Here is a 461,373-nt window from a genome sequence, read left to right on the forward strand (position 1 = left end):
AAGAATAATACATTGGGTCTTTGATGATCAGTGTGTTGATCAATGTATTCCCTACAAACATGATTGCAGCCCAGACATAAAGACGAAGCAGATAATTTTTTCGGTTTCTTGTATAATGAAACCCTTCAACTGCCATAAAAGCAAAGAATACAGCAACACATCGTGTGATCATATGGATTGGATCACCAAATTGTAGTGGTAAAAGTGGGACAAGATGATCTAATAGCATCAAGCTCATCATAATTAGTTTTAATTGATTCCCGTTCATTTCATTCTCCTAAATACATGTTATTTTATTACTTTTTATAGTATAAAAGAAATAAGCATTTTTGGCGTTGGAAAAGTCGAACAAATGCCTTACAAAAATGAGAGAGAACGGTAAGATGATTATTTAATGGTAGGATTCACTTTGATGGAGATAAACACATCAATGGATGTTGTATTAAATAGTAGGTATAAATTTATTTTGAAAAGTATTGGCATCTATTTTTATGGGGTTGTTCATTTGATTGCCTTCTTTTACACGATCACAGTCATGCCTTTTTGCATCGCATTCATCATGTTTTCTCATAACAAATAATATAGTAATAATAGAGTTGCTAGTTAGGCAATTCTATTTAAAACGATTATCTTCTTCAATCTATTTTCTTTACTTTAGAGTTATGATAAGCTTGATTAAGGGTTGACGAATATAAAACAAAGGAGAGTAAAATGAAAAAAACAATAGTGTTTTGTGGGGTATTTCTAGTATTAATGAGCGGTTGCACTGCGAAAGAAGAGGCAAGTTCCAAAACGAATAAAACAACAAAAGAGACAAGTACTTCTAGTGTTCTCGCTGAAAGTACAACAAAAGAAACTGAAACTTCTACAAGCACAAAAAAAAGTGAAACAAAAAAAGCAGCCACAACTGAAAGCAGTCCGAAAAAAGAAACGAAAAAGACTGAGGTAAATGGGCATCTTTTTACACCTAATCCAGAGGATGATGATGAGGAAGTAAGCTATCAGTCATCAGGTGATGGTAATATCTCTGCTTTTGTTCCAGACTATTCGCAATACAATAAAGAACAAGTAATCAGTATGCTAGGCGAACCAAGTCAGATCATTACTGATTCTGCTACAATCCGTGACAGACTAGAAGATAGCGAATGGCAATTGATCAAAGCACAATATGATCTTGGTAAATTAAGTGAAGAGCAAGCGAAAGCGTTTATGTTTGCGACAAAAGATTTATCACTAGCGGCTTCTATGAGCATGAAATTAGAATTACTAGTTTACGAAGACCAAGGCAAACCCAATGTTTACTTATCAGAAGATAGCGTTAAGTTTATTACACCGATGACCGACTATATTGATTTTAACGGAAAAATAGAAACGATTTAATTTGGCTAATGGAGAGGTTGAGATGTGACTTGTAGAGTTATATTTCAGCTTTTTGTAGAGAATGACCTTACGAAAATTGGGAAGTCGACTTACCTGTCCGATTGCTGAAAAAAATGAACAAACAAGAGTTTTTCCAAAAAGCTTATGTGCCACATCCACATACACTGGACCATACACCGAACTGGCTTCAGTATATAGTAAAATTTTGAAGTGGATCGAGGAACAAGGATATAAGATGAACGGTGCACCTTTTGAAATCTATCAAACTGATCCTAACACCACAGAATCAGACAAAAATATTGTTGAAGTCTATTTCCCAGTAGCACTTTAAAGAGATAGTGAGCGTTAATAGCAGGTCAACAGATAATTATTCTGTTGGTCTGCTATTTTTAATTTGTATTCATGGCTTTAAAAAAGTTTTAAAATAAGTCTTGAAAATCATTTTAATAGGCATTACTCTATATTTGAGAACATACCCAGCCAACGAATTTTTTATTTAAGACGAATCGGAGGCTATGGAAAAGCCAACAAAGAATTGATGACAACCTTTAAAGAACGAGTAAAAGCAGAGAATTTGTTTGATGAAGAGACAATTATCTATGGGATCGCTTGGAGTGAACCAAATACACCGAAAGAGAAGTGTATCTATGATGTTTGTGTGGTTGTATCAGTAGAACAAAACAACATCGAAGGCATGGAGGAGACGATACTTAAAAATGGAAAATATGCGATTTTTAAGGTAAACCATACTGACGAAGCAGTTCAAGAATTTTGGATGGCGTTGATGAAACCTGATTTTCAAAAGAAACATTCTATTACGATTGATTTCAAACGTTCTATTTTAGAAAGATATGCTGTAAATCAAATTGAGGCAGGTTATTGCGAATTTTGTGTGCCGATTAATTAAATGGAGCTTGAGATGAAGCTACGCAGTCATGCTTTTGGAGTGCGTCTCTATAACTTAACGCTATTTGTTTAAATACCCCTTAATCAAAAATTGCTTCAATTTATCTTTGCTTGTGGATAATGAATTCTAAGATTTCCCGATTGCTTTAGCTAATGGAGTTATTCAGTTTTTTTCGATATCTTTTTAGAACAAAATCAATTGTTCTGGTAGCATAATCTGCCTCCTTTTTCATGAATAATTAAAGTACACACGATTTTAAATAGAAAAAAATTTCTCCAGTGTTTAATGTGAATTTTTCAAAAACTATTGACTATATTTGCTTTTCGTGATAAATTGTTTAAAAATATATGAGAAAAAAATGAAAGAACGATGATCAGAATAGTAGATGAATTGCTTCGTTTTAGAGAGTTTCCGTTTGCTGCAAGGAAATAACGAACACTCATCGAACACGCCTGTAAGTTGTTTTTCTGAAATACAACATTTGGTTAAACAAAAATTGTTTTCTAAATGAGTAGGAAAAATCGGAGAGTCCGTTATCACTCCTTAGTTTATCTAACTAACAGAGGCTTTTACTGTGAAGTAAAAGCGAATCTGAGGTGGGACCACGTGAAAAGTTTCTCGTCCTCTTGGCTTATTTGCCAAGGGGACGATTTTTTTATCTAGCTTCGCAAGCTAGCTCTTTAGGAAAAAGATAAAAATAGTTTGTGGTAAAAAAACACCACAATCGATTTTTCCTGCTTTTCAGTTAGAGCTGAACGAGCGCGCTGCACTTTTAAGTTTAGGAGGAATTCATATGAAATGGAATCGCAGTTTACCATCAGGAACAAAAGATAAGCTATTCCGAGAAGCAAATGGGGCATATCAATTAGAAAAACAAGTCAATGATATTGTGAAAAAAAGAGGGTACCAACGAATCGATACACCAGTGATCGAATTTGAAGATGTCTTTTACAGTGAAGAAAAAAATGAAAAAGAATTTTACCGTTTTTTTGATAAGCAAGGACGCTTACTTGTTTTACGACCGGATATGACGATGCCAATTGGTCGTGTCATTGCCACAACAGGTATTCAGCCTCCTCTTAAATTAGCGTATAGTGGCAAAGTTTTTCGCTCAAATGATGATATGTTGGGCGAGCAAAATGAATTGACACAAGCCGGAATTGAATTGATCGGCTATTCTTCTTTAAAAGCAGAAATTGAATGTATTACCTGCGCTATTGAAATTCTAGAAGCCTTAAAAATACCCAATTTTCATTTTGAATTAGGCCATGCACAAATTTTCCGCTTGATCGTAATGAAACTGGGATTAGATGAAGCCGCAAAAACAGAACTTCAAAACCATTTTAGTAATAAAAGCTTAACCGATCTCAAGCAATTTGTTGAACGTTATCCTAGTGAATTAGATGCATTTATTTGTGCAATTCCGCGACTATTTGGTGAAGCACAAGAGGTGCTGCCGATTGCTAAGGCACTGTTGCCGGTCGAGTCAACGATCATCAACGTAATCGATGAAATCGAAACGTTAATGGACATTATTAACAGCTATCATCAAAAAATCTCGCTCACTGTCGATTTAGGCTTAGTGACATTGATGGATTATTACACAGGCGTTTTGTTTAGCGGCTATGCTGATTTAGTACCGGATATTTTTTTAAGAGGGGGCCGCTACGATCATTTGGCGGAACAATTTGAACATCCTGTGATTCCAGCTGTGGGGCTAGGAATTAATTTAGATACTTTGGTTGCATTGCAATACCAACTCAATAATCTTGCTACTTTAGATCAGCCAACGACATTAGTTCACAGTAGTATAACGCAACTGGCACAGGCAGAAGCACTAGTGAAGGAGCATCATGATTATCAATTATCATTGTTCGAAACATTGGAAGAAGCACTAGACTATGGCAGAAAGTGGCAGTATCAGCAAATTATTGAAATAACAGAAGATAAAATACAGGTAATAAAGGTGGGTGAGCGAAATTGATACCATTGACCATTGCATTGACAAAAGGACGTTTGGAAAAGCAAACATTAACTTTATTTGAACAAGCAGGAATTGATGTCTCCTTTATGCAAGACAAACAGCGCAAATTGATTTTCACTAGTCCCGATCAACGCTTTAAATTTCTTTTAGTAAAAGCAGCTGACGTAACGACTTATGTACGCCATGGTGTAGCGGATCTAGGAATCGTTGGGAAAGATGTGCTGATCGAGCATCCTTTTGGCTATTATGAAATGCTGGATTTGAAAATCGGGGTCTGCAAATTCTCAGTCGCTTCTACCAAACAATATCGACCAGATGACTATAAAAGAAAACGCATTGCAACCAAATACCCAACAGTTGCCTCAGAACACTTTCGTAAAAAAGGGGAGGATGTTGAAATCATCAAGATCGAAGGCTCCGTGGAAATTGCACCAGTTTTGGGATTGGCAGATGCAATCGTTGATATTGTTGAAACAGGTACGACCCTAAAGGAAAATGGTTTGGAAATTTTTGAAGATATTTGTCCAATCTCGGCTCGAGTAATTGTCAATAAAGCAATGCTCAAACGTAAACGTCAAGCTATATTTCAGTTGTTTGATGAATTAGAACGTGTGATTGAAGGGGGAAAAACGAGATGAAATGGCTGACTGGAAACACGGAAGAGATTTTAACAGCATTAAACGAAGAGGCAAAACTGACGCAAGTGGACAATCAAAAAGTTGAGGAGCAAGTTCGTCAAATCATCCAAGCAGTCATCCAAAACGGTGATCAAGCGTTAAAGGCTTATTCTAAAAAATTCGATCAAGTCACGTTGCAGGATTTGTCCATCTCAAAAGAGACGATCGATTTGGCTTATCAACGAGTAGAAATAGAAGTGATTAAAGCTTTAGAAGCGGCCAAAGAAAATATTGTCAGTTATCATCAAAAACAAAAACAACATGACTTTATGGACACAGAAAAAAAGGGTGTTTTACGGGGACAACTAGTCTTACCCTTAGCACGTGTAGGGGTTTATGTGCCTGGTGGAACGGCTGCGTATCCTTCTTCTGTACTTATGAATGTTTTACCTGCAAAAATTGCTGGTGTCAAAGAAATCATCATGGTCACGCCTCCTTCGGATGAGGGCATTCCTGACGTGATTTTAGCAGCAGCAAAAGTAGCTGGAGTAGATAAAATTTTCCAAGTTGGCGGTGCTCAAGGAATAGCGGCGCTTGCATATGGAACTGAAACAGTGCCAAAAGTCGATAAAATCGTAGGACCAGGGAATATTTATGTAGCGACCGCTAAAAAACAAGTATTTGGTACAGTAGGAATCGATATGATTGCAGGTCCTTCTGAAATTGGGATTTTAGCAGATGAAACAGCCAATCCAGTTTATATTGCAGCAGATTTATTGTCTCAAGCAGAACATGATACGCTTGCTAGAGCGATACTCATAACGAATTCTCCGAACCTTGCAACCCAAGTAGAAAAAGAAATCATAAGACAACTAGCGACCTTGCCTCGTAAGCAAATCGCAGAACAAGCGATTCAAAATCATGGTCGTATCATCGTCGTAGCAACTGTTGAAGAAATGTTTACGATCATGAATGAAATTGCTCCAGAACATTTAGAAGTCCAACTGACTGACCCAATCAGCTATTTACATGAAATAAAAAATGCTGGATCGATTTTTCTAGGAGAATATGCCTCAGAACCCGTAGGCGATTACTTTTCAGGAACCAATCATGTCTTGCCAACAAGCGGCACTGCAAAATTTTATTCACCGCTGGGCGTTTACGACTTTGTGAAGTATAGTCAAGTCACTTATTATACAAAAGAAGCTTTAGCCGATGCAAAGGATGCAATTACAATTTTAGCAAGAAAAGAGGGCTTAGAAGCACATGCTCGTGCGGTCGAGTGTCGCTTCAACTGATGCTATTTTCTAGCAGAACGGACTAATGTCTTTAAATTTGAAGGGAGAAGAAGAATGAGAACAGCTACTTTAAAAAGAGAAACTGCAGAAACCAAAATTGAATTAGCGCTAGATTTAGATCGCCAAGAACCAGTAATTGTTGTAACAGGAGTTGGATTCCTTGATCATATGCTGATTTTGTTTGCGCGTCATAGTCGTATTTCATTGGAAGTCAATGTTGTGGGGGATTTGGACGTAGATAGTCACCACACAGTAGAAGATGTTGGGATCGTTTTAGGTCAGTGTATCCGTGAAGCGTTGGGCGATAAAAAAGGCATTAATCGTTATGGGACAAGTTTTGTACCAATGGATGAAACGCTAGGGATGGCTTCATTGGATTTAAGTGGGCGTTCATATCTCGTTTTTGATGCCGTATTTGATAATCCTAAATTAGGCTCATTTGATACAGAATTGACTGAAGAATTTTTTCAGGCACTCGCTTTCAATACTCAAATGAATCTTCACTTAAAAATTTTACATGGGAAAAATACCCATCACAAAATCGAAGCACTATTTAAAGCGACTGGGCGAGCATTGAGAGAAGCCATTACTGAAAATCCAGAAATTCAAGGAGTCAACTCCACGAAAGGAATGCTTTAGATGATTATTATCATTGATTATGATACAGGGAATACTCGAAATGTCCAAAAAGCATTAAATTACGTTGGGTTAGAAAATAAAATTTCGGCTGATCCTATTGAAATACAAGCAGCAGATGGCTTGATCTTACCGGGTGTCGGTGCTTTTTCATTAGCGATGGAGGAGCTTAAAAAACGGGGATTAGTCAACGTGATCCAAGCGGCAGCTAAAAAAGGCACACCCATTCTAGGTGTTTGTTTAGGAATGCAGCTTTTACTAGACGGGAGCCTAGAAAATGGCTTTACAGAAGGCTTGGGATTGATTGAAGGGCTTTGCGAAAGATTGCCAGATGATCCTAATTTACTAGTGCCGCATATGGGCTGGAATGAACTGATCGTCACCCATGAAACCTCGCTCACAAAAGAAGTGAACGGCAAATATGTTTATTTTGTTCATTCTTATTACGCAGATTGTGAACCTGATGTGATTGATGCGTTAGCACAATATTCAATCAAAATACCAGCAATGATTTCAAAGGGAAATATATACGGAACACAGTTTCATCCAGAAAAAAGTAGTGAAGCAGGACTGATGATTTTAAACGGATTTAAGAAGGTGGTCGAACATGCGAATATTGCCGGCGATTGATATTAGAGAAGGAAAAGCGGTTCGTTTACTGCAAGGTGATTTTTTACAAAAAACGATTGTGAATAATGATCCAGTAGCGCAAGCACAAGAATTTAAAGATGCAGGCTTAGAGATGATGCATGTCGTTGATTTAGATGGTGCATTAGTGGGAAAAGCAGAAAATGCTTCTTTGATTGAGCAAATGAAGAGAAAGACGGGTTTAAAAATAGAACTTGGCGGAGGAATCCGGACAATAGATCAAATAGACAACTATGTGGCAATTGGGATCGATCGGATCATTATCGGTTCGGCAGCCTTAAGAGATCCTGAATTAGTGAAAGCAGCAGTCAAAAAGTATGGGGATAAAATTGCAGTTGGGATTGATGCTAAAAATGGAAAAGTAGCAATCAGTGGCTGGCTAGATGTTAGTGAAACCGATTATTTACAAATGGCACAAGAAATGGCAGCAATTGGGGTTAAAACGATCATTTATACAGATATTGAAAAAGATGGAACCTTAACTGGCCCAACTTTTGATGACTATGAAAAGCTTTTAAAAGCTGTACCAGCTGTACAAATTATTGCTTCTGGTGGCGTAAGTAGTCAAGCAGACTTAATACAACTAGCTGAGTTAGGTTTATCCGGAGCAATTGTTGGTAAAGCCTTTTACAATGGGGCGATCACCTTAACAGAAATGTTGGAGGTAGAAGCATATGCTGACTAAACGAATTATTCCGTGTCTAGATGTGACAGATGGACGTGTCGTTAAAGGAGTGAACTTTGTTGGCTTAAAAGATGTTGGTGATCCTGTTGATATCGCACGCTTTTATAATGATCAGGGAGCAGATGAACTGATTTTTCTGGATATTACGGCGACAAGTGATGAGCGAGAGACGATGATTGAATTGGTTGAACGAACTGCTGCAGAAGTTTTTATTCCTTTGACTGTAGGTGGCGGAATTCGCTCAATTGAGGATATGAAAAAGATGCTGCAGGCAGGGGCAGATAAAATATCTCTCAACTCTGCAGCACTCAAACAACCAGAATTGATCAAAATAGGAGCAGAAAAATTTGGCTCACAATGTATCGTAGTAGCAATCGATGCGAAACGAGTCGAAGATTCTTGGCATGTCTTTGTGAAAGGTGGACGTGAAGATACAGGAATAGATGCAATCACCTGGGCAAAAAAAGTGGTTGCATTGGGCGCAGGTGAAATATTACTGACAAGTATGGATGCAGATGGAACTAAAGAAGGCTATGATCTTGCTTTGAATCAAGCCATTTGCTCAGCAGTGAATATTCCAGTTATTGCGTCAGGCGGTTGCGGCAGTACAGCGGATATCGCAGAAGTATTCCAAAAGACCAAAGTTTCCGCCGCCTTAGCTGCGAGTATTTTCCATTACGGCGAAGTAGCAATTCCAGCATTAAAAGAAGAGTTAGCACGTAACGGGATGGAGGTTCGTCGATGAAACCAGATTTTACGAAAGGCTTATTACCTGCAATCATAATAGAAGAAAAAACAAAGGAAGTACTAATGCTGGCCTATATGAATGAAGAAAGTTATCAAAAAACACTTGAAACCAAACAAACCTGGTTTTATTCACGTTCACGACAACAGTTGTGGAATAAAGGAGCAACAAGTGGCAATACTCAAAAAGTAAAACGGATCGTGACGGATTGTGATTCAGATACATTACTTATTACAGTAGAGCAAACAGGACCTGCTTGTCATACTGGAGAACATAGTTGCTTTTTTAATGTGATTATTTAACCTAAAGGAGGTAAGGCGTATGATCGAAGCGCTATATAAAGAGATACTTGCACGTAAGGAACACCCAAAAGAAGGATCGTATACCAATTATTTATTTGAACAAGGATTAGATAAAATTTTGAAAAAGGTTGGTGAAGAGTCGACAGAGGTGATCATTGCCGCTAAAAATGATCAAGCAGAACTAATTGCTGAAACGTCTGATCTCGTTTATCATATGCTTGTTTTGTTAGTTGAAAGAGACATTTCTTTGGAAGAAATCATAGCTGAATTAGCGAAAAGAGAAGGAAAATTAAGTAAAACCAAAGAGCGTAAACAAATTGATGAACTTTAAAAAAGTTAAAAAATAAAGCAGCCTCTCATAAAAAACAATTATGAGACAGGCTGCTTTATTTTTCAGTTGGATCATTCAAAGAATCAACTGCTTCTAGAACATACGTAACATCATCTGCTTCATCATATAATGAAGCGGGTTTACCATTTAGACATTGTACGATGAGATGATACCCATATTCATCTTGGGCTACTAACCGTTTATTCGTTAATTCAACCAGCATATAACTTAATTTTTTGCCATCAACAAACATTTGGAGATCGTTTTCAATCTTCAAGGTATGTTGAATCGCTTTTTGTTTGTTAACGAACCACCAGCTCCCTAAATAACGTTTATATAAATTAGGAATAATTGAATCAGCCTGAGGTTTTTCCTGTTTCTTTTTCAAGAATAATGACCCAACGATTCCAGTAATAAGTGATGCACCTAAAAATAATGACCAATGTTTTTTCATACTATCATTCTCCTCCAAAATAATCATAGCACGAAATTAAAAAACAGACTATTCGAAAATCCCTTCCTATAAAAAAACTTAATGAAGTTGGTATTTTGATTTATCCAACTCATTTTTTCGACTAAATTTTTTGCTCAACGCATGGAGTGTCAAAACAAAAGTTTGACGATGCTTTTTCATTCAAAATATGGTATTGTTTTCAAGAAAGGGTGTTACAATGATTACATATCCAAACGTGTATTTAGCACATTTTATTGATAGACCAAATCGTTTTATTGCAAAGTGTCGTCTGCGTGAAAGCGGTGAAATGGTAACGGTTCACGTAAAAAACACTGGTCGTTGTAAAGAACTATTTTATCCAGAGGTGGAAGTTGCGTTGTCGTACCAGCCTTCACCAAAGAGAAAAACAGATTATGATTTGATTGCGGTCAAAAAAAAGGATGCTTGGTTCAATATCGATAGTCAAGTTCCTAATGCGTTAGCAGCTCAAGCATTAGTGGATGCTACAATCGTTTTACCTGATTTAAAAGGAAAGATCGTCACAGTCAAAAGAGAAAAAAAATTTGCACAGTCTCAATTTGATATATTGGTAGAAACAGATACAGGACATCAAGCCTTTGTTGAAGTCAAAGGAATGACCTTAGAAAATAACAAGTTAGGTGCATTTCCTGATGCCCCAACCTTACGTGGTTTAAAACATGTGACGGAACTGATTGAAGCCATCAAAGAGGGCTATCAAAGCTATGTCTTATTTGTGATTCAGTTTGAAAACGTTGAAGCGGCTACGATCCATACCAACATGCAGCCAGCCTTAGCAGCAATGATTTCGTCGGGGCAAAAACAAGGTCTAAGTGTCATTGCTTACAATTGTCGTGTCACACCTGATACAATAGCAATAGAACATCCAGTACCATTTGATGTCACAAAAATGTTTGAAGATCCAAATTCAGAAAGGTGAGGGTAAATATGATTCACTTAGGTATTATTGGAACAAACTGGATTAGCCATCAATTTGTCAAGGCAGCATTGGAGACCAATCGCTATGATTTAACTGCTGTTTATTCACGCAAGCTGGAAACGGCTCAAAAATTTGGTGAAGAATATGGTGATGTTGAATACGCTACAAATTTAGCGACATTTTTTGGGATTGCTCATATGGATACAGTGTATATTGCTTCTCCTAATTCATTACATTTTGAACAAGCAAAACAAGCACTTCTTGCAAAAAAAAATATTATTGTTGAAAAACCAGCCTTCTCAACTCCTGAAGAGATGGCAGAAATTATTGAATTAGCAAACCAACAACAAGTTTTCTTTTTTGAAGCAGCACGAAATATTCATGAGAAAAGCTTTAAAAAAATCGGCGAACTATTGCCTTTAAAAAATCAAATTACAGGTGCAAATTTCACCTATATGAAATACTCCTCACGTTATGATCAAGTGCTTGACGGACAAGAACCAAATATTTTTTCTCCCCATTTTTCTGGAGGAGCTATGGCTGATTTAGGTGTTTACTTAGTCTATGCCGCTGTTGGTTGGTTTGGGTTGCCAAATGAAAGTCATTATTTTGCAAGAAAAATTCCAACTGGTGTTGATGGGATCGGGACAGCGATTTTAAGATATGATTTATTTGATGTGACACTTCAAACTGGAAAAAATGCGGATTCATTTTTAGATTCCGAAATATATTTTGAAGGCGGCACATTGATTTTGGATAGTGTGAACGCAATTTCCAAAGCTGAATTTCATGATCGAAATCACCAGGAACGTGATATCATTGCGTTAACGACCGAAGAAAATCCGATGATCGAAGAAGCCCATGACTTTGCAGATGTACTAGAAAATCCTGATGATCCAACGATAGGTGTACGTTATGAAGAGTGGGTGGAATTGTCACGTAATGTGAATAAAGTTGTTACAGCATTAAGGAAAAGTGCCGGTATTGTGTTTGATGCCGACAAAGATTAAGTAGTTTTAATGAAGAAAGGACTATTATGACAATTATTAAAAATTTACCAGAAGCGTGGCAAACCCATTGGCAAGCTTCTGGTTTTAGCGAGCCATCAATGATTCAAGAGAAAAGCTTCCAACCTTTAAAAGAAAAAGAAAATGTGCTAGGTATTTCACCAACAGGCTCAGGTAAAACATTAGCGTATGTATTGCCGTTACTTTTAAATGTAGAAAAAGGTCAAGGCAGTCAATTATTGATTTTAGCGCCTTCACAAGAATTGGCGGTACAAATTAGCCAAGTTGTTCGTGATTGGGCAACGTTACTTCATTTAAAAACACAAACGCTGATTGGCGGGGCAAATGTAGGCCGTCAAATCGAGAAATTGAAGAAGAAACCTGAAATTTTAATCGGGACACCTGGGCGAGTATTAGAGTTGATCAAGACCAAAAAAATTAAAAGTCACTTGTTACACACAATTGTGATGGACGAAGTGGATCAGCTTTTCCATGAAAAAGAATTAAATTTAACGAAACAAATTTTAACGAGTGCACCAACAGAATTTCAATTAGTCTTTTATTCAGCGACAGCAGATCGAGTGGCCGAAGAAGCGCAAAAATTAGCAGATCAGCTGACCGTGATCGATGTAACAGCTGAAGATCAATCCAGTGGAGTTGTAAATCATCATTTTATAGCCTTATCACCGCGGAAAAAAAGTGACTATTTAAGAAGTTTAGCGTATACGCCGGATTTTCGTGCAATGGTCTTTTTCAATCAAGTGGCTGATCTAGGCTCTGTGGAAAAAAAATTACTTTACGAAGGACTAGCGGTGGCTGGATTAGCTTCGGATCAGAACAAAACTTTACGTAAATTAGCGATCGATCAATTTTCTAAAAAACGGGCAGTAATGCTTTTGACAACGGATATTGCGGCTAGAGGCTTAGATTTTAATGCGATTCCCTTTGTTGTCAATGCTGAAGTCCCTTTATCAGAAGAAAGCTATATACATCGAGCTGGACGTGTTGGCCGAATGGGTGCTGCAGGTTCTGTCATCACCTTTGTCAACGATGCAACGAAAAGAGATTATCAACGTTTGATGAAAAAAATCGAGCTCCCTTACCAAGAAGTCTTTCTGTACGATGGAGCCATCCATTCAACACGAAAAGAAAAAAGTATTACTGAAGACAAAGGTGCAATAACTGCGACTCCTAAGAAAGATGCACCAACAAAAAAAGACACTAGTGGGCAGACAGCAAAGCCTAAAAAGCGTCCGAAAAACAATAAAAATAAAGGTGCTAGACGCAAATCGTCAATAATAGAGAATAAGTAAGAACGTCATGATTTGAGGAGGCTATCCATGAAATCGAGAAAAGACGAGATTTTAGCAGTTTTAGAACTAAAAAAACAAGGGATGACAGCAGCTGATGTTGCCAACGAGATGGCAATCGATCGAAGCAATGCCAGTCGTTATCTAAGTGAGCTTTTTAAAGAACAGAAAATAATTAAAAGTGACGGACGTCCAGTTGTCTATTCCGTTGTAACGGAAGAAGAAAAGGTTCATGTAGACAATTCTAGCGAGGTCACCTTTGATAACTTAGTCGGAGCACAAGATTCTTTAAAGGTCAGTATCCAACAGGCAAAAGCGGCGATTTTATATCCACCGCGTGGCTTACATACAATTATTTTTGGGGAGACTGGAACCGGTAAATCGCTTTTTGCAGAATGTATGTATCATTTTGCTGTTGATTCTAAAACATTGGCATCAGACGCACCGTTTGTTTCATTTAATTGTGCTGACTATGCTCAGAATCCACAGTTACTGTTTGGGCATATTTTTGGTGTGAAAAAAGGAGCTTATACTGGGGCAAATGAAGACAGTCCTGGTTTGATGTCAAAAGCAGATGGCGGGATTCTGTTCCTAGATGAAATCCATCGTTTACCACCAGAAGGACAAGAAATGCTCTTTACCTTTATTGATAAAGGAATCTATCGTCCACTTGGTGAAAGTGGTCAAACCTATGAAGCATCAGTCCAAATCATTGGGGCAACAACAGAATCTTCAGAAAGCTTTTTGACGACGTTTAACCGCAGAATTCCAATGGCGATCACGTTACCGTCCTTAGATGCTCGCTCGCTGGATGAGCGCTATGACATTATCTCGTTGTTTATCAAACAAGAAGCCAACCGTTTAAATCAGCGGATCGATATTAAACGAGAAGCCATTTTGGCTTTTATGCTTTATGAAGCAGAAGGGAATATCGGTCAAGTCAAGCGAGATTTGAAACTGGTTTGTGCCAAGTCATTCCTGCATTATCGTACGCATAATGAGTCTAGTTTAGTCATCCGAAAACGAGATTTACCTTTGCAAGTGCAAAAAGGATTACTAAAAATCAAAGAAGTATCGGATCGTTTAGATCGCTTTGTTGATAGCAAAAGTAATTATTTAAGCTTTGAGCCGGGGACAAATGAAGTGGTCTGGTCACAAGATCCAGCTCGTGATATGCAAGTGTACAATGAAATTGAAGAAAAAGTTGCAACCTTATCAGCAAACGAACTAGAGAATGTGAATTTAGAACAGCTGATTTCTAGTGACATGGATGCTTATTTTCAAACCTATGTAGACGAATTGACACAAAATCCTGTGCATAAAGAATTATTACCAGAACCGATTTGGAAATTGACAGACCGCCTATATGATATTGCAGAAAAAAGATTAGAACGTATGTATAATGAAAAAGCTCGCTTTGCGTTTGCCCTACATCTACAAAGTACCATTGATCGAGTGAGAGAAGGGCATGTGATCGTTCATCCTAATTTGAATAATGTCCGTAAGAAAATGAAAAAAGAATTTCAAGTAGCAATGGACTTGTCTGCCATTATCGAAGAAGAGAACAATATTGAAATCCCATTCGACGAAATTGGGTTTATCAGTATGTTTTTATCGATCAATGTGGGAAACAAAGAAAAAGTTCACGAAAATAATGTAGGTGTAGTTGTTTTGATGCATGGGGATTCAACAGCTTCCAGTATGTTAAAAACCGCGCAAGAATTACTTGGCACGGAAACCGGTGCAGCGATGAATATGCCGCTTACAATGGAAGTTCAAACCATGTATGAACAATTAAAAAGTTTTGTCTTGAGTCATCGCGAGAAATTGGTGAATGGGATGTTGCTTTTGACAGATATGGGTTCATTGAACTCATTTGGAAATCTAATTTTTGAAGAAACGGGTATTCGGACAAAAGCGATTACTATGACTAGTACGATGATCGTTTTAGAAGCGATCCGGATGGCTAGTGTTGGACGAAGCTTAGAAGATATCTACCAAAATATTCAAATGTCCTTTGAAAGTATTATCCGAGAACAGTTTAGAACCAGTCCTCAAAATCGAGAAGAAGTCAAAAAAGCTGTTGTTGTGACTTGTTTTACTGGGGAAGGCGTTGCCGCTAAACTGTATCAGCGAATTTTACCTGTGATTGATGAAAACAAAGTCGAAATTATCCAAATGCAATTTTTAGAACGTGAAGCGTTTAAAAAACATATCGACAGTTTAATGGAAGAATATGAAATCAAAGCCATTGCGGGAACAGTAGATGTTGAGTATCAGAATATTCCCTTCTTCTCTGCATACGATATCTTTGATGATGAAAAATTGAACGTACTAAAACGTATTGCAGGCGATGAAGTGCCGACAGAAAAAATCGTGAAATCATTAAGTGGAACGATTACAGCAGTTGATTCTTTACAAAAATTGATTATTACATTACAAAAAACAGTACATCAGATTCAAACGGACATGCATATTATTGTCGAACCTGGGGTAGACGCAGGGATCGTGATTCATCTAGCTTTCTTAATCGATGGGATTTTAAAAAGAGAAAAATCAAACGAATTCGATAATCTGACGGAGTTTATGAAGAAAAACCGTTTAGAATCAGATGTAATCAGAACTAATTTGATGGCAATTGAAAAAACATATCGCTTATCCTTTACAGAATCGGATATTGCCCACCTAACGCAACTATTTTTAGAAAATAGGATCGAAGTAGCAACTGAGTATAAAAAAATATAGTAGTGTGTACACGTGAATCAGTGTGTAGCTAATGGAAAATAGTGTGTACACAATATGTATAGACCAAAACCCTTGTTACAATCGGATTTGGTCTATACGTATCTTTGGCACACTTCTTGCTTTATATAAAAGTGTAAGTACAAAAAAATTAGAAGGAGTGGTAATAATGGCTAAAAAAACAATTATGTTAGTATGTTCAGCAGGGATGAGTACAAGTCTATTAGTAACAAAAATGCAAAAGGCAGCAGAAGATCGTGGAATGGAAACAGACATTTTTGCAGTATCTGCATCAGATGCTGATAACAACTTAGAAGCAAAAGATGTAAACGTATTACTTTTAGGTCCGCAAGTTCGTTTCATGAAAGCGCAATTTGAACAAAAACTAGCACCTAAAGGTATTCCGTTTGATGTAATTAATATGTCAGACTATGGCATGATGAATGGTGAGAAAGTCCTTGATCAAGCAATTGCTTTAATGGACAAATAAAAAAATAAAAAATGAACGGAGTTACAAAACGTGGAAGATCAACAAAATTTAGAAGCAGTAATGGGATTGATTATGTATGGTGGGAATGCTAAAAGCGATGCAATGGAAGCGATTGCGGCTGCGAAAGCAGGAGATTTTGAATTAGCAGATCAAAAAATCGTTGATGCAGAGGAATCTTTAGTCCAAGCACATCATTCTCAAACAGGAATGCTAACACAAGAAGCGCAAGGAAATCATATCCAAGTGACTTTATTGACTGTTCACAGTCAAGATCATTTAATGACATCGATCGCTTTTACAGATCTAGCAAAAGAGATCATTGATTTATATCGCCGTATGGACAACGAGTAAGCTATGTTATTTTCTTTTTTGAACGGAAGAAAATAGAGGTTAAAGTTTTTGAACGGAGCTTTAACAACTACATTGTTTTAAGGAGTATCTTTGCTCTTTAAATATATATTATTTATAGGAGGAATTAAAAAATGGATGGATTAACAGCCTGGATGGAGAAATACATTCTACCTGTGGCCGGCAAAATTGGTGCACAAAAGCACTTAGTCGCACTACGTGATGCTTTTATTGGGACAATGCCGGCAACAATGGCAGGTTCGATCGCCGTAATGATCAACGCGATAATTCGTGACTTGCCCCAACAATTTTTCTCTGATTACGCAACAAACCTTGCCGCAGACAAGGGAATCTTTGCAGTTATTAATGTTATTATTGGCATCAATGGATTTGTTTGGAACGGAACTTTGGCAATTGCTGGTTTGATTTTTGCTTTTTCTTGGGGTTATAATCTAGCAAGAGCGTACAAAGTAAACGACTTAGCTGGTGGTATCGTTGGTTTGGCAACATTGATTCAAGGAATTGCTTTTTCTTATTCTAATACTTTAGAGACAGCTGTTCCAAAAGAATTAATGAACACAATCAATGCTGGCTCTGCAGATTCTGGTTGGTCAGCTACAGCTGAAGGCTTAACAGCAGGCGGTTGGGGTTGGTTAAAACTAGATCACCTAAATGGTAATGCATATTTCACTGTCATGATCATGGGTGCAATTTCTGTTATTATTTTCTGTAAATTAATGTTGGCGAATATTACGATCAAAATGCCTGATTCAGTTCCGCCAGCAGTATCAAAAGCATTTGCTGCGATCTTGCCTGCAACGATCGCGTTATATGTTATCGCAATTATTAACTTTGTAGTAGGTAAATTAACAAATGGACAATTGATCATCGATCTGGTCCAAAAATATATTGCAGAACCATTCTTGGGCTTATCTCAAGGGTTAGGTGCGGTATTAATTGTAACAATTTTTGTTCAAATTTTCTGGTTCTTCGGAATTCATGGTCCAAACGTATTGGCACCAGTTTTAGAAGGAATCTGGGGACAAGCACAATTGATCAATATCGATATTTTCCAAAAAGGCTACAAAGGCTTGACTGGTACACCAGCTGTCTTGAAAGCTATTGATGAAGGCAAAGCGTACATGTGGGTTCGTGGTTCATTTGACGCCTTTGCGTGGTTTGGTGGTTCAGGTGGTACGATCGTCTTGATCATTGCTATCTTGTTATTCTCTAAACGTGCTGATTACCTAACTGTTGGTAAATTATCATTAGGACCTGGTATCTTCAACATCAACGAACCAATCATGTTTGGTTTACCGATCGTATTAAATGCTATCATGTTTGTACCATTCTTAGTAGCACCAGTTGTTGCAACAACAATTGGTTGGTTAGCAACATACTTCGGCTTAGTAGCGCCAGTATCTCAACAAGTAACATGGGTTGTTCCGCCAATCTTGCTATCATTCTTAGCAACAGGAGCAGACTGGAGAGCACCAATCGTAACAATTGTATGTATGGTTGTAACATTCTTGATCTGGACACCGTTCGTTATTGCGGCTAACAGAATGGAACCAACTGATTTCGAATAAACTAAAATTAAATAGCGGATTGCTTTCACTTTTAACAAGGTGAGAGCAACTGCTTCATTATTTAAGGAGAGATTAAAATGATCACAATCGCAAGTGCAATGCAACAAGAAGAAATCAAGAACTTATTAGAAAGCTATGAGGGTGGAGATTTTACATACACTTTTAAAGAAAAAAAAGGCATCAAATTAGCATTTGACGTAACAGGGGACAAAGAAGAAGCAGCTAAAAAAGCAAAAGAATTAATCAAAGCACAACCTTGGGGCGGTGTCTTGTTCTTCCAAGCAGCTGCAGTTTAAAAAGATTGGATGGATGTAAAATGGTAAGAAATGGTTTATTTGTCTGCAGTATTGGCTTAATTATAATTTTATATGCGCTTAATCCTGCATCAATGAAATATGATTTGTTAAGTATGACGACAGGTATTTTCTTAGTTGTTGTTGGAGGCTATTTTTTCTTCAAAGGCAGAAAGAAAGAAGAACAAAATAAGAAAAAGAACAACGAGGTGAAAAGATAATGGAAATTATCAAGAAAATGAATATTCCTGCATCTGTTTTTTATGACCAAGTCATGGATTCTGTTTTGTTTGATATACGAAAGCATACGGGCAAAAGTTTAACCAGAAAACAACTAAATAACTTTGAATATGTTAAGGAATTTTCGAAGAATAGTCGAGCGCGTATCAAAGTAGAAAAACTTGTTGAAAATACGTCTTACCATTTTCGAACATCTACCACAAAAAATGATTTCTTGGTTCAATATGATATCAAACCACTAGATGAAAAATCGTGTGAAATTCGGTATAATGAAAAAATGGAATCGTATGGATTTTTACAAAAAATGAATGATGCTGTACTTGGTACGATACTTATGTTTTTTAAAAAACGCCAGTTTACTAAAATGTTAAAAATGATGGAAGAGTCATATTGATAAGAGTGTCATAAAGGCACTCTTTTTTTTTACGTTCTTTTACACACAAATTGCACTGTGTATATTGTGTGTAAAAGCAGAGTGTAAAGAAAGCGCTTTATGATACAAAGGTTTTGGTCTAGATCAATTTGGCATGATTTTTGCTTATTATAAGAATGTAAGATTATATTGATACAACATTTTTGTGTTGTAAATGCGTTTATGAACTGGTCTGGATGAATCTGTTTTAAAAAGTGAAAGCTTTTTGAATAAATAAATTTTGGGAGGAAAAAAAATGAATGGATTAACAGCTTGGATGGAAAGATACATTTTACCTGTAGCTGCGAAAATTGGGTCACAGAAACATTTAGTTGCACTCAGAGATGCGTTTATCGGTATGATGCCGGTTACGATGGCGGGAGCCATTGCTGTCTTGTTAAATGCATTTATGCGTGATTTCCCTAACACGTATATTGGGGAAGGGAATGCTATTACTAGTTTCTTTGAACCAGTGATTGCAATCAATGGTTTAGTTTGGACCGGAACATTAGCGATCATGGCCGTTGTTTTTGCTGCATCTTTGGGCTATAACATTGCAAGAGCTTATGATGTCGATGCTTTATCAGGTATGTTGGTCTCATTAGCTGCATTTTTTATTGGGTTGCCACAAAGTGCAACAGCGACTGTTACTTTGGCCGAAAAATTGCCAAAGAATATTGCCCAACTTTTCACGGATGCAGGTGCTACTGTTAACACAGTTGATGGTGTTTCAGCAGTAGATGCAGGTGCTTGGGGGTATTTCCCATTTAGTCAATACATGGGTGGAACAGGTTTATTTACCGCAATGATTTTTGGTTTTATTTCTGTTATTATCTTTGCTAAATTGATCAAGAAAAATATTGTCATCAAAATGCCTGATTCAGTACCTCCAGCAGTTTCAAAAGCGTTTGCTGCTATTATTCCAGGTGTGGTCGCTTTATATGTTTCAGGATTGATTTATCATGTGTTTGAAAAATTAACAGGTAAACTATTGATTGACTGGATCTCAGAATCGATTCAGACGCCTTTACTTGGTTTGTCTCAGGGCTACGGGGCAGTTGTTTTGATTGTGTTGCTCGTACATGTGTTATGGTTCTTCGGCTTACATGGCACCAACATTATGTCCCCCGTTTTACAATCAATTTATGGTGTGGCAATGGTTGATAATACGAATGCTTACCAACAAGGACAAGAAATCCCTTATAAATGGGTTGCTGGTTCCTTTGAGGCTTTTGTGTGGCCAGGTGGAGCAGGTGTTACACTCGTTTTGATTATTTCAATCTTACTGTTCTCTAAACGTGCGGATTACAAAACAGTCGGTAAACTCGGCTTAGGGCCAGGAATCTTCAATATCAATGAACCAGTAATGTTTGGTATGCCGGTTGTATTGAATCCAATTATGCTGATTCCATTCATTGTTGCACCATTAGCAACCGCTACAATCGCTTACTTTGCGACAATGGCTGGTTTAGTAAATCCTGTAGTTGTGAATGTGATTTGGGTTATGCCGACGATCATTAGTGGCTTCTTAGCAACGGCTGGTGATTGGCGTGCAATTGTCTTAACCCTTGTAAATCTGGCTGTCGCATTGGTAATCTGGGCGCCATTTGTGATTGCAGCCAATAAAATGGATCCAACTCTAGGTGAGCCAGAAGAATAAGCGAAACAGCTATTGTGATGGTTTAATGTAAATGAATATGAATGAACGATACTGGGATAACGACATTAGTGGTCGTGTCCCAGTTATTTTTATAGGTTGCAGCGTTAGCTTTTTTCTGGACATCGTTTTTCATTGGGGTACAATGAAAAATAAAGAGTTACTTTTAGTTAGGGTGGTCACAGTGGAAAAAGAAGTCTGTCTTATGAGTGAAGAAAAAATTGATGAGATGTTTGATTTAGCTGCATATGCCTTTAATGCCGCTAGAACTGAAGAACGCAAAGAGCGTTTTAAGAGTATAGTTAGACATTCTTTGAATTATGGGTATTTTTCAGAGGATGTCTTAACCAGTCAAGTGATTTGTACGCCATTTAAAGTAGCATTTCATGGAATAAGTTATCAAATGGCTGGAATCGGTTGTGTATCTTCTTATCCTGAATATCGTGGACAAGGTGGTATTTCAACGATTATGAAACAGATGTTAACAGAATTAGCTGAAACTAAGGTTGAACTTGCTTACTTAGCCCCATTTTCTTATCCTTTTTATCGGAAATATGGTTTTGAGCAAGTCTTTGAACAAATTAGTTATACAGTTAAAGCCCAAGATTGGCCAAATGTGAAGGCCATGTCTGGTAAGATAAAACGAGTTACTTATGAAGAAGCTAAAAGTGTTTGTCAGCACATTTACTCTGACTTACCAAACAATCAAAGAGGGGCTGTGATTCGGGATGCTTGGTGGTTTAATTATACATTTGGTCTAGATGATAAGAATCAATTTGCACTCTATGAAGATGAATTGGGAAATCCACAGGGATACTTGATTTATCAATCGAGTGCAGAACGATTTGTGATTAAAGAATGGGGCTATTTAACGAAGTCAGCCTTTCAATCTCTCGTTCGATTCATTGGTTCGCATAATGGTTCGTCAAGAGAATTTCATTTAGAAATAGGGTTTGACGGCACGAATTTAAGCTATCTAATGTCCTCTCCATTGGTAGAAATGAACATCACGCCTTTTATGATGGGAAGAATTGTTGATCTAGAAGGTTTTCTTGGTAAATATCCTTTTGCAAAAGGGAATGAAGAAACTTATATTCTTAAAGTTGAAGATGAGTACGGTCAGTGGAATGAAGGTATATGGGAATTGTGCGTAACCAAAAGTGGTCAGAGTTCTATAAGAAAACTTGAACAAATTCCTGAATCATTGAGAGAAGATGAAATGATTGTAAGCACAATCCAAATCTTGACGCAGCTTTTCATGGGCTATCGTACGGGGAGTGAATTAAGGTTTTATGGAAAGCTTGGTGGAAATGAAGACTTGATCCAGTCATTAGACCAGCGTTTAGTGAAAGGTAAGCCGATTTTAGCTGATTATTTCTAAAAAATAGGCGAAGTGAGTTCGTTATTTAAACACTCACTTCGCCTATTTGGATTTATGGTTTCCTTTTATTATCTTGCGTCTTTTCTTTTGAAGGGGAGTCATGGTACTCTTCTAAGGCTTCTTTAAAAATGTCTTCTTTTTCCTGCTTATATTGATCTTGACGCTCGGCAAAAATCTTTTCTTTTGTCTTATCAGTCATACATGTTACCTCCATCTCTTTTTTTGTTGATTGCAAGTGGTACAGTTCTATCCTAACATCTATAAAAATACTAAGCGAGTTTTTTGTTTAGGAGCAAATGATTGGTACAAGTTAGTGAAAGTCCTTATAATATAAATATAGAGGCACAAAATTGTCAATTAATGAAAGGCCGTGAAAAGTATGAGTAAAACAAAAGAAGAAAAAGTTGCAAGAAATGGTAAGATCGGCAAAACTTTAGCTGTAGTCATCGGAGGGCTTTACTTCGTTAAAATGCTGAAGGGCAAAAAAGAAAGTAAAAAATAAAGGAGAAGAGGGATTCTGATTTTAAGTCAGGATTCCTCTTTCTTTATTTTTCATTGACAGTGACTATAAAGACTTTTAAAATAGAGAAAGAATGTTCTCGTAGCTCAGTAGGATAGAGCGATCGCCTCCTAAGCGATAGGTCGCTGGTTCGATTCCAGTCGGGAACGTAATAAATCCCTACGAAATTAACATTTCGTAGGGATTTAGTTTGTACCATTATCTCTTATGCCCAATCCCCATTACGGAAAATGGGCACCCGTGTACCATCTTCTCTAATTCCATCAATGTCCATTTGATCTGAGCCAACCATAAAGTCAACATGAGTTTGACTGCGATTTAGACCAGCCTCTGTTAGTTCTTCTTCACTCATTTCTGTTCCACCTTGCAAATTAAAGGCATACGCTGAGCCAAAAGCCAAATGATTTGAGGCATTTTCGTCGAATAAAGTATTATAGAAAATAATACCCGATTGAGAAATCGGAGATGGGTCTGGAACTAAGGCAACTTCACCTAAATGTCTTGCCCCTTCATCTGTTTCTAGTAATTTTTCCAGTACCTCTTCACCTTGTTCAGCAGAAAAATCAATAACTTTTCCATCTTTAAAGGTGAACTTCATTCCAGAAATAGTGGTTCCTGCATAACTTAGGGGTTTAGTACTTGAAACAACACCGTCAACATGACGTCTATCTGGTGCGGTAAAGACTTCTTCTGTTGGCATATTGGCCATGAACTTTTCACCACGTACGTTATCGCTGCCGGCACCTTCCCATAAATGATTTTTAGGTAAGCCGATAACTAAGTCGGTTCCAGGAGCAGTATAGTGCAGTGCTTTAAATTGCTCTTTGTTTAACTCTTCAGCTTTTGTGGCAAGCTTATTGTCGTGGGCTTTCCAAGCTGCAACTGGATCGGATTCATAAATACGAGTAGTTTTAAAAATCTCATTCCAAAGAGCATCAACCTGTTGTTCACTATTTTCCAAATCAGGAAACACTTTTTCAGCCCATTGTTTTCCAGCAGCTGCAACGACTGTCCAGCTAACTTTATTGGCCTGTGTTGCTTTTCTTAAGTTGACCAATGCTTTTCCAGCAGCTGATTGAAAAGTAGCGACGCGATTTGCATCAACTCCAGCTAAAGCATCAGGATCGGCTGAGACAACACTGATACGGCTAGCCCCTTTAGCAACCCAATCATCAGTTTGGTCTATTTTATATTGAGGAACAGTTTCTATAAATTTTTCGTCTGCATGTAATAAGAATTCACGTTGAATACTATCATCATTCCACTGGACAATTACCTCGCCTGCCCCTAATTTATAGGCTTCTTCTGTAATTAATCGGGCTAAAGGCGCCTGATCAACACTAATTTGTAAAACGATACTTTGTCCTTTTTGAACGTTGACACCAGTTTCGACAATAAGTCGAGCGTATTTTTTTAAAATCTCATCAAAATTCGGTAATGTCATAGAATAACCTCCTAGATTTTCATTCATATAATCGTCCATATCATAACACGTACAGAGTACGAACTCAAACAATCGAGAAGGCTACAGTCATTATTTAATTAGTAAAAAAGACGCTCGAAAGTCCAGTCTAATCAAATAAATAAAATAATATAAATTGAAGGACTAGTATTTTGCAGATTAAACAAATCGTGTTACAATAACTATAGTATTTATATGGAAGCGTTCTAAAGGATAGGCAGAGGGGATTGGAAGATTATGGCAAGAAAAAAAACGATTACTAAAGATCAGATTTTAAATGCTGCATACGAAGTAGTGGCCACTGAAGGCTTTTCGAAATTCACCGCACGGAACATTGCAACCAAAATGAAATGCTCAACACAACCAATTTACTTAGAATTTAAAAATATGGATGATTTAAAAGAAGAGCTATTTGAAAAGATTCATCAATATTTAGCAAAAGAAGTATTTCCTGTGACTCATACTGGAAATACAATTGTGAACTTAGCCTTGAATTATATTCACTTTGCTAAAAATGAAAGCAAATTATATCGTTCGTTGTATTTAGAAGAATATGGCGGCGGAAAAAGAATGCAGGAATTTTCCTATAGTTACTTTTCGAATGCAGTCAAGCAAGATCCTGTGTATAAGAAATTAAGTGATACACAAATCAATTCACTTCATATGGGCACATGGATCGTTGCAACAGGCATCGCAGCCTTGATGACTTCTGGCATCATTCGTCCAAGTGATCAACAAATTGAACAGTTAATGAAAGAAGCGATCGATCAGATTTTACAGCGGGAAGAGCCAATCGATATCGATATTTAAACCTAATTGAAAGAGGAGGCAGGAGTAAAACCCATTAAGTTTTATTCCTGCCTCCATTTGTTCGATTTTTTATTTTACTGCTTCTGATAACTTTTTAGCAAAGGCTTCAAGATTTTGAATATCTTCCTCTTCAGCTGCTAGATCGACTTTTACACTTTCTGCGCCTTTTACAGCCCCAATTTTTGTGAAAACAGCATCAAAATCATCTACTGATTTACAAAAATCATCGTAAAACGTATCGCCAGAACCGCAGACACCATATGTTTTTCCAGATAAATCGATTTCTTGTAACTCTTCATAGAAATCGACGATTTCATCTGGTAATTCGCCATCACCATAAGTATAGGTTGCGACAACACAAATATCTGTATCTTCAAAGTCCTCAGGATCAACTTGAGTACACTCGTTGATTTCAACTTCAATATCTAAATTTTCAAAGGCTTCAGCGACGATATCTGCGATTTCTTCTGTATTTCCAGTCATGCTTGCATAAACGATTTTAGCTAAGGTCATTGGATTTCCTCCTTCAAATAATACCACTTTGATTATATCAGAAGAACAAAGGACATGTAAATTACAAAATGATTCTTAGAGGAGAAGAATCGGCTTATATAGCACCGTTTATGGAAGGCGAGAGGAGGGAATTTGAAAGTAAACGATTTTTAACAACTACTTTTCAGTGAAATTTTCATAAAATATGATAAAATACTCTTAGATAAAGATTATCTAGCTACGTGGGCTAGTCACTAAGCGCTGCCCCAATCGTATCAATTCCTAAGAGCTAAAACTCTATGGATTGAAGGTTTCGGGAAAAAGATAAAAATAGTTGTGGTAAGGAGCACCAGATTTATTTTTTTTATTTTCCAGTCAAGGCGGACCAAGCTCTTTCAGCTTTTAAATTTAGGAGGACGATAGTAAATGATTACACTAAAATCACCAAGAGAAATTGAAATGATGGATGAATCTGGAGAATTATTGGCAGATGTACACCGTCATTTACGTACGTTTATAAAACCAGGAGTGACGAGTTGGGATATTGAAGTATTTGTTAGAGACTTTATTGAAAGCCATGGTGGAATTGCAGCACAAATTGGGTTTGAAGATTACAAATATGCAACATGTTGCAGTATCAATGATGAAATTTGTCATGGCTTTCCTCGGAAAAAACCGTTAAAAGACGGCGATTTGATCAAAGTTGACATGTGTATCGATCTAAAAGGAGCAGTTTCAGATTCTTGCTGGGCTTATGTAGTGGGCAACTCTACGCCAGAATTAGATCATTTGATGGCAGTCACTAAAAAAGCTCTCTATTTAGGGATTGAGCAAGCAAAAGTCGGTAATCGCATTGGAGATATTGGACACGCGATTCAAACATACGTAGAAAGTGAAGATCTATCTGTAGTAAGAGACTTTGTAGGCCATGGCATTGGACCGACCATTCATGAAAGCCCGGTTATTCCTCATTATGGCGAGGCTGGTAAAGGGTTACGCTTGAAAGAAGGAATGGTCATTACGATCGAGCCTATGATCAACACAGGAACTTGGCGTATGAAAATGGATCCAAATGGTTGGACAGCATATACTTTAGATGGTGGCATAAGTTGTCAATTTGAACATACACTAGCTATAACAAAAGATGGTCCTAAAATTTTAACTTCTCAAGGAGAAGAAGGAACATACTAATCGATTAGAGGAGAATTTTATGAAACTGGTGGACAAAGTAAAAAAAAATGAAAACCTTATGCGTTTTATTGAAACAACACAGCATCGCATGGTTGATTCAGAGATTGGCAATACGTCGGTCGTGGTAGCTTATTATTTACTTTTGTCCCTGTTTCCTCTATTGATTGCGGTGGGGAATTTGCTGCCGTACTTACATATCGATCCAAACGAAGTCTTGCCTTACATTGCAGAAGCAATCCCTAAGGCCATTTTCGATGACTTAAAACCAGCAATTCAATCTTTGCTTACACAACGTTCGGGCGGATTGCTGTCAATCTCTGCGTTGGCGGCTTTATGGAGTGCTAGTCAAAGTATCAATGCATTGCAGACGGCAATGAATAAAGCTTTTGGTGTTGAACAACGTAAAAACTTTATTATTGTTCGTATTATGTCTTTACTTGTGCTTCTCTTGTTTATGATTGCAATCGTTGGTGTTGTGGGTGTTTTAGGTTTAGGTAAAACGATTTTAGATTTGCTGCAACCAATACTGCATTTTTCAACTGATTTTATTGATACCTTCCAAGCGTTGAAGTGGCCGATTACGTCATTGGTTTTACTTGTCATTATGTGTCTGATTTATCGAGTTGTTCCTAATGCGAAGCTGAGTTTTCGTTCGATTATTCCAGGTGCTGTTTTTGCAACGGTCGGTTGGATGTTGCTTTCACAAGCTTTTGGGATATATATCAAATATTTCAGCTCAAAAATCGCCAGCTATCAAATCATTGGAAGTTTCATTATCCTGATGTTATGGCTGAATTTTGCAGCAACAATCATTATTTTGGGCGGTATTATCAATGCAGTAGTCAAAGAGTATCTATCAAACGAAAAAATTCAACACCGCTATGGCTTGATCAATCGTCTAGTAGATAAGATTAAAGAAAAATCAAAGAAATAGACTGAATCTGCTTGATTCAACAAAAGAATAAGAGATTAGACTTTCTTCTTCAGCGGAAACACCTGTTCCAACTTGTAAATGTTGAATGATTCGGTATAATATACGATGTACATTAAGAAAGTAGGGTCATCATGTCGATGTTTATTTATGAAATTGTGATTCGTCTATTTCTGACGTTTATCTTATCGTTGATTGTAACGCCAATAGTAAAGCTGTTGGCTTTTAGAATAGGGGCATATGATGCGCCAAGTGAAAGAAGGATAAATACAAAAAATATGCCGACAGCTGGAGGCTTGAGTATTTATTTTGTTTTTTCGTTTTCTTGTTTAGTATTATTTCAGTCGATTATTCCCATAGATTATATATGGCCGATTCTTTTGGGCGCAGGAATAGTAGTGGCGACAGGCTTGATCGATGACATTTATGAGTTATCTCCAAAGAAAAAAACAGTGGGTATCTTACTAGGTGCCTTAGTTATCTACTTTGTAGCAGAGATTCGAATCGATTTTGTGAGCTTACCTTTTTTCGGTCAAATCGACTTACGTTGGTTTAGCTTACCACTAACGTTATTTTGGATACTAGCAATCACTAATGCGATCAATTTGATCGATGGACTAGATGGCTTAGCATCAGGTGTTTCCATTATCAGTTTAACAACAATTGGTGTAATTGGTTATTTTTTCCTCCATGCGAAAACGGTTTTTATTCCAATTGTAATTTTTGTTTTAGTCGCTAGTATTGCAGGATTTTTTCCTTATAATTTTTATCCTGCTAAGGTGTTTCTAGGTGATACTGGGGCTTTGTTTTTAGGCTTTATGATTGCGGTCATGTCATTACAGGGATTGAAAAATGCTACGTTTATTACAGTGATTACACCTATGATCATTTTAGGTGTACCGATCACAGATACCGTCTATGCAATTATTCGACGCTTAATGAACAAACGACCGATCTCTTCAGCGGATAAAATGCATTTACACCATCGTTTGCTGTCACTAGGTTTTACCCATAAGGGAGCAGTGATGACGATCTATGGCTTAGCGTTAGTTTTTTCGTTTGTAGCATTGCTGTTTAGCTATGCAAGTAATGTCGGTTCGATTCTGTTGATTGTCTTTAGTGCTATTGGCTTAGAATTGTTTATTGAAATGATTGGATTAGTTGGTGAAAATCATCAACCATTGATGTATATTTTGCGAGTATTTGGAAATCGTGAATTTCGTCAACAGCAGATAGAAAAACGATTGGGCAAACATTCTAAGAAAAAGTAAATAATCGAGGCGTTTCTTTTTAGATTTGTTAAGCTCTGTTATAATTTGTAGACTGAGTAAAGGTGAGAGCGGGACAAAACACAATAAGTTTTGCTCCGCTCTCATGGGTTCAATGATTCATGGAAACTGTACAGCGTGTTTTAGTCGTCTAACAAGTGTGCTAAAGCTATAGCTAAATAGTTTAAAATTGAATGATTTACCTGATTTTATCGTAAACGAGGGGCAAAAATATGAATGATAGCATAACGATTTCCATTGTTACACACAATAGCCGTCATATTTTTGATGTGCTTGATAATTTAAAAAATGAATTAGGCTTCAAATCAAAATATGACATACATATATTTGACAATGCGTCAGAGCAAAGTTATCTAAATAAATTAGAGCGCTATGGTTCGTTTATTACACTGCATGCTTGTAAAGAAAATAAAGGCTTTGGCTATGGACATAATCAGGTTTTACAAGAGGTAGAAACTAGTTATGGCGTTATTTTTAATCCAGATGTTTTGATTACCAAAGATACTTTAGACAAGATGATGCAACGGATAAAAAAAGAAGAGCAATTGGCCGCTGTTTGCCCTAAGGTACTAAATTCAGATGGAACAACCCAGTATTTAGTCCGACAAAAATTAGATGTGTTTGATTATATGCTTCGTTTTATTCCGTTTCAATCTGTTAAGAAACTATTTAATAAACGCTTGAGTTACTATGAATGCCGCGATTTGCCAGAGGATAAAACTTCTTATATCAAAATGGGATCAGGTTGTTTAATGGTCGTTGATGTCGATAAATTCAAGCAAATTGGTGGTTTTGATGAGCGATTCTTTATGTATTTTGAAGACAACGATCTTTGTATGAGTTTTGGAAAAGCAGGATATAAAATTTTGTATACACCTTTTGAAACGGTGATTCATTTATACGAAAAAGGGGCACACAAAAATAAAAAGTTATTTAAAATTTTCTTACAATCAATGGTCAAATTCTTTAATAAATGGGGCTGGAGGTTTTTCTAGTGGAGAACAAATTAGTCATTACAATGGTTCTATATCGAACAGAATTCTCACAAACCCCCAGTTATGAAATTATCAAAAAAGCGATTAAGAAGAATAAGTCTGTTTATTTATTCGTTTACGATAATAGTGAAAAAATACAAGACAATAAATTTTTTCATAGAGAAAATGTCCTGTATATCCACGATAAAACAAATCCAGGCTTAGCTGAGGCATACAATAAAGGAAGTCTGTATCTTAAAAAGATTCAAGGCGATTTATTGCTGTTACTGGATCAAGATACCCTCTTAGATGATACTTATATTGAGACATTATTGAATTTAAAAGTAAATCAAGCTATTGGCGCCTATGTTCCAATTATTCATTCTCATGGGAGACAGATATCACCGGTATTTTCCGATCAATATATCGGACGTGACTCTAAGTTACCAAAAGTCGGTGTCTATTCAGAACCTATCATGGGGATCAACTCAGGGACGGTTATTTCAAAAGAGATGCTCGACAAGATTGCGCCATTTAACACAGCTTTTCCTTTGGATTTTTTAGATCATTGGCTTTTTTGGGAAATACGCAACTTAAATAAAAAAATCAGCGTTTTAGACCATCAACTGATGCATGACTTATCTGTGTTAAATTATGAAACGGTCAGTAGCCAAAGGTATGAATCAATTATTCGTGCAGAAACGCTGTTCTATCAAAAATACGATCAAGATAAATTTTATACTCACAGAAGGCATTTGTTTTTGAGAGCAGTCAAGCAATTTTTATTTGTTAAAAATCGTAACATTTGGCGCCGAACATTCTTAGAATATCGAACATTAATGAAAGGAAAGTAAATGATCTCAGTTTGTATTGCTACATACAATGGTGAAAAATATTTAGAAGAACAACTTGTAAGTATTTTGCCTCAAATAGGACCTTCTGATGAGCTGATAATATCTGACGATGGATCTGTAGATGAAACGTTGAATATCATTAAAAACTATCAGGAGCAAGATCAGCGGATCAAGTTTTTTAAAGGTCCTGGAAAAGGCGTAATTGCTAATTTTGAGTTTGCAATTAAACAAAGTCAAGGAGAGTTTATTTTTTTAGCAGACCAAGATGACGTTTGGTTACCAGAAAAGGTTCAAATAATAATAGCTTTCTTCCAAAAGCATCCAAAAATAGATTTGGTAATTAGTGATTTAGTGATCGTAAATGAGAGTCTTGATGTAATAGAAGCCTCTTATTTTGATTATCGTAATGTAAAACTTGGGTTTATTCATAATATCGTTAAGAATAAGTACATTGGAGCTGGTATGGCGTTTCGTGGGACCTTAAAAAAGGAAATACTACCCATTCCTAATAATGTGCCGATGCATGACATGTGGATTGGTCTAATTGCTGCATCAAAAAACAAAAGTGCGATGATTCCACAAAAACTTACTCTTTATCGCAGACATGCTAGTAATGCAAGTGAAATTGATACAGGCGCAAGTCGCTGTCAGCAATTAAAATGGCGAATGGCACTCATTATCGCTCTTATAGGGAGAAAAATACTGAAAGTAAAATGAGAGTTATTTTACAGTTTTGTAAAATAACCTCAAAAAGCATGACAAGTCTCTATGATAATGCGATAATGTTTAGTGGCGTAAGCAATTAAACGAAATAAATAAATTAAAGGAGTTTTTCCATGAAAGGAATAATTTTAGCTGGCGGAAGTGGAACAAGACTATACCCATTAACAAAGGCAACCTCAAAACAATTAATGCCGATTTATGACAAACCAATGATTTATTACCCAATGTCAACCTTGATGTTGGCTGGAATCAATGAAATTTTGATTATCTCAACTCCTGATGATACTCCGCGTTTTGAAAGCCTGTTTGGTGATGGGAAAGATCTTGGAATCCATATTGAATATGCAGTACAAGAAAGCCCAGATGGACTAGCGCAAGCGTTTATTATTGGTGAAGAATTTATTGGTGACGATAGTGTTTGTCTTGTTCTAGGCGATAACATTTACTACGGTGGCGGTCTATCTAATATGCTGCAGCGTGCTGCCTCAAAAGAAAATGGCGCTACTGTTTTTGGCTATCACGTAAATGATCCAGAACGATTTGGTGTTGTTGAATTTGACAATAATATGCAAGCTCTTTCTATAGAGGAAAAACCAGAGAAACCAAAATCAAATTATGCCGTAACAGGTCTGTATTTTTATGATAATGAGGTAATCGAGATTGCCAAAAACATAAAACCATCTGATCGTGGTGAACTAGAAATCACAGACGTCAATAAAGTTTATTTGGAAAAAAATAATCTATCTGTTGAATTAATGGGTCGTGGTTTTGCTTGGTTAGATACTGGCACCCATGAGTCTCTTTTAGAAGCATCAACATTTATTGAAACAATTGAAAAGCGCCAAAATTTAAAGGTAGCTTGTTTAGAAGAAATTGCTTATCGAATGAAGTACATCACGAAAGAACAGTTAGTTGAATTGGCCCAACCTCTGAAAAAAAATGGTTACGGACAATACTTATTACGATTAGCAGAAACAGAGTAGGGGCGAATAGATAATGAAAATTATGGATACTAAGCTGAAAGATGTAAAAATAATCGAAATGGACGTTTTTGGAGACCATCGTGGTTTTTTCACTGAAAGCTATTCTAAAGAAAAGTTTGCTGAACAAGGATTAGATTTCGATTTTGTCCAAGACAATCACTCGTTATCCAGTGAAGCCGGTGTACTACGTGGGTTGCACTTTCAAAAAGGTAAAGCCGCTCAAACCAAATTGATTCGTGTAGTTACTGGTGCGGTGCTAGACGTCATCGTTGATATCCGAAAAGGAAGCCCAACTTATGGACAATGGGAAGGGTATATTCTATCAGAACATAATCATCGTCAATTATTAGTTCCTAAAGGCTATGCACATGGCTTTGTTACTTTGACGCCAGATGTTAACTTTATGTATAAGTGTGATAATTATTATAATGCAGCGGCTGACGGTGGGATTGCCTTTGATGATCCTGATTTAGCAATTGAATGGCCGATTGCTATTGAAAAAGCAATCACATCTGAAAAAGACAAGAAGCATCCAACCTTAAAAGAATTTGAATCAGAAAATCCGTTTATTTACGGTGAAATATAAAAGACTAGGAGCGAGCTTGAAGATGAAAAACATTATTGTTACTGGTGGAGCTGGTTTCATTGGATCAAACTTTGTTCATTATGTAGTGAACAATCATCCCGAAGTTCATGTCACTGTATTAGACAAGTTGACATATGCTGGGAACGAAAAAAATCTTGAAGGATTACCAACCAATCGCGTTGAATTAGTTGTCGGAGATATAGCAGATGCTGAATTGGTTGATCGTTTGGTCAAAAATACAGATGCTGTGGTTCACTATGCAGCAGAATCTCATAATGACAACTCATTGAATGACCCATTTCCTTTCGTACAAACTAATATCATTGGGACATATACACTAATCGAAGCATGTCGTAAACACGACGTACGTTATCACCATGTTTCCACAGATGAAGTGTATGGGGATTTACCATTACGTGAAGACTTACCAGGACATGGTGAGGGGGAAGGCGAAAAATTCACAGCTGAAACACCTTATAACCCATCTAGTCCTTATTCTTCAACGAAAGCAGGGTCAGATTTATTAGTAAAAGCTTGGGGACGTTCGTTTGGACTGAAAGCAACGATCTCTAACTGTTCAAATAATTATGGACCCTATCAACATATTGAAAAATTTATTCCGCGTCAAATTACCAATGTTTTAAGCGGAATCACACCAAAACTATACGGTGCCGGTAAAAATGTCCGCGATTGGATTCATACAAATGACCATTCTTCAGCGGTTTGGACAATCTTAACAAAAGGCAAGCTTGGTGAAACGTATTTGATTGGTGCTGATGGAGAAGAAGATAATAAAGCTGTAATGGAACTGATTTTAGAGCTAATGGGGCAACCCCAAGATGCTTATGAGCATGTAAATGATCGTCCAGGACATGATTTACGTTATGCAATCGATTCTTCAAAATTACGCGAAGAATTAGGTTGGACACCAGAATTTACGAACTTCCGTGATGGATTAGCTGATACAATTCAATGGTATACAGAAAATTCTGATTGGTGGACAGCTGATAAAGCTGCTGTAGAAGCAAATTATGCTAAAAATGGGCAGTAGCTTGTGATAAAAAAAGTTAACGCTTTTTGACACAGTGACTGAAATAAAAATTAGTAAGGCAGGAGAAGTCCTGCTTTTTTTCTTGAGGGAGGAAATAACCATGATACTTTTAACTGGTGGCAATGGCCAATTAGGAACAGAATTGCGTCATTTATTGGATGAACAAGGATTAGAATATGTTTCGACTGACTCAAAAGAAATGGATATTACAAATGCGGAACAGACAATGGCGTTTATTACTAATTTAAAACCTGAATTGATTTATCATTGTGCAGCCTATACGGCAGTGGACAAAGCTGAGGATGAAGGAAAAGAGCTAGATGAAAAAATTAATGTAGAGGGAACACAAAATGTAGTCGATGCTGCCAAGGCTGTCGATGCAACGTTAGTTTATATCAGTACAGATTATGTATTTGATGGCACAAAAAAAGAAGAGATGTATAAGGTTGATGATCAAACAAATCCTCAAAATGAGTATGGTCGTACAAAATTGCTAGGGGAACAAATCGTTCAAAAATCGATGGAAAAATATTACATTATACGGACTTCTTGGGTGTTTGGTCAGTATGGTCATAATTTTGTTTTTACAATGCAGAAATTAGCCGAAACACGTGATCAACTGACTGTAGTCAATGATCAATTTGGACGTCCGACCTGGACTAGAACCTTAGCAGAATTTATGGTATTTGTTATTAAAAAAAAGGCACCTTATGGCGTATACCATCTGTCAAATGATAATAGCTGTAGCTGGTATGAATTTGCCAAAGAAATTTTGAAAGATACCAAAGTAGAAGTCTTACCAGTTGACTCAAGTAAATTTCCGCAAAAAGCAATTCGACCTAAATATTCAGTGATGGATATTAGTAAAGCGAAAGCCTTAGGATTTGAAATTCCTACTTGGCAAGAAGCGTTGCAAATGATGTTGAATACATTGTAAAAAGCTTGACTTAAAAGCAGTTTGTCTTTAAATAATGAGCATATTTAATGAAAAGCCGATTTTGTTCTGTCGTATCATTTTTTATAACCATAAAAGTAAATTCATAAAAATTATTTTTGGAATAAGGCATTGAGTATTCAGGTTTGAACCATTACTGGTTTTTGTGCAGGCTGGTTTGTTACCGAAATAGTCGTTTCTAATTTATACGACTGAGATATAAGTTAACTTATATCTCAGTCTTCAATACATAGTAGTTGTGAAACTTAAGCGTAGTATACAAAATAAGCTATCTTTTATTTTACTGACATCTAAGATATAATTATTGAGTTGAAATCATGAATGATATTGATTGGAGGAATAAAAAATGAAAAAAATTTCAGTATTTGGGTTAGGATATGTAGGATTGGCAAATGCTTTATTGCTAAGTCAAAATGAACAAGTGAAGGCTTATGATATTGTTGAAGAAAAAATTGATTTGTTAAATAAAGGTATTTCTCCTTTAGAAGATTATGAAATACATGCATTTTTAGATAGAAAGGATTTAACTATAGAATTTACGAAGGATTTTGAAGATGCAGTTAATTTTGGTGAGTATCTGATTATTGCTACTCCAACGGATTATAATGAAGATAGAAATTACTTTGATACGTCTACTGTGGAAAATGTTATTGAACAAGCATTGGCTATTCGAAAAGATGCTGTATTTATTATAAAATCAACTGTACCTGTTGGTTATACAGATAGTATAAGAAAAAAATATCAAACGGAGAATATTATTTTTTCACCTGAATTTTTACGCGAAGGAAAAGCATTGTATGATAATCTACATCCATCTAGAATTATTGTTGGTGAATGTTCAGAGCGTGGAGAAGAAGTTGCAAATATGTTTTTAGAAAATACGATTGAAAAAAATTCTGAACTATTATTGACTCATGCTACAGAAGCTGAAGCAATCAAATTATTTTCCAATACGTATTTAGCACTCAGAGTAGCCTATTTTAATGAATTAGATACATTTGCTGAGGTTAGAGGATTGGATGCTAAACAAATTATTAAAGGGGTTGGATTAGATCCGAGAATTGGTTCATTTTACAACAATCCATCTTTTGGTTATGGCGGATATTGTTTGCCTAAAGATACGAAACAGTTGCTCGCAAATTATGATAAAGTACCTAATAATATAATTGGAGCGATAGTGGATGCCAATACAACTCGTAAGGATTTTATTGCTGAACAAATATTGGCTAAAAAGCCTAAGGTTGTTGGTATTTATCGATTAACAATGAAAGCTAATTCGGATAATTTTAGATATTCTTCTATCCAAGGAATCATGAAGCGACTAAAAGCAAAAGGCATAGAGGTTATTGTTTATGAACCTACATTAACGGAAAAAGAATTTTATAACTCAAAAGTTGAGAAAGATTTTGATACGTTTAAGAAAGATTCAGATATAATTGTGACGAATCGAATGGAAGATACATTATTTGATGTGAAGGCAAAAGTTTATACTAGAGATATTTTTGAAAGGGACTAAAAGAGCCTCCTTATAAGACATTTTTCTTTCATTAGAGTAATCTCGCACTACTTGAAATAACACAGTATAAGTGTTAGAATTTTTAGGAAAGTGTTGAATTATGTGGATTTTTTATTTAAATCTGTATATTTAAAAAGTAACGGATTTATATTTAAGTGATATTTGTATTAGTAGTCAATACCTAAATAAATAATGTGTAAAAGGGGAAAATTAATGAGTGCGGTGAGTAATATTACTTCTTATTTCCACAATCTGTTAAAAACTAGGTGGAAGTATTTGTTTGGACTGGTAGTGGTTGTATTAATAGCTACAATCTTCTTTTTTCAATTTAATCCGATACCTAAAAAGTTAATCATTTTGTTAGTCTGTTTATCTGCTATTCCTATTGTTTTTGTGAAAGAAAAACTAGAGACAAGTGCACTATGTTGTATTCTTGTTTTAGGTACAGTATTTACTTTTATCACTCCTGTTTTAGATACTCCAGATGAGCCGAGTCATTTGGCACGTGCGTTTTATGTTGCAGAAGGAAATTTAGGTATGAGTGATAAAGTAGAAAAATTGAAGATATCAAAAGATTATCAAGCAATGAATGAGCGAGTGAAACAGACTTTTAAAAATGATTTAGGCTCTGTCAAAACTTCAAGTGAAAAACAAGCACAAGTTTATATTACTACGACTTCGACTTATTCTTTTATTGGATATATTCCTCAAGCTTTAGGTTTAATTGTAGGGAAGGTGTTATCATTAGGTTTATATTGGACTTTTTATTTGGGACGGATATTTAATTTAATGATTTATGCATTGCTTGCATATTTGGCTATCAAAAAGGTTAAATATTATAAGCCGATGTTTACTACGATTGCTGTTTTTCCAATGTCTATTTATTTGGCAGCTTCGTACAGCCAAGATGCACTTGCAAATGGGTTGATCCTGCTTACATGTTCATATTTAGTCAATTTACTTTTCGCTACTGAGAAGATTGAGCATAAAGAACTGTTTACCTTTTTTATATTATGCTTGATTATGATTTCATGTAAATTACCATATGTAATACTGTCAGGGATACTTATTTTTATAGAACCTAAAAAATATAAAGACAAAAAAACATACTTTATGGCGCTTGCTCTATTAGGCGTACTGATAGTAGCAACACTAAGTTGGTACTTGTATTATTCAACGATTCAGCCTGTTCATAGAGGTGCTCAAGTTAACCCTAGCGAACAGTTGCGTTTTATTAAAGAGAATCTTGTTATTTCTACGCGTGTGTTAATTACTGCACTAGTAGATAGTATAAATCTTTTTCAAATGAACTTTAGATTTGGATGGTTAAAATATTTTTCTGCTCATGTTGGACTTTTATATTTAGCGTATTTTGGCGGAATGTGTCTCTTTTTCCCTTTCAATGTGAAGAAAAAATTATCGTCATTCAATAAATTAGGTCTCTCTCTCATTATTGTTGGTGTCATGTTAATGATTATTTTAAGTCAATATTTAACATGGACTCCAGTAGGTGAATTAACTGTTATAGGTGTTCAGGGGAGATATTTTATAGGATTATTTGTTTTAATACCTGTTTTGACAAATGTTTCAAATCTTTTTTACAAACAAAATGTTGAAACTGAACAAATTTTGATTGATGAAGTAGTTATTGAAAAACGAAAAGAAGAGAAAAAATTAAATGTAGAAAAAAATCTTTGGCTTATCTCTATATCAACCTACTTTGTCATAAGCATGATAATTTTTACAATAGCATTTTATAGTATTTAAATAGGAGAGAGGTGCTAATTTGAAGGTTCTATTGATCATTCCAGCATATAATGAAGAAGCCAGTATTTTAGAGACCATTGAGTCGATTGAAAATTTTAAGAAAGAGAACAAACAATTACTACATTCTTTGACGTTAGACTATATCGTAATAAATGATGGATCTACGGATAGGACAAAACAGATTTTAAAAAATCACAATAAAGCGGCTGTTCATTTGATACAAAATTTAGGAATTGGTGGAGCCGTTCAAACTGGATATAAATATGCATTTGAACATGATTATGATATTGCTGTCCAATTTGATGGAGATGGGCAACATGATATTAATAGTCTTCTTGAAATCGTCCAACCAATCATTGACAATAAAGCAGATTTTTGTATTGGCTCCCGTTTTATTGATTCTACATCATCTGGATTTCAAACAACATATATGAGACGTCTAGGTATAAGAATCATTTCAATGTTGATTAAATTGGTGACGAAAGAAAAAATATATGACGTTACTTCTGGATATAGAGCTGCAAATAAAAATATTATTAAAATGTTTTGTAGTCGTTATCCGGTAGAGTACCCTGAGCCTGAAACGATTGTTCATTTGATAAAAAAGAAGGTACGGGTGAAAGAATGTCCTGTAAATATGAAAGAAAGAATGGGCGGACAATCTTCCATTCATTCTTTTAAATCTGTAAAATATATGATTGAAGTTGGAGGAGCGATTCTTATTGCTGCATTCATGAAGGAGGGAGATTAAATTGACGACTATTTTTCGAATTGAGATGTTTATTGTTGCAATAGCATTTTTCATTTTTGTTGTGCGATCAATTAATCAAAATAAATTAACTTTAAAACGTTCTACTAGTCTCTTGGTTCTCTCTCTGGGATTAGTTATCTTTTCATTGTTTCCCAAATTACCAGAAGCATTAAGTATTTTTTTTGGTTTTGAAACAACCTCTAACTTTTTGTATTTTTGTGCAATCATCTTTTTATTAGCTTTCTCAATATTTCAGAGTGTGTTAATGTCTACTCAAGAAGAGAAAATTAAGAATCTGATTCAAGAAATTTCAATAATCAAATCTGAAAAAGAGAAGGAGAACAATCGATGATTTTATTTTTTATATATGTTGTATTATCTTCATTAGGATTAATTTTATTTAAGTTAGGATCGAAGGATTTAACGATGTTGCTTCAGAATGGGCTTTTCTCTCTGTCAATGTCTTGGATTGTTATAGTAGGGATTTTATGTTATCTGGCTAGTTTCTTACTTTGGTTAGTTATTGTAAATAAATCAGAGCTATCTTACATTTATCCATTGTCAATCGCTTGTATCAATATAGCTATCTTAGTGGGTTCTTATTTTTTATTACATGAGACGATAGGTGCTCGAGAGATAATTGGTACCGTTGTAATAATAGCTGGTATAGCTATTATGAAACTATAACCTAGCAATTATATTTTGGTACGAAATGGTTTAATATAAAAATACAAAGGATGGAAACGATGAAACTTATAATTCAGATACCTTGTTACAATGAAGCTGAAACATTAGAAATTGCGTTAAACGATTTACCAAAAAGAATTAGTGGTATCGATGAAATTGAAGTTTTGATTATTAATGATGGTAGTCAAGATAACACTGTAGAAGTGGCTCGCAATTGGGGGGTCAATTATGTAGTTAATTTTAAAAGAAATAAAGGCTTGGCAAAAGGGTTTATGGCAGGGTTAGATGCTTGCCTCAGGAATGGTGCTGATATCATTGTAAATACTGATGCTGACAATCAGTATAATGGTGCGGATATTGCCAAATTAGTACAACCTATTCTTGAAGGCAAAACAGATATTGTTATAGGAGAAAGACCTATTGCTGAAACGGAACATTTTTCGCCTTTAAAGAAAAAATTACAAAAATTTGGAAGTTGGGTTGTTAGAAAAGCTTCAAATTCTGATATACCAGATGCTCCTAGTGGGTTTAGAGCCTATAGTCGAGAAGCAGCTATGCAACTGAATGTTGCAAATGAATACACATATACTTTAGAGACAATTGTCCAAGCTGGTAGAAATAAGGTTGCGATGATGTCTGTACCGATTAGAACAAATGGTGAGCTGAGACCATCAAGATTATTTAGCAGTATGTTTGGTTACATAAAAAAATCAATGCTAACAATACTTCGTGCATTTATGATGTATAAACCTTTGATGTTTTTTAGTATTTTGGGTGGTATCATTTTTACCGTAGGTGCAATTGTAGGTATCCGTTTTTTAGTTTTCTTTTTTCAAGGGTCAGGTTCGGGTCATATTCAGTCACTGATTTTGGCCAGCACTCTGTTATTAATTGGTTTCCAAACTTTTGTCATTGGGCTACAAGCAGACTTGATTTCTGCAAATAGAAAAATCTTGGAAGATATTCAATACCGAGTAAAAAAAATGGATTATGATAACTAGTTAATAGGGGAGAAAAATGACAAAAAAAAATACTAAAGTTTTAATAGCCAGTTTGGTATGCATTATGATTATTGTCTTGATTAGATTGATCAATGTGTTACCAACTAACATTAGTTTTGTTGTTAATTATGATAACGATATTGAAATGAGTCAGACTTCTTTGGTAATGGAAAATAACAAATCCGGTATAGAAACTAATTCTAAAAGGGTAGTGAATAGTCAATCAGTTTTCGCTATTGATCCTCAATATTTTAAATTAGATAAACTAGAACTTTTATTTGAAAATGTTTCAGAAAAGAGCGTTTTAATAAAGAATATAGAAATTAATTCTGGTACGGAGGATAAAAAGCTACTCATAAAGAATTACAGTGGAGATGAACTATCGAAGTACTTAATAGATAATAAGGGCACGATTTCTAATGAAAATAATAATATTTCTTTAAAAGAATCAGATGGCAAAGCCAAATTGACTTTTTCTAAAGAGTTTAGAAATGAATTTGAAAAAGTCATCTACAAAAAAAGTGTGATTAAATTATATTTATATGCACTGGTACTGGTGGTATATATTGCTTATTGTTTAAGAATCCTTTATTTTAAAAAAGTCTCTTTCTTAAAATATACAGGAGCTATGCTTGCAGCTGGAATTTTGATTTTGTACATTGGTAATCTATGCTTGAACTACACAAATGCTTCAAATAGTAAAGATCTTGGAATTATTACAGAAGATCCTGTAAAAACAGTAGCACTGGACAAAGAATATAGCCAAAATTTTATGTCTAGCTTTGACGACTTGAGTGGTATTGAACTATTTTTATACCCTAGTGAAAAGGGAGAAACAGAAGATATTTACCTCTCATTACTTGATGTCGATAGTGGACAAACAATAACAAAACAAATTATTTACGGTGAAGAAATTGAAGGCAATGAAAGTTCTCATAGGATTAAATTTGAAAAACAAGCTAATTCTCATGCCAAAAGCTATAGAATAATTCTAAATAGTATAAATGAAGTAAAAAAATTTCCAGCACAAATTGCTACTGGAGAGAGCTCAAATTATTTAGTTGCTAATATGCAAAGTGATAAGGTGCAGGAATCGAATAGCATAGTATTTATGCCGATATTTGAACGATTTAATGCTCAAGCAACATTAATTATAATAATTTGTGTTGGGGTACTATTTTTATTGATCGTATTAAATTATAAAAAATTGAATATTCCTGCTAAATGGGCAATTATATTGATTTATCTGGTATTTTCTATCTATTCAGTGTATCGGATAAATTATTATCATGAATATGTGGGGCGGACACCTGATGAAGATGCACATATCTCTTATTTAGCTTATCTAGAAGATGAGAATAAGTTTTTTGTTCCTGATTATTTTAAGATTAAAGTAGGTGTATTGGAAGATAAGGATAGATTGGTCATTCATGATGAGGCAGTTTATAATTATTTAGGCCATCCTCCGTTATACTATGAAATTCTTCATTTGGCTAGAGTGGTAGATAATCAAGGAGATGGATCATATCTTGTTAAAGATAAGCGACTATTGATTATGAATATTATGATTGGTATGTCAGGATTATTGTTAGCATTTTATGTTGGCTATTCTAGGCTGAAAAAAGAACCAATTTATCACTTGTTATACGCCAGTATTTTAACAAGTATTCCAATGCTTATATACGGCTTTAGTGGTGTTAACAACGATAATTTGACATTGCTGACTGTTACCATTTTCTTTTTGGGCATGCTCCGTTTCTCTGAAAATCGTTTAAATTTCCTTACGTATTTATTAATCGCATTAGGAATTAACTTAACAATGTGGACGAAAGTAACTGCTGGAATTGGAGTAATATTGGCAGCTGTAATTTATTTAGCTTACTCTATTTACAAACAAAAGAACGTCAAGTTTATTCTATGCAAAGAATTTTTTATGACTATACCATTGTATCTTATCACCTTTGTGTACTTCATACTTGTTTATAAAAGATTTGATACATTTCAACCGGCATTACAGTCAATGGATATACCAGATTTTTATAATTCTGTTTTCTACAAAACTTTTGGTGAAAGAATGCAAATGAATTTTTCAGAATATATTATGTATTATTTCCCTAAATTATTTCAATCTTGGACATCTATCGAATCTCATGTGTCTTTATCTAAGGAAAATTCTTGGCTATCACTTGAAAAATTAGGTTCGATACTTGTTTTAATTTTACCAACTATTTATTTAGTTACAAAGAATAAACTAAAAGATAATACGATGACATTGCTAAAAGTATTCTATTCATCTATTTTATTTACTGTGCTTCTCCAATTTAAAACATCAATTGATCGTTTTTATCTAGATGGTTATCCAGGGACACATCAAACAAGATACTACTTGTGTTTTATAGCAGTCTTAGGCTTTATTTGTGTTAAGTTGTTAAGTGAAACAAGAGATAGTTTTATTGAAAGAGTGTCAATTGAAGAACGTTCATCAAGTAAGCTTATAGCGAATGCTATTTCTATTTTCTGTATTGTATTCATTTTGCTTCTGTTATACGGTGATTTCATTTATTTCTTATACTATTTTAAAGATTATTTAGTTGTTTAATAAAGATGAGACTATGTAAAGAATCAAGGTAAAATAATTGCAGAAAAATTTTTGAAACTAGATAACCAAAAATAGACTGGACTGGATCGAATATTCATAAGATTACCGCTATGAAATAAAATGAAAATCAAGTGATCAATCTATAAACTATCTCGAGTATGACAGGGAATAGCGGCTCTTTGTCAACTAATGTTGGTGAAGAAAATCTAAAGAATTAAATCGATTAATATGATTCCTAGAGGAAATTTCCTCTAGGTTTTTCTATTTTCTTGAAAAAGAATAGTGCCAAAACATAAAGAAATTCTCAACTTAAAATTGTAAAAGTTACGAAACCCATAAGCATTTCTCTTCAACACTTTAATATGGTTGTTTAAACATTCCAATGGTCCATTAGAATAAGGCAATTCTAGCGCATTTTTAATTTCATTTTTGTACTTCTTAAAAGTACCAATAGTCGTTTGGTAATAGGTAGGAAGACGACAAAAATCTTCGTCTAATAGTGCATAAAACCGAGCAAAATCTCTTGTCTGTACGGCATAAAGAAAGTCCTGATAACAGGTGTAGCCACTTTTCAATTCGTCATCATACGCAAGTAAACGATCCACGACTTCTGTTTCAGTTAAATAGGTGCGGAAGGAAGAACGCCAAAGGCGTTTTTCAAAATCAAGCTTCGACTGATTTTTTTGAAGAAGTTTCCAGTATTTCTTCAAGTGTCGATATTTTTTTGCTTCTGTATTTCCCTGATGAAGAAATGTATTCATTCTCTGAATACGGTGCTTTAAAAAGGTTCGGCTGATGAGTTGGACAATATGAAAGCGATCAAGAATAATCTGAGCCGTCGGAAATAACTTTTTAACGAGAGAAAAATAAGGGGCATACATATCGCAAACAATATACTTAACCGTTTTACGAACAGCCAAAGGAAAACGTGAAAAATACCGCTCTAGAAAAGGGAGCTGACGATTTTCAACGACATCAATTAACTGCTTTGTTTGACCATCCATCATGATAAAACTCATAGAAGTGGTTTTTTTGAGTCTATCGGCAATGGATAGCTTCACTTTAGTTGAAATCGAACAATGTTTTTCAACAAGACTCGTTTTAGCAACGAACGATCGATTACAGGAGTAACAGAAGAAACGGCGTTTCTTCAATCGTAAATACGTTTGATACTCCGAAACATCATTCAGTAAAATCAGACAAGTTGTAAAGCCCCAACGTATAATGGCGGCATTCTCTTTCGATTCACAATGAGGACAAACATGAGCAGCATAATCGAGCGTACCTGAGAAGACCTGACAGATTCTACCTTTGATTCGTTCTTTTTTTAAGCCATTTTCATTAAAAGTAATGTTTAAGTCTAGAATATCTAAGGTTTCTTTGATAAGATTGGTGTAGGACATCTTGATTTCCTCCTTTTCGAATGGTTTTAGACGACTTAATTCTAAAGGATATCAGGGTGTCTTTTCTATTATTTTGCATTAAAAAGATGCCGGTGATTTCTCACCAACATCAGAAAGTATAGAGCCGGAATAGCATGAGGTCGATTACTTGATTTTTTTAGAAGCATTGAAAAAAGCGCATACTTCTTATTCGGTTTTTAAGGAGCTGAACTTGGGATCTAGATCCTAAGCTCAGCTCCTTTCTTTTTTGACGAACATTATGCGCTAAGATTGTTTATTTATTTTTAGTAGCTCTAAAGTGAAACTAAGATATTTAGTGGTAATTTTTATTCTTTTTTGCTAACTTATCGTAGCCTAAGACTGCTAAAAAGGCAATGCCATCAGCTAAAGTTGTTAAGACACGGAAGATAACCATTGCAAAGGTTATGGTTCCTTCATTGATTAATCCGCCAGTTGCACCAGCCATCACCGCTTCTCTAATCCCGATACCAGCAGGAGCACCTGGAGTTACAAAACCTACTAACCAAGAAAAAGTATAGGCAGAAAATAAACTTAAAAATAGATTTAGATCAAGTGATACTCCAACCACATAAACGAGTACAACAATGAACAATAAACTTTGAATCAGCATAGTTAAAATATAGTAAGCTAAGCAAATAAACAGACTTTTAACAGTGGACTTGGTAAATAGGTAACGATATTTTAAAAAAATTGGTTGAATTTTGTTTCTCAAAACATAGAGTATTGTTCCTATAAAAAGAATAAGTAATAGACAGAAGCCTAATGTCAATCCGAGTGGCAGATTTTTAAAAAAATCAGCAAATAAATTATTTTTAAAAAGGTAAATAGAGGCCAAAACAATTCCAGCTAAAACATTTACCGCAACATCGAATATGGTAGCTGCTGCAACTTGAATATGAGAAATGTTCATTTTAGAAGCAAGTTGGTTTCTACCAACATATTGAAAAACATTACCTGGTAGATATTTTAATAAATTAGATTTTGTATAAACCTTTGTTGTATCAAGCCAAGGCATGTTTTCTTTGGAAAACATCTCTACCAATGTTTTCCAAGGAAAACAGTTTAAAATAATGATAATGCTCAAAATAATTGTAACAATCAATACAATAGAAATATCTTTTTGATTAAATATTTCTGAATAATCTAAGTCAGTTGAAAACAATTTTTTAAAGACAAAATAAATAGCAATCAAAGTAATAATATTTCCACAAATGTTAAACGCTTTTTTTAATAATTTATTCATAAAAGTCTCTCTTCCTACTAAAGTATCATCCTTGATTTTACTCTAAAAACTTCTATAGAGCAAATCTGATTTTATCTATCTTTTTTAATTACACATATCGCTATAATTCATTTAATATAAAAATCTATTTTTAATGAAATGATTTTTTTTCATTTCTTAATTTGAGCTTTTTTGAGAGCTATTTGATTTATTAATTTCAATCATGTAGAATATGTGCGATACTGGTTTGAATAAAAAATTGGAGGAATACCATGAAAAAAAGGTCTATAGTGTATACATCTCTTTGTACATATCTTATTCTTAGTAATTTTGTTCCTATGATTCAAGTAAATGCTGAAATTGTTGAATCATCAGAAAGTACAGTTGCGTCCTTCGATTCAACAAAAACGACTACTGAACAGAATATAGAATCATCTGCAGTAACTAGTGACACATTGACATCAGAAACAGATAAAACTTTTGATACTACTGAAATGTCTAGGACTGATGATGTTAAAGCTGAAGAGGACAACCTAACAGAAGAAGTTGATGATTATTATGAACCTTCTGTTGGAAGTCGTTCTGATTTAACTACTGAACCATCGATTAACAGTCGAATGACAAGAAATACAATAGACATAGTTAAGGCGGGTGAAAATAATCGACCAGCAGCTAATTTTATTGATATTTCTTCTCATAATGAAAATATTTCAGTTAACCAATTCCAAATGATGAAATCATATGGTGTGACAGGTGTGGTTGTGAAATTGACTGAAGGAGTAACTTACTTCAATTCTTATGCAAAATCACAAATCCAGAACGCTAAATTAGCTGGTATGACTGTTTCTGTTTATCATTATAGCCACTATACTTCTAGAGCAGGTGCAGTATCTGAAGCTACTTATTTTGCAAACAAAGCAAATGAATTAGGTTTAACTAAAACTACAGTAATGGTTTCAGATATTGAAGAGCCATCAATGAATACAGCAAATTTAAATGCTAATACAACTGCTTTTAAAGAAAAATTGAATTCATTGGGATATGGTAGTGTGGCGTACTATATGTCTAGAAGTTGGCTAGATATTGCAGGCGGAAATTTTAAAACGAATATTTTTGGAAAAGGAAATATTTGGGTAGCTCAATATCCTTTTACACCTACTGCTTCTCAAAAATGGAATAATGATTATAGCGCTTGGCAATGGTCATCGAATTTTTATTTCCCTGGTATCGCTCATCCATTTGATATTAATACGGATTATACGGGGCTGTTTACTGGTGATAGTGGGTGGGATAATTCTATTCCTGTGACAGGATCGACAAAGATAACGGACAAAAGCGGAAATGAATCTATCTTTGAAGCAACGGCAAACATTGATGCCGGTGGCTATTCTCCGGCTGAAGTTTATTTTGCGACATGGTCAGAAGATGGAGGCCAAGACGATTTAATATGGTATCGTGCACAACGAAATGAAAATGGAACATGGTCAGCTAATATAAATGTCACGAATCATGCTAAAGCGGGTAAGTATATAGTACACACTTATGCAAAAATGAACAGAAATACCCAAATTGGTGTCTCGTCTAATACATTTAATGTTACGCAGCCAAGCATGAACGTAGAGACAACAACGTATAATAAAGAGACAAATAGTTTTGATGTAATAGTAACACCAACCACCGTCTCAGGAGTGAAAAATATCCGTATACCCGTGTGGAGTCAAGCAGATCGTTCTGATCTAATTTGGTATACGGCAACCAGACAAACAAATGGCACCTATAAAGTAAAAGTAAATATAAAAGATCACAAATATAATACTGGCAATTACACAGTGCATGCTTACTTATATTCTAACAATGGACTGGTGAACGGAACGGTTGCAACTCCAGTTGAAGTTTCTTGGTCTTTGACAGGTAAAACAACGATTAAAGATACAAATGGCAAAGAAACAACTTATAAAGCCACCACAACAGTTAACCAAGGAAATTATCAAGGAGCTATGACTGTATATGTAGCTACGTGGTCAGGTAATGATTTGAAGTGGTATGTAGCTTCTAAAAATAGTGATGGAACCTATAATACAACAATTGATATCAAGAATCATAAAAATGCGGGAAAATATTTTGCGGATACCTACGTGAAATTATCAAATGGCACAATGCAATGTATCTCTTCAGATACATTTAATGTTACACCGCCAAACATGAACGTAAAAACCACGACGTATAACAAAGAGACAAATAGTTTTGATGTAATAGTAACACCAACCACCGTCTCAGGAGTAAAAAATATCCGTATACCTGTGTGGAGTCAAGCAGATCGTTCTGATCTAATTTGGTATACGGCAACCAGACAAACAAATGGCACCTATAAAGTAAAAGTAGATATAAAAGATCACAAATATAATACTGGCAATTACACAGTGCATGTTTACTTATATTCTAACAATGGACTGGTGAACGGAACGGTTGCAACTCCAGTTGAGGTTTCTTGGTCTTTGACAGGTAAAACAACGATTAAAGATACAAATGGCAAAGAAACAACTTATAAAGCCACCACAACAGTTAACCAAGGAAATTATCAAGGAGCTATGACTGTATATGTAGCTACGTGGTCAGGTAATGATTTGAAGTGGTATGTAGCTTCTAAAAATAGTGATGGAACCTATAATACAACAATTGATATCAAGAATCATAAAAATGCGGGAAAATATTTTGCGGATACCTACGTGAAATTATCAAATGGCACAATGCAATGTATCTCTTCAGATACATTTAATGTTACACCGCCAAACATGAACGTAAAAACCACGACGTATAACAAAGAGACAAATAGTTTTGATGTAATAGTAACACCAACCACCGTCTCAGGAGTAAAAAATATCCGTATACCTGTGTGGAGTCAAGCAGATCGTTCTGATCTAATTTGGTATACGGCAACCAGACAAACAAATGGCACCTATAAAGTAAAAGTAGATATAAAAGATCACAAATATAATACTGGCAATTACACAGTGCATGTTTACTTATATTCTAACAATGGACTGGTGAACGGAACGGTTGCAACTCCGGTTGAAGTAAAATAATGTTGAATAATATCCACTAAAAGTACGTATTTTTTATATAATGAAATACATTTTAGTGGATATTTATTTTTTCTTAATAGTTTACTGTATAAACTAAAGAATTCTTGCTTTTCAACGGCAATTTAAGTAAAATGTTAGTATTGGTTAAAAAGTGAGGTAGGATACAAAAACTGATTTATTAAAACAAAAAGGCTTCATTTGGAAGGATAGATAAAATGTTAAAAGACTTATTTTCTTTTTTTACAGAAATTTTCAAAAACCGAAAACTATTGATACAATTTTCGTATAATGATTTCAAGTCACGTTATGCAGGATCTATGTTCGGGATTATATGGGCATTTATTAACCCTTTAGTTATGGTATTCACTTATTGGTTTGTTTTTGGCTTTGGATTGAAAGCTGTACCAACAGAAGGAATTCCATTTATTGTTTATTTAGTAACAGGGATTGTGCCATGGTTCTTTTTCTCTGATGTGTTATCAAGTGGGACAGGTGTTTTCAGAGAGTATAGCTATTTAGTAAAAAAAGTAGTGTTCAATATAAAAATACTACCTACTGCTAAGTTAATATCAAATTTATATACTCATCTGTTCTTTTTAGCAGTAACGTTTATTCTCACATTTATTTACGGAATTTTTCCGACAGCTCAAACGATTCAAATTATTTATTATCTAATTTGCATGAGTGCATTTTTGACTGGACTAACTTGGATTACTGCATCAATTCAACCATTTTTTTCTGATATTAGTCAATTTATAGCAGTAATCATGCAGGCATTGATGTGGTCAGTACCTATTTTATGGAGTCCACAAAACTTTCCAGTTTGGGTAATCAAGATTTTAAAATTTAATCCTATGTATTATGTTATCAATGGATATCGTGAAGCATTCTTAGGTCAAGGTTGGTTCTGGCAACATTGGGCACAAACTGTTTATTTTTGGATTATTACATTTATATTGTTATTAGTGGGTTCTGTTGTTTTCAAACGATTGAGACCACACTTTTCGGATGTTTTATAAAATAGGATTGGAGATTGACTTATGTCTGATTATGCAATTGAAATAAAAGATTTAACTAAAACGTATAATATGTATGCAAAACCCAAAGATCGTATGAAAGAAGCTTTGAATCCTTTAAAGAAAAGCTATCATGATATATTTTATGCATTAAAAGATGTCAATATTGTTGTTGAAAAAGGTGAAATGATCGGTTTTGTAGGTGAAAATGGTTCAGGAAAATCAACTTTACTAAAGATCATTACGGGTGTATTGACACCAACGAGCGGAAGTATTGAAATAGACGGGAAAATTGCCGCTTTATTAGAGCTGGGATCAGGATTTAATCCAGAATATAATGGATATGAAAATATCTATCTAAATGGAATGGTTCTAGGTTTTTCTAGAGAAGAAATTGACGGAATGATCGAAGATATTATTGCCTTTGCAGATATTGGTGATCATATCAATCAACCCGTAAAAACATATTCAAGCGGGATGTTTGTTCGTCTAGCTTTTGCGGTAGCAATAAACGTAGATCCAGATATTCTGATTGTCGATGAAGCGTTGGCGGTTGGTGACTTAGAGTTCCAATTAAAGTGTATGGAAAAATTCACTGAATTGAGAAATTCTGGGAAAACGATTTTATTTGTTTCACACGATATAAACTCCGTTCGCCGTTTTTGTGACCGAGTTTATTGGCTTAAAAATGGTGAGGTCGTTTCAGAAGGCAAGACGATGGAAGTAACAGAAGAATACGATAATTACTTGAAGAAGAAATCAATTAAATCTGTCGATCGTGAAAAAACAAAAATCGAAGAACACGGTGCACCTGATATTGTTGAAGTAACTAAAGTTGAATTATTGGACAATGATCGTAAACCATTAGAGATGGTACAACAAGATCAAGCCGTTATCGTTCGAGTTGAATATGATGTAAAAGATGATACACTAAAAAGCCCCGTATTGGGCGTTGCTATTCGTACAGTGAACAACCATTACGTTTGCGGATTAAACACATTATTAGATGAATCAACAATTCCTTGGAAAAAGGGAAATAATGTATTCTATCTACACTATAACAAAATGGCCTTATTAAGTGGGGAGTATTACTTTGATATTGCTATTTTTGAAGAAAATGCGACAGTACCGTTAGTATATAAAACAAAATTTTTAAATATGTTTATCACTGGTAAATATGTTGGTGAAGGTATTGTTGTACTAGACCATGAATGGAAGGACTCATTATAAAATGAAGTATGATTTCGATTTATCTCTGGATGAACATACCAGCGTAGGGAAAATCTTGGCTCAAATTGAAGATAATAGTAAAGTTTTAGAGTTTGGACCAGGTAATGGACGTATGACAAAGTATTTAATTGAAGGTAAAAAGTGTGATGTTTCTATTGTAGAGTTCGATCCCGAACTTTACAATTTTGTCATGCAGTTTGCTCAAGATGGGTTTCTTGGAAATATTGAGGACTATGGGTGGACAACATATTTTGCTCAAAAAGAGTTTGATTACATTATATTTGCAGATGTATTAGAACATTTATCTGATTCTGAAAAAGCATTAGAACAAGTTTTGCCTTTTTTAGCCGAAAATGGAAAACTTCTTATCTCATTTCCAAATGTTGCCCATAATTCTGTGTTGATAGATTTATTTAACAATAAATTAAATTGGAATAAATATGGTTTGCTTGATGCAACGCATAACACCTTTTATACACAATCTGGTTTTGAAAAACTATTTCAAAGACTTGGATTAAATATTGTTGTGGAAGACTATACTTATTCTCAAGTTGGTCAAAATGAAATTGATTCAACTTATGAGGATTTACCTTTAACTGTAAGATATGATTTCAAAAATCGCTTGTTTGGTGAAGTTTATCAGTACTTCTACTCATTAACGCTGCAACCAGTTGAAAATCCTGATCGGAAAATACCAGAGAATTCTAATTTTGTAGAACACGTTCGATTAGAATATACCTATTCAGATAGGGTTGAGTCTAATGTTCTGTTATTGAACAACCATACTGGTGAAAGCAAAGAAATGACTATCGATGTTCCAGAAGGCGTTCTTAATGTGAAACTTCTTCCATCTACTCAAGCATCTATTGTGCGTTTTAAAGGTATAGTAGAAGGAAAAGAACTACGCTCGATTGAAAGCAATTCACTGTGGAAAAATGACAGTATCTATCTTTTTGAAAATACAGATGGACACTTTCTTATTGATGGCAAGTATGTAGCAAATCATCAACTGACTCTTATGTTTGATTTCCTTTATGAGGGTGAATTTACAGATATACAGAATCAAGTGATCCATTATTCAGTAAAACAAAAGCAAGAAGTTAATAAACTTCAAGAAGAGCTACTTATTGCTGAGAAAAAGGCAAATGATAAAGTATTATTCATGGCTGAGCGTTATAATGAAGTGATTGCTTCGCAAAAAAACAATGGGTGGATTAACGCGACAACAACACCAAAAAAAGAGCGTGAAAAGTTAATTACTTTAAATATAGAAAGTGTTGAAAATGATGGCGAATTAAATCAAGCAATCATCAAAGGCTGGGGCTTTTCTAATAAAACAAAAGAACCATTACGCTATGCATTGCAAAGTAACGAAGGTTCTTTTTACAAAGTTACCTCTTTGAAACGTCAAGATGTTATCGATATTAATGATTTGCCAGAGGATCAAGAATATGGTTTTATCATAGAAATCGAAAATTATCAGATTGATAAGATGGTTCATTTGATTATTACCACCGCAAATGACGAAAAAATCTATATGCCTGTAAATCGATATAATTTAGCTGAATTGGGTGTTCTTAAAAGAAGTCGAGTTATTTTGGGCGCGATAAGAAGAAAAGGATTTATAGGGGCTTTAAGAGCGTTTAAAGAGCGTAATGATCAACAAGACGCATATGATAGATGGATTCTTGCAAATGAACAATATGACAGCGAGAAGATTCTCGAAGAAATAACTCAATGGTCTTTTCAACCTAAAATTTCTATTGTTATTCCTGTTTATAATGTAGAGGAAAAATGGTTAAATGTATGTATCGAGTCTCTAAAAAATCAGTTTTATAAAAACTGGGAACTTTGTATCGCAGATGATGCTTCGTCAAAAGAATATATCAAACCGTTATTAGAAGAATTTATGGCCAAAGATGACCGTATCAAGGTTGTTTTCCGTGACCAAAATGGGCATATATCTGAAGCGACTAACTCTGCATTAGGTATCGCAACTGGAGATTACATTGGTTTTATGGATAATGACGATGAACTTGCGCCAAATGCTCTTTTCGAAGTTGTGAAAGCGTTGAATGAAGATAAAGAAATTGACTTCATCTATACCGATGAAGATAAAATCAGTACTAGAGGGAAACGCTTCGATCCATTCTTTAAACCTGACTGGAATTCAGAGCTATTATTAGGTCATAATTATATCACTCACTTTGTGGTTGTGAAAAAAGATTTGGTTCTTCAGCGTGTGGGTGGTTTAAGAGATGAATTTAATGGTAGTCAAGATTACGATTTCGTATTAAGAGCAACAGAAGCTGCAAATAAGATCCATCATATACCAAAGATCCTTTATCATTGGAGAACAGTTGAAACTTCTGTAGCTTTTGATCCTCAAAGCAAAGAGTATGCTTACGTTGCAGGTCAAAAAGCGATAGAAGCAGCTTTAGCAAGAAGAGACATTTCAGCGACTGTTCAAATGACAAAAAATTATGGTGCATATAAAGTTAATTACCAGTTCAATGTTAAACCTAAAGCGAGTATTTTATTTGTAGGTCCTAAAGAAAAAGCCATAGAAGCGTTAAAACGATTCATTGATAAGACTTATTACAATAATGTAGAATTTATAATGCCAGCGAATATGAGAGAATCAGTTGAGCATTTAGATAATCGAATTACTTTTGTGGAAGGTGAAACATTAAATCAACAGGCTGTAGATGCCAATGGAGAGTATCTTGCGTTTGTCAATGTTTTCGTTGAACCTGAAAATTCAAGATGGCTTAATGAATTGATGAATCTAGGTCAAAAAAATGATATCGGACTTGTAGGTGGTAAGGTAATTAATCAGTTTGATACAATATTAAATGTTGGTGTTTCAGTTGATCAAGATAAAAAAGTATTGGAATATGAACAACGTGGTGTATCAAATAAATCAATCGGCTATTATTTCCGTCCAGCGCTACCTAGAGAACTACAAGCTGTAACTGAAGACTGCATATTGATTCGCAAATCAGATTTTGAAAAAGTTTCAGGTTTTGATGAGTCTGTAGGTTTCCAACTGATGGGAGCTGATTTATCTCTTAAAATGCAAACTATCTCTAAGAAAGTTGTGTTCACTCCTTACGCAGAAATGGTAGCAGTAGAAGGAATCAATCACTTAGAAGGAAAAGAGCACGCGAAGAAATTAGTCGAAAAATGGTCCTCTGATCAGTTGAGTGATGGATACAAAAATCCTAATACTCTAAATTAAGGAGTTCTTATGAATAAAAAATTAAAAGTCTGTATCGACAGTATAATGAAAAACGGTAAAGATAAAAGTCTTGTGATCACTGGTTGGGGACTAGATGAAGAAATTAAAGAAAGTCCTGAGATTCGTATTGAGTCAGACTCACAAATCCTCTTTGATAAGCAATCTGTTTATCGTGGTGACGTAAACGGACTCTACAAGCTTGATAGCAACCAGGAACTGGGCTTTGTTTTGACTATCCAATCAAAAGGAAAACTTGATGCGTTTAACTTAGTTTTTCACACAGAAAACGAGAAAATTATCAAGAAAATTGAAGTAGATGGAAACTATCCTTTAGTGCCTGGCTCAGAGAAAGTATGGAAAAAGAAGTTACAACTTATCCGTAAAGGTTTAGGCTACTTAAAAAGAAACGGGCTCCGAAGTACCGTTCAACGTATAAAATTAAAAGGTATTTCAATACCTTCAAATGAAGACTACTTGACTTGGATAAAAGAAAATGAGCAATGGGATCTTCAGCAGATAAAAGAAGAAATTTCGATGTTTGATTATCAGCCTAAAATTTCTGTATTGATGCCTGTTTATAATGTTGAACAAAAATGGCTTGAAAAATGTATTCAGTCCGTTCAAGCCCAATTTTATGATAATTGGGAATTATGTATTAGTGATGATGCATCAACGGATACAAACGTAAGAAAAATTTTAGAGAAATTTGTAAAGCAAGATTCTCGAATAAAAGTAGTTTATCGTCCTAAAAATGGACATATCAGTAAAGCAACTAATTCTGCTTTAGAGATTTCAACAGGTGAGTTTGTCGCATTATTGGATAATGATGATGAGCTTGCGCCAATTGCATTGTATGAAGTAGTTAAATTGCTGAATCAATATCCTGATTTAGACTTGATTTATAGTGATGAAGATAAAATTGACATGCAAGGAAATCGATTTGAGCCTGCTTTCAAGCCAGATTGGTCACCAGATTTGTTATTAGGAACGAATTACATTTCTCATTTAGGCGTGTATCGTCGTTCCATTATGGAAGAAATTGGCGGATTCAGAGTAGGTCTTGAAGGATCGCAAGATTATGATTTAGTATTGCGATTTACCGAAAAAACGACTGCTAGTAAAATTGCTCATATTCCTAAAATTCTCTATTATTGGCGAGTATTACCAACTTCCACTGCAGCAGATCAATCAACCAAGGGCTATGCCTTTGAAGCAGGTAGAAAGGCATTGGAAGATGCTCTAGCTAGAAGAGAAATCAAGGGGACCGCCACACATGCCGCCGGTAATGGCTTGTTTGATGTGAATTATGATCTTTTATCCGAAGATCTAGTGAGTATTATTATTCCTACGAAAAATGGCTATGATGATATGAAACGATGCTTACACTCAATAGTGAAGAAGACAAGCTACACTAATTATGAAATCATTGTAGCTGATAATGGAAGTACAGATCCTAAAATGAATCAGTTATATGAGGAATTTAAGGAGAAACTTTCTGAACGCATAATAATTGAGTCGATTGATATCCCTTTTAATTATTCAAGAATCAATAATTTAGCGGCTAAAAAGGCTTCTGGTAAATATTTACTCTTCTTAAATAATGATACAGAAGTGATCACAACTGATTGGCTGAGACGAATGGTTTCTGTCGCCCAATTAAACCGAATTGGGTGTGTTGGTGCTAAGTTATATTATCCTAACCATACAATTCAACATGCAGGAGTTATTTTAGGGTTAGGCGGAGCTGCTGGGCATGGGCATCATACATTCCCACGTGGTGACTTTGGTTACTTTGGAAAGCTAGAAATAAATGTGAATTATTTGGCTGTGACAGCTGCTTGTTTAATGATTAAGAAAAGTGATTTTGATGAAGTTGATGGATTTGATGAATCGTTAACGGTTGCTTTCAATGATGTAGATCTGTGTTTAAAAGTTCATGAATTAGGACGAGATAATATCTGGCTTCACAATGTTGAACTTTTTCATTTTGAATCACAATCAAGAGGACATGAAGACACACCAGAGAAACTTAAGAGATTCCAAGAAGAGACAAAGCTAATGGAAGCTAGGTGGGGAAATTATATAGAGGTGGATCCATACTATAATCCTAATCTAACTAGAACAGCTGGAGACTTTGGTGTTAGGATCCATTAAGTATTAAAAAAATAATCAGCTAGTATGAACTTGGGATTGAACAAGAATCATACTAGTTGTTTTTTCATTTACTTGATAATTTTATTGTAGTAGCTTTAGGTTATAAGTAGTCTCTGTTCTATGTAAATTTAATAAATAATTGGAAAAATTATATTTGATATAGATAATCTTGAGTGGTACAATACTTCCGACTGGAGGGACCAAGATGACAAAAGTAATCGCCCACCGCGGTAGCAAAGGAACACACCCAGAAAATACTCTGGCAGCCTTTAAAGAAGCTATTCGAGTCGGTTCAGATGGTATCGAGTTAGATGTCCAATTATCAAAAGACGGTCAGTTGATCATTATCCATGATGAAACACTTGATCGCACTACGAATGGCCACGGAGCAGTGGGGGCATTAACATTAGCAGAATTAAAACAATTAGATGCTGGTAGCTGGTTCACCAAAAATCCAATCTTTCAAGAAATCCCGACTTTAGAGGAAGTCCTGATGCTACTTAAAGAAGAAAACTTTTCTGGTTTATTGAATATTGAAATCAAAACAGATCAGGTTCACTATGAAGGGATCGAATCAAAGCTTGTTCAGCTTTTGCAGTCCCAACCTTGGACTTTCGATTATATGTATTCAAGTTTTTATTTTAAAAGTTTAGAAAAAGTTTGGGAAATAGAAAAAAATCAAAAAATTGCGTCAGTATTCAGGTTATCAGAAAAGGATGAACAACGAGCGCTTCAAACAGCTTTTATTGCAGGGATTCATCCTAAAATCGATTGGGTACTGGAACACATAGAAGATTTAGCTGATTTTCCTAAAGCAATTCGGCCTTGGACAGTGAATGAGGAAGAGAAGATGGCTCTTTGTTTTGCCTATCATTTGGCAGGGATTCATACAGATTTTCCAGAGTTAGCGATGCAAGTACGTGAATCGATGCAAAAAAAAGGATGAAAAAATTGGAAAAAGTATTAGTAATCGTAGGACCAACGGCAGTTGGAAAAACCTCTTTGAGTATTGAATTAGCAAAAAAATTAAACGGAGAAATTATTAGCGGCGATTCGATGCAAGTCTATAGACAGCTGGATATCGGTACAGCAAAGGCAACAGAAGAAGAACGTGCAGGAATTGTCCATCATCTGATTGATTGCCGTGATTTAACAGAAACCTATTCTGTAGCAGATTTTCAAAAAGAAGGACGTCAGGCAATTGACAAAATCATCGCAAAAGGCAAATTACCAATTGTTGTTGGTGGGACAGGTCTGTATATTCAAGCCTTGCTGTATGATTTTGAACTAGGCGCTAAGGATGAGTCTACAGAGCTCAAAGAGAAATATCAAACAGTTGCCGAGACATATGGTAATCAACATCTGTGGGAAATACTGCAGGAGAAAGATCCTCTAGCTTCTGAAAGTATTCATTTTAATAATCGAAAAAAAGTGATTCGAGCTTTGGAAGTGTTTGATAAAACTGGTTATAGTATTTTAACACCGAAGAAAACACCTAAGCCGCTGTATGATTATTTTTTAGTAGGCTTAGAGACAGACCGAGCTAATCTTTATGATAGAATCAATACTAGAGTAGAACGGATGCTTACTGAGGGGCTTTTAAAAGAAGCTGAGCTACTTTACAAAAAGCAAACACAACAATCGACCCAAGGAATTGGCTATAAGGAGTTTTTTCCTTATTTTGAAGGAAAAGTAACCTTAGAGGAAGCTGTACAACAAGTGAAGCAAAATTCAAGAAGATATGCGAAAAGGCAGTTGACCTGGTTTAAAAATCGTATGAATACCAGCTGGTGGGATTTAGTACAAAAGCCTACTAGTAGTGTAGAGCTAGAAAAAGAAATCAAAGACTGGCTGGGTTCTTCGGAGGGATAAAAAATGGACAAAACAACAGAAAAGGTTATTTTAGTAGGCGTAGAAACAGAGAACAACTATGCCCGTTTCGAGGGTTCCATGAAAGAGTTAAAAAACTTAACGAAAACGGCACAAGGAGACGTCGTGTTTTCCTTAACGCAAAAACGTCCTCGTATCGATTCGCAAACTTTGATCGGTAAAGGGAAAGTAGAAGAGCTAGTACAACTAGTTGATGCTTATGAAGCAGATATTGTCATTTTCAACCATGAACTGACGCCACGACAAAATCAATTGATTGTTGAAGCACTTGGGGTAAAAGTAATCGATCGAGTTCAACTTATCCTGGATATTTTTGCAATGCGGGCTCGTTCAAAAGAAGGGAAGCTGCAAGTTGAGTTGGCACAATTGAATTATTTGCTTCCACGTTTGATTGGCCAAGGAAAACAATTATCCCGCCTAGGTGGCGGCATTGGAACTCGAGGACCTGGGGAAACAAAACTGGAGTCAGATCGCCGACATATTCGTAATAAAATCATAGCCATCAAACGGGAACTAAAAGAAGTGACTGCCCATCGTGAACGAAGCAGGCAAAAGCGTCGTTCATCTGATATTTTTCAAATTGGCTTGATTGGCTACACTAATGCAGGTAAATCAACAATTTTAAATTTATTGACCACAGCTGGGACCTATTCAGAAGATCAACTGTTTGCCACATTAGACCCCTTAACAAAAAAATGGCAGCTGCCACAAGGGATGATTGTGACCATGACAGATACTGTTGGTTTTATTCAAGATTTGCCGACACAATTGATTGAAGCGTTTCAATCGACCTTGGAAGAAAGTCGGAACATGGATCTATTATTGCATGTGGTGGATGCTAGTGCAGAAGACCGCTTACAGCATGAGCAAACGGTAGTTGAATTACTGAATGATTTAGATCTAAAACAGATTCCTGTTTTGACCGTCTATAATAAAAGTGATCAAATCGATGAAGCTGACTTTGTGCCGACTTTATTTCCTAATGTATTAGTTTCTGCTAAGAGTACTTTGGGCAAAGAAGACCTTACAAGAGCAGTTAGAGAAAAAATGATGGAGTTATTAGTTCCATATGAATTTGAGCTAGCTGCGGATCAAGGGCAAGAATTAAGTGAGTTGACGCGCCATACATTACTTTTATCAGAACAGTTTGAAGAAGATAAAAATGCGTACCATGTAAAAGGATTTGCACCGATAAATTCTAAATGGGCTAGATAACTAACTATTTGAGCTATAGGAAAAGATAATGTTAAACAATCAGTCATACTCGATTTGAATCGTTTTTCCATTAAAGGTATTCTAAAAGATACCTTTTTTATTTTTGCTAAAAATATAGCTGAAATTAGAGCTTATTATCAGTTTTTGCTCGATATTTTAGTTTTATGTTAGAAAACCTAACATAAATCATTGACAACGGAAAAAAGTATTGATATTCTATATTTAATCTATCTAGCTATGTAGGTTAGTTTCTATGAAAAAGATAACATCTGTATGTAGCAGATATTGTCAAAAGCTTATTTTCCTATTTTTCGTTTGAAACGACAAGAACCTACTACGCTTTTAAATTAAGAGAGGGGGGTGGATATGAGGGAGAAGGAACTGAGAAGATCAATGTCAGTTTTTCCAATTGGTACAGTTATGAAACTGACTGATTTATCAGCACGTCAAATTCGTTATTACGAAGAGCAGGATTTGATTCATCCAGAAAGAAGTGAAGGAAACCGACGTATGTATTCACTGAATGACATTGATGTATTGTTGGAAATCAAGGATTATTTGTCGGATGGTCTAAATATGGCAGGAATCAAACGTGTCTACGAAATGAAACTGGAAGAACAAATGCACGCCCAAGAATCAAACAAACCGCTGACGGATGAAGATGTTAGGAAAATATTATATGATGAACTTATTTCTCAAGGTGGACTTACTCAACAAAATCCATTCCAATCAAGAGGCCCCAAATTGTAACACTTGAGTTTTATACAAAAAATGAAGGACGTGAAGGATACAATGACGAAGAAACAAGACACAGTAGAAGATATCAAACGAATTGCCGAGGAAGAAAATGTTCGATTTTTACGATTAATGTTTACAGACATTATGGGAACAATCAAAAATGTGGAAGTTCCAGTGAGCCAATTAGACAAAGTGTTAAGTAATAAAATGATGTTTGATGGGTCTTCTATTGAAGGTTTTGTGAGAATTGAAGAAAGCGATATGTATTTGTATCCTGATGTATCGACATGGATGATTTTTCCATGGGAGAGTACACACGGAAAAGTTGCTCGTTTGATCTGTGATATTTATAATCCTGATGGCACTCCTTTTGCAGGAGACCCACGTGGGAATTTAAAGCGTGCGCTTGCTGATATGGAAGCACTAGGTTTTACTTCATTTAACCTTGGTCCAGAGCCAGAATTTTTCTTATTCAAATTGGATGAAGATGGCAAAATCACAACCGATTTAAATGATCGCGGCGGTTACTTTGATTTTGCGCCGACAGATCTTGGTGAAAATTGCCGTAGAGATATCGTTCTTGAACTAGAAAGTCTTGGGTTTGAAGTTGAGGCGTCACATCATGAAGTCGCACCAGGTCAACATGAGATCGACTTTAAATATGCAGATGTTATTGAAGCATGCGATAATATCCAAACCTTTAAATTAGTTGTTAAAACAATTGCTAGAAAACATGGCTTGCACGCAACCTTTATGCCAAAACCATTGTATGGGATCAACGGCTCAGGAATGCACTGCAACATGTCATTATTCAAAGGCGATGAAAATGTCTTTTATGATGAAAATGGTTCAATGCAATTAAGCCAAACTGCGTATCATTTCCTGGGTGGACTATTGAAGCATGCGCGTGCGTACACAGCGGTGTGTAATCCGACAGTTAATTCATACAAACGTTTAGTACCAGGTTACGAAGCACCAGTATATGTTGCATGGAGTGGGCGTAATCGTTCACCATTAGTCCGTGTTCCTGAATCGCGTGGATTGTCCACCCGTTTAGAATTACGCTCTGTTGACCCGTCAGCAAATCCTTATCTAACAATGGCAGCACTTTTACAAGCTGGATTAGATGGGATCAAAAATGAAATCGATCCGCCACAAGCGGTGGACCGTAATATTTATGTGATGAATGAAGAAGAACGAAAAGAAGCACAAATTCATGATTTACCTTCAACACTGCATAATGCCATCAAAGAATTGCGTAAAGATGATGTGATGGTCAATGCACTAGGTGAACACATCTATGTGAACTTTGTTGAAGCGAAACGAATGGAATGGGCTGCTTTCCGCCAAACTGTTTCTGAATGGGAAAGAGAACAATATTTAGAATTATATTAGGCTTGAAATCGTGTGGATAAACCAAAAACTGGTTTATCCATTTTTTTATAAAAAAATAGTTTCAGCTCCTAAAGAAAAGTGTGGTATAATTCTAAGTGAGAATAATTCTCAATTAACTTGAAAAGGAGAGCGGATTATGATTGTTCAAACAGTGACATTTATTATAAAAGAAGAAGGTAAAGAGATATTTGAGACGAAAACAAGTAAAGATGTTACCTCTATGTTGGGATTTTCAGGTTGTCTATCAAGTGAATGCTGGTTTTCAGAAGATAAAAATACGTGTGAATTCATGTTGGTTTCGAAATGGGAAAGTAAAAAGGATTTTCAAAATTGGTTGAAACGTCCAGAACATTTACAAGAACATCGAGATGCCCATAAGAATAAAGAAGCGAAACCTTCGATGGTTTTAGAAAAAATCAGAAAAAGCTATGAAGTATTTTCATAGGAATTAGAGCAGAATCTAAGACGACTGTGTTTGTTTTGGGTTCTTTTTTAGGCTCTTTGTCAACTAATGTTGGTGAAGAAAATCTAAAGAATTAAATCGATTAATATGATTCCTAGAGGAAATTTCCTCTAGGTTTTTCTATTTTCTTGAAAAAGAATAGTGCCAAAACATAAAGAAATTCTCAACTTAAAATTGTAAAAATTACGAAACCCATAAGCATTTCTCTTCAACACTTTAATATGGTTGTTTAAACATTCCAATGGTCCATTAGAATAAGGCAATTCTAGCGCATTTTTAATTTTATTTTTGTACTTCTTAAAAGTACCAATAGTCGTTTGATAATAGGTAGGAAGACGACAAAAATCTTCGTCTAATAGTGCACAAAACCGAGCAAAATCTCTTGTCTGTACGGCATAAAGAAAGTCCTGATAACAGGTGTAGCCACTTTTCAATTCGTCATCATACGCAAGTAAACGATCCACGACTTCTGTTTCAGTTAAATAGGTGCGGAAGGAAGAACGCCAAAGGCGTTTTTCAAAATCAAGCTTCGACTGATTTTTTTGAAGAAGTTTCCAGTATTTCTTCAAGTGTCGATATTTTTTTGCTTCTGTATTTCCCTGATGAAGAAATGTATTCATTCTCTGAATACGGTGCTTTAAAAAGGTTCGGCTGATGAGTTGGACAATATGAAAGCGATCAAGAATAATCTGAGTCGTCGGAAATAACTTTTTAACGAGAGAAAAATAAGGGGCATACATATCGCAAACAATATACTTAACCGTTTTACGAACAGCCAAAGGAAAACGTGAAAAATACCGCTCTAGAAAAGGGAGCTGACGATTTTCAACGACATCAATTAACTGCTTTGTTTGACCATCCATCATGATAAAACTCATAGAAGCGGTGACTTGCTTAACTGATTTAAATTCATCAAAACAAAGGACTTCAGGTAAAGTGAGTCGGTTGATTTTTTTAGGTTCATAAAATCGTTTTAGGACACGATAAACAGAAGAGACAGAGACCTTCTTTTGACGCGCAATCTCACTCATAGAAGTGGTTTTTCTGAGTCTATCGGCAATGGATAGCTTCACTTTAGTTGAAATCGAACAATGTTTTTCAACAAGACTCGTTTTAGCAACGAACGATCGATTACAGGAGTAACAGAAGAAACGGCGTTTCTTCAAGCGTAAATACGTTTGATACTCCGAAACATCATTCAGTAAAATCAGACAAGTTGTAAAGCCCCAACGTATAATGGCGGCATTCTCTTTCGATTCACAATGAGGACAAACATGAGCAGCATAATCGAGCGTACCTGAGAAGACCTGACAGATTCTACCTTTGATTCGTTCTTTTTTTAAGCCATTTTCATTAAAAGTAATGTTTAAGTCTAGAATATCTAAGGTTTCTTTGATAAGATTGGTGTAGGACATCTTGATTTCTCCTTTTTGAATGGGTTTAGACGACTTAATTCTAAAGGATATCAGGGTGTCTTTTCTATTATTTTGCATTAAAAAGATGCCGGTGATTTCTCACCAACTGAGCCGACCCCCAAAAGTTAGACCCAAAAATCTAACTTTTGGAGGTCTTTTTGTATGGCAAAATATAGTTTAGAATTCAAATTAAAAATTGTTCAAGAGCATCTTGAAGAAAAAAGAGGAATAAATTGCTTAGCAAAAAAATATGGATTTAATTCTAACACTCAAATAAGAAAGTGGATCCATGCGTATAATGAATTAGGCGAAGAAGGACTACTTCGTAGTCGGAAATGTAGGAATTACTCTGTTCAATTTAAGTTAGATGCGATAGAGTTGTATTTAACTACAGAGTTGTCCTACCAAGAAGTAGCCAATCTTCTCAAAATGAACAATCCATCATTGATTGCGAATTGGCTTAAAACCTATCGTAAGATTGGTATAGATGGACTCTCTAAACAGAAAGGACGTCCACCTACAATGTTTAAGAAGAAACGAAATGAAATCCAACCATTACCAAGTGAACAATCTCAATTAGATAAACTAGAAAAAGAAAATAGAATGTTAAAAATTGAGAATGCCTATTTAAAAGAATTGAGGAGGCTGCGTATAGAGGACGAACAAAAAATGAACGAATCGCGCGAATCATTCACAGCCTCCGAGGATACTTTCGATTAAAAGATATTCTGGAAACCCTAAGGTTTCCAAAATCCACTTACATGTACTGGCAAAAACGCCTCGACAGAACAACTTCAACACAAATGATTGAAGAAGAAATTCAAGCAATTCGTAAAGAACATCAACATTATGGCTATAGAAGAATGACACAAGAATTAAAACGACGTGGATACCAAGTAAATAAAAAGAAAGTACAGCGATTAATTCAAAAGCTACAGTTACAAGTCAAAGCATTTACCAAGAAATCTAGGAAATATAATTCATATAAGGGAACCGTTGGGAAAGTAGCTAAAAACTTGATTCATCGAAGATTCAACACTTCGGTCTCTCATCAAAAAATCACGACGGATACAACTGAATTTAAATACTATGAAACAGATGACGCGGGCATTCTTCGACTGAAAAAACTATATTTAGATCCGTTTATGGATATGTATAACAGTGAAATTCTAAGCTACAGCCTTTCTACTCAACCAAACGGTAAAACAGTTATGGCAGGGTTAGCAGAAGCAATTTCTCAAACAAATGATTGTCCTTATCGCCGCACCTTCCACTCTGATCAAGGCTGGGCTTATCAAATGAATACCTATGTACAGACATTAAAGGACAACCGTATCTTTCAAAGTATGTCTCGGAAAGGAACCTGTTTAGATAATTCTCCTATGGAGAATTTCTTCAGTATTCTAAAGCAAGAATTGTATTATGGCAAAGTCTATCGGAGTCAAAATGAGTTAAGACGAGCAATTGAAAACTATATTTATTATTATAATAATCATCGAATCAAAGAAAAACTTAACTGGAAAAGTCCAGTAGAGTTTCGACAGTTCGATCAAAAAACTGCATAAAAAATAGAGTAGAAAAATCCACTCTATAAAAAGTCTAACTTTTTGGGGTCACTACACAACATCAGAAAGTATAGAGCCCTTTTTTATTTTTATACATTCAAATCAGTGTAATTTTCGTAAAAAAGCAGGTATAGTAGAATTCAAATGAAGATTGAGGAGAAATAACATGGAAGAATCAACTTATTCTTCGACTATTCTTGAAAAACTTAAACAACATGGCTGGGATGAAGCGGCAATAATTGCTTACGTTAATTATAGCGAAGAAGGCATATTAGATTGTGATCTTGCGATCTTTTTAGTCGGTTCTGAAATCTATACAGAAATGTTTGATAAAAGTCAGCTATCAGCTAATGAAAAAGTCATGTTAGTCATCGATCATTTAGGAGGTTATCTGAATGAACAAGGGGATTTAACGTTTGCAAAAACAGCCTATAAATTTTGTGATCAACTACCGCCAGGAGGACCATTTTTTATTCATTACGCAAAAGCGGTACAAACTGCATATCCCGACGGTTTGACTATAGCTCAAAAAGACAAAAGACTATCGAAAATAGCGCTTAAGAAAAAATACGCAAACGAGACAAAAATCCATCAATTTAGAAATCAATTGGATAAATGTGCGATTAATTATGTAGAAAACTATAAGAAGAGATTCGGATGCAGTAATGATGAAGCCGCAATCAAAAGGATTCTTGGAAATAATTGGTTTTATGCAGATCCTCAGTACCACAATCGTGCGCGACTTGCCATAGACATAATGGTTAACGATCGAAAAAAAAGAGCGAAGACGCTGACTAATAAAGGCTTAATCAAGAAAATCAGAAAACATGGTTTTTATCGAAAAATTTTATCTGGAGATTATCATAGTGAATTTATTTTAGACGAACAAGGTCAGCTTCTAAGTCAATGGAAAGAAGATGTGGAGGCACGAGGTGAGCTTGAGAATGCCATTGCAAATGGTGAAACATTTAACTATGGGGAACGTCCCAGAGTCGATCAATATCAGACGCATGATAAATTAGATGGAAATCCTCCTAGATATTTTGATACGAACAAGCGAAATGAACTTAAACGAGAATGGATTTCTCCTACCGATAATTGGGTTTATCAACTAGTCAGAAGACTAGCAGAAAAAGGATTAAGGTATAAAAAAAAGGAAAATTAAGATTGGAAGGACAGTTTCCAATCTTTTTTTCACAAAAACACTTTTTTTTCAAGAAAGGAAAGCAAAATAATTAATAAGTTTGTGAAATATTTTCACAAACTGTTTCAAATTAACCTGACATCCGTTATAATAGAGTAGAATATGCGTGCAACTATTCTACTTTTAGATAGAAGGATGATGAATATACAATGCGAAAAATGAAGACAATGGATGGAAACACAGCAGCCGCATACATCTCATATGCGTTTACAGAATTAGCCGCTATTTATCCAATTACACCAAGCTCAACTATGGCTGAGCTTGTCGATCAGTGGTCAGCAGAGGGGAAGCAAAATATCTTTGGACAGCCTGTCAAAATCGTTGAAATGCAATCAGAAGCAGGCGCAGCAGGCGTAGTCCATGGGTCACTAAAAACAGGTGCATTAACTACTACATATACAGCGTCACAAGGATTGCTACTGATGATTCCAAATATGTATAAAATTGCTGGAGAATTACTTCCATCAGTTTTTCATGTGGCGAGTCGGGCAGTAACGACAAATGCTTTGAATATTTTTGGTGATCATGGAGATGTGATGGCTGCTCGTCAGACTGGTTTTGCTATGTTATGCGAAAGCAGTGTGCAAGAAGTCATGGATTTATCAGCAGTTGCTCATCTAGCTTCGATTGAATCAAGTGTTCCGTTTATCAACTTCTTCGATGGATTTCGGACAAGTCATGAAATTCAAAAAATCGAAGTACTGGAATATGACGAATTGGCACCATTATTAGATCAAGAGCAACTAGAGCATTTTCGTAGCAGAAGTATGAATCCTAATCACCCTTCTGTCAGTGGAACAAACCAAAATCCTGATATCCATTTCCAGCAGCGCGAAACAATCAATAGCTATTATGAAAAAATTCCCGCTGTTGTAAAAAAATATATGGATGACATCAACGCGCTAAGAGGTACAACCTATGATTTAGTTACCTATTACGGTGCAGAAGATGCTGAGGAAGTCATCGTTTCAATGGGGTCAGCGGCCCAAGCAATTGAGCAAACAATCGATTATTTAACAAAACAAGGCAGAAAAGTGGGTTTTCTAAATATCCACTTATATCGCCCGTTTCCTATTGAAAACTTTTTAGAGAAAATGCCTAAAACAGTTAAAGCAATCGGTGTAATGGATCGAACCAAAGAACCAGGAGCTGGTGGAGAGCCTTTACTTTTAGATGTTCAAAGTGCGATGTATGAATCAGAGCTGCGTCCAATGATTATTGGGGGACGTTATGGACTAGGCTCAAAAGATGTTTTACCAAATCAAATCGTTGCGATCTACGATGAATTATTAAAAGATAAAAAAGCAGCAAAATCTCGTTTTACGATTGGGATCGTAGATGATGTTACTTATACATCACTTGATTGCGGTGAAGCGTTAGATTTAACCAATCCTAAAACCTATCAAGCAAAATTTTGGGGCTTTGGCTCCGATGGGACAGTTGGTGCAAATAAATCAGCAATCAAGATCATTGGGGATCATACCGATAAATATGCACAAGGCTTCTTTTATTATGATTCGAAAAAATCTGGTGGTTTAACAGTTTCTCATTTGCGTTTTGGGGAAACACCCATTCGTTCGACTTATTTGATTGAACATGCCGATTTTGTTGCCTGTCATACTGCAGCGTATTTAAATACGTATGACTTAGTGAAAGGCTTAAAAAAAGGCGGAATCTTTTTACTAAATACAGTTTGGAATGATGAACAGTTAGAACGTTTTTTACCGAAAAAATTGAAACGGTATCTAGCTGAAAATGACATTCATTTTTATACGATCAATGCTGTTAAGTTAGCTAGTGAAGTTGGGCTAGGTGGACGGATTAATACAGCGATGGAAACCGCATTTTTCAAATTGGCGGATATCATGCCATTTGAAGAAGTGCTACCTATTTTAAAAGAAGAAGCATTTAAAAGCTACGCTAGAAAATCAATGGCTGTTGTGGAAAAAAATATTCAGGCAATCGATCGTACGGTTGAGCTTTTGCATAAAGTCGAAGTGCCATTATCATGGAAAACGATTGAAATAAAACCCAAAGAACGTGCGGAAAATGTCACTGATTATGTTCATGAAATTGTTGAACCTATTAATCGCCAAGAAGGAAATGACCTTGCAGTCAGTGCTTTTGTCAAAAATGATATGACAGATGGTCGGATGCCGCTTGGTACGACAGCCGTGGAAAAACGAGGGATTGCGGTAGAAGTACCTGAATGGAATAGTGATCGTTGTACGATGTGTAATGAGTGCGCGTTTGTCTGCCCTCATGCAGCCATTCGTCCATTTTTAGTTGATGAAGAAGAAATAGATGAAGCACCAGAAGGCTATATCGTCAGAGAAATGCGCGGTGCAGATGGACTGAAATACCGTATTCAAGTTTCTATAGAAGATTGCACAGGTTGTGGTCTATGCGTAGATGCTTGTCCTGCTAAAGGCAAGGCATTAGTCATGAAGCCTTACGAAGAACAAAAAGAGCAAGCAATGAACTGGGCATTTTCTATGACCTTGAAACAAAAAGAAAATCCAGCCAAACCAAATACTGTTTTAGGCTCACAATTTAATAAACCGTTATTAGAATTTTCTGGTGCGTGTTCTGGTTGTGGTGAAACGCCTTATGTGAAACTACTAACTCAAATGTTCGGTGATCGTATGATGATTGCCAATGCTACTGGCTGTTCTTCAATTTGGGGCGGGGCAGCACCGGTTGCACCATATACAACAAATGATCAAGGACAAGGCCCTGCTTGGTCTAATTCACTATTAGAAGATAATGCAGAATTCGGTTATGGCATGTTGTTAGCTAGTCAAACTCGTCGCGAACATTTAGCTATGAAAATGACTGCAGCAATGACAGTAGCTTCTTCGGAATTAAAATCATTGATGGAAGACTGGATCGAACACATGCATACAGGCGAAGGCACTCAACAACGTGCTGCCAAATTAAAAGCAGCGTTGCAGGATGAAAAAAATAACCAGCCATTGTTAGAAGCAATTTATGCAGACAATGATCTATTCGTAAAAAATAGTCAATGGATGATTGGCGGAGACGGCTGGGCTTATGATATTGGTTATGGCGGGATCGATCATGTTCTTGCTAGTGGGGCAGATGTCAATATGTTAGTTTTAGATAATGAAGTCTATTCTAACACTGGTGGACAAACCTCAAAAGCAACACCAGCATCTGCAATTGCGAAGTTTTCAGCAAGCGGCAAGTATGTTTCTAAAAAAGATTTAGGCATGATGGCGATGACTTATGGCAATGTTTATGTGGCTCAAATCGCGTCAGGTGCTAATCAAATGCAGACGATCAAAGCATTTGAAGAAGCGGAACGTTTCCCTGGACCTTCAATCATTATTGCGTATACACCTTGTATTACTCACGGATTAGCAGGTGGCATGAGCAAAACCTTGGAAGAAGCAAAAGAAGCTGTTAATTCTGGCTATTGGTCATTGTATCGCTATAATCCAGTATTGAGAGAATCAGGTAAAAATCCGATGACTCTAGACTACAAGAAACCAAATTTCGAAGCCATGCAAGAATTTATGCGCAAACAGGTTCGTTTCTCTTCGTTAGAAGCGACTCAGCCTGAATTTGCAGGAAAACTATTTGAAAAGACAGTGACTGATGCAAAAAATCGTTTTTATAATTATGCGCGAATGGCTGGGCAAGAAGAAAAAATTCGAGCAAAATTGGAAAAGGTAACGGATGAAGTGGTACTAGAAAAAGCTCCTCGTACAAAAAAGGAGCGAGTCACTGATCCAGAAGCTGACGCAAGAAGAGCCGCCCGAAGAGCAGAGCGAGCGGCAAAACGAGAGAAACTAGAAGAGTAAAAAGGAAGTTGATTTGGAGTGAAAGACTCTTGCATTTCTGCTAGATTCTTTCATTCTTTTTTACTTAAATTTTTCTATCTTCCATTCTCAATCCTGTAACCAAGCAAAAGATTATGGTATACTGATTAAGAAATCTTCAGAGAGAAGTGAGGTTTATGATGTCTTTTCAACTTAGTCAATTATTTGATGTAAATTATTGGCGGCAATTGATCTCATCCGATTTTTTGTCGCGTGATTATATTATTAATGTGATCGATATTCTTGTGGTCTGGTACCTAGTCTACAAGTTGATCATGCTTGTCAGAGGAACAAAAGCAGTTCAATTGTTAAAAGGGGTCGCTGTGTTTATCATGATCCGAATACTGAGTGAACTGATTGGGTTACATACATTATCTTGGCTGATGAACCAGGTCATCATGTATGGCGTGATCGCTGCGGTTGTGATTTTTCAACCAGAGGTCCGGCGAGGCTTAGAACATCTTGGCAGAAGCTCCTTTTTCCGAACGAGTCGATCTGAACAACAGCAAGACGAAAAGATGATTTTGGCTTTTGATAAAGCGATTCAATACATGTCTAAAAGGAAAATAGGCGCATTGATCACAGTGGAAAGAAATACTGGATTGGATGAATACATTGAGACGGGTATTGATTTAGATGCAGATATTTCAGGAGAGCTATTGATCAATATTTTTATTCCAAATACACCGCTGCATGATGGGGCAGTGATCGTAAAACAAGGGAAAATCGCTGTAGCAAGTGCGTATCTGCCTTTGTCTGAAAGTAACTTGATTCCAAAAGAATTTGGTACTCGCCATAGAGCCGCTGTTGGTATCAGTGAAGTCAGTGATGCGGTGACGATTATTGTATCAGAAGAAACTGGTGATGTTAGCTTAACCTTAAATAACGATTTGATCCCGAGGTTAACACAAGAAGAATATTTGAAAATCCTTCGAGCAGAATTGGTGCCCAAAGAAGAGCGTAAAGATAAAAAGAACCTTTTACAACACTTTATTGATGGTGTGACGAAAGGGGCGAAAAAGAAATGAAAAAGCCCTCTCAAAGTAACTGGTTTTCAGGATTGTTAGCACTACTTTTTTCTTTGCTGCTATTTTTTAATGCCAATTCGTCAGGCAATCTCTCTAATATGTCTGGCACAAGTCAAGTTTATGACGAGATGCTGTATAATATTCCAGTTCAGTTAGAGTATGATCAAGATAAGTATTTTGTTTCAGGTTATGAAGAAACGGTCAATGTTCATCTAAGCAGTGCCAATCGAATCCAGTTGAATTTAGAATCCAATGAGGATACTAGAAACTTTCAAATTGTTGCAGACTTGACTAAAACGCCACTTGGAACATCAGAGATTCAATTAAGAGTAAAAGGCTTGAGTACTGCTGTAACAGCAGAAATCGAACCTAAAACGATAACGGTGACTGTAGAGAATAAGGTGACTAAATCATTTGAGGTGGAAGCCCAATTACCAGAATCAATTGAAACAGACGGCTACAAAGTAGAAAAAACCACAGTCAGTCCTAAAACTGTAGACATCACAACTGGTGAAGAAACTGCTAAAGCGATCGATCGTGTCATTGCGCCGCTATCAAATGTTAAACAATCTGTGGATACAATCAAACAAACGGTCAATGTTCAAGCGCTTGACACTAAAGGACAAGTATTGAGTATTGAAAATCCAGCGCCCCAGGTAAAAGTGGTGGTTGAGTTATCGTTGCCTTCAAAAGAAGTTGGATTAACGATCAGCCCAACAGGTTCGCCACCTGCTAATATTGAACATTACACATTTAATCTTTCAGAACAAAAAGTCGAAATTAGAGGAACGAAGTCTGTTTTAGATGCGATTGATACAATAGAAATCCCTGTTGATGTGAGTAATATAAAAACATCAATGAAACAAAAAATAAAGATTCCGACAAATGCAGATTATATCGTTTCACCTGAGGAAGTAGAAGTGACAATCAACCCTGTTTTTTCAGGAACCAGCAGCAGTTTTTCTGAATCTAGTGGACAAAGCACAACAACCTCTTATTCAAATCAAGAGTTACCTAGTCCATTACCTTCAAATGAAAAACCAGCAAATTCATCTAGTTCTTCAAGCTCATCTAGTTCATCCAGTACGAATAGTACAGGTGAAGAGGGCGTAGAAAATGGGAGTAGTTCAGTTTCAGCAAATTAAGTTGATTGACTAAGGAGATCAGTTATTCTTTATGTGTTCACTAGAATGACTAAAGCTTTCTTAGTAAGTAGAAGGAGAGTTATAATGGGTAAATATTTTGGAACAGATGGTGTTAGAGGAATAGCCAATAAGGAACTAACACCAGAATTAGCATTTAAATTAGGTCGCTTTGGTGGCTATGTATTGAGTCAGCATGAGGACTCTACTCGCCGACCAAGAGTCTTAGTCGGCCGTGATACACGTATTTCTGGTCAATTACTAGAGCAAGCATTGATTTCAGGACTTTTATCTGTTGGAATCGAAGTCTTTCAACTAGGCGTTATCTCAACACCCGGTGTGGCTTATTTAACAAGATTGCAAAAAGCATCAGCCGGTATAATGATTTCAGCCTCGCATAATCCTGCTGAAGATAATGGAATCAAATTTTTTGGTTCGGATGGTTTTAAATTAGTAGACGATCAAGAACTTGAAATCGAAGCTTTATTGGATGCTCAGGAAGATACGTTACCGCGTCCTTCCGCAGAAGGGTTAGGTACGCTTGATGAATTTCCGGAAGGGTTACTAAAATATTCTCAATTCTTAGTTCAAACAATTCCAGGTGATTTATCTGGACTAACTGTTTGCATCGATGCAGCAAATGGTGCAACAGCAACGTCTGTCAACCGATTGTTTGCAGACCTAGAGACCGATTTTTATACGATGGGTACCAGCCCTAATGGGTTAAATATTAATGATGGTGTAGGTTCTACTCACCCTGAAAAATTAGCGGAAATGGTCGTTGAAAAAGGGGCTGATGTAGGTCTGGCTTTTGATGGTGATGGTGATCGAATCATTGCGGTTGATGAGTTAGGAAATATTGTTGACGGGGATAAGATCATGTTTATTTGTGCCAAGTATCTTGCTGAAAAGAACCGTTTAAAAAAAGATACGATCGTAACAACAGTCATGAGTAATCTAGGTTTTCGTAAAGCGGTAGAAGCTGCTGGAATGAAGGATGTCATCACTCAAGTTGGTGACCGTTATGTTGTAGAAGAGATGCGTAAAAATGATTATAATTTTGGCGGAGAACAATCCGGTCATATGATTTTTCTAGATTACAATACAACTGGCGACGGCATGCTCTCTGGTATTCAATTATTAAATGTCATGAAACAAACTGGGAAAAAATTATCTGAGCTTGCTTCTGAACTGACGGTTTACCCACAAAAGTTAGTCAATATACGAGTAACTGATAAAAATGGTGCCATGGATGTTCCTGCAATCAAAGAAATTGTTGAATTAATGGAAACAGAAATGAATGGTGACGGCCGTATCTTAGTCCGTCCTTCTGGGACAGAACCATTACTACGCGTGATGGCTGAAGCTCCAACGCAAGAAAAAGTTGATTACTATGTAGATAAAATTGCGGATGTCGTAAAAGCTGAAATCGGTATCGGGTAATTTTTGGGACTCTTTGTCAACTAATATTGGTAAAGAAAGTCCAAAGAATTAAATCAATTAGTATGATTCCTAGAGGAACTTTCCTCTAGGTTTTTTTCTTGAAAAAGAATTGTGCGAAAATACAAAGAGATTCCCAAATTTAAAATTGTAAAAGTTATGAAACCCATAAGCATTTCTCTTCAACTCTTTAATATAATTATTTATGCATTCTGATGGTCCAAACACAACGATTAGTTGGAAAAAATTCAAAGAATAGCCAGCAAAAAAAGAAAATATCATAATTGAAATGTATAGCTCAAATAAAGTAAACAAGGAAGGTGAACAGGCCGATATATTAATATCCGAATTTGCCTATGCAAAAGAGGTCATTAAGATTACAATAACCTCTTCTTTATTAAAAAATAAAAGGTATATTAAAACACGAATGTTATGGAAAATGAATTAATGATTGTTCGATAATAGGATTGACAGAATTCCCATAAAAAGGTACTATGTTTGAGAATCAATATGAGAGAATAGGTGGTTTTTCCTCTATTTTCTCATAAAAGTATTTACGTATACTTTATTTTTGGAGAGGAGTAGTAAAATGGGGAATTATTTAGTGCTGCAAACAGATTTTGGACTTGGTGACGGAGCAGTAAGTGCCATGTACGGTGTAGCGCATATGGTTAGTGATGAAATTGTTATTGGTGATTTAACGCATGAAATTCCGCCTTATGATATTTGGGCAGCATCATATCGTTTGTATCAAACAGTGAAGTATTGGCCGAAAGAAACCGTATTTGTTTCTGTAGTTGATCCTGGTGTGGGGAGTGCTAGACGAAGTATTGCAGCGAAGACAAGCTCTGGACATTATATTATTACACCTGATAATGGATCTTTAACGCATATTTTACATTATCAAGGAATTGAAGAGATACGTTCGATTAATGAAGTAACAAGTCGCTTACCGCACTCTGAAGAAAGCCATACCTTTCATGGTAGGGACATCTATGCTTATAATGGTGCGCGTTTAGCCTGTGGAGAAATCTCTTTTGAAGAATTAGGGAGTGTTGTTGCGGCAGATTCGATTGAAACCTTATCTTTAGTGGAAGCCAAGCATGATGAACATATTTTAGAAGGTAGTATTGATGTTTTAGATATTCGGTTCGGTTCTCTGTGGACAAATATTCCGTTAGCCTTTATGAAGGAAGCGGCGATTGCTCATGACGATCAATTGCAGGTAACGATTTTCCACCAAGGAAAAAAAGTGTATCAAAATATCATGAAATTCGCTAAGTCTTTTGCAGATGTAAATATTGGTGAGCCATTAGTCTATGTTAATTCCTTGGTAAACATTGGTGTAGCGGTAAATCAGGATTCATTCTCCAAACTGTATCATATTGGAACTGGAACAGATTGGACGATTCAATTAAGAAAAGCACCAAAAATAGTTTTTGAATAGGGGTGGAGTATATGAAAAAAGAATTTTCTGTAAAAACAATCGTGGCAATTGGGATCGGTTCAGCCGTATTCGTTATTTTAGGTCGTTTTGTCGTTATTCCAACAGGTTTTCCGAATACAAATCTGGAAACCGCTTATCCATTTCTAGCGTTGATTTCTGTTATTTTTGGACCACTAGCAGGGGGCTTGATTGGTTTAATTGGTCATACGTTAAAAGATTTTACAACATATGGCAGTGCGTGGTGGAGTTGGATCATTTGTTCTGGTATTATAGGAGTAATCTATGGTTTAGCAGGAAAAAAAATCGATTTACAACATGGTATATTCACTAAAAAAGACATTATTTATTTTAATATTTATCAAGTAATTGGAAATGCTGTTGTATGGGGATTGATTGCGCCGACGCTAGACGTGTTAATTTATAGTGAACCAGCTAGCAAAGTCTATACGCAAGGTGTGGTTGCGGTAGTATTGAATATTATTGCAGTTGGAATAATTGGTACATTGCTTATGGCTGCGTACGCTGCAACTCGCACAAAAAAAGGCAGTTTAACAAAAGATTGATTATGTAGTAAAATGAGAATAGAATAACTAGGATTTTTGAAATACCATTAAGAGCAAGAAAAAGCAAGCTTGTTTTTCAAAGCTAAAGAACCTTTTCTTGCTTTTTTTACATAGAAAAAGGAGCGACTTCAATGAAAAAACCACTGATAACGTTTGATAATTTTACCTTCCAATATCATAGTCAGGCTGAACCAACGTTACATAATATCAATCTAACGATCTATGAAGGAGAGAAAGTCTTGATCGTAGGACCTAGCGGTAGCGGTAAATCTACTTTTGCTCAATGCATCAATGGCTTGATTCCTTATAGCTTTGAAGGTGAAATAACTGGTAATGTAATGATTCGAGATAAAAAATTAACGGATACAAGTTTATTTGATTTATCTTTTGATGTTGGAACTGTGCTACAAGATACAGATGGTCAGTTTATTGGATTAACGGTGGGAGAAGATATCGCATTTGCTTTAGAAAATGATGAAGTACCGCAAAAAAAAATGAAAGAGGAAGTCGACCATTGGGCTAGTATTGTTGGACTTAAAGAGTTTTTGAAACATCGGCCGCAAGATCTTTCAGGTGGGCAAAAACAGCGTGTATCTATGGCAGGAATCTTAATTGATGAAGCGCCAATCTTACTATTTGATGAACCATTGGCCAATCTTGATCCGCAAGCTGGCAAAGAAACGATTTCATTAATTGAAGAAATCCATCAAAAGACAAACACAACTATTTTGATTATTGAACATCGTTTAGAAGATGTTTTATATTGCTCAGTTGATCGAGTGATCGTCTTTAATGAAGGAAATATTGTTGCAGATTTACCGGCAGATGAGCTACTAAAAACAAATATACTAACAGAGCATGGAATTCGGGAGCCGCTTTATATAACTGCTATGAAATACGCTGGTGTAAATTTACAACAAGTTAAGGATTTGTCTAATATTGAAAAGGTTCACACATCAAATCTAAAAGAGCAGATGGAAAAATGGATGCAGAAAAAGGCGAAAATTTCTGTTCCCCCACTAACTTCCCCATTATTAACGCTAAAAAATCTTACTTATCAGTATACGCGTAATAATCATTATGTTTTAAACGATATTTCTGTTACTTTTAATCGTGGTGATATGTTGAGCATCGTTGGCAAGAATGGCGCTGGAAAATCGACGTTATGTAAAGCTATTTGCGGATTTATTACGCCGCAATCAGGCGAGATGAGTTGGACAGGACAAAATTTTACAGACTATTCAATCAAAGAACGTGCGGATAAGATCGGTTTTGTCATGCAAAATCCTAATCAAATGATTTCTAAGAAGATGATCTATGAAGAGGTTGCACTAGGATTGCAATTGAGAGGTGTTTCAGAGGCTGAAATCAAAGAACGTGTTGAGAATGTTTTGAAAATTTGCGGCTTGTATTCGTTTCGTCGTTGGCCGATATCAGCGCTTAGCTTCGGTCAAAAAAAACGTGTGACGATTGCATCAATTTTAGTTTTAGAACCAGAATTGATTATTTTAGATGAACCAACTGCAGGACAGGATTTTAAACATTATACCGAGATGATGACGTTTTTGGAGAAGCTAAATGAAATGGGTGTAACGATTGCAATGATCACTCATGATATGCATCTTATGTTGGAATATACAAATCGAGCGTTAGTCGTATATGATGGGAAAATCATTGCGGATACAACTCCCGTAAAAGTTTTAACAGATCCTCAACTAGTAGAAAAAGCATCTCTTAAAGAAACAAGTTTATTTACCTTTGCACAACATTTAGGGTTGGATGATCCGTTTTTATTTACAGAAAACTTTATGGCCTATGATCAGGAGGTGCGTTTGAAATGAATGAGCATCAAATGTTAGGATACATTCCCGATAAAACGATTATCCATAAATTGAATGGAACAGCTAAATTAGTCTTTTTAATCTTATTATCAGTCGCTTGTATGACGACTTATGATACGCGTTTTTTGATTGGTATGACTGTATTTTCACTTGTGTTGTTTAAAGTGTCAAATATTAAATGGCATCAAATTTCTTTTGTTGTGAAATTTATTTTTATCTTTTCATTGCTGAATATTGTTGCTGTTTATCTATTTTCTCCTGAATATGGGGTAGAATTGTATCAATCTAGGACGGTAATTTGGGAAGGAATCGGTCGTTTTACACTCACCCAAGAACAGTTATTTTATGAATTTAATTTAGTGTTGAAATATTTTTGTACGATTCCTTTGGTTTTGATTTTCCTTTTGACGACTAATCCAAGTGAATTTGCATCAAGCTTAAATCGAATTGGTGTTAGCTATAAAATCAGCTATGCAGTAGCTTTAGCAATTCGTTATATTCCAGATATTCAAGAAGATTTTATTAATATATCATTGACTCAACAAGCGCGGGGATTTGAAATGTCTAAAAAAGGAAAACTGACTCAACGCCTAAAAGGAACGGCGCAAATAGTTTTCCCTTTGATTTTATCGAGTTTAGATCGAATTGAAATAATCAGCACAGCAATGGAGCTACGCCGTTTTGGCGAAAAGAAAAAAAGAACCTGGTATGCGCAACAACCATTTTGTCTATCTGATTTCTTAGTTATGGGGGTAGCAGTTGCCTTAACTGTTATTAGTTTTGCTCTGTTTAAAGTTAACGATGGGCGATTTTATAATCCATTTAGATAAAATTGGAAAAGCTTGTTAGAACTATCTAGCAGGTTTTTTTATATATACCAATTTTATTTTTTATAAATTTGTTGACAGATTAATTTGATCTATTGTATTATTAATGCAGTTTCTATTTTAAAAACAATAAAGGAGGATAGTTATACCAATATAGGATAGCGCCAGGCCTGAGCAGTTAGGTGACGAGGAAAGAACTTATCGAAAGATTCGGCGGATAGTTCTGGGGGCTGCACTCTTTAAGTTGGAAGCAAAAAATAATTGTAAAATTATAACAAAAGTTCAACTATGCAGAATAGAAACTTAAGCAGCGGACTCGAGAAAATCGAATTGGTTATAATAAAAAATAGGATTGCTTTTTTACAGATACGAACAAAGGCTGTATTTTTTATTTGATTGCTTCTTTTTGCTTGATCGATAACTTAAGGAAAGCAGGAATAATAGTATGTGTGGAATTGTAGGAATTATAGGAAAAGAAAATGCAACAGATGTTTTAGTACAAGGATTAGAAAAATTGGAATATAGAGGCTATGATTCGGCGGGGATTTTTGTAACGGATAAAGACAGACAGGAACATTTGGTAAAATCTTTAGGAAGAATTGCGGATCTACAAAACAAGCTCAACCCCGAGATTCAAGGAACAATTGGAATCGGACATACACGATGGGCGACTCATGGAAAACCTAGTGAAAGAAATGCCCATCCACATACCTCAAGTAATCAACGCTTTATTTTAGTCCACAATGGCGTAATTGAAAATTTTGAAGAAATAAAACAGGAATTTCTTCAAAATAAACAATTAGAGGGTGAAACGGATACAGAGATTGTGGTTTATTTGATTGAATACTTCTCAAACATTGGAATGACGACAAAAGAGGCTTTTAAAAAATCGCTGAGTGTAATCAAAGGCTCATACGCATTTGCATTGATTGATAAACATAATCCAGAAATGATTTATGTCGCAAAAAATAAAAGTCCACTATTGATTGGGCTAGGCGATAATTTTAACGTTATATGCAGTGATGCCATGGCGATGTTGACGGAGACAAATCATTTTGTCGAGATTGCGGATGGTGAAATGGTAATTGTCAAAGCTGATAAGATAGAAATCGAAGATCAAAAAGGCAATCTAGTTTATCGTGAGTCGTATGAAGCACAATTAGATTTAAGTGATATTGAAAAAGGAACTTATCCTTACTACATGTTAAAAGAAATCGACGATCAACCGACAGTTATGCGTCGGGTCGTTCAGGAGTATACAGATTCGTTTGGAGAAACTGTGATTAATCAGGAAATCATTGACCATGTGACCGACAGTGATCGGATTTATATTATTGCCTGTGGCACAAGTTACAATGCTGGTTGGGTCGGCAAAGCAATTATTGAGAAGATGACGAATACGCCAGTTGAAGTGCATCTATCTAGTGAATTCGGTTACAATATGCCGTTACTATCAGAGAAACCATTCTTCATTTTCCTAAGCCAAAGTGGTGAAACAGCCGACAGTCGTCAAGTACTTGTACAAGCGAATGAGTTTAGTTATCCTTCACTAACGCTAACAAATGTAGCGGGCTCAACGTTGTCTAGAGAAGCGGACTATACATTATTGCTTCATGCTGGACCAGAAATTGCTGTAGCTTCAACAAAAGCTTATACAGCTCAAATTGCTGTTTTAGCTGTTCTTGCTAAAGCTGTGGGTGACCATAAAGGCAACCAGTCTTCTTTAGATTTTGACATTGCGCATGAATTAAGTGTAATTGCCGCTGTTATGGAAACAATGATCGATGAAAAAATGGTGATTAGTCAATTAGTAGAAGACTATTTATCTACTACGAGAAATGCCTTTTATATTGGTCGAGGAGTAGATTATTACGTTTCAATGGAGGCTTCGTTGAAACTAAAAGAGATATCGTATATTCAAGCGGAAGGCTTCGCAGCTGGAGAACTAAAACATGGCACAATTGCGTTGATCGAAGAAGGCACACCCGTTTTTGGTGTTGTTACAGATAAAAAGACAGCTGCTCATACTCGTGGGAATTTAAAAGAAGTTGAAAGCCGAGGAGCACATAATTTTGTGATTTCTCTACAATCGTTAGCGAAAGAGACAGATCAAGTCATTATACCGGATGTACACCCATTATTAACACCATTGGTCAGTATTATCCCAACACAATTGATTGCATACTTTGCAACCTTGCAAAGAGGGTACGATGTGGATAAACCACGTAATTTAGCGAAAAGTGTAACTGTAGAATAAAAGGCTGGAACAAGAGCGCCTAGATTGGAGAAATAAGAAGGAATTCACGAAAATTGCTCTTCAAATTTTTGTGAATTTGAGCTTATTTCCGAAGCCTTCAAATCTTAGTGCTTTAGCACTTAGAATTTGATGTGATCGAAGCGTAGTGATTGCTTCTGCTCCCACCGTTTATACGGATTCATTGAGTCTGAGAGATAACTCGTAGAGTTATGTCCCAGACTCTCATCTTTTTCTATTCTACAGGTATTTTGATATAAAAAGTTGTTCCAGTTTTTTTATCACTGCTGACCTTTAGAGAAAAGTGATGTCGTTCAGCAATTTCTTTAGCAATCGCTAAGCCTAAACCAGTGCCATCTAATTGCTCTTTCGAACGAGCTTGATGGAAGCGTTGGAAAATCTCTTTTTGCTCATTTGGAGCAATATATGAACCAGGATTGTGAATACTGATAATCAACTGTTTTACTTCTAGGCCTGCTTGAATGGTAATAGTTGCTCCTATGGGAGAAAATTTAAGAGCATTTTCAATTAAAATGACAAAGAGTTGTCGAATCCGACCATAATCCCCATTGATCACAATGGGCTGATCGTCTAACTTATCTAGTTGCAATTGCTGTTGTTTTTCTACTGTTTTTAAGCGTAAACTTCGTATACTGTCAGTTAAAATATCATTGATTGAAACAGGCTCCATTGTAATACTAAATTCAGGATTTTCCAATCTAGATAGTTCCAGTAAATCATTGATCAGACCTTCTAAAACAATGGATTCAGTTAAAAGTTGTTGATGATATTGTTTGATTTTTTCTGGTTGATTGATCAATCCGTCATTCAAAGATTCAAGTGAGCCACGAATCACCGTTACAGGTGTACGTAATTCGTGAGAAATTGTGGATAAGAAATTTTTTTGTGCTTGCTCGCGATTTTCTCTCTGGAATTTGGCTTCCGCAAGTCGATCTTTTAAAATAGTTAGTTTTGCTCCTAGTTGGCCCATTTCATCTGTTGTGTCAATGTCTAATACCTCATCATAATCTTCTACAACCAGTTGCTCAGTAAAAGTGCTCATTTTATTGATAGGAGCAATAAATTTTTTTGATAATAGAATAGATAGTAGCAGTCCAATGATCCAAGCAATCAAAATACTGATGAAAAGCAAAAAGTACCCTTGATTTTCTTCTTTATGCATACTGGAGATTGCTGAATGTAAAAGTACGACTGCAAGGACGGTACCATTGTTATCTTTTATTGGTGCACCGACGGTCCCTGTTGGTGCACCGATAAAACGACTAAAAGCATCACTAGTGGCTGTTTTACCTGTATAAACTTTCTTGATAACATCTTGAGCATTATCAGGCAGCTCATTATATTCTTTCCTATGCATACCGTGCCCTACTGTGATGGTATCAGCATTTTCATCAACGATCCAAATATCATCAAGTGCTAATTGATCCATAAAAGTTAAAAAAGAAGAGTAGCCCATGCCCATTTTCATTGAAGAACCAGACCCCATCATGCCATGCATAGAAGAACTATTCTCGTCATTGCTGTTTTCTTGTTCAATAAAATAATCGCGTAAAGTATCCGCAACCACAATTGCTCGGCGCGTCATTTCTTCCGTATGGATCGTTACAGTTTGTTTAGAAAATAAAATACTGAAAGCCAGACCAATAACCAATGAAAAAAGGAATAAAGTAAGTGAGAAGTATAGAATCAGTTTTCTAGTTAGCTTATTTTTCATTTTTGCCCTCGAATTTATAGCCTTGTCCCCAAACTGTCGCAATTTCCCAAGTTGGATGAGTCACTTCATCTAATTTTGCCCGTAACCGTTTGATATGAGTATCTACTGTTCGGGCATCGCCAAAGTAATCAATGCCCCACAAGCTATCTAAAAGATTATCTCTAGAGAATACTTTTTCTTGATTGGACAAAAGAAGCCATAGGAGTTCTAATTCTCTTTTAGTCAACATAATTTCTTGCTGGTCAATCGTTACTTTTTTTTCGTCCAAGTAAACAATCAAATTATCGTAAGTTAATTGTTCCATTGTATGTTGGTTCTCTTCTGTACGCTCGATTCGTCTTAGAATCGCTCTAATTCGTGCCATGACCTCGTTAGGTGAAAAGGGTTTGACAATATAATCATCTGCTCCAATATCTAAACCCATGATTCGATGATAGTCTTCTCCTTTTGCTGTGACCATGATGATCGGTACATTTGATGTTTCGCGTATTTGTTTGCAAACACCAAAACCGTCAAGTTTTGGAAGCATAACATCTAACAAGATAAGTTCAACCGAATGACTGAAGAACGCATCTAATGCAGCTACTCCATCTGAAGCGATAATAGGTGAGAAGCCTTCCTTAATACTATATTCTTTTAAAACCTCTGTAATTTGTATATGATCATCGACGATCAAGATATTTTTCATTTGATATCCTCCTAATTGCTCCTCTTTATTATAGTCAATAATTACTAGTTTAGGGAATTTATTTTCGACACATATTTGACACAATTCTTTATTAATCTAAAGAGGAACAGCTTTGGAATATAGCTTTGTGACTTGGATGTGCTGAAGCTAAATGACATAAATAGAATGAGTAGAGGTGAAGTGGGGGAATTCTTTCTCCTTGTAGAAAAAGTGCTCTATCCGTTCTTATTTTCAGGCAGAGCTGGATGAGTTTATGACAAATTTAAAATAGGAGGAAACAAGAAATGAAAAAGAACGTAATTAGCGGTTTATTTGTTGTACTATTTACAGGCTTGGTAGGATTTACCACGGTCAGCGAGGCTTTAGAGAGTCTGGATGATAATCAGATGGACACCGTTGAGATGCGACACAAACATGGACATCAACGAGGATTTAGAGCAAAAGAAGAGCGAAAAGTAGAAGCTCGGAAAGTAACGAAAGAAGAAGTAAATGAAAGTCAAGAAAAATGGGAAAAAGGAAATAACGATTCTTATAATAGACGTGAAAGTAGCAATCACAATCGAGTGAACAACAAAAGGCAAAACCATCATGATACAAGGAAGAACTATTGTCATTAAACGACTAGAAAGATCAAAAAAATATTCCCCCATCAAATTGATAGAGGGAACACAAATCAAATTACACACAACTATAAAATACCATACTTTCTCATAATTCTCAACAATTTAAGTTTTTTTGTAAAAAAATGAGAATTGTTCTAGTTGTAAATCATAATTTGTTAAACATATCATTTTTTTGTTACAATATTAATTAAAAAATAGAGGAATACAAAGGAAAAAGAGCAAATAAAACTGAATTTTAGTTTTATTTGCTCTTTTCAATTTGAAAAAATTTATAAAATTCGTACAGCAAAATCAGGAGCATAGGAAGCAACTGTTGCAATTTGAACTACATCACCTGGAACAGGTGCATGAATATACGAACCGTCACCAGTTGAAATGCCAACATGATAAGTTCCACCGTGACTTCCCCAAAAAACTAAATCACCAGCTCGAGCTTCTGTGACCGAAATAATTGTGCCTGCAGTTTCTTGGTCAACGGTTGTTCGACCTAAAGCATGTCCGGCAGATGCGAAAGCAACTTGAACTAATCCAGAGCAATCAAAAGCATCAGGGCCAGCGGCACCATACACATAAGGTTTACCTAAATGCGTTTTAGCAGCAGCGACAACTGCAGTGCGAGTATCGGTTTGTTTTGCTTGTTCCGTTTTTTGTTTCTCTGCTTGAGTTATTTTATCTGATAATTGAGCTGCTTGTTTTTCTGTTTCAGATTGCTGTTTTGAAAGAGTATCTGTTTCTATTTTTAATGAAGTTTCCTGTTGTTTTAATTCAATCAGTTGTTCTTTTTTGATGCTCTTAGCATCCTCTTGAATGGTAGTCGGTAAAAGCTCTGTTTTAAGTTGTATCATCTGTGTATTATCAGATTTTGAAGAGTTAGAAATTCTGCCAATTGCTTCGATTTCTTCTATTTGATCAAGGGAAACTTGGATTTTCTTAATCTTTTTTTCTAAATTAGCTAATTGCTCATTTTTGTTATTTTTTTGATGAAGCAATTCTTTTTTGACCTCTTTTATTTGAGTTAACTTTTGGGTGTTTTCAGTCATGATTTGATCAGAGGCGACGGTTGTCTCGGCTGGATTTGCGAAGGCTTGTTCATTCAGTAATAGACCAGCAGATAAGGTTAAGCAACTTAGAAATAACGTAGTAATGAATTTATTTTTTTTCAAAAAAACGCTCCTTAAATTTTTGATTTTCTTTAAAGTAAACTTGTTTTTCCAAATTTATTTATTGGAAGGCCAGTTAATATTTAAACATAGCTTGTTAAAAAAGTATGTAAAAGACAGGTTAAATGTTTATTTCTTCATTTACAAAAAACGTACTTTTATTTCAGGTAAGTTGCGAACTGTAATGTAATCAATGTTTTATTTCAATAACATTTGTCTGATAATAGTTAGTTAAGTAACGAAACAAAAAAGGACAATTTGGTTAAGATTTCAGCTTGCATTTTTAGTGACTATCTTTTTTTTTCGTTTTGATTTAAAATAGTTCATACAGTGAATATCGGAGGGGATAGGCAATGAAAAAGGAAACTGTATTTGATGTAACACATCAATTGATTCTAGAAACCGCCAAAGAATTGTTTTTAACAAATGGATACAGAAACACTTCGACTCGTGATATTGCCAAAGCAGCTAATATCACACAACCTGCATTGTACTATCATTTTTCCAATAAAGAGCTTCTGTTTATTGAAATCAATAAACAAATTGGCATTCAGTTAAAAAATGAGATTGAACAAATCCAAAAAGACTCGGATACTATTGAGAATCAGCTGATCAAATGTACAAAAGCCTTGCTAACTGTTTATCATAGAGATATTTTTTCATTTATTCATCAAAGTGCCGCTGAGATGGAACAAGAAAATAAGCAGCGACTATTTTACATTTTAAATGATTATTATTTAGAACCATTACAAGTTATTTTTGAAGCAAGTCAAACACCATTAAGCAACAAAGTGTCATCAAAAAAGGCAGCTCAGTTTTATCTGATGAGCCTGTCATTGCTATTTTCAACGATTCATCAACTATCTACAGAAAAAGAACGTTCAGAGCAAATTACTGAATTGATGAATATGGTTTTACATGGTGTTTTATCTTAAAGAATTGACAGTTTTTTTATCATCTGATAAAAAAATATTGTCTAATTCTTTTTTTTATGGTAATATTTTTATCAACCGATAAAAAATGTCTTTGCTTTTTTTTGAACATTTTTTTATCAATTGATAAAAAAGAGGTGGAATCCATGTTTTTAGGTTTAGAAGAGATGAAATTTTTTAAGTTAAGGTATACTTTAGTGATTGGTGTTATCGTGTTGGTTGCTTATGTTGCGTTTATGTTATCTGGTTTAGCTAATGGTCTTGCGCAAGGAGTAAGACAAGGCGTTGATCAATGGGATGCTACAAGTATTGTGTTATCTGAAGACGCGAATAAAAGTTTGAATGCGTCAAGCTTGGTTATGGATGATTTAAACCATGTAGAAGCAAAACAAAAAGAACCACTAGGACAATTTGCAGGAGCAATAAATAAAGTTGGTCAAAATAAAGAGGCTGATAAAATCAATATTTCTCTTTTTGGTGTGAGCATGAATAGCTCGATTAGACCCAAATTAGTTGAGGGGCGATATTTTGAGAACACTGGTGAAATCATCATTCCACAAAACTTAGTAGACAAAGGAATCAAACTTGGTGATACTGTAAAAATCGGAAAATTGGACAAAGAACTGAAAGTTGTTGGTATTACAAAACAAAATAGTTTTAGCATTGTGCCTTTGATTTATACATCACTAGATCAATGGCAAGAGCTTAAATTTGGTAAAATCATTGAAGGAGACAAAGCGCCAATCAATGGGATCGTCGTTCAGACTACGCCAACGAGTGAAATCAAGCTGGAAACTGTGGATGATCATTTAGTCAAATATAAAATTGAAGAATTTATTGAAAAGTTACCTGGATATAGTGAACAGAATCTTACATTAAATGCGATGATCTATTTCTTATTTGTGATCACAGCTGCGATCATTGGAATTTTCATTTATGTGATGACATTACAAAAAACGAGTTTATTTGGCGTAATGAAGGCTCAAGGAATTTCTAATGGTTATATTATTAAATCGATCATTGCACAAACCTTTATTCTAGGGGTGATAGGGGTTGCGATTGGGGTCGTCTTGACTTTGCTGACCAATCTAATTTTACCAAGCGCAATGCCTTTTGAATTAGATAGTACGAATTTAGTGATTTATAGCATCGTGTTGATTATCGTTGCTGTATTAGGCGGTGTCTTTTCAATTCGTACAGTCACACATGTTGATCCAATGAAAGCCATAGGAGGGTAAGAGAATGAATGATATTTTATTGATGGAGGATATTCGAAAAACATTCGGTAAAGGACATGCCAAAGTTGAAGCCTTAAAAGGAATCAATTTAGGTGTTAAAGCTGGAGAATTTGTCAGTATCATTGGCCCTTCTGGATCAGGTAAGAGTACTTTTTTAACGATTGCAGGAGGGCTACAGACACCTACAACCGGCAATATCATGATCAATGGAAAAGATTTTACCCATTTAAATGAAAAGAAGCGATCAAGATTACGTTTTGAAGAGATTGGGTTTATTTTACAATCTTCTAATTTGATTCCATTTTTAACTGTGGAAAAGCAATTTACTTTAGTTGATAAAATCGAAAAGAAAAAAATAGAAACACAGCGAATCAATGAATTATTGTCTTCTTTGGATATCGCCGATCTGATCCATAAATTTCCACGTGATCTATCCGGTGGAGAACGTCAGCGAGTGGCGATCGCGCGGGCATTATTTAATGAACCGAGTCTTATATTAGCTGATGAACCAACGGCAAGTTTAGACACAGAGCATGCCTATGAAGTCGTTAAAATTTTAGCAAAAGAAGCACACGAAAAGCAAAAGGCAACGATTATGGTCACACATGATCCGAGAATGATCGAATGGAGTGACAAGGTTTATCGCATTGAAGATGGTGAATTAATCAAAGAATAATAAAAAAAGAAGGGAAATAAACAAAAAAGTTTATTTTCCTTCTTTTTAAATTTAAGTGTTCTAAAAATCAATTTTAGGTTATGATAATAGTGGAGAAAAGTAAATGGTTGGATATACATGTGGTGGGAATATAAGAAGAAGTAGAGATCAGAAAGTGAGGCAATACAATGGATAATCGGGTAGAAGTAATGACTTTCTCACAATTAAAGAAAATTGTGGCAGAGTTAGAAGCAAATGATGCCATCCATGATGCTACAAAAGTATTTATTGATACAGGGTGGGATAGTGTTCAAGAAGTTGAACCAAATGCTTTTCATGTAGAAGAAGTTGCAGAATTTAAGGTGCAAGATGAATTGACAAAAGACTTTTATGTTGGCTATACATTGAGTGAAAAAGCAGAACGAATGCAGGCACAAGGGCAATCAGAAATGGCTGTTATTATTCGAAATTTATATTAGAAGTTCATTGAGCTTATAGGATAGTTAGTTAAGTAAGGGGTTTCCTTTTTAAAGTATACACACTATTTCTTTTTTGATAGTAATTATGTGAATAATTACGATATCATGGGAAATAAACATTAGGAAGGTGGTGTTTCTTTTGACAAATAAAATTCCATTTCCAAAAAACTATGAACGGTTTATTGAGCTGGGACAGGAAGCCGCAAAACAAGGAGATTTAGTTGAAGCTGTTGGTTACTACGAACAAGCTTATGCAATTCGACAAGACTTTCCGTTAAATCTAGTGTTGGTAAATATGTACTTAGAAATAGATGAAAATGATCAGGCATTATCTTTAGCTTCAGAAATGAAAGAACATTATTTCGCTTATTTAGATTATATGGAGTTGTATATCCAAATCCTGATCCAAAATCATATGTTTATTCAGGCACATAGTATTATCAACGAGCGAATTTTGATGGAGCAAAGCGGTGAAATGAGAAAATTAATTTCTTTAAAGAAGAAAATTCGGCATGTGGAACTGATGTATCAGCAATTTGAAGTGAGTAAAATCAAAGAATTAAAAGAAGAATTGCTTCATCTAAATACCCATAACCATTATGAACAATTAGCAATCGTCAAAAAAGCTGGCCAACTTCCCCAAGATGAATTTATTGCGATTGGAAAGAAAATTCTGCTGGATGATCAGGTACATAATTTAGTTCGATCATGGATCTTGGAAGAGCTTGTCAGTCTTCATGTAAAAGAAGAAGTTGAGTTTTTGTGGAGAGATAACAAGAAATACACAGTTATCCCAGCAGCTGTCGGTATGCCATTGGATTGCGCAGCCTATCAAAGGATTCTATTATTTTTAGAAAAAGAATTGATCAATGATGATCCCATTTTACTAGTAGATATCATGGAGGAAATCAGGCTGCATTTTGCATTATTGTATCCTTTAGCTGATGAAATCATTGAAGAACCTCGACTGTGGGCGATTAGTTACATTATTTCCTATAATCATTCGATTGCACAAAAATATCAGATAGATGAAAAACGTACAGAAATAGAAAAAATCCAGAAAATCCAAAGTAAGATTCGTTTTGAACTGGAGACGATGATTTTATAAGAATTGACAAAAGAGAAAGCGCCCACCAAAAGATAGCTTGATACCCTAGCTTTTAGCGGGCGTTTTTTATGTGGATAATAAGTGGGAAAATTATTTTCTTGGTGTACGATTGATAATTAATAATAACAGAAACGAGAGCAAGAAATATAAGAGTATTCCTCCTTGGATCAAAGTAATAACTAAAAATAACACTTGATAATCAATAGCACTAAATTGATTAAAATAATGTGTGAAGATAACTTCTGTAAGAGCTAAAAAGAGCGAAATAACTAGTAGCCTTGTGTGACGCTGACTCAATATTATCAACTACCTAACTAATATATTTTCCAAAAAAACTATAATAACACACAAAACCGGCATTTATTTATCAAATTTTATATAAAATTGATAGATAAATGAGAAAAGGGAGAGAGGCAACAATAATTTAGCTCTAATGAAAAAAGTTTATAAAAAAAAACACTACACTATTGTAGTGCACCGGTTAGAACTACTACGATAATCTCGCGAAAACAGGTCTACATCTGCCTGTAAACTATGCTATAATGCTACATGTAGTAGGAAACTAGTAGTCAAAAAAGATGCGCCCTGAGGGAATCGAACCCCCGTCTCAAGAACCGGAATCTTACGTGATATCCACTACACTAAGGGCGCAAGCACGTCTACTAGTTTAGCTGATATTTTGATAAATTACAAGGGGGAGGACCAAGAAATTGAAATTCGAACAACATTTATCACAACAACAAAAACAAGTCCAAAAACTTGCAATGACACAACAATTACAACAATCGATACAGATTTTACAATACAATTCAGAAGAGCTTTTTGCATACATAGAATCTAAGTCATTGGAAAACCCTTTGATCGATATACAAACAGAGACAAACTATGGAGATTTTCCAAGTTCTAGTAGTCGAACTTATACAAATGAAGAAAATAATTATTTAAATCAAATTCCTGACGATCACACCTCGCTTTTTGAATATTTGATCGATCAAATCCACTTAAATTATCGTGATACTTATTTACGTACTTTAGTATTATTTCTAGTTGAATCTATTGATTTAAATGGTTATTTGATGATTGATTTAGATGAAGCCTGTTTAAAAACAGGCGCAAAATCAATTGAGATGTTGGATGCTTTGACATTGATCCAACAATTAGATCCGGCTGGTGTCGGTGCAAGAGACTTACGTGAATGTTTGATGTTGCAGGTTGAACGAGATGATAATGCACCTGAATTGGCTTATATTGTGATTGAGGAGGAATTTGATCATTTAGCTAATCGCAAGTGGGGTCTGATTGCTAAAAAATTTGATGTCAGTTTATCAGAGATTCAATTGATTTTTGATTATATTCAGACCTTGACACCTGCGCCAGGAAGTATTTTTGAATCCACTTCTGGATTGTATATCCGCCCTGATTTAACCATACGAATCAAAGACAGGCAGCTTACTGTGATTTCAAACAAAGCGGGTACGCCCACGATCCAGTTCCAACAAACCTATTTTGAACGAATGCAAGCAACGGATGATAAAGAGGTTCAAGAATACATCAAGGAAAAGAAAAATGAATTCGAATGGTTAGAAAAAACAATCATGCAACGTGGCGATACGATTTTAAGAGTTGGAACAGAGATCGTCCAGCGTCAACAGGAATTCTTTTTAAAAGAAGATCGACCGCTAAAACCGATGACTTTAAAAGAGATTGCTGAAGCGTTAAACATCCACGAATCCACAGTCAGTCGGACAGTTAATGGTAAATATTTGGAAACAGAATTTGGTGTATTTGAGCTTCGTTCATTTTTTTCTAATGGATTGTCAAATGACAGTACTGGAGAAGAAACTTCAACGAGTAGTATAAAAAAACAATTACAGACGTTAGTTGATAATGAGAATAAAGCTAAACCATTTTCTGACCAGAAATTGGTGGACTTGCTAAAAGAACATGGGATAGAAATTTCGCGTCGAACGGTTACAAAGTATCGGGAAGCTTTGGGAATACCTGCTTCATCTAAGCGAAAGAGATATGATGATTGAAAATTAAGTGTATAACAAAAAAGTGTCTAGCTCTTAGAAAAAGAGCGGACACTTTTTAGTCCATTCAGAAATTGAAAACTAGGGTTGCCAAATCAAATGTTCAGAAGGTAGCCCATCTTCAATCCCTTGCCAAACAGAAACAAACGCATGTTTTTCTAATAAATGTTTCGAAGCACTATTTTTAGGATCAATAATGGCGTAAACAGTGAATTGAGATAGAGATCTTGAGCGTTTTATCCAGTCTAGAAAATGTGCAATCACAAGAGTTGCATACCCTTTCCCCCATTTTTCAGGTAGTATCATATACCCAATTTCGATTTTATCTTCGTCATCCCAAGATAATTTGCCAAAGCCGATATAGGTTTCTTGATCAAAAATTTTGTAATAACCTGTTTGGTCATGATGAGTAGCATTATAGTGTAGAATTTTTTTGAAGTTATCAACAACTTCAGTTTCCGATTCAGCTTTTTCAGTAATGTAGCGCATAACACGAATGTCTTGAGTAAGAATAGAATAGAGTATCTGATCATTTTTTTGATAGAATTCGAATGTTAGTTTTTTGTTATTCGACATCAGTTGATTGTCACCTCCAAAGGAATTATTTATTTTTATTATATTCGTTTTTTTACAAAGATTGAATGACTATCTGTTTATGTTCGAAGTAGACGGATTGAATCAGAAGAGGGGGCGCTATCAACAAGTTAAGAGGACAGCAAAAAACTGTACCCCCAGACTACTTGAAAATACAGCTTCTATAGTAAGCCACCTGACGGATTCGAACCGTCGACCCCCACCTTACCATGGTGGTGCTCTACCAGCTGAGCTAAGGCGGCATATTATTATGTAATACAGATAACAGATTACCGTAGATGCTGAAGTTTGTCAATAAATTTCCGCTTAAATCAGAAGATTAAAAAATTGTGAATTGTTATATAATAAACGCTTGATCTTGACGAACAGCTCTCAAATGTTATTAACAGGATTTAGAATCTATTGGTAAACTAAAATGAAAGGGAGAAAATAAATATGTTTATTGTTTGGGGTAGTCGAGGTTTTGAAAAGGATTTAGGGGATACGGTGATTCAATGTGATTGTAGCCCTTGTAATAACGAAGTAGTCATGCAGGGAAAACAAATCGGGCGTAAATTTACGTTATTTTGGATCCCACTTTTCACTACATCATCTGGTCATTATTTGTTGTGTCCAATTTGTGGATACGGGAAAGAATTATCAAAGGAAGTCTTAGAACAGTACTTGGTAAATACAGCTGAAACAATTACTGAGTAAAAAATAAAAAAATGTTTGACATCGATTTTATTTTCCAGTAGAATACAATGTAACAACAAATGAATATTCGTCCGTTGAAGAGAAGAGTAAATTTGGATGTGCTTTATTAGAGAGTCTCGGTAGGTGAAAAGAGATAAGTGCAAAAGGATTGAAGATGGCCTCATGAGGATATGCTGTTGATACGTAAGCAGCTTCGGGAAAGCACCCGTTATCAAAGCGACAAGTTGTAAGACTTGGTCTAAGAAAAGTAATTTTTTTACTTTAAAACAAAGGTGGTACCGCGATTATTCGCCCTTTACTAGCATAAGCTGGTAGAGGGCTTTTTACATGTTCAACATCTAATTACATAGCAATTAGATGTTGAACAGTACAAGACTGACGAAGGAAGTGTTGATCCTTCAAATAATTAAATAAACAAAGCAATGAGATGGAAAGTACAGATGAAACGATATCTAACAGAGAGCTTGAGCAGCTGAAAACAAGCGGTAAACGAAATCTGGAAAATGGCCATTGAGCAGCGCTTCGAATGAATGATTCATAAGACAACGACGGATGCACCCGTTACCGTGCTAGAGTATAATCGATCAGTGATCGCCGTACTTGACGAGGATATTTATGTGAATAAATATCAAATAGAGGTGGTAGCACGCAAAAGCGTCCTCAAATGTATAATTTAATACATTTGAGGACGCTTTTTTCTTTTATAAATAAAGTAATGGAGGGAAGAGACATGAAGAAAAAGTTAGTTGGAGTTTTGTTGATCATAACAGGGATCATCGGCATTACGGCATGTGGAAATAACGATCAGGGTGTATCAGAAAAAAAAGAAAGCAAAGTTATCCGAGTCGGGACATCACCAGGGCCTTATAGTGAATTATTTCTAGAGGCAGTCAAACCGATTTTAGAAAAAGAGGGTTATCAAATAGAACAAACAGAGTTTACAGAACTAATTCAAGCAGATGTGGCTTTAACAGAGGGAGCAATTGATTTAAATGTTGATCAACATACAGCGTATTTGAATAATTTTAATGAGAATAAAGCAGCTCACTTAGTCGGGATTACATCAATTCCAACTGTTCCAGCGGGACTATTTCCAGGTAGGAAAACCAATTTAGAGGAGGTAAAAGAACAAGATAAAATCGGGATTCCTGATGATGCCTCAAATACTGCACGAGCATTCAATCTCTTAGAAAAAGCGGGGTGGATCAAATTAAAAGAAGGCGTTGATCCAGTTAAAGCAACAAAAGAAGACATTGAAAGTAACCCAAAAAATTTAGAACTGATTCAAATGTCATCAGCGCAGATCCCCCGAAGTTTAGCAGATTTAGATTACGCAGTGATTCCTGGAAGCATTGTTTATAGCGCCAAACTTGAACCTAATGACAGCTTACTTTCAGAAGATGTCTTAAAAGAGTATGAACTGGTTGCAACGGTAGATGAAAAGAATTCAGAGAGTGCCTGGGCCAAGGACGTTGTGAAAGCTTATCATTCAGACACATTTAAAAATTATTTAAAGGAACATAACCAAGGAAACTACTGGTTTATTCCAAAAGAATTATAGGAGGTGCAAAAATGATTGAATTAAAAAATATCGATGTCACATTTTATCAAAAAAAACAACAAATTAATGCGGTACAAGATGTTTCCTTAACGATTGAAAAAGAGGATGTCTTTGGGATTGTAGGGTATTCAGGAGCAGGTAAGAGCACTTTAGTTCGTGTGATCAATTTACTTCAACGACCAACAGCTGGTGAAGTTTTAATTAATAAAAAGAATATTCTTCACTTTTCACCGAAAGAACTCCGAACACAGCGTAAAAAAATTGGGATGATTTTCCAACATTTTAATTTAATGAAGGAACGAACAATCTTCGCCAATGTAGACTTTTCACTAAAATATTCTGGATTATCAAAGGAACAACGCAAAGAAAAAATCGAACGTTTGCTTGATCTAGTAGGACTGTCCGATAAAAAGGATGCTTATCCGAGTCAGTTATCCGGTGGACAGAAACAGCGAGTAGCGATTGCTAGAGCCTTAGCCAACGATCCAGAAATCTTATTATGTGACGAAGCGACCAGTGCGCTTGATCCAAAAACTACGATCCAGATTCTAGAGTTATTAAAAAAATTAAATAAAGAACTAGGCTTAACAATCGTTTTGATCACCCATGAAATGCAAGTAGTGAAGGAAATTTGCAACAAAGTAGCTGTGATGGAAGCAGGACAGGTGATTGAGCAAAATGATATTGTGTCGATTTTCAGTCAGCCTAAAGAAGCCTTGACGAAGGACTTTATTCGAACTGCGACACATATTGATCAAGCGTTGGAAACGATTATTCAGCATCCTAGTTTAACGAATTTAAGTGGAAATGAAGTGTTGGTAGAATTCTCGTATGTGGGAGAACAAACAAGTGAGCCTTTGATTGCGCAACTTTACAGCAAATACCATGTTGTGACGAATATCCTATATGGCAATGTAGAAATTTTACAGCAAGTTCCTATTGGAAATCTGATTGTGATTCTTTTGGGAGAGGAGAACCAACGGGAGAGGGCGTTAGACTTTTTACAAAGACAAGGTGTGAAAATCAAAGTCCTGAAAGATTACGAGGGAACAAAAAATATCGTACCGTTACAAGTTATCTAAAGTAAAGAAAAGGAGTGCCAATTATGCAGACATTTTTACAAAATTATTTTCCAAATGTGCTATTACTAAAACAAGAATTTATCGATAGTACGATTGAAACATTATATATGGTCTTTTGGACAGCAGTTATTGCTGGAATCTTAGGTACGTTACTTGGCGTTGTTCTAGTTGCAACAGGTCCTGAAGGAATTTTAGCCAATCGCTTTATTTATAATATTTTAGAAAAAATCATTAATGTATGCCGATCCATTCCTTTTATCATCATGCTGGCATTGATTCAGCCGCTCACTCGTTTTTTAACAGGAACAACGATTGGGACAACGGCTGCTTTAGTGCCGCTGGTGATAGGAGTGATTCCATTTTTTGCAAGACAGATTGAGAATGCTTTATTAGAAGTTGATTCAGGTGTGATCGAAGCAGCTGAGTCAATGGGAACTAGTCCATTGGGCATTATTTTTAGGGTTTATTTAGTTGAAGGGCTGCCAAGTATTATCCGTGTTTCATCCGTTACAATCATTAATTTAATTGGGCTGACGGCAATGGCTGGAGCAATTGGAGCGGGCGGTTTAGGAAATTTAGCCATCACCAGAGGCTACAATCGATTCCAAACGGATGTGACAATTGTAGCAACATTGATCATTTTAGTTTTAGTTTTTGCTAGTCAGTTTATCAGTAATACATTGATCAAAAAAACATCTCATTAAAATAATAAGTGGAAAGAGGAAATAGAATGAAAAAAACAATTAAAATTATCGGATTAGCTTTAACGATTGGATTTATCTTAGCTGGATGTTCTGCTGGGAGTGCTAAAAGTGAGAAGAGTGAAGTCGTGAAACTAGGTGTAGTTGGGGCCAATAATGAAGTTTTAGAATCAGTAAAAGAACGTTTGAAAGATGAGGGAATTGATCTTCAGCTTGTCGAATTTTCCGATTATACACAACCAAATGCTGCCTTAGCGGAAAAAGAAATTGATTTGAATTCATTCCAACACCAAATTTTCTTGGATAACTATAACAAAGAACATAAAACAGCGCTTGTTTCGATTGGAAATACAGTCAGTGCGCCGTTAGGGATCTATTCTTCTAAAATAAAAGACATCAAAGAATTAAAAAATGGTGCTGAAATCGCCATCCCAAATGATGCAACAAATGGTGGACGCGCGTTATTACTATTACAAAGTGCTGGTTTAATCAAGGTTGATCCAGCTAAAAAACAAACACCAACAGTCAATGATGTGACAGAAAATAAATTGAATCTAAAAATCACAGAATTAGATGCTTCTCAAACTGCTCGAGCACTTCAAGATATTGATGCTTCTGTTATTAATAGCGGAATGGCCGTAGATGCTGGTTTTGTTCCAACTAAAGATGCGATTTTCCTAGAACCAGTTGATGAAACATCTAAACCATACGTCAATATCATTGTTGCCCGTAAAGAAGATGAAGACAATAAAACGTACAATAAAGTGATCGATACCTATCAACAAGAAGAAACAAAGAAAGTCATCGAAGAAACGTCAAAAGGGTCAAGTATTCCAGCTTGGGAAACATTTGGCAGAAAATAAGAGGAGGATAAATAAATGACTGTAGTAACAAAACAATCGATCAAAGCAGAAATTCAAGAAAATTCAGACAATGTGATTGCGCTAAGACGTCATTTTCATCAATATCCAGAAGCCAGTTTAAAAGAGTTTGAAACGATCAAACGAATCAAAGAAGAGCTTGAAAAATTAGCGATTCCTTATGAAGCAGTTGGTGAAACTGGCGCTTTGGCAACCATCACTGGTAAAAAAGGAACTGGAAAAACGATTCTTTTAAGAGCGGATATTGATGCCTTAGAATTAGAAGATGCTACTGGGAAAAACTATCAATCAAAAAATCCTGGGTTGAATCATGCTTGTGGACATGATGGTCATGCAGCTGCGTTATTAGGTGCAGCTAAAGTGTTGAAAAATCATGAGGAAGACTTTAGTGGAAGCATCAAATTAGCGTTTCAGCCAGCAGAAGAAATTGGCGCAGGTGCTTGTCAATTTGTAGAGGGTGGTTTTGTTGAAAATGTCGATCAAGTTTTTGGCATTCATTTAGATTCCAGCATTCCTGTAGGAAAACTAGTGGCCACCAAAGGAGCGACGAATGCATCTTGTGATATTTTCAAAATTGAAGTTGAGGGGTTAAGTAGTCATGTTGCACAGCCGAATGTTGGGCGAGATGCAGTGTTAGCCGCTGCAAGTATTGTCGTAGAACTTCAAAAAATTGCGGCTAGAGAAGTCAGTCCTCTAGATCCAGTGGTGGTTGGTATTGGCGTACTTGATGCAGGTACTCGCTATAATATTGTAGCGAATCATGCAAGAATCGAAGGAACTGTACGAGCATTTAGCCATGAAACGCGAGCGTTTGTTTTGAAACGTGTAGAAGAAATTTCTGAACAAGTCGCTGAAGCTCATCGAACTAAAATTGCTTCTTTTCATATTCATGATGCGGCAGGTCCGTTGATCAATGATGATACAGCAACCGAATTAGCGCAAGAAGTAGCGGCAGAAATCGTTGGGCGGGACAACGTCGTAACGGATCACATCAAAAGCTTAGGAGCAGATGATTTCGCTGATTTTTTGCTAAAAGCTCCAGGTGTTTATGGTCGTGTTGGGACTCGAAATCTGGATAATCTTGATACACAGTATGGTCATCACCACGAAAAATTTGATATTGATGAAGCAGGACTAGCGTTGGCAACAGAATTTCATGTACATTATGCGTTAACCTATTTAAATGCTTAGAATAGTCGTTTGAAAAAGAATGAGTATTGAAGGGTAATATACTTCAGCACTTATTCTTTTTAATTTCTACTTAGTAAGGTTGTAGAGGTTGATTATACTAAATAAAAATGGAGGATGAAAAATGGATTGTACATTTCAAACGGATGCAGGGCGATTTAATTATCGCGTCGGAGCCATTATCACAAGTGATTTAGGTTTATTAGTTGTATCAAATTCAAAGGAACCATATTTCTATTCAGTTGGTGGACGGGTGAAGCTTCATGAAACAGCTGATGAAGCGATTGAAAGAGAAGTTTTTGAAGAAACTGGGAAAAGAATTAAACAGAAAAAACTAGGTTTTTTTCATGAAAATTTTTTTACATCTGCATTGACTAACGAGCGCTACCATGAACTTTGTCTGTATTATTATATAGAACTTTCCGATAAACTGGTTTCCTCTTCTTCGCGGAATGAATTTGGTGCCCAAGAACAGCTGCTTTGGTTATCCTTGGGGGAGTTGCAAGATGCAGATATCCGACCTGCCTTTTTAAAAAAAATAACAAATGAAAAAAAAGAATCGGTACAACATCTTATTCAAAAAAAGTAGAATCTTTGCTTTTCAAACCAATTATGGTAAACTATTTTTGTAAAGAAAGGTGATTAAGAATGTTTGTTCTTTCCGATAAATTTGTAAAAAGAATCAGCTCCCGACAGTTGAATGTGATGAAGCATTGTTGTGGAGCCTAATAAAATGAACGCTTCATCGTTTAAGAAGAATACTGAATTTTTTTAGACTAGTTGCTAGTCTTATTTAGTATTTTTTTGGCGATGGATGATGATTTTTTATAGCGCTGATTGAAGGACAACGTGTTTTATACGTTGTCCTTTGTTGAGAGCAGAACAAGGGATAAGATAGGGAAGCCTATTTGGTCGCTTGTTTTTTTGTATCAAACTGAAAAGAACAAATTGATTTTAAACGTATAAAACAGTTGTCTAAGACAAGTTTAACTATCGAATAAATAGCACTTAAGACAATTTACAATGAATCAAGAAATAGAAATGAGGAAAAGCAAATGAGCATATTAACAATTGAAGATTTAACCCAACGCTTTGGTGAAAAGATTCTTTATGAAGAAGCATCTTTGCGAGTCAATAAAGGGGATCATATGGGACTTACTGGTCAAAATGGGGTTGGAAAATCAACATTAGTCAAAATTTTAACTGGTGAAATTTTAGCAGATGATGGCACGATCACTTGGCAAAATAATACTAAAATTGGTTATTTAGATCAATATGTGGAAGTGATTGGAAATAGTACGATCAATGAATTTTTACAGCAAGCTTATCAACCATTGTATGAAATAGAAACGAAAATCAATCAACTATATACAAAATTTGGTGAAACTGGGGAGGAGAAGTTACTAGAACGAGCTGGGAATTTTCAAACACAGCTAGATGAAAGTGATTTTTATCAAAGGGATACAATCATCAATGATCTTGCTAATGGCTTGGGGATTGAAGCAATCGGGTTAAATCGACCGATGAATGAATTAAGTGGAGGTCAACGATCAAAAGTGATTTTGGCGAAACTGCTGTTAGAAGAACCAGATGTCTTACTTTTAGATGAACCAACAAATTATTTAGATGATACTCATATCGAATGGTTGATCAATTATTTAAATAGCTTTACTGGCACATTTATTTTAGTTTCTCACGACTATCATTTTTTAAATGCTGTCACTAATTGTATCTGTGATATTGAATTTGGTAAATTAACAAAATATACAGGAAATGTTGAAAAATCATTTGCTCAAAAAGAGCAGAACAAAGAAAGTTATTTGAAACAATATCATGCACAACAAGCGAAAATTGAAAAAGCCGAAGCGTATATTCGTAAATACAAAGCGGGAAATCGCGCAACGATGGCTAAAAGTCGTCAGAAGCAATTAGATCGAGTGGAACGATTGGCACCACCTGGAAGTTTGATGAAACCGCAAATCCAGTTTCCTTACCAGTCGATTGTCGCAAGTTTAGCTTTAGTGACAAATGAGTTGGTGATCGGTTACAGTGAACCACTATTAGCCCCAATCAATTTATCCATTCATAGTGGTGAAAAAGTTGCAATCAAAGGCTTTAATGGTATTGGAAAATCCACATTGATCAAAACGTTAACTGGGAAAATCAATGCCATCAGTGGCGAATATCAATATCCTGCCAATACTAAAATTGCGTATTTCTCCCAAGAGTTGACGTGGGACAATGATTATTTAACACCACTCGCTTATCTAAGCGATCGTTTTCCTAAAAAGACCGTTAAAGAAATACGTACCTATCTGGCAAAATGCGGCTTACCTGATAAATTAGTGAATCAACCGTTACGCTTATTAAGTGGAGGAGAACAAACAAAGGTAAAATTAAGTGAACTGACAATGGAGAGCAGCAATCTTATCTTCTTAGATGAGCCGACGAATCATATTGATGCTGCAGCGAAAGACAGTTTGCGACAAGCAATTCAGCATTTTCAAGGAACAATCGTAATCGTTTCTCACGAAGAGGAGTTTTATATAGATATCACCGATCGTGTGATTAATATTGAAGACATGATACAATAGAAAATGTGGAGTTGACAGGGGATAACCATGCCAACTCCACATTTTCTATTTCATCAAGCCATCGTGAATATTATCTAAATTCCATTTCATCATAGCATAATAACTGTCACCGTCATCCCCTTTTTTGGCGATAGAATCGGTAAAAATCGTATTGTAAATTGGTAAATTTGTTTCTTTTGAAACACGTTCCATACTTCGTTTATCAACACTTGTTTCCACAAATAATGCTGGAACTTTCGTCTTATTGATTTGGTCAATGACTTGCTTCATCTGATCAGGTGTCCCCTGGCTCTCTGTATTGATCTCCCAGATATAAGCGGCAGTCAATCCGTATGCTTTGGAGAAATATTTAAATGCCCCTTCACTAGTAACCAATAGTTTTTGATCTTCTGGAATATCAGCGAATTTTTCCTTAGCTTCTTTATCTAAGGTTGAAAGTTTTTCAATATATTCCTTGGCGTTGATTTCATAAGTTTCTTTATTTTTAGGATCTTTTTCACTCAACGTGTCTCTGATTGCTTCAACGTAAAGTATGCCGTTTTGAATATCTAACCAAGCGTGAGGATCTTGCTCATTTTCTTTGCCAGCACTTGTTAAGTACATCGGATCGACCTTTTTACTTACTGAAAAGTAGTCTTGGTCTTCCTTTTTCTTGGCGGTTTCCATCAATTTTTTAAACCAACCGTTGCCGCCTGTTTCCAGATTTAAGCCGTTGAAGAATAACACATCAGCTTCAGATGCTTTGGCAACATCTTCTGGTAAAGGCTCATATTCATGAGGGTCTGTTCCCACTGGCACAATACTGTGTAAATTAACCAAATCTTTCCCCACATTATCTACCATGTCAGCAAGAATCGAATTCGTTGCTACAACGTTGATTTTCTCTTTATCAGACGTATCGGCAGTGTTAGATTGACAAGCAGCTAGTAAAAATAAACTAGCTAAAGCAGCAATTAAAAGTATTTTTTTTCTCATAGTGTAGATTCCTCCGTTTTCTGTTTATTGACAAAAAATAGTCCTTTTTTTGGTGAAAATAGAAAAGCTAAAATGAAAAATGCAGCAGCAGTTAAAACAATCGTAGCACCTGATGCTAAATTATAAGAATAGCTAAAGAATAAACCAATGATCGAACTTAATATGCCAAAAGTTGAAGCTAAAGCAATCATTGTCGGCAAATGATTCGTCAACAGATAAGCTGTTGCTGCAGGAGTGATCAACATGGCAATTACTAAGATCGTGCCGACTGTTTGTAAAGATGATACAGCGACTAAGGTTAACAAAAACATCAATGCGTAATGGAAAAACTGAACATTCAGTCCATAAGCCTGTGCCATCGTTGGATCAAAAGAGGTAATTTGCAGCTCTTTATAGAAAAGACTGACAAAAATCAAGACGACGATTCCAACAATCACAGTAATCAAAATATCAGAATCTCGAACGGCTAAGACATTTCCGAAAAGAATATGATAAAGGTCAGTGGAACTCTTGGCAAAGGAAATCATGATGATTCCTAAGGCAAAAAAGGAACTAAAAACAACCCCGATTGCCGTATCATTTTTCAACTGACTTTTTTGAGTAATGAAACCGATCAATAAAGCAGCTAAGATACCAAAAATCGTCGCACCGAAAATATAATTGACACCAAACATATAAGAAGCTGCGACTCCAGGTAATACCGCATGAGAAATCGCATCCCCCATCAAGGACATTCCGCGTAAAACGATAAATGAACCAATAATTCCTGAAACAAGACCAACAATGATCGAAGTGATCAAAGCGTTTTGTAAAAATTGGTAACGAACCAAACCATCAATAAAATTTGCTATCATGCATCAGCCACTCCTTTGATAATAATATCGCCCATTGTGTCACCGTAGGCTAGTTGAATGTTCTTGTTTGTAAAAGTTGCTGTAACAGGTCCATTTGCAATCAGTTTTTTCTTTAAAAGGATCACCTCATCAAAATAATGTGCAACTTTGTGAAGATCATGATGAACGATCAAAATGGTTTTTCCTGCTTCCTTTAATTGTTTTAAAATATCCATGATCACCTTCTCGCTTGTCATATCGATTCCTACGAAGGGTTCATCTAAAACAATGATATCAGCTTCTTGAGCAAGAACACGAGCAATGAAGACACGCTGTAATTGTCCGCCAGATAATTCACCGATCTGCCGCTTGGCAAAGTCTTCAAGTTGTACGGTTCTAAGTGCAGTTAAAGCTTGTTCTTTTTCTTCCTTTTTCGGCCGTTTCAGAAGTCCGAGTTTTGGATACGTACCTAGAAGTACAACTTCTAACACATTGATTGGAAAAGAAAGATCGAGTACGCTACGTTGTTCAACGTAAGCAATCCGTTTTTTTTGAGTGTCGATCGGCCGCTCACCAGCTAACACCGTTCGAGTATCTGTTTTGATCAATCCTAGCATTCCTTTTAGAAATGTTGATTTTCCAGCACCATTTGGACCGATAATACCAGTAATTTTTCCAGCAGGAATCTGTAAAGAAATATCGGTTAAAGCTTGTTGACCTTGATAGCTAACCGTTAAATGATTGATTGTAAGATTATTGTTAGTTATAGACATGTAAAAACCTCCTTTTTAGGTTTGCCTTAAAATTAGTATAAGATAAACTTAAATTAAAATCAATCTATATTTTAGGTTTGCCTAAAAAAATAAAAAATCTAGCGGTCAGACCGACCGCTAGATTTTTTATTTAGGTTATTTAGTTTTCATAAGAGCCCAATAAATCAAAAATTGTTTTACCCAAAAGAGTGTTACTATGATTTTTAGGGTATTGATTGGTAAGCAAAATCACAGCATCTTGTTTGTCTTTTGAAAAATAGACATTGGGCTCAAATCCTTCTTCAATTCCATGGGCACGAATATAATTTTTGTAGTTATACATTCCGCCAGCAAATTTGCTCAATGTTTCTGAGGTCCAAAATGAATCAACGGTTTCTTTGTCAATAATATTTCCTGATAAAAAATTAGAAAAAAATAAATACAGATCACCCGTGGTCATAGCAATACTACCTGTTCCAATTTCTTGCTTGAATACTAATGGTTTATCGGCGATTTCAGTTCCATAATCTTTGCCAGAAACATTTTCATAAGCAACGGTTCGGTCCTTTGAATGTAAAAAATCATTGTAAGAAAGAGTGTGAAATAATTGTAATTTTTGAATATAGGTTTGATTAAATGATTTCTGGTACGACACTCCAGTTAGTTGTTCCAAAATACCCACCAAAATGTAGTAGTTGATTGCATCATACTTAAACTGACCATAAGTCCCCATTGCAGCATTGGCAATGCCAAATTGTAAAAATGCCTCATCAGACATCATAAGACTCGGTTTTTCTTTTTGATACAATCCTGAATTCATTGAAAGTAATTGACGAATGGTTATTTTTTCACTTTCTTGTATTGTTGGATAAAAACGATCTAACGTTTCATCTAATGAAAGTTTTCCTGCTTGTACTTGTTGTAGAATCAATGACGCTGTCAACGCTTTTTGGATGGAACCAATTTGAAAGAGGGATTGAGGCGTATTGACCTGTTTTTTAGCAAAATTGGCATAACCAAAGCCTTTTTGGAGGATAATCTGACCGTCATGTACAACTAAAGCTGTTCCTATAAAAGAATTGTCTTCAAGTTGTTGGTTGATTTGCTGCGCTAAATCAGAAGTAGGTTGAACCTCTTGATTAAAATTACTTGCAATTTGAGCATCTTGAGTCCGATCAATAGCGGATTGCGTCGTTTCAAGTGTTTCTTTTTTTGTAGCGGGCGCAGTATCATGAGGGGTAAATAGCAGGTATCCTTCTAATCCAATAAGTACGAATAACAGGATCGTAACCATTGCGGGTATCCAAGGATTATTTTTTTTATGCTGCTTTTTGTGATGCATAGGTTATTCACCTCCAAGTATTCTTTATTTTTGCTCACTTATTATTGAAAAGCAAGAGCATTCATAGCGATTTAACGAACACTTTTGTAAGGAGGATTTTCTTCTTTGAAAAGTCGATAAAATTTCAATTATTTATCACAAGAAAGAAAAAGATCCATGATTTTTTACTGAATCAATGGTAAAATAGAAATTGAAGTTTTTAACTGAAAGAATAGAAAAATATCGAGATCACGGAGGAAATCATGACCCAAAAATACCAGGATAAAACATTACGAATCTTTAGTTTGAATGCTAATCGTCCTTTAGCAGAAAAAATTGCTGAAGTTGTCGGGACTGAACTCGGAAAAAGTACGGTGCGTCAATTTAGTGATGGAGAAATTCAAATCAACATTGAAGAGAGTATTCGTGGGGACCATGTTTTTCTTGTTCAATCGACCAATTTGCCTGTTAATGATAATTTAATGGAATTATTGATCATGATTGATGCATTAAAACGAGCTAGCGCTAAAACAATTAACGTGGTATTGCCTTACTATGGGTATGCTAGACAAGATCGAACAGCGAAACCAAGAGAACCGATCACAGCGAAATTGGTAGCTAATTTATTAGAAGAAGCAGGTGCAACGCGTGTCTTGACCTTAGATTTACATACTGTTCAAGTCCAAGGATTCTTTGACATTCCAGTGGATAATTTATTCACAATGCCGTTGTTTGCACATAATTATCGCCAGCAGCAATTAACGGGAGAAGAGATTGTCGTTGTTTCTCCTAAAAATAGCGGTGTACAGCGAGCTAGAAGCTTGTCAGAGTATTTAGATGCAACCTTAGCGATCATTGATCAAGAGGAAGTTGATGGTGTACGTTCAGGGTATGTTATTGGTGAAGTTAAAGGGAAAACCTGTATTTTAGTAGACGACATTTTAAATTCTGGTAGTACGATGGCAACGGCTGCAGAGATTTTAGAAGAAAACGGCGCTAAGAGAATCTATGCTTGTGCTTCTCATGGGCTATTGTCTAAAGGCGCAAAAGAGACACTAGATGCTGCCCCAATCGAACAAATTTGTGTAACGGATTCTGTATTTATTTCAGAAGACCGCAAACCAAATGCCTTAACGATTGTTTCTTGTGCAGAGCTTATGGGAGAAGCAGTGAAACGAATTCATGAAAATACACCAATGAGTCCACTGTTTCGTTTAGAAGAGAAATAATAACGACCTGTTTAAATGATGAAAGAAGTTCAGTTATTGTTTTAAGCTGAACTTCTTTTTATTCATTCTTTTAATTCGGAAAGAAAAAGAGAAAGGGGCTGCTAGATGAAAGAGCAAAAAAAAGGTGTTCTATTAGGGTTTATTGCCTATGTATTTTGGGGGATCATCCCGATTTATTGGAAGTTGCTGCCAACCGTCGAGCCATTAGATATTTTATGTTATCGAATTATTTGGTCATTTTTATTTATGATTGTCTATATTTTGATCACGAAAAAGTGGTCATTGTTTTTAGCCGAAGTTAAAATGGTACTACAGGATAAGAAAAAATTATTTGCTATTATTTGTGCCGCTATTTTAATTTCAGTCAATTGGTTTACCTTTATTTATACAGTTAGCCAAGGACATGTGACACAAGCTAGTCTAGGATATTATATGAATCCACTGGTGAATGTATTACTGGCAACACTGATTTTGAAGGAAAAATTAAATCGTTCAGGAATGATTGCTTGTAGTTTAGCTTTGACAGGTGTCGTTTTATTAACCATTCAAACTGGAGAGATTCCCGTTGCCCCACTTGTCATGGCTGTAACCTTTAGTTTTTATGGCCTGATCAAAAAAGGTGTGACGGTTAGTTCATATACTGGGTTAACAATTGAGACGTTTGTTATTTTACCTGTCGCAATGATTTATTTACTATTCTTTTCACAACAAGGATTTATGAATTATGAGGCAACAACTAATTTATTATTAGTTGGCGCAGGTATTGTTACAGCAATTCCATTATTGCTTTTTGCAGAAGCAGCAAAACAAATCTCTTATATTATTTTAGGATTCATTCAGTATGTTGGCCCCACATTAATGTTGCTATCTGCTCTCTTTTTATACCATGAGCCTTACTCAGCAGAACAATTTATCGCATTTGGTTTTATTTGGCTAGCGATCGCAGTCTTTACGTATGGCAATATCTATACATATCGTAAAGAAAAGCGTTTTGCAAAGGGAAGTTGAGAAGAAGCAATCTTTGAGGAACAATCTTAGTTATGGTACACTAATCCCATTAAAAATGTTTCAGAAAGGACGAGTTCAGTGGAATCCATTTATTTAGATCACGCAGCAACGACGCCGATCCATCCTACAGTTATAGACCTAATGACAAGTGAAATGACACAGACATTTGGCAATCCATCCAGTATCCATACATTCGGCAGACAAGCACACCGAAAATTAGAAGATATTCGCCAAGTGATTGCAGCAAGCCTTGAGGTAAAACCACATGAAATTATTTTTAATAGCGGTGGTACCGAAGGGGATAACACAGCAATTATTGAGACCGCTCTTTCTAGACAAAGCCAAGGGAAGCACCTAATTACAACGGTCATCGAACACCCTGCTGTGTTGGAAACCATGAAGTATTTGGACGGCTTAGGATTTGATATAACCTATTTACCTGTTGACAAAAAAGGGATGCTGTCTGTTGCTGCTGTGAAGGATGCATTACGGGAGGATACAATATTGGTTTCTGTGATGTATGGTAACAATGAAATTGGTAATTTAATGCCAATCAAAGAAATCGGAGAATTACTAAAGACACACCCAGCGATTTTTCATACTGATGCTGTACAAGCATATGGCTCTGAACGGATCTTACCGCACGAGTTGGGAATTGACTTGCTAAGTATTTCGGCTCATAAAATCAATGGACCAAAAGGAGTAGGCTTCTTATATAAAAACGATGAAATTTCTTTACCTTCATTGTTACATGGTGGAGAACAAGAAGAAAAACGTCGGGCGGGCACAGAAAACTTGACGGGGATTGCTGGTATGGGCAGAGCCGTTGAAATGTTGACTACTAATGAAAAAGAGCGGCGGCATGAAAAATATATTAATTATCAAAAAATCATCTTGACGCAATTGGATGAGGCAAAGATTCGCTATCAAATCAATGGTCATCCTGAAAAGAAATTAGCGCATATTTTGAATTTACGTTTTCCAGGCATAGCAAGCGATCTATTATTGATGCATTTAGATTTGCAAGGAGTAGCAATCTCAACTGGTTCAGCTTGTACGGCAGGAACTGTTGAACCTTCCCACGTTTTAGAAGCGATGTATGGGAAGAATCATTCCGCAATCAAAGAATCAGTACGCATCAGCTTTGGTTTAGGCAATGATGATGACCAAATTTATCGATTTGTGACGACCTTGATCAACACTATCCAAAAAATGCAAGCTTAATCTAAGAAAAATCGATTAGAGCTGGTAAAATGAAAGACTACAAACTATAATAAAAGAGACAATAAATAAAGAGGTGGAAAAATGGCATTTGAAGAAAAAGCAACAGTAGAAGGTTGTACGGTATTTTATAAAGTAAATGAACAAGCAAAGAAATATACATTAAAAGATAATGGTTTTACTGAAACAAATTCAGGAAACTTCCAATTGATTCGTCCATTGGATGCAACTCCTCAAAGTAAAGAAGGGTTTAAATTAAAAATTACGATTGCTGAAGATTTAAAAACATTAAAAATGTCAGTAACAACGGCGAACGGACTAAAATCAATGAATATTTTCAAGAATGAATCACATGCAATGAGCCAAGAGAAGTTCTATTTCTTGATGGATGGCATGATCAGTCGTGGCGTTTTGGAAAAAGTGTAATCAATCGATTCAAAAAATAAGATCTGTCCTTTTGTGGACAGGTCTTATTTTTTGATAGTAAGAGCTCTTGTCAGACCTAAAAATTCTTGATAAACTTTTTTTGTCCTCGATCTTTAAAAGAAGTGAGGAAAATGAAAAATAAGGTGTTTTGGATTAGAAAAAATAATTTAGTATTTATGATTTTAATAGGGATAATCTTTAGCTTGGTACTATATTTTTATTCAAAAGATAATAGGATCTCGTTTATCTTGCAGTCTCTGTTAGAGGGTCAGACAGAGATCATTCTGATCGGTTTATCCATTCTGGAATTGATCGCTATTCTATAAAATGGACGGAGTATCTGATTGCGTTAATGATTGGAGCTGTTATTACTTTTCTTATGTACCTGCTTGTTCCGATCAGACTTTTGGAAACTAAATGGCAAGCATTGATTGTCCTTGGAATATTTTTTATTGTCGGGATCCGAAACATTTCTTTTAAAAAGAGGATACCATTACAAAATATAGGTATTCATAAAGGCAGGATCAGTATTAATGGTATTCGTTATAAAGATGAAGAAATTATCCATTTTGCTATGAGTGCTAGCAGTGATGATAATAAAAAAATGATGTTCATCTTTTAAATATAGTATTTGATGATGGCAGAAGAAATCAAAGTTTGGCCTATCATTTTACTATCGGTCATTCTCAATTGCTGGAATATCAACTGCTAGAAGAAAACTTACTACGAAAATATGGAGATAAATATCAGTTATTATTTAGCCAAAATTAAGGTATGTTCCTAAGAGCTTTACTTCTATCAAAATACTAGTATAATAAGTATCACTGAAAAGTTACGACCTTCAAATCGTAGATCAATTCAGAATCTAAATTGAAATGATGGTGATCAAATGACAGATAACAGCAAAACTCGTGTCATTGTAGGCATGAGCGGAGGTGTAGATTCTTCTGTTACAGCACTGCTTTTAAAAGAGCAAGGCTATGATGTCGTGGGTATCTTTATGAAAAATTGGGATGACACGGATGAAAATGGTGTATGTACAGCCACCGAAGATTACAAGGATGTAGCGAAAGTTGCTGACCAAATCGGTATTCCTTATTATTCAGTAAACTTTGAAAAGGAATATTGGGATCGTGTATTTGAATATTTTTTGGCAGAATATCGTGCAGGACGAACACCAAATCCTGATGTGATGTGTAATAAAGAGATCAAATTCAAAGCCTTTTTGGAATACGCAATGCAACTAGGTGCAGATTATGTGGCAACGGGACATTATGCCCAAGTAGAAAGAAAAGAAGATGGTACAGTACGTATGTTACGTGGTGTAGATAATAATAAAGATCAAACCTATTTCTTGAGTCAATTATCTCAAGCACAATTAGCTAAAACGATGTTCCCCTTAGGCAGCATGGAAAAATCAGAAGTTCGAGCAATTGCAGAACGCGCTGATCTAGCAACTGCGAAGAAAAAAGATTCAACAGGTATTTGTTTTATTGGCGAAAAGAACTTCAAACAATTTTTAAGTACTTATTTACCTGCTAATAAAGGAAATATGATGACGTTAGACGGGGAGATCAAAGGAAAACATGACGGCTTGATGTATTATACCATTGGTCAACGCCAAGGCTTAGGCATCGGTGGTGGCAAAGGCTCACAAGAACCTTGGTTTGTAGTGGGGAAAGATTTAGCAACGAATACATTATATGTTGGACAAGGCTTCCATCATGAACAATTATATGCAACACACTTAGATGCAAGTGAAATTCATTTTACCGTTGATACAGAAATGCCTAGAGAATTTGAATGTACGGCGAAGTTCCGCTATCGTCAAGAGGATATACCCGTTAAAGTTGTGTTAACGGGTGACGGAACGACAGCTAAAGTGATTTTTTCTGAACCTGTACGTGCAATTACTCCAGGACAAGCCGTTGTCTTTTATGATGGTATGGAATGTCTTGGTGGTGGCTTGATTGATCAAGCTTACCAAGAAGAAAAAGTACTACAATATATCTAAAAAAAGGAGTAGGGAGAAATGAACCGACCCCAAAAAGTTAGACCAAAAATCTAATTTTTTGGAGGTCGGTATTTTTATGTCTAAATATAGCTTTGAACTTAAACTAAAAATTGTTCAAGAATATCTGGTAGGGAAAGGAGGAATACAAGCTTTAGCAAATAAGCATGGGGTTAAAGCGGCGGAACAAGTCCATAGGTGGATCAATGCTTATCAAGAATTTGGTGAAGAAGGTCTTTTACGAAAACGTCAAAATCAGAATTATTCTGTTCAATTCAAGCTAAATGCGATAGAGTTATATCAAACAAGTGAGCTCTCCTATCGTGAAGTTGCCAATATTCTTGAAATGAATAATCCAACTCTTATTGCCAACTGGATGCGAAAATTCCGAAAAGAAGGAATCGATGGGCTCTCAAAAGAGAAAGGGCGTCTATCTACCGTGCCAAAAAAAGAAGAACAGACAAAGAAGCATTTAATGAAAGAAACGCTAGAAGAACAGAATCGCATCAAAGAATTAGAAAAGCAGGTTCGTACTCTTCAAATTGAAAATGCCTTTTTAAAAGAACTGAGGAAGCTGCGAAAACAGGAAGCTCAACAACGACGAGTGAATCAATCGCGCGAATCATCGCAAGCCTCCGAGGACAGTTCAAATTAGTTGAGCTTCTTGAAGCATTGAATTTTTCTAAATCAACCTTTATGTATTGGCAAAAACGATTTGACCGAAAAAATCCAAATCAGGAAATTGAAACAGAGATGCTTCATATTCGTCAAAAGCATAAAGATTACGGCTGTTTACGAATGACGAACGAACTAAGGAGCCGAGGATTCCACGTGAATAAAAAGAAAGTTCAACGCTTAATTCGAAAGCTAAGGATTGAAGTCCGCTCTTATACACGGAAATCCCGTCGCTATAGCTCGTATCGTGGAAAAGTTGGAACGATTGCCAAGAACCGAATCCAACGTCGCTTTTACACGAGTGTTTGTCATCAAAAAATAACGACAGATACAACAGAATTAAAGTATTTTGATTGTGATCCCAAAGGAATCATTCGTCAAAAAAAGTTATACTTAGATCCTTTTATGGATATGTATAATAGTGAAATTCTTTCTTATCGTATCTCAGAAAAACCAAATGCACTGGCAATAATGGAAGGATTAGAAGAAGCAATCAGACTGACGAATGATTGTCCTTATCGTCGCACCTTTCACTCAGATCAAGGTTGGGCGTATCAAATGAAAGCTTACAGCTATAAACTGAAGAAACAGAACATTTTTCAAAGTATGTCTCGAAAAGGCAATTGTCTAGATAACTCAATCATGGAGAACTTCTTTAGTCTTTTAAAACAAGAAATTTATCACGGGAAAACCTATTCTGGTTTTGAAGAACTAAAAATGGCAATTGATAACTATATCTATTATTACAACAACGAACGAATGAAAAAGAAACTGAACTGGAAAAGTCCTGTACAGTTTCGAATAGCCGAAAGTAAAGCAGCTTAATAACGAATAAAAAACGGAGTAGATTTCTCTACTCCGAAAAAAGTCTAACTTTTTGGGGTCACTACAAAATTCCTACTCCTTTTTTTGCTTACTGTTTTGAATATAAGCTCTAGATTCTGGTGAAATAACCAGATAAAGCATCGAAACAAATTCAAACACACGAAATGCTAACATAATCATTTTAGGAAACATGCTGACCATTATCGGTGGGTAAAAATACATTAGAAAGATGAATGGGATAAAGAGCACTGAGGCGATGTATCCTTTTTTACCACCTATCATTAATCCGGCAATCACAATAATATAAATGAGAAAAACAAAAATCTGATACCAAACATCCGCTCCAAAAGATCCATGTCCTTCCACTATCGCTTTTAACGACATGATCAACGCAATAATGAGCAAAATATTATTATATAATAGTAAATAAATAGCAATTGAGTTCCAAAATACAGGTTTTTTCATAATAAGAAACGTTCCTTTCTATTCTTTCCATATTTTAGCAAAAGGCTATTCTATACGCAATGAAATAAAGATCAATTTAAATTTATTCTTCTGTTTATTTCAACTTATGGTAAAATTAGAAATAATGAAGGTTTGAACAAAAAACTATTTCACAAGCACTTAAGTTGAAAGTTTCACGATAAGTGACTAGAATAGCTCTTGTAGAAAGAATTGGAGTGATCGATCAATGTACCAAGTTGTTATCATGTACGGCGATAATGAGCCATGGTGGTTTTTTGAAGACTGGCAAGAAGATATTGAGGAAGAAAAGTCATTTGACCGTCTAGAAGATGCAGAACGTTATTACATAAAAAAATGGCAAGAACTTTCTTCAACATATGAATACATAAATACAAAAGTGAATTACTTAGCAGCGTTCTGGAATGCTGGGGATGAACGCTGGTGTGAAGAATGTGATGAAGATCTGCAGCAATATAAGGGACTTGCTTTACTGAAAGACCAAAAAGCAGTGACGTTTGAAAGTGGCGATGATTTTCATGAACGGCACAACGATTGTGCGAAGCCGAAATGCTGTAAATCGAGTTTGGTTTAGAAGGATAGAAAAAAGTCAGAGTCGCTTAGCTCTGACTTTTCTTTGTCTTATCTTTTTTTTCATGCACGTATATATTTTTGGGTAGGATGATTTCAGTATTATTATCTTTCGTTAAAAAGACGAAATCACTTTTTTCTTTAAAAGTTTCTTGAGTAATAGTGGTATTATTTTCAGGTGGTGTTGGTGATGGAGTATTATATTCATTAGTCATGTAAAACGACCTCCTTTTTATAATTATACCCTAAATAATCATAAAAAAGAATAACTGCTTCTTTTCAGCAAACTTGGAACAAAAAATTTAGATAAAGGATGAGAGTAGAAGCAACTCCTGCAGTAGCGTCTTGGCTTTCCAAAAAGATTACTTACTCTTTGCAGACCCACTTACCGTCTTCCATATTACAAGAGCCATCCCCAGAATCATTGTTTTTAATAATTTCAATAACTGGGCTTTCTTTTTCCTTGATTATCTGAATCGCTTGGATGATTTGCTCCATTGGCTGTGCACCGTTGATGAGATATTTTCCATTCACAATCAAGGCAGGTACACCAGTGAGTTGGTAAGCATTCGCTAAATTAAAATCCTCTTCAACTAATGCTAAAGTTGCTGGATCTGTAAAAGCGGATTGCCATTTTTCAAAGTCAATTGAGCAATTTTTTATAATTGCTTCAAGCACATCAAGATCATCAATATTACGGCTATCCATAAATAGTGCTGCTTGTAAAGCATCAAAGACATCCCAATAGCTATCCTCACCGCCGACTATACCTGCAGCTTTTGCGGCAAGTAAACCGTTCATAGAAGTCGGAAAAAGAAAATCAGTTTCGCGCATTCCTTCAATATTAAAACGATGAAGCTCATCATTTTGGTTAGCATGAAACCAATGGGATAAAATTTCTTTTTTAGCATTTTCTCGAGAACCAAACATTCGATCGTGGTCTTGTGATTCTCTTGCCAAAGCAAAAGAGCGGTGGATAACCTTGATTTCAGGCATTTCTTTTTTGACTTGTCTCATTCTATAAGACATAGGAAAACAAAAACTGCAAATAACATCGTGAAAAAATTCAATTGTGATCATAGTTTCTCCTTAATAATGAGTGTTTTTTAACTTACTATTAGTAAGGATGCAGTTCTTCTGTTTACATTTCAATTAAAATGCTTGAATAAGAGGCGAAAAGAGTATGCAGAGTGTGGTAAAATCAACCTATTGACGTTTTGGAGATGAATTCAATTTACATAAGAAATTCAGAAAGTGAGTGAAGTAAATGGGGAAACAACTAATTATTGCTGAAAAACCTAGTGTTGCTAAAGATTTAAGTAAAGTTCTTGGCGCAAATCAAAAAAATAAAAGTTATTACGAAGGACCTAATGTTATTGTGACATGGGCGTTAGGACACTTGTTAGGATTAAAAATGCCGGAAGACATCAACAAAGAATGGCAATCCTGGCAAATGGAGACTCTACCAATGGTACCTAAGAATTTAGGAATAAAACCGTTACCTAAAACAGGCCATCAATTAAAAGCGATCAAACAATTAGCAAATCGCAAAGATGTTACCGAAGCAGTTATTGCAACAGATGCAGGACGTGAAGGGGAACTAGTTGCTCGTTGGATCTTAGAATATGTCCATTTTAATAAGCCAGTAAAACGGTTGTGGATTTCATCCCAAACGGATAAAGCAATCAAAGATGGTTTCAAAAAGTTAAGACCAGCTAAAGAGTACGACAATTTGTATTATTCCGCTTTAGCGCGTGCAAAAGCAGATTGGTTAGTGGGATTAAACGTGACAAGAGCGTTGACTGTCAAGTACCAAGACAGCTTGTCAGCTGGACGGGTTCAAACACCAACCCTATCTTTGGTCCGTCAACAAGAAAAGAAAATAGAAAGCTTTAGACCACAAACCTATTTTTCAGTAGAGTTGCAAGTTCAAAAAGAAAAAGCCAAACTTGTTCAAAGTAATCCCTACGCTTTTAAAGAACGGAATGAGGTAGAGGCCTTTGTGAAACAATTAAGTGAAGGTAAAGGCAAAGTAACCGATATCCAAGAAAAAGTCAAAACAGAACAAGCACCACTACCGTATGATTTAACAGAAATCCAAAGAGAAGCCAATCAGCGCTATCAATTTTCTGCAAAGAAAACTTTGTCATTAGTACAAAGTCTCTATGAATTTCATAAAATCGTGACGTATCCAAGAACGGATAGTAAATATTTAACGACAGATATGAAAGCAACAATGAAAGAGCGATTACAGGCGGTGAGTGATTTTGCGCCAGAAGTTAAAACATATATCAAAAATGGCGGACAAGTTAAACTGACAAAAGTTTTCCAAAATGAGAAAGTCACAGATCATCATGCCTTGATCCCGACTGAACAACGCCCGCGTTATGAGAAGTTAAGTGGAGATGAACAAAAAATTTACAACATGATCGTCACTCGTTTCTTAGGAATGTTTGCAGAAGGGCATCGCACAAAACAAACAAAAGTAACGGTGAGTTTTGGGAAAGAACAATTTATCTTCCGTCAAAGTAAAGTTGAAGTTACGGGGTGGAAGCAAGAAAAAGAAGCAGTAGCGCCAAGTTTTGATTGGAAATTGGGCATGATCATACCACCAAATTTCACTATTAATAAAGAACTAACTGCACCACCAAAGCCGCTGACCGAAGGAACCTTGCTAGGCTTAATGGAAAAGCATAGTTTGGGAACACCAGCTACACGAGCTGAAATCATTGAAAAGCTGATCAAGTCAGAGCTGATGGAACGGACAACAAATGGCTTAAGCGTGTCACCAAAAGGGAAGCAACTCCTTGAATTAGTCAATCCCTCGTTAGTCACACCTGAACTAACAGAAAAATGGGAAAAAACGTTAGAAGCTATCGCCAAAGGCAAGCAAAGCAGTACCGTTTTTCTAAAAGAAATCGAACAAGATACAAAAAAACTGGTCAATGAGATCAAACAAAGTGAAAGCAAATACCAAGACTTTTCGATCACGCAAAAGAAATGCCCAGAATGCGGCTCAAACTTACGTGAGAAAAACACCAAAGACGGTAAAATCTATGTGTGTTCTAGCCAAGATTGTAGCTATCGTCGTAGGAAAGATCCCAAAGTATCCAACCATCGTTGCTCACAATGCCACCGAAAAATGGAAATCATCGATGGTAAAAATGGTTCATACTTCAAATGTAAGTACTGCTCGATCACTGAAAAAATGCAGGATAAAAAAGAACGCAGTAAAAAGCTTACAAAACATGAAGAACGTAAGTTAATGAAAAAATATTCTCAAAAAGAAGAACCAGAAGAAAGTGCACTAGCACAAGCATTGAAAGCTGCAATGAAACAAGATTGAGTTAAAACAAAGACACTGGTCATCAATAAATAAGATGATCGGTGGCTTTATTTTATTATTTGTTTGGAAGATATTAAGCGAAGAGTCAGTGGCTTTTAATTTATGGTATAATTTTGGTGAGAAGTATTGATTGTGAGATAGAGCAGCATAGTAAATAATGAATCAAAGAAGAAAGGAGCATAAAAATGAGAAAAAATGAATATTTAACCTTAGTAGCAATGGAAGAATGTGCAGAAATTCAACAAGCATTATCAAAAGCAATCAGGTTTGGGTTTGATGATCATCACCCTTCTAGAGCAGATGAAACGAATGAAGAACAACTTTTGACAGAATTTTATCAATTAACTGCAATGATCGAAGAATTGCAAAATCAAGGGATCATTGAAAGCTTTACTCGAGAAAAAATAGCTGAGGTGAAACAAAATAAAATTAAGAAGGTTTATCAATACATGGATTATTCAAAGAAGCAAGGATTGTTGGACTAAAGATATTTGGCAGACGTAATTCAAATGTAGATTGGATTCGTCACGTTGTTTTAGTTTGATGAAAAAAATTTCATTTTTTTCTTTGGGGAAGTCGTCTATTGAAAAACAGAAAAAATAAAATAATATATTATAGTAGAATATGAATAACATATTCTACTATTTATGCATTAGTAAAATAATGTTCTTTTGATCTTTGAGTTTTTTTAAAGGTTCTTATTGTTATTTATTTCAATCCAATCACTTTGTTTTTTATTTCCTGGCATAATCAACTTGTTTAAAATGAAGGGGAATTACATAGAATGATGAAAAAAAATTTATTAGCACACTTTTTAATACTACTAGGACTGTTTTTTTTTGCTCAAAATAGCTATGCTGAAACAACAACGCTAGAAGTTACTAGTTTGGAGCAACCAAATTGGATATTTAAAACAGGGATGTCTCGAGCCAAATATCACGATAGGCAAGATTTAGGGATTGTAGTTAATGGAGGTTCAACCATAAAAATTCGCAGAACTAGCGTGAATGATGGGTATAATAATTTAACATTATGGTTACTTGGAAATAATCGAACACAAGAGAAATCTGTGCCCATAACGAATGAATGGAAAACAGTACCTGTCGAACATAGTGCTGTGCCATTTATCAACACGCCTTATGGGGAAAATGATGCTGAAGTTGAGTATGAAATCGATGGTGTTAGTGTAGCATTACCAGTTTATGAATCAGGCTCAAATGAACAAACTTTTTTTTCAAAGTGGAGAGACACAAATGCAGCGTTTGGTTTGGTAAAGGGGGAACAATTTCAATTATTAATCCCTAATAAAGAAAAAGAGCAAGCAGAGAGTTTAAAAGATTTTTCTGATTTAGATCAATACATTACCTATCAGAACAGTATCATTAACTACTACGATGAGCTAATGGGGCTTTCAGAAACGGTGAGTGGTGTAAATAAAAAACCAGAAAACCGCTTTTTCTTAAAAGCTGATGGTGGAACAGGACCCGGAATCGCCGCATATTATCAAGATAACTATTCTTCAAATGGAAAAGATACGGTAGTGAATCGATGGATGACAAAATGGGATTGGGGTACCCTACATGAGATAGGACATGCCTATCAACCATCATATAATAATAAAGACATGTACACGGGGGAAGTGTCTAACAATTTATTAGCCGTTTTTTATACCGATACTTACAGAGGGAAATCGATCGTAGAGAAAAACTCTTGGTTATATAATTTCGGGAATAAAGCAACTGTAGAATCAGGATTATACAGTCGATTAGTTGAGCAGCAAATCGGGTATCCCGACTTGGATCATAGAGGACGGCTAATTCTCTTAACCGATCTGACTCAAAGTGTTGGAAAAGAGAATTGGACAAAACTGAATGTCATGTATAGAGAGGCTGTAAATAATGGGGACGAGAACATTAAAAATATGTCATTACCCGATTTATTTAATCTATTTTATAGTAGTCAAATGCAGAAAGATTATAGTTCAGTCCTGCTTAAATGGGGCTTACCTTTAACAGAACAAAGACAACGAATAGTAAATCGTGGAAAAAGTTATTCGGCAGTTACTTCTCTCGTTGATGTCGTTCCTAAGGAAAAGTTAAAGGATGCGGTCTCTTTATTAAGTCCTTCATTGATGGTTGATTCCCAGTTTAGCCTTGTCACAAATCAAGAAATAGCTGCTTTAAATTTACCAGGAGGGGCCTTGACTATTCATCTTAATATACATGATTTTGCCCAAATAAAAGGGAAGAAAATAGGTATAAAAGATGGAAATCAGTTAGTTAAAGAAGTTGAAATAAATGAACCAGATATTGTCATTCCTAAGTTGGAAAACGGTGTTTATACCCTGCAACTTCCTAAAACGGAGGGATTTTATGAAGCGGATAATTATTATGCGTATGTTCGTGATGCACAAAATGAAACAACTGTTAATCTAACTGAGATAAAGGGAAGTAGGCTATACGATGAAACGATTCAGTTTAAAGGTCTATATGATAGGGTTTTCGGTGTCATTCAAACAGATTTTATGAATCAAAAGATGATCATTGATGTAACCTCTACTACACCTCACACTTATTTTAAAGGGCAACTTTATGCTTCAATAGAAGTTTTTGATGAATTTGATCAGTTGATTTATCACAAGGAAATGGAAGGAACAGATGTAGTAGTAGAAAAAAGTGAACTTCCACTGAAAGAAGGGTATAAAATTAAGTTATACCATGCAGAGACAACAAATCGATTAACTGCAGCTACTGAAACGTTAATTGATCCAACGCTTAAAAGCAATGTGCTGCTTGTGAAAAATGGCTACTTGGTAAACGAAAATAGAACACCTGGAATAGCAGTAGCAAAAGAAAAAATTACCTCTGCAATTGATACAATAAAATCAGATGCTGAATGGGCAAGTGTAGATAATAATCCAGAGAAAACACAAATAACTGTTGCAATTTTATCATTACCAGAAGCAGAGAGAGATGTTTTGTTAGAACTGCATCAAGATTTTTTAGAGATTCATCCTGGGACTATAACCATTCAGTATGTAGACAATAAAGGCGTAGAATTAGACAAATCAGAGATATTTACAGGCCGATTTGGTGAAAAAATCACAGTCAATGCAAAAGAAATCAAAGGATATGAGTTAGATGTGAGTTCACCTCTAATAGAACTGAATTATCAACTTAAACCTCAAGTTGAAAAGTTTATCTATAAAAAAGATTACACCTCAATAAGTCCTGTAAACCCAGAAGATCCTGACAAGATAATGATACCGAATGAAATGAGTGTCAAGCCAAATAACAACCCACTTAAGATTTTACATGTTTCTAATTTTCATTTTGGACAGCAAGCAATGACACTTAATGCACAAACCTACAATGCAATTTTAGAAAACGGAAAAAATGAAGCGGGGCTAACGGAGAATTTTGCAAACTCAGTTCAAATCTCTGATGAGCGGGAGACAAATGCAGGTTGGAGACTTCAAGTAAGACAAGAAGAGCAGTTTACATCCGTTATCACAAAGAAAGAACTAGTGGGGGCACAAATCATTTTAAAAAATCTAACTATGAGTAAAGGGAAAAGTAATGCGGCAGGACTGGCAACTGTTTCAGAAAAAGAATTGGAGTTAATACCAGATGGCATGACAACTATAGATGTTGCTACAGCCGAAGCTAAAACGGGGATGGGGACACAAGTAGTGAGATTTGGTGATAAAGGGTCAACAGCTGAAACAAGTATACAATTAGACGTTCCAGCACAGCCACAATTAGTGGCAGAAAAATACACGACGACATTAACGTGGATTTTAACTGATTCTCCCATATGAAATCAGAGACGTATAGCATTAAGTTAGTATAGGGAGGCAGTATGACTAAAAAGATGATTAAACCATATCTACTATTATCAGTAATTGCTTTTGTAATGTGTCTGATGGGTTCATTCAACGTAGTTGGACAGGCAGATAATAATGAGCAGAATGAAGACGCCATAGCGGGATCTCTTGAAGTGAAAACAATCATCCCCGAAAATCAAAGAGACAAAACAAAAACGTATTTTGACTTACTAATGTCTGCAGGAACAGAGCAAGTTATTCAAGTAGAGTTGAAAAATACATCCCAAAAAGAAGATATAGTAGCTGTGATTCAAATTAATGATGCAACCACTAATAATAATGGCACAGTAGAATATACAAAAAGTGAAAAAAGAGATTCAACGTTAAAAGTTGGAATTTCAGATCTAGTGAAAACAGATTCAGAGGTTGTTATTCCTGCAAATCAGACTAAGACGCTTTTTATACAGATTACAATGCCAACTGAAAAGCTTGATGGAGTACTCCTTGGGGGAATAGTGATAAGCGAAGAGAAGCAAAGAGCATTAAATGAAAAAAAAAGCACTGGTACTACTGTAATTAATAAATTTGCGTATACAATTGGTCTGTTATTGACAGAAAATGAAAAAGAAGCAGAGGCAAAATTGAAATTAACAACAGTGACGATTGGCAAAGTCAACTATCGAAAGTTTATCAAGGCAAATATTCAAAATACTCAACCTGTCATTATTAAGGATATGATGATTGAAGCTAAAATCTATTTAAAAGAAGGAAAAGAAATTTTTTTCACTCAAACATCAGAGAATATTAACATGGCCCCAAACTCAAATTTTGACTACTTAATAAGTATGGAAAAAAATGAGTTTCCAGCTGGAAACTACATTTTAGAAGTGAAAGCCAAAAATGGTGAAAAAGAGTGGACTATGGAAAAAGAATTTACCATTGTAGAAAAAGAGAATAAGAAATTAAATGAAACAACGAATCAACTAGAGGCGACTTCCTCAAGGAAGCTGATTTTTTATATAGTGTTGCTACTATTTATTTTGTGGTCAATTAATTGGAAAAATAGAAATAGAAGAAAAAAGTAACGGTTTAGATAGTTAGTGAAGACCAGAGTATGAATAGAAAAGTGGGAAGCTAAAGTAGTCATCTTCTCACTTTTCTTATTTTTCCCCAAGAACAAAGGAATATTTTGATGAAAATAGGACAGAAACATTTGTATTTTGTAAATAAAAGAGTATACTTTAGATTGGAATCATTCTAAAATTAATAAAAAGAGTTTCCACGCACATATTGTATTTAGGTTTATTTTATTCTGGGTTTTGATTCATTTTGGCAGCACCAACCAACTGCGCAAATGGATAATTACAATGGATAAAATCAGCTTATTCTTTTTGTGGAAACAGTAAAAACAAGGGGGATTATTGATGTTTGATATTGTAACATTAGCAAGATTCCAATTTGCAATGACGACTGTCTTTCATTACTTCTTCGTACCGTTTTCAATAGGATTAGCACTTGTAGTCGCAGTCATGGAAACGATGTATGTTGTGAAAAAAGATGAGCGTTATCGCAAAATGGCGAAGTTTTGGGGCAACATTTTTCTATTAAGTTTTGCAGTAGGCGTTGTAACAGGAATTATTCAAGAATTCCAGTTTGGAATGAACTGGTCAGATTATTCACGCTTTGTCGGAGATATTTTTGGTGCTCCACTAGCAATTGAAGCGTTACTTGCATTCTTTTTAGAATCAACATTTTTAGGTTTATGGATATTTACTTGGGATAAAGTCAGTCCTAAACTACATTTAACATTTATTTGGTTGGTCGTATTTGGTTCAATGATGTCGGCTTTCTGGATTTTAGCGGCAAACAGCTTTATGCAACATCCAGTGGGCTATACTTTAAACAATGGTCGTGCTGAATTGATCGATTTTGGGGCCGTAATTGGCAATCCAAAAGTTTGGTATGAGTTTACACATGTTCTGTCTGGCGCAATTGTGATGGGCGGAATGATCGTTGCAGGTTTAGCTGCATTCCAAATTTTGAAAAAACGTGATATGAATTTCCACAAAACATCTATGCGTGTTGGTTTATGGATCGCTTTATTTGGGTCACTATCTGTTTTATTTACAGGGGACTTGCAAATGAAAGCCTTGATCAATGATCAACCAATGAAATTTGCGGCAATGGAAGGGGATTATGAAGATTCTGGCGATCCGGCCGCTTGGACATTGATTGCTTGGGCCGATGAAGCGCAACATAAACAAGTATTTGGGATTCAAATTCCTTATATGTTAAGTATCCTTTCTTATAACAGTTTATCTGGTTCCGTTGATGGAATGGACACCGTGAATGAACGTTTGAAAGAACAGTATGGTGATGATAAAAATTATTATCCACCAGTCAACACATTATTCTGGAGCTTTAGAGTCATGGCTGGCTTTGGTGCATTGATGCTTTTAGTTTCAGCTTTAGGATTATTCTTTAGTCGCAAGAAAAAACCTTCACTTTATGAAAAACGTTGGATGGTTTGGATATTAGCATTGTGTACATTTGCTCCATTCTTGGCAAATACAACAGGTTGGTTGATTACTGAGCTTGGTCGTTATCCTTGGACTGTTTATGGTTTATTTACGATCGAAGACAGTGTGTCGCCAAACGTATCAGTGGCTTCACTGTTAACATCGAATATTATTTACTTTATTCTCTTTGCAGGTCTAGGTTCAGTCATGGTTTACTTGATTACGGTCGAACTTAAAAAAGGCCCAGATTATGAAGAAAAGAAATTAGCAGAGGCAAACTCTACTGATGTAGATCCATTTGATAAGGAGGTCTTTGGCGAATGAGTACGTTGCAATTACTTTGGTTTGTCCTAATTGGTATTTTATTCTCAGGCTTCTTCTTCCTAGAAGGTTTTGACTTTGGCGTGGGGATGTCCGTTCAAACATTAGCGCACGACGAAGAGGAAAAAGAACAAATCATCCAAACGATTGGACCGGTTTGGGATGGTAATGAAGTCTGGTTATTAACAGCAGGTGGGGCGATGTTTGCTTCTTTCCCATACTGGTATGCTTCATTATTTAGCGGATTCTACTTGATTTTGTTTATTATTTTAGTTGGTTTGATCATTCGTGGAGTGTCATTTGAATTCCGTCACCGTATGCCAGATGGCAAACGTCGTAGAATGTGGAACTGGACATTATCGATCGGTAGTTTTATCGTGCCATTTTTCTTTGGGGTTTTATTCATTGATTTAGTTCAAGGAATGCCGCTTGATGTGAATGGCAATATGATGGCTTCATTTACTGACTACATTAATGTATTTTCTGTTGTCGGTGGGGTTGCTTTGACATTATTGTGCTACCTACATGGCTTGAATTATATTACGCTTAAAACAGAAGGTCCTGTGAGAGAGCGTGCACGTAATTATGCGTCATTCTTTTATTGGGTTTTATATATTGGCTTAGTTGTCTTTGCCGCTTTGTTGTACTTTAAAACAGATTTCTTTGATAATAACTTTTTAGTGACATTATTACTTGTTGTAGCAATTGTAGCATTGACAGTTGTTGCCAACGTCAGTGTCTTTAAGAAAAAAGAAATGTTGGCGTTCCTTGCTAGTGGTTTGACGTTGATTCTTCTAGTGGCATTATTATTTAGTGGTTTATTCCCACGAGTGATGATCGGTAGTGAAGGGTATTATGACATCTTGATCAAAGATGCTTCAAGTTCTCCTTACACATTGAAAACAATGACATGGTTATCATTAACGATTTTACCATTTGTATTAGCCTATACAGGCTGGTCTTATTATGTCTTTAGAAAACGGATCAAACATCCAGCAATCGCTGCTGTGGGGTATGAAGGATGATCGATAAAGCCATCTTAAAAATGCCGAAAATCAAAAATATCATGATCTTGCTTGCAGGTTTTTCTTTCCTGCAAGCAGTATTTATTATAGGACAAGCATTTTATTTAGCGAAAGCCGTTGTTGGGTTATGGGAAGGTGGTCTGCTACAAGACCAGCTGTTGAATATTTTGGTGTTCTTTTTGTTTTATACTGGCAGACATGTCGTGACGTATCTTCGTGAGAAAATGTTAGACACCTTTAGCTATGAGCGATCACGTGAATTAAGGGAAGCCTTGTTGCAAAAGGTTTTCCGCCTGGGACCAACGGTGGTTCAGAAAAATGGTACGGGAAATATGATCACGATGGCACTTGAAGGAATCAGTCAGGCAGAAAATTATCTGCATCTGATTTTGATGAAAATTATGAATATGATGATCATTCCCTGGATCATTTTGATTTTTGTCTTTACATTGGATATTCGTTCTGGAGTCGTTTTATTAGTGGTGTTTCCTATGATTATTATATTTATGATCATTTTAGGATATGCGGCTCAAAGTAAAGCGGATAAACAATACAAAGCATTTCAGATTTTGTCTAATCATTTTATCGATTCATTACGAGGCTTAGACACTCTAAAGCTATTTGGGTTAAGTAAAAAGTATGCAGGCAGCATTTATAATACCAGTGAGCGTTTTAGAGAAGCAACGATGAGTACTTTGAAAATCGCGATTTTATCAACGTTTGCCTTGGACTTTTTTACAACATTATCAGTAGCTGTTGTAGCGGTATTTTTAGGTTTGAGTTTGTTAGAAGGTGGGATTTTACTATTTCCTGCATTGACGACCTTGATTTTAGCACCAGAATTTTTCTTACCAGTGCGTGATTTTGCAAGTGATTATCATGCGACTTTAGATGGTAAAAATTCATTCCAGGCAATCCAAGCTGTTTTGGATTTACCAGAAATGACTGAAACGGATCGTCTTACTTTAGGAGATTGGACAGCGTTGAGTGAATTAACTGCTGAACAATTAACATTCCAATATGAAGAAGCCACTCAGCCAGCATTAAAAGGATTAGATTTTAAAGCAAAAGGGTATCAAAAAATTGGGATCATTGGCGCAAGTGGTTCGGGAAAATCAACCTTGATCAATGTATTGAGTGGATTTTTGGAACCGAATGCTGAAATGACAAAAATCGAAGTCGATGGACAAGAGATCCCACATTTTCTGCAAAAGCAATGGCAAAGTCAAGTACTCTATATTCCGCAGTCTCCTTATATTTTCCAAGATACCTTAGCCAATAATGTCCGTTTTTATACGCCAGAAGCGTCAGATGAGCAAGTGATGGCTGCTGTTCAGTTAGTAGGACTAGAAACGCTTGTAACAGGTCTAGGGGACGGTATCAATACGGTAATTGGCGAAAGCGGGAGAATGCTAAGCGGAGGCCAAGCACAGCGTGTGGCGCTTGCTAGAGCTTTTTTAGATCAAGAACGTCGGATTTTACTATTTGATGAGCCGACTGCTCACTTAGATATTGAAACTGAGGTAGAATTGAAAGAAAGAATGTTGCCTTTAATGGAAAAACATCTTGTCTTTTTTGCCACGCATCGATTACATTGGATGGCAGAAATGGATTATATTCTAGTGATGGATAAAGGACAGTTGGTTGAAGCAGGCACCTTAGCTGAGTTGACTGAAAAAAATGGCTACTATGTAAAATTAGTCAATCAAATGAGGGGGACAGAATAATGGAAAATACCCCAACAAATAAAGAATTATATGAAAAAGATCAATGGGTTAAACCCTTCTTGAAAAAGTATAAAGGCTTATTGTACTTAGCCCTGATTTTAGGCTTTTTAACTTTCTTCAGTGCGGGTGCTTTGATGTTTAACTCGGGTTATTTAATTAGCCGAGCAGCATCACTTCCAGAAAATATTTTGATGATTTATATTCCCATTGTATTAACACGCGCCTTTGGGATTAGTCGTCCAGTTTTCCGATATATTGAGCGTCTAGTCAGTCATAATTGGGTTTTGAAAATGACATCTGATTTGCGTTTGAAACTTTACCTGGTTTTAGAGAAAGATGCGATTTTCTTTAAATCGAAATACCAAACGGGTGATATTTTAGGTTTATTATCTGAAGATATCAATCACTTGCAGAACTTGTACTTGCGTACGATTTTCCCAACTGTGATCGCTTGGTTGTTATATATCTTTATTATTATTGGACTAGGTTTGTTTTCATGGTGGTTTGGTCTGTGCATGTTATTGATGTTAGGTGTAGTGATTTTTCTTTTGCCAATGCTCTCAGTTTTAGTAAATGGTGCGAGACAAGAGAAACAAAAAGTGTCTAAAAATGAATTGTATAAAACATTGACAGATAATATCTTAGGCGTTTCTGATTGGGTGTTTAGTCAACGTGGACAAGAATTTGTTCATTCATATGAGAAAGAGGAAGCAAAATTACGCCAGTTAGATGAAAAGATCAAACGTTTCAATCGTTTTCGTGATTTTGTTTTACAAGTCGCTTTTGGGGTCATTACAGTTGCCATTTTAGCTTGGACGAGCGTTCGTTTTCCTGGCAACCATGGTGGAGCGGCTAACTGGATTGCAGCATTTACTTTAACGGTGTTTCCACTGATCGATGCATTTGCTCCCCTACCTGATGCGGCGCAAGAAACAAATATTTATAAAGATTCCATCAAACGATTGAATGATTTACCAGAGCCAGATGAGACAAATCAAGTCGTGAACGATGTAACGGTTACTGATAGTGAAATCAAGATCACGGATGTGTCATTTTCTTATGAGGGAACAGCTAAGAATGTACTGGAAAATTTAAGTTTAACAATCCATTCAAAAGAAAAATTAGCAATTTTAGGCCGTAGCGGTTCAGGGAAAAGTACTTTAGCAACCTTGATTCGTGGGGATTTACGTCCAGATAAAGGTTATATTACGCTAGGCGGGATTCCTACAGCAGAATTTGGTGATCAAATTACCCAATCGATTGGTGTGATTCATCAAACACCTTACTTATTTAGAACGACGATTCTAAATAATGTTCGAATCGGACGAGAAGAAGCCTCAGAAGAAGAGGTTTGGCAAGTGTTGAATAAGGTTGGTTTAAAAGATATGATTGCAGCGTTACCGGAAGGGTTACTGACGATGGTGGATGAAGCGGGGCTGCGTTTTTCTGGCGGTGAACGCCATCGTTTGGCTTTAGCACGGATTTTACTTCAAGATACACCAGTGGTACTGTTGGATGAACCAACGACAGGACTGGATCCAATCACAGAACAACAATTATTGGAGACGTTTTTTGAGACATTGAAAGATAAAACGATTATTTGGATCACACATCATTTGCAAGGGGTTCACATGATGGACCGGGTCGTTTTTATTGAAGATGGTCAGCTAGAAATGAGTGGTTCTCCACAAGAGCTACTGGCGACAAATCCGCATTATCAACAATTATATGCAATTGATCGTGGTATGAATAAGCACTGAATGAAATAAAAAAAGCTGAGGCAAAACGCAATGAGCGTTGCCTCAAGCTTTTAAAAGGATCGTTGTAATAATAAGTGCGTTAATTGAGTTAGCTGTTCTTTACCTAAACAATCAGGTAGTCTTTCAATATCGGTCAAAGCCTTTTCTGTTACTCGTTTAGCAAATGCTTTTGCATCATTTACGCCCTCTAGTTCGTAAACAAGTTGAGCAACTTCACTTGCTTGGGTAGTTGTTATGGCCGCCCCCTTTTCTAAATAATTGTTAAAGCGCTCTGGTGATTTTTGCATCGCAAAGAGCAACGGTAATGTGTAAACACCTTGAGCGAGATCTTCTAAGACGGGCTTTTTTAAGGTTTTGACATCTGCGGTGTAATCTAAGATATCGTCATAGACTTGAAAGGCAATCCCAATATGGCGACCAATCCGTCTTGCCAGACGCTGGACCTCAGCACAAGCAAAGCCAAAATGAGCACCTTCTAAACAACTTAATGAGAATAGTTCAGCTGTTTTGCCATTAACGCTGCGTAAATAATCGGAAATCGTCATGTTCTTTTTATAACGTGTGTGCATTTGATCTAATTCACCGAGTAGTAATCGTTTCATCGCAGAAGCGTTCGTATGTAAGAAATCTGAACCATTCATTGTATCAGCAAGTAATTCAAAGAACTCTGTGAATAATAAATCTCCTGTATAAACGGCAACATCTTTGCCATAACGAGATTGAATCGTAACAGCTCCTCTTCGAAGAGGAGAATCATCGATGATATCATCGTGGACAAGTGTGGCCATGTGTAAAATTTCGATTGAAGCAGCAATTTTTATTAGTTGTTGATGGTCTTGTTTTTGTTCATCGCCAATTTGAGTAAATAAAAAAAAGAAGGCAGGGCGCAATAATTTTCCACCAGAACACGTTAGCTCGACTAAAGCTGCTTCAATTTCTTTGTTTCGTATTTTTACTTGATGTTTGATCAATTCACAAGTTTCGTTTAGTTGTTGTTGGATAATAGGAAATTCCTTCCAAAAATCATTCATAACACAATAGTCCTTTCAGTAATTCAATACTATTGATTGTATACGATGTTGGTGAAGAAATACAAGTAAATTATTCTGTGAGCATAAAACTAAATAATGTAAGGAGAGAAGAGTATAATTTGAATAGAGAAGTTTTTTTTGAATTAGTTGAACTAAAAGCAAAGACAGCCAGTGTTTTACCCTTTCTTTTAGGAATTTGTTTTAGTTGGTATCATTATGGAAGTTTACATTTAGGTTATGTTCTTATTTATTTTATTGCGATGTTTATTTTTAATATGGCTGTTGATATTTTAGATAACTATAATGACTACCACCATGCCAAAGAAGGGCATGATTATAAAGAAAAGACGAATATCATCGGGCGGGAGAACCTGTCACTATCAATGCTTCGTCAATGGATCATTTGGATGATCATCATCTCAGCATTGATGGGAATCGGTTTATCTATGATTGTCGGTTGGCCGCTATTGTGGTTGGGGCTGTACTGTTATTTGATTGGAATCTTTTATTCTTCTGGACCCAAACCATTATCAAGTTTGCCTCTGGGTGAATTCTTTTCAGGATTTACGATGGGCTTTATGATCATGTTGATTTGTGTCTATATCAATACATTTGATTCTTTTCAATGGACAGCGGGCAATCTTGGCAGTATCTTCTTAGTATCACTACCCAATACTTGTTTGATCGCTAATTTAATGTTAGCAAATAATATTTGTGATTTAGAAGAAGATGAAATGAATCATCGCTTCACCTTAGTTCACTATTTAGGGAAGAAAGCATCGATTGGTTTGTTTGTCGGATTGATCGTGATTGCATTTGCATCGATTGTGTTGAGTGTTGTTTTGGGCTTAACACCGATTACGATGTTATTGACGTTACTTGTTTTGCCATATATTTGGAAACAAACGAAGTTATTTTTAAAGGAGCAAGTCAAAACAAAGACATTTATTTGCGCTGTTAGAATTTTAGCAGTCGGAGCACTGGCACAAGTTGTATTTTTCGCCATAGGATTGTGGCTTAAATAATAAATAAAAAGGTTAAGAGGGGATTTTAAAAATGAGTAAGCATGTCGTTATTTTGGGCGCTGGCTATGCCGGATTAAGAGCGCTCCATGAATTACAAAAAGGAAACAATGAGTTGAAAATCACATTGGTTGATCAAAATGATTACCACTTTGAAGCAACAGATATCCACGAAGTTGCAGCAGGAATCCAAACGTCAGAAAGAATTACTTATCCAATCAAAGATGTTGTAAAATCAGCATGTACGACGTTTGTACAAGGTAGAGTGGAAAAAATCGATAGTGAAAATCAACTTGTTCATTTGAAAGATCAAGAAGCGATTTCTTACGATTATTTGATTGTAGCTTTAGGTTATGAATCAGAATCATTTGGTATTCCAGGTGTTGAAGAATTCTCATTAAAAATGGTCGATATTCCGACATCAGAAAAAGTCTATCAACATTTAACAGAACAAATGAAAGCATACAAAGAAACAAAAGATGAAAATTACCTAAAAATCGTGGTTTGCGGTGCAGGTTTCACTGGGATCGAATTATTAGGTTCATTGCATGAAGGCAAGAAAAAACTAGCTGAAATCGCAGGTGTTGAGCCTGACAAGATTCAATTGTATTGTGTTGAGGCTGTGACTCGTTTATTGCCAATGTTTAGTGAAAAATTAGGTGGTTACGGAATCGATCATTTGAAAAAATGGGGTGTTAATTTCTTAGTTGGAAAGCCAATCAAAGAGATCAAACAAGATACGGTTGTTTATTTAGATAATCAAGAAACAAATGAATTAAATGAATTAACAGCAAAAACAATCATTTGGACAACTGGTGTCAGTGGCAGTCATGTTGTTGGTGATTCTGGTTTTGCAGCAAAACGTGGACGTGTGATGGTTAAACCAGACTTAACAGATGCAGATCATGAGAATGTCTACATTATCGGTGACTGCTCTGCTGTGATGGATAAAGAATCAAATCGACCTTATCCGACAACTGCACAAATTTCACTTAAAATGGGTGAACACGCAGGTAAGAACATCAAAGCCCAGTTAAAAGGAGAACCTACGAAAGAGTTTACGTTTAAATCGCTAGGTTCTGTCGCTTCTATTGGCAATAGTCATGCGTTTGGTGTTGTTGGTAAAATGGAAGTCAAAGGCTATCCAGCTTCATTCATTAAAAAAGCAATCATGGATCGTTCTTTATTTGAGACAGGTGGAGTGAAAGAAGTGTTAGCTAAAGGTCGTTTTGATTTTTACCGTTAAAGAGAAAATTGTAGTATAATAAAATCAATCGAAATGCAACGAAGGGTTCCAAGTAGAAAGTTGTTTTGAAATGACAGAAAGTCAACGGCTGCTGGAAGTTGGCCAAAACAACATTTTGAATTACAAATCTGGAGCATGATGTTTATTCGGGTGAGATCCGTTAACGTCTTTTGAGAGGAAATTATTATTTAATTTCAACTATGGGTGGTACCGCGTGTAAGGATACGTTCAAGACAAAATCATAGGATTTGTCTTGTCGTTTATTCGTCCCTGACAGTCTATTTTTGATTGTCAGGGACTTTTTTATTTTTAAATCGTTAAATTGACAGGAAAAAGGGGATTTTAGATGAACAAAGAGTTAAGTGTCAAAGAAGCATTTATTGTATTTCTATCATTATTATTGATTATTAGTATTTGTGTGATCGGCATCGGTATGAGTCCGATTTTCCCAGTGTTATGTGCTTTAGGCTTATTAATAGCTTGGAGTAAGTGGCGGCAAGCTTCCTGGGATAAGATTCATGAAGGGATCATTGAAGGGGTTAAAACAGGAATCGTTCCGATGGTCATATTTATTTTGATCGGTGCCTTGATTGCAGTTTGGATTGCTAGTGGTGTGATTCCAACCATGATGTACGCTGGATTTTCTGTGATTAGCACCACGATTTTTTTACCATCGGCCTTTGTTAGTTGTGCAGTAGTGGGAATTTCGGTTGGCAGTGCCTTTACTACTGTTTCAACAATTGGCTTGGCTTTAATGGGGATGGGAATCTCAATGGGGTTCAATTCTGCGATACTAGCCGGAGCGATCATTTCAGGTGCTGTTTTTGGTGATAAAATGTCGCCGCTCTCTGATACGACCAATTTAGCTTCTGCGATTGCCGGAGCAGATTTATTTAAACATATTCGAAATATGATGTGGACGACCGTTCCAGCCTTTATTCTTTCGTTTATGCTATATGCAATTATTGGCTTTCAAACAAAAATTGGGCAAACAATGATTGAAACAAACCAATTTTTAGAAGTATTACAAGAAAATTTTTCGATTAGCTGGTGGGCGCTTTTACCGATTCTGCTGCTAGTTTTTTGTTCAATCAAACGGGTTCCAGCTATTGCTTCATTATTGGTCACGATTTTAGTTTCAAGTGTGATGTATTTGTTTCAAGAAAAGACGGTTGATTTAAAACAATTGAGTACGATAATCGAAAATGGGTTTGTTTCAGAAACAGGAATGGAACAAATTGATGCTTTGTTGACCAGAGGGGGGATTCAAAGTATGATGTGGTCAGTCTCATTGATTCTTTTAACATTGTCATTGGGCGGGTTATTGATGAAAATGGACGTGATCACTGTTTTGATGGCGCCGCTTGCTGCTAAGTTGAAATCAACAGGTAGTTTAGTAGCTGCGACAGTTTTCAGTGGTGCCTTGGCTAATTTAATGATCGGAGAGCAGTATCTATCCATCATTTTACCTGGCCGTGCTTTTAAAGAAAGTTATGATAAATCAGGTCTTGCCCCAGAAGTTTTGTCACGCGCCTTGGAAGATTCTGGAACAGTTCTAAATTCATTGATTCCTTGGGGAGTAAGCGGAGTATTCATGGCAAGTACACTGCAAGTGGCTACATTAGATTATGCACCATTTAGTTTCTTTATTTTATTCTGTCCGATTTTGTCGATTTTTTCTGGTATAACTGGAATTGGGATTCATAAACAAGCATCTTTGGTAGAATAAGTAATGCGAATAAAGGCGTGTGTTTATTCAAAATCATTAAAATTTTAAGAGAAACAATGGGGGTACTTTTGTTCGGCTCTATTTTTAGGTATAATGGATACTGATTGAAAAGAGGGATGTTACATGGCACAAAAACGGAAAAGTGCAAAAAAGAAAAAAACTAAAAAGCAACTACAACAGCAGGAGCATCTTAATTTCATTTTTCTCGGTATCTTTTTTATCTTCTTTGGATTATTTGGATTATTAAAATTAGGATTCCTTGGCACATTGATTGCCAACGGTTTACGTGTGGTCATAGGAAATACTTTTTCAATAGCAGCTATTTTACTCATGCTTTATGGGCTGTCATTAGTAATCTTTGGGAAAGAATTTCCAATTAAAAAAAGTCGCCCAATCATTGGTGGGTTGATCATTTACTTAGGGGTTTTACTATTTTTACATGCTTACATGTTCCGCAATGTAGGAACTCAGTCACCTGATATTATTGGAACTACTTGGGATTTTCTTCGAATTGACTTAAAGAGAAGTACCGTGGCTGAAAATGTTGGCGGTGGAATGATCGGTGCGCTCTTGTATAGTGGGACATTTTTCTTAGTTGCTCAATTTGGTAGTTATTTAATTGCGGGATTACTTGTATTGTTTGGGGCATTTTTAATCAGTATGCTCGATTTTCGGCAAGTGATGAACGGCCTACAGATTGTCAGAGAAAAACTTAGTGGCATAACAGCTAAAAGTAGTGAAAGACAAGCAGAAAAAGAAGCCAAACGAGCAGAAAAACGTGCAGCTAAACAAGTAAAAATGGAACAAATGGCGCAAGAACGTTTAAAAAATGATGTACGAGAATTAACACCAGGTGAAAAATTAGCGCATGAAGCTCGGGAACAAGAAGAAAAAGATTTACAAGAACCGGAGCAATTAACACTCGTTCCAATCGATAGCTTCCAAAGTCAGGCACAAGAACCACTAACTCAGCCTAAAACAACGACTACTCCTGAACTAGAAGAAAGTGGCGAGTTAGATTTTGAGATTTCAGAAGAAGCCGAAGATCGTGACTATGAACTGCCACCTTCAACCTTATTAGATTCGATCCCAGCCTCCGATCAAAGCGGAGAGTATCAAAAAATCGAAAAAAATATTGGCGTATTAGAACAAACTTTCAAAAGCTTCGGCGTAGATGCAAAAGTTGTCAAAGCCAGTCTGGGACCAGCTGTAACGAAGTTTGAGATTCAACCAGCTGTAGGAGTTAAAGTCAGTAAAGTAGTTAGTTTGACGGATGATATTGCCTTAGCGCTCGCGGCAAAAGATGTCAGGATGGAAGCGCCGATCCCAGGGAAATCATTGATCGGGATCGAAGTGCCCAATAGCACAGTTAGCACAGTATCATTTAGAGATATCATCGAAGCGGCTCCCAGCCATCCAGATAAATTACTAGAAGTACCACTTGGCCGCGATATTTCTGGTATGGTGCAGTCCGCAGATTTGGCAAAAATGCCTCACTTGCTGATTGCAGGATCGACCGGAAGTGGGAAATCAGTTGCGATCAATGGGATCATCTCCAGTATTTTAATGAGAGCAAAACCTCATGAAGTGAAACTGATGATGATCGATCCCAAAATGGTAGAATTAAATGTCTACAATGGGATTCCCCACTTACTTACACCTGTTGTGACAAATCCAAGAAAAGCAGCTCAGGCTTTACAAAAAGTTGTACAGGAAATGGAATTCAGGTATGAAAAATTCGCCGCTTCAGGTGTCCGAAATATTTCTGGGTATAATGAATTAGTTATTCAAAAAAACCTTGAAGATGGCGAAAATCGTCCGATTTTACCATTCATTGTTGTAATCGTTGACGAGTTAGCCGATTTGATGATGGTAGCGAGTAATGAAGTGGAAGATGCAATCATCCGTTTAGCCCAAATGGCACGTGCGGCTGGGATCCACATGATTTTGGCAACACAAAGACCAAGTGTCGATGTCATCACAGGAATCATCAAAGCAAATGTTCCGTCAAGGATGGCATTTGCCGTTTCAAGTGGAACCGATTCTAGAACGATCATCGACAGTAATGGAGCGGAAAAACTATTAGGCCGAGGGGACATGTTGTTCCTACCAATGGGTGAGAACAAACCGATTCGTGTCCAAGGAGCGTTTATTTCAGACCATGAAGTTGAACGTGTTGTGGCATTTGTGACCGAACAGCAAGAGGCTGATTACCAAGAGAGCATGATGCCGACAGAAGAAGATACAATGAGTAACGGTTCAAGTGATACACCACAAGATGATCTGTATGAAGAGGCGAAAGCATTGGTGGTAGAAATGCAAACAGCCAGTATTTCATTATTGCAAAGAAGATTTAGAATTGGTTACAACAGAGCAGCTCGTATAGTAGATGAATTAGAAGAGCATGGTGTGATTGGACCATCAGAAGGCAGCAAACCAAGGAAAGTCTTTCTTGAACAGGTGCCAGAAGATGCACCAATCGATCATGGATCAGAGTAAGAATGTTGAAAAAGTGGGGTGAGCAGAAAAGCTGACTCCATTTTTTATTTATTAAAGACGAAACAATGGATGCTATATGTACACAGTTTCTCTAAAGAGGTTTGCCATAAATGTAAACTTTGGTATAATGTACAAAATACTATAGAACAGATGGATGAATTGCTAATTAAAGTATAAATGCGATTAGAATTAAGGAATTCGCAATACAAGACGAATAAACTAAAATAAAACGATACACTAATAAATTATATAAGGATGGAGAATATGAGAAGAAAAAGCGTATTATATCTAGACGTGGCAGAACAAATCAAATCAGATATCATGAATGGCACATATCCTGTAGGTTCCTTGTTACCAACAGAAGCAGAGCTTGAACGATTATTTGATGTAAGCAAGATAACGGTTCGTCGAGCGATTGAATTATTATCTTCAGAAGAGTTAGTTGAAAAGAAAAGTGGTAAAGGAACAACTGTTTTGAGCAATCGTCCTTATAATAAATTGTCAAAAGCGGGCACATTTACAGAATATTTAAATGACTCTGGACAACAAGTAGCTAAGAAAATTCTGAAATTAGAGAAAGTAACTTTAGAGATTGATTCTCCAATCTATGCTTGTCTTGGAGCAGAAGCGATCAAGGTCGCTCGTCTTTACACGTTAGATGATCGTCCTTATATCTTTTTTAATTATTATCTCCCAACGATTATGGCTGATGTGCCAGTAGAAGATTTTGAACAGGAGTCCTTATATCGTTTGATGGATCAACATGGCATCGAAATCATCAAGTTTGAGGATAGTTTTCAAACAGTAGAATTGACTAGTGAACAGCAAGAAACTCTAGCAACTTCCGAAAAAAATGGACTAAAAAGAATTCGTAAATCAGTTGGTCTTTCTGGTGAAATCGTTGAGTTCTCAGAAGCAATTTATAATACAGCTCTTTATCCGTATGTTATTGAATATGAAGCTTAAAGAAATAACAGATTACTTACAAAAGTGTAAGCAATCTGTTATTTTTTTCTATGGTGTGTTCGTTGTAATTGGATTAGACTAAAACAGTAGAGAAAAGGAGCGATGATGATGTTACAAGTAGAAAATTTAACGAAAACATATGGAACTGAAATCAAATATGAAGCACTAAAAGGATTGGATTTAACGGTAAATGACAGTGAATTTATCGGGATTATGGGTCCTTCTGGAAGTGGAAAGAGTACTTTTTTGAATCTTTTAGCAACAATCGATCAGCCGACATCAGGACAGATTTTAATGAATGGCAAAGACCCTAATCAACTAAATCAAGAAGAAATTGCGAAATTCAGACGAAGAGAGCTAGGCTTTATTTTTCAAAGTTTCAATTTGATGCCAACGTTGACTGTAGAAGAGAATATTATTTTACCATTAACCTTGGATGGGGAAAAAATTTCAGTGATGAAACGACAGCTCAATCTTTTAGCGGATCGCTTAGGAATTGCACCGTTGCTGAAAAAACGTATTGCAGAAATTTCAGGAGGCCAAGCTCAACGTGTGGCTGTCGCTCGTGCAATGATCCATCAACCCCAACTTTTATTGGCAGATGAGCCAACAGGAAATCTAGATACAAAATCATCAAAAGACGTCATGCAATTATTACAACAATTAAATGAAGAAGAAAAAGCTACGATTTTAATGGTAACCCATGATCCTTTAGCTGCCAGTTATTGCAAGCGAATCGTTTTTATCAAAGACGGTGAATTGATCGATGAGATCCATCACAATGGAAATCAAAAGATGTTTTACGATGAAATCATGGTGAAACTATCTGAGATTGAAGGTGTTGATAATGAGTTTTAGTCAATTTGTCATTCGAAATACTTTAAGAAATAAACATTTATACATGGCATATTTTTTAAGCACACTTTTTTCAGTGATGGTCTTCTTCACCTTTACCGTGTTTGCGTTTCACCCGTCATTAGCTGATGGCTTGAATGATAAGGCACAAATCGGTATGTTAGCAGCTGCAATCATTATTTATGGCTTTGCCTTTTTCTTTGTCCTATACTCCATGGATGTCTTCATCCAGTCTAGAAAAAAAGAATTTGGTCTATTAATGATCCAGGGAATGAGCCCGAAGCAACTAAAAAAAATGGTTTTTATTGAGAATTTAGTTATTGGTTTTTTTGCTACGATCATTGGTAGCTTGGCTGGAGTTGGCTTTTCACAGGTGATTTTATGGTTGAGTAATAAATTGATGCATGTCAGTTTCGGTTTCTATTTTCCAACACAAGCACTAGGGTTAACGATTATTTCTTTTACAGCCTTATTTTTAGCTATTTCGTTTTTCATTCAGTTTCGTTTACCAAAGTTAAGTTTACAGGAATTGTTAAAAGCAGGTGACTTGGGTAAAGGCACGATCCAAAGCTCGCGTGTTAAAACGATGTTAGCGATCGTTTTGATCGGTGCAGGTTATGCAATTGCTCTATTAGTTAAAGGCATGTTAGTTCCCTTTGTCATGATCCCTGTGATTTTTCTAGTAGTTGCAGGTACGCGTTTTTTATTCAATCAATTAAGTGTTTCAGTTATTGAGCGTTTAAAAAAGAAACAAGCTATTTTTTGGAAAAAAACGAATATGGTGGTTTTTTCAGATTTAGCTTTCCGTATGAAAGACAATGCCCGCTCTTTTTTCTTAGTATCGATTATTTCAACGGTGGCATTTGCTGCGATCGGAACGCTATATGGGTTTCAAAATATGATCTTAGATGGAATGAAGCAAGTGCCATATGAGTTTCAACTCACTGGAACAGCTGAGGAAACAGCTGGGATAAAACAGACCTTTACCCAATTGTTAGCGGATAAAGGGATACAAGTGGATGAGGGAGAAGCAACGATTTATACAAATGCTGAGCAAATTGATGTGATCAAAGAATCTGACTATAATCATCTTGCAAAATTAGCGAACAAACCAACGATTCAAACCCAAGGGAACGCTGTTCAATTGCGACTAGCGAATGAAATCGGCATACAAGAAGTAACAATAAATGAAGTGAAACTGCCAGACGAGGTAACGTTACCTGTCACTAAAACAGAAAAATCGGCGGTCGTCTCAGCCTATGCCACAACGGTCATCGTACCAGATGAGACCAAGCTACAAAGCTTGGAAAATACGATAACGACTGTTTGGCAGCCTAAAAATGCTAGTTACGATGAACTGGTTTCTGTGGGTAAGTTCCAAGAGAAAAATCCACTTTTGATGGCCAAAAGTTATTCGCAACAAACGATTACAAATGAATATGCACCAATTTTATTTGTGGGAATCTTTATCGGAATTGTCTTCTTTGTTTCTGCCGGCAGCTTCTTATATTTCAGATTATATAGTGATATGGACGCCGACGTTGAGAAATTCAAGATGATTTACAAAATGGGGTTAGCGAAAAAAGAATTGAAGAAAATGATTTATCAGCAAGTGGGAATCCTGTTCTTTACACCGATTATTGTCTCGGTGATTCACGGAGCTGTGGCTTTGACTGCGATGTATCATATGTTTAATCAAGGGATGCAAATAGCTGGTTGGCAAGTATTAGGGATGTTTATCGTGATTCAAATCATCTACTATCTAATTGCTCGTGTCTTTTATTTCAAAAAAGTTTATCGATTGATTCAAGCTTAGAAAAAAGAAAACCTCTGCAAACGAGTGAAGCGTTTGTAGAGGTTCTTTTCAATAAGTAGTAGTTTCAAAACTATAGAAACAAAGTGCTGCATAACCTAGAGAACATATGGACAAATCGTGGACAATAAGTTATAGTATGAAGCGAATGTTTAGAAGAAATGAGGAAGAGAACTAGTGGAAAAAGCATCCATTTATGGTTTAACAAAAGAAGAACTGATCGCATGGTTCATCGAACATGACGAAAGAAAGTTCCGGGCCACTCAAGTATGGGAATGGCTATATATCAAACGTGTCATGGCATTTAATGAAATGACAAATTTGTCAAAAGAGGTTATTGATTTATTAGAAGAAAACTTTATTATCAATCCATTGCGCCAAGTAATTATTCAAGAAGCGAAAGATGGTACTGTGAAATATCTTTTTGAGTTACCCGACAAAAATATGATCGAGACAGTTTTAATGCGTCAAGAATATGGGATGTCTGTATGTGTGACGACTCAAGTTGGGTGTAATATTGGCTGTACCTTCTGTGCCAGTGGCTTGCTAAAAAAACAACGTGATCTGACAGCAGGAGAAATCGTCGCCCAAATCATGTTAGTTCAACATTATTTTGACGAACGTGGACAAGGTGAGCGAGTTAGCCATATTGTTGTAATGGGGATCGGTGAACCGTTTGATAACTATGATAACTTAATGAATTTCCTACATACGATCAATGATCCAAAAGGCTTAGCAATTGGCGCTCGTCATATTACAGTTTCAACAAGTGGATTAGTACCAAAAATCAAAGAATTTGCGAATAATGGCTTGCAAGTCAACTTAGCAATTTCTTTACATGCGCCAAATAATGATGTTCGTACATCGATCATGCGCATCAACCGTAGTTTTCCTATCGAAAAATTGATGGATGCAGTCGATGAGTATTTGGAAAAAACAAATCGTCGAATTACGTTTGAGTATATCATGTTGAGTAATGTGAATGACCGTCCAGAACATGCCCAACAATTGGCTGATTTATTGAAGGATAAGAAGAAGTTAACCTTTGTTAACTTGATTCCATATAACCCAGTTAGTGAACATGACCAATATAGCCGTAGTGAAAAGGCAGATGTATTGAAATTCTATGATATTTTAAAGAAAAATGGTGTCAACTGTGTGATTCGAAAAGAATATGGCACAGATATCGATGCTGCCTGCGGACAATTGAGAAGTAAACAAATAAAAAAAGCTAAACGATAGAAAAAGGCCGAGACAAAACTGATTTTTAGTTTTGTCTCGGCCTTTTTTTTCTATTCGTCATTTGAAATAGTAAATCCATAATCAATAATGTGTTCTTTTAAATAACGTAAGTATTCGTTACCCATTGGTGACAGAGACATCTGAGCCGGATGGATCCAGCCGATTTCCATTGTTTCATCCACTTCTAGAGGTAAAGCAACGATATTCTCATCATTCAATTCACGGCTTAAAACACCTGAGCTAATCGTGTAGCCATCTAGCCCGATCAAGAAATTGAATAATGTTGCTCGATCACTTACACGAATACTTTTTTTATGATAAAGAGTACTCAAAATCTCTTCAGAAAAGTGAAAAGAATTAAACTGTCCTTGTTCAAAAGAAAGATAGGGGAAGTTCTCCAAGTCATTTAGAGTGACTGATTTTTTCCCGACCAAAGGATTCTTTTTGCTTACAAAAACATGAGGATGGGCAGTAAACAATGAATGAAATGTTAGCTGTTTTTCCTTTAATAGTTTACGAATCACATTTTCGTTGAAGGAATTTAAATAGAGAATACCTAATTCGCTTTGAAAAGTGCTGACATCTTCAATTATATTATTCGTTTGCGTTTCACGAAAAGTAAATTCATATTCATTCTTTTCATAAGATTTGATTAGTTGAACAAACGCATGAACCGCAAAAGCATAGTGTTGAGCAGAGACGGAAAACAATCTTCGACGTGTTTCTTGTCCCTTATATTTCCCCTCCATTAATTCCACTTGTTCTAAAATCTGTCGAGCATACGATAAAAATTCAGTTCCTTCAATTGTTAAAACCATTCCTTTTTGTGTACGCCGAAAAATTTGAATGCCCATTTCCTGTTCGAGTTCCTTAACAGCACTTGAAAGACTTGGTTGGGTAATAAAAAGATGCTTTGCAGCTTCATTTACTGAACCTAATTCAACGATTTTAACGATATAATCCAATTGTTTGATCCGCATGATATCAGACCTCCTTAATATAAAAGCGGTATGGACTGGTTTGGCTCGGTGGAGAGTAATGCCCGCCTTTTAGTAGCATTAGAGTTCAACTTGAATCACTTGTACTCCTTGTTTTTCGATTGCTCGAATCACTTCAGGAGAAGCAAAAGTATCTGTAATTAAATAGTTGATATCTTTAATTTTACCACTAGTAAAATTAGAAGAAAAACCAATCTTACGATAATCGGCAACAACAATGACTAACCCATTTGTTCGCTCAATAATCAAAGAATTGATTTTAGACTCGTGTAAGACAGGCGTGGTAATACCATTTTCAATACTCAGTCCAGAACAGCCGATAATTGAAATATCAGAAGACATTTTTGAAAATGAGTCGATTGCAATATCACCAACTAAAGCTTCTTTTGGAAATCGAATTTCACCACCAGATAAAATAACGGTAGAATTTGGATTGTGGTCTAAATTAGCTACTTTTACATTGTTCGTCACGATCGTTACACGTTTATTCTCTAAGTTTTTTAAAGAAGATAAAGCAGTTGAGCCGGTATTGATAAATAAAGTATTGCCATCTTTAACAAACTCAGCCGCTTTTTTAGCAATCGCATTTTTTAAAATTTCAATTTCCTCATTGTAATCCTCGGTCCCGGTTTTTTGAACAATTTTGGCTTTACCATGAGTTCGTTGAACTAAGCCCATCTTTTCTAACGCCGTCAAATCACGACGAATGGTTATTTCTGAAACAGCAAGCTCAAGGCTGATTTCTTTCACTAATAGACTTGTTTCTGTGGTCAATAGTGCGAGTAGTTTGTCTCGACGCTCTTTGATCATTTGATGCGAGCTTTTCATATGTGCTCCTCCTTTTTAACTCAATTGAGCTATTGCAAGTGTTTTTCCTATCTCTTTGGCTTCTTTCAATAAACGATGCCCAGTTGATTGATTGTTTAGTTTAAGTAAACATTGACCTTTTAGATATAAAAGATAGGTCAATTCACGATTATTTAGTCGATTCTGATCAACTAAATCTAATTCACTTAAGCATTTTTTAGTTCTATTTTGATGGAAATACTTGATTCCAGTAATTTCATGCCATGAAAATAATCCGCGAATTTGCTTTTTTTTACTATTTTTTATCTTGAATAGACGATCTAGGCAAAAAGTCAAATTTTCTTCCTCTTCTAAAAAAAAATAGCAGTACATTTGCGTATGATAATAAATGAAGAGGTAATCCAAAGTAGAATGGAAAAATTTTTGATTGTTCTGTAGATGGTCCAAACATGTAACGTACTTTCCAGCATCTAATAAAAGTAAACTGTCAAAAATAATAATAGACTGTTTGAAGCCATTAAACAAATCTTTTTCCTTCAATTTTTCTTTTAGGGTTATTGCTTCAGGCAAATTACACTTAACGGTCAAAGCGTAAATCATTTTTTCATAGATCGTTTTTAAATATTCAAAAAGTATCACAATACCTAATGCTACAACTCCGACAACACCAAAAAACACTTTAGCACCAAGTGCTTGGGAACTGACAACAAGAGAACTAATATAAATCGCAAATAATAAATAAACAAACCATAAGAGTGCCTTTTTTCCAAAGTAAATCCCTTTCCAAACTGAATGTTTCATGTTTATCACCTCTTTATCACTATATCATACAAATGATTGAATGAACATAAAAATAAGGCTTTTATAATTTTGTGACGATAATTTTGTTTATTCGCTCTTAAAAATGATTAAACGATCATAAAAATGGATTGAAAACGGTTTAAAATATTGTAGAATGAAAAGTGTAAATAGATTGAGAAAAGGTGGAGAGATGATATGGCGACGATTCATGATGTAACGAAAGAAAGTTGGATTTTAAGTACTTTTCCTGAATGGGGAACGTATTTAAATGAAGAAATCGAACAGGAAGTAGTAAAAGCTGGGACAGTTTCACTGTGGTGGTTAGGTTGTACAGGAATTTGGCTGAAGTCTCATGAGGGAACGAATATCCTATGTGACTTGTGGTGCGGCACAGGAAAACAAAGTCATGGTAATGGCAAGATGAAAAAAGGACATCAAATGATGCGTATGAGCGGTTGTGAGAATATGCAGCCGAATTTACGAACTCAGCCGTTTGTTATTGATCCATTTGCCATAAAAGATGTGGATGCTTTGGTTGTAACACATATCCATTCAGATCACTTAGATATCAACACAGCGGCAGCTGTTCATCAGAATTGTCCAAATGCGCGTTTTATTGGGCCAAAAGAAGTCATTGCTACGTGGTTGAGGTGGGGGATTCCAGAAGCTAAGACGATGGTTGTAAAACCGGGTGACCACGTCTCAATCAAGGATGTGGATATTGTTGCTTTGGAGGCTTTTGACCGAACTGCACTAGTGACTTGTGAAGACCCAGAAGTAACATTACGAGGGAAAGTACCGCAAGATATGGATGAGATTGCGGTGAATTATTTATTTGAAACAAGTGGCGGTAATATCTATCATGCAGGAGATTCCCATTATTCTAATATGTTTGCAAAACATGGAAATGAACACAAAATTGATGTTTGTTTAGGTGCTTATGGTGAAAATCCTCGCGGGATTACTGATAAAGTGACCTCAGTTGATATGTTAAGAATGGCAGAATCATTGAATGCCCAAGTTGTGATTCCAGTTCACTACGATATTTGGGCAAACTTTATGGCAGATCCTAAAGAAATTACAGAAATTTGGAAGTTTAAAAAGGATCGCTTGAATTATCAGTTTAAGCCATTTATTTGGCAAGTTGGCGGGAAGTTTACATATCCGAATGATAAAGATCAGCTTGAATTTAATTTTTACAGAGGGTTTGATGATGTCTTTACAAAAGATAATGACACACCGTTTCCATCATTTTTATAAGAAAGGAGTAAGTGCATGCTAAAGTATTTTTATGATAATGAATTGATTCGATTTTGTGAAGAAACGCCTTCTGATTGGAAGGCTGCCATCGCTCTTAGCTGCCAGACATTACTGGAAAAGAAGATCATCACACAGCAATATATAGATGAGATCATAGAATGTGTGCAAAAATATGGACCATATATCGTGATCGTTCCAGGTGTGGCGATGCCGCATTCGTCAGAGGAGAGTCAGGGAGTTTTAGGTACAGCTATTTCATTTACAAAAATGAAGCAAGATGTAGTGTTTGAAGAAGGTAATGTTGAAAAAAATGCCCGTTTATTTTTCACATTAGCTGCTAAAAATAGTGAAGAGCACGTCGAAAATATTTCAAAACTATCAGAAATGTTGATGACTGAAGGCGTGATCGAGGCATTGATGACAGTAGAAACGATGGCAGACTATCAAAGAGTGATGACTACTTTTGATCTATAGAAAGAAGGGGAGTAAATGACGCAAATATTAGATTTTTTAATGGGGGTTTGGGATTATTTTGCTGCAAATATTTTAACACAACCAGCATTTTTGATTGGGTTTATTGTACTTTTAGGATATGTTTTATTAAAAAAACCATTATATGAAAGTATCGCCGGTTTTTTAAAGGCAACTGTTGGATATCTGATTTTAACTGTGGGATCAGGAGGATTGGTGAATAATTTTCGTCCGATTTTAGTTGGCTTAAAAGAACGATTTGATCTAGATGCGATGGTCATCGATCCTTATTTTGGCCAAAATGCTGTAACCGCAGGTATCGAAGAAACGTTTGGACGAACGTTCAGTGATACGATGATTTTACTGTTGATTGCGTTTGTCATGAATATTTTATTAGTTCGTTTTAAAAAATATACGAAGTTACGAGCAGTTTTTACAACTGGAAATGTTCAAATACAGCAAGCCGCAACAGCCTTTTGGATTTTGTTATTCTGTTTTCCTGACTTAGGACAAATTCAAATTCTATTGATCATGGGACTTATTTTAGGCTGTTATTGGGCTGTGGGCTCTAATTTGACCGTTGATATTACACAAGATTTAACGGAGGGAGCAGGTTTTGCGATTGCACATCAACAGATGTTTGGCGTATTCATTTTTGCGAAGTTAGCTGAAAAAATGAAAAAGGATAAAAACAATCGGAAACTTGAGGATGTAAAACTTCCAGGATTCCTATCTATTTTCAATGAAAATATGGTGGCAACCTCAATCCTAATGCTATTCTTTTTTGGAATTATATTAGTTGTATTAGGACCAGCATATTTGATTGAGGCAGGTTTTATGGTAGAAGGACAAAGTTTCTTTTTCTATATTTTACAGACTGCATTATATTTTGCTGTCTATCTAGCCATTTTACAATTAGGTGTTCGAACATTCGTTTCAGAATTGACAGAATCATTCCAAGGAATTTCCAATACATTGTTGCCAGGGGCAGTTCCTGGGATCGATGTCGCTGCGACATTTGGATTTGGTTCACCAAACGCAGTAACGATTGGTTTCTTATTTGGGGCGCTAGGACAATTTATAACGATTGGTCTATTGATTTTATTTAAATCGCCAGTAATTGTTATTGCAGGTTTTATTCCACTATTTTTTGATAATGCAGTAATTGCAGTTTACGCAAATAACCGAGGTGGATTTAAAGCTGCATGTATTTTCCCATTTATTTCAGGGGTGATCCAAGTTCTAGGGTCCGCTTTGATAGCAGCTTTCATTGGTTTATCTCAATATGGCGGTTATATCGGAATGTTTGACTGGGCAACTGTTTGGCCAATCATGACTGTATTAATGAAATATTTAGGTTATTTTGGTGTAGGTTTAGTCGTTATTTTACTACTAGCAATCCCGCAATTGCAATATCGGGCAAATCCTGAAGGCTATTTCTTGATTACGGAAGACTATGATGCATATGTTAAAAAAATGGCAGCTAAAGGAGCTTGATTATAGAATAGTCTCTAAAAAAGCCCAGCCGATCCTGCTTCACTTTTACATTTACTTAGCTTTAAGAGCTAGCCTTTCAGGAAAAAGTAAAAAACAGTAGAAAGAATATACTGTTTTTCTTTCTATTTTTGTCAGGGCTAAAAACGAGTTCTTTGGGCTTTAAAACTTTAGGAGGAAATTAAAATGAGAGTATTAGTATCTTGTGCAAATGGTTCAGGAACAAGTTTAATGATGAAAAAAAGTGTAGAAAAGGCATTGAAAGAACTTGGTTTTACTATTACCAATATCCATCACTGTGCGATTTCGGAAGGGAAAAGCACAGCTGGACAATACGATGTAGTTTTTTGTCCAATGAATTTTCTCAATATGTTTGATGATGCAAAGAAAAAAGGAATTACAGTTGTAGGTGTGAAGAATGTTATGTCGGCAAAAGAGATCAGTGAGCGGGTACAAGAAACAGAATTAGCCGCAAAATTTAAATAATTCTGCTTATAGGATTCAGACTAGATAGCTAGTTCGTCCTCAATCAATTGGTAAAGGAGAGAAATAAATGAGTAGACCTAATTTACAAGTAGCATTAGATCATTCAGATTTACCTAGTGCAATCAAAGATGTCGCAGCAGTCGGTGAGATTGTAGATATCGTAGAAGTTGGTACGATTTTATGTTTACAAGCTGGAGCGCAAGCTATACGCTGTATTCGTGCATTATATCCAGATAAAAAAGTAGTTGCAGATACTAAATGTGCAGATGCTGGGGGGACTGTTGCAAAAAATTGTCGAGAAGCAGGAGCAGATTGGATGACTGTTATCTGCTGTGCCACGATTCCAACCATGAAAGCTGCAGCGAAAGAAGTTGAAGAAGTTCAAGTTGAATTATATGGGGATTGGACATATGATCAGGCCCAAAGATGGTTAGAGGCTGGGATTTCTCAGGCGATTTACCATCAAAGTCGAGATGCGCTTTTGGCAGGAGAAACTTGGGGTGAAGCCGATCTGACAAAAGTAAAAAAATTGATTGAGCTGGGATTCCGTGTTTCTGTTACCGGTGGGTTGGATGTTGAATCGTTAAAATTATTTGCAGGTCTTGACATCTATACATTCATTACAGGTCGAGGTATTACGGCTGCTGTAGACCCTAAAAAAGCAGCACAGGATTTTCAAGATGAAATTAAACGTATTTGGGGGTGAGACTGGTGACCACAATAGGAATTTACGAAAAAGCACTCCCAAAAAATAGTAGTTGGAAAGAACGCTTATTGCTTGCCAAGCAATTAGGCTTTGATTTTATTGAACTGTCAATCGATGAAACAGACGAACGTCTAAAAAGGTTAGATTGGTCAAACGATGAGCGTAAAGAAGTAAGAGAAGCAATTCATGAAACCGGTATAAAAATATTATCGATCTGTTTAAGTGGGCATCGGCGCTATCCTTTCGGCTCTAAGGAACAGGTGAAAAGAACAAAAGCGCTAGAGCTGATGGAAAAAGCAATCAATTTGGCATCGGATCTAGGGGTACGTACAATTCAATTAGCTGGCTATGATGTTTATTATGAATCAAAAACAGCGCATTCAAGGGAGTATTTTATTAGAAATTTAAAGAAAGCGGTAGCGATGGCAGCAGCAAAAGAAGTCGTTTTATCGGTAGAAATCATGGATGATCCTTTTATGAGTTCAATTTCTAAATTTTTAAACATCAAAAAACAGATTCCTTCACCATACTTGCAAGTGTATCCAGATATTGGAAACTTATCAGCATGGCCAGAAAATGATGTTGGCTATGAATTAGAAAAAGGGATTGATCAGATTACAGCTATTCATTTAAAAGATACTTTAGCAGTAACAGAAGACTTCAGCGGGAAATTTAAAGAAGTTCCTTTCGGTACGGGATGTGTTGATTTTTTAGGGTGTTTCAAGACATTGAAACGTTTGGATTACAGTGGTCCTTTTTTGATCGAAATGTGGAGCGAAAATAGTAAGACACCGGAGAATGAAATTGAAAAAGCAAAAGAGTTTCTATTTCCTTATTTAAAGGAGGCGGGCTTTAGTGTTAAATAAACGATTGCTACAAGAGATGAAAGAACGAGTATTTACCGCAAACTTAGCATTACCAGATTCTGGATTAGTGAAACTTACTTGGGGAAACGTTAGTGAGATCGATCGAGATGCTGGAGTCATTGTCATCAAACCCAGTGGAATCCCTTATAGCAAGATGAAAATTTGTGATATGGTGGTGACAAATTTAAATGGTGACTTGTTGGAGGCAGGATTAAAACCATCTTCTGATTTAGCAACTCACATTGAATTATATAAAGCATTTAAAGAAATTAATTCAGTTGTACACACGCATTCAAAACATGCTGTAATGTGGGCGCAGTCTGGTCGAGAAATCCCAGCGTTTGGTACGACTCATGCTGATACTTTTTATGGTGGGATTCCTTGTACGCGGCAGTTGACATCAGAAGAAGTAACCTCTGCATATGAATTAGAAACAGGCAAAGTGATCATAGAAACGTTCAAAGAAAAAAGTATTGACCCTTTGGCTGTGCCAGGAGTATTGGTGTATGGACATGGACCATTTACATGGGGGGAGACACCTCAAAAAGCAGTAGAAAACAGTGTGGTTTTGGATGAAGTAGCTGAGATGGCTTGTATGACAGAAATGGTAAATAAGACTGTTCAACCAATCCCACAGTATCTTTTAGATAAACATTATTTTAGAAAACATGGTATAAGCGCTTATTATGGACAAGTATAAAAAATAGTAAAGATATTACATCGTGCAGGGAAAGTCAGATTTAGACTTCTCTGTACTTTTTTATTTTATAAAAATACTTGAATTAAAATATAGAAAAGCTATACTAGAAAAATAACTTAAAAAAGAGAAAGAGGTTGAGCATGGGGGAGAACAGATTAAAACGGGAGATTTCTCTATTTGGTGCCTTTTCAACAGTTATGGGGACTGTTATTGGGGCGGGTGTATTTTTTAAAACAGCAAGTGTAGTTAGTTTTGCAAAATCGCCCAGTCTAACGGTTTTTGCTTGGGTACTAGGAGGGCTATTGACTTTATGTGCTGGATTGACTAGCGCTGAGTTAGCAACAGCGATTCCAAAAACTGGTGGGGCTGTAAAATATATAGAGTACACTTATGGAAAGCTTCCAGGTTTTTTATTAGGGTGGGCACAAAGTGTTATTTATTTTCCTGCAAATATTGCGGCATTATCTATAATTTTTGGGACACAATTTATTCACTTATTTCATTTATCTACTAATTTGTTATTACCGATAGCTATCGGTACTGGCTTAAGTGTGACACTAGTCAACTTGTTAGGGACTAGAATGGCTGCGAATTTACAATCGTTTACTTTGGTGATTAAAATGATCCCAATTGCTTTGATTGTGTTGGTGGGACTTTTTATGCCAGCTAATGTAGAAGTTTCATTATTTCCTGTAAGAACTGGAGGAGACGTTGGTTTTATTCATGCACTTAGCGGAGCTTTATTGGCGACTATGTTTGCATATGATGGATGGTTGGGTGTTGGAGCAGTAGCGGGGGAAATGAAGCAGCCAGAAAAGGATTTGCCTAAAGCAATTTTTTTAGGCTTGACGTTCATTACGATCGTCTATGTTTTAATTAATTTTGTTTTTCTTAAAACGTTATCGATCGACCAACTTTCTGGTAATCTGAATGCAGCATCAGAAGCATCTAATCAAATTTTTGGATCGATGGGTGGTAAGTTAGTAACGATTGGTATTTTGATTTCTGTTTATGGAGCATTAAATGGTTATACTATGACAGGTATTCGCGTTCCCTATGCATTGGCATTAGAGGAAATGATTCCATTCAGTCAACAATTTCAAAAATTATCGAAACGCTTTGTTGTTCCTTATATTGCTGGGATTTTTCAATTTTTAATTGCGGCTGTCATGATGTTTTTAGGTAGTTTTGATTTGTTAACAGATATGTTAGTTTTTGTGATGTGGTTGTTTAGCCTATTGATTTTTTCGGCAGTATTTATTTTAAGAAAAAAAGAACCCGAGCTTAAACGTCCATATAAGGTACCGTTTTATCCTGTAATTCCTGCAGTAGCTATTTTAGGTGGATTATTCATTTTGATTACTACGTTATTTACACAAACAGTTTTAGCAAGCATCGGTATAGGAATCACTTTGTTAGGAATTCCAGTGTATCTGCTAAATCAAAAAATAAAAGGATTAAAGAAAAAATAATTTTGCTTTATTATTTGAAAATACTTACTTTATATTAAGAGCTTAGTAAAAATATTAAGCAATTATTAGCGTAATTGGTTTTAACTAGATCTTCGTCATTAGATTTAAACGATACTATTTTCTAAGCTTTTGATTAAGAGTGGCTTTTTCTCAAAAATTTTAATAAAATTAACAATTTCTGAAAGTTATTCTGGTCAGTTCTTTAGTATAATGAATATATCAAAACGATAAACTATTTTGGGGAAGATAGTGCATCAGAACTCTTAATAAAGCTGTAAGTGTTGTTCTTTCAACATTTACGGCTTTATTTTTTGTTTTTAAGGCTAAGAATAAATGACAATCAGAAGCAGAACGGTTTTTTTATGAACATAACTAGTGTTAGATAAAGGATCTAACAACAATTAATTAAGTTCAGAAAGTCGGAATATAAGTAAGATATATTTTGATTAAACAAATGAACTCTAAATGATCTATATTTAAATCGGTTTAGTTCAATTTTTCTGAGGTGAAACCTAAAACAAAACAAAGATGTTTTGTTTTAGGTTTTTTTACATTGTTTTCTTATTTAATTGCGTATATTACTTTAAGGGGGGAAGAGGATGGATATTAAAGAACTTTCTTTGAAATTGATTGAGTGGGGGGTGGCAGAATATCTTCAAGACATCTATATTTTACCGATTGAAGATAAAGTCCGAATATTCACAAGAAAAGGCAGTCGCCAAGTTATTTTTAAAGAGTTAGATACATGTGAAGGGGAAAAGTTGATTTTTCATTTCAAATTTATTGGTAGTATGGACGTTGGTGAGAAAAGAAAAGCGCAAGTTGGTGCTGTAACTTATAAAATTAATCAAGAGGAAATCCGGTTACGCTTATCAACAGTAGGAGATTTTAGGCAAAGAGAAAGTTTAGTGATCCGCTTTTTACATGTTTTTGGAAACAGTCGCGAAAATTATTTTTTGCCGAAACAACTAACAATTATCCGAAGTCAAGTTAAACGTCGGGGGCTTCATTTATTTTGTGGACCGGTTGGATCTGGAAAAACGACCTTAATGTACAAGCTAGCAAAAGAAACAGATCAATTTCAGCAAGTGATCACGATAGAAGACCCAGTAGAAATTGAAGAAGAGGCATTCTTACAATTACAGACCAATACTAAAATTGATTTGACCTATGATGTACTGATCAAAGCTTGCTTACGTCACCGACCAGATATTTTGATCATCGGGGAAATTAGGGATGGACTTACTGCACAAGCTGCAATCAGAGCTGCACTTACAGGTCATACTGTGTTTGCAACGATTCATGCAAGGAGTATTAGTGGTGTATATGAACGCTTGGCTGAACTAGGGATTCAGTTAAGCGAGATTACTGAATGTGTAGCCAGCATTATTTATCAAAGGTTGTTGCCTTTTAGAACGAATACTAATGAAGAAATCAGCGGCTTACTTATTGACTATAGCTTCTCTAGAGAGACAACTTCAAAATGGTCGAAAGAATTAAGAAAGGTTTGGGCATATGGATTTATTGATAATCAAACATTTTATGCAGAAAAAGAAGAATAAATTATCCAATCAGCAACAGCAGTTGTTTATTCAATTACTTGCAGACTTGTTAGGTAATGGATTTACGATTCAAGAAAGTTTATTGTTTATGAAAAAATCTGGTTCAGTTTCTGGATTAATCATTGATGACTTGCTCGAGGGTATGCATCAAGGCGATTCTCTACAAAGTGGGTTAGTACAATTAGGATTTCAGTTGACGGTTATTACTCAGATTGAATTTGCTCAAACCCATGGAGATTTAACAGGAACATTATGCAAAATCAAAGAACACATGATAATTGTTGCTAAACAGCGACAAAATTTTTATAAAGTAATTAGCTATCCTGTGCTGTTGCTCTTATTTTTAATGGTTGTTTTGACAAGCATTCGTCAAATTTTGTTACCACAATTGATGGCAAATGGAACAATCAGAGCAGATAATATAGGAATTCTATTTATCCAACAAAGTCCTTATTATTTACTAACAGTGATACTTATCATACTAACACTAGTTGTACTGATCCGTTGTTATTTGAAGAAGAGGACATTTTTACAAAGAGCTATATTTATTTCAAAACTACCACTTTTAGGAAATTTCTATAAAGAATATAATTCCGCTTTTTTTGCGCTAGAGTGGGGAAAGCTATTTTCTCAAGGTTTGGAAATCAAAACAGTTATCTATTTAATGAAAACGATTAATCAAAGGTCCTTAATGAGTGAACTTGCTGAACGGATCGAAGAACAATCGATGCTAGGAACCACGTTTTATGATCAATTGCCCAAATTTCCTTTCTTCTCTCCAGAACTATCTTTGATTATTCAACAAGGGCAGATCAAAGGTAATCTTGGAAAAGAGTTGATTTTGTATAGCCAACTTTGTTGGCTACGTTTTTTTATGCGTATGGAAAAAATGATTCAATGGATTCAACCGATTATTTTTTTAGTTGTTGCGTTGCTAGTCGTTAGTATTTATGCCGCAATGTTGTTGCCGATTTATGGTGGAATGGAGGACTTTTTATGAATAGTAAAAAGAAAAAAGAACGAATAAATTATGCTGGTTTTACTCTTTTAGAAATGTTAGTTGTGTTGTTAATAATTTCGGTTTTGATTTTGTTGTTTGTTCCTAATCTATCTAAACACAAAGAGGGCGTAGATAAAAAAGGGAATGAAGCAATTGTAAAAATAGTGGAGACACAAATCGATCTTTATACTATGGAGAAAAATCAAATCCCAACCGTAGAGCAGCTAGTAAAAGAACAGTACATTACGCAAGATCAATATGATAAGTACCAAGCGAGTAAGAAGTAACCATGAAGAATATGAAAGGTTTTACGCTGATAGAATCTTTGCTGGTACTATCTATCTGTATGATATTTATATTACTACCAACACTCGCCATAAAAAAATGGAAGCAGGTATTGTCAGCTGAACAATTTTTGTCATCTTTTGAGAAGAGACTATTGTTTACACAACAAATGGCGATTGTATATAGGCTTGATACTCAGATCATATTTTATGAACAAAACCAGTCTTTTAATTTTCTGATTTCTAGAGATGGACGAAAAGCAGAGAAAACAGTATTAGAGATTCCAACGGCTTTAAGGGCTACGGGCCCCAAAAAAATCATTTTCAAAAAAGGCTCAGGTAACAATGGGAACTTATCAAAATTTTCTTTTTCATGGTCCGAAAAAGAGCAATTGATTGAATTTCAATTTCAATTGGGGAGTGGGCGCTATGTTAAGAAAATTAAATAATTATAAGGCCTATATCTTATTTGAAAGTTTGATTGCACTGAGCTTATTGTGCATGATTGTTGGGAGCTATCTTTCATTGAATACATTTTTATTTAAAAAAAACAAACAAGCCATAGACAGGTTGCAACTTCATAGAGTTTTATATGAAGAAGTAAATCATTACGAAAATTACAAAGTACGCTCAGAAAATGATAACTATCAGGTACATTTTTACGAAGTGAATAATCAGTTGAATGAAGTGGTGATTACAGATGGAAAAGAGACAGTTAGCCTTAAAAAGGAGTAGTTCCTATGATAAGTATTTAGGTTTCACGCTGATAGAGTGTTTACTTGCACTGCTGATCCTCTCTAGTATTTGTCTGCTCTTTTCAGCATGCATTAAGAATGTAGCGGTAGTTACGAAACAATTGAAAAGTGAGCGCGAAAAAGAGTGGCATATATTCTTGATTCAGTTGGAAAATGAATTAGTAAATTGTTATTATGAAAAAACGCAAACGAACAAAATTGTTCTTAAAAATAAAAAAAATGGAAATGTTGTTTGGATTGAATATAAGCTAGGAAAGATTGTAAAAGTGGAAAATGGTGGATATCAGCCGCTTTTAACAGAAGTCAAAACGGCAACCTTTATTGAGGAGGGGAAAACGATAGTGATAAAAGTAAGTTTTGAAAATAATTTAAATCAAACGGCAAAATGGATCATAACTCAGGAACATAAGCATGAGTAACAGATATAAAGGAGGTATTTTGCTTACAACGTTATTACTTGTCTTTTTATTCAGTTTCATTTTCATCCTGGTGCTGGAAGACTTTCAACTGACGCAACGGTTTACACAAGAAACCAAAGATTATTACATCGCTAAAACAATGGTCAGCATGTTTCTCACTGATATTAGACAAGAGACACAACCACTGGGAAAAAGAGGTCAACAACATTTTTCATCAGGAACATTACAATACGAATATGATCAAAAAACAATTAACTTTGTTATTCAATTAAATCAAACTAGATATAGATTCCAAATGAACTATCAAGCAGTTGAAAAAGCCCAAATCAAAAAATAACAGATCAAGTACTACAAATAACACGAATAAATTATTTGTGAAACGTGTATCAAACTAACATAGAAAAAAACTGATACAGAGATTCATTTTAAAAAGAAAATACGTTAGAATGAGTTAATAAATTTTATGGAAATGAGAATAGTTCAGGGATTTACAAATAATATTAGGAAATTGATTGATTATTGTTAGGTTTTTCGTTAAAATAGAACAGGTATGAAAATTGTTATATTTTAGATGGAAATTGAGGTGTTTCTTTTGTTCCCAGAGAAAATAGAAAAGGCTTTCGGGTTAATGGAACAAGCCATCGGATTGCTTAAACGTTCTTTAGATACTTCTTTTTTGGATGCATATACTGAAAATGGTGAAAATATCATTGATACTTTTCAAGTACGTGTCTTAGATGGAGTACCAGATGAGCAAACCGTTCAAAGGTTAAAAACCATTTATCAACAACTACAAGCAATAGAATTGGAACCAGAAGAAATTAGGCGTTTATCTCAGTTGATTTTACTTAAAGGGAATAAAGTAGAATCCTTACAGGCAAATCATCAATTAACACCAGACAGTATCGGGTTTTTGTTTGTTTATTTGATCGAACAGTTATATAGTCCAGAGAAACCGCTAAAAATATTAGACATAGCATCAGGTATGGGAAATCTTCTTTTAACGGTAATCCTTAACTTGAATATAGCTAAGTATACTGTTCAAGGTTTTGGTGTGGATATTGATGATACGCTGCTTTCAGTATCAGCTACTAACAACGAATGGACAAAAGTCGCAATACAGCTATTCCATCAAGATGGGTTACAAGACCTACTTGTTGATCCTGTTGATGTAGCTATTAGTGATTTACCGATCGGCTATTATCCAAACGATGAAAAAGCCAAAGAATTTGCTTCAGCAGCAGATGAAGGCCATACTTACGCACATCATTTATTGCTGGAACAAGCGATGAAATTTGTTAAGCCTGATGGATATGGATTGTTCTTGATTCCAACTGATATTCTAGAAACAGAGCAAAGTTCTTTTTTCAAAAATTGGCTGCAAAAAAATGTTTATCTACAAGGAATGATTCAATTGCCAGATGAGTTGTTCAAGTCAGTGCAATCAAGGAAAAGTATTTTGTTTGTCCAAAATAAAGGTGAACATAGTGCGCAAGTAAAAGAAGTTTTAGTTGCAAAATTAGGTTCCTTAAAAGATCCTGCAAAAGTGACACAATTTTTTCAACAATTTGAGGCTTGGAAGTCTTCAAATTTAAAATAAAAACAACTGATTAAAGAGGAGAGTATTATGTCTAAAACAATTGCAATCAATGCTGGAAGTTCAAGTTTAAAATGGCAACTATATCAAATGCCGAATGAAGAAGTAATCGCTAAAGGAATCGTTGAACGAATCGGTTTAAATGATTCTATCTTTACAATTAAATATGGCAACGATGAAAAATATGAAGAAATCGTTGACATCAATGATCATGATGTTGCTGTAAAAATGTTATTAGATAAATTAACTGAGTTGAAGATTCTAGCTTCTTATAACGAAATTACGGGTGTTGGACACCGTGTAGTTGCCGGTGGGGAAGACTTCAAAGATTCAGTTGTTATTGATGCCGAAGTTTTAGCAAAAATCGAAAAATTAGCAGATCTTGCACCATTACACAATCCAGCAAATGCAATGGGAATCAAAGCATTCAAAAAAATCTTACCAGAAATTATCAGCGTTGCTGTTTTTGATACAGCTTTCCATACGACAATGCCGAAACATAACTTTTTATATAGTATTCCAACTGAATACTATGACAAATATGCCGCTCGTAAATATGGTGCACATGGAACAAGCCACAAATATGTAGCTGATCGTGCAGCTGAAATGCTAGGTCGTCCGATTGAAGAATTGAAAATCATTACTTGTCACTTAGGTAATGGAGCCTCAATCACTGCTGTCGATGGTGGTAAATCGGTTGATACATCAATGGGCTTCACACCACTTGCAGGTGTAACGATGGGAACTCGCTCTGGTGATATCGATCCTTCATTGTTAGCTTACTTGATGGAAAAACTTGAACTAACAGATATCAAAGACATGATCAATATTCTAAATAAACAATCAGGTTTACTTGGTTTGACGGGTATCTCTAGTGATATGCGTGACTTAGAAGCAAACATGGACAAAGAAGCAGTTCAAGTCGCTTACGATATCTTTACAGATCGTATCCGTAAATACATTGGTAGTTATGTAACTGTTTTGAACGGTGTAGATGCGATTGTCTTCACTGCTGGAATCGGTGAAAATGACGCTCATGTTCGTAGTGAAGTAATCAAAGGTATGACGTGGTTTGGTTGTGAACTAGATGATGAGAAAAACAATGTTCGTGGCAAAGAATCAGTAATCTCTACAGAGGATTCTAAAGTTAAAGTATTATTGATTCCAACAGATGAAGAGTTAATGATTGCTCGTGATGTTGAACGTTTGAGAAAATAATTATAAATAAAAGCAACCTGAGAAAATCAGGTTGCTTTTTTATGTTCAAAATTAGTTGTCCTCATCTTGTTGAATAGGGATTTTGTTAGCTAAATCAGTTCTTACCACTAATACATCACAAGTTGCATTTCGAATAACGTATTCAGAAACAGAACCAATGAATAACCGCTCCACAGCGTTCAGACCAGTTGCACCTAACATGATCAAATCCACTTCATGATCTTGAGGTAATTGTTTTGCAATCAAAGGTTTTGTAGAACCATATTCAATGAGGCTAGTTACTTTTTCACAACCATGTTCTTTTGCTTGCTTTTTGTAACCTTCAAGTGTCTGTTTTGCCATCTCTGTTGCTTGCTCGGCTAAGACTCCATCAAAAGAAGAAACAGATTGGAATGCTCGTGTATCAATGACGTGTGCTAAAAGCAACTCTGCATCATTTCTCATTGCAACATTCATTGCTTTTTGAAAAGCTAACTCAGCTTCGGATGATCCATCAACAGCCACCATGATTTTACGATAATTTTGTAACATTATGCTCACTCCTTTTCAAACAATTAGAAATATATTGTTCTTGATACCTTAATTGTAGAACAAAAGTGTAAAAAAAGGAAATAAAAAAAGAAGATACGTTTATAGAATCTTCTTGGCGAACATCACAGTGAATACAGCTGAAATTACAAGCAAGCTAAAAATATAGAATAACGAAAAAAATGTTAAGTTAAAGATGCCAACTAAAACACCGATGGCAGCTAAAATCAGATAAAAAACACCAAACTGATGTAAAAACTGTTTATTTTCGTCAGGCTCACCATTATGCATCAATGGTAAAAAGACAGTCGCTTTTTTTAATAAATAAATTCCGATAATAACTAACAATGCCACAGATACAAAAATAAGTACTTGAATCATGAATTGAACCTCCATCAAATAAAAAACAATTTGCACTACGCAAATTGTTTGGGAATCAAATAAAAATGGTAAAATCCGTTGATGCCGTTATTCGTCCTATAGTATTGAACCCGCAAACAAAGCAGGTGGGTTCCACGACTGACAGCTTCGAACTACCAAATGAAAAGGCATGTTACCAGCTTAGGTACCAGAAGGATCCCTAGATATCAATAAAATGTTCGGTCAACACACAAAAAAGACAACGCGTACATCACAGATTTACCATCTTTATAATAGCACATTCTCATGCAAACAGCAACGAGGGTGCTTAAATTTGAAAGCGGATTACTCTGTTGTTTTCTTATTTTTTTTCCACTCTTGTATCCGTTGATGCTGCTGATGCAATGCTTGTTCATATTTCCCCGTATCAATGGGCTCATAATAATGAGCATTTTTTATTTTATCGGGAAGATATTGCTGATCGACCCAAGCGTTTTCAAAATTATGAGGGTATTTATAGCCAATGCCTCGGTTTAACTCCTTGGCACCAGAGTAATGGCTATCACGCAAGTGGTCAGGAACATCACCTGCTTTTCCTTCACGAATATCGGCTAAGGCGGCATCGATTGCACTAATAGCAGAATTTGATTTTGGAGATAGACACAAATCAATCACCACACTGGCAAGGGGGATGCGCGCTTCAGGAAAACCTAATTTTTCAGCGGCTTGAACTGCTGTGATCGTGCGAGCTGCAGCCGGTGGGTTGCCTAATCCAATATCCTCATAAGCAATTACCATTAAACGACGACAAATAATTGGTAAATCGCCAGCTTCAACCAGTCTAGCTAAATAATGTAACGCAGCGTCTACATCACTACCGCGAATCGATTTTTGAAAAGCCGAAATCACATCATAATGAGCATCACCGTTTTTATCATGAGTCAAGGCTTTACGCTGAACGCATTCTTCAATAATCGAAAGAGTGATTTCAATTTTTTTATCTTGATTTTCTGGAGTGGATTTGACTGCTAGCTCTAATCCATTTAAGGCACTACGTAAATCACCATTAGTTGCACGGGATAAGTGCTGCAGAGCTTTTTCTTCCAAGACAACTGGAAATTCTCCTAACCCACGCTCGTTGTCAGTTAAAGCTTCTTTGATCGCTTTTTGAATATCCGTTTCCGTTAATGGTTTGACTTCAAAAATTTGAGATCGGCTTCGAATAGCTGGATTGATCGTAATGTAAGGATTTTCAGTTGTTGCCCCGATCATAATGATTCGACCACTTTCAAGATGAGGTAGTAGAAAATCCTGTTTTGTCTTATCCAAGCGATGAACTTCATCTAGGAGTAAGATTACAGTTCCACTCATTTTTGCTTCTTCTGCAACAATCTGCAAATCTTTTTTCGTATCAGTTGCTGCATTTAACAATCGAAAAGCGTAATTTGTAGAACCCGCAATGGCACTAGCAATACTCGTTTTACCAGTTCCTGGCGGACCATATAAAATCATGGATGAAAGCATACGAGCTTCGACCATTCGACGGATAATTTTTCCTGGTCCTACTAGATGTTGTTGTCCAACGACTTCATCTAAATTACGTGGCCGCATACGATAAGCTAATGGTTTTTGCATCGTTGGCCCTCCTTTTTTCTTTATCTTATCTATTATACCATAAAGAACGTATGTTTGTATCTCGCTGAGTTTGATAGGGAAATTCATTGATTAAACGGCTGTTTTTTGTACGGTTCATTTGTTATTTCAATGGATAATAGGCTTTGATTCGTGTATTATAGAAAGTGGTGAAAAATAATGAATGAGACAATAAATTTTTTTAAGACAAAAACAACTGAAGAAATTGCTCAGTTTTTGTTAGGTATGTATTTAGAACACGAAACAGAATCGGGGATACTTGCAGGCTATATCGTTGATACCGAAGCTTATTTAGGACCAGAAGATGAGGCTGCTCATAGTTTTGGCTTGCGCAATACACCACGTCTAAAAGCGATGTACGATAAACCCGGAACGATTTATTTATATACGATGCACACACATTTGATTTTAAATATGGTGACTCAAGAAAAAGGCACACCCCAAGGAGTTATGATTCGTGCAATTGAACCCATTGAGGGAATCGAAAAAATGGTAGAAAACCGCAATGGTCGTCAAGGCATCGAATTATCTAACGGGCCAGGTAAGCTGGTATCAGCTTTAGGAATTAATCAAGCGTTATATGGACAATCAATTTTTGATAGTCCATTACGATTAGTACCAGAAAAAAGAAAAACACCAAAAAAAATCATCCCGCTTCCTCGAATCGGTATTCCCAATAAAGGTATTTGGACAGAATTACCATTAAGGTATATTGTTTCAGGAAATCCTTATATATCCAAACAAAAAAGAAGTGATATTGATCAAAAGGCCTTTGGCTGGAAGGAAGAAAATAAATGAAAAAAGCAACAATGTTAACTTATTTAGACCAACAAATAACCAGAAAAATCATGGAATATGATGTAGCTCTTGATTGGAACGCTAAAAACCATACAATTGAAGTTGTTTTTCGATTATTTGCCGAAAATACAGCACATGAACAGATCGATGATGCACAAGGAACGGTTTCAGAAGAAGAAATCATTGAATTTGAAGATGGGATTTTGTTTTATAATCCTGAAAAGTCTTCTGTAGATAAGGCAGAGTTTCTAGCGACTATTTCTTATGAGGGCAAAAAGGGAATCAAACAGTCTGTGTTAGATGGTTTCATTGATTACTTAAATGATGCTTTAACTGAAGGACAAAGTGATTTATTAGACTTTTTAACGGATGAGGGACAAGCCGTATTTGAGCTGAAATGGTCACAAGAATTATTTGAAGAAGCTGTTAAAAAGTATCAAAAAGTAGAGAGCGATACCTATATTGCGTACCCAAGCTATTAAAAAGAGTAAAGAGGTGATCATATGAAATGGACAGAAGTAAAAGTTGAAACAGCTAGTGAAGCAATTGAAGCAATCTCAAATATCATGATGGAAGCTGGAGCGAGTGGTGTTGCGATAGAAGATGCTTTAGATGTAGAAAATTTTCAAAGTGATTTATATGGTGAATTACTAGACAAAGAACAATTTACGCACATTAAAGAAGGTGCATTGGTTATGGCCTATTTTCCCGAAACGACCTTTTTGCCGGAAATCTTACCTTTTATCAAAGAGAGCATTACCCGCTTACCAGAGTTTGGTCTTGCTATTGGGAAAAATGAAGTGAGTGTTAGTGAAGTAGCTGAAAGCGATTGGGCAACTGCTTGGAAAAAATATTATCATCCAGTTCGTGTGACACGGTTTCTAACAATCGTTCCAAGCTGGGAGAAATATGAAGCGCAAGATGCGCTTGAAAAAATCATTACCTTAGATCCAGGTATGGCTTTTGGAACTGGAACCCATCCAACAACCCGTTTGACTTTACAAGCCCTAGAAACTGTTTTACGTGGTGGTGAAACACTGCTTGATGTTGGCACAGGTTCTGGTGTGTTAAGTATTGCGAGTAAATATCTAGGTGCTAAAGAAATCTATGCCTATGATTTAGATGAAGTTGCAGTGACGGCTGCTAAAGAAAATATGAATATGAATCCAATTGCTAGTGATGTTCAAGTCTCGGCAAACGACTTGCTGAAAGGGATAACGGTCGAAGCAGACGTGATCGTGGCAAATATTTTAGCTGATATTATTACGTTGATGATCGAGGATGCTTGGCGTTTATTGAAAAATGATGGTACTTTGATCGTTTCAGGAATCATTCAGGAGAAAAAAGCAATGGTTATAGAAAAAATGACTAGCGTAGGTTTCCTTGTAGATCAAATTTTCCAACAAGGGGATTGGTATGCAATGATATTAAAGAAAACAGAGGAAGAGTAAGATGCAGCGTTACTTTTTAACGGAGCCTTATGCAGCGCAGGATCATTATCAGATCAGTGGAGAAAACTACCATCATATCGTACGAGTGATGCGTATGACACCTGAAGAACAAGTTTTCTTAGTGTTTAATGATCATACTGCGATCATTGCAGAAATCACGGAAATCACAGAAACATCTGTTTATTTGAAAGAGCTTAGTAAAGAGACTGCTGAAAAAGAGTTGCCAATCGATGTTACGATTGCCTGTGGCTATCCTAAAGGTGATAAGTTGGAATGGGTCGTTCAAAAAGGGACAGAACTTGGCAGTCACAAGTTTATTGGTTTTCCTGCTAAGACATCGGTTGTAAAATGGGATCAAAAAAAGCGAGTTAAAAAAACTGAGCGCTTGAAGAAGATTGCCACAGAGGCTGCTGAGCAATCTCATCGCCAGTTTGCACCGGATATCGTATTATTAGAAAGAGAACAAGCGTTGATCGATGTTTTTTCTCGTTATGATAAAGTGTTGATTGCGTATGAGGAATCTGCAAAGATCGGTGAACGTAGCAGCTTTGCAACAGTACTTTCTGGACTAGAAACTGGGCAATCGCTTTTGTTTATTTTTGGTCCAGAAGGTGGGTTTTCATCTGCCGAAGTCAGTTTATTTCAAGAAAATGGCGGGATTCTTTGCGGTTTGGGGCCACGAATTTTACGTGCGGAGACAGCGCCATTATATGCCTTAGGTGCAATTAGTTACCATTTTGAATTAATGTAAATTATAGGGGGTTGTTTATGGAATTAGAGTTACAAAGACTTTCAATTATGTTAATGGATCCATCGTTTACAGACCGACAATTCACAGATGAGCTTCTGTTTTTAAAAGAATTTCCTGTTCGATCTATTTTTGTGTTACCTTATAATGTTGCAAGAGCCAAACAATTATTGACAGGAACCAAGATTCAAATCGGTAGTCTGGTTGATTTTCCCTTAGGCGGTGGAACATTGGCAAAAAAAGCTTTTGAAACAGGACAATTATATAGAGAAGGTGCTTCAGATGTTTTTGTGACGATGGCACCTGAACAGCTAGAAAGATATGGGAATGAAAGTTATCAAGCATTAGAACAATTGTCTTTTGGACGAAATGCTCTAGGTTTCTTTTTAGATAGTCGGCAATTAACAGATGGTCAAAAGCAAGTATTGGCGATGGATATCGCAGAGTTAAATGTCAGTGCTATTTCTTTAGGCTTGAATTTGACGATGGAACAAGCGATCTATGATATGAGTATTTTTAGAACAGGTCGTAAAAAGCAGATGACGTTTCAAGTAAATGTCAAAGCACCAACGTTGCTTGAAATTGAGTTACTTTTTCAAGCTGGAGCTTCATATATCGGTATTAGTAATGGCCGTGAGATATTGCCATTGATTTCTAAATTGAATTAAAACGCGAGGAATTGAAAATATAGAAAAATGTTAGTATAATAAAAGTTGTTGGAAGTGCTACTGTTTCAAGTGGTGCTTTTCTTTTTTTGAACGATCGATCATATACATATATAGAGGGATGTTGGTACATAAGTAAAAGGAGTACCACTATTCTAGGAAGCGAAGCTGACATAGAGATAGCGGATAACGGACCAAAAAGTAAAAGGAGTACCACTATTCTAGGAAGCGAAGCTGACGTAGAGATAGCGGATAACGGACCAAAAAGTAAAAGGAGTACCACTATTCTAGGAAGCGAAGCTGACGTAGAGATAGCGGATAACGGACCAAAAAGTAAAAGGAGTACCACTATTCTAGGAAGCGAAGCTGACGTAGAGATAGCGGATAACGGACCAAAAAGTAAAAGGAGTGAGAAACATGCCAAAAGAGGAAATTATGACGGGCCCTGGAGTTATGAAGCTCGTGTCAAAATACATGGCGCCCCAGCATGTTGCTTTTGTTCAAAAAGCCTGTGATTATGCTGAGAAAGCACATGATGGTCAAGTTAGACAGTCAGGTGAGCCTTATTTTATCCACCCAATCCAAGTTGCTGGAATTTTAGCAGAACTACGGATGGACCCACATACAGTTGCCACAGGATTTTTACACGATGTGGTAGAAGATACAGACGTCACGCTTGAGGATTTAGCAACTGAATTTGGTGCTGATGTTGCGATGTTAGTGGATGGTGTGACCAAACTTGGAAAAATAAAATATAAATCTCATGAAGAACAACTGGCTGAAAATCACCGAAAAATGTTATTAGCAATGGCTCAAGATTTACGCGTGATTATGGTCAAATTAGCCGATCGTCTGCATAACATGCGGACATTAAAGCATTTACGAGAAGATAAGCAACGCAGAATTGCTCAAGAAACAATTGAAATCTATGCTCCGCTCGCACATCGTTTAGGGATTAGCCGTATCAAATGGGAATTAGAAGATACAGCCTTGCGCTATATCAACCCAAATCAATATTACCGTATCGTTAATTTAATGCAAAGTAAACGAGATGAACGTGAAGCGTATGTGGAAGAAGCTGTTGAAGATATCCGCCTAGCAACGGAAGATTTAGATATATACGCTGAAATCTACGGTCGTCCCAAACATATTTATTCCATTTACCGCAAAATGAAAGATCAAAAAAAGCAATTCAATGAAATTTATGATTTGTTGGCGATTCGTGTAATCGTTGATTCAATCAAAGATTGTTATGCTGTTTTAGGTGCGATTCATACAAAATGGACACCGATGCCAGGACGTTTTAAGGATTATATTGCAATGCCCAAGGCAAACATGTATCAATCCATTCATACAACCGTTATCGGACCCAAAGGTAATCCTGTAGAAGTTCAAATCAGAACTCATGAAATGCATCAAATTGCAGAATTTGGGGTTGCTGCTCATTGGGCTTATAAAGAAGGGAAAACTGAAAAAGTCGATGAAGACACGGATAATAAGCAATTAAGTTGGTTCCGTGAAATTCTTGAATTACAAGATGAAAGCTATGATGCTTCTGAATTTATGGAAAGTGTCAAAGGGGATATTTTTAGCGATAAAGTGTATGTATTTACGCCAACTGGCGAAGTAACGGAATTGCCTAAAGGCTCTGGACCACTTGATTTTGCGTACAGTGTGCATACTGAAATTGGCAATAAAACAACAGGTGCCAAGGTCAATGGGAAAATGGTTCAGTTGGATTATACACTAAAAAATGGCGATATCATTGAAGTTTTGACCTCACCAAACTCCTTTGGACCAAGTCGTGACTGGTTGAAAATGGTAGCGACAAGTAAAGCGCGTAATAAAATCAAACGATTTTTCAAGGTCCAAGATCGCGAAGTTAATATCATCAAAGGACATGATGCAATCAGTAAATACCTGATCGAACATGGATTTACACCAAAAGAATTTTTAAGTAAAGCAAAAATGGCAGAAGCGCTGGAGCGTTTTAATTTTCAAACAGAAGACGATCTATATGCGGCTGTTGGTTATGGTGAAATCAGCGCTCAAGTGGTCTTTAATCGCTTAACTGAAAAAGAGCGTAAAGAACAAGAAATTGAACGCCAAAAACAAGAAGCTGAAGAATTGATGACGCAACCAGTCAAAAAAGAATCAGATAAAATGAAAGTTCGCCATGAAGGCGGGATTGTGATTCAAGGCGTTGAAAACTTGCTTATTCGCATCAGCCGTTGCTGTAATCCTGTACCTGGAGATGAAATTGTTGGATACATTACGAAAGGACGCGGTGTGTCCATTCATAGAGCAGATTGTCCAAATGTGCAGCATCAAGAAGAACTTGCCCAACGATTGATTGAAGTCGAATGGGAAGATACGGATAACACGAATAAAGAATACGATGCTGATTTAGAAATTTATGGCTATAATCGTAGTGGTTTATTGAATGATGTCCTACAAGTCATTAGTTCAATGACTAAAAATTTAGTCAGCGTGGAAGCGAAGCCGACGAAAAATAAAATGGCCATGATCCATGTAACAGTAAAAATCCAAAATCTAGCCCATTTAAAAACAATCGTAGATAAAATAAAGAATATACCGGATGTTTATAATGTTCGTCGAACCAATGGCTAGGAGGTAGCAAGTATGAGAGCAGTTATCCAGCGAGTGACTCAAGCAGAAGTTACAATCGATCAAAAAAGTGTTGGGAAAATCAATCAAGGGTTTATGATTTTACTCGGCATCCATGAATCAGATAGCGCAGAAGATGTAGCTTATTTAGTCCGTAAAATCAGTAAGCTTCGCGTCTTTGAAGATGAAGCGGACAAAATGAATTTAAGTATTCAAGAAGTTCAAGGGAGTATTTTGAGTGTTTCTCAATTTACATTATATGCAGATACCAAAAAAGGGAACCGACCTAGTTTTATAGAAGCTGCTCGACCTGAGAGGGCGATTCCTTTGTATGAGCTTTTCAACAAGCAGCTTAAAGAGCTAGATATTCCCATTGAAACTGGAGAATTCGGTGCTGATATGGCCGTGTCATTGACTAATGATGGACCAGTAACTATTATGATTGATACCAAAGATAAATAAACAAAAAAATGACTGAGATGAAGCTCTTTGCGCTTTATTTATGTCACTGTGAATTCAAGAAAATGGTGTGAAAAAGTCAGGCTCTTCGGCAATATCCTAAAAACCGTACAATGCGCTTTATGCATTGTGCGGTTTTTAGTCCAATCGCTCGAGCCTAAACGACTTTTAATCACAACCTCTTTTTTTAATAAGTTCTTCAAAAAAGGTATATTCGTAGTAAATGCTTGGTATAATGAACTATAAAGTGAACGTTGAGGTGTAAGATGAAAAAATATCAAGAAGAATTATTACCAAAATTGAAAAAGTTACCTGTGCCGGCATTACGTGAAACGATAGCTCGTTTAAGTGACTGGGTGAGTCCGTTACTGACGACAGAAGTATTACATGATTTTCAGGAAAAAGCTTCAACATTTAGTACTTCTGAGGGGCTAGTATTGCAAAAGAAATTAGTTGATCATGCGAACAAAGGAGCGGGAAGTTGGTTGGCACCTGCTTGGGAAAAAAGCTATTTAAAAAGCCGTGGCTATTTACAAAGTGAATCAAATTTTGCATTGATTATAGCAGAGCGCTACTATGAACACATTAACTCTAAAGAAGCCCGAGCCGCTCAGCTTATATATCAAATGAGTACCATTTATCTTAATTTAGCTGAAGGAACCTATCCAATCGAATATACAAACAAGCAGCAAAATGTCGACATGTCTTTTTATTCGAATTTTTTCAAAAGCTGCAGAATACCTGGAAAAAATCAAGATTCCTTTCATAAAAAAGAAACACAGACACCAGAAAATTATATTGTGATTTTTGTAAACGATCTCTATTTCCGTTTAGATGTTACAAATTCACTAGGTGAACGGTATTCTTTAAAACAATTGCAAGAAAATTTGACGTATCTCTTAGCTCTTGAGCAAGACTCTACACATGGAGAGGAACTCATTTCATATCTAACAGGTGTTGAAAGAGCGCGCTCATCATTTATTTATCAACAGTTAATCAAAGAAGAGTCAACTAAACAGAGTCTACAACAAATCGAAGACGCCTTATTTATTTTAAGTTTTTCAAGTGGAAACGATGAAACAACAGAAGATCGAATTGCTGAAGTTTTATTAAATACAAGCCATCAATTTTTATCAAAAACAACACAGGCTGTGATCACAAAAAATGGATATATTGGCTTTAACATGGAGCATACGGCGATCGATGGCGTACCAGCGTTGAATCTATTTACTAAAATTTTTGAATCTTTCAATACTCAGATACAAGAAACAACTGAAAAGAGTTCTTCTGATTTAGTCAAAAAACTGGAATGGACACTGACTGATTCAATGATTGATATTCTGGAAGAAGCAAGAAGCCTAGCAGAAATCGAGAATAACTCGTATACTATCAAACATCAAGTTGTTTCAGCTGTTGGTAAAGAGCGAATGAAAAAAGCGCAAGTAAGTCCAGATGCTTTTTTTCATATCGCGTTAGCACTAGCACAGCAGAATGTTTTTGGACAGTTAAGATCTGTTTATGAACCTGTTGCGATGCGGATGTATTATGAAGGACGAACAGAGTCTGCCCGTTCGATTAGCCAAGAGAAAAAGCAGTTTGTAGAAGCTTTTTCTAATAGAAGTGAGCCAATTTCTAAGGAAGAATCTCTAGCCTTATTCTTAGAAGCTGCTAGTGCTCACTCTGCTCGAATCAGTCAATGTCAAAATGGCCAAGGAGTCGAACGTCATCTATTTGGTCTTCAAAATATGGCGCTTAATGGAGAGGAAGGACCGAATTCCTTTTTAACAGACGCATTGACCATCTTAGGGGATGACTTTATATCAACTACTGGGCTTCCTTATGATATATTAGAGTCCTTTAGCTTTGGACCAGTCAATGAGACTGGGTGTGGTCTTTATTATGGCATCTTAGCGGAGGAAGTAATTTTGACGCTATCGGCTAAGAAAATATATGAAAATGAAGCGATGCAACTGCTTGAAGCAATTTCTGAAGCACTGATAGCACTAACAAATCTTTTAGAAATCTAGTCATAAGATCAATAAAAATACTGAGAATAATGAGCAGACTCTTTCTTGGGTCTTAGCGTTATTTTTAGTATTTTTTGTTTTTGAAAGAGTCTGGGACATGAATCTACGAGTTATGATGTGACCCCCAAAAGTTGTACGTGAAAAATACAATTTTTGGAGGTTATTTTTTATGAGTTATTATGAGGTAGAATTCAAATTAAAGCTAGTGAAAGAGTACCTAGAAGGCCCTCTGGGCGGACGAGCCTTGGCTAAAAAATACGGACTCCCATCAAATGCCTTAATTTACAATTGGAAACACTCCTATCAATTATTTGGGAAAGAAGGGCTCAAAAGACACCGTTCATTGACAAAATATACTAGTGAATTTAAGCGAGATGTATTACACTTTATAGAAACGACAGATGCTTCTTTCGGTGAAGCAGCAAGACAATTCAAGCTGCCTAGTGGGTCGATGATTTCTCGTTGGCAAAAGAAATATATCGCTGGTGGTCAAACTGCTCTGTCCAATCAAAAAGGGAGACCCAAAAAAAGGATGAACAAACCAACAAAAAAACAGCAAGAAACAAGCAAACTATCTCGTGAAAAGGAATTAGAGCGTGAGAATGAACGTTTGCGAATCGAGGTCGAGTATTTAAAAAAGCTACGGACTTTCCAACAGACTATTATGGCGAAGCGAAAAGACGAGTTCAAACCAGAATAGCCATAGAACTTATTGGAAAGTATCGTCAAGATCATGTATTACAAGCGATTAAGCTACCGCGTTCTACCTTCAATTACTGGAAAAAGATAATGAGCGAAGAAAAAATGACTCACATAGAGAAATTGATTCAAACAATTTTTGAAGAGAATGATCGCAATTATGGCTATCGTCGAATCAAGTTGGCTTTAGTGAATAGGGGCTATCAAATCAATCATAAGAAAATCAGACGAATTATGAAGAAATATAACTTAGTATGTATAAGCTTTACACGTCGTTCAAGAAGGTATCGATCTTACAAAGGTTTGGTGGGAACCTTGGCTAAAAACAAGGTGAATCGCCGCTTCTTTAGCACGATTCCAAAACAAAAAATCTTTACAGATATTTCAGAATTCCACTATACTGAACGAAATTCCGAAGGAATTAAACTAAAAAGAAAAGCCTATCTCAGTCCTTTTCTTGATGGTTTTAATGGAGAAATCATTGCCTATCAATTTCAGCAAAAACCAACGTTGGATTGTGTATTGATTCCTTTAAAAACAGCCATTAAAGAAAGTAAAAAGACCAACTTTCGAACAACAATCCATTCCGATCAAGGGTGGCATTATCAAAATCAACAGTATGTTAGACAATTGAAGCAAGCAAAGTTATACCAGAGTATGTCACGAAAAGGAAATTGTTTGGACAACGCATTAATGGAAAATTTCTTTGGTCTAATGAAACAAGAAATGTATTATGGCCGTATTTTTTCTAGCTTTGAGGAATTAAAACGAGCAGTTACAAATTATATTGATTATTACAATCATCATCGGATAAAAGCAAAATTGACTGGTATGAGTCCGGTTCAATACCGAATTCATACCAGTCGAATGACAGGTTAATCTACGTACAACTTTTAGGGCGCACATCATTATCTCTCAGACTCAAGGAATCTGTATAAACGGTGGGAACAGAAGCAATCACTACACTTCGATCACATCAAATTCTAAGTGCTAAAGCACTAAGATTTGAAGGCTTCTTATTTCTTGGGATTAAACACTTCTGCCCCAACCTCTTTACTCATAAGATTTCTTAATGTATCTATTTTAGCAAATGGTGTCTTCAATGAGAAGAAGCTACTTTTTTATCAACTAAACAAGCTATCGATTCGTTGATAATCCTCTGCTGTCAAATGTACAGTCAAAGCTTTTACATTATTCCTTACTTGTTCTGTTTTTTTAGCACCAGGAATCACAACATCCACAAAAGGATTCTTGATGTACCAAGCAAGTACAATCGCTGCAACACTGGTGTTATAATCGGCCGCAATCAATTTAAGTTGGCTAACTTTATCGATAATTGTTTTAAAACGTTCCCCTTGAAAGTCTGGTTTTTTACTGCGTAAATCTTCAGGTGGAAAAATTACACCTTGTTCATATTTTCCAGTTAATAAGCCAGAAGCCAACGGAAAATAGGGCACAAAAGAAATCTGATTTTCTTTTAAATAAGGGAATAATTCGATTTCTGCTTCACGATGGATCAAGCTATATTCATCTTCGACAATATCGACATAGCCCTCTTGATTTGCTTCTTTAATTTGTGCCAAGCTAAAATTAGAAACGCCAATCGCTTTGATTTTACCAGCTTCCTTTAGCTTTTGCAAAGCAGCCACAGCTTCATTTTTAGGCGTCGCTTCATCTGGAAAATGAATGTAAAAAATATCGATATAGTCTGTTTGCAAACGTCTTAATGCTTCGTCGACAGAGTGTGTCAAAAACTCGGGTGTATTATTAAAGGCACCCCCGTTAGCTGGATCATGTGCAGCTTTTGTAGCAATCACTACTTGATCACGGTCAAAATCTTTTAACACCTCACCAATCAACTCTTCTGAACGCCCCATTCCATATGCAAAGGCAGTATCCAATAATGTGATACCGTTTGTTAAAGCAACTCGGACGATTTCTTTTCCAGTATCATCGTTTAAGTTTGGAAACAAATTATGACCGCCGACAGCGTTTGTTCCTAAACCGATTGGGGTTGAATAAACTTCCGTTTTACCAATTCGTACGTTTTTTGTCATGATGATTCCTCCTGACTTTCTATAATTAGTGTAGTTCATTAAAACAAAAGAAGAAAGTTATTCCACTTATGGCTAGAATTTTTGTAACAAAATGTCTCAAAAAACAGAAAGCTAAAGATTTCTTGATTTTCTATAGTATAATAGTTGCAACTGAATGTATCAGTGAGTAAATAGTTGAAGGATGGAAGCAAATTGGGAAAAATTAGAATCAATAATATGAAGTTTTACACTAAAAATGGTGTTTTACCAGAAGAACGAATTTTAGGACAACAATTAGAAGTTGATATCGAATTAAGATTGCCGTTAGATCAGGCTGGTAAGACGGATGATGTCAATGACACCGTTAGTTATGCGGAAGTGAATGATCAAATTGCTAAGCGTTTAACCACTCATTCTTACAACTTAATAGAAGCTGTCGCTTCAGCTATCTTGGATGATATTGAAACAGAACATGGCAAAAAGTTAGAAAGTGCTCTTGTTCGTGTCAGAAAATATAGTGTACCGATGCCTGGAGTGTTTGATAATATCGAAATCGAAATGGAAAGAGACTTCGTATGACAATCGGTTATTTAGCATTGGGGAGTAATTTGGGAGATCGTCTTAGGACATTACAAGAAGCAATTGAGTTACTCAATCAAGATGAGGATATTCAAGTTTTGAAAAAATCAAAATTGTATGAAACATTACCATATGGGGATGTTCCGCAAGAAAATTATTATAACGCTGTGATTCAAATCAAGACAACATGTGAACCTCTGCAATTATTAAATAAAACACAAGCGATTGAAAAGAAACTAGGTCGTGAACGATTGATTCATTGGGGCCCAAGAACCTTAGATATTGATATTTTGTTGATGAATGATGAAAAAATAGCAACAGAACGTTTGACGATTCCACATAAAGAAATGCTTAAACGCTCTTTTGTATTGGTCCCATTAAAAGAGGTCTATCCTGAAGCTGCATTTCAAGGGAAATCTTTCGATGCTTGGATCACAAGTACAGGGAATCAAGCCGAAGTTTGGCTTAGTAAAGAAAGTTGGTAAGAAGATGGACGAAAAACAACTAGCGAAGATCGAGCAGGCAGTAAAACAAATTCTACGTGCAATCGGTGAAGACCCAGAACGAGCGGGAGTTAAAGATACACCAACACGGGTAGCTAAGATGTATAACGAAGTATTTTCTTCATTGAGAGCGCCAGAATTTGATGATTATGCACTTTTTGATAGTTTGAATGAAGAGGATATGGTTTTGGTCAAAGATATTCAATTTTATTCTATGTGTGAGCATCACTTATTGCCATTTTATGGAAAAGCCCATGTGGCCTATATTCCTGATGAACGCAAAGTGTTAGGCTTAAGCAAGTTGCCACGTTTAGTAGAGTATTGTGCCAAACGTCCTAGCGTTCAGGAAGATTTAACCATTATGATTGCAAATAAATTGGTTGAACATGTACCGGTTAAAGGTGTAGCCGTGGCAATCGAGGCAGAACATATGTGTATGTCGATGCGTGGCGTAAAATCACCAAACAGTTTAACGAAAACATTTCATTATCAAGGGGTTTTTAAAACAGATCGGGAATGTAAAGATGATTTTTTGAGAGCAATCGAGGCATAAAGGATGACAGAAATGGAGATCATTGTAGGTACGAATAATCAAGGAAAACTACAAGAAATGCAGTCTGCTTATCTCAAGGATCAAATTACATTTGTTCAATATGCCAACGATACAAATAAAGAGTATGAGATAGCCGAAACGGGCAAAACGTATGCTGAAAATGCATTACTCAAGGCTCGATTTTATGCAAAAATTGTTGGGAAACCAGTATTGGCAGACGATGGTGGCTTGGAAATCAAAGCTTTTCCTACTCTGTTAGGCGTTGAGACAGCGCGCTTTTTTGAAACTGGCATGACCGATTCAGAAAAAAATCATCAGCTTTTTGAGCTATTTGAAGGACAACGATCGTTAAATCGAACAATTAGTCTGCATGCCGTATTAGTTTATGCTTGGCCAGATGGAGAGTACCTTATTTCAGGACAAGAGCTGACAGGTGAACTGACAACAAGAGAAATAGGGAAAATGGGCTATGGTTTTGACAAAATTTTCTATTTACCGAAAAAACATAAAACCCTCGCTCAATTACCAAAAGAAGAACGAAATGATTTCAGTCCAAGAGTGTCGGCATTGAAGCAAATGATCGAACAATTAAAGGAGCAACAAAGATGACGGAAGAGGGATACTTTACTAAAAATGCCACTCAAATCATGGGAATTTTAAATGTGACCCCCGATTCATTTTCAGATGGTGGGCATTTTAATGAGTTAGATAAAGCAATAGTCCATTGCGAAGAGATGCTGGCAGCAAACGTTGACATTATCGATATCGGGGGACAATCTACACGACCAAACTATCAAGAAATTTCAGCTAAAGAAGAAAAAGAAAGAATCTTGCCTATAGTAGAAGCCATCAGAAACAGGACGGATAAACCTATTTCGATCGATACCTATTTTCCAGAAGTTGCAGATGCAGCATTAGCAACAGGTGCCAACATCATCAATGATATCAAAGGTTTGGATACAAATGGAATGATCGAAGTGGCACAAAAGTATCCTGATAGTGGCTTAGTGATCATGCATTCACGTAAAAGACGGACCGAATTATCGGTAGTTGAAGATATCCAACAATTTTGTCAGGAAAAAATAGAACTTTGTCACAAAGCTAGGATTGCTTCAACACGGATTTGTTTTGATCCTGGTATTGGGTTTGGAAAAACACAAGCAGAAAATATAGACATTCTAAAAGATCCTGAAGCTTTTCGTTACAAAGATTATCCTTTACTGTATGGCGTATCAAGAAAAAGAACGATAGCAACTTTGACAAATGAATCTGACCCATTGGCACGTGATTTTGGTTCAATTACAGCTTCATTATTTGCTGCAAATAAAGGTGTGGAAATTGTTCGAGTTCATCAGGTTAAAGGAATGCGGGATGCGTTGAATGTTTGGGAATCATTGAACCATAAGTAATCACAATTGTTAGCTCTTTACGAGAGCTATTGTAAAGCTAATTGAAATTCTACTTGACTTTATTTCCATTCTTTAGTAATTTATAGATACTATAAAAAAATCGATGAAAGAACGAGTAGATTTCAAACTGATCGTAGAAGAGAAAGTTGCCTTGGCTGAAAGCAACTTCGTTAGAGAGATCGAAAGACATTCTGGAGATGAACGGAGGAAAAGCCGTTCCGTTACGAGCGTTAATCGTTAGAGGAAAGAGCAATCTTTCGAACTTAGGTGGTACCGCGTGTGTCTATTCACTCGCCCTTGTATTTATACAAGGGCGATTTTTTGTTGTGAATCACCCCGATTGGCTCTGCCAGAGTGGATGATGAACAATACTTGGCGAACGAAGTGAGCGAAGTTACCGTACTAGAGAATCACCCAATTCCTGAGACAGAAGAAGAAGTGCAGACGACAGTTTGATTTGATTATTAGGTCCGAAAGTACTCCGATTGGCTCTGCCAGAGTGGATGATGAACAATACTTGGCGAACGAAGTGAGCGAAGTTACCATACTAGAGAATCACCCAATTCCTGAGACAGAAGAAGTGCAGACGATAGTTTGATTTGATTATTAGGTCCGAAAGTACCCCGATTGGCTCTGCCAGAGTGGATGATGAACAATACTTGGCGAACGAAGTGAGCGAAGTTACCATACTAGAGAATCAACCAATTCCTAAGACAGAAGAAGAAGTGCAGACGATAGTTTGATTTGATTATTAGGTCCGAAAGTACCCCGATTGGCTTTGCCAGAGTGGATGATGAACAATACTTGGCGAACGAAGTGAGCGAAGTTACCATACTAGAGAATCACCCAAAGCCATGATCCAAACCAACAGCTGAACAATCGTTAAAAAATTCAATCAGCTCTAAAGTGAATTCAAACCAACCAACCTTTACCAAAATAAAGTACAAACAATGAACAATAACTAGGAGATGAAACAATGAGTTATCAAAAACCAAAAGGAACCAATGACTTATTACCGGGAACGTCAGAAAAGTGGCAATTTGTTGAAGAAACAGCTCGTTTGATTTTTCGTGACTATCAATATGAAGAAATCCGTACCCCTATTTTTGAACATTACGAAGTAATTTCCCGCAGTGTAGGGGATACGACAGATATTGTTTCAAAAGAAATGTATGATTTTTACGATAAAGGCGATCGTCATGTGACATTGCGTCCAGAAGGAACAGCCCCGATCGTTCGTTCTTTTGTCGAAAATAAATTGTTCGGACCTGAATTTTCGAAACCTTATAAAACCTACTATATGGGACCAATGTTTCGCTATGAGCGCCCACAAGCAGGACGTTTGAGACAATTTCACCAAATCGGTGCTGAAGCTTTTGGCAGTGTGAACCCAGCGGTGGATGTTGAAAGTATGGCGATGGCCTTAGACTTTTTCAAACAATTAGGAATCAATCAAATTCGTTTAGTGATCAACTCATTAGGAGATAAAGAGACAAGAGCTGCATATCGCCAAGCATTGATCGACTATTTAGAACCAAAAGTAGCTGAATTAAGCGAAGATTCAAAACGTCGTTTACATGAAAATCCTTTACGTGTGTTAGACAGTAAAGATAAAAAAGATCAAGCAATCGTAGCTGATGCACCATCGATTTTGGATTATTTAAGCTCGGAGTCAGAAGAACATTTTGACACTGTCAAAACGATGCTGAACGAATTGAATATTCCATTTGAAGTGGATAGCAATATGGTAAGAGGATTAGATTATTACACAAACACAATTTTCGAAGTGATGAGTGAAGCACCAGGTATGGGCGCACAAGCGACGATTTGCGCTGGTGGTCGTTATGATGGATTAGTTGAGGAACTTGGTGGACCAACAACACCTGGCTTTGGGTTTGCAATGGGCATTGAACGTGTCTTGATTACGATGGAAGCAGAAGGCGTTGCGGTTCCAGTGATCAATGAAATCGATGCTTATGTTGTTGGAATCGGTGAGCAAACAAATGTAGAAACACTAAAACTGGTTCAAGCAATTCGTAATTTTGGCTTTTCAGCTGATCGTGATTTTATGGATCGAAAAGCAAAAGCTCAATTTAAAACAGCGGCTAAATTAAATGCTAAACTTGCTCTGACTTTAGGTGAAACTGAATTAGCTGAAGGCATTGTAAATGTAAAATCAATGGCTAGCCGTCAGGAAAAAGCATTCCCACTATCAGATATTTATGAACGATTCGATGAAATCTATGATGAAATGATGACAGTGATGTTTGATTAAATAAAAGTAAAAAATGAAGAGGAGTAATCATCAATGGCAAAAAGAACAGTATACTGCGGAGAAGTTTCAGCAGATTTAGTAGGACAGATCATCACATTAAAAGGCTGGGTGCAAAAGCGCCGTGATTTAGGAGGGGTCATTTTTATCGATTTACGTGACCGTGAAGGAATCGCTCAAGTCGTTTTTAACCCTGCGCATTCAAAAGAAGCATGGGAAATTGCAGACAAATGTCGTAGTGAGTATGTGATCGAAATTACAGGCGAGCTGACTTATCGCGACAAAGAAGCGGTCAACCCTAAAATGAAAACAGGCGAATTTGAAATAATGGCAACAGATATCACAATTTTGAATACAGCTAAAACACCACCGTTTTTAATTGAAGATGAAAATAATGTCGGCGATGAAATTCGTATGAAATATCGTTATCTAGATTTACGTCGTCCAAAAATGACAGCAAATTTAAAATTACGTCATGAAATAACGAAATCGATCCGTCATTATCTAGACAATACCGATTTTATCGATATTGAAACACCTTATTTTGGTAAATCAACACCAGAAGGGGCACGCGATTATTTAGTTCCTTCACGAGTTCATGCAGGTCATTTTTATGCATTGCCGCAATCACCACAAATTTTTAAACAATTATTAATGAATGCTGGTTTTGATCGCTATTATCAAATTGTTCGTTGCTTCCGTGATGAAGATCTACGTGGTGACCGTCAACCTGAATTTACTCAAATCGATATGGAAACAACGTTCTTAACACCAGAAGAAATCCAAACGATGACAGAAGAAATGTTAGCGAAAGTGATGCGTGATACAAAAGGGATCGAAGTAACAGTACCTTTCCCTCGTATCAGCTACGATGAAGCAATGGCACGTTATGGAAGTGATAAACCAGATACACGTTTTGAGATGGAATTGATCGATATCGCAGATGTCGTAAAAGATGTTGACTTCAAAGTGTTCCAAATGGCTTTAGAAAATGGTGGACAAGTCAAAGCGCTAAATGCTAAAGGGGCGGCCGATAAATATTCAAGAAAAGATATGGATAATTTAGGTACGTATGTTAGCCAATTTGGTGCCAAAGGTTTAGCTTGGTTAAAAGTTGAAGAAGATGGACTAAAAGGACCGATTGCGAAATTCTTGACAGAAGTTTCTGATGATTTGATCAAAGCAACGAATGCAGAAGTTGGTGATATCTTAATGTTTGGAGCGGATAAACCAGAAGTGGTTGCAGCAGCTTTAGGGGCGATTCGTTCTCGCTTAGGGAAAGAATTAGGCTTGATTGATGAGTCTAAATTCAACTTCTTATGGGTCGTTGATTGGCCATTGTTTGAATATGACGAAGAAGCTGGCCGCTATGTTTCTGCTCACCATCCATTCACGCAGCCAAAAGAATCTGATATCGAATTACTTTCGACAAATCCAGCAAAAGTCTATGCCGAAGCTTATGATATTGTCTTGAATGGTTATGAGCTAGGTGGAGGTTCATTACGGATCCACAAGCGCGACCTGCAAGAAAAAATGTTTGAAACTTTAGGCTTTACGAAAGAATCCGCACAAGAGCAATTTGGGTTTTTATTGGATGCTTTAGATTATGGATTCCCTCCACACGGTGGAATTGCTTTAGGATTAGACCGTTTAGTGATGTTATTAGCTGGCGAAAATAATATCCGTGAAGTAATTGCTTTCCCTAAAAATGGAAAAGCTGCAGACCCAATGACAAATGCGCCAAGCGTGGTGTCACCATTACAATTATTTGAATTAAACATTGATGTAACAGCAATCGATGAATAACGATTGACTTAGTCAAGATAAAACAAGTTTTCAGTAAACTACGATAGTTTATTGGAAACTTTTTTTACGTTTTTATCAACAAACAAAATAGTCCTTTCAATAAAAAGGCTGTTCCTCTATACTTTAACTAGTAGACGGATTAAAGGGGTGAGTAAATTGAAGAACAAGAATCGGGCGTTTTTTTTGACTATTATTGTTGTATTATCGAGTTTTACAGCATTATTTTTTTACGTGAGCAGACCAACAAGTATTGAAACATATAATAAGGAAATCAACGAGCTAGAAGACGCAATACAAAGCGAGAAAAAAGAGGAAGCGGAGCCGCCCAAAGAGCCAACGCAAAAACAGACGGATGTATTAATTAAGGGTGAAAAGGTATATGTTACGTATGATTCGGGCGAGAATTGGGTAGAAGTTCCTGAGCGTTTAGAAGAGATTCAATTTGGTGAGTATACCCCTTCTTATGAGAACGGTTTGATGGAGCAAAGCTATTTTATAACAAAAGAAAATACGTCATTCCTCTATGAAAATCTAGGCTTAAAGCTTCTTCAAACGGTCGATCAAGGAAAAACATGGCAAAAATATGATATTTCCCAAGAAAATGCAGGTATTCGTTTTCGAAAAATCGCTTTTTTAAGTAAGGATTTTGGCTATGTGATTTATTCTGGGGGTCGCGTTGTTCGTCAAGAAGGAACGGTAGCATATTTGACACATGATGGTGGAAAAACGTGGGAGGAGACCGCAGGTATCGATCAAACGTCATTAATCCAAGACGGCGGTTTTATTGATGAAAGAACAGGCTTCTTATCTTTTGGAACAGCAGCACCTAATCTACGCATTACGAAAGATGGAGGAGCTAGCTGGCAAGCTGCGACAATTCAGGTGCCTGAAAAGTATAAAGCTATTTTTTTAGTCGCTGAAATGCCCTATAAAGTTGGAGAACAATTAGAGGTTTTACTAAATCAAGGAGAAGTCGGTGATTATCAAGGTGGTTTAGTAAAAGGAAAATTTATTTCAAAAGATAATGGAGAAAATTGGGTATTTGATCGTGAGGTAGAACCAGATGGAGAGTAAAAAAAGAATAAAAAAAATTAGTGGGATCATCTTTTTGATTTTGACTATATTGTGTCTGCTGTTTTTAGGCGGTTTTGTACTTGTGTCTTCGAAAGGGATCGAATTAATAAGTGATTGGTTTTTGCTCGCTGCAATAATAGGTAGTTTTCTATTTTTAGGTTTGACGCTATTATGTCTAATGGATCTGGATAAAAAAAGAAAAATCTATATAATTTTGCTCCAAATTGCGGCAATCATCACAGTGAGTGCTCTTTTCAGTTTTGTAAAGCCGAAAGAAAAAGCGATAATAAGTCTTTCACCTGATGCAAAACATGTTTTTTTAGTCAAAGAAACGAGTGACGATCAAGGAGTGTATTACTTCAATAATTACTACCTGATTTTAGCTCGCTTAAAAGAAAAACTCCCTACTAATGGGATCACTGATTATCGCTTAACTTGGCTAACCAATGAGACGTGTGTACTGACTTATCGTTCAAAAGATCAAGCGGTCCATCAATATATTGGAACCTACGGTGGACGAAAGATAGCCTATTCTTACGTTTTATCAGCTCTGATAGGTGTTTGGGAATCGAAAGATGGAGATACCAGTCTAACATCTAGTGCTTCTGAAGGAATTGTTATCCAAGAGGTTGGGGAGAGAGAAAAATATTCATTCGAACAAACCGTGCAATTTGGTACAACAGCATTGACGATAAACGATGATACGAATGCGCGTTGGTCGATTAGTTTAGATTCAGAAAACAAGTATGATGAATATGGGGATATCGTCCAAAATGCTCAGACAAAAATTATTTTATTAAAAGCAGGATTTGATGACCCACAAAAAATCGAGCTATATTTTAAGCGATCAAGTGAATAAAAAATGGGGATTACTGCATCTAGGCATTGCTCCTTTTTTCAGCTCAGGTGAAACTGTAGAAATCAATGAAAGGGTTCAACTTTTGAATTTTAGTAGTAGCAAATTATCAGTATCACTAATACTCATAATAATACCTTAGTCAAACGCTTTATGATTAATAGCTCTCATTTATATCAAGACTCAAAACCTGACCTATAATGCTGCGTTAGCCTCACAGCTTTCAACTGCGGCTCTAATTGAACGCTTGATTGCTTTTTGTTTCAACAAGGGATAAGTCCATTTTATTCTGAGTACGAAGAGTGTTTATAGTTTGTTTATATTTATGTTCTATACTAAATATAAATACCGCTAAAGGAGAATGATCATGAATAAGAAAAAAATTTTGTTAGAGATAACATTGCTCGCTTCATTTTTACTTATTTTTTCAGCCTGCCACTCTAAAAAAAATGATACAAATCACTCAATAGAGGAGAGTACAAGCATGACTACGGATAAAAATAATACCAAGCAATCAAATGAATCCAAAGAATCAAACACAATGAACACAGTAAAAGCATCTAGCCAATCATTTCCAGCGGGTACATTAATACAGGCTGTAAATAATAATGATTTTGCACAAGTCCAAGCCATACTAGTAGATGAAAACTATTCGATCGATGAAGTCAATGCACAAGGTGAAACACCTCTTTTGATCGCAACACATCAAAACTTCATCGGAATCGCAAAACAGTTGATTGATGCGGGAGCCGATATTAACGTGCAAGATCATATTTCGGATAGTCCATACCTTTATGCAGGAGCCCAAGGAAAAACCGAAATTCTGACTTATATGCTAGAAAAACAAGTACCAAATCAGCAAAAAGTGAATCGTTTCGGAGGAAATGCACTGATTCCAGCGGCTGAAAAAGGACATCTTGAAAATGTGAAGCTATTATTAAAAGATGGCCGAGTAGCGATCAATCATCAAAATAATTACGGGTATACAGCCTTGATAGAAGCTGTTGCATTGAGAGATGGTTCTGAAGTCTATCAACAAATCGTTGACGTTTTATTGGAAAGTGGAGCTGACAAAACGTTGAAAGATAATACTGGACGGACAGCTGAGGATTATGCTAGAAGTTTAGGCTACACTGAGATGTTGAATAGCCTAAATGCCTATTGAAATCGAATTATTTAGAGGCTTGATCATTGCGATGATTAAGTATTTTCTGCTATTCTGAAGATTGTCCTTTTTTTCCGAACTCAAAGCACGTATAATGAGAACCAAATGAATCAAATAAAGTGAGGCTGCTCCTACATGAAAAAATTCTTTGAAAGTTTACCCGTCCATGATTACACGACCAAACTTTCCGTGTCGATTGTCTATGCAATCTTGGCATCGGTTGCGATGAACTTCTTTTATCAACCTGGAAATATCTATTCCAGCGGGATTACTGGACTTGCGCAAATATTAACGACTTTATCTACGAATATTGTTGGGTTTAAAGTGCCGGTCTCGATCACATTATATGCGTTGAATATTCCGTTATTTTTTGTTGCTTGGCGTAAAATCGGGAAAAAATTTACAATTTTCACCTTTTTGACGGTGACTCTAACTTCGATCTTTATGCAGATCGTACCGCAAACAAGTTTGTCTAATGATCCAATTATCTGTGCAATTTTCGGTGGTGCAGTGATGGGTTCTGGTATTGGTTTTGCGTTGAAAAATGGTCTTTCTTCGGGTGGTTTGGATATTTTTAGTATCACGATTCGTAAGAAAACTGGACGTTCTGTGGGTTCGATTTCAATGTATTTTAATGGGCTGATTATCTTTGTTGCAGGTTATTTATTTGGTTGGCAGTATATGTTTTACAGCGCATTGTCGATTTTTGTGAGTGGGAAAGTGACAGATGCTGTTTATACGAAGCAAAAGAAAATGCAAGTCATGATCATTACCAAAAATCCAGATGCTGTGATCGATGGAATCCAACAAAAAATGAGACGAGGAATCACAATCATTCATGAAGCAGAAGGTGCGTATCGTCATGATAAACAGACATTATTGTTAACGGTTGTGACTCGTTTTGAATTGCCATCATTGGAAGCTGCGATGAAAGAGTCTGATCCGTCTGCTTTTGTGAGTATTTCGGATAATGTCAAAATTCTTGGTCGTTTTTATGAAGAGGATTTATAATGTGTAATAGGAAGCCAAAAAATCCAGCATAATAGCTGGATTTTCTTATTTGCTTTGAATTTTTTAACAAGAATTTTAAAATACAAGTGATTCAAAAGAGGCATCTTGCATAATGAATTTCAAAGAGGAGATAGCGAATTTCAAAAAATAATCTCTTTTTCTTGAAAAGAGCAATGAAAACTGTTAGACTATGTATATAAGATTGAGGGACGCTTTTAAGACTGTTAAAGAATTTAACATTGAAAAAGAAGAACGCCAATCCTATTTTTTTAAAGTTCATAGGTCGTTTTAAGTCTTACTTGGACGTTTTTAGACCAACGAAGGAGCGCATCATGCTAGATGAATTAAAAATGATTGAAGCAGTTGCTCCAGATTTGCTCGATGTAATGCAGGAAAGGTTTCATATTCTTCGTAATATTTACTGGATGCAGCCTATTGGACGCAGAAGTCTATCTGATAGTATGGGGATCACAGAACGGGTTTTGAGAACTGAAACCGATTTTCTGAAAAACTTACAACTGATAGAAACTTCTAAAAGTGGAATGACATTAACTGAAAAAGGCTTAGAAGTTTATCAAGGATTAGAGACAGTAATGAATCAACTACTCGGTATGCATCAAGTCGAAAAAGAAATCAGCAAATATTTTGGGATCAAGCGTTGTATCGTTGTAGCAGGCAATAGTGACAATCAGGAGAAAGTACTTTATGAATTTGGCGATATTTTGACCGATTCTTTGGATCTACTCTTACCTGATGGTGATAATATCGTTGCCGTTATGGGTGGCACGACCATGGCCTTGACCGCAGAACATATGGGGACCCTAGAAACGGAAAAACGACATATTTTGTTTGTTCCAGCTAGAGGCGGCATCGGTGAAGCAATGACTGTTCAAGCCAATTCAGTAAGTGCTGTAATGGCAAGTCAAACTGGCGGTCACCATAGAGCATTATATGTTCCAGAGCAATTGAGTCTTGAAACGTATAACTCGCTGCTGCAAGAACCATCGATCCAAGAAGTATTAACACTGATCGAACAAAGCAATTGTGTTGTTCATAGTATTGGACGCGCGTTGCATATGGCAGCACGCCGTAAAATGTCGGATGAAGAAATGGTCATGTTAAAGCAAAATAATGCTGTAGCAGAATCTTTCGGGTATTTCTTTGATGAAGAGGGCGAAGTCGTTTATAAAATCCCTCGCATCGGACTTCAGCTTAAGGATGTACAAAAAATACCAAATGTCGTTGCGATTGCAGGCGGCAAGACAAAAGCCAAAGCAATTCGGGCATATATGAAAAACGCACCAAAACAAACGTGGCTCATCACAGATGAAGCTGCCGCAAATGAGATTTTAAAAGGGGTAACCCTTTAAAATAAAAAATTTTTGATTTTCATAAGGAGGAAATCTTTAATGACAGTTAAAGTAGGTATTAATGGATTTGGACGTATCGGACGCTTAGCATTCCGTCGTATCCAAGATGTAGCAGGAATCGAAGTAGTAGCAATCAATGATTTAACAGATGCTAAAATGTTGGCTCACTTGTTAAAATATGACACAACTCAAGGACGTTTCAACGGAACTGTTGAAGTTCATGATGGATCTTTCAACGTTAACGGTAAAGAAGTTAAAGTTCTTGCTAACCGCAACCCAGAAGAATTACCATGGGGCGACTTAGGCGTAGATATCGTTCTTGAATGTACTGGATTCTTCACTTCAAAAGAAAAAGCTGAATTACACTTAAAAGCTGGTGCTAAACGTGTTGTTATCTCTGCTCCAGGCGGAAATGACGTACCAACAATCGTTTACAACACTAACCACGATATCTTAACAGGTAAAGAAACAGTTATCTCAGGTGCTTCATGTACGACTAACTGTTTAGCTCCTATGGCTAAAGCTTTACAAGATAACTTTGGTGTGGTTGAAGGTCTTATGACTACGATCCACGCTTACACAGGTGACCAAATGACTCTTGATGGACCTCACCCAGGTGGAGACTTCCGTCGTGCACGCGCTGCAGCAGAAAACATCGTACCTAACACTACTGGTGCTGCTAAAGCAATCGGTCTAGTTATCCCTGAATTAAACGGTAAATTAGACGGAGCTGCTCAACGTGTTCCTGTAGCAACTGGTTCATTAACTGAATTAGTAACTGTTCTTGACAAAAAAGTAACAGTTGAAGAAGTAAACGAAGTGATGGCTAAAGCTGCTAACGAATCTTACGGATATAACGAAGATCAAATCGTATCTTCTGATATCGTAGGTATGACTTTCGGTTCATTATTCGATGCTACTCAAACTAAAGTAATGACTGTTGGCGATCAACAATTAGTGAAAACTGTTGCTTGGTATGACAACGAAATGTCTTATACTGCACAATTAGTTCGTACTTTAGAGTACTTCGCTAACCTATAAGATCAATTCTTATCATTAGTGAAATTTGAACAACTGTGAAATAATAAGCGGGGAAGCAACGCGCTTCCCCGCTTATTTTATAAGTTCAAGAAAAATCATTCTTTTCAAAATCCAAAAATAGATAGGAGTACCTTTTAATGGCTAAAAAGACTATCAAAGATGTAGACTTAAAAGACAAAAAAGTTCTTGTACGTGTTGACTTCAACGTGCCTTTGAAAGATGGCGTGATTACAAATGATAACCGTATCGTAGCAGCACTTCCAACAATTAAATACGTGATCGACAATGGCGGGAAAGCAATTTTATTCTCTCACTTAGGTCGTGTTAAGACAGAAGAAGACAAAGCTGGCAAATCACTAAAACCAGTAGCAGAATGCTTAGGCGAATTATTGGGTAAACCAGTAACATTCGTTCCTGAAACACGTGGTGCTGAATTAGAAACAGCTGTTAACAACATGAAAGACGGCGACGTTTTAGTGTTTGAAAACACTCGTTTTGAAGATATCGACGGTAAAAAAGAAAGCGGAAATGACGCTGAATTAGGTAAATACTGGGCTTCTTTAGGCGATGTATTTGTTAATGATGCATTTGGTACGGCTCACCGGGCACACGCTTCTAATGTAGGGATTGCGTCAACTGGTATCCCAACAGTTGCTGGATTCTTAATGGAAAAAGAAATCAAATTCGTTGGTGAAGCAGTGACTGCACCAAAACGTCCATTTGTTGCTATTTTAGGTGGCGCAAAAGTTTCTGACAAAATCGGTGTTATCGAAAACTTGATCTCTAAAGCAGATAAAATCCTTATCGGTGGTGGAATGACTTATACATTCTACAAAGCCAAAGGTATGAACATCGGTAACTCTTTAGTTGAAGAAGATAAAGTAGCATTAGCAAAAGAATTAATCGAAAAAGCAGGCGATAAATTAATCTTGCCAATCGATTCAGTCACGGCTGCAGAATTCTCAAACGATGTACCAACAGAAGAACATAGTGGTGATGTTCCTGATGGACAAATGGGACTTGACATTGGACCTGAAACAATTGCTTTATTTGCCCAAGCATTAGAAGGTGCAAAAACAGTTGTTTGGAATGGACCAATGGGCGTATTCGAAATGAGCAACTTTGCCAAAGGAACAATCGGTGTTTGTGAAGCAATTGCTAACTTGGCGGATGCAACAACAATCATTGGCGGTGGAGACTCTGCTGCTGCAGCTATTCAATTAGGCTTTGCGGATAAATTCACGCACATCTCAACTGGTGGGGGCGCAAGCTTAGAATTATTAGAAGGTAAAGAATTACCTGGTCTAGCAGCAATCAACGACAAATAGAAAAAGTTGAACAAGTTATTTATCCATTAATGACGATAGGTCTAGCTTGTGAAACGGGCTGGATAAAACTATTTCACCCATAATTTACCATAAAAAGAAAAGGATGTGCTTTTCCATGCGTAAACCAATTATCGCTGGTAACTGGAAAATGAACAAAACTGCTTCAGAAGCGAAAGCTTTTGCAGAAGCAGTAAAAACAAAAATTCCTGCCAATAGTGCTGTTGATTCAGTAATCGGTTCTCCTGCTTTATTCTTACAAGAATTAGTAGAAGCGGCTAAAGGAACTGAATTAAAAATCTCTGCACAAAACTGTTACTGGGAAAACTCAGGTGCCTTCACTGGTGAAACATCTCCAGCAGCACTTGCTGATCTAGGTGTTGACTATGTAATCATCGGTCACTCTGAACGTCGTGAGTACTTCCACGAAACAGACGAAGACATCAACAAGAAAGCCAAAGCAATCTTTGCAAACAACATGACACCAATCTTTTGTTGTGGTGAATCTTTAGAAACATACGAAGCAGGCAAAACTGCTGAATGGATTGAAGGCCAAATCACAAAAGGCTTAGTTGATTTATCTAATGAGCAAGTATCTTCAATGGTTATTGCTTACGAACCAATCTGGGCCATCGGAACTGGTAAATCTGCTGATGCGAATATCGCTGATGAAATTTGTGGCGTTGTTCGTGCAACAGTTGAAAAATTATACGGCAAAGAAGTATCAGAAGCTGTACGTATCCAATACGGCGGTTCTGTAAAACCTGAAAACATTGCTGAATATATGGCAAAAGAAAACGTTGATGGTGCTTTAGTTGGCGGAGCGAGTCTTGAAGCTGACTCTTTCTTAGCTTTACTTGATGCTGTTAAATAATCACGTCTTATAACAATATACGCAATTAATCAAAGATTCATTGAATATTCTATGAATTATGCAAAAAATGTTTGCATAGCACTCGGTTATTCACTACAATCATAATTAAGGGAATCGAATCCCCTTAGTATAAAACAAACTCAAAGGAGAGACAAAACATGTCAATTATTACTGATGTTTACGCACGCGAAGTCTTAGACTCACGCGGTAACCCAACAATCGAAGTAGAAGTATACACTGAAAGCGGTGCTTTTGGTCGTGGAATGGTTCCATCTGGTGCTTCAACTGGTGAATACGAAGCGGTTGAATTACGTGATGGCGACAAAGCTCGTTACTTAGGTAAAGGGGTTGTTAAAGCAGTTGACAACGTAAATAACATCATCGCTGAAGCAATTATTGGCTACGATGTACGTGACCAAATGGCTATTGATAAAGCAATGATCGATTTAGATGGAACTCCTAACAAAGGTAAATTAGGCGCAAACGCTATTCTTGGTGTTTCAATCGCTGTAGCCCGTGCTGCTGCTGATTACCTAGAAGTACCTTTATACCACTACTTAGGCGGATTCAATACTAAAGTATTGCCAACTCCAATGATGAACATCATCAATGGCGGATCTCATGCTGATAACAGTATCGACTTCCAAGAATTCATGATCATGCCTGTAGGCGCTCCTACATTCAAAGAAGCTTTACGCTACGGTGCTGAAGTATTCCACGCGTTAGCTGGAATCTTAAAAGCGCGCGGTTTAGCTACTTCTGTAGGTGACGAAGGTGGTTTCGCTCCTAACCTTGGTTCTAACGAAGAAGGTTTTGAAGTAATCATCGAAGCAATCGAAAAAGCTGGCTATGTACCTGGTAAAGATATCGTTCTTGCGATGGATGCTGCTTCTTCTGAATTCTACGACAAAGAAAAAGGTGTTTACGTTTTAGCTGATTCAGGCGAAGGCGAAAAAACAACTGAAGAAATGATCGCATTCTACGAAGAATTATGTGCGAAATACCCAATCATCTCAATCGAAGATGGATTAGATGAAAATGACTGGGATGGTTTCAAAAAATTAACAGTTGCTTTAGGCGACAAAGTTCAATTAGTTGGTGATGATTTGTTCGTTACAAATACAACTAAATTAGCTGAAGGTATTGAAAAAGGCATTGCTAACTCAATCCTAATCAAAGTAAACCAAATCGGTACTTTGACTGAAACATTCGAAGCAATCGAAATGGCTAAAGAAGCTGGCTATACTGCAGTTGTATCTCACCGTTCAGGTGAAACAGAAGATTCAACAATCTCTGATATCGCTGTTGCAACAAACGCTGGTCAAATCAAAACTGGTTCATTAAGCCGTACAGACCGTATTGCTAAATACAACCAATTATTAAGAATTGAAGACCAATTAGGCGAAGTTGCTGAATACAAAGGCTTGAAATCTTTCTACAACCTAAAAAACAAATAATTTTAACTGATCATAAAGCAAAAAGGGACAATTGATCGTCAGATCTTTTCTCCTTATACTCCTACGTAAAACCTCCTCTTGTTTAGGCAAGAGGAGGTTTTTTATATATATTTAATAAACCCGTATACTCAGTTATACTGAATAGAGCAAAATATTTTTTTAAGGAGATGAGGAAAAATGAAAGAAATAGGTAGGGTGGTTTCCTTATGTTGGGCTTCAATCGTTTTAGCTTCATGCAATTCCCCAAAAGTGCCAATAGAGGATTCAAAAAAAGGAATTGATGAAAGCTTAATACAAAGATTAGCTGGCTCATGGGTAGCAAATAATTATGATTACGGTAGCTATGAAATTGTTTATGATGAAAAAAAGTTGATATTCAATTCAGAGAAACTAGAAATCGAGTACACTGAAGATAGTAGAGTGTTTACACATCAAGTAAAAGATAAAACATTTCATTACATATTTGAAGTAAACGAAGAGGAAATTATTGTTTATCCTAAATATGAAGTCAAACAAAGTGGGGATGAACTAGTATCAGGTGGAGATTTAGCGCCAATTGAGTTGAAAAAGACTCGAACAATATCTCAAGAAAGCATTTTAGGCCGATGGAAGTCTACAGAACCAGACTTTCCAGCATTTATTCAAATAAACGCTACTTTTGATCCTAATAAAGTGGAGTTACTAATTGCAAAAACTGAAAGCTTAGAGAATAGTGAAGCAATCCCATTGACCTTCGAAACTGGAGAAACTGAGTTGATTTACTTAAACAAGGATAAGACGCTTAGATATAGCTTTTCTTATTATAAAGAAACGCAACTGATTCTGAGTTCTTCGACAAATAAGAATGGTGCAAAAGGCACAGCGCGATCATGGATTTTAGAAAGACGTGTTGATTGATAAAATTATTCAAAAGAAAAAATCGATGTTATACTAAAAAGAAAAATAGGAGGATATGCTATGAATCAATCAGATCTTCAAGCAATAATGCAAAAACAACGTGCTTTTTTTAATTCAAACCAAACTAAATCAATTTCTTTCAGAAAAGAAAAGCTTGAACAACTACTAACAACTATACAAAAACACGAAGAAGATTTTTATTGGGCTTTTGAAAAAGATTTAAAAAAACCTAAAGCAGAAGTTTATGCAACGGAGTTAGGGTTAGTTCTTTCTGCCATCAAAGATATGCTGAAAAATCTTGATAAATGGACGAAGCCGGTCAATAAACCCAGAGCTATTTCCTCTTTACTGAACAAGAATACAGTTTTTCTAGAACCATTTGGAACCGTTTATATCATTGGTCCGTTTAATTATCCGCTTCAATTGACCTTAGTTCCTTTAATCGGTGCACTTGCGGCGGGCAATTGCGCGCTCGTAAAACCATCGTCAAAAACGCCGAATGTTGCTGCAGTGATTGGTGCTGTTATTGGTGAAACCTTCGACGAAGAGTATGTCAAGATGCTTTCCCCGCATTCAATTGATAATGCTTCAGTGTTAAAAGAACGGATGGATTTCATTTTCTTCACAGGTAGCGCCAAAGTCGGGAAAATTGTAATGGAAGCTGCAGCAAAACAGTTGACACCAGTTGTCTTAGAACTTGGTGGTAAGAGCCCGGCAATCGTTACAGAGCAAGCCGATATCGAGTTAGCTGCTGAACGAATTATTTGGAGTAAGCTATTGAATACAGGCCAAACATGTATTGCTACAGATTATGTTTTAGTTGATGAAAAAGTTAAAAATCAACTAATTATCGCTTTAAAAGAAAAAATCATTGAGTTTTATGGATCAAATATACAAGCCAATAATGATTATGGTCGGATTGTTCAGGGACCTGCAATTGACAAGTTTATTCAATTGATCGATGAAAATCAAGATGTACTAATCTACGGTGGAGAGTATGATCGTGCTACAAGGTTTGTCGCGCCAAGTTTATTCGATATTGACTTAAGCCGAGAGAATAGTCTGATGAAAGAAGAGTTATTCGGTCCTCTATTACCGATTTGTGCATATCAACAATTGGATGAAGCAATCACGTTTGTCAAAGAAGGGGAAAAGCCATTAGCGGTTTATTTATTTTCAGATGATAGGGATGTTCAAAAACGAATTTTATCTGAACTTTCATTTGGTGGTGGTGGAATCAACCAAACGATCCTTCATGTGGCCAATGATGATCTACCTTTTGGTGGAGTAGGGGCATCGGGAATGGGGAATTATCATGGAAAATACAGTATTGAGACTTTTTCGCACAAAAAATCAATTATTTACGGTAGAAAAGACACCATGGCAAAACTAATTTATCCACCATATGATCAGAAAAAATTCGATTGGTTGAAACGTTTATTATAAAATGAAGAATTCCAACGATCACTATTGACTAACAATAAGCCTCAAAAAGCACAGTTTGAAAATAATTGTGCTTTTTGAGGGTTATGAGGATCAATAACTATTTTTTGTTTCGAACGCTATCAATGATAAATCGGATACCTGTAACTAAAAATACAATTAGTCCAGCTATAATGAATAAGAAACCTATAGGTAAAAGATAAAAATTTTCATGTAAAATACCTGAAGTATCGATATATTCTACTGAATTTGTTTTGATGAAAATACAAGCGCAGCCAAAGAGTAATAGAAAGGCACCAATCAATGTTGTGATCATGTTTAATTTTGCTTGTCTTGTTTTGCTGCCATCTTTGATTAGTTTCTCGGTCATATTATTCACATTATTTTCTCCTAGAATCAATTCATCAAGTGAAATATGAAATATGCTAGAAATTAGAATTAGTAATTCAAGATCTGGAAGATTGCGGTTATTTTCCCAGTTTGATACGGCTTGTCTAGTTACATTTAAGCGGATTGCAAATTTTTCTTGTGTCAGTTGATTTTTTGTTCTTAGTTCTTTGATTTTATCTCCAAATTCCATAGTATTAATTCCTTTCATTGATGTATCTTAAGCTTAAGAAAATAGCGCAGTATATTCAAGAAAGCATTACTTGCAGGCGGGTATGTAGGGGACAGGGCTTCTTGCTTGAGCCATTTATCGTAGTTGAATTATAGCATCCCTTAATGATAAATAAAAATTAGATTCTCTTATCAAATAGGCAGGTTATGAAGGATCGATCGCGTCAAAATAATATATTTAATGAAAAATTGGTTAGTATGACGAATGAAAGTGGGCGTATGTTTTTTTCAATACTGATTTATTTGTTATACTGATTGTACTAAATAGAAAGGAGGATAATTTATGAAAACAAGTGCTGAATTAAAAAATGAAGCAAAAGCAGTCTTACGTGGGCGCTGGAAAGATAGCGTGTTGATGTGCCTAGTCCCAACCTTGATCTCGATTGCAATTGGGTTAATTTTGTTTTTCTTACTGCTTATCCCTGCAATTACATTCTTTCAAAATAATCCGGATTTATTAAACAATACCGCAAGCTATGAAGGAAATTCTGGAGGCGGAGGCGGTAGTTTTGTTGGAGGAATTTTAGGTGCGATATTTAGTGCCGGTATTTCTTGGACTTTTCTTGATCTTATAAGAGGAAAAAAACAAGAAATACGTCCATTCTCAGATGTATTTCGTGGTTTTGCAGGCCCTGTAGTCTTAGGCTTGATCGGTCTTTACGTATTAATGGTGATTTTTATTTCTTTATGGTTACTGTTATTGGTTATTCCAGGAATTATTAAAGGTTATTCTTATTCGCAGGCTTATTTTGTTTATTATGATGCGTATGAAGAAAATGGCGTGCGTCCAGGTTTGCTAAAATCTATCACACGTAGTAGACAACTGATGAAAGGCTATAAAGGTCAGTTATTCTTATTGGATTTGAGTTTTATAGGATGGCACATCTTAGCCATTTTAACGTTTGGGATCGGTTATCTATGGTTAACACCTTACATCTCAGCAACCAAAGCGGCTTTTTATGAAAATTTACTAAAAACAACAACAGTTTAAAACAATGAATGTTTAAAGTTGGGATAGAAGAAGCTATATTTTCTCCCACCATTTATTCGGATTTCTTGAAGATGTGCTATCACTCTTAGAGTGGTGGCGCATCTTCTTTTTTATTGTTTATAATTTGTTTATACTCTTGTTAGAGCCTGTTTACAACTATTACTTATAATAAGGTATGCGGTAAGAAATCACACGAAGGAGGAACAATATTATGAACACAAAAAAAATTATGATAGGTATATCAAGTTTAGTCTTATTACTAGCAGGTTGTAGCGTAGGGACAGAAGAATCAATCGGAACCAAAGCAACTGAACAGAAACAAACAGAACAAACCAATCCCCAAAAAAATAATGAAGGGGATAAGCAAACAGAAATTTTAGGGAACACGAATTGGCAAGGAACCAAAGTCTACGATCAAGAAAATAATGATCTAACGACAGAAAATGCTAACTTTATCGGTTTAGCAAAATATGATAGCGAAACAGGACGTTATGAATTTTTCGATGCACAAACGGGTGTAAGTCGTGGGGATCGTGGCACTTTTTTTATTACAAATGATGGAACAAAACGAATTTTGATTTCAGAAACGATGAACTATCAAGCAATTGTCGAACTTACTGAACTTACAAATAAAAAATTCACGTACTCAAGAAAAGGGAAAGACAAAGCAGGAAATGAAGTAGATGTTTTTGTTGAACATATACCGTATAATGAAAGCGAGCTGACTTTCACAGAAAAAGAAAAGCCTTTAAAGTCAACAACTGGAACCATCAACACTAAAAAAGACGGTGCTGAATTATTAAGCCAAACGTTATGGAACGGAACGAAAGTTCTTGATGAAGCTGGTAACGATGTAAGTGACTATAATAAAAATTTTATTAGCTTAGCAAAATTTGCGGCTGACACAAACAAATACGAATTTTTCAATTTAGAAACAGGCGTTAGCCGAGGTGATTTTGGTTATTTCGATGTTCTAAATCATAACAAAATCCGTGCCCACGTATCGATTGGTCAAACTAAATATGGGGCGGCTTTAGAATTAACAGAATTAAACAATAAAAAATTCACATACAAGCGTTTGGGCAAAGATCAAGCGGGCGAGGACATCACAGTCTTTGTAGAGCATACACCCTATGAGGGTGAATTTACGCCAGAATTTAGTTTTTAAAAAACTGAGAACAAGTAGTCAAGAACGGAATAGCTACCACTAAAAAATGAAGTAAGGGAGAAAAAAATGACAATAAAAAAACGATTTCTCATCTCATATATTGGTGGCATAGCAATTGCTTTTCTTTCACTCTTTTCAATTATTTGTATTGTTTTTTATGTAACAACTGGAAAGATTCCTAGTCCAGCAACCTTGTACAAAACATTTACCCAACAACGTTCACTGAGTCCAGAAGAGGAATTAGCTTATATCAAACTGCGCAGTATAGCGAAATCAGATCCGGATCAATTATTAAACCCTCGTGGCGAATTAAAAGAGACGATCAGCCAGTTTGAAAGTGACGCGTTAGGTGTGGTTATCCGCAAGCAAGCAGAGATTGCGTATTACTCAAAAGAGCTAGTAGAAAAATCATTGATCGTTCACTTTCCCAGCTTTGATGCAAATAATATTGAAACCAGAGGGACGATCGACAATGCTGGACGCTTATATCGTTATATGAAGTTTGATTTCTATTTTGATAATCAAGTTCCTGGCAGTTTGTTGGTTTTAAAGAAAGAAAATAATTTTCTTGAATTCATGACCAAGTGGGGGTTGCTGATCATTGTCACTATCGTGATTGTAGCTGTTGGCGGATTGCTCTTTTTAAATCATTTACTCAAAAAAACAATCATTAGACCGCTGGAAAAGCTCGGTGCTGGGATGTCTGAAATAAGTGATGGACATTTAGAAAATGGAATGATCATTTCTCAAAAGCAAACGGCAATGGAAGTGAAACAACTGACTTTTGATTTTGAAAAGATGCGTACAGCCTTGGTTCATTCAACGCAAGAACAAGCGAAACTTGAAAATAATCGTAAAGAACTTGTTGCGAGTATCTCTCATGATTTGAAAACACCGATCACATCGATCATTGGATATGTGGAAGGCTTACTAGATGGGGTGGCAGATTCACCTGAAAAACAAGCGAAATATTTACAGACGATTCATAAAAAAGCACTCTCGCTAAACGAATTGATTGAAGCTCTATTTCTTTATTCAAAACTTGATGCTGCAGCACTTTCGTTTCATTTTGAGCGAATCAATAGTCAAGCGTTTTTAGAACATATCATGGAAGAATTTCAGTTACAAAACACTCATGTTACGCTTCAATTAACGAGTTCACAACCAGTCAGCTATGTGTCAGCAGATCGAATGCAGCTGAACCGTGTTTTTATCAATTTACTTGAAAACAGTTTGAAGTTTAAGGCAAATGATCGTCCTTTAACGATTCAAATCGATGTTTCAGAAAAATCAGGTATGATCGAAATTCGTCTAGCTGATAATGGACAAGGGATTTCAGCAGAGCAATTGCCTTTTGTGTTTGATCATTTCTATCGTGGACAAGAAGCACGACCAACAAATACTGGTGGCAGCGGCTTAGGTCTAGCAATCGTCAAACAGATTATTGAGAAGCATGATGGACACGTTATGATCGAAAGTTCGCCAAATGTTGGAACGACTGTGACAATCCTATTAAAAAAGCTTGAGGAGGACAGCTGAATGTCAAATGAAGTATCACGTGTTTTATTGATCGAAGATGATGTGAGTATTGCGGAATTACAAAAAGATTATCTAGAAATCAATCGTATCGAAGCTGAGATTGCTAATGATGGACTGATTGGGTTAAATCGAGCCCTAAATGAACCATTTGATTTGATCGTGATCGATATTATGTTGCCTTCAATGGATGGCTTTGAGATTTGTCGCAGGATTCGGGAGCAGAAAAATATTCCTTTAATGATTGTTTCAGCGAAAAAAGAAGATATCGATAAAGTCAGAGGATTAGGATTAGGTGCAGATGATTATATGACCAAGCCGTTTAGTCCAAGTGAATTAGTCGCCCGCGTGCAAGCTCATATCAAACGCTATCAACAATTGACTCGCTCTGATCAAATCAACGATATCATAGAAAGGGGGCAGATCATGATTGATAAACAGGCTCGTCGTGTATTTGTCCTAGGAAAAGAGATTCTTTTTCCTACAAAAGAATTTGATTTATTACTCTTTTTTATGGAACACCCAAATCGAGTTTGGATGAAAGAACAACTATTTCGACAAGTTTGGGAGCTAGATGAGTTGGATAGTGATATTTATACTGTTGTGGTACATGTAGGACGGATCAGAGAGAAACTGAAAAAAGGGAAGTTATCAGAAATTCCGATAGAAACAATTTGGGGTAGTGGTTATCGTTTTAATGCTTAAAACTAAATAAAAAGGAGAAACGCTATGAAAAAAAGTCATCTACTCGTTGTCCTTTTTCTTGGCAGTATAATCGGACTTGTTGGCTGTAAACCAGATCAGAAAAAGGCTACAGAGCAATCTAGCGCAGCCTCCAGACCAGCACTTTTTACTCCGTCTTCATCCGAGCCTATTGCTTCAAGTGAAGACGTAAAGGAGCAAAAAGAGAATGAACTGAGTTTTGAAGGCACATCGTACAACTATGATGTCGTCACTGGAGCGACTCAAACAACATTTGGCTCAAATCCAAAACCACTTTATACATACGAAGAAAAATTAAAGCAAATGTTTTGGTCAAATCAACCGCCTTTAGGATTGATGACAGGAAATTATTATACAAATGAAGGCTATTTTGATGTAGGCAATAAAGGGATCGTGGAAATCATTACCGATGATACAAGTAAAATCATCAATGTTGAATTTAATGAGTACGGAGCAGAAAATTATTATGAGTCAAAGTATTCTGGCGCGAACAAACGTCTGTCTGATTATGCTTTTTTCCAAGCCCAAAATCCAAGAACAGATTCAACCTTAGTAACGGTCGTTAATGGTATCACATTTGTAGAAAAACAAATGCGGGAAGAAAATCGGATCGTTGGCAATTTTGAAACGGTAAGAGGCTCATCAACCACTGCTAGACAAGGCTTGATGACGATTGCTGCAGAATTAGAAGAGGACATCAAGCAACCGTCAAAGACAAAATATATTGGCTATGCCGAAGATTTTGGCAATGGATTGATCGGTAGATTACAGTTGACTGTGACAGGTGGGAAAATTGATAGCGCCCGTTACGATGAATACTTTGCGGATCAACCTGAAAAAATCAGTGAGGATCAATTGAAGCAGTATTATCGACAGTCAAAATATTTTTCATTGACTTACAATGAAGCAACGAATAATGATTTTATTCGTTTTGCGGATGCCTTGACCAAATCGATTGTTGATAAACAGACGTTAGCAATCGATACACATGAATTAACACAACATCCCTCATTTTCAAACTATCAAAAGTTGAGTGAACAGATAGATCTTTAAGCGCATCAAACAACTAAATGAGACAGCGATTTTTTTGACACACTTTTGACATATTTTTCTTCTATACTGAGTAAAAATCAGTGAGGAGTGATTATTATGGGCTATTGTTCAAATGTTTTCAGCGGAAGTCGAGGAATGATGAGAGGTGGGATGTTTGGTATGGGGTTTCTTTGGTGGATCGTGCTGGCTATCGTGATTATTGGTGTAGTTTATTTTTTAAGAAATCGATCAAATCAACAAACGATGTCAAGTCCATCAACGTATCAAGACACAACCAGTCAAGCCTCTCACTTTTCGGTGTTGGATGTGTTGGATGAAGAATTTGCAAAAGGAAATCTTACAGAAGAAGAGTATTTGCACAAGAAAGAAGTATTGAAAAAATAGAAAAAGCCGAAAAGCTGCGAATCAACATGCAGCTTTTCGGCTTTTTCTAATGAGAATTATAGAAATTTTCCAGTGATTGATGTGCTACAATTTACAGCCTGAAGCGGAAGACCTTCAAAGATGATCTGGCCCCCTTTTTTTCCGGAACCTGGTCCAAACTCAATCATCCAATCTGCGAGGCGAATCAACTCTGTATTGTGCTCAATGACTAAAAGTGTGTTGCCCTTTTGAAGTAAGGTATCAAAAACATTGAGTAACGCTTGAACGTCTTGCCTACTCAGTCCTGTTGTTGGCTCATCTAAAATGATATACTTGTTTTTACATTCAAGATGACATGCTAATTTCAAACGTTGTAATTCTCCACCAGACAAGGTATCTAGCATTTGCCCCAATGTGAGATAACCTAAACCAATCGCACGCAGCCAACCGAACTGTTTCGAAATGTTCGGTTGATTTGCAAAAAAAGCACAACCATCTTCAATAGATAGTGCAAGTAATTCTACGATGTTTTTTCCTCTATAAGTATAAGCTAAGACATCTTGGTGGTACTTCGTTCCTTGACAGGCTTCACAAGTACTGCGGATTGGATCGAGAAAAGCCAGTTCTGTTTCAATAAATCCTTTCCCTTTGCACGTAGGACAAGCGCCTTTACCATTGAAACTAAAATAACTTGCCGCAATATGATTTTTTTGACTATATAGTTTACGAATCTGATCAAACAAGCCGATAAATGAAACCACAGTCGACCGGCGACTAGTACGTAGACTTTTTTGTGTAACGTAAAAAATGTCTTCCTCATATTTTTCCTGCACAGCGCGAGCAAATGAACTTTTTCCAGAGCCTGCCACTCCTGTGATAGCAATTAACTGTTGCTCAGGTAAGGCTACTGAAAGATGGTCCACATTATTCTTTGAAATATTTTCTGCTAAAAAAAACGTATCTATCAAAGTAGTTTGGCTATTTCGCATCAATGGTTGTTGTTCTTTTTGCTTTTGTGACCATTGCTCATAATTACTAACACTGACTAGTTCTCCGCCATATCGACCAGCTTTAGGTCCTAATTCAAAAACGGTATCCGCCAACTCTATCATAGCAAGATCATGATCAATCAATAACACTGTATTCCCCTTTTCTTTGATTGCTCGAATCAATTGACCGATTGTTCCTATGTCTTTTGGATGTAAGCCTACACTGGGTTCATCTAAAATATACATCAGGTCGGTCAAACTACTGCCAATGGAACGAATCAATTTGATTCGTTGTGATTCACCACCAGAAAGTGTACCTGTTTCTCGCGCCAAACTGAGATAATCTAAACCGACCTGACAAAGATAATCTAACTGTTGCAAAACAGTTTGGACGATTTGTTTAATCCCTTCTTCTGTTAAACTACGCAAAAATCCACGTAATTCACCTAATTGCATCGCCAAACATTCACCAAGATGGACGCCGTTGATTTTACAAGATAAAGCCTGCTGATTTAAGCGATAGCCTTGACAGGTAGGGCATTGTTTCTGTGTTGTCACACGTTGAACTTCTGGTAAATAACGACGATAACTTTTTGAAGGATTCTCAATAAAGGTCTGAGTGATCCGCGGAATCAATCCTTGATAAGTCGCTGATTTGTACCAACCTGAACGTGGCTTAGGAGGCTTGAATTCTTCTGAATATAACAACAAGGATAGCTCTTTTTTTGTGAAATCTTTCAAGCACTTATCATTATCGAACAATCCTGAATCGACATAACGTTTCCAACGATAACTACCAGGCTCAAAAGTAGGAAAACAAATCGCACCATCATTTAAGGAGCATTTATAATCAAGTAACTCATTTAAATGAAATTCAGTAACAACGCCTAAACCCGAGCAGGATTTGCACATACCGGTAGGACTATTAAAAGAGAACAGATCTGAAAAACCAACAAACGGCTGACCAAACCGAGAAAATAGTAAACGTAAGGTGGGGTTGATATCGGTTGCTGTGCCAATTGTTGAACGTCGATTTTCTCCTAAAGCTTTTTGATTGACAATAACAGCAGGTGAAAGCTGTTGAATTGAGTCAACAATGGGTGCTTCTAAATGAGGCATTCGATTGCGGATATAGCTTGGATACGTATCATTCATTTGGCGCTGCGCTTCAGCCGCGATGGTATTAAAAACCAGTGAAGATTTTCCAGAACCAGAAACACCGACAAAAGCATTGATGTTGTGTTTATTGATTGTGAGATCGATATTCTTTAAATTCCTAGTGCGAGCGCCGCGAATTTTGATTTGACTCATGTTCATTCCTCCTTTACCATAAGTATAAACATTTAATATGACATAATTTGTCAGTTTATAGAAAGAAGTGAGAAGAATAAAAAAAGAAGCGCTCTTATATAATATGTTATGGTATATTCAAAACAAAAAAGAATTTACCGCACAAGAATTGGCTGATCAGTTCCAGTTATCCGTCCGTAGTATATATCGGTATATTTCTGATCTAGCTGATTTAGGTTTGTATATTGAATCAAAGAAAGGTCGAAATGGTGGATTTAGTGTATTAGAAAATCAGATTTTACCCCCTGTTCTTTTCACCGAAAATGAACTGTTTTCGTTGTATTTTGCGATCCAGTCGTTGGCGGATTATGGTGACTTCCCTTTTAAGGTCAATACGATTACAGCAAGAGAAAAGTTAGTAGAAGTTGTCTCAAAAAGTGTGCAACAAAAACTACTTAAACTGTCCGATCATTTTCGAATTGAAGTACCGAAACAAGCTGTTTCTACGCCCTATCTAAATGAACTGATCACAGCAGCTTTAGATTATCAAGTGGTTCGAATCGAGTACCATTCAATTAAAAAGGTTTCTAAAAAAACGATAGAACCAATCGGAATTTATGCTAGTAATGGACTTTGGTATTTATTTGCTTTGGATCAGACAATAAAGGAAGCAAGGCATTTTCGTATTGATCGCATTAAGAAGCTGGAAATTACGGAAGAATATTTTGACCCTTCTATTCGGCTAAAAGAAATCGAAACCCAATACCTACCGCAAAAACCATTGAAACTTGTGGCGCATTTGAGTGACAAAGGAGCAAAACAATGTTTAGAAAACCGTTATTTACACAGTGGTGTTCAAAAAAATGAAACGGGCGGATCAGAGCTTTCAATGTCTATCAGTCAATCAGATATTGAATTTACAGCAGAATTTTTTCTGTTATTAGGAAAAGAAGCGCAGGTAAAAGAACCAGCAGAACTTGTAATGTTACTTAAAGAAAAAATAGAAGAATTACGTAAACTCTATAACTAAAGGAGGAGCTGGAATTTAACGATACAGATAGAATAAAAATGATTATGGACTAGTAAAGGAAAGTCTAGGTATGTTTGGTGTTATAATAAAAGTAAAAGGAATGATTTTCATGGACCCACTATTAAATAGTCTAATTGCTGTGATTTTACTTGCGTATCCAATTCTGTCTATCCCTTCAATTGTTAAATCAAAACGAGACAAGGGAAAATTTTTTTCTGACTCTCGTTTTTTTATTCCTAAGCGTGTTGGCTACGGCATTGGGATAAATATGCATAATATTTATGGTTTTTTTACATTACTTTTTATTGGGGTATTATTTTTAGCTTTAGGTTGGTTTAGAATTTAAATAAACGAAAAGCCAATCACCAAACGTATTTAAGAAACAAATGCTTGTTCTTAGCGGATTGTTCTGTTTCATAGAATTGTTAGTTTGTTTCATTTTACTTATTGTTCATACATTCTTTTTTTTAATTTTAAACACATGCTTTTCTCATTTTTTTCTTTTTTTTTAGTGGATAATAGATTATACTATAAGGATAATAATTATCTTTTTAGACCTGAGCTCGTTTGAATTTTTTTCTGTAACGAGTTAGGAACTCTGATGAAGCTATATGTTGGAGTTGAACATTGTCGTTCAGAGGAACCAAAACGAGCCCTTATCGCTTTTATTATTATCTAGCTATATGGGCTAAGTTCTCGGAAAAAAGATAAAAATTGAATGCGACAAAAAAGCGTCACAGTCAATTTTTCCTATTTTTCAGAGGAACCAAAACGAGCCCTTATCGCTTTTATATGAAGGAGGACACATGGAGAAAAAGGAAACAAAGAAAACTGGGTTGTTACTAGTTGCATTATTTTTAGGGTATACTATGGTTTATATCGATAAGCTTTCGGTGGGGTATTCACTGATTCCAATTTCAACAGAATTTGGGTTAGAGCCTGCGGCAAAAGGGATGATCATGAGTGCTTTTTTCTTAGGATATGCTATTATGCAGATTCCGATGGGCTTAGTGATCAATAAGGTTGGTTCACGAATTGTTTTAATAGGTTCTGTGTTAGGAATGGGCTTATTTTCATTCTTATTTGGATTTGGCACCTCATTAATTATGTTTATGTCGGTGCGTTTTTTAACTGGATTCTTGGCACACTCAGGTTATGCTTCGTCTGCTAGTAAAGAAGTCACGATGAATTTTCCACCTGAAAAGCGCACCTTTGCGCAAGGAATCTTACTTTCTTCTTCTGGAGTAGCAGGGTTTATCGGACCATTAGCTTTATCACCGATCATTACCAATGCAGGATGGAAAAATGCGTATCTGATTTTAACCGTATTAGCTGTTGTGATTGCTATTTTCTTAATTATCGCTATACCTAGAAATGAAAAAAAACAAGAAAAAGCAGAAGCTATTGCAACAAAAACAGATAAAATTTCAATTTTAGTGATTTGGTCTGATATACGGGTTTGGATTTTATTTTTAAGTTCATTTTTCATCAACTGTTTATTATATGGACTTTCAAGTTGGGTGCCTAGTTTCTTGACTGGAGAGCGTGGGTTGGACTTAAATGGTGCGGCTGTAATCAGCAGTGTTGGTGGGTTGTTTATGTTGATTGGCTCAATCGGCGGTAGTTATGTTGTCGGACGTTTTTTCCAACATAAGGAAAAAGCAGTTGTGGCGATTACAGCTATTTTAGGCACATTTTCTGCATTTGGGTCCTATTATATTGGAAACCTGGTCTTACTATCGATCGTTATGGGCTTAGCGAATTTCTTTTTAATTATTTCATTTGTCACTATGATGAGTATTCCATTACGAATTTTCGAAGGAGCTAAATTTGCTCCAAGTTATGGCACACTTGCAACAGGAGGGATTCTTGGTGGATTTGTTTCACCAACGCTGATTGGAAAATTAGTTGAATTGTCTAATGGGCAATACATTTCAACCTTTATTTTCTTTTTAGTTGTCGGCTTGTTGACAGCTGTGACGATAATGTTTATCAAACAAAAATAAGCGATCTAGTTATATAGACTCGTTTTAAAATGAAGGAGGAAATACAATGACAACTATTCAAGAACAAATGCCTCAGGCAGATATGGTAAAATGGCGGAGACATTTGCATCGCCATCCAGAATTATCCTTTCATGAAGTGGAAACAGCAAAATATATTCAAAAGGTACTAGCGGATTTCCCAAATTTAGAAGTTAGCTCGCTAACCGAAAATAGCGTGATCGCCGTATTAAAAGGCGATAAGCCAGGTAAAACGATTGCTTTAAGAGCGGATATTGATGCGTTGCCAATCGAGGAAGAGGCAGATGTAGATTTCCCATCTGAAAATCCAGGTGTGATGCATGCTTGTGGCCATGATACACATACTGCCATGCTATTAGGTGCAGTTAAGGTATTGAGCACAATGCAAGACAAAATTACTGGAACGGTGAAATTTATTTTCCAACCAGCTGAAGAAGAGCCACCAGGTGGGGCAAAATTATTAGTTGAAGCGGGTGTAATGGATGATGTAGATATGGTTTTTGGTCTGCATATTGCACCGAATATTCCAGTGGGGATGATCGGGACAAGAAAAGGCGCAGCAAGTGCAGCGTCGGATGTCTTTACATTGAAAATCCAAGGGAAAGGCTCACATGGTTCAACTCCTGATCTTTCTGTTGATCCAATTATGATCGGAGTAGAAATCATTAATAATTTGAATAATATTGTTTCAAGAAATATAAGTCCATTTGATAATGCAGTTATTTCAATCGGTGAGTTTAATGCGGGGAAAACAGCAAATGTTATTCCTGATACAGCCCAAATCCAAGGGACTGTTCGGACGAATAATAAAGAGGTTCGCTCATTCATCCAAAAGCGGATTGAAGCAATCATTGATAATGTCTGCAAGATGTATGATGCAACATATGATCTAGATTATTTACTTGGTTATAGCGAGGTAAACAATGATAGTGACGCGACAGATTTAGTCATAGCTGCAGCTGAAAAGGTTGTTGGCAAAGAGCGAATGTTTGAAGCACCTAAAATGATGGGTGGGGAAGATTTTTCTGCGTATACTGACGTTAAGCCAGGTTCATTCTTTATTTTAGGTGGTGGAACAGCAGCAGAAGGCTGCGGCTATATGAATCATCATCCAAAATTCAAAATTATGGAAGAATGTTTCTCAGTGGGTTCAGCGATGCATGCTCAAATTATTTTAGATATTTTAGGACAAAAATAATCAGAAGAGGACCTTAACGAATCGGTTAAGGTTCTCTTTCTAGTTAAGGAAGAGAGAGGGCACTTCATGCAGATAATCATCATTGGAGTCTTGCTATTTTTCTGTCTAATCTTAATAATAGATAAAAATAAGAATAAACAAAAAAATAGAAATATCCAGACAAAACCAGCTAAAAAAGTTCTTTCTTTAGATGAAAAAATCGAACAAGAAAAAAAGGTTGAGGTTCAGCAAGTAACTTCTTTAGTCACACAAATAAAAAAACAAAAGGTAAGTGAACTTCTCTTCGTATTAAATCAGGTGCAGCAAAAAAAATGAATGCATTTCCTATAAATACGAAAATTTAATAATGTTTTAATAAGCAGCTTCCATAAAACAACTTCTTGAAAATCAGGTAAATAGAAAATTTAAATTCAGCGAAAGATGAACTTTTATAAAAATGATGACTTACGACAATAAGTAGGTCGTCTTTTTATTTTTGCCTCAGTTCTAAAATAGCCCTGTTTTCCTCACACCAATTTCCAATTACTTCATAAACAGGCAGAAGGCTCCTTCCAAGTTCTGTAAGTAAATACTCTACTCTAGGTACAATTTCATCGTGTTCTGTCCTATAAATAAGCCCGTCTTTTTCTAAATCTTTCAATTGAGCTGATAGTATTTTATGACTGATTTCAGGAAGTTTTCTTTTTAGCTGCCCATATCTAATGTTATAGTTTCCACTTAAGTGATAAATGATCTGTATTTTCCATTTGCCGCCTATCATAGTTAACAATTTTTCTATGTTTTCAAAACCATAATCTTCAACGGTACATTTATCTTCTTTTTCTGATTTCAAATCTCAACCTCCACTAGGTACTTACTTTTTTGTGCGTAATTGTTTTATTTATCTTATTATTATATACTCAAACCAGTTAAGAATAAAAGGAGAACGTAATGAATTTAATTAAAAACAGTAATATCGCAATTGCATTTTTACTGGAAATATTTGCTATATTTATTTTAGGATATTGGGGATTTACTCTTCAATCTAATAAAATTATACGTATTACAGTCGGTTTGTTAGCACCTATATTAATGATTGTTATTTGGAGCATTTGGTGTGCTCCATCTTCAAGTCATCGCCTTGATGGTTTGCGGCTTGTAGCGTTAAAATGTTTAATTTTTGGAATTGTGGCATATTGCTTACTTAGTATGAATAGAACTTCTGTAGCAATTGTTTTTGGTGCTATTGTTGTCATTAACCTTGGACTTAGTAGTTATTTTGGAAAACTTTAATCTTACTAATATGTATAATTTACGTTCAAAAAGGTATTTTACTGAATATGTTTTAAATAGCGGTATAATAAATAAAATAGTGAAACAACCAAATAAAGGATGGAAAGCGAATGGAAGCGAAAAAGCCTAAAATAGTTACAATGTCTTTTGCTAGTGTCTATGTATTATATAATCAAAAAGTAGAACGAAAAGGAAAAACGAAAGCAGAAGTGGATGAAATTATTCGCTGGTTAACAGGATATGATGAAGCTGGGTTACAAAAGCAGATCGATGATAAGGTTGATTTTGAAACGTTTTTTGAAGAAGCTCCAGCAATCAATCCTAATGTTTCTTTGATCAAAGGCGTGATCTGTGGGTATCGTGTGGAAGATATCGAAGACGAACTGATGCAAAAAATTCGTTATATGGATAAGCTGATAGACGAATTAGCAAAAGGGAAAGCCGTGGAGAAGATTTTGAGAAAATAGTCGAGAAACTTCAAAAAGAGCTTGCTCAATTTAACTTATGTAATCATTATATTATGTGAGGGGAATTGGGCTATTTTTTTATAAATAAGTCTAAAAAATGAGACAAACCTATCAATATAGTAAAAAGTAACATCAAAATTGCTTTTTAAATCATTTCTAGTATGTGATATTTAAGATATCTTAGACAAATAGTATAGACATGAAGAAAGTCTTTTTTTACTATTGTTGAGGAAATAGTTTATTTGGTGAAGGTAGGTTGACAGGTAATGAGGATCGGTAACTTATTAAAAAGAAGCAGAGAAGAAAAAAGATTGACACAACAGCAAGTAGCGAAAAAATTTCATGTAACAAGACAAACGGTTTCGCGTTGGGAAAATGATCTATCGTATCCTAATATCGATACGTTAGTCGAATTAAGCTTCTTTTTTGATTTTTCTCTGGATCAGATTTTAAAAGGAGAGGAGCTTGCTGGAAGTATAATAGATGAACAACAGGATGAGAATTTCAGCGGATAGCGAAAAAAATCTGGATACATAAGGAGGGACTATGAATCAAGAGTCCCTCCATTGGTGTGATAAAAATTAAGTGTGTTCCTTCCTAAAGTTCTTTTCTATCGTTCTATTGTTCGTTATTAGTACACTTATAAGGCATTTCATTATATTAGCAATGATCGAGCTTAAATAGCATAGCGAAGCTTCAAAAACCACATTTAATTCATTTTATAACTGAAAACGATCGATTAGTCCGAGCTAAATGCCCTCGTTAATAGTGAAATAATATAAAATAACAAAATGTTACTACCTTATTTGTTGAATAAAAATCATAAAGTCTATTCTAAGGAAGTTGAGGAAGTCATATTGAAGGTCATTCAGGCAAAGTAAAGTTAGTGTTTATTTGAGTGCAGAAAAATAGCTAAGTGAATGAGTTGAAAAAAGCCGTTAAGTTGAGACGGCTTTTTTAATATTATAGCCAGAGGTGTATAAAGAAATAAATAAATTTTACTAAAATGGTGTTATTTTACCTTTTTTACAAATTAGTTGTTGATAAGATTGTATTGTAAATCTAAAATTTTGGAATAAGTTTTATAATGGCAGGAAGCATTACAGATGAAGGGATTGTCAATGACCTTACGAATCAATTTACTAGTAGCCTATCAGATATTTTGTTTATAGATAATCGGTCTATCAAATCCAAACACTCGTTTATCATCATTAAACAGTTCCTCTTTTATGACCAACGCTTCATCAGATAGTTCTTGCTTCAAAATAAACGCTGTTTTTTCGTAAATATATTATGTGATTCAACAATAAACGTACCCTCATGTTCCTTATAATGCAATGGAACAAATTTGTCAGATTCTGAGAGATCAGAAAAATCAATGTCTTTTAGCGTATCAAATTTCGCGTTCATTAATTTTTTGGCACAATGATCGATTTTAACACCCCATCGAAATCCTTTGGACGATTCACAATCAGATCATTTAAAAGCATATTATTGTGTATTGAAACGGGAAACTTCTCTTGTTCTTCTTCTGACAGAGAATGAAACTGCTCACTATTATCGAAACGTCCACTTAACAGTTGAATAACTCTCTTCAAATTTTCCATATCGCTCACTCAGCTTTCTTTATAGTTGCCATTATAGAATTATTACTTTTTTTCCATTTTATCAAAAAATTGAAAGAGAAAAAAGAGACGAGAAAATAATCATTAGTAAAATGATTAAGACACAAAAAATAAATAGAAAGAAAGCTACTCTCTCACTTTACAAATTCTTCCTTTGAAAAGCTCGATACGTCTCATTTATAGCATAACGATCGTTCTATTTTTAAGTTGAAATCTTGTCATCCGCACTTAAAATCCACAGATTCCATACCATTTCTTAACATCAATTAACTTATAATTTACATAAAAGTGCGGATAAATTTACATTCAATGGGTAGTATTATCAGTGTAATAACAAAAAGGAGGAAGAAAATCAACATGAAAAAGAACGTTCTATTTGGACTCACACTATTAGCCTCAATTGGATTCATGACTGCCTGCGGATCAAACAAAACGGTTTCTGCTAAAGCAGATGGTATGCCAGAAAAGATAACGATTGTCACGATGCCAGATGAAAATAATCCTGAAGCTGGCGGTAAAAATAAAAAATTTCAAGAAGATATGAGTAAAGCATTAGGCATTGAAGTGGATGTAATGGAAGGGGCAGATTACGCAGTAGGGATCGAAGCGATGAAAAATGAAAAGCTAGATATATTGTTAGTATCCCCTATGAGCTATTATCAAGCCAAAGAACGCGTAGAAATAGAACCAATCGTTACAACATCGTCCGCCGGAAAAGAAGCTTATCGTACGGTTTTTATCACAAAAAACGACAATGATAAAATTAACAATTTGAAAGATTTGAAAGGAAGTAATTTCGCTTTTGTTGATCCCGCTTCCTCTTCTGGTTATCTCTATCCAAAGTATGAATTGGTCAAAGAACTTGATTTAGAACAGGAAAAAGTCGAAGAACCAAATTATTTCTTTAAAACAGTAGCCTACTCTGGCAAACACGATTCAAGTGTCATGGGGGTTGCTAAAGGAGATTATGAAGCGGCCGCAGTTGCTGCACAAGTCTTACAATCTATGGATGATGCAGGATTAGTCAAAAAAGATAAGCTAAAAATCATTGGTGAAACGCAAGAAATTCCTAATGCAGCATACGTTATGAGAAAAGATTTACCAGAAGAATTGAAGAAAAAAATCAAAGATTTCTATTTGAACTATGATGATAAAGAATACTTTAAAGCTTTTTACAAAGACGATTCGGTGAAGTTTGTTGAGGCTCATGACACAGACTATGAATCGATCAAAGAGATGATGAAGGTCTTGGAAATAGAGGGAGAAAAATAATGACATTAGTAGAAATTAAAAATGTTAGCAAAGAATACAAAACGGGGCAAAAAGCATTAAATGATATTTCACTTTCAATCAATAAAGGTGAATTTGTTGTTGTTATCGGTCCATCTGGAGCAGGAAAATCAACACTGATTCGTGTAATCAATCAATTAGTTTCTCCAAGTTCGGGAGCTGTTTTGTTTCAGCAACAAAATATCACGACAGCAAAAGGAAAGAAGTTAAGAAAATTACGTTCACATATCGGGATGATTTTTCAGCATTACAATTTAGTGGAGAGAACAAATGTGCTGAAAAATGTCCTTCATGGAAAACTAGGACAGGTCTCTTTTTTTACAAGTGCATTTGGTCGATACACACAAGAAGACCGGCAAATAGCGATGGAATTATTAGCACAAGTTGGGTTACTGGATCAAGCCTATAAACGTGCAGATGAACTCTCAGGAGGACAGATGCAACGAGTGGGTATTTGCCGAGCGTTGATGCAAAATCCTGCACTGATTTTGGCAGATGAACCGATTGCCTCTCTTGACCCAAAATCATCAGAGATCGTGATGACTCAATTAAAAGAGATAACCGAGTCAAGAAATATGACAACGATTGTCAATCTACATCAAGTTGATATTGCTAAAAAGTATGCAACGCGAATTATTGGCGTAAAAAAAGGGGAAATTGTATTTGATGGAACGCCAGTCGAGTTGACAGAAGAAAAAATCGAACAGCTTTATAACAACGAGGCTATTCCAGCTATAAATATGGAAAATCCTACTATGATCCTAGCACAACAAGAGGAACATGCGTATGGATAATCTAGGATCAATCGCCTTAGCGCATCAAAAAAGTTTGAAAAAACGCGTAACAGTTGCATTGTTAAGTGTTATCGGAATATATTCCTTCGTTTATTTGCAAGTAGATCCTATAACACCGCTTTTGACTTTACCTAATGTTTTTCTATTTTTTGGTGAAAATTTTTTCCCGCCAAACTTCAATGGTTTTTCTAGCTATATCGCATTGATTGTGCAAACGTTGCTATTTGCGGTAGTAGGAACCTATATTTCCGCAGTCTTATCTTTTGTTTTTGGATTGCTAATGGCTGAATCAATCAATCCGATTGTACCATTAAGAATTGCTGTTCGATTTATTGTCTCATTTATTAGGAACATCCCCATATTGGTCTGGGCCTCGTTGTTAGTCTACATCTTTGGGATTGGAAACATGGTTGGATTAATTGCGTTGATTCTTGCAACATTTGGTTTTTTGACGCGTTCATATGCAGAAGAAATGAATAATATTGCAGATAGTAAATTAGAAGCATTAAAAGCAACTGGGGCAACACCTGCACAATTACTTGTTCATGGAATTATTCCTGCTTTTTTCCCTGCCTGGATCAATTGGACATTCTTTTCATTTGAAATCAACATTCGGGCATCAAGTATTTTAGGGATGGTAGGTGCTGGAGGGATTGGTATCATGATTCAAACGAATATTCGTTTGTTTAAATATCAAGAAGCAATGGCGCTAATTATCATTTTAGTCATACTAGTATTGCTAACGGAATTTTGTGTAAATAAACTTAGAAAGTGGATATTATAGGGGGAATGGGCGAATGAATAGAATTCCTTTAGTAAAGCCAAAAGATAAAATAAGAAACCTTGTGATTTGGGTAGTTGCTATCTTATTATTTGGGATTAGTGCATCATTATTAGATTTAGACATGGGAACTTTTTTATCGAGATTGGGTCAATCTGGTGAGGTGATTCGTCATTTTTTAACACTGGATATTTCAGATATTGGGACAATCTTGAGTGAATTAGAGCTATCTTTATCAATGGCCGTAGCTTCACTGATCTTAGGGGCAATCTTATCCTTTATAGTTGCTTGCTTGGGTGCTGATAACATTGCGCCAGCACATTTTCTGTCAGTAGGTATAAAAGCAGTCATATCCATTATCAGGGCGATTCCAGCACTTGTGTGGATCTTAATGATTGTCGCAAGTTTAGGTTTTGGACCACTATCTGGTGTTATTGGAATGATGTTTCCAACAGTCGGTTACTTAACAAAATCATTTATCAGCAGTATAGAAGAAATTCCAGTTCAGGTCATTGAGACCATGCGATCAACAGGAGCGAATTGGTTTCAATTGATACAAGAAGGCATTTTACCGAATGTATCAAAATCTTTTCTTAATTGGTTAGCGATTCGTGTTGAAGGAAACGTGGCTGAATCAATATCACTTGGAATGGTTGGAGCTGGAGGAATTGGCACACTACTGACACGAGCAATTGGTGGTTATCAGTATGGAAAAATCACGTTTATCTTTTTGGTAATTTTTGGCACGATGTTCACAATAGAAATGCTTGTGACAAGAGTCAAAAGAGCAATTTAAAGAAAAGGGGACAAAGCATGTATTATCAACGATTGCCTTTAGAAACAACCTATAATACGAGAGATTTAGGTGGTATACCAACGAAAAATGGACAAATGGTTACGTGGAAAAAGTTATTTCGTAGCGATGATGTAAGTCGTTTAAGTGCCTCTGATAGACGATTTTTAAAAGAATATGGTGTAGGAGTTGCAATAGATTTACGCAGCCGTCGTGAACGGGAAGAAACAAACTATACTTTAGAAGAAGAAACGTCTATTGAAACGTATCATGTTCCGTTTATGTAAGTATAAAAAAACATAATTGATACCATTTTATTTTAGGAAATTTTGATATTTTAACGGAGAAGATGGATGATAATTTTACTCCGTATCGTATTGAGCAGAGTGTAATGATGTGGATCAATGAAGAAGACGTTTTGGGAGAAATAGAATGTATATTTGCAAAACAAGTAAACGATGAAGTCACTTTGATGCCCAGTAAAATTAGGTACAATAAAAAGAGCTAGTGCTTTTATGCCAGCAATTGGCAACTTGTTTGGGCAGTGTTCGCTGTCTTTACAAGGCTTCAAATGCTTGGTTGCTGCCAGTCTTTGAAGTACTAATTTATTTTATATTCTAATTTGAACAGTTCATGCCAACATGAGCTGTTTTTTAGTGCACATCACAGCGATTACTTGAAGAGCAAATGATGCGCACTATTTGGCAACCGAAGAGAGAGAAGTTTACTCGTTCTATTCTACCCCTTAAGTATGTCCGAAAAGAATACAAACATGCAACATAATTTTTCTTACGAATACCATTAAATAACACTAAAAATTGCTCCCTTTTTATCAAAAAAAATAGAAAAAAGCGACTCAAAAATAATAAATAGATATTAATACGATTTTAAGTTCGCTAAAAAATAATCAACTAGCTTAAATAGCGACGAAGTTCTTTTGCTAAATTCATCCATTCCATTTCACCAGGGATTGACGATATTTGAATTGATTTGATATTAGAAAGGTCTTCAGGAATTGCAAAATTAGCAACAACAATATCAATATGTAGAAATCGAATTAAATTTTCAGTGACCGGTTGGTTAATCACAAAATGGATTTGAACCTCTTTTGGTGCTACAGATGCTGCAATATTTTTTAGGTGTTCTGAAATTATTGGAGTACTAGATATGGCAAATAAAATAATATGATCTCTTTTCAAATTAGTTTCGGTTAATAAAGTTAACGAAGTGGCTATATCTTCTTTGAAATGAAAATCAGAGTATTTTTCTAGATAATATAACCAATTTTCATATGTTTTGGGGTATTCATGTATAGCGATATTTTTTAAATCCTGTTGTTCCGTTTGAAAAAGAGGAGAAAATTTGCTTAACATGTCTAAATTAGACAAATAAGATTTTAAAATCAGATTGAGTTCAACGTTTGCGGAAAAATTATAATGTAAATCCTTGAAGAAGTTATCAACTATCGTATTAAAGGTTTTTAACATCGGTAACAAATCATCGAGAATGTAAAAAGAATCTTTTCCATAAACAACAGAATTTATAGCAATGATGTAAAGATAGATAATTTCAGAATCAGATAAATCAGTATAAAGAGTATCGTTTCTTGAAACCCAATCAATGGCGCTATGAATCGATTTGAAACCAGCATTAGTGCTATAGGTTGAAATAAGGGAACTGTCAAAAGAGACCTGGTTATTTTGAGCAATTCTATTGCGAGAAATTTTGATTAACTGAGCGAATCTATAGTAATCAATAGTCAATATCTGTTTATAATTGTCTCTAATATAGTTTAAAAAGTTGTCTATTAGTTTAAAATCTGCATCTGTAAATGTATTCATCCAATTTCTGTGGTTATTGTTAAAATAATGAAAAAAGAAGTGGCGAATATCTATTTCATTTCCTATAAGTTCAAATGGATTCGTATTTAACGTTAAATGATAATCAGCTAATACATCTTTCAATAAATCGATATGTTTTCTTAAGGCTGACTGAGAGATAAAATGCTTTTCAGCAAAAGTTGCAACCTTTTCTTTTTTTCCTTCATAGAGTGAATCCACTAATATAAATATAGGATTATGTTGTATTAAATCATACATGTACGTTTGGATGGCTTTGGGAGAAGCTATTTTCCTGATGGACCAATTACTAGATTTGGTTAGTTCCACAGTTGAAGAAAGAGCATTTTCAATGGATAAAAAATCTTGCTGTAACGTTTTAATGGATACATCGTAATTCTTTTGTAAATCAAAAACAGATATAGGTTCATTTGAGTCTATTAATAAAGATAAAATATGTAGCTTACGTTTTAGGATGTTATCAAATATTAATCTTTTTTCTATCTCATTCATTTAATTTATCACTCCTTATTTGCATTATAATGCAAAATTTATCTTGAACATGTTCTAAAAATTCTAAATTGCAGAAAGAAATAAAGCGAATAATACGCTCAATTATAATCTATGAGAAGTTATTCCCTCTCAAAATCGCTCTATATATATAGGAAGAAAAAGAAAAAATATTTTTTTTTTTTTTGCATTTTAAGCGAAAAAAAAAGAATTTCAAATAGAAATATTTGTTGTATATTCAATAAGGACAAAAAATAAAAGTAAGGATGAATAACAATGACATATAAATCTATTGCTATTACAGATAGAGAAGAGAGCCGATTAAAAGACATACTATCTTCTTTTGACTTATTAGATTTAACTTTTACTACAGAAACAAACATAGATATTTCTCACTTAGATGCAGACCTCATTATTATAGAAGAAATCAAAGCGATTAGTTCAATCAATATACTAAACATATTATTTGAACTGAGAAAGAATTTTTCTGGACTAATTTGGGTGCTATCAGCTAACTATGAAGAAAAAAATGAAATTTTATATTACAAAATGGGTGTCGATGGAATTTCATACAGTGATAGATCCTCTGAGTTGATCCAGTTACAAATTACAAGTGCACTTGAACGTAATTTCAAAAAAAGAGTAAATATTTCTAATATGAGTAAAAATAAAGTTCCTTCTTTAAATTTAAATCCAATAAATTTGAGCGTACATAAAGAAAATGGAGAAGAAATTTCACTGACCCGAAGTGAGTACAATATTTTGAGCTTATTAATGGAAAATCTCAATAGTACAGTTACTTATGAAGAAATATTGTCTTTAATCTGGAATGACGATAAAAGAAGTAATAAGTATAAAATCAGTAATCTGATTTTTCATTTACGAAGTAAAGTAGAGAGTGATTTGAAAAAACCAAAATATATAAAAACAGTTCGATCAAAAGGGTATATGTTGAAAAATTCGTAAGTTGTTCTATTTAGAGATAAGCCTTAAAAATAAACTGAAGTAGATAGGAGGTAGAATGAAAAATGACAGAAAAAAAACCTGGGTTACTTTTTTTGGGGATATTAGTTGGTTTTCTGTTTTTTCCAAACTATACAGAAGCTACAGAAGAAATTGATAGTGTACCCGTAGATACTATTTTTAAAGTCCCTCAAGGAGCAAACAGTTATGTAGATGGAAATGAAATTGTTATAACAGATAATACATCAAATCAAATTGGCAGTATCTATTCTACTGAAGAAAATAAGATAGATCTTTCAAAAGATTTTTATGCTGAAATGTATGTAAAAATTGATGGTAGTGGTGACGGAATGACGTTTGTAATGCATAATGATCAACCTAAAACCCAAAATTTTTCAGGTTTAACTGGTCAGGGTTTAGCGGTCTACGGATCGTATTGGTATTTACAGGGGGTTTATATGTTGATAGGACCATCCCAATTAAAAAAAAGTCTGGCTATTGAATTTGATACTTATTACAACTTCGGATATGATCGATTTTTAAATACAAATTTAGGTAATGGACACATCGCATACACGACTCCAGATAGTTATGATGGTTATGGATTTTATGCAGACAGAACGGTTGCATCAGTTAAACACAATGGAGTGCAGTATCCTTCTTTTAAGCTTGGTGATGGTAAGTGGCGATTATTAACATTAAAATGGACTGCTTGGAATGCTAGTAATATTGGGAATTTAACGTATCAATACGAAGGATTAGAGCCTATTTCAGCATCAGTTCCTAAGTATACATTTGGTGGAACAGATAATGTTTATTGGGGATTCACTGGGTCAACAACTAATGTAACTGAAAAAGCAAGCGTTCGTTTTAAATCTTTACCAGGATTTGTAGATTACTCTGAAAATGTTGATTTCATTGATGCTGAAGGAAATAGCATTCAAAACATTACCCAAGATTCCGAGGTGACAGTTCACTATGTTGGTCAACATGTGGGAGGGAAACAAAACCTAATGGAACCAACTTATAAGTTCACTTTATCACCAAATCAAGAGTATCAACAAGGATCGTTTAAGCTCAATGGTGTTGCGGTTACACCAACATACGTTAATAATGAGTTGGAAATTCCTTTATCAAAAGACTTATCATCGACAGATAGTAAAGTTGATATCCAGTTTAAAGTAAAAGATAGTGAGGTGACCCAAGATACAGACTTAACACTGACAGCACATGTAAAAGCAAAAAATTTCCTGTCAGATAACGATTTCACATACAAAATAACCTACGACAAAGAAGCACCAACAGGAACAGGTAAATTAACATTTATTGATGCTGGTGATGAACAAGCACTTTCCAATGTAACAGATTACCGTCCATTTTTATCAGAATATCAAGATAACTACTCAGCAAAAGATAAAATCAGGGTTGAATTAAAACCTGGACAAGACATCGCTGCTTTAGTCAAAACAGTTGGTCCAAGTAGTGTTCAACTAACGCTTACCGATGAAAAAGGGAATGCACGTGATGTGACGGTTCCACTCTTTATTCAAAATCAGGATGTTGTCAAAAGTAGTCAGTACATTATCTATGGGAAAGACTTTAGTGTAAATTCAAGAAATTATCCTACAACAAATGCAGCATTGCGCTCTCTAATTTTTGAACAAACAGAGTTGAAATTATGGCAGTATGACGACGTATCTGTAACGGCAATGAATAATACTCAATTAAATCTATCAATGGATAAACTACCTCCAACGTCCAATACTGCTCAAGCAGGTGTCTATGAAGCAACCGCTTCTTATGGAAGCGGGACAGCTAAAGTAGCTAAGCCAGTTAAAGTGACGGTGATCCCAAGTATTGCGCCAGTATCGATTCAATTCGTAGATGAGAATAATCAACCTATTGTGGATGAAATTACGTTTGAATCAAATGTTGAAGAGTCGATTGACCTAACCAAAAACGAACAAGTCCTCGAAAAGCTTAAAGCGGTCAAAGCATTGAACTATGTTTTAGATGCGTCTCCTACAGATGAACAAAACCTGTTGGTCGTACCTGAAGGTGTCACACGAAAATATACGTTTAAAGGAACGCTATTTATTCAATCAGCACCTAAGACCATTAATTTTGGGGATCAAAATGTGAGTGCTTTTGATAAAACCTATGCCAATCCAGAGTATGATCAAGATTTAATCATATGGGATAATCGTCAAACGCTAGGCACATGGAAAATAACATTAAAACAATCACAAGATTTTAGTATCCCAGGAGAGCCATCTCAGAAATTGCCGGATGTGCTGAGCTATCAGATTTCAGGTGAAGAAAAACTGATTTCCACAGATGCTCAGGAAGTTTTTCGCTCCAAACACCAGTTCTCAGGGAAATATGATATTAGCGAAGAAACATGGGGACCAGAAAAACAAGGGCTGCGTCTGAACGTTCCGGTCGGTTCAGTGAAACAAATAGGGAAATATGAAACAACACTGACTTGGCAAATAGAAGAAGCCTATTGATGGAGAGGAGACCACGATGAAAAAACAGCGAATGATTTGTTTTGTTCTAACTCCTTTAATTTTTCTTGCCGTGTCTTTCGGTACGATCAATGAGGCCACAGCTGAGGAGGGTGGACAAGTACAGACAAATGCAGGAATCGTCTTTAAGGAATCAGATTCCTCAACAGCTCAAACGAATGAATCAACACACAATGATTCTTCAAGTAATAAACTTCCAAACACTGGCAAGAAGCCGACAGGACGATTGCCAAATACTGGGGATTTAATAAAAGTTAGCATGCTCTTCACAGGGGGCGCACTTATCCTAATTGCGTTGATCGTCTTCTTTTGGAAGAAGCGAAAACGCGTAAAAAGGGAGTGTGAATAAGATGGGAAGAAAATTACTCATCTGCTGCTTACTGTTTCCCCTTCTGTTAATGACTCCAGTGACGAGTCAAGCAGAAGAGTCGAATTACTCTGGTGAAGGAACAATCCGATTTAGTGGGAAGCAACCATTACAAGTGATGGACCCTGAACATCCAGAAAAACCTGCTGATCCAGGGGGCAGCCCTCATACTGATAACCTATTGAGGATTGATTTTGTCCCTAAAATTACCTTTTCGGATGCAACGATGTCTGAACAGGATCAAACCTATTACGGAAATGCCCAACTTTTCAATGATGATACCGGAGCGAGAGGAAACTTTATTCAAGTATCCGATTTTAGAAACGACAGCCAAGGCTGGACTTTACAGTTAAAGCAAGAAACGCAGTTCCAGAATCAATCGGCGAAAAGCAAGGAGTTAAAAGGCGCAGTGCTGTCCTTTGACAAATCATGGGCAAACTCCATAAATGACCAAACAACCGCACCTACGGTTTCAAAAGAAGTGATTCGTCTTTCGAATATTGGTGAAGTCTATAACTTAGCTGAAGCCAAGCCGAAAAAAGGTGAGGGAACCTGGGCAATTGCCTTTGGAGCATCTGTTACGAATACCAATCAACAGGCAGATACATTAAGGCCTAAATTGGACGAACAGAATAATCCAATCGTAGATCCAGCGTTTAATAATCAACCAATTTATGAGAATCAAGCAATTTCTTTATTCGTACCCGGTAAAACAGAAAAAGAGCCGGGCAACTACCAAACGGTGTTAACTTGGATTTTATCCGAGCTACCATAAATTATAAAAACTTTAGGAGGAAACACAAATGAAATTAACACACAAATTATGCGCAGCTACGCTATTAGCAGTATTAGGAGCAGCAGTAGCAGTGCCAAATGCAGTACAAGCAGCAGACGAACCAGCATCATGGAGCGGAAAAGGTTCAATCAACTTTGTAGAAGATACTGGGGTAGACCAACCGACAGATCCAACTGATCCAACAAAACCAGTTGATCCAGAAAATCCAATTGTCACTCCGCCAGTCAATCCAGCAACAGGACCATTAAAAGTGATTGCAGTAACGGATTTAGATTTTGGTACAGATAATAAAGTTACGCCAGCATCTGGAAGTGGTTGGGAATATTCAGCAAAAGCTGCTCAAATTGAATACAAAGACGGTACTAAAGTTGCTAGTCCAAATTTCGTTCAGTTTAAAGATACACGTGCAGATAACAAAGCAAATAAACACACAGTAACTGCTAAAGCAACTGCGTTCACAAATTCAGAAAATCAAGAGCTAAAAGCAGCGCAATTGAACTTTAGCAATGTGAAATTGGTTAATGGAGCCGATCAGAATCAAGTGAATGAAACTGGCGTTAAAGCAGTACAAACGGTTGAAACGGATGGTACAACACCTGCAACATTTGTGACACAAGATGCAGATGACAAAGGTTTTGGTCAATTTACCTTGCAATTCGGAGATACGGCAGATAATACGGCAGATGATTCAGTTAAATTATGGGTACCAGCCGAAGGGAATAAATTATCAACAAGCAGCAGCTATACTTCAACAATCACTTGGACAATTGCTGACGCACGATAATTCAAGTAAAAGATAAAAAGTATTGATGAAAGAGATTAAACAAGTCCGCCTATATTAGGCGTACTTGTTCCTCTTTTTAAGAAAGGGCAATCATGATGAAAAAAACGAGTTTAATGTGCTTAGCAGTTATTTTATACATAGGTTTGATAATCGGTATTTTACCCACAACAGGACAAGCAGCGCAAGAAGATGGAAGTGGGTTCACATATAAAGTCATTCAGCCTGAAAATCAACACAATAAAGATGTCGGCTATTTTGATCTCCGAATGACACCAAGCCAAGAACAAACGGTCACCATTAAAATGAACAATAGTTCAGCTGAAGAAATCACAGTAGATGTAGCGCTTAACAGTGCAAAGACGAATACAAATGGTGTAATCGAATACGGTCCATCCAAATTAGAAAAAGATGCCTCACTTAAGTATGATTTTGCTGATTTAGTAAAAGGTGAAAAAACAGTTAAGATCCCTGCAAAACAAAGTGTAGAATATAAATTAAACATAAAAATGCCAGGTTCCCAATATGATGGCGTCATTTCTGGTGGTATCTACATGATCCAAAAAGGGCAGACGGAAAGTCAAAAAGCGATGATCAAAAATGAATATGGCTACATGGTTGGAATGATTTTGACCGAAACAGATACTGCGATGAAGCCTGAGCTAAAACTTAATAAAGTTTTAGCTGATCAGCAAAATTACCGAAACGCAGTGTTCATCAATTATTCAAATACACAACCTGCCTACATCGATGATATGACCGTTGATGTTCAAGTCATGAAAAAAGGGTCGAGTGAAGTTCTTTATGATACAAAACAAAATAAAATGAGAATGGCGCCTAATTCACAAATTAATTTTCCCATTTCAATGAATGGTGAAAAAATGGTTGCAGGTGAGTATGTGGCTCATGTTGTAATCACAACAGAAAATGATGGTAAATGGACTTGGGAACAGGACTTCGAGATCACAAATGAAGAAGCAGATAAGTTTAACCAAGAAGATGTTAGTTTACTACAGGAAAGTCGAGTAGACTGGTCGTTGATCATTATAGTGGTCGCTAGTGCGTTAGGGATTATATTGATTATATTCTTTGCGGTTCGTTTCTTTAGAAAAAAGAATCAAAAGAAAACAAAAAAGAAAAAGAAATCAAGCAAGAAAAAAAGGTAGTAGCACAAAATGGTGATTAAAAGTGAAAATGTAAGGGTATTGAAATAGAGTAAATAATTAATTATTTTTGGAGGATAGAAACATGTCGATATTAGATTGGCTATTCATTGGGATACTTTCAACGGCAATCCTCTGTATTATTTTTGCGGTTGTTTTCCTAATTTCTTATTTTTTAACGAAGAAAAATAGACTAGCATTAAAACAACGTCGAACAAAAAATAAAAAGAAACGCAGAGTTTTAAAAAAGAAAATCCATTTATTGAAGCAAAAAGGTAAAAAACAAATGCAATCAGGAGTGATCTTTTTGATTTTAGGTTTGATATTAGCAGGAGGCGCCGCATTTTCCCGCTATCATCAAGCCACTAATCTAGGAAATCGTGACTCTGACGCTATCGTAGAAGGGTATTATTTATTAAACAAAACATCTGAGCAGTTAGGAACAATTGAAGGAACCACAAATATTGAAAAAACAAGAAAAAATTTGCGTGAGCTAGCAGCAAAACTGTCTGGTTTTGGGGTTCGTTACGCTGATCCAAGGCTAACGGTAGACGGACAGCAACTATTAAATCGATATTATACGCAAATGAAAGAATTAGGTCTTAACTTGAACAATCAATCGATCGAAAGTCTACAGGAAAAAACAACCTATGACAATTATTTAGCAGATATAAAAAAAGTCAAAACGATTCAAAAAAAGGTTTTTACGTATTTTAATGTGAATGAATCAGCGTTAAGTCAAAAGAAATAACATGTTAAGAAATGGCTGTGAAGCTAAATGACGAAAAAGAAAGTAAGGACTAAGAGTAAAAAAAGAAGAAAGAAAAATAAGAAACAACGACTTCTTCAAGAACTCAGTAAAGAATTAGGCATAACTTTTTTGATTGTATTGTTATGCTTATTTTTACTTTCCAGAGTTGTTTTTGCATTGCCCAAAAATGAAGGGTATGGGATGCGGGAAGCGTTGAATGATGGCGATCGTGTATATGTGGATCGACTTGGTACGCCCAAACGTTTTTCATTAATTTATTTCAAGCAACCTGATGGAAATGGAACCTCAATACGGCGAGTCGTTGGTTTGCCAGGAGAACGAATACTCTATTCCAAGGATGAACTTTACGTCGATGGACGACTTGTTGTAGAACGTTTTTTACAGAAAAAGTTAGCGCAAGCTAAAATAGATGATGAAATGATTACCGAAGATTTTGACTCCATTGCTATTTTAGGAACAACAGATGGCATTATTCCAAAGGGCAAATATCTAGTGCTTGGAGATAATCGTCACTACGCTACAGATAGTCGTTACTATGGTTTAGTCGATCGACGAGATGTGATTGGGATTGTAAAACTACGATTGTTACCTTTTTATCAGATAGGTATCCAATGAAGTGATAAAAATACGGTGGGTAACGTATTGAGATAAAAAAATGAAATGAGCGAAGTAAAAGTTAACAGCTTATAAAATCGTTGAAAAGAGAATTAGAATAATGAACTATTGAAGTCGATTGAATGAAAAAAATGTTTATTTTTTATGAAAAAAGAGATATAATAGATTGTATTTTGAAGAAAGAAGGATGAAAAAATGAAAAGAAAAACACTCTCTTTATTACTTTTAAGTTTTACAGCCGTTTTAGCTGTTGGCTGTACATCAAACAAAAGTGCTAGTGACGCATCTGATAAGAAAGAAGCTAAAACAGAATCGACAACACATGCAAAAAAATCTGAACATATCGATTATGATGATCAAGAAGAGTGGGAATTCTCTGCTGGGAAGATGCAGTCACCAATTGATATTGTTACTAAAAAAGCAGAAGTGATGACACCAGATACTGGAACAATCACAATTGATTACGGAAAAGATATTACGAAAGCTGAGAATAATGGTCATAGTATCCAAATCACAGATGGTGGTACATCCGTGATTAATGGACGAAACTTTACCTTAAGTCAGTTTCATTTTCATGCGGAGAGTGAACATACTGTTGACGGTAAACATTATCCGATCGAAGCACATTTTGTCAATACTGCCCAAGATGGACGCATTGCAGTGATTGGAGTATTTTTCAAGGAAGGTACTGAAAATAAAGGCTTCCAAGAAGTTTTAGATGACGTAAACAATGATAAAAACGATCCAATAACTGACTTAAATGATATGATTCCATCTAATAGAAGCTATTATCATTATCTAGGTTCATTGACTACACCACCACTAAATGAAAATGTGGAATGGTATGTGATGAAAGAACCTGTGGAAGTATCTTCAGCTCAAATCGAAGAATTCAAAAAATTGTATTCTCATAATAATCGAGAAGTTCAACCATTAAATGATCGATCAATTTTAGAACATGATGAATAAGTAAAATGTTGTTTGCACTAATTAGAAGTTGAAGAACGAGCCATGATGGTGTTTATCATCATGGTTTTTTTAGCAAAATTTCTACTGTTAAAGTGAATAGTCTGATGGAAATCTAAAATTTGTTTTTATTTTTTACAAAGAAGGGATGGAACCAAAATGAAAAAGAAGGGTTATCTAGTCAATTTGTTACTACTGTTAATAATCAGTTGTGTAACAGTTACTGCCTGTAACAAAACAAAAGCTCAGACGCAAAATAGCGAAAAAACGAAACTCAAAAGTCAAGCACCAGACAAAGAAACGGTTGAACCATCCAATAAAAAATTAAGCAAAAGCAACGAAGATTCACTGTCAATTGATCTAAAAAATGCGGATGCTAAAAAAATATACGAAACGTTTAATGGCCCAAATGCAGATGATATCATCACTCTTTTAGAAATGGACCATGATGATTCAGATAGGATTTTAGTAACGACGGATGGGACGATATTAACGGGGCAAATTGGAGATGAAAATGGTAGGAAAGTTGATTCTAATACGGATAAAAATAGTATAACGGTCAAAGAGCTTAAAGACTTGATTCTGTTACACAAAGAAGAAATCGATAAATTAGCCGTTCAAAATAGTCCTATAAAAGGAATGACTTGATTTGTCTCCTAGCGTGAAAAAATTCTGTTTGGAATGGCGTGTGAAGGCTAAATATGATGAAGATTGTTTTTCTGTCATAGGAGAATCCATTATTCCCCTTGTATGGAAGTAACTCTGTTAATTAGATAAATGATGATATGACAAATAAAGTAGAAATAAATACGGGTTAAGCACTAAATTATTTTAGTCAGAGTATGCTACTTTTGTTTTTTTACGCAACAAAAACGAGTGTAGCATGCTTCGAAAATTACAAGAAGTGTCACGAAATTAGTGTGAAAAGAAATAATTGGTAAAATAAAGGTTATAAAATGATTATAATATATCGATTTCAAATGTTTTTTCTAAAATAACTGTTAAAATTATTGTCAATTTGTTAAAATGAAATAGTAAAATAATTATAAAGGGGAGTATAATATGAAGAAAAAGGTAAGGACGCTGTTGTGTGGTATTCTTTTGATTGGAGGAATCACGTTCGGAGGTTTCTATGCGTATGCTAGTGGTTGGATTACGGTTGGAGATAATGGAGAAATGATATATGATACTATTGATCAAGCCAGTATTGATTTGTATTCAGATGTATCTCATGTCAGAAGTTATGATGATGGTGAGTGGGTATCTGTTCTTAAACCAGAAGATGTTGTGAAAAGCGTGAAAAATAGAGCTGGTAAGCAAGTTGATTTTTCTGAATTAGAAATTTCTTATAAAGCATATGATGACCAGCTGCGTAAGTTGGTTGATGTTTCTGAAAAAGAGGCATTAAATGATAATGGGACATTCAATTTCGACAAATACAATGTTTTTCATGTTACATTCGAATACACCTACGATAGTATGCCATATACAGGCGCAGATAAAACAATGTCCACAATTAGTAAAACAATTGAAATCTATGAAGCAGGCGCATAAAAATGACGTCAATGATTTAGTAGATTAAAACATAGTCTTAATTCCATTCATTAAGTTAAAATCTAGTCATTAGTTTTTGTAAAAATTTCTAGCCAGAACATTGTGTTCTGGCTTTTTTAGTATAAATGACAATGATTTTAGCGTTGCGAAATAGTTTGTTTATCAATGAGTTTAACATTTTATTCGCTAGACAAGCTAAAATTTTCCATCTTTACTTTATAGTAAAAGGAGCGTGAAACCATGAAAAAATTTAAAGGAGCTTGTTTTTGTCAGTCTGTGCAATTTGAATTGGATTTAAAAAATTTCGATTTAGATATACGGGATTTGCTAGTTTAGAAGCAGGAGAGACGGTTCATTAGAGGGTCTCTAAATCTTACATTTTTCTGAAATTGGAGAGCGGTGGCTTTTGTAGCAAATGTGGGATTAGTTTGTTCTATCGATTTAAGCCATCAAATGAATACTTTGTACCATCAGCAATCATTACTGATTTACCAGAAGAAAAAATCAATTTTGTTGAAGAAATATTCTACGATAATAAACCATGTTACTATGAATTTTCAAATGATACAGTAAAGAAGAATGAAGTGGATTTTCAATAAGTAAAAGATGAAGCAAAAGAAAAGTTTAGGCTATAAAGCTTGGACTCTTTTTGATACACTATATTTAGAAATAATTTGAGTGGGATGTGATTAGGATGATGATGTGTTATGAAAAATAAAAGCGTAAAAAAACAATTTTTTATTTGCTTACTCTATTTCTTGATTCCGTTGATGTTGGGTACAATAGCAAGTATCTAGATCAACCTATCCTTTTTTTTAATCACAGCTATTGTTTATAGCATCATGTTTATTTTTATGATCCCATCAGATGTTTTTTCAGCAGTACGTTAGATTATAATATAAAATCTGTTAACCCAAGTTATAAACATGAAAAACCAGATTTTGTCGGTGGGACTAAGCAACAGTTGCTCCATTTTGCGGTGGTCACGCTCGGATTAGTGGTTTGTTTGTTGCTTGTTTTGCTTGACTAATTTTGTTAAAAAAACTCGAAAGAAGGCAAAATAATGATTAAAATCAAAAAAATAACCCTAAATGACCTAGCAGTACTGAAAGCATTAAGCATCAAAACCTTCACAGATACCTTTGCGAAAGACAATACTCCAGACGATTTAAAAGATTACCTTGACCAAGCATATACGGAAGAAAAATTAACTAGTGAGCTGCAAAATGAACAGTCAGAGTTCTATTTTATTTATTCAAATGAACAACTGGCTGGATATTTAAAAATCAATGTAAATGATGCCCAGACTGAAACCATTGAGAAAGATGCGTTAGAAATCGAACGTATTTATATCGATTCGAATTTTAAGAGATTGGGACTTGGAAAAATGTTATATACTAAAGCGATAGAACGAGCGAAAGAGTTGAATAAGACCGCTATTTGGTTAGGGGTCTGGGAGCGTAATTTTTCTGCGATGAAATTCTATCATAAGATGGGATTTACTCAGGTAGGCCAGCATGCTTTTTATATGGGCGAGGATGAGCAGATCGATTTAATCATGAAAAAGCATCTAAAATAATCTTTTCACTGTTGAGGACGATAATCTTTTAAGCAAAATAAACCTAAAAAATCCCCAATAACCTGTATAATAAAATCATCAGGATTGTAAGGGGGATGATCATGAAAGACGGCTTGTATTACGCAACACAATTTAGAGACAAAAAACTAAGTGTGACAGAATGGATCGATGAGCGAACGCAGCAGGTAAAAAAGCTAAATCCTGAACTCAATGCCTTTGTTGACTGGGATGCGGAAGCTGCGAAACAGCAATATGAAGCTAGAGGAGCAGAAACTGGTCCTTTTTTTGGCTTACCTATTCCTTTAAAAATGCTCGGACAAGATAAAGCAGGAATGAAGTCAACATCTGGATCTCGTTTATTTCAAGAAAACCGTGCAAATTCAACGGATAATTTTGTGAAAGGTTTAGAACGATTGGGCTTGATTCCATTAGGAAAAACCAATGCGCCAGAGTTCGGCTTTAAAAATATTTCTGATCCGACGATTTACGGACCAGCTAAAAATCCATGGAATCTTGCCTATTCACCTGGAGGTTCAAGTGGTGGCGCTGCGGCAGCCGTTGCCAGTGGGGTATTTCCAATTGCTGGAGCAAGTGATGGCGGTGGTTCGATTCGGATTCCAGCCTCTTTTAGTGGGTTGATTGGGTTAAAGCCAACACGCGGCAGTATGCCAGTTGGACCTGATGGTTGGCGTGGCTGGCAAGGAGCTTCGATCGATTTTGCTTTAACAGTTTCGATGAGAGATACCGAAACGTTATTTTATCATTTACGTGGAACCGAAAAAGCAGCGCCCTATCAAGCGCCGAAAGCTGAGTGGAATCATCAAGCAGCGTCAGAGAAAAAAACATTGAAAATAGCCTTTTTAACCGATTCTCCTGTTGGGACACCAGTCTCAGTAGAGGCAATAAAAGCAACACACAATGCAGCAATATTTTTAGAACAACAAGGACATGAAGTAACTGAAATTTCCTATCCAGTCAATGGTCGTCAATTGATTGATAGCTACTACTTGATGAATGGTGCTGAAACAGCCGCTATGTTTGATGGGATTCAAGAGGCCATTCAGCGACCGCTTACGAAAAATGATATGGAGCTGATGACTTGGGGGATTTACCAATATGGTTTGAAGATTCCTGCAAGTCACTATACAAGATCACTTCATCTGTGGGATCTAGCGGCATATAAAATGGAGCAATTATTTGAGGAATATGATGTAGTATTAACGCCGACTACTGCTGATAGTGCGCCTAAAATAGATGCAGAACTGCAGAGTGATCAGATTCGTAAAGACTTAGCTCAAGCGGCGTCATTTTCTGATATACAGTTAAAAGACTTGATCTATGATATGTTTGAAAAAAGCTTAACGATCACGCCATTTACTCAGCTTGCGAATTTAACAGGACAACCAGCAATCAGTTTACCTACTCATATAGCAGGATCTGGTTTACCGTTAGGCATTCAATTTATGGCTTCGAAAGGCCGCGAAGATGTATTATTTCAAGTTGGAAAGTTGTTTGAGCAAGAACAGAAATTCTTATTACCAAAATTTTATCGTGAATCATAGGAGGTTCAAATGAAGAAAGTATTTGCTAGTTTTAGTATTGTTGTATTAAGTTTAGTGTTCGTTGCGTGTGGTGGCACAAAAGAGCAGACTGCTGGAAAAGATAATAGCTGGCAAAAAGTCGAAGAAGCAAAAAAATTAACAGTTGCCACTTCAGGAACCTTATTCCCATCTTCTTATTATAATGATGAAAACAAATTAACCGGCTATGATGTGGATGTCATCACAGAAGTTGCCAAACGTTTAGATGTTGAGGTTGAATTTAAAGAATACAATGTGGATGGTCAGATTACTTCCGTTGATAAAGGTGAAGCTGATTTAGCGGCGAATGACTTTGGTTTATCAGGGGACCGAGGGAAAAAATTTATCTTATCTTCTCCAATCAAGTATTCATTTGACAGCATGATCGTTCGAAAAAGTGACGATTCTGGGATTGCTTCTCTTGAAGATTTAAAAGGCAAAAAAGCAGCTGGCGAACCCAATACAAACTACATGAAAATAGCGGAAAAATACGAAGCAAAATTAGTAACCTACGATAATGCGACAAATGATCAATACCTGACAGATGTTGCCAATGGTCGGACGGATGTTATTTTAAATGATTATTATCTACAAAAAATGTCAGTCGGTGCGTTGCCTGATATTCCGGTAAAAATTTTAGAAGATGTCTACTTTAATGCGAATTTTACTGGTTTTTTAATGAAAAAAGACAGTGTTGCATTAAGTAAACAAATTGATGAAACATTAAAAGCAATGACAGATGATGGTACGATGAAAAAAATCTCTGAAACATATTTCCAAACCGATGTTTCAGTGGAGCCGAAAGAAAAAGTTGAAGAAAGTGTTTCAGTTGAATAGATGTATATACCAAAAATCGATTTTCAGTTAATGATCGACTCGATTCCCTTTCTGTTGACGGGTTTGCCTTATACACTTGGCATCAGTGTCGTGACGTTTTTGATGGGAAATGTTCTTGGGATTCTGTTGACTGTATTAGGAATGTTGCCTTCGAAAGTAATCAAAGGGTTCGTTCGCTTTTATATTTCGTTTTTACGGGGAGTTCCTGGTTTGGTCTTGTTGTTTCTGTTGTATTTTGGACTTCCCTATCAGTTAAGTGCCTTAACTGCCGCGTGTATTTGCTTTAGTTTGACCAGCAGTGCGTTTATTGCTGAAATCTATCGAGGGTCGATTGCAGGAGTTGAAGCAGGGCAGTGGGATGCGGCGTATGCGTTAGGTTTGCCATTTGGAAAAGTGATGCGTAAAATTATTTTGCCGCAAGCTTTTCGGATTTCGATTCCAGCATTAGGCAATGTGGCGATGGATTTGTTAAAAGGCACGTCATTAGCTGCAATGATCACGATTCCTGATATTTTTCAAAAGGCCAAAATCGTGGGTGGAAGAACCTTTGATTATATGACGATGTATATTTTGGTGGCAGTGATTTATTGGCTGCTTTGTGTGGCGATTGGCTGGGGACAAGGTTGGTTGGAAAGATATTATATCAATCGCTACAAAGGGAAACCCAAAGTAAGAGTATAAAATAATTCTGTGTAAGTAGCGACTAATTGTGGAGCTACTTATGCAGATTTTTGTCTGATGTTATAACGAAAATGACTAATTATGATTCTTTTATTCTCAAAAAACGAGTATAATTACCTTATAGAATAATTAAAAATAGAAAGTAGGCAAAACAATGGATAAGAAAGAAATAAAAGAGACAAGCCAATTTTTAGTAACAGAATATAAAGATAGTCTTATGAATGGATTTAAAGAAACGCCTAGTCAGTTTATGATGCGCATGAATGTAGACTCAAAAGTTGAAGAATCTGTACGACCATTATTAAATCAGGCAGAGCAAGAATTTAAAGAAAACATTAAATAGTAGCATAATACTAGTTTAGGGAGAGGATAATATGCTCGTTTATATTTGTTGTGCAGGCGGTATGACGTCTAGTATGTTTTGCCAAAAAATCGCAAAAGCAGCAGATCCTAAAGCAGTTTATTTTGGGCAACTCCATGATGTGATTGCCGATTTTGAGAATTTATCTACTCTGTACCCCACACTGATTGCGTATGGTGGTGAAGCGGAGATCAATCAACTAACGTTAACACCAATTTTTAAACCGTATGTTAATCGTGTGATGGTTTGTCCGCAAGTTCGGTATAAAATGGCAAGCTTACAAAAACTTCTTTCGCCTTTGGCTATTCCTTGTGTAGATATTGATATGAAAACGTTTGGCAATATGAATGGTGAAAAAGCTTTGCAAGAGATTTTATCATTTAAAAAAGAGTAGAAGTAGATTTGAAAGGAGTTAAATATGAAGGATGTTTTTATTAGTGCGATTCCCGCATTTATCTTTTGGGTTATCGTGTTACTTATTTATCTTAGGATGAAAACGGTAGAAAAGAAAACGACAGAAAGAGTGGTCGGGATCGTACTTAGTAATAGCACGTATAAAATAGAAAGTTCTGATGGAACAAATTATGGTAGAGTGTCATTGGTTGAATATACAATCAATAACAAACAATATAAAAGAGAATTTCAAATCAATCAACTGATCTATTTCCATAAAATACCTATAGGTCAGAGAAAAGGACTGCCCGTTCATTCCAAGGTTGAATTACGCTACAATCCTACTAACGTCAATCAGATATTTTCTACAGTGGATAACCAATTTGGAAAGCGATTTATGATTTTTTTCTTTTCTATATTTGCTGTTTTTTTTACATTATTTTCTATTCTGTTTTTGTTGAAAGAAATGGGTCTCAATTTTTAGGTTTTGATGTTCCTTTATTTAAAATAGGAATGTGTAAGATCTGGTTTAGTACATATAGATGAATAGTTTTTTATCGTATATCTAAAATATTTAGTGTTTGTAAGGAGAAAAAATGGTTCAATTTAAAGGGAATAATCAGTCAAAAGATAAAACGATTCTTAGGGATGTAACATTAAGATATTCTAGCTATTTTTTGCTGCCAACAGTTGTTGGTAGTCTTTCTTTTATAGTAGGTTTTTTCTTAGTAATAGTAGGTATGGGAATTGTAATGGCTCTTTTCAATATCCCAACTAAAAATTTGACGACCGCACAAATTTGGATCGTATCAATCACACTTTGTCTTTTTTTGATAGTTATCTCTCACTATTTACAGAAGTGCTACAATAAACTATTTTATAAAAAAATATCTTTAGTAGAGCTTGGAAAGTATAGGTTTAAGTTAATAATTAATGAAGAGGTATTTGAATATCGAAAAACAGCTATTTTGAAAGTTAGAAAAATTAGGTTTAGTGGAAAAGCAAGAATGGTATCGGAAGCTAAAATCGTCATAAAGATGAACAATCGGACATTTCGATTTTCATCTGATAAACAGTCGAATGAAATAGATTCGCTGAATCAGCATTTATTGCAGTGGAAGTCAGATCGTTCAACTTATCATTAGGGGGGGAATACCAGGGCTAATTTAGTTTTAATCTGTGCTGAAAAGAGCTTCTTAAAAAGGAAAGTGAGAAGCTTTTGGAAGAGGATGTCAATGCTAAAATGAAAGAGAGTTATTTTAGCATTGACAAAAATAAAAAGATACTTTATATTTATGGTATCGATATCATAGAAGGAGACAGCCGATGGCCACAATCAAAGATGTTGCAAAAAAAGCTGGTTTATCCGTTTCCACGGTTTCGCGTTTTTTAAACCATCATCCGTATATTTCAGATGATAAAAAAGAACGAATCCAACAAGCAATGGATGAACTAAACTATGCACCGAGTGCAATTGCCACACAACTTCGCTCAAAAAAATGTACAACGATCGGTGTGTTGATTTCTAGAATCACCAATCCATTTTTTTCTTATTTAGTAGATGCAATCGAAAAACAAGCAAAGGAACATGGATACCAACTGCTGATCATGCAAACTTATGATGATCCAAAAGCAGAGCTGAAAATGCTGGAGTATCTAAAACAGCAAGTTGTCGCAGGTGTGATCATGACATCAATTGAAAGCGATTCACAAGTGATTGAAGACTATTCAAGCTATGGACCAATTGTGCTATGTAATGAAAAACTAGATGGAACAGAAATTCCCAATATTTCTACCAATCAAGAAGCAATCAGTTATGAGGCAACGAATTATCTCATCCAGAAAGGCTATCACAAAATCGCTTATTGTACCGGTGGGAATTTAACCATTGGTGGACATGGGCAACAACGAACCAAAGGCTTTGAACGGGCGCTGTCTGAACATGAGTTATCCATTAAAAATAAGTGGATCTTTAAACAAGTCCATAACATGGAAGATGGTCAAAAAGTAGCGAGAGAAATACTAAGTCTACCTAAAAATGACAGACCGGATGCTGTCTTTAGTGGAAGTGACGAGGTCGCTATTGGGATTATTCAAGAAGTGCTTCAGCAAGGATTACATGTACCAGAAGATTTGGCTGTATTAGGGTTTGATAATCAACCAAGTACAAGTATTATTGCTGTTCCTCTCACAACAATCAATCAGCCAACGACGGCTTTAGGGATCGAAGCTACGAAATTAATAGTTGCGCTGATTGAAGGAACAACGTACAAAGTAAATAAAAAAGAACTTATTTTAACGCTAATTGAGCGTAAATCCACTTAGGTGGATTTATTCTTATGGAAATATGGTATCGATACCACAAAGAGTGAAAGGATGAATAAATAGTGAGTATAGAAAACAAAGACAAAAAATGGTGGGAAAAAGAAGTGATTTATCAGATTTATCCTAAAAGCTTTAAAGATTCAAACAATGATGGAGTGGGGGATATTCAAGGGATTCGAGAAAAGCTGCCTTATTTAAAAGAGTTGGGGATCACTACAATTTGGATTTGTCCGATTTTTACGTCGCCAATGGTAGATAATGGCTATGATATTTCTGATTTTGAAGGGATTAATCCTGAATTTGGGACTATGGCTGACTTTGATCAATTGTTAAAAGATGCGAATAAGTTGGGAATCAAAGTGATTTTAGATTTAGTCATCAATCACACCTCAGATGAACATCCTTGGTTTCAAGCGGCATTAAAAGACAAAGAAAGTCCGTATCGAGAGTATTATATTTTTAAAGAAGGAAAAACTGAACCAAATAACTGGCGTTCGATTTTTGGAGGTTCAGTTTGGGAAAAACTTCCGAATGAAGATACTTATTATTTTCATGCTTTTGACAAAAAACAGCCTGATTTGAACTGGGAAAATCCTAAGCTGCGTCAAGAAATTTATGGAATGATCAATCGTTGGTTAGAAAAAGGAATTGCAGGTTTTCGGATCGATTCGATCACTTTTATCAAGAAAGATCAAGATTTTTCTAGTTTACCTGCGGATGGTGTAGATGGTTTAGCTTCTTGTAAAAGTAAAACAAGAAATCGGCCTGGCATTGAGCGATTTTTAAATGAATTGAAAGAAGAGACTTTTGAGAAATATAACTGTGTAACAGTAGGTGAAGCACCAGGTGTGCCTTACGAGGAATACGGTGATTTTATCGGTGACGGTGGGTATTTTTCAATGATTTTTGATTTTAATTATTCCGATATTGATGTTGAATCTGGCTCTGACTGGTTTAAGCGAACGAATTGGACTACAAAGGAATTCAAAGAAAAGCTAAAACGATCACAAGAAGTGTTGCAAGCCAATGGCTGGGGCGCTAATTTTATTGAAAATCATGATCAACCGCGAGCGGTCTCAAAATTTATCAAGCCTGAGTTTCAGACGAATGAAGCTGCTCAAGCGATCGGTATGCTCTATTTCTTTCTACGTGGAACACCATTTATTTATCAAGCGCAAGAGTTGGGCATACAAAATGCCGAACGTAAAATAATCGATCAATTCAATGACATTTCAAGTATCGATAATTACTATCGCTCGATTCAAGAAGGCTTCACACCGGAAGAAGCGTTGGGATTTGTCAATCAACGAAGTCGTGATAATACACGTACACCTTTTCCTTGGGATGCTAGTCAATATGGTGGATTTTCTGATACGACGCCATGGCTTTCGATGACCGAAGAATATCCAAATCGAAATGCACAGTCTAATCCTGTACTAGCGCATTATAAACAGATGATTGCACTGCGACAACATGGGGCAGTAAGTGATGTTTTAACGAATGGTACAATTGTTTTCTTAGAGAATGTACCAGACAATGTGATTGCATATAAACGGGTATTAAAAGACAGAGTTGTTTATTGTTATACCAATTTGAGTGATACTGAGGAGCTAGTTTCTTTAGACGCTGGCTCAATTGATTTACTTTTAAATTCTCATGATGATTTAGTCAGTGAAACAAATGACGTAAAGCTTCATCCTTATCAAAGTATTTTGTTTAAAAAAATAAATGAGGTGAATGGCAATGGCAATTAACTACAAACAAATTGGAGAAGAAATCATCAGCATTGTTGGGGAAGAGAACATTACAGGAATTACCCATTGTGCAACACGTTTACGTTTAGAAGTGAAGGACCGTTCAGTAATTGATGATAAAAAAATTGAGAAAATTGATCAAGTAAAAGGGGTGTTCTTCAATGCTGGTCAATATCAAATTATTTTAGGTACTGGTATCGTTAATAAAGTGTATGATTCATTAGTTCAAAACAATCATGAATTGTTAGAAAAAGAAACGACCTTAGAAGAGATGAAACAGCCAAGTAATCCAATCAAACATGCGATCCGCACGCTTTCTGATATTTTTGTTCCAATTATTCCAGGCATCGTAGCAACTGGATTATTTTTAGGATTGAAGGGTGTCTTTTTAAATGATAGTGTTCTAGCCTTTTTTGGAACATCAGCAGATAAAATTCCAGAGTTCGCGTTAGTTCTATTAAGTGTGTTGACAGATACTGTTTTTGCCTTTTTGCCGGCATTGATTTGTTGGTCGGCTTTTAAGAAATTCGGGGGAACGCCAATTATAGGTTTTGTGATTGGCTTGATGTTGGTCTCACCAATGTTGCCGAATGCTTATTCCGTGGCAGATCTCAATAGTGGAGTGGAACCGTTGATGGCGTTTGGCTTTATTCCGATCGTGGGGTATCAAGGTAGTGTTTTAACTGCACTAGTCATTGGTCTTTTAGGCGCAAAATTGGAAAAAGTACTGCGGAGAAAAATGCCGAATTCTTTGGATTTAATGTTCACGCCTTTTGTCGTTATTTTAGTAATGATGTTGACCGGGCTATTAGTTTTAGGACCAATTTTGCACGTTGTTGAAAATGGGCTGGTGTACTTGATTACAGGCTTGATTAAATTACCGTTTGGGATCGGTGGTTTGTTGATCGGTTTCTTGTATCCTCTAGCGGTTATGACAGGAATGCACCATCTATTTATTATGATTGAAACAAGTTTACTCGCAACGACTGGCTTTAATCCGCTGATTACATTATGTGCGATGTATGGATTTGCCAATGCGGCGGTCAGTTTTGCTGTGAGTGTGAGAGCCAAAGACAAAAATGTAAAAGTTATCGGAACCAGTGCTGGGGTGACACAACTGTTAGGCGTAAGTGAACCTGCTTTGTTTGGGATCACCATTCGTTATGGGATGAAACCGCTAGGAATTATGCTTGGTTGTTCTGCATTAGGCGGCGCTGTTTTATCTTTACTAAATGTGCAAGCGAATTCATATGGTTTAGCGGTGATTCTGTCTCCATTGATGTATATTTATAGCTCTTATCAATTGGTGACCTACATCATAGTTGGGATTTGTATCTTTATTTTATCTTTTGTACTGACTTATTTGTTCGGTGTGCCAAAAGAAGTGATGATGTCCGATGATGAATATTTAGGAGAACAGCAATGAATCACTAAATGAACAAAGCAATTGAGTGGTAACCAAGGCTTAGGTGTAACTAGTGATTATTGATTAATTTGCATAAGCGTATGAAGCAAAGCTAAATCTTGGTTTTGTTTTATACGTTTTTTTGAGAGGAAGTAAGCGAATTAGTCTGTGTGTTCTTTTGTAGACGAATCTATAAGGTGTATATTTCTTGTTCCATAAGAATATGGTAAGCTTAGATAACTATCTATAAGAGGGGAAATTAAAATAAGAGAAAAAGTCTGCCCTTCTATTTTTTTAAATAGTAATGAAACCTTTTATTTATTTATAAAAGCGGGAATGTTAAAGAAATCTATTCGTCTGAAGATGAAAACGAAAGTATTTGGGATTCAAGCAAATAAGGAGTAGATATCTAATGAGAAAAACAGAGAAAAAGAATCCAACAATAATTGATCAGACAAATGCGGTATCAGTAACAAAAGAAAATGGAACAGACGTGAGCTTTTTTTTATTTGATACTTTTGAAGTTCATACAAATGTCATCCCAGCTGGCTGTGTCCAAGATTGGCATGTTCACAACAAAATCGAAGAAATTATTGTGGTAAATGAAGGGACGCTATTTTTGGAATGGATCGAGTCAGCTATCATAAATAAGACAGTGACAACTGGTGAGATGATTCGGATGAATAATAGCATTCACCGCATCTCAAATACTAGTGATACCGTTGCGAAGTGTACCATTTTTAGATTTGTGTCACCATCAGAAGATCAATCGGAGATTATCAAGACGGACAAGAAAATTTATTCTGAAGAAGAGATAGCAAGTTTAGTACAATAATAAATGATTCATTAGCAGAGGTTGGGACAGGAGTGTTTATTTCTGAAGCCTTCAAATCTTAGTGCTTTAGCACTTAGAATTTGATGTGATTGAAGCAAAGCGTAGTGATTGCTTCTGCTCCCACCGTTTATACGGATTCCTTCAGTCTGGTACATAACTCGTAGAGTTATGTACCAGACTTTTTTTATGCAAAAAAACAGATAGAAAACTAAAAGTATGTAATTATATTCTAAAAGTGTTTAATCTATGCTATTATTAGAGATGTTTAGTAAAAAATAAAGGATAGGAAGGAGCGCCGAAAAATGGAAATGACCGATATGTTTGGTAAACTCAATTTTCATCCAAATGCAAAAAATAAAATAAATCCAACGCAGATTTCAATTGAGAAAAATGTCATTGCGTTAGACGATCGGATGCTTCAGATCAGTAATGTTTCTCAACTATTTGTAGCCGAGCCAAATTTAACAATACCTTGGTTAGCAGCGGTATTATTTATTCTTTCTTCAGGAGGCTTCATGCTGTTTCGCTTTTGGAGTATGGTTGGAATGATTCTTACAGGTTTTTATATTTATTTGGTGATTATGGAAAATTTGAATAAGGGCTATTATATTTATGTGAATCTTAATTCTGGTTTTACCTACTTGATTCATTGTGAAAATAAATCTTTTGCGGAAAAGGTACGGGAAGTGATTGAAGATTGTATCAATGATGACCATCGTAAAGGAAAAGTAGTGATCAATATGAAGCAGGAAAATATCCAAATTGATCGAAACGTGTGGAATGTGGATCAAAGTATTCATGATAGTACTGTTATAGCGGGTGATCAAAATGAAGTGAACAATGGCGTTAACGACCAAAGCAAGAATCACTATACGCCTGAAACAGATAAAAATAATGAGGTGAAAAAATGAATATAAAAGGCAATGATTTTGGTGGAATCAATCATTCGACTGTTGTGATCGGGAACAATAATAAAGTTACTAATGGGAAAAATCAAGAGATTGATTGGGCGCAATTTTCTACAGAAATTAGAACAATGTTGACACAGCTTCCCCAAAATAGTGAAGAATTTCAGGCTAGTTTGAAATTACTGATAGAATCTGAATCAAAAGATCAAGGGAAAGTTGCTACTTTTTTAAAGAAACATGCACCGCAATTTACTTCGGATGTGTTTAGCAATTTAGCAAGCGCAGTTCTTTCCGATACGATCAAGAAATTAATGTTTAATATGTAGTGAATAAAGTTAAGTGCTAAAAAAATGTGGGTGCGAACCCTAAGTGTACATGAAATAGCTGGGGGATCCGCACTGATTTTTACTGAGAAATGACTTGTTTTCAGTGTTTTTCTCATCGTAATCTCATCTTATAAGTTACTTTAGTTGGAAATAGAGTATTTTTTTAGAAAATCACTCTATTTTCACGGTCTCACTCTGTTTAGAGTGAGTGGATTGAAATCCATACCTTTGACCTTTTTAATCACAATAGGCATGTCTCACTCTGTTTAGAGTGAGTGGATTGAAATAAAATAATTATTACTGACAAAAAAGGTAAAGAACGTCTCACTCTGTTTAGAGTGAGTGGATTGAAATAAGGTGAAAGGACTGATAATTTTGAATGAATTTGTCTCACTCTGTTTAGAGTGAGTGGATTGAAATTCTTTACAACCAATCGCAAACACGATATACTTATCGTCTCACTCTGTTTAGAGTGAGTGGATTGAAATCTAGTAGTCTCTGGGTAGATCTTACGAGCTACTGTCTCACTCTGTTTAGAGTGAGTGGATTGAAATTGAGATAGTGGGCTCGATCACTGCGGCAACGTCCTCGTCTCACTCTGTTTAGAGTGAGTGGATTGAAATTGTGTTGTTATATTACGCCCAAAGTGTAACAAACGTCTCACTCTGTTTAGAGTGAGTGGATTGAAATATGCAAGAACGTGCTCATATCTCGGCTGTAATTGTCTCACTCTGTTTAGAGTGAGTGGATTGAAATTTTTGTTTCTGTAGGTGCCGCTGCCGCTGCAGGGTCTCACTCTGTTTAGAGTGAGTGGATTGAAATGTCTCTATGTCTTCAAGCATGCACGTATCGATAAGTCTCACTCTGTTTAGAGTGAGTGGATTGAAATCTAAAGTGATGGGTGCTTTAGGCTTTAGCGCGAAAGTCTCACTCTGTTTAGAGTGAGTGGATTGAAATATTATGATGCTCTATTAGGGGATGGTTGTTTCGATAGTCTCACTCTGTTTAGAGTGAGTGGATTGAAATCAGCTGGCAGATCATTAATTTCATTTGTTTCTTTCGGTCTCACTCTAACAAAAATACACTAAATCCTTAAAACCATCTAATTAAACAGATGGTTTTTCTATTTACGCTCATTATTTCTCAAAAATTTCCGTAAATAGCAAAGGAATTGAGTGGTCGCAACAACATTTTAAGAGGTATAATAAAAAAAGCGATAAAATAGATAGAAACGGCTATAGAAGATTCTAGAGGCGTTAAAAGGAGAGAACATATGATAAGAAATGAACTAAAAAAGAAAGCTCAAACCCATCTACATGGACATTACGGAAACTGGAGTTTGATTGCTATTTTACCTTGTGCAGTATTATTTATCTATTTCTTTTCTATAATTTTCCTGTTTCAATCGTCAGCGCACGTTAGTGATCCGTCAAATGATTATCACTCTTGGCAAGATGAGTATACTGAAAAATCGAACCGCACTTATTCTAACTATGAAAAAGGCTATGATGATGGCTATTCAGACGGCTATGATGATGGATATGATGAAGCTTTTTATCAAGATGATTATTATGAGGAAGACAATTTTACTGAGAAAAATTTACATTCATTAACAAGTCCTGCGTCAGTTTCACGGAAAAATGGTACGCACACCGTGACGTATACTCAGACTACAACGGTAGCAAATGGCTTTTTTGCTTTTCTTGCTTTTTTAATTGGGACAATTTTGTGTCTTGGTACAATAATGTATCGTGGAATGGTGCAATGGGCAGCAGTCGATAATGTGGAAAACCGCAGTTTTAATCTTAAAACAGTTTTTCTAGCATTTATTAGAGAGAATGGTAAACGGACAGTAATAGCCAATCTTTTAGTGACACTCTATACATTTTTATGGTCATTATTATTTGTTATTCCTGGAGTGATCAAGCAATTATCTTATAGTATGACAAATTATCTATTGAAAAAAGATTCTGAACTCTCACCAAAAGAAGCGATGGCGTTAAGCCAAGCGCTCATGCAAGGTTACAAGTTAGAATATCTGATTTTTTCTTACTCATTTATATTGTGGCAGTTTGCAACTTTCTTTAGTTTTGGTTTAGCCGGAATCTATGTTATTCCATATTATGGTGTGTCAGAAATACTATTTTTTGAGCAGATTATTGCAGAAAAGCATCATTTATTTTCGCAAGAGAGAGAAGCTGGATTTGCTGATTTTTAGAAATGATATTCGTTTTGAAACAAAAAATAAGTGTGAAACCCTCGTTTGAGCGTTTCGCACTTATTTATTTTTATGAGCCGCTGCTAACGAAAGGGCTGATCAAGCCAGCTAAGCCTTCAATATTTCTTGTTTGGATCATGATTGTCCCAGTGCCGTGAAATTCATTGACTACACCTTCACCAGTTGTAAAACCAAAGAGACCAGAGGCAATTTTAATGTTGTAATCCAGTGATTCTGACCAAGCAACGACATGCTGATTATCTACAACAAACGGTTTTGTTCCATCCAAATGAAGTTCAACGATATCACCGTAGCTGTTGATCAATAAAGTACCTGAACCAGCCGTTTCCATTACGAACAAACCACCTGTGCCACCAAAGATCGCGCCACTAAGTTTTTGACGTTTCATATTATAAGAAACAGATGCATCACAAGCTAGAAATGCACCAGTATTTAAACGCCAATGCTCTGATCCTACTTGGAGTTCTTTGATTGTGCCAGGAGTTGCTGGTGCTAAAGCAACTTTCGCTGTATCGGTCAAGCCAGAAGCCTTCGTGATAAAAAAACTTTCGCCACTGGACATTGAACGACCTAACGCACGAATAGCGCCACCTATACCAGCTTTGCCATTGCTATTCATTTTGCCTTCAAGATTGATCTCACCATTGTGATAAACCATGGCACCACTTTCTAATTGGATACTTTCACCTGTTTTTAAAGCCACTTCGACTAACGGGAAAACAGTATTTTCTGTCATGTTATAGTCCATTAAACAAACCTCCTTCTGTATTTCATATACTAGTATACCGTATTTGCAGCAGAGTTACTTCTTAATTTGTTTGATTTTTCTAAAAATAAGACCAAATAGCATTAGTTGCTGGGATGAAATTGTAAAATAATAATTGACTTGTCGCAAGGATGTTTTATAATGGAATAAAAGTTATTGCTAAAAAATATTTTTTAGTCATCACATTTTTTTAGTTTTATCTTTTTAGGAGGTGGGACCATCGAACAAACTATAAATTGTACGGCTGTTGTTTTGTGTGGTGGGAAAAGTTCACGAATGGGGTTTGATAAGGCATTGTTGCAGCTTGATGGAGAATTTATGCTACTAAAAACAATAAAGCAGCTCAAAAAGATTTTCTCACATACCATGTTTGTGACAGATAGACGAGCTAAATTTCCAGCAATTTTTTCCCAAGTTTATATGTTAGAAGACCAATATCCAGAAAAAGGACCTTTGGGTGGCCTAGTGACAGCGCTAGAAAATATAGAAACGGATCATTTATTTCTATTAGCATGTGATATTCCGAACTTACACAGCGAGTTGATTTGGAAAATGGCTAAAGATATTCAAGCGTATGATATCGTTATTTGTAAGCAAGATTATCGTTTTGAGCCACTCTATGCTTTTTATCATCGTTCTTGTCAGCCGATTTTTCAACAGCAACTTAAGACAAATGATTGGCGCATTAGAAAAGAATTCAGACAGTTTTCAGTGAAAGTGATGACCTTAGAATCGTCTTTTGAGTTAAAAAATGTTAATACACCAAAAGAATTAATCTTATGGAATCAGTGAGAAGAAAGGAGTTTGAGATGGATTTTGAGAGTAGTCAAGAGGTCGTTGGCAATTTAGGCGATAAAGCGTTAGCAAAAAGTAAGTTACCATTTTTTAGATTAAGCATTTTAGGAATCATGGCAGGTTGTTTTATTGCATTAGGTTATTTAGCTTTTATCAGAATATCGGGAACTGTGCCAAAAAGTTGGGGAGGATTTTCAACTTTTTTAGGCGGCTGTTTATTTCCAATCGGATTGGTAGCGCTTACTTTTGTTGGTGGTGAATTAGCTACAGGAAATATGATGGTTATGACATTGGGGCTTTTACAAAGAAAAATCAGTGGTAAAAGTCTACTTTATAATTGGCTGATTGTTTTGGTCACAAACTGTATCGGTGGCATGCTCGTCGCTTATTTCTTTGGCCATATCGTGGGCTTGACAGAAGGAGCATTTTTAGAAAAGACACTTTCAGTTGCTCAAGCAAAAATGGCAGATCCGCCATTCGTCGCGTTTATCTCTGGGATTGGTTGTAATATTTTTGTCTGTTTAGCTGTGTATTTAGGAGCAATGGGCAAGACGTATCTTGGAAAAATGTTTGGGCTTTGGTTTCCTGTAATGGTTTTTGTTGTTTGCGGTTTCCAGCACGTAGTGGCAAATGCATTTATTATACCAGCTGCAATTTTTTCAACGGTTAGTGGTATTCAATGGTCTGATTATCTAAGCAATACGTTGTTTGTGTTCTTGGGAAATGCAGTTGGTGGTAGTTTATTTTTAGCAGTTCCATTGATGTTTGTAACGACGGAAAAGAAAGAAGTCCATGAGACAGAGGGTGTCTATGAAAAGTATTGAGGTTCTCGATTTGATTCAAATCGGCTCAACTGGACGTAACAGTGGCAAAACGACGCTCGCTAAAAAGTTGATTGCTGAAAATTATCAGCGTTTTTCTATTTATGGATTGAAAATCATCACAATTAGTGGTCGTCGTGGTCAGTGTCAACGAGGAGAAGTAGGGTGTGGAATTTGTACAAGTATTGAGGAAGGTTATGAGTTGATCGAAGAAACAAATAGGATTGGAACAAAGGATACGATGCAGTTATTAAAAGCCGGATGTAAAAAAGTCTACTTATTAAAAGTATTTCATGATCATCTGTTAGAAGGATTTCTCACGTTTTTGCAGGTTGTTCCAAGAGATACAGTGATTGTTTGTGAGTCGAATTCTCTTCGTGAGGTCGTCAAACCAGGTATCTTTGTGATGATGGCAAATCAAAAAAGTATTAAGAAAACAGCAGCGAATGTGATTCAATATGCCGATCTAATTTTAAATACGCCTGAATTACCTGAAACAATTAGGCTTATAAAGGATCAAGAGGGTGTACATTTTTCTAAGAATAGCGTGGAAGATAGGAGAGAAAAAGTATGGGTTCATTGAGTTTGGCAGAAAAAGAAGCAATTATTTTAGCGCATGATGCAGATCCACAGCGCATATTGAATATGCTGATCGCTATTCAATATGCGTCAGAAGAAGGCTATATCGATGAGGAAACAGCAAAATTAGTAGCGGAGCGTCTTCATTTATCGCAAGCGCGTGTGTATGAAATTTTAAGTTTTTACGCTATTTTGAAAACGGAACCACAAGCAAGATATGTACTGAAAATTTGTAATAGCACGCCCTGTCTTTTTACAGGAGGTGCAATGCTAGCAGAAGTGCTAGAAACAATTTTGGAAGTGCCAGCAGACCAAGCGACACCGGACGGTTTGTTTATGTATCACAGTATTCCTTGTATTGGGGCTTGCGACCAAGGTCCTGTCATCAAAATCAAGAACACTGTTTTTGGCGATTTGACAGAGGCAAAGGTGTATCAATTGATCGATGATCTTCGAAACGGATGTTATCAGGAGCTATAGGAGGGAAAAAAATGATCCAACGAAATCAACCGGTTTTACTAGAACGTACGATGAAAATGAAGCAAGCCACAAATGTAGAGGAATACCAGCAATATCAGGGGTTTGCAGGCTTGTTGAAGGCTATCGAGATGGATAAAGAAACAATTTTAGCTGAGTTGGATCTTGCGCATTTACGTGGACGTGGTGGAGCAGCTTTTCCATTAGGGAAGAAATGGCGCCATTTATACGGTGCCAAAGGAGATACGAAGTATATTGTTTGTAATGCAGACGAAGGGGAACCTGGAACGTTTAAAGACAAGGCTTTATTAGAGCATGATCCTTTGAGTGTGATCGAAGGAATGATCATTGCAGGATTTCTTTTTTCCGCTAAAGCTGGTTATATTTATATGCGCGGTGAATATCTGCGGATTCAAAAAATTTTTCAAGAAGCGTTGGATAATGCTGAAAAAGCAGGATTCTTAGGAGAAAATATTTTAGGAATTGAAGGCTTTAATTACAAAATTACAATTATTTCTGGGGCTGGAGCATACGTTTGTGGCGAAAATTCGGCACTGTTAAATTCAATTGAAGGTAAAACCGGCAGACCTAGAGTAAAACCACCACACTTAGCAGATGTGGGGTTGTATTTGAAGCCAACTTTAGTAAATAATGTGGAGTCTTTTGCTGGTATTCCAGTTATTTTACGAGAAGGTGGTCAAGCTTATCGTGATTTAGGAACGGAAGATGGTGGAGGTACGAAGCTCATTTGTCTGTCTGGACATATCAAAAATCGTGGATTATATGAAGTAAATCTCGGGATACCTCTAAAAGAGATTTTGTATTCCGAAGAATATGGTGGTGGCTCGTCTACGGGTCGCCCGTTGAAATTTATTCATTTCGGCGGTCAATCAGGACCGATTGGTGCGGTACGCAACCTTGAGGAGTGTATTTATTCCTATGAAGGGTTGTGGGATTATGATCTAGCCATCGGTTCAGGTGCTATTGTTGTGATGGATGATCAAGTAAATATCGTTGACTATTTAGTGAGTGTTGCGGCGTTCTTTGCCCATGAATCGTGTGGGAAATGTACCCCATGTCGCTTAGGGACAACACGGATTTTAGAATTATTAGAAAAATTCACTACTCGATCAGCTGCGCCCGAAGATCTAGAGCGTTTAGAAAAAATGCTGATGCATGTCACGAATCTTTCGGCTTGTGGGCTAGGTCAATCTGTGGCGAATCCTATGAAAAGCGGACTTCGCTATTTTCCAGAAGAATTTGAAGCAGGCATTCAAACAGCAGTTGGATCAGTAAAAGGAGGGGGTTGGTAAGATGGAAACAACACTAAAAACAGCGACTGTCACATTGTCGATTGATGATTATCAAGTAACAGTTCCAAAAGGGACCACGGTTTTAGCAGCTGCCGAAAAGCTAGGCATTGAAATACCAACGCTTTGTCATTTAAAAGAATTAGCTCCTGATGGCTCATGCCGAATGTGTACAGTCGAAATACAAGGCGGACGCAAAGGTGGTTTGACGACTGCTTGTACAGCGCATTGTCAAGATGGAATGGTGGTTCATACAGCATCGCCTAGAGTGAATGACTCTCGTCGGTTTGTATTGGATCTTCTATTAAGCAATCATAAGTTAGATTGTTTTTCATGTGGTAAAAATGGAGAGTGCAAACTACAAGACTATTGTCTTGATTATGGAATTGATGAGACTAGCTTTACAAACGGCAAACGTATGTCGTGTCATCAAGAAGATACAAGCAATCCATTCTTTGACTATGATCCAGAAAAATGTATTATGTGTCGTCGTTGCTCGAAAGTTTGTCAATTAAGACAAGGACGAGATGTCATCAGTATTGCTAAGCGTGGTTTTGATACAAAAATGACCCCTAGTTATGGCGCTGCATTCGATCAGTCATTATGTGAATCGTGTGGAAACTGTGTTTCTGCTTGTCCAACGGGTGCTTTAGTCAGTAAAGACCACAAAAAGTATCGTGCGTGGGAAACGAAAAAAATACCGACAACCTGTCCACATTGCGGCACTGGTTGCCAAATGAACTTAGTGGTGAAGGGCAATCGATTAGTTGGAGTAGAGCCAATCAATGGAGCAGCAAATAAAAACCTTCTTTGTGTAAAAGGGAAATTCGCCTCTTATAAATTTGTTGGTTCAGGCGATCGACTCACAGAACCATTGATCAAGCGTAATGGTGTTTTCGAACCTGCGACTTGGGAAGAAGCGTTGAGCTTAGTTGCAGACAAATTCAGTCAATTAAAAGCCGACCACGGGGCAGATTCCTTAGCGGGATTTTCTTGTTCTCGTTCGATAAATGAAGATAATTATGTGTTTCAAAAAATGATGAGAGCGGCTTTTGGAACAAATAACGTAGATAACTGTGCCCGCGTTTGTCATTCAGCTTCTGTACATGGTTTAGCACATACACTAGGATCAGGTGCAATGACTAATCCAATTGCAGATATCACGACAGATGTTGATGTGATTTTACTAGTAGGTTCAAATCCAGAGGAAGCCCATCCTGTGATCGGCTCTCAAATTCGACAAGCGATACAACATGGAACAAAAGTGATTGTCGTTGATCCACGGAAAATCGACTTAGTGAAAAATAGTGAACTTCATCTACAGATTCAAGCGGGAACAAATGTAGCTTTCGCAAATGGGATGATGCACGTGATCTTAAAAGAAGGCTTAGCTGACCAAACTTTTATTGAAGAAAAAACAGAAGGGTTTGAAGCATTAGAGCGCTTGGTTGCAGAGTATACTCCAGAAAAAGTGGCAGAAATCTGTCATATTGAAGCAGAAGATTTGATCAAAGCCGCTAAACTATATGCAACGGCAGAAAAAGCACCAATTATTTATTGTTTAGGAGTGACCGAGCATTCTACAGGGACAGAGGGCGTGATGAGTATGTCCAATCTGGCTATGTTAGTTGGAAAAATCGGCAAACCTGGTTGTGGTGTCAATCCATTACGTGGCCAAAATAATGTACAAGGTGCGTGTGACATGGGCTGTATGCCGTATGATTTTCCAGGTTATCAAAAAGTTGCGAACCCAGAAGTGATGGAAAAATTTGAAAAGGCTTGGGATGTATCATTAAATAGAAAAACGGGTTTGACTTCAACCCAGGTATTACCAGCGGCAACTGAAGGGAAAATCAAAGGCTTGTATATATTTGGAGAAGATCCGATCGTCACAGACCCAGATACGAATCATGTACGCAAAGCGCTGGAAAATCTAGAGTTCTTTGTGGTACAAGAGTTATTCATGACGGAGACTGCCGCTTATGCAGATGTTGTGTTGCCAGGAATCAGTTATGCAGAAAAAGATGGTACCTTTACTAACACTGAAAGACGGGTGCAGCGTGTCCGAAAAGCAGTGGAACCAAAAGGGCAAGCAAGAGAAGATTTCGCTATTTTTTGTGACGTGATGACTCGTCTAGGTTATCCGTGCCATTATGATTCTGCCCAAGAAATTATGGAAGAAATTGCTTCTGTCACACCAACATTTGGTGGGATTACTTATGAGCGGTTGGAAAAAGAAGGGCTGCAATGGCCTTGTCGCACGTTGGAAGATGCTGGTACACCGATCATGCATGTAGGTGAATTCACTCGGGGCAAAGGATTATTTATGGCAATTCCATACAAAAAAGCTAGAGAACTACCAGATGAACGCTATCCGTATCTAATGTCGACGGGTCGAATGTTGTATCATTACAATACTCGCGCTATGACTGGACGGACCGAAGGAATCAATCAAATTTCGGATCGATCGTATATTGAAATCAATGCAGTAGATGCCAAATTTTTGGGGATCGAAGAAGGGGACAAAGTCAGAGTTCGTTCTAGACGTGGGACGATCGAAACGTATGCAGCTGTTGGGAATCGAGTCTTTCCACAAGAAGTGTTCATGACGTTTCATTTTCCAGATGCCAATGTAAATGAGCTGACGAATGCTGCCTTTGATGATATCGCGATTATTCCAGAGTACAAGGTTTGTGCGGTGTCTATTGCACCAATCAAGTAAAAAGGAGCGCTTGTAATGATTGAAGTCGAAGAAGCGCAACATAAAATCAAACAGGTTTTAGCGCAGCAAAAGAAAGTAGAAACAGTCCCGCTTATAGAAGCCTGTGGACGAGTGTGTGGCGAAGATATTTTAGCAAAAGTAGCCGTTCCTCATTTTCCTAGAGCGGGAATGGATGGCTATGCAGTGGTTGCAAAAGAAACACAAGGTGCAAGTCGTGATCGACCAATTTGTTTAAAGGTAGTCGGCTCGATTTTTGCTGGGGATGCGCTTGACAATCTAGAGCAAGCACAAGGAACAGCTGTTAAGATCATGACAGGCGCGCCTATCCCAAAGCCATATGATGCTGTGATCAAGCAAGAACGCACAGATTATGGCGAGAGTACTGTGCTGATTTATCAAGAAGTCAAAGTAGGAAGTAACTATGGATGCATCGGGGAGGATGTTTCTGCTGATCAAAAAGTGCTATCAAAATACCAATTACTGAATAGTCGGGCAATTGGTATTTTGGCTGCACAAGGAATTGAAGAGGTCACTGTTTTAGCCCCGATGACAGTTGGAATACTTGCTACTGGTAGTGAATTGATTTCTTTAAAAACACCTTTAACTTCAGGAAAAATTTATGACAGCAATCTCTATACTCTGGCTTCCTTCATTCAAGCCAGTGGCAGCAAAATTATTTTCATGGAACATTGTGCAGATGAGATTGACAGTATTTCAAGTGTTATTAGAGAAAAAATACAAGAAGTCGATATACTGATCACCACAGGAGGAGTTTCTGTAGGAGAAAAAGACTATGTGCCTCAAGTGATCCAACAGCTAAAAGGCAAGTCGCTGTTTCATTTTGTGAAAATGAAGCCAGGCACGCCGATGATGGCCAGTCTGTACCAGCAAACAGTAATGTTACACTTATCTGGAAATCCATTTGCTGCGGTGGTCAATCTCCATTTATTTTATTGGTCAGCGCTGGCGCACTTTATGAATTGTCCAGAATTAAATTTAAAAAGAAGGAGCGCTCAATTAACGGAAGAATTAAAATTATCGAAGATTCGGCGTTTTGTTCGTGCTTATGAAGAAGAGGGTAGTGTTTCTTTGAAGACAAAACTACACTACTCTTCCGTATTTCATAATACATTAGAAACAAACTGCTTCATTGATCAGCCTGCTAAACGGGTATTGAATAAAGGGGATCATGTCACCGTGTATTACTGGGAATTCTAATCATTAACAGAAGATTGAGGTAGAAAATGAAGCGTACTTTTCTATCTTGATCTTTGTTTGTTAAATATGCTAAAAAAAATTATTTGTATCAGATTGTTTTTTTTTAGTTGTAGTGCTAAACTTAAAACAAAGAGAATTAGTTTCAGATAGAACAAGAAGATGAAAGCGTTTTAAGAGAGGTGTTTGAATGGAGAGAGAGCTACAATTTACCCATATCGATGAACAAGGAAAGGCTCGGATGGTTGATGTTTCTGATAAGAAAGCAAGTGAAAGAACAGCGCTCGCATATGGTGAGATCTATATGAAAAAAGCAGTCGGCATCGGTATCAAAAATCAAACAATTAAAAAAGGCGAAGTCCTGCAAGTGGCAAGAATAGCTGGGATCATGGCAGCGAAAAAAACGTTCGAGTTGATTCCTCTGTGCCATGTACTAGCATTGACCAAGTGTGAAATCGACTTCAGCTGGAACTCAGATCAGCTTTTGACAGCTCAGTGTCTAACCAAAACAATTGGACCAACTGGGGTAGAGATGGAAGCGTTAACTGGTGTGAATGTTGCGCTATTGACGATCTATGATATGTGTAAAGCAATGGATCGTGAAATGAGAATCACGAATGTTTGTCTGTTAGAAAAATCTGGTGGGAAAAGTGGTGACTTCATCTCAACAAACCAAGTAAGCGACGAATGAAAGAGTAGGAAGGACGCGACTTCAAATGAAAGATTCATTTAATCGTGAAATTGATTATATTCGACTATCAGTAACGGATCGTTGTGATCTTCGCTGTACATACTGCATGCCGGCAACAGGGATGTGTTTTTTGAAAAAAGAAGAAGTATTGAGCCTGGAAGAGATCTTATTTTTAGTTGAAAACTTAGCGCAACAAGGGATAAAAAAAGTGAAAATAACAGGTGGTGAACCTTTAACCAGGAAAGATACCATCCCTTTGATCAAAGCAATCAAAGCCATTCAAGGAATCGAAAAGGTCACTCTAACAACGAACGGGATTCAATTAGATAAATATGCCAGTGCGTTAAAAACAGCGGGACTAGATGGAATCAACATAAGTATTGATACACTTGATCCAGATGAATTTCGTAAAATCACGAGAGTTGGGGAGTTAGAAAGAGTATTGAATGGATTACGTAAAGCGGTTGCAGTGGAGTTGCCTAATATCAAGGTCAACACTGTAGCAAGAGGCGAACTAACGGCAAAAGAAATCTGTACGATTGCCAAATTTGCAAAAGAAAGCCCCATTCACGTTCGTTTTATTGAGCTGATGCCAATTGGTTTAGGGAAAGGTTGTCCTGGGAAAACACAAGAAGAACTTATTTCAGTGTTACAAGACAATTATGGTGTACTGACTCCATTTGAACAGCGCTTAGGGAATGGACCAGCAAGTTACTTTTCTCTCCCACATTTTAAAGGAAAAATTGGTTTTATTAGTGCGCTGGGACACTGTTTTTGTGCGGAATGCGACCGTATTCGCTTCACTGCTGATGGATGCCTAAAAACGTGCCTACACATGGATGACGGGTGTAATGTAAAAGTAGCATTGCAGACAAAAAATAAAGAATTATTACTAGAACAAGTCTTTACAGCAATTCAGCAAAAACCTGAGAAACATCATTTTTTAGAGGATCAGGGTGATTCTCGGTTAATGTCTCAAATTGGAGGGTAAACATTATGGCAGTAGGTGAAATTATTGGAATCAACATCAGTGAACGACGAGGAACACAAAAAAAGGAGATAGCAGCCGTTGATTTAGTGAAGGGGTTTGGTTTAGAAAATGATGCCCATGGCGGCAATTGGCATCGACAAGTCAGTCTGTTGTCGTTTGAAAAGATTACAGAATTTAATGAAAAAGGCGCTCGTGTTGGCAATGGTGCGTTTGGTGAAAATATTATTGTTTCAGGAATCGATTTACGGAGACTGCCTGTCGGCAGTCAAATTCGTATTGGTCAAGCAGAATTAGTCGTGACTCAAATTGGGAAAGAATGTCATAAACATTGTCAGATTTATGCTCGAGTTGGTGACTGTATTATGCCAAGAGAAGGAATTTTTGCGGTTGTAGTAACAGCAGGACACATCAAAAAAGGAGACAAACTTGAAGTTGTATAAAGCTGGCATCATTACCTTAAGCGATACAGGTTTTCAGGGACTTCGTACAGATGAATCAGGCCCTATCATAAGGCACCTGATACAAGAGCAATTTGACGTAATCAAACAAGTGATACTACCAGATGAAGCAGATCAATTAAGCCCACTTCTAATCGAATGGTGTTCAACCTGTGACTTGATACTAACAACAGGCGGCACAGGTTTAGGCGTTCGTGATATCACACCGGAAGCGACATTACGGATTGCAGAAAAAGAGATTCCAGGTATTAGTGAAGGAATGCGCATGTTAAGTATTCAAAAAACGCCATTCGCCATGTTAAGCCGAGGTGTTGCAGTTCAACGTGGAAAGACTCTGATCATCAATTTACCGGGAAGTCCTAAAGGCGTGACAGAAAACTTAACCTATTTACGACCGATTTTACTTCATGCCTTAGATATTTTGACCGATCGAAAAACAGCGCATTGAGCGGAGGAAAGCAGAATGAAAGTGGTAAAAACAGTGGATGCACAAGGACTGATTTTATGTCAGGATATTACCAAAATCGTCAAAGGAAGCTTTAAAGGAGCCCTCTTTTCAAGAGGACATCAAGTGAAAGCAGAAGATATCCCTGTGTTACTTTCACTAGGTAAAGAGCACTTATTTTTAAAATCAGAAGAGTCCGATTTGATCCATGAAAATGAGGCTGCCGACTTTTTATATCATTTAATCGCTGGAGACTTTATGCGGCCGACGTCTATTTCAGAAGGAAAGATCGAGGTTGTAGCGGAAGTAGATGGATTGTTAAAAGTCAACCAAGACTTATTATTTAAGCTGAATTCAATTGGAAAAATTGCCGTTGCAACATTGAAAAGTAACCAAAGGATCAAAGCTGGGCAAAAGTTGGCTGGTACACGGATCATTCCTTTGGAAATCGAACCAGAAACCTTACTTCAAGCAGAAGAGTTACTTGGCGGAGCAGCCCTTTTATCGCTGATTCCCTTTAAGTCTGTAGTGGCAGGAATTGTTACGACAGGGAGTGAAGTTTTCAACGGATTGATTGCCGATTCCTTTACCCCAGTTGTGAAAGGAAAACTAGCGCAGTATCCGCCATGTACCATTGACTTTCATAAAATCGTCAATGATGATCCAAACATGATTACAGCAGCCATCGAAGAAATGCTGCTGGCAGGTGCAGATCTTGTTTTTTGTACAGGTGGAATGAGTGTTGATCCAGATGACCGTACGCCTTTAGCCATCAAGCAAACTGGTGCAAAAATTATTTCTCATGGGACGCCTGTTTTACCAGGTTCGATGTTATTGTTAGCTTATTTGAACGGAAAAACGATTGTAGGACTGCCAGGTGGAGTCATGTTTTCTGAGCGGACAGTATTCGATTTATTGTTACCAAGAATTATTGCGCAAGACAACATAACAAAAAGTGAAATCAATGCTTTAGGGTATGGCGGCTATTTATAAAAATAAAGTGGAAGAAGGAATAAGAATGAAACAACATCACAAGGTAAAAGTCATTCGGCTGTTGCTAGTAGCCTTTCTATTTCTAACCGCTTGTACAGCTAATGATAAAAAGACAGCAACTTCATCCAGTTCAAGCAGTCAAAGGGAGGAACAACATTTATTGATTGCAGCGGCAGCAAGTTTAGAGTCAGTGATGGAAAAACAAATCATTCCAGCTTTTGAAAAAGAACATCCTGAGACAACGGTCGAAGGCAATTATGACAGTTCAGGAAAATTACAAGCACAAATTGAAAAAGGTTTGGAAGCGGATATTTTCTTTTCGGCTGCTACAAAACAAATGGATGCTCTGGTTTCGCAAAAGTTGATCGATAAAAAGAGCGTGGTACCCTTACTGCAAAATCAATTAGTGATGATCGTTCCAAGTGCCTCTGAGGTTGATTGGCGGGACTTTAGTGACTTGAAAAAAGCGGAAATGATTGCAGTTGGTGATCCAGCCAGTGTCCCAGCAGGTCAATATGCTGAAAAAGGGCTAAAAGCCTTAGGCTATTGGGATTATGTCAAGAATCATGCTAGTTTTGGCACCAATGTAACCGAAGTACTAAATTGGGTGGCGGAAGGAAGTGCGCAAGCTGGTTTAGTTTATGCGACAGATGCCGCTTCGAGCGATAAAGTAAAAGTTGTGGCAGTTTTACCAGAAGATACGTTGAATGAACCCATTATCTATCCAGTTGCTCTAGTTGAAAAGTCGCAAGAAAAAGCTGTAGCTGAGGAATTTTTGACATTCTTAGAAAGCAAAGAAGTTGCAAAATATTTTGAAGATACTGGATTTATTATGAATAAGTAGGTGAGTGTAATGGAGTTGAGTCCGATCATTATTTCGTTTCAGACAGCGATGCTGTCGATAGTCTTGACTTTCTTTAGTGGGACGCTGATTGCTTATTTTGTTTTTCGATTAAAAAATCATGGGCTTAAAATTCTGTTCAACAGTCTATTTACCTTGCCGCTGGTGTTGCCACCAACGGTTTTTGGTTTCTTCTTACTGGATATTTTTGGGGTGCAACAGCCGATTGGCAAATTCTTATTAGATTTTTTTGCTGTCAAAGTGGTCTTTTCTTGGACTGCTACGGTGATTGCAGCAGTCGCGGTGTCGTTTCCATTGATGTATCGTTCAGCAATCGCTGCTTTTGAGCAAATTGAACCAGATTTGTTCGCTGCAGCTCAAACGTTAGGATTCTCAGAGAAAAAAATCTTCTTTAAAATTGCGCTGCCTCTAGCGCTCAATGGACTTTTGGCTGGTGGGGTATTGGCTTTTGCTAGAGGATTAGGAGAATTTGGTGCAACGACCATGTTAGCAGGAAATATCGCTGGCAAAACCCGAACGCTGCCATTAGCGATTTATTCGGCAGTGGCGGCTGGTGATTGGTCCTTAGCTCAAAATTACGTGACAGTTATTGTGGTTATCTGTTTGCTCATGTTATTTTTGACAGAGCTTTTCAGTAGAAATGCCCGGAGGAGACAACTATGAAACTTTTCGTCGACATTCAAAAAAAGTTGCGGGATCATCCGTTACAAGTCGCCTTTGAAATAGAAGCTACAACATTAGGCATTTTAGGTGCATCAGGTTGTGGGAAGAGTATGCTGCTTAAATGTATTGCTGGAATCGAAACACCAGATTCAGGACGGATTCAATTGGGGGAGCGTGTGTTGTTTGATCAGGAAAAAGGAATCAATTTGCCACCGCAAAAGCGTAAAGTCGGCTTGTTGTTTCAGCAATATGCCTTGTTTCCTCATCTAACGGTGTATAAAAATTTAAGTTGTGTGACAAGTGATCAAGGATTGATCTTAAAGTTATTGCACATGTTTCATTTAGAAAATGTAAGAAACAGCTATCCTAGGCAACTATCTGGTGGACAAAAACAGCGCGTGGCTTGTGCGCGGATGTTAGCTTTTGAGCCGGAATTGTTACTGTTGGATGAACCATTTTCGGCTCTAGATACAGCTTTAAAAGAAGAACTGCAACTGGAATTACACGATCATTTAGCTGATTTCAAAGGCAATGTGCTGATTGTGAGTCATAGCTTGGATGAACTGTATCGATTGTGTCCGACTTTAGCGATCTTAACTGAATCAGACTTAATAAAAGGCAACACAAGTGATTTATTTAAGCAGCCGCAAACTGTTGAAGCTGCACGCTTGACTGGGTGCAAAAATATTTTTTCTGTTAAGCCACTAGATGCCCATTCCGTTCAGGTTGATGGGTGGAAAATACCGTTGTCAGTTGCAACTGAGGTCCCGAAAGATTGTCGTTATATTGGAATCCGAGCACATGATTTAGTGTTAGATGATACGGCAATTAATCAGTTAGATGTAGAGTATATCAGCAGCCAGCAAACACCATTTGAGCAAAATGCTTGGTTCAACTGCCAAGAAACCAATCTTTGGTGGAAAGGCAACAAGCAGATCGAAGCGGCCAGAATTAAACGATTCAGCCTTTCACCAGAAGCAATCATGGTATTAAAATAAGCGAGTGATCTGTTATTTAAAGTCTAATTTGTCACGCATCCAAATAGTCGCAGTTATGGCGGATATTTTGGGTGCTTATTTAAATTGAACAAATCTGACCTTCTTATTTTATTCACATATTGTTCATCGAAAATGCAAGGCTCTATCTACTGCTTAATGATAGAATAGTAAGTGTACGATTGCAGAGAGAAAGCAATTAAGAAAAATTAGGAGAAAAATGAAAAATGGGGAAAATTTTAGAAATTAAAGGAGTAACGAAATACTTTGGTGAACAGCAAGTTTTAGATGAACTTGATTTTTCGTTGGATGAGCCCAAAGTTTTGGCCTTAGTAGCACCGAATGGTACTGGAAAAACAACGTTATTAAATAGTATTGCAAATATCGATCAAATAGATGAAGGAACGATTCGAGTATTCGACCAACCACATACGGACTATCAGTTATTTTATAAAATGTCTTATTTACAAGATTCATCGATTTTATATGGTCATTTGACTGGATGGGATCATTTAGAATTTGTTCGAAAAGAGCAGGGAAAATCAAAAGAAGAACTACAACAGTTGATTTTAGATTTGGACATTGGCACATACATGAAAAAGAAAGTAAAGCATTATTCATTAGGAATGAAGCAGCATCTACTATTAGCAATCGCTTTGATCAATCAACCTGCATTATTGTTGATGGACGAGCCGTTAAATGGACTAGACCCAGATAGTATCATAAAAGTACGAACGATTATTCGTTCATTAGCGAGTAAGGGGGTATCGATGATTATTTCTTCGCATAACCTTGACGAAATTGAAAAAGTAACAGACAACGTAGTCTTCTTATACGAAGGGAAATTGATCGAAAAAGAAGAGGTAATGATTGATGCGATAGAATATACGATTGTTTTAAAGGAAGTTGAAAAAGCACTGTCCTTTTTATCAAGAATCGATGTTACTTGCACCAAACTTTCTGACTATAAGTTTGTAGGAACATTCTCCAAACAACAATTTTCTGTTTTTCGATCCTTTTGTAAAGAGCAGGAAATAGAATTATTTGATTGCCAGGTAACCCACGGTCAACTTGAAACAATTTACTTCAATTTATACGAAAAAAATAGCGAGGCTCAATATGATATTTGAATGGAAAAAATGGAGTAAGAATCCTAAAAATATCTTATTGGTGAGTTTAGCACTGCTCTCAGTTTTTGTTTCTTTAGCAAATCTTTATGATAAGAATCAAGAAGCAGATCAGGCTGTTTTTGAGCATCTCAAAGCAATCAATGATGAGATCGACCCTCCTCAAGGATATTCTGGTCCGTCAGAGAACTATAAATTATTATTGCTCCTAGATGAACATGGGGAGCTACCTTCTAGCAAAGAACGAGCACTACAAAAAATCTTGATCGATATTGTTTATCTATTAGAAGATGAACATACCGCTCAGTTAGAAAAAAAGTGGACTAAAAAAACGACGATCCAAACGAACCGCCTCAAATTACAGCAAAAATACCTAGATTTAGGCGGGGAGCCCTGGCGTAGTGAAACAAACATTGCAGAGCAACTTGCTCGTAATCAATGGCTCCTTGAGCGGAAAATCCCTGTAGTAGAGTTAGAAATAGGACAACAAGGTTTTTATTTTGTTTACTATTTACTAAATCATTGGATGAATTTTCTGATCGTCATCATGATTGGTTTATTGTTTTTTGATTTTCTGACTAGTGAATATGAACGGAAAAACTATTTATTTATGGCCGTTCAACCAGTAAGTCAAAAACGATTTTTTAAACGTAAATATATCGTTGCGCTCAGTATTTTTATTGGTGGTCTGATCACTTTATTAGTGTTAGGCTTCGTCGTAGCAAGTATTTTCCATGGAACAGGCTCATTGATTTATCCTGTCTCCATTTATCAGGGAACAACAGTCAAACTGATTCCATTATGGCTCTTTTTACTTAAAACCATCAGTTTACAATTACTCTTTATTTCATTTACACTTAGCTTTTTATTATTGTTGTCTAAATGGCTAAAAAATGCTCTAGAGGTATTAGGCATATTTCTAGTCATTATGTTTGTTCCAATACTTATAGAAAAACTGCTGCCCAAGATTCAGGCAATCAATGCGTATCTTCCTTTTTTCTATATGGATCTGTCACCTAAAATAGCTGGAGGCAGTGGTAACGTTTCAAGCTCTTTTCTTACGCAACTGGCTATTTTAATCAGCTGGAATCTAATTTTAGCTCTAGTTTGGCGACTGAATTGGAAGGAGAAGAAGCGATGAATCTACTATTATTTGAGCTAAAGAAAATAGGTCATACACGTAAGACGTATTTATTTCTAGTGCTTGGTCTTCTTATGGCGGTGATGCTCTTTCTATTGAATGGCTATCTGGGACAAAAAGAAAATAGTTTGATCAATTCTTTAGCAAGTAGTAAAAAAGCAGTTATGGGTCAAAGTCAGTATAGTGATGAAATCGATCATTTCTTAAAACAGACAAACCAAGACATAGAAGCACAGGAAGAAGGGTTTCGCACAGCCGCTGATCAGGGAAAATCATTAGTTGGAGAGTTGACATTGCCAACATATCCATTTTATCGGACGATGTTAAATAATGAGCTAGCAAAACAGAAAATCCCTCCACAATCGATGCGTTATGGAACAAAGAATACTGTTTTTACGGCGATTTTATTGACTTACTTAGTAAGTGGCTTTGGGATCATTTTGTTGTTATTCTTGTTTGGGGATAGTCTAACGAAAGAAATCGAAGAACGGAGTTTATATTTTTATTTTTCTCAACCGATTAAGAGAAGTCGTTTATTTTTTATGAAATATAGCCTAGCTTGGGTTCAGTCGATGCTCATGATTGGAGGGCTATCACTTTTTGGGTTTATAATAGCGAGTCTATTTTCGGGTAAAAGCTCATTTTTTTACCCAGTGATTGTTTTTACAAAAACGTCGATGAAATTCATCCCGATTAGTCAATATATTGGACAGTTGTTGTTTGTATTTGCTTTTGTCTTGGCATTTGTTTTGGCGCTTCACTTTTTGGTCAGTATTTTAGTGAAAAAAACGAGTTTTAGTATCATTGTGACCTTATTGATTTTGTTTGAAGGGCACACAATAAGTACTTTAAACAATGCGCTTGTAAGGAAGTACGCACATGTGAATCCATTTACCTACTTGAATGTGAGTAAACTATTTGTCGGTTACGATTTTCATCCCTTTGAATTATTTTCAATTGAAAACCAAGAATATTATGCAAATTGGTGTCTGCCTAGAACGATGCATAATGAACAACTCAATAGTTTGAATGGTGTCATTGTTTTGAGCTTAGGGACAGTCATTTTGCTAACGCTGGGCTATGTTTGTTTTAAGAAAAATGTTCATCGATGGAAATTATAAAAATAGAAAGAAGTGAACTGGTTTGAAAGACGATGAGTTTATTGATTATTTAACGGTTGCACTTAAAAATTTAGGATTTACCAAAGCTGGGGTCTTCAATGTAGAAGGAGAAGTGAAAAGGCTGCTTAAAACTTATTCAGTTGAAGAGATAAAGTCTAAACTAGCACAAATGAAATAGGAAACTTTTAATGAGGCTGAGACACAAACGTTCGGCCAGCTGACAGGTGACTGAGTTGTAACTCCTAGAGTTATATCTCGGTCATTTTTTTGCATAAAAGCGGTTGTAAATAATCAAAACTTTGATAAAGTAAAGAGGAAGAGACAGAGTTGGAGGCAGAAAATGAGCGTATATTTAGAAAGACCCGAATTCGAAGAAAAGCTTCTTTTTAGAGCGTTTATCAATGACGGTATGACAATCGTTTACCCGCATTGGCATAAAGAAATTGAATTGATATACTCAATCCATGGAACTGTCAATATCGGTGTAGGCGATGAAATTGTCCACTTATCTGAAGGAGAAATCTATTTTTTTGCCAGTGGCGAACCTCATTATTTTTTAGCGTCACCAAACAGTGAACGAATCGTTTATCAGTTTGATTTAAGCTTATTTAATGAGAAGCAGTTAAAATCAGTAGGGGACGGCTCGTTGATTGAATTATTTGAAACAGGAGAAAAACACAGTTCAAAATGGTCGAAGTCCTTAGTGTCAGATATTAAACAGCTATTGCAACAGTTATTTGAAGAATACGAAAAAAATAATCAGGGGAAAAAGTATGCGCTCTTTAGTTTACTATTTCAATTGATCACAACTTTTTATAGAAGACTACCTCAAACACAACTAGAAGTTAAAAAAGGTGCAAAAGCTTCCACAATCAAATACAAAGAGAACTTAGAACTGTTAGATCGGATCTTTAGCTATGTTGAGAATCATTATGAAGAATCGCTAACATTGGAAGAGGTAGCAAAATATAGCGGCTTTAGCTCTTATTATTTCACCCGATTTTTTAAGGCGAATACTGGAATGACCTTCATGCGTTTTTTGACGGAATACCGCATCAATCAAGCGAAGTTTATTTTGGCAAATGAAAAAGTACCGATGATCGAAGTAGCTGAAAAGTCAGGATTTGCTAGTGTGAAGACGTTCCATCATGTGTTTAAAGAGCAAGTAGGCGTTTCACCGTTGAAATATCAAAAGATGATTATAGAATAAAAGAAAACAAGTTAACTATAAATTGAATGAAAAGAAGAGCCTAAATCCTGGGCTTTTTTTATAATAAAAAACTTGCATTTTCTTTTGTTTGATGTTACTCTTAACCCTCTTAAAAAGTAATCATTACGATTTAGAAAGGATGAAAGAAAAGTGGCTAAAAAATCAAAAATTGCCAAAGCGAAACATCAACAAGCATTGATCGAAAAATACGCTGAACAACGTAATGAGTTAAAAGCAAATAATGACTACGTGGCTCTTGCAAAATTACCAAAAGATTCTAATCCAAATCGCTTGAAAAATCGCGATTTGATTGATGGACGACCAAGAGCCTATATGCGTAAATTTGGCATGTCACGGATCAATTTTAGAACGTTAGCACACCAAGGACAAATTCCAGGCGTACACAAAGCAAGCTGGTAATGAGACCGACCAATAGATGCAAAGAGGTGATTTGATGGAGAAACAAGACCTTTCAAGTGCACGTAGACGATTGAAGTGTACAAACCGAAAAACCAGAAAACGGGCATTGAAAATCATTCAGCAATATAAGCGGGAGCAAAGACATCGAGTGATGGCTTCTGGTAGTGCTGGCTAAGTTTTTTTCAGAACAAATGAGAGAATGAAGTTCTTCCTTTTAGTATAAAAGGAAGAGCTTTTTTCGTTTTATTTAGGTTGTTTTGTTTTCATGCTGTGGTTAATTGTTGGTGTTTTGCAAGTAGGTAGATAACACTCATTTTAGACGGCTTGTCCTGTTCAACATCAGTATGTTGTAAGGTGTTTGGTGATTGATAAGTAAGGAGACTTCGCTCACGTTGTTTGCCAAGTACTGTTCATCATCTGCTCTGGCGGAGCCAGTCACAGTGATTGATAAGTAAGGAGACTTCGCTCACGTCGTTCGCCAAGTACTGTTCATCATCTGCTCTGGCGGAGTCAGTCGCAGTGATTGATAAGTAAGGAAACTTCGCTCACGTTGTTCGCCAAGTACTGTTCATCATCTGCTCTGGCGGAGCCAGTCGCAGTGATTGATAAGTAAGGAAACTTCGCTCACGTTGTTCGCCAAGTACTGTTCATCATCTGCTCTGGCGGAGCCAGTCGCAGTGATTGATAAGTAAGGAAACTTCGCTCACGTCGTTCGCCAAGTACTGTTCATCATCTGCTCTGGCGGAGCCAGTCGCAGTGATTGATAAGTAAGGAAACTTCGCTCACGTTGTTCGCCAAGTACTGTTCATCATCTGCTCTGGCGGAGCCAGTCGCAGTGATTCACAGCAATATCCAGGAATTTTTCAACCATAATCTAGGAAGAAAGCTCTTTCATTTTTTTGTATAGTAATAGTGTAGAAGTGGAACCGTTTTATTGTCCACTGAATAATAGATGTATATTATTGGAGGTTTTTTGATGACATTGTTGAAAGTAGGAATTATCGGTTGTGGTGGGATTGCTAATGGTAAACATTTGCCAGCGCTTGCACAGGTTAAGGAAGTAGAATTGGTTGCTTTTTGTGATCTGATCAGTGAACGAGCAGAAGAAGCAAAAATACACTATGGAACATTAACAGCGAAGACATTTACTAATTATCAGAAGATGCTTGAAGAAATGGAGTTGGATGTTGTTCATGTTTGTACGCCAAACAGCACGCATGCGGAACTATCGATTGCAGCGATGGAAGCCGATTGTCATGTAATGTGTGAAAAGCCAATGGCTAAAACATCAGCCGAAGCACGTAGCATGATCGAAGCGGCAGAAAAAACAGGAAAAAAATTAACGATTGGCTATCAAAATCGTTTCCGAAAAGATTCGACCTATTTACATGAAATCTGTGATGAAGGCGAACTAGGCGAAATTTACTTTGCTAAAGCCCATGCCATTCGCCGTCGTGCTGTTCCCACTTGGGGTGTTTTTCTTGATGAAGAAGCCCAAGGTGGCGGCCCGTTGATTGATATTGGTACGCATGCACTGGATTTGACGCTATGGCTGATGGACAATTATAAACCAAAATATGTAGTAGGAAAAGCCTATCATAAACTTGCAGAGACCGAAAACGCAGCCAATGCGTGGGGGGCTTGGGACCCTGAAAAATTCACTGTTGAAGATTCGGCATTCGGTTTTATTATGATGGAAAATGGTGCAACAATCTTTTTAGAAGCTAGCTGGGCATTGAATAGTTTAGATGTAAAAGAAGCTAAAACTACTCTTCACGGAACTAAAGGCGGGGCTGATATGAATGATGGATTAACCATCAATGGAGAAGATCACAGTACACTTTTTGAGAAAAAAATTGAATTAGAACCTGGTGGCGTTGATTTTTATGATGGTGCTGGCGACAAGCCGGAAGTGTTAGAAGTACAGTCTTGGATCGATGCGATCATTAAGGATAAAGAACCTGTTGTTAAACCTGAACAAGCTTTAGTTGTGACAGAGATCCTTGAAGCAATCTACAAAGCGTCTGAAACAAATCAGCCTGTATTTTTCAGTGAAAGAAAGGGTGGATAACGATGATTCAAGTTACAGTATGGAATGAATTTCGTCATGAAAAAACAGATGAAGCTGTCAAAAAAGTTTATCCAGAAGGGATTCATCAACAAATTGCTCGATTTTTAAAAGAAGACTTTACTGTCCAAACTGCTACGTTAGATGAACCGGAACATGGCTTAACAGAGGAAGTTTTAGCCAATACGGATGTCTTGATTTGGTGGGGCCATGTGGCACATCAAGAAGTTTCAGACGAAATTGTTCAACGTGTCTATCAATGTGTGTTGGAAGGGATGGGACTCGTGGTCCTTCATTCAGGTCATATGTCAAAAATCTTTATGAAACTAATGGGGACATCGTGCGATTTAAAATGGCGAGAGGCGGAAGAACATTGTCGTATATGGACCGTTGCACCAAGTCATCCAATCGTTGAAGGAATTGGCGAGTATATCGAATTAGAAAAAGAAGAGATGTACGGCGAACATTTTGATATTCCAACACCTGATGATCTGATTTTTATCAGTTGGTATCCTGGTGGCGAAGTTTTTCGTAGTGGTTGTACGTATCATCGTGGGAATGGGAAAATCTTTTATTTTCAACCAGGCCACGAAACGTATCCTTCCTATTATAATAAAGAAGTTCAAAAAGTCATCAAAAATGGGGTTCGTTGGTGTCAGCCAACGCAAAATAGTTATCCGAATTACGGTCACCATGAGCCTGTAGAATCTATTGCGAACAAGAAAGGAACTGAACAATGAAACTAGGTGTATTTACTCCTTTATTTAATGATTTAAGCTTTGAAGAAATGATTGATACCGTCTCAAAAGCAGGACTAGAAACAGTTGAAATTGGAACAGGTGGTTCTCCAGGAAATGCTCATTTAGCTATCGACAAATTACTAGCGAGTTCAGAGGCTAGAAAAGAGTATCTAGCAAAACTTGCTGACAAAGGCCTAACGATCAGTGCATTGAGCTGTCATAATAATCCTATTTCACCACTAAAAGAAACGGCGCAAGAAGCAGATGAACTATTACAAAAAACGATCAAACTAGCTTCGTTAATGAATGTTTCAGTAGTGAACGGCTTTTCTGGAATAGCAGGAGGCAATGCAACCGATACCCAAGTCAATTGGCCTGTGTTACCTTGGCCAACAGAATACGCAGAGAACTATAATTATCAATGGGAAAAGCAATTAATTCCTTATTGGAAAAATATCAATACGATTGCAGAAGATTCAGGTGTAAAAATCGGGATCGAACTACATGGCGGTTTCTTATGTCATACCCCTTATACGATGCTGAAACTCCGTGAAGCAACGGGAAAAGCAATCGGCTGTAATTTAGATCCAAGTCATTTATGGTGGCAAGGTATCGATCCAGTAGCGGCAGTTAAAATTTTAGGTGAAGCAAATGCGATCCACCATTTCCATGCAAAAGATACGTACTTGGATCAAGACAATATCAATATGCATGGGCTCACAGACATGCAACCCTACGGTAATGTAAAAAGTCGCGCGTGGACTTTCCGTTCTGTTGGGTGCGGTCATGATCTGAAAGTTTGGTCAGATATCATTAGTGCGTTGAGAATTTATGGCTATGATTATGTGTTGAGCATTGAACACGAAGACCCAATCATGTCTACAGCGGAAGGCTTGAATAGAGCAATCACTAATTTGAAAAGTATCATGATCAAAGAGCAACCTACGGAAATGTGGTGGGTTTAATCAAGGAAACAACGCTCCATACAGTCGTCTTGTACTGTTCAACATCGACTCACTGTGTTCCTTGTTATTCACAGCAAAGCTAGACGTCAAAGAGAAGGTAGCGACCGTTTCTGACCAACTCTTTCAGCACCCAAAATCAATTACCTTTTATAGATAGAAAGGACTAAAAAAATGACCGCAATTAATTTTGCCGTAATTGGATACGGCGGTATGGGCTCCTACCATATCCACAACATTATGCCAAATGAAAACGAACGAATCCACGTTGTTGGGACCTATGATCATTCAGAAGAACGTCAAGCAATTTCCAGTCAACACAATCATAAAATTTATTCATCGTTAGAAGACATACTACAAGATCAAACCATAGAAGCTGTATTGATTGCCACACCTAATGATTCACACAAGGAGTTAGCGATTCAAGCATTAAAAGCAGGCAAGCATGTTGTCTGCGAAAAACCAGTAACGATGAATGTCGCAGAATTAGATGAAGTATTGAAAGTTGCTAAAGAAACTGGTCTAACCTTTATGGTCCATCAAAACCGCCGCTGGGATCCAGACTTTTTGATTACTCGAGAGCTTTACAAAAACCAGCAAATTGGTGAATTGTTTCAAATTGAAAGCCGTGTACAAGGGGCAAACGGAATTCCCGGTGATTGGCGTCATGAGTTAAAGCACGGTGGCGGAATGCTGTTAGATTGGGGCGTGCACTTATTAGACCAACTGTTGTTTTTGGTAGATAGCCGTATTGTAAAAGTTTCAGCTGATTTAAGCTATATTCTTGGAGATGAAGTAGACGATGGCTTTATTGCATACATTATCTTTGAAAACGGTAGCCGTGCTATCATCGAGGTGGGGACGACCAACTATATCAAACTGCCGCGCTGGTATCTAAAGGGAACTAAGGGAACTGGCGTCATTCACGATTGGGATCTGTCTGGTGAACTAGTGATCGAATCTGATAAACAAGCTATTCAAGCACCTGAACCAATCCAAGCAGGGGTCGGCTTGACGAAAACGATGGCACCGCCATCGGAAGAAGCAACAGAAACGGAGAAGCTACCAAATGTTTCGGCAGAATATGATCCGTTTTATAAAAATTTCTACAAGGTTGTTCGAGAACAAGCTGAACCTGTTGTGAAAAATGAAGAGGTTCGCAAAGTAATGATCTTGATCGAAGAAATTTTTGAAGCAGCTAAAAAGTTAAAATAATGAAAGTTCGTAAAGTTCCCATGTTGGGAGCTTTACTTTTTTTTCGACTAAGCATAAAATATTAAGGAACGTATTGAGGAAAAAAGAAAAGGGAGAATAGTGTGAAGAAAAAACTGCAACTATTTAAGAAAAAAACGATCAAATACCCGCTCATCATGATCGGAATGATCTTATTAGTTTTGATCAGCAACTTATATTTACAATGGTGTCAAAATGAATTATCGCTAGAACTAGTCGTCAAATTTGCTTTCTCATGGCACACAGAAAAATTTATTTTAGGTTGTACAGTCCTATTGATATTCTTACTATTTTTGTGCAGTTTGGCAGGTTCGCTTGCTTTCGGTAGTTTGCTGTATATAATCACGATCGGGATTTTAGGATTTGCAAATTATCAAAAAATGTTTTACCGAACTGAACCAATTTATCCAGATGATTTGAAAATGATCACGGAATTTGGCTTATTGAGGGAAATGATTGGAACGATTCCTTTTATTGCTATTTTACTCATTGCAGCTGTGGGCTTATTCTTTTTTGGAAGAGCTGTTTATAAGAGCCGACACTTATCAAAAAACTGGCAAATCGCACGTCTTTCAAGTTTAGTTATAACGATTGGGTTATTGTTTTACATCAGTCATTTCAACGATTCAAGTAATGTATTACGAAAAGCCTACGACAAAACAGCTTTATGGATTCCCTATAGCCAAAAAATGAACTATTACAATACAGGATTTATGGGTGGGTTTTTATATAATCTAAAGGTTGAAGCGATGAATGAGCCAGAGAATTACTCCAAAAAGACCATTGAAGAAATTACTGATAAATACACAAAAAAAGCGCAAAAAATCAATGAATCATTAGAGGAGGAACAACCGAATATTATTTTTGTGATGAGTGAGAGTTTTTCTGATCCGCAGAATTTATCAGGGATAACCGTCAATAAAGATCCCTTAAAAGAATATAATGCTGTCGCAAAAACAACCTACAGTGGACAAATGTTGTCGCAAAATTATGGTGGTGGGACGGCGAATATCGAATTTGAAGCATTGACTAGTTTTTCAATGGAACTATTTAACGCTCAGTTAACAACACCTTATACGATGCTGATTCCTAAAATGGAAACAATCCCATCAATCGTTTCATTATTAAAAAATCAAGAATATCAAGCAACTGCGATCCATCCATATAATACCTCGATGTATAAAAGAAAAGATGTTTACAACACCTTTGGCTTTGATCGATTTATTAGCGAAGACACGATGAATTATAAAGAAAAAATCGAAAATAATCCCTACATCTCTGACGAATCCGCCTATCAAGAAGTGCTAGATCTCCTCAAAGATGAGAAAAAACCACAGTTTGTTCATTTAGTGACGATGCAGACACACATGCCTTACAGTGATAAATATGTAACAACAGATTACTCTTCTAAAAGTCAGGGCAATAAAAAAGCCATTGATAGTTATATGCAAGATGTTGCCTATAGCAGTGAAGCGTTAAAACAATTCACAACCGCTTTAAATGATGTCAAGCGACGAACCTTGGTTGTTTTTTGGGGGGATCATTTACCAAGTATTTATTCTGATGAAATCAAAGCTGACAATGATGAAGTCACTATGCACGAGACTGAGTTTTTGATGTACGATAATCAACAGAAATTGAGTGCAAAACACACACACGACGCACTCAGCAGTCCATTTTATTTTGCACCGACATTGTTTGAACAAAGCGGCATGCAAATGACAGGCTTTTATCAATTATTGACGGAACTTGAAAAGCAGGTACCAGCATTTGAAAAAGGGTTCTACTATAAAGATAAGCAATGGAGCAAAACGTTAAAACTAAATAGAACCCAAGAAGAATTATACGACGATTATCGTCAGATCCAATATGATATCGTTTCAGGTGAGAGCTATAGTTTAAAAACAGAATTTTTTAAATGAACCAAGTGACCGAAAAGGAGTAAACAATGAGTTTTAAAAAGAAAGATAATCAGATCTACTATAACCCGATTCGTCGTGCGGTATTAAACCATCGCATGATCCAACCAGGTGATAAAGTAGCGATCGGAATGAGTGGTGGCAAAGATAGTACCAGTTTGTTGTATTTTTTAGATACGATCAGTAAGCAACAGCGCTTGGGCTTCGAATTTGACATTGTCCCAATCACATTAGCAATGGGATTTGATATGGATATTGCACCATTGCAGGAATTTGTGGAAAAGTTGGGCTATGAATTAGAGGTTGTCCCAACCAATATTGCTCAAGTAGTCTTTGATATCCGAGAAGAACGCTCTCCATGTTCCTTATGCGCAAAACTACGCAGAGGAATTTTGTATAAACATGCTAAAGAACTTGGCTGTAATAAAGTGGCTTTAGGTCATCACCTAGATGATGCAATCGAAACGTATTTTATGAATTTTTTATTTCATGGACAAATGGCTAGTTTTGATCCTATTAGTTATTTATCAAAAACCGGTATTACGTTGATCCGTCCGTTGCTATACGTAGAAGAAAAACAAGTCATTCAATTTGTCAAAAGAGAAGCATTACCGGTTATTTTTAACCCTTGTCCGGTCGATAAAAAAACGAAAAGGGAAGAAATCAAACAGCTTATAAGTGGTTTGGCACAAGCCTATCCTGATATTAGAGAGAAATTTATTATGGGTATGGAACATGGCTTGGTTGAAAATTTCTGGACAAAATCGATGAATGGACCTGAATAAAGTTATGAAACGAAGAGGAACTATGAAAAATTTATTGGTCGTGCTGTTGTTACTATTGGGAGGATGCTCGCAAATTAGACAATCTGAACCAAAAGCAAGTGAATCAAAGAAAGTCCATTTTCAGTTTGAAGGAAAAAAGTTGCTGATTTCAAATGATTCAGAAAAGATTCTAACAGTCAGTGAATCAGAAACAGTGTTTTCTGTAGAAGAAAAGAAAAAGTGGGTATCGATTGATAAAACGAAGAGCTCACTTGCTATGACTAGCAATGTGTTAAGCAATTCAGTCTATGACTATGATTTAACACAGCCACTTTCTGAAATTGGTTCAAATAAAGTAAAGATTACGGTGTTTTATACTTTTGGGGATGCGGATAAGGATGTACAATACGAACAAGAAATAATATATGAAGAGTGATAAGTGCTTTTAAGGTAGTAAAAATAGAAAGAAACAAAACAGATCACTCAATTTGTTTTGTTTCTTTCTATTTTTTGATTCCACAAATCGATCAAGCCAAAATAGCGAAAATCACTACTTAATCTACACACTTCGCTAAAGTTGCCTTAATAGAAGCAATCACATCATGATGTTTCACATTCAACGTAGGGAATGTATCATTGGGATCTAAGTATAGATCATATTCTTGCATCATCGCGGATTTGGTTGAATGAATACCATGCTCTAAGCCAGCTCGTTCTGCTTCGGCATCGATTCCTTCGTAGATTGCTTTGACATCATCGTACGAGACTACAGGAACTTGGGTATGCTGCCCTAAAGCTGCAACCATCATTTGATAGAATTCTTGATATTTCATATTTGTATCGCCGATTGCGTAAGTACTGCGATGAGTGCCATTTTCCATGGCACCGACGGCTGCTTCTGCAACTTGTTCAACAGTCACCATTGCAGTTCCTCCTTTAATGGCAGGAAAAACATCTTGGCCCTTGATTTGATCTGTAAACATTTTCCAAAGTGGCTCTCTGCCTGGCATTGTGCCAAAGATATAAGGAAGGCGCAATGAAGTCACAGTCATCCCACCGTCGCCTTCAGCGAAAGCAACTTGTTCTTGCAGTAAACGCATCATTGGGTATGCTTCAAGTGTTAACTTGGTTTCAGGTAAACGTTCCGCAAATTCTGCAAAATAAGAACCAAAAACAACAAAATCTTTCACGCCAGCTTCTTTAGCTAAATAAGCTAAACGTTGAGTCGGTAAAACATTTGCTTCGTAGAAAAACTTCGAAGCAGGTTTTTTAGGAACCACTCGTTCATCTGCACCAGCCGCATAAATAAAACCAACACATCCATTTAACATGTCTAAGATTGCTTCATCGGTCATATCATTGATATTTCCTAAAGTCACTGAAACATCACTAGAAAATAAGTCCTCTGCCGGCATTGGTGGCAATGCAACCGTCGCTACTTCATAGCCGCGCTTCAATAATTCTTCCGTAGTATAGTAACCTAAAAATCCAGTTCCACCTAAAACAAAAACTTTTTTACTCATGAGAATAACCTCCAATAAATATTTGTGATATTCATCACATGTCCAACTATAGTATAATCTTATTGAAAGCAAAATACTGGACATTAAAAATATTATTCTTATCTTAATTGAACGAAGGAGTGTTTTTATGAAAACGAATCTCCCTTACAATGGGACTGACTATTATGGGTTTGAAATGAACAAAACAGATTTTATTGTAAAAATGGTAACTGTTCAAGCTGAAACTGCTAAAACCAGTAAGATGTCAATTCAATTTTTTTTTATAAAAAGCGGTTCAGGAAAAATTCAAATCAATAATCAAGAATATATAGTAAAAAAAGGCAGTGTTCTTTGGTTATTTTCTTACCATGTGTATCATTTCAGAGAAATTTATGAAGAGATTCAAGCAATTACTTTTGAACTTTCTTTAAACGTACTGATGCTGGCTAGTCTAACGACTCGTTCGGTTGAGCAGCATATGAATTTTTTTGACTATTGGGATACACCGGTTCTAAATGGAAATGAGAATGATTTCTCATACTTAAGCACGATTTTTACCCATGCACTCAAAGAGTACGAGCAACAAAATCGTCTATATGATTTATCCTTACTTGCAGATTTATATCAAGTTATTGTGTGGTTTGAACGTACGGCCAGACAGAATTGGCTGCGTGAAAAAGATGTCCGAAATGTTAGTTCAAAAGTTCTGATGTATCTTCACTTCCATTTTAGAGAAGCACTGACATTGACACAAGTAGCAGAACAATTTAAACGCACTCCCCAAACAATCAATCGTGGATTAAAAAAGTTAACAGGGAAAACCTTCGGTGAAAATCTTAGCGAAGTTCGGATAAACAATGCTTTAGCCATGATGAAATTCGAAGAATTAGGGATTGCATTTATCGCTGATTTTGTTGGCTATCATTCAGTTCCTAGTTTTAATAAACAATTTAAAGCAGCAACAGGTTTTGCACCAACAGAAATCAAAAAATTGAAGCCTGATCATAAAAAGCACAATTCATTTCGATTTCAAAACAGTTTACCTTTTGAAATCTATACATACATCAATCGGTATTACCAACAACCGATCACTCTTCAAACAGCAGCTAAATATTTCTATTCGAGTCCGACAAAAATCGATCAAATTGTCTTAGCTGAATTTGCGATGACCTTTAATTCATTGTTGGAATATAATCGAATGTTATTTGCCCGCTCCCTTTTGCTGAGTTCATCTAAAAAAATTAGTGAGATAGCTGAAGCGTGTGGCTACCAGTCGATTCGCACCTTTAATCGGAATTTCTTAACATTTTGGGGCAACACACCGAAAAAATATAAAGAGTTGCTGACTAAGCAATACAAGAGCTAAATCGTTTTTGCTGAGTTAAAGCAGCAGTTGAATAATCGCTTTATCCGTTGACAGTCTAAGATTCTGGGCGTACGATAGTAATAAACAAGGACAAAATCTTTGTTTTGGAAAAGTGGTGATTGATTATGGAAAAAGTAAAATCTATTTTAATGAGTCTTCTTGGTATCGTAGGTGCTATTAGTCTTTTTGGCGGTGGAGTAATGTTTGCTACTTTATTTATTTTACTATTTATATTATCAGTAGGATTAGAAATCATCACGAAACAAGGATCGGATACTTCGCAAAGAACATAACGGTTTGATCATAGAATCTTCATATCCCGATTGTCCATTTCTGTTGGAACGATAGGGTTTTTTCTCTGGAGAATGCTTTCAAGGGTCAATAACGTAAGCCTTTTTCAAACTAAACAGAAATTTTTCTGAAAATCAAGACGATTTCAATTGAAAAACACTAAAAGAACAGGTATAATTAGTTCATCAATAATAGTTGATGAACGATTTTATCTGTCACCATTCTATTATTTCATGAGGGAGTAACTGGCGGCGCTAGCTGCGGCAACATCACCAACTCCGAAAGAAATTTCTGGTGTTGTCTTAAACGGTGAGACTTATGTATGTTCTATTTAGCATACAGAGGTCTATTTTTTTTCGTTTTTGCTACGAACATTAAGTCCAAAAGCGTGTTCGTTTCGCTAATATGAAGTAAAATAGATTTAAGTAGCTGCACATTACAGAGGAGGAAGAACATGTCAGAAGAGAAAAAGGTTCAATTATCTGAAGCATTTTATACGCAGTCAGATGAAGAAGTCTTACAAAAGTTTGATACGACAGTCGAAGGACTATCCAATCAAGAAGCCAAGAAAAGATTAGAAAGCTATGGGGCTAATGCTTTAGATGAAGGGAAAAAGAAATCAATCGTTGTAAAATTCTTTGAACAGTTTAAAGATTTTATGATCATTGTCTTACTATTTGCTGCAGTAATTTCCGCAGTCTTCTCAGGTGATTTTGTTGATTCCATCATCATTCTACTCGTGGTTATTTTAAACGCGATCTTCGGTGTGATTCAAGAAGCCAAAGCAGAACAAGCGATTGAAGCTTTAAAAGAAATGTCTTCGCCGAATGCGAATATCCGTCGTGATGGTCACGTGATCACAGTGAAAAGTGATGAACTAGTACCAGGAGATATCGTTTTATTAGAAGCAGGAGATGTTGTTCCTGCAGACTTACGTTTATTGGAAGCTGCGAGTCTTAAAATCGAAGAAGCAGCTTTGACAGGTGAATCTGTACCAGTTGAAAAAGAAGCTATTGTTTTAGAAGGTAAATCTGATGACATCGGAATCGGTGATCGGATCAATATGGCGTATTCTAACAGTAACGTGACTTATGGCCGCGGAATCGGTGTGGTTGTCGGCACAGGGATGAACACCGAAGTCGGTAAGATTGCAGGGATGTTAGCCAACGAAAAAGAAACTGAAACACCATTGAAACAAAACTTAAACCAATTAGGTAAAATGTTGACGATCGCTATTTTAGTGATTGCAGCAGTGATGTTTGTTGTTGGTATGATGAACGGCCGTACATGGATCGATATGTTATTAACATCAATTTCATTAGCCGTTGCAGCGATTCCAGAAGGATTGCCAGCTATCGTTACAATTATTTTAGCTTTAGGTACACAAAAAATGGCGAAGAAAAATGCCATCGTCCGCAAATTACCAGCGGTTGAAACATTAGGAAGCACAGATATTATCTGTTCAGATAAAACTGGGACGTTAACATTAAACCAAATGACGGTTGAAGCTCTTTACACAGATAATGAAGTAAAACCTGCAACAGATGCTGTTGCTATGGATAATATGGCCTTAAAAATCATGAACTACACAAACGATACAAAAATTGCACAAGACGGTTCATTGATTGGTGATCCAACTGAAACAGCACTTGTTCAATACGGTTTAGATCACGATTTTAACGTAACGGAAAAAGTTGCTGCTGAACCTCGTGTTGCTGAAATTCCATTTGATTCAGATCGTAAATTGATGACAACTGTTCACCAATTAGCAGATGGTAAATTCTTAGTTGCTGTCAAAGGTGCACCAGACGAATTACTAAAACGTTGTAATCAAGCATTATTAAAGGGTCAAACACCAGCAATGGATGACAAACAACGTCAAGAAATTTTAGCGACTAATACAAAATTAGCCAAACAAGCATTACGTGTTTTAGGAATGGCTTATAAAATCGTAGATGCGGTTCCAGCGGAAATGGATTCTGATTTAGTTGAAAAAGACTTAGTATTTGCAGGTCTTGTCGGCATGATCGATCCAGAACGTAAAGAAGCAGCCGAAGCGGTAAAAGTAGCCAAAGAAGCTGGCATTCGTCCAATCATGATCACAGGTGACCACAAAGACACAGCCGAAGCAATTGCTGCACGTCTTGGTATCATTAAAGAAGGTGACGACGATGCTGTAATTACAGGTGCTGAATTAAATGAATTATCGGATGAAGCATTTGCAAAAGTCGTTGAACATTATTCCGTTTATGCTCGTGTTTCACCTGAACATAAAGTTCGTATCGTGAAAGCGTGGCAACAAGAAGGTAAAGTCGTTGCTATGACAGGTGACGGTGTGAATGATGCACCAGCCTTGAAAGCAGCTGACATCGGTATCGGCATGGGGATTACTGGTACAGAAGTATCAAAAGGTGCCTCTGATATGGTCTTAGCGGATGATAATTTCTCTACTATTATCGTAGCCGTTGAAGAAGGACGTAAAGTCTTCTCAAATATCCAAAAAACGATTCAATATCTCCTTTCTGCTAACTTAGGGGAAGTATTGACACTCTTTATTGCAACAATGTTAGCGTGGGATACCTTACTACCAGTTCACTTATTGTGGATCAACTTAGTAACCGACACATTCCCAGCAATTGCTTTGGGCGTAGAGCCTGCTGAGCGTGACGTGATGAGCCATGCGCCTCGTGGGAAGAAATCAAACTTCTTCTCTGGCGGTGTCTTGAGTAGTGTAATTTATCAAGGGATCACACAAGGTGCGTTGACGCTGATCGTGTATAAAATGGCGATCGAATTCCCAGCGCACACAGCAGCGAATATGCCAAACTTATCAGCAGCAGCCTTATATGATTTACAACATGGTGATGCGTTGACAATGGCATTTGCAACATTAGGATTGATTCAATTGTTCCACGCATTCAACGTGAAATCTATTTACCAATCTGTCTTTAAAGTTGGGTTGTTCAGAAACAAATCATTTAACTGGGCTATCTTAGTATCGTTCTTGTTACTAGCAGCAACGATTCTAATTCCAGGATTCAATGACTTGTTCAGCGTAACGTCATTAGATGCTTACCAATGGGCAATCGTTGCTGGAACGTCATTTGCGATTATCCCAATCGTTGAAATTGTAAAATTTGTTCAACGTAGAATGGGAAAAAGTTAACAACAAATCGAAAAAAATGAATAGACTTATAAATAAGTTTAAAGTCAACTAAATACGAAGACCAAAAATCATGAAAAAGATTTTTGGTCTTTGTATTTTTTTTAATTAAATCAATGTAAAAAGACTCTCAAACTATTTCGATTTAGTTTTACTGAAAAGAGAAACAGGGATTAAGCTTATTTTAGAGGCTTTTATTTTTTTTTCAAAAAAAAACAGCTCTTATTTTTGAATAATAAAAAAAAAGTGAATACTTATTTGCTGTATATTATCTATTATCAAAGAGTAAACAGGAAACTTTGATGAACAGTTGTCACTTGCTGCGATAGGAAAGGAAGAAAAGAATTATGGGCATAAACGTATAAAGAATCGGTGGATCAGCATTTAAAGGGATAGAAATCAATAAAATTCTAATTTTTTTGTAAAAAGTCAATCATAAGTATATCATTGTCTAAAAATCGATTTTCATGAGACAATCAATACATATTAAATTTAAGGAGTGATTGGATATGTCAGAAGAAAAAAAACTTGAGCCTTACAGACACACCGATGGGAAAGGGTGGATTGATCATGGACCTAGAAATACTAGTCGTGATGAAGAAAATCCAGATATTCTAGTGCCACCTGCTACTGACCATGGAACGATGGCGAATTTAAGATTTAGTTATTCTGATTCACATCAACGCTTGGAAGAAGGCGGATGGACAAGAGAAATCACAAACCGTGATTTTCCCATTTCACAAGATGTTGCTGGCGTAGACATGAGCTTAGAACCCGGTGCTTATCGAGAAATGCATTGGCATAAGGAAGCTGAATGGGGCTTGATGCTCTATGGAAATGCTCGTGTGACGGGTATTGATGAATACGGACGCTCCTTCATTGATGACATTAAAGCCGGAGATTTATGGAACTTTGAAGCGGGAGTTCCTCACTCTATTCAAGCGTTAGACGAAGGCTGTGAATTTTTATTAGTTTTCAGTGAAGCTGATTTTTCTGAAAACAATACATTCTTATTATCGGATTGGTTGGCACATACGCCACCTGAAGTGGTTGCGGCAAACTTTAAAAAATCAACAGAGGAAATTGAAAGTTTCCCTGCTAAAGAAAAATATATTTTTAAAGCAAATATTCCTGGTTCTATTGAAGAAGTCGAACGTCCAAATGTGAATGGGAAAGTTCCATCGCCATTTACATTTCATATGGATACAATTAAACCGATTGAATCAGAAGCTGGTCGTGTACGAATCGTCGATCAAAACGTTTTTCCTGTAGCGAAAACAATTTCGGCTGCTTTTGTGGAAGTAGAGCCAGGTGGAATGCGCGAACTTCACTGGCATCCTAAAGCTGCAGAATGGCAATACTACATTCAAGGGAAAGCTCGCATGACAGTTTTTAACTCTGCTGGTGTTTCTAGAACGTTTGATTTCCAAGCAGGTGACGTAGGTGTCGTTCCAATCGTAGCTGGACACTACGTACAAAATATTGGTGATGAACCCTTGATTTTTGTAGAAGTCTTCAAGCATGGTGAGTATTCTGATATTTCATTAAATAAATGGTTAGGCTCTTCCCCATCGCAAATGGTAGCGGATCATTTAAACGTTACGAAACAATTTGCGGAGTCACTACCAAATCCAGAAAAGCCACAACCTGTTGTTTGGTTTAAAAAACCAGAATAGTTTTTGTTTCAATGCCTAGAAAATAAATAGGAAAATTTTCTAGGCTTTTTACTATCAAAAATTGGAGGAATAGAGAGTGAATAATCGTAAAGTACCGACTTATCCTGTAATGGAACTACCTTGGATTGCTTTTTTTCTAGCGATTGCGGCTGGCTCAATGGACGGGTATACCTACTTTGTAGGAAAAGCATTTAGCACAGTACAATCAGGAAATATCATTTTATTAGGACAAACAATTGCAACAAAAGACTGGCAGCATTTAGCTACAGTGGCACTAACCATCTTATGTTTTGGATTAGGTGCGATGACGACAGGAATTATTGAAGTGTTGGGCATTAAAATGAAGAAAATCTGGGCATTTGAAATTTTACTTATAGAAGCAGTCGTTTTAGTTGGCTTAGGTTTTTCATCAATTAATAGTGTTTTTACCATCCTACAGATATGTATGCTTGTTTCTTTTCTAGCTGGAATGCAAGGGAATGCATTTCATAAAATAGATGGCATGCTTTATGGAAATGTTGCCGTGACATTAGTGGTACAATTAGCGTTCAATTATATTATTCAAGCTTTTACCGGAGCAAAAGATGCATGGAAAAATAGTTGGTTATATTTTTCTGTATTAATTGGTTTTGCAGGTGGCGGACTAATCGGGACTATTTTGACAAAAGCTTATGGTGAAAAATCTTTATGGTTTACAGCAATTGTTTTAGTGGGAATTGCCTTCTATTCAAAAATGATCAAAGTAGAGGAGAAAGCAATTAAAATTGATCCTGTTTAGTAGTAAATAATTAGTGAACTTGAATCAGTTTTCAAAGACTAGACAGTAAGGAACTGTAGAGGAAGATTCAGTCGCGCAGAAAACGAAATAGCTCAATGAGTGTTTCTTTTCTGCGTTATTCCAGATTGGTAAATGGGAAAATCGGTGTAATTATTTAAGGACGTGAATGGATGAATAAAAACAAAGAAACCTATGATGGGGTACGCTATAATCGAAGTGCTCTTATGGTTGTTATTCTACTGGGCGCATTTTGTATTATTATGAATCAGACGCTGTTGATCACAGCCTACCCAACGATTATGAAAGACCTGAATATAAGTTTAAGCACCGTTCAATGGTTAACAACGTTGTTTCTCTTAGTATCAGGTATTACTATTCCTTTGTCTGCTTATTTAATGAAACAAATCAAGTCTAAATATCTATTTTTAACTGCCTTGAATTTATTTTTAATGGGCGTGCTTATTTGTTATTTCGGTCCAACATTCAAGTATTTGCTTTTTGGACGATTATTACAGGGAATTGCTTCTGGAATTATGCTTCCTTTGATTCAGACGATTGTATTAACGCTGTTCCAAAAAAACGAGCGTGGAACTGCTATGGGGTTTGTTGGTTTAGTAGTTGCGTTAGCTCCCGCGATAGGGCCAACGCTATCTGGATATATTATTACCTATTTTAATTGGAAAACATTATTTCTTATTACAATACCGTTGATTCTTCTATCTGAAATAGGGGCTTTGCTGTTTTTTAAAGTCAGCATACCCTTAAAACAGAGTAAGTTAGACATTCCTTCTGTTTTTTTATCGATCATTGGATTTGGTAGTTTGTTATACAGCATTAGTTTAGCCAGTACTAAAGGCTGGTTGTCTAAAGAAGTGATTGTTCTTTTGTTTATAGGATGTGCTGTGATTATTTCTTTTATTGTACGAGAGTTGAAAATTTCAAATCCACTATTGAACTTAAAAGTGTTTAGCTACTCAACTTTTTCAGTTTCTGTGTTTCTAAGTGCCATTTCTTATATAGCCTTGCTTGGATTTGAATCTATTTTACCAGACTATATTCAAAAGGTTCATCTAGAAAGTCCAATTGATTCGGGGTTGATTTTATTACCTGGAAGTATTGTGATGGGATTAATGAATCCAGTTACAGGAAAATTATTTGATCGATTTGGTGGACGTTTTTTAATCCCGATTGGTTTGACGTTATTGTCTTTAGGGACATTTCCATTTCTATTTATTACTGAGATAACGCCAATTCTTTTCATAGCTATTTTCTATGCTATTCGTTTATTGGGAATATCAATGGTCTTGATGCCAGTGACAACAACGGGAATGAATGCTTTACCCAATGACATGATCAGTAATGGGACCGCAACGAATAATACATTAAGGCAAATTGCTAGCTCCTTTGGGACTGCTGTATTAGTTACGTTTCTATCTAGTCATGCCCAAGCTACTCCTACACAATCATTGGCAATTGGAAGCTCCACACTTGCTATAAAAGAATCATTGGAGGTTACCGATTATCGTCATGCGTTTGCGATGGCTTTTGTTTTTTGTATCGTTGCTTTAATTAGTTCCTTAATTATTTTTCGTAAAAAAGGATCGAATACTAAAAAGAGAGAAAAGAAAGAGTAATCATTTGAATTATTTATAGACGTTTATAAGGAAGTGATAATCCCCACTCTTTCAAAAATGAATTACCGGTTAAACAGATATCTAGTGAAAAAATTAAGTTTTTTTATAGAAATACTTATTACTTTTCTATCTACTCATTTGCGTGTATATTAAAAATTGAAATGAAGTATATTTATTGATAGTGTGATGACTTCCACTCGGCAATAATTAAGTTAGCTATGTTTATGAAATATCTATAACGATAGGCTACTTAATAAAAAAGTTTAGTAGAGTAAGTCATCGCATCTATTTTTAAACTCAATTACTGATAAAATAATTGAGAAATCAACTATGCAAAGAGTGGGAATAGATGTTAGAAAAGTATTTAGAAAAAAATATTTATAGAAAAATTGTTCTTCTTGAAGCACTATACAAATATGAAAAAATTGACATTACGCATTATATAGAAATATTCGAAGCATTTCCAACAACAGTACAAAATGATTTGGAAGATTTAGTTCAGATACTAGATATGTACATATTAAGTTATGAGAAACAAAAAAAATACTTTTATGTAGAATTTAATAAAGATATTCCATTATTTGAAATTCGCAAAATCATCTATCAGCAATCATTATTTCTAAAGACGTGTACCAAATTTTTGGAACAACAGTTTAATTACTTGGATTTAGTAGAAGAAGAATTTATTTCAGTTAGTAAAGCTTATAATTTGAAGAAAAAAGCGGAAGCTTTTTTTTCTGCTTGTCATCTGGACTGTGAAAATGAACGGTTGAATAGTTCAGAATTTGAAACGAGGTTCTTATATTTATACTATCTAACAAAAATTGACATCAATTATGAAACAAATCAGACGATTGAATTTGAAGAAGCGTGCGAGGACATGCTCGATTTGATTGAACACGAGTTTTCAACCAGAGTTTATACGGAAGAAAGTCGTTATTTTATTTTACAAGGAATGAATATTGCCTATTCACGTCAAGATAAAGAAAAGCTTGAATTAGAAGAAAAGGTCATCGTCGATTTAAAAAAACGCCCCATTTTCAAGTTAGTCGAACAAGCATGGAAAAGTTTGAATATGGAGCGCTTTTTACCAGAACATGAAATTGTTTATGTGGTGTCTCTTTTTAATTCTTGTGAGTATTCTTTTAGTCAATTAGAGAATTTATTTGAAGACCATGAGAAATTACGTAGTACGTTTTTAGTTGGTCGTCCAGATATTATTCGACTAATCCAATATTTTGAAGAAGAATTTGATCAAATTTTATTAGGGGATTTTAGTTTTGAAGAAGGGGTTATCCGTTTAACAAGGAATGCTTGGTATAATCATCAAGTTTTAGTCCACGGTTCTTTTTATACGCTGCATCCTAAAAATAAAGAGCTGTTTCAACGAATCGTCAAAGTTTTATTTAAATGGGGACAAGGAATTAAAAATCTTCTTGTAATTGATACAAATTTAATCTATCGTTTTATTGAAGAAGCGGGCCCTATTTTAATGCAAGAAAAACTGTTCTTCCGTTTGAAAATCGTAACCGATTCTGATTCAAAATTTTTACTGTATCAAAGTAAATTCTCTGAATTTAATGTTTTCGATATAGTGGTAGAGAATAAATTTTACCGTTCCATATACGAAGTTGAAGGATATGACCAATCGATTCGTAATGAATATATCTTTTGTGAAGAGGCCCTGATTCCATCGGTGTTAGAAGATCATCCTCATATCATTCCAATCTCTGTAGATATGTTATTAGATCATTCTTTTTTGTTAGTGTGTATGAAGCCTTATCAACACTTTATGGAAGTTCATAATACTTCCTATATTAATGGGGTAAAGTGATAATCTATTTTTACTTATTAGTTGGCAAAAAGACGAAGAATGTTAAGGCAAAGAATGCAGCAGAAGTTTTGTATGGTTTATGACAGATGAGAATCAAATAGATCCAGTGTGACGTCGCCCTGTACCTCACTGGGTTTCTCAGCAATTATCGCGAAGTTACTTCTGATTTCACTAGTAATTCGAATTCCTGGAGTAGGGGATGTGACTCGTAGTGTTATGTCTCAGATAAAAATAAACAATAGATTACTTTTAAGTATCGATGGATCCTTGATGTTTGAAAAATAGTTTTTAAGGTCAAAACAAGTCAAAAAAGTGGACAAATTTTCATATTGCGGTATTATTAATATAGAGATTTAGCTTTAAAATATGGAGGTTAGTCGTGATGAACTATTTAGATGAAAATGAAGAAACAGAAGAAAAACAACAACCAAATGCGTTTATGAAAAAATTGTTTGAAGAGCGAACAATTTTGATTTACGGAGAAATCAATCAAGATTTAGCACGAGAAGTAACATCTCAATTATTGTTGCTAGCTGCAATGGGTGATGAGCCTATCAAAATCTTTATCAATAGCCAAGGCGGACATGTTGAAGCGGGAGATACGATTCATGACATGATCAAATTTGTAAAACCAGAAGTGATCGTGATCGGAACTGGTTGGGTTGCAAGTGCTGGTATTACGATTTACTTAGCTGCTGAAGCGAAGAATCGTTATAGCTTACCAAATACACGCTATATGATCCATCAACCTGCTGGCGGTGTGCAAGGACAAAGTACAGAGATTCAAATTGAAGCCAAAGAAATCATCCGTATGCGTGAACGTGTCAATCGCTTGATCGCTGAAGCGACAGGTCAAACTTACGAAAAAATCGCAAAAGATACAGACCGTAACTTCTGGATGTCAGCTGACGAAGCCAAAGAGTATGGCATGATTTCTAAAATCATCAAAACAAGTGACGAAATTCAATAAAAACATAAAAACTGCAAACAAAAAATCTGTTTGCAGTTTTTTTATAAGAAGAATCAGGGTAAAATTGTATTTTTGCAGATTCTTCTTGTCATCTGCCTATCAAACAGGGTAAAATTGAGTGATTACTAAAAGAAAGTAGGAAAGATTGTGAAACCAAATTTAGGCTATTATGTTCAAAACATCAATGATATTGTTAAAGAAACAGAAGAAGTCGGAGAAAAAATGAACGACTATTACGAGGAAGTTCGTAAAGCAATCGATAACGGCAAAGTAACGGAGTTGGCTCCAGAAAGAATTGCTGAGATTCAACGCATTTTCCAAGATGGCACCAAGGAATATACAATTATGCTTGAAAAAGTAACTCAATTGCGTCCACCTGCCCGTGTTATGGGAATCCATAAGAAATTCGAACGTTCATACATCGAATATTTAGCTGGTTGTAACGAAATGATTTTATCTTTAGATCCGGAAAAAGGGATCGATGTTGATTTGTTCAATCATTCAGAAGAAAAGCAAGATAAAGCAACAGATGACATTTCATTTGCTATCACACGAATGAGCAACCTTTTATTAAATAAATAAAAAAATAAATGGAAAAATGACAAAAAATAGTAAGATTTCATTTTAATTTAATGTTATTTTTAGTAGACAAAAGAAAAAAACTGTTGTATTATATGATCATACCAACAACAACCTTTTTATTTTTCATTTTACTCTTATTGAGTAATACTCCTTTTCCATCGGCCTTTTCCGCCGATGGTTTTTTATTTATACGTTTTTGAAAATAAATATCATATTAATAATATATCTTTATCTTTTTAATTTTAACATACATAATGTTATTTTTTGTCTGTTTTAAGCAAAGAAAAGAGACTTGCTTTTAAAGACATAGAAAAAGATCTAAAACAGAAACATTACAGTCTGTTTTAGATCTTTAGATTTTCATGTGACTATTCCGTATTAATTTTCTACATTACGCACATAATCATCAAAATACTGAATCAGATCAGATTTGATCTTCTGATATTCAGCTTCTGTGTATTCACGTTCTTCAATCGTTCCATTAAAAAATGGAATCTCCAACTCTTCGCGCAAGCGCTCTACGACTTCACTTTGATCCATTTGGGCACCTTCTTTACCTGTTGTCTACTCTATTATAGAACATTAAAATCATTCGTCAACTGTTCAAAAGAATCTTTCATAGCCGTTAACTTATTATAAAGTAGGATGCTATCATCCTCTTCAAGAAAAAAGACCTGCTTCAATTCAAAATAGAAATCTTCAAAGGCTTTAAAAAAGGGGTGAACCTCTGAGGCCGTTAGTTCACTATTACTGTAGTAAAAAACACGTACACTATGATAATAGGTGAAGACTTCATTGATATTTAAAAGAATTCGAGTATCTTCAGGGCGTGGGCGGCTGGTGACTAAATCGTATAAAGTTAAGCTCTTTGTATGGATTTCAGATAAATAAGATAAGAGTATTTCCACTTTTTCATTACTTGCTGACATTAAATCAACCTCCAATTTTCTTAATTATAATAAAAAAGTAGAAGAAAGAGAAATAGGACACTCAATAGAAGAGTAATATTTATAAAAAATGAAAAATAAAGAAAAAAACGTTGACAAAAAAATGAGAATGCTCTAATATTATGACCAATACTAAAACTCATTGAAAAGAAGAGTACACAAGCAGACATTATATCCAGTGAATTGATGTGATCAGTTATTGGAGCGAGAGAGCTTTCGTTTGGTGCAAGAAAGTAATGATCCCTTGTCGAAAATGATCTTGGAGAGGAAAAATCAATTTGATTTTTACGGCAGCTACCGTTAACAAGGCACCAAATCAAGAAGTGATTCGACGTTTGGGTTGAGATGGAAGTGATTTCCAATAAAGGTGGTACCGCGACAGTCGCCCTTTACTAGTATAAAGCTAGTAGGGACGGCTTTTTTGTTCCTTTTAATGAGAATAAATAGAAAGAGGCGGTCATTATGCAAGAAGGTGATATGTGGATTGGCGATATAAAAAAAATCAATAAAATAAAAAATAGAAAAGGAATGACGCATAATGACAAACTCTAACTATCAATTTGAAACGATCCAAATCCATGGAGGACACAAACCCGACAAAGAGACGAATTCTAGAGCCGTACCTATTTACCAAACAACATCTTATACCTTTGACGACACACAAGATGCAGCCGAGAAATTTGCACTATCTAAAGCAGGAAACATTTATACACGCATCACAAATCCGACAACAGCAGTATTGGAAGACCGGTTGAATGAATTAGAAGGCGGTGTTGGAGCGGTAGCAGTAGCTTCAGGAACAGCGGCTGTCACTTATGCAATTCAAAACCTTGCAAGCAGCGGTGATCATATTGTCTCAGCTTCAACATTATATGGTGGAACATTTAACTTATTTGCTCATACATTGCCAGAATTTGGGATCACGACAACCTTTGTTGAGCCAGATCAGTTAAGTAATTTTGAAGAAGCCATCAAAGAAAATACCAAAGCGATTTTTGTAGAAACGATTGGTAATCCAATTACGAATGTTGCAGATTTAGAAGCCATTGCAGAAATTGCACATAAACATGAGTTACCATTGATCGTGGATAATACTTTTGCAACGGCCTATTTGAATCGTCCTTTTGATTTTGGCGCTGATATCGTCGTATATTCCGCAACAAAATTCATTGGTGGGCACGGTGTTGCTTTGGGAGGTGTTATCATTGATTCTGGCAAATTCAACTGGGCAAATGGTAAATTCCCTAAACTTGTTGATCCAGACCCAAGCTATCATGGTTTATCCTATACAAAAGATGTTGGTGCACCAGCTTATATCACACGCTTACGCGTTTCTTTATTAAGAGATACAGGGGCAGCGATTTCACCCTTCAATAGTTTTTTATTGATTCTAGGTCTAGAAACATTATCTTTGCGCATAGAGCGACATGTAAAAAATGCGCAGACTGTAGCGGAATTTTTAAATAAGCACCCGAAAGTTGAGTGGGTTAATTATCCAGGCTTACCGAACAATCAATATCATCAACTAGCAGAAAAATACTTACCAAAAGGAGCAGGCTCAGTCTTTACTTTTGGAGTAAAAGGTGGGGCCGAAGCTGGAAAAAATTTGATTGATCATGTTGAGCTGTTCTCACTATTAGCAAATGTCGGTGATGCGAAATCATTGATCATTCATCCAGCTTCAACAACGCATTCACAGTTGAGTGAAGATGAATTAAAAGCTTCAGGAACAGCGCCAGAATTGATTCGTCTATCCATTGGAATTGAAAATATTGAAGATATTATTGCTGACTTGGGGCAAGCATTGAATAAACTATAAAAAAATGAAAAGGTTGGGACAGGAAGTGCTTCTGCTCCACCCCTACCGTTCATACGGATTCCATTTGAGTGGGATATGATTCAAAGAGTTATGTCCCGTTCACTTTCTTAAAAAAATCTCATAAAACTGTTGACTTTGATTAAAAACTTTTGTATCTTTAATATTATAGTTTGAATTATTCAAAAATTCTGACAATAAAGGATGTTGAGGAAGATGAACAAGCAGACAACGACAATTACATTCTTATTATTACTGAAGGACTCATCACACTGATTTCTAGAAACCAGCTGCAGCACAGCTTTTTCTTATCAGACGTTGAGAGTCCTGTTTTCGCATTGCATGAACGGGATGACAAGCATCCCATATCGTGGGGTGCTTTTTTATTGTAAATCACAGCGATTGCTTGCAGAGCTGATGATGCACAATACTTGGCGAGCGAAGCGAGAGAAGTTTCGTTCGTCTAAAACACAGCGACTGCTTGCAGAGCTGATGATGCACAATACTTGGCGAGCGAAGCGAGAGAAGTTTCGTTCGTCTAAAACACAGCGACTGCTTGCAGAGCTGATGATGCGCAATACTTGGCGAGCGAAGCGAGAGAAGTTTCGTTCGTCTAAAACACAGCGACTGCTTGCAGAGCTGATGATGCACAATACTTGGCGAACGAAGCGAGAGAAGTTTTATTCGTGTCCCCTAACCTAAAAAAATGAAGAAAACCATTAACTCAATTCAGAAGGGAAGTATGAAAAATGAACACTATCCAATTCTTTGACACCACTCTAAGAGACGGCGAACAAACACCAGGTGTAAATTTTAACACCAAAGAAAAAGTTCAAATCGCTAAGCAACTTGAAAAATGGGGTATCGATACGATCGAAGCAGGATTTCCGATCGCATCAGTTGGTGATTTTGAAGCAGTTAAAGCCATCGCAGAAAATGCTGAAAAAATGACCGTCGCAGGTTTGGCACGGTGCCAAAAAGCTGACATCGATCGCGCTCATGAAGCGTTGCAAAATGCCAAGGACCCACAAATCCATGTATTTCTAGCAACTAGCCCGGTTCATATGGAATTTAAACTAAAAATGACACCAGACGAAGTAATCGCTTCTATTAAAGAACACGTTAGCTACGCTAGAACCAAATTTGAGAAAGTTCAGTTTTCACCAGAAGATGCAACCAGAACAGACAAACAATTTCTACTAAAAGCAGTTCAAACAGCCATTGATGCAGGTGCAACAATCATCAACGTTCCTGATACGGTTGGTTATTCCAATCCAACAGAATACGGCGCACTATTTAAATTTCTGATCGGAAATATCCAAAGCGATGAAGAAATTATTTTCTCTTCTCATTGCCACGATGACTTAGGAATGGCGACGGCCAATGCCTTAGCAGCGATCGAAAATGGCGCTTGTCGAGTAGAAGGAACAATCAATGGCATCGGCGAACGAGCTGGCAATACGGCGCTTGAAGAAGTAGCGTTGGCGCTATACATCAGAAAAGATTTCTACGAAGCCCAAAGCAACATCACATTGAATGAAACCAAAAGGACCAGCGATCTCGTCAGCCGTCTATCAGGCGTGGCAGTGCCAAGAAATAAAGCAATCATCGGAGCGAACGCTTACGCTCACGAATCAGGTATCCATCAAGATGGCGTATTGAAAAATCCAGATACCTACGAAATCATTACACCATCACTTGTTGGGGTAAATGAAAACTCATTGCCACTAGGGAAACTTTCCGGGCGTCATGCATTTGCCACAAAAATGGAAGCACTAGGCTACCAACTAACAGATGACGAACTAAAAGACGCCTTCAAACGCTTCAAATCATTGGCAGACAAAAAGAAACAAGTCACAGAAGACGATTTGATCGCGCTAATGGTTGGACAATCGCAAGAATGTAGCGAAGATTATCGCTTAGAACGTGTCCAATTGCAATACGTTTCTGACGGCAGTCAAGGAGCAATCGTGTCCATCAATACAGGTGAAAACGAAAGTAAAACAGAATCGGCGATCGGCTCTGGTAGTATCCAAGCGATCTATAATTCGATTGATAAAATATTCGACCAAAAACCAGAACTACAAGAGTATTACATTAAAGCCATCACAGGCGGTGAAGATGCCCAAGCAGAAGTGCATGTAACCTTAGCAGATACTGAAAACAACAAGCAATTCAACGGTATCGGCATCGATTTCGATGTCTTACAAGCATCAGCGAAAGCTTACGTCAAAGCCAGTGAACAATTTCAAAAAGAAGTGGGGAAAGCCTAATGAGCAAACGAATTGTAGCATTGCCGGGTGACGGCATCGGAGCAGAAATCATGGATAGCGCACTAAAAATTTTAGCCGAAATCATGGTGCAAGATAATCTGGATTTTGATATTGAACGTTTTGCCTTTGGCGGCGCTGGTATTGATGAACAAGGTGATCCCTTACCAGCAGGAACCCTAAACGCTTGTGAAAAAGCCGATGCGATCTTACTAGGTGCCATTGGCGGTCCAAAATGGGACAATGCACCAAAACGTCCCGAACAAGGCTTGCTTGGGTTAAGAAAAGCTTTAGGACTTTTTGCAAATATCCGTCCGATTTCTGTGCCAGATGCAGTCGTTCATTTATCGCCATTAAAAGAAGAAAACGTTCGAGGCGTTGATTTTGTGGTCGTTCGTGAACTAACAGGTGGTATCTACTTTGGTGAAAAAAAGCTAGGGGAAACAGAAGCCTCAGACCTATGCACCTATTCAAAAGCTGAGATCCAACGTATTATCAGAAAAGCCTTTGAAATCGCCCAAACGAGAAATAAAAAAGTCACATCTGTTGATAAAGCCAATGTACTAGCGACCAGCAAATTGTGGCGTCAAACAGCCGAAGAAGTCGCACGAGAATTTCCAGATTGTACCTTAGAACATCAATTAGTCGATTCAGCGGCAATGGTCATGATACAAAAGCCAAAAGCCTTTGACGTACTTGTAACAGAAAATCTATTCGGCGATATCTTAAGTGATGAAGCATCGGTGATTCCAGGCTCACTAGGGATGATGCCAAGCGCCAGTCACAGCGAATCTGGTCCCTCATTATACGAACCAATCCATGGTTCAGCACCAGATATTGCTAATCAAAATATCGCCAATCCAATGTCGATGATCTTGTCAGTAGCGATGATGTTACGTCAATCATTTGGCTTAGAAAATTCAGCAAAGAAAATCGAAGAGGCTTGCGATCGTGTCATGAATCAAGGAATTCTAACCACAGACCTAGGTGGTAAAGCGACAACAACAGACTTTACAGAAGCTATAATAACAGAATTGAGAGGTGCTTAATATGGGAAAAACTCTATTTGATAAACTTTGGGAACAACATGTGGTATCGGGCGTTGCCGGAGAACCACAACTACTATACGTCAATCTGCATCTGATCCACGAGGTCACTTCACCACAAGCCTTTGAAGGACTAAGAGAAGCAGGCCGAAAAGTCCGCCGACCAGATAGAACCTTTGGGACGATGGATCATAACGTACCAACACAAGATATTTTTAACATCACAGATTTGGTGGCAAAAAAACAAATCGAAGCCTTGCAGAAAAACTGTGAAGAATTCGGTGTAACGCTCTGTGATAACGGCAGTGACCGTCAGGGAATCGTGCATATGGTGGGACCCGAAACAGGCTTGACACAACCAGGGAAAATCATCGTTTGTGGGGATTCACATACAGCAACTCACGGCGCATTTGGAGCCTTGGCATTCGGTATTGGAACCAGTGAAGTGGAACATGTTTTTGCCACACAATGCATTTGGCAAAATAAGCCAAAATCAATGGGTGTTAAAATTACTGGAAAACTAGCCAAAGGCGTGTATGCCAAAGATATTATTCTTGCCTTGATCGCAAAATATGGGGTTGATTTTGGTGTTGGACATGCGGTTGAATTTTACGGTGAAACGATTGAAAATCTAACGATGGAAGAACGCATGACCATCTGTAACATGGCCATCGAAGGCGGCGCAAAAATGGGGATGATGGCGCCAGATGAAAAAACCTTTGACTATGTACGTGGCAGAGAATATGCACCAGAAGATATGGAAGCGGCAATCGCTGATTGGAAAAAACTGCCAAGTGATCCAGACGCAACTTATGATGTGGATCTAGAATTAAACGCAGATGAACTGGTTCCCTTCATTACATGGGGAACGAATCCAGAAATGGGCATCCCAATCACAGGGACATTCCCAGAAATCAAAGACATGAACGACGAACGTGCCTATAACTACATGGATCTAAAACCAGGACAACGCCCATCAGATATCGAAATCGGCTACGTTTTTATCGGCTCATGTACCAACGGCCGACTATCCGATTTAGAAGAAGCGGCTCGTATCGTAAAAGGCAAAAAAGTCAAAGAAGGCATTACCGCAATCGTAGTACCAGGCTCAAGACCTGTTCGTAAAGCAGCAGAGAAAATCGGCTTGGATAGAATCTTCATCGAAGCAGGCTTTGAATGGCGTGAACCAGGCTGCTCCATGTGTCTAGGCATGAATCCAGACCAAGTACCAGAGGGTGTTCACTGTGCCTCAACCTCGAACCGAAACTTTGAGGGACGCCAAGGCAAAGGGGCAAGAACCCATCTTTGCAGCCCGGCGATGGCGGCAACAGCTGCGATTGAAGGAACGTTTAGAGACATTAGAGAGGAGCTTGGTGCATAATGGAGGCATTTACACAACATACAGGAACTGCGGTTCCACTAATGAATGACAATATCGACACCGATCAAATCATTCCAAAATCATTTCTAAAACGAATCGAAAAAACAGGGTTTGGCGAGTTTTTATTTGATGAATGGCGTTATTTGCCGGACCGTACACCAAATCCAGAATTCACTTTGAATGAACCACAATACAAAGGCGCGACGATTCTGATTTCTGGTGACAACTTTGGATCAGGTTCATCACGAGAGCATGCGGCTTGGGCGTTGGATGATTATGGTTTTAGAGCGGTTATTGCAGGAAGTTTCAGTGATATTTTTTATATGAATGCGACGAAAAATGGACTATTGCCAATTGTATTGAAGCGAGAAGAATTGGATGCATTGGCGGGGCTTCAAGCAGATGAAATGATTACAATTGATTTACCTGCTCAACAAGTGGTGACGTCGATTGGTACGTATTCTTTTGAAATTGACAGCACTTGGAAGCATAAATTAGTGAATGGGTTAGATGAGATTGCGATCAGCTTGACGCATGATTCTGAGATTGCGGCTTATGAAGCGAAGATTCCAGCATATTGGCAATAAGAAATAGTAAGAGTGAGGTTGGGACAGGAGTGTTTAACCCCGAGAACCACGTAGGTACTATGCAACATCAGTTTATGATATTTACTGTGTTTTACAGCAATTTCAGCTTATTTCCGAAAGGGTTGCTTCTGCTCCCACCGTTTATTCATATTTAGGGTGTGAAACAAAAGTACTTTTTACTTTTGTCCCACACCCTGCTTTTCATTAAATCGTTAGGAGGGTGAAAACCATGGAATGGGATGCAAAAAAATATAATACGACACATGATTTTGTTTTTAAGTATGGCGCAGGATTGTTGGAGTTAGTACCGAAAGAGCCGAAAAAAGTGTTGGATATTGGCTGTGGGACTGGCGCATTAACGAGTCAAATTGCGGACCTGGGGCATGAAGTGACGGGAATCGATCAATCAGTAAATATGATCGATCAAGCAAAAAAAAGTTATCCTAATTTGAATTTTTTACAGGAAGATATCTTAAATCCTTCCAATCAAATTGGTCTGTATGATGTCGCTTTTTCAAATGCAGTTTTTCATTGGATACCTGATCAAGATTTGTTATTAAAAAATATCCATCGACACTTAAATACGAATGGTCAGTTGATTTGTGAGTTCGGTGCAGTTGGGAATGTGCAGGCGATCAGAGGAGCTTTTGGGCGCGAGTTAAAGGCTTTGAGTATTCCTTTTGAGGAGCCTTTCTGTTTTACATCAATTGCAGATTATCAACTTTTGCTTGAAAAAAATCATTTTGAAGTTGTAGAGATTTTGGAATATGAACGACCAACACCACTAAAAGGCGGTTGGTCTGGTTTGAGAGAATGGATGGAGCAATTTTACGCTACGGAGTTAGGAGAATTATCTGAAGAGCAGAAAGAGCAGGTTCTTAAAAATTTGGAGCGAGCGTTGAAATCAAGCTTATGGAAATTTGATCACTGGGAGGCTGATTATCGTAGGCTTAGAATAACGGCATATAAACATCCTTAATAGAAGATACACAGAACAATAAAGAGCTTAGGACTGAAGTGAGACCCAAGCTCTTTGTTTTGTATAATTGGTTTATTCTCAAATAATAGGATTATTTTTTTATTAAGCCATCTTCTTTTTGTTTAATGTATGTTTCAAGACTATGTCTATCGATCAAAGAAGCCACAACACCATCGCGCGTAATACAAAAACCAGCAGCATAAGTGGCAATTCGAACGGCAGCTTTTAAAGAATAACCGTATAAGAGGTAAGAGGCGAGTGCACTGATAAAGGCATCACTTGCGCCAGTTGTGTCAATAGCTGGAAAGTCAGCCGCTGGAAAATACTCTGCCCAATCAATCGTTTTAACATAACAGCCTTGCTCACCCAATGTAACGATAATCGTTTGAATTCCGTAATTTAACAGAAAATTTGCTTTTTCTTCAATTGAGGAAAATTCAGGACAAAGTTCATTCAACTCATCCTCATTAGGAATCAAAATATCAACCAACGACAAAATGTTTTCCGGTATTTTTCCATAGGCAGAAGGTTTAAAAATGGTTTTAGCGCCATATTCATGTGCCAGAGAACAAGCTTTAGCTACCGTGTCCAAAGGAATCTCGGACTGGATCAAACAATAGCCTGCATTTTCAAACAATTCTTTTTTTTCTTCAATATCTTCTGGCGTAAAGATCCCATTAGCACCTGGCAAGATAGAAATCGTCGAATGTCCGTTAGCTGCAACAAAAATATAGGCTTTTCCTGTATCCGTATGGGGACGTCGTTTGATTCCTAATGAATCCACGCCATATTGGTTTAAGGCAGAATAAACATAATCAGCGTCCAAGTCTGATCCAATATTTCCAATCAGTCCAACTCGATGACCGAGTTTGGCAGCACCGATGGATTGATTTACCCCTTTTCCACCTGGCTGAATAGATGAACTGGAAATCGAAACGGTTTTCCCGCTGTTGGGAAGCTTTGGAACGGTAAGATAAGTATCAATATTTATACTTCCTACAACGGTGAGCCTTGGTATATTCAGATTAAAAGGTAAACTGATTGTTGTTCGATTGTTTAAGTGAAAAGCTTGTGCGAATGGCTGTGATTTTTGCTTATTTTGTTCAATCCGATGGATCAATTGGTTGCCGATATAAGTACCAAAGTCAGTGTTTTGAATTGCATACGTTGAAATCTCAGATAACTCAGAAAAGGTCAGTGGCTCTGTGTGATCACTCTTTAAAGAAATCAACGAAATATCTTCTGGTATTTTGTAACTAAGTGTGTTTACTAATTGATAAAATTCTAAAGCTTTATGATAGTGGGAAGAAACGACCCCTGTGATTTGTCGATTGTTTAGTTTCTGAGCCAAATTATCATTTAATTCATCAAAAATCAATTCCTTATCTAGTTTCATATGATTGTCAAACAAACACTTTTTATACCCCTCTAAAAAGGCAGATGTTCGTCGTCCTTTAGAAAGTAAACAAGCAATTTGACTATGCTTTTGATCGATCAGCTCTTGGGTGATTTGGTAAGCTGCTTCTTCATAAGGAAAACAGATTGCATGCTTCCCGCCATTTGGACCGACTGTTAGTAGTGGGATCGAAGCATCTTTAAAATAAGTAGCAAAAGACAAGCTTTGTTCCGTTAGGGGCTCCCAAATAACGCCATCTACATTTTGTTTGCATAAGGAAGTAATGTTTTTTAATTCTTGGTCTTTATCCGAATAATTATTGAAAACTAAGGTGCTATAACCGTTACCTTGAGCGGTTTGAATGATTCCATCTAAGGTTGTATTTAATGAAGCAGAAGATTTCAGCAAAACACCAATAATCCAACTTTTAGAGGAACTAGTATTAGCAGAAGCGTAAGGCGTATAATTGTATTCCTTTACAATTTTTAAAACCCGTTCTCTCGTTTCTTTACTGATGCTTTGATCTTTTTGGTTAACGATTTTTGAAACAGTTGAAGCTGAAACACCTGCGAGTTTTGCAATATCTTTTATATTCATCACTGTTATTCTCCGTTTCATACGTTATTTAATTTTTTGAAAATCAGATTTTTATAGTTCATATTCAGCGCATAGAGTTTTAAAATTTTTAGAACAATATGTCGGTTAAATTGATTGAAAGTAGTAATTGTATCTGTCAAAATGATGAATCAACCTTGTCTAAATAATAGATAATTAAATCTATTAAGTCAATAAGAATCATTATATGACTTTTTGTAAGCATTATCATTTATACGAAAAATTATTTGAAAATACGTTGACAAATCAGCAAACTGGTGTTAAATTCAATTTAAGAAAACGTTTTCCGAAAATATTTTCTTAGATGGAATTAAGATAGTATTGTGCAAAGAGAATGGAGGGACGAGGATGAAGAAGAACAAATTTTTAGAAGGGATAAGAAGTCAATTTACAACTAAATCTTTAGTGTTGATTCCGATCGCTGTTGGGATCAATTTGATCGGTGGTACACTCTGCTCGGCACTTAAATTACCGTTATTTTTAGATATGATCGGTACAATTATTATTGCCTGTCTTTCAGGGCCTTGGGTAGCAGCTTTGTGTGGATTACTAACAAACGTTTTTTTAACGCTTGTGGCCAATCCAGTTTACTTTCCCTATTCAGTTGTCAGTATCTTATGTGCCTTAGTTACTGGTTTTATGGTAAAGGCAGGGTTGTTCAAAACCATTTGGGGCGCTATTTTGACTTGGCTTGCTTGTGCGTTAACAAATACTGTTTCAGCTTCACTGATTACAATTTTTGTTTACGGAGGCGCTACAGGGGTCAATGGCAGTTCAGTTTTTACAGCCGCTTTAATTGCGACGACAAAACAAATTTTTCTTTCTGTGATCTCTACATCGATGCTTGAAAACGTGATTGATAAAGGTATTGTCTTTTTGATTGCCTTCTTACTCGTCCAAAAAATTCCGAAAAGATTTCTCAGTCAATATGCAATAGGAATGAATGAAAGTGAGCTGGAAGACGATGAAGAATGGGCGAAATAATCAGAAGTTAGGAGGGAGCAACACGTGAAGGTATCAACGACATTCATTCCTCGACATACGGTGATCGAGCGATTGAATCCTATGACAAAAGTATTAGCGGTTTTTACACTCGGTTTAAGTACCTTGATTTTTCCAAGTATCTGGTTAGGTTTTGCTATTATTATCGGTTTATTTATTATTTCTTACTTGGCAAAGATTTTGAAACCGTTTACCCGTTTGATAGTAGGATTTGGGGTTCCAATTACAGTGATGCTTTTGTTTATCCAAGGCTTTTATAGTACAAGTAATGTCACGTTTATTGCAGATTTTGGTTTTGCAAAATTAGGACTTGAAGGTGTTTTATATGCCTTGAAAATTGTCACCACACTCTTAGTTTTTATGGGAAGCTTTTATATCATGAATCAAACCACGGATAAAGGAAAACTGGTCGCGGCTTTAACGAATAGTGGCTTGCCGCCCAAAGCTGGCTATCTCGTACTAGCAACGTTAAATGTGGTACCGCAAATGCAAAGACGATTAGCGACGATCCAAGAAGCACAAGAAGCACGAGGGGTTGAAACTGGTGGAACGATTTTTTCCAGGATCAAGTCATACATTCCGCTTTTAGGACCTGTCATCATGTCTTCATTGACAGATGCCCAAGAACGAGGAATGACACTGGAAACAAGAGGTTTCGGGATCAAAGGGGTGAAACAAACAAGCTACGTTCAAGTGAAAGTCAGCAAATTGGACAAACGAATCAATAGCGGGCTGATCCTATTTTTCCTACTCACATTAGCCGTCACTATTTTGATGAAATCTACTATTCTATAAGAAGGGAGCCGTTATGAACAAGGTGATTGTTGAAGCAAAAAACTTTTCTTATCGATACAACCAAACCCCAAGAAGAGCATTAAAAAATCTTGATTTTCAAGTAGAAGAAGGGAGCTTCTTTTGTATTATTGGCGCAAATGGTTCAGGAAAATCAACACTTTGCAATGCATTAGTCGGACTGATTCCTCATTATTTTGTTGGAAAAAAAGCCGGTGAAATCATAATTGATGGATTGAAAACGGAAACGAGTACCATCGCAGAATTATCAACTAGGATCGGTTTAGTTTTTCAAAATCCTTTCAATCAATTATCGTATACGGCGGCAACTGTAGCAGAAGAATTAGCATACGGCTTAGGGAACAGAGGCATCTCACGGGAAGAAATGCATCAAAAAGTTGACTATGTAGCCAAGCTAATGCGGATCGATCAGCTTCTTTCTAAAAATCCGTTGGAGCTGTCAGGTGGTCAAGTTCAAAGAGTCGCGTTTGGTTCAACTTTTATTTTAGAACCTAAAATCTTGGTCTTAGATGAATGTACGACACAGTTAGACCCATTAGGCGGTGACGAACTATTTTCAATCGTCAAAAAGTTAAATCAAAACGGTGTAACAGTGATCATGGTAGACCATGATATGGAACGTGTTGCACAAAATGCCGATAAAATCATGGTACTTTCAGAAGGGGAGATTGTAGCAATTGATACACCCCAAAAAATATTTGAGGATCCCTTTATCACAACGTACGGCATTGATGTACCAGATTATGTAAAACTTTCAAAAGCCTTAGCAGAAAAAAATTATACCCATCATGCAATAGAAATCACGGAAGAACCGACTATAGCATTAGTTAAGGAGGCTTTGAAGTAATGGACATTACATTAAAAAAACTCCGCTATGCGTACCCTACAGGAGATGACATTCTAAAAGGAATCGATTTATCTATTAGTGGAACGGAACCTGTAGCAATTATTGGGCAAAACGGAGCTGGAAAAACAACCATTGTGAAACATTTTAATGGTATTTTACGTCCTAAATCAGGAGAAGTGTTGATTGAAGGCGAATCTATCGAACAGAAAACAACCGCACAATGGGCTAAAAAAGTGGGCTACGTCTTTCAAAATCCAGATGATCAACTATTCTTAGAAAGCGTGCGAAAAGAATTTACCTTTGGACCTAAACAAATCGGTATGCCTCAACAAGAAATTGAAGAGCGTTTGAATTGGGTCGCTGAATTGGTAGGGCTTTCAGATAAATTAGAGGTCCATCCGTTCGATTTAAATGCCACTGAAAAGAAATTTTGTACAATCGGTTCTATCATTATGATGAATACAAGTATAGTTATTTTTGATGAACCAACTTGTGGACAAGATGTAAACGGCAATCTCAGACTACGAAGGATTATCCAAAAGTTGAGAGATAAGGGTGTATTGTGCATTGCCATCAGCCATGATATGAAATTTGTGGCAGACAACTTTGAGCGAATTATCGTTTTATGCCAAGGAGAAATCATTTTGGATGGATCTGCTGATGAAGTCTTTTCAGAAGTAGCAACCCTAAATAAAAGTTTTGTAACGCCTCCGCCAATTACAAGAGTTGGACAAGGAGCGGGATTTAAAAAAACAGTCTTTACAACAGAAGCTTTTATGAAAGTTTTTGAAGAGGAAAGGAGATAATCTGAATGTCTAGTGTGATGAGCCGGATTATTGTAGAAGACGGGTGACTTTTAGCGATAAGAGTCAATAGCAGCAGTATCTACAAAATAATAGAATCATGAAAGGTGTGGTTGTGGAAATGGCAACTAAAAACGAAGCAGAAAAAGTATTGGGGGTTCCTGTACCAAAGGAAGGCACGGCAGAGTTTGAAAAAATGAATCGCATGGCAAAGCGGGCAATTCCGTTGATCTTGATTATTTTTATTTTTGGAATCCTTGAACAGCAAGCATTTGGTATGATTTTTGTTAATATCGGTCAAGAGTTGGGTACGCCAGGATTAGCGCCATTGATTACGTCAATTCCTGGGATTGTATTAGGCATCGTTTGTGTGATTTATGGTTCGTTGGGTGATTTTGTGTCGCTTAAGAAAATGACCATGCTCGGTGTGAGTATTCTTGTTATTGGTTCGGCTATTGGTTTTATTTTAGGACCAGTTAGCATTTGGGCAGTTGTGATTGCACGTGTTCTGCAATCAGCTGGCGGACAAGTAGCAGGTTCTGTTTTCTTAGTGTTAGTTTCAAAATATATTGCGAAAGAAAATCGAGTGATCTACTATGGCATTTTTGTTGCAGTCTTTCGTTTTTCGGCAGCACTTGGCGTAATTGCAGCAGGTTATGTCACTAAAATCGATTGGCGTTGGTTGTTCGCAGTGCCATTGATTTCAATTATTTTTATTCCATCATTAGCAAAAAATCTACCAGATGATCATGCAGAAGGTGCTAATATCGATGGGGTTGGTTTTACCTTGATTGGTGCTTTTGCTGGAGCGATGACGATGTTCTTTACAGATATGAACCTATTTTGGGCAATCAGCTCTGTGGTGACATTGATCGCGTTTATCGTTTATATCAACAAAGCAAAAAATCCGTTTATTACACCGGAATTCTTTAAAAATCCTGCTTTTATCGCAACGATGACCGTTATTTTTGTTGGCTATTTCTTCAGTTACACATTGAACGCAGGTGTGAATGCGATTGGTTTGAATGTTTATGGGATTGATTCGGCAGAAGTGTCAACATTATTAGTTTGGTCGATTTTATTAGCAGCGTTTCTTGGGTTTGTATGTGGACCAGTGATTAAAAAAATTGGACGTTCTGCAGGGATCATCATGGCCCTTTCATTTATGGGATTAGGGTTGATTGCCATCGCCTTTGCTATTCCTCATGGAAAAGTTTGGGCATTGGCTGTAGCACCTTGTATCTATTACTTTGGAACCTCGTTCTTTTACTCACCAATCGTCGATACAGCAACCTTAACTGTTTCACCAGAAGAATCAGGTCGTGTGTTAGGTGTAAATGATTTAGTTCAAGCAATTACAGGATCCGTTGGTGTAGCAGTGTTTGGTGGCATGATGTCCTCTGGCGCAATGTCAGGCGGTAGTATTGTTGGCGGAACAAGTGGTGATGTGTCAACATACGCAAATGTATTCCTAGTGGGCGGTGCGATCGTGCTAGCGGCACTCGTTATTTTCCTAGTAACGAAAAAGACGATCTATAGTCATTCAAGAGTAGATGAATAGAGAGTTTCACATAGATAATATCGGGCTAGTCACTACGCTGTGCTTCGATCATCTCAATTCCTAAGAGCGAAAGCTTTAGGGAGTGAAGGTCTTGGGAAAATAGACTAAACGAGCCCAAAGCCCACTATGCTTTTAAACGAGGAGGAAGTTAGAATTATGTCAAAAAGAAAAGTTATTTTAGATTGTGATCCTGGTCATGACGATGCGATTGCCCTTTTAATGGCACTAGCATCTGACGAAATCGATTTAGTCGCGATTACAACTTCAGCTGGAAACCAACTGCCAGAAAAAACATTCAATAATACTAGAAAACTCTTAGCACTAACGAATCGAGAAGATATCCCAGTCGCAATGGGTGCGTTAAAACCGCTTAGAAGAGAGTTGATCATTGCAGATGATGTCCATGGTGAAAGTGGTCTAGATGGTGCTGAATTACCTGAGCCAACGGTAGCTCCAGCAACGATTCGTGCCAATGACTTACTCGCAAAAATGTTAAGTGAAAGTGATGAAAAAATAACGATCGTTGCAACGGGTCCTTTAACGAATATCGCGATTTTCTTACTCTCTCATCCAGAACTAAAAGAAAAAATTGAACTGATCTCCTTTATGGGCGGTGCTTGCTTTGGCGGAAATATCACCCCACATGCAGAATTCAATATTTATGTTGACCCAGAAGCGGCTGATATCGTGGTGAAATCAGGTGTTCCTGTCGCTATGTTTGGTTTAGATGTGACCTTAAAGGCTCAATTATTTGAAGAGGATATTAAAGAAATCCGTGAAATCGGAAACCCAGTCGCAACGACAATGGCAGACTTGCTAGACTTCTTCAATTTAACAACAACAGTACCATTTTTAGCAGAAGAAGGACATGTTGAAGGAATCCATATGCATGATCCATGCGCGATGGCCTATGTTATTGATCCGTCTATGTTTAAAGCCTTACCTATGCATGTTGAAGTGGAAACGAGTAATACCTTATCATTAGGTAGCACAGTTGTCGATTATGATGATTTATTCAAGAAGGAAAAAAATGTTGTGGTTGGATTTGATGTCGATCTTCCCAAGTTCAAAGAATTGGTGATTCAAACAATCAACCATTTTTCTAACTAAGTAATCATGTAATATGAAGCGTTTGAAATGGAGGGACGTTCAGCCAATGAACAAAGTTACGATTATAGGGAGTATCAATTCAGATACAACGTTAAGGATGAAGTATCTGCCAAAACCTGGTGAAACACTTCACACCACTGAATTATTTACTTCCGGTGGCGGTAAAGGAGCCAACCAAGCCATCGCCGCAAGAAGAAATGGCGCACAAACTGCTTTTATTGGAGCGGTTGGCAAGGATGATACGGGAAAAAGAATGATTACGTTATTAGAAAAAGAAACCATCGATATATCAGGGATAGAGGTCATTGACAATCAAAGTACAGGAAGTGCCTATATCTTACTTGATAGTTTTGGAGAAAATAGTATTATCATTCATTCTGGAGCAAATAATCATATCACGAATGCACAAGTCAAAGCATACCAAGACTTAATTGAAGCAAGTGATTTTATTATTGCCCAATTTGAAAGTACGCTGGATAGTACGATTCAAGCGTTTAAACTAGCCAAACAAAACGGTGTAAAAACCATCTTGAATCCAGCGCCTGCTTTTGAACAGATTCCGCCTGAACTATTAGCACATACGGATTTAATTATACCGAATGAATCAGAAGTTGAAATATTAACAGGAATCAAAATTTCCTCCGAGCAAAGCATGAAAGAAGCAGCTGACTATCTACACAATTTAGGTATCGAATCTGTTGTGATCACACTTGGTAATAAGGGCGCTTTCTACGATGTAAAAGGAAAAAGCGGGATCATTCCAGCTCTTAAGGTCAAAGCAGTGGATACAACAGCTGCAGGTGATACCTTTATCGGGGCAATGGTCTCTGTTTTGCAGAAGGATTTTAGCAATCTAGAAGAAGCAATTAAGTATGGAACCAGAGCTGCGGCTTTAACGGTTCAGCGATTTGGAGCACAACCATCGATACCCTATGGGAGTGAATTGCTGTAGCAGAGAGTTATTTTGGATAGAGTGTTTTGATGATAATAGAAGCAATAACTGAAATCGTTTAAAGAGGGAACTATCAAATAATGGTAGTTCTCTTTTTATTGTTTGGAGCAATATCAATAGACTTTTATTGAAATACTCCTCATATTTTTTTCTAATTGAAAAGTAAAACCGAAGAGCTTCAACAAAAAGTTTAGGAAAATCACAAGAGAAGAATTATTTTGATTTCTGATATTTTTGCTAGTTGTGAGATTTAATCTTGTTATGTTGAATGGTATGTTTAAAAAAGATTGCGTATAAGGAAAAAGGAATGACGAAAGTTGGAATTGTAAATAGAAAAGGCAAAATTATTGAATACCAGTTAAATTGTAACTATAGATCCAAAAGAACAGCATTAGGTTCAAAAATTATTTTGATATTAATGAGACTATCTAGTTATTGTACATATATGCGAGTGAATAGTTGCGCTTAAGTATAATTAGCTCTAAAAAAATAGTTTATAGTCTTTTTTTAATTTTTTATATAAAATGATGTTATAATTTTACATTTAGTTTTTTTAGTATTACAATTATGGGATATAATGTTACATAGTTTCATGAAGATTAAGCTAGCTTTTTTTTAAGACTATAGGCCTAATACAAAATCAATAATAGTGTATTTGCAAGTTTAGTAATTGTTAGTTTGTTTCTGACAGAACTATTTAAGATATTTATAGTTGTTGGGAATCTAATAGCTGTCTTGGATTTGATAAGAAGACAAAAGTAAATAAATGTACATAAACAAAACAGGTCGTTTAGAAAATAAGCAATTTCTAAACGACCTGTTTCCTATATAAGATTAATGTTTTTATTCTTATTTTTTATGGTATTCATTTTTTTTTATATCTTGAAAGAATTAAGTTCAAGATATTTTTATTCTTTATTATATGTACTCAAAAGAGTGGAATTCATTACTTGTATAAGTATATTCTATTATTTTTAATTCGTCTAGTACTAAAATATCTTTTTATTATCAATTTTTTATGTAAAAACGCAAAAAAATGATAATTTTTGATTGTTTTGTTGATTATTTTTAGTTTGGAAAAGAGATATTTATATGTATAATTCTTTTTTAGCCGTCAAAAACCGTCAAATACAAATGATTTAGGAGGAAATAATATGTCAAAAAGAGGAGAAAATATCTATAAGCGAAAGGATGGGCGCTGGGAAGGTCGTTATAGAAAAGGCCGGGATAAAGAAGGCAGAATTATTTATGGATATGTTTATGGAAAACAATATAATGAAGCAAAAGAAAAATTATCAAAAAAAAATGCAGACTATTCTATATACGGAGAAGCGTCTGCAAAAGAAGAAATGATGGTAGACGAATGGTTACATTATTGGTTAAATATTTTAATGAAAAATAGAGTCAAACCTTCTACATATTCAAATTATAGAGGGCGAATTAAACGACATCTTTCTCCATTTTTTAAAAACAAGCAATTATCTGAGCTAGAAACATCTGATATCGACAGATTTATTTATTCATTGTATCTATCAGAACTCTCTTCCAACACTATTCGCAGTATTATTAGTATGCTAAGAAGTGCGCTAAAAAAAGCCGTTAATGATAATAAAATTTCAAAAAATCCTTGTCAAGGAGTCATTTTACCCCCATTAATGAAAACAGAAATAAAAAGTTTAGATAGAAAGCAACAAAAAAAATTGGAACAAATTGCTTTATATAAAAAAGAGTGCTCAGCAGAAATTATTGCCTTGTATACAGGTATGAGAATCGGGGAGATTAGCGGGTTAAAATGGGAAGATATCGATTTCAGAAATAATAGAATTATTGTAAAAAGAACCATTTCCAGAATACCTTCAGTAACAGAATCCCACAAGACTGAGATTATTATAGGGAAACCAAAGTCGATTAATGGAGAACGTGCCATACCGATATCTAAAAATCTGAAGAGATATTTAATGGAAAAAAAACAAAAGAGTACGAGTATATTCGTCATTTCCTGCAAAAACAGTTTTACAGAGCCACGTATTATTAATTATCGTTTTAAAAAATCAGTAGAAGAAGCAAAAATAGGCCCGGTTCACTTTCACGCATTGCGTCACACTTTCGCAACTAGATGTGTTGAATCAGGCATTGATATTGCTACATTGAGTAAAATCTTAGGACATGCATCAACCAAAATGACGCTCGATATCTATACAGATTCTTTGTGGGAAACTAGACGCTCGGCAATGATGGTAATAGATAAACAGCTTAATTATGATGAAAAGGTAACTTTATAATGCATGAAGGACATTCGGTAAAACGCTGAGTGTCTCTTTTTTTAGCCGTCAAATGAATCGTCAAATTATCTCGTAGAATGAGTAGTAATTGGTTGAATCGAAAGAATATCTTGAACTTAATTCTTTCAGGATATTCATTGTTTGTTTTTTACTATTAGCGCGACAAGTACAATTTTCAGATCAAAACATCTTCAATAGTAATTTACTTTTGAATACATACTGCGAAAAGTTTTTAGTTCTGGATATAAATTTAGTAGGAGGTACCTGTGATGTATACTATCGGTATTTTTCGAGATTCGTCTCAACCTGTATTGGATTATACCAAAGAATTTGTAAGCTTAGGTCATGAGGTTACGATTTTACAAGTTGGAGACGTGGGTTCTGAGCTAGTAGATGTAGATGCATTTATTATTGAAGAATCAGCTTTAACGGAGTTATCTTGTATTTGCAAAAATATTTTGGAATTAAGAATGAGATTGAATAAATTAATCTGGGTGTTGTTGATTGATAATAATGAAGAAGTAAAAACAAAAAAGAAAATTTATCTACAACTAGGTGCAGATGGTGTCTCTGTTTATGAAGAAGAATTTGTTCTACAATTTTCCAATATCTTAAAGCGAATTGAGAATAAAGATGACCTCAAAATTTTACAGAATATATCAACGACTAAGGCATTACTAGAATTACTCCCAGAAAATCTAAGTGTTTTAAGAGAAGGAAAAGTCGAAATTAACCTAACCAAATTGGAATTTAAAGTACTGGAACTTCTTTTTAATAAACATGACAAGGCTTTATCCTATGAAGAAATCTATCAACAGATTTGGGCAAATGAAAATACTGAGAAAAAAGAGTATCGAGTTAGTAATATTATATTCCATTTAAGAGCAAAAATTGAAGAAGACCCTACTTCACCAAAATTTATTAAGACGGTGCGAACAATCGGTTACAAATTAGCGCTTAATCAACAAGTACATGATGTTGGGATGAATAAAGCTTGAAGGAGGTGAGAAAACTAAGAACATTGTTTTTAAACTAAAGGGGCAGGAGGGAAAATGAATGAAATGATAAAAAAAAGAAAATTTCAATTAGTTGGAATGAGCATAGCCATTCTTTCAATCCTCATTTTAGCTATGCTTTCACAGGTGTTTACTTCATCAACCAAAATTTTCGCTAAATCACCAATCTCCTTGACAACTGTTGAAGATGAACGCTATGCAAATGAATTCTTTCATTTACAAATTTCTGACACAAGAGCACAAAATGAGCTGAAGAAATCTGATGATAGTAATCCATCAACTGATTTGGGTGAGCAAAAAAAGGATTGGCAAGTTTATCTGCCAGAAGGCATAAATTTTGACGAAACAGAAGAAAGAGACATGCTTTTAAAAGAAGACCCAAAAGTAGAGTTCCCTGTTTTTAATTGGAATGATGAAACACGGATGTTGACGATTACAGTCAATAGTGATAAATCTTCCTTGAAATTAGCATTATTAGCAGACAAAAGTGGTGATTACTCACTACGATTAGCTGATGAAGCAGGTAGCGTTGCACAACAAGAGCTAAAACTTTCGGTAAAAGAAGCGAAAGAGGCAACAGCCAGCAGCCAAGCTTCTAACAATGTAAATTTCGTTCAGCCAAGAACATTAAACACTCGAGCTGCTGGTACAGCAGAAGTGACTGATTGGCAAAGTTTTGTTGAAGCAATCGCCGATAACACAGTGAATACCATTTCATTACAAAATGATATTACACTGTCTGGGACGTTGAACAACTATAAGGATCTATTTAGTGTTAGTTCAGTTGATCTAGCCAGTGCGCAGAATGTCTATTTGTATATCAATAAAAATGCGACTGCACGCTCCCTGACAATTGATGGAAATGGTCATAACTTTAATTTTGGCAACTTAGCGATTGGTTTTCTAAACCAAACGAGTTATGTCTCAGGAAGTTCTGGAACCATTTTTGGCTATTGGGATTTAAAATTTCAAAACATTAACATGAGTTCCTCAAACTATTCTGGACCATTTTATATTTCATCGTATACGGCAACTGAAAGTGCCACGAATGGGTTAACGGGAACGATTCGAAGCAATGCGAATATTTCTTATGATCTTGATTCAGCTACCAATACGAGAAATGTGACAGACTTTTTAGGGTACACGATTGGTCTAAATGACCCATGGGTAACAAATGTTGAACTATTAAATGATATCTATACAAACGCCCCAACCTATTCATCTAGTTATTTTATTTATAGTCCGTATTTACGTTACTCTCAAAATGTGACCACAGCGACATCGATTGGAATTGCTTCTGGTGGTGAGTCCCATATGTATTTCCAACTACAAGGAAATGCACGGACGGTTAAAGTCAACGGGAACAATTACACACTAGATTTTGGTTCGCTCTGTTTTTCGTTCCAAGCCTATAATAATAACGGTTCAAAAGCATGGGATATCCAATTTAGTAATATGACGGTTTATCATGGTAACTACTGGGGTGCGATGATTTTTAACAATGGTGCCAATGGTGGGAAAATGACCATGGATAATTATACTGGGTATGGAACTCAGTTTTTAGAATCACAACAAACCACGTTAACACTAAAAAACAAAGTTCATTTGGAGCAACAACGTACGTGGACTTCTGTAAAGAAAGACGGCACAACGATTCGTACGTGGAATGTAAATAACTATCAACAAGGAAGTTTAGCGATTTCTACAGCCGTTGTAGAAGATAATGCCGATGTTTATATTTCTTCTCTAGGTTCCAACGTACTGTATATACCATCAGGCAGCTTTGCCATCGGTAAAAATGTCAAGCTTAAACTGGAACGTGGCGATCAAACAACTGCAGCCGAATACTACAATACCAACTTGAACATTTCAGGCGGGTCATTATCTGTAGGCGAAGGTTCCACCGTTGATATCTTAAATCATCATGCGACATTTGGTGGTGCGGTCTACCTAGGATCAGCTTCATCTGAATTAAATATTGGGAAAGATGCGACGGTAAATATTCAAACAGATGCTTATTCTGGAACGGGGAACAACAATATAAACTATAACCCAATCTATATGAATGGCGGGTCGATCAACGTTTCAGGGAATTTAAATGTGAAGGGTGTAAACATGGGCGCCAGTACAACTGATTTATTCTATGTTGCAAATAACTCCACCTTTATCGTCCAACCGAATGCTTCGTTTGATATTCAAAGCGATAGCACATCGATCACGCAATATTTATTGCGAATGGGTGGAGCGTCATCAACTTTTAAATTCTCAGATGCTAAACGAGTGAATCTTCAAAAAAATAGCGCATTAACTAGCGGTACATCTACCAATAATGGGTTGATTTGGTCTCAAGGAAACTTGGATGTGTCGGTTCAAAATGTCTTCCAATGGTCATTGAATAATGTGGCTGGTGGGGCTGATGGTGATAATGGGTACACATATGAGTACATTCCGATGAGTAATATGCGATTAGCTTATGGAAGTGGCTTTAATCCTACAATCACAGCATCTAATGCGATGACAAATGAAACGTTAACTAGATTTAACGCGAATTTTACAACGAGAGGACAACAACGAGTTCTCTTTACCCGAGTGCCAGATCCAAATATTGCGATTCATAGCATTGCAACTGATAATCGTGGCAATAATAGTTCGACCACTGTGTCTGGCTATGCGATTCCAAATGCCTATGTCCGCATTTGGGATGTACCAGTCAATAACTCGATCACGGCAGCCTTTGATCCATCAACTGATAGCGTAAAATCACCTGTAGAAGATACGTCTACTCCAGCTGAATACCGTGCGAATTTTACAACGAAATCAGATGCGGCAGGGAATTGGTCCGTAACCGTACCAGCCGGGCATTATTTTACCGCTGGAAGTGTCATTCACGCCTACGGATTTGCGAATCTAAAAGCCGAAGAAGTGACACAAACAGTCTTGGATAAAACACCACCTACAGCTTCACCGGTGACCTATTACATGACAAAAGGGGATACGTTACCTGCACCAAAAGACATGGTGAAAGACGTTAGTGATACAAGTCCAGTCAATACTGGTTTTGATTATGCCTATACGGATCCTACTACGGCAGAAACAGCAGCGAATACGCCAGGAACTCACACGGTACAGATCAATGTATCAGATCAGGCGGTTGATGCTGATGGAAATCCAGCACCGAATACCAAAGTCGTTGAGTCAACATTAGTTGTCTATGACCAGGCTTCAGGTGTTTCAGGCTCTGATTTTGAGGCATCTTATATAGATATTCGAAATCTATCAGAAACAGAATTAAAGAATTATATCCTGCAACATAGCAAGCCAGAAGCCTATAAACTAGCAAATGGAACCAAAACAGACCTGACTCAATTTGTAACAGTAACGGACTTTGGTGGCTTAAATAATGTGAGCGAACTTCAACCAAAAGCATATCCTGTGACATTAACAGTAAAAGCAGCTGATTCAGGATTGCCTACAGACATTACAACGACGATTCAAGTGACAGTAGTTGATGTTGATGCCGTATTATCGGTTGAATTCTTGAATGAAGCAAATCAAGTTTTATCTGGCTATACCGTTAAATTAAATACGCAAGTCGGGGACACGATTGACTTAACAAAAGAAGAGAGTGTCACCACACAACTTACGAATGTCACGAAAGCCGGGTATGATATTGCCGAACGACCAGCTAATGAAACAGCGGTGAAAATAAATAATACTGCACTAACCGTTCAATACAAAGTGCAAGGCGTATTGAGTTTGACCTCAGTACCAAGTGCGTTAGACTTTGGCTCACTAGCGTATAATGCAACAACGAAACGAGTAGAAGACCCAGAATTTGATCAGCAATTAGTGGTCACAGATACTCGGGCAGATGCCAAAAACGGTTGGAACTTAACGGCTACATTGACAACACCGATGAAAAACAATAGCGGTCAAGAATTAGTCAATGCTCTGCGTTATGTTACGAGCGGTAAGGAAACAATTTTAAATAATAATGCGCAGGTCGTTTACACCAATAGTAAAGGCACAGCAGGTAGTTTTGATATCAGTGACAGTTGGGGGAAAGCAGCAAATACTGACGGGATAAAATTACAAGTTAATTCATCTGATACCGTTTATACAGGAGATTATGTTGGCGTAATTACGTGGAAAGTCATGGCTGGACAACCATAAAGGAGAGTGGAAAATGAAACATAAAATAATAACATTAATCGTCTGCTCTCTGGTTGTATTGATCGGCATGTTTAGTTACTCAAACAGTTCAAGTGCGAATGAAGGAACAGGTGGGCAAGTCAATCGAGGCGGTAAGATTTCATTTTACGAAGAATCGACAGAACCGTCTGATTCCTCTACCAGTACTGAATCAAGTTCATCCACAACGACAACTCCGAGTACAACAGTGAAACCAGCTGGAAAAACACTTCCTAGTATGGGGGAGCTGCTAAAAAACTACGGCATTTTCGGCATAGGTATTCTATTCCTATTGCTATTGCTTCTCTTTTTACGAAAACGTAGAAAGGGGGAGCAAAAATGAAGTTAAAACAAGTCGGTATCTGGTCGTTAGCAATCGCCAGTTTGTTTCTAGCCATTGAATCAGGCATCATTGCACAAGCTGCCCCTGAGACGCTTGATCAATCAGGTTCAGTCAGCATCAAAGGAAGCGTGGTAACCAATCCTATTGACCCTGAAAATCCAGAGAATGTTGTTGATCCGGGGGAGAGCCCTTCAATTGAAGGGTCACTTCGTATTGATTACGTTTCTGCTCTTGATTTTGGTGAAAGCAAGATTTCTAAAAATGGACGTGATTATCACGCTCTTGCGCAACAGTTCTTTGGTGAAACTGGTCCTAGAGGGAGCTACATTCAAATTACCGATCAACAAGCAGAATCGTCCGGTTGGACCCTACAAGTCAAACAAAACTATCAGTTTACGAATCCTATTATTCAAGAAACGAATGAGCAGGATTTAAAAGGTGCGGTTCTTTCACTAGATAAAGGCTGGGCAAATTCCAGCGGTACGAGTGAAGCTCCTACCGTGATGCGAGAAACGATTGCCTTAAATTCGATTGGTTCAGCCTATGAAGTCGCAACTGCCAGAGCAGGCAGCGGTAAAGGTGTTTGGACTATTGCATTTGGCGCATCAGATACCAATTCTAGCAAGCAACCTGCAACACTGACACCTGTAGTAGATCAAACGGGAAAACCAGTGATAGACAGTCATTATAGTAAACCAGTGTATAGCAATTCAGCGATCACACTAAGCATACCGGAAACAACAAAAATTCATCCGGTAGAATACCAAACGGAGATAACTTGGATTTTAGCCAAGTTGCCTTAATAAATAACACACAAACAATTAGGAGGAACATCAATATGAAAGCAAAAAGTCTTTGTGCATCAACATTAGTAGCAATTTTAGGAGTAACAGTTCTAGGAGCGGCAACACCTGCATTCGCAGCACCAACTGAATTAACGTCAGATGGTACTGTAACAGTTACAGAAGGGACTGCCGGTGGTGGTGAATCTGAAACAGTCGATCCAGAAAAACCAGGTGAAGTATTACCAACGCCAGATCCAGAATCTCCAGATGAAAACACAAACACAGAACAAGGATCATTAGTTATTGAAAAAACGACTGATTTGGATTTTGGTTCTGTTAAAACATCTGCCAACACTGTAACAAGCTATGCAAAACCAATGACATTTAACGGTGGAACAACAAAACGTGGTGCTTATGTACAATGGGCTGACGTTCGTGCCGGAGGCGTTTTCGGATATACAATCACAGCACAATTAACCAAACAATTCACATCAGGAACAAACGTATTATCTGGTTCAACAATTGACTTCAGCAACGGACTTGCTGCAGCGCAAGGAGATAATACAAATGCTGTTCCTTCAAACGTTCAAACTGGTTTCCAATTAACAGAAGCGGCGAACGATGCAAAAACAGTCGTTGTAGCTGATAAAGATAAAAAAGAAGGAAAAGGCCGTCACATCATCGAATTTGGTCAAAGCTCAACATCACAAAACGGAACACCAGGAACAGATGCAAAATCTGTAAAATTAACAATTCCTGCAGCAACTGCTTCAAACATGGCTGTAGCGGATTACACTGCTACTGTAACTTGGAAAATTACTGCTGCACCAGCTGCAGAAGAAACACCAGAAGTAACGCCAGAAGGATAAGCAGGATCTTCGATTTTTGCAGAGGAACAAGTTTAACTTGTTCCTCTGTGTACATAGAAAATATACTTTAGAATAGATGAGGTTAGTTATGAAATCACATATAGGATCTATAAAACAATGGGTGAGTATTTTCTTGAGTGTCGTGGTTATTGGATTCTTTTTTTTAAAAGCAGTTCCTGGTTATTCCGCTGATAAGAATCCAGCAGGTGTTACAGGGTTTACGTACAGTATTACGTTTCCAGATAATCAAGTAAAAAAAGATTTAGGCTACTTTAAATTAAAAATGGACCCAGGTAAAAATCAACAGATTTCTATCACATTAAGCAATCCTGGTACTGAAAAAGTGACAATCGATGTTAAATTGAATGGGGCAAAGACGAACCAAAACGGTGTGATTGAATACGGTGAATCAACAATTAAAAACGATCCATCCGTACAATTTGATTTTACCGATATTGTCACTGGACCAGAATCAGTTGAGCTAGCACCAGGAGAAACCAAGAATCTTGATTTGACCATTCAAATGCCAGAAACAAGTTATGATGGAGTGATTGCTGGTGGTATCCAGTTGATGAGAGCAGATCAAAATGGCACCACTTCTAATGAAGGAGGCTCAAAAATCATTAACCAATATGCCTATGTGATTGGTGTTGTACTACAAGAATCAGAAAAAGCTATTGCACCAGATTTAAAATTGAACAGTGTGAAAGCTGGCCAAAGCAATTATCGCAATGCTATTTTTGTGAATTACTCTAATGTGATGGCAGCGTATTTAGATAATATGACTGTTGAAGTTCAAATTACAGAGAAAGGGAAAGAGACTGTTCTATATGAACGCAAACAAACCGCAATGAGAATGGCACCAAATTCCTTTATTGACTTTCCTGTCAGTATGAACGGTGAGCGGATGGTTGCAGGAGATTATGTAGCAAACATTCTCGTGACCTCTGGCGATAAAAAATGGAAATGGACTAAAGACTTCAACATTTCAGATAAAGATGCGAACAAATTCAACGAGCGAGATGTAGGTTTAGTGCAAGAAAAAGGGCTGGACTGGAAATTGATCGCCCTAATCGTTGTTGGTATTTTAGCCTTAATTATCCTAATTTTCGTCATTATTCGCATACGCAATAAGAAAAAACAAGAAAAAGAATTAGCCTTAAAAAAAGAACGTAAAAAGAAGAAACAACAAGGGTCATCTAATGGAAAAAGCAGTAAGAAAAAGGATTAGGAAAGTATAGGAGCTGTAGTGTATGTCTGTTTTAGATTGGATTTTCATCATAGGGATAGCACTGTCAATTGTTGCGCTCCTAGGGTCAGGCTATTTTTTAGTACAGTTTTTTCATAAACGTAGACTGCTAAAAAAACTTCCAAATAAGAAATTTAAAAATAAAAAGAAAAATAGAAAAATCGCACGAAAAAAACGACAGTTGATAAACCAGAAAAAAAAGAGCATACGCTTATTTTGGGTAATGTCATTTGTGACAGTTGTTTTAGCTGGTGGCATCTCGTATCTTTCTTACTACCAGTCGATGAATCTCACAACAGGAGATTCAGATTCTGTTGTGAAAGGCTATTACCTACTGCGAGACTTTGAAGACCAACTGATTGTGGCACGGGATAAAAGCGACGACGAAGAAAAATTGCAAAAAAATATTCGTTACTTAGCGACTTCTATGGCAAGCTACGGAACAAAAAAAGCAAGTGACATCAATTCCGAAGAAGGACAAATCACTTTGAATCGTTATTATAATTCGATCAAACAATTAGGAATGAATGCAAGTACACAAACAAAAAACTTTTTCGGAAACCAAGCGTTAGTGGACAGTTTTTTAGCAGACATCAAGAAAGCACAAGACTATGAAAAACAAACATTTGATTATTACAAAGTGAATGAATCCGCCTTTAAAGAAGAAAAGTAATCTGAGTGAGTGATTTCTTATGGAGAAAAAACCAAAGCACACAATCAAACAGAAAAAAAAGCCAACAACCAAACGAAAAAAACGTCCTTCCCAAAATGTACCTGTAAAAAACACGAAAAAGAAAAAAAGACCAAACCTTAATAAAAAGTCTAAACGAAAAAAACAACGTGTTAGAAGCTATCTTAAAGAACTGATCATGGCCATAAGTTTGGGTGTCGTGTTAATGCTTTTCATCACTTCCTTTTTCCTGACCATCGCGACGGTCCGTGGTTTTAGCATGATTCCGACGTTACGCGAAAAAGATCAAGTACTTGTTCAAAAAACAACGAACCTCAAACGCTTTGATTTAGTTGCCTTTAAAAGTGGCAATGGGAACACGCAAATTAGACGAATCATTGGTCTGCCAGAAGAAAAAATTGCGTACAAGGACGATACACTTTTCGTGAATGACCAGCCAGTAGACGAAAAATTTATTATGGATGAAATCAATGAAAGCCAACGCAATGGTAAAAATTATACAGAAGATTTCACGAATCGAACGTTGACCTCTTCTGTTGCGATTCCTGAGGGATACTACTTAGTTTTAGGAGATAATCGACCGTATGCGACCGATAGTCGGCATTATGGTTTGATTGCAAAAGAGAATGTGATTGGGAAAGTTACGATGCAGCTTTTGCCGTTTGGTGAGATGAAGAGTTTTTAGAGTGGAAATATAGTACAAAAAGGATGGAGATGTTCCATCCTTTTTTGTACTATATTCAAAGTTAGCGAAGATGAACTAAAGGCTGTATAAAAAAACACCTTTCCCATCATTAGTAATATTTTCTGATAGCATAATTTGATCCATATAAAAACTCCCTTTACATTTAAGTTCGCAAAGGAGGAAAAAAAATCTTATTTGATGAAATCACTGTTGTCAGAGTGAGTAATTCTCCAAAAAACATAAAGTGAGTATATCGAGTACGCTATCAAAACTACAAAAAATAGTTTGCTTAGATTTATCATAGAATTTCCTAAATCATAATTGATAGAAAATTCTTTTTGCAGTTTAAACTTTTCTTCCAATGTTAATGTTTCAGGGTCTTGAATAGGTAAAAAATTCAGTGTCAGAAAAGTTCCAACAACTCTCAAAACTATAAATAGACAACTAAGTGTAATGATTAGCAACTTATTATATTTTATGAAAACTCACTCCTGTCCTAATTTATCTTGACATAGATCTTACTATTTCAATTTTATAAGGTTTTATATATCATAGCATAGCAATAGTTATTCCCAAAACCGACAGCAAAATTATTACTATATCCATTCGCTTGTCGTTTATAGGACACTGTATAAGACACACCTCGTAAAGCTGTGAGTAAATGTCCACTTGTGAACGTATGTGACCCTGTGAAAGATCCTAAAGCTCTACCTCCTCGGAAAGCTTCAGCTTTTAAACGACCATTGTAAGAGCGCATTAAGTTTTCACTGGTTGCTGTATATAATAATAGTGAAGTAGGAAAAAAGTGTATATTTTTGGATCAATTTAAAGATTGAAAACAGAACACATATTCAAACTGATAAATGTATTTTATAATTTCCTTTTAAGTAAGCAAACAAAACATTTGAAAATTATATATTTACATTGAGTTGTTTACGAATTACAATTAAGTATATATACTATTATAAAAACTAAGTCGTTAGACGTTTACTTTTTAATTATAGGAGGAAAAAACGATGCCAAAGGATATAAACAGTAATGCCGCAGTAGCACAAGCTGTCGCTACTTCTATAGCATCATCGGTGAGTTCTCTAAATCAAGGGACAACGATCACAAAAGATACCCAAACAACTGTTGCAGGCAATAGCAATGCGCAACAGGCTATCACGCAACTAACGACCTTTAACACCTCACTTGTCCAAGCCGTTACCCAAGCAAGTAACAATATCCGGTCAGTGGCAGCTGAATTCGAAGCAGTTGATCAACGAATCGCTCAAATGCAGTATAACCAAATGCTTCCTTAAGCTGAAAGGAGGAATAAAGTATGTCCAACCTTGAAGAAATCAACCAACAAAAAATCCAACTCGAACGCGAACAAGAAAAACTCGAAGATCTAAAACGTGACATCAACCAAACAGAAGAACATTACGAAGAATATTTTTTCTATCAAAAGCAATTATTCAATGAATTACAAGAAGAATTTGCTCAAAGCCAGACAGATATGTTGTATCAAGATATGGCTGAACAAATCAACTGGCAAAGCCGAGGCGTTCAAGAATTTTTAGAGGAGCAACAGCAAGAACTAAAAAAACAAACAAGAGCATTAGAGGATCAACAAGAAGACTTACATTGGCAAGAAATAAAAACAAAAGAAGAAAGGTCGGAACAGCATGAGTATTGATATGTACCTCGGTCAAGCGAGAGGCCAAGCATCCAGTGTTAAAAGTGCGTGTAGCCAATTAGCACAAGGCTATACGTCGTTGATGCAAAGCAATCAACAGTTTATGAGTGCAGGCGAACTATCAAGTAAAGGCTATGACTCTGCCAAAGAATTCTTTGCGGCAGTGATCCAACCTTTAGTTCAAGGTGCCGAAGTAGGCGCGGACATGACAGCAGAAGCTTGTCAAAAATTTGTGGATCAATATACATCTGAGGTTGATAGTATTGATTTAAAGTCAGATGACTTAGAAAGACGAATCCGACAAATCAATACATCGATCCTGAATATGGAGAGTATTAATCGAGGCTTGCCAAAGCTTCCGACAGGAACGAATCCATTGGAACAAGCCAATCGGCGGATTATTGAATCGTTAGAGACGACAAAACGTGATTTAGAGAAGAAGTTAGAGAAATTAATGACGTTTAATGGAACATCGCCTGCTATTTTTGATGGGGTGAATAGTTTTTATTCGACGTTGTCGCAAGGCTTGCAGCAGGCGAATAGTGGGTTTAATCCTGCGACTGGGACGTTTTCGGTTCCTAAAGGGAAAGCGTTGGATTGGACGAAAAAAGTTAGTAGTACTTATGATAAAAGAGAAGTGGATAGAATTGCTAAGCTTTTTCCAGAAAAGGTAACGTCAAAGGATTTACTTATTTTAGCAGATATTCAAAAAAGGGATAAAGATATAACATTTCCAAAGAAAGTCTTAGAATCATTAAAGAAAACCTTTGGAAAGTATGCTGATGATTTATCTGGTATAGAGCTAGATGCACTTTTAGAATCAGCAGGGGAGTATCTTAATTTCGATGCTCTAGGCAGAATGTTGACTAATGGAAGTTCGTCCTTCACTGCCTTTGGTTTAGCAAATATTAATAGTGCTTCTATGAATGCAAGTTTAAATGGAGCAAGTTCATATGCTGTTGGTCAAATGACAAAAAATATTGGATTACCTGTTGCAGGCTTTACAATTGGGATGATGATTGATACGTCTCAAGGAAGTAGCATGGGACAAGCTATTTCTCATAATGTAGCAGTAACTGGTACTGCTACTTGGATAACGGCGGGTACTACAATGGCTGTAGGAGCACTTCTTGGCAGTAATCCTGCTGGTTGGGCAGTTGCAGGAATAGCAGTGGGAAGTAGTTGGTTAGCAAATAAAATGTATGACAATAATGTTATGGGAATACAAGATATGAGCAATGAATGGGCCGATAATTTTGATAAAGGTGCAAAAAAGGTAAGTGAAGGAATAAATAAGATAGGTCAGTCTGTATCTAAAGGTTTTGATGATCTTGTTTCTGGTTTTGGATGGTGAAGAATATGAAAATTTATGAATCAACTAACAAAAGATACAAATTAGTAGAACTAAATGAAAAATGCTATCTATTAGATGTAGATAGTAAAAAAATATCTTGGTTTCTGCCAATGTTTGTATGGCTACTTCCGTTCAAAGCAATAGAAATAGATAAAGGAGTGTTTGAGAAACTGCTAACCAACAAAAAAGCTGGTTATGGCGTTGTTCAGATTGTGTTCCTATCTATACTTATTGGGAGACCGTCCACATGGCTAATCAATATGATTTTTCAAAATATAACTATTTCAGAAATAAAAATGAGAGCACTTTATTTGATTGCTGTTAGCATACTTTTAATATGCTATCGTGCAGTTATTTCCGTTTATAATAAGCATAAGATGAAAAATGAATTGGGAGAAAAAAGGCAAGAAATAGTTATCAGTATAGAAAAAGAAAGTATAACGAGCTATTACAAAAGGAATAGTTTAGTGGCATTATTAATAGTTTTCCTAGCTATCTTTGTTGTGGGATATATTAGCGTGTTCTATTCTTTTGATATGATTGTGATTTTTATTATTTGTGTTTTGTTTTCTCTATTCCTTAATAGAGGGTATGTATATCCTTATGGAAGTAGTTTTTGTATGAATCCCAACAAAAAATAAGAAAGCTTTGTAATCGTCTCTGGAGGTGTAAAAGGTAAGAATAGATAATTCTAAAATAAGTCGCTACAAGCTAGCAATTCTCAATGAAAAAAGCTATCTCATAGATATGGATACAAACAAATGGATTTGGTTCTTTCCTATGATTATCTGGTTAAGTAAACTACAAGCGGTAGAAATAACTAAGGACCAGTATAATCTTCTAAAACGTGATAGTAAATATTCAGCATCAACAGGTACAAACATTGCAGCTATTGGTTTAGGTGGTGTGGTATATAGTTTTCTTAAAGGGATAATCGATATTGTCTTTCAAACAGCAACAGTTAGTTCTTTGATAATTTCCTTTTTAGTTATTGTGATGATAGCTTTTATCTTGAGATATATCGTATCTTTAGTGAACATGTATCAATTAAAAAATTACGAAATAAATCAAAAAACAGTGGGATATATCCAATTAGCAGAAAAGAATCCATACTACAAAAAAATTTGTTTACAATCTATGTTCATCTTTTTAGGAGTTTATTTTTTATTATTGTATTTGTATCTTGCTTATCTAGAGGCAGTAGTTTTAGTGATATTATTAATTCTTTCGTTTGCCTTGTTTTTCCTTAATACTCTCGTTGTTAAACCCTACAGTGATATGTCGTATAAATATATAGAATATGGTAAATAGAAATGAGAGTAGAAGATACGTCTATACCTCGTTTTAAATTAGCAACAATCAATAAAAAGGATAAGTATTTAATTGATTTAGATTCACACAAATCAACTTGGCTGATTCCAATGTCTACGTGGTATGTTGCTAACAACGCTACAAAAATTAATGAAGACCAATATACTAAGCTTAAAAAAATTCCTAAAAACAAAACGGGCGCTTTAATATGGTCGTTTTCTGGATTTATGCTAGGTGGTGTAATTTATGCTTTTATGAAAGGATTAGAAAGTATATTTTTTGAAGAACTAACAATGAATCTTATGTTTTTAGCTGTTCTAATCGCTTTTTTCTGTAGTTTCATATTTAGATATGTACGATCTGTAGTTAATCTTAATAAGTTGAAAAAGATTTTTAATGAGGAAACAACAATAAAATTAGATCATCTGATTGTTTTAAAGAAGGATAATAATTTTTATAAAAAACGTTGTGTAACTGGAACGATTATTTTGATAGCAATATTAGTTTTTCTGTTGTCCTTATTGATCCAGGCTAAATCCTTAACGGTTATACCAGTCATATTCATCTATTTAGTGTTTGTGTCATTTTTAAACACGTCAATAGTAAAACCTATGGAAAACATGGAATATAGTTATAAACCTGAGAAATAGCATTAAAATGCCAAGGTTCAAGTGAAAAGGAGTGAAAATTATGTTAACAATCGGTAGTATCGTTTACTTAAAAGAAGGTAGTCAAAAAATTATGATTTTAAACAGAGGCCCTGTTGTAAATGAAAATGACAAAAATGTTTTGTATGATTATAGCGGTTGCAGATATCCAAGCGGTTTAAATCCTAATGAAGTGCTTTATTTTAATCAAGAAAATGTTGATTCTATTTTGTTCAATGGTTATACAGATGAGGAAGAAGAACGGTTTGAACAATTGTATACTGAATGGCTAAATGGTGAAGGAAAGTTGATTGAGAGAGGGATTGTAAGTAAACCTCTTGGATAATATTGAAAAAATTTAAGATGCAGTAAGCTGTCAATAACTATTCAGTTATTGACTCTTATTCTATGTTAGTAATAAAAAACTATAACTAAACGAACGATTGGATGTGATAAAACTGGAGTTTACCACTGCAAAACCTCTTTATAATAACCATCGCTATAATGTAATACATTCTCAATCAAACTACTATCTAATTGACAAAGATAGTTCATTCTTAGGTTATTTCTTTTTCGGATTAAATTGGCTAATGCCACAAAAAGCGTACATCTTAAATAAAAGCCAAGCTGACGATTTGCTAATTAATCGAGTTGAAACTAAAAATAGAAAAGTGTTAAGCAGCATTTTAATAGTGCTAATGATTTTAATATAGTATTACCGAATTTGTTAATTCTTTTTTATGCTTCAACAAGCATAGAAAAGAGCCAGCTTATTGAAATTGGAATTACATTTATGATGATTCTATCAAATCTGTACATATTTTTGATATTGCTTATAATATTAAATTCAAAATATATCAAAAGTAGTAACAGTTCAATAGTCATTGATAGAAATGCATGATAGGAAAAATATCTTTTTTATAAGTGCCATTCCACAGTATAGAACAAGTCTATCCCGTTAACGTGGCACTGAGATAGACTTATTTTTTATATTTTTATCGCAAAATTCTGCAATTCTTTCCTAAATTTAAACGCTCTTGATAAGTAAGATGTAGAGTTCAGGTTCATCCTCAATATTGTCAAACGCCCATTTGGCCGATCTGCTTACTGATAACCAATCCAACTACGATACTTTCTGATAGTATAATTTGATCCATATAAAAACCCCCTTTACATATAAGTACGTAAAGGAGGAAAAGATCTTATTTGATGAAATCACTGTTTTCAGAGTGAGTAATTCTCCAAAAAACATAAAATGAGTATATCGAGTACGCTATCAAAACTACAAAAAATAGTTTGCTTAGATTTATCATAGAATTTCCTAAATCATAATTGATAGAAAATTCTTTTTGCAGTTTAAACTTTTCTTCCATTGTTAATGTTTCAGGGTCTTGAATAGGTAAAAAATTCAGTGTCAGAAAAGTTCCAACAACTTTCAAAACTATAAATAGACAACTAAGTGTAATGATTAGCAACTTATTATATTTTATGAAACTCACTCCTGTCTTATCTTGACATAGATCTTACTATTTCAATTTTATAAGGTTTTATATATCCACGAGATTGCATAGCATAGCAATAGTTATTCCCAAAACCGACAGCAAAATTATTACTATATCCATTTGGTTCCCAAGCAAAATCAAATATATCAGTTACTTTTACAGTAGTAAAGTAATTTCCATTTGCTTGTCGTTTATAGGACACTGTATAAGACACACCTCGTAAAGCCGTGAGTAAATGTCCACTTGTGAACGTATGTGACCCTGTGAAAGATCCTGAAGCTCTGCCTCCTCGGAAAGCTTCAGCTTTTAAACGTCCGTAGTAAGAGCGCATTAAGTCTTCACTGTCTACCATTTTAGCCCAAGTATCATTCGTATTGTAATACGTTGCTGGTGTATATGCTGAGTTGACTCTGTTTGCTGGAACAATAGCACGTCTCATATAATTAGCAGTCTGCCAATGCCCTCTCCGTTCTACCAGTTTAATTCCGGCAGCGTATGCTCCTAAAGCAATATCATAAGGTGTTGCAACTAAAGCTCTAGACGTTCGAGGTAAGTTGCTATCCAAAGATGAGTCAACATTTTCCTCAGCAAATTCAAGATGATTTTCTAATTTTTCATCTTGATTATGATCGTATTTTTTTAGCTCAACTAGAACTGAATTTAAAAATGAATTGAAATCTTCACTAGAATCATTTTCGGAAGGTACCTCATAATACATATCAATAGTGCTATTGATATAATCTGAATTTGCAGGTTCCGCTGAGGTGAGTTCCTCAATCAGATTAGTATTATTCTCACTAATTTCATATTTCTCTTGAGCCTCAACCTTTGTAGTAAATCCAAAACAAACGAATAATGAAATTCCCCACAAAACTTTTTTCATACTATTCTAATTCTCCCTTCATTTATTATTTAAAGTATATTATATTGTTCTTTTAGTGTCAATATTCATTTTAGTTGTAATCATTTGTATAGTGTTGATTTGATAATACAGACATTTACTATTAGGAGTTGTAAATACATGATAGTTGATTTCTTTATTTCAGAAAAAAGGAGAAATAACCGAGAATTGATAACCATACTGACATACTTATAAAATTTTAGAGAATATTTTCAAGTTAAGGGGGTGAGAAGCTAAAATGTGGAAACGATATGTTGCCGTATATAATGGTGAAGTAGGAAAAAAGAGCATATTTTTGGATCAATTTAAAAACTAAAAAAAGAGCACATAATTAAGTTGAAAAATGTATTTCATAATTCCCTTTTAAGCAAGCAAACTAAACATTTGAAAATCATATATTTACATTGAGTTGTTTAAGAATTACAATTAAGTATATATACTATTATAAAAACTAAGTCGTTAGACGTTTACTTTTTAATTATAGGAGGAAAAAACGATGCCAAAGGATATAAACAGTAATTCCGCAGTAGCACAAGCTGTCGCTACTTCTATAGCATCATCGGTGAGTTCTTTAAATCAAGGGACAACAATCACAAAAGATACCCAAACGATCGTTGCAGGCAATAATAATGCGCAGCTGATGAAATCATATGGGTTACTGGTACATGGCATAATAGTTTATTGTGTCAACAATAAACTTAAATGATTATTATATAAAAAAAATTAGGTAGTATTGTCAATATACTCTTTAATGCAAATGGTTAGTAAAATAAAAAATTTTGTTGGAGGAACGATTATGGCAAATGTGAAATATATTGGAAATGATACTAAGAAATCAGAAAAAGGAAAGATCCATACTAGAAACGGAAATCATACAGCATGTGGTGCTCGGATAGATGACAACCCACAAGATTGGGTAACAACAACACAATCTGTTACTTGTGAAAAAAAAGGATGTAAGTAATCACAAAAATATTACTTTTTAGAGAAAATACTATAATTTGCTAACTTAATACTTATAGAGTGATTGACAGTACTACTTAATTTTTTTTGTACGATAACAGTTCTCAGCAGTAGACGCTTAGGAAACAAATAGACCATTTGGATAAACGCTGACAAAACAGCGTTTTTTCTGCATAATGAGTGCATTCTTAGATAGGAGGATTAAATAGAATTTAACAAGGAGTTTGATTGTTTTGCATTTAGCCTATCTTCGTATTTCTAAATCTGATTAAAATTTCGTAAGATAAGAAGTAGCTCTTCAGGAATGGCAAAAAATAATCAAACCCCAAAGGCTATTGGATTATTTCTTTATGTTTTATGATGTTGTTTTTATTATTTCTATTGACCAATCATCTATCAATAAATACAGGGAAATACAAAATATATCAAAAGAGATAACCGATCAATAGCTATTGATAGACATATTTGTCGCATTTGGAGAATGTTTTCGAGTTAAGGAGTGAGGAGCTAAAATGTGGAAACGATATGTTGCTGTATATAATGGTGAAGCAGGGGAAAAGAGTATATTTTTAGATACAGTAACAAAAAAATTAGTAGTAGTTGAAATTGAGATGACTTCTTATAGATCAACGATATTGTCAGGATTTTTGGGAGTGACTATTTACTATGTATTTGGACATGTACTTTTTAAGTCTTCTTTAAGCCCTGTTACTTTAATAGCAATAATTTTAGTTATTGGTTGTTTAGGTGGTGCTTTCTTTAATTTGTTAATAAATAAGATTGCTAATAGTGATAAAAATAAGTTGAATTATTTAACTAACGTTAGTGAAGATGAACTAAAAGCGTATCTTGTTAAAGGAAGAAAACAAATGAGGAAGAATTTTCTACTGATTATTTTTCTTTTTGTTATGGTAGTACTCTCGTTGCTTCCAATTTATTTTAAGGAATATTCGCTATTGTTGCTTCTTGCTTCAATTTTTTTCACGACGCTGTTCATATTTTTTATAGGTATTGTTTCACCAGTTAAGAGGATAAAGGCTTATAGATATATTGAGAAAAATAAAAGATCGATCTTATTTTATATAAAATAGGAAGTAATTTTTAAGAGCAGTGACAAAATAAATAGTTGTAATTTTATCAAAATAAATGATATAATTCAAGTTATCCAAGACGTATCTGGGTCTGGTATACTTAGGAGGATGTTTAATGAAACCTATAAAATTAGCAACAGTTTTTAGTGGTATTGGAGCAATAGAACACGCTTTGGAGAGACTAAATTTTCCATTTGAAGTAGTTTTTGCAGCAGATAATGGAGATAGAGAAATAGATATATCAGAAGAAGAAATCAAAGAACATTTACAAAGTTTAGATACTAATATAGAGAGAAAACAATATGTAGATTCACTTTATTCAAAAAGTAAAAAAACTAATTTTGTTCAGCAATCATATTTTGCAAATTATGATATAGATGAATCTAAATTTCATCAAGATGTAAGGTTTATAAATGGTCATGAATATACAAACGAAGTTGATCTTTTTGTAGGTGGAAGTCCTTGTCAATCGTTTTCTATGGTAGGTCGTAGAGGTGGATTTGAGGATACGAGAGGAACTTTGTTTTATGAATTTGCTCGACTAATAAAAGAAATTCAACCTAAAGTTTTTATTTATGAAAATGTAAAAGGTGTTCTTAGCCACGATAATGGAAATACTTGGGAAATTATGCAAAATGTTTTTAGTGATTTAGGATATTCATGGGATTATAAAGTATTGAATGCAAAAAATTATGGTATCCCACAAAATAGAGAGCGTATATTTGTAGTTGGTTTTTTGAACAAAAATCATTTTGAAAAATTTTCTTTTCCAAATCATATAAAGTTAGAAACTGTTATGGCAGACTATTTGGAAACTAATGTAGCAGATAAATATTATTTAGGAAAAAAAGGCATAGAATTTGTCATAAAGAAAAAAAACCTTAATAAACAATATACTCAGATTAATGGAGATATAGGACTATGCCAAAAGGCAAATCAACAATTTAATTGGCATGGAGACTTTAGATTTGAACCTATTAGTTCTGAGAGAGGAAAAAAAATCGATGAAAAATATTATTTATCTGAAAAGTTGGTAAATTATGTTATGTCTACTGGAACAAAAGGTTTTTATTCTCGACCTGAAATTGATTTAGATATTGCTAGACCGTTACTTTCTACAATGACAAAGATGCATCGTGCTGGAGTAGATAATTATGTAACCACTAAGGGAAGAATACGTAAGCTAACGCCTAGGGAATGTTTGAGATTAATGGGTTTTTGTGATAGTTTCAAGATTGTGGTATCTGACACGCAAGCATATAAGCAAGCAGGTAATTCAATTGTTGTTAATGTATTAATGCATGTGGTAAACAGTATTTCAAGTACATCTGTATTTGAATGTAACGAGATAAAAGGTAATATTTCGGAACAACTCGGGTTAGGAATATAAAAAAGTAGGAATTGGTCTAATGTTGAAACTCTTAGACCAATTCCTACTTTTTAAACTCCCATATATATATGTTCTCTGTGATATTCAAGGTAATTTAGGCGTTCTTTATCAAAAAATATCTCGATACCAATCTGTTTTCCAGTATGAATGTTCAAACGTTTTTGGTTCATTGGAGAAATAAATGGGGATACAATAAGTTTTCCATTGTCCTCAAAAGTAATAAAGCCTTTATCAAAAAGTACATCATAAGTGGGGCTAAGCATTAAACCATTTTTAGAATTTATTTTTTCGGAATCGTTACTTTTAACCCATGGCTTCATGTGGGAAGCAATTAGCAATCGCTCATCGGATATCTTAGTGAAAGGACAGTAAGGCATTTCATCCAATAACTTTTCTCTATATTTTCCTTGACCAATACGAGAGCATACTAAAGTACTCTTCTTTTTGGCAGTATATTTTGAGTTTTCTTCAATTGTAGCAATCTCGTTTTCTTCTTGAGGCGTTGGATAAACATATCCTATAATGTCATTTGAATAGTTGACAAAGGGCTTGAAATAAAAAATAGTATTATCTTTATTATCTTTCAACTTTAAAATTGAAAGATACGAAATGTTAGGAATTCCTATTTCTCTTAAAAGAGTGTAATTCTCAGAGTTAGAGTTTATATATACCCTCGGTGGAGCGATATCACTTCTAAAAAAGTCAAAGTTAAGAGAATCACTTTGATTTTCAACAAGTGTATCTAATTGTTGCCATCTTAGTGGCATTTCACTAGTTACATCATCAGATACTTCTACGCCATTAACTCTTCTAGTTTTGTAATAACGTTGTTGTGGCTTAATATACTCATCTTTTACTGAAGATAAAAATGATAGAAGGTCTTTTTTTAACAAGATAGCTTTTCCGTAAGAAAAATTCTCAAAAAAATCGAAAAGGTTAGTGGATTCATTACCTACGTAAAGTTTTGCTTCACCATGACCAGTACCAGTTTTATTTTTCAAAAAAGAATCAGCAAGAGTAATATTATTTAAAGAATCTATAACTTCATATTCCTCTCCTAATAACTCAACTTTAATTGACATAAAACTCCTTCTTTCTTAATGTTATTATAATTGTATGATAACATTAATATGGAATGAAATAAAGTGCTTTGAGTACGAAAATAATGATATAAATATATAAATTTAAATATTTCGTTTTCAAATGATTGATATATTGAAAAATGGATACATGATTTGAACTAAGGTTGAATCTATATTTTATGTTTTTAGTAAAAATTTTTTATAATATAAAGCGGAAATAAAGAAACATATTTATCAATATTATTTTTGATAAATATGTTTCTTTAGCCTATTTAGCAAATATTAATTTTTATACAACCTTCTCAGCCCTAACCATTTCCATCACCAATTCATCCCCCAACTCAATCAACCGATTATAATCCTCATAAAAAGCATGAAACATCTGCGCCCGCGCATAATACTCCTTCACAATCCGCTTCTTATTGATCGGCCCAGACCGAAACTGAAAAAAATGATCCAAAATCGCCAAAGGCTCCTGCCAAGAAGCCATCTTCTCCATAAAATCCCGCAACTCAACAATATCCTGATACGTAACCGCCTTTAAATTCTGTCCTTGTTTATCCATTCTCCTGATCTCCTTCAAATAAGGCGGAGAAAAGCCGATAAGCGCCAAACGAAATCCAAGCCCAAACCCAACTTCTCCCACCAATTTTTTCACTAAATTTCTGGATTCAGTGACCGTTCTATCTGCACATTGACGAGGCAAACCCATAACCCAGCGCTACAAACGACTTTCAAAGCCTTGCTGTATTCATAACGCCTTCTCCCAGAGTAAAACAAAAAACGATACCGAACCTGTCAATACCGTCATCAATCAGCCAAACCAACCCCACAATTCACTCCTAAACCACCCTTAATCCCAAGAAATTAACAAAACCAACTAGAATTTCAAAAGAAAATTAGGTACAATAAAGAAGCTAGTGCTTCGGTGCTAGCAAATTGGCAACTTGTATAGAGGTGTAACGGATTTCTATACAAGGCTTCATCGTTCGGTTGCCGCCAAACGGTGAAGTGCCTTTTTGTTTTATCCAGTTTTTCATCGATTCTTAAAAATGTACCTCCCTTCAAAATTAGTTATAGGACAGAAAAAAACGGCATTGAGCAGATGCCCAATACCGTTGACAATAGTCTAATACCATATACACAACAACTAATCACACCCAGAAAAAGCAAAGATTTCCTAGAAATCTCACCTCATTTTAGGTACAATAAAGAAGCTAGTACATGTTGCTAGCACTATTGGCAACTTGTTTGGACAGTTAACGGTGTCTTAACAAGGCTTCGATCGTAAGGTTGCCGCCGAACGATTGAAGTGCCAATTTTTATTTATATGTCTTGAATCGATCAACGATTCGAATTTCTATCCTACACATTTTATTATACCGAAAGACACCACCCACCGCAACGAAATTCGGCATTTCCACCCATTAAATAACACCAAAAACAGCTCCCTTATATATAAGATAAAATAACAAAAAAACTTTTTCATCTTCAACCAATATTCACCCAAAAAAGCCCGAACTCCAGCTATGAGAAAAAACTAATAGTTCAGCCCGATATTTTTGAATTATTTATTTAGCCATACTATAGTAAAAATATAGGAGGTAAGATATAAATGAATAAAGTGCACAGAATTTCCCTGAATTATTTAGCTGTTTTGATGTTGGTGATTGCCAACTTGTTACCCGCCGCCAGTGTGTTTGCCGAAGGATTGACCAAACCAGAAGAGAATATCTTCGACTCAGAATCCTTATACATCAAAGCCGACACCAAGAAAAATGAAACGAACAATAAATTAATCGATGTAAACTACGAAGTAACGAACAAAAGCGATCAACCAATCGATCAGGTAGTTCTAGAACAAAAGAACCAAAATGACTCACCAGTAAAATTCGACGCAGCAACCTTAAAAAGCGAAGATAAACTGGTGGCGCCTGACGATCAAACGATCCAGTTTGATCAAAAAGAAAACCAAGATGAGGGGACAGAACTAACCATCACCACGATCCAACCTCATACCACGAAACATCTGACAATAAGTGCCGAGCAAACAGATGAATCAATCCATCAGCTTGCTGTTGAAATAAATCAGGCAGACGAAAAAGTAGGGGACATCACTCTAACACTGCCAAAGAACGAACAAGAAACGAGCAGTACATCATTACAAGAAAAAGAAGCTGACACAGAAGTAGCAGAATCTCAATCAGAAGAGCTAACAACTGCTGCACCAGAAGACTCAGCAGCAACGACCTTAGAAGAAAACAATCAAGCCGCGCCGAGAGCCCAAGCAATCGGACCAAGAATTGCGCCAACGCCAGGCCGTGGCTTTGATAAACCAATTTATAAAAGCATCCACAAAGGAGAATTATTCTCTACAGGAAATACCAACTTAACCCCTGTAAACGAAGCGACAGCGAGCGCTTTTTTGAATACCAGAGCCCCAAGTAGTGGTCAAGCAATCAATAATTTTCAGTTGAAATTTGCGGATGTCGATGGCGATCCAACGACCTATAACTCAAGTAAAGCCTACATCGATTTAGATGGCGCCAAAGAAGTCGCATGGGCAGGCTTATTTTGGAGTGCATCCCGTTTTAAAGGCCCAGCTACAGCGACGAATATGACCGATGATGAAATTAGCGCCCCTGTTCAATTAACCACGCCAAATGGAACAGTAACCCGTGTTGCCCCACAAAAATATCATCGAATTGACCAAGATGCTACTAATCCTGGGCAAGGTTTTGGGTTTAATAATACGGGCTTTTCTAACTTTGCCGATGTGACCTCGATCCTTCAAGGGGATAAAAGTGCGACTGGTGCATACACATTAGCAGATATTCCGATGACCGATTTCCTACAAGGCAAATTTCAAAGTTTCAACTTCAGTGGTTGGAGTTTATTTATCGTGACAAAAGACCAAGCCAAACGATCCCGTGCCTTCAATGTCTATTATGGCGCTAGAGGGAACAAAGCTGGAACCAACAATGAATTTGTCATGAAAGACTTTTTAACCTCTAAACAAGGAAAATTAAACCCAATCGTGACGTGGTTTACCGTTCAAGGCGATAAATTTTTCACAGGTGACAATGCTCAAATCCAAAATAGTGCAGGAACTTGGGTCAATATCAGCAATACAATCAACCCAGTCGGTAATGTCATGAACGGAACCGTTTCAGATAACGATCAACACATGGTGGATAAATATCCGGGTCAATTTAATCCTGGCTTTCCCAACTTTTTAGATATCGATGTCGATCGTTTGACCTTACCAGAAGGGATCATCACTAACAGTCAGAAACAAATTAACTTTAAAACAACCAGTAGCGGAGATGATTACTCAACCAATGCGATTGGATTTTCAATCAATGCGGAAACACCCGAACTTGAAGTCACCAAAGAAATTATAAATCCAAAAGAAACGTATAAAATCGGGGATACCGTAACCTATCGTGTCCATCTCAAAAATACCAAAGAAAACACAGAAGCGGTCAACAGTCTTTCTAAAGACCAATTAGATAGCCGTTTAGATTATGTACCCGACAGCTTATCCATCGTAAGTGGTCCAAATGCTGGCAATAAATCAGATGCCACAGGCGATGACCAGGGCGAATACACAGCAGCAGATCGTGCAATCACGTTTCGTGTAGGAGAGGGCGCCAACGGCACACAAGGCGGTAGCTACAAAGGAACGACCGCGGAAACAGTCTACGAATTTCAAGCAAAAATCAATGATACAGCCAAAGGAGAAGAACTGATTCCAAATAGTGCCACATTCCAAGGCGTAGATTCTGCCACAAATACGATGATCGAGAACACATCCAATATCGTAGAGGTAAAAATCGCCCCAGAAGAACTTGTCGGCAAACTAGAAAGCTCAAAAACAGTCAACAATCAATCGCCAAAAATCGGCGACGAAATAGAATACACGATTCAATTTAAAAACACCGTACCAAAGGGTATTTTAAATCAAGTGACCGTGACCGATACTTTACCAAAAGGCTTAACGTATATTGAAGACAGCGTTACAAGTGCAGGACCTGATCCCAAACCAACCGCATTAACGGTTGTCAATGGCCAAGTAACCGCTGAATACCCAAAAATCGCCGACACAGAAACACGCACTATTTCCTTTAAAGTTCGTGTCAATGAAGAAGCAGTAGTCGGACAACCGATCATCAACAAAGCCAAAATCGATGATCACACGAATCCACCCGATGAACCAGAAGTCCCAGTCACACCAGTAGAAACACCCGGAGAATTAGAAAGTACCAAATCCGTCAACAATCAATCACCAAAAATTGGGGACGAAGTCGAATATCGTTTGTCTTTCCGTAATAAAATTCCGAATGGTGTCTTAAATCAAGTCACAGTGACAGATAATTTACCAAAAGGGATGACCTATGTAGAAGGCAGCTTAACCAGCGAAGGCGCTGACCCGCAACCGACAAGTCTAACCATGACTGACGGCAAAGTCGTTGCAGAGTACCCAAAAATTCAAGATACAACAGTACGAACCATTGTCTTTAAAGTCAAAGTCAATCAAGAAGCCATCGTTGGGCAAAAAATTGTAAACAAGATAACTGTGGATGATCATGTCAACCCGCCCGATGAACCAGAAATTCCAGTAACACCTGTTGAAACACCTGGACGATTAGATGTTACAAAATCCGTCAATGATCAAGCACCAAAAATCGGGGACGAAGTCGAATACCGTATCACATTCCGAAATAAAATCACGAACGGTGTTTTAAACCAAGTTACCGTAACGGATACTTTGCCAAAAGGCGTAACCTATGTAGAAGGTAGTTTGACCAGTGAAGGAGACGATCCAAAGCCAACAAGCTTAACCATGGAAAACGGCCAATTGACTGCTGAATACGGTATGATCAATGACACTAAAGTCCGTTCGATCATTTTCAAAGTCAAGGTCAACGATGAAGCAAAAATTGGCGAAGCAATCGTCAACAAAGCCAAAATCGATGATCACACCAATCCGCCAGATGAACCAGAAGTGCCGATCGTACCAGTCATCACACCAGGCGAATTGGAAAGTAGCAAATCAGTGAATAATCAAGCACCGAAAATCGGTGACGAAATCGAGTATCGCATTACCTTCCGTAATAAAATCACAAACGGTGTCCTAAACCAAGTCACTGTGACCGACACCTTACCAAAAGGCTTAACCTATGTAGACGGAAGTTTGACCAGTGAAGGCGCTGATCCACAGCCCACAAGTTTAACGATGGAAAACGGAAAATTAGTCGCTGAATATCCTGAAATCAAAGATACAACCATACGAACGATTAGTTTCAAAGTCACCGTAAATGCGGAAGCGGTAGTCGGACAACCGATCGTCAATCAAGCGAAAATTGATGATCATACCAATCCGCCTGACGAACCAGAAGTGCCCGTCACACCCGTTGTAACACCGGGACAATTAGACGTAACGAAATCAGTCAATCATCAAGCACCAAAAATCGGAGATGAAATCGAATATCGTATTAGTTTCCGTAACAAAGTCACAAATGGTGTAATTGATCAAGTCACTGTGACCGACACCTTACCAAAAGGGTTGACCTATGTAGAAGGTAGCCTAACCAGTGAAGGCGCTGATCCGATGCCAACAAGCTTGATCATGGAAAATGGCAAAATGACCGCTGAATACCCAAAAATCGACGACAATACCGTCCGCTCTGTTGTGTTCAAAGTCCGCGTGAACGAAGAAGCGGTAGTCGGACAACCAATCGTCAATCAAGCGATCATCGATGATCACACCAATCCACCAGATGAACCAGAAGTGCCCGTCACACCAGTCGAAACGCCCGGTGAATTAGAAAGCACTAAATCGGTAAATAACCAATCACCAAAAATTGGGGACGAAGTGGAATATCGCTTGTCTTTCCGTAATAAAATTACCAATGGCGTCTTAAACCAAGTGACCGTGACCGACAATTTACCAAAAGGCATGACCTATGTAGAAGGCAGCTTAACCAGCGAAGGTGCTGATCCGCAGCCAACAAGTTTAACGATGGCGAATGGTAAAGTCATTGCGGAATACCCAAAAATCCAAGACACAACAGTCCGTACGATTGTCTTTAAAGTCAAAGTCAACGAAGAAGCCATCGTCGGGCAAAAAATCGTGAATAAAATCACCGTAGATGATCATGTCAATCCGCCCGATGAGCCTGAAATCCCAGTTGTCCCAGTCGAAACACCTGGACAATTGGACGTGACAAAATCAGTAAACGATCAAGCACCAAAAATCGGTGATGAGATCGAATACCGCATTACCTTCCGCAACAACCTTACAAATGGTGTCATAAACCAAGTCACCGTGACCGACACGCTACCAAAAGGCGTAACGTACGTAGAAGGCAGTGTAACAAGCGAAGGCGATGATCCCAAACCGACAAGTTTAACGGTGGAAAATGGCAAACTAGTCGCTGAATACCCAAAAATCAGTGACAACAAAACCCGTTCGATAGTCTTTAAAGTCAAAGTAAACGAAGAAGCAAAAGTCGGTGAACCAATCGTAAACAAAGCCAAAATCGACGATCACACCAATCCACCGAACGAACCAGAAGTACCTGTAACACCAGTCGAAACACCAGGAGAACTAGAAAGCACGAAAACAGTCAACAATCAAGCACCAAAAATCGGGGATGAAATCGAATATCGAATTCATTTCAACAATAAAATCCCGAATGGTGTCCTAAACCAAGTCACAGTCACCGATACTCTACCAAAAGGAGTAACATACGTAGAAGGCAGCTTGACCAGTGAAGGCGCTGATCCCAAACCAACAAGCTTAACCATAACAAATGGCCAGTTGGTCGCAGAATACCCGAAAATCACCGACACTAACATTCGTTCGATCGTATTCAAAGTGACGGTCAACGAAGAAGCCGTTATCGGACAGCCGATCATCAATAAAGCCAAAATCGATGACCACACAAATCCGCCAGATGAACCAGAAGTCCCAGTGACACCAGTAGAAACCCCTGGCGAATTAGAAAGTACGAAAACAGTTAATAACCAAGCACCAAAAATCGGGGATGAAATCGAATATCGAATCAATTTCAATAATAAAATAGCAAAAGGTGTTTTAAACCAAGTCACCGTCACCGATGTGTTACCAAAAGGCGTAACATATGTGGAAGGTAGTTTAACCAGTGAGGGCGATGATCCCAAACCGACAAGCTTAACGATGACAAATGGCAAACTAGTCGCAGAATACCCAAAAATCAGCGATACCAAAACACGTTCCATCGTGTTCAAAGTGACGGTCAACGAAGAAGCCGTAGTTGGACAACCAATCATCAACAAAGCCAAAATCGATGACCACACAAATCCACCCGATGAGCCAGAAGTACCCGTGACACCAGCGGAAACACCGGGGGAATTAGAAAGTACGAAAACAGTCAATAACCAAGCACCAAAAATCGGTGAAGAAATCGAATACCGTATCACGTTCCGCAACAAAATCACTAATGGCATTTTAAACCAAGTCACCGTCACGGATACCCTACCAAAGGGCGTAACCTATGTAGAAAACAGTGTGAAAAGTGAGGGAGATGAGCCAAAACCGACAAGCTTAACGGTAAAAGACGGCAAACTAACCGCTGAATACCCAACGATCAGTGATACAAAAACCCGTTCCATCGTGTTCAAAGTGACGATCAACGAAGAAGCAGTAGTTGGCCAACCCATCATCAACAAAGCCAAAATCGATGATCACACGAATCCACCTGATGAACCCGAAGTACCCGTGACACCAGAACAACCGCTAGGGAAACTAGAAAGCGAGAAAACAGTCAATAAAAAGACCGTTAAAATCGATGAAGAGCTTGAATATCGCATCAGTTTCCGCAATACAGTAGAAAATAGCCTGTTGAATCAAGTCACAGTCACAGACAATCTACCAAAAGAATTGACCTATGTAGAAAATAGCATAAAAACGGAAGGCGACGATCCGAAACCAACAAATTTAACGGTAAAAGACGGCAAAGTAATCGCTGAATATCCAACAATCAGCGACACGAATACCCGTACAATTATCTTCAAAGTTAAAATCAATAAGGAAGCCATTGCAGGACAACAAATCAAGAATATAGCGGTAGTGGATGACCACATCAATCCGCCAGACAAACCAGAAGTTCCTGTGGTACCAGAAAAAGAAGTTCCGAAAAAACCAGATCTTCCAGAGGCGGGAGAAGTATTATCGAACGCCGCGGTATTTATTGGGTTGGCAATGTTAGCAACGGTAATCTTGGCAAATGTGGAGCAAAAAAAGAAGAATAAAAATTAACCATTATCATTAACTTGGTGAAAAAGAGCAAGGAAGAACTTACTTTTAAGTTTGTCCTTGTTTTTTTTAGTAAAAATGAAATAGCCTCTTTTAAAAGAGGTTACATGGAAATAAATTCATTCTTTTGCTACCTATTCAAATAAAAAGGAAAAAATAAATGGAGTTGGGAAGGGTGTATTCCATACATATCAGAGAGGAATCCTGTTGGGAATGTTCTTTATACTGCTAGTAGCATTGTGTTTTTAGATTGATTATGTTTAAAGATGTCGATTGATTTTACATAAATAGAGAGAGAGGTCACATAGTGTGATTCGTCTAAAAATGAAAACTGGTTCAATTTTATGGAATTATTTTTGTACATATTGCATAAATAAAATTTTAGTGATAGGATTAAATGACAAAAAGTCTGAGCTATTTTTAATGGCTCAGACACGTAATCTGAATGTGTATACCAACACCAAACAATTACTTTCTAGAAAATAATTACGATCCAATTCATTATTTACTCTCCCTCCATTCTAATTCCTATCATACATAGGGGACTCAGATAAAGACGTGAGATGTTGTGTATACGAGACGAAAGGGGACACGAATGGATATAGGTAGTACGATCGAGTTGATCAGGCAAAAGAAAAATATTCCAATTAAATCTTTAATTGGAGGAATTGTGTCACGAGCACATTATTATCGAATTGCAAATGGTCAATCAGATATGACGGTAACAAATTTTTTTAAGATTTTAGAACATTTGAATGTTTCATTAGAAGAGTTTCTATTTATAAAAAATAACTTTAAAATAGAAAGATTCAAAGCACTATTTACCGAAGTCCATCAGAGTTTCATTAAACAAGACCTAGAAAAACTTTTGTCGTTAAAAGAAAAATCAACAATCATCTATAAAAAAACAAATTTAGAACGTTACCAACATATTGCCCTAGTGATTCAATTATTGATTGATCGTTTAAAGGAAGACGGATATGATTCATTTGCAAAAGAGTATTTACAGGACTATTTAATGAATTTAAACATGTTTACCCATTATGATTTAGTCCTATACTCGAATAGTTTCTTTGCATTTTCTAAAGAATTAAATGAAGCGATTAGCGTTAGAATTTTAGATAACATAAAAAAATATGAACAATTGAAAGCATTTGAGTCTGATACTGTGAAAGTACTATCTAACATGATTTTTTATGAAATTGAGTTGAATGATTTTAAAAAAGTGAAAGAATATATTGGCTATATGAAACAAGTAGAGTTGAGTGAGCATTTGATTCTCGAGAAGGTTCTAAAAAAATTTTTTATGGGAGTGGATTGTCTATTGACAAAGAATATCATGCAAGGAAAAAAGCAAATGAAGGAAAGTATGACAATATTGAACATACTAGATAATAAGCACTACTTTTTTTTAGAAAAAATCGAGGACCATTTATTGAACTATTTTAAGTTGTATTAAAAAACTAATGAGCAATGTTGTCTCAAATAAGAGACCTTTTAACGATGAACCCTATTAACGCACTATACTCAGCCTTGTAAGTTTTAATCATGCATTATTTGTTAAGCATTGATTGGTAGAAAGGTGGGGTTGTTTATATGTGGAAGTGGATCTGGACGATTATTCGTTGGGTTTTGCAAAGAGCGATTTGGGGTTGGTTTAAAAAATGGTTGGGTTGGTAGACCTTACTTTTTATAAATAAACCAACAAAAGTTTGAGGAGTAAGGATGAGAAAGAGTTTAATGAAAATGATGAAAAAGTGTTGTTGAACAAATGAACTTAACAAATACGAATGAAACTTATATCTTTTTCTGATTTAGCATATCAACTTTTTCTATCCTTTCTATTTCTGGAGCATCTAATTAAAAATAGAGAGGACATGATTTGGTGAGAGTTGAAAACATCACATACTACATAAGTGCGCAGAAAAAAATTGAACAATTTACATATGATATGGCTTCACATTCACTGACACTGATTGTTGGTAATAATGGAGCAGGCAAGTCCACATTATTAAAACTAATGGCAGGTATTTTAACGCCAGAATGCGGACAAATTTTCCAAACTGAGAAGGTCTCTTATGTTCCAGATTCTTCTGAAAATTATTTTAAAGGCGTAACCCCTTTATTCTATTTTAATTTTTTAAGATCAGAATTTCGAATTGAAAAAAATTTCTTCAATAGTCGGTTAGTAGAGCTTATGAGAAATTTTAATTTCTCTGAAAGGCTGATGACAAGCGAAATGGGTTCTTTGTCTTTAGGAGAAAAGAAAAAAGTGATGTTGATTGGCGCTTTTCTAAATGATCCTCAACTGTATTTAATGGATGAACCAACTTCTGGATTAGACCAAGAGTCCTTGAGCAATCTACTGCAAGAAATAGAAAAAGAGCGGCAAAAAGACAAAAAATTTATCATCATTAGTCATGAACATGCGGAACTTTTTCAACAAGTGGATGAGATGATTCAGTTGTAAATGAAAAGGAGGGAGCATTTTAATGATGGAGCTAAAAGAAAATCGCATCTTTTTGGAGCTATTGACTGTATTTTTTATACGACAAGGAATCTGGGCAAAAGAAAAGACAATGAAACTTACTAATTTAGTGCAACTGACCTATAGCTATTTTTTTGGCTCTTTCTTGATTTTTTTAGGGATGGTTTTGTTCAAATATGACATGACATTATTTTTAAAAGAATCATCAGCATTTTCGTCGGTTCGGTATTATGATTTACTTGTAATTAGTTTAGTAGTGATTCTTTTGATAGGGATTAGCTATGAGAATTATTTCTTCATCAAAACAAATACGCATCAAACATTAGCTATTTTTTTTAGGATGAATAATAAAAAGATTTTTTTTATTAATGCACTCAAAACGATGATCATTGTTTTACCAGTCATCACTTTTTTGTGTTTTTACTATACTCTTTGGCCTCTACTATATAGTTTCGCTATCTATAGTTTTAGTTATTTTGTACTTGTTGTTTATAGCATCAAACAGCAAAGAAGCCGCTTGAAAAATCGTAAAATGATTTCAGAAAACTGGCTTGTTAATGGAATTGTAGTGAAGATAGTCTACATTTTCAGATTGTTCACGTTATCATTTTTCTTTAAGGCTTTATTTTTACCTATTATCTCAATTCTTCTATTTGCACTTCTATTAAGTTATGGTTTTAATATTGCGCAGATAGCAGGTAGTTTAGAGGCTTTTATTGTCAGTTTTTTCTTGAGCGCAATTATTTTTAATGATAAAGGACTGGTCTATGGCTTTTTGGCGCTAATGACGGATAGTCACTATCTGAAAGGATTTCAATATAGTAGTAAACGCTTTTTAATACGTGGTTCATTAGTACTATATCTTGTTCAAACCATCCCAGCACTTATCCTGTTCGTATGGGTGACAAAACAATGGTTGACCGATAATTGGAGTTGGTTATTTATGGCTGGACTGGGATTATTAACTGGAAGTATTTTGTTGACACTGATTCATGCGGTGAAAGGTTTAAAGTTAAATGGGAAGTTTGATTATTCTAGTCAGTTAGAAGGATACACCATTCCACTTAAAGAAAATTTATTCTACTTTATACAAACATTGCCATTACTTGCTAGTGTGGCTCTTTTCAAAATAGTAAACGAGATTAATGGGGGAGAAATTATATTTTTGCTTCTCTTTCTAATGACTCTGATAATCTATGGAAGCTATCTTATTAAGCAAATTCAATTTATCTATTCAATAACTTTGGGGGAAAATCAATGAGTATTTTATCAGTAAAAAATATTAAAAAATCGTATTCAATCAACGAAAAAGAAGAAGAAAAAGTTTTAGATGGAATCAATTTAGACGTTCACGATGGTGAGTTTTTAGCATTACTTGGACCATCAGGTTGTGGGAAATCAACATTACTTAACATTATTAGTGGGTTAGATACTGATTACGAAGGAGAAGTTCTCTATAAGGGAACGTCTCTAAAATTTTTGAATGACCATGAACTGACAGATTTTCGTAAAAATAATATCGGCTTTGTATTTCAAAACTTCAATTTGATTTCGCATATGAGTGTTTTGGAAAATGTCATGATTCCGATGTATCTTAATGGGAAAAGTCATTCAGAAAATAAGACAAAAGCCTTAGAGCTTTTAGATTCCGTAGACTTAAAGAAATATGCTGATAAAAATGTCAAAAATTTATCCGGTGGTCAAAAGCAACGAGTAGCAATTGCTCGTGCTCTTACAAATAATCCAGAATTAATTATTGCAGATGAACCAACAGGATCACTAGATTCAAAGTCACAAAACCGCATATTAGAAATTTTAGAAGGATTGACCCAGCAAGGAAAAACAGTGATCGTAGTAACACACAATGAAGAAATCACAGAGCGTGTGGATACAGTCGTTAAATTAAGAGATGGGAAAATTGTGGAAGTGGAACAAAAGAGTGACCGAAGTTTTACTGAACCGAAGATACCAAAAAAGATAAGAAAGAACAGATTTAACTTTATTAGCATGTTAAAAATTGCTTTTTCCAATTTTATGCAACGAAAATGGCGAAATGTTATGATTTCTATTGCAACATCAATTGGTTTAACAGGTATTTTATTGTCCTTAGGTTTAGGGAATGGAATTGTGAAAATTATTGAACAAGATATGGAGGGGGGAAAAATTCCGTCCCAAATTCAAATTTCCCTGAATAATCAACAAAGTAGCGGTATTATTAACAAAAATGATCTGACCTATATCAAAAATAAAGTAGGGCAAGAGAAGATTAAATACTTTGAGACGCCATTTGGTATGAGAATGATTGAAGCAGAAGTAGAAGATATTGGCAAAGCAGATTACACGGATACAACACCAAATTATTCTCAAGTTGTTAGCTTATATGATAATACATCAATCAAAGTTCCTTCTAACACAAAAGACTCTATTTTGGCTGGAAAAGAATACCAAGATCCTAAAGAAGAGGGCATTACTTTAACTGAAAGCTTTATTAAAGATTTCAATAAAATGAACAAAAAGAATCTTACCGCTGAAAGTATTATTGGAAAAAAATTAAAAGGGGTCATTGTTGAAAGTACAAGCGAAGGCGAAAAGACTGGAACATTTTCAACAAAAATTATTCGGATCGTTAAAGATGAAACCGAAGAAGAGAACTCTTATATGGCACCAGTCGAGATGAATCAGATTATTACTCGAAATAAATTCGAAAAAAATATTCCTTATTTCATTTTAGAGTTAAAAGAACCTTCAGAAAACAAACAAGTGATGGAGCAAATCAATAGTAATAAAAAGTACGTGGCGATTTCTCAGACAGCTGTAGTCGATATTATTATTAATTTTATTAAGATTATTCAGGGACTTTTGATTTTCATGTCAACACAAGCAGTCATTGTTTCAATCGTAATGATCGGAATTGTAATGTATATCAATGTTATTGAACGAACAAGAGAAATTGGCGTCATGAAAGCAATTGGGTATCGAAATCGTGATATCAACATGATTTTCACCTCGGAATCGGCATTTATTACTTTACTATCGCTATTATTAGCCACACTATTTGCCTCATTCATCGGATTTGGTATCAATGAAATTGTAGCGATGAAGGCCAAAGAGATTTCTAGTGTTTTTATGCTAGATATCGTAGCAGTTGGTGGAACGGTCATATTAGCTATTGTTATGTCCTTGTTTTCAGCAAGTGTTCCAATGATGAAAGTAGGGAAATTAGATCCGGCGACTTCCTTAAGGTATGAATAGATATGAAAAAAAATCAAAGAAATAGTATTTTTTTACTAATCATTGTTTTGGTAGCTTCTTGTTTTTTATACCTCACGATAGTTAATACTTCCAAACATGAGAAAAAAGAAGTAGGTGATACGTTGGAAGAGCAATTTTTTAAAGAAGTGATTTATCTGGAAAAGAGCACGAATAAAAACGAGCATGAGCTTGATCTGAGTTCGATGAATTCGATGATGCTAAATGAAATTATTTTTGATGTGAAGCAAACAGTTGCTCAAGATACTGGATTAAGTCATGCTGATTTGGATATTCTATTCCAAAAATTTCATCAGAAACTTAAAGAAAAAACACATTATGATTCAGAGCTAATAAAAGAGCAAAATAAAATGAAAGAATACAAAATTCAGGTTTATGGAATTGATTTAAGCATTTTTTTGAGACAGTTAAAACAGGAAATACAAAAAACAAAAGAAGTGGAACTAAAAGAAAAAACAAGTTACCTGAATCAATTGTTTTCTAACCAAATTGATACAATTTCAGTAAAAAAAGATCCTGTTACATTAAGCCTAAAGTTCAAAAAAAAGAATTCGAAGTGGCAAATTGATTCAAGTCCTTTTGATGTGCTAAATATATATTTAGGTTTTTACGCAGGTGAGAATAATTTGCTAGCTTTAAAAGGAATGATGAATGATTTAGATTTTAAATAATTATATTAGTATCAATTTGGATTCCTTGAGACTGAGATATGACTCGCAGAGTTATATTTCAGTCTCTTTTTTTATCGTATCTCAGAAAGATATTAATTTTACATCCTAATTTTGCAAAACTTTTGCACCACAAAGAAAAAGTTGATAACTATAAGGCATGTAAATATGGCAAAATGAAAATTAAGGAGTTTGAACAAAGAAGCTTACAATCAGACAAAGGGGTCAGTAAAATGTCAGGAATCAAAAGCAGCCTTAATGTGGCAGGAAGCGTGTCAGAACAGTTCAGTCAAGCGGCTAGTGGCTTTTCATCCGTGAATGAAGCATCAAGTAAAGCAGAACGTACCACGGTCAGTGGAAATAATAATGCCAAAAATAGTTTAGCGAGTATGCATCGTCGCGGGCAGCGTCTGTCAAATGCGATTGCTCGTGATGGAAATAACATTCATTCAGTCGCAAAAGAATTTAGCATAATTGATCAGAAAATCAAAAAAAGTTTCGATTTACCATTATTTTCTCCAAGCTTTGGAGGTGGGAAGCGTTCATGAATGAAGAAAAAGAACTGAAAATCAACCAACAGATAAGACAAATAAATATAGAGCAAGAAGATAAACGACGTGAAATTCGAGAATTGGAAGATTTGGAAGCGAATTATTTTTCGATTCATCAACAAGAACAACACTATTACCAAGAGTTAATCGGCAATAATCAAGGCTCACGTTATACGAATCACTTTATGGAGTTAGATGACGAAGCCAATCGTTTACACCAATATGAACGCCAACGCTTAGAAGATATAGCAGAGCGCTTAGTAAGTGAAGAGGTGCAGTTGAGAGATAAAGAAGAGGCACTGTACACTGAGAGAGTACAGCTATTTTCTGATAGAGAGGAAGCGGAGGAGAACCGTTATGGCTATTGATTTTTATGTAGGTGAAGTCAAAGCGCAAAGCGCCGCTGCCAAACAAATGGCCAACGAATATATTCAGTTTTGCGGTACACTGAAAGATAGCGTGAATGCCTTTATGAATGCGCCACTTTCCAGTAAAACATACGACTCAGCGAAACTTTATTTCTCAGCGGTCTACCCAGCGTTGGCAAGTGGGTTTATACTAGCATGTGAAGCCTTAGTAGAAGCCCATAGTAAATTTCCCGAAGAATTTCAATCATCAGTAGATACCTGTGATGTAATCGAAGAACAAATAAAAGCAGAAATCACTCAAGGAAAAGCTTTACTCCAAAATATGGCACAGACAATGGACAAAGAAAAGGAACCAAACCAACGCATGGAACAGCGCTATATGGGTGTACAAAGCTCGATTCAAAAGAATGAGGAAAAGCTGCAGAATCTGTATGATTTTAATGCCAGTTCACCAAATTTATTTTCAGAATTTGAAGCACAATTGGCTAGTTTAGATGCAGGATTAGCCGAAGTAGAAAAAGGTGCAGCGTGGAATCCAACTTCGGGGACCTTTGATTTGTCTAGGATAAGTTTGGCTTGGACGAAGCCGATTGGTAAGGCTTGGGATCAGCGCCAGAAGAAGATTGATGCAAAAGTAGAAGCTTATCGTTTAGAAAATCAAGATATTACGTATACTTTTGATGAACATGGGAATGTAACGGGTGTTTATGTCGATGGTACGTTTGATTCTAAAATGACATTAATGGTACAAGAAGCTATCGCGACAAATAACTGGAATGGGCTTAAAGCATTAGGAGTTGGTTTAGCAGGACTAATGGGTGAGAGAACGTTAGACCCAAATGCGGTTGGAACGAAACCCTATGCAGGAGGTCAATTTATTGGTGATCTAGCTTCAATAGTTGGTGGTGGAGCGGAATTTTTAGGTGGTTTCTCATGGCTCGTTGGGGGAAATGGCTTTTCATTTGCGGGAGCACCATTTACAGGTGGAGCGACTTTAGCATTGAGCCCAGCAGCAACAGCAAGTGGAACAGCAGCGATGGCTCATGGATCAGGAACGATTGTGAATGCTTTTGGCAGTTTGCTAGATGGGTATCATTTTGAGGATAGATCATATACTAATAAAAATGGAGAGTGGGGGAAAGGAAAGTTTGATAATGCCATGGATAATGTTCAAGAACATTTTGAAAAACATGGTGAAGAAGTAGGAGCTTTTAGCTTGGAACAATATATGCGAAAAGCTCAAGAATTTGCTAGAACTGTAAAGAAAGGAGTAAAACCTTCACCGGTACCAGGTATAACAACTGATGTTCTAAGATATCGAAAGAATGGTAAGTACATCGATTTGGCGCCAGATGGCTCTATAATTTCTTTTGGAAAAAATAATTGATAGGAGAATGTATATGGCGTTACAGCATGAATTTGAAATATTTAAAAACAGTGATGAGGTAATTTTTACTAAAGAATCTAGAAAGAAAATGGTAACAATAGATGATTTTTTAATTTTGTACATTATAGATTCTTTAGGATGGATTCCCTCCTATTCTAAAAACTTTGTTCATAAATCTATGGGACTTGATTATTATGGCAGGACGTATTTAGATGCAGAAGGAATTGCTACTTTGAACGGTATTCTTAATGGCTGGATTCAATTATTTGAACAAGCACCTTCTACAACTGAGTTAACAATGGATTATGATATAAATAAAGGGAGATTTAATAAGGAAAAAGTAGAAAAGGAAAATATCTTGAATCAATTACAGAAACTATCAGTACTTTGCAAAAAAGCTATAGAGAATGAATATATTTTGGTTCATTTTGGTATTTAATCAATAAAGATAATAATTTTTTAGAAGAACGAATTCTCGTTCTTCTATTTTTGGTACTATTAGCTAGTCGATAAATTTTATGGCGTAGCATTGAGCACTAAAATAATCGCTGTTTTCCATAAAGTTGGCCTAGTAAATAATAAGAAGAAAGGGATTAAATGATAACTTTACTAACTTTAAATTTAGCAGACAACAAATATTTACAAATCAATAGCAAAAATGATGGAAAAAAACTCTATTTTCATGATGAAATAATCATAAAATATTTAGATAACAATAGAGAGATTATTTTATTTAAGGACTCTTTACGTGAGGGACTTGAATCCTTAAAAAATATGTTATTACTTGCGTTGAATAATGAATTACCAGTTTCAGAAAAAAATTTTTTAACAGGTGTCGGATATGAATGGACTATCTATTATCATAATTTAGATGTTTTTTCGGAAGAAGACCCAACTGAACTGTATAGTTTGTGGTCAGTGTCACCAGAAATTGGCAGTGCTTCATGGATATATAATAGAAATTCAAAAATTTTCTTTGAAATTAGTCCACAATATTTATGGGATTTTATAGATAGTAATGTAAATGAAAAGCAAATCACATTTGAAGAATTTATGGCTTCTTATACATTTGATGCACAATTTAGTATAGACAGAAAGGTTTGTATGGAAATGGTGCAAACTCTAAAAGAAATGTTGAAGATGATTGAATTATAGAGTCTAAATGTGACGTTATGGAAATTTCGCTGTTCAGGGTAAAACAGTTGACGAATTATTTCTTGATCATGTAAAAACGTTTAAAGTTATATTGAAAGCAGTCCGGAATATCGTAGGGATTATAATGATCTTGAGGAAGCGAAATGTATTGAATCTTTTGATTCTTTCATCGGAAAATACAATCGTTTAGAAAATATTGAGATAAAAAAAGAGAGTGAAAAAGTTTTAAAAATGATGTTCTGATTTTAGGTTATATATATATATTCTTATGTATTTGGTGCAGAAACCAATCGTTGGGACAAGAAGCTCAAGTAGCCGATAAAATTCATTAAAAATTTGCCTTGGCTGGACTAATGGGTGAGAGAATTTTAGACCTAGATGCAGTTGGAACGAAGCTCTATATGGTCGGACACCTTATTGGTGATCTTACTTCAATAGTTGGTGGTAGAGCGGAATTTTTAGGTAGTTTCTCATGGCTTGTTGGTGGAAATGACTTTTTATGAATTTAGCACCAGATGGATCAATAGTTTCATTTGGGCTCAACAAAAAATAAATAGGAAGTTAGAGGTATTCAAAATGTTATTAGTGCATAAATTTAAAATAATAGAGGCGAATAAGCATATAACATATAGAGAAGTGACTAGTGAAGTAGCTGTCTTAATTGATGATTCCTTAATTCAATACATCGCTGACACTATCAAATGGGTAAATAGTCATTGGATTGATTTCTCGAATTTTAGTACTGGAATTAATTATTATGGTATTACCTTTTTTGAAGGGTCAGAAATAAGTGAACTTGAATTGATTTTGGAGAATTGGAAGAACATGTTTGAAGTAGCCCCAGATGAATTCCTGTTAAAAACTGATTATGATCTCGAAGAGATGATTTTTATAAGAGAAAATTTTTCGAAGATGAAAGTTCTTAAACAGTTAGAAGACGTTTTACAACTGTGTGTTAACGCACGAGATACAAGTAAAATACTTGTTCATTTTGGTATATAAAATTTGGTGATAGGGGTGAATGAAGGCTAATAGCAAAAAATGAAAATATAGAATTGAATCAGGGACTTTTTTAAATTATAAAACGGATATGCCTACTCCACCCAAGATTCAAAAAGGAGCCATAACAAAATTGAGTATGAGGCGTCTAATAATGAGTTGAGAGTAATTGATTATAGCGATAGTTTGCTAACTCAAGAAGAGCGGTATCTGATTGGGGAAACGTTTATAAGAAATTGAACAATAAAATTTCATAAATTTAGTGAAGAAAATGATTTTTATATTAATGAAAATGTTGAAGAATACGATGAACAGTTAGGCTATTTTATCTCTAACTAACAGAATAGACATATGAAGGCGATGACTCATAGAGTAGAATGCTTTTAAATGAGTCCAAAATTTCAAATCTAGGTGCGGAATATGAAACATGTTATAATAAAAAATGTTGGTACGATCAATAGTAAATAGTAATTTAAAAATAAAGGAGTCAAAAATGAACCTAACTTTCAATTTAACACTAACAGATTATTTAGCAATTGAGAAATTTGCTTTTTTCAGTGGAGAAAATAAGTCCTATCAAGCAATTAAAAAAAATTTTACACTATTATATTATCTACTTGGGATTTCACTATTTGTTTTATTATCTTATTTAGCATCAACTGTTCTTTTTATCGTAATGATTCCAATGATTCTCTTATTTGTTATTGGCTACAAAAAATTTCTGCCTAATTGGATTTGGGTACGTATTGAACCACAGCTAAAAAAACATATTTTAACGTATCAATTAAAAGAAAATCCAGAAGGAATGAATGCTTGCGAATTTAACTGTTCGGAAGAAGGATTCTCTTTTCTTATCAATGAAGAAAATCAACTTTTCAGACGCAACAGTCTAGTGGCCGTGGAAAACACAGAGGACTATTTTTTCCTTCATGATGATCGAGGTCGCGCGATGTGTATACCACAAATAAATCTAACCAGATCTGAGCAAGATTACCTAGCAAATTGGTTAACTCAAGAGCCTAAAGCAAATGGATTAAGTTCCTATAAAGCAAGATGAGCGGTCACTTTCTCGTCAATTAGTTTGGTTGAAGGCAAGAGTTTGGTCAACAATAATAGAGAAAAGTTGTTATAAAATAAAAAGAACGCTCTAACATCTAGTTGTTAGAGCGTTCTGGATCAAATTTGACTAACTATCGTTTTAGTAGGAGGTAGTCTTTTTTTCGCTTGTATTTTTCTAGAGCACTTCTACTCTCAGCATTTATTCGTAATCAGGGTGTGAGTTTATTTAAAATAAACACAGACACATTCTGGTGCATAAACATCTTTTTGGATCATTTCTAAAAGACCAGTTGCTTCGTCACGACGATATAGGGTTAAGTTATCTGTATTTTGATTCGCTGCAACCACAAATTTTCCAGAAGGATCCAAATCAAAATCTCTAGGGATTTCACCTTCAGTAGAAATTAATTGGATACGTTCTATGTTACTACCGTCTTTAGCAGTCGCATAAACCGCAATTGAATCATGTCCACGATTTGATGCATAAACAAATCGTCCATCAGCTGAAATTCGAATTGCTGCACCACCATTTAATTCGTTAAATCCATCAGGTAAAGTCGATACTTTTTGAACTTGTTCAAATGAACCATCTGCTGCATTGTAAGCTAAAACGGTTACGGTACTGTCTAATTCACCAAACAAATAAGCATATTGATTATTTGGATGGAAGACTAAGTGACGAGGACCTGTTCCAGGTTCTGCTACATATTGAGCAACTTCAGATAATTTGCCTTCTGCACTAACGTCATACGTATAAACACGATCTGTTCCAAGGTCACAGACAACTAAACGACGATCAGGCGTTAAGTCTGTATAGTGTACATGGGCATTATCTTGGTTTTCGTGAGGGCCAGTTGGCTCATCATGTATGATTTTATCCGTATGTTCTAACTGTCCATCAGCTAAAATACGATAAACATGAACGATTCCTTGGTGGTAATTGGCACCGAAAACTAGTTGTTTTTCTTCATCAAGCGCTACATAACATGGAGGAGCGCCAGCTTCAGTGACTTTATTTAACAGATCGAAGTGTCCATCATGGTGTTTATAAGCCGCCATGCCACCTTCACCATCAACAGAAGTGACGTTAAACAAGTCCCCTTCTTGATTTAGAGCTAAGTAGGTTGGGCTAGTTTCTTCTACTAATAACGTTGCGTCTGAAAGTGTTTCTTTTTCTGTATCCAGCGCTATCTGATAAATCCCTTTACTTTCTCTACGTGTATAAGTTCCTAATAACATTTGTTCCAGCATGAAATTCCCTCCATTTTTTACTGAATATTGATTAAAATCAGCAATTGATTTGACTCTTTTAGTATACCATAAGAATTCCTTTATTTAGTAAATCTTTACAAATCCAATGTTCGCATTTTCACTTGATTTATGCTATTATATCTTAAGACTGTAACGACAGTCATTTTTAATTTTAGAGGGGTGACACGCATGTACGATAATACAAATAGCAACAATGGTGCAGTTCGCTGTTCATTTTGTGGTAAAACACAAGAAGAAGTGAAAAAAATCGTTGCCGGACCGGGTGTCTATATTTGTAATGAATGTATCGACTTATGTAAAGAGATTATTGATGAAGAATTTTACGACGAAGCCGTACGTGAATTAACGGATGTCCCAAAACCTCAAGAAATATTGGATGTCTTAAACGAATATGTAATTGGACAAGATCAGGCAAAGCGCTCACTAGCGGTGGCTGTCTATAATCACTATAAACGTGTAAATCAATCAGAAAATTCAAGCTCTGAAGATGTAGAATTACAAAAGAGCAATATTTGTTTAATTGGCCCAACAGGTTCTGGGAAAACCTTTTTAGCCCAAACTTTGGCTAGAACATTGAATGTACCATTTGCCATTGCAGATGCGACTAGTTTAACTGAAGCAGGCTATGTGGGAGAAGATGTAGAGAATATTCTCTTAAAACTATTACAATCTGCTGATTTTAATGTGGAACGCGCTGAAAAAGGAATCATCTATATTGATGAAATCGACAAAATCGCTCGTAAAAGTGAAAATGTATCGATCACAAGAGATGTATCTGGTGAAGGCGTTCAGCAAGCTTTACTTAAAATCTTGGAAGGAACAGTTGCCAGCGTGCCACCGCAAGGCGGACGCAAACATCCTCATCAAGAATTTATCCAAATCGATACAACCAATGTATTATTTATCGTTGGTGGCGCATTCGATGGTATTGAAAACATGGTTAAAAATCGCCTAGGCGAAAAAACAATCGGTTTTGGTACTAAAAATAGCAAATTGAATGAAGACGAAAGTGTGATGCAGCAAATCATTCCGGAAGATCTATTGAAATTCGGTTTGATTCCTGAATTTATCGGACGCTTACCGGTAACAGCAGCACTAGAAAAGCTAACGACGGATGATTTAGTGCGAATTTTGACTGAACCAAAAAATGCGTTAGTGAAACAATATCAAAAATTATTGTCTTTAGATGATACTGAATTAGAGTTTGAAGATGAGGCACTTCGAGCTATTGCGAATAAAGCGATCGAACGCAATACAGGTGCTCGTGGACTTCGTTCAATCATTGAAGAAATCATGATGGACGTGATGTTCGATGTTCCATCAGACGACACGATCGAAAAAGTGATCATCACAGAAATGGCTGTTGAAGGCACAGGTAAACCAGCGATTGTGTACAATAAAAAAGATAAAAAAGCTGGGTAATTTCAAAAGATTAAAAAGTAGAGATTCGTCTCTACTTTTTTACTGATTTTTATGGAATAACCTTATCTAGCTTCACGAGCTCATTCAGCTTTTAAAATTATCTAGCTGTACAAGCCAGCTCTACGCTTTGCTTCGATTTCAACAATTCCTAAGAGCTAAAGCTCTAAAGATTGAAGGTCTTCGGAAAAAAGATAAAATAGAAATAAGGTAAAAAGCACCTTTGTCCTATTTTTCAGTCAGAGCTAAACAGCTTGTTCCGCTTTTAAACGAAGGAGGTTACATTATGAATGTTCATAATGCAGAGATCATCATTAGTGCAGTTTCGCCTAAACAATATCCAGAAACAGAGCTACCTGAAATTGCGTTAGCAGGCCGATCAAATGTTGGTAAATCATCATTTATCAATACATTGATCAATCGCAAAAATCTGGCTAGAACATCTGGTAAACCTGGAAAGACTCAAACCTTGAACTTTTATCTAATCGAAGATGCCTTGCATTTCGTCGATGTTCCAGGCTATGGTTATGCCAAAGTTTCTAAGACGGAGCGGGCAAAATGGGGCGAAATGATCGAAACTTATATGACGACAAGAGAACAATTAAAAGCGGTTGTTTCCTTAGTTGATTTGCGGCATGCACCAACACAAGAAGATATCCAGATGTATGAGTTTTTAAAATATTACGACATTCCTGTGATTGTTGTAGCAACAAAAAAAGATAAAATTCCTCGTGGCAAATGGAACAAACACGAAAGTATCATTAAAAAAGCGTTGAACTTCGATAAATCTGATGATTTTATCCTATTCTCTTCCCAAACCAAAGAAGGAAAAGAAGAAGCGTGGCAAGCAATTGAAAAATATCTTTAATAAAAATAGCGTAGACAAAACTCTTTGCAGTTTAGTACTATCACTGTGAAGCCGAATAAACGGTGTGAAAAAGTCAGACTCTACGGCAATGGACTAAAAACCACACAATGCGCTTTATGCATTGTGTGGTTTTTAATCCAATTGCTCAAGCCTAAACGACTTTTGTCACAACCTTATTTTTTACTGTTTTTTTTCTTTTCTTCTTCAGCTTTAAGAGCTTGCTTTTCCAGTTCTTCTTTTGGCATTTCAACTTTTTTAGGATCAACTGCAAAAGAATCAAATAATTTATCTAAGTCATTCGTACGTTCAAATTTTAAGCCCATAGTTCGTTTGCTCCGTTTCGTTTTAAAGTAAGTAAAAGTCATAGGATAACTTCTTTTCTCTAGTTTAGCATCCTTTCAGAATTTTGAATAGTTTTCTTTTTCAACTATTAAGATTTTCTATAAAAATACTTCTCGTTTCCGTTCGTAAACTTGCATTCAATTACAAAACAAGGTATAGTTTTTTCGGATAGAGAAAAGAGGGAAGAAATGGCAAAAAATATTTTTATAGGGACGGTCCGTTTTTACCAACGCTTTATTTCACCTGGGCTGCCAGCTAGTTGTCGTTATCATCCAACCTGTTCTCAATATATGATCGATGCGATTCAAACACATGGTAGCCTCAAAGGAATCACCATGGGAACAGCCAGATTTCTACGCTGTCATCCGCTAACCAAGGGGGGAATCGATTATGTGCCCTTGAAGTTTAGTTTAAAAAGAAATCCGGATCAAGAATATCATGGTCCTTATAACTATAGAAGAAATAAACCTAAAAAATAGATGAAGGTAGGCAAATAGCATGGCAATCTTAGCATTTGATTTTGGCGGATCAGCAGTAAAACACGGAGTTTGGAACGGTCAAGAGATGATGGATAAAGGAAGTTTCAAAACACCGAAAACATGGGAAGAAATGAAAGCGTCATTATTGGCGGTGTTCAATGAAGCAGATAAAGAAATAGAAGGTGTAGCGTTGAGTGCACCGGGCGTTGTTGACGTGCAAAAACAAATGATCATCGGAATTTCAGCGATTCCGTATATTCATGGATTCAATATTTTCCACGAATTAGAAGAGCTATTTAAACGACCAATATCAATCGAAAACGATGCCAATTGTGCAGGGCTGGCAGAAATTTATGCAGGTGCTGCTAAAGGCAAACAAGAAGTTGCATTTGTTGTGATTGGAACAGGTATCGGCGGTGCCATTTTCCACAAAGGGGAAATTGTGAAAGGCGCTCATCTTTATGGCGGAGAATTTGGTTTGATGTATCTAAGTGGTGGAGAGACCTTTAGTAAACTCGGGACTGCTGTTCAAATGGCTTGGCGTTATTGCGAACGTAAAGGGGTGGAGAAGGAGACTTTCTCTGGGGAAGATGTGTTTGCCTTTGCAGAATCAGGTGATGAAGTGGCGATAGAAGAGGTCAATAATTTTTATGAGTATTTAACACAAGGATTATTCAGTATTCAATTTTCATTAGATCCAGAGATGATCGTTTTAGGTGGCGGTGTTTCGGCTAAAAAAGGCTTATTAGCTGAAATCAATCGTCGCATAAAAGAAAAACTGTCACATTTTGAATTGAATGATTTTATTCCGCAAATCGTAACCTGTCAATATGAAAATGATGCGAATTTAATTGGAGCGGCCGCTAATTTTTTAACGATTAAAAAAATGCATAAGGGTCGATTGAAACAGCCAGATGTTTTGCACTGAAATTAAAAATCGAACATTGCACTAAAATGAAACGAAGAAACTTTGAAATAGATCAAATGCAGTAAAACCAAATAGGTTTTACTGTTTTTTTATTTTTAATAGAATTGTAATTTGTGACTTTTTATTATTAATTTGTTACAATATGTTTATTATGGAGAAGGAGGTAAAAGAATGAAAAAAATTTTTTGGGGGATTGTCGGGGTGGTTGTGTTATTTTCCCTTTCCGCTTGTACAGTACAAGAACAAACGACAATCTTTGTTCTAAAACAAGAGGACGAACACGTAAAAGTTCAAAATATTCATAAGAAAGATGCGTTATTGAAGCAAAAGATTACAACAACGATTCAGTACAAAACAATGGGCATAACAACTAAAACAAAAGCAGAGAAGCTATTAGAGCCAAGTAAAAAATTGTACACCAATAAAAAGGGGATCCACTATACCATTGATTTTAATGAAAAAGCAGCCGTAGAAACCGTTGAAGTGGACTTGAAAAAAGTATCAACGAAAGATACCAAGGAAATCTCGCTTATCTCGTTGCCAAATGAATCATTTGCTAGTGCAAGTGAAGAGGCAAATGAAGCGCAACTTATAAAGCTAGGGTTTAAAAAAGAAAAATAGAAAAGGAGAAGAAGAATGAAAAAATCAGTAGTTGTCAAAGGATTGATTGTAGGTGCTTTGGGATTAATTAGTGTGCATGGAACCACTGCTTTCACGGAAGAAAGCAGCATAGAGGCTATTCCAGAACAAAAATTAAAAGTTACAGAAGACATCGAGCCGATAGCACTTGCCGTGAACACAGAAAAGAAAGAGCTAAAAGAAGGACAAACACAACAATTAACGACTGTATTCACGCCAGAAAATAGTACAGCTAACCTTACTTGGACATCCAGTGATGAGGCGTTAGCAACTGTTTCTGAAACAGGTGTGGTTACGGCTCTAAAAGCTGGAGCTGCAACGATCACAGCCAGAACAGAAAGTGGATTAAGTGGAGACGTGGCACTAACCATTAAAGCAAAAGTAGAAGGGACATTTGGTACAGTGCCTTGGGAATGGGATGCAGAGAGCCAGACACTTACCTTTGGAGGTGGGGAACTTCCAGATACTGATCCCTCAACTAATATTAGAATTAGAATAGAAAATCTTAGTATTTTAAATAGAGCTGAAATCAAATGCATAAAATTCACTGAACCAGTTGTAGCTAGTACCTCTATGGATTCCATGTTTAGATCTTTACAGAATTTAGAAACAATAGAAGGAGGAGATTTTATTGATACAAGTGGCGTGACGGATATGAGTAACATGTTTTATAATAGTTCAAAACTAACAGATGTAGACGTAAGTCATTGGAATACAAGTGGCGTGACGGATATGAGTAGAATGTTTTATTATAATTCAAAACTAACAGATGTAGATGTAAGTCATTGGAATACAGGTAAGGTAACGAATATGAGCTACATGTTTTATTCTGCTTCAAATCTGACAAATATAGATGTGAGTAAATGGGATACGATTAATGTGAGCAATATGAGTGGCATGTTTTTTAGGGCTGCTAATCTATCAAAATTAGATCTAGACCAATGGAATACAAGTAAAGTAACTAGAATGAATAACATGTTTTCTTATACTTCAAATCTGACGGATATAGATGTAAGTGAATGGGATACGATTAATGTGACAGACATGTCGTCAATGTTTTCTAATGCGCAAAGCTTAACTAGCTTAAATACAACTAATTGGAATACAAGTAAAGTGACGACTATGGAGTCCATGTTTTATAATAGTTCAAAACTGATAGATATAGATGTAAGCGGTTGGGATACAAGAAATGTGACGACTATGAGTTCAATGTTTTCAGGTGCGTCAAGCTTAACGGGGTTGGATATGTCAGAATGGGTCACAGAAAAAGTGACGAACATTTCCTCAATGTTTTCAGGTGCGTCAAGCTTAACAGAATTGGATATGTCAGAATTGGTTACAGGAAAAGTGACGAGCATGTCTTCAATGTTTTATAATGCTTCAAGCTTGAAAACGTTGGACATATCTGGTTGGAATACAGAAAATGTAACGAGTATGTCTTTTATGTTTTATGGGACTTCAAAGTTAACGGACTTAGATATCAGTAAGTGGAATGTAAGTAATGTTCGGTATATGTATAATATGTTTCAGTCAAGTGGTATATCAGGCTTAAATGTGATCAATTGGGACACAAGTAATGTACTAAACATGGGATACATGTTTAGTCAAGCAGCGAATTTGACCAAATTAGATTTGAGTACTTGGAATACGATCAAAACGACAACTATGACGAACATGTTTGCATACACACCTAACCTTTATGAGTTGAACATAAGTAATTGGGATACGAGTAATGTCACAGCAATAGATAGTATTTTTTATAGAGCAGATTCGTTAGATGTATTGATTCTAGGTCCAAATTTTAAACCTACAACCTCAACTAATTTACCAAGGAAAAAAGTAGAGCCATATACTGGAAGATGGCTCTTAGATTCTACTGAAGCTGAGAATAGTTATGAAAACAGTTCAAGATTTATGGCAAATTACGATGGAACGAAACCTGGAAAATACATCCGCGAAATGAAAACAGGTTTTGAGGTAACTGGAATCGAGTTAACACCTTCAGTTTTAAACCTAACCATTTCTGAAGAAAGTCAATTACAAGCAAAAGTCCTTCCAGAAAATGCAACGAATAAAAAAGTTACGTATTCTATTGTTGATGCTTCTATTGCTTCTGTCTCACAGGAAGGGGTTGTAACAGGATTAAAATCAGGCATAACAGAAATTACCGCACGAACAGAAGAAGGTAGCTTTAAAGCAACAACTACTGTAAATGTTACAGCAGATAGTTCATTGATTTTAGATCCCTTTTACCTTGGGCTAGATGACTTTATTACGGGGGAAATCGACCCAGCATTAAGTCCTAAAAATGTCCAACTATGGGTCAATGATCAGTTGATTTCCACGACAGAGATCTTTAGTGACGGAATTTTTGAACTAGATACAGAAGAAACAATTACAAAGACAACAGATAAAGTAAAAATTGTTATTTTGGATAGCAAAAATGCAGAAATCGATCGCGGCATGGTCAAGGTGGAAGAAATTACCTATGAGTTGACCGTGAATGACTATGTTTTATCAGAAGACACAGTCGTTTCAGGCAAGACTGATTATTTCCATACACATGTCGCATTGGTCATCAACGGAAAAGAAATTGAGCGAAAATTATTAACCTCTAATCGTCAATTTGCATTCGAGGTAGAAGGGCGAATTGAACAAGAGAGTGATAAAGTTGAAGTTGTAGGCTATCGTTACAGTACAGAAATCACACGTCAAAACGTCACAGTTCAACCTGCTAAGGTAGAAATGACAGTAGATACCTACAAGCTAGACACGCCGTACGTAACAGGAAAAGTGACTGGTAAACCAGCAAGTAGTGTTCGTTTGTATGTCAATCGAAGACGTCAAGAAACAGTAAAAATTGCAGAAGATGGCACATTCAAACTGTTAGGAGTTGGTATTCTCTCTCTAACAAATAAAGTAGAAGTAGCAGTTCTGAATGAACAGGGAGTTGAAATACTACGGTCTCTGGTTAGTATTATTCAATAGGAAACCATCAACGCATGTAACGAAAAGACAGTAAATGATTTTAAATCAAAAAATTAGATTTGCATCGTTTCTTCAAACAGAACGAAAATAAAAGGGATCAACCTGAAAGTCACTTCTATCAGTGTTAGTATGACAGAAAATGACAGGCCAGTTGATCCTTTATTCAGTTTCTTTTCCAAAGTAAAGAAAACTAAATACTATTGAGAGATCCCATAGTAAAATAGGTAAAAGTAAGTTCAATAATTTGAATTATAGAAATTTTCTGAAAATTCATTGACATTTCATTGGTTTTTGATTATATTTGTATACATACTTCTTTAATAATTATATATGCAAAGAGAATTTGCTTGCTTCAAAGTAAGCTTTTTAGAAAAATAACTCAAGTGTACAAACGCAAGTCATGTTCACCTATTTTTCTGTTAGAAGTAAACAAGACATTCAATATACAACTCAAGGAGGAAACAAGATGAAAAAATTTAGTTTTTTATTTGCTAGTCTATTTCTATTAGCAGCATGTGGTCCAACTGCTGGCGGAGGCGCAAGTGGTGGTGGGAATAAGGTTGAAGGTGACACAATCAAAATCGGGATGAACATGGAGCTTTCTGGGGATGTTTCAGCATATGGGAATGCTGAAAAAGAAGGAATCAAATTAGCCGTTGAAGAAATCAATGAAGCGGGTGGTGTTCTTGGTAAAAAATTAGAATTGATCGAAAAAGACAACAAATCTGAAAATGGTGAAGCAACTTCTGTTGCTGCCAATCTAACTGCGAAAGATAAAGTTGTTGCAGTCGTTGGACCAGCAACATCTGGTGCGACGAAAGCGACGATTCCAAATATGACAAAAGCAGCCGTTCCAGCCATTACACCTTCTGGAACAGATGACAGTATCACAGTTGTAAATGACAAAGTGCAAGAATACATTTTTAGAGCGTGCTTCCAAGATACGTTCCAAGGTGTTATCCTAGCAAACTTTGCACAAGATAATTTAAAAGCTAAAAATGTTGTGATCATTGGAGATAATTCTAGTGATTATGCGATCGGATTGACTAAATCCTTTAAAGAAACCTATAAAGGCAATATTGTGAAAGAAGAAACCTTCACAGCAGGCGATAAAGATTTCCAAGCGATTTTAACAAAAATCAAAGACCTTGATTACGATGCGATCTATATTCCAGGTTACTACGCAGAAGCAGGATTGATCATCAAACAAGCACGTGAAATGGGCATCGACAAACCAATCCTTGGAGCTGATGGATTCGGTGATGAAAAATTAGTTGAAATTGCTGGTGCTAAAAATGTTTCTGAAGTCTATTACACAGGTCACTTCTCAGAAAAAGCACCTGCTACAGATAAGGTTAAACCATTTGTAGAAGCATTTAAGAAAGAGTACAACAAACAGCCATCTGCCTTCAATGCATTAGGTTATGATTCTGTTTACATGCTAAAACAAGCAATAGAAGATAAAGATTCTGCCGATTCAAAAGACATCACAGAAGGCCTAGCCTCATTAAAGGACTTTGTTGGTGTAACTGGAAAAATGACGATGGATAAAGATCATAATCCTGAAAAATCAGCAGTTGTATTAGGCTTGACAGAAGGCAAAGAAACATCAGCCGATGCTGTAAATCCTTAACATCAATCATGAACAAGATGAAGCTTTAAAGAGGGGGAGACAAGTCTTTACGTTTTGTCCAACCTCTTTTTTCTTTAAAAAAACAGTAATTATTCTAAAATATTGGAAGTGATAAACATGGAAGTAGTGATCCAACAACTCGTAAATGGGCTTTTTCTAGGTAGTATCTACGCATTATTAGCGTTAGGCTATACCATGGTTTATGGAATTATTAAATTGATCAACTTTGCCCATGGAGAAATTTATATGTTAGGCGGATTTATGGGGTATTTCTTTATCAACAAATTAAATTTAGGCTTTTTCCCAGCACTGATTTTATCAATGGCAGGTGCTGCGGTGATTGGTGTGGTAATCGAATTTTTAGCTTATCGTCCATTAAGAAAATCGACTAGAATTGCAGCGTTGATTACAGCAATCGGTGTTTCGTTCTTATTACAAAATGGTATGATCTACTTGTTTGGGTCAGAAAAAAAATCTTTCCCACAAGCGATTGAATTCAAAAACTATCAACTAGGCTTTATTCAAATTTCAAATATTCAAGTACTTATTTTAGTTATTTCACTCATATTGATGATCGCACTGCAATTGATTGTTAAAAAGACCAAAATGGGAAAAGCAATGCGCGCTGTTTCAGTGGATGCAGATGCTGCTCAATTGATGGGGATCAATGTCAATCGGACGATTTCGTTTACCTTTGCTTTAGGTTCAGCTTTGGCTGCGGCTGCAGGGATGTTGATAGGACTTTACTATAACTCGATCGATCCGATGATGGGTGTGGTTCCTGGGTTGAAATCATTTGTTGCGGCAGTTTTAGGCGGTATTGGTATTATTCCAGGGGCTGCGTTAGGTGGCTTTGTAATTGGACTATTAGAAACAATCACGATAGCACTCGGTTTTTCAGATTATAAAGATGCGGTTGTGTATGCATTATTGATTATTATTTTATTGATTCGTCCTGCCGGAATTCTCGGCAAAAACATTAAAGAGAAAGTGTAGGTGCAAGGCATGAAAAAGAATTTAAAATATAATTTCGTTTGGCTTTTAATTGCTGCATTAGCTTATGCTTTTATTTATGTTTTGTATGTCACAGGTGTTATCACGCCGTTTACTGAATATACATTGATTACGATCGGCATCAATATTATGTTGGCATTAGGCTTAAATTTGATTATTGGTTTTTCTGGTCAATTTTCTTTAGGTCATGCAGGATTTATGGCGATTGGGGCGTATAGTGCGGCGATTATGTCTGTTAAATACCCGACGATGGGTGGCTTTTTCAGCGGGATTCTATTAGGGATCGTGTTATCTGGGATCGTTGCTTTATTAGTGGGGATTCCTACTTTGAGATTAAAAGGAGATTACTTAGCGATTGCAACTCTAGGGATTTCTGAGATAATTCGAATTATCATCATTAACATGGGTGATTTAACCAATGGACCAGCTGGGATTTTTGGTATTCCTCCAATGGTCAATTGGTCAATGGTTTTTGGCTTTGTTGTGATCGTGACGCTGATCATTGTTAATTTTATTCATAGTGGGCCAGGTCGTGCGACAATGGCGATCAGAGAAGATGAAATTGCGGCTGAATCTATGGGTGTGAATACAACCAAATATAAAGTGGCGGCGTTCATTATTGGTGCTATTACAGCAAGTGTTGCTGGAGCAATTTATGCAAGCTATGTTCAAACAATTGCACCAAAAGATTTTGGTTTTATGAAATCAATCGATATTTTGATCATCGTTGTGTTTGGTGGAATCGGTAGTGTTACAGGAACCTTTATCTCCGCTATTGTACTGGGAATTTTAAATATGTTCTTGCAAGATGCTGGTGCGCTTAGAATGATCATCTATGCCTTAGCGTTGATCATTATCATGATCTTCAAACCAGGCGGCTTGTTAGGAACTTGGGAATTCTCTGTAAAAAAACTATTCAAGAAGAAGGAGGACAAATCGAATGCCTCTATTGAACGTTAGTAATTTAACCAAAAACTTTGGCGGACTGGCTGCAGTTTCCAATGTTAATCTATCTCTAGAAACAAACGAATTGATCGGCTTAATTGGTCCTAATGGGGCTGGGAAAACGACGTTGTTTAACCTTTTGACAGGCGTTTATGAACCTAGTGAAGGAACGGTTACATTGAATGTTTTAGGCAAAGAGCAGGAATTAAATGGAATGAAGCCGTATAAAATCGCAGATATGGGATTAAGTAGAACCTTTCAAAATATCCGGCTGTTCAAAGACCTGACTGTTATGGACAATGTATTGATCGCAATGAATAGTAAAAATAAAGAAGGGATTATTTCTAGTATTTTACGTTTGCCGACTTTTTATAAAAAAGAAGAAGCAATGGAACAAAAAGTCTTAGAGCTTCTAGCTATTTTCGGTTTAGAAGAGAAGGTTCAGACGTTAGCGAAGAATCTTCCATACGGGGAACAAAGACGTTTAGAAATCGTGCGGGCACTAGCGACACAACCAAAAGTCTTGTTTTTAGATGAACCGGCTGCTGGGATGAATCCACAAGAGACAGCTGATTTAACGGAGCTGATTAGAAAAATTCAAAAAGAATTCCAAATCACGATCGTTTTGATCGAGCATGATATGAGTTTGGTCATGGAGGTTTGTCAAAGAATTTATGTTTTAGAGTACGGCAGAATCATCGCAGAAGGTAAACCAGAAGCAATCAAGAATGATCCACGTGTGATTGAAGCTTATCTTGGAGGTGAGCTATAATGTTAACTATCGAAAATTTATCGGTTCACTATGGAGTGATCCAAGCAGTCCGTGACGTCAGCTTTAACGTTGAAAAAGGCGAAATCGTTTCTCTGATAGGAGCTAATGGGGCTGGTAAAACAACTATTTTAAGGACGATTTCCGGTTTGAATCGTCCATCGAATGGAACTATCACATTTGAAGGTCAACCAATTCATAAAATGCTCCCTCAAAAAATCGTGGCTTCTGGCTTGTGCCAAGTACCAGAAGGACGACATGTTTTTTCAGGATTGACTGTTCAAGAAAACTTAGAAATGGGGGCATTTTTACGTAAAGATAGCGAATTGAAAAAAGACTATGATATGATTTTTGATCGATTTCCTATATTGAAGGAACGTAAAAACCAAGATGCTTCCACGTTGTCTGGTGGAGAGCAGCAGATGTTAGCAATGGGGCGAGCCCTGATGTCTAAACCAAAATTACTATTATTAGATGAGCCGTCAATGGGACTTGCGCCAATCTTTATTCAAGAAATTTTCAATATTATCCAAGAAATCAATAAACAAGGAACAACGGTTTTATTGATCGAACAAAATGCAAAAATGGCTTTATCAATTGCAGATCGTGGTTATGTATTAGAAACCGGTGAAGTTGTGTTGAGTGGTCCAGGCAAAGAATTGCTGGAAAGCGAAGAAGTGAAAAAAGCATATCTAGGAGGTTAATAGCATGAGCGTTAGTGATTTTATGACAAGAAATTTAATCGTGGCCCAACCAGAAATGAAAATTTTCGATGCGGTAGATTTGATGAAAAAAAATAATATTCATCGTCTGCCTGTAGTTAAGGGAGAACAAGTAATCGGATTGATCACAGAAGGCACGATACAGTCTGCAATGCCATCAAAAGCGACAAGTTTAAGTGTTTATGAAGTTAATTATTTACTGAATAAAACGACAGTAGCAGATATTATGGTTAAAAAAGTTCAAACTATTCAACCAGAAGCTTCATTAGAAGATGGTATTTTCAAAATGCGTCAAAATAATATCGGTGTATTGCCAGTTATTGATGCAAATGAAATATTAGTCGGAATTATTACAAATAATGATATTTTTGATGCGTTTTTAAAAATTACTGGCTATAATGATGGCGGTACTAGGATTCAACTTCGAATTCCAGAAGACCATAAGGGGATTTTAGCAGATATCGCAAAACTGCTAGCCGACAATGATTTTAGTATCTTGACGGTCGTCGTGAACCGCAAAGAGTTGGAGACCATTATTGAATTACAGATTGAAAGCCGAGAAACGCACCAAATTGAGAAAAAATTAAAAGAAGCTGGTTATGATGTTTTTGAAGCAACGTTTATTTCAAAAAAAGTATAAAAAGATGAAGTATGGCAACGATTATCTAGTCCTTTTTTACTGAAAAAGAATTTGACTATTAAAGGAGCGTATGATAGTTTTATATAGTGACGTAAGAAATTCGTCGTTTAACCATTGTTCGAAAATTGAAGTGTTTATGCTCTTTGATATGATTTCGATTTATCTTCAAAACAATAGGGGTTATTGTTGGTATAATTTTTACAGATATTCTGTAATTGATTATAAATATTTAAGATGGGAGGAATACAAATGAAAAAAGTTATCGGATTCATTATTGCATTTGTGGCAACGCTTAGCTTTGCGACAACTGCTTCAGCTGATGGCGCTATCTCAGCTGCAGAACAGTCTGTTCTTAACGAATTGAATGCTGGTATGACTATCGGCGGTAAAAAATTCAATTTCGAAGCGGCTGAAACAAATGCAGCTTCTAATCACTTGAAGCGTGTTGATTTAACACAAGCGCAAGTAGATGAAGCAGTTAAAAACATTCAAGCAGCACGTAGCTTAGTTGCAGGTGTATCTGTTGATACTTCAAGCGCTAACTCTCTTGCAAGTGCAATCAAATTATTGCCGGCTAATGTAATTGCTCAAGTTCAAAATTACGTAGTTGCTGCTGGGAATGCTGTTGGCGTGAAAATCACTTTTGGTAGCGGAAGCTACTCTGCAGTGACAATCACAGATGTGAATGGCGCTCCTGTATATAGTACTGGTACTCCAGTAAAAAATACAGGATCTAATTACGCATTAAGCGGAATTACTTTTGGCTCATTGATCGTGGCTGCAGCAGGTGCAGTATTCGTGAGCAGAAAGAACAAATTAGCATAACATGAAACAATTAAAGAGATTAGGGGCATTCGTTTATGTGCCTCTTTTCTTTATGTGTTTTGGTTATCTCATTATTTACATAATTGGTGCACCTGTCATTAATTTCGCTTCTTCAGCGGTTGAATTGATTTCACTGAATGATGCTCCGGTTTTCGATCAGCAAGGCACAAACCTTTTTGAAAAACGAAACCAGAAAAAAGAGCAACCCTCAGCAGATCAAACGACCGATAAAGCAGCTGATCAGACAACTGATGAAACAAATCAGTCAGCTGAAACTGAAATGGAAGTCTCCAACGAAGGAGAGTTAGCCTCTTCAAGTATGGTTTATCCAGTAGGAGGAGACCAGTTTGGCGAAGTCGTGATCGACAAAGTTAAAATTAATGAACCATTGTATTACGGGGATAGCGAAGAAATTTTGCGCTTAGGCGCAGGGCAATATATCGGTAGCATGATTCCAGGGGATTTAGGGACGACCTTGATCGGAGGGCACAACTTGCCTTCTTTTGGAAAAATTTATTACTTAGAACCAGGAGACCAAGTGAGTATCCGCACTCACTATGGTGATTATACGTATCAAGTGACAGAAGTAAACATTGCTGATTATAAAGATCCAACGATCAACACCAAACTAGCTGACCGTTCAAAACGATCACTGATCCTTTATACTTGTTATCCGCTAGATGCGATTGGTTTAACACCAGAACGTGTTTTTGTTTCGGCAGATTATGTTTCTGGACCAATCATCGACGAGAAATCATAAAGGAGGAGAATCACTGAGATGAAAAAACGCGGTCATTTAATGAAAGTAACTTCTCGCTTTTTTATTGCTTTTTTATCCTCTGTTTTTCTATTTGCATTTCTGATTTTATTAACATTAAGATTAACCCTCTTCAGTGAAAACTATATTGCAAAGCAAGCTGCTAAAGCAGATTATTATACGGAATTAACTGAAGAAATCAATCGGCAAATCGAAAATAGCTCCTTAGGAAGTAATATTCCAAAAGGTGTTTTAGATCAAGCAATCAGTAAAGAGGTAGTGAAGATAGACGTAGATAAATATTTTCAAGCAATGTACAATACAGGAACAAAATATGAGATATCTGATGAGAGTAAAATCCATGATGCTGTTTCTAAAGCAATCACAGATTACATGAAAGAAAAACAAATTCAAGTAACACCTGAATCAGAACTTGCTGTAACTGGTCTTTCAGATAATGCTGTAAAAATCTATAAAGGGTATATCGAGTTACCTTTTTTAGTGTCTTATGGAAGAAAAGTCATGAACTATAAATCTAAGCTTGTGCTATTTATGGTGATCTGTGGAGTTTTATGGGCGTTGCTAAGTTTTTCTCTATACTCTTCGTTAAGAGGATATGTGCATCGTTTATTAAGATATTGGGCATATATATGGGTAGGAAGCGGCTTGATGATGGCTGTAGTTCCTGGAATTATTTTACTGCAAGGTTCTTTAAAAAAATTAGGAATTCAATCAAAGGCGATGTATGACTTTATTCAAACCTATTTATCGAGTTTTTTGTGGTTGTTTATTGTGATAGGGTTGATTTCGATCGCAGCAGGAATTATTTTCGGCGTACTTAGCGAAGTCAAAAGAAAGCAGCTATTTAGCACTTAAATAAAGGATGGATCAAAAGCCGTTACTCGATGTTCTTGGCTTTTGCTCCAGCCGCTTTCTTTTTTTTACGTTACGTGATACCATATAATTCTTGGAGGGATGAAGATGTCAAAGAAAAATAAAGATATAGAAGTAAAAATAGAAGAAACAGAAAAAAAAGTGAATGGTGCGACGATCACAGTAAACACCTTAACGATCGGTAAAAAAGAAATCGGTCAAGTCCTAGCACAAGACACTAAAAAATTTGCTGTAATGATCGATGGACGAAATGAAGCGACTGTGAAAACGCTTGATGAAGCGATCGAATACATTATCCGTCAATGGAATTTAAACGACTAAAATAAATAACAACTTTTTTTCGAAAAAGGCTTGCATTTTGTTCAAAAGTTTTGTATTATAACTAAGTCAGGTTTTTTACTAAAACCTTTTGGAGGAATAGCGAAGTGGCTAAACGCGACGGACTGTAAATCCGTTCCTTAGGGTTCAGTGGTTCGAATCCACTTTCCTCCATTTTAACCTTTGGGGTATAGCCAAGCGGTAAGGCAACAGGTTTTGATCCTGTCATGCGTTGGTTCGAATCCAGCTACCCCAGTATTTGTTTAGAACAACTCAGATAGAGTTGTTTTTTTTTTGACGAAAAAAAGAGGATAACTTTTGTTCTCTTTTTTCGAAATATATGATAAAGTGAATAAAAAGCATGAGGAGTGAACCGAATGAACATTAAAGAGAAAATAACTGAAACAGCTGAAAAAGTCTATGACTTAGCTCGTGACGGTAAATATGATGTCAAAGTAAATCTTTTTTCTAAAAAGAAAAGTAAAAACCAAGCAAAAGGCATCCAGGTAGTATCGTCAAGAGATACTGCACATACAAAAAAATGGCGTGCTAAAAACCGTTAAATCACTAGTAAAGCAAAATAGTCTGTAACATCCTCTAAAAAGAAGGTGTTGCAGACTATTTTGCTTTAAATGAGTCTTATTTATCGATTTCAAGCCCGAGGACAGTCAAGTGACCATTTCCTACTAGTTTAATAACAAGCCTGGCTAAATGGTTAGGAGACATGTCCGTGTCACTTGTGATCCACCAATGCAGGGTTCCAATAAAGATCGATGTCATATACTCAATAATGAAATCGATAGGAACTTCAATATCATTCTCTGTAATTTTTAATTTTGAAAAAATATCTGCATACTTTTCATAAATGATATCTGCCAGTTTTTTTCTTAATAATTCATTAGAGCTACCATCCATGATCGTTAAAAAGAAATTCTTATTTTTTTGAATATTAACATAGATATGCGTCAGTAAAAATTCAATTTGTTTCACTTTGATACGATTACTAACAATGATTTGTTCAGTATCGATAACAGAAGTAAAGGCATCGACTGCAAAATCAAAAATCTGTTCGTAAAGGTCTTGTTTGTCTTTGAAATGGGCATAGAAAGTCGCACGATTAATCATCGCTTCATCCGCAATGTCTTGAATTGTTATCGAGTCATAGCCTTTTTCTTCTACTAAAAGAAAGAAAGCTTCAATAATCATTTTGTGTGTCCGTTTTACCCGAAGGTCTGTTTTCTTTGACATAAAAAATTCCTTTCGAAATAATCAACAATTTTTGGGAGTTTGTTGCTTATCTCACAAATTTGGGTGTTTTGCTTGTTGCAATTACTTTAGAATCTTTCTAAAATATACATAAGTATTATATCAGACACCTTGTAGGATAATCAACAAAGTGTTGTGAAATAAAAGGATCTAGATTATAAGGAGCTAAAAAGTATGACAATCAGAGCAGGAATAGATGTTGGTTCGACAACTGTGAAATTAGTAATTATTGACGAAGAGAATCATACAAAGTTCGCAAAATACGAACGACATTATTCAGACGTAAAAGCTGCAACCGAAAAAGTTTTAAAGGAAGCAATGAATGAATTAGGTGAAACTACACCAATCACAATGACAATCACAGGATCAGGCGGTATGGGATTAGCGGACGTTTTGAACATTTCGTTTGTACAAGAAGTCATTGCATGTACAAAAACAGTAGAAGAAATCATACCAGAGACGGATGTAGCGATTGAATTAGGTGGCGAGGATGCAAAAATCACCTTCTTTGAAGGTGCTTTAGAGCAACGGATGAACGGTAGTTGTGCTGGTGGAACGGGTGCATTTATTGATCAAATGGCCGTTTTGTTAAAAACGGATGCCAATGGCGTTAATGAGCTAGCTAAAAACTATCAAACCATTTATCCAATTGCTTCGAGATGTGGTGTTTTTGCCAAGACTGATGTTCAACCTTTGATCAATGAAGGAGCTGCAAAAGAGGATATTTCGGCAAGTATATTTCAAGCAGTAGTGAACCAGACGATTGCAGGCTTAGCCGCCGGTCGCAAAATAAAAGGAAAAATCGCTTTTTTAGGCGGACCATTGTTTTTTATGTCCGAACTTAGAAAACGATTTATCGAGACCTTAGACGTAAAACCAGAAGATGTGATTTTTCCAGAAAATCCACAACTATTTGTAGCGATGGGAGCGGCGATTTATTCTGAAGGTGCAACTCCAACAACTTTAGCAGATTTGATCCATCGTTTGACGAAAGGGGATCAAGAACAATTAAAACCAACAGATACATTAGAACCGTTATTTCAAGATGACGCCGAACTAAATACATTTAGAAAACGTCATGACCAAGCAAAAGCGCAAGAAAAAGCCTTAACGGATCATCATGGTGTGGCTTTTTTAGGGATCGATGCCGGCTCAACAACAACCAAAGTAACCTTGATCGATGAAGAGGGCAATTTACTCTTTTCATTTTATGGAAACAATCAAGGACAGCCACTAGAGACAACGATGAGTGTGTTGAAAGATTTGTACCAACAATTGCCAAAAGATGTCTTTATTGGAAAATCAGCTGTTACTGGATATGGAGAGCACTTGATCAAAAATGCCTTAAAAGTTGACATTGGTGAAGTTGAAACAATGGCTCATTACAAAGCGGCAGATCATTTTCAACCTGGCGTTGATTTTATTTTAGATATTGGCGGTCAAGATATGAAGGCAATGACGATCAAAGACGGTGTATTGTCTTCGATCCAATTAAATGAAGCTTGTTCATCAGGTTGCGGTTCTTTTATCGAAACGTTTGCGAAATCATTGAATTTTGATGTCAAAGATTTTGCGATCGAAGCGTTAAGCTCTAAGGCACCTGTGGATTTAGGCTCACGTTGTACCGTATTCATGAATTCTAAGGTCAAACAGGTTCAAAAAGAAGGGGCATCTGTCGGAGATATTTCTGCTGGATTGTCTTATTCTGTGATTAAAAATGCCATATATAAAGTAATCAAAGTTCGTCGTCCAGAAGAACTGGGCAAAAAAATCGTTTGCCAAGGTGGAACGTTTTATAACGAAGCAGTTTTACGTGCATTTGAAATGATTAGTGAACGAGAAGTCGTCCGTCCATCGATTGCAGGGTTGATGGGTGCGTATGGTGCTGCGTTGATTGCTCTAGAAAATTATGAGTTAGGACAGGAAACAACAATCCTTGGACTTGAAGAGCTGGATACATTTACTGCCGATAAAGAGTTTACGCATTGTGGTCTTTGTGAAAATAATTGTATGATGACCGTGACGATCTTTTCAGATGGGCGCCAATTTGTAACTGGTAATCGATGTGAGCGCGGTGCGAGAATCAAAGTGAAAAGAGAAGATCGTAGAGTCAATTTAGTTGATTATAAGTATCGTAAACTATTTAAATATCGTCCATTAAAAGAAAAAGATGCGCCCAATGGCAGAATCGGAATTCCAAGAGTGTTAAACATGTATGAAAATTATCCGCTATGGCACACATTTTTCACTGATTTAGGCTTTCGTGTGGAGTTATCCCCACGTTCGAATAAAGACTTATATGAACAAGGAATGGAAACTATTCCTAGTGATACAGCTTGTTATCCAGCCAAGATCACTCATGGACATATTCAAGCGTTGATCGATGCAAAAGTTCCAATGATTTTCTATCCTGGCGTTGTTTTTGAACGCCAAGAATCAGCAGAAGCAGATAATCATTTTAATTGTCCAATTGTGCAAAGCTATCCTGATGTTATCCGAAATAATGTAGATGATATTCGTGATGGGAAAGTTGATTATCGTAATCCGTATATCAATTTGGCCAACGAAGCTTCAGTAGCCAAAGTTTTGGGTGAGACATTCGCTGATTTAGGCATTTCTACTGAACAAATTACTCAAGCCTTGCGTCATGGTTATGAAGAGCTAGATGCTTTTAAGAAAGATGTCCGTAATAAAGGGGAAGAAACGCTAGTAATGCTGAATCAAAAAGGCGAAAAGGGCATCGTGCTATCTGGGCGTCCCTATCATTTAGATCCTGAAATCAATCATGGGATTGCCGATGTGATCACGCAAGAAGGCTTTCATGTATTGACAGAAGATTGTGTTTCACATTTAAGTGATGTCGGTAATTTACGTGTTGTCAATCAATGGGTGTATCATTCACGCTTGTATGCAGCGGCTCGCGTCGTGGCGAAATCGAAAAATCTAGAGTTGGTTCAGCTAAATTCTTTTGGTTGCGGATTAGATGCAGTCACAACTGACCAAGTAGAAGAAATTATGGATCAATACGGCAAAATTTATACCGTCCTAAAAATCGATGAAGGATCAAACTTAGGGGCGATCAGGATTCGTCTACGTTCATTAAAAGCAGCAGTCGGTGAACGAGAAAAAATGAATTTTGAACCGAAATTGCAACATGAAGAACCAGAGAAGATCATTTTTACTAAAGAAATGAAAAAGACCCATACATTATTGTTACCAATGCTTAGCCCAATTCATCAGTCTGGTTTAGTTGATGTTGCATTGCAAGCTTCTGGCTATAATGTTGTTTGTTTGCCTGCTGATGATCGTGAAGCGGTGAATGTTGGGTTAAAATATGTGAATAATGATGCCTGTTATCCAGCAATCATTTCGATTGGACAATTAGTTGAAGCGCTAGAAAGTGGAGAATATGATTTAAATCACGTCAGTGTAATGATGACACAAACAGGCGGTGGCTGTCGTGCGACAAATTATATTCCGCTCCTTAGAAAAGCATTGAATGATGCTGGCTTCCCCCAAGTTCCTGTAGTCTCTGTTTCAATGGGAAATAAAGGCGTTGAATCTAATCCAGGGTTTAAGTTTACTTTACCAATGTTAAAACGTGTAGCAGTAGCCTTTTTATATGGTGATTTATTCGAACGGGTCGTCTATCGAACTCGTCCTTATGAAACGAAAGTTGGTATGATCGATGCCCTGCATGAAAAATGGTTAAAAAAAATCGAAAAAAATGTCCGGAATGGCTCATTGACTTTATTTAATCGGAATATGAAAAAAATCATCCAAGAATTTGATAATGTTCCATTGAATGAAGTCAAGAAGCCGAAAGTCGGAATCGTTGGAGAAATTTTAGTCAAATACTCACCAACAGCGAATAATGATATTGTCCGTTTATTAGAAGCAGAAGGCGCAGAAGCTGTTGTTCCAGATATTGTTGGATTTATGAACTATTCTTTATACAATCAAATTTGGAAATATGACAATATGGGCATGTCAAAACAAAGCAAAAATTTGGCTCAATTTGCAATTCGAATCATCGAATATGTTGAAAAACCGATGGATAAAGCCTTAAGAAATTCAAAACGCTTTGAAGGGTTAAGCTCGATTCATGAACTGGCAGAAGATGCTGGAAAAATTCTTTCGATCGGAAATCACACAGGTGAAGGGTGGTTTTTAACTGGAGAAATGATTGAACTGCTGAAATCTGATGTGAATAATATTGTCTGTATGCAGCCCTTTGGTTGCTTGCCGAATCATGTTGTTGGTAAAGGGGTCACTAAGGAATTACGACGCCAATATCCAAAAGCAAATATTGCGCCAATCGACTATGATCCAGGTGTCTCAATAGTGAATCAATTGAACCGAATCCGTTTGATGATGGCAACAGCAAACAAAATGTTGGATGAAGAAAAAGTCCAATCATAGAAGAAACATACTAAGATTAGAGGTAAACTCATCCGTCGACGAGTTTACCTTCTAATCTTAGTATGTTTTTGTTCGTAAAATGAAAAGACGTTAATTTTGTGAATTTGTCTTTCTTTTTGTTCAAGGTTCGTTATACAATAGATATAATAACTAAAAATCTCTTAGCTAGAAATCACTTGACAGTTTAGACTAAGCATACCAAAGTAATTTTGTTAACGCTTACTGATAGTTGTTTTAAAAGTTTTGATTGTTTATGAGGTATATACCAGTTATAATATAAGAGAATAAAAAGGAGGAAATAAGATGGTATCAAGTTTACCAGTTTATATTCAAATCCACGATAAAATTAAAGAAGACATCGAACATGGTGTTTGGAAGATCGGCGACAGGCTCCCATCAGAACGTGAGCTGGCGATCCAGTTTAATGTAAGCCGAATGACGTTGAGACAAGCTATTCAAACACTTGCGGATGAAGGGATTTTAGAACGTAAAATCGGTTCAGGAACGTATGTTGCTCGTAAGAAAGTTCAAGAAAAAATGACTGGAACAACTAGTTTTACTGATATTATGCTTTCTCAAAACCGAGTGCCTTCTAGTCGAACGGTTTCATATTACGTAGCCAAGCCGAGTTCCAGTGAAATGGAAAAACTAAATCTTAAAGAAAATGAACAAATCGTTCGGATGGAGCGGATTCGTTTTGCCGATGATTTGCCGATTTGTTTTGAAATAGCGAGTGTCCCTTATTCCTTGGTCGATCAATATAGTAAGACTGAAATCACGAATTCCTTTTATAAAACGCTTGAAACAAAAGGGGGGAATAAAATCGGTCATGCCAATCAAACGATTTCAGCGATGTTAGCCTCAGAACAGATTGCCGATTATTTAAAAATCAAACGTGGTGATGCGATTTTGCGTTTACGCCAAATTTCTTATTTTGAGAATGGAACGCCATTTGAATATGTAAGAACACAATATGTTGGGAATCGTTTTGAATTTTATTTAGAAAAATAAATGAGTAAAGTAAATAAATGCTGTAAAGCCCATTTCGATTTGGACATTCACAGCATTTATTTTCTTTTTTATTTGGTTAAATCGATTTTTTCGTTGATCCAGTAGACCAAAATGCCACCAATTGACATAGATAACGCTTCACCAATGGCAACAGTTAACCATGTGTAGAAAAAAGGGAGCTGGTAAAAGTAAGTCAATTGTCCAGCGACTGTAAACATGGATACCGAACAAATAATTGTAGTTGCAACCATTTTTTTGTTCAGACTTTTGAATTGTTTTGTTGCATAATAAGATATAATTAAGACAATAAACGTCGATGAACTACCGATAATAACATCAACTAAACCTAATGGTGACGCAAAATTTGCGATAGCGACACCTAAAGTAATAGCTACGATATAGCGTTTGTTAAAAAGCGGTAGAAAATTAAACAGTTCTGAAAACCTGAGTTGAATAGCACCAAAACTAAACGGAGCTAAAAAAAGAGTGACAACGATGTAAAGCGCTGTGATCAAAGCCATTTTTGTCAAAGAAATGACAGACCAGGCTGTAGTCTGTGGGGGTAAATGATTCATTTGTGTTCTCCTTTGTAAAACAGATACCTGTTTTAGTAATAACTATGACCAAAGGACGTGACAAAAACTGCCAACTAAAGTGCCATAGTGTGAATTGCTTCACTGGGATTTATGTTACCGAACATCCAGCGATTTGTAAAGTATAGAAAAATGGTTAAGGCTATTATTTTTCCAACCAACCACCATCGATCGTCATGACAGTTCCGTGAATATAGTCCGCAGATTGACTTGCTAAAAAAAGTGTTAGTGAAGCAACTTCTTCCGGTTTTGCCCAACGTCCAGCCGGCGTCTCATTGGCGACCCATTCAGCCATTTTCCCATCATCAGCAAAATCAGCTGCATTCATTGGTGTTTGAATCGCACCAGGAGCAATCGCGTTTGCGCGGATGCCTTGTTTAATATAGTCATGATCCAGTTGTTTTGTATATCCGATAATCGCATGTTTTGATGCAGTATAAGCAGCACCACCACCGCCTGCTACTTTTCCAGCAATGGAAGCCATATTGACGACGACACCATGTTTTTGTTTTAACATTTGAGGTAGAATGTGATTGGTAACTAAAAAGGTTCCTTTAAGATTTACGGTTAAAATACGATCCCATAACGCTTCGGATGTTTCTAAAGTCGGCGTGTAGTTATCTAAAATACCAGCAGTATTCAATAAAATGTGAATCATCCCAAAGGCATTATTGCCTTTTTTGACTGCAGAAATAATATCCTCTTTTTTTGTGATATCCCCTGTATAAGCTAGAAATTTCCCTTTTGAATTGCTTGTTTTTTCTTTAGTGATGACTAAGCCCGCTGCATCAAGGTCCATCCCTAAAACATTGGCACCTTGATTGGTAAAAGCGATTGCTTGCGCTTGTCCAATGCCAGAAGCGGCTCCTGTTATAAAAACTGTTTTTCCGCTGTATTCTGCAAAATTCATAGTAAGTCCTCTTTTCATAATCTTATAAGAAAAAAGCGAGACAAAACTAAATAACCGAGTCTTGTTTCGCTTTTTAAATCTGAATAAACAGCGAGAAATGGCACCCTTTTTTTAATTCTCAGGGCAGCTGCTGTAGTCTCGTTCCCTATTAATACTAGTCTACGTGGACGATTTTCCAATCTTCCGCTAAAACATCACAAGGTGTTGGAGAAAACATGCTGTAGCCTTCATCAGAAGTTTTGATTAAAAAATAGGGAGTAACTTGTAGAAAAGTACCATCAGATGTGCCAATTTCATCTCTAAGTTCGATGTACAGTTCAAAACTGCCCCAACCACTTCTTACGGCTTTTGCACCTTTTTTAATGTGAGGTAATACTTCTTCAAATGTCATTTACGTGCTCCTTTTTTTGTAATTGGTTGTTCATGATAAGAGCATTCACCCTTATCAAAATGAACTTGCCCATTTAATTGTTCAACGATTTCGGTCATAAATTGCTCAGTGTTTGGCTCGTCTACTAAACAAATAATAGTAACTTGTTCGCCATAAACGGTCTCTTTTATGGTATATAAATTATTTTCCATGAAATTTTGGACTTTGCTTACATTTGGATAACTGATGGTTAAACGGATTTCTTGCTGCAGTTTTCCTTCCACTAAGCCAATTTCTGTCAGGGCATGGGAAACAGCATGGCTATACGCCCGAATCAAACCACCGGAGCCTAATTTAGTACCACCAAAATAACGTGTAACCACAGCTACAACATTGATCAATTCTTGCTTTTTCAAAACTTCTAACATCGGAACCCCTGCTGTACCGCTAGGCTCGCCATCATCACTACTACGTTGGATAGCACTTTTTTCGCCGATTATGAAGGCACTGCAATTATGAGTCGCTTTCCAATGTTCTTTTTTCTTTTGAGCAATGAAGATTTTTGCTTCATCTTCAGAGTATACTCGTTTAAGAGAGCAAATAAAACGTGATTTTTTTATCTCAATTTCACTTTCTCCATCAGAGCGAATGGTAAAATAACTTTCAAGCATTTTCTCATTCCTTTTCTACATAATACGTTAAGTATAAAAAAAATCTGAATGAGAAGCAACCGTTGTAGGAAAAATAGAGAAGAGACCTTCATTTGCTTCTTTAAATTTTTATGAGATAATGATGAAAAGAGTGGCTAAATATCAGCTTAACAACAAAAGGAGTGAAGAATTTGGCAAAAGAACGTCAGAAAAAATATGATAGCGTTACCCATTATTTAACAACCAACGGTGGTTCACAAGTTACTCTAACGTTTACTCAATTCGATGAATTACTTTTCCCTCATTCAGGACTTCCAAGAACCGCTCGAACAGATGTTGATTGGTGGGCCAATGACCATAAACATCCAGAAAAGGGAGCGTACGGTTGGCTCAATGCGGGCTATCAAGTTGCACAAGTGAATATTGCAAAAGAATATGTGGTCTTTAATAAACTACTAAAATCGAACTGGCTTGTTTAACGCCTAAAACGATATCTCTTAAAAGCAGGAAGCGTTGACAAAAATCAGGCTTTTACTATACTATGAATAAAGAGAAATTAAAAATATGTTATGTTATCAATAGAAAAGGAGAGGGATTAAGATGGCTAAAAAAACAATTATGCTTGTCTGTTCTGCAGGAATGAGTACAAGTTTATTAGTAACGAAAATGCAAAAAGCAGCAGACGCACAAGGTCTGGATGCTGATATTTTTGCAGTATCTGCCTCAGATGCGGACAACAATTTGGAGAGTAAACCAGTAGATGTTTTATTATTAGGCCCGCAAGTTCGCTTTATGAAAGGCGATTTTGAGAAACGTTTGGCACCAAAAGGAATTCCTTTAGAAGTAATCAACATGGCAGATTATGGCATGATGAACGGGGAGAAAGTTTTACAGCAAGCGTTAAATTTAATTGAAAATAAATAAAGAAACAGTGAGCCAAAATGCATAATGCGTTAAGGCTCACTATTTTTTTGTCTCTTGAAAAAACTTCTCGGTTTGGTAGAATTTAAGAAAAAGGAAAATGTTGGGAGTAAAATAGAATGAAAAAAAGAATATGGGTTGTCGGGTTATTTTTTGGCATGATGATTATTTCAGGCTTTACTGCTGCGTACATTAAACGAAATTACGCAGTGAGCATTTATCAAGCACTAAAATTTGCTGGTGTTGCCTCTGAACAAATCATTCATCAGCAAGAAGAAAAGGATCATATCGATTTGTTTCTAGCAGATGGGGCTGATTTGACGCTTATGATCATAAAAGCCAAAGAGAAAAATGGCCGCAAGAACTATGAGATTATTCAAACGAGTAAGATGGAAGATTTCTTTTCTGAACAGAAATCTTTAATAAGTGACAAGGAAGCAATAAAAAATCGGTTGGACATGTTATCTTCAATCGAAGATGCACCTTTTTCTTTTGAGAACGAGATTCATCAATCCTTTGGGAAACGGCTATTTTTTATCAATACCTCACATAATAAAGAGAGTAAAAACGTGAGAATCAATGGTCAAAAACCGACTAATACTTTTACCTATAACTATCAAGGTAATCTGAATTACGTATATTATTATGAAGAATTAAAACTAGACCAAAAAGAAATCAAGGTTAGGATGTGAGAAATCAGATGGAAAAAAATCAAAAAACAGTTGAAGAATATGTTAAAGAGGTTAAACGTTTAAGAGGTTATTTACTTATCGTATGTGTGCTAGGTCTGATTTTATTTATTCCATTGATGACGCTCTATCTATTAAATTATCACATAGGATTATTAGGTCTTTTTGGCTTATTTATGTTAGTACTCTTTAGCACAATACGAGTAAGGAAAAAAGTTCTGCAAATTCGTACGATTTTAACGATGGAGTGTGATCCAAAAAAATATGTAGCAATAAATTTGCAATTGTTAAATAAACCTTTTTACAATAAAACAGGTATCAATAACTATCAAAAGTATTTTCAGGCATTGTCAGATTACTATGCTGGTGACTTAGTAGAGATGAAAAAAAACTTAGAGGACATCGATTTTGAAGCTGGAACGCTAGATATTACACTTCAATATTATAATTTACTTGGAAATTATTACAAAGAAAGTAACGATCTTGAGGGGCTGAAAGCAACGATCGATGCTATTCGATCGTTAAAAAGTCGAAAAAAGTTTCCAAGACAGATTCAGCAATTTTATGATTCTGTAGATACGATTTTTTACCGTCATTATTTGGTTTTAACAAATGATAAAAATGCTCTGACAAAATTATTTGATTTTCTTGCAACTGAAAAAGAAATGCTAAAAAAAGTAGGTCTTCATTTTGAAATTGGGAAACTCTATTTAAAAACGGCAACTTTTGATCAGGCAACGACTCATTTTAACTATGTTCTAGAACATGGTGGAGAGACCTATTATACAGTTTATGCTCAAAAAATGATTCACCAAATGAACGAAGAAGAATGGACAAATTACTAAATCACGAATAACTCAACTGTGCTACTTTTCTAGTAGCACAGTTGAGTTTTATAATTTTCCCACAGTAATTATATAAGTTTCGAAAAAGAAAAAATCTCAAACAAAAAATGCGTAGTTTAATTATAGAGGGGGAAAAATGCAAGAATTATGGGGAAGAAAAGTTTTAGAACAAGAACTTAATGATAGCAGTATGATTGCAAAAAAATATCAAACATTTCCAACAATGCAAGAACTGAATGAAAATGAAATCCAGTGTTTACGTTGTGGACAGATTCATTTGAAAGCTATAGTACAGTTAGTGAATCACTCTTATTATTGTCCAGAGTGTATCCAATTAGGGAGGGTGGATACAGGACAACAATTTTATCACTTAGCAGAACCAAAACCAGTCAAAAGAAACGTTCATTTTTCTTGGGAAGGCAAACTGACTATAGGTCAGCAACAAGTATCTGATCAGTTGTTGACGACTGTAAAAAATGCTGAATCAAGAATGATTTGGGCGGTCACTGGTGCTGGAAAAACAGAAATGTTGTTTAAAACGATTCATCATGCATTAGAAGCTGGCTTTCGAGTAGGCATCGCTTCTCCAAGAGTAGATGTTTGTTTAGAACTGCTCCCGAGAATCCAAGCTGTTTTTCCTGATGAACCGCTAATCATTCTTCATGGAAAGATGGCAGAAACGTACCGTTATACTAAATTGCTTATTTGTACAACACATCAGCTATTACGTTTTTATCAGGCTTTTGATGTATTGATCATCGACGAAGTAGATGCGTTTCCATTTGTTGATAACTCATTACTACAATATGGAGTGAAGCAAGCGATTAAAGAGCACGGATCACTAATTTATCTAACGGCAACACCAACCAAGGAGCTAAATAAAAAGACAGAGCAAAATGAATTACAGACAAGTATTTTACCAGCACGTTATCATCGAAGAGTATTGCCGGTTCCTAAAATAAAATGGTGTCATCGTTGGCATGAGAAAATCAAGAAAGGTCATTGTCCTAAAGAATTAGTAGCAAAGATCCACAAATTAGTGGATAAAAATGATGTGTTGATTTTTTGCCCTAGTATTTCTTTGATGGGGCAATTAAAAGGCACTGTTGAAAAAAAATTTCTAGAAACATCACTAGCCTGTGTTCATTCGCAAGACCCAGAGCGCTTAGACAAGGTTTTAAAGATGAGAAACAAAGAATACCGTATTCTTCTAACTTCTACTATCTTAGAACGTGGTGTAACATTTGATGGTGTCTCTGTCATTGTTTTAGGAGCAAACCATCCTGTTTTTACAATGTCCGCCCTTGTTCAGATTGCTGGCAGAGTGGACCGAAGGCAAAAATACACTGCAGGTGAAGTTTGGTTTTTACATGATGGTTGTACCAATGCTATGAAAGGGGCGATTAAGCAAATTAAGAAAATGAACACATTAGGTAAAGCAAGGGGATTAATTGATGAATTGTAACTATTGCCATCAAACAATTAATAGAAATTTAACGCTCAAAGAAATTTTTTTACCCCAAAAAATCTTGTCAGAACAATTATGCTCAAGATGCATGAAAACATTTCAATTATTGGAAAAAAAAGATAGCTGTCAAGGATGTCAACGTCAGTCTACTCAAACAGCTTATTGTAAAGATTGCTTAAGATGGCAACAAATTTATCCAAACTACAATTTCCAACACGAAGCACTCTTTTCTTACAATCAGGCGATGCAAGAATGGTTTGAACTCTATAAATTTAAAGGGGATTACAGACTTAGGCATAGTTTTGTACCGTATTTACAATCCTATTTTAAACAAAAAAAAACTTTTTTAGCTATTCCGATGCCAATTTCAAAAGAAAGGATGGAAGTGCGAGGCTTTAATCAAGTTGAAGGTTTACTGGATGCAGCAGGCATTCCATATGAACCCCACCTTATCCGGTTTACTCATGGACTATCTCAAGTACAAAAAACGAGAAAGGAGCGATTAAGCTTAAAGCAACCCTTCAAACTAACACAAGAGGGGCAAAAAGCTGTCTTAAATAGAGATATTATTCTTGTCGACGATATCTATACGACTGGGCGTACGCTTTTTCATGGAGCACAAGTTATTTTAGCGAATCATCCAGCAAAACTGTATACGTTTTCTCTTGCAAGATAGACGATCAATTAAAATAAAAATTCAGCCGCAATTTTGTTGGCAAAAGCAGGATAATTCGTTATAATAGAATTAAGAAGAAGGATAACAGAGTGGTCCTTTTATTCCTTCTTTAGTGTCAGATGAAAGGGGTAATTGTTATGTTTAGATATAATGTGCGTGGAGAAAACATCGAAGTTACTGAAGCAATCCGAGACTATGTAGAGAAAAAAGTCGGCAAATTAGAACGTTATTTCAGTGATTCACCTGAAGCGACCGTTCATGTGAATTTGAAAGTATACACTGAAAAAACCGCTAAAGTCGAGGTTACGATTCCTCTACCTTATTTAGTTTTACGTGCGGAAGAAACATCACCTGACTTATATGCAAGTGTTGATTTGGTTGTAGACAAGCTAGAACGCCAAATCCGCAAATTTAAAACAAAAATTAATCGTAAATCTCGTGAAACAGGGATGAACACTGCGAAAGCAGCTATTTTCTTAAATGGTGAAGAAACACCAGATGAAACGCCAGAATTAGACATCGTTCGTACAAAACGTCTTTCTTTAAAACCTATGGATAGCGAAGAAGCTGTTTTACAAATGAACATGTTAGGACATAACTTTTTTATCTTTGAAGATTCAGAAACAAATGGAACAAGCATTGTTTATCGTCGTAAAGATGGCAAATATGGTTTAATCGAAACAGACTAAATTGAGCAGGTAACGAACATATCTTGATTCAGCGAAAAAGGTCTAAAAGTAAGCGAGGATCTAATCAATCCATAAATTTTAGAAAAATTGTTATCAGGATCAATTTATTTTCCAGATATTCGATTTTAAGAGACTGAAGCAGGACGGCATACGTTTTGCCACAGTCTCTTTCCTTATTTTAAGCATGTATACATAAAAAACGACATAATATAGTATTAATATTAAGAGAAGTTATTTCCTTTCTTGGCAACTAATGATAAAATAGAAAGGATGATTGTGCATTTAGTGCAAAAAATAAATAGAGTTTATTGAAAGGAACACATAAAAACATGGCGAATTTTCTAAAAAAGATGATTGAAAATGATAAAAAGGAATTAAAACGCTTGGATGGTATTGCCAATCAAGTAGAGACTCATGCTTCAGCTACTGCGGCGTTGAGCGATGAAGAATTAAAAGCAAAGACAGACGAGTTCAAAGCGCGTTACCAAAAAGGTGAAACACTAGATCAATTATTACCAGAAGCTTTTGCGGTCGTCCGCGAAGCTGCTAAACGTGTCCTAGGTTTATACCCATACCACGTTCAGTTAATGGGTGGGATCGTTTTACATGATGGCAATATCCCAGAAATGAGAACGGGTGAAGGTAAAACATTAACTGCAACAATGCCAGTTTATTTGAATGCACTAACAGGTGAAGGTGTTCATGTCGTAACGGTTAACGAATATTTAGCAACACGTGACTCAGATGAAATGGGTGAACTGTATAATTTCTTAGGCTTGACAGTTGGTCTGAACATCAATTCAAAAACATCAGAAGAAAAGCGTGATGCCTATAATTGTGACATCACTTATAGCACAAATAACGAGTTAGGATTTGACTATTTGCGTGATAACATGGTTGTTTATCGTAATCAAATGGTACAACGCCCATTGAATTACGCAATCGTGGATGAGGTCGATTCAATCTTGATTGATGAAGCTCGTACACCATTGATTATTTCAGGTCAAGCTGAAAAATCAACTGCACTTTACACCCGCACAGATAACTTTGTTAAACGTCTAAAAGAAGAAGAAGATTACAAAATTGATGTTCAATCTAAGACGATTAGTTTAACGGAAGCTGGAATTGAAAAGGCGGAAGAAAACTTTGGTTTAGAGAACCTTTATGACATTGAAAATACAGCTTTGACACATCATATGGATCAAGCGTTACGTGCAAACTTTATCATGCTTCGTGATATCGATTATGTTGTTCAAGATGACAAAGTCTTGATCGTTGACCAATTTACTGGTCGTATTATGGATGGTCGTCGGTACTCAGATGGCTTACACCAAGCAATCGAAGCCAAAGAAGGCGTAGAGATCGAAGACGAAACAAAAACAATGGCAACAATCACATTCCAAAACTATTTCCGTATGTATAAGAAATTAGCTGGGATGACGGGTACTGCTAAAACGGAAGAAGAAGAATTCCGTGAAATCTATAATATTCAAGTGTTCCAAATTCCAACAAACCGTCCGATCATTCGTGATGACCGTGCTGATTTACTTTACCCAACATTACAAAGTAAATTTAAAGCGGTTGTTCAGGATATTAAAGAACGCTACCATAACGGTCAACCAGTTTTAGTCGGTACAGTTGCTGTTGAAACTTCTGAGTTATTATCAGAATTATTAAATGCTGAAAAAGTACCGCATGAAGTATTGAATGCCAAAAATCACTTTAAAGAAGCAGAAATTATTATGAATGCCGGGCAAAAAGGTGCGGTAACGATTGCTACTAATATGGCTGGTCGTGGTACGGATATCAAGCTTGGTTTGGGTGTTATTGAGCTTGGCGGTTTAGCTGTAATTGGTACAGAACGTCACGAATCACGCCGTATTGATAATCAATTGCGTGGACGTGCGGGTCGTCAAGGAGATCCTGGGGTTTCACAATTCTATCTATCACTTGAAGATGACTTGATGAAACGTTTTGGTTCAGAAAGAATCAAAGCATTCTTGGATCGCATGAACATTGAAGAATCAGATGCAGTGATCCAAAGTAAAATGTTAAGTAAGCAAGTAGAATCAGCTCAAAAACGTGTTGAAGGGAACAACTACGATACACGTAAAAATGTCTTGCAATACGATGATGTAATGCGTGAACAGCGTGAAGTTATTTACGCGCAACGTCAAGAAGTGATAATGGAAGATAAAGAGTTGACTGAAACATTATTAAACATGGTAAAACGTACGATCACTCGTGTTGTAGATAGCCATACACAATTAGAAAAAGAAAACTGGAACCTTGATGGAATCGTTGATTTCGCCTCTTCAACATTGGTGCATGAAGACTCTATTTCTAAAGCTGATCTAGAAGGCAAATCACCAGAAGAAATCAAAGCGTATCTAGTAAAACGTGCTCAAGAAGTTTATGATATCAAAGTAGAACATTTGAATGGTCCAGAACAAATTCTGGAATTCCAAAAAGTTGTTATTTTACGTGTTGTAGATACAAAATGGACCGATCATATCGATGCAATGGATCAATTGCGTCAATCAGTTGGTTTACGTGCTTACGGACAAAACAATCCATTGGTTGAATATCAAACAGAAGGCTACAATATGTTTGAAGAAATGATTGGAGCAATTGAATACGAAGTTACTCGCTTATTCATGAAATCAGAAATTCGCCAAAATGTTCAACGGGAACAAGTAGCACAAGGTGAAGCTGTTCATCCAACAGATGATGAAGAACCCCAAAGTAACACAAGTGCTAAAAAGAAACCGATTCACGTAGATGAAAAAATAGGACGCAATGATCCATGTCCATGCGGCAGTGGAAAGAAATACAAAAACTGTCACGGCAAAGGTCAATAAGAAGCGATGAAGGTGAGGCGTTCGCCTCGCCTTCATTTGTTTGCAACACAAAGTATTGAAAATGGAAGGAAGAAAATATCATGGAAAATGCTGAAATCCGCACTATTTTAGATGAAATGAATCAATCAATCACAAGTTTCAGGGGGTCTCTTTGACTTAGATCAGTTAGAAGAGGACATTGCTGAAGCTGAAAATAGAATGGCAGAGCCAGGCTTTTGGGATAATTCACAAACAGCACAACAATTGATCAACGAAACGAATTCCTATAAAGAGAAGTATCAACAATTTCATCAATTTGCAGACGAATTAGAAGAATTGGAAATCATGAGTGAGATGCAACAAGAAGAATATGATCCTGATACGCAGACTGAACTAGAAGAACGCTTAGTCGCTTTGAAAGAAAAATTAAGTATTTATGAACTTTCGCTACTATTAAACGAGCCTTATGACAAAAATAATGTTATCATGGAACTTCATCCAGGAGCGGGTGGTACTGAATCACAAGATTGGGGTAGCATGTTGCTGCGAATGTATACACGTTGGGCCGAAAGTCATGGGTTTCAAGTAGAGACATTAGATTACCAATCAGGTGATGAAGCAGGTATTAAGAGTGTGACCCTTCTAATTAAAGGTTATAATGCTTATGGCTATTTGAAATCAGAAAAAGGGGTACATCGCTTAGTTCGAATTTCTCCATTTGATTCTGCCAAACGTCGCCACACTTCTTTTTGTTCTGTCGACATTATGCCTGAGCTAGATGAAAATGTAGAGATCGATATTAATACGGACGATTTAAAAGTCGATACGTATCGAGCAAGTGGTGCTGGTGGTCAGCATATCAATAAAACCGAATCGGCTGTTCGAATCACGCATATTCCAACAGGAACCGTTGTTGCTAGTCAAGCACAACGGTCACAATTAAAAAACCGAGAACAAGCGATGGGCATGCTGAAAGCAAAACTTTATCAATTAGAGTTGGATAAAAAAGCGCAGGAAGCTGCTTCATTACGTGGGGAACAATTAGAAATTGGTTGGGGCTCACAGATTCGTTCTTATGTTTTCCATCCTTATTCAATGGTGAAAGATCATCGAACAAATTATGAAACTGGAAATGTACAAGCCGTGATGGATGGGGATTTAGATGGATTTATTGATGCGTACTTAAAGCAGAAGCTAAATTGATCAATTTACAGAAATGAAATAAAATTGTAAACTGTTGAAAGAGCCTTGAAACAAAGTCATGTTATAATGATTGATAGTCTAGAAAAACAGAGATGGAGAGAATACGCCATGATTGAAATGAAAGATGTAATGAAGAAATATTCGAATGGTACAACGGCTATCCGAAATATTTCAATAGAAATAAAGCAAGGTGAATTCGTTTATGTTGTTGGTCCTTCCGGAGCCGGAAAATCAACATTTATTAAATTAATGTACCGTGAAGAAAAAGCCACTAAAGGTCGCTTGAAAGTTGCTAGTCATGATCTAATGAAAATAAAAAATTCTGAAGTTCCGTATCTTAGAAGAGAGATCGGTATCGTCTTTCAAGATTACAAATTATTGACGAAAAAAACAGTTTATGAGAACGTTGCTTATGCTATGCAAGTTGTTGGTCGTAAGCCAAGAGAAATCAAAAAAAGAGTGATGGAAGTACTTGATTTAGTTGGTTTGAAGCATAAAGTACGCGTCTTTCCAAGTGAATTATCTGGTGGGGAACAACAACGTGTTTCAATTGCTCGTGCAATCGTAAATACGCCCAAAGTTCTCATTGCAGATGAACCAACAGGGAATCTTGATCCAGAGAACTCATGGGAAATCATGAAACTTTTAGATCGGATCAATGCTCAAGGAACAACTGTTGTAATGGCAACGCATAATAGTACGATCGTAAATACGATTCGTCATCGCGTAATCGCCATCGAAAATGGTCGAATTATTCGAGACCAAGCGGAAGGAGAATATGGCTACGATGATTAGAACCTTCTTTTCTCATGTCTTAGAAAGTATCAAAAGTTTAAAACGTAATGGGTGGATGACAATAGCATCTGCAAGTGCAGTTACCATTACGTTAGTCCTTGTTGGGCTTTTTATGGCAGTAATTTTTAATGCAACAAAATTAGCAAAAGATATTGAAGAAAACGTAACTGTTTCTGTATTCGTTGATATTGGCACAACCCCAGACGAAATGCAGCAATTAGAAAAAGAATTGAATAAAATCGACAATGTCGAAACTATTTCATATTCAAATAAAGATAAACAATTAGAAAAAATTCAAAAACAAATGGGTGAAGCTTGGAACTTATTCGAAGGTGACAGCAATCCCTTGTACGATGTCTATTATGTAAGTGCAAAAGAACCATCAGATACGAAAAAAATATCGGAAAAGGCAGCAACATTAGCGAATGTCTTTAAAGCAGACTATGGCGGTGTTTCTTCCGATAAAATTTTCAGTATTGCAGGAAAAGTTCGAACTTGGGGCTTAGGTGCAGCAATTTTACTATTGTTTGTCGCTGTATTCTTGATTTCAAACACGATCCGTATTACGATTCTTTCTCGTCAAAGAGAAATCCAAATCATGCGTTTAGTTGGTGCTAAAAACGGCTATATTCGTTGGCCTTTCTTTATAGAAGGAGCATGGATTGGCTTAATTGGAGCGATCATTCCAATTTTAGTTTTAACATTTGGGTATCAAAAATTCTATACGTTATTCAACCCGCAATTGCTAAGTTCAAATTATTCATTATTAAAACCTGAATCATTTGTTTGGCAGATCGATCTACTGATGATCGTTATTGGGATGACAATCGGCTCGTTAGGTTCAATCATTTCGATGCGCCGCTTCTTAAAAATTTAATAGAATTAAAAGCAGACATTTTTTGTCTGCTTTTTCTTTACTTATTTTCAGAAGTTCGTTATGCTTTACTAGGGGATGAGTGAAGTGATTGGGGTGAATAAATGAAATTTTTATATGATAATTTCTTTGTTATTATTTTTATTGCTAATATGCTATTATCATTGATTATTGTTTTTCGAGAACGCAAACAAACTGCTCAAACATGGTCATGGTTGCTGGTATTAATGTTTATTCCAGTTTTAGGATTTATTCTTTATATTTTCTTGGGTCGAGGCATATCAAAAGATAAAATATTCGATATGAAGATGCAAGCTAAAATCGGGATGAACGCTGAAATACAAGCAGAAAAGCAATCACTGTTAAGAGGGTTATTTCCACATCCACCGACAGGAGAAGTGGAGTCAAAGCAGCTAATTTATATGTTGACTGTTTTTGAGAGCTCATTATATACAACGAATAATGAGGTTCTTTTATATACAGATGGAAGAGAAAAATTTGATGGATTGATTGCAGATATTCGGCAAGCTACGGATCATATTCATATGGAGTATTACATTTATCGTGGTGATACTTTAGGCAAGGAAATCCGTCAGGAACTGATCAATGCTGTCAAAAGAGGGGTAAAAGTACGTTTACTCTTAGACGCCTGGGGTTCAACCCAAGTTAATATGAAATTTTTTGAAGAACTAAAGAAGATTGGAGGAGAAATTGCCTTTTTCTTTCCTCTGTTTGTTCCATATTTAAATCCGCGAATTAACTATCGTAATCATCGAAAAATCGTAGTGATTGATGGGAAGATCGGCTATACAGGTGGATTTAACGTTGGTAATGAATATTTAGGTGAAGTCAAAAAGTTTGGGTACTGGCGTGACAATCATTTAAGAATCTCTGGTGAAGCTGTTTATAGTTTACAAAATCGTTTTTTGATGGACTGGAATTCTCAACATCGTAAAGAATTAAGCTATGATTCTGCTTATTTTCCTCCAATTGATTCAGCTGGGAAAAAAGCAGTTCAAGTAGTAACGAGTGGACCAGATTCAGAACATGAACAAATCAAAATGACCTACCTAAAAATGATTTCAATCGCTAAAAAAGAAATACTGATTCAAACGCCGTATTATATACCAGATGCATCAATTCATGAAGCCTTAAAATTAGCATTACTTTCGGGTGTAAAAGTTCGTATGCAAATACCAAACAAACCAGATCATATGTTAGTTTATTGGGCAACTTATTCCTTTTCTGCAGAATTATTAAAGTATGGAGCGATTATTGAGACCTATGAACATGGCTTTATTCATGCTAAAACGATGATCATCGATGGTGGTGTTGTTTCTGTTGGATCAGCGAATATCGATGTTCGTTCATTCCGACTAGATTTTGAGGTGAATACAATTATTTACGATCAAGAATTTTCAGAAGAAGTTAGAGATGCTTTTTACGAAGATTCCAAAGTATCAGAGCTTTTAACAGAAGAAAAATACCGTAATCGAGGTGTTTTCATCAAACTAAAAGAAGGATTAGCTCGTCTGATTTCACCACTGTTGTAATTCCTATAAAAAGTGTAATCTTAGTAACGGATTGCACTTTTTATTTTGTTTATAATGTTTTTTTGTTATTTTATTACAAAAAAGTAAAAGCTGTAGCAACTTATAATTTTCAATGGAAACACTTAATGTTAAAATAAAGTGATTGAATTGAGTTTGGAGGATTATCAGATAAATGAAAAAGAAAATACTATTATTTGTTAGTTTAATTGGAATACTGACTTTATCCGGCTGTGCGAAGTGGATCGATCGAGGTGAATCGATCACAGCAGTTGGCTCATCAGCTCTTCAGCCGCTAGTGGAAACCGCGGCAGAAGAATTTCAAAATCAAAACCCAGGACGTTTTGTTAATGTTCAAGGTGGGGGAAGTGGAACAGGTTTAAGTCAAGTACAATCAGGGGCAGTAGACATTGGAAACTCTGACTTGTTTGCAGAAGAGAAAAAAGGGATCGATGCCACTAAACTGACAGATCATAAAGTTGCGGTAGTGGGGATCACGCCGATCGTCAATAAGAATATTGGATTGTCCGATATTTCGTTAGACAACCTGAGAAAGATTTTTCTAGGAGAAATTACCAATTGGAAAGAAATTGGTGGAAACGATATCCCGATTGTCCTGTTGAATCGTGCTGCTGGAAGTGGTACACGTGTGACTTTTGAACGCTGGGTATTAGATGGGAAAACGGCGATTCAAGCGCAAGAACAAGATTCAAGTGGAATGGTTCGCTCGATTGTTGCAGACACTCCAGGAGCAATCAGTTACACGGCTTTTTCCTATGTTAATGATGAGGTTAACACGCTAAGTATTGATGGGGTAAAACCGACTGATGAGAATGTTGTTACCAATAAATGGTTTATTTGGTCTTATGAACATATGTATACATTAGGAAAACCAAAACAATTAACTGATGAATTTTTGGCCTTTATGTTATCAGATGATGTGCAGGAAAAAATCATTGGTCAATTAGGCTATATTCCAGTTTCTAAGATGAAAGTAGAGCGGGATTGGCAAGGAAATCTTATTAAATAATCCGCCTTTACACAAAATTTACAAACTTAACATAAGATTTACATGTTATTAAACGCAAATTGATGTTTGAAAGTTAGACTGAATTTATTATGGAAAGTGTTGAACAAACGGGAGATTTATGTTTGGTTGGATAAAAAGTGAGTGAGGTAAAAAGCACCTCAATCATTTTTCCTATTTTCCAGTCGAAGCTGAACGAGCACGTTATGCTTTTAAAATAAGGAGGAATTTTCTTGGAAGATGTGCAGAAAACGTTATTAACAAAATCAAAGCGCGCTAGAATGGAACAGCGAGGGAAGTTTATTAGTTTTTTTTGCATCGCATTGATTGTTTTGGTTGTTTTATCGATTTTTTATTTTGTAGCTAGTAAAGGTTTAGCAACCTTTTTTACAAATAAAATCAAAGTTTCTGATTTCTTATTCGGTACTAATTGGAACCCAGGTGAAACTGGGACGGATGGGAAACCCATGGTAGGCGCTTTGCCGATGATAGCAGGTTCTTTTATTGTCACATTTTTATCTGCGATCATTGCAACACCCTTTGCAATTGGTGCAGCAGTATTTATGACAGAAATTTCACCGAAAAAAGGATCAAAAATTTTACAACCAGTTATTGAACTATTAGTTGGGATTCCATCCGTTGTTTATGGCTTTATTGGGCTGTCTGTAATCGTACCCTTTATTCGTTCAATTTTTGGCGGTACAGGTTTTGGGATTTTAGCTGGGACTTTTGTTTTGTTTGTTATGATTTTACCAACTGTTACAACGATGACGGTTGATGCACTAAAATCGGTTCCTCGGCATTATCGGGAAGCATCATTAGCCTTAGGTGCAACACGCTGGCAAACGATCTATAAAGTGGTCTTGCGTGCGGCGGTTCCAGGCTTATTGACAGCTGTTGTTTTCGGAATGGCACGTGCCTTTGGGGAGGCGTTAGCAATCCAAATGGTTATCGGAAATGCAGCAATTATGCCATCAAGTTTGACAACTCCAGCTTCAACTTTGACAAGTATTTTAACAATGGGCATTGGAAATACTATCATGGGAACAGTAGAAAATAATGTTCTTTGGTCACTTGCTTTGATCTTGTTGTTGATGTCCTTATTCTTTAATATCATTATTCGGATCATTGGTAAGAAAGGGGCCTTGAAATAATGAATGCAAAAAAAGCAGATAAAATTGCAACAGGTATTTTATATGCCATTTCAGGTGTGATTGTTTTAATTTTGGCAGCATTGCTACTTTATATTCTTGTCCGCGGTATTCCTCATATTTCTTGGGACTTTTTAACAAAACCTTCTAAAGCCTATCAAGCAGGTGGGGGGATCGGGATTCAATTATTCAATTCACTCTACTTACTATTGATTACGATGTTGATTAGCTTCCCTATTTCTTTAGGAGCTGGTATTTACCTTTCAGAGTATGCAAAGAAAAATTGGTTGACTGATGTGATCCGTACATCAATCGAAATTTTAAGTTCACTTCCTTCTGTTGTGGTTGGTTTGTTTGGTTTCTTGATTTTTGTAGTACAGATGGGTTATGGTTTTTCCATTATTTCAGGTGCTTTAGCACTGACATTTTTCAACTTACCTTTATTGACAAGAAACGTTGAAGAATCATTAAAAGCCGTTCATTACACACAGCGAGAAGCTGGGCTGTCATTGGGCTTATCCCGCTGGGAAACAGTCTTGAAAGTTGTTGTTCCAGAAGCCTTACCAGGAATATTAACGGGTGTGATCTTAAGTTCTGGGCGGATTTTTGGTGAAGCCGCCGCTTTGATTTACACTGCTGGCCAAAGTGCACCAGCCTTAGATTTCAGTAACTGGAACCCATTAAGCGTTTCAAGTCCGATTAGTATCTTCCGTCAAGCGGAAACGTTGGCTGTCCATATTTGGAAAATTAATACAGAGGGAACGATGCCAGATGGTGCAGCTGTTTCGGCAGGTGCTTCAGCTGTTCTGATTTTAGTCGTTTTACTATTTAACTTTGGTGCACGTTTTATCGGAAATAGATTATATAAAAGAATGACATCAGCCTAATGTTAGGGGAATCAGAATGAAAGAATACAATTTAAATGACACGAATATTATAAAATTGCCAGAGCCGATCGCTTTGCATACCGATGATTTACATGTCTGGTATGGAGATAACGAAGCAATCAAAGGTGTTGATCTAGAATTTGAAAAAAATAAGATCACCGCTTTAATTGGACCATCTGGCTGCGGTAAATCAACCTATTTACGTTCGCTTAATCGGATGAATGATGGGATCGCCAATACTAGAGTAACTGGTAAAATCATGTACAAAGAGGTGAATGTTAATACGAAAGAAGTAGATGTTTACGAAATGCGTAAACGGATCGGCATGGTATTTCAACGTCCCAATCCTTTTAGCAAATCAATCTATGAGAATATTACATTTGCTTTAAAACAGCATGGTGAAAAAGATAAGAAAAAGTTAGATGAAATTGTCGAAACGAGTTTAAAACAGGCGGCACTTTGGGATCAAGTCAAAGATAATTTAGACAAAAGTGCGTTAGCTTTATCTGGTGGGCAACAACAACGCTTATGTATTGCCAGAGCAATCGCCATGAAACCAGATATTTTACTTTTAGATGAACCAGCGAGTGCGCTAGACCCTATTTCGACTGGTAAAGTAGAGGAAACCTTAGTTAATTTGAAAGATGATTACACAATCATCATTGTGACACATAATATGCAACAAGCTGCTCGTATCAGTGATTACACAGCCTTTTTCTATCTAGGAAAAGTAATTGAATACGATGAAACAAGAAAAATCTTTACACGACCAAAAATTCAAGCGACAGAAGACTATGTTTCTGGACATTTTGGTTAGGAGGAGTACGATGACAAACGAAATTATCTCATCAAAAGATTTGCATTTATATTATGGAAAAAAAGAAGCACTTAAAGGGATTGATTTAAGCATCAATCAAGGAGAAATTACGGCAATGATCGGACCGTCTGGTTGTGGTAAGTCTACTTATTTACGTTCGTTGAACCGAATGAATGATTTAATTCCTGGGGTAACGATTACGGGAAGCGTTGTTTATAAAGGCAAAGATATCTACGGACCTAAGACAGATATTGTAGATTTACGAAAAGAAATCGGAATGGTCTTTCAACAACCGAATCCATTTCCTTTTTCTATCTATGAAAATGTGATTTATGGTTTGCGTTTAAAAGGTGAAAAGAATAAGCAAGTATTGGATGAAGCAGTCGAAAACAGTTTAAAAGCGGCATCAGTTTGGGATGACGTAAAAGATAAACTGCATAAAAGTGCTTTATCATTGTCAGGTGGGCAACAACAACGTGTGTGTATTGCTCGGGTTTTAGCAGTCGATCCTGAGATCATTTTACTGGACGAGCCGACAAGTGCCCTTGATCCGGTTTCAAGTGGTAAAATCGAAAACATGCTTTTAACATTGAAAGAGAAATATACGATGATCATGGTGACACACAACATGTCCCAAGCATCACGGATTTCTGATAAAACAGCGTTCTTTTTACAAGGGGAATTGATAGAATTTAATGATACAAAGAAAATATTTTTGAATCCTAAAGAAAAACAAACCGAAGACTATATTTCTGGAAAATTTGGTTAAACAATAAAGGAGGAAAACACATGTTGCGCAGCCAGTTTGAAGAAGAATTATTGAATTTGCATAATCAATTTTATGAGATGGGAATGATGGTAAGTAATGTTGTACATAAATCAGTCCGTGCTTATATCAACCATGATAAAAAAATTGCAAATGAAGTCATTGATTACGATGTACAAATCAATGATATGGAAGTCAAGCTTGAGAAGAAAAGTTTTGAAATGATTGCTTTACAACAACCCGTTACAACAGATTTAAGAATGATCATTACCGTGATGAAAGCTAGTTCAGATTTAGAGAGAATGGCAGATCATGCAGTTTCAATTGCAAAATCAACAATTCGTTTAAAAGGGGAAACAAGAATCCCAGAAATCGAAAAAGAAATTTCAGATATGTCAGACTATGTTAAAAAAATGGTTGATAACGTACTGATCGCTTATGTCAAAACAGATCAAAAAGATGCGCGGATGATCGCTAAAATGGATACTCGCGTAAATGAGTATTTTGATAGTATATATAGCCATTCCATCAAGGCGATGCAGGCGAATCCTGAGACGGTTGTCAGTGGAACAGATTATCTTCATGTAGCAACGTATTTAGAGCGCATTGGCGATTATGTCACAAATATCTGTGAATGGATCGTTTATCTAGCGACTGGAAAAATCACAGAGCTAAATAGCAATCACGACGAATAAGTCAGTAAAAAAATTTATTTGGCTCTTTGTCAACTAATGTTGGTGAAGAAAATCTAAAGAATTAAATCGATTAATATGATTCCTAGAGGAAATTTCCTCTAGGTTTTTCTATTTTCTTGAAAAAGAATAGTGCCAAAACATAAAGAAATTCTCAACTTAAAATTGTAAAAATTACGAAACCCATAAGCATTTCTCTTCAACACTTTAATAGGGTTGTTTAAACATTCCAATGGTCCATTAGAATAAGGCAATTCTAGCGCATTTTTAATTTCATTTTTGTACTTCTTAAAAGTACCAATAGTCGTTTGATAATAGGTAGGAAGACGACAAAAATCTTCGTCTAATAGTGCACAAAACCGAGCAAAATCTCTTGTCTGTACGGCATAAAGAAAGTCCTGATAACAGGTGTAGCCACTTTTCAATTCGTCATCATACGCAAGTAAACGATCCACGACTTCTGTTTCAGTTAAATAGGTGCGGAAGGAAGAACGCCAAAGGCGTTTTTCAAAATCAAGCTTCGACTGATTTTTTTGAAGAAGTTTCCAGTATTTCTTCAAGTGTCGATATTTTTTTGCTTCTGTATTTCCCTGATGAAGAAATGTATTCATTCTCTGAATACGGTGCTTTAAAAAGGTTCGGCTGATGAGTTGGACAATATGAAAGCGATCAAGAATAATCTGAGTCGTCGGAAATAACTTTTTAACGAGAGAAAAATAAGGGGCATACATATCGCAAACAATATACTTAACCGTTTTACGAACAGCCAAAGGAAAACGTGAAAAATACCGCTCTAGAAAAGGGAGCTGACGATTTTCAACGACATCAATTAACTGCTTTGTTTGACCATCCATCATGATAAAACTCATAGAAGCGGTGACTTGCTTAACTGATTTAAATTCATCAAAACAAAGGACTTCAGGTAAAGTGAGTCGGTTGATTTTTTTAGGTTCATAAAATCGTTTTAGGACACGATAAACAGAAGAGACAGAGACCTTCTTTTGACGCGCAATCTCACTCATAGAAGTGGTTTTTCTGAGTCTATCGGCAATGGATAGCTTCACTTTAGTTGAAATCGAACAATGTTTTTCAACAAGACTCGTTTTAGCAACGAACGATCGATTACAGGAGTAACAGAAGAAACGGCGTTTCTTCAAGCGTAAATACGTTTGATACTCCGAAACATCATTCAGTAAAATCAGACAAGTTGTAAAGCCCCAACGTATAATGGCGGCATTCTCTTTCGATTCACAATGAGGACAAACATGAGCAGCATAATCGAGCGTACCTGAGAAGACCTGACAGATTCTACCTTTGATTCGTTCTTTTTTTAAGCCATTTTCATTAAAAGTAATGTTTAAGTCTAGAATATCTAAGGTTTCTTTGATAAGATTGGTGTAGGACATCTTGATTTCTCCTTTTTGAATGGGTTTAGACGACTTAATTCTAAAGGATATCAGGGTGTCTTTTCTATTATTTTGCATTAAAAAGATGCCGGTGATTTCTCACCAACATCAGAAAGTATAGAGCCATTTATTTGAGAGTAGATCAAAACAGTTTGTTTTGGTCTATTTTTTTGTTTTTAGTTCGTTTTTTTAATCTCATTAATGTAAAAAATAAATTTGAACATAATTTCAACAATATGTTTACATTTGTTCTTACCTCGTGTATTATACAAATATATTGGAAAGCGCTAACCATTATAATTAAAATTTTGGGGTGAGTTAATTTGGAAGAAACAAATGTTGTTGTTGGTAATGTGAAACGTCCATCCTTGATTGAACAGCGGAAACAATGGTTTAAGGAATTTATGAAACCGTTTTTGGTCGTTGTAGTCATCTACATCACGATGTATATGATTCGTAATAATTTTAAAGCCGCCCAGCCCTTATTAAAAAGTCAATTAGGTCTGACTACGACTGATCTTGGTTATATCGGATTTGTCTTTTCAATTGTTTATGGCTTTGGTAAATTTATAGTTGGGTATCTTGTAGACGGTAAAAATACGAAGAAAATTTTATCGATTTTGTTGTTACTCTCTTCGATCACTGTTTTATGTATGGGGATTTTGTTTACGATGAATAATGTCCCGATGGGCTGGATCGTTGTATTATGGTCACTGAATGGCTTGTTCCAATGTGTGGGCGGTCCTAGTTGTGCTTCAGTGATTACCCAGTGGACGACTAGAAGCAATCGTGGTCGGTATATTGGGTTATGGAATGCCTCTCACAATATTGGCGGAGGTTTTGCAGGGATTTTTGCTGTGTGGTGTGCAACGACTTTCTTCAAAGGACAAGTTGCCGGAATGTTTATTATTCCAGCAATTGTTGCGGCTATAGTTGCCATCATTACTTTTTTTATTGGGAAGAATCGACCAGAAGACCTTGGTTGGAATTCCAGTGAAGAAATCTTTGGTGAACCAGTAGAAGAAGCAAATATTGATGCTGAACACTTAACAAAGTGGGAGATCTTTAAAAAATATTTATTAACGAATCCTTATATTTGGGTATTATGCGTAGCGAATGTTTTTGTTTACATTGTGCGGATCGGTATCGATAATTGGGCTCCGTTATACGTAACAGAACATTTGAATTTTTCACAAGAAGCAGCGGCACAAACGATTTTTTACTTTGAGATGGGCGCATTGATAGGTTGTCTGGCTTGGGGCTATATCTCAGACTTATTAAAAGGGCGGCCAGCCTTAGTGGCTACAATCAGCACTATCTTATTACCAATCGGGATTATAGGGTACCAGCTTGGGACAACAGAATTTGTGATCAATGCCTCATTATTCATGTTGGGGATGATGGTCTTTGGTCCGCAACTATTGATCAATTTATCTATGCTAGGATTTGTTCCTAAAAAAGCGACAGTTGTCTCTGGTGGTTTATTAGGCGCTTTTGCTTATCTATTCGGGGACTCAATGGCAAAAATTCTTCTAGCAAAAATTTCTGATCCATCAAAAGAAGGCGTGAATTTCTTTGGTCACGTGTTACATGGTTGGAATGATACCTTTATCATTTTTTACATTTCAATCGTGATCATTGCTGTTCTTTTGGGAATCGTTGCTTTAGCAGAAGAAAGAAGAAGGAAAAAAGTAAAGGCATAAAGGTGGAATAAACAAATGAACAGACAAATTACAAACTTTAGAGATTTAGGTGGAATCAAGAACAAAGAAGGAAAAACAGTGAAGCAAAAAAAACTACTACGGTCGGGTCATCTAGTAAATTTAGACAAAGAAACCCAATCTGTTTTAGTTGAAACGTTTAATCTAACCAGAATCATTGATTTTAGGCGTGGCTTTGAAATCAGTGAGTCACCAGATACACCGATAGAAGAAGTGGAGTATATCAATTTAGATTTATTAGGAAAAATGAATGCCAAAAATTCAAGCTTAGCAGATTTTGCTAAATTAAAGTCAGTTGAAGCAGTCGATAAACATATGCTAGGTGTCTATGAAGATTTAATCTTGAATCCAGGGGCACAAGAAGGCTTTACTGAATTTATGGACTACATTTTAGCCAATAAAGACGGAGCGACAATTTTTCATTGTTTTGCTGGAAAAGACCGAACTGGCTATGCTTCAGCTTTGTTATTGTCACTATTAGACGTAGACAAAGAAGCAATCTATAAAGATTTCTTGATCACCAACACGGAAAGAAAATCCGCAAATGATAGCTTAGTACAACAATTCAGAGAACAAGGATTTAATGAAGAACAACTTGAATCCTTAGCAACAGCTCTTTATGTAAAAGAGGATTATCTGGATCATGCACTAAATTTAATTGAGAAAAATTTTGGTACTACCGAACAATATGCTGCGCAATGTTTGAACTTTGATCAACAAAAGCTAGCTGAGTTAAGAAGTATTTATTTGGCTAACTAAAAAAGTCAATTTGTCATCCTTGCTAGTTCTTGCTATAATGAGCGTAAATAATAAGGAACGGACAATGAGTATGGATAAAGAAAAACAACAGCTTAGTATTGAAGTGGCAAGACTCTATTATCAATCTTCGCTTAGTCAACAGGAAATTGCTGAAAAATTAAATGTTTCACGTCCAACAATTTCACGACTATTACAGTATGCAAAAGAAAAAGGGTATGTTCAAATCACGATTTTTGATCCTTTTTCTGATCTGTTTGAAATTGAAAAAAAGTTAAAAGAAAAATATGGCTTAGAAGAAGTCCATGTTGCTTTTTCACCTGATCCCAATTACAATTCAATTTCAGAATATTTGACATCATATGCTGCTGAATATCTTGAGGATACGATTAAAAGTGGAGATATTGTCGGTGTTAGCTGGGGCACAACGATGCATAAGACTGTTTCTAAGATGAGCCGTCTCGATGTTAAAGGTGTAGAAGTTGTTCAGTTAAAAGGTGGTATAGCGTACTTTGATGTGAATAATTATGCGTTTGAGACGATTACGCTGTTTGCTGAAATGTTAAATACAAAAGCTAGAACATTTCCTTTACCCGTTATTTTAGATAGTAAAAAAGCGAAGGACTTGGTTGTAGCTGATCGTCATATTAGTAAGGTTATCGAATTAGGAAGACAAGCAAATATAGCAGTTTTTACAGTTGGAACCGTACAAAGTGAGTCGTTGCATTTTCGCTTAGGTTATTTTACAGAATCAGAAGAAAAATCCCTTAAAGCGAATGCGGTAGGTGATATCTGTTCGAGATTCTTTAATGAAAAGGGACAAATCAGTGATGAGGAAATCAATGGTCGAACGATTGGTATTGAGCTTGAGGAACTGAAGACCAAAGAAAAAGCTATTTTGATTGCTGGAGGCGATCGTAAAATCAAAGCAATCCACGGTGCACTAGTTGGTGGTTATGCAAATGTTTTATTGATCGATAAGTTTACAGCAATGAAACTTTTAAATCACTAATTATATTGAAAAACAGGAGTAGAGAATATAGACTACTCTTTTATAACTATTTTATATGAACGAAATTTCAGTTTTTAAGAACGGAATTTCTGGAAGGAAGAGTGTTAATGAATATAAACAAAATGATCGATCACACATTATTAAAACCGGGAGCGGATGAGCAGGCCTTAATGCGCTTGATTGAAGAAGCAAAAAAATATGAATTTGCTTCTGTTTGCGTGAATCCTTACTGGGTAGCCAAAGCGAGTAAAGAGTTAGCTGGAACATCGGTAGAAGTTTGTACAGTTATTGGATTTCCTCTAGGAGCTAGTACAACGGCAACAAAAGCATTTGAAGCAGCAGATGCGATTAAAAATGGTGCAACAGAAGTTGATATGGTCATAAATGTTGGTGCGTTAAAATCGGGTGATGAGGAAACGGTTTTAAAAGATATTGAAGCAGTCGTCTTGGCGGCTAAAGGAAAAGCTCTAGTTAAAGTGATACTTGAAAACTGCTTACTAACAGATAGAGAAATAGTAATAGCTTCAAAATTATCTGTTCAAGCTGGGGCCGACTTTGTTAAAACATCAACTGGCTTTTCAACAGGAGGAGCGACTATCAAAGATATCGCTTTGATGCGTAAAACAGTTGGTCCGAATATCGGTGTAAAAGCATCGGGTGGTGTTCGTAATGCAGAAGATGCTAAAGCGATGATCCATGCAGGGGCATCAAGAGTTGGTGCTAGTTCAAGTGTGGCAATCGTTGATGCGACAATCAACGATACGACAGGTGGATATTAAGTGTTAAACAATTGAGATTGTGAGGTACGAATGATGAGAATGGTTGATATTATTGAAAAAAAACGGAATGGTAATGAACTGAGTAAAGAAGAGATCGAGTTTTTTATCGCGGGTCTAACAAATGAAACAATCCCAGATTATCAAGTAAGTGCTTTTTTAATGGCTGTTTATTTCCAAGATATGTCAGATGAGGAAAGAGCAAATCTAACCTTAGCGATGGTCCATTCTGGTGATGTGATCGATTTATCGGCTATCGAAGGTATTAAAGTAGATAAACATTCAACAGGCGGTGTTGGGGATACAACAACATTAGTCTTAGCACCTCTTGTGGCCGCTCTTGATATTCCTTTTGCAAAAATGTCTGGTCGCGGTTTAGGTCACACAGGTGGTACAATCGACAAGCTAGAAGCCTTTGATGGGTTTCATGTAGAATTGACAGACGATCAATTTACTGAAATGGTCAACCGAGATAAAATTTCAGTGATCGGCCAATCAGGAAATCTAACTCCAGCAGATAAAAAACTTTACGCATTAAGAGACGTGACAGCAACGGTTAGTTCAATCCCATTGATTGCCAGTTCAATTATGAGTAAAAAAATTGCAGCGGGTGCAGATGCTATTGTTTTGGATGTTAAAACTGGTGCAGGTGCCTTTATGAAAACCGAAGAAGACGCAATCGAATTAGCATCAGCGATGGTTCGAATAGGTAACTTAGTTGGAAGAAATACAATGGCCATCATCTCTGATATGTCGCAACCGCTTGGTAATGCCATCGGAAACGCTTTAGAGGTAAAAGAAGCAATCGATACCTTGCATGGACATGGGCCAGCCGATTTAACTGAATTAGTCTTGACTTTGGGGAGTCAAATGGTGGTCCTCGCTGGAAAAACAGATTCTCTAGAAGAAGCAAGGGAATTACTACAAGGTGTGATCAAAGATGGATCAGCTTTAGTGAAATTCAAACAGTTCATCAAAAACCAAGGAGGAAATCCTGACTGGATAGAGAATCCTACTTTATTACCGCAAGCCAGATTTGAAATAGAAGTTATCGCGGATTCAGACGGTTTTGTCACAGAAATTGTTGCTGATAATATTGGTGTCGCAGCAATGAAACTTGGGGCAGGACGTGAAACAAAAGAAGAGGATATCGACTTAGCAGTTGGGTTAATTTTAAGAAAAAAAGTCGGAGATCCAGTTAAAAAAGGTGACAGCTTAGTGACGATTTTTGCCAATCAAGAAGATGTTACAGCTGTACAAGAGATGATCAAAGACAATATTCGCATTGGTTCAGATATACCTGAAAGTCAATTGATCTATCGTGAGATCCACAATTGACCTAAGGAGTTAAAAAAGTAAAAAGGGTATGTTTCATATATAAATAGCAGAGTGTGAGGCAAAACTAAAATACGTTTTGTTTCACACTCTCATTTTGGATCAGTGACGGGACAAAAGCGGCTGCTTTTTGATATAAAGATAGTGTTTCTTCTATTATAAGTACTTAAAATCAATGCTTAGTGAAAATAAATTAGTGCTTACCCTTGAGGACTACCGAAAATTCATTCTTAAGTCCTATGACAAATGATTAAAAAGAAGGCATAATAGGTACATAAGGAAAACACCCTCGGGTGAAAAATTTGCTAAGGAGGCAATTTCCATGAAAGAAAGAGAAAGAGTATTAGACTTAGTTAAAAAAGGTATCCTATCTTCAGAGGAAGCTTTAGTCTTATTAGAAAATATGGCGACAGAAAAAGATGAAAAACAAATCAAAAAAGCTGCCGACCAAGTAAATGTAACAAATCCAACTGTTGACACAAAAGAGAATGACAAAGTCGTAGATTTATTAAATAAGTTAGAGAACAAGGAAGAAGAAACAATCGAACCTGAGATTTCTGATGAAGAAATCAAAGCAAAAGAAGCTGAAGATCATGAGCGTTTAGAAAAAATTCTAGATGCGTTAGCAACGGAAGCGAACAGAGCTTCTGTAGAGCTAGATGAGATCAATGCTGAAATCGCTGGTGTTAAAGAAGAAATCAAAGAAGCACAAGAAAAATTAATGGAATTAAATACTAAAGAAGAATTAAGTGAATTAACACCTGAAGATTTAGATGAAAGAGCGTCATTGGAGGCTGAAATCAAAGCGTTAGAAGATTCTTTAGATGAAAGAATCCAAGAAAAAATTGCTCTAGAAGCTGAATTGAAAAATATTCGTAAAGAGCAATGGTCTGAAACGAAAGATCGTGTTGCTTCAAAATTTGATATTCCAGATGATTGGAAAGAGCAAGCGACAGACACGATCAATCAAGTCGGTGAAAAAATGAGTGAAGCAGGTTCTCAATTAGGATCATTCCTTAAAAAGACATTCAATTCATTTTCTGAGACAATGAATGATAACATGGAATGGAAAGATGTTAGTTTCAAAGTTCCTGGTGTTGCTACAACAAAATTTGAACATGAATTTAATTATCCAGCACCTTTAGCAAGCTTGATCGATGTCAAAGTAGCAAATGGAAACATTGTATTCAAGACGTGGGATCAACCAGATGTTAAAGTTGAAGGGAAAATCAAACTTTATGGTAAAATGGACGCTGAAACACCACTGGAAGCTTTCTTAGAAAGAAGCCAAATCGATGTGGATGACGAAGTGATTTCATTCCAAATTCCCAATAAACGTGTTCGTGCAGATCTAATCTTCTACTTACCAGAACGAACATTTGACCATGTTTCAATCAAATTGTTGAACGGCAATGTGACAATTGAATCACTGAAAGCAAAAGATGTTTATACTAAATCAACGAATGGTTCAATCACATTCAACAAAATCGATGCAACGATGCTTGAAATCGAAGGAGTGAATGGAGATATCAAAGTCTTAGATGGTGAGATCCTAGACAATATCATTGAAACAGTAAATGGCACCGTAACGATTGCTGCAACACCACAAACAATAGGGGTTTCATTGATCAATGGTGACGTCCGCATTACAGCCAAAGAAAAGACTTTACGTAAAGTAGAAGCAAGTTCTGTAAATGGCAATGTGAAAATTGCATTACCAATAGAATTAGGTGTTGAAGGAACAGTCAAAACAAGTTTAGGCAGCATCAATAGTCGTTTAAGTGACTACGATGTGATTCGTGAAAAGAAAGAAAGAACCAATCAATTACTACAATTTAGACGATTGAATGACGACGATATGGCGCAAATCAACGCTTCTACAACAACAGGAAACATTTATTTAAAAGACACAGATAAATAAATGTGTAGAACTTGATTGCTTGAAAAGAGTCAATTTTTTAAAAATAGTCAAGAGGATGAACATTAAAAACGTTCATGCCTCGTGACTATCAATAACAAGAAAAATAATAAAAAAAGGATGATTCTTCATCCATTCTATTGTAAAATTTAAGAGATGAGAGGTGAAAAAAATGAGAAAACGATTGACAAAATCTCCCAATAATGTGGTATTTACCGGAACCCTAGCGGGAATTGCAGAATGGTTAGGCATCGATCCTACGATTGTCCGCGTGATGTACGTAGTGGCTAGCTTTATCTTTATCGGCAGTCCAATTGTTCTATACATTGTTTTAGCCGTATTGATTCCTTCTGGCAGAAATAGAGGGAATAACAACTATGGACATCAAAATCCGTACAACCGAAACACGCATAATCCAAACCCTTATGCAAATGGACAAAAACAAAGAAAACAAGCTGAAAAAGTAAATGACGATGACTGGAGTGACTTCTAATGACGTACTTTCAACGTTTGATTGTTAATACGTTGACATTTGTCTCACTTTCAGTGATTTTTCCAAATATGATTTATGTAAGAAGTATCTGGATGGCGATCATTGCAGCATTTGTTCTTTCTATACTGAATATGTTAGTAAAACCTGTGTTGACGATTTTATCACTTCCATTTACTTTGCTTACATTTGGCTTATTTAGCTTTATTGTAAATGCTGCGATTTTAAAGATGACCTCTGCTTTCGTTGGGGAACTAAATTTTGGTTTTTCCAGCTTCGGGGCGGCAATTCTAATGGCAGTGATCATGTCGTTGGTCAATGCAATCGTCAGTGAGCGTAATTTAGATAAATATAATGAATAAGGATCAAACCCCAACGTGCTCGCTTGGGTTTGATCCTTATTTTTCTGCGTACGGTACAGTCAAATCAATCAGTAAAGCTTCTTTATGATGATTGATATAACTGTAGAGGATATTGATAAAATCGACTTGTTCTTTTGAAAATTGCTGGATGTTTTTCGGTTCCTTCTTAGGCAGCATTTTATTTGCTAATTCATCAAATGTGTATTTCGCGACAGTTTGTTTCGTAAACGTTCGGCTATTGATAACAAGACCTTGATAAATTAGATAAAACTTCATTTTTGAGTGGGTAGTCATTTGTAATAATTGCCAACTGGCTTGATTAGCGAGGACTAGTTTTTTGTTTTGCGCAAAAAAGCGAGTGAGAAGTTGCCAGTCTTCTCGTAATTTTAAGGCTTTTTCAAATGAATGATTTTCTGCGGCTAAAATCATTTTTGCTTCTAACCGTTTTTGCGGTAATTGATTATCAAAGGTAAAGGCACCTAGTAACTCTGTTTTAATCGTTGTATGTGTTAAAGGGAATGTATGATGTTTAGCAAAGGATTGATGCCAGTAATCACTTGGATTTAATTCGTATAAGCTTTCCAATATTTGCTTTAATTCCACAAGCTTTCTATTTGTTGAAAAAGGACCAAAACAGTTTTTTTGCGTGGGGACAGAAAGAATATTGATTGAGATTTCGTCGTTGTCAGTATTGATCTGAATGTAGTTGTATTTTTCAAAAGAATTCATTTGTCGATTATAAATGGGACGGAACTGTTGGATCAGGCGACATTCTAAAAGTAAGGCATCGAGCTCAGTCTCTACCTCAATCACGTCAAATTCAGCTAGCTGTTGGATTAGTCGCAACGTTTTGCTAGAATGCTGCTTATTTTTGACAAAGTAACTGAGGACTCGTTCCCGTAGCTTTTTAGCTTTACCAACATAAATAACATCTCCATGCCGATCTTTCATTAAGTAGACACCAGGATTCAGTGATAAATTTTTAACTTGTTCTTTCAAAGGATTTTCCATAAAGACACATCCAGTAAGTTGTTTTTTGACTATTCATAGTGATACAACTAAGTATACAAATTAATTAATGATAGTCAATCAAGAGCGTTTAACACATTTTATTGGATCTGAATAGGGTGAAAAATAAGGACAAGGGCCCCCATATAACGGACACCAGCAACAAAACAAGGACAATCTCCCTAATAGCTAGAAACTTCCTACCTGAAATGATAAAATGGTACGAGTAGGGAACAGGAAGGAATGAATTAAGAATATGGAAGAAGTTGTAAAAATACATCAACTGGTAAAAAAGCTTTCTTTAGAAGTCGTGTATGGCGATGAAGAAAGTCTAAATAGAGAAATTACGACAGGGGATATTTCACGACCTGGATTGGAATTAACTGGCTATTTTAATTACTATCCTCATAATCGTTTACAATTGTTTGGCAGTAAAGAGATTACTTTTTCTGAACGGATGATACCAGAAGAACGTTTGATGGTCATGCGCCGTTTATGTGAAAAGGATACCCCAGCTTTTATTATTTCTAGAGGATTGGAAGCGCCTGAAGAAATGGTGCAGGCCGCTAAAGAAAAAGGGCTAGCTGTGTTGCGCTCCCCTATTTCAACCTCGAGATTACTAGGAGAGTTATCAAGTTATCTGGATAGTCGTTTAGCCGCAAGAACCAGCGTTCATGGTGTTTTAGTCGATGTTTATGGTTTAGGTGTCCTGATCCAAGGGGACAGTGGAATTGGGAAAAGTGAAACTGCTTTAGAATTGATTAAACGTGGGCATCGATTGATTGCAGATGACCGAGTAGATGTTTATCAGCAAGATGAATTGACTGTTGTTGGTGAGCCACCGAAGATTTTGCAACATTTGATCGAAATTCGTGGGATTGGAATCATTGATGTCATGAACTTATTCGGTGCAAGTGCAGTTCGAGGGTTCATGCAGGTTCAACTTGTTGTTTATTTAGAAGCTTGGGAAAAAGATAAGAAATATGACCGCTTAGGTTCTGATGATGCAATGGTAGAAATTGCCAGTGTTGATGTGCCACAAATTCGCATTCCTGTGAAAACTGGTCGGAATGTAGCAATCATTATTGAAGTTGCTGCTATGAATTTCCGTGCAAAAACGATGGGCTATGATGCGACTAAGTCATTTGAAGAACGTTTAACAAGATTGATTGAAGAAAATTCTGGTGTAGAATAGTATAACTAAAACGAAGTGGACCGTTTTTACGGATGTTTTATCTAGCTTCATGAAGCAACATCTTGGAAAAAAGATAAACTCTAAATATGACAAAGAGCGTCATTTTTAGATTTTCTTATTTTCTGTCAGAGTTAAATGAGTCCGCTTCGCTTTTAAATTAGGAGGAAGCCAAATGTTAGGACAAGTAAATCCAGTAGCATTTAATCTTTTTGGGATATCTGTGTACTGGTATGCAATTATTATTGTTTCAGGAATCGTACTAGCGGTTTGGCTGAGCAGTCGTGAAGCAGTTCGTGTGGGATTAAAAGAAGATGATGTGATTGATTTTATGTTGTGGGGACTGCCAAGTGCCATTATTGGCGCACGTTTGTATTATGTAATTTTTCAATGGCAGGATTATGTAGATAACCCTATTGAAATTATTTTGACTAGAAATGGTGGTCTAGCAATTTATGGCGGCTTGATCGGTGGCGGTCTTGCATTATTTTTCTTTACAAGACATCGATTTATTTCAACGTGGACCTTTTTAGATATCGCTGCGCCTAGCGTGATTTTGGCGCAAGGGATCGGACGTTGGGGTAATTTTATGAACCACGAAGCATATGGTCCAGCAACCACTCGAGCATTTTTAGAAGGCTTGCATTTGCCCAAGTTTATTATTGATAATATGAATATTGATGGAACTTATCATCAGCCGACTTTTTTATATGAATCAATTTGGAATGTGCTAGGTTTTATTGTATTGGTCATTTTGAGGAAAAAGAAAGATTTCTTAAAAGAAGGAGAAGTTGTTTTAGGTTACGTTATTTGGTATTCTTTTGGTCGATTCTTTATTGAAGGAATGCGGACGGATAGTCTTTATGCCTTTGGTAGCATTCGCGTCTCTCAAGTGTTTTCTTTAATATTATTTTTTGGGGCGATCGTAGTGTTGATTATACGTCGGAAAAAAGGCGCGATCCCATTTTATAATCGTGAAAAAGGAACTGTAAAAAAGGCTGTTTAGAACTGCCTATTCTGACCCACCTATGTTAAAATGTTAGATGGGTATGGAAATTATAAAATGAGTAATTTGGTTTTATTTATTTAAAAGAACTAGCAACGGGAAAACATAAAGTATTCCTGTTAAAGACTATTTGAGTTATTTGATTCATTCAGTTTTACCGAATCAGTATTTTGGAGAATAGACAATCTGCTTATAGAATAAAAAAATATTCTTAAATCAGCTGCCTATTTTTCTGTCAGAGCTAAACGATTCGTTCAGCTTTTCAATGATCTAGCATCACTGAATCAGCTCTTCGGAAAAAAGATAAAAACTAAATGAGTCAAAGAGCGACTCAGTTAGTTATTCCTATTTTTCTGTCAGAGCTAAACGATTCGTTCAGCTTTTCTATTTTGAAAGGAGTTTTTCACCAATGAAACAAAAAGTTGCTGTTTTAGGTCCCGGTTCTTGGGGAACTGCATTGGCTCAGGTTTTAGCAGAAAATGGTCATGAGGTTCGCATTTGGGGACATAATAAGGCACAAATTGATGAAATCAATACTCAGCATACGAATCATCATTATCTTCCTGATTTGGTCATTCCAGAATCAATTCAAGGGAAGGTATCGCTCGAAGAATGTATCGAAGAGGCAGATGCTGTCTTATTTGTTGTACCCACCAAAGCAATTCGAACGGTGGCACAAGAGTTCACAGAGAAATGTAAAAATCAGCCGTTGATTATTCATGCGAGTAAGGGCTTGGAACAAGGCAGTCATAAACGAATATCTGAAGTTTTGATGGAAGAGATTCCTACAGAAAAAAGAAGAGGCGTAGTTGTTTTATCTGGCCCGAGTCATGCTGAGGAAGTGGCTGTTCATGATATTACAACGATTACAGCGGCAAGTGAGAAAATAGCAGCGGCCAAATATGTTCAATCATTATTTATGAATGATTATTTTAGAATTTATACGAATGATGATGTGATCGGTGTTGAAACCGGCGCGGCTTTGAAAAATATCATCGCTTTAGGAGCTGGGGCAATTCATGGCTTAGGTTTTGGAGACGATGCAAAAGCTGCAATCATGACACGTGGTTTAGCTGAAATCAGCCGTTTAGGGGTAGCAATGGGCGCAAATCCTCTGACTTTCATCGGGTTAAGTGGAGTTGGTGATTTGATCGTTACGTGTACAAGTGTTCATTCACGGAATTGGCGAGCTGGTAATCTACTTGGAAAAGGTCATAGCTTAGATGAAGTCCTTGAGAATATGGGCATGATCGTTGAAGGCGTTTCAACAACGAAAGCAGCCTATGAGTTATCTCAACAGTTGAATGTGGATATGCCGATCACAGCAGCAATTTATAAGGTATTGTATGAGGGCAAAGATGTAAAACAAGCAGCGAAAGAAATCATGTTGCGTGATGGTAAAACGGAAAATGAATTTTCTATATAATTTTTAGGAGGCCTATTGGCATGAAAGTAAAAAAAGCGGTTATTCCAGCGGCTGGTCTGGGAACAAGATTTTTACCAGCGACAAAAGCGATGGCAAAGGAAATGTTGCCAATCGTAGATAAACCAACGATTCAATTTATTGTTGAAGAAGCACTGGCTTCTGGAATCGAAGATATTTTGATTGTTACAGGGAAAGCAAAACGTCCGATCGAAGATCATTTTGATGCAAATTTTGAATTGGAAAGCAATCTTCGAGAGAAAAATAAAACTGATTTATTAAAATTGGTCGAAGAAACGACAGATGTCAATCTTCATTTTATTCGTCAATCACATCCTAAAGGCTTAGGTCATGCTGTGCTACAAGCGAAAGCCTTTGTAGGCAATGAACCGTTTGTCGTAATGCTAGGTGATGATATTATGGAAGATAAGATTCCGTTGTCTAAACAACTGATGAATGATTATGATGAAACACATGCCTCAACGATTGCAGTAATGAAAGTACCACATGAAGAAACATCGAAATATGGCATCATTAATCCAGAGGCTGAAGTTTCTAAAGGATTGTTCAATGTGAATAGTTTTGTAGAAAAGCCAACACCTGAGGAAGCCCCAAGTGATCTAGCGATTATTGGTCGTTATTTATTGACACCTGAAATTTTCCATGTATTAGAATCACAAGAGCCAGGTGCAGGTGGTGAGATTCAATTAACGGATGCTATTGATACCTTGAACAAAACACAACGTGTATTTGCCAGAGAATTTACTGGTAAACGTTATGATGTTGGGGATAAATTTGGTTTTATGAAAACTAGTATTGAATATGGATTAGTCCACCCAGAAGTTAAAGACAATTTACGTGATTACATTATTGAATTAGGGGCACAACTTGCTAAAAAAGACACACATGAAAAGAAATAGAAATGAACTGTAGTATTATTTTTCTTATAGAGATGAGGTTGGAACAGGAGTGTTTATTTCCGAAGAGATTGCTTCTACTCCCGCCGTTTATATGGATTCCATGTGATTGGGATATGACTCAAAGAGTTATGTTCCAATCACGTATTTTTTTACCCAAAAAATCATCAAGTTTATTGCTATATTTGGTGGAGAGTTATGCGATGAATTGTTATAATTAGGGGAACAAAGTTAATTGAATAATTTGTGAAAAAGACCAGTTGGTGTTATTCTAAGAACATGAAATAATTGATGAAAGGAGCAAGGATATGACAGGTGGAGAGGTTGCAGCGATTATCGCTGCAGTAGCGTTTGCTGTATTAGTAGTATTTATTGTTTTAGTCTTGATGAAAATCGGGAAAACGGTAGAACGAGTGACGACTACAGTTGATGAAGCAAATAAAACAATCGAGGTTGTTACAAAAGATGTAGATATCTTATCTAGACAAGTAGAAGGACTTTTAGTAAAAAGTAATGTGTTGCTAGATGATGTGAATAAAAAAGTAGCGACGATCGATCCATTATTTGAAGCAGTAGCTGAATTAAGTGAGAGTGTTTCCGAACTGAATTATTCAAGTAAAAATCTACTTGGAAAAGTTGGAGCAGTTGGTAAGACAACAGCAAAAGCTGGTGTGGTTAGTAAAGTCGGTGGCGCAGCATTTAGAGCATTTCGTCCCAAAAAATCATCAAAAGTTAGTGAAACAATAAAATAATAACAGATAATGGAGGAATTAACATGGCGAAAAAAGGCGGATTTTTCTTAGGAGCAATTATTGGTGGAACAGCAGCAGCTGTAGCAGCTCTTTTATTAGCACCTAAATCAGGGAAAGAATTACGTGAAGATTTAGCAAACCAAGCTGATGACTTTAAGGACAAAGCAACAGATTATACGGACTACGCGGTGCAAAAAGGTTCTGAGTTATCATCGATTGCAAAAGACAAAGCAAGTGTATTAGGTGAACAAGCTGGGGATTTGGCAGGTAATGTGAAAGACAAGACGAAAGATTCTTTAGATAAAGCACAAGGCGTCTCAGATACAGTGCTAGAATCATTCAAAAAACAAACAGGTGATTTATCGGATCGTTTCAAGAAAACAGCTAAAGATGTTAATGATCAAGTGGATGAATTAGGTGATATTGCTGAAGAGGCATCAGACGATATTTTTATTGATGTGAAACACTCTGCTAAAAAAGCCAAAGAAACTGTTTCTGAAGGTGTAGCTGAAGCAAAAGTAGCAACGAAAGATGTACCAGAAAAAGCAGAAGAAGCAAAGGCAGAGACTAAAAATGCTGCTAAAGAAGCAGTAGACGAGCTTAAAGGCAAATAAAAAAGAGGGCTTGCATTCTAAACAGAGTGCAAGCTTTCTTTTTATCAGTTAAGAATGATTAGTTCTTTTGGTGTTTTCGTGAAAGCTTCGCATCCCGTTTTAGTTACGTGCAAGCAATCTTCAATGCGGACACCAACTTTTTCAGGAATATAGATACCTGGTTCGATTGAAAAACACATACCTTCTTCAATGATCAAATCGTTGCCAGTAACTAGTGAAGGATATTCATGAACAGTTGTCCCAATACCATGTCCTAATCGATGATTGAAATAATCTCCATAACCATAACTACTGATGACACCACGTGCCACTTCATCCAATTCTCCTGCAGTAACACCAGGTTTGACTGCATCCATAGCTTTCAATTGCGCTTCTAACACAATTGCATAAATTTCTTTTTGAAAATCTGTAGGTTCTTTATAAGCAACTGTTCGAGTAACGTCACTACAATAGCCATTGTATACAACACCTAAATCAAATAAAACGAGATCTTGTTTCGTAACTGCTGTATTTCCTGGATTGCCATGAGGGCTTGCCGCATTTTTACCAGCAAGAACTAATGTATCAAAACTCATTGAACGAATCCCCTGACGTTTTAATTGATATTCGATTTCAGCTAATATTTCTTGTTCTTTAGCGCCCTCTTTGATCGCTTTAAACCCAATTTCCAAGGCAACATCCGCCCAATTACCAGCTTCCATCAGTTTAGCAACTTCGTCTGATGTTTTGAGTAGTTGCAGTTTTTCGATGACAGGTGTGACACTTACTGTAAAATCACTAGTAGGAAAATAATGAGTCAAAATATCAAAACGAGCAACAGTCAACGCTTCTTTTTCAGTCGCAATTTTTGTTGGAGTTTCATTATTTTTAATGAGTTGAGCAATTTTTTCCCACGGATTTTCGCTATCAAGATAACCATGAACAGGGTAGCTCCATGAACTTTTTTCAGCATCTTCAACTTCCAAAGCTGGTGTAAATAAAAAAGGGTCATGATTTAATGAGATAAATAAAGCTAAAACCCGTTCGTGGGGATCACTTTTATAGCCAGAAAAATAAGCAATATGTCCAGGATCACTAATATAAGTGAGGTCGATATTCTCGCTGGCCATCCATTTTTTTAGATCATTGATTTTTTCGTGATTCATAAATATCCTTCTTTCTTTTGAACGATTCGTTGTAAAACTTATCTTTATCATACCACGAAAAGGCCTAAAGCGCTTTTTGAAATATGTAGTAAATTTTCATGAAAATGGGATAAAACGGTTGCAAAAACAAAAAAACTCTGCTATTCTTAGTGAGAAATGTAAACAGCGTTTTCAGAAAATGAAAAAACTATAAATATTTAGGAGAATTAACATGGAAAAACAAACAATTACGATTTATGATGTTGCTCGTGAAGCAAATGTATCCATGGCGACAGTCTCTCGTGTAGTGAATGGCAATCCAAACGTAAAGCCTGCTACTCGGAAAAAAGTGTTAGAAGTAATTGATCGCTTAGATTATCGCCCCAATGCTGTAGCGCGTGGCTTAGCAAGTAAAAAAACGACAACTGTGGGTGTGATCATCCCCGATGTCAGCAATATCTTTTTTGCCTCTTTAGCTCGAGGAATCGATGATGTCGCTACAATGTATAAATACAATATTATTCTAGCAAATTCTGACAGCAACGATCAAAAAGAAGTGAATGTATTAAATAATCTTTTAGCTAAACAAGTTGATGGGATCATTTTTATGGGACATCATATCACCGATGAAATTCGTGGTGAATTTTCTCGTTCTAAAACACCTGTTGTTTTAGCTGGTTCGATCGATCCTGACCAACAAGTTGGCAGTGTGAATATTGATTATACTGAAGCTACGAAAGATGCGACCAATATATTAGCTAAAAATGGCAATAAAAAAATCGCTTTTGTCAGTGGTGCGCTGATCGATCCAATCAATGGCCAAAATCGTATCAAAGGATACAAAGCAGCTTTAGCTGATAATGGTTTATCTTATAATGAAGGCTTGATTTTTGAGTCTGAGTATAAGTTTAAGGCGGGTATCTCATTAGCAGAACGTATCCGTAATAGTGGCGCAACAGCAGCCTATGTAACGGATGATGAACTAGCAATTGGTTTATTGGATGGCATGATCGATGCTGGTGTGAAAGTGCCGGAAGAATTTGAAATTATTACAAGTAATAATTCGTTATTAACAGAAGTTGCTCGTCCACGTCTTTCAAGCGTGACTCAACCATTATATGATATTGGTGCGGTTTCAATGCGTTTATTGACAAAATTAATGAATAAAGAGGAAATTGAAGACAAGACAGTAATCTTACCATATGGTTTGGATCAAAAAGGATCAACAAAATAAGAAATAATAGGAACCTCACGCAAATTGTTTTGCGTGAGGTTCCTTTACTACTCCATAAAAAAACAGACAACTTGAAATTAGTTGTCTGTTTTTTTATTAGTTACTACTTCCACTAGAGCTGGGCGTAGTATTTTCTTTTTTCTCATCCTCTTTTTTGGTCTCTTCTTTTTTCTCAGAAGAAGAGGGTGTTGTTGAACCTGAGTTATTATTTGAAGAGGATGGGCTTGATGTTGCATAACGGCCCCAATAGGCGCTATAATTTGCATCTGACCCGCCAAAGCCAAATTTATATTTACTTTTAGGTGCGCCATCTTTTGCATACAATGACACAACATTTGGTCCCGGTGCAGTATAAGTACCGCCATTATAAGTAAATGTTCCAGGTTTTTCTCCTGTGAAATTAGAAACAGTTGATTTGATCACATCATTTGAAAGTGTGAATTTTTCCCCATTACCAAATAAATCTGGTCTGACAGAATAGACTGCATTCGCCAAGTTAGCAAGATAGGTACTATTTTGATCTCCGCTATTAGGACTCATAGCGGTTGGATTATCGTAGCCTGTCCATGAGCCTAGCGTGATTGTTGGTGTAGAAACCACTAACCAAGCATCTACATAAGAATCTGTGGTCCCGGTTTTACCGATCCAGTCAAGGCTTCCTAAAGCAGGATTTAAGCCGCTGACTAAATTTTTGAAAGGTGTTGTTATTTTTGAATCTAAAACAGAACGCATCATATCGTTCATGATAGAAGCTGTTGCTTGTGAATATACTTGGACAGGTGCCTCTTTGTGTTCATAAATCACGTTCCCATTCGTGTCCGTGATTTTGTCGATCATATAGCCTTGTTGATATTGTCCTTTATTAGCTAGAGCTTGAAAGCCATTTGTTTGTGTTAAAACCGTTGCTTCTACAGAACCCAAAGGCGCTGATTCATAAGCCCAAGCCTCACTAGCAGGATAGTTCATTTTACTTAAATAATTATTATAAGAGAAATTATCGTCACCCATTTGTTTTTTCATCGCTTCATTTAGATGGTATACAGGAATATTATATGACCACTCTAATGAATGGCGAACGGTATCAAAGGTATTGGTACCAGAATTTGTTGCATTCGTCAATTCACCACCAAGATTATAAGTAGTAGGATAGTTCGCTAGGCGACTTTCTGAACCAATCATACCTTGATCGATCGCAGGTCCATAAACAGAGATAGGTTTGATCGTAGAACCAACTTGACGAACTGTATCTAGGGCATGATTACTTTGACTGACATTATAATCACGACCGGCAACAAAACCAATTATGCGACCTGTTTTATTATCCATTAAGACATTACCCGTTTCGACAAGACCCGCACCATAACCATCGTCTAGCATATAGCCAAAATTTGCGACTGCATTTTGCATCGTGTCATAAACTTGTTGGTCAATCGTTGATTGAATGGTATAGCCACGGCTTTGAATTTCTTTTCTTGCTTGATCTTCATACTGATCAAGCGCTAAAGCATCTAGTGTATCTTTTTTGACTCCAGCTTTTTCTATATTGATATCCATTACAACTTTTACAGCCTGATTCAAGACAGCGTGGTATAGATAATCTTCGGTATCTTGATTGGCCGCTTGTTGGGGTTGGAAATCTTGTTTTAAGTCATAGCTTTTCGCTGCTTCATACTCTTCTTTGGTAATTGCTTTTTCTCGATACATACTGAACAAGACAAAATCTTTTCGCTTCATCCCATAAGCTAGGTTTTCATCATCCTTCAACGCACCTGTGTTGCTATAAGGTGTGTAAATGATAGGACTTTGGGGGAGTCCTGCAATGAAGGCGGCTTGAGGAAGAGTTAAGTCATTTGCATTTTTACCAAAAAGTCCTTTTGCTGCTTCTTCAACGCCTGCGATATTTTCACCTTTATTATTCCGACCAAAGGGAGAAACATTTAAATAAGTCGTAACAATCTCATCTTTTGAAAAATATTTTTCGATACGATAAGCGAGAAGTATTTCATTAGCTTTCCGTTTAAACGTCGTTTCATCTGTTAAGATTTGTTGTTTGACTAATTGTTGTGTCAGCGTTGAGCCACCGGATGAACCGCCCATACCCGTTGCATCTGAAACTAAAGCACGAATCACGGCTTTTGGAACAACGCCTTTATGTTCTTCAAAGTATTCGTCCTCAGTAGAAATAATCGCTTTTTTGAGTAGTGGAGAGATATGTTCTCCATCAACTCGTGTTCTGACAAGGTCAGATTTGATGGTAGCGATAGTTGTACCATCAGCATAGGTCATATGAGAAACTTCAGTAATATCACTGATTTCAGTTTGAAGTTCCTCTTTTGTCGGTGGCTGAGTATCTTCGACTAGAAAAGCAAAATACCCCATACCGATCCCCATGCCTAAAGCACCGCCTAAAAGTAGCATAACGACTGCAAAGACAAATAACGACTGCAGCACACGAATCACTACATTTATAATCAAAAAAATCTTTTTCTTTTCTGGTCCTTTATTAGAATGTTGTTCCGTCTTACGGGAATTATCCTGATTTTCCAAAAGCTTCACCTCAATAAAATGATACATTCCGTGATATTATAGCAAAAAAAAACTATAATGAACAGTTGTTCAGGTATTTATAAGAACTTAATCAAAAAAACTTAATATTAACTACGGGAAAAATAGAAAATAGGACGCCCTTTTTTATTATCTCCGTCTATGCTTATTCGCTGGCATTCTCTGCTAGTCTGAATAATACGATTTTTTGGATCAATTCTATAGGTAGTTCTTTATCTAAAGGGAATTGGATCGCTCCTTTACTGGTTTTAAATCCAGCTAATTCTTCTTTGAAAGTATCAATAGCAGCAGGAGCAGGATAAAACCCAATATCATTTTTCATATTGGCAAAATGGACTAAATTACTCTTTAAATAAAAGGTTGGCATGCCATAGGCCATTTTTTCTGTTGCTTTGGGTGCAAGATTTTTGATCAGAGTATAGAGTTGGGTCAATTTTTCCTGTCGATCTGCTGGTGTGGTTAAAATATATTCTTCAATGATGCTCATGCTCAATCCCTACTTTCAGATTAAATGATACTTTCAGTATACCATGTGTTGTTTTTTTTGCGTCAAAAGAAGATAGACAGTGAAAGTTCAAAAGGTTATATGGTACACTATCAGTGCGCTGTAGAACATGGTGAGAGGCTGAATGAAGATGAAGAGGCAAACGCACTATTTAAGAAACTCACACCAGACTATAACAAAGAGTGGGTAAGATATATTTATAGGGCCAAGCAAGTAGCAACACAAGAAAAAAGAAAAAAATAAATGATCGATATCCTTGAAAAAGGCTTTAAATCAAAAGAATTGTATCGTCAATATTTGGCAAAATAAAGGAGAAGTGGCGATGGATAATGTAGAAGAATATAGCGTAACGATCGAAACAAAATGGCAAGAAGCCTATCAATCTTTAGCTAAAGTTATTGCTGAAAATATACCTGAAGGGTTTATCTTACAGATGCAGTATGGAATGCCGACCTATGTCGTTCCCTTGAGTGTTTTTCCAGCTGGTTATCTAGGTCGAAAAAACGAACCATTGCCGTTTATTAGTCTAGCTGCTCAGAAGAGGCATTTATCATTGTATCATATGGGAATCATGGGTGATAAAGAGTTATTGTCATGGTTTCAAGCGGAATATCAAAAAGTTGTTCCAACAAAGCTGAATATGGGGAAAAGTTGTATTCGATTTAGTAATCCGAAATATATTCCATATGAGTTGATTGGAGAATTGGTTCGTAAAATTTCGATGGATGATTGGATTGCCAGTTATACTCATTTTACAGAAAAAAATAGCAAGTAGAAGCTGAGTAGTTAAAGAAGCAAAAAGATTGTTTTTTCAGTTTGTTTCACGTACTCTTTTAAAGGATGCAGAATTCAGAATGTTTAGAGGCAAATTAGTTGGGAAGCGGTATAGTGATTCTTTGATTACATCAATTTCTCAGGAGCTAAAGCTCTAAAGATTGAAAGGTTCGGAAAAAAGATAAAAAAAGAATGAGACAGAAATCATCTCAGTCATTTTTTCCTGTTTTTCAATCGAGGCCAAATGAGCTCGTTCAGCTTTTAAAATTAGGAGGTTTATTATGTTATTAGGTTCACATGTTAGTATGAGTGGGAAAAAAATGTTATTAGGTTCTGCTGAAGAGGCAGCTAGTTATGAGGCAACAACATTTATGATCTACACTGGTGCGCCGCAGAATACTCGTCGCAAACCGGTACAAGAGATGAATATTGAATCAGGTCATGAGTATATGGCGGCACACAATTTGAGTAATATCGTTGTGCATGCACCGTATATTATTAATCTAGGAAATACGATCAAATTAGAAAACTTCGGTTTTGCTACCGCTTTTTTACGTCAAGAAATTGAGCGCGCTCATGCCTTAGGTGCAACGCAAATCACGTTACATCCAGGAGCTCACGTTGGAGCAGGCGTTGATGCTGGGCTGAAACAAATCATCAAAGGACTTGACGAAGTGTTATGGAAAGAGCAAGTGCCGCAAATTGCTTTGGAAACGATGGCAGGTAAGGGTACGGAACTAGGTCGGACTTTTGAAGAGCTGGCAACAATCATTGAAGGGGTCAAATTGAATGAGAAGCTGTCTGTAACGATGGACACTTGTCATATCAATGATGCAGGCTATAATGTAAAAGATGACTTCGATGGTGTTTTGGAAGAATTCGATAAAATCATTGGGTTGGATCGCTTGAAAGTTGTGCATGTCAACGATTCTAAAAATCCAATGGGTTCACATAAAGATCGTCATGCTAATATCGGTTTTGGCACAATTGGCTTTGATGCACTGAATAAAGTAGTTCACCATGAAAAATTACAAAAACTACCTAAAATTTTAGAAACACCTTATGTGGGCGAGGATAAAAAAACAAGTAAAGCGCCTTATGGGTATGAGATTGCCATGTTAAAAGCTCAAAAATTCGACCCAGAACTATTGGAAAAAATCGAAGGACAAAAGTAATCGTTCATCTAGATAGCTTGATATAAAGAAATAGATTAAGAAGAATTGCTCTGTCGTAAATTTCTTGTGAGGAATATGACAAAAGAGCTTTTCTTTTCGACCTCTTTCTAGTAAAATGGGTTCTTGAGAGCAATTTATTCAAAATAGGGATAGAAATCCCGTTAAAATTTAGAAAGATCCGCTTTGTAAGAGTAATGACTGCATAATAGAATCAGCAGAAGTTCTTACTTAGCATTTCTAGCAGAAAGGAGAGATTTATATGTCAACAGGTTTAGTAGTATTGATCGCGATTATCGCTTTATTAGCAGGTGCAGCAGGTGGATTTTTCCTTGCGCGCAAATATATGCAAGACTATTTCAAAAAGAATCCTCCCGTTAATGAGGATATGTTACGAATGATGATGATGTCTATGGGACAAAAACCTTCTGAGAAGAAGATTCGTCAGATGATGCAGCAAATGAAGAACCAAGGAGACAAATAGGTTCTTTAAAGCGATTCAGAATTCAAGGACACAACGGGCTGATTTTTTCAGTCCGTTTTTTTGTATTTATTTTTAAACAAATGAAAGGAGTTGGAATGAAATGAGAAAACAACAAATGAATGATGTGAGTGCACAGTAGTTAGTTTAAAAAAGGAGAATGTACATGTCTATATTTAAGAAATTAGGGTGGTTTTTTAAAAAAGAGAAAAAAAGTTATATGATTGGGATTTTTTCATTGGTGATGGTTGCACTTGTACAATTAGTTCCACCGAAAGTGATTGGGATCGTTGTCGATGAAATTGCTGCAAAAAATCTGACGATCAAACCGATTTTATTTTGGATCGGTATTTTACTCGCAGCGGCTGTTGCTCAGTATATTTTTCGTTATATATGGCGGATACATATTTGGGGGAGTGCAGCACGACTTGAAAAGGATTTAAGAAGGCAATTATTTCAGCATTTTACGAAAATGGACAATGTTTTTTATCAGAAATATCGAACAGGTGACTTGATGGCGCATGCAACGAATGATTTAAATGCGATTCAAAACGTTGCTGGTGCAGGCATCTTAACGTTTGCTGATTCAATGATCACAGGAGGGGCTACGATCATTGCCATGGTTTTATTTGTTGATTGGCGTTTAACCTTGATTGCCTTGATTCCATTGCCATTATTAGCCGTAACGTCAAGAGTATTAGGATCGAAATTACATGATGCTTTTCGTGATTCACAGGCAGCATTTTCGTCGATCAATGATAAAACACAAGAAAGTATTACAGGGATGAAAGTCATTAAAACGTTTGGTCAAGAAAAAGAAGACATCCAAGATTTTACGGAAAAAATCGAAGATGCTATCGTTAAAAATAAACGTGTAAACTTTCTAGATGCTTTATTTGATCCATTTATTACCTTGATCATCGGAATTTCTTATGTTTTAACAATCATCATGGGTGGACGATTTATTATGGAAGGAACGATCACGATCGGTCAGTTGATTTCATTTATCAGCTATATTGGAATGCTCGTGTGGCCGATGTTTGCCATTGGTCGCTTGTTTAATGTACTGGAGCGGGGAAATGCGAGTTATGATCGTGTCAATGAGTTATTACATGAGAATACCCATATCATTGAAAAGAAAGACGCACTGAGAACACCAGCTAAAGGACGGTTATCAATAGAAGTTGCTGAGTTCACCTATCCAAATGATGAACAAGCAACATTAGAGCAAATCAAATTCACGCTAGGCGCCGGAGAAACGCTAGGAATCGTTGGAAAGACTGGTGCTGGAAAAACGACTATCTTAAAATTATTGATGCGTGAATATGATCATTATCAAGGTCGTGTGACGTTTGGAGAACGGGATATTAAAGATTATTCATTAGATGCGCTAATGAATTCAATAGGTTATGTTCCTCAAGACCATTTTCTGTTTTCAATGACAGTCAGAGACAACATTCGGTTTGCTGATCCTGATTTTACCGAAGAAAAAGTCGAAGAAGCAGCCGAAATGGCCTTTATCAATAATGAAATCAAAGCGTTCCCTAAAGGCTATGATACCTTGGTCGGCGAACGTGGCGTGTCACTATCGGGTGGTCAAAAGCAACGGATTTCAATTGCTAGGGCTTTAATTGTAGAGCCAGAATTATTGATTTTAGACGATGCTTTATCAGCTGTTGATGCCAAAACAGAAGAAGCAATTCTTTCAAACCTAAAAGAAGCAAGGAAAGAAAAAACAACGATTATTGCGGCACACCGATTAAGTAGTGTGATGCATGCTAAAGAGATCATCGTATTAGATGAGGGGAGAATTGTTGAACGCGGTACGCACCAAGAGTTATTAAGATTGGCTGGTTGGTATAAGCGGATGTGGGATAAACAACAATTAGAAGCAAAAATTGAAGGGAGTGAAGCATAATGGAAGAACAATATGAATCTGAATGGACGAAATCAGTACCATTAAAAGAACAAGTTTCAATCGTTAAACGCTTGCTTAAATTTGCTCGACCGTTTCGTCGGACTTTTTTTACGGCAATTTTGTTTGCCTTGATTCTTTCGATTATCAATATTATTTTGCCGCGAATCATTCAAACCTTCATGGATGATTATTTAACACCAAAAACGGCTACCAATCAAGTCATTCTCTTTTTTGCCGGTCTGTATTTATTTGGTGTGATTGTTAAAAGTATTGTCTGGTTTTTCCAGTGGTTCTTATATTCAACGGCTTCACTGAAAACCTATCAATATATTCGTGTAAAGTTATTTGAAAAGCTACAAACGTTAGGAATGCGTTATTTTGACCAAACACCAGCTGGTTCGATTGTTTCTCGTGTGACGAATGATACGGAGACGTTATTTGAATTTTGGTATGTCTTTTTAATGGTTTTAACAGGGATTTTTGCGGTAAGTTCTTCGTTTATTGCGATGTTCCAAATTAATGGCAAAATTGCGCTGTACAATTTAATTTTCTTACCGATTTTATTGGTTGTGATTTGGTATTACCAAAAATTCAGTTCTAGAATTTATCGAAGTATGCGGGAAAAATTAAGTCAGTTGAATACAAAGCTTAATGAATATATTTCTGGGATGCAAATCATTCAACAATTTCGTCAAGAGCAGCGTTTGGAAAAAGAATTTGAGGAAACAAATAACGATTATTTGCGAACACGTTATTCAATGATCAAAACCAATTCATTATTGTTAGGTCCGATTATTAACTTTCTTTATACCTTAGCAATTGCCTTGACCCTAACCTTATTTGGTTATGATGCATTACATTCTCCAGTAGAAGTCGGCTTGATTTATGCTTTTGTGACCTATGTTCAAGCTTTCTTTAATCCGATGACACAAATGATGGATTTTTTAAGTGTTTTTACGGATGGGCTGGTTGCGGGCAGTCGTATTTTGAAGATTTTTTATAATGAAGAATTGACACCACAACAAAATGTTGGGGCAAATGCAGAAATTATTCGTGGGAAAATTGAATTTCGTAATGTGAGCTTTTCTTATGATGGGAAAAATAACGTGCTAACTAATATCAGCTTTATTGCAAATCCTGGTGAAACTGTTGCACTGATTGGACATACTGGGAGTGGTAAAAGTTCGATCATCAATGTATTGATGCGTTTTTATGAGTTTTATGAGGGAGAAATTTTGATTGATGATCGTGATATTCGCGATTATCCTTTACCTGAGTTGAGAATGAAATTGGGGTTAGTTTTACAAGATGCGTTTATGTTTTATGGAGATATTGCAGGCAATATTCGTATGCTAAATCCAGAAATCACGGATGAACAAATCAAAGAAGCGGCCGAATTTGTTCAAGCTGATAAGTTTATCGAAACGTTACCCAAAAAATATCATGCAAAAGTAATCGAACGTGGGGCAAGTTATTCAAGCGGTCAACGGCAATTGATTTCATTTGCTCGAACAATCGTAACGAATCCTAAAATTCTTGTATTGGATGAAGCCACAGCGAATATCGATACTGAGACAGAAGGATTGATCCAGGAAGGGTTGGCGAATATGCGCCAAGGAAGAACAACGATTGCAATCGCTCATCGTTTGTCGACTATTCGTGATGCGGATCTTATTTTAGTGTTGGATAAAGGTAGAATTGTGGAACGCGGTGACCATGACCATTTATTAGCTCAAAATGGTCTATATGCAGACATGTATCAACTACAAAATAGCGAAGGGTAGAGTCTAAAAGAATTGTAAAAGCAGGGACTATGGAAAGTTCTTGCTTTTTTATTTTACTAATAAAAAGTAAGCTTAAAGGTGATGCGATAGTGGAAAAAGCATGCTATAATAAATAACTGTAAAATAGTCATTGATATTGATTGGGCAGAAATATAGACAAGTAACTATTTAAGATGTAAAGTAAATGTACTTGAAAAATTCGGAGGGAAAATTGATGTATGATGTAATTATAATTGGAGCCGGACCTGCCGGTATGACCGCAGCATTATATGCGTCACGTTCTAATCTTTCAGTCTTAATGATTGAACGCGGTGCTCCAGGTGGGCAAATGAATAATACTGCTGAGGTTGAAAACTATCCAGGCTTTGACTCGATCATGGGACCAGAGCTAGCTTATAAGATGTATGAAAATGTTGAAAAATTCGGTACTGAAAATGCGTATGGCATTGTGATGGATATTAAAGATCAAGGCTCTTATAAAGAAGTAATTTGTGATGATAAAACCTATCAAGCAAAAACAGTGATTATCGCGACAGGTTGTGAGCATCGTAAGTTAGGTGTTAAGGGAGAAGAAGAATTTGCTGGTCGTGGTGTATCGTATTGTGCCGTTTGTGATGGCGCATTTTTCCGTAATAGACGCTTATTAGTGATCGGTGGCGGTGATTCAGCAGTTGAAGAGGCGATTTATTTAACACAGTTTGCTTCAGAAGTTGTGATCGTACATCGTCGTGATGAACTACGTGCTCAAAAAATCATTCAGGATCGTGCCTTTGCCAATGAAAAAATTTCTTTTGAATGGAATACCGTATTAGAAGAAATTGTTGGAAATGACATGGTTGTAACGGGTGGCAAATTAAGAAATGTCTTGACGGATGAAGTCAAAGAAATTCCAGCAGATGGCGTCTTTATCTATGTTGGTCTAGATCCGTTGACTGAACCATTTAAAAAATCTGGTTTGACAAATGCCGAAGGCTGGATCGAAACAGATCAAGATATGAAGACAAGTATGCCTGGTGTTTTTGCTATTGGAGATGTTCGTGAAAAAACATTACGTCAAATCACAACAGCTGTTGGTGAAGGCGGGATCGCTGGCCAACAAGTATATAAATATATTGAAGATATGACAGAAGTTGAATAATTGAAAACAACTATCATTTGATTGCTACTTTATTCTAATTTTTACTGACTAGGATCTAGGTCAAAGCTGTAGTGTTTACCCCTTTAAAAAAAGTGTCAGACGTTCAAGTCATGCCAATTCTTGTAGTGACAGATGAAGGAACTGGAGAAAACTACTCGGTACCGATATAAAGCTATCTATCAGAGCTGATTTTGACATTAAAAGTGAATGAAGCTGAGAATATATTATTTTCAGAGTCCAAACAGATGGCAGATGCTCAGTTTCTTGAGCTTGGTAACGGGTTTACGATCTTGTTGAAAATCTATCCGATGAAGAATTAAAATTAGCAAATTTCTCAAGAATAGAAATCTCTCAAGGAAGAGGAGAGCTTGGCTAGTTAGTAAAAGTGATGTCTTTTTATTTTATGTCTTTTTCTTTTGACAATTGTAACAAGATAAACTATGATAGATAAGGATTCAGAACTGAATAATTGTTAGGTGAGGCTCCTATTTGGACACATGCTGCTGCCGCGAAAGAATCGAGAGACTCTTAGTTGGTTGAACAGGAATGATCGTGAAGGTTATTCATAACGTAGCTGATAAGAAATTATCTACGCCCTTTAGTGCTAAAGCTCAACGATAGAGAAACTTTTATTTAAGTTGCTATTTTACGCACACTCTATTGTTGAGTGTGCGTTTTTGCTGTGAATCACAGCGACTGGCTTCGCCAGAGCTGATGATGAACAGTACTTGGCGACCAAAGGGAGCGAAGTTCCGCAAAAAGAAACAAGCAGGCAGAAGGAAAACAGAAACTAGTAAGCAAAAAGTCTAAGAACAGGAAAACGTACTGGCTTCGCCAGAGCTGATGATGAACAGTACTTGGCGACCAAAGGGAGCGAAGTTCCGCAAAAAGAAACAAGCAGATTGAAAGAAGACAGATGTTAAACAGTAGCAAGAGCAGAACTCAAGAGAACAAGATTCCCGCCTAACAAAAAATCTATCGTTCCAAAATAAACCAAAAGAGAGGAAGAGGCTCATGGAAGACCCCAGTCAGACCAAAAACAAACGAAATGTAGCCTTCATCTTAGAAACGATGGAAATGAAATGATTTTTTCTCTCCTCGATAAGATGAAGTAAAGGAGGAAAAGAAAATGATGAATAAAAAAATGACCGAAATGAAGAAAACAACAAAAGACCAAGAATTAAGAAAATTAGCAATGCTTTCTGAACGTGAATTGATGATGGAACTTCGTACATCAGAAAAAGGGCTATCAGAAGAAGATGCCAAAAATCGTTTAGAAGAATATGGACCAAATGAAGTGTCCGCACAAAAACCAACACCTGCAATTATTATGTTTTTAGAAGCATTCAAAGACCCATTTGTTTATGTCTTAGCTTTATTAATGGTCGTTTCAGCTGTAACCAAAGATTTTGAAGCAGCACTTGTGATGGGAATCATGATTTTAGCTAGTGTTATTATTGCCTTTATTCAAGAGTATCGTTCCCAAAAAGCAAGTCTGAATCTAAAAGAACTCATCGAAAATACAACAGCTGTAACGCGTGCGGGTCAAACAAAAGAAATTCCGATGGACGAAGTTGTACCTGGAGACATTGTAACACTTGCAACAGGTGATATGATTCCAGCGGATGCCGTACTAATATGGACAAAGGATCTCTTTATCAATCAATCTTCTTTGACTGGTGAATCAATGCCAGTCGAAAAATTTGTGGATGCAGGTATTGATAAGAATTCAGAATCAGTTTCTGCTTTAGATATGCAGGATTTGATTTTTATGGGAACGGATGTATTGAGTGGACAAGGTAAAGCAATCATTTTGAAGACTGGACAAAATACATTCTTCGGTGATATTGCTAAAAATGCGACAACACAACGTGGAAAAACATCATTTGATATTGGCTTGACAAAAGTTAGTAAATTTTTACTAAGAATGGTGATGATTCTGTTTCCAATCGTCTTTTTGATCAACGGCATTACAAAAGGTGAATGGGGCGAAGCGTTTTTCTTCGCAATTGCAGTCGCTGTTGGATTAACACCTGAAATGTTGCCAATGATTGTAACGAGTAACCTAGCAAAAGGGGCATTAAGTTTATCCAAACATAAAGTCATTGTGAAAGAGTTGCCTTCTATTCAAAATCTAGGGAGTATGGATATTCTTTGTACGGACAAAACCGGAACGATTACAGAAGACAAAGTTGTTTTGGTTCAACATTTAGATCCGCTAGGACAACTTAATGATCAAGTTCTAGATATGGCTTTTCTAAATTCTCATTATCAAACGGGTTGGAAAAATTTGATGGACATCGCTGTAATCAACTTTTATGAGGAAAATAAGAATCAAAGTCCGTATCATTCCGTGACAAAACTAGATGAAATTCCGTTTGACTTTTCTCGTCGTCGTTTAACGGTGGTGGTCAATGCAGATGGTCATCAATTTATGATCACTAAAGGTGCGGTAGAAGAGATGGAAGCTGTTTGTACACATGCTGAAATCAACGGGGAGATCGTACCGTTAACACCTGAATTACAAAAAAGAATGCGTGAAGTCAATATTCGTATGAATGAACAAGGTATGCGCGCTTTAGCCGTAGCGGTGAAAAAAGACGTGCATAGTGAAGCCATTTATAGTGTGGAAGATGAGCAAGGAATGACGCTGATCGGTTTTATGGGCTTTTTGGACCCAGCGAAAAAATCAGCGATCACGGCAATCAAGTCCTTACACGAACATGGTGTGAATGTAAAAGTTTTAACAGGCGATAATGATATCGTTGCTAAGAAAGTTTGTAGCGATGTAGGAATCGAAGTGTCTCATGTCGTACTTGGTTCTGATATTGATAATATGTCGGATGAACAAATGAAAGACGAAGTCGAAAAAACTAATTTATTTGCTAAATTAAACCCGATGCAAAAGTCTCGAATTATTGAAACACTGCAAGGAAATGGTCACACAGTCGGTTTCATGGGAGATGGAATTAATGATGCACCAGCACTTCGTAAAGCAGATGTAGGAATCTCAGTTGATACAGCAGCTGATATTACGAAAGACGCTAGTTCAATTATTCTGTTGGAAAAAAGTTTGAATGTTTTAGAAGACGGTGTGATTGAGGGACGTAAAGTTTTTAGTAATATGATGAAATATATTAAAATTACAATCAGTTCTAACTTTGGGAATGTTTTCTCGATATTGATTGCAAGTGCTTTTTTACCATTTCTACCAATGCTTTCCATTCAATTGTTGATTCAAAATTTGATTTATGATATCGCGCAATTGGCCATTCCTTGGGATAATGTTGATGAAGAAGATTTATTAAAACCTGTCCGCTGGGAAACAAACGGCTTGATGAAATTTACCTTATGCATTGGACCTGTAAGTAGTATTTTTGATATTATGACCTATCTTGTGATGTGGTTTGTTTTCAGTGCGAATACGATTGGTAGCCAACATTTGTTCCAAACAGGTTGGTTTGTGGTCGGATTAGTTAGTCAAACATTGGTTGTTCAAATGGTTCGGACAAGAAAATTACCATTTATTCAAAGTATTGCTTCACCTGCTGTGATTCTTTCCAGTATAGGAGCGGTAGGGTTAGGCTTATTGATTGTCTTGACACCAATTCGGGAAGTTTTCGACTTTGTGAAACTTCCAGCTAATTATTGGGGCTGGTTCATTTTGATCATTGTACTATATTTGATCACAGTCGAAGTTGCGAAACGGATCTATATCCATCTTACAAAAGAGTGGATTTGATTTAGAAAAAAATAGATTTCGTTTTTTTTATGAGTGATTTTGATGAAATCAAGATTTTGATTCGTTCATTTAAAGCAAAATGCTTATCTAGAAATACCGAAAAATTTCTCTGCGATCGAAGCTGTCATTCGTAATGAATGAAGAAAAATTATTTTTTAATTACTAATATTCGTTTTTTATAGAACAAAGACAAAATAACTAAATTTTTGTCTTTGTTCTATTTTTTTTGTTTTGGAAATGTTTGTTCATTTTTCAGCAAATAATTTCTAACTTGTAAATTTGCTGTAGCATAACAACGGACAAGATGACTATAACAGCCTGTTGTCAAAGGATATGATTAGGAAGGTGATTTGTAAAACGGTTTCTTGTTTGTGATTTTAATCACTAACCTTTGATACGAAAGGTTTCAAGTATTTTAATCAAATTTAAAGAAATGCTCACTTTTTACTTGCTCTTTTACCTGTTTAGTGATAATTTGTAAGTGTAGTCGATAAAAAGTAATACAGTTTTTAACGCTGTTTTACTTTTTACGAAAAAAAGAAACGTAACAGAGAGGATTGTGTGACAAAATGGCAAAGGCAAAGAAACAAAAACCTATTGACTTTAAGGCACTTATGGAAAAAGTCGACGCTGATTTCCCAACATTTCAAATTTTAGATAAAGATGGGAAAATCGTAAACGAAGATGCTGTACCGGATTTATCAGATGACGAATTAGTAGAATTAATGACTCGTATGGTTTGGTCACGTGTATTAGACCAACGCTCAACTGCGTTGAACCGTCAAGGTCGTCTAGGATTCTTCGCCCCAACTGCTGGGCAAGAAGCAAGTCAGCTAGCAAGTCAATTTGCGATGGAAAAAGAAGATTACCTATTACCAGGTTACCGTGATGTACCTCAATTAGTTCAACACGGCTTACCTTTAACAGAAGCATTTTTATGGTCTCGTGGACATGTAGCAGGTAACCACTATGCACCAGAATTAAATGCTCTACCACCACAAATCATCATTGGTGCGCAATACATCCAAGCAGCAGGAGTTGCTTTAGGAATGAAAAAACGCGGCAAGAAAAACGTTGTCTTCACTTATACAGGTGATGGCGGTTCTTCACAAGGTGATTTCTATGAAGCAATCAACTTTGCAGGAGCATATCATGCAAACGGCGTGTTCATCATCCAAAACAATGGTTTTGCGATTTCAACACCTCGTGAAAAACAAACAGCAGCTAAAACATTAGCTCAAAAGGCAGTAGCAGCAGGAATTCCAGGGATCGTCGTTGATGGAATGGATCCATTAGCAGTTTATGCAATCGCAAAAGAAGCACGTGAATGGTCTGCAAATGGCAATGGTCCTGTTTTAATCGAAACGCTAACTTACCGTTATGGTCCACATACATTATCCGGTGATGATCCAACTCGTTACCGTTCGAAAGATATGGATGACGAATGGGTACAAAAAGATCCACTAGTTCGTTTCCGCAAATATCTAGAAGACAAAGGCTTATGGTCTGAAGAAAAAGAAAACGAAGTAATCGAAAAAACTAAAGAAGAAATCAAAGTAGCAATTGCAGAAGCAGATAAAGTTCCAAAACAAAAAGTATCTGATTTCTTGAAAAATATGTTTGAAGTTCAACCACAAAATATTAAAGAACAAATTGCATTCTACGAAGCGAAGGAGTCGAAATAATCATGGCACAAAAAACAATGATCCAAGCAATTACAGATGCCTTAGCTCTTGAAATAGAGAAAGACGAAAACGTCTTGGTCTTTGGTGAAGACGTTGGTAAAAACGGCGGAGTTTTCCGTGCAACTGAAGGGTTACAAGAAAAATTTGGTGAAGACCGTGTCTTCGATACTCCTTTAGCAGAATCTGGAATCGGTGGTTTAGCTTTTGGTTTAGCATTAGAAGGATACCGTCCAGTTCCTGAAATCCAATTCTTTGGATTCGTATTTGAAGTATTTGACGAAATCGTTGGTCAAATGGCTCGTACTCGTTACCGTATGGGTGGAACACGTAACATGCCTATTACTGTTCGTGCGCCATTTGGTGGTGGTGTGCATACACCAGAACTTCACTCAGATAATTTAGAAGGATTGATTGCTCAATCTCCTGGTATCCGTGTGGTTATTCCATCAAATCCATATGATGCAAAAGGACTATTGATTTCTGCAATCAGAAGCAATGACCCTGTTGTTTACTTAGAGCATATGAAATTATACCGTTCATTCCGTGAGGAAGTGCCGGATGAAGCATATGAAGTGCCATTAGATAAAGCAGCTGTGACTCGTGAGGGTACTGATATTTCTATCATTACTTACGGTGCAATGGTTCGTGAAGCAATCAAAGCCGCTGACAACTTAGCAAAAGACAATATTTCTGTTGAAATCATTGACTTACGTACTGTCGCTCCTTTAGATGTTGAAACAATCATCAAATCAGTTGAAAAAACTGGTCGTGTAGTCGTAGTTCAAGAAGCACAAAAACAAGCTGGCGTTGGCGCTATGGTTGTTTCTGAAATTTCTGAACGTGCGGTTTTATCACTAGAAGCGCCAATTGGCCGTGTATCTGCTCCAGATACAATCTTCCCATTTGGACAAGCAGAAAACATTTGGTTGCCAAATGCTAAAGATATCGAAGCGAAAGCTAGAGAAATCGCAGAATTTTAATTAGAGACTAAACAAATCTTACTTTAAAAACGTGCCTTGATTTTCACGTGATAGCTTATCACGTGGAAATTTAGCGCTGTTATTTTCAGTAAATGACTAGTTAGACAGATACGATAAAGGAAGGGAAGGCTTAAAAAATGGCTTATCAATTTAAATTACCAGATATTGGTGAAGGGATTGCAGAAGGCGAAATCGTAAAATGGTTCGTTAAAGCAGGAGACACCATCAATGAAGATGATACATTATTAGAAGTTCAAAACGATAAATCTGTAGAAGAGATTCCATCTCCCGTTACAGGAACAGTTAAATCTATCGTAGTACCAGAAGGCACTGTAGCAAATGTTGGAGATGTATTGATTGAAATCGATGCACCTGGACATCCTGAAAATGATGCTGCACCAGCAGCTCCAGCTCAAGAACAAACACCTGCACAACCAGCAGCTGTTCCAGCAGCACCTGCAACAGACAGTAATGGGGGTGTGTTCCAATTTAAATTACCAGATATCGGTGAGGGTATTGCAGAAGGCGAAATCGTAAAATGGTTCGTTAAATCTGGCGATACAATCAACGAAGATGATACTTTATTGGAAGTTCAAAATGACAAATCTGTTGAAGAAATTCCTTCACCCGTTACAGGAACAGTTAAAAACATCGTAGTACCAGAAGGTACGGTAGCAAATGTTGGGGATGTATTGATCGAAATCGATGCACCAGGACATAATTCTGCATCAAGTTCAGCAGCGCCAGCAGCAAGTGCGCCTGCTCAAACTGAACAAGCAGCACCAGCTCCAGCAGCATCAACAGGTGTTGTAGCAGCGGCTGATCCAAACAAACGTGTGTTGGCGATGCCATCAGTACGTCAATTTGCTCGTGAAAAAGATGTAGATATTACACAAGTTGCACCAACTGGAAAAGGCGGACGTGTGACAAAAGCGGATATCGAAAGCTTTATTTCAGGTGGCGGACAAGCAACAGCGCCAGCACAAGCTGAACAAACTGCAGCGGCTCCACAAGCAACAACTACAACTGAAGCAGCACCAAAAGCACCAGCTAAACCATTCGTTTCTGACTTAGGTGAAGCTGAAACACGCGAAAAAATGACACCAACTCGTAAAGCAATTGCGAAAGCAATGGTGAACAGTAAACATACTGCTCCACATGTTACGTTACATGATGAAGTTGAAGTGTCTAAATTATGGAATCACCGTAAGAAATTTAAAGATGTTGCAGCAGCAAACGGTACGAAATTAACATTCTTACCTTACGTTGTGAAAGCATTGACAGCAACGGTTCAAAAATTCCCAATCTTGAATGCATCAATTGATGACGCAGCACAAGAAATTGTTTATAAAAACTACTATAACATTGGTATTGCAACAGATACTGATCATGGTTTATATGTACCAAACGTTAAAAATGCGAATACTAAGAGCATGTTTGCGATCGCTGATGAAATCAACGAAAAAGCAGCTCTTGCAATCGAAGGCAAATTAACTGGTGCGGATATGCGTGATGGTTCTATCACAATCAGTAATATCGGTTCAGTTGGTGGCGGCTGGTTCACACCAGTTATTAACTACCCTGAAGTTGCGATTTTAGGTGTTGGTACAATCGCTACTCAACCAGTTGTAAATGCAGATGGTGAAATCGTCGTTGGACGTGTCATGAAACTTTCAATGAGTTTTGACCACCGTATCGTTGATGGCGCAACTGCTCAAAAAGCAATGAACAACATCAAGCGTTTATTAGCTGATCCAGAATTATTATTAATGGAAGGATGATTATCACATGGTAGTAGGAGATTTCGCCATTGAATTAGATACAGTCGTAATTGGTTCAGGCCCTGGAGGATACGTTGCAGCGATTCGTGCTGCTGAAATGGGTCAAAAAGTTGCGATCATTGAACGTGAGTTTATCGGCGGTGTATGTTTAAACGTTGGATGTATTCCTTCTAAAGCATTGATCGCAGCTGGACATCACTATCAAGAATCATTAGATTCAACTATGTTTGGTGTAACAGCTAAAGAGGTTGAGTTAGACTTTACAAAAACACAAGAATGGAAAGACAACAAAGTTGTTAATACGTTGACAAGCGGTGTTGGTTTCCTTCTTAAAAAACATAAAATCGAAATTATTGAAGGAGAAGCGTTTTTCGTTGATGAAAACACATTACGTGTGATTCATCCAGATTCAGCGCAAACATACTCATTCAATAATGCAATCGTAGCGACAGGTTCTCGCCCAATCGAAATCCCAGGATTTAAATTTGGCGGCCGTGTCTTAGATTCTACAGGTGGTTTGAACTTGAAAGAAGTGCCTAAGAAATTTGTGATCATCGGTGGCGGTGTTATCGGTGCAGAATTAGGTGGCGCATATGCGAACCTTGGTTCTGAAGTAACGATTTTAGAAGGTAGTCCTTCAATTTTACCAACATATGAAAAAGATATGGTTAAATTAGTTACAGATGATTTCAAGAAGAAAAATGTAACAGTTGTAACCAAAGCGATGGCTAAAGAAGCAATCGACAACGGCGACAGCGTAACGGTTAAATATGAAGTAGACGGCAAAGAAGAATCAGTAACTGCTGACTACGTAATGGTAACAGTTGGACGTCGTCCAAACACAGATGATCTTGGTTTAGAACAAGCTGGTGTTGAAGTTGGCGAACGTGGTTTAGTTCAAGTGGACAAACAAGGTAGAACAAACGTATCAAACATCTTCGCTATTGGGGATATCGTACCAGGCGCTGCTCTTGCTCATAAAGCAAGCTACGAAGCAAAAATTGCCGCTGAAGCAATTTCTGGTAAAAAAGTAGAAGTAGACTACAAAGCAATGCCTGCTGTAGCCTTTACTGATCCTGAATTAGCAAGTGTTGGTATGACAATCGCTGAAGCCAAAGAAGCGGGATTAGAAGCTACAGCTTACAAATTCCCATTCGCTGGTAACGGCCGTGCTATTTCTTTAGGTAAAACTGAAGGATTCGTACGTTTGGTAACAACAAACGAAGACAATGTCATTATCGGAGCACAAATCGGTGGAGTTGGCGCAAGTGATATGATTTCTGAATTATCATTAGCGGTTGAATCTGGCATGAATGCTGAAGATATTGCATTAACAATCCATCCACACCCATCTTTAGGGGAAATTACTATGGATGCTTCTGAATTGGCTTTAGGTTTGCCAATTCATATTTAAATAGCATATTTGTCACACAAAGAAAGACCGAGCTGGCCAGGCTCGGTCTTTTGTTTTAGTTTTAATTGAAAAGACTGTTAAAACTTAGTAAGATTTCACAACTTTTAACCGTCTTTTTTGTTATTCGGTATCACTAAGCCTATGTTTCAGCGATGAAGCTCTCTATCATCTTGCTCATCGATTCTATGGACCATTTCAAGCAATCCACCGTTTCCCTCATCTATGATTCTTTTCACTCTAGAAATCGTTGTAGTGCTGCTGCCAGTGGCTTCAGCGATATCACTATACGTTTTATTTAGTAACAGTAACTTTGCGACTTCAAAGCGCTGAATCATAGAATCCAGCTCTTTTAATGTCATTAAGTCATCGAAATAATTGTAGCAATCCTCCAAGGTTTCTAAAGCCAATAGAGAACGGAAAAACTCATCACCGTGGCCGTCTTGTATCTTGTCGATTTTCATAAGTCCCTCCTAATTTAAAAGCTGAGCGAGCTTGTCCAGCCTCGACTGGAAAATAGGAAAAACTGAATGAGACGCTTTTTGTCTCATTCAGTTTTTATCTTTTTCTCGAGAGGCTAGCTCGTGAAGCTAGATAAAACAAAGTGCGGCAGATGATCCAGTTCTAACAGAAAAATAGGAAAATAAGAGGGTGATACTTTTTGCCACAATCCTATTTTATCTTTTTCCGAAGAGTTAGCCCGTAAAGCTAGATAACTTATTCTACCGATACGTCAAAATACACTGTAAACTTTTCAGTAAGCATTTTTTATTATAAAACTTTTTTTTATTTTGTCCAGTGAATTGAGTGAATTAATGCAAAAAATGAAACAAAAGGGAAGCATACTAATTTTAGTTTGCTTCCCTTTTAAAATAGCCTATTTAGTTTTTACTTAGAAATCAATTTCACTAAAGTGTATTGTTTTTTACCTTTACGAACAATAATGAATTTGCCATCAAAGCTGTGCTCTGCTGTAACGACAAAGTCCAACTCTTTAATACGGTCACCATTGATTGAAATTGCACCATTTGTGATATCTTCTCTCGCTTGGCGTTTAGAAGGTTCAATGCCAAGTTCAATCAACCAATCGACAAGAGTTTGACCAAGTATTTCTGTTTCAATAGTAGGCATGTTTTTAAAGCCTTCTTCAATTTGTTTTGAGGTTAGATTTTTTACGTTACCAGAAAATAGGGCTTCTGAAATTGCTAATGCATCATTTAGATCAGCTTCACTATGCACAAATTTTGTCATTTCTGCGGCTAACACACGTTGTGCTTCACGTAAATGTGGTTCGGTTTCTACTTTAACTTCTAATGCATCGATCTCGTCTTTTGTTAAGAAGGTAAAGAACTTCAAGTACTTGATTACGTCACGGTCATCTTGGTTTACCCAGAATTGGTAGAATTCGTAAGGGGTTGTTTTTTCTGGATCCAACCAAACAGCACCACCAGCTGTTTTACCGAATTTTGTTCCATCTGCTTTTAGCATCAATGGAATGGTTAATCCAAAGGCTTTTGCATCTGCGCCTTCTTTTTTACGAATCAAATCTAGGCCTGCGGTAATATTGCCCCATTGATCGGCTCCACCGATTTGCATACGAACGTTATTGTGTTGGAATAAGTGTAAAAAGTCCATTGATTGAAGAATTTGGTACGTAAACTCTGTAAATGAAATCCCTGTTTCTAAACGACTTGCTACAATATCTTTGGCAAGCATGGTATTGATATTGAAGAATTTACCGTAATCTCTCAAGAAATCCAATAAAGTCAGGTTGTGCGTCCAATCGTAGTTGTTGACCAAAGTTAATGTGTTATCTGTATCCACCGCAAATAATTTTTCCATTTGTCTGGTTAAAGAATCAACATTGTGTTGAACAGTCTCCATTGTTTGCAATTGACGTTCGGTTGTTCGCCCACTTGGATCTCCGATCGTTCCAGTTGCGCCACCGATCAAAATAAACGGCTGGTGTCCAAACGCTTGGAATCTTTTTAGCATCATAAAAGGAATCAAATGCCCAATATGCATACTATCTCCTGTAGGATCAACACCGCAATATAGTGAAATGCTCTCGGTTTCAACGTATTCACGTAGACCTTCGCTATCTGTTTGTTGGTTGATGGCGCCACGCCATTCTAATTCATCAATAATGTTTGTCATGTTTCTTCTTCCTTCCCTAAATAAAATAAAAAACGTCCCATAGGCTAATAGCCTATGGGACGAACTTCGCCGTGTTACCACCCAAATTGTATATGAAACATCATATACCTCTCAAATCTGTATCGTAGATAGACGCCTACTTACGGTAGGAAACTAAAAGTGTAATTCACAAAAAATGTATATGCCAACTCTCACTAAATGTTGACTCTCTGAAATAGGGACATTCTTGCTACTGTGCTTTATTAAAGTTTGATATGTGATTTTGTAGCAATTCTACGACAAATAAGCCAACTTGTCAAATACTTCTTTTTTTCTTTTATTATTTTTAAATGTGGGAATTTTCATATAAATAGTTTCCTCTTTAATCTAGGTTTTTTGAAAGCAGAAAAAGACTAGTATAATTTCTAACAATTATGAACGAGCTTTTTACAATTAGCTGTTTTATGTTATTTTTTTCACACAAACGCTTTACTACAGTGGAGCATTGACGCGCTATATAGAGTAGGGAAATGTTAAATAACGGGTTATTTTTTTAATTCTACTCTTTTTGACTTGGGTGTAAAACGTACCTATACTTTGGGAGTGATTTCACATGTGAGAAACAAAAATTAAATTAAATCAGGAGGTCAAATTTAAACATGAATAAGAAATTATCATTATTTGGACTAATTGGAATTACCATGGCCTTTTTCGGAACGGTTCGTAGTGTTCCAACCTTAGCATCTACCGGGTGGGCACAAATTTTTTATATGCTAATTGCAGCATGTTGCTTTGCTTTACCAATTGCTTTGATTTCAGCCGAATTATCAACTGGTTGGCCGGAAGAAGGCGGTCCACAAGTTTGGGTACGTAATGCTTTTGGTGAAAAATGGGGTTTTGTTACGTCATGGTTATTATGGGTACAAATGTTTTTCGGAATGGTCATGGTTGCTTCAACTGTAGGTGTATTACTAGGTTACGTGATCGACCGTCCAGATTTAGGGCATAATAATTTATTTATTTTTATTATGATATTGATTTCTTATTGGGGCATTACGTTACTTAATTTGAAATTTGACATGGTAAAAATTGCTGGTGACTGGGGCGCTGTGATCGGTGTCTATATACCTTTTGTTGCTTTAGTCGTTTTAGGGATGATGTATATGGCAAAACACGGAATCAACCAAGAAAGCTACTTAGGTCATTTTGAAGCAAGTAAATTATTACCAGATTTTAGTGATTTAGGAAGCTTGCCAACGTTGACAGGGATCATCTTCATTTTTGCTGGGGTAGAAATTTCATCTGTTCACGCAAATAACATTGATAATCCAAAACGAAATTATCCAATCGCAGTTATTGCATCTGTTTTACTATTAGTTGTGTTTAACTTAGCTGCTGGTTTAAGTGTAGCAGATAGTGTACCAGCTGGAAAAATGGAACTTGCTAACATCACGCAACCATTTGTGATCATGACACAAGATCTTGGGATTCCTGCGATTTTCAATAATATTATTTCCTTGATGATTTTAATCGGTGTTTTAGTTCAATTAAGCGCTTGGGTCCTAGGTCCAAGTAAATCAATGATCAAAGTTGCAGAAGAAGGAAACTTACCACCATTCTTCCAAAAACGGAATGCAAAAGGAATTCCAATTGTTTTTGTCATGATCCAAGCGATTGTTATTTCACTTGTGTCATTCTTATATGTTGTAGTTCCAGATATTAGTGCCGCATTTTTGATTATCACAATCACAACCACAATTCTTTATTGCGTGGTCTATCTATTGATTTCACTTTCAGCGATTAAATTACGTTACAGCATGCCGACTGTGAAACGTCCATTTAGATTAGGAAGTAAAGGCAATGGTTTGATGTGGTTTGTCTCTACTTTAGCAATTGTTAGTGTGGTTGTGACGATTCTAGTCAGCTTGATTCCGCCAACCTCTGTTCCGCAAAGTGGACATGTTGCTTATGTTATTTATCAAGTTGCAGCGACGGTCATTATGATCGGTATTGCCTTGATCATTTATAAGAGAAAGAAACCAGAATGGAAGAAAATAGATAAATAAGAAACAACATTTTCAGCATGATCAATTATGAAACTATCGGAGGAAAATATCATGAAAAATTTCAACACAGATGATACAAATTTAAAAGCATTATTTATAGGTGATAAAGGTGAAAACGTTGATTTATTCAAAGAACTGCTAAATAAAATGATCGATGAACATGTTGGCTGGAGACAAAACTACATGCCACAAGATTTACCAGTTATTTCACCACAAGATAGAAGTTCTAAAAGTTTCCAAGAAACAGCGGACAATATGAGAAATGTCTTCAATGTATTATCTTCACGTTTACGTACAGAATCACTTCCATGGCACTCAGCAGGTCGTTTTTGGGGTCATATGAACGCTGAAACATTAATGCCATCAATTGTCGCCTATACAACTGCAATGCTGTGGAATGGCAATAACGTGGCTTATGAGTCATCGCCTGCAACTTCACAAATGGAAGAAGAAGTTGGAATGGAATTTGCAACATTGATGGGCTATGAAGATGGTTGGGGTCATATTGCAGCAGATGGTTCAATCGCTAACTTAGAAGGTTTATGGTACGCCCGCAATATGAAATCTTTACCATTCGCCATCAAAGCCGTTGTGCCAGAAATGGTTGCAGGTAAAACAGACTGGGAATTATTGAACATGTCAACAACGGAAGTCTTAGATATTTTAGATCAGGTACAAGATAACTTTGACGAAATCAAAGCACAATCAGCTCGTAGTGGTAAAAACTTGGATAAATTAGGTAAATGGATCGTACCACAAACGAAACACTATTCATGGTTAAAAGCCGCTGACATTATCGGTATTGGTTTAGATCAAGTGATTGCCGGTGAAGTAAATAGTGAATACCGCATGGATATTGACAAACTAGAAGCCCAAATTCGTGATTTAGCAGCTCAAGGTATTCCAACGCTTGGTGTTGTAGGCGTGGTTGGTTCAACTGAAGAAGGACAAGTTGACCGTATCGACCAAATCATTGCTTTGCGTGATAAATTAGCCAAAGAAGGGATTTACTTCTATGTACACGTCGATGCAGCGTATGGTGGGTATGGTCGTTCAATCTTCTTAGATGAAAAGGATCAATTTATTGAATGGGACAAAATCGAGGACGTTTATGCTAAACATAACATCTTCCAAGAAAAAAATGATTGGCTAACAAGAGAAGTTTATGATTCTTTTAAAGCAATCGAACAAGCTGAATCTGTAACGATCGATCCACACAAAATGGGCTATATTCCTTATTCAGCTGGTGGTGTTGTAATCAAAGATATCCGCATGCGTGACGTGATTTCTTACTTTGCGACCTATGTTTTTGAAAAAGGGGCGGATATTCCAGCATTATTAGGTGCTTATATTCTTGAAGGATCTAAAGCAGGAGCAACAGCAGCGGCTGTTTGGACAGCTCACAAAGTCTTACCATTAAACGTAACAGGTTACGGTAAATTGATGGGTGCAAGTATTGAAGGGGCTTATCATTTCTATCATTTTATTGATGGTTTAGAGTTTAAAGTGGGCGATAAAACGATCGAGATCCATGCATTGACAAAACCAGACTTTAACATGGTGGATTATGTATTTAATGAAAAAGGAAATACAGATCTTGTGAAAATGAACAAATTGAATCATGATTTTTATGACTATGCATCTTATGCAAAAGGTGGATTATATAACAACGAATTCATTACATCACATACCGATTTTGCAATTGAAGAATATGGTCACAGTCCGTTTGAATTTGTAACCAGTTTAGGTTTTTCACGTGCTGAATGGGAACGCGCAGACAAAGTAACGATTTTACGTGCTGCTGGAATGTCTCCGTATATGAACGACAAAGAAGTCTTTGATGACTATGCTGAAAAAATCAAAGAAGCAATTCAAGAAAAATTAGAAGCAATCTACGCTGAGCAATAGCGTTGAATAACTGTAGGTGCGGTAAGGCGATAATACAGCTTTACCGCAGCTGCAGCTTTTCAATAAAAAAATAAATAAGAGGGAATGGTGAAATAGTGAGGGAGAAGTCTCTTGAGCCAACTCTCTATAAAAATGTGAGGAAGCTATATGAAAAAATATAAGGTGAATTTAAACGAAGCAGTTTTCTTATTAATAACATTATTATTGATGATTGGCATAAGTATTATTGGTTTTAGTATTCCTGCTCATGTCGCTATATTGCTTGCAATTGGCTATTTATTGTTATTTGCGGTGTATAAAAAATTTTCTTGGGATTTCATCCATAATGCGTTGATTGAAGGTGTTACTTCAGGCATTATTCCAATGCTGATTTTTATTTTGATTGGTGCGTTGATCAGTGTTTGGATCGCAGTAGGAACGATTCCCACGATCATGGTTTTAGGTTTTTCTTTCTTATCAGTCAAATTTTTTATTCCAACAGTTTTTATTGTTTGTGGTATTGTCGGTGGTGCTGTTGGTAGTTCTTTTACCACAATCTCAACGATTGGGATTGCCTTTTTAGGAATGGGTAGTTTAATTGGAATCGATCCTGCATTGACAACAGGTGCAATTGTTTCAGGAGCTTTTTTAGGCAATTCAATTTCACCGCTTTCTGATACAGTAAATTTAGCAGCAGCCATTTCAGAAGTCGATTTATTTGAACATTTGAAAAATACATATAAAACAGCAATTCCAGCTGCTGTACTTTCGTTCGGTTATTTTCTAATTATGGGATTACGCTATGAGGGTACTTTAGATAGTACAAGTATTCATGGCATTATAAATACATTAAATAATAATTTTACGATTTCCTTTGTCGAGATGATTCCTTTGGCGATCTTGTTCGTTTGTGCATGGAAAAAAATTCCTGCAATACCTACATTACTCTTAAGTATTTGCGTATCACTCATTTTGATGTTCTTCACAAGTACACACTTTTCATTTGTAGAAACAGCTGATATGATTCAAAATGGTTTTGTTTCTCATACCGGCAATATGCAAGTAGATGAGCTTCTTTCTAGAGGTGGGATTCAAAGTATGATGTGGTCTGTATCATTGATCATTTTGGCGTTAGCCTTAGGTGGATTATTAGTGGAAATGGAAATTATCGACTGTTTGCTTCAACGATTTGAAGCAGTGATTGATTCTCGGTATAAATTGATTTTCATTACAATGATGAGTTCGATCGGAATCAATGGACTGATTGGAGAACAGTATCTTTCAATCATTTTACCTGGGAAATCTTTTATCAATAAATTCAAAGAAAAACAAGTTCCATTGACTCAGCTATCTAGAGGCTTGAATGATGCAGGCTCTGTTGTAAATCCGTTGATTCCGTGGGGAGTGAGCGGAGTATTTATTTCAGGAACTTTAGAGATCACCACAATCAATTATCTACCTTATGCAGTTTTTTGCTATATTCTCCCGGTGCTGTCATTTTTAGTGACGTTGAGTAGCAAAAAAAAATCAAAAAGAAGCTAAAAAATACAACAGGATTCTTTTGCGGGAATCCTGTTGTATTTTTTTGATTCTAGGTGTAAACTACTCACCGAATGTTTTCAGTCCTTCACTATATAAGTAATCATCAATCTCTGAAATAGTCAAACTGTGAGTGATACCATAAATCACTATAGCATCCCAAGGATGTTTAGGGTAGAGTTGAGCATAGCCAGTTTTTTTCATTAATTCATTGGACTCTTCCAAGGTTAAGCCTAGACCAATCATTAAAGCAATGACTTTTTCTCTAGAAGGATTTCGTTTGCCATCAAAGTATTGATAGCCAGTTGCTTCTGCAATACCTGCTTTTTTAAGTACAGTACTTTTTGAAACGTGCTTCTCACTCAACCAATACGCTAGATAGGTTTTCAGTGTTTGATCAATGGTATATTGACGTGTTTCAGAAAAAATAGTATGAAAATCTTCGGCTTTTTTCAGTGAGTGTACTAGTTTATCTGTATCTTTCTCGTGCATATTTTTAATCCCCTAAAGTCAAACTAAATTGTGTTATATTCATTATACATCGATTTTAACAAAGATCGATCCTATTACAATGAATTTTTTGCTATAATTAAAAAGTAAATTGAAGCAATGGAGTGTAATCATGGAAAATAGCAATAATGAGTTAGCTCTTCGTTATAGAAAAATCGAACCTCTAACGGATAAATTAAATGGACCAGTTCTTGTTCGGAAAAATGATACCAACGAATTTTTTGTAAAAAAATGTTATCCGTTATATTTAGAAGAGCATTTAGATGCACTTCAAAAAATCGAACATCGTCATTTACCTAAAATTCAAGAAGTTGTGGTTCAAGACGGAAAGCTTTGGCTTTATGAAGAATTTGTCCAGGGAAAAACCTTGACCGATGTAATCCAGTCCTCTGAAACAATAGAAACAGACCAGATTTTAACGATAACGATGGCTGTTTTAGAAGCTTTAGGCGCCTTGCACAATAAAGGCTTAGTTCATCGAGATGTAAAACCTGGGAATATTATGATGACCAGTGAAGGAACTATTAAGCTAATCGATTTTGATGCTGTTCGGGCTGTTGATGGTGAAAAAGAAAGTGACACGGTCCAATTAGGAACTATGGGATTTGCCGCACCAGAACAATTTGGTTTTGCCGAGTCAGATGAACGGAGTGACCTGTATTCACTAGGGATTGTGATGAATATTTGCTCTGTAAAGGAGTATCCTAAAAAACAGCTGACGCAAGATCCCATGTTAAGAGGAGTCATTCGTAAAGCAACAAAACTAGAACCAGCAGAACGTTATCAGTCAGCTTTAGAAATGCATCAGGCACTTAGACAACAACGCTTGCGGCAAATAGCTGCCGCTAAACGAGCAAAGTCTCGTGCTGTTACTTTAGAAAAAGGCCCAATAAGAACGTACACCAATACCAGACCCAATACAAACAAATGGGATACGAACAACTATGTGAAACAGGTTACCAGTATCATCAGTCGTTGGTATGAAGTTATCGCAAGTTTTTTTAGAAAATATATTCCAGGCTTTCGAACAGAAGTCATGTGGAAGCGTGTAATTGCAATGGTTTGGTATGTATTTTTAATTATTGGGACGATAGGGAATGTATTGGAGCAACCGACAACAGGTTTGCGAATCCAATTATTTGTGGACTATCTTTTTATGTTTATCTTACCGATTATCTTGTTCACCAATTTTTTAGATTATCAAAGAAAACTGCCTCTATTTTCATCTGGTAATCGAGTTTACCGTTATATCGGTTATGGTTTGATCTTTTTATTTTGGCTTGTGCTCACAAAAGTTGGTTTAGAGCTTAATTCATTTATCTACAAACATTTCAATTAATATAAACTTATTCTGTCACGGATTTCTATGAGTCAAAAGACAGAATAAGTTTTTTTGTTCTCTGACTATGCAAAATGCATAAGATTATTCTGTGCTGATTGGGTATTATCAAGGTGTACCAACGGACTAAATAACAAAGGAGACAAAAAAATGAACGTGAAGAAAATTGTTTTGATCGGAGTCGGTATTTTAGTAGTAGGTGGTGTTCTAGTAAATATGGGATCTGATTCTAAAGAAGAAACAACGTCTAAAAAAGAAACAACAACAAGTACAGTTGTAAAAAAACAAGAATCAGAAGCACCTGCTCAAACGGATGCTGGTGATCTGGGGGATTATCACATTGCCATCAAAGAGCTGTCGTTTGCAAAAGATTATAATGGGGAAGATGTAGGTGTGATCGAGTATGAATTTACGAACAACAGTGATAAAAATGCGATGTTTTTAACATCGATCACAACGAAAGCTTTTCAAAATGGGATAGCGTTACAATTAGCAATTATGTCAGAATCAGGCTATGTCGATTCGATGACTGAAATCCAGCCAGGAGCAACATTGAATTTAAAAGTACCTTACAAATTAGCTGACATGACAACACCAATAGCTGTTGAAGCAACGAAACTATTTAGTGATAAAGTGAAGGTGACAAAAGAGTTTATCTTGGAATAAATGAAAAGAGTAAAAAGGGTTGAAAAAGGTGGTTCAGCTAGCTTTTCTTTAAGTAGAAAAGTATTAGTTTTTAGCTTCAAAGGGAGCAAAGGAATTGAGTACTATTCCTTATATATGGCCGTGTATTAGGTTGATTGGATCAGTTGCTGTTAAGATGTAGTTATTTGGTCCGAAATCAATTAGTCTTTGCTGCCTGACTGATTTGCCAAATACGAAAACAGCCAAAACCACAAAAAGTGAACGCTTGGAGTAAATCCAAACGTTCACTTTTTTTATTCTTCTGTTAGTGAATCAGGATGTTTTTCAGTAACCGAATGAATCGGTTTGACCTTTAAAATATCCAAAAAGAAGGTAAAAATTGGAATCCCAACAATCAGTCCCCAAACTCCAAATAAGCGTTCACTGATCAGTAAAATAACAAATGTATAAAAAATCGGTAGATCAGTTTTGCTAGACATAAATTTAGGATTCAATACATAAGACTCGAATAAGTGCACAACAATGATCACAATCAAAATATAAATCACATCATTGATGCCACCTTCAGAGTATGCAATGAAACTGAGTGGAATACAAGAAATGATCACACCTGCAACGGGAATCAGACTTAAAATAAAAATCATGATCGCTAAACTTGGTAATTGATGAAAGCCGATCAAGGCCAAACAAATAGTGGTAATTCCAGTATTGACAAGTGCAATAAAAAATTGGGCTTCCATCACGACACCAAATGTATTGACGAACTTATCAGCAAAAAAGTAAATATCTTTGAAAAACCAGTCGAAGTCACTTTTTAGAAACAACTTAGAAAACTCAGCCATTTGTTTTTTCTCGATCATAAAAAAGAAACTGAGGATAAACGAAAGGACAAAGGAAAGACCGATTGATCCAACATCTTGAACATAACGCAAAAGAATACTCGCACCATTTTGGATTTGAGACATTAGATTCGATTTTTCTAGATAGTTATCGATAATCACTAAAAATTGATTATGGTCATCCGTTGGTGTTTGATAAAAATGGATGACGGAATTGTACATTTGAACCGATTGATGAATCAAAACGGGAACGTATTTTGTGATAGCTAGATAAACTAAAAAAACAATCAAAAAATAAGTAGCTAAAACGATTATGATAGAGGGAATCTTTAAATATTGCTGCACAAATTTCACAAAATGAAGGGCCAAAAACGTAAAAATAAACGTTAATAGAATCATCGTGATCATACTTCTAGCTAAAAATAAAATAAAAATAATAACAGCCAAAACAAAAAAACGTCGTAACCGTTCATTTTGGATAAACTTTTCATAAATAGACACAGGCTTCGCTCCTTTAATACTTTACTTATTATCTTGTAAGATAACTATAATGCTTTTTCATAATTTAAGATAGCAGTTTTATCTATAATTCTAAAAAAATTATTTTTAATTCAAAAACTTAAAAAATTGTTCCCCTTTACAAAAAGAACTTATGTTCGTATAATTGGTTGTGAAGTAGAATAAGGAGAGGATAGCGATGATTTTTGATTATGAAAAAGAACCTAAAAGAGTGCTTTTTTGTATTGATGTAAAATCCTTTTATGCCTCAGTCGAATGTGTGGCTAGAGGCTATGACCCACTTGAAAAAATGTTAGTTGTGATGAGTCATGCTGAAAACACCGGCGGTCTTGTTCTGGCCTCTTCTCCAAAAGCAAAAGAAGTGCTAGGGATCACCAATGTAACAAGAAAATACGATGTACCCAATCATCCAGAATTAATGATCGTACCGCCACGAATGAATGAATATATCAAAGAAAATATGAAAATCAATGAGCTCTACAAAGAGTATGTTTCAAAAGAAGATTTACATATTTATTCGATCGATGAATCTTTTTTAGATGTAAGTGCTAGTTGGAAGTTGTTTGGTCAAACGCCAAAAGCTGTAGCTGAAATCATCCAACAAAGAATCAAAAAAGAGACAGGATTAGCCATCACAGTTGGAATCGGTGATAATCCTTTATTAGCCAAACTAGCGATGGATATTGAAGCGAAACATAATAAAGAACGGTTAGCTGAGTGGCATTATGAAGATGTTCCTGAAAAAGTCTGGACTATCGAATCAATGACGGATATGTGGGGAATCGGCCATCGATTAGCCAAACGTTTAAACAATTTAGGTATTCGTTCTGTGTATGATTTAGCTCATGCTGATGTAAATAGTCTCAAAAGGAATTTAGGAATCATTGGCGAACAGTTATATGCCCATGCGCATGGTATCGATCGTAGTCGTTTATCTGAAAAATACATACCAGAAGAACGTTCCTATAACAATTCTCAGATTTTGATGCGGGATTATATGAGACAAGATGAGATCGAAGTTGTGATCAGAGAGATGGCGGAACAAGTGGCAGCACGACTGAGAAAAGCCCATTGCCAGACAGAATGTGTTCATTTATCTGTGGGCTTTTCAAAAGCAGGTTCATCAGGTGGAACAGGGTTTTCAAGACAAATGAAGGTGCCTTTAACAAATAGCAGCAAGCTATTAATCGAATACTGTTTAACCATTTTTAGGCAGCATTGGCATGGAGAAGAGGTACGACATATTGGAATTACGTATTCCAAACTGAATTACAATACTTATGTACAGTTAGATTTATTTCATGAACCAGATGAGCAGATGAAAGAACTGAAATTAGACAAGTTAATCGATGATATCCGGCAGCGTTTTGGCTATGTTTCTTTGGTCCACGCAAGCTCAGTCTCATCTGGTGGTACAGCAATTTCAAGAGCATCGTTAGTTGGTGGACATGCAGGGGGAATGGAGGGCTTGCAATGAGTAAGGAGCGGGATTATTATTTTGAACAGTACCAAGATCGAAAAATGAAAAAGTGGGCTGGGTTTTATTTATCTGAGCATACTGCAATGATCGAACAAGAGCAAAAAAAGAAGACAGTTAAAAAGAAAACTCAAATGACTTGGTCTGAAATCGACGAAGTATTAGCTCAAGCATTTCAGAATCAGATCGAGATTACAATTCAAAAAGAAGAATTGGACAGCGAAGGAAATTACGGGGCAGATATCAAAGGAAGGATTCAAGGTCATGATGAGTTAGGGCTTTATGTAGATGGGCAAAAGATTGGGTATGATGAGATTCGTCATGTGCAGCTTAGTTAAAAAATAGCTAGGATAGAATTCTAGGTGTTCTATCCTAACCCATTTGGACTCAGCCTATTTCTATCAAGAAACAAAAAACAAATCGACTAGTGCTAATAGAAACATCATCAAAGAAATAAGCCCACAAATAATCAAGTGGCGGCGTTTATGCATCATTATGATTGCAATAAACTCTCTTAAAAAAGCATTTGGGAGGAAGTAAAAGGCAGTTTTTGCCCCGATTCCATCTGCTTTTAAATGCGCCATTTTTGCAAAAAGGCCTGCTCGGAATAGATGGAAATTATTAGTAGTGAAGATTGCTTTAAAGTTTGTTCCACCAAAGCTTGCTTCCATGATTTCTTTAGAAAATTTCATGTTTTCCAAAGTATTTTTAGAATTTGTTTCAACTAAAATATCTTTTTCTGGAATTCCTTTTTCAAGAGCATAATTTTTCATTGCGAGACTTTCTGCAATGTGTTCATCATCGCCTTTACCACCAGACATAAGAATTTTTGGCGGGTTTAAAGTAGCACGATCTTGCGCTTTGTAAAATTGAATGGCTTTTTCGATCCGTTTTCCTAAAAGTGGGGGAACTGTTTTTCCATCGATCAAGCCTGATCCTAACACAATAATAAAATCTTGTTCATAATTAGGCTGATTAAACTGATAAATAATCGAAATGGTTAAAAAGTTATAGAACACAATGAAAAAGTAAAACATAGAGAAAGGCAAAATACCAAATAATAATGAGGCCCATGAAGGCAAGATTCGTGAGGAGAAGTAGCTGAAAACCAGAAAGACGGTCAACCCAATCGCTAAAAGTAGTGTTAATAGATTTGCTAAGGAATGGCCTTCTTTTTTCATGACAACAATAGCATTCCAATATAAGAAAACCACTAAACCATAAAGACCAATCAATAAAAGCAAGATCAAGACAATACCAGTAATGCCCGCTAAAAGTATTAACAATGGATTAACTGTTCGAACTAACAAAGAGCCTAAATAAGTCATCCCAACAACCAAAAATAGATTGAATAATAAGCCGTTTACTAATCGGCGTTTTTCTTTAAAATAGCAAAAAAGAAAAAGGAATAAAAAGGTTGATGGAATCAAAAAATAATAGGTCTGAAGTTGAACTTCTAAATAGATAACATAAAAGATAAAGCAAAGTGAAAACCAAAGTAATTCATAAAATTTCCAGTTTGGTTTCAATTTTTTTCGACGCCATTTTGGAATCAAGAAGACACCAATCAAATACATAACACCAATAATAATACTAAAATAATTCCCCATAATAGAACTCCTTCAATAAATGATTTCACTACTAGTATAACGAAAAATGAACAAAAAAAATACTATGATGCGTATTTGATCATATTTAGGGAGGTTAGTTTAAAAAGAAACATTCTCCATATTAATAAAATAGAAGAATGTTTCTTTTTATTTATTTACAAGATCGAACGGGAATTGTTATGAAGAAGTGGGTCCCTTCTCCTCTTTCCGAAACTAATGAAAGGTGCCATTCATATTTTGCTACAATCGAAGTAACCGCAAATAAGCCTAGGCCAGTCCCTTCATCAGCTGACTTTGTGGTGAAGAAGGGTTCAAATATTTTTTCTTTTAAATCTGCCGGAATCCCTGGACCATTATCAGAGATTTCCAGTGTCACAAACTGATCGATATGATTGGTTCGATGACTGTCTTTTTTTAGTGTCTTAGTTAATTCTTCTGAAGCAGGAGACACATTGATCGCAATTTTTTGCGCCTTTTCTGAATTCTCTTTTGTTGCTTGATAGGCGTTAGTGATCAAGTTATAAATCAAATTTTGTAGATCCGTTTCTTCCAATTTAGTCGTGCCTAGATTTTCTTGAATAGAGAGAGAAAGTCTAACGTTTTTAGGAATGATTTCTCCTATTAGATGAGTAGCGACACCGATTGCAGCGGAAATATCGATCCATTCTTGTACGCTTTTTTGCGGCTTTGAAAACCGCAGCACATTTGAAGATAATTGCTTTCCTTTTTGAGCTGAATGTAAGATCTCTTCTAAATCTGCTTCTAATATAGGATCATCCTGATGTTCTTCCAACAATAATTGAGTGTTCCCAATAATCGGTGTTAAGAAATTATTCATATCATGAACGATTGACGTCGTCAGTAAACCGACCGTTTCCATTTTATTTCGTTGATAGAGTTCAAGTTCAAGCTGATGCTGCATTTTTTGTTGCTTCTGTTTTTCGATCAGCTTCCGATTTTCTGCTTCAATCGTTTCTTTTCTTCGGAAATTATGAATGAATAGTGAGCAAATAATAATTAATAATAATAATAAAACCAAAAGAAAGGATAGAACGATCACGAAATTTATAATATCATCATTTCGTTCATTATAATCAGCATTGATGGCAACCACCCAATGGGCTAAACCAACATCGATCCATTCAAAGGCACTGATTTTTAAAACTTCTGTAGGAGTATCTTCATCCCACCAATAAGATTTATAGGTCAATTTTCCCGAAGAATGGTTTAGTTGATATTTTTCTAAACGTTTTAAATCAGAATAATCAAAATCGGGGTAAAGTTTTTCTCGCCCGTTGATGATGTCTAACCCAACTTGTTGGGCTACAGGATGCATTACAACGGTCATTGATCGATCTTTAATCATAGGATACCCTTTATAATCTAGTTCAAAATCTTGAAGGAAATTTTTATAAAAGGCTTCCAAATTCAACGGTAAAATCAAATAACCATCGATTTGACCAGTCGTTGTTTTGATTTCTTGGTAAAAATTGACATAGGCTTTTTTATTGATAAAATAAGAGTCCCCGTTTTGCGCAGTTGGTTTATCGAGTAACTGTTTCAAAGACAAGTCATGACGAATGAATGGCCGAATCGTTTCGATATCTGCAATGTCGACCTGCTTTTTTTCAGTATCCCAATGAAAAGCATACAAGGGTGTACCGTCCGCTTCCATATAAAAAAGAACATTCGCTTCATTATTTAGCGAGTCAAAGAATGTATTTAAAGAAGAGCGGCTATTTTGTAAATAGGTCGCGGGATCATCACTATTTTTTAAATTGCCATCGATTGCTAAGTAATTAAGTGCTTGATGCCGATTTTTCATAGAAAGTTGGATCACTTTTCCAACATATTCCGTTGATTGCAGTAAAAAGTCCTGTCCGCTTTCCGTGGTTGTTTTGCGGATAACGGAAAAACCACGAATTGCAAAGAAAACGGATACAACAATAAAGACAATCATTGCTGAAATCATGATGTTTACAATTCTATTCGTTCGTTTCATTGGTATAGCTCCTTTTAAAAGTCTGTTCATATCATAACAAGTTCATGTTGAAATTTAAAGATAATTCGGCTATTGTATAGATAATGGCAAAAGAATAAAGAGGTGTAGACGTTGCGAAACGAAAAAATTTTAGTGGTAGACGATGATGCTGCAATTCGCCGTTTGATTTGGAAGTCGCTTCAGTCAACGGGATTATTGGTGTATCAAAGTGATACGATTGAAAAAACATTAGACATCATGGATCGAGTGGAATTTCAATTGTTTCTTTTGGATGTCAGCTTAGAACATGAAAATGATGGATATCATTTAGCTCAATTGATTAGGGAACGGCAACCTTTGACACCGATTATATTTGTTAGCGGGAAAAAAAGCGAGCAGGATATTATCAGTGGTCTAGAATCAGGAGGAGATGTGTATCTTTCTAAACCTTTTGCCCCAGATGTTTTACGCGCCCAAGTTATCAGTACCTTGAACCGAACAGAACAGCTATTGACACTAAGTCAACATCGTGATGAAACGATGTTGAAAGAAGGCATCTTTTCATTTGATAAACATCAATATCAATTTTGTAAAAATAGTGAAATAGTGAATATGACGTCTAAAGAAATCATGATGATTTTGTTCTTTATGGAAAATCCGTATCAAGTATTTAGTAAAGAACAGATTTATGCAAGTGTTTGGAGTGATGGGGATATGGATAAAAATCTCATCACTGTTTATATTAATTATCTAAGAAATAAAATCGAAGACGATCCTAAAAAGCCCCAATATTTACAGACAGTGTGGGGGATCGGCTATCTATTCAATCCACAAGGAAAAGAAGCTGGAAGTAGTGTCTAGTTTTTAAGTATGTAAAGCTTAAACTAAACCTTCTAAGCGGGCAAAAAAGAAACTTAAGGCTAGTAAGTCAGCAGCTCCGCCAGGACTTAGGTTGTCTTGTATTAATTTTTGATCAAAGAAAATCAGTAATTTTTCTAGTTCTTCCACAGAATTATCGGCAGCAAACAAGTTGAGGAGATCCGCAGCTTGTTTTTTGACGTTTTGCCAAGCTGAAATGCCACCTCGGTTGATCACGTTAGAGTCTTCGGTGGTAGCCATTAAATGCAGTAGTAATAACAAGAACATTACTCTTGTTGAGTGTCTTTGGCATTGTCTTAGAAATGGCAGAGCAATCGTTTTGAGTGAAGGGTATCCAGCTTCGGCTTCTCCTCTAATGCCAGTGATCCCATAGTCTAAATAAAGTTTTTCTCCATAACTCAACTGCTTTTTGTTTGTTAAGTCAGCAAAATCTTTGGCAAGTAAGCCGGTTGTCATATGCTTTACATACGCTAAAATGTCCGTAGTGTTTTGCTCAGAAAAGGGAACCGTTAATTGGTGTTCTTGCATCATTTTTCCAGTGGCACTTAAAAGCAGTGCAAAAGAAAAATTTGCTCCTTTATGAGTGTTGATTCCTTTGGTTTTGATCAGCATCATTTTTTCAGCTTGTTGTCCTAGCATTCGGACCTTTTCAAATAAGTCAACAGGCGTTCCTTCATGAGTGAAGCCCAGTTGGACGTATTCAGTAAAAAAAGGTGCAAGAGCGATGCTGCTATCGATAAAGGTTAAATAATTCATATCTTTATGTGCACCACAGCTTACCGGATCGACTAAACCTGGTTTTGGAGATAGAGTGGCTTCATACAACAATGCTTGTAAAGCAAATTCACCGATCAGCTGTGGATTTGTTTTTTTAGTTAGCTGTTTCATGTAAGTGTTTTTCCATTTCTTTAATAATGAATGTTTGAGAATAGTCTAGATGCTCAGTAATCAATTGCTTTAGTTGTTCTTCTTCTTGGTTCATCATGCATTGATAAATCAACCAATGTTCATTTAGCGCCTTATCTCTTCGATCTTTTGAGCGAATGGAAATATCTCGGAAATAGACAAGGTACTCTCGCAACTTCATAACAATCGATTTTAATCGCAACATTTTGCTTTTTTCATAGATCAGCTCATTAAAATCAGAAAATTTTTGCAGTACTTGGTCGATTTCATTTGCTTCATTTAAACGCTCTGTTTCTTCCAGCAGTGCTTTCAATTCATCAAAATCTTCTGGAGACATCTCTTTCATTGCAGTGATGGTGGCTAAAACATCTAGAGACTTTCTGATTGCATAAATTTCGGTTGCATCATTCAGTGAGATGCCACGAACAATAATCCCTACCCCTCGAACATGATCAACTAATCCTTCTTCAACAAGTTTTTGTAAGGCGTAACGAATCGGCGTACGACTGATATTCATCACTTCGGAAAATTCTTTTTCGTTGATTCGTTGTCCAGCAGGAATTTCTCCTAGAATGATCGTTTTTCTAAAGGCTTTGTACACGAGTTCTTTTAAAGGTTCATTCAGACTTAAATCTAAATTTTTTCCAACAGCTTCTGATATAGTACTCATTGGATCACTCCTTTGCACGTTGATAATAGAAAAGATAAATGAATCTTTTCATTCTGTATTGCTAAGAATCAGCTAAAAAATATAAGAAAAACTTCTACTTAAACAGAAAATCGCACAAGCCATTTTAAGGATTGTGCGATTTTCAAAGGTCACATGTTATTGCGGAATATAAAGTGGCATATGGCCAGTTAGCACAATTGTTACAACAAAGATAATGAAAATCCCCAATGCCCATTTTGCAGATTCTTTTTGCCATTGCCCCATATCTAAACCTGTTAAACGAAGTAATAGGTAGATGAAGGCAACTAAAGGACTTAACAAGTGGAATGCTTGCCCCATCAATGAAGCCAATGCCATCTGCATATCGGTGAATCCATAAGCACGTCCAGCTTCTGCTAAAACAGGTAAGACCCCAAAGTAGAACCCATCATTTGAAATAAAGAAGGTACCAGGAGCTGAAATCAATGCGATGACTAAGCCCCAGAAGCCCGCCAATTGATTTGGAATGATTTTTGTGAAACTTTGAGCTAATGCATCTGCCATACCAGTTCCTTGGAAAAGGCCCATAAAGACCCCTGCTGCGAAAACTAGAATAACAACTTGAACAGCGTCGCCGCCATTTGCGCCGATCCGTTTAGACTGATCTTTTAAGACTGGGTAATTGACCATCAAAGCAACAACTGTCCCGGTTAAGAATAAGAACAACGGGGGTAAGCCAAGACCGACGAATGAATCAGTGACCAACAACGCAATCAATGAAATCGTTAGAATAGCATTGAATAGCCAAATTTTAGGACGGCGAATCGCCAATGTTTCTTCGTCCGTTACAGTTGTCATGGCATCGATTTCTGCATCAGTTAGCTGTTTGATCCCAAGACGAGCTCGTTCTTTTCTACCCATAGAAGGTGCTACGATGAAAATCACATAAAGTAGAGCAAGGATCATTCCAGGAATTAAGTAAGCTAAAATTTCAGCACCAACATTCAACACACTCATTGCACGAGCAGTTGGTCCACCCCAAGGAAGCAAGTTCATGATCGTATTTTGTAAAATAACCAAAACACCTAAATTCATCAATTTCATATCTAACTTTTTATAGATAGGAATAAAAGCAGAACAGCAAATCAAGGTTGTAGTTGTGCCATCGCCATTAAGAGAAACAGCTGCTGCAACAACAGCCGTCGCGATCAATACTTTCATCGGATCGCCTTTTGCAATGTGGATCATCTTCTTAGTGATTGGGTCAAATAACCCCGCATCCAACATAATTGAAAAATAAAGAATGGCAAACAATAACATAATACCCGTGGTGGATGTTGTTTTGATTCCTTCCATAACAAAGTCTCCGATAGATCCTTTATTAGAAACACCAGCAAACATTGCAATCAGAGCAAAAATCAGTGGAATCAAAACCAAAGCTGTAAACGGTGACATTTTCTTTTTCATGATGACGAACATAAAGACGATGATCATCACATAAGATAAAACAGTTAATAACATTTTTTTCTCTCCTTCAACACTAAATTCGTTTTCCAAAACAATCGGGCGTCTCTTTGGATGTGTTGGATCAATAGAAAAATAACAATAAGGTAATGCTAGAAAGCCCTTTCTTGTTTCGTTTAACAATGTTTAGTTTAAGCGAAGAAAGTTTAGATAAATAGATGAAGAGGGGAAAAAGAACACCAAAAAAACACAAATGAGAGCGGTTTCTTAAAGAGATGTTAATAAGATGTTAATAAATCCTTAAATGCTTATAAACGTTGTTATATCAACGTTTTTGTATGTTTTAAATGGATAGAGAGGAGAAGGAACAGCGAAAGAACAATTTCTGGTTGAAGAATTCATTTTATTGTAATCGTTTTTACCTATAATGAATTCATAAACAGAAAGGATGTGAGTTCATGGGTCTATTTGAACGGCTGTTTAATAAAGAAAAGACGGAAATAAAAAAAGATGAAGTACCACTTTTTCCTACTATAGAAGAACAGAATGAATGGCAGGAAGTTGCTGGCTACATTCCAATAGAAGGAGGAGAGTATCAATTAGTTTCGATAATTGCAACAGCAATTGCGGCTGGAGAACAGCCTGAAAGTAAATTTGTTATTAAACGCATTTCAAAAAGAAATCCAGAAGCACAACTGGTTTCTGTGATCGCTACCAGTATTGCAGCAGCTGATCACGCACAGAGTCAGTTTGTCATTCGATCAATCAAGGAAAACAAAATGAAGTAGAGTTTGGATGACTTGACGGTTTTGACTAGTTTTTTGGAAAAAATAAAAATTGAATGTGATAAAAAGCATCACCGTCAATTTTAGCTATTTTTCAGTCAGAGCAGAATGAGCATACTACACTTTTATGTTATCTAGTTTCACGGGCTAGTCTCTCGGAAAAAAGATAAAATCTGCCTGTGACAAAAAGCGTCACAAACATATTTTTCTATTTTTCAGTCGAGCCTGGACGAGCCTGCTACACTTTTATGTTATCTAGTTTCATGGGCTAGTCTCTCGGAAAAAAGATAAAATCTGCCTGTGACAAAAAGCGTCACAAACATATTTTTCTATTTTTCAGTCGAGCCTGGACGAGCCTGCTACACTTTTAATTTTAGGAGGAGAAAAAATGTTACGTAAGTTTAAAATCGCAATTGATGGAAAAGAGTATTTAGTAGAGATGGAAGAAATTGGCGGTGTACCACAAGCGCCAGTTGCAACGCCAACGGCACCAGCAGCACCTGTGGTAGAAGCAGTACCAACAACACCAGCACCTGCGCCGGGCGAGCAAGCAGCACCTACAGTAAGCACACCAGCCGGAAGTGATGCAATGCCATCACCGATGCCTGGAACAATCTTAAAAATTTTGGTAAATATTGGTGATACGGTTCAAGAAAATCAACCATTAATGATTCTTGAAGCGATGAAAATGGAGAATGAAATCGTAGCTGGCAAAGCTGGAACAGTTACGGGAATTCATGTGCAACAAGGTGATATGGTCAATCCAGGAGAACCGCTTATTACAATCAATTAAATAAGAAAAAAGTAATTTAATTTTAAAAGAGGAAGTGACGTTTGTGGAGACATTAATTGAAGGCGTAGTGGGAATGGGACAGGAGCCTGGTCGTATTGTAATGATGGTGATTGGTGGGATCTTGATGTACTTAGGTATCAAAAAAGAGTACGAACCGACTTTACTTGTGCCTATGGGATTAGGAACGATTTTAGTCAATTTTCCTAATTCCGGTGTACTAAGTGCTGGCGGAGAAGCCGGTCCCTTTCAGGTGTTGTTTGACATGGGAATTTCGACGGAGTTATTTCCACTATTACTATTTATCGGAATTGGCGCTATGATCGATTTTGGACCATTATTACAAAATCCATTTTTATTATTGTTTGGTGCAGCTGCGCAATTCGGGATTTTCTTTACGATTATTGCAGCAGTATTATTGGGCTTCGATTTAAATGACGCAGCTTCTATTGGAATTATTGGAGCAGCAGATGGTCCAACATCTATCTTCGTTGCAAATACATTGAATTCGAAATATATGGGCGCAATTATGGTGGCAGCTTATTCTTATATGGCCTTGGTTCCTATTATTCAACCAGTGGCAATTAAGGCCGTTACAACGAAAAAGGAACGCCAAATCCGTATGACGTATCGTGCGGGTGAAGTATCACAAACAGCGAAAATTTTATTTCCAATCGTAATTACGGTTGTTGCTGGATTGGTGGCACCAGTTTCGCTTCCGCTAGTTGGCTTCTTAATGTTTGGGAACTTGCTGCGTGAATGTGGCGTCTTAGATCGTTTATCTGTGACAGCTCAAAATGAGCTAGTAAACATCATCAGTATTGTGTTAGGGTTAGCAATTTCAGTAAAAATGCAGTACGAAGAATTCTTACAAGTTGATACCTTGATGGTCATTGGACTTGGGTTAGTTGCTTTTGTAATGGATTCTGTTGGCGGTGTCTTATTTGCGAAATTATTAAATCTGTTTAGAAAAGAAAAAATCAATCCGATGATTGGTGCAGCAGGAATTTCAGCGTTTCCAATGTCCAGCCGAGTGATTCAAAAAATGGCAACGGACGAAGACCCGCAGAACTTTATTTTAATGCATGCAGCAGGTGCTAATGTATCTGGACAAATCGCATCCGTTATTGCGGGCGGTTTATTATTGGCATTACTTGCGTAGGATTTTGATAGCATAGGAAGAAAGGAGCTTGGCTTATGTCAGCTGATTTACTAAAATCATTTGAACTGTTGGTTTTTGGGTGGGGTGGCGTGTTTGTTGTCATTTTTGTGATTTACTTTGCGTCGCTTGTGTTAAGTAAAGTATTTCCACCGAATAAATAGGAAGTGATACGGAATGAATATCAGAAGAATTTGGCTTGATCGAGATCAGAGGGGAAGGCAGCAGTGGTCAGATTTTCTAACTAGGGCTGATCTAATACCTGATGATCATCTAGACTATACGATCGGTATCTATGATCAGGAGAAGCTTATTGGAACAGGCTCGATTTTTCAAAATATTTTGAAATGCATTGCAATCGACTTCTCTTATCAAAATGAAAATTTACTTTCTAAAATTGTTCAAGTATTACGAGAACGGTTGCAGGAAATGGGGTATCAGCATTATTTTTTGTATACCAAACCAAAAAACAGTCAGTTGTTTCAATCTTTAGGCTTTGCTGAAATTGCGGCAACAGCTGAACTGGTTTTTATGGAGCAAGGCTTTCCTGACTTTGAAGACTATTTAGCGGAACTTAAAAAGCATCAGCGAATGACAAAGTACAATGCAGCAATTGTAATGAATGCCAATCCATTTACAAAGGGTCATTTATACTTAGTTACAGAGGCCGCTAAACGTGCTGAGACGGTTTATCTCTTTGTTTTGTCTGAGGAGCGCTCTCTGTTTGATGCAAAGACTCGTTTTGAACTGGTAAAAGAAGGAGTCAGTCATTTATCAAACGTTGTTGTTTTACCAACAAGAGAATACATGGTATCCAGTGCAACTTTTCCATCTTATTTTTTGAAAGATCAAGCGAAAGCTAATATTGCGCAAGTTCAAGCTGTTTTGGATGCTACTTTATTTAAAGAAAAGATTGCTTCTGCTTTATCGATTACAACTAGATTTGTTGGAGAAGAGCCATTTTCAGAGGTAACAGAGATTTATAATCAGGCAATGAAAAAGACTTTTGGTTCTCAGCTGAAGCTAGTTATTTTACCAAGAAAACGAATTGGTGAAGAAGTTATCAGTGCTACTAGAGTGCGAGCTTTGATGGAACAGGAACTTTATACAGCGATCAAGCCCCTTGTTCCGCCTAAAACTTTTGAAGAAATAATCAAACAAAAAAATAAGTAATGAGGTGTATATTTTGGAAATCAAACAAAACGCATCTGCTGGTACAACTGAATCAAGTGATATCATGATTACAATTGGAAAAAACAGCGGACAAGGAATTCTAATTGAATTAGACAGTAGTGTTGAAAAGCAATTTGGTCGTCAAATTCGTGAAAAAATACAAGAAACTTTAACTAATTTGTCAGTTACGGATGCGAAGGTTCAGGCAATTGATAAGGGAGCATTGGATTGTACAATTCAAGCTCGAACGGTGGCAGCTGTTTATCGCGCTACTGGTGAAGAAAATGTAGACTGGCAGGTGTTAAATACATGGAACGTTTAAGAAGAACGATGATGTTTGTACCTGGAGCGAATGCTTCAATGTTAAGAGACGCCACTTTATATGGCGCTGATTCGTTGATGTTTGACCTTGAAGATGCGGTTTCATTAAAAGAAAAAGATAGCGCCCGTTTACTTGTCTATCATGCCTTGAGAACATTTGATTATTCTTCTGTAGAAACTGTTGTTCGAATCAACGGATTAGATACAGTAGGGAGACAAGACGTTGAAGCGATGGTTTTAGCAGGTGTTGATGTGATTCGTTTACCTAAAACAGAAACTGCTCAAGATATTGTGGATGTAGAGACAGTTATGACTGAAATGGAAACAAAATATGGAATCGCTGTTGGCACCACGAAAATGATGGCGGCAATCGAGTCAGCAGAGGGTGTTTTAAATGCTCGAGAGATTGCTCAGGCAAGTGATCGCTTGATCGGTATTGCGCTTGGAGCCGAGGATTATGTAACAAATATGAAAACACATCGTTATCCAGATGGACAAGAATTATTTTTTGCCCGTAGTTTTATTTTACATTCAGCTAGAGCTGCCGGAATTGCAGCAATTGACACTGTTTATTCAAATGTAGAGAATACAGAAGGTTTCTTAGCAGAAGTTGAATTAATCAAACAATTAGGCTTTGATGGAAAATCAGTCATTAATCCACGTCAAATACCATTGGTAAATAGTGTCTATGAGCCGACTGAAAAAGAAATCCAACATGCAAAAGAAGTAATTTGGGGAATTCGTGAAGCCGAAGCAAAAGGCTCAGGCGTGATTTCAGTGAACGGAAAAATGGTCGATAAACCAATTGTTGAACGTGCAGAGCGAGTAATTGCTTTAGCCATTGCAGCAAAATTAATTTCTGAGGAGGAAGTCTAAAATGAAAAATAATGTAGGCAAAGAAATTCCAGATAATTATGCTGAGCAATACGGTTTATTTAAAGGTGAACTAGCGAATATTCAGGAGTACAAAGAATCTAGCCGCACAATCAATCCTGTCAGACCAAGGGATACAAAGCTATTAGGAAGTTTAAAAGAAGCGATTAAAAAAACAGGATTAAAAGATGGGATGACGATTTCTTTCCATCATCATTTCAGAGAAGGCGATTTTGTGATGAACATGGTATTAAAGGAAATCGCAGCGATAGGCATCAAAAATCTATCAATTGCGCCAAGTTCGATTGCCAATGTTCATGAACCATTGATCGACCATATCAAAAATGGAGTGGTAACAAATATTACCTCTAGTGGGTTACGTGATAAAGTTGGTGCTGCGATTTCTGAAGGTATCATGGAAAACCCTGTTGTGATCAGATCTCATGGTGGTCGTGCGAGAGCGATTGCTACGGGTGATATCCATATTGATGTGGCTTTTCTTGGCGCACCAAGTTCAGATGCCTATGGCAATGTAAATGGAACCAAAGGCAAAGCAACATGTGGTTCATTAGGCTATGCAATGATCGATGCGAAGTATGCAGATCAAGTAGTAGTCATTACAGATAGCTTGATGCCCTATCCCAACACACCAATCAGTATCCCACAAACCGATGTGGATTTTGTTGTAGAAGTTGATGCGATCGGTGATCCTGATGGGATTGCTAAAGGAGCTACTCGTTTTACAAAGAATCCAAAAGAACTCTTGATTGCGGAATACGCAGCGAAAGTTATCACACATTCGCCTTACTATAAAAATGGCTTCTCTTTCCAAACGGGAACTGGCGGTGCAGCATTAGCTGTATCTAGATTTTTGAAAGAAGCCATGATCAAAGATGGGATTACTGCTAGTTTTGCTTTAGGTGGTATCACGAACGCAATGGTTGAATTATTAGAAGAAGGACTCGTTGAAAAAATCATCGATGTCCAAGATTTTGATCATCCTTCTGCTGTTTCTTTAGGTAAGAATGAGAATCACTACGAAATCGATGCAAATATGTATGCTTCACCATTAAGTAAGGGCTCTGTCATCAATCAATTAGATACTGCAATTCTTTCAGCGTTAGAAATCGATACGAATTTTAATGTGAACGTGATTACTGGATCAGATGGTATAATTCGTGGCGCATCTGGCGGACATTCAGATACAAGTGCGGCTTGCAAAATGAGTTTAGTGATTGCACCATTGATCAGAGGAAGAATTCCGACAATCGTTGAAGAAGTAAATACAGTTGTAACGCCAGGTAGTAGTATTGATGTGGTGGTGACAGAAGTTGGGATTGCCATCAATCCAGAAAGACAAGACTTAGTAGAACACTTTAAAGCACTAGATGTTCCACAATTAACAATGAAAGAACTTCAAGAAAAAGCCTATAGTATTGTAGATAAACCAGATGCCATCAAATATGGCGATAAAGTCGTTGCCTTGATCGAATATCGTGATGGGTCAATTATCGATGTGGTCAGAAATGTCTGAAACCTACTTAAAGGGAGAAACGATTACACTGATAGACATGCTGAACGCTCGAGATAAGCGAGTAACTATTCAGCGAGAACTTTTACAAAAGCATCCTGCTTGTGTTTTATTAAGTGCTACCATGAATATTCCTGGACCTATAAAGACGAACGAGCGGCTAAGACATATCTTCTTAACTGTCATTAAAGAGATCAATGCTCTTTTTCCTCCTGAAAAAATAGTCGCTCGCAATCACAGAGAGCTGAAAACAGGTTCAGAATATTATTTAGTCCTTGATGAAACATCTGAAGAGTTGAAGAAAAAACTAATTGAGATTGAAGAAAGGCATGTCTATGGTCGCTTAATGGATTTAGATGTCGTTTATCTAAAGGACAAAATCTTACGTTCTGTCAGTCGTACCGAACTAAATCACAAACCAAGGACTTGTTTCATTTGTGAAGCAGAAGCGAAAGTTTGTGGAAGACAAAGACAGCATAGCCTAACAGAAATGCAACAAGCAATCAGTCAACTAATGAGAAAGGAAGGATGAAATGACAAAAAAAATCCTTTTTACAGAAACGGTCTTGCGTGACGGTCAACAAAGTCAAATTGCTACACGAATGCCGACAAGTGATATGTTGCCGATTATTCAAACATTGGATGAGGCAGGCTATCACGCGTTAGAAATGTGGGGTGGAGCTACTTTTGATGCTTGTATTCGTTTTTTGAATGAGGATCCTTGGGAACGTTTAAGAGCGATTCGAAAAGTCGTCAACAAGACAAAACTACAAATGCTTTTACGTGGACAAAATTTACTTGGCTATAAAAACTATGCCGATGATGTTGTTGAAGCCTTCGTTCAAAAATCAATTGAAAACGGCATTGACATTATTCGTATTTTTGATGCCTTAAATGATACAAGAAACTTGCAAACAGCGATTGAAGCAACGAAAAAATTTGGTGGTCATTGCCAACCGGCGATTTCTTATACAACAAGTGAATTTCATACAATTGACTATTTTGTCGGTTTAACAACGGAACTAGAGAAGATGGGGGCTGACTCGATTTGCATCAAAGATATGGCAGGGATCTTAACACCTGATGACGCCTACCGTTTAGTTTCTGAAATCAAGAACAAGATTCAAGTGCCTTTAGAAGTTCACACGCACGCAACCAGTGGTATTTCTGAAATGACTTATTTAAAAGCTGTTGAGGCTGGGGCTGACATTATCGATACGTCGATTTCATCGTTCTCAGGTGGAACGAGTCAACCAGCAACAGAATCAATGGCGTTAGCATTAGAAAATTTAGGCTATAATACTCATCTAAATATGAAAAAAGTAGCAGAAGCGGCTGACTATTTTAACCCGATTCGGGATAAATTTAGAGAAGCAGGAGTCTTGAATCCTAAAGTTAAAGATACCGAACCAAAGACCTTGATCTATAAAGTACCTGGTGGAATGCTATCGAATTTATTGAGTCAATTAACAGAGCAAGGATTAGCCGGTAAATATGAAGAAGTTTTAAAAGAAGTACCGAAAGTTCGTGCTGATCTAGGCTATCCTCCACTTGTCACCCCTTTATCACAAATGGTCGGCACACAAGCTGTAATGAATGTGATCAGCGGAGAACGCTACAAAATGGTGCCAAAAGAAATCAAGGATTACGTCAAAGGACTATATGGAAAACCGCCAGTTGCGATTTCAGAAGAGATGACGAAATTAATTATTGGAGAGGAAGAAGTCATTACGATTCGACCGGCTGATCTATTAACACCAGAGCTTGCCAAATACGAAAAAGAAATCAAGCAATATGCAAGATCAACTGAAGATGTTTTGATGTATGCATTGTTCCCACAACAAGGAAAAGATTTCTTAGGCAGAAGAGAAGATCGCTTCTATGATGTACCAACACAAGAAGTGAAAGTTACGTTCGACCTTTAAGTAAAAGCGTTACAAAATCAATTGATTTTGTAACGCTTTTATTTTACTTTGGAAAGAATTCATCATAAAAATAAAAAAATTTTGGCTGACATGAAAGCGGTAAAAATTACTTGAAATAGCTGAAATATGACTTAGAAAATGTCAGTTGTTCAATTATAAAATAGCTTGAAAATAAATGTGTATAAAATTAGAAAACAGTGTGTTAATTGTGTGTTTTAGCTAATTTTGTTTGTAGAAACCTTAGGTAATATCGATTGAAAGCTTTAAATTCAATGATTTCATTCATTACACAAATATTACGCTATTATGTTAGTTAATATAACTTTTCTCATTTTTTAAAAGGTTTACAATTATTTACAATACGATTATAATGACTAAAATCAAGTTTATATTTAAGCTAGAGATCAATTTTTTTCTTTTTGGAAGTGTATACAATTGATATGAATTTGAAATGCTTAACATTACAAGGAAAAATATATTCGCGTCAAAAAACATCACACATATATTTTTCAAATGGAGCTGGAAGAATCAGTATAGCTTTTATATTAGCTAGCTTCACAGGCTAGTTCAGCATTTATATTTAGGAGGGATGTTTTTGATTACAACTAAGCAATCATCAGAAAAATTTTTTGAAATGAATCATCAAAAGTACCGATATTATTCATTAGCTTCGCTAGAAACAGAGCAGTCTTCATTTATTTCAAAGTTGCCATTTAGTATCCGCGTCTTATTGGAATCAATCATACGGCAGAAAAATGGTACGGGGATTACGCAAGAACATATTGATAATTTAGCTAAATGGTCTTCAAAACATGAGTCTAAAGGTGAAGTCCCCTTTAAACCAGCGCGAGTGATTCTTCAAGATTTTACAGGTGTTCCTGCTGTTGTTGATTTAGCCTCTTTGCGAAAAACAATTGCTGATTTTGGCGGTGACCCATCTAAAATAAATCCTGAAGTTCCTGTGGATCTTGTTGTGGATCATTCGGTACAGGTAGATGTAGCAGGTATCAAACAAGCACTGCAACTGAATATGAAAATGGAGTTTCAACGAAATCAGGAACGATACAAGTTTCTTAGTTGGGCGCAAAAAGCATTTGATAATTATCGTGTTGTTCCACCAGCAACTGGAATTGTACACCAAGTCAATATTGAATATCTAGCAACCGTTGTGACACAAAAAAATCAAGAAGATGGTACGATTTTACTGTATCCTGACACATTAGTAGGAACGGATTCTCATACTACTATGGTCAATGCATTAGGCGTTTTAGGCTGGGGTGTTGGTGGAATCGAAGCAGAAGCGAGTATGCTTGGGGAACCGTCTTATTTTCCTATCCCAGAGGTCGTGGGTGTCCGTTTTGTCAATGAATTATCTTTTGGGGCAACGGCAACAGATTTGGCATTAAAGGTGACACAAGTGTTGAGAGAACAAAAAGTTGTTGGGAAATTTGTAGAATTCTTTGGCTCAGGTTTGGTAAGTTTAAGTTTAGCTGATCGGGCAACTGTGGCAAATATGGCTCCAGAATATGGTGCAACGTGTGGCTTTTTCCCTGTAGATGATGAAACGATTCGTTATTTGCGATTAACAGGAAGAGAAAAAGAAGCAGTAGCCGTTACCGAACGCTATTTAAAAGAGAACCAATTGTTCTATGATCCAATCAATGATATAGAACCAGCTTATACAAAAGTTATTGAAATCGACTTAAGTAAAATACAAGCCAATCTGGCTGGACCAAAAAGACCACAGGATCTAGTGCCTTTAAAAGAAATGAAAACCGCCTTTGAAGAAGTTGTAAAAGCTCCAGCGGGACTGCAAGGATATGGATTATCTAAGGCACAGCGGGCGCAAAGTGTTGCGTTAGAGCTAGACGGTGTTCACCATCAATTAAAACCAGGAGCAGTAGCAATTGCAGCAATCACTTCCTGTACAAATACGTCTAATCCATACGTGATGTTAAGCGCAGGCTTGGTAGCCAAAAAAGCTGCAGAGCTTGGCTTACAAGTACCTAATTATGTAAAAACTTCTTTAGCGCCCGGTTCAAAGGTTGTGACAGCCTATCTTGAGAAGGCAGGTTTATTACCATACCTAGAGCAGCTTGGGTTTCACTTAGTTGGGTATGGGTGTACGACCTGCATCGGTAATTCTGGCGCACTAAAATCAGAAGTTGAAGCAGTGATTAAAGATAATGACCTTCTAACAGCGGGTGTTTTAAGTGGCAATCGAAATTTTGAAGGTCGGATTCATCCGCTTGTTAAAGCCAATTATCTGGCTTCTCCGCCATTAGTGGTTTTATATGCATTAGCAGGAACTGTCGACATCGATGTAATGAAGGAGCCTATCGGTCTTGGAGAAAACGGAATACCTGTTTATTTTAATGATCTATGGCCTTCTAGAGATGAAATTAAGGAATTGATCGATACATGTGTGACACCAGAGCTATATAAACAGGAATATGCAAGAGTTTTTAGTGACAATGAGGAATGGAACCATATTGAAACGAATGCTGAAGCATTGTATGGTTGGGAAGAAAGCTCTACTTATATTGCTAATCCACCATACTTCACAGGAATGACCAAAGAAAGAGAGTCTAGAAAACCATTAGAAAAATTAGCTGTACTAGCGAAATTTGGTGATTCGGTGACAACAGACCATATCTCACCTGCTGGAAGTATTCAAAAAAATAGTCCGGCAGGTCAGTATTTAATTGATCGAGGTGTTGAAGTCCGTGAATTTAACTCTTATGGTGCTAGACGTGGACACCATGAAGTAATGATGAGAGGGACGTTAGCGAATATTCGAATTCGGAATCAATTAGTGCCGGAAATTGAAGGTGGCTATACCATTTTTGGCCCAACACAAGAAAAAATGGCCATTTATGATGCTGCGATGAAGTATCAAAAACAGGGAACGAAGCTAGTTATTTTAGCCGGCGATGATTATGGAATGGGATCATCTAGAGATTGGGCTGCTAAAGGAGTTCAGCTTTTAGGTGTTGAGGCAGTCATCGCAAAAAGTTATGAACGTATCCATCGTTCTAATTTAGTCATGATGGGTGTTTTACCATTGCAATTTAAACATGGAGAAGATGCGGATAGTTTGGGTTTAACAGGAACTGAACTATTTGACATCGCTATCGATGAAACAAAAGGAATTTTAGATGATGTAACGGTCACTGCGACTAAACCAGATGGAGAGAAAATCATATTTGAAACTATTCTGCGTTTTGATTCAGCTGTTGATATCACTTATTATCAGCATGGTGGCATCTTGCCAATGGTGATTCGTAAAAAGCTTCAAAGCTAGTTTAGTCTAAGAAAAATAGGAGATGCGACAATACGATACGAAGGTTGTTATTTTACATCTCTCAAGCTGTGCGGGTCAGCTTTTCAGAAAAAAGATAAAAAGTGAGAGTGACAAAAAGCGTCACAATTATTTTTCCTATTTTTCTGTCAAAGCTAAACGAACCCACTACGCTTTTGTTTTGAAACACAGTGAATAAAATGAACTGATGTTGAAAAGTACAAGGTGCAGCATAACGGAACGTTGTTCCCTATATACGAGGAGGAATTTGGATGGAGATTCATAAAGGTTTAGATGGTGTTGTTGTTTCTGAAACAAAAATCAGTTCAATTGTAGAAAATCAACTATTGTTTGCGGGATTCAATATTGATGATTTAGTTGCTGAAAATGTTCAATTTGAAGAAGTGATCTATCTTTTATGGTATTTGAGAATTCCAAATTCGCTAGAACTAAAGAAATTTAAACAAGATCTAGCGCTAGAAATGCAAATTTCTGATACGATCATCACTTGTTTGAAAATCCAAACGCGTCAAAATCTTCATCCAATGAGTGTTTTGCGTTCGACGATTTCTCTTTTAGGTGTATTTGATCCAAATGCTGAATCAACAGATGAACGATCGATCTATCATCAAAGCATCGCATTGCAAGCAAAAATGCCGACAATCGTTGCGGCCTATGCACGACTAAGAAAAGGCCTAGATCCGATTGCCCCTCGAAGTGACTTATCGATTGCAGAAAATTTTCTTTATATGCTGACAGGAAATGAAGCGGATCAGGTACAAGTAGACGCGATGAATCAAGCACTGGTATTGCATGCAGATCATGATTTAAATGCAAGTACATTTACTGCTAGAGTTTGTGCGTCTACATTATCAGATGTTTACTCTTGCATTACAGGTGCAATAGGTTCTTTAAAAGGGCCACTTCATGGTGGAGCGAATGAAAAAGTCTTTGATATGTTAGAAGAAATCAATTCAGATAATCTAAATGTAGCGGATTATTTAAATCAAAAGCTTGATCGTAAGGAAAAGGTCATGGGATTTGGACATCGCGTTTATAAAACAGAAGATCCGAGGAAAAAACATCTGAAAAAACTGGCCAAAGAGCTAACGACTATCACCAAAAAAGAGCAGTGGTATTTTTTATCTTGCCAAGTGGAACGCTATTTGAAAGAAACAAAAGGCTTGATTCCAAATGTCGATTTTTATTCTGCTACAGTTTATCATTGTTTGGATATTGATAGTGATTTATTTACATTGATTTTTGCGATGAGTAGGGTTTCTGGTTGGCTAGGTCATGTCAATGAGCAGAAAAAAGAGGATTGTTTGATCAGACCTCGTTCCCATTATATTGGACCAAAGCAGTTAAAATATAGTGACATACAGACCATACATTCAGGAGGAATGGAAGCATGACAAATGGAGAAAAAGTTGTTTTTGAAAATGGAAAATTAGTCGTTTCAAATTTTCCAATCATTCCTTTTATTGAAGGTGATGGGATTGGACCAGAAATTTGGCAAGCTGCTAAAGAGGTATTTGAAGCTGCTGTGCAAAAAGCATATCAAGGGAAACGTAAAGTGGTTTGGCAAGAAGTTTTAGCCGGAGAAAAAGCATTTAATGAAACGGGGAGTTGGCTTCCCGACGAAACGTTGGATACGATCAAGACCCATCTGATCGCCATCAAAGGACCGCTTACAACTCCGATCGGCGAAGGATTTCGTTCATTGAACGTTACGTTAAGACAAGAGCTGGATCTATACATTTGTTATCGACCAGTGCGCTATTTTGAAGGGGTCCCGTCGCCATTAAAACACCCAGAAGCAACGGACATGATGATTTTTAGAGAAAACACAGAAGATATTTATGCAGGAATTGAATTTTCATCGGAAAGCCCGCAAGCAATCAAGCTGATCCATTATTTAAAGCAAGAATTCGGTGTAAATAAAATTCGTTTTCCTGAAACTTCTGCAATCGGCATCAAGCCAGTTTCTAAAGAAGGAACCGAGCGCTTAGTTCGTGGAGCGATCGAGCATGCTTTAACACACAAACGTAAATCAGTCACACTCGTTCATAAAGGGAATATCATGAAGTTTACAGAAGGTGGCTTTAAAAAATGGGGATATGCTCTAGCTGAGAGAGAATTTGGAGACAAGATTTTTACATGGGAAAAATATGGAGAAATCAAAAATAAATTTGGAAAAGCTGCGGCTGATCAACAATTAAGCGAGGCAGAAAAAGCAGGGAAACTAATTATTAAAGACCGAATCGCTGATATCTTCTTACAAGAAATTTTACTTCATCCCGAGAAATATGATGTCATCGCGACCTTGAATTTAAATGGAGATTATATTTCTGATGCATTAGCGGCTCAAGTTGGTGGGATTGGTATCGCACCTGGAGCAAATTTAAATTTGGAAACAGGTCATGGCATCTTTGAAGCAACTCATGGAACGGCACCAGAATTTGCAGGATTAAATCAGTTGAATCCATCCTCCTTATTATTATCAGGTGTATTGATGTTTGACTATTTAGGCTGGAATGAAGTGAGTCAGTTGATTACAAATAGCATAGAAGAAGCCTTGATAAACAAGACGGTAACAAAGGATTTTGCAGATCAAATGATAGGAGCAACGTTATTGAGTTGCTCAGGATTTGGCACAGAGTTAGTGCGATTGATCATGAAGTAAATGAAAAACAAGTTCAAAATAAGCCATGTTTGAACTTGTTTTTTTGACAATAAAAAAACCTGACGAAGATTCGTCAGGTTTT

The 461,373-nt window shown here is 36.3% G+C and carries 426 protein-coding genes, 5 tRNA genes, 1 other RNA gene, 4 pseudogenes, 1 CRISPR repeat array, 1 riboswitch and 6 other annotated features (1 of these 444 only partly in view); of the genes and pseudogenes, 371 read left to right on the forward strand and 65 right to left on the reverse strand.

The annotated features are described in order from the left end of the window. Positions 1-268: the start of a TraX family protein gene (locus IGJ55_RS03930; protein WP_069640475.1), read on the reverse strand. 476 nt of this gene lie to the left of the window's left edge; only the first 268 of its 744 coding nucleotides appear in the window; the start codon lies at positions 266-268; the stop codon falls past the left edge of the window. Between the two features lie 162 nt (positions 269-430). On the opposite strand from IGJ55_RS03930, the gene IGJ55_RS03935 reads away from it, so the two are divergent. From IGJ55_RS03935 to hisE, 13 genes are all read left to right on the forward strand, one after another. Further along, a complete protein-coding gene (locus tag IGJ55_RS03935; RefSeq protein WP_207121670.1) occupies positions 431-580 on the forward strand; it encodes a hypothetical protein in 150 nt (49 codons plus the stop codon). Positions 581-711: 131 nt separating this feature from the next. Further along, on the forward strand, positions 712-1,380 hold the full coding sequence (locus IGJ55_RS03940; protein WP_069640476.1) for a DUF4947 domain-containing protein: 669 nt from the start codon (positions 712-714) through the stop codon (positions 1,378-1,380). Between the two features lie 61 nt (positions 1,381-1,441). Next, positions 1,442-1,711 (forward strand): GyrI-like domain-containing protein, encoded by a 270-nt coding sequence (locus tag IGJ55_RS03945; protein WP_430607360.1) that lies wholly within the window; start codon positions 1,442-1,444, stop codon positions 1,709-1,711. A 141-nt stretch (positions 1,712-1,852) separates the two neighbouring features. Next, a complete protein-coding gene (locus IGJ55_RS03950; protein WP_430608124.1) occupies positions 1,853-2,287 on the forward strand; it encodes a GyrI-like domain-containing protein in 435 nt (144 codons plus the stop codon). 360 nt (positions 2,288-2,647) lie between these two features. Then, positions 2,648-2,916: a binding site (T-box leader), on the forward strand. Between the two features lie 164 nt (positions 2,917-3,080). After that, complete coding sequence (hisZ, locus tag IGJ55_RS03955) at positions 3,081-4,271, forward strand: ATP phosphoribosyltransferase regulatory subunit (RefSeq protein ID WP_430607363.1); 1,191 nt, start codon at positions 3,081-3,083, stop codon at positions 4,269-4,271. Continuing rightward, positions 4,268-4,909: an ATP phosphoribosyltransferase gene (gene hisG, locus IGJ55_RS03960; protein ID WP_207121673.1), complete on the forward strand. Its 642-nt coding sequence runs from the start codon at positions 4,268-4,270 to the stop codon at positions 4,907-4,909. The genes hisZ and hisG overlap by 4 nt, the downstream gene beginning before the upstream one ends. After that, positions 4,906-6,186: a histidinol dehydrogenase gene (gene hisD, locus IGJ55_RS03965; protein WP_207121674.1), complete on the forward strand. Its 1,281-nt coding sequence runs from the start codon at positions 4,906-4,908 to the stop codon at positions 6,184-6,186. Before hisG ends, hisD begins: the two co-directional genes overlap by 4 nt. A 54-nt stretch (positions 6,187-6,240) precedes the next feature. Then, positions 6,241-6,825, forward strand: a complete 585-nt coding sequence (gene hisB, locus IGJ55_RS03970; protein WP_430607366.1) for an imidazoleglycerol-phosphate dehydratase HisB — start codon at positions 6,241-6,243, stop codon at positions 6,823-6,825. After that, positions 6,826-7,452 carry an imidazole glycerol phosphate synthase subunit HisH gene (gene hisH, locus IGJ55_RS03975; protein WP_430607368.1) on the forward strand — a complete coding sequence of 209 codons (627 nt, stop codon included), beginning with the start codon at positions 6,826-6,828 and terminating at the stop codon, positions 7,450-7,452. It begins immediately after the preceding gene. Beyond that, positions 7,430-8,155 (forward strand): 1-(5-phosphoribosyl)-5-[(5-phosphoribosylamino)methylideneamino]imidazole-4-carboxamide isomerase, encoded by a 726-nt coding sequence (gene hisA, locus IGJ55_RS03980; RefSeq protein ID WP_430607370.1) that lies wholly within the window; start codon positions 7,430-7,432, stop codon positions 8,153-8,155. The genes hisH and hisA overlap by 23 nt, the downstream gene beginning before the upstream one ends. Then, positions 8,145-8,900, forward strand: a complete 756-nt coding sequence (gene hisF / locus IGJ55_RS03985) for an imidazole glycerol phosphate synthase subunit HisF (protein WP_430607372.1) — start codon at positions 8,145-8,147, stop codon at positions 8,898-8,900. The genes hisA and hisF overlap by 11 nt, the downstream gene beginning before the upstream one ends. Further along, positions 8,897-9,202, forward strand: a complete 306-nt coding sequence (hisI, locus tag IGJ55_RS03990) for a phosphoribosyl-AMP cyclohydrolase (RefSeq protein WP_069640486.1) — start codon at positions 8,897-8,899, stop codon at positions 9,200-9,202. Before hisF ends, hisI begins: the two co-directional genes overlap by 4 nt. 19 nt (positions 9,203-9,221) lie before the next feature. Further along, positions 9,222-9,533 (forward strand): phosphoribosyl-ATP diphosphatase, encoded by a 312-nt coding sequence (gene hisE, locus IGJ55_RS03995; RefSeq protein ID WP_207121679.1) that lies wholly within the window; start codon positions 9,222-9,224, stop codon positions 9,531-9,533. 55 nt (positions 9,534-9,588) lie between these two features. Here the strand turns inward: hisE and IGJ55_RS04000 are convergent, their stop codons facing one another. Then, entirely contained in the window at positions 9,589-9,987 is a 399-nt protein-coding gene (locus tag IGJ55_RS04000; RefSeq protein ID WP_430607374.1) for a DUF4828 domain-containing protein, read from the reverse strand. A 220-nt stretch (positions 9,988-10,207) separates the two neighbouring features. On the opposite strand from IGJ55_RS04000, the gene sfsA reads away from it, so the two are divergent. The 12 genes from sfsA to IGJ55_RS04060 all read left to right on the forward strand — a co-directional run bounded on the left by sfsA (position 10,208) and on the right by IGJ55_RS04060 (position 22,414). Next, positions 10,208-10,945 carry a DNA/RNA nuclease SfsA gene (gene sfsA / locus IGJ55_RS04005; RefSeq protein WP_430608126.1) on the forward strand — a complete coding sequence of 246 codons (738 nt, stop codon included), beginning with the start codon at positions 10,208-10,210 and terminating at the stop codon, positions 10,943-10,945. An 8-nt stretch (positions 10,946-10,953) separates the two neighbouring features. After that, positions 10,954-11,955, forward strand: a complete 1,002-nt coding sequence (locus IGJ55_RS04010) for a Gfo/Idh/MocA family protein (protein ID WP_430607376.1) — start codon at positions 10,954-10,956, stop codon at positions 11,953-11,955. Positions 11,956-11,981: 26 nt separating this feature from the next. Then, entirely contained in the window at positions 11,982-13,265 is a 1,284-nt protein-coding gene (locus IGJ55_RS04015; protein WP_430607378.1) for a DEAD/DEAH box helicase, read from the forward strand. 27 nt (positions 13,266-13,292) lie between these two features. After that, complete coding sequence (locus IGJ55_RS04020; RefSeq protein ID WP_069640491.1) at positions 13,293-16,007, forward strand: sigma 54-interacting transcriptional regulator; 2,715 nt, start codon at positions 13,293-13,295, stop codon at positions 16,005-16,007. 166 nt (positions 16,008-16,173) lie between these two features. After that, positions 16,174-16,494 carry a PTS sugar transporter subunit IIB gene (locus tag IGJ55_RS04025; protein WP_069640492.1) on the forward strand — a complete coding sequence of 107 codons (321 nt, stop codon included), beginning with the start codon at positions 16,174-16,176 and terminating at the stop codon, positions 16,492-16,494. A 30-nt stretch (positions 16,495-16,524) separates the two neighbouring features. Next, positions 16,525-16,845, forward strand: coding sequence for a PTS lactose/cellobiose transporter subunit IIA (locus tag IGJ55_RS04030; RefSeq protein ID WP_069640493.1), 321 nt, complete (start codon positions 16,525-16,527; stop codon positions 16,843-16,845). A 152-nt stretch (positions 16,846-16,997) separates the two neighbouring features. Then, positions 16,998-18,431 (forward strand): PTS sugar transporter subunit IIC, encoded by a 1,434-nt coding sequence (locus IGJ55_RS04035; protein ID WP_422851604.1) that lies wholly within the window; start codon positions 16,998-17,000, stop codon positions 18,429-18,431. Positions 18,432-18,508: 77 nt separating this feature from the next. Next, on the forward strand, positions 18,509-18,727 hold the full coding sequence (locus IGJ55_RS04040; RefSeq protein ID WP_069640495.1) for a hypothetical protein: 219 nt from the start codon (positions 18,509-18,511) through the stop codon (positions 18,725-18,727). Between the two features lie 20 nt (positions 18,728-18,747). Continuing rightward, on the forward strand, positions 18,748-18,945 hold the full coding sequence (locus IGJ55_RS04045) for a DUF3188 domain-containing protein (RefSeq protein WP_207121683.1): 198 nt from the start codon (positions 18,748-18,750) through the stop codon (positions 18,943-18,945). Beyond that, complete coding sequence (locus IGJ55_RS04050) at positions 18,945-19,358, forward strand: DUF3284 domain-containing protein (protein ID WP_069640497.1); 414 nt, start codon at positions 18,945-18,947, stop codon at positions 19,356-19,358. The genes IGJ55_RS04045 and IGJ55_RS04050 overlap by 1 nt, the downstream gene beginning before the upstream one ends. Positions 19,359-19,632: 274 nt before the next feature. Beyond that, positions 19,633-21,036, forward strand: coding sequence for a PTS sugar transporter subunit IIC (locus IGJ55_RS04055; RefSeq protein WP_069640498.1), 1,404 nt, complete (start codon positions 19,633-19,635; stop codon positions 21,034-21,036). 202 nt (positions 21,037-21,238) lie between these two features. Next, entirely contained in the window at positions 21,239-22,414 is a 1,176-nt protein-coding gene (locus IGJ55_RS04060; RefSeq protein ID WP_430608128.1) for a GNAT family N-acetyltransferase, read from the forward strand. A gap of 52 nt (positions 22,415-22,466) precedes the next feature. On the opposite strand, the gene IGJ55_RS04065 is transcribed toward IGJ55_RS04060, so the two are convergent. After that, a complete protein-coding gene (locus tag IGJ55_RS04065) occupies positions 22,467-22,613 on the reverse strand; it encodes a hypothetical protein (RefSeq protein ID WP_429950341.1) in 147 nt (48 codons plus the stop codon). A 180-nt stretch (positions 22,614-22,793) separates the two neighbouring features. Between IGJ55_RS04065 and IGJ55_RS04070 the strand changes: the two genes are divergently transcribed. Together IGJ55_RS04070 and IGJ55_RS04075 are read left to right on the forward strand one after the other, a co-directional pair. Beyond that, complete coding sequence (locus tag IGJ55_RS04070; protein WP_275579434.1) at positions 22,794-22,916, forward strand: hypothetical protein; 123 nt, start codon at positions 22,794-22,796, stop codon at positions 22,914-22,916. A 93-nt stretch (positions 22,917-23,009) separates the two neighbouring features. Continuing rightward, a tRNA-Arg gene (locus tag IGJ55_RS04075) sits at positions 23,010-23,083 on the forward strand. Between the two features lie 56 nt (positions 23,084-23,139). On the opposite strand, the gene IGJ55_RS04080 is transcribed toward IGJ55_RS04075, so the two are convergent. Beyond that, positions 23,140-24,378, reverse strand: a complete 1,239-nt coding sequence (locus IGJ55_RS04080; protein WP_430607382.1) for an aminopeptidase — start codon at positions 24,376-24,378, stop codon at positions 23,140-23,142. 255 nt (positions 24,379-24,633) lie between these two features. Here IGJ55_RS04080 and IGJ55_RS04085 point away from each other — a divergent pair, with 255 nt between their 5' ends. After that, a complete protein-coding gene (locus tag IGJ55_RS04085) occupies positions 24,634-25,206 on the forward strand; it encodes a TetR/AcrR family transcriptional regulator (RefSeq protein WP_430607384.1) in 573 nt (190 codons plus the stop codon). Positions 25,207-25,275: 69 nt separating this feature from the next. On the opposite strand, the gene IGJ55_RS04090 is transcribed toward IGJ55_RS04085, so the two are convergent. Further along, positions 25,276-25,719, reverse strand: a complete 444-nt coding sequence (locus IGJ55_RS04090; RefSeq protein ID WP_429950345.1) for a flavodoxin — start codon at positions 25,717-25,719, stop codon at positions 25,276-25,278. A gap of 405 nt (positions 25,720-26,124) precedes the next feature. Between IGJ55_RS04090 and map the strand changes: the two genes are divergently transcribed. From map to IGJ55_RS04175, 17 genes are all read left to right on the forward strand, one after another. Next, positions 26,125-26,889: a type I methionyl aminopeptidase gene (map, locus tag IGJ55_RS04095; RefSeq protein WP_429950347.1), complete on the forward strand. Its 765-nt coding sequence runs from the start codon at positions 26,125-26,127 to the stop codon at positions 26,887-26,889. 19 nt (positions 26,890-26,908) lie between these two features. Next, positions 26,909-27,823, forward strand: coding sequence for a YihY/virulence factor BrkB family protein (locus IGJ55_RS04100; protein WP_429950349.1), 915 nt, complete (start codon positions 26,909-26,911; stop codon positions 27,821-27,823). A 131-nt stretch (positions 27,824-27,954) separates the two neighbouring features. Further along, a complete protein-coding gene (locus tag IGJ55_RS04105) occupies positions 27,955-29,091 on the forward strand; it encodes a glycosyltransferase family 4 protein (protein ID WP_430607387.1) in 1,137 nt (378 codons plus the stop codon). Between the two features lie 230 nt (positions 29,092-29,321). Then, a complete protein-coding gene (locus IGJ55_RS04110; protein ID WP_430607389.1) occupies positions 29,322-30,104 on the forward strand; it encodes a glycosyltransferase family 2 protein in 783 nt (260 codons plus the stop codon). Next, positions 30,104-30,937, forward strand: coding sequence for a glycosyltransferase (locus IGJ55_RS04115; protein WP_430607392.1), 834 nt, complete (start codon positions 30,104-30,106; stop codon positions 30,935-30,937). Before IGJ55_RS04110 ends, IGJ55_RS04115 begins: the two co-directional genes overlap by 1 nt. Continuing rightward, positions 30,938-31,654: a glycosyltransferase family 2 protein gene (locus IGJ55_RS04120; RefSeq protein ID WP_429950357.1), complete on the forward strand. Its 717-nt coding sequence runs from the start codon at positions 30,938-30,940 to the stop codon at positions 31,652-31,654. Positions 31,655-31,773: 119 nt separating this feature from the next. Then, on the forward strand, positions 31,774-32,643 hold the full coding sequence (gene rfbA / locus IGJ55_RS04125) for a glucose-1-phosphate thymidylyltransferase RfbA (protein WP_069640509.1): 870 nt from the start codon (positions 31,774-31,776) through the stop codon (positions 32,641-32,643). A 13-nt stretch (positions 32,644-32,656) separates the two neighbouring features. Beyond that, entirely contained in the window at positions 32,657-33,229 is a 573-nt protein-coding gene (gene rfbC, locus IGJ55_RS04130; protein ID WP_429950359.1) for a dTDP-4-dehydrorhamnose 3,5-epimerase, read from the forward strand. Positions 33,230-33,251: 22 nt separating this feature from the next. After that, complete coding sequence (gene rfbB / locus IGJ55_RS04135) at positions 33,252-34,280, forward strand: dTDP-glucose 4,6-dehydratase (RefSeq protein WP_430607396.1); 1,029 nt, start codon at positions 33,252-33,254, stop codon at positions 34,278-34,280. Between the two features lie 100 nt (positions 34,281-34,380). Then, positions 34,381-35,217 (forward strand): dTDP-4-dehydrorhamnose reductase, encoded by an 837-nt coding sequence (gene rfbD / locus IGJ55_RS04140; protein WP_430607398.1) that lies wholly within the window; start codon positions 34,381-34,383, stop codon positions 35,215-35,217. 364 nt (positions 35,218-35,581) lie between these two features. Continuing rightward, entirely contained in the window at positions 35,582-36,751 is a 1,170-nt protein-coding gene (locus IGJ55_RS04145) for a nucleotide sugar dehydrogenase (protein ID WP_429950365.1), read from the forward strand. Positions 36,752-37,027: 276 nt separating this feature from the next. Then, the gene (locus IGJ55_RS04150; RefSeq protein ID WP_429950367.1) at positions 37,028-38,518 is read left to right on the forward strand and encodes a DUF2142 domain-containing protein; all 1,491 of its coding nucleotides are present in this window, start codon (positions 37,028-37,030) and stop codon (positions 38,516-38,518) included. 19 nt (positions 38,519-38,537) lie between these two features. After that, the gene (locus IGJ55_RS04155; RefSeq protein ID WP_429950369.1) at positions 38,538-39,269 is read left to right on the forward strand and encodes a glycosyltransferase family 2 protein; all 732 of its coding nucleotides are present in this window, start codon (positions 38,538-38,540) and stop codon (positions 39,267-39,269) included. 1 nt (position 39,270) lies between these two features. Further along, positions 39,271-39,621, forward strand: coding sequence for a DUF2304 domain-containing protein (locus tag IGJ55_RS04160; RefSeq protein ID WP_429950371.1), 351 nt, complete (start codon positions 39,271-39,273; stop codon positions 39,619-39,621). Then, positions 39,618-39,956: a hypothetical protein gene (locus IGJ55_RS04165; protein WP_430607402.1), complete on the forward strand. Its 339-nt coding sequence runs from the start codon at positions 39,618-39,620 to the stop codon at positions 39,954-39,956. The genes IGJ55_RS04160 and IGJ55_RS04165 overlap by 4 nt, the downstream gene beginning before the upstream one ends. Positions 39,957-40,015: 59 nt before the next feature. Further along, complete coding sequence (locus IGJ55_RS04170) at positions 40,016-40,957, forward strand: glycosyltransferase family 2 protein (protein WP_429950375.1); 942 nt, start codon at positions 40,016-40,018, stop codon at positions 40,955-40,957. Positions 40,958-40,973: 16 nt separating this feature from the next. Next, on the forward strand, positions 40,974-43,556 hold the full coding sequence (locus tag IGJ55_RS04175) for a hypothetical protein (protein WP_430607404.1): 2,583 nt from the start codon (positions 40,974-40,976) through the stop codon (positions 43,554-43,556). Between the two features lie 251 nt (positions 43,557-43,807). Here IGJ55_RS04175 and IGJ55_RS04180 read toward each other — a convergent pair whose 3' ends face one another. Together IGJ55_RS04180 and IGJ55_RS04185 are read right to left on the reverse strand one after the other, a co-directional pair. Beyond that, positions 43,808-44,959 carry an ISL3 family transposase gene (locus tag IGJ55_RS04180; protein WP_430607406.1) on the reverse strand — a complete coding sequence of 384 codons (1,152 nt, stop codon included), beginning with the start codon at positions 44,957-44,959 and terminating at the stop codon, positions 43,808-43,810. A gap of 313 nt (positions 44,960-45,272) precedes the next feature. Then, on the reverse strand, positions 45,273-46,223 hold the full coding sequence (locus IGJ55_RS04185) for a hypothetical protein (RefSeq protein WP_429950380.1): 951 nt from the start codon (positions 46,221-46,223) through the stop codon (positions 45,273-45,275). 251 nt (positions 46,224-46,474) lie between these two features. On the opposite strand from IGJ55_RS04185, the gene IGJ55_RS04190 reads away from it, so the two are divergent. The 11 genes from IGJ55_RS04190 to IGJ55_RS04240 all read left to right on the forward strand — a co-directional run bounded on the left by IGJ55_RS04190 (position 46,475) and on the right by IGJ55_RS04240 (position 62,609). Further along, positions 46,475-49,285 carry a GBS Bsp-like repeat-containing protein gene (locus IGJ55_RS04190; RefSeq protein ID WP_430607410.1) on the forward strand — a complete coding sequence of 937 codons (2,811 nt, stop codon included), beginning with the start codon at positions 46,475-46,477 and terminating at the stop codon, positions 49,283-49,285. Between the two features lie 215 nt (positions 49,286-49,500). Continuing rightward, entirely contained in the window at positions 49,501-50,304 is an 804-nt protein-coding gene (locus IGJ55_RS04195; RefSeq protein ID WP_429950384.1) for an ABC transporter permease, read from the forward strand. Between the two features lie 21 nt (positions 50,305-50,325). Further along, positions 50,326-51,531 carry an ABC transporter ATP-binding protein gene (locus IGJ55_RS04200; protein ID WP_429950386.1) on the forward strand — a complete coding sequence of 402 codons (1,206 nt, stop codon included), beginning with the start codon at positions 50,326-50,328 and terminating at the stop codon, positions 51,529-51,531. A gap of 1 nt (position 51,532) precedes the next feature. Next, positions 51,533-54,772 carry a glycosyltransferase gene (locus tag IGJ55_RS04205; protein ID WP_429950388.1) on the forward strand — a complete coding sequence of 1,080 codons (3,240 nt, stop codon included), beginning with the start codon at positions 51,533-51,535 and terminating at the stop codon, positions 54,770-54,772. A gap of 9 nt (positions 54,773-54,781) precedes the next feature. Then, positions 54,782-56,926, forward strand: a complete 2,145-nt coding sequence (locus IGJ55_RS04210; RefSeq protein WP_429950390.1) for a glycosyltransferase family 2 protein — start codon at positions 54,782-54,784, stop codon at positions 56,924-56,926. A gap of 205 nt (positions 56,927-57,131) precedes the next feature. After that, positions 57,132-57,872, forward strand: a complete 741-nt coding sequence (locus IGJ55_RS04215; protein ID WP_069640525.1) for a glycerophosphodiester phosphodiesterase — start codon at positions 57,132-57,134, stop codon at positions 57,870-57,872. Between the two features lie 5 nt (positions 57,873-57,877). Beyond that, positions 57,878-58,798 carry a tRNA (adenosine(37)-N6)-dimethylallyltransferase MiaA gene (gene miaA / locus IGJ55_RS04220; protein ID WP_429950392.1) on the forward strand — a complete coding sequence of 307 codons (921 nt, stop codon included), beginning with the start codon at positions 57,878-57,880 and terminating at the stop codon, positions 58,796-58,798. A gap of 3 nt (positions 58,799-58,801) precedes the next feature. Then, complete coding sequence (hflX, locus tag IGJ55_RS04225; RefSeq protein ID WP_430607414.1) at positions 58,802-60,031, forward strand: GTPase HflX; 1,230 nt, start codon at positions 58,802-58,804, stop codon at positions 60,029-60,031. A gap of 366 nt (positions 60,032-60,397) precedes the next feature. Beyond that, positions 60,398-60,781: a MerR family transcriptional regulator gene (locus tag IGJ55_RS04230; protein WP_010764139.1), complete on the forward strand. Its 384-nt coding sequence runs from the start codon at positions 60,398-60,400 to the stop codon at positions 60,779-60,781. A 42-nt stretch (positions 60,782-60,823) separates the two neighbouring features. Further along, a complete protein-coding gene (glnA, locus tag IGJ55_RS04235) occupies positions 60,824-62,164 on the forward strand; it encodes a type I glutamate--ammonia ligase (protein ID WP_069640528.1) in 1,341 nt (446 codons plus the stop codon). Positions 62,165-62,300: 136 nt separating this feature from the next. Next, entirely contained in the window at positions 62,301-62,609 is a 309-nt protein-coding gene (locus tag IGJ55_RS04240; RefSeq protein WP_069640529.1) for an antibiotic biosynthesis monooxygenase family protein, read from the forward strand. Between the two features lie 128 nt (positions 62,610-62,737). On the opposite strand, the gene IGJ55_RS04245 is transcribed toward IGJ55_RS04240, so the two are convergent. After that, the gene (locus tag IGJ55_RS04245) at positions 62,738-64,042 is read right to left on the reverse strand and encodes an ISL3 family transposase (protein WP_430607415.1); all 1,305 of its coding nucleotides are present in this window, start codon (positions 64,040-64,042) and stop codon (positions 62,738-62,740) included. A gap of 162 nt (positions 64,043-64,204) precedes the next feature. Here IGJ55_RS04245 and IGJ55_RS04250 point away from each other — a divergent pair. The 6 genes from IGJ55_RS04250 (at position 64,205) to glmM (ending at position 74,269) form a co-directional block, all read left to right on the forward strand. Then, positions 64,205-65,607 (forward strand): IS3 family transposase gene (locus tag IGJ55_RS04250; RefSeq protein ID WP_430607417.1). Its coding sequence is split into 2 segments (ribosomal slippage): positions 64,205-64,751 and positions 64,751-65,607, totalling 1,404 coding nucleotides; the frame shifts between segments, so codons are not numbered across the junction. A gap of 166 nt (positions 65,608-65,773) precedes the next feature. Beyond that, positions 65,774-66,772: a DUF3114 domain-containing protein gene (locus IGJ55_RS04255; RefSeq protein WP_430607419.1), complete on the forward strand. Its 999-nt coding sequence runs from the start codon at positions 65,774-65,776 to the stop codon at positions 66,770-66,772. Positions 66,773-66,960: 188 nt separating this feature from the next. Continuing rightward, positions 66,961-70,638: a pyruvate:ferredoxin (flavodoxin) oxidoreductase gene (gene nifJ, locus IGJ55_RS04260; protein ID WP_430607422.1), complete on the forward strand. Its 3,678-nt coding sequence runs from the start codon at positions 66,961-66,963 to the stop codon at positions 70,636-70,638. A gap of 158 nt (positions 70,639-70,796) precedes the next feature. After that, a complete protein-coding gene (gene cdaA / locus IGJ55_RS04265) occupies positions 70,797-71,684 on the forward strand; it encodes a diadenylate cyclase CdaA (RefSeq protein WP_069640532.1) in 888 nt (295 codons plus the stop codon). Next, complete coding sequence (locus tag IGJ55_RS04270; protein ID WP_429950402.1) at positions 71,681-72,829, forward strand: CdaR family protein; 1,149 nt, start codon at positions 71,681-71,683, stop codon at positions 72,827-72,829. The genes cdaA and IGJ55_RS04270 overlap by 4 nt, the downstream gene beginning before the upstream one ends. Before the next feature lie 84 nt (positions 72,830-72,913). After that, positions 72,914-74,269: a phosphoglucosamine mutase gene (glmM, locus tag IGJ55_RS04275; RefSeq protein ID WP_207120568.1), complete on the forward strand. Its 1,356-nt coding sequence runs from the start codon at positions 72,914-72,916 to the stop codon at positions 74,267-74,269. Positions 74,270-74,338: 69 nt separating this feature from the next. Here glmM and IGJ55_RS04280 read toward each other — a convergent pair. Beyond that, positions 74,339-74,488 (reverse strand): annotated as a pseudogene (locus IGJ55_RS04280) (transposase); the annotation flags it as partial. A gap of 367 nt (positions 74,489-74,855) precedes the next feature. Between IGJ55_RS04280 and IGJ55_RS04285 the strand changes: the two are divergent. The 5 genes from IGJ55_RS04285 (at position 74,856) to glmS (ending at position 81,201) form a co-directional block, all read left to right on the forward strand. Continuing rightward, entirely contained in the window at positions 74,856-75,713 is an 858-nt protein-coding gene (locus IGJ55_RS04285; protein WP_429950405.1) for an SAM hydrolase/SAM-dependent halogenase family protein, read from the forward strand. A gap of 11 nt (positions 75,714-75,724) precedes the next feature. Continuing rightward, positions 75,725-76,276 carry an ECF-type riboflavin transporter substrate-binding protein gene (locus tag IGJ55_RS04290; protein WP_069640536.1) on the forward strand — a complete coding sequence of 184 codons (552 nt, stop codon included), beginning with the start codon at positions 75,725-75,727 and terminating at the stop codon, positions 76,274-76,276. Between the two features lie 131 nt (positions 76,277-76,407). Then, positions 76,408-78,117, forward strand: a complete 1,710-nt coding sequence (locus IGJ55_RS04295; protein WP_430607428.1) for an ABC transporter ATP-binding protein — start codon at positions 76,408-76,410, stop codon at positions 78,115-78,117. Further along, a complete protein-coding gene (locus IGJ55_RS04300; protein WP_429950409.1) occupies positions 78,114-78,947 on the forward strand; it encodes an energy-coupling factor transporter transmembrane component T family protein in 834 nt (277 codons plus the stop codon). Before IGJ55_RS04295 ends, IGJ55_RS04300 begins: the two co-directional genes overlap by 4 nt. A 442-nt stretch (positions 78,948-79,389) precedes the next feature. Next, positions 79,390-81,201, forward strand: a complete 1,812-nt coding sequence (glmS, locus tag IGJ55_RS04305; protein WP_207120564.1) for a glutamine--fructose-6-phosphate transaminase (isomerizing) — start codon at positions 79,390-79,392, stop codon at positions 81,199-81,201. A gap of 232 nt (positions 81,202-81,433) precedes the next feature. Here the strand turns inward: glmS and IGJ55_RS04310 are convergent, their stop codons facing one another. Both IGJ55_RS04310 and IGJ55_RS04315 read right to left on the reverse strand, forming a co-directional pair. Next, entirely contained in the window at positions 81,434-82,933 is a 1,500-nt protein-coding gene (locus tag IGJ55_RS04310; protein ID WP_429950411.1) for a HAMP domain-containing sensor histidine kinase, read from the reverse strand. Next, on the reverse strand, positions 82,923-83,621 hold the full coding sequence (locus tag IGJ55_RS04315) for a response regulator transcription factor (protein ID WP_069640541.1): 699 nt from the start codon (positions 83,619-83,621) through the stop codon (positions 82,923-82,925). Before IGJ55_RS04315 ends, IGJ55_RS04310 begins: the two co-directional genes overlap by 11 nt. A gap of 284 nt (positions 83,622-83,905) precedes the next feature. Between IGJ55_RS04315 and IGJ55_RS04320 the strand changes: the two genes are divergently transcribed. After that, a complete protein-coding gene (locus IGJ55_RS04320; RefSeq protein WP_430607432.1) occupies positions 83,906-84,238 on the forward strand; it encodes a hypothetical protein in 333 nt (110 codons plus the stop codon). Positions 84,239-84,513: 275 nt separating this feature from the next. On the opposite strand, the gene IGJ55_RS04325 is transcribed toward IGJ55_RS04320, so the two are convergent. Continuing rightward, entirely contained in the window at positions 84,514-85,407 is an 894-nt protein-coding gene (locus IGJ55_RS04325; protein ID WP_430607435.1) for an NlpC/P60 family protein, read from the reverse strand. A 350-nt stretch (positions 85,408-85,757) separates the two neighbouring features. Here IGJ55_RS04325 and IGJ55_RS04330 point away from each other — a divergent pair, with 350 nt between their 5' ends. The 5 genes from IGJ55_RS04330 to IGJ55_RS04350 all read left to right on the forward strand — a co-directional run bounded on the left by IGJ55_RS04330 (position 85,758) and on the right by IGJ55_RS04350 (position 89,816). Beyond that, the gene (locus IGJ55_RS04330; RefSeq protein WP_430607437.1) at positions 85,758-86,339 is read left to right on the forward strand and encodes a TetR/AcrR family transcriptional regulator; all 582 of its coding nucleotides are present in this window, start codon (positions 85,758-85,760) and stop codon (positions 86,337-86,339) included. Between the two features lie 143 nt (positions 86,340-86,482). After that, positions 86,483-87,574 carry an ABC transporter permease gene (locus tag IGJ55_RS04335; RefSeq protein ID WP_430607440.1) on the forward strand — a complete coding sequence of 364 codons (1,092 nt, stop codon included), beginning with the start codon at positions 86,483-86,485 and terminating at the stop codon, positions 87,572-87,574. Between the two features lie 4 nt (positions 87,575-87,578). Continuing rightward, positions 87,579-88,250, forward strand: a complete 672-nt coding sequence (locus IGJ55_RS04340) for an ABC transporter ATP-binding protein (RefSeq protein WP_069640546.1) — start codon at positions 87,579-87,581, stop codon at positions 88,248-88,250. Positions 88,251-88,417: 167 nt separating this feature from the next. Continuing rightward, on the forward strand, positions 88,418-88,708 hold the full coding sequence (locus tag IGJ55_RS04345) for a hypothetical protein (RefSeq protein WP_429950421.1): 291 nt from the start codon (positions 88,418-88,420) through the stop codon (positions 88,706-88,708). A gap of 130 nt (positions 88,709-88,838) precedes the next feature. Then, on the forward strand, positions 88,839-89,816 hold the full coding sequence (locus IGJ55_RS04350; RefSeq protein WP_240604503.1) for a hypothetical protein: 978 nt from the start codon (positions 88,839-88,841) through the stop codon (positions 89,814-89,816). A gap of 579 nt (positions 89,817-90,395) precedes the next feature. On the opposite strand, the gene IGJ55_RS04355 is transcribed toward IGJ55_RS04350, so the two are convergent. Further along, positions 90,396-90,467 (reverse strand) — tRNA-Arg (locus IGJ55_RS04355). A 59-nt stretch (positions 90,468-90,526) separates the two neighbouring features. Here IGJ55_RS04355 and rpoN point away from each other — a divergent pair. Then, on the forward strand, positions 90,527-91,852 hold the full coding sequence (gene rpoN, locus IGJ55_RS04360) for an RNA polymerase factor sigma-54 (RefSeq protein WP_430607445.1): 1,326 nt from the start codon (positions 90,527-90,529) through the stop codon (positions 91,850-91,852). A gap of 78 nt (positions 91,853-91,930) precedes the next feature. Here the strand turns inward: rpoN and IGJ55_RS04365 are convergent, their stop codons facing one another. Beyond that, positions 91,931-92,425 (reverse strand): GNAT family N-acetyltransferase, encoded by a 495-nt coding sequence (locus IGJ55_RS04365; RefSeq protein WP_429950425.1) that lies wholly within the window; start codon positions 92,423-92,425, stop codon positions 91,931-91,933. A gap of 187 nt (positions 92,426-92,612) precedes the next feature. After that, a tRNA-Thr gene (locus IGJ55_RS04370) sits at positions 92,613-92,685 on the reverse strand. 193 nt (positions 92,686-92,878) lie between these two features. On the opposite strand from IGJ55_RS04370, the gene IGJ55_RS04375 reads away from it, so the two are divergent. From IGJ55_RS04375 to IGJ55_RS04410, 8 genes are all read left to right on the forward strand, one after another. Next, positions 92,879-93,139 carry a zinc-ribbon domain-containing protein gene (locus IGJ55_RS04375; RefSeq protein WP_429950427.1) on the forward strand — a complete coding sequence of 87 codons (261 nt, stop codon included), beginning with the start codon at positions 92,879-92,881 and terminating at the stop codon, positions 93,137-93,139. Between the two features lie 65 nt (positions 93,140-93,204). Further along, positions 93,205-93,438: a binding site (T-box leader), on the forward strand. Between the two features lie 114 nt (positions 93,439-93,552). Then, positions 93,553-93,804 (forward strand) — a binding site (T-box leader). 65 nt (positions 93,805-93,869) lie between these two features. After that, positions 93,870-94,700, forward strand: coding sequence for a MetQ/NlpA family ABC transporter substrate-binding protein (locus IGJ55_RS04380; RefSeq protein ID WP_069640551.1), 831 nt, complete (start codon positions 93,870-93,872; stop codon positions 94,698-94,700). Positions 94,701-94,711: 11 nt separating this feature from the next. Continuing rightward, positions 94,712-95,782, forward strand: coding sequence for a methionine ABC transporter ATP-binding protein (locus IGJ55_RS04385; RefSeq protein ID WP_429950429.1), 1,071 nt, complete (start codon positions 94,712-94,714; stop codon positions 95,780-95,782). Between the two features lie 23 nt (positions 95,783-95,805). Then, the gene (locus tag IGJ55_RS04390) at positions 95,806-96,486 is read left to right on the forward strand and encodes a methionine ABC transporter permease (protein WP_069640553.1); all 681 of its coding nucleotides are present in this window, start codon (positions 95,806-95,808) and stop codon (positions 96,484-96,486) included. Between the two features lie 26 nt (positions 96,487-96,512). Further along, positions 96,513-97,346 carry a MetQ/NlpA family ABC transporter substrate-binding protein gene (locus tag IGJ55_RS04395; protein ID WP_069640554.1) on the forward strand — a complete coding sequence of 278 codons (834 nt, stop codon included), beginning with the start codon at positions 96,513-96,515 and terminating at the stop codon, positions 97,344-97,346. Between the two features lie 15 nt (positions 97,347-97,361). Next, on the forward strand, positions 97,362-98,555 hold the full coding sequence (locus IGJ55_RS04400; RefSeq protein WP_429950433.1) for an amidohydrolase: 1,194 nt from the start codon (positions 97,362-97,364) through the stop codon (positions 98,553-98,555). Between the two features lie 121 nt (positions 98,556-98,676). Further along, on the forward strand, positions 98,677-99,141 hold the full coding sequence (locus IGJ55_RS04405) for an NUDIX hydrolase (RefSeq protein WP_429950435.1): 465 nt from the start codon (positions 98,677-98,679) through the stop codon (positions 99,139-99,141). 466 nt (positions 99,142-99,607) lie between these two features. Further along, positions 99,608-101,146 carry an ABC-F family ATP-binding cassette domain-containing protein gene (locus IGJ55_RS04410; protein WP_430607454.1) on the forward strand — a complete coding sequence of 513 codons (1,539 nt, stop codon included), beginning with the start codon at positions 99,608-99,610 and terminating at the stop codon, positions 101,144-101,146. Positions 101,147-101,191: 45 nt separating this feature from the next. Here IGJ55_RS04410 and IGJ55_RS04415 read toward each other — a convergent pair whose 3' ends face one another. From IGJ55_RS04415 to IGJ55_RS04430, 4 genes are all read right to left on the reverse strand, one after another. Beyond that, positions 101,192-102,121, reverse strand: coding sequence for a metal ABC transporter substrate-binding protein (locus tag IGJ55_RS04415; protein ID WP_069640557.1), 930 nt, complete (start codon positions 102,119-102,121; stop codon positions 101,192-101,194). Beyond that, positions 102,118-102,975 (reverse strand): metal ABC transporter permease, encoded by an 858-nt coding sequence (locus tag IGJ55_RS04420; RefSeq protein ID WP_069640558.1) that lies wholly within the window; start codon positions 102,973-102,975, stop codon positions 102,118-102,120. The genes IGJ55_RS04415 and IGJ55_RS04420 overlap by 4 nt, the downstream gene beginning before the upstream one ends. Beyond that, positions 102,972-103,727 (reverse strand): metal ABC transporter ATP-binding protein, encoded by a 756-nt coding sequence (locus IGJ55_RS04425; RefSeq protein ID WP_430607458.1) that lies wholly within the window; start codon positions 103,725-103,727, stop codon positions 102,972-102,974. Before IGJ55_RS04425 ends, IGJ55_RS04420 begins: the two co-directional genes overlap by 4 nt. Positions 103,728-103,866: 139 nt before the next feature. Then, the gene (locus tag IGJ55_RS04430) at positions 103,867-105,048 is read right to left on the reverse strand and encodes a serine hydrolase domain-containing protein (RefSeq protein WP_207120506.1); all 1,182 of its coding nucleotides are present in this window, start codon (positions 105,046-105,048) and stop codon (positions 103,867-103,869) included. Positions 105,049-105,290: 242 nt separating this feature from the next. Here IGJ55_RS04430 and IGJ55_RS04435 point away from each other — a divergent pair, with 242 nt between their 5' ends. The 7 genes from IGJ55_RS04435 to IGJ55_RS04465 all read left to right on the forward strand — a co-directional run bounded on the left by IGJ55_RS04435 (position 105,291) and on the right by IGJ55_RS04465 (position 112,422). Beyond that, the gene (locus IGJ55_RS04435) at positions 105,291-106,256 is read left to right on the forward strand and encodes a ribose-phosphate diphosphokinase (RefSeq protein ID WP_207120507.1); all 966 of its coding nucleotides are present in this window, start codon (positions 105,291-105,293) and stop codon (positions 106,254-106,256) included. A 105-nt stretch (positions 106,257-106,361) separates the two neighbouring features. Then, entirely contained in the window at positions 106,362-107,264 is a 903-nt protein-coding gene (rarD, locus tag IGJ55_RS04440) for an EamA family transporter RarD (RefSeq protein WP_430607462.1), read from the forward strand. A gap of 78 nt (positions 107,265-107,342) precedes the next feature. Next, a complete protein-coding gene (locus tag IGJ55_RS04445) occupies positions 107,343-108,488 on the forward strand; it encodes a cysteine desulfurase family protein (protein ID WP_430607464.1) in 1,146 nt (381 codons plus the stop codon). 81 nt (positions 108,489-108,569) lie between these two features. Continuing rightward, entirely contained in the window at positions 108,570-108,911 is a 342-nt protein-coding gene (locus IGJ55_RS04450) for a DUF1831 domain-containing protein (RefSeq protein WP_207120510.1), read from the forward strand. 352 nt (positions 108,912-109,263) lie between these two features. Continuing rightward, entirely contained in the window at positions 109,264-109,533 is a 270-nt protein-coding gene (locus IGJ55_RS04455) for a hypothetical protein (protein ID WP_069640566.1), read from the forward strand. A 267-nt stretch (positions 109,534-109,800) separates the two neighbouring features. Then, positions 109,801-110,925, forward strand: coding sequence for a tRNA 2-thiouridine(34) synthase MnmA (gene mnmA / locus IGJ55_RS04460; protein ID WP_207120511.1), 1,125 nt, complete (start codon positions 109,801-109,803; stop codon positions 110,923-110,925). A gap of 76 nt (positions 110,926-111,001) precedes the next feature. Then, positions 111,002-112,422 (forward strand): IS3 family transposase gene (locus IGJ55_RS04465; RefSeq protein WP_430606860.1). Its coding sequence is split into 2 segments (ribosomal slippage): positions 111,002-111,479 and positions 111,479-112,422, totalling 1,422 coding nucleotides; the frame shifts between segments, so codons are not numbered across the junction. A gap of 72 nt (positions 112,423-112,494) precedes the next feature. Here the strand turns inward: IGJ55_RS04465 and IGJ55_RS04470 are convergent. Further along, positions 112,495-112,887 carry a hypothetical protein gene (locus IGJ55_RS04470; protein ID WP_069640568.1) on the reverse strand — a complete coding sequence of 131 codons (393 nt, stop codon included), beginning with the start codon at positions 112,885-112,887 and terminating at the stop codon, positions 112,495-112,497. Positions 112,888-113,113: 226 nt separating this feature from the next. Here IGJ55_RS04470 and IGJ55_RS04475 point away from each other — a divergent pair, with 226 nt between their 5' ends. Further along, positions 113,114-113,479, forward strand: a complete 366-nt coding sequence (locus IGJ55_RS04475; RefSeq protein WP_069640569.1) for a DUF1033 family protein — start codon at positions 113,114-113,116, stop codon at positions 113,477-113,479. Between the two features lie 25 nt (positions 113,480-113,504). Here IGJ55_RS04475 and IGJ55_RS04480 read toward each other — a convergent pair whose 3' ends face one another. Both IGJ55_RS04480 and IGJ55_RS04485 read right to left on the reverse strand, forming a co-directional pair. Next, positions 113,505-113,690, reverse strand: a complete 186-nt coding sequence (locus tag IGJ55_RS04480; RefSeq protein ID WP_069640570.1) for a hypothetical protein — start codon at positions 113,688-113,690, stop codon at positions 113,505-113,507. A gap of 151 nt (positions 113,691-113,841) precedes the next feature. Continuing rightward, positions 113,842-114,555 carry a DsbA family oxidoreductase gene (locus tag IGJ55_RS04485; protein WP_430607468.1) on the reverse strand — a complete coding sequence of 238 codons (714 nt, stop codon included), beginning with the start codon at positions 114,553-114,555 and terminating at the stop codon, positions 113,842-113,844. Between the two features lie 187 nt (positions 114,556-114,742). On the opposite strand from IGJ55_RS04485, the gene IGJ55_RS04490 reads away from it, so the two are divergent. From IGJ55_RS04490 to cydC, 8 genes are all read left to right on the forward strand, one after another. Continuing rightward, a complete protein-coding gene (locus tag IGJ55_RS04490) occupies positions 114,743-116,821 on the forward strand; it encodes a DNA topoisomerase III (RefSeq protein WP_430607470.1) in 2,079 nt (692 codons plus the stop codon). A 185-nt stretch (positions 116,822-117,006) separates the two neighbouring features. Continuing rightward, positions 117,007-117,306: a hypothetical protein gene (locus tag IGJ55_RS04495; protein WP_207121106.1), complete on the forward strand. Its 300-nt coding sequence runs from the start codon at positions 117,007-117,009 to the stop codon at positions 117,304-117,306. A gap of 299 nt (positions 117,307-117,605) precedes the next feature. Next, complete coding sequence (locus IGJ55_RS04500; RefSeq protein WP_430607474.1) at positions 117,606-120,641, forward strand: WxL domain-containing protein; 3,036 nt, start codon at positions 117,606-117,608, stop codon at positions 120,639-120,641. 41 nt (positions 120,642-120,682) lie between these two features. Beyond that, positions 120,683-121,732, forward strand: a complete 1,050-nt coding sequence (locus IGJ55_RS04505) for a DUF916 and DUF3324 domain-containing protein (protein WP_430607477.1) — start codon at positions 120,683-120,685, stop codon at positions 121,730-121,732. A 339-nt stretch (positions 121,733-122,071) separates the two neighbouring features. Next, positions 122,072-123,490 carry a cytochrome ubiquinol oxidase subunit I gene (locus IGJ55_RS04510; protein ID WP_069640575.1) on the forward strand — a complete coding sequence of 473 codons (1,419 nt, stop codon included), beginning with the start codon at positions 122,072-122,074 and terminating at the stop codon, positions 123,488-123,490. Then, positions 123,487-124,512, forward strand: a complete 1,026-nt coding sequence (gene cydB, locus IGJ55_RS04515) for a cytochrome d ubiquinol oxidase subunit II (RefSeq protein WP_430607479.1) — start codon at positions 123,487-123,489, stop codon at positions 124,510-124,512. Before IGJ55_RS04510 ends, cydB begins: the two co-directional genes overlap by 4 nt. After that, the gene (gene cydD / locus IGJ55_RS04520; RefSeq protein ID WP_430607482.1) at positions 124,509-126,239 is read left to right on the forward strand and encodes a thiol reductant ABC exporter subunit CydD; all 1,731 of its coding nucleotides are present in this window, start codon (positions 124,509-124,511) and stop codon (positions 126,237-126,239) included. The genes cydB and cydD overlap by 4 nt, the downstream gene beginning before the upstream one ends. After that, positions 126,239-127,999, forward strand: a complete 1,761-nt coding sequence (cydC, locus tag IGJ55_RS04525) for a thiol reductant ABC exporter subunit CydC (RefSeq protein ID WP_430607484.1) — start codon at positions 126,239-126,241, stop codon at positions 127,997-127,999. The genes cydD and cydC overlap by 1 nt, the downstream gene beginning before the upstream one ends. A gap of 50 nt (positions 128,000-128,049) precedes the next feature. On the opposite strand, the gene IGJ55_RS04530 is transcribed toward cydC, so the two are convergent. After that, on the reverse strand, positions 128,050-129,030 hold the full coding sequence (locus tag IGJ55_RS04530; protein WP_069640579.1) for a polyprenyl synthetase family protein: 981 nt from the start codon (positions 129,028-129,030) through the stop codon (positions 128,050-128,052). A gap of 119 nt (positions 129,031-129,149) precedes the next feature. Here IGJ55_RS04530 and IGJ55_RS04535 point away from each other — a divergent pair, with 119 nt between their 5' ends. The 8 genes from IGJ55_RS04535 to rlmN all read left to right on the forward strand — a co-directional run bounded on the left by IGJ55_RS04535 (position 129,150) and on the right by rlmN (position 140,402). Continuing rightward, positions 129,150-130,055 carry a prenyltransferase gene (locus tag IGJ55_RS04535; RefSeq protein WP_430607487.1) on the forward strand — a complete coding sequence of 302 codons (906 nt, stop codon included), beginning with the start codon at positions 129,150-129,152 and terminating at the stop codon, positions 130,053-130,055. Positions 130,056-130,086: 31 nt separating this feature from the next. Next, on the forward strand, positions 130,087-131,298 hold the full coding sequence (locus IGJ55_RS04540; protein WP_069640581.1) for an NAD(P)/FAD-dependent oxidoreductase: 1,212 nt from the start codon (positions 130,087-130,089) through the stop codon (positions 131,296-131,298). A gap of 346 nt (positions 131,299-131,644) precedes the next feature. After that, entirely contained in the window at positions 131,645-133,027 is a 1,383-nt protein-coding gene (gene nhaC / locus IGJ55_RS04545) for a Na+/H+ antiporter NhaC (RefSeq protein WP_430607489.1), read from the forward strand. A 123-nt stretch (positions 133,028-133,150) separates the two neighbouring features. Next, positions 133,151-135,526 (forward strand): DNA translocase FtsK, encoded by a 2,376-nt coding sequence (locus IGJ55_RS04550; protein WP_430607492.1) that lies wholly within the window; start codon positions 133,151-133,153, stop codon positions 135,524-135,526. 264 nt (positions 135,527-135,790) lie between these two features. After that, entirely contained in the window at positions 135,791-136,492 is a 702-nt protein-coding gene (locus IGJ55_RS04555; protein ID WP_207121114.1) for a GntR family transcriptional regulator, read from the forward strand. Positions 136,493-136,600: 108 nt separating this feature from the next. After that, positions 136,601-137,350: an ABC transporter ATP-binding protein gene (locus IGJ55_RS04560; protein WP_069640585.1), complete on the forward strand. Its 750-nt coding sequence runs from the start codon at positions 136,601-136,603 to the stop codon at positions 137,348-137,350. Further along, entirely contained in the window at positions 137,340-139,163 is a 1,824-nt protein-coding gene (locus tag IGJ55_RS04565) for an FtsX-like permease family protein (RefSeq protein ID WP_430607495.1), read from the forward strand. The genes IGJ55_RS04560 and IGJ55_RS04565 overlap by 11 nt, the downstream gene beginning before the upstream one ends. 174 nt (positions 139,164-139,337) lie before the next feature. After that, positions 139,338-140,402 (forward strand): 23S rRNA (adenine(2503)-C(2))-methyltransferase RlmN, encoded by a 1,065-nt coding sequence (gene rlmN, locus IGJ55_RS04570; protein WP_069640587.1) that lies wholly within the window; start codon positions 139,338-139,340, stop codon positions 140,400-140,402. 50 nt (positions 140,403-140,452) lie between these two features. Here rlmN and IGJ55_RS04575 read toward each other — a convergent pair whose 3' ends face one another. The 3 genes from IGJ55_RS04575 to IGJ55_RS04585 form a co-directional block, all read right to left on the reverse strand. After that, complete coding sequence (locus IGJ55_RS04575) at positions 140,453-141,382, reverse strand: LysR family transcriptional regulator (RefSeq protein WP_069640588.1); 930 nt, start codon at positions 141,380-141,382, stop codon at positions 140,453-140,455. A gap of 78 nt (positions 141,383-141,460) precedes the next feature. Continuing rightward, positions 141,461-142,228, reverse strand: coding sequence for a DeoR/GlpR family DNA-binding transcription regulator (locus IGJ55_RS04580; protein WP_069640589.1), 768 nt, complete (start codon positions 142,226-142,228; stop codon positions 141,461-141,463). Between the two features lie 15 nt (positions 142,229-142,243). Then, the gene (locus IGJ55_RS04585) at positions 142,244-143,008 is read right to left on the reverse strand and encodes a hypothetical protein (RefSeq protein WP_207121116.1); all 765 of its coding nucleotides are present in this window, start codon (positions 143,006-143,008) and stop codon (positions 142,244-142,246) included. A gap of 195 nt (positions 143,009-143,203) precedes the next feature. Between IGJ55_RS04585 and ulaG the strand changes: the two genes are divergently transcribed. The 17 genes from ulaG (at position 143,204) to IGJ55_RS04670 (ending at position 157,298) form a co-directional block, all read left to right on the forward strand. Beyond that, the gene (gene ulaG, locus IGJ55_RS04590; RefSeq protein ID WP_207121117.1) at positions 143,204-144,268 is read left to right on the forward strand and encodes an L-ascorbate 6-phosphate lactonase; all 1,065 of its coding nucleotides are present in this window, start codon (positions 143,204-143,206) and stop codon (positions 144,266-144,268) included. Positions 144,269-144,283: 15 nt separating this feature from the next. After that, positions 144,284-144,742, forward strand: a complete 459-nt coding sequence (locus IGJ55_RS04595; protein ID WP_207121118.1) for a PTS sugar transporter subunit IIA — start codon at positions 144,284-144,286, stop codon at positions 144,740-144,742. A 15-nt stretch (positions 144,743-144,757) separates the two neighbouring features. Then, positions 144,758-146,236 (forward strand): PTS ascorbate transporter subunit IIC, encoded by a 1,479-nt coding sequence (locus IGJ55_RS04600; RefSeq protein ID WP_429950467.1) that lies wholly within the window; start codon positions 144,758-144,760, stop codon positions 146,234-146,236. Positions 146,237-146,419: 183 nt separating this feature from the next. Beyond that, entirely contained in the window at positions 146,420-146,719 is a 300-nt protein-coding gene (locus tag IGJ55_RS04605) for a PTS sugar transporter subunit IIB (RefSeq protein ID WP_207121119.1), read from the forward strand. Between the two features lie 67 nt (positions 146,720-146,786). Continuing rightward, entirely contained in the window at positions 146,787-147,425 is a 639-nt protein-coding gene (locus tag IGJ55_RS04610; RefSeq protein WP_069640595.1) for a 3-keto-L-gulonate-6-phosphate decarboxylase UlaD, read from the forward strand. Between the two features lie 5 nt (positions 147,426-147,430). Next, a complete protein-coding gene (locus IGJ55_RS04615) occupies positions 147,431-148,291 on the forward strand; it encodes an L-ribulose-5-phosphate 3-epimerase (protein WP_069640596.1) in 861 nt (286 codons plus the stop codon). Beyond that, a complete protein-coding gene (locus IGJ55_RS04620) occupies positions 148,281-148,991 on the forward strand; it encodes an L-ribulose-5-phosphate 4-epimerase (RefSeq protein ID WP_340689691.1) in 711 nt (236 codons plus the stop codon). The genes IGJ55_RS04615 and IGJ55_RS04620 overlap by 11 nt, the downstream gene beginning before the upstream one ends. Positions 148,992-149,131: 140 nt before the next feature. Beyond that, entirely contained in the window at positions 149,132-150,463 is a 1,332-nt protein-coding gene (locus tag IGJ55_RS04625) for an APC family permease (RefSeq protein ID WP_207121120.1), read from the forward strand. Between the two features lie 599 nt (positions 150,464-151,062). Then, positions 151,063-152,025, forward strand: coding sequence for a competence type IV pilus ATPase ComGA (gene comGA, locus IGJ55_RS04630; protein ID WP_069640598.1), 963 nt, complete (start codon positions 151,063-151,065; stop codon positions 152,023-152,025). Continuing rightward, positions 151,979-153,025, forward strand: a complete 1,047-nt coding sequence (comGB, locus tag IGJ55_RS04635) for a competence type IV pilus assembly protein ComGB (protein WP_430607501.1) — start codon at positions 151,979-151,981, stop codon at positions 153,023-153,025. Before comGA ends, comGB begins: the two co-directional genes overlap by 47 nt. Further along, on the forward strand, positions 153,022-153,312 hold the full coding sequence (gene comGC / locus IGJ55_RS04640; protein ID WP_207121122.1) for a competence type IV pilus major pilin ComGC: 291 nt from the start codon (positions 153,022-153,024) through the stop codon (positions 153,310-153,312). Before comGB ends, comGC begins: the two co-directional genes overlap by 4 nt. Before the next feature lie 2 nt (positions 153,313-153,314). Then, positions 153,315-153,758, forward strand: coding sequence for a competence type IV pilus minor pilin ComGD (gene comGD / locus IGJ55_RS04645; protein ID WP_430607502.1), 444 nt, complete (start codon positions 153,315-153,317; stop codon positions 153,756-153,758). Beyond that, positions 153,739-154,044: a competence type IV pilus minor pilin ComGE gene (comGE, locus tag IGJ55_RS04650; RefSeq protein ID WP_430607504.1), complete on the forward strand. Its 306-nt coding sequence runs from the start codon at positions 153,739-153,741 to the stop codon at positions 154,042-154,044. Before comGD ends, comGE begins: the two co-directional genes overlap by 20 nt. Beyond that, positions 154,010-154,483, forward strand: coding sequence for a competence type IV pilus minor pilin ComGF (comGF, locus tag IGJ55_RS04655; RefSeq protein ID WP_429950477.1), 474 nt, complete (start codon positions 154,010-154,012; stop codon positions 154,481-154,483). The genes comGE and comGF overlap by 35 nt, the downstream gene beginning before the upstream one ends. Next, positions 154,476-154,820, forward strand: coding sequence for a competence type IV pilus minor pilin ComGG (comGG, locus tag IGJ55_RS04660; RefSeq protein WP_069640604.1), 345 nt, complete (start codon positions 154,476-154,478; stop codon positions 154,818-154,820). The genes comGF and comGG overlap by 8 nt, the downstream gene beginning before the upstream one ends. 255 nt (positions 154,821-155,075) lie before the next feature. After that, the gene (locus tag IGJ55_RS04665; protein ID WP_430607505.1) at positions 155,076-156,083 is read left to right on the forward strand and encodes a class I SAM-dependent methyltransferase; all 1,008 of its coding nucleotides are present in this window, start codon (positions 155,076-155,078) and stop codon (positions 156,081-156,083) included. A gap of 27 nt (positions 156,084-156,110) precedes the next feature. Beyond that, entirely contained in the window at positions 156,111-157,298 is a 1,188-nt protein-coding gene (locus IGJ55_RS04670; RefSeq protein WP_069640606.1) for an acetate kinase, read from the forward strand. A 51-nt stretch (positions 157,299-157,349) separates the two neighbouring features. On the opposite strand, the gene IGJ55_RS04675 is transcribed toward IGJ55_RS04670, so the two are convergent. From IGJ55_RS04675 to IGJ55_RS04690, 4 genes are all read right to left on the reverse strand, one after another. Continuing rightward, positions 157,350-157,829 carry a universal stress protein gene (locus IGJ55_RS04675; protein ID WP_430607507.1) on the reverse strand — a complete coding sequence of 160 codons (480 nt, stop codon included), beginning with the start codon at positions 157,827-157,829 and terminating at the stop codon, positions 157,350-157,352. Between the two features lie 99 nt (positions 157,830-157,928). After that, positions 157,929-158,207: a hypothetical protein gene (locus tag IGJ55_RS04680; protein ID WP_069640669.1), complete on the reverse strand. Its 279-nt coding sequence runs from the start codon at positions 158,205-158,207 to the stop codon at positions 157,929-157,931. Positions 158,208-158,275: 68 nt separating this feature from the next. Further along, positions 158,276-158,469, reverse strand: a non-coding RNA gene (gene ssrS, locus IGJ55_RS04685) — 6S RNA. Positions 158,470-158,531: 62 nt separating this feature from the next. Next, positions 158,532-159,821, reverse strand: coding sequence for a replication-associated recombination protein A (locus tag IGJ55_RS04690; RefSeq protein ID WP_429950481.1), 1,290 nt, complete (start codon positions 159,819-159,821; stop codon positions 158,532-158,534). A gap of 177 nt (positions 159,822-159,998) precedes the next feature. Between IGJ55_RS04690 and IGJ55_RS04695 the strand changes: the two are divergent. The 10 genes and pseudogenes from IGJ55_RS04695 to IGJ55_RS04740 form a co-directional block, all read left to right on the forward strand. Continuing rightward, positions 159,999-160,698 (forward strand): annotated as a pseudogene (locus IGJ55_RS04695) (DNA-3-methyladenine glycosylase). Beyond that, positions 160,634-161,119, forward strand: a complete 486-nt coding sequence (locus IGJ55_RS04700) for a DUF3013 family protein (protein ID WP_430607510.1) — start codon at positions 160,634-160,636, stop codon at positions 161,117-161,119. The pseudogene IGJ55_RS04695 and the gene IGJ55_RS04700 overlap by 65 nt, the downstream one beginning before the upstream one ends. Before the next feature lie 21 nt (positions 161,120-161,140). Further along, the gene (gene prmA / locus IGJ55_RS04705) at positions 161,141-162,088 is read left to right on the forward strand and encodes a 50S ribosomal protein L11 methyltransferase (RefSeq protein ID WP_430607512.1); all 948 of its coding nucleotides are present in this window, start codon (positions 161,141-161,143) and stop codon (positions 162,086-162,088) included. 1 nt (position 162,089) lies between these two features. Then, complete coding sequence (locus tag IGJ55_RS04710) at positions 162,090-162,839, forward strand: 16S rRNA (uracil(1498)-N(3))-methyltransferase (protein ID WP_429950485.1); 750 nt, start codon at positions 162,090-162,092, stop codon at positions 162,837-162,839. A 17-nt stretch (positions 162,840-162,856) separates the two neighbouring features. Beyond that, positions 162,857-163,504, forward strand: a complete 648-nt coding sequence (locus IGJ55_RS04715) for a deoxyribose-phosphate aldolase (RefSeq protein WP_429950487.1) — start codon at positions 162,857-162,859, stop codon at positions 163,502-163,504. Positions 163,505-163,918: 414 nt separating this feature from the next. Next, on the forward strand, positions 163,919-166,132 hold the full coding sequence (locus tag IGJ55_RS04720) for a RelA/SpoT family protein (RefSeq protein ID WP_069640614.1): 2,214 nt from the start codon (positions 163,919-163,921) through the stop codon (positions 166,130-166,132). A 12-nt stretch (positions 166,133-166,144) separates the two neighbouring features. Then, on the forward strand, positions 166,145-166,591 hold the full coding sequence (gene dtd / locus IGJ55_RS04725) for a D-aminoacyl-tRNA deacylase (RefSeq protein WP_429950489.1): 447 nt from the start codon (positions 166,145-166,147) through the stop codon (positions 166,589-166,591). Positions 166,592-166,854: 263 nt separating this feature from the next. Continuing rightward, complete coding sequence (locus IGJ55_RS04730; RefSeq protein ID WP_430607515.1) at positions 166,855-168,615, forward strand: choline/carnitine O-acyltransferase; 1,761 nt, start codon at positions 166,855-166,857, stop codon at positions 168,613-168,615. Between the two features lie 169 nt (positions 168,616-168,784). Further along, positions 168,785-169,315 carry a helix-turn-helix domain-containing protein gene (locus IGJ55_RS04735; protein ID WP_429949422.1) on the forward strand — a complete coding sequence of 177 codons (531 nt, stop codon included), beginning with the start codon at positions 168,785-168,787 and terminating at the stop codon, positions 169,313-169,315. After that, a pseudogene (locus IGJ55_RS04740) lies at positions 169,303-170,193 on the forward strand (IS3 family transposase); the annotation flags it as partial. The gene IGJ55_RS04735 and the pseudogene IGJ55_RS04740, both read left to right, overlap by 13 nt. A 245-nt stretch (positions 170,194-170,438) precedes the next feature. On the opposite strand, the gene IGJ55_RS04745 reads toward IGJ55_RS04740, so the two are convergent. Next, on the reverse strand, positions 170,439-171,371 hold the full coding sequence (locus IGJ55_RS04745; RefSeq protein WP_069640617.1) for an aldo/keto reductase: 933 nt from the start codon (positions 171,369-171,371) through the stop codon (positions 170,439-170,441). Between the two features lie 192 nt (positions 171,372-171,563). Between IGJ55_RS04745 and folB the strand changes: the two genes are divergently transcribed. The 19 genes from folB to IGJ55_RS04840 all read left to right on the forward strand — a co-directional run bounded on the left by folB (position 171,564) and on the right by IGJ55_RS04840 (position 190,988). Continuing rightward, positions 171,564-171,929 carry a dihydroneopterin aldolase gene (folB, locus tag IGJ55_RS04750; RefSeq protein WP_069640618.1) on the forward strand — a complete coding sequence of 122 codons (366 nt, stop codon included), beginning with the start codon at positions 171,564-171,566 and terminating at the stop codon, positions 171,927-171,929. Next, complete coding sequence (gene folK / locus IGJ55_RS04755) at positions 171,926-172,414, forward strand: 2-amino-4-hydroxy-6-hydroxymethyldihydropteridine diphosphokinase (RefSeq protein WP_430607517.1); 489 nt, start codon at positions 171,926-171,928, stop codon at positions 172,412-172,414. The genes folB and folK overlap by 4 nt, the downstream gene beginning before the upstream one ends. 4 nt (positions 172,415-172,418) lie before the next feature. Continuing rightward, complete coding sequence (gene folE / locus IGJ55_RS04760; RefSeq protein ID WP_430608129.1) at positions 172,419-172,985, forward strand: GTP cyclohydrolase I FolE; 567 nt, start codon at positions 172,419-172,421, stop codon at positions 172,983-172,985. 12 nt (positions 172,986-172,997) lie between these two features. Then, complete coding sequence (locus tag IGJ55_RS04765; protein WP_430607520.1) at positions 172,998-173,594, forward strand: non-canonical purine NTP pyrophosphatase; 597 nt, start codon at positions 172,998-173,000, stop codon at positions 173,592-173,594. After that, positions 173,591-174,394 (forward strand): dihydropteroate synthase, encoded by an 804-nt coding sequence (gene folP, locus IGJ55_RS04770; RefSeq protein ID WP_430607522.1) that lies wholly within the window; start codon positions 173,591-173,593, stop codon positions 174,392-174,394. Before IGJ55_RS04765 ends, folP begins: the two co-directional genes overlap by 4 nt. Positions 174,395-174,488: 94 nt before the next feature. Next, positions 174,489-174,696 (forward strand) — a binding site (T-box leader). A 297-nt stretch (positions 174,697-174,993) separates the two neighbouring features. Further along, positions 174,994-175,137: a hypothetical protein gene (locus IGJ55_RS04775; RefSeq protein ID WP_430607524.1), complete on the forward strand. Its 144-nt coding sequence runs from the start codon at positions 174,994-174,996 to the stop codon at positions 175,135-175,137. Positions 175,138-175,370: 233 nt separating this feature from the next. Next, on the forward strand, positions 175,371-176,669 hold the full coding sequence (hisS, locus tag IGJ55_RS04780) for a histidine--tRNA ligase (RefSeq protein WP_430607526.1): 1,299 nt from the start codon (positions 175,371-175,373) through the stop codon (positions 176,667-176,669). A gap of 33 nt (positions 176,670-176,702) precedes the next feature. Further along, entirely contained in the window at positions 176,703-178,472 is a 1,770-nt protein-coding gene (gene aspS / locus IGJ55_RS04785; protein WP_069640624.1) for an aspartate--tRNA ligase, read from the forward strand. A 147-nt stretch (positions 178,473-178,619) separates the two neighbouring features. After that, on the forward strand, positions 178,620-179,546 hold the full coding sequence (locus IGJ55_RS04790; RefSeq protein ID WP_429950500.1) for a WD40/YVTN/BNR-like repeat-containing protein: 927 nt from the start codon (positions 178,620-178,622) through the stop codon (positions 179,544-179,546). Beyond that, the gene (locus IGJ55_RS04795; protein WP_069640626.1) at positions 179,536-180,405 is read left to right on the forward strand and encodes a hypothetical protein; all 870 of its coding nucleotides are present in this window, start codon (positions 179,536-179,538) and stop codon (positions 180,403-180,405) included. The genes IGJ55_RS04790 and IGJ55_RS04795 overlap by 11 nt, the downstream gene beginning before the upstream one ends. A 364-nt stretch (positions 180,406-180,769) precedes the next feature. Next, positions 180,770-181,567 carry an ankyrin repeat domain-containing protein gene (locus IGJ55_RS04800; protein WP_430607527.1) on the forward strand — a complete coding sequence of 266 codons (798 nt, stop codon included), beginning with the start codon at positions 180,770-180,772 and terminating at the stop codon, positions 181,565-181,567. Between the two features lie 135 nt (positions 181,568-181,702). After that, entirely contained in the window at positions 181,703-182,578 is an 876-nt protein-coding gene (locus IGJ55_RS04805; protein ID WP_069640628.1) for a YitT family protein, read from the forward strand. A 332-nt stretch (positions 182,579-182,910) separates the two neighbouring features. Continuing rightward, positions 182,911-183,948, forward strand: a complete 1,038-nt coding sequence (locus tag IGJ55_RS04810; RefSeq protein ID WP_430607529.1) for a sugar-binding transcriptional regulator — start codon at positions 182,911-182,913, stop codon at positions 183,946-183,948. Positions 183,949-183,987: 39 nt separating this feature from the next. Further along, positions 183,988-184,989, forward strand: a complete 1,002-nt coding sequence (gene gap / locus IGJ55_RS04815) for a type I glyceraldehyde-3-phosphate dehydrogenase (protein WP_025872307.1) — start codon at positions 183,988-183,990, stop codon at positions 184,987-184,989. 137 nt (positions 184,990-185,126) lie between these two features. Then, a complete protein-coding gene (locus IGJ55_RS04820; RefSeq protein ID WP_430607530.1) occupies positions 185,127-186,317 on the forward strand; it encodes a phosphoglycerate kinase in 1,191 nt (396 codons plus the stop codon). 115 nt (positions 186,318-186,432) lie between these two features. Next, positions 186,433-187,188 carry a triose-phosphate isomerase gene (gene tpiA / locus IGJ55_RS04825; protein WP_069640631.1) on the forward strand — a complete coding sequence of 252 codons (756 nt, stop codon included), beginning with the start codon at positions 186,433-186,435 and terminating at the stop codon, positions 187,186-187,188. Between the two features lie 158 nt (positions 187,189-187,346). After that, positions 187,347-188,645, forward strand: a complete 1,299-nt coding sequence (eno, locus tag IGJ55_RS04830) for a phosphopyruvate hydratase (protein ID WP_010771434.1) — start codon at positions 187,347-187,349, stop codon at positions 188,643-188,645. A 177-nt stretch (positions 188,646-188,822) separates the two neighbouring features. Beyond that, complete coding sequence (locus tag IGJ55_RS04835; RefSeq protein WP_207121775.1) at positions 188,823-189,542, forward strand: hypothetical protein; 720 nt, start codon at positions 188,823-188,825, stop codon at positions 189,540-189,542. Positions 189,543-189,602: 60 nt separating this feature from the next. Next, entirely contained in the window at positions 189,603-190,988 is a 1,386-nt protein-coding gene (locus IGJ55_RS04840) for an aldehyde dehydrogenase family protein (RefSeq protein ID WP_207121774.1), read from the forward strand. Positions 190,989-191,085: 97 nt separating this feature from the next. Here IGJ55_RS04840 and IGJ55_RS04845 read toward each other — a convergent pair whose 3' ends face one another. Further along, positions 191,086-191,565: a DUF3955 domain-containing protein gene (locus IGJ55_RS04845; RefSeq protein ID WP_207121773.1), complete on the reverse strand. Its 480-nt coding sequence runs from the start codon at positions 191,563-191,565 to the stop codon at positions 191,086-191,088. A 321-nt stretch (positions 191,566-191,886) separates the two neighbouring features. Between IGJ55_RS04845 and IGJ55_RS04850 the strand changes: the two genes are divergently transcribed. From IGJ55_RS04850 to IGJ55_RS04875, 6 genes are all read left to right on the forward strand, one after another. Then, positions 191,887-192,594: a DUF975 family protein gene (locus IGJ55_RS04850; RefSeq protein ID WP_069640635.1), complete on the forward strand. Its 708-nt coding sequence runs from the start codon at positions 191,887-191,889 to the stop codon at positions 192,592-192,594. A 211-nt stretch (positions 192,595-192,805) separates the two neighbouring features. Beyond that, entirely contained in the window at positions 192,806-193,762 is a 957-nt protein-coding gene (locus IGJ55_RS04855) for a DUF4822 domain-containing protein (RefSeq protein WP_207121772.1), read from the forward strand. Between the two features lie 66 nt (positions 193,763-193,828). After that, a complete protein-coding gene (locus IGJ55_RS04860; RefSeq protein ID WP_207121771.1) occupies positions 193,829-195,301 on the forward strand; it encodes a sensor histidine kinase in 1,473 nt (490 codons plus the stop codon). Then, entirely contained in the window at positions 195,302-196,003 is a 702-nt protein-coding gene (locus IGJ55_RS04865; RefSeq protein WP_069640638.1) for a response regulator transcription factor, read from the forward strand. A gap of 24 nt (positions 196,004-196,027) precedes the next feature. Continuing rightward, entirely contained in the window at positions 196,028-197,074 is a 1,047-nt protein-coding gene (locus IGJ55_RS04870; RefSeq protein WP_207121770.1) for a hypothetical protein, read from the forward strand. Between the two features lie 96 nt (positions 197,075-197,170). Beyond that, on the forward strand, positions 197,171-197,458 hold the full coding sequence (locus IGJ55_RS04875; RefSeq protein WP_429950513.1) for an SHOCT domain-containing protein: 288 nt from the start codon (positions 197,171-197,173) through the stop codon (positions 197,456-197,458). A gap of 56 nt (positions 197,459-197,514) precedes the next feature. Here IGJ55_RS04875 and IGJ55_RS04880 read toward each other — a convergent pair whose 3' ends face one another. Next, positions 197,515-199,737, reverse strand: a complete 2,223-nt coding sequence (locus tag IGJ55_RS04880; protein ID WP_430607534.1) for an ATP-binding cassette domain-containing protein — start codon at positions 199,735-199,737, stop codon at positions 197,515-197,517. A gap of 103 nt (positions 199,738-199,840) precedes the next feature. On the opposite strand from IGJ55_RS04880, the gene IGJ55_RS04885 reads away from it, so the two are divergent. The 5 genes from IGJ55_RS04885 to IGJ55_RS04905 all read left to right on the forward strand — a co-directional run bounded on the left by IGJ55_RS04885 (position 199,841) and on the right by IGJ55_RS04905 (position 204,283). Next, positions 199,841-200,746, forward strand: coding sequence for a helix-turn-helix transcriptional regulator (locus IGJ55_RS04885; protein WP_429950517.1), 906 nt, complete (start codon positions 199,841-199,843; stop codon positions 200,744-200,746). Between the two features lie 109 nt (positions 200,747-200,855). Next, complete coding sequence (locus IGJ55_RS04890) at positions 200,856-201,092, forward strand: hypothetical protein (protein ID WP_069640671.1); 237 nt, start codon at positions 200,856-200,858, stop codon at positions 201,090-201,092. 460 nt (positions 201,093-201,552) lie between these two features. Continuing rightward, complete coding sequence (locus tag IGJ55_RS04895) at positions 201,553-202,752, forward strand: MFS transporter (protein WP_069640643.1); 1,200 nt, start codon at positions 201,553-201,555, stop codon at positions 202,750-202,752. Positions 202,753-202,798: 46 nt separating this feature from the next. Beyond that, on the forward strand, positions 202,799-203,968 hold the full coding sequence (locus IGJ55_RS04900) for an amidohydrolase (RefSeq protein WP_429950522.1): 1,170 nt from the start codon (positions 202,799-202,801) through the stop codon (positions 203,966-203,968). A 66-nt stretch (positions 203,969-204,034) separates the two neighbouring features. Further along, entirely contained in the window at positions 204,035-204,283 is a 249-nt protein-coding gene (locus IGJ55_RS04905) for a hypothetical protein (protein ID WP_069640645.1), read from the forward strand. A 154-nt stretch (positions 204,284-204,437) separates the two neighbouring features. Here the strand turns inward: IGJ55_RS04905 and IGJ55_RS04910 are convergent, their stop codons facing one another. Beyond that, positions 204,438-204,800: a winged helix-turn-helix transcriptional regulator gene (locus IGJ55_RS04910; RefSeq protein ID WP_069640646.1), complete on the reverse strand. Its 363-nt coding sequence runs from the start codon at positions 204,798-204,800 to the stop codon at positions 204,438-204,440. Between the two features lie 98 nt (positions 204,801-204,898). Between IGJ55_RS04910 and IGJ55_RS04915 the strand changes: the two genes are divergently transcribed. The 3 genes from IGJ55_RS04915 to IGJ55_RS04925 all read left to right on the forward strand — a co-directional run bounded on the left by IGJ55_RS04915 (position 204,899) and on the right by IGJ55_RS04925 (position 206,222). Continuing rightward, positions 204,899-205,240, forward strand: a complete 342-nt coding sequence (locus tag IGJ55_RS04915) for a YrdB family protein (RefSeq protein WP_430607537.1) — start codon at positions 204,899-204,901, stop codon at positions 205,238-205,240. A gap of 110 nt (positions 205,241-205,350) precedes the next feature. Next, the gene (locus IGJ55_RS04920) at positions 205,351-205,707 is read left to right on the forward strand and encodes a DUF2200 domain-containing protein (RefSeq protein WP_429950526.1); all 357 of its coding nucleotides are present in this window, start codon (positions 205,351-205,353) and stop codon (positions 205,705-205,707) included. A gap of 266 nt (positions 205,708-205,973) precedes the next feature. Further along, positions 205,974-206,222 carry a helix-turn-helix transcriptional regulator gene (locus IGJ55_RS04925; protein WP_069640649.1) on the forward strand — a complete coding sequence of 83 codons (249 nt, stop codon included), beginning with the start codon at positions 205,974-205,976 and terminating at the stop codon, positions 206,220-206,222. Positions 206,223-207,116: 894 nt separating this feature from the next. Here the strand turns inward: IGJ55_RS04925 and IGJ55_RS04930 are convergent. Next, positions 207,117-207,314: a hypothetical protein gene (locus IGJ55_RS04930; protein ID WP_430607539.1), complete on the reverse strand. Its 198-nt coding sequence runs from the start codon at positions 207,312-207,314 to the stop codon at positions 207,117-207,119. 375 nt (positions 207,315-207,689) lie between these two features. Here IGJ55_RS04930 and IGJ55_RS04935 point away from each other — a divergent pair, with 375 nt between their 5' ends. The 5 genes from IGJ55_RS04935 to IGJ55_RS04955 are packed head-to-tail and all read left to right on the forward strand — an operon-like array spanning position 207,690 to position 211,277. Next, on the forward strand, positions 207,690-208,604 hold the full coding sequence (locus tag IGJ55_RS04935; protein ID WP_239574262.1) for a phosphate/phosphite/phosphonate ABC transporter substrate-binding protein: 915 nt from the start codon (positions 207,690-207,692) through the stop codon (positions 208,602-208,604). Continuing rightward, positions 208,604-209,416: a phosphonate ABC transporter ATP-binding protein gene (phnC, locus tag IGJ55_RS04940; protein WP_429950528.1), complete on the forward strand. Its 813-nt coding sequence runs from the start codon at positions 208,604-208,606 to the stop codon at positions 209,414-209,416. The genes IGJ55_RS04935 and phnC overlap by 1 nt, the downstream gene beginning before the upstream one ends. After that, positions 209,409-210,200 carry a phosphonate ABC transporter, permease protein PhnE gene (phnE, locus tag IGJ55_RS04945; RefSeq protein ID WP_430607541.1) on the forward strand — a complete coding sequence of 264 codons (792 nt, stop codon included), beginning with the start codon at positions 209,409-209,411 and terminating at the stop codon, positions 210,198-210,200. The genes phnC and phnE overlap by 8 nt, the downstream gene beginning before the upstream one ends. A 13-nt stretch (positions 210,201-210,213) precedes the next feature. Beyond that, positions 210,214-210,993: a PhnE/PtxC family ABC transporter permease gene (locus IGJ55_RS04950; protein WP_430607542.1), complete on the forward strand. Its 780-nt coding sequence runs from the start codon at positions 210,214-210,216 to the stop codon at positions 210,991-210,993. A gap of 17 nt (positions 210,994-211,010) precedes the next feature. Beyond that, positions 211,011-211,277, forward strand: coding sequence for a tyrosine-protein phosphatase (locus tag IGJ55_RS04955; RefSeq protein WP_207121757.1), 267 nt, complete (start codon positions 211,011-211,013; stop codon positions 211,275-211,277). Positions 211,278-211,901: 624 nt separating this feature from the next. Here the strand turns inward: IGJ55_RS04955 and IGJ55_RS04960 are convergent. Beyond that, the gene (locus IGJ55_RS04960) at positions 211,902-213,341 is read right to left on the reverse strand and encodes a helix-turn-helix domain-containing protein (RefSeq protein WP_430607543.1); all 1,440 of its coding nucleotides are present in this window, start codon (positions 213,339-213,341) and stop codon (positions 211,902-211,904) included. Between the two features lie 273 nt (positions 213,342-213,614). Between IGJ55_RS04960 and IGJ55_RS04965 the strand changes: the two genes are divergently transcribed. The 27 genes from IGJ55_RS04965 (at position 213,615) to IGJ55_RS05095 (ending at position 239,045) form a co-directional block, all read left to right on the forward strand. After that, complete coding sequence (locus tag IGJ55_RS04965) at positions 213,615-214,304, forward strand: winged helix-turn-helix domain-containing protein (RefSeq protein WP_429950538.1); 690 nt, start codon at positions 213,615-213,617, stop codon at positions 214,302-214,304. 62 nt (positions 214,305-214,366) lie between these two features. Then, positions 214,367-216,811 carry a lectin-like domain-containing protein gene (locus IGJ55_RS04970; RefSeq protein WP_069640658.1) on the forward strand — a complete coding sequence of 815 codons (2,445 nt, stop codon included), beginning with the start codon at positions 214,367-214,369 and terminating at the stop codon, positions 216,809-216,811. A gap of 16 nt (positions 216,812-216,827) precedes the next feature. After that, positions 216,828-217,178, forward strand: coding sequence for an LPXTG cell wall anchor domain-containing protein (locus tag IGJ55_RS04975; RefSeq protein WP_069640660.1), 351 nt, complete (start codon positions 216,828-216,830; stop codon positions 217,176-217,178). Position 217,179: 1 nt separating this feature from the next. After that, positions 217,180-217,971, forward strand: coding sequence for a WxL domain-containing protein (locus IGJ55_RS04980; RefSeq protein WP_430607544.1), 792 nt, complete (start codon positions 217,180-217,182; stop codon positions 217,969-217,971). 28 nt (positions 217,972-217,999) lie between these two features. Next, the gene (locus tag IGJ55_RS04985; RefSeq protein WP_069640662.1) at positions 218,000-218,776 is read left to right on the forward strand and encodes a WxL domain-containing protein; all 777 of its coding nucleotides are present in this window, start codon (positions 218,000-218,002) and stop codon (positions 218,774-218,776) included. Positions 218,777-218,868: 92 nt separating this feature from the next. Continuing rightward, entirely contained in the window at positions 218,869-219,939 is a 1,071-nt protein-coding gene (locus IGJ55_RS04990; RefSeq protein ID WP_430607546.1) for a DUF916 and DUF3324 domain-containing protein, read from the forward strand. An 82-nt stretch (positions 219,940-220,021) separates the two neighbouring features. Next, the gene (locus IGJ55_RS04995) at positions 220,022-220,687 is read left to right on the forward strand and encodes a hypothetical protein (protein WP_429950550.1); all 666 of its coding nucleotides are present in this window, start codon (positions 220,022-220,024) and stop codon (positions 220,685-220,687) included. 27 nt (positions 220,688-220,714) lie between these two features. Further along, positions 220,715-221,323 (forward strand): signal peptidase I, encoded by a 609-nt coding sequence (gene lepB, locus IGJ55_RS05000; protein WP_429950551.1) that lies wholly within the window; start codon positions 220,715-220,717, stop codon positions 221,321-221,323. A 195-nt stretch (positions 221,324-221,518) separates the two neighbouring features. Then, positions 221,519-222,292 (forward strand): carbonic anhydrase, encoded by a 774-nt coding sequence (locus tag IGJ55_RS05005; RefSeq protein ID WP_207121750.1) that lies wholly within the window; start codon positions 221,519-221,521, stop codon positions 222,290-222,292. Positions 222,293-222,448: 156 nt separating this feature from the next. Then, positions 222,449-222,937, forward strand: a complete 489-nt coding sequence (locus IGJ55_RS05010; protein WP_429950552.1) for a hypothetical protein — start codon at positions 222,449-222,451, stop codon at positions 222,935-222,937. Positions 222,938-223,351: 414 nt separating this feature from the next. Next, complete coding sequence (locus IGJ55_RS05015; protein ID WP_429950554.1) at positions 223,352-223,843, forward strand: hypothetical protein; 492 nt, start codon at positions 223,352-223,354, stop codon at positions 223,841-223,843. A gap of 428 nt (positions 223,844-224,271) precedes the next feature. Then, positions 224,272-224,442, forward strand: a complete 171-nt coding sequence (locus IGJ55_RS05020; RefSeq protein WP_429950556.1) for a hypothetical protein — start codon at positions 224,272-224,274, stop codon at positions 224,440-224,442. Between the two features lie 464 nt (positions 224,443-224,906). After that, positions 224,907-225,422: a GNAT family N-acetyltransferase gene (locus tag IGJ55_RS05025; protein WP_430607551.1), complete on the forward strand. Its 516-nt coding sequence runs from the start codon at positions 224,907-224,909 to the stop codon at positions 225,420-225,422. A 101-nt stretch (positions 225,423-225,523) separates the two neighbouring features. Then, positions 225,524-226,984, forward strand: coding sequence for an amidase (locus IGJ55_RS05030; protein WP_430607552.1), 1,461 nt, complete (start codon positions 225,524-225,526; stop codon positions 226,982-226,984). Positions 226,985-226,993: 9 nt separating this feature from the next. Beyond that, a complete protein-coding gene (locus tag IGJ55_RS05035; RefSeq protein WP_430607555.1) occupies positions 226,994-227,839 on the forward strand; it encodes a transporter substrate-binding domain-containing protein in 846 nt (281 codons plus the stop codon). Further along, positions 227,840-228,520 (forward strand): amino acid ABC transporter permease, encoded by a 681-nt coding sequence (locus IGJ55_RS05040; RefSeq protein ID WP_430607558.1) that lies wholly within the window; start codon positions 227,840-227,842, stop codon positions 228,518-228,520. Between the two features lie 154 nt (positions 228,521-228,674). Further along, positions 228,675-228,863 (forward strand): hypothetical protein, encoded by a 189-nt coding sequence (locus tag IGJ55_RS05045; RefSeq protein ID WP_069639578.1) that lies wholly within the window; start codon positions 228,675-228,677, stop codon positions 228,861-228,863. 31 nt (positions 228,864-228,894) lie between these two features. Continuing rightward, a complete protein-coding gene (locus IGJ55_RS05050; protein WP_430607561.1) occupies positions 228,895-229,275 on the forward strand; it encodes a PTS sugar transporter subunit IIB in 381 nt (126 codons plus the stop codon). A gap of 24 nt (positions 229,276-229,299) precedes the next feature. Next, on the forward strand, positions 229,300-229,758 hold the full coding sequence (locus tag IGJ55_RS05055) for a DUF3592 domain-containing protein (protein WP_207121421.1): 459 nt from the start codon (positions 229,300-229,302) through the stop codon (positions 229,756-229,758). Positions 229,759-229,870: 112 nt separating this feature from the next. Continuing rightward, positions 229,871-230,419: a hypothetical protein gene (locus IGJ55_RS05060; protein WP_207121422.1), complete on the forward strand. Its 549-nt coding sequence runs from the start codon at positions 229,871-229,873 to the stop codon at positions 230,417-230,419. A gap of 181 nt (positions 230,420-230,600) precedes the next feature. Then, entirely contained in the window at positions 230,601-231,599 is a 999-nt protein-coding gene (locus IGJ55_RS05065; RefSeq protein ID WP_430607563.1) for a LacI family DNA-binding transcriptional regulator, read from the forward strand. A gap of 62 nt (positions 231,600-231,661) precedes the next feature. Next, on the forward strand, positions 231,662-233,353 hold the full coding sequence (locus tag IGJ55_RS05070; RefSeq protein WP_430607566.1) for a glycoside hydrolase family 13 protein: 1,692 nt from the start codon (positions 231,662-231,664) through the stop codon (positions 233,351-233,353). Then, positions 233,343-234,779 (forward strand): PTS transporter subunit EIIC, encoded by a 1,437-nt coding sequence (locus tag IGJ55_RS05075; protein ID WP_430607568.1) that lies wholly within the window; start codon positions 233,343-233,345, stop codon positions 234,777-234,779. The genes IGJ55_RS05070 and IGJ55_RS05075 overlap by 11 nt, the downstream gene beginning before the upstream one ends. Positions 234,780-235,170: 391 nt before the next feature. Further along, positions 235,171-235,593, forward strand: coding sequence for a cupin domain-containing protein (locus IGJ55_RS05080; RefSeq protein ID WP_430607571.1), 423 nt, complete (start codon positions 235,171-235,173; stop codon positions 235,591-235,593). A gap of 302 nt (positions 235,594-235,895) precedes the next feature. Then, positions 235,896-236,504, forward strand: coding sequence for a hypothetical protein (locus IGJ55_RS05085; protein WP_430607574.1), 609 nt, complete (start codon positions 235,896-235,898; stop codon positions 236,502-236,504). Then, positions 236,501-236,827, forward strand: a complete 327-nt coding sequence (locus IGJ55_RS05090) for a hypothetical protein (RefSeq protein WP_069639570.1) — start codon at positions 236,501-236,503, stop codon at positions 236,825-236,827. The genes IGJ55_RS05085 and IGJ55_RS05090 overlap by 4 nt, the downstream gene beginning before the upstream one ends. Positions 236,828-237,014: 187 nt before the next feature. Then, positions 237,015-237,853: direct repeats of the CRISPR family, unit length 33 nt; unit sequence GTCTCACTCTGTTTAGAGTGAGTGGATTGAAAT. Between the two features lie 247 nt (positions 237,854-238,100). After that, on the forward strand, positions 238,101-239,045 hold the full coding sequence (locus IGJ55_RS05095; protein WP_430607577.1) for a DUF975 family protein: 945 nt from the start codon (positions 238,101-238,103) through the stop codon (positions 239,043-239,045). Positions 239,046-239,115: 70 nt separating this feature from the next. On the opposite strand, the gene IGJ55_RS05100 is transcribed toward IGJ55_RS05095, so the two are convergent. Then, positions 239,116-239,814, reverse strand: a complete 699-nt coding sequence (locus IGJ55_RS05100) for a TIGR00266 family protein (RefSeq protein WP_069639568.1) — start codon at positions 239,812-239,814, stop codon at positions 239,116-239,118. A 270-nt stretch (positions 239,815-240,084) separates the two neighbouring features. Here IGJ55_RS05100 and IGJ55_RS05105 point away from each other — a divergent pair, with 270 nt between their 5' ends. The 29 genes from IGJ55_RS05105 to IGJ55_RS05245 all read left to right on the forward strand — a co-directional run bounded on the left by IGJ55_RS05105 (position 240,085) and on the right by IGJ55_RS05245 (position 266,990). Next, on the forward strand, positions 240,085-240,624 hold the full coding sequence (locus IGJ55_RS05105) for a molybdenum cofactor guanylyltransferase (protein WP_430607580.1): 540 nt from the start codon (positions 240,085-240,087) through the stop codon (positions 240,622-240,624). Positions 240,625-240,641: 17 nt separating this feature from the next. Beyond that, positions 240,642-241,451, forward strand: a complete 810-nt coding sequence (locus tag IGJ55_RS05110) for a formate/nitrite transporter family protein (RefSeq protein WP_069639566.1) — start codon at positions 240,642-240,644, stop codon at positions 241,449-241,451. Continuing rightward, entirely contained in the window at positions 241,438-242,031 is a 594-nt protein-coding gene (locus tag IGJ55_RS05115) for a hypothetical protein (RefSeq protein ID WP_239574231.1), read from the forward strand. The genes IGJ55_RS05110 and IGJ55_RS05115 overlap by 14 nt, the downstream gene beginning before the upstream one ends. Continuing rightward, the gene (locus tag IGJ55_RS05120) at positions 242,019-242,507 is read left to right on the forward strand and encodes an NAD(P)H-dependent oxidoreductase subunit E (RefSeq protein WP_430607584.1); all 489 of its coding nucleotides are present in this window, start codon (positions 242,019-242,021) and stop codon (positions 242,505-242,507) included. Before IGJ55_RS05115 ends, IGJ55_RS05120 begins: the two co-directional genes overlap by 13 nt. 11 nt (positions 242,508-242,518) lie before the next feature. Further along, a complete protein-coding gene (locus IGJ55_RS05125; protein WP_430607586.1) occupies positions 242,519-243,817 on the forward strand; it encodes a complex I 51 kDa subunit family protein in 1,299 nt (432 codons plus the stop codon). A gap of 1 nt (position 243,818) precedes the next feature. Next, positions 243,819-246,536, forward strand: a complete 2,718-nt coding sequence (gene fdhF, locus IGJ55_RS05130) for a formate dehydrogenase subunit alpha (RefSeq protein WP_430607589.1) — start codon at positions 243,819-243,821, stop codon at positions 246,534-246,536. Between the two features lie 15 nt (positions 246,537-246,551). Next, positions 246,552-247,754 carry a molybdopterin molybdotransferase MoeA gene (locus IGJ55_RS05135; RefSeq protein ID WP_207121024.1) on the forward strand — a complete coding sequence of 401 codons (1,203 nt, stop codon included), beginning with the start codon at positions 246,552-246,554 and terminating at the stop codon, positions 247,752-247,754. A 187-nt stretch (positions 247,755-247,941) separates the two neighbouring features. Then, positions 247,942-248,442, forward strand: a complete 501-nt coding sequence (gene moaC, locus IGJ55_RS05140; RefSeq protein ID WP_069639560.1) for a cyclic pyranopterin monophosphate synthase MoaC — start codon at positions 247,942-247,944, stop codon at positions 248,440-248,442. Between the two features lie 25 nt (positions 248,443-248,467). Beyond that, positions 248,468-249,433: a GTP 3',8-cyclase MoaA gene (gene moaA, locus IGJ55_RS05145; RefSeq protein ID WP_430607591.1), complete on the forward strand. Its 966-nt coding sequence runs from the start codon at positions 248,468-248,470 to the stop codon at positions 249,431-249,433. A 5-nt stretch (positions 249,434-249,438) separates the two neighbouring features. Continuing rightward, entirely contained in the window at positions 249,439-249,873 is a 435-nt protein-coding gene (locus tag IGJ55_RS05150) for an MOSC domain-containing protein (RefSeq protein ID WP_430607593.1), read from the forward strand. Beyond that, positions 249,866-250,339 carry a MogA/MoaB family molybdenum cofactor biosynthesis protein gene (locus tag IGJ55_RS05155; protein WP_069639557.1) on the forward strand — a complete coding sequence of 158 codons (474 nt, stop codon included), beginning with the start codon at positions 249,866-249,868 and terminating at the stop codon, positions 250,337-250,339. Before IGJ55_RS05150 ends, IGJ55_RS05155 begins: the two co-directional genes overlap by 8 nt. A 15-nt stretch (positions 250,340-250,354) precedes the next feature. Further along, positions 250,355-251,329, forward strand: coding sequence for a molybdopterin-binding protein (locus IGJ55_RS05160; protein WP_069639556.1), 975 nt, complete (start codon positions 250,355-250,357; stop codon positions 251,327-251,329). Between the two features lie 25 nt (positions 251,330-251,354). Further along, complete coding sequence (gene modA, locus IGJ55_RS05165; RefSeq protein ID WP_207121028.1) at positions 251,355-252,173, forward strand: molybdate ABC transporter substrate-binding protein; 819 nt, start codon at positions 251,355-251,357, stop codon at positions 252,171-252,173. Between the two features lie 9 nt (positions 252,174-252,182). Next, positions 252,183-252,854, forward strand: a complete 672-nt coding sequence (modB, locus tag IGJ55_RS05170) for a molybdate ABC transporter permease subunit (RefSeq protein WP_069639554.1) — start codon at positions 252,183-252,185, stop codon at positions 252,852-252,854. Next, positions 252,851-253,852 (forward strand): sulfate/molybdate ABC transporter ATP-binding protein, encoded by a 1,002-nt coding sequence (locus IGJ55_RS05175; RefSeq protein ID WP_430607596.1) that lies wholly within the window; start codon positions 252,851-252,853, stop codon positions 253,850-253,852. Before modB ends, IGJ55_RS05175 begins: the two co-directional genes overlap by 4 nt. Positions 253,853-254,076: 224 nt before the next feature. Next, the gene (locus IGJ55_RS05180; RefSeq protein ID WP_429950587.1) at positions 254,077-254,979 is read left to right on the forward strand and encodes an ABC transporter ATP-binding protein; all 903 of its coding nucleotides are present in this window, start codon (positions 254,077-254,079) and stop codon (positions 254,977-254,979) included. Continuing rightward, a complete protein-coding gene (locus IGJ55_RS05185) occupies positions 254,969-256,117 on the forward strand; it encodes an ABC transporter permease (protein ID WP_430607599.1) in 1,149 nt (382 codons plus the stop codon). The genes IGJ55_RS05180 and IGJ55_RS05185 overlap by 11 nt, the downstream gene beginning before the upstream one ends. Then, positions 256,114-257,238 carry an ABC transporter permease gene (locus IGJ55_RS05190; RefSeq protein WP_430607601.1) on the forward strand — a complete coding sequence of 375 codons (1,125 nt, stop codon included), beginning with the start codon at positions 256,114-256,116 and terminating at the stop codon, positions 257,236-257,238. Before IGJ55_RS05185 ends, IGJ55_RS05190 begins: the two co-directional genes overlap by 4 nt. A 22-nt stretch (positions 257,239-257,260) precedes the next feature. Continuing rightward, a complete protein-coding gene (locus IGJ55_RS05195) occupies positions 257,261-257,416 on the forward strand; it encodes a hypothetical protein (protein ID WP_167351667.1) in 156 nt (51 codons plus the stop codon). Between the two features lie 162 nt (positions 257,417-257,578). After that, entirely contained in the window at positions 257,579-258,448 is an 870-nt protein-coding gene (locus tag IGJ55_RS05200) for an AraC family transcriptional regulator (RefSeq protein ID WP_069639549.1), read from the forward strand. Positions 258,449-258,598: 150 nt separating this feature from the next. After that, a complete protein-coding gene (rpsN, locus tag IGJ55_RS05205; protein ID WP_207121034.1) occupies positions 258,599-258,868 on the forward strand; it encodes a 30S ribosomal protein S14 in 270 nt (89 codons plus the stop codon). A gap of 34 nt (positions 258,869-258,902) precedes the next feature. Continuing rightward, the gene (locus IGJ55_RS05210) at positions 258,903-259,043 is read left to right on the forward strand and encodes a putative metal homeostasis protein (protein WP_207121035.1); all 141 of its coding nucleotides are present in this window, start codon (positions 258,903-258,905) and stop codon (positions 259,041-259,043) included. Positions 259,044-259,844: 801 nt separating this feature from the next. Then, the gene (locus IGJ55_RS05215) at positions 259,845-260,939 is read left to right on the forward strand and encodes a Gfo/Idh/MocA family protein (RefSeq protein ID WP_430607604.1); all 1,095 of its coding nucleotides are present in this window, start codon (positions 259,845-259,847) and stop codon (positions 260,937-260,939) included. A 2-nt stretch (positions 260,940-260,941) separates the two neighbouring features. Further along, entirely contained in the window at positions 260,942-261,676 is a 735-nt protein-coding gene (locus IGJ55_RS05220; protein ID WP_207121037.1) for a ThuA domain-containing protein, read from the forward strand. After that, positions 261,673-262,641, forward strand: a complete 969-nt coding sequence (locus IGJ55_RS05225) for a sugar phosphate isomerase/epimerase family protein (protein WP_207121038.1) — start codon at positions 261,673-261,675, stop codon at positions 262,639-262,641. The genes IGJ55_RS05220 and IGJ55_RS05225 overlap by 4 nt, the downstream gene beginning before the upstream one ends. Positions 262,642-262,812: 171 nt before the next feature. Then, positions 262,813-263,853 (forward strand): Gfo/Idh/MocA family protein, encoded by a 1,041-nt coding sequence (locus IGJ55_RS05230; protein WP_430607606.1) that lies wholly within the window; start codon positions 262,813-262,815, stop codon positions 263,851-263,853. 101 nt (positions 263,854-263,954) lie between these two features. Continuing rightward, positions 263,955-265,793: an LTA synthase family protein gene (locus IGJ55_RS05235; protein WP_430607608.1), complete on the forward strand. Its 1,839-nt coding sequence runs from the start codon at positions 263,955-263,957 to the stop codon at positions 265,791-265,793. Positions 265,794-265,819: 26 nt separating this feature from the next. Continuing rightward, a complete protein-coding gene (locus IGJ55_RS05240; protein ID WP_430607610.1) occupies positions 265,820-266,575 on the forward strand; it encodes a tRNA 2-thiocytidine biosynthesis TtcA family protein in 756 nt (251 codons plus the stop codon). A 22-nt stretch (positions 266,576-266,597) separates the two neighbouring features. Further along, positions 266,598-266,990 carry a hypothetical protein gene (locus IGJ55_RS05245; protein WP_430607611.1) on the forward strand — a complete coding sequence of 131 codons (393 nt, stop codon included), beginning with the start codon at positions 266,598-266,600 and terminating at the stop codon, positions 266,988-266,990. Positions 266,991-267,108: 118 nt separating this feature from the next. Here the strand turns inward: IGJ55_RS05245 and IGJ55_RS05250 are convergent, their stop codons facing one another. Beyond that, on the reverse strand, positions 267,109-268,077 hold the full coding sequence (locus tag IGJ55_RS05250) for an NAD-dependent epimerase/dehydratase family protein (protein WP_430607613.1): 969 nt from the start codon (positions 268,075-268,077) through the stop codon (positions 267,109-267,111). A 127-nt stretch (positions 268,078-268,204) separates the two neighbouring features. On the opposite strand from IGJ55_RS05250, the gene IGJ55_RS05255 reads away from it, so the two are divergent. From IGJ55_RS05255 to IGJ55_RS05295, 9 genes are all read left to right on the forward strand, one after another. Beyond that, positions 268,205-269,422, forward strand: coding sequence for an AraC family transcriptional regulator (locus tag IGJ55_RS05255; protein ID WP_207121003.1), 1,218 nt, complete (start codon positions 268,205-268,207; stop codon positions 269,420-269,422). 125 nt (positions 269,423-269,547) lie between these two features. Then, the gene (locus IGJ55_RS05260) at positions 269,548-269,715 is read left to right on the forward strand and encodes a hypothetical protein (RefSeq protein ID WP_207121004.1); all 168 of its coding nucleotides are present in this window, start codon (positions 269,548-269,550) and stop codon (positions 269,713-269,715) included. 452 nt (positions 269,716-270,167) lie between these two features. Continuing rightward, on the forward strand, positions 270,168-272,879 hold the full coding sequence (locus tag IGJ55_RS05265; RefSeq protein WP_069639533.1) for a cation-translocating P-type ATPase: 2,712 nt from the start codon (positions 270,168-270,170) through the stop codon (positions 272,877-272,879). A 506-nt stretch (positions 272,880-273,385) separates the two neighbouring features. Continuing rightward, positions 273,386-274,552 (forward strand): oxalate decarboxylase family bicupin, encoded by a 1,167-nt coding sequence (locus tag IGJ55_RS05270; protein ID WP_069639532.1) that lies wholly within the window; start codon positions 273,386-273,388, stop codon positions 274,550-274,552. 76 nt (positions 274,553-274,628) lie between these two features. Next, positions 274,629-275,330: a YoaK family protein gene (locus IGJ55_RS05275; protein WP_069639531.1), complete on the forward strand. Its 702-nt coding sequence runs from the start codon at positions 274,629-274,631 to the stop codon at positions 275,328-275,330. A 170-nt stretch (positions 275,331-275,500) separates the two neighbouring features. After that, complete coding sequence (locus IGJ55_RS05280; protein ID WP_430607615.1) at positions 275,501-276,964, forward strand: MDR family MFS transporter; 1,464 nt, start codon at positions 275,501-275,503, stop codon at positions 276,962-276,964. 349 nt (positions 276,965-277,313) lie between these two features. Continuing rightward, positions 277,314-278,798, forward strand: coding sequence for a hypothetical protein (locus IGJ55_RS05285; protein WP_430607616.1), 1,485 nt, complete (start codon positions 277,314-277,316; stop codon positions 278,796-278,798). 382 nt (positions 278,799-279,180) lie between these two features. Further along, positions 279,181-279,768, forward strand: a complete 588-nt coding sequence (locus IGJ55_RS05290) for an ATP-dependent Clp protease proteolytic subunit (RefSeq protein ID WP_069639528.1) — start codon at positions 279,181-279,183, stop codon at positions 279,766-279,768. A 147-nt stretch (positions 279,769-279,915) separates the two neighbouring features. Next, positions 279,916-280,350 carry a hypothetical protein gene (locus IGJ55_RS05295; RefSeq protein WP_069639527.1) on the forward strand — a complete coding sequence of 145 codons (435 nt, stop codon included), beginning with the start codon at positions 279,916-279,918 and terminating at the stop codon, positions 280,348-280,350. Between the two features lie 378 nt (positions 280,351-280,728). Here IGJ55_RS05295 and IGJ55_RS05300 read toward each other — a convergent pair whose 3' ends face one another. Both IGJ55_RS05300 and IGJ55_RS05305 read right to left on the reverse strand, forming a co-directional pair. Further along, on the reverse strand, positions 280,729-280,890 hold the full coding sequence (locus IGJ55_RS05300; RefSeq protein WP_167351665.1) for a hypothetical protein: 162 nt from the start codon (positions 280,888-280,890) through the stop codon (positions 280,729-280,731). A gap of 32 nt (positions 280,891-280,922) precedes the next feature. Then, complete coding sequence (locus tag IGJ55_RS05305; protein WP_069639526.1) at positions 280,923-281,279, reverse strand: hypothetical protein; 357 nt, start codon at positions 281,277-281,279, stop codon at positions 280,923-280,925. Between the two features lie 151 nt (positions 281,280-281,430). Continuing rightward, positions 281,431-281,690, forward strand: a binding site (T-box leader). 145 nt (positions 281,691-281,835) lie between these two features. Here IGJ55_RS05305 and IGJ55_RS05310 point away from each other — a divergent pair. The 6 genes from IGJ55_RS05310 to IGJ55_RS05335 all read left to right on the forward strand — a co-directional run bounded on the left by IGJ55_RS05310 (position 281,836) and on the right by IGJ55_RS05335 (position 289,376). Next, positions 281,836-283,116: an O-acetylhomoserine aminocarboxypropyltransferase/cysteine synthase family protein gene (locus tag IGJ55_RS05310; protein WP_069639525.1), complete on the forward strand. Its 1,281-nt coding sequence runs from the start codon at positions 281,836-281,838 to the stop codon at positions 283,114-283,116. A gap of 746 nt (positions 283,117-283,862) precedes the next feature. Next, positions 283,863-285,386 carry a 2-isopropylmalate synthase gene (locus IGJ55_RS05315; protein WP_430607617.1) on the forward strand — a complete coding sequence of 508 codons (1,524 nt, stop codon included), beginning with the start codon at positions 283,863-283,865 and terminating at the stop codon, positions 285,384-285,386. Then, positions 285,386-286,432 (forward strand): 3-isopropylmalate dehydrogenase, encoded by a 1,047-nt coding sequence (leuB, locus tag IGJ55_RS05320; RefSeq protein ID WP_069639523.1) that lies wholly within the window; start codon positions 285,386-285,388, stop codon positions 286,430-286,432. Before IGJ55_RS05315 ends, leuB begins: the two co-directional genes overlap by 1 nt. 1 nt (position 286,433) lies before the next feature. Next, on the forward strand, positions 286,434-287,810 hold the full coding sequence (leuC, locus tag IGJ55_RS05325; protein WP_430607619.1) for a 3-isopropylmalate dehydratase large subunit: 1,377 nt from the start codon (positions 286,434-286,436) through the stop codon (positions 287,808-287,810). Beyond that, on the forward strand, positions 287,810-288,397 hold the full coding sequence (leuD, locus tag IGJ55_RS05330) for a 3-isopropylmalate dehydratase small subunit (RefSeq protein ID WP_069639521.1): 588 nt from the start codon (positions 287,810-287,812) through the stop codon (positions 288,395-288,397). The genes leuC and leuD overlap by 1 nt, the downstream gene beginning before the upstream one ends. Positions 288,398-288,626: 229 nt before the next feature. Then, positions 288,627-289,376, forward strand: a complete 750-nt coding sequence (locus IGJ55_RS05335; RefSeq protein ID WP_429950611.1) for a class I SAM-dependent methyltransferase — start codon at positions 288,627-288,629, stop codon at positions 289,374-289,376. A gap of 91 nt (positions 289,377-289,467) precedes the next feature. On the opposite strand, the gene IGJ55_RS05340 is transcribed toward IGJ55_RS05335, so the two are convergent. Next, a complete protein-coding gene (locus IGJ55_RS05340) occupies positions 289,468-291,369 on the reverse strand; it encodes a PfkB family carbohydrate kinase (RefSeq protein WP_429950613.1) in 1,902 nt (633 codons plus the stop codon). A gap of 366 nt (positions 291,370-291,735) precedes the next feature. Here IGJ55_RS05340 and IGJ55_RS05345 point away from each other — a divergent pair, with 366 nt between their 5' ends. From IGJ55_RS05345 to IGJ55_RS05460, 24 genes are all read left to right on the forward strand, one after another. Continuing rightward, on the forward strand, positions 291,736-292,371 hold the full coding sequence (locus IGJ55_RS05345) for an ECF transporter S component (RefSeq protein ID WP_069638818.1): 636 nt from the start codon (positions 291,736-291,738) through the stop codon (positions 292,369-292,371). Positions 292,372-292,395: 24 nt separating this feature from the next. After that, entirely contained in the window at positions 292,396-293,184 is a 789-nt protein-coding gene (locus tag IGJ55_RS05350; protein ID WP_429950615.1) for an energy-coupling factor transporter transmembrane component T, read from the forward strand. Between the two features lie 13 nt (positions 293,185-293,197). After that, on the forward strand, positions 293,198-294,049 hold the full coding sequence (locus tag IGJ55_RS05355; RefSeq protein ID WP_207120682.1) for an energy-coupling factor ABC transporter ATP-binding protein: 852 nt from the start codon (positions 293,198-293,200) through the stop codon (positions 294,047-294,049). Beyond that, positions 294,049-294,855, forward strand: coding sequence for an energy-coupling factor ABC transporter ATP-binding protein (locus tag IGJ55_RS05360; RefSeq protein WP_429950617.1), 807 nt, complete (start codon positions 294,049-294,051; stop codon positions 294,853-294,855). The genes IGJ55_RS05355 and IGJ55_RS05360 overlap by 1 nt, the downstream gene beginning before the upstream one ends. Before the next feature lie 118 nt (positions 294,856-294,973). After that, positions 294,974-296,413: an MFS transporter gene (locus tag IGJ55_RS05365; RefSeq protein ID WP_069638837.1), complete on the forward strand. Its 1,440-nt coding sequence runs from the start codon at positions 294,974-294,976 to the stop codon at positions 296,411-296,413. A gap of 156 nt (positions 296,414-296,569) precedes the next feature. Next, positions 296,570-297,523, forward strand: a complete 954-nt coding sequence (locus tag IGJ55_RS05370; protein WP_429950621.1) for a nucleoside hydrolase — start codon at positions 296,570-296,572, stop codon at positions 297,521-297,523. 46 nt (positions 297,524-297,569) lie between these two features. Further along, the gene (gene rbsK / locus IGJ55_RS05375; protein ID WP_069638814.1) at positions 297,570-298,475 is read left to right on the forward strand and encodes a ribokinase; all 906 of its coding nucleotides are present in this window, start codon (positions 297,570-297,572) and stop codon (positions 298,473-298,475) included. A 1,154-nt stretch (positions 298,476-299,629) separates the two neighbouring features. Beyond that, a complete protein-coding gene (locus IGJ55_RS05380) occupies positions 299,630-300,757 on the forward strand; it encodes a tyrosine-type recombinase/integrase (RefSeq protein ID WP_430607622.1) in 1,128 nt (375 codons plus the stop codon). Between the two features lie 269 nt (positions 300,758-301,026). Continuing rightward, entirely contained in the window at positions 301,027-301,755 is a 729-nt protein-coding gene (locus IGJ55_RS05385) for a winged helix-turn-helix domain-containing protein (RefSeq protein ID WP_069638812.1), read from the forward strand. A 54-nt stretch (positions 301,756-301,809) separates the two neighbouring features. Beyond that, positions 301,810-305,946: a pectate lyase-like adhesive domain-containing protein gene (locus tag IGJ55_RS05390; RefSeq protein ID WP_430607625.1), complete on the forward strand. Its 4,137-nt coding sequence runs from the start codon at positions 301,810-301,812 to the stop codon at positions 305,944-305,946. Positions 305,947-305,959: 13 nt separating this feature from the next. Then, positions 305,960-306,307 (forward strand): hypothetical protein, encoded by a 348-nt coding sequence (locus IGJ55_RS05395; protein ID WP_430607628.1) that lies wholly within the window; start codon positions 305,960-305,962, stop codon positions 306,305-306,307. Then, positions 306,304-307,110, forward strand: a complete 807-nt coding sequence (locus IGJ55_RS05400) for a WxL domain-containing protein (RefSeq protein WP_207120691.1) — start codon at positions 306,304-306,306, stop codon at positions 307,108-307,110. The genes IGJ55_RS05395 and IGJ55_RS05400 overlap by 4 nt, the downstream gene beginning before the upstream one ends. A gap of 35 nt (positions 307,111-307,145) precedes the next feature. Continuing rightward, positions 307,146-307,961, forward strand: a complete 816-nt coding sequence (locus IGJ55_RS05405; RefSeq protein ID WP_430607630.1) for a WxL domain-containing protein — start codon at positions 307,146-307,148, stop codon at positions 307,959-307,961. 88 nt (positions 307,962-308,049) lie between these two features. Next, on the forward strand, positions 308,050-309,192 hold the full coding sequence (locus IGJ55_RS05410; protein WP_207120693.1) for a DUF916 and DUF3324 domain-containing protein: 1,143 nt from the start codon (positions 308,050-308,052) through the stop codon (positions 309,190-309,192). Between the two features lie 250 nt (positions 309,193-309,442). Further along, positions 309,443-309,883 carry a hypothetical protein gene (locus IGJ55_RS05415; protein ID WP_242550999.1) on the forward strand — a complete coding sequence of 147 codons (441 nt, stop codon included), beginning with the start codon at positions 309,443-309,445 and terminating at the stop codon, positions 309,881-309,883. Between the two features lie 19 nt (positions 309,884-309,902). Beyond that, positions 309,903-310,586 carry a signal peptidase I gene (gene lepB / locus IGJ55_RS05420; protein WP_207120694.1) on the forward strand — a complete coding sequence of 228 codons (684 nt, stop codon included), beginning with the start codon at positions 309,903-309,905 and terminating at the stop codon, positions 310,584-310,586. A gap of 1,016 nt (positions 310,587-311,602) precedes the next feature. Then, entirely contained in the window at positions 311,603-311,890 is a 288-nt protein-coding gene (locus IGJ55_RS05425; RefSeq protein WP_069638804.1) for a TIGR04197 family type VII secretion effector, read from the forward strand. Between the two features lie 20 nt (positions 311,891-311,910). Beyond that, complete coding sequence (locus IGJ55_RS05430; RefSeq protein ID WP_069638803.1) at positions 311,911-312,267, forward strand: DUF3958 family protein; 357 nt, start codon at positions 311,911-311,913, stop codon at positions 312,265-312,267. After that, positions 312,257-313,621 carry a hypothetical protein gene (locus IGJ55_RS05435; protein WP_083244275.1) on the forward strand — a complete coding sequence of 455 codons (1,365 nt, stop codon included), beginning with the start codon at positions 312,257-312,259 and terminating at the stop codon, positions 313,619-313,621. The genes IGJ55_RS05430 and IGJ55_RS05435 overlap by 11 nt, the downstream gene beginning before the upstream one ends. Positions 313,622-313,626: 5 nt before the next feature. Further along, the gene (locus IGJ55_RS05440) at positions 313,627-314,262 is read left to right on the forward strand and encodes a DUF443 family protein (protein ID WP_069638801.1); all 636 of its coding nucleotides are present in this window, start codon (positions 313,627-313,629) and stop codon (positions 314,260-314,262) included. Positions 314,263-314,317: 55 nt separating this feature from the next. Beyond that, complete coding sequence (locus IGJ55_RS05445) at positions 314,318-314,932, forward strand: DUF443 family protein (protein WP_430608131.1); 615 nt, start codon at positions 314,318-314,320, stop codon at positions 314,930-314,932. Between the two features lie 2 nt (positions 314,933-314,934). Next, positions 314,935-315,582 carry a DUF443 family protein gene (locus IGJ55_RS05450; protein WP_430607634.1) on the forward strand — a complete coding sequence of 216 codons (648 nt, stop codon included), beginning with the start codon at positions 314,935-314,937 and terminating at the stop codon, positions 315,580-315,582. 40 nt (positions 315,583-315,622) lie between these two features. Next, positions 315,623-315,925, forward strand: a complete 303-nt coding sequence (locus IGJ55_RS05455) for a DUF4176 domain-containing protein (protein ID WP_010764374.1) — start codon at positions 315,623-315,625, stop codon at positions 315,923-315,925. Between the two features lie 103 nt (positions 315,926-316,028). Further along, a complete protein-coding gene (locus IGJ55_RS05460) occupies positions 316,029-316,292 on the forward strand; it encodes a DUF443 family protein (RefSeq protein ID WP_430607637.1) in 264 nt (87 codons plus the stop codon). Positions 316,293-317,085: 793 nt separating this feature from the next. Here the strand turns inward: IGJ55_RS05460 and IGJ55_RS05465 are convergent. Further along, complete coding sequence (locus IGJ55_RS05465) at positions 317,086-317,964, reverse strand: hypothetical protein (protein WP_430607640.1); 879 nt, start codon at positions 317,962-317,964, stop codon at positions 317,086-317,088. A 514-nt stretch (positions 317,965-318,478) separates the two neighbouring features. Between IGJ55_RS05465 and IGJ55_RS05470 the strand changes: the two genes are divergently transcribed. From IGJ55_RS05470 to IGJ55_RS05485, 4 genes are all read left to right on the forward strand, one after another. Further along, positions 318,479-318,688 carry a TIGR04197 family type VII secretion effector gene (locus tag IGJ55_RS05470; RefSeq protein WP_430607642.1) on the forward strand — a complete coding sequence of 70 codons (210 nt, stop codon included), beginning with the start codon at positions 318,479-318,481 and terminating at the stop codon, positions 318,686-318,688. Between the two features lie 90 nt (positions 318,689-318,778). Beyond that, complete coding sequence (locus IGJ55_RS05475) at positions 318,779-318,946, forward strand: hypothetical protein (RefSeq protein WP_167331071.1); 168 nt, start codon at positions 318,779-318,781, stop codon at positions 318,944-318,946. A 511-nt stretch (positions 318,947-319,457) separates the two neighbouring features. Further along, the gene (locus tag IGJ55_RS05480) at positions 319,458-320,036 is read left to right on the forward strand and encodes a hypothetical protein (RefSeq protein ID WP_430607645.1); all 579 of its coding nucleotides are present in this window, start codon (positions 319,458-319,460) and stop codon (positions 320,034-320,036) included. Between the two features lie 115 nt (positions 320,037-320,151). Continuing rightward, positions 320,152-321,426, forward strand: a complete 1,275-nt coding sequence (locus IGJ55_RS05485; protein WP_430607647.1) for a DNA cytosine methyltransferase — start codon at positions 320,152-320,154, stop codon at positions 321,424-321,426. Positions 321,427-321,476: 50 nt separating this feature from the next. On the opposite strand, the gene IGJ55_RS05490 is transcribed toward IGJ55_RS05485, so the two are convergent. Both IGJ55_RS05490 and IGJ55_RS05495 read right to left on the reverse strand, forming a co-directional pair. Further along, the gene (locus IGJ55_RS05490; RefSeq protein ID WP_430607648.1) at positions 321,477-322,508 is read right to left on the reverse strand and encodes an HNH endonuclease; all 1,032 of its coding nucleotides are present in this window, start codon (positions 322,506-322,508) and stop codon (positions 321,477-321,479) included. A 289-nt stretch (positions 322,509-322,797) separates the two neighbouring features. Beyond that, positions 322,798-323,220, reverse strand: coding sequence for a hypothetical protein (locus tag IGJ55_RS05495; RefSeq protein WP_430607649.1), 423 nt, complete (start codon positions 323,218-323,220; stop codon positions 322,798-322,800). Positions 323,221-324,123: 903 nt separating this feature from the next. Between IGJ55_RS05495 and IGJ55_RS05500 the strand changes: the two genes are divergently transcribed. The 14 genes from IGJ55_RS05500 (at position 324,124) to IGJ55_RS05565 (ending at position 342,753) form a co-directional block, all read left to right on the forward strand. Then, positions 324,124-330,813: an isopeptide-forming domain-containing fimbrial protein gene (locus tag IGJ55_RS05500; protein WP_430607651.1), complete on the forward strand. Its 6,690-nt coding sequence runs from the start codon at positions 324,124-324,126 to the stop codon at positions 330,811-330,813. A gap of 592 nt (positions 330,814-331,405) precedes the next feature. Beyond that, a complete protein-coding gene (locus tag IGJ55_RS05505) occupies positions 331,406-332,269 on the forward strand; it encodes a helix-turn-helix domain-containing protein (protein WP_207120708.1) in 864 nt (287 codons plus the stop codon). 426 nt (positions 332,270-332,695) lie between these two features. Continuing rightward, positions 332,696-333,280, forward strand: a complete 585-nt coding sequence (locus IGJ55_RS05510; RefSeq protein WP_157804612.1) for an ABC transporter ATP-binding protein — start codon at positions 332,696-332,698, stop codon at positions 333,278-333,280. A gap of 22 nt (positions 333,281-333,302) precedes the next feature. Continuing rightward, entirely contained in the window at positions 333,303-334,559 is a 1,257-nt protein-coding gene (locus IGJ55_RS05515; RefSeq protein WP_430607653.1) for a hypothetical protein, read from the forward strand. After that, positions 334,556-336,550 (forward strand): ATP-binding cassette domain-containing protein, encoded by a 1,995-nt coding sequence (locus tag IGJ55_RS05520; protein WP_430607655.1) that lies wholly within the window; start codon positions 334,556-334,558, stop codon positions 336,548-336,550. The genes IGJ55_RS05515 and IGJ55_RS05520 overlap by 4 nt, the downstream gene beginning before the upstream one ends. Positions 336,551-336,552: 2 nt before the next feature. Next, positions 336,553-337,239: a hypothetical protein gene (locus IGJ55_RS05525; RefSeq protein WP_207120712.1), complete on the forward strand. Its 687-nt coding sequence runs from the start codon at positions 336,553-336,555 to the stop codon at positions 337,237-337,239. Positions 337,240-337,469: 230 nt separating this feature from the next. Next, on the forward strand, positions 337,470-337,784 hold the full coding sequence (locus IGJ55_RS05530; protein WP_430607657.1) for a TIGR04197 family type VII secretion effector: 315 nt from the start codon (positions 337,470-337,472) through the stop codon (positions 337,782-337,784). Then, a complete protein-coding gene (locus tag IGJ55_RS05535; RefSeq protein ID WP_069638786.1) occupies positions 337,781-338,155 on the forward strand; it encodes a DUF3958 family protein in 375 nt (124 codons plus the stop codon). The genes IGJ55_RS05530 and IGJ55_RS05535 overlap by 4 nt, the downstream gene beginning before the upstream one ends. After that, entirely contained in the window at positions 338,145-339,542 is a 1,398-nt protein-coding gene (locus tag IGJ55_RS05540; RefSeq protein ID WP_430607660.1) for a hypothetical protein, read from the forward strand. The genes IGJ55_RS05535 and IGJ55_RS05540 overlap by 11 nt, the downstream gene beginning before the upstream one ends. Before the next feature lie 13 nt (positions 339,543-339,555). Further along, positions 339,556-339,981 carry a hypothetical protein gene (locus tag IGJ55_RS05545; protein WP_083244272.1) on the forward strand — a complete coding sequence of 142 codons (426 nt, stop codon included), beginning with the start codon at positions 339,556-339,558 and terminating at the stop codon, positions 339,979-339,981. A gap of 158 nt (positions 339,982-340,139) precedes the next feature. Continuing rightward, entirely contained in the window at positions 340,140-340,697 is a 558-nt protein-coding gene (locus tag IGJ55_RS05550) for a hypothetical protein (protein WP_430607664.1), read from the forward strand. Between the two features lie 353 nt (positions 340,698-341,050). Then, on the forward strand, positions 341,051-341,200 hold the full coding sequence (locus IGJ55_RS05555; RefSeq protein ID WP_430607666.1) for a hypothetical protein: 150 nt from the start codon (positions 341,051-341,053) through the stop codon (positions 341,198-341,200). A gap of 73 nt (positions 341,201-341,273) precedes the next feature. Next, positions 341,274-341,699, forward strand: a complete 426-nt coding sequence (locus IGJ55_RS05560) for a hypothetical protein (protein ID WP_141707023.1) — start codon at positions 341,274-341,276, stop codon at positions 341,697-341,699. Between the two features lie 490 nt (positions 341,700-342,189). Beyond that, positions 342,190-342,753: a hypothetical protein gene (locus IGJ55_RS05565; RefSeq protein WP_430607669.1), complete on the forward strand. Its 564-nt coding sequence runs from the start codon at positions 342,190-342,192 to the stop codon at positions 342,751-342,753. A gap of 224 nt (positions 342,754-342,977) precedes the next feature. On the opposite strand, the gene IGJ55_RS05570 is transcribed toward IGJ55_RS05565, so the two are convergent. Next, positions 342,978-344,006 carry a lactonase family protein gene (locus IGJ55_RS05570; RefSeq protein ID WP_430607672.1) on the reverse strand — a complete coding sequence of 343 codons (1,029 nt, stop codon included), beginning with the start codon at positions 344,004-344,006 and terminating at the stop codon, positions 342,978-342,980. A gap of 189 nt (positions 344,007-344,195) precedes the next feature. On the opposite strand from IGJ55_RS05570, the gene clpX reads away from it, so the two are divergent. Together clpX and yihA are read left to right on the forward strand one after the other, a co-directional pair. Beyond that, a complete protein-coding gene (gene clpX / locus IGJ55_RS05575; RefSeq protein WP_069638781.1) occupies positions 344,196-345,449 on the forward strand; it encodes an ATP-dependent Clp protease ATP-binding subunit ClpX in 1,254 nt (417 codons plus the stop codon). Positions 345,450-345,732: 283 nt separating this feature from the next. Continuing rightward, on the forward strand, positions 345,733-346,314 hold the full coding sequence (gene yihA, locus IGJ55_RS05580; protein ID WP_069638780.1) for a ribosome biogenesis GTP-binding protein YihA/YsxC: 582 nt from the start codon (positions 345,733-345,735) through the stop codon (positions 346,312-346,314). Positions 346,315-346,487: 173 nt separating this feature from the next. Here the strand turns inward: yihA and IGJ55_RS05585 are convergent, their stop codons facing one another. Continuing rightward, positions 346,488-346,637, reverse strand: a complete 150-nt coding sequence (locus IGJ55_RS05585; protein WP_167351658.1) for an SPJ_0845 family protein — start codon at positions 346,635-346,637, stop codon at positions 346,488-346,490. 207 nt (positions 346,638-346,844) lie between these two features. Here IGJ55_RS05585 and yidD point away from each other — a divergent pair, with 207 nt between their 5' ends. The 17 genes from yidD (at position 346,845) to IGJ55_RS05670 (ending at position 360,770) form a co-directional block, all read left to right on the forward strand. Then, positions 346,845-347,135, forward strand: coding sequence for a membrane protein insertion efficiency factor YidD (yidD, locus tag IGJ55_RS05590; protein ID WP_069638779.1), 291 nt, complete (start codon positions 346,845-346,847; stop codon positions 347,133-347,135). Between the two features lie 19 nt (positions 347,136-347,154). Beyond that, positions 347,155-348,063 (forward strand): ROK family protein, encoded by a 909-nt coding sequence (locus IGJ55_RS05595; protein ID WP_430607676.1) that lies wholly within the window; start codon positions 347,155-347,157, stop codon positions 348,061-348,063. A 171-nt stretch (positions 348,064-348,234) separates the two neighbouring features. Beyond that, entirely contained in the window at positions 348,235-348,684 is a 450-nt protein-coding gene (locus IGJ55_RS05600) for a DUF1307 domain-containing protein (protein ID WP_430607679.1), read from the forward strand. 15 nt (positions 348,685-348,699) lie between these two features. After that, a complete protein-coding gene (locus IGJ55_RS05605; RefSeq protein ID WP_430607680.1) occupies positions 348,700-351,690 on the forward strand; it encodes a BspA family leucine-rich repeat surface protein in 2,991 nt (996 codons plus the stop codon). A gap of 466 nt (positions 351,691-352,156) precedes the next feature. After that, the gene (locus IGJ55_RS05610) at positions 352,157-353,323 is read left to right on the forward strand and encodes an ABC transporter substrate-binding protein (RefSeq protein ID WP_069638775.1); all 1,167 of its coding nucleotides are present in this window, start codon (positions 352,157-352,159) and stop codon (positions 353,321-353,323) included. A 117-nt stretch (positions 353,324-353,440) separates the two neighbouring features. Next, positions 353,441-354,319, forward strand: a complete 879-nt coding sequence (locus tag IGJ55_RS05615) for a branched-chain amino acid ABC transporter permease (RefSeq protein WP_069638774.1) — start codon at positions 353,441-353,443, stop codon at positions 354,317-354,319. 9 nt (positions 354,320-354,328) lie between these two features. Then, entirely contained in the window at positions 354,329-355,297 is a 969-nt protein-coding gene (locus IGJ55_RS05620; RefSeq protein WP_069638834.1) for a branched-chain amino acid ABC transporter permease, read from the forward strand. Then, positions 355,278-356,054, forward strand: coding sequence for an ABC transporter ATP-binding protein (locus IGJ55_RS05625; RefSeq protein ID WP_069638773.1), 777 nt, complete (start codon positions 355,278-355,280; stop codon positions 356,052-356,054). The genes IGJ55_RS05620 and IGJ55_RS05625 overlap by 20 nt, the downstream gene beginning before the upstream one ends. After that, a complete protein-coding gene (locus IGJ55_RS05630; protein ID WP_069638772.1) occupies positions 356,054-356,755 on the forward strand; it encodes an ABC transporter ATP-binding protein in 702 nt (233 codons plus the stop codon). The genes IGJ55_RS05625 and IGJ55_RS05630 overlap by 1 nt, the downstream gene beginning before the upstream one ends. A gap of 4 nt (positions 356,756-356,759) precedes the next feature. Continuing rightward, positions 356,760-357,413, forward strand: coding sequence for a CBS domain-containing protein (locus tag IGJ55_RS05635; RefSeq protein ID WP_069638771.1), 654 nt, complete (start codon positions 356,760-356,762; stop codon positions 357,411-357,413). A 249-nt stretch (positions 357,414-357,662) separates the two neighbouring features. After that, on the forward strand, positions 357,663-358,238 hold the full coding sequence (locus tag IGJ55_RS05640; protein WP_069638770.1) for a hypothetical protein: 576 nt from the start codon (positions 357,663-357,665) through the stop codon (positions 358,236-358,238). 1 nt (position 358,239) lies between these two features. After that, positions 358,240-358,998 carry a class D sortase gene (locus tag IGJ55_RS05645; protein ID WP_069638769.1) on the forward strand — a complete coding sequence of 253 codons (759 nt, stop codon included), beginning with the start codon at positions 358,240-358,242 and terminating at the stop codon, positions 358,996-358,998. An 18-nt stretch (positions 358,999-359,016) separates the two neighbouring features. Beyond that, the gene (locus tag IGJ55_RS05650) at positions 359,017-359,871 is read left to right on the forward strand and encodes a hypothetical protein (protein ID WP_069638768.1); all 855 of its coding nucleotides are present in this window, start codon (positions 359,017-359,019) and stop codon (positions 359,869-359,871) included. A gap of 105 nt (positions 359,872-359,976) precedes the next feature. Then, positions 359,977-360,210 (forward strand): DUF2969 domain-containing protein, encoded by a 234-nt coding sequence (locus IGJ55_RS05655; RefSeq protein ID WP_069638767.1) that lies wholly within the window; start codon positions 359,977-359,979, stop codon positions 360,208-360,210. 90 nt (positions 360,211-360,300) lie between these two features. Then, a tRNA-Tyr gene (locus IGJ55_RS05660) sits at positions 360,301-360,381 on the forward strand. A 10-nt stretch (positions 360,382-360,391) separates the two neighbouring features. Continuing rightward, a tRNA-Gln gene (locus tag IGJ55_RS05665) sits at positions 360,392-360,463 on the forward strand. A 121-nt stretch (positions 360,464-360,584) separates the two neighbouring features. Next, positions 360,585-360,770 (forward strand): hypothetical protein, encoded by a 186-nt coding sequence (locus tag IGJ55_RS05670; RefSeq protein WP_069638766.1) that lies wholly within the window; start codon positions 360,585-360,587, stop codon positions 360,768-360,770. A 76-nt stretch (positions 360,771-360,846) separates the two neighbouring features. Here the strand turns inward: IGJ55_RS05670 and IGJ55_RS05675 are convergent, their stop codons facing one another. Continuing rightward, positions 360,847-361,455, reverse strand: a complete 609-nt coding sequence (locus tag IGJ55_RS05675) for a TetR/AcrR family transcriptional regulator (RefSeq protein ID WP_069638765.1) — start codon at positions 361,453-361,455, stop codon at positions 360,847-360,849. A gap of 192 nt (positions 361,456-361,647) precedes the next feature. On the opposite strand from IGJ55_RS05675, the gene IGJ55_RS05680 reads away from it, so the two are divergent. Together IGJ55_RS05680 and IGJ55_RS05685 are read left to right on the forward strand one after the other, a co-directional pair. Continuing rightward, positions 361,648-365,895 carry an acyl-CoA dehydratase activase-related protein gene (locus tag IGJ55_RS05680; protein ID WP_430607684.1) on the forward strand — a complete coding sequence of 1,416 codons (4,248 nt, stop codon included), beginning with the start codon at positions 361,648-361,650 and terminating at the stop codon, positions 365,893-365,895. Between the two features lie 303 nt (positions 365,896-366,198). Next, a complete protein-coding gene (locus IGJ55_RS05685; protein WP_069638763.1) occupies positions 366,199-366,906 on the forward strand; it encodes a GntR family transcriptional regulator in 708 nt (235 codons plus the stop codon). A gap of 68 nt (positions 366,907-366,974) precedes the next feature. Here the strand turns inward: IGJ55_RS05685 and IGJ55_RS05690 are convergent, their stop codons facing one another. The 4 genes from IGJ55_RS05690 to IGJ55_RS05705 all read right to left on the reverse strand — a co-directional run bounded on the left by IGJ55_RS05690 (position 366,975) and on the right by IGJ55_RS05705 (position 369,450). After that, positions 366,975-367,481, reverse strand: coding sequence for a QueT transporter family protein (locus tag IGJ55_RS05690; protein ID WP_430607687.1), 507 nt, complete (start codon positions 367,479-367,481; stop codon positions 366,975-366,977). Positions 367,482-367,644: 163 nt separating this feature from the next. After that, complete coding sequence (locus IGJ55_RS05695) at positions 367,645-368,409, reverse strand: 3-oxoacyl-ACP reductase (RefSeq protein ID WP_430607688.1); 765 nt, start codon at positions 368,407-368,409, stop codon at positions 367,645-367,647. A gap of 154 nt (positions 368,410-368,563) precedes the next feature. After that, positions 368,564-368,800, reverse strand: a complete 237-nt coding sequence (locus IGJ55_RS05700; protein WP_430607691.1) for a DUF2829 domain-containing protein — start codon at positions 368,798-368,800, stop codon at positions 368,564-368,566. After that, on the reverse strand, positions 368,797-369,450 hold the full coding sequence (locus IGJ55_RS05705; protein WP_430607693.1) for a YigZ family protein: 654 nt from the start codon (positions 369,448-369,450) through the stop codon (positions 368,797-368,799). The genes IGJ55_RS05700 and IGJ55_RS05705 overlap by 4 nt, the downstream gene beginning before the upstream one ends. Positions 369,451-369,620: 170 nt before the next feature. Between IGJ55_RS05705 and IGJ55_RS05710 the strand changes: the two genes are divergently transcribed. The 18 genes from IGJ55_RS05710 to phoU all read left to right on the forward strand — a co-directional run bounded on the left by IGJ55_RS05710 (position 369,621) and on the right by phoU (position 387,322). Next, on the forward strand, positions 369,621-369,908 hold the full coding sequence (locus tag IGJ55_RS05710) for a DUF7662 domain-containing protein (protein ID WP_430607694.1): 288 nt from the start codon (positions 369,621-369,623) through the stop codon (positions 369,906-369,908). 121 nt (positions 369,909-370,029) lie between these two features. Beyond that, positions 370,030-370,353 (forward strand): PTS sugar transporter subunit IIB, encoded by a 324-nt coding sequence (locus tag IGJ55_RS05715; protein WP_069638757.1) that lies wholly within the window; start codon positions 370,030-370,032, stop codon positions 370,351-370,353. 116 nt (positions 370,354-370,469) lie between these two features. Next, the gene (locus tag IGJ55_RS05720) at positions 370,470-371,042 is read left to right on the forward strand and encodes a hypothetical protein (RefSeq protein WP_430607696.1); all 573 of its coding nucleotides are present in this window, start codon (positions 370,470-370,472) and stop codon (positions 371,040-371,042) included. Positions 371,043-371,050: 8 nt separating this feature from the next. After that, complete coding sequence (locus IGJ55_RS05725) at positions 371,051-371,884, forward strand: hypothetical protein (protein WP_207120729.1); 834 nt, start codon at positions 371,051-371,053, stop codon at positions 371,882-371,884. A 136-nt stretch (positions 371,885-372,020) separates the two neighbouring features. Next, positions 372,021-373,349, forward strand: a complete 1,329-nt coding sequence (locus IGJ55_RS05730) for a DEAD/DEAH box helicase (RefSeq protein WP_430607698.1) — start codon at positions 372,021-372,023, stop codon at positions 373,347-373,349. Then, positions 373,339-374,028 (forward strand): ComF family protein, encoded by a 690-nt coding sequence (locus tag IGJ55_RS05735; RefSeq protein WP_430607700.1) that lies wholly within the window; start codon positions 373,339-373,341, stop codon positions 374,026-374,028. Before IGJ55_RS05730 ends, IGJ55_RS05735 begins: the two co-directional genes overlap by 11 nt. Before the next feature lie 137 nt (positions 374,029-374,165). Continuing rightward, the gene (gene hpf / locus IGJ55_RS05740) at positions 374,166-374,717 is read left to right on the forward strand and encodes a ribosome hibernation-promoting factor, HPF/YfiA family (RefSeq protein WP_010760772.1); all 552 of its coding nucleotides are present in this window, start codon (positions 374,166-374,168) and stop codon (positions 374,715-374,717) included. A 329-nt stretch (positions 374,718-375,046) separates the two neighbouring features. Then, positions 375,047-377,578, forward strand: coding sequence for a preprotein translocase subunit SecA (secA, locus tag IGJ55_RS05745; protein ID WP_430607702.1), 2,532 nt, complete (start codon positions 375,047-375,049; stop codon positions 377,576-377,578). Between the two features lie 80 nt (positions 377,579-377,658). Then, a protein-coding gene (prfB, locus tag IGJ55_RS05750) for a peptide chain release factor 2 (protein ID WP_100630335.1) occupies positions 377,659-378,760 on the forward strand; the annotation gives its coding sequence in 2 pieces (ribosomal slippage) (positions 377,659-377,730 and positions 377,732-378,760; 1,101 coding nt in all). A 108-nt stretch (positions 378,761-378,868) separates the two neighbouring features. Beyond that, entirely contained in the window at positions 378,869-379,555 is a 687-nt protein-coding gene (ftsE, locus tag IGJ55_RS05755) for a cell division ATP-binding protein FtsE (RefSeq protein ID WP_069638750.1), read from the forward strand. Further along, positions 379,548-380,432, forward strand: coding sequence for a permease-like cell division protein FtsX (ftsX, locus tag IGJ55_RS05760; RefSeq protein ID WP_069638749.1), 885 nt, complete (start codon positions 379,548-379,550; stop codon positions 380,430-380,432). The genes ftsE and ftsX overlap by 8 nt, the downstream gene beginning before the upstream one ends. A gap of 101 nt (positions 380,433-380,533) precedes the next feature. Further along, the gene (cls, locus tag IGJ55_RS05765; RefSeq protein WP_069638748.1) at positions 380,534-381,982 is read left to right on the forward strand and encodes a cardiolipin synthase; all 1,449 of its coding nucleotides are present in this window, start codon (positions 380,534-380,536) and stop codon (positions 381,980-381,982) included. 172 nt (positions 381,983-382,154) lie between these two features. Next, positions 382,155-383,009 carry a phosphate ABC transporter substrate-binding protein PstS gene (locus IGJ55_RS05770; protein WP_069638747.1) on the forward strand — a complete coding sequence of 285 codons (855 nt, stop codon included), beginning with the start codon at positions 382,155-382,157 and terminating at the stop codon, positions 383,007-383,009. Positions 383,010-383,239: 230 nt separating this feature from the next. Beyond that, positions 383,240-384,160 (forward strand): phosphate ABC transporter permease subunit PstC, encoded by a 921-nt coding sequence (pstC, locus tag IGJ55_RS05775; RefSeq protein ID WP_430607705.1) that lies wholly within the window; start codon positions 383,240-383,242, stop codon positions 384,158-384,160. Next, entirely contained in the window at positions 384,160-385,044 is an 885-nt protein-coding gene (gene pstA / locus IGJ55_RS05780; protein ID WP_069638745.1) for a phosphate ABC transporter permease PstA, read from the forward strand. Before pstC ends, pstA begins: the two co-directional genes overlap by 1 nt. 16 nt (positions 385,045-385,060) lie before the next feature. Continuing rightward, on the forward strand, positions 385,061-385,861 hold the full coding sequence (gene pstB / locus IGJ55_RS05785) for a phosphate ABC transporter ATP-binding protein PstB (protein ID WP_069638744.1): 801 nt from the start codon (positions 385,061-385,063) through the stop codon (positions 385,859-385,861). A gap of 10 nt (positions 385,862-385,871) precedes the next feature. Beyond that, complete coding sequence (gene pstB, locus IGJ55_RS05790) at positions 385,872-386,630, forward strand: phosphate ABC transporter ATP-binding protein PstB (protein ID WP_069638743.1); 759 nt, start codon at positions 385,872-385,874, stop codon at positions 386,628-386,630. 20 nt (positions 386,631-386,650) lie between these two features. Then, entirely contained in the window at positions 386,651-387,322 is a 672-nt protein-coding gene (gene phoU, locus IGJ55_RS05795; RefSeq protein ID WP_069638742.1) for a phosphate signaling complex protein PhoU, read from the forward strand. A gap of 98 nt (positions 387,323-387,420) precedes the next feature. Here phoU and IGJ55_RS05800 read toward each other — a convergent pair whose 3' ends face one another. Then, complete coding sequence (locus tag IGJ55_RS05800) at positions 387,421-388,725, reverse strand: ISL3 family transposase (RefSeq protein WP_430607708.1); 1,305 nt, start codon at positions 388,723-388,725, stop codon at positions 387,421-387,423. A gap of 323 nt (positions 388,726-389,048) precedes the next feature. On the opposite strand from IGJ55_RS05800, the gene uhpT reads away from it, so the two are divergent. The 8 genes from uhpT (at position 389,049) to IGJ55_RS05840 (ending at position 397,095) form a co-directional block, all read left to right on the forward strand. Then, entirely contained in the window at positions 389,049-390,428 is a 1,380-nt protein-coding gene (gene uhpT, locus IGJ55_RS05805; RefSeq protein WP_069638741.1) for a hexose-6-phosphate:phosphate antiporter, read from the forward strand. Positions 390,429-390,443: 15 nt separating this feature from the next. Beyond that, positions 390,444-391,205, forward strand: coding sequence for a tyrosine-protein phosphatase (locus tag IGJ55_RS05810; protein ID WP_069638740.1), 762 nt, complete (start codon positions 390,444-390,446; stop codon positions 391,203-391,205). Between the two features lie 70 nt (positions 391,206-391,275). After that, on the forward strand, positions 391,276-392,214 hold the full coding sequence (locus tag IGJ55_RS05815) for a sugar-binding transcriptional regulator (protein ID WP_069638833.1): 939 nt from the start codon (positions 391,276-391,278) through the stop codon (positions 392,212-392,214). A 107-nt stretch (positions 392,215-392,321) separates the two neighbouring features. Further along, positions 392,322-392,993, forward strand: coding sequence for a deoxyribose-phosphate aldolase (gene deoC, locus IGJ55_RS05820; protein ID WP_207120733.1), 672 nt, complete (start codon positions 392,322-392,324; stop codon positions 392,991-392,993). 33 nt (positions 392,994-393,026) lie between these two features. Then, positions 393,027-394,328 (forward strand): pyrimidine-nucleoside phosphorylase, encoded by a 1,302-nt coding sequence (locus IGJ55_RS05825; RefSeq protein WP_207120796.1) that lies wholly within the window; start codon positions 393,027-393,029, stop codon positions 394,326-394,328. A 319-nt stretch (positions 394,329-394,647) separates the two neighbouring features. Further along, a complete protein-coding gene (liaX, locus tag IGJ55_RS05830) occupies positions 394,648-396,246 on the forward strand; it encodes a daptomycin-sensing surface protein LiaX (protein WP_207120734.1) in 1,599 nt (532 codons plus the stop codon). Positions 396,247-396,415: 169 nt separating this feature from the next. After that, a complete protein-coding gene (locus IGJ55_RS05835) occupies positions 396,416-396,736 on the forward strand; it encodes a PspC domain-containing protein (RefSeq protein WP_069638736.1) in 321 nt (106 codons plus the stop codon). Beyond that, positions 396,736-397,095 carry a phage holin family protein gene (locus IGJ55_RS05840; RefSeq protein WP_429950714.1) on the forward strand — a complete coding sequence of 120 codons (360 nt, stop codon included), beginning with the start codon at positions 396,736-396,738 and terminating at the stop codon, positions 397,093-397,095. The genes IGJ55_RS05835 and IGJ55_RS05840 overlap by 1 nt, the downstream gene beginning before the upstream one ends. Before the next feature lie 36 nt (positions 397,096-397,131). Here IGJ55_RS05840 and IGJ55_RS05845 read toward each other — a convergent pair whose 3' ends face one another. Further along, on the reverse strand, positions 397,132-398,106 hold the full coding sequence (locus IGJ55_RS05845) for a GIY-YIG nuclease family protein (protein ID WP_430607710.1): 975 nt from the start codon (positions 398,104-398,106) through the stop codon (positions 397,132-397,134). Between the two features lie 253 nt (positions 398,107-398,359). On the opposite strand from IGJ55_RS05845, the gene hprK reads away from it, so the two are divergent. The 6 genes from hprK to IGJ55_RS05875 all read left to right on the forward strand — a co-directional run bounded on the left by hprK (position 398,360) and on the right by IGJ55_RS05875 (position 404,007). Continuing rightward, positions 398,360-399,298, forward strand: coding sequence for an HPr(Ser) kinase/phosphatase (hprK, locus tag IGJ55_RS05850; RefSeq protein WP_069638733.1), 939 nt, complete (start codon positions 398,360-398,362; stop codon positions 399,296-399,298). Positions 399,299-399,470: 172 nt separating this feature from the next. Further along, positions 399,471-400,301, forward strand: coding sequence for a prolipoprotein diacylglyceryl transferase (gene lgt / locus IGJ55_RS05855; RefSeq protein ID WP_430607711.1), 831 nt, complete (start codon positions 399,471-399,473; stop codon positions 400,299-400,301). 409 nt (positions 400,302-400,710) lie between these two features. Continuing rightward, the gene (locus IGJ55_RS05860; RefSeq protein WP_069638731.1) at positions 400,711-401,727 is read left to right on the forward strand and encodes an NAD(P)H-dependent glycerol-3-phosphate dehydrogenase; all 1,017 of its coding nucleotides are present in this window, start codon (positions 400,711-400,713) and stop codon (positions 401,725-401,727) included. Positions 401,728-401,747: 20 nt separating this feature from the next. After that, positions 401,748-402,644 (forward strand): UTP--glucose-1-phosphate uridylyltransferase GalU, encoded by an 897-nt coding sequence (gene galU / locus IGJ55_RS05865; RefSeq protein ID WP_069638730.1) that lies wholly within the window; start codon positions 401,748-401,750, stop codon positions 402,642-402,644. Between the two features lie 305 nt (positions 402,645-402,949). After that, positions 402,950-403,393 (forward strand): DUF948 domain-containing protein, encoded by a 444-nt coding sequence (locus IGJ55_RS05870; RefSeq protein ID WP_429950720.1) that lies wholly within the window; start codon positions 402,950-402,952, stop codon positions 403,391-403,393. A gap of 23 nt (positions 403,394-403,416) precedes the next feature. After that, a complete protein-coding gene (locus IGJ55_RS05875; RefSeq protein WP_207120737.1) occupies positions 403,417-404,007 on the forward strand; it encodes a YtxH domain-containing protein in 591 nt (196 codons plus the stop codon). Between the two features lie 44 nt (positions 404,008-404,051). Here IGJ55_RS05875 and IGJ55_RS05880 read toward each other — a convergent pair whose 3' ends face one another. Further along, positions 404,052-405,152 (reverse strand): aminopeptidase P family protein, encoded by a 1,101-nt coding sequence (locus tag IGJ55_RS05880; protein ID WP_069638727.1) that lies wholly within the window; start codon positions 405,150-405,152, stop codon positions 404,052-404,054. Positions 405,153-405,363: 211 nt separating this feature from the next. Here IGJ55_RS05880 and ccpA point away from each other — a divergent pair, with 211 nt between their 5' ends. Further along, a complete protein-coding gene (gene ccpA / locus IGJ55_RS05885) occupies positions 405,364-406,365 on the forward strand; it encodes a catabolite control protein A (protein WP_069638726.1) in 1,002 nt (333 codons plus the stop codon). A 96-nt stretch (positions 406,366-406,461) separates the two neighbouring features. On the opposite strand, the gene IGJ55_RS05890 is transcribed toward ccpA, so the two are convergent. Both IGJ55_RS05890 and IGJ55_RS05895 read right to left on the reverse strand, forming a co-directional pair. Beyond that, a complete protein-coding gene (locus tag IGJ55_RS05890) occupies positions 406,462-408,939 on the reverse strand; it encodes a transglycosylase domain-containing protein (protein ID WP_429950722.1) in 2,478 nt (825 codons plus the stop codon). 136 nt (positions 408,940-409,075) lie between these two features. Then, entirely contained in the window at positions 409,076-409,417 is a 342-nt protein-coding gene (locus IGJ55_RS05895) for an iron chaperone (RefSeq protein WP_429950724.1), read from the reverse strand. Between the two features lie 99 nt (positions 409,418-409,516). On the opposite strand from IGJ55_RS05895, the gene IGJ55_RS05900 reads away from it, so the two are divergent. The 12 genes and pseudogenes from IGJ55_RS05900 to lpdA all read left to right on the forward strand — a co-directional run bounded on the left by IGJ55_RS05900 (position 409,517) and on the right by lpdA (position 426,304). After that, a complete protein-coding gene (locus tag IGJ55_RS05900) occupies positions 409,517-409,678 on the forward strand; it encodes a YdeI/OmpD-associated family protein (protein WP_429950980.1) in 162 nt (53 codons plus the stop codon). Between the two features lie 79 nt (positions 409,679-409,757). Further along, positions 409,758-410,210 carry a DUF1801 domain-containing protein gene (locus tag IGJ55_RS05905; protein WP_429950725.1) on the forward strand — a complete coding sequence of 151 codons (453 nt, stop codon included), beginning with the start codon at positions 409,758-409,760 and terminating at the stop codon, positions 410,208-410,210. 280 nt (positions 410,211-410,490) lie between these two features. Next, positions 410,491-411,384, forward strand: coding sequence for a deoxyribonuclease IV (locus IGJ55_RS05910; protein ID WP_430607716.1), 894 nt, complete (start codon positions 410,491-410,493; stop codon positions 411,382-411,384). Positions 411,385-411,643: 259 nt separating this feature from the next. Further along, positions 411,644-411,865 carry a YneF family protein gene (locus IGJ55_RS05915; protein WP_010764461.1) on the forward strand — a complete coding sequence of 74 codons (222 nt, stop codon included), beginning with the start codon at positions 411,644-411,646 and terminating at the stop codon, positions 411,863-411,865. A 163-nt stretch (positions 411,866-412,028) separates the two neighbouring features. Next, on the forward strand, positions 412,029-413,780 hold the full coding sequence (locus IGJ55_RS05920) for an ABC transporter ATP-binding protein (RefSeq protein ID WP_430607718.1): 1,752 nt from the start codon (positions 412,029-412,031) through the stop codon (positions 413,778-413,780). Beyond that, positions 413,780-415,564, forward strand: coding sequence for an ABC transporter ATP-binding protein (locus IGJ55_RS05925; RefSeq protein ID WP_430607719.1), 1,785 nt, complete (start codon positions 413,780-413,782; stop codon positions 415,562-415,564). The genes IGJ55_RS05920 and IGJ55_RS05925 overlap by 1 nt, the downstream gene beginning before the upstream one ends. Positions 415,565-415,778: 214 nt before the next feature. Further along, positions 415,779-416,702, forward strand: a complete 924-nt coding sequence (gene trxB / locus IGJ55_RS05930; protein WP_429950729.1) for a thioredoxin-disulfide reductase — start codon at positions 415,779-415,781, stop codon at positions 416,700-416,702. Between the two features lie 461 nt (positions 416,703-417,163). Next, positions 417,164-417,332, forward strand: a riboswitch (M-box (ykoK) riboswitch). A gap of 487 nt (positions 417,333-417,819) precedes the next feature. Further along, positions 417,820-420,444 (forward strand): annotated as a pseudogene (mgtA, locus tag IGJ55_RS05935) (magnesium-translocating P-type ATPase); the annotation flags it as partial. A 569-nt stretch (positions 420,445-421,013) separates the two neighbouring features. Beyond that, positions 421,014-422,129 (forward strand): pyruvate dehydrogenase (acetyl-transferring) E1 component subunit alpha, encoded by a 1,116-nt coding sequence (pdhA, locus tag IGJ55_RS05940; protein WP_025869280.1) that lies wholly within the window; start codon positions 421,014-421,016, stop codon positions 422,127-422,129. A gap of 2 nt (positions 422,130-422,131) precedes the next feature. Further along, on the forward strand, positions 422,132-423,109 hold the full coding sequence (locus IGJ55_RS05945; protein WP_010760821.1) for an alpha-ketoacid dehydrogenase subunit beta: 978 nt from the start codon (positions 422,132-422,134) through the stop codon (positions 423,107-423,109). 137 nt (positions 423,110-423,246) lie between these two features. Then, complete coding sequence (locus tag IGJ55_RS05950) at positions 423,247-424,890, forward strand: dihydrolipoyllysine-residue acetyltransferase (protein WP_430607721.1); 1,644 nt, start codon at positions 423,247-423,249, stop codon at positions 424,888-424,890. 7 nt (positions 424,891-424,897) lie between these two features. Next, complete coding sequence (lpdA, locus tag IGJ55_RS05955; protein WP_069638714.1) at positions 424,898-426,304, forward strand: dihydrolipoyl dehydrogenase; 1,407 nt, start codon at positions 424,898-424,900, stop codon at positions 426,302-426,304. A 146-nt stretch (positions 426,305-426,450) separates the two neighbouring features. Here lpdA and IGJ55_RS05960 read toward each other — a convergent pair whose 3' ends face one another. Together IGJ55_RS05960 and tyrS are read right to left on the reverse strand one after the other, a co-directional pair. Then, entirely contained in the window at positions 426,451-426,765 is a 315-nt protein-coding gene (locus tag IGJ55_RS05960; RefSeq protein WP_069638713.1) for a YerC/YecD family TrpR-related protein, read from the reverse strand. Between the two features lie 424 nt (positions 426,766-427,189). After that, entirely contained in the window at positions 427,190-428,458 is a 1,269-nt protein-coding gene (gene tyrS, locus IGJ55_RS05965) for a tyrosine--tRNA ligase (RefSeq protein WP_429950735.1), read from the reverse strand. A gap of 52 nt (positions 428,459-428,510) precedes the next feature. Beyond that, positions 428,511-428,713, reverse strand: a binding site (T-box leader). A 383-nt stretch (positions 428,714-429,096) separates the two neighbouring features. On the opposite strand from tyrS, the gene tyrP reads away from it, so the two are divergent. From tyrP to nhaC (IGJ55_RS05980), 3 genes are all read left to right on the forward strand, one after another. Further along, complete coding sequence (gene tyrP / locus IGJ55_RS05970) at positions 429,097-430,503, forward strand: tyrosine-tyramine antiporter (RefSeq protein WP_069638711.1); 1,407 nt, start codon at positions 429,097-429,099, stop codon at positions 430,501-430,503. Positions 430,504-430,554: 51 nt separating this feature from the next. Beyond that, positions 430,555-432,411, forward strand: coding sequence for a tyrosine decarboxylase (gene tdc / locus IGJ55_RS05975; protein WP_430607724.1), 1,857 nt, complete (start codon positions 430,555-430,557; stop codon positions 432,409-432,411). A 147-nt stretch (positions 432,412-432,558) separates the two neighbouring features. Next, positions 432,559-433,932, forward strand: coding sequence for a Na+/H+ antiporter NhaC (gene nhaC / locus IGJ55_RS05980; protein ID WP_430607725.1), 1,374 nt, complete (start codon positions 432,559-432,561; stop codon positions 433,930-433,932). 60 nt (positions 433,933-433,992) lie between these two features. Here the strand turns inward: nhaC (IGJ55_RS05980) and IGJ55_RS05985 are convergent, their stop codons facing one another. Beyond that, entirely contained in the window at positions 433,993-434,421 is a 429-nt protein-coding gene (locus IGJ55_RS05985; protein ID WP_430607727.1) for a helix-turn-helix domain-containing protein, read from the reverse strand. A 130-nt stretch (positions 434,422-434,551) separates the two neighbouring features. On the opposite strand from IGJ55_RS05985, the gene IGJ55_RS05990 reads away from it, so the two are divergent. Together IGJ55_RS05990 and IGJ55_RS05995 are read left to right on the forward strand one after the other, a co-directional pair. After that, positions 434,552-435,778, forward strand: coding sequence for a serine/threonine protein kinase (locus IGJ55_RS05990; protein WP_430607729.1), 1,227 nt, complete (start codon positions 434,552-434,554; stop codon positions 435,776-435,778). 150 nt (positions 435,779-435,928) lie between these two features. Next, positions 435,929-436,444, forward strand: a complete 516-nt coding sequence (locus IGJ55_RS05995) for a DUF5067 domain-containing protein (RefSeq protein ID WP_069638706.1) — start codon at positions 435,929-435,931, stop codon at positions 436,442-436,444. A 272-nt stretch (positions 436,445-436,716) separates the two neighbouring features. On the opposite strand, the gene IGJ55_RS06000 is transcribed toward IGJ55_RS05995, so the two are convergent. Next, a complete protein-coding gene (locus IGJ55_RS06000) occupies positions 436,717-437,763 on the reverse strand; it encodes an AI-2E family transporter (RefSeq protein WP_069638705.1) in 1,047 nt (348 codons plus the stop codon). A gap of 196 nt (positions 437,764-437,959) precedes the next feature. On the opposite strand from IGJ55_RS06000, the gene IGJ55_RS06005 reads away from it, so the two are divergent. After that, positions 437,960-439,258: a Y-family DNA polymerase gene (locus tag IGJ55_RS06005; protein ID WP_429950746.1), complete on the forward strand. Its 1,299-nt coding sequence runs from the start codon at positions 437,960-437,962 to the stop codon at positions 439,256-439,258. Further along, entirely contained in the window at positions 439,255-439,596 is a 342-nt protein-coding gene (locus tag IGJ55_RS06010; RefSeq protein WP_430607731.1) for a hypothetical protein, read from the forward strand. Before IGJ55_RS06005 ends, IGJ55_RS06010 begins: the two co-directional genes overlap by 4 nt. A gap of 63 nt (positions 439,597-439,659) precedes the next feature. Here IGJ55_RS06010 and IGJ55_RS06015 read toward each other — a convergent pair whose 3' ends face one another. Together IGJ55_RS06015 and IGJ55_RS06020 are read right to left on the reverse strand one after the other, a co-directional pair. After that, a complete protein-coding gene (locus IGJ55_RS06015) occupies positions 439,660-440,868 on the reverse strand; it encodes a YdcF family protein (RefSeq protein ID WP_429950748.1) in 1,209 nt (402 codons plus the stop codon). 151 nt (positions 440,869-441,019) lie between these two features. Then, positions 441,020-442,870 (reverse strand): sensor histidine kinase, encoded by a 1,851-nt coding sequence (locus IGJ55_RS06020; RefSeq protein ID WP_429950749.1) that lies wholly within the window; start codon positions 442,868-442,870, stop codon positions 441,020-441,022. A gap of 111 nt (positions 442,871-442,981) precedes the next feature. On the opposite strand from IGJ55_RS06020, the gene IGJ55_RS06025 reads away from it, so the two are divergent. Next, positions 442,982-443,710, forward strand: a complete 729-nt coding sequence (locus IGJ55_RS06025) for a response regulator transcription factor (RefSeq protein WP_069638700.1) — start codon at positions 442,982-442,984, stop codon at positions 443,708-443,710. An 18-nt stretch (positions 443,711-443,728) separates the two neighbouring features. Here the strand turns inward: IGJ55_RS06025 and citG are convergent, their stop codons facing one another. The 3 genes from citG to IGJ55_RS06040 form a co-directional block, all read right to left on the reverse strand. Next, positions 443,729-444,616: a triphosphoribosyl-dephospho-CoA synthase CitG gene (gene citG / locus IGJ55_RS06030; protein WP_429950751.1), complete on the reverse strand. Its 888-nt coding sequence runs from the start codon at positions 444,614-444,616 to the stop codon at positions 443,729-443,731. Then, positions 444,600-445,304, reverse strand: a complete 705-nt coding sequence (locus IGJ55_RS06035; protein WP_069638698.1) for a GntR family transcriptional regulator — start codon at positions 445,302-445,304, stop codon at positions 444,600-444,602. Before IGJ55_RS06035 ends, citG begins: the two co-directional genes overlap by 17 nt. Positions 445,305-445,460: 156 nt before the next feature. Next, positions 445,461-446,804: a CitMHS family transporter gene (locus IGJ55_RS06040; RefSeq protein WP_069638697.1), complete on the reverse strand. Its 1,344-nt coding sequence runs from the start codon at positions 446,802-446,804 to the stop codon at positions 445,461-445,463. Positions 446,805-447,205: 401 nt separating this feature from the next. Between IGJ55_RS06040 and IGJ55_RS06045 the strand changes: the two genes are divergently transcribed. The 13 genes from IGJ55_RS06045 to icd all read left to right on the forward strand — a co-directional run bounded on the left by IGJ55_RS06045 (position 447,206) and on the right by icd (position 461,291). Then, complete coding sequence (locus IGJ55_RS06045; RefSeq protein WP_429950753.1) at positions 447,206-447,535, forward strand: hypothetical protein; 330 nt, start codon at positions 447,206-447,208, stop codon at positions 447,533-447,535. A gap of 385 nt (positions 447,536-447,920) precedes the next feature. Then, positions 447,921-448,325: an acetyl-CoA carboxylase biotin carboxyl carrier protein subunit gene (locus tag IGJ55_RS06050; RefSeq protein WP_429950755.1), complete on the forward strand. Its 405-nt coding sequence runs from the start codon at positions 447,921-447,923 to the stop codon at positions 448,323-448,325. Between the two features lie 43 nt (positions 448,326-448,368). Then, the gene (locus IGJ55_RS06055) at positions 448,369-449,484 is read left to right on the forward strand and encodes a sodium ion-translocating decarboxylase subunit beta (RefSeq protein ID WP_010764492.1); all 1,116 of its coding nucleotides are present in this window, start codon (positions 448,369-448,371) and stop codon (positions 449,482-449,484) included. A 35-nt stretch (positions 449,485-449,519) separates the two neighbouring features. Beyond that, positions 449,520-449,645 carry an OadG-related small transporter subunit gene (locus IGJ55_RS06060; protein WP_429950757.1) on the forward strand — a complete coding sequence of 42 codons (126 nt, stop codon included), beginning with the start codon at positions 449,520-449,522 and terminating at the stop codon, positions 449,643-449,645. A gap of 13 nt (positions 449,646-449,658) precedes the next feature. Next, positions 449,659-450,654 carry a [citrate (pro-3S)-lyase] ligase gene (citC, locus tag IGJ55_RS06065; RefSeq protein WP_429950759.1) on the forward strand — a complete coding sequence of 332 codons (996 nt, stop codon included), beginning with the start codon at positions 449,659-449,661 and terminating at the stop codon, positions 450,652-450,654. A gap of 13 nt (positions 450,655-450,667) precedes the next feature. Then, positions 450,668-450,976 (forward strand): citrate lyase acyl carrier protein, encoded by a 309-nt coding sequence (citD, locus tag IGJ55_RS06070; protein ID WP_069638693.1) that lies wholly within the window; start codon positions 450,668-450,670, stop codon positions 450,974-450,976. Next, positions 450,964-451,851, forward strand: coding sequence for a citrate (pro-3S)-lyase subunit beta (gene citE, locus IGJ55_RS06075; protein WP_430607736.1), 888 nt, complete (start codon positions 450,964-450,966; stop codon positions 451,849-451,851). Before citD ends, citE begins: the two co-directional genes overlap by 13 nt. 1 nt (position 451,852) lies before the next feature. Continuing rightward, positions 451,853-453,382, forward strand: a complete 1,530-nt coding sequence (gene citF / locus IGJ55_RS06080) for a citrate lyase subunit alpha (RefSeq protein ID WP_429950761.1) — start codon at positions 451,853-451,855, stop codon at positions 453,380-453,382. Next, positions 453,375-453,911 carry a citrate lyase holo-[acyl-carrier protein] synthase gene (gene citX / locus IGJ55_RS06085; RefSeq protein ID WP_429950763.1) on the forward strand — a complete coding sequence of 179 codons (537 nt, stop codon included), beginning with the start codon at positions 453,375-453,377 and terminating at the stop codon, positions 453,909-453,911. Before citF ends, citX begins: the two co-directional genes overlap by 8 nt. 1 nt (position 453,912) lies before the next feature. After that, positions 453,913-455,304 (forward strand): oxaloacetate decarboxylase subunit alpha, encoded by a 1,392-nt coding sequence (locus IGJ55_RS06090; protein WP_429950765.1) that lies wholly within the window; start codon positions 453,913-453,915, stop codon positions 455,302-455,304. 595 nt (positions 455,305-455,899) lie between these two features. Beyond that, positions 455,900-458,608, forward strand: a complete 2,709-nt coding sequence (gene acnA, locus IGJ55_RS06095) for an aconitate hydratase AcnA (RefSeq protein WP_430607739.1) — start codon at positions 455,900-455,902, stop codon at positions 458,606-458,608. Positions 458,609-458,877: 269 nt separating this feature from the next. Next, a complete protein-coding gene (locus IGJ55_RS06100; RefSeq protein ID WP_207120753.1) occupies positions 458,878-460,020 on the forward strand; it encodes a citrate synthase in 1,143 nt (380 codons plus the stop codon). Next, the gene (icd, locus tag IGJ55_RS06105; RefSeq protein WP_430607742.1) at positions 460,017-461,291 is read left to right on the forward strand and encodes an NADP-dependent isocitrate dehydrogenase; all 1,275 of its coding nucleotides are present in this window, start codon (positions 460,017-460,019) and stop codon (positions 461,289-461,291) included. The genes IGJ55_RS06100 and icd overlap by 4 nt, the downstream gene beginning before the upstream one ends. Positions 461,292-461,373: the final 82 nt, after the last annotated feature.

It is taken from the genome of Enterococcus sp. AZ170, from assembly GCF_050545135.1.
Classification (GTDB): Bacteria; Bacillota; Bacilli; order Lactobacillales; family Enterococcaceae; genus Enterococcus_L; species Enterococcus_L ureilyticus.

Excerpts from the sequence above, each read along its gene's own strand:
- IGJ55_RS03935 (WP_207121670.1), top strand. The coding sequence starts at position 431 with ATGGATGTTGTATTAAATAGTAGGTATAAATTTATTTTGAAAAGTATT.
- IGJ55_RS03940 (WP_069640476.1), top strand. The coding sequence starts at position 712 with ATGAAAAAAACAATAGTGTTTTGTGGGGTATTTCTAGTATTAATGAGC.
- IGJ55_RS03945 (WP_430607360.1), top strand. The coding sequence starts at position 1,442 with ATGACCTTACGAAAATTGGGAAGTCGACTTACCTGTCCGATTGCTGAA.
- hisZ (WP_430607363.1), top strand. The coding sequence starts at position 3,081 with ATGAAATGGAATCGCAGTTTACCATCAGGAACAAAAGATAAGCTATTC.
- hisD (WP_207121674.1), top strand. The coding sequence starts at position 4,906 with ATGAAATGGCTGACTGGAAACACGGAAGAGATTTTAACAGCATTAAAC.
- hisB (WP_430607366.1), top strand. The coding sequence starts at position 6,241 with ATGAGAACAGCTACTTTAAAAAGAGAAACTGCAGAAACCAAAATTGAA.
- hisH (WP_430607368.1), top strand. The coding sequence starts at position 6,826 with ATGATTATTATCATTGATTATGATACAGGGAATACTCGAAATGTCCAA.
- hisA (WP_430607370.1), top strand. The coding sequence starts at position 7,430 with ATGCGAATATTGCCGGCGATTGATATTAGAGAAGGAAAAGCGGTTCGT.
- hisF (WP_430607372.1), top strand. The coding sequence starts at position 8,145 with ATGCTGACTAAACGAATTATTCCGTGTCTAGATGTGACAGATGGACGT.
- hisI (WP_069640486.1), top strand. The coding sequence starts at position 8,897 with ATGAAACCAGATTTTACGAAAGGCTTATTACCTGCAATCATAATAGAA.
- hisE (WP_207121679.1), top strand. The coding sequence starts at position 9,222 with ATGATCGAAGCGCTATATAAAGAGATACTTGCACGTAAGGAACACCCA.
- IGJ55_RS04000 (WP_430607374.1), bottom strand. The coding sequence starts at position 9,987 with ATGAAAAAACATTGGTCATTATTTTTAGGTGCATCACTTATTACTGGA.
- IGJ55_RS04010 (WP_430607376.1), top strand. The coding sequence starts at position 10,954 with ATGATTCACTTAGGTATTATTGGAACAAACTGGATTAGCCATCAATTT.
- IGJ55_RS04015 (WP_430607378.1), top strand. The coding sequence starts at position 11,982 with ATGACAATTATTAAAAATTTACCAGAAGCGTGGCAAACCCATTGGCAA.
- IGJ55_RS04020 (WP_069640491.1), top strand. The coding sequence starts at position 13,293 with ATGAAATCGAGAAAAGACGAGATTTTAGCAGTTTTAGAACTAAAAAAA.
- IGJ55_RS04025 (WP_069640492.1), top strand. The coding sequence starts at position 16,174 with ATGGCTAAAAAAACAATTATGTTAGTATGTTCAGCAGGGATGAGTACA.
- IGJ55_RS04035 (WP_422851604.1), top strand. The coding sequence starts at position 16,998 with ATGGAGAAATACATTCTACCTGTGGCCGGCAAAATTGGTGCACAAAAG.
- IGJ55_RS04040 (WP_069640495.1), top strand. The coding sequence starts at position 18,509 with ATGATCACAATCGCAAGTGCAATGCAACAAGAAGAAATCAAGAACTTA.
- IGJ55_RS04045 (WP_207121683.1), top strand. The coding sequence starts at position 18,748 with ATGGTAAGAAATGGTTTATTTGTCTGCAGTATTGGCTTAATTATAATT.
- IGJ55_RS04050 (WP_069640497.1), top strand. The coding sequence starts at position 18,945 with ATGGAAATTATCAAGAAAATGAATATTCCTGCATCTGTTTTTTATGAC.
- IGJ55_RS04055 (WP_069640498.1), top strand. The coding sequence starts at position 19,633 with ATGAATGGATTAACAGCTTGGATGGAAAGATACATTTTACCTGTAGCT.
- IGJ55_RS04060 (WP_430608128.1), top strand. The coding sequence starts at position 21,239 with ATGAGTGAAGAAAAAATTGATGAGATGTTTGATTTAGCTGCATATGCC.
- IGJ55_RS04065 (WP_429950341.1), bottom strand. The coding sequence starts at position 22,613 with ATGACTGATAAGACAAAAGAAAAGATTTTTGCCGAGCGTCAAGATCAA.
- IGJ55_RS04070 (WP_275579434.1), top strand. The coding sequence starts at position 22,794 with ATGAGTAAAACAAAAGAAGAAAAAGTTGCAAGAAATGGTAAGATCGGC.
- IGJ55_RS04080 (WP_430607382.1), bottom strand. The coding sequence starts at position 24,378 with ATGACATTACCGAATTTTGATGAGATTTTAAAAAAATACGCTCGACTT.
- IGJ55_RS04085 (WP_430607384.1), top strand. The coding sequence starts at position 24,634 with ATGGCAAGAAAAAAAACGATTACTAAAGATCAGATTTTAAATGCTGCA.
- IGJ55_RS04090 (WP_429950345.1), bottom strand. The coding sequence starts at position 25,719 with ATGACCTTAGCTAAAATCGTTTATGCAAGCATGACTGGAAATACAGAA.
- map (WP_429950347.1), top strand. The coding sequence starts at position 26,125 with ATGATTACACTAAAATCACCAAGAGAAATTGAAATGATGGATGAATCT.
- IGJ55_RS04100 (WP_429950349.1), top strand. The coding sequence starts at position 26,909 with ATGAAACTGGTGGACAAAGTAAAAAAAAATGAAAACCTTATGCGTTTT.
- IGJ55_RS04105 (WP_430607387.1), top strand. The coding sequence starts at position 27,955 with ATGTCGATGTTTATTTATGAAATTGTGATTCGTCTATTTCTGACGTTT.
- IGJ55_RS04110 (WP_430607389.1), top strand. The coding sequence starts at position 29,322 with ATGAATGATAGCATAACGATTTCCATTGTTACACACAATAGCCGTCAT.
- IGJ55_RS04120 (WP_429950357.1), top strand. The coding sequence starts at position 30,938 with ATGATCTCAGTTTGTATTGCTACATACAATGGTGAAAAATATTTAGAA.
- rfbA (WP_069640509.1), top strand. The coding sequence starts at position 31,774 with ATGAAAGGAATAATTTTAGCTGGCGGAAGTGGAACAAGACTATACCCA.
- rfbC (WP_429950359.1), top strand. The coding sequence starts at position 32,657 with ATGAAAATTATGGATACTAAGCTGAAAGATGTAAAAATAATCGAAATG.
- rfbB (WP_430607396.1), top strand. The coding sequence starts at position 33,252 with ATGAAAAACATTATTGTTACTGGTGGAGCTGGTTTCATTGGATCAAAC.
- rfbD (WP_430607398.1), top strand. The coding sequence starts at position 34,381 with ATGATACTTTTAACTGGTGGCAATGGCCAATTAGGAACAGAATTGCGT.
- IGJ55_RS04145 (WP_429950365.1), top strand. The coding sequence starts at position 35,582 with ATGAAAAAAATTTCAGTATTTGGGTTAGGATATGTAGGATTGGCAAAT.
- IGJ55_RS04165 (WP_430607402.1), top strand. The coding sequence starts at position 39,618 with ATGATTTTATTTTTTATATATGTTGTATTATCTTCATTAGGATTAATT.
- IGJ55_RS04170 (WP_429950375.1), top strand. The coding sequence starts at position 40,016 with ATGAAACTTATAATTCAGATACCTTGTTACAATGAAGCTGAAACATTA.
- IGJ55_RS04175 (WP_430607404.1), top strand. The coding sequence starts at position 40,974 with ATGACAAAAAAAAATACTAAAGTTTTAATAGCCAGTTTGGTATGCATT.
- IGJ55_RS04180 (WP_430607406.1), bottom strand. The coding sequence starts at position 44,959 with ATGTCCTACACCAATCTTATCAAAGAAACCTTAGATATTCTAGACTTA.
- IGJ55_RS04185 (WP_429950380.1), bottom strand. The coding sequence starts at position 46,223 with ATGAATAAATTATTAAAAAAAGCGTTTAACATTTGTGGAAATATTATT.
- IGJ55_RS04190 (WP_430607410.1), top strand. The coding sequence starts at position 46,475 with ATGAAAAAAAGGTCTATAGTGTATACATCTCTTTGTACATATCTTATT.
- IGJ55_RS04195 (WP_429950384.1), top strand. The coding sequence starts at position 49,501 with ATGTTAAAAGACTTATTTTCTTTTTTTACAGAAATTTTCAAAAACCGA.
- IGJ55_RS04200 (WP_429950386.1), top strand. The coding sequence starts at position 50,326 with ATGTCTGATTATGCAATTGAAATAAAAGATTTAACTAAAACGTATAAT.
- IGJ55_RS04205 (WP_429950388.1), top strand. The coding sequence starts at position 51,533 with ATGAAGTATGATTTCGATTTATCTCTGGATGAACATACCAGCGTAGGG.
- IGJ55_RS04210 (WP_429950390.1), top strand. The coding sequence starts at position 54,782 with ATGAATAAAAAATTAAAAGTCTGTATCGACAGTATAATGAAAAACGGT.
- IGJ55_RS04215 (WP_069640525.1), top strand. The coding sequence starts at position 57,132 with ATGACAAAAGTAATCGCCCACCGCGGTAGCAAAGGAACACACCCAGAA.
- hflX (WP_430607414.1), top strand. The coding sequence starts at position 58,802 with ATGGACAAAACAACAGAAAAGGTTATTTTAGTAGGCGTAGAAACAGAG.
- IGJ55_RS04230 (WP_010764139.1), top strand. The coding sequence starts at position 60,398 with ATGAGGGAGAAGGAACTGAGAAGATCAATGTCAGTTTTTCCAATTGGT.
- glnA (WP_069640528.1), top strand. The coding sequence starts at position 60,824 with ATGACGAAGAAACAAGACACAGTAGAAGATATCAAACGAATTGCCGAG.
- IGJ55_RS04240 (WP_069640529.1), top strand. The coding sequence starts at position 62,301 with ATGATTGTTCAAACAGTGACATTTATTATAAAAGAAGAAGGTAAAGAG.
- IGJ55_RS04245 (WP_430607415.1), bottom strand. The coding sequence starts at position 64,042 with ATGTCCTACACCAATCTTATCAAAGAAACCTTAGATATTCTAGACTTA.
- IGJ55_RS04255 (WP_430607419.1), top strand. The coding sequence starts at position 65,774 with ATGGAAGAATCAACTTATTCTTCGACTATTCTTGAAAAACTTAAACAA.
- nifJ (WP_430607422.1), top strand. The coding sequence starts at position 66,961 with ATGCGAAAAATGAAGACAATGGATGGAAACACAGCAGCCGCATACATC.
- cdaA (WP_069640532.1), top strand. The coding sequence starts at position 70,797 with ATGTCTTTTCAACTTAGTCAATTATTTGATGTAAATTATTGGCGGCAA.
- IGJ55_RS04270 (WP_429950402.1), top strand. The coding sequence starts at position 71,681 with ATGAAAAAGCCCTCTCAAAGTAACTGGTTTTCAGGATTGTTAGCACTA.
- glmM (WP_207120568.1), top strand. The coding sequence starts at position 72,914 with ATGGGTAAATATTTTGGAACAGATGGTGTTAGAGGAATAGCCAATAAG.
- IGJ55_RS04285 (WP_429950405.1), top strand. The coding sequence starts at position 74,856 with ATGGGGAATTATTTAGTGCTGCAAACAGATTTTGGACTTGGTGACGGA.
- IGJ55_RS04290 (WP_069640536.1), top strand. The coding sequence starts at position 75,725 with ATGAAAAAAGAATTTTCTGTAAAAACAATCGTGGCAATTGGGATCGGT.
- IGJ55_RS04295 (WP_430607428.1), top strand. The coding sequence starts at position 76,408 with ATGAAAAAACCACTGATAACGTTTGATAATTTTACCTTCCAATATCAT.
- IGJ55_RS04300 (WP_429950409.1), top strand. The coding sequence starts at position 78,114 with ATGAATGAGCATCAAATGTTAGGATACATTCCCGATAAAACGATTATC.
- glmS (WP_207120564.1), top strand. The coding sequence starts at position 79,390 with ATGTGTGGAATTGTAGGAATTATAGGAAAAGAAAATGCAACAGATGTT.
- IGJ55_RS04310 (WP_429950411.1), bottom strand. The coding sequence starts at position 82,933 with ATGAAAAATAAGCTAACTAGAAAACTGATTCTATACTTCTCACTTACT.
- IGJ55_RS04315 (WP_069640541.1), bottom strand. The coding sequence starts at position 83,621 with ATGAAAAATATCTTGATCGTCGATGATCATATACAAATTACAGAGGTT.
- IGJ55_RS04320 (WP_430607432.1), top strand. The coding sequence starts at position 83,906 with ATGAAAAAGAACGTAATTAGCGGTTTATTTGTTGTACTATTTACAGGC.
- IGJ55_RS04330 (WP_430607437.1), top strand. The coding sequence starts at position 85,758 with ATGAAAAAGGAAACTGTATTTGATGTAACACATCAATTGATTCTAGAA.
- IGJ55_RS04335 (WP_430607440.1), top strand. The coding sequence starts at position 86,483 with ATGTTTTTAGGTTTAGAAGAGATGAAATTTTTTAAGTTAAGGTATACT.
- IGJ55_RS04340 (WP_069640546.1), top strand. The coding sequence starts at position 87,579 with ATGAATGATATTTTATTGATGGAGGATATTCGAAAAACATTCGGTAAA.
- IGJ55_RS04345 (WP_429950421.1), top strand. The coding sequence starts at position 88,418 with ATGGATAATCGGGTAGAAGTAATGACTTTCTCACAATTAAAGAAAATT.
- IGJ55_RS04365 (WP_429950425.1), bottom strand. The coding sequence starts at position 92,425 with ATGTCGAATAACAAAAAACTAACATTCGAATTCTATCAAAAAAATGAT.
- IGJ55_RS04375 (WP_429950427.1), top strand. The coding sequence starts at position 92,879 with ATGTTTATTGTTTGGGGTAGTCGAGGTTTTGAAAAGGATTTAGGGGAT.
- IGJ55_RS04380 (WP_069640551.1), top strand. The coding sequence starts at position 93,870 with ATGAAGAAAAAGTTAGTTGGAGTTTTGTTGATCATAACAGGGATCATC.
- IGJ55_RS04385 (WP_429950429.1), top strand. The coding sequence starts at position 94,712 with ATGATTGAATTAAAAAATATCGATGTCACATTTTATCAAAAAAAACAA.
- IGJ55_RS04390 (WP_069640553.1), top strand. The coding sequence starts at position 95,806 with ATGCAGACATTTTTACAAAATTATTTTCCAAATGTGCTATTACTAAAA.
- IGJ55_RS04395 (WP_069640554.1), top strand. The coding sequence starts at position 96,513 with ATGAAAAAAACAATTAAAATTATCGGATTAGCTTTAACGATTGGATTT.
- IGJ55_RS04400 (WP_429950433.1), top strand. The coding sequence starts at position 97,362 with ATGACTGTAGTAACAAAACAATCGATCAAAGCAGAAATTCAAGAAAAT.
- IGJ55_RS04405 (WP_429950435.1), top strand. The coding sequence starts at position 98,677 with ATGGATTGTACATTTCAAACGGATGCAGGGCGATTTAATTATCGCGTC.
- IGJ55_RS04410 (WP_430607454.1), top strand. The coding sequence starts at position 99,608 with ATGAGCATATTAACAATTGAAGATTTAACCCAACGCTTTGGTGAAAAG.
- IGJ55_RS04415 (WP_069640557.1), bottom strand. The coding sequence starts at position 102,121 with ATGAGAAAAAAAATACTTTTAATTGCTGCTTTAGCTAGTTTATTTTTA.
- IGJ55_RS04420 (WP_069640558.1), bottom strand. The coding sequence starts at position 102,975 with ATGATAGCAAATTTTATTGATGGTTTGGTTCGTTACCAATTTTTACAA.
- IGJ55_RS04425 (WP_430607458.1), bottom strand. The coding sequence starts at position 103,727 with ATGTCTATAACTAACAATAATCTTACAATCAATCATTTAACGGTTAGC.
- IGJ55_RS04430 (WP_207120506.1), bottom strand. The coding sequence starts at position 105,048 with ATGCATCACAAAAAGCAGCATAAAAAAAATAATCCTTGGATACCCGCA.
- IGJ55_RS04435 (WP_207120507.1), top strand. The coding sequence starts at position 105,291 with ATGACCCAAAAATACCAGGATAAAACATTACGAATCTTTAGTTTGAAT.
- rarD (WP_430607462.1), top strand. The coding sequence starts at position 106,362 with ATGAAAGAGCAAAAAAAAGGTGTTCTATTAGGGTTTATTGCCTATGTA.
- IGJ55_RS04450 (WP_207120510.1), top strand. The coding sequence starts at position 108,570 with ATGGCATTTGAAGAAAAAGCAACAGTAGAAGGTTGTACGGTATTTTAT.
- IGJ55_RS04455 (WP_069640566.1), top strand. The coding sequence starts at position 109,264 with ATGATTGGAGCTGTTATTACTTTTCTTATGTACCTGCTTGTTCCGATC.
- mnmA (WP_207120511.1), top strand. The coding sequence starts at position 109,801 with ATGACAGATAACAGCAAAACTCGTGTCATTGTAGGCATGAGCGGAGGT.
- IGJ55_RS04470 (WP_069640568.1), bottom strand. The coding sequence starts at position 112,887 with ATGAAAAAACCTGTATTTTGGAACTCAATTGCTATTTATTTACTATTA.
- IGJ55_RS04475 (WP_069640569.1), top strand. The coding sequence starts at position 113,114 with ATGTACCAAGTTGTTATCATGTACGGCGATAATGAGCCATGGTGGTTT.
- IGJ55_RS04480 (WP_069640570.1), bottom strand. The coding sequence starts at position 113,690 with ATGACTAATGAATATAATACTCCATCACCAACACCACCTGAAAATAAT.
- IGJ55_RS04485 (WP_430607468.1), bottom strand. The coding sequence starts at position 114,555 with ATGATCACAATTGAATTTTTTCACGATGTTATTTGCAGTTTTTGTTTT.
- IGJ55_RS04490 (WP_430607470.1), top strand. The coding sequence starts at position 114,743 with ATGGGGAAACAACTAATTATTGCTGAAAAACCTAGTGTTGCTAAAGAT.
- IGJ55_RS04495 (WP_207121106.1), top strand. The coding sequence starts at position 117,007 with ATGAGAAAAAATGAATATTTAACCTTAGTAGCAATGGAAGAATGTGCA.
- IGJ55_RS04500 (WP_430607474.1), top strand. The coding sequence starts at position 117,606 with ATGATGAAAAAAAATTTATTAGCACACTTTTTAATACTACTAGGACTG.
- IGJ55_RS04505 (WP_430607477.1), top strand. The coding sequence starts at position 120,683 with ATGACTAAAAAGATGATTAAACCATATCTACTATTATCAGTAATTGCT.
- IGJ55_RS04510 (WP_069640575.1), top strand. The coding sequence starts at position 122,072 with ATGTTTGATATTGTAACATTAGCAAGATTCCAATTTGCAATGACGACT.
- cydB (WP_430607479.1), top strand. The coding sequence starts at position 123,487 with ATGAGTACGTTGCAATTACTTTGGTTTGTCCTAATTGGTATTTTATTC.
- cydD (WP_430607482.1), top strand. The coding sequence starts at position 124,509 with ATGATCGATAAAGCCATCTTAAAAATGCCGAAAATCAAAAATATCATG.
- cydC (WP_430607484.1), top strand. The coding sequence starts at position 126,239 with ATGGAAAATACCCCAACAAATAAAGAATTATATGAAAAAGATCAATGG.
- IGJ55_RS04530 (WP_069640579.1), bottom strand. The coding sequence starts at position 129,030 with ATGAATGATTTTTGGAAGGAATTTCCTATTATCCAACAACAACTAAAC.
- IGJ55_RS04540 (WP_069640581.1), top strand. The coding sequence starts at position 130,087 with ATGAGTAAGCATGTCGTTATTTTGGGCGCTGGCTATGCCGGATTAAGA.
- nhaC (WP_430607489.1), top strand. The coding sequence starts at position 131,645 with ATGAACAAAGAGTTAAGTGTCAAAGAAGCATTTATTGTATTTCTATCA.
- IGJ55_RS04550 (WP_430607492.1), top strand. The coding sequence starts at position 133,151 with ATGGCACAAAAACGGAAAAGTGCAAAAAAGAAAAAAACTAAAAAGCAA.
- IGJ55_RS04555 (WP_207121114.1), top strand. The coding sequence starts at position 135,791 with ATGAGAAGAAAAAGCGTATTATATCTAGACGTGGCAGAACAAATCAAA.
- IGJ55_RS04560 (WP_069640585.1), top strand. The coding sequence starts at position 136,601 with ATGTTACAAGTAGAAAATTTAACGAAAACATATGGAACTGAAATCAAA.
- IGJ55_RS04565 (WP_430607495.1), top strand. The coding sequence starts at position 137,340 with ATGAGTTTTAGTCAATTTGTCATTCGAAATACTTTAAGAAATAAACAT.
- IGJ55_RS04575 (WP_069640588.1), bottom strand. The coding sequence starts at position 141,382 with ATGCGGATCAAACAATTGGATTATATCGTTAAAATCGTTGAATTAGGT.
- IGJ55_RS04580 (WP_069640589.1), bottom strand. The coding sequence starts at position 142,228 with ATGAAAAGCTCGCATCAAATGATCAAAGAGCGTCGAGACAAACTACTC.
- IGJ55_RS04585 (WP_207121116.1), bottom strand. The coding sequence starts at position 143,008 with ATGAAACATTCAGTTTGGAAAGGGATTTACTTTGGAAAAAAGGCACTC.
- ulaG (WP_207121117.1), top strand. The coding sequence starts at position 143,204 with ATGGCGACGATTCATGATGTAACGAAAGAAAGTTGGATTTTAAGTACT.
- IGJ55_RS04595 (WP_207121118.1), top strand. The coding sequence starts at position 144,284 with ATGCTAAAGTATTTTTATGATAATGAATTGATTCGATTTTGTGAAGAA.
- IGJ55_RS04600 (WP_429950467.1), top strand. The coding sequence starts at position 144,758 with ATGACGCAAATATTAGATTTTTTAATGGGGGTTTGGGATTATTTTGCT.
- IGJ55_RS04605 (WP_207121119.1), top strand. The coding sequence starts at position 146,420 with ATGAGAGTATTAGTATCTTGTGCAAATGGTTCAGGAACAAGTTTAATG.
- IGJ55_RS04610 (WP_069640595.1), top strand. The coding sequence starts at position 146,787 with ATGAGTAGACCTAATTTACAAGTAGCATTAGATCATTCAGATTTACCT.
- IGJ55_RS04625 (WP_207121120.1), top strand. The coding sequence starts at position 149,132 with ATGGGGGAGAACAGATTAAAACGGGAGATTTCTCTATTTGGTGCCTTT.
- comGA (WP_069640598.1), top strand. The coding sequence starts at position 151,063 with ATGGATATTAAAGAACTTTCTTTGAAATTGATTGAGTGGGGGGTGGCA.
- comGB (WP_430607501.1), top strand. The coding sequence starts at position 151,979 with ATGGATTTATTGATAATCAAACATTTTATGCAGAAAAAGAAGAATAAA.
- comGC (WP_207121122.1), top strand. The coding sequence starts at position 153,022 with ATGAATAGTAAAAAGAAAAAAGAACGAATAAATTATGCTGGTTTTACT.
- comGD (WP_430607502.1), top strand. The coding sequence starts at position 153,315 with ATGAAGAATATGAAAGGTTTTACGCTGATAGAATCTTTGCTGGTACTA.
- comGE (WP_430607504.1), top strand. The coding sequence starts at position 153,739 with ATGTTAAGAAAATTAAATAATTATAAGGCCTATATCTTATTTGAAAGT.
- comGF (WP_429950477.1), top strand. The coding sequence starts at position 154,010 with ATGGAAAAGAGACAGTTAGCCTTAAAAAGGAGTAGTTCCTATGATAAG.
- comGG (WP_069640604.1), top strand. The coding sequence starts at position 154,476 with ATGAGTAACAGATATAAAGGAGGTATTTTGCTTACAACGTTATTACTT.
- IGJ55_RS04670 (WP_069640606.1), top strand. The coding sequence starts at position 156,111 with ATGTCTAAAACAATTGCAATCAATGCTGGAAGTTCAAGTTTAAAATGG.
- IGJ55_RS04675 (WP_430607507.1), bottom strand. The coding sequence starts at position 157,829 with ATGTTACAAAATTATCGTAAAATCATGGTGGCTGTTGATGGATCATCC.
- IGJ55_RS04680 (WP_069640669.1), bottom strand. The coding sequence starts at position 158,207 with ATGATTCAAGTACTTATTTTTGTATCTGTGGCATTGTTAGTTATTATC.
- IGJ55_RS04690 (WP_429950481.1), bottom strand. The coding sequence starts at position 159,821 with ATGCAAAAACCATTAGCTTATCGTATGCGGCCACGTAATTTAGATGAA.
- IGJ55_RS04700 (WP_430607510.1), top strand. The coding sequence starts at position 160,634 with ATGAAAAAAGCAACAATGTTAACTTATTTAGACCAACAAATAACCAGA.
- prmA (WP_430607512.1), top strand. The coding sequence starts at position 161,141 with ATGAAATGGACAGAAGTAAAAGTTGAAACAGCTAGTGAAGCAATTGAA.
- IGJ55_RS04710 (WP_429950485.1), top strand. The coding sequence starts at position 162,090 with ATGCAGCGTTACTTTTTAACGGAGCCTTATGCAGCGCAGGATCATTAT.
- IGJ55_RS04715 (WP_429950487.1), top strand. The coding sequence starts at position 162,857 with ATGGAATTAGAGTTACAAAGACTTTCAATTATGTTAATGGATCCATCG.
- IGJ55_RS04720 (WP_069640614.1), top strand. The coding sequence starts at position 163,919 with ATGCCAAAAGAGGAAATTATGACGGGCCCTGGAGTTATGAAGCTCGTG.
- dtd (WP_429950489.1), top strand. The coding sequence starts at position 166,145 with ATGAGAGCAGTTATCCAGCGAGTGACTCAAGCAGAAGTTACAATCGAT.
- IGJ55_RS04730 (WP_430607515.1), top strand. The coding sequence starts at position 166,855 with ATGAAAAAATATCAAGAAGAATTATTACCAAAATTGAAAAAGTTACCT.
- IGJ55_RS04735 (WP_429949422.1), top strand. The coding sequence starts at position 168,785 with ATGAGTTATTATGAGGTAGAATTCAAATTAAAGCTAGTGAAAGAGTAC.
- IGJ55_RS04745 (WP_069640617.1), bottom strand. The coding sequence starts at position 171,371 with ATGACAAAAAACGTACGAATTGGTAAAACGGAAGTTTATTCAACCCCA.
- folK (WP_430607517.1), top strand. The coding sequence starts at position 171,926 with ATGACAATCGGTTATTTAGCATTGGGGAGTAATTTGGGAGATCGTCTT.
- folE (WP_430608129.1), top strand. The coding sequence starts at position 172,419 with ATGGACGAAAAACAACTAGCGAAGATCGAGCAGGCAGTAAAACAAATT.
- IGJ55_RS04765 (WP_430607520.1), top strand. The coding sequence starts at position 172,998 with ATGGAGATCATTGTAGGTACGAATAATCAAGGAAAACTACAAGAAATG.
- folP (WP_430607522.1), top strand. The coding sequence starts at position 173,591 with ATGACGGAAGAGGGATACTTTACTAAAAATGCCACTCAAATCATGGGA.
- hisS (WP_430607526.1), top strand. The coding sequence starts at position 175,371 with ATGAGTTATCAAAAACCAAAAGGAACCAATGACTTATTACCGGGAACG.
- aspS (WP_069640624.1), top strand. The coding sequence starts at position 176,703 with ATGGCAAAAAGAACAGTATACTGCGGAGAAGTTTCAGCAGATTTAGTA.
- IGJ55_RS04795 (WP_069640626.1), top strand. The coding sequence starts at position 179,536 with ATGGAGAGTAAAAAAAGAATAAAAAAAATTAGTGGGATCATCTTTTTG.
- IGJ55_RS04800 (WP_430607527.1), top strand. The coding sequence starts at position 180,770 with ATGAATAAGAAAAAAATTTTGTTAGAGATAACATTGCTCGCTTCATTT.
- IGJ55_RS04805 (WP_069640628.1), top strand. The coding sequence starts at position 181,703 with ATGAAAAAATTCTTTGAAAGTTTACCCGTCCATGATTACACGACCAAA.
- IGJ55_RS04810 (WP_430607529.1), top strand. The coding sequence starts at position 182,911 with ATGCTAGATGAATTAAAAATGATTGAAGCAGTTGCTCCAGATTTGCTC.
- gap (WP_025872307.1), top strand. The coding sequence starts at position 183,988 with ATGACAGTTAAAGTAGGTATTAATGGATTTGGACGTATCGGACGCTTA.
- IGJ55_RS04820 (WP_430607530.1), top strand. The coding sequence starts at position 185,127 with ATGGCTAAAAAGACTATCAAAGATGTAGACTTAAAAGACAAAAAAGTT.
- tpiA (WP_069640631.1), top strand. The coding sequence starts at position 186,433 with ATGCGTAAACCAATTATCGCTGGTAACTGGAAAATGAACAAAACTGCT.
- eno (WP_010771434.1), top strand. The coding sequence starts at position 187,347 with ATGTCAATTATTACTGATGTTTACGCACGCGAAGTCTTAGACTCACGC.
- IGJ55_RS04835 (WP_207121775.1), top strand. The coding sequence starts at position 188,823 with ATGAAAGAAATAGGTAGGGTGGTTTCCTTATGTTGGGCTTCAATCGTT.
- IGJ55_RS04840 (WP_207121774.1), top strand. The coding sequence starts at position 189,603 with ATGAATCAATCAGATCTTCAAGCAATAATGCAAAAACAACGTGCTTTT.
- IGJ55_RS04845 (WP_207121773.1), bottom strand. The coding sequence starts at position 191,565 with ATGGAATTTGGAGATAAAATCAAAGAACTAAGAACAAAAAATCAACTG.
- IGJ55_RS04850 (WP_069640635.1), top strand. The coding sequence starts at position 191,887 with ATGAAAACAAGTGCTGAATTAAAAAATGAAGCAAAAGCAGTCTTACGT.
- IGJ55_RS04855 (WP_207121772.1), top strand. The coding sequence starts at position 192,806 with ATGAACACAAAAAAAATTATGATAGGTATATCAAGTTTAGTCTTATTA.
- IGJ55_RS04860 (WP_207121771.1), top strand. The coding sequence starts at position 193,829 with ATGACAATAAAAAAACGATTTCTCATCTCATATATTGGTGGCATAGCA.
- IGJ55_RS04865 (WP_069640638.1), top strand. The coding sequence starts at position 195,302 with ATGTCAAATGAAGTATCACGTGTTTTATTGATCGAAGATGATGTGAGT.
- IGJ55_RS04870 (WP_207121770.1), top strand. The coding sequence starts at position 196,028 with ATGAAAAAAAGTCATCTACTCGTTGTCCTTTTTCTTGGCAGTATAATC.
- IGJ55_RS04875 (WP_429950513.1), top strand. The coding sequence starts at position 197,171 with ATGGGCTATTGTTCAAATGTTTTCAGCGGAAGTCGAGGAATGATGAGA.
- IGJ55_RS04880 (WP_430607534.1), bottom strand. The coding sequence starts at position 199,737 with ATGAGTCAAATCAAAATTCGCGGCGCTCGCACTAGGAATTTAAAGAAT.
- IGJ55_RS04885 (WP_429950517.1), top strand. The coding sequence starts at position 199,841 with ATGTTATGGTATATTCAAAACAAAAAAGAATTTACCGCACAAGAATTG.
- IGJ55_RS04890 (WP_069640671.1), top strand. The coding sequence starts at position 200,856 with ATGGACCCACTATTAAATAGTCTAATTGCTGTGATTTTACTTGCGTAT.
- IGJ55_RS04895 (WP_069640643.1), top strand. The coding sequence starts at position 201,553 with ATGGAGAAAAAGGAAACAAAGAAAACTGGGTTGTTACTAGTTGCATTA.
- IGJ55_RS04900 (WP_429950522.1), top strand. The coding sequence starts at position 202,799 with ATGACAACTATTCAAGAACAAATGCCTCAGGCAGATATGGTAAAATGG.
- IGJ55_RS04905 (WP_069640645.1), top strand. The coding sequence starts at position 204,035 with ATGCAGATAATCATCATTGGAGTCTTGCTATTTTTCTGTCTAATCTTA.
- IGJ55_RS04915 (WP_430607537.1), top strand. The coding sequence starts at position 204,899 with ATGAATTTAATTAAAAACAGTAATATCGCAATTGCATTTTTACTGGAA.
- IGJ55_RS04920 (WP_429950526.1), top strand. The coding sequence starts at position 205,351 with ATGGAAGCGAAAAAGCCTAAAATAGTTACAATGTCTTTTGCTAGTGTC.
- IGJ55_RS04925 (WP_069640649.1), top strand. The coding sequence starts at position 205,974 with ATGAGGATCGGTAACTTATTAAAAAGAAGCAGAGAAGAAAAAAGATTG.
- IGJ55_RS04930 (WP_430607539.1), bottom strand. The coding sequence starts at position 207,314 with ATGGAAAATTTGAAGAGAGTTATTCAACTGTTAAGTGGACGTTTCGAT.
- IGJ55_RS04935 (WP_239574262.1), top strand. The coding sequence starts at position 207,690 with ATGAAAAAGAACGTTCTATTTGGACTCACACTATTAGCCTCAATTGGA.
- phnC (WP_429950528.1), top strand. The coding sequence starts at position 208,604 with ATGACATTAGTAGAAATTAAAAATGTTAGCAAAGAATACAAAACGGGG.
- phnE (WP_430607541.1), top strand. The coding sequence starts at position 209,409 with ATGGATAATCTAGGATCAATCGCCTTAGCGCATCAAAAAAGTTTGAAA.
- IGJ55_RS04950 (WP_430607542.1), top strand. The coding sequence starts at position 210,214 with ATGAATAGAATTCCTTTAGTAAAGCCAAAAGATAAAATAAGAAACCTT.
- IGJ55_RS04955 (WP_207121757.1), top strand. The coding sequence starts at position 211,011 with ATGTATTATCAACGATTGCCTTTAGAAACAACCTATAATACGAGAGAT.
- IGJ55_RS04960 (WP_430607543.1), bottom strand. The coding sequence starts at position 213,341 with ATGAATGAGATAGAAAAAAGATTAATATTTGATAACATCCTAAAACGT.
- IGJ55_RS04965 (WP_429950538.1), top strand. The coding sequence starts at position 213,615 with ATGACATATAAATCTATTGCTATTACAGATAGAGAAGAGAGCCGATTA.
- IGJ55_RS04970 (WP_069640658.1), top strand. The coding sequence starts at position 214,367 with ATGACAGAAAAAAAACCTGGGTTACTTTTTTTGGGGATATTAGTTGGT.
- IGJ55_RS04975 (WP_069640660.1), top strand. The coding sequence starts at position 216,828 with ATGAAAAAACAGCGAATGATTTGTTTTGTTCTAACTCCTTTAATTTTT.
- IGJ55_RS04980 (WP_430607544.1), top strand. The coding sequence starts at position 217,180 with ATGGGAAGAAAATTACTCATCTGCTGCTTACTGTTTCCCCTTCTGTTA.
- IGJ55_RS04985 (WP_069640662.1), top strand. The coding sequence starts at position 218,000 with ATGAAATTAACACACAAATTATGCGCAGCTACGCTATTAGCAGTATTA.
- IGJ55_RS04990 (WP_430607546.1), top strand. The coding sequence starts at position 218,869 with ATGATGAAAAAAACGAGTTTAATGTGCTTAGCAGTTATTTTATACATA.
- IGJ55_RS04995 (WP_429950550.1), top strand. The coding sequence starts at position 220,022 with ATGTCGATATTAGATTGGCTATTCATTGGGATACTTTCAACGGCAATC.
- lepB (WP_429950551.1), top strand. The coding sequence starts at position 220,715 with ATGACGAAAAAGAAAGTAAGGACTAAGAGTAAAAAAAGAAGAAAGAAA.
- IGJ55_RS05005 (WP_207121750.1), top strand. The coding sequence starts at position 221,519 with ATGAAAAGAAAAACACTCTCTTTATTACTTTTAAGTTTTACAGCCGTT.
- IGJ55_RS05010 (WP_429950552.1), top strand. The coding sequence starts at position 222,449 with ATGAAAAAGAAGGGTTATCTAGTCAATTTGTTACTACTGTTAATAATC.
- IGJ55_RS05015 (WP_429950554.1), top strand. The coding sequence starts at position 223,352 with ATGAAGAAAAAGGTAAGGACGCTGTTGTGTGGTATTCTTTTGATTGGA.
- IGJ55_RS05025 (WP_430607551.1), top strand. The coding sequence starts at position 224,907 with ATGATTAAAATCAAAAAAATAACCCTAAATGACCTAGCAGTACTGAAA.
- IGJ55_RS05030 (WP_430607552.1), top strand. The coding sequence starts at position 225,524 with ATGAAAGACGGCTTGTATTACGCAACACAATTTAGAGACAAAAAACTA.
- IGJ55_RS05035 (WP_430607555.1), top strand. The coding sequence starts at position 226,994 with ATGAAGAAAGTATTTGCTAGTTTTAGTATTGTTGTATTAAGTTTAGTG.
- IGJ55_RS05040 (WP_430607558.1), top strand. The coding sequence starts at position 227,840 with ATGTATATACCAAAAATCGATTTTCAGTTAATGATCGACTCGATTCCC.
- IGJ55_RS05045 (WP_069639578.1), top strand. The coding sequence starts at position 228,675 with ATGGATAAGAAAGAAATAAAAGAGACAAGCCAATTTTTAGTAACAGAA.
- IGJ55_RS05050 (WP_430607561.1), top strand. The coding sequence starts at position 228,895 with ATGCTCGTTTATATTTGTTGTGCAGGCGGTATGACGTCTAGTATGTTT.
- IGJ55_RS05055 (WP_207121421.1), top strand. The coding sequence starts at position 229,300 with ATGAAGGATGTTTTTATTAGTGCGATTCCCGCATTTATCTTTTGGGTT.
- IGJ55_RS05060 (WP_207121422.1), top strand. The coding sequence starts at position 229,871 with ATGGTTCAATTTAAAGGGAATAATCAGTCAAAAGATAAAACGATTCTT.
- IGJ55_RS05065 (WP_430607563.1), top strand. The coding sequence starts at position 230,601 with ATGGCCACAATCAAAGATGTTGCAAAAAAAGCTGGTTTATCCGTTTCC.
- IGJ55_RS05075 (WP_430607568.1), top strand. The coding sequence starts at position 233,343 with ATGGCAATTAACTACAAACAAATTGGAGAAGAAATCATCAGCATTGTT.
- IGJ55_RS05080 (WP_430607571.1), top strand. The coding sequence starts at position 235,171 with ATGAGAAAAACAGAGAAAAAGAATCCAACAATAATTGATCAGACAAAT.
- IGJ55_RS05085 (WP_430607574.1), top strand. The coding sequence starts at position 235,896 with ATGGAAATGACCGATATGTTTGGTAAACTCAATTTTCATCCAAATGCA.
- IGJ55_RS05090 (WP_069639570.1), top strand. The coding sequence starts at position 236,501 with ATGAATATAAAAGGCAATGATTTTGGTGGAATCAATCATTCGACTGTT.
- IGJ55_RS05095 (WP_430607577.1), top strand. The coding sequence starts at position 238,101 with ATGATAAGAAATGAACTAAAAAAGAAAGCTCAAACCCATCTACATGGA.
- IGJ55_RS05100 (WP_069639568.1), bottom strand. The coding sequence starts at position 239,814 with ATGGACTATAACATGACAGAAAATACTGTTTTCCCGTTAGTCGAAGTG.
- IGJ55_RS05110 (WP_069639566.1), top strand. The coding sequence starts at position 240,642 with ATGGATTTTGAGAGTAGTCAAGAGGTCGTTGGCAATTTAGGCGATAAA.
- IGJ55_RS05115 (WP_239574231.1), top strand. The coding sequence starts at position 241,438 with ATGAAAAGTATTGAGGTTCTCGATTTGATTCAAATCGGCTCAACTGGA.
- IGJ55_RS05120 (WP_430607584.1), top strand. The coding sequence starts at position 242,019 with ATGGGTTCATTGAGTTTGGCAGAAAAAGAAGCAATTATTTTAGCGCAT.
- IGJ55_RS05125 (WP_430607586.1), top strand. The coding sequence starts at position 242,519 with ATGATCCAACGAAATCAACCGGTTTTACTAGAACGTACGATGAAAATG.
- fdhF (WP_430607589.1), top strand. The coding sequence starts at position 243,819 with ATGGAAACAACACTAAAAACAGCGACTGTCACATTGTCGATTGATGAT.
- IGJ55_RS05135 (WP_207121024.1), top strand. The coding sequence starts at position 246,552 with ATGATTGAAGTCGAAGAAGCGCAACATAAAATCAAACAGGTTTTAGCG.
- moaC (WP_069639560.1), top strand. The coding sequence starts at position 247,942 with ATGGAGAGAGAGCTACAATTTACCCATATCGATGAACAAGGAAAGGCT.
- moaA (WP_430607591.1), top strand. The coding sequence starts at position 248,468 with ATGAAAGATTCATTTAATCGTGAAATTGATTATATTCGACTATCAGTA.
- IGJ55_RS05150 (WP_430607593.1), top strand. The coding sequence starts at position 249,439 with ATGGCAGTAGGTGAAATTATTGGAATCAACATCAGTGAACGACGAGGA.
- IGJ55_RS05160 (WP_069639556.1), top strand. The coding sequence starts at position 250,355 with ATGAAAGTGGTAAAAACAGTGGATGCACAAGGACTGATTTTATGTCAG.
- modA (WP_207121028.1), top strand. The coding sequence starts at position 251,355 with ATGAAACAACATCACAAGGTAAAAGTCATTCGGCTGTTGCTAGTAGCC.
- modB (WP_069639554.1), top strand. The coding sequence starts at position 252,183 with ATGGAGTTGAGTCCGATCATTATTTCGTTTCAGACAGCGATGCTGTCG.
- IGJ55_RS05175 (WP_430607596.1), top strand. The coding sequence starts at position 252,851 with ATGAAACTTTTCGTCGACATTCAAAAAAAGTTGCGGGATCATCCGTTA.
- IGJ55_RS05180 (WP_429950587.1), top strand. The coding sequence starts at position 254,077 with ATGGGGAAAATTTTAGAAATTAAAGGAGTAACGAAATACTTTGGTGAA.
- IGJ55_RS05185 (WP_430607599.1), top strand. The coding sequence starts at position 254,969 with ATGATATTTGAATGGAAAAAATGGAGTAAGAATCCTAAAAATATCTTA.
- IGJ55_RS05190 (WP_430607601.1), top strand. The coding sequence starts at position 256,114 with ATGAATCTACTATTATTTGAGCTAAAGAAAATAGGTCATACACGTAAG.
- IGJ55_RS05200 (WP_069639549.1), top strand. The coding sequence starts at position 257,579 with ATGAGCGTATATTTAGAAAGACCCGAATTCGAAGAAAAGCTTCTTTTT.
- IGJ55_RS05210 (WP_207121035.1), top strand. The coding sequence starts at position 258,903 with ATGGAGAAACAAGACCTTTCAAGTGCACGTAGACGATTGAAGTGTACA.
- IGJ55_RS05215 (WP_430607604.1), top strand. The coding sequence starts at position 259,845 with ATGACATTGTTGAAAGTAGGAATTATCGGTTGTGGTGGGATTGCTAAT.
- IGJ55_RS05220 (WP_207121037.1), top strand. The coding sequence starts at position 260,942 with ATGATTCAAGTTACAGTATGGAATGAATTTCGTCATGAAAAAACAGAT.
- IGJ55_RS05225 (WP_207121038.1), top strand. The coding sequence starts at position 261,673 with ATGAAACTAGGTGTATTTACTCCTTTATTTAATGATTTAAGCTTTGAA.
- IGJ55_RS05230 (WP_430607606.1), top strand. The coding sequence starts at position 262,813 with ATGACCGCAATTAATTTTGCCGTAATTGGATACGGCGGTATGGGCTCC.
- IGJ55_RS05240 (WP_430607610.1), top strand. The coding sequence starts at position 265,820 with ATGAGTTTTAAAAAGAAAGATAATCAGATCTACTATAACCCGATTCGT.
- IGJ55_RS05245 (WP_430607611.1), top strand. The coding sequence starts at position 266,598 with ATGAAAAATTTATTGGTCGTGCTGTTGTTACTATTGGGAGGATGCTCG.
- IGJ55_RS05250 (WP_430607613.1), bottom strand. The coding sequence starts at position 268,077 with ATGAGTAAAAAAGTTTTTGTTTTAGGTGGAACTGGATTTTTAGGTTAC.
- IGJ55_RS05255 (WP_207121003.1), top strand. The coding sequence starts at position 268,205 with ATGAAAACGAATCTCCCTTACAATGGGACTGACTATTATGGGTTTGAA.
- IGJ55_RS05260 (WP_207121004.1), top strand. The coding sequence starts at position 269,548 with ATGGAAAAAGTAAAATCTATTTTAATGAGTCTTCTTGGTATCGTAGGT.
- IGJ55_RS05265 (WP_069639533.1), top strand. The coding sequence starts at position 270,168 with ATGTCAGAAGAGAAAAAGGTTCAATTATCTGAAGCATTTTATACGCAG.
- IGJ55_RS05270 (WP_069639532.1), top strand. The coding sequence starts at position 273,386 with ATGTCAGAAGAAAAAAAACTTGAGCCTTACAGACACACCGATGGGAAA.
- IGJ55_RS05280 (WP_430607615.1), top strand. The coding sequence starts at position 275,501 with ATGAATAAAAACAAAGAAACCTATGATGGGGTACGCTATAATCGAAGT.
- IGJ55_RS05285 (WP_430607616.1), top strand. The coding sequence starts at position 277,314 with ATGTTAGAAAAGTATTTAGAAAAAAATATTTATAGAAAAATTGTTCTT.
- IGJ55_RS05290 (WP_069639528.1), top strand. The coding sequence starts at position 279,181 with ATGAACTATTTAGATGAAAATGAAGAAACAGAAGAAAAACAACAACCA.
- IGJ55_RS05300 (WP_167351665.1), bottom strand. The coding sequence starts at position 280,890 with ATGGATCAAAGTGAAGTCGTAGAGCGCTTGCGCGAAGAGTTGGAGATT.
- IGJ55_RS05305 (WP_069639526.1), bottom strand. The coding sequence starts at position 281,279 with ATGTCAGCAAGTAATGAAAAAGTGGAAATACTCTTATCTTATTTATCT.
- IGJ55_RS05310 (WP_069639525.1), top strand. The coding sequence starts at position 281,836 with ATGACAAACTCTAACTATCAATTTGAAACGATCCAAATCCATGGAGGA.
- IGJ55_RS05315 (WP_430607617.1), top strand. The coding sequence starts at position 283,863 with ATGAACACTATCCAATTCTTTGACACCACTCTAAGAGACGGCGAACAA.
- leuB (WP_069639523.1), top strand. The coding sequence starts at position 285,386 with ATGAGCAAACGAATTGTAGCATTGCCGGGTGACGGCATCGGAGCAGAA.
- leuC (WP_430607619.1), top strand. The coding sequence starts at position 286,434 with ATGGGAAAAACTCTATTTGATAAACTTTGGGAACAACATGTGGTATCG.
- leuD (WP_069639521.1), top strand. The coding sequence starts at position 287,810 with ATGGAGGCATTTACACAACATACAGGAACTGCGGTTCCACTAATGAAT.
- IGJ55_RS05335 (WP_429950611.1), top strand. The coding sequence starts at position 288,627 with ATGGAATGGGATGCAAAAAAATATAATACGACACATGATTTTGTTTTT.
- IGJ55_RS05340 (WP_429950613.1), bottom strand. The coding sequence starts at position 291,369 with ATGAATATAAAAGATATTGCAAAACTCGCAGGTGTTTCAGCTTCAACT.
- IGJ55_RS05345 (WP_069638818.1), top strand. The coding sequence starts at position 291,736 with ATGAAGAAGAACAAATTTTTAGAAGGGATAAGAAGTCAATTTACAACT.
- IGJ55_RS05355 (WP_207120682.1), top strand. The coding sequence starts at position 293,198 with ATGAACAAGGTGATTGTTGAAGCAAAAAACTTTTCTTATCGATACAAC.
- IGJ55_RS05360 (WP_429950617.1), top strand. The coding sequence starts at position 294,049 with ATGGACATTACATTAAAAAAACTCCGCTATGCGTACCCTACAGGAGAT.
- IGJ55_RS05365 (WP_069638837.1), top strand. The coding sequence starts at position 294,974 with ATGGCAACTAAAAACGAAGCAGAAAAAGTATTGGGGGTTCCTGTACCA.
- IGJ55_RS05370 (WP_429950621.1), top strand. The coding sequence starts at position 296,570 with ATGTCAAAAAGAAAAGTTATTTTAGATTGTGATCCTGGTCATGACGAT.
- rbsK (WP_069638814.1), top strand. The coding sequence starts at position 297,570 with ATGAACAAAGTTACGATTATAGGGAGTATCAATTCAGATACAACGTTA.
- IGJ55_RS05380 (WP_430607622.1), top strand. The coding sequence starts at position 299,630 with ATGTCAAAAAGAGGAGAAAATATCTATAAGCGAAAGGATGGGCGCTGG.
- IGJ55_RS05385 (WP_069638812.1), top strand. The coding sequence starts at position 301,027 with ATGTATACTATCGGTATTTTTCGAGATTCGTCTCAACCTGTATTGGAT.
- IGJ55_RS05390 (WP_430607625.1), top strand. The coding sequence starts at position 301,810 with ATGAATGAAATGATAAAAAAAAGAAAATTTCAATTAGTTGGAATGAGC.
- IGJ55_RS05395 (WP_430607628.1), top strand. The coding sequence starts at position 305,960 with ATGAAACATAAAATAATAACATTAATCGTCTGCTCTCTGGTTGTATTG.
- IGJ55_RS05400 (WP_207120691.1), top strand. The coding sequence starts at position 306,304 with ATGAAGTTAAAACAAGTCGGTATCTGGTCGTTAGCAATCGCCAGTTTG.
- IGJ55_RS05405 (WP_430607630.1), top strand. The coding sequence starts at position 307,146 with ATGAAAGCAAAAAGTCTTTGTGCATCAACATTAGTAGCAATTTTAGGA.
- IGJ55_RS05410 (WP_207120693.1), top strand. The coding sequence starts at position 308,050 with ATGAAATCACATATAGGATCTATAAAACAATGGGTGAGTATTTTCTTG.
- lepB (WP_207120694.1), top strand. The coding sequence starts at position 309,903 with ATGGAGAAAAAACCAAAGCACACAATCAAACAGAAAAAAAAGCCAACA.
- IGJ55_RS05425 (WP_069638804.1), top strand. The coding sequence starts at position 311,603 with ATGCCAAAGGATATAAACAGTAATGCCGCAGTAGCACAAGCTGTCGCT.
- IGJ55_RS05430 (WP_069638803.1), top strand. The coding sequence starts at position 311,911 with ATGTCCAACCTTGAAGAAATCAACCAACAAAAAATCCAACTCGAACGC.
- IGJ55_RS05435 (WP_083244275.1), top strand. The coding sequence starts at position 312,257 with ATGAGTATTGATATGTACCTCGGTCAAGCGAGAGGCCAAGCATCCAGT.
- IGJ55_RS05440 (WP_069638801.1), top strand. The coding sequence starts at position 313,627 with ATGAAAATTTATGAATCAACTAACAAAAGATACAAATTAGTAGAACTA.
- IGJ55_RS05450 (WP_430607634.1), top strand. The coding sequence starts at position 314,935 with ATGAGAGTAGAAGATACGTCTATACCTCGTTTTAAATTAGCAACAATC.
- IGJ55_RS05455 (WP_010764374.1), top strand. The coding sequence starts at position 315,623 with ATGTTAACAATCGGTAGTATCGTTTACTTAAAAGAAGGTAGTCAAAAA.
- IGJ55_RS05465 (WP_430607640.1), bottom strand. The coding sequence starts at position 317,964 with ATGAAAAAAGTTTTGTGGGGAATTTCATTATTCGTTTGTTTTGGATTT.
- IGJ55_RS05470 (WP_430607642.1), top strand. The coding sequence starts at position 318,479 with ATGCCAAAGGATATAAACAGTAATTCCGCAGTAGCACAAGCTGTCGCT.
- IGJ55_RS05475 (WP_167331071.1), top strand. The coding sequence starts at position 318,779 with ATGGCAAATGTGAAATATATTGGAAATGATACTAAGAAATCAGAAAAA.
- IGJ55_RS05480 (WP_430607645.1), top strand. The coding sequence starts at position 319,458 with ATGTGGAAACGATATGTTGCTGTATATAATGGTGAAGCAGGGGAAAAG.
- IGJ55_RS05485 (WP_430607647.1), top strand. The coding sequence starts at position 320,152 with ATGAAACCTATAAAATTAGCAACAGTTTTTAGTGGTATTGGAGCAATA.
- IGJ55_RS05490 (WP_430607648.1), bottom strand. The coding sequence starts at position 322,508 with ATGTCAATTAAAGTTGAGTTATTAGGAGAGGAATATGAAGTTATAGAT.
- IGJ55_RS05495 (WP_430607649.1), bottom strand. The coding sequence starts at position 323,220 with ATGGGTTTGCCTCGTCAATGTGCAGATAGAACGGTCACTGAATCCAGA.
- IGJ55_RS05500 (WP_430607651.1), top strand. The coding sequence starts at position 324,124 with ATGAATAAAGTGCACAGAATTTCCCTGAATTATTTAGCTGTTTTGATG.
- IGJ55_RS05505 (WP_207120708.1), top strand. The coding sequence starts at position 331,406 with ATGGATATAGGTAGTACGATCGAGTTGATCAGGCAAAAGAAAAATATT.
- IGJ55_RS05515 (WP_430607653.1), top strand. The coding sequence starts at position 333,303 with ATGATGGAGCTAAAAGAAAATCGCATCTTTTTGGAGCTATTGACTGTA.
- IGJ55_RS05520 (WP_430607655.1), top strand. The coding sequence starts at position 334,556 with ATGAGTATTTTATCAGTAAAAAATATTAAAAAATCGTATTCAATCAAC.
- IGJ55_RS05525 (WP_207120712.1), top strand. The coding sequence starts at position 336,553 with ATGAAAAAAAATCAAAGAAATAGTATTTTTTTACTAATCATTGTTTTG.
- IGJ55_RS05530 (WP_430607657.1), top strand. The coding sequence starts at position 337,470 with ATGTCAGGAATCAAAAGCAGCCTTAATGTGGCAGGAAGCGTGTCAGAA.
- IGJ55_RS05535 (WP_069638786.1), top strand. The coding sequence starts at position 337,781 with ATGAATGAAGAAAAAGAACTGAAAATCAACCAACAGATAAGACAAATA.
- IGJ55_RS05540 (WP_430607660.1), top strand. The coding sequence starts at position 338,145 with ATGGCTATTGATTTTTATGTAGGTGAAGTCAAAGCGCAAAGCGCCGCT.
- IGJ55_RS05545 (WP_083244272.1), top strand. The coding sequence starts at position 339,556 with ATGGCGTTACAGCATGAATTTGAAATATTTAAAAACAGTGATGAGGTA.
- IGJ55_RS05550 (WP_430607664.1), top strand. The coding sequence starts at position 340,140 with ATGATAACTTTACTAACTTTAAATTTAGCAGACAACAAATATTTACAA.
- IGJ55_RS05555 (WP_430607666.1), top strand. The coding sequence starts at position 341,051 with ATGGGTGAGAGAATTTTAGACCTAGATGCAGTTGGAACGAAGCTCTAT.
- IGJ55_RS05560 (WP_141707023.1), top strand. The coding sequence starts at position 341,274 with ATGTTATTAGTGCATAAATTTAAAATAATAGAGGCGAATAAGCATATA.
- IGJ55_RS05565 (WP_430607669.1), top strand. The coding sequence starts at position 342,190 with ATGAACCTAACTTTCAATTTAACACTAACAGATTATTTAGCAATTGAG.
- IGJ55_RS05570 (WP_430607672.1), bottom strand. The coding sequence starts at position 344,006 with ATGCTGGAACAAATGTTATTAGGAACTTATACACGTAGAGAAAGTAAA.
- clpX (WP_069638781.1), top strand. The coding sequence starts at position 344,196 with ATGTACGATAATACAAATAGCAACAATGGTGCAGTTCGCTGTTCATTT.
- yihA (WP_069638780.1), top strand. The coding sequence starts at position 345,733 with ATGAATGTTCATAATGCAGAGATCATCATTAGTGCAGTTTCGCCTAAA.
- IGJ55_RS05585 (WP_167351658.1), bottom strand. The coding sequence starts at position 346,637 with ATGGGCTTAAAATTTGAACGTACGAATGACTTAGATAAATTATTTGAT.
- yidD (WP_069638779.1), top strand. The coding sequence starts at position 346,845 with ATGGCAAAAAATATTTTTATAGGGACGGTCCGTTTTTACCAACGCTTT.
- IGJ55_RS05595 (WP_430607676.1), top strand. The coding sequence starts at position 347,155 with ATGGCAATCTTAGCATTTGATTTTGGCGGATCAGCAGTAAAACACGGA.
- IGJ55_RS05600 (WP_430607679.1), top strand. The coding sequence starts at position 348,235 with ATGAAAAAAATTTTTTGGGGGATTGTCGGGGTGGTTGTGTTATTTTCC.
- IGJ55_RS05605 (WP_430607680.1), top strand. The coding sequence starts at position 348,700 with ATGAAAAAATCAGTAGTTGTCAAAGGATTGATTGTAGGTGCTTTGGGA.
- IGJ55_RS05610 (WP_069638775.1), top strand. The coding sequence starts at position 352,157 with ATGAAAAAATTTAGTTTTTTATTTGCTAGTCTATTTCTATTAGCAGCA.
- IGJ55_RS05615 (WP_069638774.1), top strand. The coding sequence starts at position 353,441 with ATGGAAGTAGTGATCCAACAACTCGTAAATGGGCTTTTTCTAGGTAGT.
- IGJ55_RS05620 (WP_069638834.1), top strand. The coding sequence starts at position 354,329 with ATGAAAAAGAATTTAAAATATAATTTCGTTTGGCTTTTAATTGCTGCA.
- IGJ55_RS05625 (WP_069638773.1), top strand. The coding sequence starts at position 355,278 with ATGCCTCTATTGAACGTTAGTAATTTAACCAAAAACTTTGGCGGACTG.
- IGJ55_RS05630 (WP_069638772.1), top strand. The coding sequence starts at position 356,054 with ATGTTAACTATCGAAAATTTATCGGTTCACTATGGAGTGATCCAAGCA.
- IGJ55_RS05635 (WP_069638771.1), top strand. The coding sequence starts at position 356,760 with ATGAGCGTTAGTGATTTTATGACAAGAAATTTAATCGTGGCCCAACCA.
- IGJ55_RS05640 (WP_069638770.1), top strand. The coding sequence starts at position 357,663 with ATGAAAAAAGTTATCGGATTCATTATTGCATTTGTGGCAACGCTTAGC.
- IGJ55_RS05645 (WP_069638769.1), top strand. The coding sequence starts at position 358,240 with ATGAAACAATTAAAGAGATTAGGGGCATTCGTTTATGTGCCTCTTTTC.
- IGJ55_RS05650 (WP_069638768.1), top strand. The coding sequence starts at position 359,017 with ATGAAAAAACGCGGTCATTTAATGAAAGTAACTTCTCGCTTTTTTATT.
- IGJ55_RS05655 (WP_069638767.1), top strand. The coding sequence starts at position 359,977 with ATGTCAAAGAAAAATAAAGATATAGAAGTAAAAATAGAAGAAACAGAA.
- IGJ55_RS05670 (WP_069638766.1), top strand. The coding sequence starts at position 360,585 with ATGAACATTAAAGAGAAAATAACTGAAACAGCTGAAAAAGTCTATGAC.
- IGJ55_RS05675 (WP_069638765.1), bottom strand. The coding sequence starts at position 361,455 with ATGTCAAAGAAAACAGACCTTCGGGTAAAACGGACACACAAAATGATT.
- IGJ55_RS05680 (WP_430607684.1), top strand. The coding sequence starts at position 361,648 with ATGACAATCAGAGCAGGAATAGATGTTGGTTCGACAACTGTGAAATTA.
- IGJ55_RS05685 (WP_069638763.1), top strand. The coding sequence starts at position 366,199 with ATGGTATCAAGTTTACCAGTTTATATTCAAATCCACGATAAAATTAAA.
- IGJ55_RS05690 (WP_430607687.1), bottom strand. The coding sequence starts at position 367,481 with ATGAATCATTTACCCCCACAGACTACAGCCTGGTCTGTCATTTCTTTG.
- IGJ55_RS05695 (WP_430607688.1), bottom strand. The coding sequence starts at position 368,409 with ATGAATTTTGCAGAATACAGCGGAAAAACAGTTTTTATAACAGGAGCC.
- IGJ55_RS05700 (WP_430607691.1), bottom strand. The coding sequence starts at position 368,800 with ATGACATTTGAAGAAGTATTACCTCACATTAAAAAAGGTGCAAAAGCC.
- IGJ55_RS05705 (WP_430607693.1), bottom strand. The coding sequence starts at position 369,450 with ATGCTTGAAAGTTATTTTACCATTCGCTCTGATGGAGAAAGTGAAATT.
- IGJ55_RS05715 (WP_069638757.1), top strand. The coding sequence starts at position 370,030 with ATGGCTAAAAAAACAATTATGCTTGTCTGTTCTGCAGGAATGAGTACA.
- IGJ55_RS05720 (WP_430607696.1), top strand. The coding sequence starts at position 370,470 with ATGAAAAAAAGAATATGGGTTGTCGGGTTATTTTTTGGCATGATGATT.
- IGJ55_RS05725 (WP_207120729.1), top strand. The coding sequence starts at position 371,051 with ATGGAAAAAAATCAAAAAACAGTTGAAGAATATGTTAAAGAGGTTAAA.
- IGJ55_RS05730 (WP_430607698.1), top strand. The coding sequence starts at position 372,021 with ATGCAAGAATTATGGGGAAGAAAAGTTTTAGAACAAGAACTTAATGAT.
- IGJ55_RS05735 (WP_430607700.1), top strand. The coding sequence starts at position 373,339 with ATGAATTGTAACTATTGCCATCAAACAATTAATAGAAATTTAACGCTC.
- hpf (WP_010760772.1), top strand. The coding sequence starts at position 374,166 with ATGTTTAGATATAATGTGCGTGGAGAAAACATCGAAGTTACTGAAGCA.
- secA (WP_430607702.1), top strand. The coding sequence starts at position 375,047 with ATGGCGAATTTTCTAAAAAAGATGATTGAAAATGATAAAAAGGAATTA.
- ftsE (WP_069638750.1), top strand. The coding sequence starts at position 378,869 with ATGATTGAAATGAAAGATGTAATGAAGAAATATTCGAATGGTACAACG.
- ftsX (WP_069638749.1), top strand. The coding sequence starts at position 379,548 with ATGATTAGAACCTTCTTTTCTCATGTCTTAGAAAGTATCAAAAGTTTA.
- cls (WP_069638748.1), top strand. The coding sequence starts at position 380,534 with ATGAAATTTTTATATGATAATTTCTTTGTTATTATTTTTATTGCTAAT.
- IGJ55_RS05770 (WP_069638747.1), top strand. The coding sequence starts at position 382,155 with ATGAAAAAGAAAATACTATTATTTGTTAGTTTAATTGGAATACTGACT.
- pstA (WP_069638745.1), top strand. The coding sequence starts at position 384,160 with ATGAATGCAAAAAAAGCAGATAAAATTGCAACAGGTATTTTATATGCC.
- pstB (WP_069638744.1), top strand. The coding sequence starts at position 385,061 with ATGAAAGAATACAATTTAAATGACACGAATATTATAAAATTGCCAGAG.
- pstB (WP_069638743.1), top strand. The coding sequence starts at position 385,872 with ATGACAAACGAAATTATCTCATCAAAAGATTTGCATTTATATTATGGA.
- phoU (WP_069638742.1), top strand. The coding sequence starts at position 386,651 with ATGTTGCGCAGCCAGTTTGAAGAAGAATTATTGAATTTGCATAATCAA.
- IGJ55_RS05800 (WP_430607708.1), bottom strand. The coding sequence starts at position 388,725 with ATGTCCTACACCAATCTTATCAAAGAAACCTTAGATATTCTAGACTTA.
- IGJ55_RS05810 (WP_069638740.1), top strand. The coding sequence starts at position 390,444 with ATGAACAGACAAATTACAAACTTTAGAGATTTAGGTGGAATCAAGAAC.
- IGJ55_RS05815 (WP_069638833.1), top strand. The coding sequence starts at position 391,276 with ATGGATAAAGAAAAACAACAGCTTAGTATTGAAGTGGCAAGACTCTAT.
- deoC (WP_207120733.1), top strand. The coding sequence starts at position 392,322 with ATGAATATAAACAAAATGATCGATCACACATTATTAAAACCGGGAGCG.
- IGJ55_RS05825 (WP_207120796.1), top strand. The coding sequence starts at position 393,027 with ATGAGAATGGTTGATATTATTGAAAAAAAACGGAATGGTAATGAACTG.
- liaX (WP_207120734.1), top strand. The coding sequence starts at position 394,648 with ATGAAAGAAAGAGAAAGAGTATTAGACTTAGTTAAAAAAGGTATCCTA.
- IGJ55_RS05835 (WP_069638736.1), top strand. The coding sequence starts at position 396,416 with ATGAGAAAACGATTGACAAAATCTCCCAATAATGTGGTATTTACCGGA.
- IGJ55_RS05840 (WP_429950714.1), top strand. The coding sequence starts at position 396,736 with ATGACGTACTTTCAACGTTTGATTGTTAATACGTTGACATTTGTCTCA.
- IGJ55_RS05845 (WP_430607710.1), bottom strand. The coding sequence starts at position 398,106 with ATGGAAAATCCTTTGAAAGAACAAGTTAAAAATTTATCACTGAATCCT.
- hprK (WP_069638733.1), top strand. The coding sequence starts at position 398,360 with ATGGAAGAAGTTGTAAAAATACATCAACTGGTAAAAAAGCTTTCTTTA.
- lgt (WP_430607711.1), top strand. The coding sequence starts at position 399,471 with ATGTTAGGACAAGTAAATCCAGTAGCATTTAATCTTTTTGGGATATCT.
- IGJ55_RS05860 (WP_069638731.1), top strand. The coding sequence starts at position 400,711 with ATGAAACAAAAAGTTGCTGTTTTAGGTCCCGGTTCTTGGGGAACTGCA.
- galU (WP_069638730.1), top strand. The coding sequence starts at position 401,748 with ATGAAAGTAAAAAAAGCGGTTATTCCAGCGGCTGGTCTGGGAACAAGA.
- IGJ55_RS05870 (WP_429950720.1), top strand. The coding sequence starts at position 402,950 with ATGACAGGTGGAGAGGTTGCAGCGATTATCGCTGCAGTAGCGTTTGCT.
- IGJ55_RS05875 (WP_207120737.1), top strand. The coding sequence starts at position 403,417 with ATGGCGAAAAAAGGCGGATTTTTCTTAGGAGCAATTATTGGTGGAACA.
- IGJ55_RS05880 (WP_069638727.1), bottom strand. The coding sequence starts at position 405,152 with ATGAATCACGAAAAAATCAATGATCTAAAAAAATGGATGGCCAGCGAG.
- ccpA (WP_069638726.1), top strand. The coding sequence starts at position 405,364 with ATGGAAAAACAAACAATTACGATTTATGATGTTGCTCGTGAAGCAAAT.
- IGJ55_RS05890 (WP_429950722.1), bottom strand. The coding sequence starts at position 408,939 with ATGTATCATTTTATTGAGGTGAAGCTTTTGGAAAATCAGGATAATTCC.
- IGJ55_RS05895 (WP_429950724.1), bottom strand. The coding sequence starts at position 409,417 with ATGAGCATCATTGAAGAATATATTTTAACCACACCAGCAGATCGACAG.
- IGJ55_RS05900 (WP_429950980.1), top strand. The coding sequence starts at position 409,517 with ATGGTACACTATCAGTGCGCTGTAGAACATGGTGAGAGGCTGAATGAA.
- IGJ55_RS05905 (WP_429950725.1), top strand. The coding sequence starts at position 409,758 with ATGGATAATGTAGAAGAATATAGCGTAACGATCGAAACAAAATGGCAA.
- IGJ55_RS05910 (WP_430607716.1), top strand. The coding sequence starts at position 410,491 with ATGTTATTAGGTTCACATGTTAGTATGAGTGGGAAAAAAATGTTATTA.
- IGJ55_RS05915 (WP_010764461.1), top strand. The coding sequence starts at position 411,644 with ATGTCAACAGGTTTAGTAGTATTGATCGCGATTATCGCTTTATTAGCA.
- IGJ55_RS05920 (WP_430607718.1), top strand. The coding sequence starts at position 412,029 with ATGTCTATATTTAAGAAATTAGGGTGGTTTTTTAAAAAAGAGAAAAAA.
- IGJ55_RS05925 (WP_430607719.1), top strand. The coding sequence starts at position 413,780 with ATGGAAGAACAATATGAATCTGAATGGACGAAATCAGTACCATTAAAA.
- trxB (WP_429950729.1), top strand. The coding sequence starts at position 415,779 with ATGTATGATGTAATTATAATTGGAGCCGGACCTGCCGGTATGACCGCA.
- pdhA (WP_025869280.1), top strand. The coding sequence starts at position 421,014 with ATGGCAAAGGCAAAGAAACAAAAACCTATTGACTTTAAGGCACTTATG.
- IGJ55_RS05945 (WP_010760821.1), top strand. The coding sequence starts at position 422,132 with ATGGCACAAAAAACAATGATCCAAGCAATTACAGATGCCTTAGCTCTT.
- IGJ55_RS05950 (WP_430607721.1), top strand. The coding sequence starts at position 423,247 with ATGGCTTATCAATTTAAATTACCAGATATTGGTGAAGGGATTGCAGAA.
- lpdA (WP_069638714.1), top strand. The coding sequence starts at position 424,898 with ATGGTAGTAGGAGATTTCGCCATTGAATTAGATACAGTCGTAATTGGT.
- IGJ55_RS05960 (WP_069638713.1), bottom strand. The coding sequence starts at position 426,765 with ATGAAAATCGACAAGATACAAGACGGCCACGGTGATGAGTTTTTCCGT.
- tyrS (WP_429950735.1), bottom strand. The coding sequence starts at position 428,458 with ATGACAAACATTATTGATGAATTAGAATGGCGTGGCGCCATCAACCAA.
- tyrP (WP_069638711.1), top strand. The coding sequence starts at position 429,097 with ATGAATAAGAAATTATCATTATTTGGACTAATTGGAATTACCATGGCC.
- tdc (WP_430607724.1), top strand. The coding sequence starts at position 430,555 with ATGAAAAATTTCAACACAGATGATACAAATTTAAAAGCATTATTTATA.
- nhaC (WP_430607725.1), top strand. The coding sequence starts at position 432,559 with ATGAAAAAATATAAGGTGAATTTAAACGAAGCAGTTTTCTTATTAATA.
- IGJ55_RS05985 (WP_430607727.1), bottom strand. The coding sequence starts at position 434,421 with ATGCACGAGAAAGATACAGATAAACTAGTACACTCACTGAAAAAAGCC.
- IGJ55_RS05990 (WP_430607729.1), top strand. The coding sequence starts at position 434,552 with ATGGAAAATAGCAATAATGAGTTAGCTCTTCGTTATAGAAAAATCGAA.
- IGJ55_RS05995 (WP_069638706.1), top strand. The coding sequence starts at position 435,929 with ATGAACGTGAAGAAAATTGTTTTGATCGGAGTCGGTATTTTAGTAGTA.
- IGJ55_RS06005 (WP_429950746.1), top strand. The coding sequence starts at position 437,960 with ATGATTTTTGATTATGAAAAAGAACCTAAAAGAGTGCTTTTTTGTATT.
- IGJ55_RS06010 (WP_430607731.1), top strand. The coding sequence starts at position 439,255 with ATGAGTAAGGAGCGGGATTATTATTTTGAACAGTACCAAGATCGAAAA.
- IGJ55_RS06015 (WP_429950748.1), bottom strand. The coding sequence starts at position 440,868 with ATGGGGAATTATTTTAGTATTATTATTGGTGTTATGTATTTGATTGGT.
- IGJ55_RS06020 (WP_429950749.1), bottom strand. The coding sequence starts at position 442,870 with ATGAAACGAACGAATAGAATTGTAAACATCATGATTTCAGCAATGATT.
- citG (WP_429950751.1), bottom strand. The coding sequence starts at position 444,616 with ATGAAACAGCTAACTAAAAAAACAAATCCACAGCTGATCGGTGAATTT.
- IGJ55_RS06035 (WP_069638698.1), bottom strand. The coding sequence starts at position 445,304 with ATGAGTACTATATCAGAAGCTGTTGGAAAAAATTTAGATTTAAGTCTG.
- IGJ55_RS06040 (WP_069638697.1), bottom strand. The coding sequence starts at position 446,804 with ATGTTATTAACTGTTTTATCTTATGTGATGATCATCGTCTTTATGTTC.
- IGJ55_RS06045 (WP_429950753.1), top strand. The coding sequence starts at position 447,206 with ATGGGTCTATTTGAACGGCTGTTTAATAAAGAAAAGACGGAAATAAAA.
- IGJ55_RS06050 (WP_429950755.1), top strand. The coding sequence starts at position 447,921 with ATGTTACGTAAGTTTAAAATCGCAATTGATGGAAAAGAGTATTTAGTA.
- IGJ55_RS06060 (WP_429950757.1), top strand. The coding sequence starts at position 449,520 with ATGTCAGCTGATTTACTAAAATCATTTGAACTGTTGGTTTTTGGGTGG.
- citC (WP_429950759.1), top strand. The coding sequence starts at position 449,659 with ATGAATATCAGAAGAATTTGGCTTGATCGAGATCAGAGGGGAAGGCAG.
- citE (WP_430607736.1), top strand. The coding sequence starts at position 450,964 with ATGGAACGTTTAAGAAGAACGATGATGTTTGTACCTGGAGCGAATGCT.
- citF (WP_429950761.1), top strand. The coding sequence starts at position 451,853 with ATGAAAAATAATGTAGGCAAAGAAATTCCAGATAATTATGCTGAGCAA.
- citX (WP_429950763.1), top strand. The coding sequence starts at position 453,375 with ATGTCTGAAACCTACTTAAAGGGAGAAACGATTACACTGATAGACATG.
- IGJ55_RS06090 (WP_429950765.1), top strand. The coding sequence starts at position 453,913 with ATGACAAAAAAAATCCTTTTTACAGAAACGGTCTTGCGTGACGGTCAA.
- IGJ55_RS06100 (WP_207120753.1), top strand. The coding sequence starts at position 458,878 with ATGGAGATTCATAAAGGTTTAGATGGTGTTGTTGTTTCTGAAACAAAA.
- icd (WP_430607742.1), top strand. The coding sequence starts at position 460,017 with ATGACAAATGGAGAAAAAGTTGTTTTTGAAAATGGAAAATTAGTCGTT.